Here is a 458,344-nt window from a genome sequence, read left to right on the forward strand (position 1 = left end):
CAAGGGAACCGGCGTGTGGACCGTGCAGACTGCCCTCAACCTCGGGGTGCCCGTTTCGGGCATCGCCGAGGCTGTGTTCGCTCGCGCCGTCTCGTCGAAGCCTGCTCAGCGTGCAGCATCCGCAGCGCTGCCCGGCCCAAGCTCGGTGCCCGCTGTCGAAGACAAGGCTGCCTTCATCGAGGATGTTCGCCAGGCTCTCTACGCTTCGAAGATCATCGCGTACAGCCAGGGCTTCGACGCCATCGTCGCCGGTGCCGAAGAATACAACTGGGACATCAAGAAGGGCGAGATCGCCAAGATCTGGCGCGGTGGTTGCATCATCCGTGCACGCTTCTTGAACCGCATCACCGAGGCCTACGCCGAGAACCCCGGTCTCGTGGCTCTCGTCACCGCACCGTACTTCACCAACGCAATGGCGGGCACGCAAGATTCTTGGCGCCGCGTTGTCGCGGGCGCCGCCGCCGCCGGCATCCCGACTCCCGCGTTCTCGTCGTCGCTCGCGTACTACGACAGCCTGCGCGCACCGCGACTGCCTGCCGCCCTCGTTCAGGGACAGCGCGACTTCTTCGGTGCTCACACCTACAAGCGCGTTGACATGGATGGCACCTTCCACACTCTGTGGTCGGGTGACCGTAGCGAGATCGAAGCGACTGATTCGCACTAAGCACGTGCACTATTGGAGATGGCGGCGGACCTCGGTTCGCCGCCATTTCTGTCTTTCGGCGTCTGCGTGGGGATATCCCCAGCGGTGAGTGACAGAATGGCACCACCATGAGCTTGTCTGACGAAAACCCCGAACTCGACGGCTACGTACCGCACGGGGATCGCCCGCTGCGCTCACGCGCTTTCAAGTCTGTGATGCGCGTCGTTGTCGTTCTCGGTCTTATCGGCCTCGTGGTGCCCGGCATCGTTTCGGCGGCAGGCACGGCCAACAACACGGCTCATCGCACGTGCGCCACCTACACCGAATATCTTGCCCCCTTGGCGGCGTCTTACGATGTTCGCTTCGAGCTCACTGGCGACGGCGATCCCGGCTGGAAGTGCTACGCAGTTTCCTTCAATGGCAGCGAAACTTTGCTGCGTTCACTAGGGCTGATCCCCGGACCCGCCGTACTGCCCACGAGCCCGGCCAATAACACTTAGTCCTTTTCGAGCAGTTGTTCTCGCACCTGACGGCGCAAAATCTTGCCGATGAGCGACCGCGGAAGCTCGTCGACCACGATGACCCGTTTGGGTACTTTGTACGCCGCGAGTTGGTCTCGCAGCGATTCGCGAATCGCACTCTCGTCAAGGGCTGAATCCGGGGCGAGTACGACGGCAGCGACAACGTCCTCGCCGCTATGGTCACTAGGCAGCCCAACGACGGCGGCGTCAACGACGGTGGGCTGTTGGCGAAGCGCCTCTTCGACCTCGCTCGGGGCAACATTGAAACCGCCCGTGATGATGAGTTCTTTGATGCGGTCGACGATTGTTACAAATCCGCTCGCATCCACTGTGACAATGTCACCCGTACGGAACCAGTCCCTACCCCCGTCTGTGGCTTTCACAAAGACCTCTGCGGTTTCTTCAGCTTTTTGCCAATAACCGGAGAAGATTTGCGGTCCACGAACAATCAGTTCGCCTCCCTCGCCGGCCGCACGATCCTCGGTAGGGTTCTCAGGATCGACAACGCGGATTTCGGTGTTGGGCAGCGGCAATCCGACGGTTCCCGGGCGTCGAGTCGGCCCGACAGGATTCGCCATCAGCACGGGGCTGGTCTCAGAAAGCCCGTAGCCTTCCACCAGAGTTCCCCCGGTACGGGCTTCCCACGGCTCGACGACCGACGCTGACAGCGGCATCGCCCCTGAGATCGCGATCTCTATGCCGGCCAGAGAAACCCCTGCCGCATCCGCAGCGGCAGTAAGCCGTTCGTAGATGGGCGGCACGGCAGGCAAGAAGGTAGCCGGATGCTTCCTGATGACGGGAAGTACAAGGTCGGGATCGAATTTAGGGAAGAGCACGAGTCGAGCACCCATACTCATGGCAAACGTTAGGCAGAGGGTGAGCCCGTACGCGTGGAACATCGGGAGCACTGCGTACACGACCGCAGTACCGTGAGCAACAGCCGGAACCCACGCTCGCGCTTGAGCAGCATTTACCGAGAGATTGAGGTGGCTGAGCATCGCCCCTTTAGGGTTGCCCGTCGTGCCACTGGTGTACTGGATGAGCGCCAAATCGTTCGCGTCGGGGCGAACAATGCGCTCGTCGATGCGTTCGGACTTGAGCAGGTCTTCCCACACGATCGTTCCGCTTACAGCGGTCGTGAGCGCAGCACGCGATTCCCGCGCCTTCGCGATGGGCAACCGCAACAGTGCTCGCGTTTTCAGCGGCATAGCGCGCGTCACGTCAACTGAAATGATGGTCTCGGCAGCGGCATCCGCCGGCATTTCTTGAAGAGTGTCTACGACGTTGTTCCACGCGATCACGACGCGGGCACCGTGGTCTTCGAACTGATGTCGCAGTTCGCGCGGCGTGTAGAGAGGATTGTGCTCGACGACGACAGCGCCAAGGCGCAAGATCGCGTAGAAGGCGACGATGTGCTGCGGGCAGTTCGGCAGCACGAGAGCAACGGGGTCGCCCTTCTGAACGCCCAGCAGTCTCAAACCTTCAGCGGCTCGATCAATCTGCTCGCCAAGTTCGGCGTACGACGTTTCGCGGCCAAAGAACTCGAGCGCCACCGCCCGTGGGTACTGGGCGATTGTCGTGGTGACGAGGTCGTAAAGCGAACCGTCAGGCAGCGGAATTTCGTGGGCAACACCCTCGGCGTAGCTAGCGAGCCAAGGTCGGTCGGACAGCGCAGTCATGGATTAACTGTATGCCGCCCACCGAGCCTCTCATGACACCGGGGCACTAAACACTGCGAGAAATTTAGGCCGCACCGTCGAACATTGAGGTGACGGAGCCGTCATCGAACACTTCATGGATGGCCCGCGCCAGTAGCGGAGCGATCGGCAGGATAGTGAGCGTGGGGAAGCGCTTGTGTGCCGGCACGGGCAGAGTGTCGGTGACCACTACCGAGTCAATGAAGTCGCTTTGCAGAATGGTGGATGCGGGGTCGGAGAAGATCGCGTGGGTTGCGGCGACAACAACCTTGAGTGCCCCAGATCGCTTGAGTGCTTCGGCAGCCTTGACGATCGTTCCGCCGGTGTCGATCATGTCGTCGACGAGCAGGCAGACACGACCATCGACATCACCGACGATGTCGTGAACGGTGACCTGGTTGGGAACTAGCGGGTCGCGGCGCTTGTGAATGATGGCCAGCGGCGCGCCGAGCTTGTCGCTCCAAATGTCGGCGACGCGTACGCGGCCCATGTCGGGGCTCACGACGGTAAGAGTTTCGGGGTCAAGCTGCTGCTTGAAGTGCTCGAGGAGCACAGGCATGGCGAAGAGGTGGTCAACGGGGCCGTCGAAGAAGCCTTGGATTTGGGCGGCGTGCAAATCGACGCTCATGATGCGGTCGGCGCCAGCTGCTTTGTACAGGTCCGCAATGAGACGGGCGCTGATCGGCTCGCGACCTCGGCCCTTCTTGTCTTGGCGGGCGTAGGGGTAGAAGGGCGAGACAACGGTGATGCGCTTAGCCGAAGCACGTTTGAGGGCATCCACCATGATCAGTTGTTCCATGAGCCACTCGTTGATGGGCTCAGTGTGCGACTGGATGACGAAGGCATCGCACCCGCGAACGCTCTCGTCGTAACGGGCGTAGATTTCGCCGTTCGCGAAGGTGCGAGCGTCGGTAGGAACGAGCTCGCTGCCCAGTTCAGTCGCGATATCGATGGCGAGCTGCGGGTGTGCGCGCCCGGAAACAAGCACGAGTCGCTTTTGACCGGAAATCTTAATGCTGGCCACGGGGGACTCGCTCTCTGCCGCGGTTACGGCGTACTTCGGTCAGGCGTCGTTTTCGTCGTTCGCTGCGGCAGCTGCCTGAGCCGCTGCAGTGCCCGCACGGTTGGTTTCAACCCAGCCACTGATGTTGCGCTGCGGAGCCACGTTAATACCTAAGGACCCCGCTGGCACATCTTTTCGGATGACCGAACCGGCTCCGGTATACGCTCCGTCTCCAATCCTAACCGGAGCCACGAAGACGTTGTGCGATCCGGTACGAACGTGAGCGCCGACGACAGTTTTATTCTTATTCACCCCGTCGTAGTTTGCTGTGATGGTGCCGGCGCCTACGTTGGATTGTTCGCCTACTTCGGTGTCACCGATGTAGCTGAGATGAGGCACCTTGCTGCCCTCACCAATGCTGGAGTTCTTGGTCTCGACGAAGGTACCGATCTTGCCGTTGACGCCCAGCTTCGTGTTGGGGCGAAGGTAGGCGAAGGGGCCGACGGAGGCGTTGGCGCCGATCACGCTGAGCGTGGCATCCGTGCGCTTGACAACCGCATTCTCGCCAACTTCACAGTCAACGAGGGTCGTATCCGGGCCGATGATGGCGCCGGACTGCACGAGCGTTGCACCCTTGAGCTGCGTACCGGGAAGAATCTCTACGTCAGGGTTGAGAGTGACGTCGGCGTCGATCCAGGTGGTGGCGGGGTCTTCGATCGTGACTCCCGCTCGCTGCCACTTCTGCACGATGAGCTCGTTCATGCGGCGAGCGGCTTCGGCCAGTTGAACGCGGTCGTTGACTCCAGCGACCATCCAACCGGCGGCCACGGGCATCGCAGCGACCGTGGCACCGACTCCGCGAAGGAGGCCGACAACATCGGTGATGTACTTCTCCGACTGCGCGTTGTCGGTCGTGATGCGTACGAGTTGCTCACGCAGCGGGCCAACCTGGAACACGTAGGTGCCCGAGTTGATTTCGGTGATGGCGATTTCGTCGGCGCTGGCATCCTTTTGCTCAACGATGCGGTCGAGGCCGCCGCTGGCGTCGCGAACGACACGACCGTAGCCGGTGGCGTCGTCGAGGATGGCTGAGAGCACGGTAGCCGCAGCAGACTGCATGCGGTGCTGCGCGAGCAGCGACTCGAGAGTGGCCGAGTCGAGAAGCGGAACATCACCGCTAACGACAACAACGTCGCCCTCGAAGTCGGCCGGTAGGGAATCGACAGCGACCTCTACCGCGCGGCCGGTGCCGGGGGTGTCATCTTGGTCGACGATACGAATGTCGGGCATGAGCTCGGTGAGCGTTGCCACCACTTCGTCACGCTGGTGACGCACCACGGCAATCACATGGTCGGGGTTGAGCTCACGCGCGGAGGCGACGACGTGCCCAATGAGCTCGCGGCCCGCAAGGCGGTGCAGCACTTTAGGCTTGGCAGACTTCATGCGAGTGCCTTGGCCCGCGGCGAGAACAATGACGGCGAGTTTGTGTTCGGTCATGGCTCTATTCTGCCCTGAATGAGCGGCACTCAGAACGCGCGCCAAGAACTCAAGAAAGAAAAGGAAAAAGCTCCGCCTCTAGGATTCGAACCTAGACTGGACAGCTCCAAAGGCTGCCGTGCTGCCGTTACACCAAAGCGGACCGCACCCGAAGGCGCGCATCAATTCTGCCAGATCATTGGCCGTCTGTCGTGCACGTAGCCCGATTCGGAGCCTTCACACACGTTTCTTCAGGGTTCTGGGGCGCGTTTGTGGCACACATCCGGGGATTGAAGCTGAGATAATAACCGGATGCCCCAACGCGACGAAGTCGACCGAATTGTCGAAGCGTGGTCGCGCGAGCGCCCCGATCTCGACTTTGCGCCGTTGCATGTTCTCAGCCGTGTCGGCCGCCTTGCCAAGCACCTCGAACGCGCCCGTAAGGCCGCTTTTGCTGTCGCGGGCGTCGAGCCGTGGGAGTTCGACGTGCTTTCTGCCCTGCGTAAGGCCGGCGCTCCGTACCAGTTGAGTCCGACGGCTCTCGTGCAGCAGACAATGGTTTCGAGCGGCACGATGACGAACCGCATCGACCGCATGGTGGCCCGCAAACTTGTCGAGCGTCGCACCGACCCCAATGATGGTCGCGGAGTGATTGTGATCATGACGGCCAGTGGGCGCGAACGCGTCGATGAGGCCATCACTTCACTCGTGCACGACGAGACGGCGCTGCTGGCGCGCATGTCTCCCCTGGAACAAGAACGATTGAGCTCCCTGCTCAGAAAGTTGAGCCTCGACGGTGAATAACCTGCAAGTCCCGACCGCTTTTCGCCGCAATTCCCCCGGGCTCGGTCTGGCGCTTGCCGCTTTCGCTCTCGCTGTACTCATCAGTTTTCTGGTGCCGGCAATACCGACGCTCACCGCGTGTGTGGTGCTGGGCATCCTGTTCGCCGCTCTACCGTGGCGCGGTTCGGTTCGTGCCGAGGTGAAACCGGGGCTCGCGATTGCCGCTCGTCGTTTGCTGCGCATCGGTGTTGTCTTGCTCGGTTTCAAGCTGAGCCTCGTAAACATCGCCGAACTGGGCTGGCTCGTGCTCGGCATGATCGTCGCGATCGTCGTCATTACGTTCTTCTTCACGTGGGGCATCGGGCGGACGCTGCGCCTGCCCGGTCAGCAGTCCGTGTTGATTGCAGCCGGATTTTCGATCTGTGGCGCCTCGGCCATCGGCGCGATGGCGGGGGTCACGCGCGCGAAGGACTCCGACACGGCCACCCCGATCGCGCTGGTCACGCTGTGTGGCACTCTCGCCATCGCCTTACTCCCAGCACTACGCCCGCTCCTCGGTCTTGACACCGCTGAGTTCGGGATGTGGGTGGGGGCGAGCGTGCACGATGTCGGCCAGGTCGTTGCTACCGCGCAAATCGCAGGAGCTACCGCTCTCGCGGTTGCCGTTGTGGTGAAGCTCACCCGGGTCGCGATGCTCGCGCCGATGGTGGCGCTGGCGGGCGTCGTTGCTGCGCGGGCTGACCGAGTGCAGGCCGCTGCTGCGAGCGCCGCTGGCGAACCTGCTACTGATCGCGGCGAGGTGAAGCGCCCCGCCATCCTGCCCCTGTTTGTTGTTGGTTTTTTGGCGGCGGTTCTCGTGCGTACCTTCGTTCCGCTGTCCGACGGTTTTCTTGAGGCAGCAGCCTACGGCCAAGAACTCGTACTCGGCATGGCCCTCTTTGGGCTCGGAGCGTCGATCAGCATGGGCAACCTCGTTCGCACCGGTGGGCGCGCTCTCGTGGTCGCACTCATCTCGTGGGCTGTTATCGCCCTGCTCTCCTACGGCGCGGTGGAAATCGCCCGCGCCGCAGGAGTCGCTGCCCTGGGCTAGAGCCACAGCAGTTTGCTGATGCCAGCCCCGCGGCTGACATCAGCGAAGGCGCTAGAGCCAGCGCCGAACCGCGGCCGAGAACCAGCGGGTTTCCGGCTTCTTGCGGTGCACGAGCTTCTCGACGATTGTCGTGACCGACAGTCGTGACGCGCTAACCACGAAGACTGCGGTAACGATCGAGAGCGCCAGCATGATCGGGTACTCGTCAATCAGTTGGTCGGCGGCCCAGTAGGTGAGCAACGTGAAGGCGCTCATCAAGGCTGCCGGAAGGGTGAGCACTCCGACGATAAGGGCGATACCAAGGCCGACCTCAAGAGCGGGAATGGCCCAGCCGAAGAAGCCGGGGGCTCCCCCGAGGAACGTAGTGGTGAATGCCTCGAAGAAGTCGGGCACGCGATTGTTGGAGACGGTGCTGTCTACAACGAGTCCGATATCGGCCCCGTCGAATCCTGCCTTCAGCTTGAACAGACCTTCGTTAAGCCACAGGATGCCGAGGCCCACCCTCGCCGCTCCCGTGATGACGGAAGCGACGAGGGAAAGCGCACGGGTCATCATGAGAGAAGTGCGGATCCGAAGATTGCCTTGACCTTGTCGCAGTAGATGACGACGGTGTCGTAACCGGAGACATCCATGGCGTCGAACGTAAAGGTTTGGCTGGCTTCGTCGTAGGCAACGGCGTCGATCTGCAGACCGGCCGCTACGGCATCCTCGTCGGCACCGTTGGTGAGATAGATGTTGAGGTCAGGTCCCTCGTCAGATGAGTAACCCGAGAGCACGATCTCAGAAGCGCTGACAGTGACGGTTCCTTCAACAGAGTGTTCGCCAGCACCCTCAAAGGTACCGGTGTGCTCTTCATGCATCATCTCCGTGTCAGTGTCGGTCTCGGTCTCGGTTGTGGAGGACTCGGGCGCGGTGGATTCGCTACTTGAGGTATCGGTTGCTGCACCGCTGCACGCGCTGAGCAAAAGGGACAAAGCGAGGATTGTTGCCGCTGGAATAACTTTTTTTCTCATGAGGGAGCTCCTAAATGTGGGTGTTGGCGGAGGACGTCACCGTGACAATGACGCGGTGACGGTTACGAACCTAAGTGGGGTGGTCAACGAAAGTGACGGATGTTTCAAGAGCGTAAGAATTGAAACCGGTAATCCTTCGGGCAGCCAATCTAGGCTGGGGTTATGGAAAATCAGCCGAGCGTCACGATCGTCGAAGACGACGCCACCGTGCTCTCGGTGGTAACCGAGTATCTGCGCGGCCGGGGATATTCCGTTACGGGCATCAGTGACGGGCTCCAGGCGCGCGATGCTCTGCGCGGGCCACTCCCCGACGTGCTCATTCTCGATCGGATGCTGCCCGGCGTCGGCGGCGACGAACTCTGCCGGCAGGCGCGAGCGGAATCCCCTCAGCTGCCGATCATCATGCTGACCGCTCTGGATGCCGTGGAAGAACGCATCGATGGCCTCGAACACGGCGCCGATGACTACATCGCCAAGCCGTTCTCGTTGCGCGAATTGCAACTGCGGGTCGACGCGATGGTGCGCCGTACGCGCAGCTCGCACGTATCGTCCGAACCGTTCACGCTTGGTCAGTTTCGCGTTGACCCGGCGCACCGCAAAATCTTGCTCGACGGCAACGAGATGACGCTTACGACGCGCGAATACGAGCTGTTTCTCTTTTTGCTGCAGAACCCCGAACGCGTGCTGAGCCGCGACGACATCCTGCGGGAGGTGTGGGGGTGGAGCTTTGGCGAGGCCTCTACCGTCACCGTGCACGTGCGCCGCCTGCGCGAAAAGATTGAACCCGAACCGCGCTACCCTCGCTTTCTCCTCACCGAGTGGGGCAAGGGGTACCGTTTCACTGTGAAGGATGCCGCATGATCCTCAACCCGCACGAGCTGCTGTTCATTCTCGCCACCGCCGCCATCTGCACCACCGCCGTGATGCTCGTCGCGTTGCTCGCTTTGCGGTGGGGCCGTCGGCGCTCGATTGCGTTCCAGTTCACCATCGTCGTGATCGCTGCGATTCTCTCAATCGCCGTCACTACCGTTGTCGCTACGGCGCAAATGTATCTCTCGGCCCACGATCTGCAGGTCGTGCTGTGGGTCGTCGGCATCTCCACAGTGATGAGTCTCCTCGCCGCGCTCGTGAGCGGGCGTGCTGTTCGCCGGGCCTTCGCCAAGCTGCGCGAGAGCGTGGCGCAGGTCGGAGCCGGCGAAATTGTCGCTGCAAACTCCGACACGTGGAAAGAGGTCGCCGAAGTTTCGGTGCAGCTCTCCGAAGCCTCCGAACGACTTGCTGCCGCCCGCGACGAGATTGCGCGCCTTGATGCCTCGCGCCGCCAGTTCTTCGCCTGGATCTCGCACGACCTCCGCACGCCCCTGACCGGCATCAGCGCCCTCGCCGAAGCCCTCGACGCGGGCGTCGTGGACGACCCGAGTGACTATTTGCGCCAGATTCGCGCCCAGGTCGGCACGATGAATCGACTCGTCGACGACCTCTTCGAGCTGTCGCTCATCCAGAGTGGCACCCTCAAGTTGCGGCCCGAAAACGTGGAACTGCTCGATATTGTGTCGGATGCCGTTGCCGACGTCAGCCAGCTGGCTGCGGCTCGCGGCATCCAGATCAGCCATGCCGGGGTGGAGGGGCGGATGCTCTGGGCCGACCCGCACGAGCTCACGCGCGTGGTCGTGAACCTGCTCACCAACAGCATCCGCTACGCGCCAGCGAACTCGCAGATTCTTGTCAGCGCCGACCAGCGCGACGAGTCGAGTCTGGTGCTCTCGGTGCTCGATCAGGGCAGCGGAGTCGCCAGCGAAGACCTCAGTCACATGTTCGAGATCGGTTGGCGCGCTACCGAAGCGCGCACTCCCGAGCAGGAGGCGAGCGGTTCGGCCGGCGCCGGGCTCGGCCTCGCGATTGTGCGCGGCATCGTCGAAGCCCATGGTGGCGGCGTGAACGCCGAGCAACTCCCCGAGGGGTTCCGGCTCAACGTCGCCCTACCGACCGTCGCGGCCTAGAACGCGAGCTAGCGTTCTACGAGAGCAGTTCGTCGAGTTCGAGCCAGCGGGTCTCGACAGTGTCGAGCGCCTCTTGCAGAGCCTGCTGTTCACCAACGAGAGCACCCAAACCGGCAAAATCTGACTGGTCGTGCGTGGCCATGCGCTCGTGAAGTTCAGCGATCTGACCCTGCAGCTTGGCGATCTTGCGACCGGCAGCTGCGTGCTCCTTTTGCGAGTTACGCAGTTCGGCACCGCCCAGCTTGGGCTTGGCTTTCGCGGCTGTGGCATCCGGAGCGCCCGCGGCAGCACCAGAAGTGTTGCCCGAGGAGCCCTTGAGTTGCTGGCTGCGCAGTTCGAGATACTGGTCGACGCCACGCGGCAGGTGGCGGAAGTTGCCCTCCATCACGGCGTACTGCTGGTCGGTCACGCGCTCGAGCAGGTACCGGTCGTGGCTCACCACGAGCAACGTGCCGGGGAAGGTGTCGAGAAGGTCTTCGATGGCCGCGAGCATGTCGGTGTCGAGGTCGTTAGTCGGCTCATCCAGAATCAGAACGTTGGGCTCCGAAAGCAAAATGAGCAGCAACTGCAGGCGGCGTTTCTGGCCACCAGAAAGGTCCTTGACCTGAGTGGAGAGCTGCGCGCTCGTGAAACCCACTCGCTCCAGCATTTGGGTGGGCGTCATTTCTTTACCGCCCGTGACGTAGGTGCTCTTATGGCGCCCAATGACAGCGCTCACGCGCTCGTTCCACACATCATCGAGCTCAGCAAGCTGCTGCGTCAACGTGGCGACCTTGATCGTCTTGCCCCGCTTGACGCGCCCCTTCGTGGGCAACAGGGTTCCCGAGACGAGCGACAGCAGCGTCGACTTTCCGGCACCATTAACACCGAGGATTCCGGTGCGCTCGCCGGGAGCGATGCGCCACGTGACATCCTTCAACACGGTCTTGTCGCCCGTGACCCCGGATGCCGGGTCAGTGACCTGGTACGTCACGGTCACGTCTTCAAGGTCAACAACATCCTTACCGAGCCGCTGCATCGCCATGGACGACAGCGACACGCTGTCCCGAGCGGGCGGCTCGTTTTCGATAAGTTCGTTGGCGGCATCGATACGGAACTTCGGCTTTGTGGTGCGAGCGGGAGCTCCCCGACGCAACCACGCCAGTTCTTTACGCATGAGGTTTTGGCGCTTTGCCTCAGAAGCAGCTGCCATCCGATCACGTTCTACGCGCTGCAGAATGTAGGCCGCATAGCCACCCTCGAAGGGCTCGATCAGCCGATCGTGCACCTCCCATGTGGCGGTGCAAATCTCGTCGAGAAACCACCGGTCGTGAGTGACGACCAGCAAGCCGCCGGCGTTGGTTCCCCAGCGACGCTTGAGGTGGCCCGCCAGCCATGAAATACCTTCAACGTCGAGGTGGTTAGTGGGCTCATCCAAGAAAATGACGTCCCAGTCACCGATCAACAAAGCGGCAAGAGCCACACGACGACGCTGACCACCGGAGAGATCACCAACCTTGGCTTCCCACGGGATGTCGGAGGCGAGGCCCGCGATGACGTCGCGAACCTTGGGGTCGCCTGCCCACACGTGCTCGTCAATATCGCCGATGACGGTCTCGTGCACAGTCTTGGTGCCGTCGAGTTCGTCGGCCTGGTCGAGCATGCCGAGTCGAACCCCGTTGCGGCGCGTTACGCGACCCGCGTCGGGCTCTAGTCGCCCGGACAGCATGCGCATCAGGGTGGTTTTGCCGTCACCGTTGCGACCGACGATGCCGATACGGTCGCCCTCGTCGAGGCCGATCGTGACATTGTCAAAGATTACGCGGGTCGGAAATTCAAGATGAAGGGACTCAGCGCCAAGAAGGTGTGCCATTCGGGCAAGCCTAGCCGGGTTAGTCGTTAATAATTCGCGCGCCGTGAACCGGACCGGTCGCCCGCACGACGTTCATTTGCGCTGCGCTCAACGCGATCTGCAATTCGAGGGCCGAATCGAGATCGGCCGCGAGGAACGCGACCGTGGGTCCTGACCCAGAAACAACTCCGGCGAGTGCTCCATTTTTCTCACCGAGTTCAATCACTCCAGCAAGCGAGGGCGCCATTTTGAGGGCAGGAGCCTGCAGATCGTTGTGAAGACATTCGGCGAGCATATGCGGGTCTCCAGCGCGAAGCGCTTGCAGAACGTCGGAGTCAACTGAGGGTGCAACCTCGGCCGGGAAGATATCTTGAGAGTACTGTTGGCGGTGCTTATCAAGCGCCGTGTACACCTCAGGGGTAGAAAGGCCCGCGTCTGAAAGCGCGAGAACCCACTGGAACTGCCCTTTTGCTAGCGCGGGGCTGAGCTGGTCGCCGCGGCCTGTTCCAATTGCGGTTCCACCAGTAAGAGCGAAGGGCACATCAGCGCCCAGTTCAGAAGCCAGGCTCAGCATCTCTTCACGCGCAATGTTGGTGCCCCAGAGCGCATCGCAGGCGAGAAGTGTTGCCGCTGCATCTGCTGAGCCGCCGCCCATGCCTCCCGTCACGGGAACGTGCTTCTCAATCTCGAGGCGCACGCCTCCGCGATATCCGGTGCGGCGCGCCAAGAGTCGAGCCGCCTTGATAGCGATGTTGGAACCGTCAGTGGGTATGCGAGAAAGATCGACAGTGCCGGAAACCGAGACCGAGAAGTCATCGGCGTGAAATGCACGCACGTCTTCACACAGCGAAACTGCCTGATACGCAATGGCAACGTCGTGATAACCGTCATCGAGAAGCGCGCCGACCTTGAGGAAGACATTGATCTTGCCAGGGGCACGAGCGTGAACCATTGTGGAGGCTGCCGGGACGGTAGTCATGATCCAAACTTACCTTGTGCAACGTACCGGTCTGTGCGCAGGCTGGGGATAACGAGGGTGCTCGGAGAATCGTGAAGGTCTCGTTACTCTCGTGAAATTACCCGGGAATACTAAGCCCGCGAACTGCCGCGTAGCGGGCCGTTACTGACTCCGCCCACTCGGCGCTCACGTGAGCAGCGTTGGCCTCAAACCAGCTCATAAATTCGGCATGCTGCCATTGAGCCGCTCCTGCCATATCGAGAAAAGCGAACCATTCGTCGGGATGCCGCCCCGTTCCTTCCAGAACGTCGCGGTCGCTGGGGGTGTGGTTCGTTGCTTCCGACATGATGCCAACATACCGTCGTTCGGCACCAAACGGAATGGCCGATCGTGCGTAGTCGGGCGATCACACACCCCCAAGCCTGATTGCTAGCGCCCGAAGGCTTCCGCTATCAATTCCCCCGCAAGCTCGGCGGAATCGCACTCAACTCCGTGACGCTGAAACCACGAGCACACGTTGTGGCAATCACGCTCGAGCAGCTCGACACCGCGCGGATTACTCACGATATCGACGATCTGCGGCACATCGATCACCATGACTCGACCCCGATGAACAAGCAGGTTGTACGGCGATAGGTCTCCGTGCGCGTAGCCTGCCCGCGCAAAAATACGCATGAGTTCGACCACGTGATCCCAAAGCTCTGCGAGCACCGCTTTCTCTGCACGCACGGAAGCCAACCGGGGAGCAGCAACGTGCCCCTCCCCAATGAACTCCATCAGCACTTCGGTGTTGTCGACTTGAACCGGATACGGCACGGGGGCGCCCAATTGGTAGAGCTGACTCAGCGCCGAGAACTCCGCGCCCGCCCACAAGCCCGCCGAAAGAGCGCGACCGTAGGTCGATTTTTTCTGCAGAGCACGGGAGTCGCGTGAACGACGAGTGCGTCGCCCCTCGGTGTACTGAGACGACCGCCGAAAATCGCTCGTCTCCGCACTGCGATAGCGCTTGGCCGCGAGCAGCACCGATGGACCATCGGGCTCCGCGCGCTCGATCAAAAAGACGTCCGCCTCCTTGCCCGACTTGAGCACGCCCAACTCGGTGTCGATAGCGCCTGCGGACGTCACGACCCACTTCGGCCACGGTTGCGGACCGCGCAACGACGGGATGATCGATGGCCACGTAGACCAGCGTTGATCATCGCCGGGAACCACCGTCGAAAAAGCTAAATCGGGTACAACAAAAGAATCGTCACCACGTGACATAGATGAATCTCCAGAACGGAGGTCACCACACGAAGTTAGGCGGTGACCTCAATGAGTGAGGGATGAGGTGGAGACACGACAAAGACAGCCATCAGTTCTCCCTCCCCTCGAGCTTCACGCCCACGCCGGACCGCTGGCCCGTTCTGGAAACACCGCGGTGTGCGGTGAAAGGATTTTAGCTACGCAGCGCGCGCAATAGCAAGGAAATCGAGCACCGTGAGCTCCTCGCCGCGCGCGGTGGGGGCGATACCCGCCGCCACGAGTCGCTCGGAGGCGGCCGTTGAGCTGCCCAGCACACTGGAGAGCGACTGACGCAGCATCTTGCGACGCTGCTGGAACGCGGCATCCACAAGGGCGAATGTTGCTTTGCGCTCCTCGATCGTGCCGGGCTGTTCGCGACGCTCGAAGCGCACGAGCACAGAGTCGACGTTGGGAACCGGCCAGAACACCTGGCGGCTAACCAGACCGGCGGTGGAGAACTCGCCGTACCAGGCAGCCTTGATGCTCGGCGAACCGTAGACCTTGCTGCCGGGGCCGGCCGCGACACGATTGCCGACTTCGGCCTGCACCATCACGAGACCGCGGTCGAGCGAATCGAAGTGTTCCAAGAAATGCAGCAGCACGGGAACCGACACGTTGTACGGCAGGTTGGCGACAAAAACCCGGGGTTCGTTCGGCAACTCGGTAACGCGCAAAGCGTCTTCGGTGATGACCGTGAGTCGAGCATCCGGCTGCATCTGGCTCACCGTGATGGGCAACTGGGCGGCCAAGCGCTTGTCAATTTCGACGGCGACGACGGATGCCCCGGTCTCCAGAATTCCGAGCGTCAAGGAGCCCAGCCCTGGTCCGACCTCGACCACCGTTTCGCCCGAGACGACGTGCGCCGCCTTGACGATACGGCGCACCGTGTTGGGATCGATGACAAAGTTTTGGCCCAGCTTCTTGGTGGGCTGGATGCCGAGCAGATCAGCGAGATCGCGGATCTCGGCGGGGCCGAGCAGGGTATTCATCGCGTGCCTACATTCTGTGCGCTCGAGACGGATGCAGCGGTCGTCTCGCCGCGTGCCGGTGCCGGTTCGATGCCCGCGGGAAGTTCGGTATCCCACGAGCCATAGACGGCCTCAGTGGTGGCCGCGAGTTGTGCCGAGAGTTCGAGTTCGCTGATTTCGAGGTGGGCTGCCATCGCGCGCACCGTGTGCGGCATCAGGTACGGCGCATTCGGACGGCCGCGCAGCGGATGCGGCGTGAGATAGGGAGCATCGGTCTCGACCATGATGCGGTCGAGATCGATCACGGAAAGCGCTTCGCGAAGGTTCGCCGCATTCTTGAACGTGACCGTTCCGGCAAACGACAAGAACCAGCCATTGTCGGCCGCAATGCGCGCCATTGCAGCATCGCCCGAGAAGCAGTGGAAGACCGTGCGCTCGGGAGCGCCAACGCGCAACAGCGTCTCGATGACGTCGTCGTGGGCATCGCGATCGTGAATCTGCAGCGCCAGGCCGTGCCGCTTGGCAATCGCGATGTGCTCTTCAAAGGAGCGGAATTGCGCGGGGCGACCCTCGTCATCCGTGCGGAAAAAGTCGAGACCCGTTTCGCCGATGGCGCGCACTCGCGGAAGCGCGGCAAGTTCGTCGATGGCGGCGAGCGCAGCATCCAACTCCCCCACCGCAGCGAGCTCGGGAGCATCGTTCGGATGAATTGCTACCGCAGCGAGAACGCGCGGGTTGGAAGCGGCGAGTTCAGCCGACCAGCGACTCGTGGCGACATCCGTGCCGACCTGCACAACACCGCGAACGCCAACCGAAGCGGCGCGCGCGAGGTGTTCAGTGAAGTCGAGCGCGCCGTCAGGGCCACCGTCAGCGATCTCGAGGTGCGTGTGATTGTCGTAGACAACGCCCTCGAGAGGTTCGGGCAGCGGCGGGTACTGCAGTTTCTCGGAGGCTTTCTCGTCGGCGCTGCGGTGACGCTGCCTGATGAACGGTTCGGTCACGCCGTGCCGCTCTCGGCATCCACTTCGATGCGCGGGAACAGCGACGATTCGAGAGCCGTGACGCGACCGGAGTGCGACCAGTTCTGAGCGTCGTCGATGCGTTGCTCACGCAGTTCGCCGACGCCACCGATGGCGGTCCAGAGCTTCTCGGTTGCCTTGGGCAGTACCGGCGAGAGCAGAATGGCGAGCGTGCCCAGACCGTTGACGGTCGTGGCCAGCACGGTGCCGAGGCGTTCGCGGTTGGCGGGGTCTTTCGACAGCGCCCACGGCTCTTGCTCGGTGATGTATCCGTTGAGTTCATCTACGAGTTGCCACACCGACGAGAGTGCTTCGTTGATCGCAAAGGTGTCGATGTGCGCGTTCGAATTCTCGGTGGCACGTTTCTGTGTCGCGATGATCGCTTCGTCGGATGCCGTGAGCTCACCGAGCGTCGGAATCTCACCATCAAAGTACTTATTCACCATCGCGATGACGCGCGAGGCAAGGTTACCGAAGCCGTTAGCCAGTTCTGCTTGGTAGCGCGCGCTCAGGTCTTCCCAGCTGAAGGAGCCGTCTTGACCGAAAGTGATGGCGCTCATGAAGTAGTAGCGAAAGGCGTCGGAACCAAAGGTGTCGGTGATCTGGCTCGGAGCAATACCGGTGAGCTTCGACTTGGACATCTTCTCGCCACCGACGAGCAACCAACCGTGTCCGAAGACAGCACGGGGCACGGGCAGTCCGGCGGCCATGAGCATGGCGGGCCAGATGACCGCGTGGAAGCGGGCGATGTCTTTACCGACGAGTTGAACGGCAGGCCAGCGCTTGGCGAACTGTTCGTCGTCGACGCCGTAACCGATGGCGCTAACGTAGTTGAGCAGGGCGTCGAACCAGACGTACACGACGTGGGTTTCGTCCCAGGGAACCTTGACACCCCAGTCGAAGCTGGAACGCGAGATGGAGAGGTCGTCGAGACCCTGCTTGACGAACTGCACGATTTCGTTGCGCACGCTCGCGGGCTGCACGAAGTCGGGCTGGCTTTCGTAGAGGTCGAGCAGCTTCTGACCGAAATCGCTCATGCGGAAGAAGTAGTTCTTCTCCTTGAGAATCTCAACGGGACGCGAGTGAATCGCACAGACGAGTTGGCCCTTGTACTCGCCGTCGGGAGCTGTAACGAGGTCATCGAGCTGCTTGTACTCTTCGCAACCGACGCAGTAATAGCCCTCGTATTCACCGGCGTAAATGTGGCCGTCGTCGTAGAGGCGCTGCAAGAACGTGGCAACGGCCTTCTCGTGACGCTCATCGGTCGTGCGAATGAAGTCGTCGTTGGCGATGTCGATGGTCTCGAGCAGCGGCTGCCAGGAGTCGGCAACGAGGCGGTCGGCCCACTCTTGCGGCGTGGTGTTGTTGGCGACGGCGGTGCGCAGAATCTTCTGGCCGTGCTCGTCGGTGCCCGTGAGCAGCCAGGCGTCTTCACCCCGCTGACGGTGCCAGCGCGCAAGAACGTCGGCGGCCACCTCCGTATACGCGTGCCCGATGTGGGGAACGTCGTTCACATAGAAGATGGGCGTCGCAATGTAGAAGGAGTCGCCGGCAGACATGCCTTCATTCTATTCGCCTGTGTCGATTGATTACGCCGGGGGCGCTCGCGTTCGCTGGGAGCACTGGATGCCGCACTCCCGAATGTGGGAGTCTGTGGTTTTTTCTGTATTTGTGTTGCATTGCCACACGAAGCCGCGTAGTCTCACAGAAACGCAGTCGGGTGCGTTGACAATCAAAGGAGATTACGGATGTACGCAGAAGAGCGGCAACAGCACATAGAGGGACAACTTGCTGAAGCTGGTCGCGTCGCCGTAATCGACCTCGCTCGCACGTTCGACGTGTCGAGCGAAACGGTCCGTCGAGACCTCGATCAGCTTGAAGCACGAGGCGTATTGCGCCGCGTGCATGGGGGTGCGGTCTCGGCGGCTCGGATTAGTCGTGTTGAAGAAAGCGTCGCCGCCCGCACCGACCGCAACTCCGATGCCAAAGAGCGCATAGCGCTGGCAGCGATGTCCCTCATTCCGTCCACCTTCACGGGCGCGATCAGCATCGACTCGGGCACCACGACCAGCCGCCTCGCTCAGCACTTGCGCGACTGGCAGCCCGCGGCATCCACCGGTTCACTGACGGTCATCACCAACTCGATTTCCATCGCCGCGATCGTGAGCGAGAACCCGCACATTGAGGTTCAGCTCATCGGCGGTCGCCTGCGCGGCATCACGGGGGCTGCGGTTGGTTCCGCCACCCTTGCTCAGCTCTCGGGCATCCGCCCCGACATCGCCTTCCTGGGTGCCAACGGCGTTCATGCCGACTTCGGCTTCAGCACGCCCGACCCCGACGAAGCCGCGGTGAAGAGCGCGCTCACTCGAGGTTCGCGTCGCGCCATCGCTCTCGTCGACGCCTCGAAGCTCGGCATCGAAACCCTCATGAGTTTCGCCTCGCTCTCGGAGGTCGACACGATCATCACCGATCACTCCCCCGACGATGACCTCACCCTTGCCCTCGAGCGCGCGGATGTTGAAACGGTGATCGCATGATCGTCACCGTCACCGCCAACCCGAGCCTCGATCGCACGATCGAGCTCGACTCCGCTCTCGACCGCGGCGAAGTGCAGCGTTCGGTGGCCAGCAGCGAGCAACCCGGCGGCAAGGGCGTCAACGTGTCGCGAGCGCTCATTGCGTCGGGACTCGACACGATTGCGGTGCTTCCCGGAGATTCTTCTGACCCGATGCTCGTTGCCCTGCGCGCCGAGCACACTCCGACCGCTGGGCTGCCGATCGCGGGTCGTGTGCGCTCCAATGTGACGATCACCGAGCCCGATGGCACGACTACCAAGATCAACGAGCCTGGTCCGCAGCTCACCGCTGACGACGATGCTGCGCTGATTGATCTCGTGGTCTCGCACGCCCGCCGGGCCGAGTGGGTTGTTCTTGCCGGCTCGCTTCCTCCCGGGCTGAGCAGCGACTTCTACGTTCGCGTGGTTCACGCTATTCGCGCCGCCACCGACGGGCACGGCCCGCGCATCGCCGTCGATTCTTCGGGTTCCCCGATGCAGGCCCTCATCGAATCAGGCGTTGGGGTTGACCTCATCAAGCCCAACGCTGAAGAGCTTGCCGAAATGACCGGCCTTCCCGACACCTTTGAAGACGACCCGGATGCCGCCGCTGCCGCCGCTCTCAACCTCGTCGCTCGCGGCTGCCGTGCCGTACTCGCCACACTCGGATCACGCGGAGCACTCCTCGTGACCGCCGACGAAACTTGGCGAGCCACTATGCCTCCCGTCGCTGCCAAAAGCACCGTCGGAGCAGGAGACGCCTCCCTGGCCGGCTACCTCTTGGCCGACCAACGCGGTGCTGCCCCCGAACGACGACTGGCCCAGGCTGTCGCCCACGGAGCCGCTGCCGCCGCCCTCCCCGGCAGCACGATGCCGAGCCCCGAAAACACCACCCCCCACACCGCTGACGTGCACTTACTCAGCCGCCCCACCGCACCATAAACCTCAGCACGCCAACTGCTGCCTACAAGGAGAAAGCAATGTCGCAACTCATCACCCCCGACCTCGTGTTGTTGGATGCCGATCTCGGCACCGACCGCGCGGGCGTCATCCGTGCGCTGACGAATCTCGTCGCCGAACAGGGCCGGGCCACCGCTGCAGAATCACTTTTTGACGACGCGTGGGCTCGTGAGCAGCTGACCGATACCGGAGTTCCTGGCGGTATCGCGATTCCTCACTGCCGTTCCGAAGCCGTCACCGAAGCAACCCTCGTCATGGCACGCCTGAAGCCGGCCGTTGACTTTGGTGCCACGGATGCTCCCGCCGACCTCATCTTCTTGATCGCTGCTCCCGCGGGCGCCGACCAGGAACACCTCACGGTGCTCTCCGCTCTCGCGCGGTCACTCGTGAACCCCGAGTTCGTGGACAGCCTGCGCGCTGCGGCGACTCGCGAAGAGATCGTTGCTCTCGTGGAGCAGGCGACCGCTCCCGAAGAAAAGGCCGCGCCCGCCGCCGCCGGTGCCGCCGCCGGTGCCGCCGCTGGTGCCGGCGCTGCCGCCGCCGCGACCGCTTCCGCAGCTCCTTCCCAGGATGCGAATGCGGACGCCGCCGCTCGCCCCGTGCTGATTGCCGTCACCGCGTGCCCCACCGGCATCGCCCACACCTACATGGCAGCCGATTCACTCGCCGCCGCCGCTGAGCGTGCTGGCGTAGAACTCCACGTCGAGACTCAGGGCTCGTCGGGGTCGACGCCTCTTGATCCTGCGGTGATTGCTGCTGCATCCGCTGTCATCTTTGCTGTTGATGTGGATGTTCGCGACAAGGCTCGCTTCGCCGGCAAGGCTGTCGTGCAGTCGCCCGTCAAGCGCGGCATTGACGCCCCCGATGCGATGATCGCGGAAGCCATTGCCGCCGCCAGTGACCCCAACGCCACGCGCGTTGCCGGGGGCGGAGCGGCCAGCGAAGCCACCAGCAGCACGAGCGACGAGCACTTCGGCCAGACCGTCAAGCGCGCTCTGCTCACCGGTGTGAGCTACATGATTCCGTTCGTCGCCGGTGGCGGTCTGTTGATCGCGCTCGGCTTCCTGCTCGGTGGGTACCTCATCACCGAGACCGCGGGCAGCATCATTCTTGAGAACAGTCTGTGGAACCTGCCTGAGGGCGGCATTGCTGCCTATCTAGGCGCCGCGGCCTTCCAGGTCGGTGCCGCCTCGATGGGCTTCCTCGTTCCCGCCCTTGCCGGTTACATCGCCTACGCGATCGCTGACCGCCCCGGTATCGCTCCCGGTTTCACCGCCGGCGCGGTAGCTGGCCTCATGGGTGCCGGCTTCCTCGGCGGTATCGTCGGTGGACTCCTCGCGGGTGTTGCCGCTCACTGGCTCGCTCAGCGCAAGACCGCCGCGTGGTTCCGTGGCCTCATGCCCGTTGTCGTGATCCCGCTGCTCGCGTCGATCTTCGCCTCCGGCCTCATGGTGCTCATTCTTGGCGGGCCGATCGCTTCGCTCACCGTGGCCCTCAACGACTTCCTCAACGGCCTGAACGGGGCATCCGCCATCGTTCTCGGTCTCATTCTGGGAGCCATGATGGGCTTCGACCTCGGTGGCCCCGTCAACAAGGTTGCGTACTCGTTCGCGGTTGCCGGCCTCGGTGCGGGTGCGATCGACAATCAGGGACCGTGGATGATCATGGCCGCTGTCATGGCATCCGGAATGGTTGCTCCTCTCGCGATGGCTCTCGCCTCCACCGTTCTTGCTCGCCGCCTCTTCTCGCCCGTCGAGAAGGAAAACGGCAAGGCTGCGTGGTTGCTCGGTGCTTCATTCATCTCCGAAGGTGCCATCCCGTTCGCTGCTGCTGACCCGCTGCGCGTGATCCCCGCCAGCGCGATCGGCAGTGCGGTAACAGGTGCCATCATCATGGCGTTCGGCGTCACGTCACAGGCACCGCACGGTGGTGTGTTCGTGTTCTTCGCGATCAACCCCTTCCCGATGTTCCTTGTCGCGATCATTGCGGGAATGGTCGTGACGGCACTGATCGTGGTCGCCCTCAAGCGCTTCGTGCGGAAGAGCGACGCCGTCGCTCCCGCTGCGGCGCAGGTGCCGGTCGCCGCGTAACGTCGTAGGCTGGATCCCCGGGCACGCTGCATCTCGTTCACCGAAAGCATCGTGACTCGATAACGGACAAGGGAGCCCTCATGAAGATCACCGAGAGCGTGCACATTGACGCCCCGGTGGAGCGCGTATTCGAAGTTTTCTGTGACCTCGACAACGCTCCCGCTCATCTCAGCGGCATCAACTCCCTAGAAGTGCTCGAGGGTCCAGCCCAACTCAAGCTCGGTACGAAGTGGCGCGAAACGCGCACGTTCGCTGGCCGGGAGGCCACCGAAGTCATGTGGGTCACCGACTACGAGCAGGATGTGTCGTACACGGTTGACGCGCAATCACACGGTACGCACTACCAAAGCGTGTACCTGTTCATGCCCAGTCACGGCGGAACGCGCCTCGAGTATCGCTTCACGATGACGCCACTCACGTTCGGGGCGCGGCTCATGAGCGTGGTCGGTTTGCTCTTTCTCGGCGTCACCAAGAAAGCCTTGATTCAAGACCACCATGAGTTGAAGATGGCGTGCGAAGCTCAGGTCTAGTCGGGCTAGGTGAGCGGGCTACTTCTTCTTAGCCTGCAAAGCCGCTTCGTACAGTTCACGCTTGCTCAAACCGGTCTGCTCGGCCACTTCGGTTGCCGCTTCTTTTAGCCGGGAACCATCGGCTACGAGTGAGAGTACGTAGGTGACCGCTGTCGGCAGATCGGATGTCGCGGGGGCCGCGCCTTCGATCACGAGACAGATCTCGCCCCGGGCTCCATCTTTGAACTTCTCGGCGAGCTCAGCAGCAGTGCCGCGAGCGACCTCTTCGTACATCTTGGTGAGTTCGCGGCACACGACAACGCGACGGTCATCGCCCAGCGCGGTGGCGAGGTCGGCGAGCGCCGCCGGCAGACGGTTGGGGCTCTCGAAGAACACCATCGTGCGTTCTTCGCGAGCAAGGCCACGGAAGTACGACACCCGTCCCTTGCGGGGCAGAAAGCCTTCGAAGCTGAAACGGTCGGTGGGCAATCCCGATACCGCGAGGGCGGTGAGCACGGCACTCGGCCCGGGCAGAGCGGTAACGGTGACTCCGGCGGCGGCGGCTGCCGCAACGAGGGGGAATCCCGGATCGCTGATGACGGGCATCCCGGCGTCGCTGAGTACAAGAACATCGGCATCGCGGGCGAGCTCGACGATCTCGGTTGCCTTCTCCGACTCATTGTGTTCGTGCAGCGGAAGCAGTCGCGGGCGGTTCTCAATGCCCAAAGCGCGCATGAGATGGATGGTCGTTCTCGTGTCTTCGCTCGCGATCACCTCGGCGTTCGTGAGTGCCTCGATGAGACGCTGAGAAGCGTCGCCCAGATTGCCGATTGGAGTCGCCGCAAGAATGATCACTCCCCCATTCTCCCACCCGCTCTCGCTGCGCGCGGCGCGGGCCCCTTCGGGCGCGATCTGACGTGCGCAAAGCACCCTTACTGAGGTCGTAGTGTTGCACTATGTCGACTCCCCCGCCCTTGAGAGGAACCCCTCTCGGCGCCGCAATGCTCGTGGTCTTTGGGCTCATCTTCCAAGACGTTGGTGCCTCGGTTGCCGTCTTGTTGTTCCCCGAGGTCGGGCCCGGCGGAATGGTGTCACTGCGACTCGTCTTCTCGGCCGCAATTTTGCTCGCGATCGCGCGCCCCAACCTGCGGGCCATCTCGAAGCGCGCGTGGCTCATGGCCCTCATTTTTGGCATTTCGCTCGGCGGCATGAACCTGTTGTTTTACGAAGCTCTCTCGCGCGTCGACCTGGGCGCTACCGTGACGATCGAGGTGCTGGGCCCGCTCGTTCTTTCCGTCATTGTTGCCCGCCGCGCTAGCGCGTGGCTGTGGGCAGTGCTCGCCTTCGCCGGCGTTGCCCTGCTGAGCCTCGGCAGTGTTGGCGCTCTCGACCCGGTCGGTGTTGCCTTCGCGCTTGCCGCCGCGGTGTCGTGGGCCGGCTACATTTTGGCGTCGCGCAAGACCGGGCAGGTGTTTGCCGGGTTGGATGGCCTTGCCATCGCCATGGCAATCGGCGCGATCATCAGCCTCCCCTTCGGCATCGCTCAAGCGGGTAGCACGCTGCTCGAGCCGTCAATTCTGGTGCGCGGCCTCGCGGTCGCTATTTGCTCCTCGGCGATTCCCTATGCCCTCGAACTCATCGCGCTGCGTCGCATTTCAGCCTCGGCCTTCTCGGTGCTCATGGCACTGGCTCCGGCCATCGCGACGGGCGCGGGATTCTTCGTGCTCGGCCAGAGCATCACGCTCATCCAGGGTGTCGGCATCGTGCTCGTGATCGCAGCCTCCATTGGGGCGGTGCGGGCGGCATCCCGCATCCCCGGTGCACCCGGGGCGGGGCCAAACGCACTACTACCCGAAGAGACTCCGCTGTAGAGCGAAGCTTCTCCGGGCAGTAAACGCCGCGAGCGCGGGTGTGAGGTGTAACCGGGCGCTAACGGGCAGTCGGTGCTGCGTCGCTGCTCTCGTCATCCGGAGCCACGGGGTGAATCGGGTGGCTGCGCTCGAGCGCGGCGCCCTCTACGTCCACGCTCGGCAGGATGCGGTCGAGCCAGCGAGGCAACCACCACACCGACTTGCCGAACAGGTGCATCAGCGAAGGGACCAACATCATCCGCACGACAAAAGCGTCGAAGAGCACGCCGATGGCGAGGCCGAAGCCGAGCGGGCGAACGATCGCCAAGTGCGAGAAGACGAAGCCGCCGAAGACGGCAATCATGATGATGGCGGCAGCCGTGACGACGGCGCGACCGCTGCGCAGCCCACTCATCACGGCGGCCCTAGCGGGCACCCCGTGAATGTACGCTTCGCGCATTCCCGAGACGAGGAAGAGCTGGTAGTCCATCGCGAGGCCGAACAGCACGCCCATGATGATGATTGGGGCAAAGTTCAGCAGCGGACCCGGATCGGTGACGCCGAAGAGCGCGCCCAACCAACCCCACTGGTACACGGCAACCATCGCGCCGAAGGCCGCCAACAGCGACAGCACGTAGCCCGCGGTGGCGATGACCGGCACGAGAAGAGAGCGGAACACCAGAATCAGGATGATCAGCGACAGGCCGACGACGACCGCAAGGTACAGCGGCAGCACGTTAGCGAGGTTCTCGGAGATGTCGATGTTGCCACTGGCCGAGCCCGCAACGCCGAGCTCGATGTCTCCCGCTAGCGGAGAGCTATCGCGCAGCTCGTGAACGAGCTCGCCCGTCGACACGCTCGTGGGCCCCTCCACTGGAACGAGCTGGAACGCGAAGTAGTCCCGATCGGCAGAGACGCCGATGGGAGCGACAGCTTCGACGTCATCGAAGGCGAGTAGCTGGTCAACGAGGTCGGCTTGAGTTTCGAGCTCGTTTTCTTCTGAGACGCCGGTGGGGAGAGTCGCGGTGACAAGGAGGGTGCCGTTCTGGCCCGCCCCAAACTCTTCGGCGATGGTCGTATAGGTGCGGTATTGCGTGGAATCTGCGGGTTCTGACGATCCATCGGGAAGCCCCAACCGCATCGACAGCGCGGGAATCGCCACGATCAACAGCCCGAGCGTTGCCACAATGAGCATGACTACCGCACGACTGGTGCGCATAGCGCGGGCCGGAGGAAGCACGTGCGACTCGTGGCCACTGTTGGCGCGCGCCTTGCGAGAAAGCACGCGCTTGCCGAGCAGGGCCAACAGGGCCGGAGTGAGGCTCACAGCGATCAGCACCGAGATGAGAACGCAGACAGCGCCGACAGTACCCATCACGCCAAGGAACGGGATGCCGCTCACATTGAGTGCGAGCAGCGCGACGAGAACCGTCGACCCGGCGAACAGCACGGCGTTACCCGAGGTTCCGTTGGCGAGACCGATCGACTCGTGGAGTTCCATGCCCGCCGCGAGTTGGCGACGGTGACGCTGCACGATGAAGAGCGTGTAGTCGATACCGACCGCGAGGCCGAGCATCACACCCAGAATCGGCGTCACGGAGGTCATGTCGACTACCCCGGAGAAGGCGAGCGAGCCTGCGACGCCGACACCGACACCGATGATTGACGACACGATCGGCAGCGTTGCCGGCAAGAACGAGCGGAACAGCACCAGCAGAACGACGCCAGCCAGCAGCACACCGATAATCTCACCCACACCTAGCAAGCCATCAGTGGAGAGCGTCAGCGTCGACGAATAATCGACCGTCACGCCCTCGATGTCGACACTGTCCAGCTTTTCGGTGATCTCGCTCTTGGTCTCCGCCGAGAGGTCGAGGAGTTCGCTGTCGAAGGTGATGAGACCGAGAGCCGTCGCACCATCGTCGGAGACGAAGCTGATGTTGGCGGCTGCATCCATGAGGCGCTCGCCAAAGCCGAGCTCACGCTCTTGCTCTTGGATCAGCGCGGTGTTCTCGTCGATAGTGGCTTGTTGCGCGTCAAGCTGAGCCTTACCGGCATCGAGCTGCGCTTGCTGGGCGTCGAATTCAGCAGCGGAGGCATCATAGAAGCCGGCAGCCTTCGCTTGCTCAATCGCGGCGTCCAACTGGGCTTGGCCAGCTTCTTGTTGCTCTACGCCGGCGTCAAGCTGCGCCTGGCCGTCAGAGAGTTGCTGCATGCCAGCGTCAATCTGCTCGCGGCCGTCCACGAGCTGTTGCGCTTGCTCGTCACGCTGAGCGTCGGTCTCGAAGGGGTCGATGACCGCGCTGACATCGCTCTGCGAGGTGAGGTCGGCGAGAGCATCCGTGATCTCACTCCGTTGGGAGTCGCTCAGCGCGCTGCCGTCCTCTGAACTGAACACGACCGTGGCAGAGATTCCGCCCACGTTGCCGAGTTGTTCGGTGAGTTCATCGGCGACGCGCTCGGTTTCGGTGCCAGGAATGGTCATGGTCGACGAGAGGGTGCCGCCGAAGAGCGCGAAGGCTCCGCCAGCAAGGCCGAGAACGGCGATCCAGCTCACGATGAAGAGCCACGCGCGGCGAGCCGAGAGTCGGCCCAGTCGGTACAGGAGTTCAGCCATGCTGAAGAGAACCTCTCGTTGAGAACACAAAAACGAGCACTTCATCGGGCCTGCGCCAATCGTATTGCTAGTTGGCGAGTTTTCCAACAGTTGTCGGAAAACTTTCAACGTGGCCCTCGACATCTGCGACAATCAGAGAATGGATGCCCGAGTCGAACGCACGCGTCACAGCCTGCAGCAGGCACTCTTCGCCCTCACTCAAGAGCGCCCCTTCGATGAAGTCACCGTCGGTGATATTGCCGAACGGGCGGGAGTTAACCGCAGCAGCTTCTACCAGCACTACACCGATAAAGAGACGCTGCTGGCCTTCGCTATCGAATCCGCGGCAGCGGAAGCCAGCGCCCAGTTAGCCGACCTCGACCCCGAGAGCGACGTCGCCCCACCCGCCCTCAGCGACTACCTCAGCCATATTGACGCCAACGCCGCCGTGTACTCTAGCGCTCTCGGCCCCCGAGGTTCGGCGCTCGTGGCTTTTCGCATGCGTGCTCGTCTTAAGCAGATCGTGCGCGACGGCATCGTTAACCACGGCACCGAGCAACTCGAAGGTGTGGCTCTCGAGATCGAAAGTGCGAGCGTTACCGGGGCGACCTTCGGAATTATCGAAGCGTGGCTTGCGATGGAGCCGCGTCCGCCCGCCGAAACCGCTGTCAACTGGATCTGGCGAGCCTTCGGAACCCCCAACGGTCGCTGGGATGACGCAGACACTGCTCCCTAGCCGCGCTCTACCGTGGTCCCCGCCGGGCGGCGCGCCGAAGCCTGCGATCCGGTCAGCAGCTCACGACTTCCCTCAGTAGCATTACGGGGTGAGCCAGACGAACCCGCGCGACTTCGACGCCATCCTGGCGAACGACTCTCCCGCGAGTTCGGCTACGGATGCTGGAGCGGCTTCGGATGCGAATTCCGCACCTGCCGCCAGCCACCACTTCGCCACCGCCGGGGGTTCCCGCCTCGATGATTGGTGGGCGGCGAGAAGTCCGCTGACCCGCCGCTGGCTCGGGTGGGCGGGGCCGGCGATTGTGCTGGTGATCGCTGTGTTCACGCGACTGGTGGGCCTCGGGCATCCGTCGTCGCTGGTTTTTGATGAGACCTTCTATGTGAAGGATTCGTGGACGCTCGTGAACCTCGGCTACGAAGCGCAGTGGCCTGCCGAAGCGGATGCGCTGTTCAACAGTGGCAAAGTCAACATCTTTCTGAACGATCCCTCGTTCGTCGTGCATCCACCGCTCGGCAAGTGGTTGATTGGTCTGGGCATGCTGCCGGGAGGCGGCGAAGACCCGTTCGGCTGGCGCATCGCGACTGCCCTCGTCGGCATTCTCGCGGTCGTTGTGCTCATGCTGATCGCCAAGAAACTCTTCGGCTCCACGCTTCTCGCCACGCTGGCCGGGTTGCTGATGGCGATCGATGGCAACGCGATTGTCATGAGCCGCGTCGCCTTGCTCGACAACTTCGTCATGATCTTCGCTCTGCTCGGGGTCGGTGCCATGTTGCTCGATCGTGAGCACTCGGCCACCCGACTGGCGCTGTGGATCAGTCGCCGTGGGCTTCGCGGCGCGAGCACCGAATGGGGCCCGGCGCTGTGGTGGCGACCGTGGCTCATGCTCGCCGCCGTGGCGTTCGGCCTCGCTGCCGCCGTCAAGTGGAACGGTCTCTACTTCTTAGCGGCCTTCGCCGTTTACAGTCTGGTGGTGGATGCCCTCGCTCGCCGCCTGGCCGGCATCAGCTTCTGGGGTTCCGGCACTCTCTTCAAGCAAGCCCCCGTGAGCTTCCTGCTGACCGTGCCGATTGCGCTGCTCGTGTACCTCAGTACGTGGATCGGGTGGTTCGTTAGCGATAACAGCTATGACCGCCACTGGGCGGAAGCCGACGGCAACGCGTGGACAGGAATGCTCAGTTGGGTACCTCTCGACCTGCAAAGCCTGTGGCACTTCGAATCGAACGTCTACAGCTACCACGTGGGCGAAACCCGACCACACCCCTACCAAGCGAACCCGTTGACGTGGCTGCTGCTCATCCGCCCCACGAGCATGTTTTATGAGAATCTCTCCCGCGGCGACGACGGCTGTCTCGCGGATGCCTGCGGCGCCTCCATCTCTGGAATCGCCAACCCGATCATCTGGTGGGCCGCCACCGCCGCCATGTTGTACCTCGTGTATCGCTTGGTTCGCTACCGCCAGTGGCAGACCGGCTTCATTCTGATGGGCGTCGCGGCCGGCTACTTGCCGTGGCTGTTGTACCTGAACCGCACCGTGTTCCAGTTCTACACAATCGTGTTCGAGCCGTACCTCATTTTGGCGCTCGTGGCGGCACTCGGGGTGATCCTCGGCAGCCGCGACGACGACCGCTATCGACGAACGAGCGGCCTCGGGGTCGTCGCGGTATTCCTAGTCGTCGCGATCGCGGTCAGCGTGTTCTTCTGGCCGCTCTGGACCGGCCAGGTCATCGACTACGACCTGCTGCGCCTGCGCTGGTGGTTGCCGACCTGGATCTAGGCCAGCCGTTTCGTGGCGTTCTGTTACGTCACAAATCCTGAGGCGGCATCCGCTTGGGTAGCCTGTGGCTATGGCTGATCAGAGTGGTTCCGACCGCAACTATGGTTTTCGCACGCGCGCAATTCACGCGGGCAACATCCCCGATGCGACTGCGGGCTCTCGCGCCCTGCCGATTTACCAGACGAGCGCGTACGTCTTTGATGACACCGCGGATGCCGCCGCCCGCTTCGCGCTGCAGAAGTACGGCAACATCTATTCCCGGCTTGCTAACCCGACGGTCGCAAGTTTCGAGGAACGAGTTGCGTCGCTCGAGGGCGGACTCGGTGCCGTTGCCACCGGTAGTGGGCTGAGCGCGCAGTTCATCACCTTCGCGTCGCTCGCTGGTGCCGGCGATCACATTGTGTCGAGCGCCAATCTCTATGGCGGTTCCATCACGCAGTTGGATGTCACGCTGCGTCGTTTTGGGGTGGAGACAACGTTCGTGCGCTCCGCCGACCCCGAAGACTATGCAGCGGCCATCACTGACAAGACCAAGCTGATTTTTGCGGAGACCATTGCGAACCCGTCGGGCGAGATTGCCGACATTGAGGGTTTGGCGGAGGTCGCTCATGCTCACAATCTGCCGCTCATCATCGACTCAACGGTCGCGACGCCGTACCTGAACCGCCCGATTGAGTGGGGCGCCGATGTCGTCACGCACTCGGCCACAAAGTTCTTGGGCGGCGCGGGCACAACCCTCGGCGGCGTGGTGGTGGAGAGCGGTCGCTTCGACTGGGCCACCGACCGTTTCCCCCTCTTCGATGAGCCGGTGCCCAGCTATGGCGGTCTCAACTGGAGCGGCAACTTTGGTGAATACGCCTTCCTCACTCGCTTGCGCGCAGAGCAGCTACGCGACATCGGGCCCGCCCTGTCGCCGCACTCGGCCTGGCTACTCGCGACCGGCGTCGAAACTCTTCCCTTTCGGATGCAAGCCCACGTCGACAACGCGCGCACCGTTGCCGAGTGGCTCGAAGCCGATTCACGGGTCGAGACCGTGTACTGGGCGGGACTGCCGGGGCATCCACATTTCGACCGCGCGCAGAAGTACCTGCCGAAGGGCGCTGGCTCGGTGTTCTCGTTTGAGGTGCGCGGATCGGCAACCCAGAGCAGCCGCGCTGTCGGCCAAAAGTTCATCGAAAGCGTTGAGCTAGCCAGCCACCTCGCCAACATTGGTGATGCGAAAACGCTCGTGATTCATCCCGCGTCGACGACGCACGCGCAGCTCACCGAGCAGCAGCTCACCGATGCCGGCGTACTGCCCGGTGTCGTGCGCATCAGCGTGGGAATTGAAGATCCCGAAGACATCATCGCCGACCTCGATCAGGCGCTAACCGCAGCGATGAAGGGCTAAAGATGTCGACCGAAGAACTGCAGACCACCCAGCTCAGCAATGGGCTCACGTGCGACCTGCCCGCGAGCTCGCCGCTCGCCAAACTGCTCAAGTCGCAGCGAACCTGGGTGGGGCCGGATGCCAAAAAGCGTGCCGCCATCCTGCGCGGTGCGAAGTCGATCGCGATCGTAGGGGCCTCCCCCAATCCCTCGCGTTCGAGCTATTTCGTGGGCACCTATCTGTTGCAGTCGACGAACTACCGCGTGTACTTCGTGAACCCCAACGCCGACACGATCCTCGGCGAAAAGGCGTATCCCGATCTGGCATCGTTGCCCGAAGTGCCCGACATTGTGGATGTCTTTCGCAAAGCCAGCGACATCCCCAGCGTGATCGACGATGTGCTCGCCATCGGGGCGAAGGCTGTGTGGGTGCAGCTCGGCATCTGGAACGAAGAAGCCGCCGTCTACGGCGAATCGCAAGGGCTCACGGTGGTCATGGACCGCTGCCTCAAGGTGGAGCACGCCCGCTTCAACGGCGGGCTCAACCTCATGGGCTTCGACACCGGGGTTATCTCGTCGCGTCGCGCGGGGCGCTAGGCGCGGTAGGTGCGGGGCCTGCGCGCCGTCGTTGCGTTCGTTGCGTGGCGCGCGCCAATCTCTGCGGCAGTATGCCAGCGGTGCAGTAACTTAGCGGTATGGCTGTGGCTCAGACTCGACGCGCTCGCGCGGCACGACGCCGCAAACGTCGGGTTGACGCCGCCGACAACAACCTCACCGCTGAGCAGTGGGAAGAGCTCAAGCGCGAGTGGGGCGGCTGCGCATATTGCACCGCCACCGACGCTGCGCTTCAGAAAGATTGCGTGCAGCCCATCTCGCGCGGCGGCAGCTATACCGTCGGCAATGTTGTGCCCGCCTGCGGCTCCTGCAACGCGAGCAAAAGCAACAGCGAAGTGACCTCCTGGATGCGCCGCAAACGCCTCGACGAGCGCGCCTTCCTCACCCAATACGTGCACGTGCGGCAGGCGCTCGGAATTCTGTAGCTCGCCCGCGTGACGTTGTCGACCGTTAGTTCGCGCCCAGCAATGCTCGCAGCGCAGGCGCATCGGTGAGCGGCAAGCGGCACACAAACTCTTCACACAGATACGCCGTCGGTTCGCCGCCGGTCGCGGTGCGGGCAGCAAACAGCTCGAAACCGGATGCCGCGAAAGCGTCCGCCTGAGCCTGCGAGACCGCAACACCAATGCCTCCAGCGCGGTGCAACGTGCGGGCCAGACTCGTGAGCTCGCCGCCCGTTGCGACGCTTCCGTCGGAGGTGCCGCCAGCCGCACCGGCTGCAGCGTCGGGGACAACAGCGTTCGCCCCATCCGCCGTCACGACGACGAGCTGGCGAAGCGGCGCACCGAGCTCCGACATGAGGGTGAGGGCGGTTCCGAACGAGATCGGTTGCTGGGCTGCGAGTTGGCCGACCAGCTTCATGGACGCCTCGGCGGCATCCCGGTACTGGGCATCGCCGGTGAGAGCGAAAAGGGTGTGAGCGGCGGCGGCCATGGCGCTGAGGCCGCTCGGGTGGGCTCCGTCACTGATGTCAGCCTCGGTAGAGAGGCCCTGCGCGGCGAGCACAGAATCGCTGCCGCCGGGGAGGCCGAAGGGTGAGCTTCCCGAGCCCGCGGCTCCGGCTGCGAGCGCCCCGTCGACGAGGTCACGGGCGGCGAGCGCGTAGCGGACCTCGCCGGTAGCGATCGAGAGTTCGAGCAGGCCTTGAGCGAGCATCCCGCTGTCTTCGAGGGTTGCTGCCGCCTCGGAGAGGATGCCGTCGATCGAGGTGCGCACGAGCCGCCCAACCGCTGCGTCCGAACCCGCACCGCCAACACCCACGTGCTCAGCCAGCAGAAAGTCAGCGGCACCGCGAGCCAGCGCGATCCACTCGGCGTTGCCATAACGAGCGCCGGCGAGAGCAAGGGCTTCGATGGCGAGACCGTTCCAGCCGGTGAGGATCTTGTCGTCGCGGGGCGGGGCTTCAACGCGGGCGCGGCTCTCGGCATCCAGCGAATAGTAGAAGCCTTCGACTCGTTTGCCGTCGACGGTGCTTTCCGAGTCGAGACCTGATGCGAATGCTCCCGAGGGCAGCAGCAGTTTGTCGCGCAAGAACTCGGCGACGCCCGTGGCGATCTCTGCCGAGTCGGCGAGCGCGTAGGCGGCGAGCAGTTGGGCGTTGTCGTAGAGCATGCGTTCGTAGTGCGGGTCGGTCCAGTCGGCTTGGGTGGAGTAGCGAAAGAAGCCGCCATCTACCGGGTCGCGCAGGGCGGATGCCGCCATCGCCGTGAGCGTGCGGTCAGCGAGCCCGGATGCCTCGGGCGAGTGTTCGGCGGAGCGGGCGCCGCGATCGAGAAGGAACCGCAGCACCGGCGTAACCGGAAATTTGGGGGCGTCGCCGAATCCGCCATGGTCAAGATCTTCGGCGGCAGCGAGCGCATCGATTACGGGCGCGAAGTCGGCGACGAGCTCACTCTCGACGGCACGACTCTGGGCAAGCGCCTGGGCAATCGCAGCCCCGCTGGTCTCCACTTGCTCACGCCGCGCGGTCCACGCCTCCGTCACTGATTCAAGCACTTGCCGGAATGCCGGATGCTGCCCCACCGCGGTCGGCGGCCAGTACGTGCCGGCAAAGAAGGCTCGCCCCGCGGGCGTGACGAACACGTTGAGCGGCCAGCCCAGATTGGGAGTGAAGGCGGATGCCGCCGCCATATAGGTGGAGTCCACTTCGGCGTGCTCTTCGCGGTCGACTTTAATCGCCACGAAGTTCTCGTTGAGGTAGGCGGCCAACACGGGGTCGCTGAAGGATTCCCGCGCCATCACGTGACACCAGTGGCAGGTGGAGTAGCCGATGGAGACGAGCACAGGTACATCGCGGCGCTCCGCTTCGGCAAAAGCTTCGGCAGACCACTCCCACCAGTCCACCGGATTGGTGGCGTGTGATCTCAGGTACGGGCTCGCAGCAGATTCCAGACGATTGGGCATAGTCTCAGAGTATGTCGAAGTTGACCGTGACCTACATTGGCGGCCCCACCGCGTTGCTCGAATATGCGGGATTGCGCATCGTAACTGATCCCACATTCGATGCCCCGCAGCTTTACCCCGACGAGGGCGGTGTGCCGCTCACGAAGACGGCGGGTCCGGCGCTGAGCCGAGCGGATGTTGGCACTGTCGATCTGGTGTTGCTGTCGCATCACGAACACCAAGACAACCTCGACTACGAGGGACTCGAACTTCTCGCCACCGGCGTGCTGACAATCAGCACCATGAAGGCGGGCTCTGACCTCTTCGGCGGCGGTGTTGTCGGTCTCGACTCGTGGGAATCCCGCGAAGTCGGTGCTGTGACCGTCACCGCAGTGCCGGCCCTGCATGGTCCTCCCGGTTCTGAGGCCCGCGTCGGCCCGGTCACCGGTTTCGTGCTGCAGGCCGGGGGCGAACCCACCATCTACGTCAGCGGCGACAACGCCTCCCTGCCGCTCGTGCAGCAAATCGCCGACCGCTACCCCGACATCAGCATCGCCGTGCTGTTCGCGGGTGCTGCCCGCATCTCCGCCGTCAACGGCCCTCTCACTTTGACGTCAGCGGATGCCGCAGAAGCCGCCCGCATCTTGGGCGTTCACCATGTGGTCGGCCTCCACACCGAAGGCTGGGAACACTTCACCGAAACCCGTGCCGACCTCAAAGCTGCGTTCGCGGGGACAGGGTTGCTCGTGGAGACGCCGCCGGGGGTTGCTGTGGAGGTTGGGCGCTCGGCTGCGGGCGCGTAACACTTTCAGATACCGATACCCCGCGCCCACAATCGGGGCGCGGGAAACCTGCAGAACAGGGAGCGACGTCGTGCTCAGTCTTGTGAGGCTTCCCTAAAGGCATTCAAGTCAGCGTCTCGAAAAAAGCAAACCGCCCAAGATCCTCCACCCACGAGTCCGCTGTCCGCCCTCGACTAGATCCAGGGGCGCCAAGACCGAACTACTGTTGCGGATCGCGACAGTAGTGCCTCGTCGATGTAATCGTCAATACCGGGTCTACCGATCCAAGTAGGCGAAATAGGGCCCAGCCACTTGAGGCGCCTGACCTCAACCATCCCTGCTGTTCCGAACGCTTCCAGTTGAGCGAAGATCTGGCCCGCCACATCTGCTAAGTTTCCGCTAAAGTCGTCACTTTCAATGCAAAAGCTGGGACCGGCATTCAGCAAATACGTACCATCGTAGGCTACGAAAACTTCCGCATCGACGGCGCGCGGGTCCACAGGGCTGATCACAACGAATACTCCATGTGCCAGCTCAGTAGGTCCGTGAACATCCACGCGAACCTCTGGGAAGCGCGCATTCACTCTACTCACTACCTCGGTAGCGATCTTGCGGGCTAGTTCGTAGGAGACACTCACCATAGTCTGGGTCCCCTTCTCAAAATGTCGATGTGGCCCATGCGCACTCCAGGCGAGGATTTGATATATTTCGATGAAATCCTAAAGACTGCTCGCCCTCGATGCGCGCTCCAGCCTATCTTTATCGCGTTGCCCTGCCTGTTCAAGAGCCCACCCGGCTTCGCGGGGGTTCCCACGGTACCGAACGAATAATTTCCCACTAACCGGCTGTCTGCGCCGATAACTTTCGAGCGCATTGCTGCCGCGCCTACGCTCGGCGAGACTCTAGCCGCTCTGATAGCTCCGCTAACCGTTGCTCTCGTTGCCCCCACAAGAGCAACACCGGGAATTGCAATAGCCAGCACCGTCGCTGCGTTCAGTGCATAACCCCATTCTTCTTCGGTCGTGGGATCGTGAGGTTCGCAGGCCCGATACCCCGTCCAACTCCCACAAGTCTGCGCAAAGTCCTCCTCAGAGCCACCGCAATCTGCATCCCAAGAACAACGCCCGCTCAGGTCGAGTTTGTTGATCGGGTCAGCCGGATAGTCATAAGCATTCGTCACCCCACCCTCAACAGGGTCTACCTCTAAGAACCTGCCCAGCCCGGCAACATACTGCCTGGCACCCATCTCGATCGTCGCGATCGACCCTTGGTGTTCATACAGTTTTCGGTGCTGACCTACGAACGCATAGTCTGCATCTCCCGGCGAGGTGTCCGTGACCGCGTCGTCCGCAACCTCTGTGCCGATGTCGCCGGTGACCGGGTCGATCGGTTGCCCGAACGGATCAAAAGCGGCCCGCGCACCAACCCGAGCACCAACATGGTCGGTGAGGATGATCGAGTCACCGTGCAGGTTCGGGTACGACCACTTTGCATCCGCCCCTACGGGTAGTGACACACTCACTCCGCCCGGCAACGACAGAGTCTCCTCGATCAACGCACCAGCGCCATCCAACACACCGAACATGCCACCAGCGCTGAACGTGTAACGGATAACCTCCGCATCCGCGCCCGGCGCTTGGGAACTGCGCTGAACAATCCGCCCCGTCGCATCCCGCACATACTTGATCTCGGTGCCGTCATCCAACACCGTCTTCACATGCCGATCCGCGGCGTCATAGAACAGTTGCTGATCAGCCAACCTGGTCGTGTTGCCATGCGCGTCATACGTCAGCGTTGCCGCACTCAGGTTTGTTGAGAACCTAGTCGGCCTCGAGGCCGCACATTTTACACAGCTCGCCGCGGAAAGCAGAGACTGCGTTATTCGATGCTTGCCGTAGCGACCGACTCATCCAGAGCGAAGAGACGACACGGTGCCCAGGTCGCGAAAGGTAGATCGCTGATGTCGCAGGGCAGCTCCTGACGAGGAGTCCACCCTAGCTCGGTGCGCGCATTCTCGACACTCCAAAACTGTGACGCATAGCGAGAAACCACATTGTAGATACCGAAAGACTGGCGCGACGCGAGAACCTCACCAACGAGGGCGACAGCATCGCGGTCACCAAGCCAGCTTGCCGCGTGCTCTTTCGCTGACAGCTCCCAACCGGTGAGCCCGAATCGGAGACACGCAGTTGGTATTCCTGTCGCATCAGCGAACACTCGAGCGAGCGCCTCAGTAGCGACCTTGCTGGCACCATACGCACAACACGGCCACGCAGCTCCATCAGTGGCGATGGCTCGTTCACCAGCACGGTGCGCTCCCCCGCTGGCATGAACTGAACTCGCCACAACTACCCTCGAAACTCCTGCGCGCGCCGCGACCTCAAGGACGGTGTCGGTCAGCGTCACGTTTGTTGAGGCAACCTCCCAGGGGGATGTCGGGCTGGCGTTGGCTGCGAGGTGCAGCACCGCGTTTACCCCCGCGAGTGCTGTTTCCACAAAAGAAAGGTCAGAGAGCTCACCAATCGCGAGTTCATCCCACCCGGGCTCGACACCCGATGCCGGAGCTACTCGATCGATCGCGCGAACCCGCCAGCTTTCGCTCAGCGGCGCAAGCACTCGAGCGACACGCCCCAGCCCCCCTGTAATCGCCAACAATGGCAGGTCGCTACGACTCATTGGAGCCCCCGTAACTGAAGTCCACGCTGATTGACCAGTGCCGCCACTCAGTACTCGTCAGCTCCATCGCCCGCCCCGAAGCAGCAGCCGTAATGAGATCGGCGCCAAATCCGGTTGCCGGTTCAATAGCAACCACGGGTTCACGAGACTTGCAGGCGTTATCGAGCCACACACTTGAGTAGGGCACTTCCGCGTTGTTCCAACGAAGGGTCAGGCCATCGCCGTGAGCGTTGCGAAGACCGATGATGCTCGGCTGAGATTCGGAACGAAACCACAGCTTTCTCGCTTCACCACGCGCGAGAGTGGCGAACGGATCGACGAGAGAGTCTAGTTGTGTTCCATTTGTGCCATCTACGGACGGGCTGACGAAAGCCGGCCCCTCAGGCAACACCAATTGTGTTCCTGCTGGTGCGATGAACTGCGGATGCGCTACCCACATCACGGCAGTGGTACTGGCCGTCGCCGTGGCAGAGTAACGCAGAACGATCCCAGCGTCGGTGAGCTCAAGGCGACGCCGGAGCAGATAGGGCCGACTAACTCCACGAAACTCTGTTTCAATCGACTGAGAATCTACGCGGAGCACCGCCCACGGCTCCGCCCACACTTCCCCATGATCCGGTAGTCCCTCTGACTTGAGCGTCGGAAACATTTCGTCCCAACCACACATTTCGGCATCCGGAAAAACATCACCTCGACGTGCAGCCACGAGAGCGCCGGATGCTGGCTGCGCCAACCACTCGTAGCCGTGGGCATTCATCAAGGATGCGATCTTCGCGCCGCGCTCAGGAAGAACGACCACCGACACACGATCAGATTCCAGCCGCACTGCAGACTGCCCATGCCACTTCTCACGCTGAACCATCGTGGAGTTAGCTCACCTCGTAGTGGCTCAGAAAGCCCCGATCGACGTCGACTCCAATGCCGAATCCTGTGGGCGCAGAAACAAAACCAGTTGCCCTCACCGTCTCCTGAACGTCAAGGCGATTGAGCGCAAGATCGTCGCGAAAGCGATTCGGTGTGGTATCGAACTCAAGCAACGGCTGTTTGGGGAACATCGCCCCAGGGAGGTCGGGCATCGTCAACAGCAAATGTATATTTGTCGCAATCGCTACCGCCGAACCCCAAACATGGTTGACGACCGGCACAAAGCGCGAATGGGCCAGCGCCCGCACTTTCAGATACTCAGTGATCCCCCCGAGTGCACACACTTCCGGCTGGGCAATGTCAACGCACTGCGCATCCAATAGATCGCGCCAGCCCCAGCGGGTGAATTCCGCTTCGCCTCCCGCAATGTTGACGTCGAGCGTGTCGCGAAGTCGTCGGTAGCCCTCGCGATCCTCTGGAGCCACCGGCTCTTCGAACCATTCCACCCCCATCGCCGAAAGCTCCCGACCGACCGTCATTGCATCATTGACGTCATAACAGTGGTTCGCATCGACCATCAACGGAAAGTCCGCACCCACAGCATCTCGAACGGCAGCGACCAGAGCGATGTCTTTGCGCACACCCATGCCGATCTTCATTTTGGTGGCTGCGTAGCCCGAAGCCCTAATCTCGGCCGCTTCGTCTGCCATCCTTTCAGCAAGGCCATCACCTCGAGTCAGCATCATGCCGTAGCCATAAACGGGGATCTGCTCTCGAAAAGCTCCGCCGAGTAATTTGTAGAGTGGCTGCTCAGTGGCCTTCCCGAACAAATCCCACAGAGCAATGTCAACGCCGGAAAGCGCCTGAATCGGCATACCCTTCTGGCCGTGATCGCGCAACAGGTTATAGACCCGATGCCACAGCACCTCGCGGTCGAGCGGATCCTCACCCACGATCATCGGCTGAATCACCCGCTCCACGATGACCTTGTTGGCTAAAGCCACATTTCCGGGCCCGAAACATTCGCCCCAGCCCGTGATGCCCTCATCGGTCTGAATCTCCACTATGTGAGCGCTGCGCTTCGCGTAATACTGTTGCGAGTACCCAAGCTCATTGTCGAGGTCGTACTGAAGTACATGACTGATGACTTGTGTAATGCGCACTAGACGGCCCTCAACTCTTCACTCGCTACCGGACGAGTAACTCGTTTGTAAACGAGATAGTCATCAAGCGCCAACACCGAACAATCATGACCAACGCCTGATTGCTTGATTCCGCCATGAGGCAGCTCAATTGCATACTTAACCCCATTGATATGCACTTCGCCGAAGCGAAGCTGCTGCGCAACGTTCGCCGCGCGAGCAGGATCGGCGGTAAATACGAATGAGCTCAGTCCAGCATCGGTCTCGTTGGCCCAAGCCACTGGATCGTCATTGTCGCTGAAAACCCGGATGGCAATGACTGGCCCAAATATTTCTTCAGTAGAAATACGCATATTCGCGTCCACGCCGACGACCACCGTCGGTTCAAGAAACGCTTCGGTAGCGGCACCCGCCGGCACGCTCCCGCCACTGACAACCACCGCCCCGGCCGCTTCTGCTTCGCGAACAAGCGTTGCCACACGGCTAGCCGCGGCCGTATCGATCAGCGGCCCCATATCAACTTCGCCGGGCTTCCCTGTTCCTACTCTGACCGCTGCGGCGCGCGCGACCAGACGATCGATCAGCTGGTGTGCGACTGTTTCGTGTACGAAAACGCGGTTGGGTGCCACACAGATCTGACCGGCGTTCGCAAATTTAAGGGAGCTAATGACCTGAGCTGCGGTATCGAGATCCGCATCGGCGAACACAATCGCTGGAGCATTGCCGCCAAGTTCGAGCGAGTAGCGCTTGATCGATGTCGATCCAACCCGCATAACATGCTGGGCGGTCTCGTTCGATCCGATCAGCGTGATGAGCGCCGGAATCGTGCTGGCCGATAACGCATCTCCTACGACGGCGTCGTCACCGCTAATAATATTGACGACCCCGGATGGGAGCCCCACTTCTGCACACAACCTTCCGAGAATGTATGCAGACAGGGGCGTTTTAGCGGATGGTTTGATCACGATGGGGCACCCGGCCGCCATTGCCGGCCCCAGTTTGTAGGCAATATTGAGCAGTGGAAAATTCCACGCGACAAAAGCGACGACCACGCCAATCGGTTCTCGAACCATCTCGTGCTGGTGGGTACCGGCCACGTCGGGCAACTGCAGAGGCTGCATCGACTGCACAGCATCCGCATAGAACGCAAGAGCATCTATCAGCAGCTGATAGTCATCGGCGGTGTTCTCCCACGTTTTGCCTGACTCCGCACACACCGCCTCGCGCAGCTCCTGTTCCGCACTGATGACCGCATCGCGCAAGCGGTTCATCCATTCGACCCGTTCCGTGGTGGGCATCTGCCCCCACGCTGACGCCGAAGCCTGCGCGCTGGCGAGCGCCGCGCGAGCATCGTCCGCGGTAGCCCATGCCAAGGTCGCCACTGTCAGGCCGGTTGCTGGAGAGATAACGTCGTGTGTTTGTGTTCCTGCGACGAGTTCGCCGCCGACATAAAACTTATGCATTGTGCCCTCATTCATTGTGATGGATACTCGCTTGAGCTACGGTCGAGCCGCAGTTCTTTCGGCGCTAGCCCCGAAACACCGACGTCGAGCGACAAGACGTGGCCTGCCTGCGCCGATTGATCGTGGGGGGCCCCTGCGGTTGTGACAAATAGTGTTTGCAAAGTCGCACCGCCGAACACGCAACTGGTCGGGGACTGAGTCGGTACAGCGATGATTCTGTCGAGCGCTCCGTTGGGGAGGTAGCGCCTTAGCGCTCCCCCGCGAGCGAGCGCCACCCACACAGCACCCTCGACATCGGTCGTGATCCCGTCAGGCGCACCATCCCGTGCATCAATCTGAACAAAACTGCGCCGTTCACCGAGCCCACTTTCCGTCACCGGGTAGCAATCGATTGTGCCGGCCAAGGTGTCTGCAACGTACAGGAGGTCACCTGCTGGGCTCCACGCGATTCCATTCGCCAGCGCAACACCATCGATCATGAGGTCGGCGGTTCCGCCGGCGGTGATGCGCCAGAAACTGCCGGGGGCGCTCTCGCTGGGGGGAACGGTCATCGTTCCGACCCATAAATCTCCCGTCGGCGACACCCCGCCGTCGTTAAGACGCATTGACTCGGGCGCGCTGACCTGAGCGAGGATGTCGGATTGCTTCGTGTGCGGGTCCACCAGAAGAATCCGGAGGCCCGTGGCCACGACGATTCTTCCATCCGCTGCGGGCCAGACCGCTGAAACGGGCGCCTCGAGCTGAAGGGTCTGTGTAGTGTCGCGCACCGGGTCCGTCGCATGCACTGCGCCAGCCGGAATATCCACCCACCAGAGCACTCCGCGGCTGGGGTCCCACACGGGACCTTCACCGAACTCGGCGCAGGGACCAATCGACTCCCATTCGCGGGTTGCCGGTAACGTTGCCGCGGGCCTGTCTCTTTCCATTACGCAGCGAAATCTGCCTCGGTGAGAACGAAAGAGTCTGTGGCGAAAGTGCTGACAACGTCGATATCGACGTCGACGCCGAGGCCGGGGCCCTCCGGTATCGAATAGAACCCACCCGCGCATTCCACAGGCTCAACCAACAGTCTGTTGCCCATGATGAACTGTCCCGGTTGATATTCCATTGTCAAGAGATTTCGAGTGGCCGCCGCCACTTGGATGCCAGCAGCAATGTAGATTCCTAATCCGACGCCCAAATGGAGTGCTACGGGTACATGGAATGCTTCAGCGAGAGCGGTGACCCCCGCGGCTTCAGTGATCCCCATCCGACCGACGTCGGGCTGCAGAACGTCGGCAGAACGTTTGACGAGGCGGTCTCGGAAGTCGTAGCGAGTGCGCAGTTCTTCTCCAATTGCCACCGCTGCTGATAGAGCCTGGGTGACCTCGGCTTGCCCGAGGCTGTCTTCTGGCGCCACCGGAGCTTCGAAGAAACCAAGATCGTAGGCCTCCAGAGCGTGGCCAAGAGTGATCGCTTCGGGCACGGTGTACCGCCAGTGTGCATCAATATTGATTGTCGCTTCAGCACCAAGTGCGTCGCGAACGGCGGCAAAGGAGCGGATGTCGGCGTCGACACCACCGCCGAGCGGAAGTTTGAAATTGGTGAAGCCTTCATCCGCCCATTTCTTTGCACGCTCCGCCCGGCTTACATCGTCGTGAGCTGACAGCCCTGATACGTAGCACGGAACCTGCTCTCGGTACTTCCCGCCCAGCATGTTGGTGATCGATTGATCCGAGAGCTTTCCTTTGAGATCCCACAGCGCAATGTCGCATGCCGCAACCGCATCAAGGTGGTAGCCGTTGAAGTGACCGCGCTCTCGCATCGCGTCATAGTTGTCGAGCCAAATTGCGTTGGAATCAAAGGGATCCCTATCGAGCAGAAAGGGCCCCAAGAGGCGCTTAACAATCTCCGACGCTACCTCTGGCACTAAAGGGGCTTGCGCTTCGCCCCAACCGTAGGTGCCATCGTCTGCTGTAATGCGCACGAGGAAAGTTTCCGACTTCGTCGAGTACGAGGACCGATACTCCTTGTGACGCACATAGTCTCCTCGTTGCCCGGGAATGTCGATGCCGTCATTGCCATTGAAATAGCTTTGGTCGACCTTCACCACATAGCCACGAACTTCTGTGATTCGAACCATTACTCTTGCCCTTCAAAAAACTCGGAAAACTCCTGCATGAACCTGTCAACACTGTCGAACTCCACAGCTGTCAGCTCGCGATGGGGTGTTCGGCAGAGCGAGTTGGCGATGAGCCCGCGCCGTTGTGCAATCGTCTTCTCGATCGCAACCATGCGCTCTTGCTCGTTTGCCCAGCCGACCAAATAGTGCAGAAGTCGCAGGTAGATGTCCCGCGCTTCCGACTCGCGCCCCTCGGTCCACGCGTCATAGATCCCTTGATAGATCTCTACGAAGCCTGAACCTGGTTGCACGCCGACTGCACCCAGCCGCAACGAGTCGAGCATGAACAGTCCGCCACTACCGGCGAAACATGGCACCGCTTTCTCTGCGTTCGACAAGGCGTCGATCAGTGCGTACGGCGGCCGAGACTCGACTTTTACTGCGACAAGATTTGGATGTTGGGAAGCGAGCGCCACGATAGCCTCTGTCGATATCGGCGCGGTCGCCGTCGGCGCATACTGAAGAATCACCGGAGTTTCGGGAATCGCAGCGAGTATGGCCGAACAGTGCTCAATGATCGCCGTAGCACTCGGCGCCATGAACTGTGGAGGCAATAGGTTGATCGCCGCAGCCCCCTGTCGAACACAATCCCGCGCCTCCTCGATCGCGATTCGTGTGGAGTGGGCTTGCACAGCGATGATCGAGGACACTCCGGCCTTTCTTGCACCATCGATCACTTCGTGGATCAACTGCTGACGCTCTGGATAACTCAACTTGTAGAACTCTGAGGCAAAGCCGGGAAACATTACGCCTCGAACTCCAGCGGCGCAGACGTGCTGAAGCACGGCGCGAAACGAGTCGTGATCGACGTCCCCGTTTGGCAAGAACGGCGTGGGTAGCACCGGCACGACCCCAGAGAAAGTGATCACTGTTCATCCATTTCCGCGGCGTCACGCAGTTCAGGCGCACGCCATTCAAGTTCCGTTTTTGACAAGCTGAGAGAGTGCACAAGTGAAGCTCCACCATCAATGACGAGCTCGGCACCGTTAATGAACCCGGCGTTCGCTCCCACCAGGTATCCGATTGCGCTCGCCACGTCAGTCGGTACCCCTCCACGCGGTGACGGTGTTGCCCGCACAAGCTCCCGCAAAAGCAGGTCATTGTTTGCCGTGTCGGTCTCGGCGGTCGTGGCGATGAATCCAGGAGATACAACGTTGGCGCGTACCCCGAGACGGCCGTAGTCAACGGCCAGCTGTTGCGTCAGAGCGACGAGCCCCGCTTTCGCAGCAGAGTACGCCGGCAGCCTCGGAGCAAGCACTTTCTGATGGATTGACGCAATATTGACGATCGCACTTGGTGCATTCGCAACCAGATCGGGAAGCACTCGCCTCGTGAGTCTCATGGCCGCACGCAGACACAAATCGAAAGTGTCGTCCCAGTCGTCGTCAGAAATCTCCGTCAACGCGCCGCGATCGGTGCGACCTGCCGCGTTGACCAGAGTTGTAATCGCGCCGCTCTCGCGCGCTCGCCCCACGACCGTATCGAGATCCTTCGCGTGCGTGACGTTCGCTTCCAGCATGGTCACCGACGCTGAATCGAGATCACTGAGCACCTCGATCATGTGCTGAAGGCGAAGGTCGGCTGCGACCACGTGGAGTCCGAGAGCGACGAGTTCGCGGACGGTCGCGCTACCGATAGCCCCGCCGGCCCCGGTAACGATCGCAACCCGTGGAATCACTTACCGGCACCCAACGTCAGTCCCTGAACAACCCGTCGCTGCATGAAGGCGAATACGAGAATGAGTGGCAGTACGCCCAGTATCGCGGCGGGAAACAGCTCGGTTGGCGCCACCGTGTAGGGGTCAATAAAGGCATAGGCATTCACCATCACTGTCCGTTTTTCTGCCGAGCTCAAGAAAACGAGAGGCACCACGAGGTCGTTCCACACATGCAGGGCGAGGTAGATCATGAGGGTTGCCGTGATCGGCCGCATCAGGGGAAACACGATGGTCCAAAAAATACGGAAAGTCCCTGCGCCGTCGAGCTCAGCGGCTTCTTCCATCTCCAAGGGAATCTGACGCAGGAAGCTCGTGTAGAAGAAGATCGCGACGGGGAGGAACAACCCCATGTAGGTCAGAACCACACCGGTGCGGGTATCCAACAGGTGAAGATCTCGCTGCAGGAGATAGAGAGGTCCGATGATGACGAATACCGGCAAAGTCATTCCGAGAATGAAGAGGCGATAAACCCCGGCGGTCCACTTGCGCGATACTCGCGCTATCGGGTACGCCGCCAGCGCCCCGAGCCCCACAATGAGAATGACCGAGAAGAACAGAATCACAATAGTGTTTCCCAAACTCACCAAGTAATTCATGTTGCCGAATGCAGCGACGAAGTTGTCGAGCGTGGGCTGCAGCGGAAGCCCGAGCGGGTTCTGCGCGAGAGCAGCTGGAGTGCGGAGCGAAGCGAAGACCGTCAACAAGAGTGGCGCGAAAATTGCGAGCACGGCCAACAGGAGCACGACATCGGCAATTACCTTGCCTACAGAACGTTTGGGCTTGGCTTTCCGCGTGGTTGGTTGGCGATGGTTCGGATTCCCGAGCGTTGAGCTAGCCGGAGTGTCGACCTTAGTAGCCATCGTTAGATCCTTTCCTCGCGGCGCCGCATAACGGCGTTGACGATGCTTGTGAGCACAATGATGACGATGAGTAGCAGTACTGCGATGGAGACTCCGTACGAGAAGTCGCCCTGGCCGCCGAAGATCTTTTGATAAATGAGTAGCGTCAGTGTGGTTGTAGATTCTGCAGGTCCACCGTTGGTCATGACGAGTGGATACTCAAAGACCTTAAGCGAGCCGATCATCGACAAGGTCACGTTGACGGTAAGGGACGGTGCCAGCAGTGGCCACTCGATCCAGCCGAACCGGCGCCACCCTCCCGCACCATCGACGCGAGCTGCGTCAAGCAGCTCCGAGGGAAGGTTCATATATCCTGCGTAAAAGATGGCGCACGAAAAGCCTGCGAACATCCACACGTTGACGACCGCGATAGCCCACAGCGCGGTGCTGGGATCTCCCAACCACACACGCGTGAGTGCATCGAGGCCCACCGCGCGCAGCGCCGAGTTGATAGCGCCATCGGGCGAAAAGAATGATGACCAAATGAAAGCGGCCATCAGTGGAGAAATCAACATAGGCAACAGCAACAGCACGCTATACACGCGTTGTTGACGTGGCCGAGTGTAGAGAGCCCGTGCCAGAGCTAAGCCGATACCGTTCTGGAACACGACAACGACAGCGGCGTATGCCAGAGTGCGGATCAACGCGTCCATCACCTGAGGGTCTTGGAACATCTTGACGTAGTTCGCAAACCCCACAAAGTCTCCGGCTTTCCCCGCAGGGCTATCCATAAAGCTGAGTTGAACGCTACTGATCAGCGGGTAAATAATGACGACGAAGTACACAAGCAGAACCGGCGCGAGGTACAGCACGGCCTTGCGGGGGTGTCGAGAAATCAAGGGGCATCCCAATCAGTTGGGCGGGGAAGGACTCTGTCCTTCCCCGCGCGGCTACGGTTCCTACTCGGAAGGGCGGAGTGCCTTATCGAGATCCTCAAGGAACTCTTTTTGATTTGAGTACTGTCCAAGCATGTATGCCTGAATTTTCGACTTCATCGCCTTGTTACCTTCGGCGCTCAGCCACGATTCACGCGGCAAGAAGTGGTAACGGCCATCGTTGTACGCCTCAGTAACAAGCGCGGAGACTTCGTCGTCTGGGTTAGCGGCACCAACCCAAGGGCTGATGGCATGCTCGATCTCAAGATAGGGCGCAGCATTCTCGGGGTCGGCCCAGAAGTCCAAGTAAGTCTTTGCCGCATCAGGCTGCTTAGCCTCAGCATTGATCGACCACGAGGTACCTGAGATGATGCCTACGCTGGATTCATCAGGGTTCTCCGATGCCGGCCACGGCATGAAGGCAATATTCGTCGCCCCAGCCTCTTGAACAGCATCGAGATTCCAGGCTCCTTGGAACCAGAATGCGTACTTACCGGAAGCGAAGTCCGTCAGTCCTTGTGACCATTCGTCGACGCCGAGCGACTCCTTGTAATCGACATACCCCTCGTCTTGCAGATACATGAGCTGGTCGACGGCGTCGCCCCACTCGGTAAAGCTTGCATCGCCGTCGAGGAAGTCAGCATCCCATTGCTTATTCTGCTGATAGATCAGCGTAGATGCGACGCCGTTGAGCGACATTTGCCCCGTGTCTCCTGCTTTGTTCGGCAGCGCAATGGGATCAATCCCGGCAGCTTCGAGCGTCTTGAGGTCCTTCTGGAACCGTGGCCAAGACGTAGGAGGCTCCGAAATTCCTGCCTGCTCGAGAAGGTCGAGATTGACATAAACGCCCTCAGCAATTGACTCCATCGGCTGGGCGTACACGGTGCCGCCAACTTCGATCGAGGGAAGCGCTGCGGGGTCAACATCGGCCACCCAGGACTGATCTGAAAGATCCATCAGGTAGCCAGCTCGACTCCAATCCGGAATCTTGGTGACGTCAGTCATCACGATGTCTGGTGCGTTGCCGGCGAGAAACTCGGGCTGCACCTTCTGAAGGTACGCATCGTTTGCCGGAACAAACTCAAACTGAACGTCAATGTCGGGGTGCGCGGCCTCAAAGGCAGCGTTGATTTGTTCCATGTTGGCGGGCTGTGACCCCCCGCCCTTCCACCCCTGGATCGTGAGGACAGTTCGTCCGTCACTAGACTCGTCCGCCGCCGCACACCCGCTGAGCGCCGCCGCCAGCGTTAACCCACCGGCGAGAGTGAGAGCCAACCCTTTGTTACGAGGACTGTGTCGCATGAATATACCTTTCGTTAATCTTCGTCGATCACATGTGTTGTGGTGCTGGTATTACCAATCGCCGTGCGAGCCATCTGAATGAACAAACCGCGGCGTCGTCCAATCTCCGGGATACTGCCGAGCTCGGACGAGGTCTTCATCCACCTCGATGCCAAGTCCAGGGCCGTCCGGAGTTGCGATAAACCCGTCGCGAATCACAAACGGGTCTTTGAGAATCCCCACCCCAAGATCGGCACCATCATCGGTGGCCGGATACTCTTGAATGAGGAAATTTGGGATGCATGCATCAATCTGTAGGCATGCGGCGAGAGAAATCGGGCCAAGCGGATTGTGAGGCGCGACGCTGACATACTGCGCCTCAGCCATTGCCGCGATCTTGCGGGTTTCCCAGATTCCTCCGGCGTGGCAGAGGTCCGGCTGCACGATTGCTACCGCCCGCGCCGCGAGAAGTTGTTCAAACTCCCACTTCGTAAACTTTCGTTCACCCGTTGCTAGAGGTATGTCCGTTGAATGGGCGATTTCGGCGAGCTGCGCGACATTCTCCGGCAGGCACGGTTCCTCGACAAACATGGGATCAAGATGGGTGATTGCCGCGATAAGACGTTTTGCCATCGCGGGCGATGTGCGCCCGTGAAAATCGAGCGCTATGTCGAATGATCGGCCCACCGCGTCGCGCACTGCGGCGATCCGGCTAACTTGGCGATCGACATAGTCCGGAGTGTCGATGCTAGCCACAGGCCCATCGATGCCGAACTTGATCGCAGTCATGCCGTTAGCCTGAGCCAGGCGCGCGGCGCTCACGAAGTCGCTATCGCTGGTTCCACGAGCGTGTCCGTACATGCGGATTTTGTCGCGCACGTAACCGCCCATCAACTCGTGCACGGGAACATTCAGCTGTTTTCCCTTGATATCCCACAGAGCCTGTTCGATCCCGCTTATTGCGCTACTGATCACGGGACCGCCGCGATAGAAGGCGCCCCTGTACATCACTTGCCAGTGGTGCTCGATTCGGCGCGGATCCTGACCGATCAAGTAGTGAGCAAGGTGCTCCACCATCTGTTCAACGACCCGTGACTGGCCTTCAACTACGGGTTCACCCCAACCCGTAATACCGCTATCGGTGTCGATCGCTACGAACGTCCACCTCGGCAGGACGTGGAAAACTCGAATCGCCGTAATTTTCATGATGCCCACCCCTGTTCGCGTGCAGTGCCCACATATCCGAGTTCGGCGCATATTGCGTCGCGAGTCGCGGCTATCCGTTCGAGATGCCCCTCGAGCACAGGCAAAGGAGCCAAGGCCTTCACTGCGGTGACCGACATTCCGCCAACGACTTTGCCGTCGCTTCCAAAGATCGGCAGCGCGACACAGTTGATGAAGCTCTCTGCCTCAGCGTTATCTCTGGCCCACCCCCGTTCGCGGATGCGATCCAGTTCTGCCAACAGCGCACCAGCACTAGAGATGGTTGTTGGGGTGAAGCGCTCGAAGGTGCAGGTCTCGATGGCCGCGGCACGCACCACATCGGAGGCGTAGGCGAGGGCAGCTTTCGCGACGCCTGCCGTATGCACCAGCGCCCTTCCTCCAACACGAGATTGCAGTTTGACCGGAGAGCCGCCGTCGACCTTGTCGATATAGACGACGTTGTGCCCGATTAGTGAAGCAAGATGAACAGTGTGACCGAGCTCGTGGCTCAGCTCGATGAGATGTTGGTGCGCAACTTCTCGCAGGTCTAAACGGTCCAGTTCCCCTTGGCCGATTGCAACGAGGCCGAAGCCGATCCCCCATTTTCCGTCGGGACTCCGACGCGCGAAACCACGTGCCTCAAGCGTCTGCACAAGACGAAGAACGGTCGAACGATGGACCCCTAATTTCGCGCTGAGGTCGTTAATTCCTTGACGTTCAGCAGCAATGAGCTCGAGAACGTCGAGCGCCCGTTCGATCGAAGTAGCCACCTTTAGCGGCCCTCGTCGGTTGACGAACTACGACGGCGGCGGGGAACAGGAAACACAATCGACACGCGTCCTTGCGTGTTGCCGAACCGACTCATCACCAAGATCTCCCTCGATTAGTGCATCCAGCGCACACACTGTTGCGCTTTTGGAAGAGTATTCCATTAATTGATGAGGTGATCTAGAGAAATTCCCAAAAAACTGCAAAATAGGCACTCGGGTGTGCACATAGCGCACTTCTGGGGTGAAGTGACGCGGCACTCCGCTAGTGGCCGCGCTTTCGCGTCGGCACGGGAAACGCCAGCAGCCCCCAAACCTCGGGCTACCACGAGTGGGGGATTCGACCGGGCGAGACGCCGCTATTGGGCCGGAAGCACTTGAGCGTCGCGAAGCTCGACGTCGCCGTTGGCAGACACCACTTCGAGCAGTACACGCCAGTCGCCGCCGTTGCGTTCTATCACGGCGGGCCGTCCCTGAGTCATGTCGAGCACATCGTCTTCAGTAAGGGTGACACCGTATTCGTCAGCAGCCCAGCCCTGTACTGCGGTGGTGTATTCCGCGAACGCCGCTGAATGACGTTCCTCGAAGCTTTCCGCCGCAGCCACGAGGCCAAGCGCGCTTGCCGCTCCCGCAGCGACCGCCAGCACGGTGAGCGCGAAAGCACGAAGCCGAAACTTGCGGCCGGGGCCGGCGAACCAGTACAGCACCGCGATCACAGCGATACCAAAAGTCGCTAGCGCACCCAGAAACGGAACAAACGCCCACCCCTCAGTGGGGCTCTGATAGAGACCGGGGTTTGTCATGACTCTGGTCCTCGCCGCTCGATGTGTTGTGTAGCACCCGGAAGGAGTATGCCGAGCAACACTCTGTGAGCGTCTAGCGTACCAGCGCCTCAACGACAGAGGCCGGCATCCACACACCGAAGTGAGTAGGGATGCCGGCCCCTGTGCGAAGCGCGAAGCGAGCGCTAGAAAGTAGCCTCGTCGGGGTTCGTGCCCACGCGCTGGTCGCGGTCGATCGCGTCGATAGAAGCCATCTCATCCGCCGACAGTTCAAACCCGAAGACGTCGAAGTTTTGAGCCATACGCTCGCGCGAGTTCGACTTCGGGAACACGATGATGCCGCTCTGCAGGTGCCAACGGATCGCAACCTGCGCTGGTGAAACGCCGTGTGCTTCGGCGGCAGTCTGCAGTGCCGTCTCGCTGAACAGGTCGTACTTACCCTGACCCAGTGGGCCCCACGCCTCAGTGTGGATGCCAAGTTCGGCACCATAGGCGCGCAGCTCGCGCTGAGCGAAAGCGGGGTGAAGTTCGATCTGGTTCACTGCGGGAACCGTTTCACTGCCCGCGAGAATTTTCTCGAGGTGCGGGCGGTGGAAGTTGCTGACACCAATCGAGCGCGTCTTACCTTCAGCCTTGATGTCTTCCATCGTGAGCCACGTCTCGAGGTAGCGGTCGAGGTCGGGGCGAGGCCAGTGGATGAGGTACAGATCCACATAGTCAAGGCCCAGCTTTTCGAGGCTGAGATCCATGGCATCGCGAGCAGAGTCTGTGCCCTGGTCGCTGTTCCACAGCTTCGTCGTGATGAAGAGTTCTTCACGTGGGATACCCGAGGCCTTGATGGCGTTGCCCACGCCCTGCTCGTTGCCGTAGATCATGGCGGTGTCGAGGTGGCGGTAGCCAACCTCGAGCGCGTCGGTGACGATGCGCTCGGTTTCTGCGGGGTCAACCTTGAAGACTCCGAACCCGAGCTGCGGGATGGAATTGCCGTCGTTGAGTTCAATCTGGGGAACAGTCATTTGCCCATCTTGCCACTGACGACTGACGATTCCACCCGCGCGGCTCAAGCTCCTAGCGAACGTGCAAACTTCTAGCCGATGTGGCGCTCGTCCACTCCCGAATACGCCGCGAGGGGTCGGATGAGGGCGTTCGACGCAGCCTGCTCCATGATGTGAGCGGTCCAGCCGGTGATTCGCGCCGCGACGAACAGCGGCGTGAACATGTCGGTGTCGAAGCCCATGAGGTTGTAGGCCGGGCCACTCGGGTAGTCGAGGTTCGGCTTGATGTTCTTGCGGCTCGTCATGGCCGTTTCGAGGGTTTCGTAGAGTTCCATCATGTCGGGGCGGTCGTACTCAGCAATAAGGGTTTCGAGCGCTGCCTTCATGGTGGGCACTCGTGAGTCACCGTTCTTGTACACGCGGTGGCCGAAGCCCATGATCTTGCGCTTCTCGGCGAGTGCTGTCTCGAGCCAGGCTTCGGCGTTTGCGGCGGTGCCGATCTCGTCGAAGACGTGCATGACGGCCTCGTTCGCGCCACCGTGCAACTGGCCCTTGAGCGCACCAATTGCTGCCGTAACCGCGCTGTAGAGGTCACTCAACGTGCTCGTGACGACACGGGCAGTGAAGGTCGAAGCGTTGAAGGAGTGCTCGGCGTACAGAATCATCGACACATCGAATGCATTGACGACAACGAGGTCAGGTACCTCACCGAAGGTCATGTGCAAGAAGTTGGCCGAATAGCTGAGGTCGTCGCGCGGCTCCACGAGCTCCTGGTCGCGACGGCGGCGCTGGTCGTAGGCGATGATCGCCGGCAGCTTCGCCAAGAGGGTCAGCGAGCGCTGCTGGTTGAGTTCTTCGTCGATCATGCTGGCGGGGTCGGTGAGGGTGTCGTCAATGGCGCCGATCACGCTGACGGCGCTGCGCACGACATCCATCGGATGCGCGGTGAGCGGCAACTCGTCGATCACACGCTTGGTGTGCGCGTCGAGGTGGCGCTGCGCACGCTCGGAGGCTTGGAACGCCTCCAGCTGCTCGCCGTTCGGCAACTCACCGTGCCACAGCAGGTAGGCGACCTCTTCGAAGGTGCACTTCTCGGCCAGCTCTTGCACGGGGTAGCCGCGGTACAGCAGGGAGTTCGTTTCGGGGTTGACCTTAGAAATCGCAGTGGTGTCGGCGATGACCCCGGCTAGGCCCTTGCGGATCTCGTTTTCGGGGGTTCCGTTTGAGTCAGTCATGGTGCTCCTCGGTTGTGTCTATCGAGTCAAGAGTGGTGAAAACAGATGGCTAAAAGTGGTTATCGAGAGTGAAGTTGAACACCGACGAATCGAAAGAGTTATAGCTTTCGTAGTCGAGGAGTTCATAGAGGCGGGCCCTCGACTGCATCTCACCGACAACAGACTGCTGAGTGCCGTCGGCGGTGATCGCATCGAGGGTGCGCTCTGCAGCACCCATGGCACTACGCAACAGGGTTACGGGATAAATAACAATGTTTACGCCGATATTGCTCAATTGTGTTGTCGTGAAAAGTTCACTCTTTCCGAACTCTGTCATATTCGCGAGGATCGGGACATCCACGGCATTGCGCATCGCCTCAAACTCGCCAAGGTCTTTCATTGCCTCGGGGAAGATCGCGTCGGCGCCCGCATCAACGAGCTGCTTGGCGCGGTCCATCGCAGCATCCAAACCATCAACGGCACGGATGTCGGTGCGAGCCATGATCAACAGGTTCGGATCGCGGCGAGCATCAACCGCCGCGCGAATCCGCTTGAGGGCGGTGTCGGTGTCGACAACCGCTTTGCCATCGAGGTGCCCACAGCGCTTCGGGTTGATCTGGTCCTCGATGTGGAGCCCGGAGACTCCAGCATCTTCGAGGGTCTGCACGGTGCGAGCCACGTTCATGGGCTCTCCGAAACCGGTGTCGGCGTCAACGAGCGACGGGAGGTCGGTCATCCGCGAAATCTGCTGCGAACGACCAGCCACCTCGGTGAGCGTCGTCAGACCGATGTCGGGCAACCCCAAATCGGCGCTGATGACAGCCCCCGAAATGTAGACGCCGTCAAAGCCCTTGTCTTGGATCAGGCGAGCACTCAGCGGGTTGAACGCACCGGGCACGCGCAGCAGTTCGCCGCTCGCGAGGCGCTCGCGAAACTGGGCGCGCTTGGTGGCTGGATCTGTTTGGGCGTACAGCATTAGAAGATTCCTTTGGCGGTGGTGGCGGGGAAGTTGCCGCGAACGGTCAGCTCACCCAGTTCGGATGCCTTCAGCTCGGGCAGGCGTTCGGCCGCAGCCAGGAAGCGTTCGATTTCGTCACTCGCGAGCACGCCATCCGCGAGGGTGCGGAACTTGGAGACGTACTGAGCGCGAGCGAAGGGACGAGCACCGAGCGGGTGAGCATCCGCAACGGCGATTTCTTCAACAATGCGGCTACCGTCGGTCAATTCGATCTCGACGCGACCACCAAATGCCTTCTCGGCGGGGTCGATCGAGTGGTAGCGACGTGTCCACTCGGCGTCTTCTTCTGTGGTCACGCGCTTCCACAGGGCAACCGTGTCTGCACGGTTGGCGCGCTCGGGAGCGTAGCTGCGCACGTGGTGCCATTCCTTGTCTTGCAGGGCAACCGTGAAGATGTACGGAATGGAGTGGTCGAGCGTTTCGCGGCTCGCGTTGGGGTCGTACTTTTGCGGGTCGTTGGCTCCGGAACCGATCACGTAGTGCGTGTGGTGGCTCGTGTGCAGCACGATGCGGTTGATGTTCTCTTCAACCAGTTCAGGATGCTCGCGCCCGAGCTTGCGGGCGAGGTCGATCCACGCCTGCGCCTGATACTCGGCCGAGTGCTCCTTCGTGTACGAGTCGAGGATCGCGGTGCGCGGCTCCCCCAGCTCAGGCAGCGGAACTTCGTAGTGCGCATCGGGACCGTCGAGCATCCACGCAATCACGCCGTCTTCGCCTTCATAAATCGGGGTGGGGCTGGTCTGCCCGCGCATGGCACGGTCGACGGCTTCAACGGCCATCTTGCCGGCGAAAGCGGGAGCGTGGGCCTTCCACGTGGAGATCTCACCCTTGCGTGACTGGCGCGTGGCGGTGGTCGTGTGGAGTGCCTGGCCGACAGCCTGGAAGATTGTTTCGGTGTCGAGACCGAGGAGGGTTCCGATGCCAGCGGCGGCGCTCGGGCCGAGGTGGGCAACGTGGTCGATCTTGTGTTTGTGCAGGCAGATCGCCTTCACGAGGTCGATCTGAATTTCGTAACCGGTGACGATGCCGCGCAGCAGATCGGCACCCGTGCGGCCGGTGTGCTGAGCCACGGCCAAGATCGGCGGAATGTTGTCACCGGGGTGCGAGTAGTCGGCGGCCAAGAAAGTGTCGTGGTAGTCGAGCTCGCGCACGGCAACGCCGTTGGCCCAGGCTGCCCACTCCGGGCTGACGCGCTCGTCGGAGCCAAACACGGTGGCTCCTGGCGTGTACGGGTGGCGCTCGGCCTGCGCCCGAGCAGCAACAACCGGCGCCCGGGTGAGGGATGCGGTGGCAACAGCAGCGTTGTCAATCACACGGTTGATGACCATGTCGGTCACGGCATCCGTTGGCTCGAGCTGTTCTGCAGCGATGGCTGCGATCTTGTGGGCGAGCTGGTCTTCGCGAGCAAGGTTCTCGTCGCTGCGGTAAACGCGGAGGGCGTGGTCTTTCACAGTGGAGCCTTTCAATTGGCGGCGCGCAGCGGAGAATCTGCGGCCATGGCTAATGCGCTCGTGAGCGCGTGATGGAGGTGAACATGAGTGGCGTGCGCGGCAAGCTCAGCGTCGCGAGCGACGATGGCGTGCACGATAAGGAGGTGTTCGCGAGCGGCAGCGGCCAGTCGATCAGGGTTGTCTTTGGCGAGGCGACGCACGCGCACGAGATGGGTGCGTAGCGAATTCAGGGCGCCTGTGAGGTAGTCGTTAGCCACCGCATCGTCCACCGCGCTATCGAAACGGCGCACGAGATCGAAGTACGCGCTGCGGTCGCTATCGTCGCGCGCCAACATCAGTGGCACGGCCTCGAACTCGCGCTCGAGATCGGCAAAGGTGCTGCCGGTGTGGTGCTCGGCAGCCAAACGTACGGCCATCACTTCGAGCGCCTTGCGCACATCGAAGAGTTCGCGGATGTTGTCGACCGACACGTCGCTGACGACAAGTCCCCGACCGGATTGGCTTGCCACGAGCCCATCCGTCATGAGCCGCGACAGTGCTTCGCGCAGCGGGGTGCGGGATACTCCGAGCCGCGCCGCTTGCTCGACTTCGCCCAGGATCGTTCCGGGAGCGAGTCGCCATTCCACGATGTCGTCGCGCAGCTCTTGATAAGCACGTTCGCTCGCTCTGAGTGGTGTTGCCATGCGCACCTCCAAGGCCAGCAAACTCGGTGCGGGCGCGCGAAGCCACGACACGGGATTCTGTATACAAGAATCTCAGTCTAGGCCTGATTCTAAAGAAATCAAGCCGAATTTTAGGTAAACTGTATACAGATTACCGTCGAGCGCGAGCCTCAAGATAGGCGGCAAATGCCTCCCGACTCGTTTTGCTCGGGGTGAAGCCAAAGGTGTTCTTGAGCGCAGTGTTGTCGAGCACAGGCCGATACAACAGAAAGTTGACCTGAGCAGGCTTGTGGGGCGTGAGCTTGAGGGCGTGGCCAACGCCCAACGCCACCGTGAACAGCCACGCCGGAATCACAAGCATCTTCTTCCCCAACGCGGCCGCGATCTGCGCGACCGTCATTTTGCCGTCACCTGCGACGTTGAAGATTCCGGCTGGCCCACCACTGGCGGCACGCACCATGACCTCAACAACGTCATCCACCCAGACGAACACAAAGGGGCTGTCTGAGCCGGCGAGCTTCAGCACGCGCCGGCTTTCCCATAACGCCGTGATCTGATTGTCGACTGCCGGGCCCAGAATAGTGCCGATACGAAACACGGTCTGTGTCAGTTGCGGTGCCGTTTCGCGCAACTCGGCCAGCATCTCTTCGACCATGCGCTTGTGACGGCTATACGGAAAGTCATCATTGCCACGAATGGGGTCGCTCTCAACAATCCACTCAGCATTATTCGGGTGGTAGCCGTACGCCGCACCACTCGACGACACGACCACGCGCGTGACCCCGGCCGCAACGCAAGCGTCGAACACGGCTCGCGAACCCTCAACGTCGACCGCAAATTCTTGAGTGACCGTGGTGCTCTTGCCCGGGTTCACGATGGAAGCGAGGTGAACGACGGTGTCGATCTCGTGGCGACGCAGCAGCTCGGGCAGGTCAGGGGCATCCGTCACGTCAACGCGTTCGTACAGCACCCCCGGCAGTCGCACGCCGGGGCTGGGAGCTCGAATATCGGCGCTGACCACGCATTCAATGGCGTCGGATGCAGCCAACCCTGCTACTACCGAGGTGCCCAAGAATCCGGTGCCACCCGTCACAAGAACTCGACTCACGCGTGTGCCTCCGCTTCGTTTGCTGAGCTACCGGAATTCGGCCCCGAGCTGTCTGTGGCGCCCCGTGCCTTGCGGCGGCCCCACCAGGTCGCCAGTGCGAGCCCGGCGATGATGTCCCAGATACCCCACCATCCCGCAACAACGGCCATTCCGCCTAGTCCCCCAAAGAAGGTGAATACAAGCCCGAGCCCGAGGCCGGCGTTGCGGATTCCCACCTCGAAGGTCACCGCTTTGGCTTCGTAGAGCGCCAGACCTCCGAGACGCGCACTGGCATAACCGAGGCCGAGCGCAACCGCGTCGTGCACGAAAACAGCAAGCAAGACAACGCCAACGTAGGCAATAAAGAATGCGAAGTTGCCTGCGAGCGCCGCAATGATGAACCCCAGCAATGCCAGCAGGCTGACCCATTTCACGGTGGGCTGCACCTTCTTGGCAAATGCCGGCCAGCGGTTCTTGATCGCGAAACCGAGCACGAACGGCAGCCCGATAATCAGAACGATCTCCAGCAGCATCTGCCAACCGTTGAGACTGACATTTTCGAGAATCGCGGATGCTGTGGGGTGCCATCCTCCCCACAGCGACAGGTTCACCGGCAACATGACGATGTAAATCACGTTGGTGACCGCCGTCATCGAGACTGAGAGAGCAACGTTGCCCCGCGCTCGATAGGTGAGAACCTGGGAAACATTTCCCGGCGGACAACACGCAACCAGAATCATCCCGAGCGCAATAGAGGGCCCGACCTGCAGCAGTAGCGTGAGCCCGAACGTGACGGCGGGCAAGAGTACGAGTTGGGCAACAAGGGAGATCACGAAGGCGCGGGGAGCTTTCAGTACCGCTCGAAAGTCGTCGATGCTCGTATCGAGGGCGATGCCGAACATGATGAGGCCGAGCACAATGCTCAGCGCGATGAGCGAGCCCGGACTGAAGTTGAGCAGCGCATCATCGATAGTCATGACTGTTCCTTAACGTCGCGTGCCTTACGGGTAAGGGCCTCACGGGCGCGCCGCACTGCGCGCCGGTAGGCATCCTTATTGACGTAGTACGACATGCGTTCCAGCGCCAAATACTTGTAGCCGCCGGTGAGATCGGGCCACGGTTGTTCAACCTGCGCGCGAAAGTGCGCCGCAGCCCGGGGAGCTTCGTCTTGAGCGGCGAGGTAGGCCGCGAGCAGCTCTGCTTGTTCGTACCGGCCCTGCCACCCAATGCCGCTGGCCTCAATCATTCCCATGACATAAAGACCATTGAAGCTGGGCGGGAAAATGTTGAGGTAGAGCTCGGGAGCGAGGGAAGACCAATTAAGGTGTTCACGATCGACGAAGGGGTAGTCCAAGGTGTAGCCGGTGGCTAAGACAATAAGGTCGTAGTCGGCTTTCGTGCCGTCCGTGAAATGCACGGTATTACCCTCGAAGCGCTCCGGCGCGGGCACCACTCGCAGGTCGCCCTGACCGAGGTGCCCCAACACCAGCGTGTTCACAATGGGGTGCGACTCATAGATCTTGTAGTCCGCGGGCGGAAAACCGAACTTCACCGGGTCACCCGTAAAGGCCTTCAGCACGCGCGTGTCAACGAACTGCTTAATCTTCGCCGGCAGCGGTCGGCCCTGGTTCAAGGTGTCCGCTGGTTTGCCGAACAGGTAGCGCGGCACGAAGTAGTAGCCCCGCCGCACACTCAGGTCAATGCTGTTGGCGTGGTGCACGGCATCCACGGCAATATCGCAACCGCTGTTGCCTGCGCCGACAACCAGCACGCGTTTGCCCGCAAAGATGCGCGCTTTCTTGTATTCACTCGAATGAATGATCTGACCCGCGAACTCACCGTCGAACTGCGGGATGCTGGGGCGCGCCAAAGTGCCGTTAGCCAGAATCACGCCGTCGAATCGCTTCGTTCGCGGCACATAGCCACGCGTCACGCTCGTGACATTCCACCCGCCGTCGTCGGTGGGTTCGAGCCGTTCTACCGTGGTGTTGAAAAGAAACTTCTTGCCGAGATCGAAGCGATCGCTGTACGCCCGAAAGTACGTGCGCAGTTCACGGTGACTTGGATAATCGGCGGTCGACTGCATCGGCCACTCACGAAACTCGGTCGTCGTGCGCGACGAAATGAGGTGCGCAGATTCGTACATTGTGCTGCGCGGGTTGTCGATGTTCCAGAGACCTCCGACGTCGGCAGCAGACTCGAATCCGAGGTACGCAATGCCTGCCTTATCGAGGGCCCGGGCAGCAGCAAGTCCTGATGGACCAGCACCAATGATGGCGATGGTGCGAGGCATCCATTCCTCCCCGGGTGAACGACATTATTCGTGGCGTTTCGCAGCCTAGCGCTTTCTAGCTAAACAGCGCTTCCCGCTCGCTGCGGCGGCGACGCTGCTCTTCGGGGTCTGGCAGCGGAACGGCGGCGATAAGGCGTTGCGTATATTCCTCTTGGGGATTACGCAGCACTTGATCGCGCGTGCCCTGCTCGACGATCTTTCCGCGGTGCATCACAGCAATGCGGTCGGCGAGAATGTCGATGACGGCCAGGTCGTGGGTCACAAATAGGCAGGCAAAGCCCAGTTCCTTCTGGAGCTCTTGAAAGAGTTCGAGCACCTTGGCCTGCACCGAGACGTCGAGCGCCGACGTAGGTTCGTCGGCCACGAGTAGCTTGGGGCTGAGCGCGAGCGCGCGGGCGATTCCGACGCGCTGACGCTGACCGCCCGAAAGCTCGTGCGGGTAGCGGTTACGCATGTGGGCCGAGAGCTGCACGCGGTCGAGCAACAAGCTCACGCGGGCTTCCTCGTCTTTGCGACTGAAGCCGCCACCGAGGCGCATCGGCTCTCCGATGCTCTCGCCGATCGGCATCCGGGGGTTCAAAGAAGAACCCGGGTCTTGAAAGACGATGCCGATGTCACGACGTACGGCACGCAAGTTGGCCTTGTTGATACCGACCATATTGGTGCCGACGATGTCGAGCGTGCCTTCCACGGCAGGAAGCAGCCCAACAACCGCCCGACCGATTGTGGTCTTGCCCGAGCCGGACTCCCCCACCAGGCCCAGAACTTCGCCCTGACGAATCGAGAGGTTGATGTCATCCGCAGCGCGAAACGCGGGAACCCGGCCACGCTTCGGGTACTCGATGGCGACGTTAGTCATCGTCACGACGACCTCTCGGTCATCCTTCGAGACGGATGCTTCGCCAGCTTCACCGAGGTGAGGAACCGCTTCGAGCAGAGCCTGAGTGTACGGATGCGTGGCTCCGGCGAACAGCGAGTCTGCTGTTCCCGTCTCCACCACTTCGCCGTCCTTCATGACCATGACACGGTCCGCGAGGTCGGCAACGACCCCCATGTCGTGGGTGATGAGGATGATCGCGCTATCGAGCTTGGAGCGCAAGTGATGCAGCAGTTCCAAGATCTCAGCCTGCACGGTCACGTCGAGCGCCGTCGTCGGCTCATCTGCGATGAGCACGCGAGGGTCGCACGAGATTGACTGAGCGATCATGGCACGCTGGCGCTGCCCGCCCGATAACTGGTGCGGGTACGAGTCGAACGCTTTTTGCGGGTCGGGAAGCTCCACCATCGCGAGCAGTTCCAGGGCACGCTTTTTGGCATCCACCCGCAGCATGCCGGCGTTGTGCACTTGAAGCGCCTCCACGATCTGGAACCCGATTGTGTACACGGGGTTCAACGCCGTCATGGGCTCTTGGAAGATCACGGCGATACCGGCACCGCGCAATTGGCGCAGACGGTGCAGGGATGCTCCGACCAGTTCTTCACCGGCCAGCTTCACGCTGCCCGAGATACGTCCGTTCTCTGGCAGAAGTCCGAGCAGCCCCATTGCGCTCGTGCTCTTACCCGAACCCGATTCGCCCACGATGGCGAGCACTTCGCCACCCTGCAGCGTGTAGCTCACGTTTTTGGCGGCGGTAACCCACTCGCCCTCGACCCAAAAGTCGACACCGAGGTCAGTGACCTCGATCGCGGGAACCTTCGCGGTTGCCTCGGTAGTAGCTGATTCAGTCATCAGGAGTCTCGCCTTTCACCCTGGATGCGTGGCTCTCGTGGGAACATGGTTCCGTGTCGCCAAACTTCACCCTGCACTCGCGATTCGGGCGCGTACTTTCGATTGTTGTCATTGCTGCCTTCGCAGCGGGACTTCTTGTCACAGCTTTTCAAGGCCGGTGGCTGGATGCTCTGCAGGTCGCGCCCGTCTTCGGACTGCTCGGCCTGCTCACGTGGGGCATGTTCTGGCGCCCCCATGTTCGCGTCACGGCGTCGGGTGTCACCCTGCGCAACGTGCTGCGCACCATCGAGGTCGCGTGGCCCGAAATTCGCCGCATCGACACCAAGTACGCGCTCACTCTGGAGACGGCGCATGGCACGGTCACCGCGTGGGCTGCCCCCGCTCCGGGCCGTCATGCCGTGTTCAGCGCTGTGCGCCAAGACGGTAAGAACCTGCCCGAATCGAGCTACCTTGCGGGCACGGTGCGACCCGGCGACCTCATCACGTCGGATTCCGGTCAGGCTGCGTACGTCATCCGTAAGCACTGGGAGCAGTTGCGCGATGCTGGACATTTGGATGGCGCCACGAGCGAGTTCACGAAGCTGCGAGTCGCGTGGCACTGGCGCACGATCGCGGCTCTCGTGGCGCTGACTCTGCTCAGCATGCTCACGACGTTTGGCTAGTTTCGCCGCCCTCATTTGTTTGAGGTTCCGTCGCCGGGACGTGCGCCGGGGATGTAGGCCTTGAAGAAGTTGCCGATTTCGGCGCCGAGGCTACGTTGACGAGGAACACGCTTTTGGCGAGGGTCGAACGCATCGCGCAGTCCATCACCGATGAAGTTGATGCACAGGGCGATCACGACGATGAACAGACCTGGCCACCAGAATAGCCACGGGCGCGTCTTGAACGCCTCGTTGTACTCGCTGATGATCTGGCCGAGCGAAATATCCGGAGCCGTAATTCCGAAACCGAGGAAGCTCAGTGAGGTCTCGAGCAGAATCACCGCACTCATCAGCAGGGTTGCGCTCACGACGATCACGCCGACAGTGTTGGGCAGGATGTGGCGGAAGATGATGCGGAAGTCGCTTGCCCCAGCAACCCGGGCTGCATCCACGAACTCACGTTCGCGCAGGCTCAGGAACTCGGCACGCACAAGACGCGCCATACCGGTCCACGCGATGAGTCCGATCATCACGGCGAGCAGGAAAGCGTCGCCACCGATGGTCTGGCCGAGCACGGCACCGAGGATTAGCAGCGGAACGATGATGATGACGTCGGTCAGACGCATGATCACCTGGTCAACCCAGCCGCGGTAGTAGCCCGCAAGAGCGCCGAGAACCACGCCGATCACGGTCGAGATGATTCCCACGACGAAGACAACATTGAGCGACTGCTGCATGCCGCGCATCACGCGAGCAAAGACGTCTTTACCGGTGTTGTCCTGACCGAAGGGGTGCTCGCCGAAACTGAACGGCCACCATGTGAAAGTGGGGGCGCCGCCGGGAAGCAGAATGTCGTAGCGCTCCCACCAGGTGTAACCCCACCACCCGGGAATACGGAATCCATCGATGATGAGTCGAGTGCCGGTGGGGTCTGGTGTGAGCTTGCCGGTACCTCCGATCACCGTGCCCACGGAGGTGAACGCGAGAAGCACAAGAAAGAGCAGCACGAACACTGAGATAACGGCGCCGCGGTGCTGCAGGAAGCGGCGGCGCACGATCGCGCCCTGGCTGAGACCTACCGTCGCACGCTGTTCGATGCTGAGCTCTTGGCCTACCGACTGCTCGTCGGCTGCGGGCTTCTTGTCGGTCATGATCAGCTCACCCGAATTCTGGGGTCAAGGGCCGAGTACAAAAGGTCGGCAATAACGTTGAAGATAACGGCGAGGATGCCCGTAACGAGGAAGAAACCCATCACAAGGTTCACGTCGATGCGGTGAAGTCCCTCGTTAAAGAGGGAGCCCATCGCCTGCCAGGCAAAGACTCGTTCGGTGATCACGGCACCCCCGATCACCGCCCCGAAGTCGAGCGCGATGATGGTCGCGATCGGGATCATGGCGTTGCGGAAGGCGTGACGCATCACGACGGTTCGTTCGCCTAGGCCCTTGGCACGAGCAGTGCGCACGTAGTCCTGGTTCATGACGTCGAGCAGGCTCGCGCGAGCGTAGCGCGTGTAGGCCGCGAGCGAGATGATCATGAGTGCGATCGTGGGTAGCAGCATGTGGGTCAGCGAGTCGAGCATATTGAGCCATGTGTCATCGACGCGGCGAATGGCGGGAGTCGAAGCACCGATCGTCGCGATCACACCGTTACTGAGCGGAATGCGCGCAACGTACTCGTCCCAGCGAATGAACATCTGGTCGAGCACGAGAGGCAGCACGCCGAGGCCACCGACGATGGCGGCAGTTCGCGCCACGACAGCCTTGCCATCGCCGCCGACGAAGAACCCAACGAGTAGGCCGAGCGCCACCAAGATGGCGAGCACGAGCAGCACAGTCCACGGGCTGTTGACGTAGTAGAAGAGGAACTGGAACGGCCAGCTCAACACAACCGTGAGCACCACGACGATTCCCACCGCAAGCAGGGCACGACGGTTGTGGAAGCCGGTAGAGGTGAAGAGAACGACCGCCCCCGTTGCCACCGACATCAGCGCTATGCCGACGAAACCGATCGAGGGACTCTCGAACCAGCGAGTGACATCCAAAAGAATGAGTAACGCGGCTACTCCGCCGCCAACACTAGCGAAGGAAATAGCTCGAGTTCGCAGCTCACCACCGACGATCGCCGAGGCGATGAATCCCATAATCACGGCGATGAGCAGTATCGCCCACCAGGGTATGACGGGGTTGCCGAGGAACGAGTTGAACTGAATAGCGCCGAACTCTTTGAGAAGCACCGCGACCCAGAAAATGGGCAGAGAGTAAAAGACGAAGGTGAGGAAAGTGACGACGTAGTCGTAACCGCTGTACTGACGAAGAGCGGTGGTCATTCCGATGGCGACACCGATCACGATTGCGAGGATCGTTGCGGCGAGTACGAGTTGAAGCGTGGAACCAAGTGCTCCACCGATGGCTTCGATTACCGGCTGCTGGCCACGGGCGACCGAGATGCCGAGGTCACACTGGCCGATGAAGCAGGCCCCGACTCCTCCCAGCCAAGAGAAGTAGCGAAGCACGGGAGGCTGATCGAGATTGAGAAGGCCACTCAAGTACGCAATCTGGTCTTGAGCACTGGGATCTCGGCTACCCCGAAGATCTCGAAGCGGATCGCCGGAATTGGCGGTTAGTACATAGACGATGAATGAGGCCACAAGCAGAACTAAAAGAGTGGCCACAAGGCGCCTGGCGACGAAGGTCAGCACCGGAGATCCTCATTTCGGGGGCATGCACAACAGAACAAAAACAGTGCCGCTAGGCGGCAGAACGACATGCTCATAAGTGGGCCGGACAGGGAGCCCGGCCCACTCGTGAGCGCTACCGAGTAATTACTCGGAGTCGGTCGGTGCCCACTCCCAGAAGTTCCAGAAGTAGGTCGGCGACAGCGGACTCGGGTCCACGTTCGTTACTGAGTTGTTCCAGACGGTGATTCCGGGGAACTGGAAGATGGTGACGCCGTAAGCGTCGTCCCACACCAGCTTCTCGACCTCAACCTGGATCTCGGTCTGGACAGCGGGGTCCAGCTCGGTCTCGAGGTCTTTGAGGAGTCCGTCTACCTCGGTGTTGGAGTATCCACCGAAGTTGCTGGGCTGACCGGTACCGAGGTACTGGTCAGAACCGGTGAGCGCGAGGCTCGTCGACTGCCAAGCGAAGATAACCGCGTCGTGCGGGTTGATCGGCAGTGCTTCCTTGTCGGTGAAGGCCCAGGTGGGCTCCGAGTCGTCGACAACGGTGAAGCCGGCGAGTGCAGCCGACTGCTGGATGAACTCGAACTCTGATGCACGACGGACGTTGCCCTCGGGGTACCAGAACTTGACCTCAACTGGAGTGGCCACTCCGGCATCAGCGAGCAGCTTCTTAGCGCCCTCAATGTCAACCTCGGCGTAGTCTGCCGAACCGTTGGTCGAGGCGATCTCGTCGTAGCCGGGAGCACCAGGAATCTGAAGGATCGAGTCACGCAGTCCAGCGTTGGGGTTCAACGGGCTGATCAGCTTGTCGAGGATTTCCTGACGAGGAATGACCTTGAGGAATGCTTGACGAACAGCCTTAGCCGTCTCTTCGTCTCCACCGTAGGTGGCAGCGTCGAAGGGACCACCGTTGTTGAACGTGAGGTCGATGTGCTCGTAGGTTGCCTCATCGGCAGTCACGTAGTCGGCGTTGCCCAGTCCCTTGACGAGCTCAAGCACGTCAGGAGTCGGCTGGCCAGCAGCGATCTGAACGTCACCGTTCTCGATGGCCTGAACCTGAGCGGTGGAGTCCTCGATCTGACGAACGATGATGCGTTCGTACTTGGGCGAGGGGCCCCACGTGTAAAGCTCGTTCGCCTTGAGCGCGACGTACTCGTTTTCGACGAGCTCGTCGAGAACGTAGGCACCACTCGAGAGAGCAACCAGGTCGTTGTCCGGAGTGTTCGGGGCCTGGTACGCGTCGTTCCATGCCTTGGCAACCGGGGTCAGCCAGTCGACGTCGTCGTTCTGAACGGCCTCAACGAAAGCTTCCTTAGCTTCCTCAGGGTCTTCGATCTCGGGGTACGCGAGCGAAACAACACCGTGAGCGGCAACACCGAGGTCGAACTGGATCTCCCAGTCAACGTAGGCCTTGTCGTACACGATCGTGATGCTCTTGTCGTCAATCTCTGGCAGAGCCGAAGCGAGGTCACCACGCGGGTTGGCGTGAGTGAAGAGCGGAGCGCCCTCGGCATCCTCAACACCGGCGAAGATGGTGGTCCACGCGAGCAGCAAGTCAGCGGAGTCGATGGGGGTTCCATCAGACCAGGTGACGTTGTCGTTGATCGTGTACTTGACCGTCAGCGGGTCGTCGCTGGTCTTCTCGAACGTACCGAAATCGGTGTTACGCACGAGAGCAGGTTCGCTGTTGTAGTAGAAGAACCCAGAGTTCATCATGTACAACACGACGGCGTTAGCGGTGTTGTTACCCGCTGCGCTGCTTTGGTTGAAGTTATCGATCAGGTCATTCCACGCCACCGTGATTTCGGTGTCGGCAATAACTTCTGATTCATACGGCGGAGTACACCCTGTTAGGGCGAGAGCTCCAGCCGCGAGCACAGCTATGGCAGCTGAGACGCGCTTCTTCTTCATCTTTCCTCCAGTAGAAAGGTGGTCGAAGGGACGGCATAGACCAATCCCATGGCCGCCATTACACCGTATTGCTGAACGTCAGGGCAATAGAAACTGTCGATTCGCACAATTCGCAACAAGAACGACACATTCCTGCGCGGATAACTGTGTCTACCCCACAGGGAGGGCGATGCGCGGATGAGCGGAGGGTGAGAACCCACAGCATTTGTGGGCTGCAGAGGTGTTGCACAGACTTAACACGACGATCAGCCTCCCGGGCGAGCATCCAACTTAGACTTGACGCCAGCGAAGCCCACACCGGCCGTCACTGTTGCCGCTGGACAACAGATAAGGAGTGCGCTCATGTCGCCCGAAAACGCCCCGATCACGATCTCAATCGAACGCACTGTCGACCCAGCGCGCATCGCCGAAGCCACCGCCTGGATGCAAACCGGCATCAACCTTGCCACCAGTTATCCCGGCTTTCTTGGCTCGGGTTGGGTGCGCGCCGGCACCAACAGCACCACGTGGCACATGCTCTACCGATTTGCGGATGACGCAGCGCTCTTGCACTGGGAACAATCCCCCGAACGTGCGTGGTGGCTGCAGAGCGGTAGCGGGTTTGTGCACGATCAGCGCACCGAGCGCCGCACCGGAATCGAGGGCTGGTTCGATGAGCCCACCGAAATCACGGTGGAACACGCGGGGCTCGTCTCCCCTGTTCCCGCCGCTCCCCCACGCTGGAAGCAAGCCGTGACCATCTGGTTGGGGTTCTTCCCCCTCAACCTTCTGTTCACGCTGCTCGTGACGCTGCTCATTCCCGGCTGGGATGCGCTACCGATCGTCGTGCGCGTGCTGCTCACCACGCTCTGTCTCACGCCGATTATGACCTACGTACTGCTCCCCGGGGTGACACGGATGCTGCGGCGCTGGTTGACGCCGACGCCCTAGCGGGAGCCCCGAGATCGCACACCGCAGGGCGCACAGCGCGTAAGCTGAAGGGCTATGTCTGCCTCCGACGTTCACTCCGCCAGCACCGCAGCCGCGCTGCCCGCTGACGTTGTTGTGACGTACCCGCCCGAGCTGCCCGTCAGCCAGCGCAAAGACGACATTCTGGCGGCCATCCGCGACAACCAAGTTGTGATCATCGCGGGCGCGACGGGTAGCGGAAAAACCACCCAGCTACCCAAGATTCTGCTGGAACTGGGCAAGACATCCATTGGGCACACGCAGCCACGACGCATCGCCGCGCGCACGGTAGCCGAGCGCATCGCCGACGAGCTCGGCACCGAGATGGGCGACCTCGTCGGTTACCAAGTACGCTTCACCGACCGCGTCGGAAAGAACACTCGCGTGAAGCTCATGACCGACGGCATTCTGCTGAACGAGATCCACCGCGACCGCGACCTCACAAAGTACGACGCGATCATCATCGATGAGGCGCACGAACGCAGCCTCACCGTGGACTTTCTCCTCGGCTACCTGAAGCAACTTCGCGCCCGGCGCCCCGATCTCAGCATCATCATCACGAGTGCCACGATCGACCCCGAAAGCTTCTCCAAGCACTTCGACAACGCACCGATCATTGAGGTGTCTGGCCGCACCTTTCCCGTCGAGATTCGCTATCGACCGCTCGTCGCCGAGGAGAACACCGGCGATGATCTCGAAGCGGAAGACGCCGAAGAGAAGGCAGCCAACCGTGCCGACCGCGACTACCTCGAAGGCATCAATGACGCCCTCGACGAGCTCTCCCGCGAGAGCGATGGCGACGTGCTCGTGTTCCTCTCCGGAGAAACCGAGATTCGGGATGCCGAAGAGTCCATCCGCGGCCGGATTAACGCCGGCAAGCTCGCCGACGGCACCGAAGTGCTGCCGCTCTATGGTCGCCTGAGCGCTGCCGAACAACACCGCGTGTTCGAGTCACGCCGCCCTCCCGGCACGCGACGCCGGATCGTTCTGGCCACCAACGTGGCCGAGACCAGTCTGACCGTGCCCGGCATCCGCTATGTGATTGACGCGGGAACCGCACGCATCAGCCGTTACAGCACCCGTGCCAAAATTCAGCGCCTGCCCATCGAAGCGATCAGCCAGGCCAGCGCCAACCAGCGCTCAGGGCGTTCTGGCCGAACGAGCAACGGTATTGCGATTCGCCTCTACTCCGAAGAGGACTTCAATTCGCGGCCCGAGTTCATGGAACCCGAGATTCTGCGTACTAACCTAGCCGCGGTCATCCTGCAGATGGTGTCACTCGGGCTCGGCAACATCGCCGAGTTCCCCTTCTTGCAGCCACCCGATTCTCGGGGCATCAAAGACGGTCTCGACCTTCTGACCGAGCTGGGCGCCGTGGAGAACACCGCCGGCATCCGCAGCACGAAAACATCGTCGAGCGTGAACGGTCCCCGCGCGGGCGGCAAGGCCGGTAGCGCCGCCTCGAAGGCTGCCGCCCCGCGCATCACCCGCATCGGCAAGCAACTCACGCAGTTACCCATCGACCCGCGCCTCGCCCGCATGGTGATCGAATCGAAACAGCACGGTACAACGCGCGAGGTCATGGCGATTGTCGCCGCGCTCAGCATTCAAGACCCCCGCGAGCGCCCCCTCGATAAGCGCCCGCAAGCCGACCAGCAACACGCTCGCTTCATCGACCCCACGAGCGACTTTCTCACCCTGCTGAACCTCTGGAACTACCTCGAAGAGAAGCAGAAAGAACTCTCGGGCAACCAGTTCCGACGCCTGTGTAAGAACGAGTACCTCAATTATTTGCGCGTGCGCGAATGGCACGACGTCTACCGGCAGTTGAGCCGGATGGCCAAGCCGCTTGGGCTGGTTATCGGCGACGCGCACTCGAACCCCGACGGCATCCATCGCTCGCTTCTGGCTGGTCTTCTCAGCCACATTGGCCTCAAGGATGTCGCGAAGCGCGACTACATTGGCGCGCGTCAAACCCGATTTGTGATCTTCCCCGGCTCTGCTCTCGCGAAGAAGCAACCCAACGCGATCATGAGCGCCGAGCTTGTGGAAACGAGCAGGCTCTTCGCGCGCACCAACGCCGCGATTGACCCCGTCTGGGCCGAGAAGCTCGCGGGCGACCTCGTGAAGCGTAGCTATTCCGAACCGCACTGGGAAAAGAAGCAGGGCGCTGCGGTCGCGTTTGAACGCGTGACGCTCTACGGCGTGACGCTCGCCGCTCGCCGGCGCATCCAGTTCTCGCGCGTTGATTTGCCCGCCGCTCGCGAGCTCTTCATTCGTCATGCTCTCGTGGAGGGCGAAGACGACCTCACCAAGCGCGACAAGCGTGTGTGGGACTTCGACGCTTCCAACCGCGCGCTGCGCCGCGACCTCGAACAACTCGAAGAGCGCAGCCGCCGTCGCGACATTTTGCACGACGACGAAACGATCTTCGAGTTCTACGACAAGCGCATCCCCGCCACCGTCGCCTCGGTTCGTGACTTTGAGGGCTGGTGGAAAAAGGCGCGCCACGACTCCCCCGACCTGCTCACGCTCACCACCAATGACCTGCTCGAGAATGCGGATGACGCTGAAGTCGACGAGACCGCCTTTCCCACCACCTGGGTGCGCGGCGATCAGACACTGAGCCTGACCTACCGCTTCGAGCCCGGAACCGACGATGACGGTGTCACCGTTGCTGTGCCGCTCCCGCTGCTCGCCGGGCTGCGCCCCGAAGGCTTCGACTGGCAAGTACCGGGGCTGCGCGAAGAACTTGTCACCGCGCTCATCAAGTCACTGCCGAAACCGATCCGCCGCAACGTCGTGCCCGCCGCCGACTGGGCTCGCCGCCTGCTCGAGGAGGCTCCGGCCGATCCAGCCGCTGCCGCCCTCGACGATGGCCCCGGCATCACTGAGTATCTGGCCAAAGAAATCGCTCGCCTGACCTACGTGAAGGTTGCGGCATCCGACTTCGATCTCGACCGAGTACCCGCGCATCTCAAGGTCACCTTCGCGGTGATCAACGAGCGCGGCAAGAAGGTCGGCGCCAACAAGTCGCTGCGCAGCCTGCAGGCAAGCCTGAAGCCCGCCGCCCGCGAGAGTGTGGCGCGTGCCGTTGAAGGCGCCGCTGGGCGATCACCCGAGCGTTCGGTAAACACTCTCGAACGTTCCGGCATCACCGCGTGGGACTTCGGGCAGCTCGACCGCTCTCGCGACACGAAGCACGGCGGCAACACCATTCGGGCCTACCCCGCGCTCGTGGATGACGGCGACTCAGTCTCCCTTCGCCTCATGTCGACCCCGCACGATCAGGCCATCGCCCACAAGAGTGGCGTGCGTCGCCTGCTGCTGTTGGCGATTCCCTCGCCGCTCGGGTACATCAACGAACATCTCACGGGCAACGAAAAACTCGTGCTCGCGCAGAGCCCGTACCGCTCGACCAATGCCCTCTTCGATGACTGCCTGCGCGCCTGCGTCGACTCCGTCATGGGCGACCGCGAGGTGTTCGAGCAGACCGAGTTCGAGGCGCTGCGCAACGAGATTTCCGCAGGGCTCGTCGACTCGCTTTTTGCGACTGTCTCGCTCGTGGCATCCATTGTGTCGGGGGTGCGATTGGCCGATAAGGCGATTCGTGCCGCGACAAGCATGCATCTCATCGCGCCTCTCGGGGATGCGCGCGAACAGCTCGATGCCCTCGTCTATCCCGGCTTCGTTTCGGCGACCGGGCTCACCCAACTGCACCGCCTCCCTGTCTATCTGAAGGGCATCGAACACCGCGTCACAAAGCTCACCGAGAACCCCGGCCGTGACCGCGGGTGGATGTCCGAAGTCGAGTTGGCAACCCGCCGCTACAAGGACGCGGGCGGCACGCTACCGCTGGAGCAACATCCCGAACCGCAGATCGTCCGCGCCCGCTGGATGCTCGAAGAACTGCGCTTGAGTCTCTTCGCCCAGCACTTGGGAACAGCCGAATCGGTGAGCCTGCAACGCATCGCCAAGGTGCTCGCCTCCTAAAGCCGTATTTTCAGCCGCAGACCGCCCTCACCGGCTACTCTTGAGGCTGCGAGTGGCACGAAAACGTGGCCTCTCTTCTGAAAGAAAGCAGTTCACGCGTGTCCGAAAGCACCACCGACCACCCGACCACCCACGAGGTTTCCGCCGAGATTGCGCGTTCGTGGCTTCTGGTTGCGGCGACGCGCCCCGAAGACTTCGACGCTGCTGAGCGTTCGCGCGCCGACCAGATCATCCTCGACGTTGAAGATGCCGTCGACCCGCGTCTGAAGCCTGCCGCCCGCGACGCTGTTGTCGAGTGGCTGAGCAATGGCGGCAGCGGTTGGGTTCGCATCAACGACCGCGCCTCTGACTTCTGGTCAGACGACGTGGATGCCCTCGCCGGCCTTCCCGGCCTGCGCGGCGTCATGCTGGCCAAGGCTGAAGCCGCGGCTCACGTTTCGGAAACCTTCGACCGCCTCAAGGGTGTCACCCCGGTGATTGCTCTCGTGGAGTCGGCTCTCGGAATTGAAGAGGCCGTCTCGATCGCCCGCGCCCGCGGTGCGTACCGCCTCGCTTTCGGCAGTGGCGACTACCGCCGCGACACGGGCGCCAGCGCTGACGACCTCGCTATGGCTTACCCTCGCTCACGCTTGGTCATCGCCAGCCGCGTCGGCAACCTGCCCGGCCCGATCGATGGCCCGACCGTCGGCACGAGCCACCCCGTTCTGCGCGAGCAGGGCGACATGGCCGTCTCGCTCGGAATGACCGGCAAGCTCTGCCTCGACATCGAGCAACTCCCGATCATCAACGAGGTCATCAGCCCCACGCGTTCCGACGTGGCGTGGGCTCGCGACTTCCTAGAAGACTTCGAAGCTCGTGGCCGCGTGATCCGCGACGGCAGCGACCTGCCCCGCCTCGGCCGTGCTCAAAAGATTGACAAGCTGGCTCGCGCGTTTGGTGTCGAACCCGCCTAAAGCTGTCACTGTCGTGGCTCTTCCCCGCACCCGCACCCGCGGTTAGGGTTGAGCCATGACAACGGCAGTCATTGTTGACGCGATTCGAACGCCTTCGGGCCGGGGAAAACCTGGTGGGGCGCTCTCGAGCGAGCATCCGGTCGATCTTCTGGCCGTAGTTCTGCGCAGTCTGGTCGATCGTCACGATCTCGACCCGGCCACGATCGACGATGTGATGGGTGGCTGCGTCACGCAATCCGGCCGCCAAGCCGCCAATGTCACCCGCACCGCGGTTCTGGCTGCAGGGTTCCCCGAGTCGGTGCCCGCCACCACGATCGACCGCCAGTGTGGCTCAAGCCAGCAAGCAGCGCACTTTGCCGCCCAGTCGATCATGGCGGGCGTCAACGACATCGTGATCGCCTGCGGTGTCGAACTCATGAGCACGCATCCCCTCGGGCAAGCGACGCTCGGTCAGGGCGGCATGAGTCGCTTGATCCGCAATCGGTACCCCGACGGGTTTGTTACTCAGGGCATCTCCGCTGAGTTGATTGCCGCACGCTGGGGTCTTGAACGCGACGACCTCGACGTTTATGCGGCCCTCTCGCACGCTCGCGCTGCCGCCGCCGATTTCAGCTCGGAGATTCTGCCGCTCGCCGGTCTCGACCGCGACGAAACCGTGCGCCCCGGCACCACCGCCGAGAAGCTCTCCGGGCTCTCCCCCGTCTTTTACGACGCCAAGATCGCCGGTCGTTTTCCCGAAATTCAGTGGCGCGTGACCGCCGGCAACTCCTCGCCGCTCACCGATGGTGCCTCGGCGGCGCTCATCATGAGCGAAGAGCGGGCGGCCGCCCTCGATCTGAAGCCTCGCGCGCGCTTCCACTCCTTTGCGGTGGTCGGCTCCGACCCCATCGAGATGCTGACCGGCATCATTCCCGCCACGCATCGCATTCTCGAACGCAGCGGCATCCGTCTCGACCAACTCGACAGCATCGAGGTCAACGAAGCCTTCGCCTCGGTCGCCCTCGCTTGGCTGCAAGAGTTTCCCGTCGATCCCACCATCGTGAACCCCCGCGGCGGCGCTATTGCCCTCGGCCACGCCCTCGGTTCATCGGGTACTCGCCTACTCACCACGCTCGTCAACAATCTCGACGCCAGCGGCGGCCGCTTCGGACTCCACGTCATGTGCGAAGGCGGCGGCATGGCCAACGCAACCCTCATCGAAAGGCTTTAATGAAGATTCAGGATGCCGCAGCTCTTATCACCGGCGGCGCCAGTGGCCTCGGCTTGGCCACCGCTCGCGCTCTCGCCGCGCAGGGTGCTCAGGTCACCATCGCCGACCTGCCCAGCTCTCGTGGAGTCGACATCGCCGCCGAACACGGCTTCCGATTCGCGCCCACTGATGTGCGCTCCGAAGCGGACGTTCAGGCTGCCGTCGATCTCGCCGGCTCGGTGGCTCCGCTGCGCATCGTCGTGAACTGCGCTGGCGTTGCGACGCCGGGCAAGACCATCGGCCGCAAGGGCGTGCTGCCCTTGGAGACCTTCGAGACCGTGATCGGCATCAACCTCGTGGGCACGTTCAACGTTATCCGGCTCGCTGCGGCCGCGATGGTCGAAACCGAGCCCGTCGATGGCGAACGCGGCGTGATCGTGAACACGGCATCCGTCGCCGCCTTCGACGGCCAGATCGGCCAGCCCGCGTACGCCGCCTCCAAAGCGGGCGTTGCCGGGATGACCCTGCCGCTCGCCCGCGAGTTCGCAGCGAGCTTGCTGCGCGTGATGACGATCGCTCCGGGCATCTTCGAGACGCCGATGATGGCGGGCCTGCCGCAAGAGGCGCAAGATTCCCTCGGCGCGCAAGTGCCGCATCCGTCCCGCCTGGGACGACCGGCGGAGTATGCCGCGCTCGTGCAGCACATCGTGGAGAACCCTATGCTCAACGGCGAAGTGATTCGGCTCGACGGTGCGATCCGGATGCAGCCGCGCTAGAGAATCTCCTCTCGACCGCGACACCACCCCGTAACCATCAGTACTCGGCTTCGTTGGCTGCCTGTAGTTCGGCGAGGTTGATGTTGCGCAGCTCGCGCAGCCGGGTTTCGCGGTTCTTTTCGTACTGCGGATCGGCCTCGGGTAGGTAGGCATCGCGCAGCTTTGCGATGATCGCGGTGCCGATTTCACTCCAAGCGAGTTCGCGTGCTTCGTCGATGATGTTCGAGATCAACTCGCCATCCATGGATGCTTGCCGAAGTCCCTCGGTGAGGCCCTCTTGAACAGCGCGGTTGCGCTCGGTGCGCGTGACCTTGAGCAGGCGCTCGGCTTGATCGGCCAGGTGGTCGAACTCCACGTGCACGAGGCCCGCAAGCGCACCGTCGTCGTAGTCGAGGTGGTCGCGCGCGGCGTCGACAATGATGCGGTTCTTGACCGCCATGCGCACCGCATTGCGCGCGATAAGAACACCCTCTTCGACGACGCGTTCGATGGGTGCTTCCTCTACCGGCTCGGGCGCCGTAAATTTGCCCAAGTTAAGGCGCGGGCGCCGCCGGAAAAGTCTCACAGTGCAATTGTTTCGAGTTAAGTGGACGAAGGGTATCCCCCATCCGGTGCAGCTTAGAGGGCGTAGCTGAATGAACTACAGGGTTTTCTCGTAGCAAATGCCGAACGGGATGTTGGCGTACTCGCCAAAAGCCTCGACGTGCGTGTAGCCGAGGCTCTCATAGAGCGCCATGGCGGGCAATTGAGCGTGACCCGTCTGAAGAACGAGCGAGCGAGCGGATGCTTCACGCGCGACCGCCTCGAGTTCGTTCATGAGGCGGCGGGCAGCACCCTTACCTCGATGACGCGCATCAACGAAGACTTTCTTCACTTCGAGCGATTGCCCGAAAGGACGAAGCGCGGCGTGACCGATGACGGTCTCGCCATCGAGCACCAACAGCGTGTGACTGATGTCCTCGGGCGCGACCGTCAACGCAGCATTCACTGCGTCGCGGCCTGCTTCATCGAGGGCGGCCTGACGATCGGCATACATCGCCGTCGTCTCGACCGTCATCAGTTCACGCTGGTTTACCGCTCGTGGGTCGAGCCAGTCGACCCACTCAACGGTCAGGCTCACTCCGCTTTTGCTTTGGTGGTTGCCGACGCATTGGCCTCGTACGAGGTGTTGGTCGACTCAAAGAAGTTCACGAGCTCAAGAGTGTCGTTGGCTGTTGCCATCCACTTGGCCGGGTTCGAGACCTTGTAGTGCGGCTCGAAGCCGAGCTCTTCGAGGCGACGGTCAGCCAGGTACTTCACGTACTGGTTGATGTAGTTGGCGTTGAGGCCGAGGATGCCACCGGGGAGCAAGTCGTGGTTGTAGGCCTCTTCCATCTCCACAGCATCCAAGATCATCTGGCGAATTTCGTCAGCGAACTCTTCAGTCTGAAGCTCAGGATTCTCTTCGAGCACCGTAAGGATCAGGTTGATGCCGAACTTGAGGTGCAGACTCTCGTCGCGAACAACCCAGTCCATGAGCGAACCAAAGTTGCGCAGCAGGTTGCGCTGACGGAACGACAGGGCAACCATGAAGCCCGAGTAGAACCAGATGCCTTCAAGAACCACGTTGTAGGCCACGAGGTTGCGGATGAAGTCTTGCTTGCCCTCGATGGTGTTGATGTCGAGAGTTTGCTCCGTCATGCGACGGATGTACTTCATCTCGAACTCTTCTTTGCGCGCCATGGACGGCACATCAACATGAGAGTTATAGGCCGCTTCGCGGTCAATGGGGAAGGTTTCGAGAACGTACTCGAAGCTCATGCAGTGATTAGCTTCTTCCCACATTTGCTTCGCGAGGTACAGCGAGCATTCTGCGGCAGAAACGTAGGGGTATACGCCGAAGGCGAGTGCCTTGTTGACGAGCAGCTCATTCGGGTTGAAGTAGCTCATGAGGAAGGTCACCGCGTGACGCTCTTCATCAGTCATCTTCTTGAAGTCGGCGATGTCTTCGCCCAGCTGGATCTCGTTAGGGAACCAGGTGTTAGCCACGGCCTGGTCGTACAGGTCCATAGCCCATTGGTACTTAATTGGCTTCAGCAGGAGGCCGTCTTGTAGGCCTGTACCTAGAATTCCCATTCCGGTGACTTCTTCTTTCTCGATTGGTGCTCGATGGGTGTGATGGGGAACACGACGGTGTGGTGTCGTGTTCTCCGGGAGAGGTTAGTGAGTGGCTGCCCTTACTGGCAGCTGTCGCACTGCAGGTCGTCCATCGGGTCGACCGGTACGAAGTAGTCCTCAACGGTGTTTTCGCGGTTCATAATTACTCTGCCTTCTTTGCGAATCCGCCGAAACCTCGGCGTGCGGGAGCTGCGCCCGCGGTTGATGTGGATGTCGAGGCCGTTGCAGCCTTGGACGACGAAATTTCTTCTGCCTTGTTGACCTTCACCGTGGACTGCTCGGCCTGGTGGCGAGGCTTCATGTGCAGGTAGTACGTGGTCTTGACTCCGCGCGACCAGGCGTCGAAGTAGATGTCCATCATGTCGCCGAGGTCACGCGTCTCGAGGTACATGTTGCGGCTGATGGCCTGGTCGATCCACTTCTGGGCACGAGCGGCAACTTCAAGGAACGCGTACGGCGAGAGCTGGAAGCTCGTCTTGAACACGGCCTTCACCTCGTCGGGGATGCCTGCAACGTTTTGCACGTCACCCTGGCTACGCAGAATCGCTTCGCGGTTCTGCTCCCAGAGGCCCTTTTCTTGCAGAGTCGCAACGAGGTTGCGGTTCACTTCGAGGAACTTACCGTTCGAGGTCGAGCGGCTGAAGATCTGCGAGAACTGCGGGTCGAGACCGGGCGTGGTGCCGGCGACAAGACCAATGGATGCGGTGGGAGCGATCGCCATGAGCGTCGCGTTACGCATTCCGCCCTTGACCTTCTCGCGCATGGCATCCCAGTCGAGACGCGTCGTGCGATTGACCTTAACTTCCACGCCACGGTCGGCTTCGGTGAGCGCGATGGAGTCGAGGGGCACGAGGCCCTCTGACCAGCGGCTGCCTTCGAAGTTCGTGTACGAGCCACGTTCCTTGGCCAGTTCAGTGCTGGCGTCGATGGCGGCATACGAGACGTGCTCCATGATCTCGTCGATGAGGTCGTAGGCCTCTTCGCTCTCGTAGCTGTAGCCGAGCTTCTCGATGATGTCGGTGAATCCCATGACCCCAAGACCGACGGCGCGGTTCTGCTCGTTGGAGAAGTCAGCTTCTTTCACGCTGGAGCGCGTGATGTCGATGAGGTTGTCGAGCTGGCGAACGGCCAATCGGGCGCTTTCGGCGATCTTCACGAAGTCAACGCCGCCTTCGGGCAGAAGATGACGCGAGAGGTTGATCGACGCGAGGTTGCACACAGAGACGTTGTCTTCGTCCTGCGGCAGCGTGATTTCGGTGCAGAGGTTGGAGAGGTGGATCGTGCCCGTGTTGTTGTTGAGCGCACGGTTGTTGATCGTGTCTTTCCAGGTCAGCCACGGGTGGCTGGTGGTCTGCAGCGAAATGAGGATCGACTTGAACTGCTCGCGAGCACCGATTTTCTTGAACATGTTCATTTCGCCGGCTTCGGCCTTGGCAACATATTCGTTGTAGCGCTCGGAGAATGCCTTGCCATAGAGCTCGTTGAGGTCAGCGACTTCGAGCGGGTCGAAGAGGTACCACGGCTCGTCGTTCTGAACGCGCTTCATGAATTCATCACTGATCCACACGGCCGTGTTGGCGGTGCGGGTGCGACGGTAGGGGTCGCCGGAGTTGCTGCGAAGTTCAAGGAACTCCGGGAAGTCCATGTGCCAGTTCTCCATGTAGAAGCACAGCGCACCGAACTTCTTGCCACCACGGCTCACGGCACGAAGGATCGAGTCGATCGTGTGCATGAACGGGATGGGACCGGTGGACGTGGTGTTGTTGGAGCGAATAGGCGAGCCCTGAGCGCGCAGTTTGGTGACCGAAAGACCAATTCCGCCGGTGCCCTTGGTGAGCCACATGACATCGCGCGTGGTCTTGGCGATGTGCTCCATGTCGTCTTGCATTTCCATGACGAAGCAGTTGGCGAGCTGCGGGTAGATCGTTCCCGCGTTCACGAGAGTGGAGCCGGCAGCCAAGTATTCAAGGCTAGACATCTTCTCGTAGAACTTGAGTGCTGCCTCGTTGGGGTTCGCTTCGTTGAGCGAGAGACCCATCGCGATGCGCATCCAGAAGTACTGCGGCACCTCGAGGGCATCACCGTTGCGACCCTTGATGCCGTAGCGGTTGTTGAGCGTGACAACACCGATGTACTTGAGCAGCTCGTCGTGAGCGGGCTCAAGGTGCTCGGCGAGAGCATCCAAGTCGAACATGCTCGTGAGGCGAGGGTCGAGGAGTCCCTCGTCGACGCCACGGGTGACGTTGGTGGCGAAGTGCTCTTTGTGCAGGCGCTTGAGGTCAGCAGCGTCGGTGTAGTCGCCAAGCACGCGCTTGTAAATGGTCTTGAGGAGGAGCCGAGCGGCAACGGTATCGAACGCCGGGTCGTCTTTAACGTTCTGGAGGGCAACTTGGATGACGGCTTCGTCGAGCTGCTGCGTGGTGATTCCATCGAACAGCGTCAGTTCGAGTTCAGAAGCGATCTGAGTAACCCAGGTGATGTTCTCGTCGAGGCCAGCTGCGGCTTCTTCGATCGCGATGTTGATCTTGTTCGCGTCGTACGGCTCTCGCTGACCGTTGCGCTTGACGACTGTGATTGCCACAAATACTCCCTAAAATCCCCGTAAAACACTCAAAACCGCGACCCCCGGCCAAGCGGTTCCACCACTATATATCGTGGGTGCCACCGGCCGCCAACCCTAGATGTAGTGGGCGTGTCATCCACAGGTGTGCATAACTTCGCGGGGTTTTCCACAGCCTAGGGATAACCACTGACACCCCTAAAACCCGCAGAAATCCGGCCCCTATTCGCCGAGAATTGGCCCATTTCGACAGCTAAGCTGGAGTTCTTGTGAACGCATACATCGACCTGTTGAAAACACCGGGCATCGCCCGAATTATTGCCGCGCAACTCACCGCCCGGCTTCCGAGCGGAATGCTCTCCCTGGCGATTCTTCTTCACGTCGAACAGATTCATGATTCGTATGGCGCGGCCGGCCTCGTTCTCGCTGCCACGAGTGTTGGCCAAGCCGTAGCCGGCCCTCTAACGAGCCGCTGGATGGGCGTGTGGGGAATGCGCAAAGTTCTCATCCTCACGCTTACCGTGTGTTCTGTTTCGATCTTTGCGATCGCTCTCGTACCGATGAGCGTTGGCATGTTCATGATTGTCGGCCTCATCGCTGGCTTGAGTAACCCCCCAGTTCAGCCCGCCGTGCGCACGATCTACCCAAAGATGGTGAACTCTAAGCAGTTGACGCCGCTCTTCTCCCTAGATGCCTCTGCCCAGGAGATCATTTGGGTTGCGGGCCCCGTTGCTGCGACGTTCCTGGCCGTGCAGATTTCGACAACACTCGCGATCCTGGTGGCGGGAAGCTTCCTCATCGCCGGTGGCGCCTGGTTCATCGCTAGCCCCGAAGTCGGCCAGGTTCGCATCCCACGCAGCAAGCGTTCCTTCGGAACCGTGCTGCGCCGTCCGCCCGTATTGCTCGCGACCATCACGGGCTTCCTGCTCGTGGGTGCCGCTTCGGCAGTCGAAGCATCCGTCGTTGCGGTTTTCGGGCACGGCGGCCCGCAGGCCGGTATCGTGCTCGGCATCTGGGCCATCGGTTCCCTCTTCGGTGGATTACTCCTGGGGCACCTCCCCATTGGGCCGTGGGCTCTCGCACGCCGCATGTTCATCGTGTTCGTGGGCATGGCGTTGGCGATGATCTACCTCGACTTCTGGTGGCTGGCCATCATGCTGCTCATCGCCGGTATTGGTATTGCTCCTGCGTTCGCCGTGATCTTCGCCATCGTCTCCGCCAGCGTGAAGTTCAGCGACACCGCTGAGGCCTACGGATGGGTCGGCACCGGCCAGCTCATCGGTGCCGCGCTTGGCTCGGCCGTCGCCGGATTCCTCATCGACGCCTATGGCCCCATCGGTGGCTTCTGGGCAGCGACCGTCATTGCTGCCCTCGGAGTTCTCGTACCGACGCTGCTGCGCGGCTGGCACCCCGACCTGCGCGGCAAAGATGCGAGCCCCATCCCCGACACTGAACCGATCAGCACCCTGCGCCAGTAGCGTCCACAAACAGCGACCCTGCACGCAAGTCCTGCACCAGCAAGTCGTACGCCAGCAGCCATCGCGAAAGACGCCCGCGTCCCAGCCCTCAGAGGCATGACGCGGTCGCTCGAACCGTGTGGGATTACCAGCGTGGATGCACGGCAGCACGGAAGTGGCGATCGTAAATGTCGCGCACCCCGGCCATGAAGCCCTCGCTCAAGGCAGGCACTTCGCCGGCACCGGCGTTGGACTGAGCCTGAGCCACGTTGCGTGCTCCCGGAATCACCGAGCTCACGCCGGGCTGCTGAGCGACCCACGCGAGTGCAACCTGCGGGGTCGAGAAGTCGGCGACGGCAGGCTCAGCGGCGAGGAGCGCCGCGAACTCCTGAGCCGCGGCAACACCGGTCTCAAAGTCGACGCCGGAGAAGGTCTCGCCCACGTCGAACGCTTCGCCGTTGCGGTTGTACGTGCGGTGGTCGTTTTCCGCGAACGTGGTGTCAACGCGGTACTTGCCACTGAGCAAACCAGAGGCCAGCGGAACGCGGGCGATAATTCCTACACCGGCGTCGAGCGCGGCTGGCAGTACGGCATCCAGCGGCTTGAGGCGGAAGGCGTTGAGGATGATTTGCACGCTCGCGACGTTCGGTCGCGCGATCGCGGCGAGCGCCTCATCCGCGGTCTCCACGCTCACGCCGTAGGCAGCGATCGCGCCCTCGGCGACGAGCGTGTCGAGGTCATCGAAGACACGGTCCATGCCGAAGACTGCGGTGGGCGGGCAGTGCAACTGCACGAGGTCGAGAGTGTCAACGCCGAGGTTCTGGCGGGAGCGGTCTGTCCACTCGCGAAACTTGGCGAGGGTGAAGTTGCTGGGATCTTGTGCTTCGCGGCGGCCCATCTTGGTCGCGACGGTGATCTCGAGTTCGGGGCGATCGGCGAGGTAGCTGCCAATGAACTTTTCGCTGCGACCGTCACCGTAGACGTCGGCGGTATCGAAGAAGGTGACGCCGCCGTCCACCGCGGTATCGAGCACGCTGCGGGCATCCGCCTCACTGACGTCACCCCAGTCGGCGCCCAACTGCCACGTGCCAAGACCGATTGCGGAAACAGAACGGCCGGTGCGGCCCAGAGTGCGAATGTCCATGACTCAACGCTACGCCTCCGCGGCGACAAAGTTCGACCACGCAACAAACGTCGCCCGTCCGTGAGGGCAGTCACGAACGGGCGACGAACTTGTGGCGCCTAGGCAGCGACGCTCTCGAGCGCCGGAGCGAAGTGTTGACGGAGCACCCGCGACCACCGGTTGTGCGGCAGTTCTGGGCGAAGGGCGGCAAGGCCGGTCGCAAACTTGGAGATGCGATCCGGGCGGTGCCCCATCTTCCAGAGAAGGCGGTCGACCTCGCTTGCCTGGCCCGACGACTTGGTTTCGACAATGACAGTGTCGTCAAAGCGGAGCGCGTCGTCGTCGCACTCCCAGGCGAGAGCACTGTCAATCGTGCACCGGCTGCCGCTTCCCGGCAAAAACAGAGTCGTGCGGGTGTAGCGCGTCGTGAGCACCGGCTCCATGGCGTCGGAGTCGATACCGACCACCGAGGCATCCTGCAGTAGTTCGTCGATGTACTCGCGACCCTCGACCGTGAGACGGTCGCGCTCGTCAAAGCTGTACGGCAGGCGCTGCTTGGCGGTCGTGCCGCGCGAGCCCTTCGTCTTCACTTCGAGGTAGCAATCCCCCGTGTCCAGATAGCTGCGAGTGCGAGCCTTGAAGCGACGGCGTCGCGGATGCGCGGCCAACAGGTAGCTCGCCGCCTCCGGAGTATCGAAGTACACCGACTCGTAGTCGAAGTGCTGCTGCCCGTTGATCTCGAGCACCCGAGCCTGAGACTCGAGCTCGGCGAGCAGTGCTTCCAGGTCGGATGCCGGCACGAGGTACTTACGGTCGACCCGCGTCAGTAGCGAGGCGCGTTCGGCCAGCTCCTCGAGCGAGATGGATGCGAAGCGAGTGGTGTTTGGCGTGTTCATCGCTGTGCTGCCTCAAGGCTGTCGTGCGCACCGTTAGCGGCGGCGGGCGCAGCGGTTGCGGTGTTCCGGGCCGAGCGCGCACCCTCAACGAGGCGGTAGCGAACATCCACCACCGTCGTGTCGTTGACGAGGTCGAGCTTGACGACCGTGAGCGAGTGAACGCGAGCGCCCAGCAAGTTTTCGAGACGCACACGCAGGGTGGGCTCGTCGGCGATCGCGGCATCCAGCGTCACCGTCTGTTGGCGGTAGGCGCGGAATAGTCGCGGGTGGTCGCCGAAGGTCATCACGAGCACGATCATGGCCATGAGCGCCGGGGCGACGTAAACCGAGACCAGTGAGGTGGATTCGCTGGCGTTGCCGGCAGCACCGAGACCCGCGATGAGACCGAGGGCAAGGGAGGCGAAGTAGTACGCCACTTCGTGCTGCGCGATCTCCGAGGAACGGAGGCGGATGATCGAGAGGACTCCGAACAGGCCGAGACCGAGGCCAACACCGACGGCGCTATCGGCCAGCATGACCGTAACGGCCATCACACCGACGTTCACGATGAGGTAGGCGACGAGCAGGTCGCGGCGGCGGTGGCGCGCAAAGTACAGAGCGAAAGTGAGAAGACCGACGGCGACAAGGTCGAGGGCGATCATGGTGAGTTGGCTCATTGCGAGGCTCCAAAGTTGTTACGAAGTGTGGTCGTGCTTTCACGCTGGTCCCCATTGAGCCCGAGAACTCTATGGACTTTCTATGAACGATCTCGACGCGGCGTGGGAGTCCTAAAAAGGCCTCACTCGTGGCTTCGAGGTGAGACAATTCCCGAATGGATGCCCTTCTCGACTCCCTCGCCCGCACGACCCCGGTCGACGTCTCGCCGACTCTGCTGATCGTGATCGTGGCCGCAGCGGCCGTTCTGAGCATCCCGCAGCCGATCTGGAAATGGTTCGGCCTCTTCACGACCCTCGTGCACGAGCTCGGCCATGCTGTCGGCGCGATTCTCACCGGTCGCTTCGTGCACGGCATGAAGATTCGGATGAACCACTCCGGTGAGGCTGTCAGTAGTGGCCGCGGCACACTGGGCTCCGTGATCAGCGGATCGCTCGGCTATCCCGCGCCGGCCATCGTCGGAGCCGTGCAACTCTGGTGTGTCACCCAGGGCTACACCGCCATGGCGCTGTTCATCGGCGGCATCATCCTCGTGCTCACGCTGCTCGTGATTCGCAACCTCTTCGGCTTCCTTGTCGTGGCCGTTTCCGCCGCCGCGAGCGCCGCGCTCTGGGTGTGGGCAACGCCCGAACAGCAGAGCTACGTGCTCCTCGTGATCGCGATCGCCCTACTCGTGGGAAGCGTGCGCGGCCTCGCCACCGTGATCGGTGTTCACACTCGCCGCCGCGACCAGCTGAGCACCTCCGACGCCTACCTCCTCTTCAAGCGCACCGGCATTCCCTCGGTATTCTGGCTCCTCGTCTTCGCCGCCCTCATCGGCGCCAGCGTTGTCTGGGCCGTCACGATGGTGCTCGAGACGTACTAAGCCCGCGGGCGCTAGGGCGCTCGGACAGCAGAGGTTGACCTCTGGCTGACGTGGGCCCGGTTCGACCTAGGCGCGCGGCTTTAGGATGCCCGGAGCGATGCGTTCCGGCCGGAAGCCGTAGCCCACGATTCGCGCCACAATCGGGCGCACGCGCGGCAACACCACCGCGATCACGAAGCGTTCGCGCAGGCGCGGTGGGTTGTGCAGAACGACTCCACTCGTGGCGCGATTGATGAGCCGGTGCGCTACGCGTTGCATGCGCTGCATGAGCACCGTGGGCAGGGTGCGGCGACGCTGCACGGCGGCGCATGCAGCATCGATTGCTGCGGCATCCACCCCCTTCTTTCGCAGCACGGGAACGAGAGTATTCGCGAGGGCCACGGCGTCTTGAATCGCGTAGTTGATGCCCACGCCGAATGCGGGCGACATCGCGTGGGCGGCATCGCCAATACAGAGCGCGCCCGGCACCGACCATTCAGGCAGACGATTTATTTGCACCGACAGCAGTTTCACGTCGTCGAAGCTCGCGATCTCGTGGGTCACGTCGCGTAGGCGTGGTGCGGTCGCCGCAATCTTGTTGCGGAACGCTTCGATGCCCGCCTTCTGAAATTCAGGAAAACTGCCTTTTCGAATGAGAAGCCCGCACTGAAAATAGCCAGGTCGCGGGATCGTGACGAGAGCCGAACCACCCCGGATGTTAGCGAGAGTGTCGCGCATCGGTTTCGTGGGGCGCGGCACCCTAAACCACAGCACATCAATGGGAACGCCATAGTCTGCCGGCACTAAGCCGAGGGCATCGCGCACGGCTGAAGCGCGCCCATCAGCCGCCACTGAGAGCGCTGCGTTGACGCGAAGCGGCCCGTCGGGCGTCGTCGCTTCGATTCCGACCACGCGCCCGTTCTCCTGAATTTTCGAATGGGCTGTGGCCTCGAGCACCAGGCGAAATGATAGTTGCCGCTGGGCTTCTTCCGCCAGCATGTTCAGTAAATCCCACTGCGGCATGAGCGTCACGTAGCGGTGTGGCCCCGGCAGTACCGTGAAGTCAACGGCACGAAGCCGGATGCCGTCAATCACCGCATCGAGGACGGAAAGCTCGCTGTGGTCGATCTTCGCTGCCGCCTCGCCCAAGCCGACCTGGTCGAGCAGATTCAGCGTGGACGGGTGAACGGTGTCGCCGCGAAAGTCGCGCAAGAAGTCGGCATGCTTTTCGAGGACGACAACATCGATGCCAGCGCGAGCCAAAATGAGCCCGGCGACGATTCCGGCCGGGCCTCCCCCGGCGATGCAGACGGTGGTGTCGAGTTGCTGGGCCATGAGAGTTCCCTCCGTTGGCTCCACGCTACTCCTGCCGCTCGCGCGGGGAACCGCTCGCGGCTAGCGGGCGATCTGCGCCAATTCGGCGCCGCTGTCGATCACAGAGACCAGTCGCTTGGCCAGTCGTTTGCGCACGAGGTGGTCGTTCGCTTCGACGCGATGCATCGTCACATGCCGCATCTGCCCGACGATGCGCATCGTTCCGGGTGCGATGAACTGGTCGAGGGAACCGTACACGACGTCGATCGGCACCCGCACGGAGGCGATGTCGCTCACGGTTGTCTGGGTTTCGATGCAGTTCTTGAGGCTCATCACGAAGGCCTGCCAGTTGCGCTCGGAGACGTCGAGAATCTCTTCGAGCTGAAAGAGGCGGCGCAGAGTGTCGACGGTCGCCATCGTGAAATCTTTGTTGTCGCGCAAGAACTCGTAGGCCCGCATGTAAGCACCGACGCGGGCACGCACGAGCGGATCGCCGATCTGGTTCGGCGGCACGTAGATGGGTGGGCTCACCAGAACCAGACGGCTTACCTTGCTGGGGTGCATCGCCGTGTAACGCGCAGCGAGAAGGCTGCCAAGCGAGTGCCCCACGAGAATAAAAGGGGCGTCGAGCTTGAGCGAATTGATCGTCGCACGGATGGAATCAACGTGCTCTTCGATCGTGAAGGTGGCATCCACAGGGCTCGGCGATTCTCCAAAGCCGAGCAGATCGAACGAGATGCAGCGGTAATGATCCGAGAGCTGCGGGATGACGTGGGCGAACGTCGCCGCAGATGAGGCGATTCCATGAAGAAAAATAATCACGGGACCTTCGCCGTCATCTGCAGCGATATTCAGCAGCGGTGCCTTCGAAGGGGTAACCCACCGTCGAAACTCCGCCCATAAACCCATGTGCTCAGTATCCCAGCCCCAGACCGGTGGATGCTGAGTGAGCGAACCAATTTAGCGAAGGTTCTCTTTGTACTCGTTCTTCGCTTCGGTGGCTTCGCTCTCGGCTTTTGCACGCTCGAGGTCGGCTTCTGCCTTCTTTACCTCGGCATCGGCCTCCGCCTGGTCGGCCGCATCACTGACGCGCTCCTTGGTGTCGTCGACGAATTCTCCGACCTTCTTTGCGGTGGCTTCGCCTGCATCCTTTGCGTTATCGATGAGACCCATGATTCCTCCTTGTGTAAGTAATCCGTGTCTTTCAGTGCCTCGCTGTGAGGTACCATTTCACGATATCCGCGGGCTGCCAGCCGCATCGAGTTTTGCATAGAACCTCAAGTGTGCTTTCAGAAAACGTCAAGCTCACGCCCACGGTGCACGGAACTCACAAACGATAACGATCCGGTGGTGACGCTCAAATCGTGACAAACGTTGGGTAGTTTTTCCGCATCCGGCAGTCCTACATTGAAAATATGAGGCGCACACTAACAATCACCACAGCACTGGCACTTTCCGCACTCGTTCTCTCGGGCTGTTCCGCCGGGATGAACGACCACTCAACAAGCGAGTCGACGGAGTATCTCGTTGATGAGGCCATCGAGGGGCGGTCCGGCACGTCGGGCGACGCTCAAGAACTTGGCGCGCCCGCCGCCGACGGTACTCTCGCGAATGAGTCTGACCTCAGCCGCGACGTCATCACTACGGGCTACATGGCCGTAACGGTAGTGAGCCCCGATGAGGCCACCGCCGAAGCAATCCGCATCACCGAATCTGTGGGGGGCCGTGTCGATAGCCGCAGCGAGTACGCACCGTCAGAAAGCAATCGCGGCAGCTCCACCCTCACACTGCGTATTCCGGCATCCGACCTCACCGCCACGCTCGACAAGTTCAAGGAGCTGGGAGAACTGCAAGAGGTCTCCACCAACGCCCAGGACGTCACGATGCAGTCGCGCGATCTGGAAGCGCGCATCACGGCTCTCGAAGCGTCGGTCGACCGTTTGCTCGCTCTGCTCACGAAGGCAAGCGACACCGAAACGTTGATCCAACTGGAGACCGCAATCTCTAGCCGCCAGGGGGAACTCGAGAGCCTGAAATCACAGAAGCGGTACTTCGATGACCAGGTTGCAATGTCAACACTCACCCTCAACCTCGTTTCCGAAGCGGATGCCCCCAGCACCGAACCGAACACGTTCCTTGACGGTCTCGCTGCCGGCTGGGCCGGGCTCGTTGCCTTCTTCTCCGGCCTTCTCGTACTGCTCGGAGTGCTGCTGCCGTGGCTCGTTCTTCTCGCGATCATCGGCGGTGTCATCGTAGTGATCGTGCGAACGGCACTGCGTTCAGGCCGACGTTCGACCTCCGCAGCACCGGCTGCGACATCCGCCCCGGTTGAGAAGACCCCGGTTGAGACAACGACGGCACACGCCGACGCAACCACCACCACTACTGCCGAGGAGCCGAAGACCGACTAGACCTTCTCTGCCAGCAACTCCCGCACTCGGGGAATGACCTCGGTGGCGTACAACTCAATACTGCGCATCATGCGCTCGTGAGGCAGGGTTCCTGCGCTGTACTTCATGTCGAATCGCTGGATGCCGAGGGCAGAGATAGTGTTCGCTATCTTCTGCGCCACGGTCTCCGGCGATCCGGCGTACATGGAGCCGTGCTTCACTTCGCCGATGAACTCATCGACGCTCGACTCGGGCCAGCCGCGGTCGCGACCGATCCGGTCACGCATGGTCTTGTAGTGCGGCCACATCTCCTCGACGACCTTGTCATCGGAGTCGGTGATGTAGCCGGGCGAGTGAACAGCGATGGGCAGGTCGGGTTGTCCCAACTCGGCCAAGGCGTTGCGGAACAGCTGCGCGTAGGGAGCGAACCGTTCGGGCTGGCCGCCGATGATGGCCAGCACCAACGGCATACCGTAGCGGGCGGCGCGCACAACAGATTCGGGGCTTCCGCCGACGCCGATCCAGGTTGTGAGCGAGCCAGATTCGGTGCGCGGGAAAACTTCTTGGTTCTCCAGGCCGGCGCGCAAAGTGCCCGACCACGTAACGGGCTCTTCCTTAATGAGTTCGGAGAACAGGTCGAGCTTCTCGGAGAACAGCGTTTCGTAGTCGGCGAGGTTGTAGCCGAAGAGCGGAAACGACTCGGTGAACGAGCCGCGACCGAGAATGATCTCCGCACGGCCGTTCGACAGAGCATCCACGGTGGCAAAGCGTTCGTAGACGCGCACGGGGTCATCCGAGCTCAAGACCGTGACGGCCGAGCCCAGCTGGATGTTCGTGGTTGCGGTAGCAAGCGCGCCCAAGACTGTCTCGGGAGCCGTGATCGCAAAGTCGTCGCGGTGGTGCTCGCCCACACCGAAGTAATCGATGCCGAGCTTGTCGGCCAGCACTCCCTCGGCCACCACATTGCGGATGACCTGCGCCTGACTGAGCGGCGCACCGTTGTCGTCTACCGTGACGTCGCCAAATGTGCCGAGTCCAAACTGAACCTGCTGATTCACGAGCTCCCTTTCGCTGAGACGCCGATCGCGTCTGTAGGCAAAACCGTAGCCGGGGATCCGCTATTCCACGATTCCGAGGTAGGTACCCGCCAGATGGCGGTGGGCGGATGCGCGGCTCCCGGTCGAGGCGAGCCAGACCGAGTCGCGCCGCACACAACAGCGCCCCGGTCGAGATGAAGACCGGGGCGCTGCTGGAGCCGATCAGGTGATCGGAGAGGGTGTACTTACGCTGCGGTGAGCGTGTTCGATACCGAAATGAGGGTAACGATTGCCGCGTTGATGAAGCCGGCGATGTACGGGTTGTTCGTCTCACGGTAGATCTTGCGCGAGATGACTGCGGTCACGGCCAGGATGAGGATGACCGGGTAGAGCCAGATGCTGAAGATTCCGCCGAAGCCGTCGATCGTGTACCCCGTGGTGAAGAAGTTGGTGTACTGAGCAACGACGAGAACGATGGGTGCCAGGGCGTTGAAGAACGCGAGCAGCGCCGTGTTGATCCACTCCTTGCCGCGGATGGAGAAGCGGTTGAAGGCGTTGATCGCAACCGAGTTCGCAACGAAGTAGATGCCGAAAAGGGGCAGGTACATCAGCGCGATGCCAACCTTGTCAGGAGTGAAGGCCTTGACCGCGACGACCCACCAGCGGAAGTCCGTCTTGAAGAAGTAGTCAAGAACGAAGACGATCGCGTAGGCGGCCACAACGACAACCAGGCCGAGACCGATTCCGTGGAAGAACTTCTTCCAGCCAGGCAACACTCCGGAGGCGCGAAGGTCGAGACCGTTCTTGCGTCCGAAGACGAGGTACGAGATCACCATGATGATGATCGCAGCGATCGCGTTGACTGCGGCCCAGAAGGAGACAAAGAACACTGCTCCCTGCGGCATAAAGAACTGAACAGCGTTGAAGGCGATGGCGCCCACCCACGGGGTGTTTGCCAGAATCAACCAGCTCCACCCGGAGATGATTGCCGAAACAACCAGTCCGCCCCAGAACCACGCGAGGCCCTTGCGGGTCGCGGGAACCACTGCGGCGGCAGGAGTGCGCAGTGCCGCGAAGGCACGGGTGGTAAGCAGTGCACGCGTGAAGGCGAGCAGGAAGATTCCGAAACCGATCAGCCCGATGAGTGTGAAGGTTTCCTTAACCTGCCAGATTTGCGAGCCCGGTGCGATTTCGTTGGGAGCGCCGAATGCTTCTTGGAAGAACTCGATCTGGCTGCCGACTGTCGTCTTGGAGATGGTTCCCCACGGGTGGTTCTCTGCTGGCGTGTAAACAACGCGCAGAGCCTGCTCGCCGTCGACAGTCTCGGAGTAGAACTCGCTCGCTTCGCGAACGTCAGAGGAGACCTCTTCCGGGTTTGCACCGAAGTGGAGGAACGACTGTGCGTTCGGGGTTCCGATGTACTCGCGCGGTGGGGTCAGAACTTCACCCTCGGGGCTGTAGCTGCGGAAGAAGAACTCGTCGTACTGGTCAGCAACGATTCCGACATCGCGGGCACCGTAGAGGTTGAAGTACGCGTTTTCAGCTTCGGCATCCGTGTAGACAGCGTCGTTGTCGACGAGCAGGATGGCGGAGATCAGCTGTTCGTCAGCGGCGTTGTCGAGAACGGTCGAGAAGTTTGCTGCGCGCGCACCGTTGGAGTGACCACTGACACCAATCTTGTCGGTGTCAACGTAGGGGAAGTCGGCGACGAGCTTTACCGCGTCGTACATACCGGTTCCGCCGAGCGTCACGTCAGGAGTCAACGGCGAGGAGTTTCCGTGACCGTACATGTCGATTGAGACGACAACGTAGCCGCGACGTGCAAGCTCAACATAGTTGGCGTCTTGCATTTCGCGGTTGTTCCACCAACCGTGGCTCACCACGATGGCCGGAACCTTGTTGTCGACGGTTGCCGTGTCCGGCTTAAAGAGCAGCGCGCTCATCATCTGACCCGACGAGGTCTCCCAGCGCATGTCCTTCACGCTGATGGAGCCTGCACCGGTTTGAACGATGGACGCACCGATGGATGTGACCAACATCATGACTAGCGAGAGAACGAGCCAAAAGCTGTTCCTCTTTACTAATGAGGTTTTCATTGATTCCCTACCCCTTCGTGGGTATCGATTGCTGTGTGGTTATGGACGCGACTGACAGCACGCCCGTCATGGGTTTTGGCAGGCAGATCAGGTCTCCACGTCCTCATCAACCCAGCCCATGGTCTTGGTTACCGCTTTCTTCCAGTTGCGGTAAAGCTGATCTCTCTCAAGGCGAGCCATTTGCGGCTTCCACCTCTTGTCTTCGTTCCAGGTCGAGAGCACGTCGTGCTCGCTGCCCCAAAACTCGACCGCGATGCCGGCGGCAAATGCCGCACCGAGAGCGGTGGTTTCGGTGATGCGGGGGCGGATGACATCCACACCCAGTTGATCAGCCTGAAACTGCATGAGAAGTTCGTTGGCCACCATGCCGCCGTCAACACGGAGCTCGGCAAGATCGACTCCGGCATCCGCATTCATGGCGTCCATGACCTCGCGCGTTTGGTACGCGGTGGCTTCGAGCGCTGCGCGAGCGATGTGGTTCTTGGTGACGTAACGGGTGAGCCCAAGAAGAGCTCCCCGAGCGTCCGGTCGCCAGTAGGGAGCGAAAAGTCCGGAGAAGGCGGGTACAAAGTAGGCGCCACCGTTGTCGTCGACTTCGAGAGCGAGGCGCTCGACGTCAGGGGCGTCGGAGAACATACCGAGGTTGTCGCGTAGCCACTGGATGAGCGATCCGGTGACGGCGATCGAACCCTCAAGCGCGTACACGGGGGCGGCGTCACCAATCTTGTAGCAGACCGTGGTGAGCAGGCCGTTGTTACTGTGAACGCGCTTGTTGCCGGTGTTCAGGAGCAAGAAGTTGCCGGTACCGTACGTGTTTTTGGCCATTCCTTCGCTGAAGCAGGCCTGGCCGAAGGTGGCCGCCTGCTGGTCGCCGAGGATGCCTGCGATGGGCACTCCGGGCAGCGAACCGTGATCGCGGCAGCGGCCGAACACCTCACTGGAGGAGCGGATCTCGGGCAGCATCGACATCGGAATACCCATGTCTGCGGCGATGTCTTCGCGCCACTGGAGAGTGTCGAGATCCATGAGCATCGTGCGGGAGGCGTTGGTCACATCGGTCGCGTGCACTCCCCCATCGACACCGCCGGTGAGGTTCCAGAGCAGCCAGGTGTCGATCGTGCCGAAGAGCAGCTCGCCGCGATCTGCGGCTTCTTGAGCACCGTCGACGTAGCGCAAAATCCACGTGACTTTGGGGCCAGCAAAATACGGCGCGAGCGGCAGGCCTGTGATGGCCTTGTACTTGTCGAGACCCTCGGAGCCAGCAAGCTCGGTGATGAGATGCTGGGTGCGCGTGTCTTGCCACACAATCGCGTTCGTGACAGGAATACCTGTCTTCTTGTTCCACACCACGGTGGTTTCACGCTGATTGGTGATGCCAACCGCAGCGATGTCTTGGTAGGTCAGGTTGGCGCGTGAGAGCGACAACCCCACGGTCTCTCGAACGTTGTCCCAGATCTCCATCGGGTCGTGTTCGACCCAGCCAGCACGAGGGAAAATCTGTTCGTGTTCAAGCTGACCGCTCGAAACGATACGCGCATCGTGATCGAAGATGATCGAGCGTGAGCTCGTCGTCCCTTGGTCAATCGACAGTATGTACTGTGTCATCGTCGGCGTATCTCCATTGATCGTCTGTACTTCTTAGCGTGCTTGCGCGGCCAATTTCAGTAATTCGGTTATTTCGATTCGAGTGCTGCGGGCGTAACAAGCGGCACGATTTGCGGTGCTGCTTCGCGCACGTCGGATGCGCTTTCGTCATCGCGGGTGAGTGCGGCAGCCGCTACGGCCTCCGCCATCTGGGTGTAGACAGCAACTTCGTGAGCCGTAGTTTGCTCATCCCAGCCGAGGAGCTTCGCGGCAATTTCTGCCACTTCGGGCACGGCAGCCAGTGCTTCGTTGAGGTACTCGTAGTTCATGCGGGTGCGACGAACCATGAGATCTTCGAGGTGCAGGGCCCCTTCGTGGCTAATCGCGTAGGCGATCTCGGCACGGAGGTAAGCGGAGGCGTGGGCGAGCGGCTTTGCCATCTCGGGTTCGGCTTCGGCGATGGCGGCAATCTCGGAGATCTTCGCACCGTAGCGGTGCAGCAGATGATCGATCATCTGCTCGCTCCAACCGAACTTCGTTCCGAGTGCCGCGGCATCGGCGGTTGCTTCCTTGAGTCCTTCGGCGCCGACCAGCGCGACAGTTTCGGTGGTCGACGGGTTGGCCTTGGCCGCGTCCTTACCGATCGCAAAGTCAACAGCATCTTTCGCCATCACACGGTACGTGGTGAACTTTCCACCAGCGATAACCGTGAGGCCAGGGATGGGCGATGCGACAGTGTGCTCACGCGACACTTTGGCCGAGTTCGTGCCCTCCATCGTGCCGGGCTGCAATAGGGGGCGCAGTCCCGCCCAGGTTCCGATGACGTCGCTGCGGTCGATGGGGTTTGCCAGCACTGCGTTGGCTTCAGCGATGACGTAGTCGATGTCATCAGCGGTTGCCGCAGGGTTGAGGAGATTTTCTTTCCAGGGGGTGTCGGTGGTGCCGATCACCCAGTAGCGAGACCACGGGATCACGAAGAGCACGCTCTTAGCCGTTTGCAGGATCAGCCCGGCTTCTCCCTTGATGCGTTCGCGAGGAACGACAATGTGAATGCCCTTCGACGCCAGAACCTTGAGCCCGCCCTCTTCATGCGCAAGAGCCTGGGTCTCGCCAGTCCACACGCCGGTGGAGTTGATGACCGCTTTGGCACGCACGGGGAACGTCTTTCCCGTTTCGAGGTCGACGACGACGGCCCCGTTGACGATGCCTTTATCGTTCTTTGTGATCTCGACGACCTGCACGCGGCTAGCGGCAGCAGCTCCATGAGCGGAGGCGGTGCGGATAACGCTCACGACATAGCGAGCATCATCGACGTTGGCGTCCCAGTATTCAATCGCGCCAACAGCGGCGTCGTGAGCGAGGCCCGGGAAGCGCGCGGCGAGCTGCTTGCGCGACATGTGGCGGTGCCACGGAACGCTGCGCTTGCCCGAGGTGCTTTTGACGGTGACCGAGGCCAAGAAGTCGTAGAGGGCGATTCCTGCACCGACAAAGGCGCGCTCCCACACGTGGTGGCGCAGCGGGTACAGGAACGGCAGTGGACGCACGAGGTGCGGTGCCACGTTGTTCAGCAGCAGGTCACGCTCGGTGAGTGCTTCGTGCACGAGCTTGAAGTCGAGCATCTGCAGGTAGCGGAGTCCACCGTGGATGAGTTTGCTGGCGCGGCTTGAAGAGCCGGCGGCCCAGTCTTGGGATTCGACAACGACGGTGTCGAGACCGCGCGTGGCGGCATCCAGGGCGATTCCGGCGCCGGTTATTCCGCCGCCGATAACGAGAACGTCGAGTTCACGCCCCGGCTCTGCACTCTCCATAAGACGCTGAATGGCGCTGTCGCGGGTTTCGCGGGTGAGGGACTGGTCAGCCATGAACACTGCTCTTCTATCGTGTGGTGGTGGTTACCGCCGAAGCGGCTGTGAATCTTCTGGGATGATCCACTGCTCAGCAGCGTATTACGCTAGGTAGGCCAAATGACAAACTGAGCAGCATATCTGCACGAACGTGCAAGGATGGACGCCATGGAACGCGAAGAGGCAATGCTGGCCGCATCGTCGATGTACTACCTGCAAGACATCAAGATGGACACCATTGCGAGCCACCTCCACATGTCCCGCTCAAGCGTGTCTCGATTGTTGCGGGATGCCCGCGATAGCGGCCTCGTCGAAATCACCCTGCGCCCCACTCCCACCCGGGGCCCGGGCTTGGCCAAAAAGATCGAAACCTGCTTCGGAATCGCCACCCATGTCGTGCCGGTCGCCGACCTTGCCGACGAAACAGAACGGCTCGAACAGGTAGCGAAAGCCACCGCCCGAATGGTCACCGGCTGGTTCGATTCCGACATGATCATGGGTGTCGCCTGGGGCACCACCTTGGCCGCGATCTCGCGCCATTTGGGCAAGAAGCCCACGCGCGGAAGCGCTGTCGTGCAGCTCAATGGAGCGGCTAACGTTCGCACCTCGGGCGTGGAATATGCCGGCAACCTCATCGCCAACTTCGGCGACGCTTTCGATGCCCAAGTGCACTTATTCCCAGTGCCGGCGTTCTTCGATTACGCCGAAACACGCAATGCCATGTGGTCAGAGCGGTCAATTGTGCGCGTGCTTGAATACCAACGTCGCGCCGATATTGCGCTCTTCTCGATCGGCGCCATCGCCGGTGAAGTGCCCAGCCACGTCTACTCCGCCGGCTACCTCGAAGCAGGTGACATCGAAACGCTCGACAGCGAAGGCATTGTGGGCGACGTGTGCACCATCTTCCTTCGCGAAGATGGCAGCTATGAAGACCTCTCAATGAACGCACGTGCAACCGGCCCCACCCCGGCAGAGCTGCGCGCGATCCCCCGCCGCATCTGTGGTGTGGCCGGCGACAACAAGGTGGTACCGCTGCTCGCAGCGCTGCGAGCGGGCGTCATCACCGACCTCGTGATCGATGAACAGACCGCCACGAAGCTGGTTGAACACGTCATGGAGCTCAAGGAAGGAGCAGCGTCGGCCGAAGAACAGGCCTTCCGAGAACGCCAGGTCAATGCTGAGCAGGGCGATGCCGAGCACAGCGATGCTGAGCACAGTAGCGCCAGGCACAGCGATGGCACGCGAGGCGCGGCAGGCGCAGCGCCAGCGGGCTAGCGACTGTTGGCCGGCGACTGCGGGCTAGTGAACGACGTGCATGGCGCGTGCGGCATCCGTAATGCTGCCCGTCAGTGAGGGGTACACGGAAAAAGCGCGCGCAATCTGATCGACCGTGAGGCGGTGCTCTACCGCGAGCGCCATCGAGATGATGAGCTCAGAAGCGTTCGGCGCCACGACCACGCCACCAATAACGGTGCCGGAACCGGTGCGAGCGAAGAGCTTCACAAAGCCGTCCTTGATGCCCATCATCTTGGCGCGGGGGTTAGAAGCCAGCGGCAGCTTGTAGATGGTGCCCTGAGCGAGGCCGTCTTCGATCTGCTTTTGCGACCAGCCGACGGTGGCAATCTCGGGCTGAGTAAAGATGTTGGACGCCACGTTGCGCAGTTCGATCGGCGTAACGCCGTCGCCCATGGCGTGGAACACCGCAGTTCGGCCCTGCATTGCGGCGACCGACGCGAGCGGGAAGAAGTCTGAGCAGTCGCCGGCGGCATAGATCGACGGCATCGAGGTGCGGGCAACACGGTTGACGCGGATGTGGCCCGATTCGGTCAGCTGCACGCCAGCCTCCTCGAGCCCTAGGCCTTCGGTGTTCGGCAGCGAGCCGACGGCCATGAGGCAGTGCGAGCCTTCGACAGTGCGTCCGTCGCTGAGCGTGGCGATGACGCCATCCTTGGTGGTCTTCACGGATTCGGCGCGGGACTTGGAGAGAACGGTCATGCCGTTGCGCTTGAAGACGTCTTCAATCACGCGGGCGGCATCTTCGTCTTCTCCCGGAAGCACACGATCGCGCGAGGAAATCAGAGTGACTTTGGCGCCGAGCGCGGTGTAGGCCGAAGCAAACTCGGCACCGGTGACACCCGAGCCCACCACGATGAGGTGCTTAGGGGTTTCGTCGAGTGTGTACAGCTGCGTCCAGGTGAGGATGCGCTTGCCATCGGGCAGGGCGGAGTCGAGCACGCGCGGGCGCGCACCCACGGAGACGATCACGGTGTCAGCATCCACTTCGTCAAAGTCGGTGCCGGACTTACCTTTGCCAGTTGAGACCACGACGCGCTGCGGGCCATCGAGGCGCCCCTCACCCTCAATGACGCGCACGCCAGCTTTGAGCAGTTGTGACTTCATGTCATCAGACTGCTGTTGCGCGAGACGCATGAGGCGAGCATTAACGGCGGCGAGGTTGACCGTGATCTCCGGGCGAACGGCCCGTCCGGAGTCGGAGCGTGAGTAAAATTGCACACCTAAATCGGCGGCATCCCTAATCGAGTTTGTCGCTTCTGCGGTTGCGATCAGCGTCTTCGAGGGCACCACATCGGTGAGCACTGCGGAACCGCCGACACCCGCGCGCTCAACGAGAGTTACTTCGGCCCCCAACTGGGCACCCGCAAGGGCTGCTTCGTAGCCACCGGGGCCACCACCGAGAACTGCAATTCGTTGGGTGCGCTCAAACTCATAGGCCATGCCCTTATTCTCGCGCGGTTCTGCCCCAGCGACAAACCGTCGACGCACCGATGTGCATGCGACTCTCATCAGCGACACGACAGCAGCGACCCGCGCACTCCAATGCTCACATTCGCGCTCAACCGCTCGGTGAGTTCGCTGCCCCAGCGTTTAGAGTGGATGCCATGTCACAGTCGCCCCTCTCCAACCCCCTCGACGATCCCGCTGCAGACCCGTTTGAGGTCGCCAAGGAAGCCGCTGCCGCAATCGCAGTCGCGACCGGAGTCGAGAAGCACGACATTGCCCTCACGCTCGGTAGCGGCTGGGGCAAAGCCGCCGACCTGATCGGCGAAACCACTGCCACGATCCCTGCCTCCGACATCCCCGGTTTCTCCAAGCCCGCGCTTGAAGGCCACGTCGGCACCCTACGGTCGATCCTGTTGCCGAGCGGCAAGCGCGCCCTCGTCATCGGCGCCCGCACCCACTACTACGAGAACCACGGCGTTCGCCGGGTTGTTCACTCCGTGCGCACCGCTGCTGCTACCGGCGCCACGACCATGATTCTCACCAATGGTGCCGGTGGCATCAAGGAGACGTGGAAGCCCGGAACCCCTGTGCTCATCAGTGATCACCTCAATCTCACGGCCGACTCGCCCCTCGAAGGTGCGACGTTCATCGACCTCACCGACCTGTACAGCACGCGCCTGCGTGAGATCGCGAAGTCGATCGACTCAAGCCTCGACGAGGGTGTGTACACGCAATTCCGCGGCCCGCACTACGAGACTCCCGCCGAAGTGCAGATGGCCAAGACCATGGGTGGCCACATCGTGGGAATGTCCACGGCGCTCGAAGCGATCGCAGCGCGCCAGGCGGGCATGGAAATCTTGGGAATGTCGCTCATCACCAACTTGGCGGCCGGCATCCAGACCACTCCCCTCAGCCACGAAGAAGTAATCCAGGCGGGCAAAGACGCCGAAGTGCAGATCAGCAACCTTCTCGCCCAGATTGTGAGCGCCCTATGAGTGCAGCGCCCTCGAGCCGCGACGAACTTCTCGCCGCCGCCAATGCCTGGCTTGAGCAAGACCCTGACGCGGTGACGCACACCGAACTCGAAGCCTTGATTACGGATGCCACCCAGGGTGACGAGGCCGCCATCGCTGGCCTCCATGACCGCTTTGATGCGCGGCTCGCCTTCGGCACGGCCGGGTTGCGCGGCGAATTGGGTGCCGGACCGAACCGCATGAACCGGGTGCTGGTCACTCAGGCGGCCGCGGGGCTCGCAGCGTACTTGCTCACCCACGAACTGAGCCCCAGCATTGTGATCGGCTACGACGGTCGCGTGAACTCCGAGGTCTTTGCCCGCGACACTGCCACGATCATGGCGGGCGCCGGAGTGCGCGCCATTCTGTTGCCGCGCTTGCTGCCGACACCGGTGCTCGCGTTTGCGGTTCGTCACCTCAACGTGAGCGCGGGCGTGATGGTTACCGCTAGCCACAACCCGGCCAATGACAACGGCTACAAGGTCTATCTGGGTGGCGACAACCACGGCTCGCAGATTGTTTCCCCCGCCGACGCTGACATCGCCCACGCGATTGATGTTGTAGCCAAGGGATCGATTGCCGATCTGCCCCGTTCTACCGACTTCGTCACAACCGACGACGGTGTTGTCGATGAGTACATCGCGCGCACGGCAGCTCTCGCGGGCCCGGTCAAAGACATCACGTACACCTATACGGCGATGCACGGTGTCGGTTGGGAAACCACTCAGGCGGTGTACGCAAAGGCTGGCCTCCCGGCCCCCGCACTCGTGGAAGAACAAGCTCAGCCCGACGCCGCGTTCCCCACCGTCGCCTTCCCCAACCCCGAAGAGCCGGGAGCCATGGATCTCAGCTTCGCGAAAGCTCGCGAAGCTGGTGCCGATCTGGCGATCGCTCACGACCCGGATGCCGACCGCCTCGCCGTCGCCGTTCCCGGTCGCGATGGCGAATGGCGTCGTCTGAGCGGAAACGAAGTCGGCATGCTGCTCGGCTGGCGTGCCGCAGAGCGTTCGAATGGAACGGGAAAGCTCGCGGCATCCATCGTCTCGTCTCCTGCCCTGCGCGCCATTGCCGCCGATTACGGCCTCGACTACTCCGACACCCTCACCGGCTTCAAGTGGATCTCTCGCATCGATGGGCTGATCTTCGGCTACGAAGAAGCCCTCGGCTACCTCGTCGACCCCGACAAGGTTCGCGACAAAGACGGCATCTCCGCCTCGGTCGACTTCTTGTCGATGGCGGCCGAGCTCAAGGCCGAAGGCTCGACGATCCTCGATCGCCTCGATGCGTTCACCGCACGCTTCGGAGCCTTCGCATCGCGCCAGGTCTCGCTGCGCTTCGCTCAGATCTCGGAAATCGGCGACACCATGACGCGCTTGCGTGCCGCGGCACCCACGAGCGTCGGCGGCCTCGCGGTCGAATCGTTCGATGACTTCGAGAACGGCGTCGACGGGTTCGCCCCCAGCAACATCATCCGCTTGCAGATTGAGGGCGGCGCCCGCGTGATCGTGCGCCCCAGCGGCACCGAGCCCAAACTCAAGTTCTATGTGGATGCCTCCAGCACGGCAGGCGACAGAACCGAACGGCAGGCTGCCGCCGAGGCCGTCGCGAGCCAGCTTGAAGCAGGAATGCGCGAGCTTCTCAGCTAACGCGAGCGCGAGCGCGAGAGCAAGCGCGAGCGCGAGAGCTCACGCACCGTCAGGCACTCTCAGAGGGCGTCCTTGGTCTAGCCGAGGGCGTCCTCGAGTTTTTGTGCCAGTTCAGACGTGTCGAAGAGATTCACGATCACGATGACGTCGGCGTTCGTCTTACCGATCGCTTCAACGAATTCTTGGCTGGTGAGGATGATCTGGGCATCAGCGGCAACAGTGCGCACGGTGCTGACGTCGGCGGCGACCACGGTCGCTTCGAGGTCAAGAGCCTTGAGGGCACGCTCCGCGTTGATCTTGAGAACACCAGAACTGCCGATACCAGCACCACAGATAGTCACAATCTTCATTCGGGGGTCACTCCCATAATGCGCTGAACTTCGGCGGGGGTTGTTGCGGCAGCCAACTGATCGATTGCCGAAGAGTCGTTGAAAATGTTGGCCACCGCGGCAACGGCAGCCAAATGGGCTCCGGCTTCGGTGATAGCGAGGCCGAGAATGACACGAACCGGGTCGTTGTGGGCGTGCCCGAAGCGTACGGGCTCCTTGAGCGTCACAATCGATAGCCCGTTCGCGATCACTTGCGGCCCTGGGCGCGCGTGCGCCAGAGCAAGCCCCGGCGCGATCACAACGTACGGGCCGTGGTCTTCAATCATGCGAATCATCTCGTGGGCATAGCCGGGACGAGCCGCACCCGAGCGCGCCAAAGCTTCGCCAGAGAGCGCGACAGCAGCGCGCCAATCCTTTGCGCTGACGCCAATTTCAATCGCCGATTCGGGCAGCGGGGGAAGTGACATAGTTACGCTCTCTCGAAACCGACGCTGATTGCCTCGGAAAGCTCTTCGCGTTCTTCGATGGGCAAGAACGCTGCCGCAGCAGCGTTGATCTGGAATACTTCGAGGTCGGTGAGGTCGTATCCGAATGCTTCGGTGAGCAACGCTAGCTCGCGGCTGAGGGTCGTGGCACTCATGAGGCGGTTGTCGGTGTTGACGGTCACCCGGAATCCCAGCTGGTACAGCAGGTCGAAGGGGTGGTCGATCAGCTCGTCGCCCCACTGTTCAATAGCGCCGGTTTGCAGGTTCGACGAGGGGCTCAGTTCGAGCGCGATCTCGCGATCCTTCACCCACTGCGCCAAGCCGCCGAGCGTGACGTACGTGTTCTCGTCGTCTTCGTTGGCGATCGTGATGTCTTCAGCCAGGCGCACACCATGACCGAGGCGAAGAGCGCGACCGTCAAAGAGGGCGCTACGGATGCTGTCGAGGCCATCCGCTTCACCCGCGTGCACGGTGGCGGGTAGGTAGTTGTGCGCGAGCAGGTCGAAGGCTCCACGCAGGCGGCTCGGCGGGAATCCCGCTTCGGGGCCGGCGATGTCGAAACCGATGACGCCGCGGTCGCGGTGGCGAATCGCGAGCTCGGCGATTTCGGTGCCACGCTCGGTCTGGCGCATGGAACTGAGAAGCTGGCCAACGCGGATGCTGCGGCCGCTCGAGCGTGCGGCATCCACACCCTCTTCGAGGCCCTGCTGCACGGCGCTGACGACCTGATCGAGGTCGAGCCCCTTCTGCAGGTGCTGCTCGGGTGCCCAACGGATTTCGCCGTAAATGACGCCGTCGGCGGCGAGGTCATGAACGAATTCGCTCGCAACGCGCTTGAGGCCCTCAGTAGTTTGCATCACGGCGATGGTGACGTCGAACGTTGTGAGGTAGTCGACAAGAGAACCGGAGTCGGCCTGACTCGAGAACCACGTGGTGAGCTTCGCGGCGTCATTCTCGGGCAGTTGGTAACCGATCTCGTCGGCCAGCTCCACGATTGTCTGGGGACGAAGCCCGCCATCAAGGTGATCGTGCAGGGAGATCTTGGGTAGCGCAGTGATGCTGGCGCCGCCTCCGGGCATTACGAAATTCTCAACAGCGGCGTTCATAGCTACAAATCTACCGTGCCGATCACTGAAAGCGCCCTGTGGCTTCGCTGGATGACGTTACGATCCCGTGAAAGCTTCTTCCTTGAGAAGATTCGAGATTTCTTCCACGGCGGCGGCAACGAGCTCGCTCACTTTCTCCGGCGGCGTCGCGCTGAAAGCACTCGACACATAGGGCACCGTGATCGCCGCCAGAATCGCTCCAGAGCTGCTGCGCACTGGAGCGACGATGTCGGTGATTCCAGGGTGGAGTGTATTGACTCCCGCTGCCGGGGCGTGGTCGGCGGGGGCACTTTCCGTCAACAGCGCTCCGGTCGCCGTCGTTGTGGCGTCGAAGGTTGCGCCAACTCGAACACGAAATCCGAAGTCGGCAGGCGACTCGACCTGCGCTAGCACTCGGACTACGGCGCCGTCGAGAACAGCGAGGTTGCAGGACTGTCTGGCCTCGTCCGCGAGTTGCTGCATGATCGGCAGCGCAACGCTCACGAGACTTCGCAGCGGTGGGTGTCGGTGTGCAAGATCAAACAGCTTCATCGCCAACTCGTAAAGCCCTGATTGTTTGTTGCGAAAAATGTAACCCCGCCGTTCGAGCGTGGAAAGTACGCGGAAGATCTGTCCGGTGCTACGACCGGTAGCTTCAGCGATCTGCGACTGGCTCAACGAGCCGGGGGTCTCGGCAAGGAGCTCAAGGATGTCGAGCCCTTTATCGAGGGCGGGAGCGGCGTACTCCGGGCCGGCTGACATCAGCGATCCGCCTGCATCACGGCGAGCATCCGCTTGGCAGCGTCCCGATTGATGCTGTCTGGAACGGGCTGCGCACCCGGCTGAAGGGTGCTCGCGGCGAGGGCGATGCGCTCGAGCGACAATGCTTGAAGAAGAAAACCAAGATCCATTGACTCGATCGAGTTGCCTCGCGGTTCACGCCCGGCGAGATTGATCATCCGGCCGTCGGCGAGCAAAGTCACGTGTCTGTTTCCCGGGAGATCGACTCTCTCAATGGCGCCGTCAATCACGCTTGTGGCGACTGCTAGGTCACGCAACGCCATCACATCAATTTCCCAGTCGAAGTGGCCGCAATTGACAAGCATTGCACCGTCAGCGACAACGTCGAAGAAGTCTGTCGCGAGCACTTGCGGATGCCCCGTGGCCGTGATGAAGACTTCGCCCCAGCCGGCGAGGTCATACATGCTCGAGACGCGAAAACCATCGAGCGCAGCTTCGAGGGCTTTGATCTCATCGACCTCTACGACCGCAACTTTTGCGCCCAGTGCGCGCAAGTATTGGGCAACACCTCGCCCACACCAGCCGTAGCCCGCCACGACGAAGCGGCGCCCCGACACCATGACGTTTGTGATTCGCATAAAGCTTTCGACGATCGATTGCCCTGCAGCGTGCTTGTTCTCGTTGATGACGGTGAGCGGGTTGTCGTCAATGACAAAAATCGGAAACTGGATGTGTGCGGCGAGCTCATCACGCAGTCGGTAACTTCCTGAGCTGGTTTCCTCGGTGCCGCCAAGGATATGGTCCGTCTTACCGAGCTCTACCAGCCGGGCCACAAGACCGGCGCCATTGTCCACGATGATGTCCGGCTGCGATTCGACCACGTTCAACACGTTGGTCTCGTGTTCGCACCCCGAATCGTCTCGGGCTCCGAATATGGTCATTCCTTGGGACCGCAGGTAGGCGACGACATCGTTCTGAGTCGATCCATGATTTCCGGTCGCCACGATGTCGGCTCCCCCCGCCATGAGGGTCTCCAGCAGTACGCCCGTCTTGGGCTCGAGGTGCATCGCCATGCCGACACGGTGTCCTGCGAACGGAGCAGTCCGCTCGAAATGCTCGCGAACTTCAGCGAGCAGCGGCATCCGTGATCTCACCCAACGGAACCGTGCGGCGGCAGCCGTGACGAGGTCATCTTCCATGGCACCATCCTACATATATGAAGTTGAATTTCATATATGCTACTCGTTATGGCTGAAAAGATAATTCTTGACTGTGACCCCGGGCACGATGACGCAATCGCGCTGCTTCTTGCGCACGGCAACCCCACCATTGAATTGCTCGGCGTCACGACGGTCATGGGAAATCAGACCATTGAGAAAGTCACCCGCAATGCTCTTGCCATCGCGCGAGTTGCCGGCATCACCGATGTCCCTTTCGCCCGCGGAGCGCACCGGCCACTGGTACGCCAGATCGAGGTTGCGGAGTCGATCCACGGAGAGTCCGGTCTTGACGGGCCTGTCCTTCCCGAGCCCGTGATCGAGCTGGATACACGTCACGCTGTCGATTTCATTATCGACACTGTCATGACTCACGAGGCCGGCACCGTCACGCTCGTGCCCACCGGTGCGCTCACCAACATCGCCCTTGCCGTCCGCAAAGAACCTCGTATCGCCGCACGCGTCAAACAGGTCGTGCTTATGGGAGGTGGCGTCAACGTCGGCAACTGGAGCGCGACAAGCGAATTCAACATCGTCATCGACCCCGAAGCGGCCCACATCGTGTTCAACGAATGCTGGCCCCTCACGATGGTCGGCCTCGACCTCACTCACGAGGCTCTGGCGACCGACGACGTTGCGGCATCTATCGCAGCCGTTGGCACCGCCCCCGCCCGCTTTGTTGGTGAACTCCTCGAATTCTTTGGTGAGACCTACCGCGACGCTCAAGGGTTCGACCATCCGCCGGTTCACGACCCCTGCGCCGTCGCCTTTGTGATCGACCCCACCGTGATGGAAGTCGTCAAAGTGCCGCTGGATGTCGAACTCGCCGGCACCCTCACACTCGGTATGACTGTGGCCGATTTTCGCGCTCCAGCTCCCGCCGACTGCACCACACACGTTACCCGCAATCTCGACCACGCAAAGTTTTGGGGGCTGGTTGTTGACGCTCTTGAGAGGATCGGAGACCCGCAGCTCTAGCGAGCTTCTTGCCGGCGTGCGCGCCGCTTGCGGGCGCCCAAATCAACAACCCCGACGAGAATGGCGATTGCGAAGAAGACCGTTGTCGCGACCATTCCCATGCCGTAGGCGTGGTGGTAGATCTCAATGGTGCTCTCGCCACTATTGCGTTCGTTGTACAACGTTGCATAAAACAGCGAGAGAGCGACGGCTGTGCCGATCGCGGTACCCACGCGTTGGCCCAGTTGGCCAACAGAGCCCGCCAAGCCCCCTTCACGGGGCGGGATGTCGTGCAACGTGAGGGTCTGATTCGGCGAGATGACAAGACCGCCACCCGAGCCGCCAATGAACATCGCCGCTGCCATCACAAACGGCGTGAGCGCCGGCGGAGTCAGAATCGCCGCTGCCATGAGTACGCCAATGCCCACCATCAGAATCGCGAGTCCCGCAACCACAAGCGAGCGACCGTAGCGTTCGACAAGGATGCCGCCGCGCCACGACGTGAATGCGCTCGTAAGCGCGAAGCCGATCGTCACCATACCGGCAAACACAGGCTCAAGCCCTAAGCCCAGTTGCAAGTAGAGCGTGGTCAAGAGGAACATCGCCGGCATCGCCGCGAAGTACACGGTCGCGAGGAGAGTGCCGTTGCGGAACGAACTCACTCGAAAGAGTGTGAGCGGCACGAGGGGCGCGCGTCCGCCCGCCGCATATCGGCGCTCCCACCAGACGAAGGCCGCGGCAGCAAGCACGAACAGCACCAGCAGCCACCACCTGTTGGGGTCATCTGTTGGCGCACCAGTCGTGAAGAGAAAAGGCCACATGAGCGCCAACACCGTGACACCGAAGATGGCAATCCCCACCGGATCGAGATCGAGACGCGCATAGGTGGTCTTGGCGGTCGAGGGCAGGATGCGCCACGCCAGCACGAGAGCAATGAAGCCCAGCGGAACGTTCATCCAGAAGATGTAGCGCCAACCATCTTCGGCACCACCGATTGCAATCATGAGGCCACCGAGTGTGGGGCCGAAGGCGGTTGAGATACCGATCATGGCACCGAACAGACCAAAGGCTCGCCCGCGCTCCGCTCCCTGGAACAACTGCTGAATCAGGCCAATTACCTGAGGCATCTGGATGCCGGCCGCGACTCCCTGCAGCAAACGGAACACGAGCAACATGGCCGCATTCGGGGCGAGTGCGCAGGCAATGCTGGCAACAGTGAAGACCGTCAACCCGATCAGGAACAGGGTTTTGCGCGAGCGCTGGTCGCCGAAGCGCCCGGCAGGCACGAGAATCAATCCGAAAGTCAGCACATAGCCCGAGACGATCAGTTGCAGTTGGGTCGAGCTGGCGCCGAGCGCCTCCTCGATGGAGGGCAGCGCGACGTTGACTTTTGACAGGTCGAGAATCGTGATGGCTGCGACCACCACGCACACCCAGAAGGCGCGCCACTTCGTGGAGTGGTCGTTGTCGGTGTCGTGGGGCGAAGGGGTGGTGCGCCCGGTCTCGTTCCGCGCGGGTTCAGCGCTAGGAACGGTCTCATCCGCTGTCGTCATTTCAACTACTGTACGTCAGCGGATGAGCCTCATCGTTCGGTCCGATCACTCAGCCCTAGAGCTGGGTCGCTACTAGCAGAACTAGTCGATGCGTCCCGCGATCAGCGGACCGCCATCATGCACGGTGTCTCCCGCATCGCCGATGCGGTAAGCACCCTCGAGAGACTCGAGTGCGCGCTCAAAGCGCGCAGCTTCGTCAGCGTGCATCGTGAAGAGCGGCTCGCCCTTGCGCACCGTGTCACCGGGCTTCGCGTGTAGGTCGATTCCCGCAGCGTGCTGCACGGGATCTTGCTTGCGGGCACGACCGGCCCCCAGGCGCCACGCGGCGATACCGAACGGCAGCGCTTCTTGTTCGACGAGAACGCCGTCGCGGTCAGCGGTAACGACGTGGCTTTCCTTCGGCTGCGGCAGGGCAGCATCCGGGTCTCCGCCTTGCGCGCTGATCATGCCGCGCCAGGCATCCATTGCCTGTCCGTTGTCGAGAGCAGCCTCGACATCGGCATCTTCGTGACCGACCTGAGCGAGCATTTCGCGGGCGAGAGCAATCGTGAGCTCACGCACGTCAGCGGGCCCGCCACCAGCGAGAACCTCAACAGATTCGCGCACCTCGTTGGCGTTACCGATGGCAAGACCGAGCGGCACGTTCATGTTCGTGAGCAGGGCAACCGTCTTGACGCCGGCATCCTTGCCCAAGCGCACCATGGTCTCGGCCAGCTCGCGGCTACGGTCGGCGTCCTTCATGAACGCGCCAGAACCGAACTTGACATCGAGCACGAGAGCCGAAGTACCCTCTGCGATTTTCTTGCTCATGATCGAGGATGCGATCAGCGGGATCGCTTCGACGGTTCCGGTGATGTCGCGAAGGGCATACAACTTCTTGTCGGCCGGAGCGAGACCCGAGCCGGCGGCACAGATTACGCCGCCTACGCCACGCAACTGGGCGTAGAACTCCTCATTGGTGAGGTCGGCGCGCCAGCCGGGGATGCTCTCAAGTTTGTCGAGCGTTCCGCCGGTGTGGCCGAGGCCACGCCCCGAAAGCTGCGGAACGGCAACACCGAAGGAGGCCACAAGAGGAGCGAGTGGCAGCGTGATCTTGTCACCAACACCACCCGTGGAGTGCTTGTCGGTCGTCGGCTTGCCGAGGCCTTCAAAGCTCAGGGTCTCTCCGCTGGCGATCATCGCGAGCGTGAGGTCGCGAATCTCTTCGCGCTCCATGCCGTTGATAAAGATGGCCATCGTCATGGCAGCCATCTGCTCGTCGCCCACGTAACCGCGAGTGTAAGCATCCACGAGCCAGTTAATCTGGTCGGTGCTCAGCACCGACTTGTCACGCTTGGCGTGGATGAGATCGACGACGTCGAAAGGTTCGACCTGCGTGGCTTCTGCGCTGTTATTCACCGCGGTACTCCTCAAGGGTGCGTGGCCCGAACGCGTCGGGAATTACTTCGTCAATGGTTTTGATGCCCGATACCGTCTCCAGCAGCATGCCCTCGGCAGAGTGCTCGAAGAGCAGTTGACGACAGCGGCCACACGGCATGAGGGCGTTTCCCTTACCGTCGACGCAGGTGAAAGCAACGAGCTTTCCACCGCCAGACATGTGCAGCGCCGACACCATGGAGCATTCGGCACACAGCGTGAGGCCGTAGGAGGCGTTCTCCACGTTCGCGCCCGAAATCACCCGGCCGTCGTCGACGATTGCGGCAACGCCGACCGGGAACTTCGAGTAGGGAACGTAGGCGTGAGTGAGGGCTTCTGTGGCGACGAGCCTCAGCGCATCCCAGTCAATTGATTGCGGCTCGATCCTCATAGCGCTACCCCTTGATATACGGTGTTCCGGATGCTGCTGGCGGCCGCGACTTTCCGACCAAGCCTGCAACGGCAATGATCGTCACAACATACGGCAGCATGAGCATGAACTCACTCGGCACTGGCGAACCGACAACGCTGAGCGCATTCTGCAGATTGCTGGCAAAGCCGAAGAGCAGCGCAGCGAGCGTGGCCCTGATCGGGTCCCAGCGCCCGAAGATCACTGCGGCGAGGGCGATGAAGCCGGCGCCCGCCGTAACGTCCTTGCCAAATTGGCCTGTCTGGCTCAGCGTAATGAATGCTCCACCCAGACCGGCGATCGCACCGGCAAGGGCGACGTTCCAGAAACGGGTAAGCGTCACGTTGATGCCGACAGTGTCTGCAGCCTTGGGGTGCTCGCCGACGGCGCGCAGGCGCAGTCCCCAGCGAGTGCGGTATAACGCGAAGGCCACAGCGGCAACGATGATGTACAGCAGATACACGATAAGGGTCTGCTTGAAGAACACCGGTCCGATGATCGGAATGCCGCTCAAGAAAGGAATCGCCAGCGTCGAGAACCCTTCAGGGTTATTCAACTCGCCCGGGCTCTCAGTGAGCCATTGCGAATACAAGAACCCCGTGAGACCTGACACCAGAACGTTGATGACGACACCCACGATGATTTGGTTGACGAGGTACTTGATCGCAAACACCGAAAGCAAGAACGAGACAAGCATTCCGGCAATAGCCGCCGCGAACAGTCCGGCGAAAGGTGATCCCGTGATCGTGCCAACAACGGCAGAAACGAAAGCTCCTGCAAGCAACTGCGCTTCGATCGCAATGTTAACTACGCCGACACGTTCGGAGATAACACCACCGAGCGCACCGAATACGAGCGGCACAGCGAGAACGAGTGAGCCCGCAAACAGTTCGGGCACTCGCAGAGTTTCGTCCGCCGCAGCCCAGGTGAGGAATCCTGCGAGCGCAAAGATGGCGCCCACGATGGGAATCCACCGAGGAACCGCCCGGTCTTGAGAGATCATGAAGGCCGAGCCGACGGCAATGAGCGCCGTCAGGATGGTCACAATCACGCCGGTGGCCAGCGCTGGCAGGTGAACTACCGGAAGCTGGATGAGGTCGGTACCGGTGGAAAGGTTGAATCCCGTAGGCGCGTCTTCGGCGAAACCGATGAAGAGCACGCCGGAGAAGACTGACACGATCGCAAATGCAATCGGCAGCTTCCAACTGCGGCGGTCGATCGTCGATGTCGCCGCGGTCTTGCCTTCAGTGTTCTTTGTGAAAGTCATTAGCTCAGCACCTTCTTTGCGCGAGCGCCGGGTTGCGGCAATCGGAATACAGCCCGCACGAGCGGCGGCGCTGCAATGAAGAGAACAATCAGCGATTGCACGACGAGCACAATATCGATCGGAATGCTCTGCGAGGCTTGCATCGTGAAGCCACCGGCTTTGAACGCGCCGAAGAGAATTCCGGCGGCAAAAGTTCCCCAGGGGGTGGACCGGCCGAGCAACGCCACCGTGATGGCGTCGAAGCCAATTCCGGCATCAACGCCCGAAGTGAACCCGCTCGTTGTTGTTCCGAGCACCTCGGTACTGGCGGCGAGACCCGCGTACCCTCCCGCAATCAACATGACGTAGACGTAAATGCGTTCGACTTTGACGCCGGCAACGCGAGCAGCATGCGGGTTGAGGCCTACCGCGCGGAACTTGAAACCGAGGCTGGAGCGGTCAATTAGCCACCACGCTACAACGGTTGCGGCTACAACGAGCACGAAGCCCCAGTGCAGCTTGAAGCCGTCGCCAAAAATGGGCTGAAGAACGGCGTTCTCCGCAGCCGGAGGCGTCTTAGGGTTGTTGGATCCCGGGTTCTTGAGCAAATCGGTACGAAGGAAAAAGCTAATCAAGTAGTACGCGACGTAGTTGAGCATGATCGTCACAATCACCTCGTGGGCGCCGGTTCGCGCTTTCAGAACTCCCGCGATAGCACCCCAGAGCGCACCACCGATGATGCCCATAAGCACCGCGACCACCACGTGAATGACAATCGGCAGATCCCAAGCGAAACTGGCGTAGCCCGCAAAAGCGGCACCCACGATGATCTGACCACGGCCACCGATGTTGAAGAGACCGACGCGGAAGGCGATAGCGACGCCCAGACCAGCGGCGATCAGCGGCGTCGCGAACACGAGCGTCTGAGTAAGCGGCTTGATTGCCGAAAGGAAGTCATCCCGACGGAAATCGTAGACGGACCCTTGGAACAGTGCGAGGTACGCACCACCAACGGCGCTACCGACAGCGGCAAAGAGATCTCCAGGGCGAGCAAAGAAGTATCCGGCCGTCGCTTGCACTCCCGGGTCGGTCAAGGCAATGAGAACTCCACCGATGACGATGGCCAGCACTACGGCGAGCACCGATAGCAACGCGTTACCCGACGCGATTTCACGGAAGGCGTTCGACCAGCGAGCGGCATCCGGATTGATCTGTGAGCTCTCGGCGCGGTTCAACGCAGAGGCGTCTTCTGGCTTGTGCTCTTCTGGTTTTTGGGGTGTTGGCTCGCTCATGCTGCCTCCTCCGTAATGCGTTCGCCGGCCATCATGAGGCCGAGTTTTTCGCGCGGGGTGTCCGCAGGAACGATTCCGACAATGTGCCCTTTGTACATGACCGCAATTCGGTCCGCGAGAGAGACGACCTCGTCGAGTTCAGTCGAGACAACGATGACGGGGACGCCGCGATCACGCACACCGACGATTTGTTCATGGACGAACTCGATCGACCCGACGTCCAGCCCACGGGTCGGCTGCGAAACGACGAGCAGCGAAAGCTCCCGGCTCATTTCACGGGCCAGTACAACTTTCTGCTGGTTTCCGCCGGAGAGCTTTGAAACGTGCTCGTGGATGCTCTGCGAGCGGATGTCGTAGGACTCGAGTTTTTCCGTCGCGAACTCATTGAGAACATCCGTCTGCAGCGTGCCCAGCTTCACGAACGGTTCCCCGTCGCTACGGTCGAGCATAAGGTTCTCGGCAACGCTAAAGCCCCCCACGAGGCCATCAACCGTGCGGTCTTCTGGCACATATCCCACCCCTGTATCCAGAATCTGGCGAGGATTGAGGCCAAGAAGCTCGGTGCCATTGAGCGTGATCGATCCAGAGGCACGCGACTGCATCCCGAGCAACGCCTCGGCGAGCTCAGTCTGACCGTTTCCCTGAACGCCCGCGATGGCAAGGATCTCGCCGCCACGAATGGTGACGCTCAGGTCCTCAACTGCCCGATGGCCGACCTCGTCAGCAATCGTGAGCTTGTCGATGACGAGGGAGTTGTCGGTCAGCTGGGCCGGAGCCTTGTCGATCGTCAGATCGACAGCTCGGCCGACCATGAGCGACGCAAGCTCTTCTTTATCAGCGTTCGGGTCGGCTTCGGCGACGACCTTTCCTAGGCGGATAACGGTAATGCGATCCGCTACTTCGCGAACCTCTCGCAGCTTGTGCGTGATGAAGACGATTGACGTGCCCTCGCCTTTGAGCTGGCGCATAATCGCCATAAACTCATCGGTTTCTTGAGGCGTGAGCACGGCGGTCGGCTCGTCGAAGACGAGCACCTTGGCTTCGCGAGAGAGCGCCTTGACGATCTCTACGCGCTGTTGCACGCCGACGGGGAGATCTTCAACGAGGGCATCGGGGTCGATGTCGAATCCGAATCGTGCGGAAATATCTCGCACGAGTGTGCGGGCAGCTTCGATGTTCAGCAGCCCCGGACCGTAAACCTGTTCGTGGCCGAGAGCCACGTTTTCAGCGACCGTGAAAACCGGAATCAGCATGAAGTGCTGGTGAACCATACCGATGCCGGAGCGCATTGCGTCACCGGGGCCGGCGAAGTGGCGAACTTCGTCGTCGATGAGAATCTCACCCTCTTCGGCCTGATACAGGCCATAGAGCACATTCATCAACGTTGACTTACCCGCGCCGTTCTCGCCGAGCAGGCAATGGATTTCGCCCTCTTCGACCGTGAGATCAATATGATCATTCGCGATTAGGTCACCGAAGCGCTTGGTTATACCTCGCAGCTCAAGCTTCACAATCTCTCCTCAGTGCTGTGATGGCGTCTTCGCCATCGTGGGATTCACAAGAATAGTCACAGACGACTACTCGAAAACGAAGGGGGCTGACCCTCACGAGCCAGCCCCCTCCAGTCTTGTCTAACTAGTTGAGGTACGACTTCACGGCGATGTCGCCGGAAATGATGCCGTCCTTGACCGCGACGAGCTCTGCCTCGAGGCCGCCGTCAACCTTCGACTCGAAGTCGTGGAACGGCGCGATGCCAACTCCACCGTTCTCAAGCGTGCCGATGTACGGCGTGGTGTCGAGCTTTCCGCTGGATGCCTCGTTCACAACGTCTTCAACAGCAACACTGATCTGCTTGAGGATCGAGGTGAGGAACAGGTCTGCTGCCTCGGTCTCGGTTTCCGTGAGGTCAGCGTCAACACCGATCATGGCGACATCCTTGCCGGAGTCGCGGATTGCCTCAACCGCGCTCTGGAAGATAGGTCCGCCAACGGGGAGCAGAACGTCTGCACCCTGGTCGATCAGGTTCTGCGCTGCCGCGCGCGAGTCAGTTCCGGGAGCGAAGCTTCCGATGAACGTTCCATCTTGCGCTGCGGTGTCCCAACCGCGAACGGTGACGTCGGCTCCCTTTTCTGCGTTGTAGTACTCAACGCCCTGAGCGGCGCCATCCATGAAGATGGAGACGGTGGGGAAGTTCATTCCGCCATACGTACCGATTACGCCAGCCTCGGAGTAGCTTGCTGCGGCATATCCAGCGAGGAATGCGGCACCAGCGGTGTCGAAGAGGATGGGCTTGATGTTGTCGGCGTCAGTCGTGCCGTCGAAGTCGTTGTCAGCTGCGTCGTCGACGATGGCGAAGTTGACATCGGGGTTAGCCTGAGCGAACTCAACAGTTGCTGCGGAGAGGTTAAATCCAACAGTGACGATCAGGTCGCAACCCTCAGCGATGAGGCTTTCGATGTTCGGTGCGTAGTCTGCATCGCTGGTCGACTCGACAGTGCGGAATGTGACTCCGAGGTCGTTTGCCGCTGCTTCGATACCTTCGTAACCGAGCTGGTTGAACGACTTGTCGTCGAATCCACCCGAGTCAGAAACCATGCAGGGAAGGAAGTCAAGCGTTTCGCCCGACCCGGCGTCGGTCTCTTCGGGTGCTGCTGCGCAACCGGCAAGTACGAGTGCGCTGGTGGCAACGAGCGCCATGCCGCTGAGTGCGCGGCCGTGAGTGCTGATTCTCAAGGTGTCCTCCAAGATGCTGTTCGACAGAAATTGTCGAAACATGATGAACCTACGGTACCTAAGAATCAAGTAAACGATTGTGCGAATATGAGCGCCGAAGCCGAATGGTTACAAATGGGAAATGGCCGCGTCACAAAACGTCGTTGCGCCCCGAGATCTTTAGAGCATCCACTACAGATTTCACGCGTTGAGCGTTTGCAGTTGTCGTAACCAGCAAAGCGTCAGGCGTATCGACCACGACAATGTCGTTTACCCCAATAAGGGAAATAAGCCGGTCAGTTTGGCTAATGACCACACCGGTAGATTTGTCTGCCAAAACGCGGGCGTTTCTACCCAAAATGGCGAGGTCGGATTTGCGACCGCCCGAGTGCAGTTTGGCGATGGACGCGAAGTCTCCTACGTCGTCCCAATCGAAGTCGCCAGGCACGACGACGAGTTTGCCCGCTGCTGCTGCAGGCTCTGCCACGGTGTAGTCAATGGCGATTTTGGTGAGGTGGGGCCACACCGCATCCACGACCGCGCCTCGCCTCGGAGTGTCCCATGCTTCGGCCAGCGCAGTCAGTCCCGCTAGCAGCTCTGGTTCTGCTTGGCCCAGCTGCTCAAGCAGTACATCCGCTCGAGAAATGAACATGCCACCGTTCCACAGGTAATCGCCGCTGGCAACGTAGGTCTGCGCGGTTGCGAAGTTGGGCTTCTCTACGAAGGACTTGGCGCCGATCGCGCTCGGAGCCCCCTCAATGTCGAGTGCGGCGCCGCAGTGAATGTACCCGAAGCCGATCGCAGGCTCGGTGGGCGTAATGCCGATGGCCGCGATGAAGCCGGCGTTGGCGACGGCGATTGATTCCCGCACGCTGCGCCTAAACCCGCGGATGTCACGAATCACATGGTCAGCAGCAAACGATCCAATAATGACGTTGGGGTCACGCTTAAGCAGAATCGCGGCCGCAAGCCCAATGGCCGCCGAGGAGTCTTTCGGCTCACTCTCGAGCACAACGTTGGGGTCGCTGAGTTCAGGAATCTGCTTTTCAACGGCAGCGCGGTGTGCGCGCCCGGTGACGACCATGATCCGGTCAGGGCCAGAGAGCGGTGCGAGCCGCTCCCACGTATCGCGCAGCAGGGTCTGACCCGACCCGGTGAGGTCGTGCAGAAACTTGGGCGCATCCGCCCGCGAAAGCGGCCACAACCGTGATCCGATGCCACCGGCGGGGATCACGCTATAGAAATTGTCGAACGACGCCTCAGGTTGGCTCATGTCTCCACCTTAGACTTCAGCACACGTTAACTCGCCGGTTATCCACGCCTCGTACCGTCAGTCACACGAGACCGATTGAGGTGCTTATTGTGCGAGTCGTTATTGTGAGCGAGAGTTTTCTTCCCACTGTCAACGGTGTCACCAACAGCGTGCTCAAAGTGCTCGATCACTTGAGCGCTGAAGGCCACGATGCAATGGTGATTTGTCCTTCGGCGGGCGCACCGAAAACGTATGCGGGGTTTCCGGTCCACGCGGTACCGGCTCTGGCCTACCGCCAGTTCCCCGTAGGGCTCCCCAATCCACAGGTGCACAAGCTAATCGCCGACTTCCGGCCCGATGTTGTTCACGCGGCCGCCCCGTTCCTTCTCGGCGCACAGGCAATCTCCTCAGCCAACCGACTCGGCATTCCCACGGTTGCCATTTTTCAGACGGATGTCGCTGGCTACGCGCGCCGCCACCACCTCGGTCAGGCCACGAAGCTGGCGTGGCGCATTGTGCGCTGGATCCACGATGGTGCGCAATTGACTCTCGCTCCTTCGACCACGGCGATGGCCGACCTGCAGTCCATCGGCTTGACGAAGCTGGAACGCTGGGGCCGCGGTGTTGACCTCACGATGTACCACCCCGCCAAGAAGCTCTCTCCGGCTACAGCTCGACTACGCAAACGCCTCGCGCCCCGCGGCGAAGTGGTGGTCGGCTATGTCGGACGCATTGCTCCGGAGAAACAAGTGGAACGCTTGCGGGCTCTTCGCGGGCTCACGGGCGTGCGCGTGGCCATTGTGGGGGACGGTTCATCGGTGCCTCTTGTTAAGAAGGAGCTCGCCGGCATCCCGGTGACCTGGTTGGGCAAGCTGGGCGGAGAAGAGTTGGCCACGGCGTATGCGGCTTTCGATGTGTTCGCTCACACGGGCACGGAGGAGACTTTCGGCCAGACTCTTCAGGAGGCTCATGCTGCTGGCTTGCCGGTCGTGGCGCCCCGTGCGGGTGGGCCAATCGACTTGGTCGCGCCCGGCACGAATGGCTTCCTTTTTGAACCGGATAACGAGGATGAGTTGCGCGCCTATATAGAGGCACTCTCCCTCGACCCGGCACTTCGCGCTCGCATGGGCGAGGCCGGCCGTCGAACGGTGCTGAACAAATCGTGGAGCGGCATTTGCGCTGAACTCGTCGCGCACTACAACGACGCAATCGCGACGGTGCCGGCTCAGCTCACGCGGTAAGACGGGCGCTCCTCGTTCTCCCAAGCGCTTGACCTAGAGTGCGCTCTAGGGAGAACAATGAACACCGTTATGACGAACCAGACTGAACAGGTACTCACGATCGGCGAAGTCGCCGCGCTGACGGGCGTCACGGTGCACACGCTTCGCTATTACGAGAAAGCGGGGCTGCTTGAAGTGCCCCGCCTTTCGAACGGCCAACGGCGCTATCGCGAGATGGATGTCAAAGCCGTCGAGTTCATCGGTCACCTTCGCCGCACCGGGATGCCGATTCGCACGATCCTCGAGTACGCCGATCTGGTGCGCAGCGGCAAAGACACTTCGGCAGAGCGGATGCGCCTGCTCGAGCAACACCGCGACAACGTTGCGCGCGAGCTCGCCGAGCAGCACAAGCACCTCGTCGGCATCACGGCAAAGATTGAGTGGTACCGCGCAGCACTCGACCAGGCTGACTCGTCGGATGCTCGCCTCGCCGAAACTCTTACCGCAACTGCTTCTACGCCGTAGTTTTTCGGGCGAGCGCCCATTAGTGCTGCTTAAGTTTCGCAATATTCACGAAAAGCGACGCGAATTCTTGCTATTTAGGGTCGACTGGGAAGCGGCGGTCTGCGAGCAGGAATAGAATGGGTAGGTCCGCTGTGCGGACACTCATCGGTCGCGGTGGACGCGACCCAAGACCGCAAGGAGGGTCCTCGTGCCAGAGAAGTCGGCGAGCAACCTAGTGGCGGAGCCGCAGTCGCCGCCCAAGATTCGCTCACCCAAGAGACCTGCTGGCACCCTGTACCGGGGTAACGAGGGCATGTGGTCGTGGGTGTTGCACCGTATTACCGGTGTTTCCATTTACTTCTTCCTCCTCGTGCACATCTTGGACACTGCACTGATTCGCGTGAGCCCTGAGGCTTACAACGTTGTGATCGACTCATACAAGACGCCTCTGATGGGGCTCGCTGAGATCGGCCTCGTTGCGGCGATCGGGTTCCATGCGATCAACGGACTGCGCATCATCCTCATCGACTTCTGGGCCTTCGGCGCCAAGCACCAGCGCACCCTGTTCTGGGTTGTCATTGGTATCTGGCTGGTGCTGCTCGCCGGATTCATCCCCCGCCAGCTAATGCACGTCTTCGGAGGTTGAGCATGAGTCTCATCGAAGCCCCCCGTACCCCCACCCGCGGTCGCCGCACTGGCGGCATCAACTGGGAGAAATGGGGATGGATCTACATGCGCGCCTCTGGTGTCGTTCTTGTCGTTCTCATCTTCGGCCACCTTCTCGTCAACATGTTCCTGGGCGAAGGCGTAAAAGCAATCGACTTTGCGTTCGTTGGCGGAAAGCTCTCCGATCCGTTCTGGCAGGTTTGGGACGGTCTGATGCTGTGGCTCGCGCTCATCCACGGTGCCAACGGTATGCGCACCCTTGTCAACGACTATGCGACCAACCCGAAGGTACGCACGGTGCTGCTTGGCGGCATCGCCGTATCGACCATCATCCTGATCGCGCTGGGAACCCTCGTGATCACCACCTTCGACCCCTGCCCAGCCGGTGCTGACCCAGCCCTGCTCGCAAGCTTCTGTGAGGCGCTCTAATTGTCTACGATCAACACCGGCGACATTGCCGACGGAACCGTCATTGACGGAGTCCACTACCACCAGTTCGACATCGTCATCGTGGGTGCCGGCGGCGCTGGCATGCGTGCCGCTATTGAAGCCGGCCCGCACGCCAAGACCGCGGTGATCTCGAAGCTCTACCCCACGCGCTCGCACACCGGTGCAGCGCAGGGCGGTATGGCTGCGGCCCTCGCCAACGTCGAGGACGACAACTGGGAATGGCACACCTACGACACCGTCAAGGGTGGCGACTACCTCGTCGACCAAGACGCTGCCGAGATCCTCGCTAAAGAGGCCATTGACGCGGTCATCGACCTCGAAAACATGGGCCTGCCCTTCAACCGCACCGACGACGGCAAGATCGACCAGCGTCGCTTCGGTGGTCACACTCGCGAGCACGGCAAGGCTCCGGTTCGCCGCGCCTGCTACGCCGCCGACCGCACGGGTCACATGATTCTTCAGACGCTGTACCAAAACTGCGTCAAGCTCGGCATCAACTTCTTCAACGAGTTCTACGTTCTCGACCTGGTCATGACCGAGGTTGATGGCGTCGAAGAACCCTCCGGCGTTGTTGCCTACGAGCTCGCTACCGGCGAGCTGCACGTGTTCCAGTCGAAGGCGATCATCTTCGCTACCGGTGGATTCGGCAAGATCTTCAAGACGACATCCAACGCTCACACCCTCACCGGTGACGGCGTCGGAATCATCTGGCGCAAGGGCCTTCCGCTCGAAGACATGGAGTTCTTCCAGTTCCACCCCACCGGGTTGGCTGGACTGGGCATCCTGCTCTCTGAGGCTGCTCGAGGTGAAGGCGCGATCCTGCGTAACGCCGAGGGTGAGCGCTTCATGGAGCGTTACACGCCGACGCTCAAGGACCTCGCCCCGCGAGACATCGTTGCGCGCTCGATGGCCACCGAGATTCGTGAAGGTCGAGGAGCTGGTCCCGACAAGGACTACCTGTTCCTCGACATCACTCACCTCGAGCCTGCCGTTATCGACGAGAAGCTGCCAGACATCACGGAGTTCGCGCGCACCTACCTGGGTGTTGAGCCGTACACCGAGCCGGTCCCCGTACTGCCCACCGCGCACTACGCCATGGGTGGCATCCCGACCAACGTTGAAGCTGAAGTTCTGCGCAACAACACGGATGTCGTCAAGGGCCTGTACGCCGCCGGCGAGTGCGCGTGTGTTTCCGTTCACGGTTCTAACCGCTTGGGCACCAACTCGCTGCTCGACATCAACGTCTTCGGAAAGCGCGCCGGAAAGTCGGCTGTTGAGTACGTGAAGACCGCTGAGTTCGTTCCGCTGCCTAAGGATCCTGCTGGAGGCGTCAAGCGCATCCTCGACATGGTCCGCTCCGGCGATGGAACCGAGCGCATTGCGGTGATCCGTAAAGAGTTGCAAGACTCGATGGACCGCAACGCTCAGATCTTCCGTACGGATGAAAGCCTCGAAGAGGTTACCCAGCTCATCCAGAAGCTGCGCGCACGCTACAAGAACATTCAGCTCCACGACAAGGGCAAGCGGTTCAACACCGACCTGCTCGAAGCCGTCGAGCTCGGCTTCCTGCTCGACCTCGCTGAAGTACTCGTGTACTCCGCTCGGTCGCGCAAGGAAAGCCGCGGCGGTCACATGCGTGAGGACTACCCCAACCGTGACGACGAGAACTTCCTCGTGCACACGATGGCGTACCTCACCGGCGACCCAGAATCAGAGGAGGCGGGTGACCACATCCGCCTCGACTGGAAGCCGGTAGTGATCACTAACTACCCGCCGATGGAGAGAAAGTACTAATGAGCACTGCCGTCGCTGACAAGAAGCCTGCCGCAGCCGAAGAGATTCCTACCTTCACTGCGACGCTCATCATCCGTCGTTTCGACCCGGATGTTGACGAAGAGCCGCGTTGGGAAGACTTTGACGTCGAACTGTACGCCACTGACCGCGTTCTCGACGCCCTGCACAAGATCAAGTGGGAGCAGGATGGGTCGCTGACCTTCCGCCGCTCGTGCGCGCACGGTATTTGTGGTTCGGATGCCATGCGCATCAACGGCCGCAACCGCCTGGCTTGCAAGACCCTGATCAAGGATCTCGACATCACCAAGCCCATCTACGTGGAAGCCATCAAGGGCCTGCCGCTTGAGAAGGACTTGATCGTCGACATGGAGCCGTTCTTCGACTCCTACAAAGAGATCAACCCGTTCCTGATGGCTGGCGCCATCAAGGGCGGCAAGGAACGCAAGCAGAGCCCCGTTGAACGCGCTCGCTTCGACGACACCACCAAGTGCATCCTGTGTGCTGCGTGCACGTCGAGCTGCCCCGTGTTCTGGACGGACGGCCAGTACTTCGGTCCCGCCGCCATCGTGAACGCTCACCGCTTCATCTTCGACTCGCGCGATGAGGGTTCGCAGGTTCGCCTCGATATCCTCAACGACAAAGAGGGCGTGTGGCGTTGCCGCACCACCTTCAACTGCACCGACGCCTGCCCCCGTGGCATCCAGGTCACGCAGGCAATCGCTGAAGTAAAGCAAGCCATCATTAAGGGCAAGCCGTAACGGCGCACCCGCACTCAACAAGCTCGCCCCTGTTGCTACCTCGGTAGCAACAGGGGCGATGTGTTTGTGAGCGGCCGTCACCCACGGCGACCGCCCACACTGAGTATTCGGGTTACTCACTCAAAGAGACTGGTCTCGCGACGCACTATGACGGCGCAGCGTGCTGAACACCCCCGAACTGGGGTTTAGCTCAGGAGGCGAACGTTGATGCCTTGGTTAGTGCCCGACGACAGGTTCAGGGGCTTAATGAGGTCGTTGATGAGACCATCGACAACGCCAAGGATCCCCCCAAGCAAGCCACCCGTACCAACAATTCCGGCAAGGTAATCGCGGTCTACTGTCTGCACCAGATCTAGCGAGGAGAGTCCCCCGGGAATTCCGGTGACATTCAGCGCAAACGTCCCATCGCTCGAAACAGTGGTTGTGGCGTACACGAGTCCGCCGGCTTGCAGCGAGAGGTGCGCGCCCGGCGTCGCCGTTCCGACTAGGTTGAGATCAATGTCCGCCGCGGCCACTCCGCCAGCAGCGGTGTGTCCCTCGGGAGGGGCTCCTCCAGTGACAGTACCCACTACTGAGTCCACGAGTCCCCCGACTGCGCCGCCGACTCCGCCGACAAGCCCTCCGAGATCAGAACCGAGCCCTCCGGGGGCCGCCCCACCAGCGGCCGAGCCCGAGGTCGAACCGGGTGCCGAGGTTGCAACTTCGTCCGTGTCGAGCGAAGGAACAGTGGGAATCACAAGATTGTTGGGGTTGGATCGGTCGCCGCCAAGTGTGTCGTTGACACTCGCCGCGGCAACCGAGCTCTCGTCCGAAGAATCACGAGGTTGACTGGCGGACGTGTCGTCCGACGAATTACTTTCCGTGTCGATTGGGGCCAGAGCCACGAACGATCCCGCGATGGCGATCGCTGCGGCAGCGGTCCCCGCGATCGCAACCGGAACAGCGCCGACACCCGCTCCACCTAGTGCTGTCACAGCTCCTGCGCCAGCCACGTGGGTGGAGGTGATGATTGCTGCTGGCATGGCCGGCGCCGCTGCGGCAGTGAGCGACGCTGCGCCGCCCTGCCCGAAGGCGCTGAGAAAGCCGCCTCCTGCGACGCCGCCCAGCAGCATCGGGATCATCACGAGTGCTAGGCGTGAACCAACTTCATCGACTTCTTCACACACAATTGCGCACCGAGTACATGACTCCAGGTGAGCTGAAACCTTCTTGGCATCACGGTCGCTCAAGCTCTTGCGGGCGTGCTCCCCAAACTTAGACATCGCCCACTGGCACTCACCGGATGCCGTCGCATCGTTAATGTGCGCCTGCAACCACGCTTTACGAAGGCCTTCACGCGCCCGATATGACAGGGCAGCGACGCCGTTGGCGCTCATCCCCAGCAGCGGGGCAACCTCGTGAGGATCCATGCCTTCCACTTCGGTGTACCAGAGGACCGACTGCCAGCGTTCCGGCAACTCTCGGAAGGCTTTCGCGGTGAGCGTGTGGTCGAGGGCGATCGCAATGGGATCGTCAAGAGTACTGGGGTCTTCAAAGTCGGCGATCTCATCGACTTGCACCTCGCGGGAAGCGGCACCCCACGTTGAGGCGAGGTTGCGGATGGTCGTGTAGAGGTACGGGCGGAAGGCTCCTTGCGGGCCGCCGCCCGCCAGCACACGCTGGTAGATGCGCGCGAACGCCTCAGACACGAGATCGTCCGCGTCTATCGACGTGTACTGACGGGCAACACATATACCCGAGCGGTAGTGGCGACTCCAGAGCTCGGCAAAGGCGTTTTGTACCCCCGTACGCGCCTGTGCCAGCAGCTGCTCGTCCGAAGTGGTTAGCTTCGGAGCCACGATTCCGCTCATCCCCCTGATCCATTTCCCGGGCCTCTCTGTTGTCCCTTTGGGGCGAAGGTTATGGAGAAACAACCTTCTTACCCAAAGAGACCGGATAACCCGTTCTCTATGACGCAGACTACCGAGTTTTCTGACAAATTTGTGCCCCCACTAGGGGGGAACAGATCATTCTGGCCCGAATAGTCCTGTGTTCTTAGCGGTTTTCAGACTAGAGGCGCGCTCCAGCGCAGTTGTTCGCGAGCGAGACCACCTGCGCTCGCTGAGAGCATTTTTTCACAACAATTGAGATCAGCACGCTGTTCGCCGCGGCACGACTAGAGTGCGGCGGTGGCCGACCAGTTATGCCGATCACGGTGCGATTTCAGCGCTCCGGGGAAGTCCACTGAGCGCGACACTTTGTACCCCGATTTGCCCGCTTCGCGAGCGCCGAGAATTGTACGTTCGGCGCTGGCGACACGTAAAGAGCTACAGAAATACGACTTTCGGGTGGACCACTTTGCTGCCGAACAGGCACCCCCGCTCGGCAACGGCCTCCACATGACCCTCGAAACGCCACAGTGCCGCCACCCGTTTTGGGGGTGGCGGCACTGTCGAGGTTGAACCGGCGTTAGGCGGCCTGCGCCGCAGCTTCGCGAGCGGTCGGCCCGGTCGTCGCAGTGATCGCGGCGGCAGCCCGCGCCTTGGCCTGCTCAAGCGTGACGGTCTTAAGCTCGGCACGAACGTCGGCGAGTGCAGCGGGCGTCATCGAGAGGCTAGTGACACCGAGACCCACGAGAACTACCGCAAGCTGAGGATCCGCGGCAGCCTCCCCGCAGACTCCGACAGGCTTGCCTGCGGCAGCACCTGCGTCACCGAGGCTCTTGACCATACGGAGGACGGCAGGGTGCCACGGGTCTTGGAACTTAGCGAGGGTGCCGAGCATCCGGTCCGCCGCAAGCGTGTACTGGGTGAGGTCGTTGGAGCCGATCGAAACAAAGTCGCTGCGCTCGGCGACCTGATCGGCGAGAACGGCAAGCGAAGGAACCTCGGCCATGACGCCGACCGTGTTGAGGCCGAGTTCGCGGCCCAGGGCGACGAAGTATTCAGTCTCTTCGGCATCCGACACCATCGGGGCCATGACCCAGAGGTCGGCGTCGGTCGCGTTCTGAGCATTCACGAGAGCCGTGAGCTGGTCGCGCAGGATGTTCTCGTTGACGCGAAGGGAGCGGAGGCCTCGCTGACCGAGGGCCGGGTTGACCTCTTCTCCCATGTCCATGAAACTCAGCGGCTTGTCGGCGCCGGCATCGAGAGCGCGAACAACAACCTTCTTACCCGGGAAGTGCTGCAGCATCTCGGTGTATTCCTTGGTCTGCTCCTCAACTGTCGGTGCAGTCGTGGCGTCAAGGAACATGAGCTCGGTGCGGAACAGGCCAACGCCTTCGGCGCCGAGTTCAACAGCCTGAGCGGCCTCCGAGGGTGAGCCGAGATTGGCGAGGAGCGGAACGAGAGTTCCATCGGCGAGAGCTCCATCAGTGATGGGGGCGTTTGCGGCGGCAGCGAGCTCAGCAATGCGCGCCTCAGCGGCGGAGACTTGCTCAGCGGTAGGTTCCGTCGTGATGGTGCCCGTACCGGCGTCCACAATCACCTCGGTGTCGTCAGGAAGGTTCAGCGCGTCGGCAACTCCCATGATCGCCGGGATTGCCTTTGACCGAGCAAGGATGGCCGTGTGACTCGTGGGTCCACCTTGGCGCGTGACGAGAGCGAGCACCTTGTCGAGCTCGAGCAGAGCGGTGTCTGCCGGGGCAAGGTCATCGGCAACAAGAACGAAGGGCGCATCGCGCTGAGGAACGCCCGGGGCTTCTACGCCTCGCAGTCGAGCGACAACGCGCTGGCTCACGTCACTGAGGTCGGTGGCGCGTTCGGCCATCATGCCACCCAACGAAATCAACATCTCGCGGAACGATGCGAAAGCTTCGAACACTGCCCGTTCGGCTGCTTTACCGCCGTCGATCAGTTCCTTTACGCTGTCGAGAATTGAGGGGTCCTCTGCCATCAGGGCTGTGGCGGTGAGAACTTCGTTGGCTTCAGCATCCGCCTTCTCGGCGCGTGCACGCAGATCGGCAGCCACAAATGTCAGCGCTGAAGCTGCGGCTTCTTTCTCTGCTGCGGCATCGCCGGAATGGCGAGCATCCTTCGGCTCCGGAAGGGGGTCGGGCATTCGCACGACTTTCCCGATGGCGACCGATCGTCCGACTCCAACACCCTGAAGTTCCATGTGAAAAGACCTCTCCTCTGAGTTACGCACAGACAGCCTAGCTACTCTGGAAGGATGCAACTTGCGCAACGACTGAAACCAGCCATTGAGTGGGTACTCCAGCTACGCCCCGTTCGCGTCTTCATGCACTATGCAGAGAAGTTGGGGCCGCTGCTTTCTTCGGGACTTTCCTACCAGGCGATCTTCGCCGTCTTTGCCGCAATCTGGGTTGGTTTCGCTGTCGCCGGGTTCATCGTGCAGGGCGACCCCGTGCTGCTCGATGCCGTCTATAAGTTCATTTCTACGAACATCCCCGGCCTCATCGGTGACGGCAGCGGCAATGGTGCCATCAGTCGTGACACTCTCGCCGACACCAACATTCTCGGCATCACGGGTGTCATCGCTGCCTTCGGTTTGGCCTTCACTGCGCTGGGCTGGATTGCGTCGGGCCGCGACGCTGTGCGCTCGATGTTTGGGCTGGAAAGCTCCGAAACAAATTTTCTCATTCTGAAGCTCAAGGATGCCGGGCTCGCAATCGGTTTCGGTCTTGCTGTGCTCGTTTCGGCTGGCGTCTCGGTGCTCAGCTCCGCCGCGCTCAACTGGATTCTCGGCCTCGTGTCGATCAATGAAAACTCAACGGCCGCAGTGATCGCCACGCGCGGTGTTGCCCTCGTTATCGTGCTGATTCTCGACACCGCGACGCTAGGAATCTTCTACCGCGTCGTTTCTGGCATCAAGATTCCGTTCCGGATGCTCGCTCAGGGCACCATCATCGCCGCCGTCGCCCTGGGTGCGCTCAAGTTCGGTGGGGGCTTCTTACTTGAAGGCGCAACCCGCAACCCTCTCCTCGCGTCCTTCGCGGTCATCATCGGTCTGCTGATTTGGTTCAACTTCATTTGCCAGATCATCCTGATTGGTGCTGCTTGGATTGCCGTGGCTGCCGATGACGCGGATCTCGACATCAGCGGTGCTCAGCGCGATGAAGATGCTCCGCGTGCGGTCACGTCAACTAAAGCCACCGAAGACGCGAAGGCGCACAAGGCGCACAAAGCCACAGGGCGACCGCAGCGCGATTCCGCTCGGTCCTCTCAGTCGACGACAGCGACAGTGACCGATGACGACGCCCGCGAGCGCGACCGAGCCAATGAAAAGAAGTTCAAGCGCACGTTCTCTCGAATGATGAAGCGCAACAGAAAGAAGTAGTATCCGTTGCAGTGCGCCCGGCAATCACTTCCGGGTGCCGCACGGTCGGTGCGCGTCGGTAGTCTTGAGGCATGGCAACACGTCTTCGTATCGCATCCGTCAACGTCAATGGTGTTCGCGCCGCCTACCGCAAGGGCATGGGCGACTGGCTGGATGCCCGGGACATCGACATTCTGGCGCTTCAAGAGGTTCGCGCCGCCGACGCTGACATCGAAGGCTTGCTCGGCGATGGCTGGAACATTCTGCACGACGCCGCGACGGCAAAGGGTCGCGCGGGAGTCGCGCTGGCCTCCCGCAAGGGGTCTGCGGCATCCGCCCCTCTTGCTCACCGCGTAGCGCTCGGTGCCGACGATTTCGACAGCGCCGGTCGTTGGCTCGAAGCCGACTTCGACGTCAACGGTACAATCGTCACCGTCGTGAGCACCTACGTTCACTCGGGCGTTGTCGATACCCCGAAGCAGGTTGAGAAGTACAAGTTCCTCGAGGCCATGCTTGTGCGCCTGCCCGAACTTGCCGCGCACAGCGACCACGCCCTCATCGTCGGCGACCTCAACGTTGGTCACCGCGAACTCGACATCAAGAACTGGCGCGGCAACCGCAAAAAGGCCGGCTTCTTGCTCGAGGAGCGCGCCTACTTCGACCGCTTCTTCGGCGCCGCTGGCGAGACCATTGAGTGCGTTGATGGCACGGCCGCGCCCGGCCTCGGTTGGGTAGATGTCGGCCGCCAGTTCGCTGGTGAAGTCGAAGGCCCCTACACCTGGTGGTCACAGCGCGGCCAAGCTTTTGATAACGACACCGGTTGGCGTATCGACTACCACGTCGCCACCCCCGCGCTTGCAGCCACCGTTGCGGATTACCGCATCGACAAGGCCGGCGCGTGGGATGAGCGCTGGAGCGATCACGCTCCCGTCGTTGTTGACTATTCGATCTGAAAGACTTAGCTAATGAGCACCACACCTCGCCTGTTTTCCGGCATGCAGCCGTCTGCCGATTCGCTCCACGTGGGCAACTACATTGGCGCACTCATGCAGTGGCGCGAGATGCAAGAGAACTACAACGCCGTCTTCTGCGTAGTTGATCTCCACGCCATTACTGTTCCTCAAGACCCCGCCCTGCTGCGCCAGCAGACTCGTCGCACCGCCGCTCAGTACATTGCCGGCGGTATCGACCCCGAGCACTCGGTGCTCTTCGTGCAGTCGCAAGTTCCGGCGCACGCCGAGCTTGCCTGGGTGCTGAACACCATCACCGGTTTCGGTGAGGCTTCGCGCATGACCCAGTTCAAAGACAAGTCAGCCAAGCAGGGGTCGGATGCCGCCTCCGTTGGCCTCTTCACCTACCCCGTGCTGATGGCCGCCGACATCCTGCTCTACGACACCGCTATCGTGCCGGTGGGCGAAGATCAGCGTCAGCACATCGAGCTCACGCGTGACCTTGCTACCCGCTTCAATTCGCGGTTCGGCGACACCTTCGTGATGCCCGAGCCGCAGATTCAGAAGGCCACCGCCAAGATTTACGACCTGCAGAACCCCGAGTCGAAGATGAGCAAGTCAGCGACGACGGATGCTGGCGTGCTCTGGTTGCTCGACGAGCCAAACAAGACGGCCAAGAAGATCAAATCGGCGGTGACGGATGCTGACCGTGAGATCCGTTTCGACCGTGGGGCAAAGCCGGGCGTCTCGAACCTGCTCACGCTGCACTCCACGTTTAGTGGGACATCCGTTGCCGACCTCGAAGCGCAGTTCGAGGGCAAAGGCTACGGCGATCTCAAGAAGGAAGTTGCCGAGGTTGTCGTGTCCGAGTTCGCGCCCGTGCGTGAGCGCACGCTTGAGCTGCTTGCCGACCCGGCCGAGCTCGACCGCATGCTCAGCAAGAACGCCGAGCGCGCCAACGAGATGGCTCAGAAGACGCTCGACCGCGTTTATGACCGCATCGGCTTCTTGCCGCGGGTGCGCTAATGCAGGTCTTTAATCTTGCGAGCGAGCGCCTCACTCTCGACGCCCTCACCGGCGACGATGTCGAGCTCATGACCGCCTACTGCCAAGACCCGATCTTCGAGCACACGCTCACGATCCCGTGGCCGTACGCAAAGTCGGATGCCGAATTCTTCATCAACAACCTGGTGGCGCAGTGGTGGGAAGACGACGACGAGTACACCTGGGCGATCCGCGAAACCGGCAAGCCCGAACTGCTCGGCGTCATCAGCTTTCGCCTCTACAACGACACCATCGGCTACTGGATGGGCGAACCGCACCGCGGCCAAGGCTTCATGAAAGAAGCTGTCGCCGAGGTCTGCCGCTGGGTGTTCTCCACTGGCCGCCCCGAAGTGCGCTGGGAAGCCCTCGTCGGTAACAAAGCCTCGGCCGCTATCGCGAAGAGCCTCGGCTTCATCTACACCGGCATCGAGCCCGCCTCGAGCGAATACCGTGGCGGAACGCATCCGCCATCGTGGTGGGCAACGCTCACTGCTCCGGATGAGAACCCGACCTATGCGGTCGAGTCCGGCCAGCCCTGGCCGGTCTAGCGAGCACCACATGCAGCCCGTTGTCCTGACGACCGAACGACTCACTCTCGACGCGCTCACTGAGGCGGATGTCGATGTGATGACCTCGTACTGTCAGGACACCGTGCTCAAAGATGCGGTTCCCATCCCGTGGCCCTACGAGCGGGAGCATGCGGATGGATTCATCACTGAACTCGCACCCCAGTGGTGGGCAGAGGGCACCGAATTCACGTGGGCTATTCGTCGCACGGGCGACCCGCTGCTGCTCGGCGTTGTTGGATTTAACGTGAAGAGCGCCGCGATCGGGTATTGGTTGGGCGCTCCCCACCGCGGTAACGGTTTCATGCCCGAAGCTGTCGCTGTTGTTGTTGACTGGCTTCAATCGGCAGGTCACACCGAGCTGCATTGGGAGGCTGTCGTGGGCAACGTTGCTTCGGCGCGCGTCGCTGAGAAGGTCGGGTTCGAATACACCGGCACGGCACCCGCCCTTGGGCGATTCCGCGACGATACTCGGCCCTTGTGTTGGCACGCGCACCGCGCCACTGACAACGGTGAACTAGCTGAACCCACACCCATCGGGCTGCCTTGGCCTCACTCCTTCGAAACGGACGCGCATTGACCATCTCCGTCGCGCGGTATGGCCCGACGACGCCAGTGAAAGCCTGCGCTGGACTGCGCTCGAAGAACACCACTATTCGTTCGAACTCAGGTCTTCCCGTCGTTCGCGTTCAAAGAAATGCTGGTCACCATAGATAACTTCTCTGACTGCATGCTTTGGGGAACCTGCATTGGTTGAGCTTGCCTAGCGACCCTTGAATACGTCAATCGGTGAGGCGTAGGCAGACAGCGCAGTGGCAAGTAGCGGCAGAACCGACAGCGACACGAGCAGTCCGACAATATCTCGGATCATTGCGTTCCCGACGGATGCAGGAAGGACCGCCCCGGACGTGACGAGAACGACGGCCAGAACGGCAGCTGCACAGGGCATCAGGACTAGCATCGCGACTTCTGATGTGTGAAGGATCAGAAGTCCTGGCCATCTAAGACCAAGTAACCTGTACAGCGCAGCTTCTTGCCGACGGGACCAGATCGATCCGAGCAAGAGAACGCTCAAGAGCGCCGCGCCAATTAGCGGGGAAAATGCGCTAGGGCGATGCTGCAGTTGGCTCTCCGGGTCTAGTCGAAGTTCGTCGGCAGGAAGATAGTCAATCACGTTGACGTTTGGAGTATCGAACCAACCATGCAGCACTAGCTCCACAGCGGCGCGAGCTCCGGGTAGGGCCGTCACAAAACATTCGGATACCGGCTGAGGTTCGCCGCTCGCAATCAACAAGGCGTTTTCCAAACCAGGAATGCGCGCCGCGTGCCTGCTAACGGCATGCACTTGGATTACCTCTGTCATCTCTTGCCCCCGGACGATCGTCACGTTGCTAGACGGGACTATCGCCAGACCGTCAGCTAGATCCCTGCCCGCAACGACGCTTGCATTGCTGACCTTGTCGGCTGGGAATGCCAACGACCCCAGACCGGGCGTTCCTACAACGACCGTTGTCTTGCTTGTCGGAGCTTGCACGGTTCCGATTGCTTCCGTACGGATAATTGCCCCTGCTGATTCCACGCCGGTGACTTGACGTAATGCGTCACACTGTGAGGAGTCAAGTGGGTAGGCCGAGGTCGCTCGCACAGAAAAGGTGTCGACTCCAGCAAGGTGTGCCGCTACCCAACTCGAATGAGCAGCGGATGCTTCCGCCCACCCCCATCCGGTAGTCGCTGCGCCTACAAGGATCGCAGCAAGAACGATGAGAGAGCTTCCGCCTCGTCGAGCAACAACGCCACGAAGAGACTCGCGAACGACCTCATCGCGCCGAAAGCCGCTCAAGGTTGCGCCCATGGAGTGATTGCTCGGTCGCAGGCATCGACTACGTATTCATCGTGAGTTGCGATGAGCACGATTGCTCCTCGGTCCGCCGCCGCGCGCAGCGAGTCAACGACGACCGACCGACTTACCGGATCCAGGGAGGCAGTTGGTTCGTCCGCGAGTATGGCGCAATCTCCTTTTGCGATCACTCGAAGGATTGCTAGTCGCTGTCGTTCGCCGCCCGAGGTCTGTAAAGCACGGGAGTCGGCGAGGTGCGACAGATTGAGCTCCCACAACAGCCGATCGGCGGTCTCTGAAGCCGCTGCGTATGAAGCGCCCGCGGCGAGCGCGCCCAATGCAACATTGTCCCTCACCGTACGTTGCGCGAGTATTGCGGGCGTTTGACTCATAAGCGCGATATTGTGCGGCGAAAGACCCTCCAAATGGACGGAACCTGATGTCGCCGGAGCCAGGCCCGCAATAGTAGCCAGCAGTGTCGACTTCCCCGAGCCGGAAGGCCCTGCGATCGATGTCAGCGTTCTGGGCAGGAATACAGCGTTGAGATCAGACACCAGGGTTCGCCCGGCGACTCCGACGCTCAGTCGCTCGAGTCGGATCTGCATGGAAATGTTTCTGACGGCCCAGGCACCCGGACCTCAGTTCCTTCAGCGATATTTGCAACTATCCGCGTGACGCCCCACTTGTCGGACTGAATATTCACCTCGACTTCTCGGATCACGTCACCATGACGGGCACATATGGCCGGGGTTGGAGACGCGGTGATCGCTGCTGACGGAACCTCCAATTCTCCCTCGGTGGCAGATCGAAAAAGCTGCGCTGGCACCGATCCTGTTTTGGGGGCCAGCTTCTCAGCCAAGGATGCGAGCGACGCGGAATCGAGCCGAGGCGGCACTTCATCCCAGGTAAGCGGAGCCCCGGCATAGATGAGCTCGTCACCGGGCTCGACATCGACCGGGTCGGCCGCTGTTCGATTTGCATACTGGATCGCCGCCTGCTCGGCCGAACCCTGCTCACTCCCTGCGGAGTCACTCGAGGAACCGCGGGCGACAACCGTCGCCTCGACGAGTACCGGGGATCCTGTCGCAACCACCGATCCAGCAGAGAGTGCTGGGGCCCCGCCAGCGAGAGAGACTGACTGCAAGCTCGGGATGGCTGCGGGGAGGTACACGACCCACGTGTGGTCGAAGGTCCGAATATATGACGATGCCGAGACGCCGAGATCGGCTGCAAACGATCGCACAGCCACCAGAGTCGCCCAGTCGAAACGATCGGTTTCGGAAAGCGCGGAGCCTTGTGCGCGGAGAATCGACTTGAGCCAGGAGACGTCATCCCCAGTATCGCCGAGTGCGAGGGGTCGATAAAATGCGCCAGGCGTGTGCCAAGCGATGCGCCGCACTCCGTCCACGGTTGCAATAGTGGTGCCATCCGCGACCGCATCTCCCGTTTGAACCTGCACTGATTGGACGACCCCGTGCCATGCGGGCGCGAGGATTTGCACTCCTGGATCCCACTTCATTGCGATATCGGCATCGTCGGTGGCCCTTACGGTAGGTGCCGATACAGGGGCCCAGGCGGGCTTTGCGGTCGCAAACTCAGCGGTTCGGTTCTGAAGTACAACCACCGCAACTATGAGCACCGGAGCGACAATCCACATCACCACCCCAATCCAAAGGAACCAGCTTGAGACTCGCTTTGAAGGCTTCTCGCGAATCGCGATTTCCGAATTAGTAGGCAACAATGATCCCGTCCGGGTAGGCGGCCCCTACCCGCTGGACACACGCCACTACCAAACCGACCGCCGGATCCTCTTCTCCCAGTGGAATGAGATCACGTAGCGACCTCGGCTGTGGTGGGGGCGAGTAGTCTTTGGTGTCCAAGCAAGCTAGGACGTCCGCCATGAATCCGGGGTCCATCTCGTCTTTATTGGAAATTTCGTAGCCTGCGTTCACGAGGTCAAAGGTGGCGCTTGTGCATTCCGACGCACGCTCGCTACCAGCAGCATCCGATAGCCCTGGCCACGTCACTGAGAAGAGAGGTCTCCAGCCGTCAACGGGATTTGTACCGTGGAGCTCGAAGCTGAGACCGGCATCGCGAAGACACGTGTCGAGATTGGCAACCGCCGAGCTTAACTCTTGGGCCGATACGTATCCATCGGCCAGGGCGGACTCTGCAAGGTGCCAACCGTTGTCTCGTGCCTGTTGATGGAGTAGCTCGATGGTAACCGGCTGAGCCGGATCTGCCACTGTGGGCTGCGTGCAACCCACAAGCGCGCTCGCTACCGCCAATGCAAGCAAGACGGAGAGTGTGGCCGACGCTCGCCGACCGTGCCCCTTGCCTTGCGTCAATCCACGTGTCATCAGGTACTGTGCTGAGTCACGTTGCCATTTTGGTCACTGTGCCATCCGCCATAGCCGTAGATCGCCTTGGAGGCTTCTACGATGTCCTTCGTCGTGCTGGAGGCGTAGTTCGCCCAGCCCGAGGATATGCGGATAGCGAGGACGATATTCGTGCACCAACCTCCGGACTTCACCGTATGTGCATACGACGTTGCGGTAGCACCCGAGTAACTTGACGAACCTTGGTACGAACTACTGCAGCCGACCGCCCACCATGCGTTCGTACCGTGCGCACTTGCTGGAGCCGCAACTCCGCCAAAAGTAAGCAGCGCAGCTGCAGCGAGCGCGATGCCTGTGCTCATCTTTTTCTTCATGAAACCACTCTTCTAGTTCCGGAATCCCTCGCGAACCCCGCTCCGTTGCAGCAAGCGTGTCATCGATAGTCGTGTTCGTCTGCTCCCCTTTCGGGGCACAAGGGCAGCGTGGGCGGGATGCGGCCCTCGCTTCTGATATGAGCGACAAGATCCGCGAGCCGGCGCAAAGGCGGCGGACGCCCAAGACCTATCGTCAACGACTAGGGCTGCCCTGAACCTCGGTGCCGACCACCACGAAAAGGCCAGCGAAAGCCAAGTTCAATCAGCTCTCGAGAAGTGCAACGACGATGGCGAGTGCGGTGGGAGCGAGGTCCGAGAAGCCTCGCACTTTGAGCGCGTGGGAGTCGGCACGTGCGGCGAGGAACCGTATGAAGGCAGCAAGGAAAACGACGCCGCCGAGAGTCGTGGTGTTCCAGCCTTCAAAGGGGGTACCAAGAATCGTCAGCCCATCGGCCTACATGAGTGCATTCGGCCCTGTTTGCGACGCTGATCGCAATCGGATGCATCGTTATGATTTTTGACACACTCTTTTAGACGCATTCCCCCGTCTGGATCCCACCCCACCAACGCCGAAACGGACGTGCATTGACCATCACCGTCGCCCTCTTTGACCTTGACGACACCCTGTTTGCCCACCGGGCATCCGTGGATCTCGGCATTCGCAACCACCGACGCTCGTTAGGTGCGGCATTCGCTGCCGGGCCCAGCGCCGACGGCAGCGCGGTATGGCCCGACGACACCAGTGAAAGCCTGCGGTGGACAGAACTCGAAGAACACCACTACCACCGCTACCTCAGTGGCGAACTAACCTTCGAGGGCCAACGCCAAGCGCGCGCCCGCGGTTTCGTCGAGCCCTATGGTGTGATGCTCAACGATGCCGAATCCAGCCTCTGGTTCGACACCTACTTCGAGGCCTACCGCGCAGCGTGGCACCTGCACGACGACGCTCTCGCCTGCCTCGACGCACTTGAGGCCCGCTCCCCCGCCACCCGCCTCGGCATCATCACCAACGGCGAACTCGACTTTCAAACGCGCAAGGTTGAAACGGTAGGTCTCACCCACCGCATCGAGCACCTTGTCGCGAGCGGCGAATTCGGGCACACCAAACCCGATCCGCGCATCTTCCACCACACCTGTGAACTCTTTGACGTCGAACCGGCCAACGCCGTCTACATCGGCGACCGCCTTGCGACGGATGCGCTGGGAGCCGCGAACGCCGGCCTCACCGGAATATGGCTCGACCGCGAGCGCAGCGCAACCACCGCCCAACTCAACGAAGCGCACGCGGCAGGCGTGAGCGTCATCCACTCGCTTGATGAATTGGCGGCGCTGCTCGGTTAGGCCCGCTTCGCCGCACCTGCGTCGCCCAGACCACTCCCGTAACAAACTGAGAGGTTGGGGCGGGAATAGTCTGCGGCGAAACGCGTTGAGTAGACTAAGCAAAGCAAAACGTGCTCCGGGGCTCGGTGAGATTCCGAACCGGCGGTTATAGTCCGCGACCCGCGCCGAAGTGAAAACTTCGAAACGGTTGACCTGGTGAAACTCCGGGACCGACGGTAATGAGATCGCACGATCTCTCAGTCCGGATAAGAGGAAGCACGAGCCGAACCATCTGTAGCGCCCCACAATATGGGCACCCAGAATGGACCGGCGGGTTTTTCGAACCCACTATCCCGGAGCACGTCCCACGAGACGAGAGCCCGGATGACCACACCAGAACAGCACGCACAGCTAGAGAAGCTGATGCGCCATGCGCTGTCGTTGGCGAGCCACGGCCCGATCACGGGCGGCAACCCTCAAGTGGGTTGCGTGCTCGTGGATGCCGATGGCCAGATAGAGGCCGAAGGCTGGCACCATGGCGCGGGCACCCCACACGCTGAAGTGGATGCGCTCGCCAATCTTGGTGGCAACGCTGACGGCCTCACCGCCGTCGTCACCCTCGAACCCTGCAATCACCACGGCCGCACCGGCCCGTGCGCTCAAGCCCTGCTCGATGCTGGCGTGAGCCGCGTTGTGTATGCGGTGCCTGATCCCGGGCCACATTCCGCTGGCGGCGCCGAACGCCTCCGCACTGGTGGCGTCGAAGTGGTTGCCGGCATCGCTCAGGCCGACGCCGAAGAGTTTTTGCACTCGTGGCTGACCGCCGCTCGACTGCAGCGTCCGCACGTGACCGTGAAGTGGGCATCCACCCTCGACGGTCGCGCTGCCGCCGCCGATGGCACGAGCCAGTGGATCACCGGCACCGCCGCCCGCCAGCATGTGCACGAGCAACGAGCGCGCGCCGATGCGATCGTCGTGGGCACAGGCACAGTGCTCGCCGATGACCCGAGCCTGACCGCGCGGGGCGACGCCGGCGAACTGCTCGAGTCGCAACCGCAGCCGGTGGTGCTCGGTCGGCGCGAGATTCCGGCGGATGCACTGCTGCGCCAGCACCCCGAGCAACTGCGTCAGATTGATGGCAGCGACCTCGACGCTTCACTGCGTGAACTATTTGAGGCGGGCATCCGTCGCGTCTTCGTTGAAGGTGGCCCGACCATCGCGAGCGCCTTCATCGCTGCTGGGCTTGCGGATGAACTGCTCATCTACCTTGCTCCGAAACTGTTGGGCGGCCCGAAGGTCGCGCTCGGCGAGCTCGGGGTATCGACCATGGCTGAGGCGAAAGACCTCAGCATCACTGAACTTCGCCCGCTGGGCAACGACGTACTGATTGTCGCCCGCCCGGCGACACCCAGCCCGCCCGCCCCGCCGGCAACAGAGCCTACGGTCGCCCCGGCGACAGAGACGGACGCGTAACCATGTTTACCGGAATTATTGAAGAGCTCGGCGACGTCGTCGAACTGGCCGCGACCGATGATGGCGCTCGCCTCACGGTTCGCGCCCCGCAAGCGGTGTCGGATGCCGGCCACGGCGACTCGATCAGCGTCAGCGGCGTGTGTCTCACCGTTGTCGAGCAGGGCCCCGATTGGTTCACGGCCGACGTCATGGGCGTCACGCTCGACATGAGCACGCTCGGTTCGCTCGCTGCCGGTGCCCGGGTGAACATCGAGCGCGCCATGCAGGTCGGCGATCGCCTCGGCGGCCACATCGTGCAGGGCCACATTGACGGCACGAGCACTGTGCTGAGCGTCACCGATGAGGGCAGCTGGAGCATCCTGCGTTTCACCCTCTCCGAAGAGCTGGCCCCGCTCGTCGCCCGCAAGGGTTCGATCGCTGTGCACGGCGTCTCGCTCACGGTGAGTGCTGTGGGCCGCGACTGGTTTGAGGTCTCGTTGATTCCCGAAACTCTCACCGCAACAACGTTGGGAGCGCTCGCTGTGGGCGACTCCGTCAATATCGAAACCGACATTCTGGCGCGTCATGTGGCCCGGATGGCCGAGTTCACCGACGCACCTTCGCGTCACGAAAGGAGCGGGTCATGAGCCTCGCCAGTATCCCCGATGCCGTTGAAGCGTTGCGCGCGGGACGCCCTGTCATCGTTGCCGATGATGAAGGCCGCGAAAACGAGGGTGATGTCATCATCTCCGCCGAACTCGCCAGCCAAGAATGGATCGCCTGGATGGTGCGCCACTCCTCGGGCTTCATTTGCGCCCCAATGACCAACGAGATCGCCGACGCCCTGGCGCTTCCGCCCATGGTTGCCGTGAACGAAGACCCCCGCGGCACGGCCTATACGGTGTCGGTGGATGCCGCGAACCGTCTCAGCACTGGCATTAGTGCCGCCGACCGGGCCCACACGCTGCGCGTGCTCGCTGATCCGCTCTCGATGCCCTCGAGTCTGCACCGCCCCGGCCACATCATGCCGTTGCGTGCTGTCGATGGTGGCGTGCGTGAACGTGACGGTCACACCGAGGCATCCGTCGATCTGATGAAGCTTGCCGGTCTCCGCCCGGTCGCCGCGATTTCGGAGATCGTGCACGACTCGGGCGAGATGATGCGCCTGCCCGAGCTGATCGAATTTGGTGCTCGCGAAGACGTTCTCGTGATTACGATTCTGGATCTCATGCACTGGCTCGAAGAGAACCGCTGCGACACCATCCCGGCACCGATTGAGCCAATCCCCGAAATGAGTCGGGTGCAGTTCGAGGTCGAAACTACGATCCCCACCGTTCATGGTTCCTTCACCGTTCGCGCCTACCGCGACAACTCGACGGGTGCCGATCACGTCGCTTTCATCGCGCCCGGAACGCTCGAGCACCTCGGCGACGGACCGACTCTGGTACGTGTGCATTCGGAGTGCCTCACGGGCGAAGCGTTCGGCTCGCTCAAGTGCGAGTGCGGCCCGCAGCTCGACGCTGCACTGGAGACCATCCAGCGTGATGGTGGCGCTGTGATTTATCTGCGCGGTCACGAAGGTCGCGGAATCGGTCTCATCAACAAGTTGCGCGCCTACCGTCTGCAAGAAGACGGTCTAGACACTTTGGACGCGAACCTGGCCCTGGGCCTGCCTGCTGACTCCCGCGACTACGGGGCGGCTGTCGGCATCCTCAAGGATCTCGGCATTTCGACGGTCAGCCTGCTCAGCAACAACCCCGAGAAGAAGCGTCAGCTCGAAGAGCGTGGCGTTGTTGTCGGCGACCTCGTGCCGCTCGTTGTGGGCGTCGGCGCCAGCAACGAGGGTTACCTCGAAACCAAGCGTGACCGCATGGGTCACCAACTCCCCTCCACCGCCGTGCTCGATGAAGCACGACTTACCGCGAAAGGCCTCTGATGAGTGGCGCAGGATCCCCCGAAATTGTTACCGATGCAACCGGCCTCAAGGTCACGATCATCGCCGGTCAGTGGCATGAAGTCATCACCAACGGGCTACTCGCTGGTGCTCACCGTGCCCTCAAGGCGGCCAACGCCGAGGTGACCGAGGTGCGGGTTCCCGGAAGCTTCGAGCTGCCCGTCGCGAGCAAGGCAGCCCTCGATGCTGGGGCGGATGCCGTTGTTGCTCTCGGCGTCATCATCCGTGGCGGAACACCTCACTTTGAATACGTGTCGGATGCCGCCACCAGCGGCCTCACGCAGGTGTCGATCCTGACCGGCAAACCGGTGGGCTTTGGCGTGCTCACGCTCGACGACGAACAGCAGGGCCTCGATCGTGCCGGGCTCGAGGGCTCGAAAGAGGACAAGGGTGAAGAAGCCGCCAACGCAGCCATCGCGACCGCGGTGCTGTTGCGTCAGCTTCGCGGCGAGTAGCTTCTGAAGGGATGGCTAGGGTGAAGCTTTTTCAGCAACCCTAGCCATCCAGCGGAGCACCGCCCTAGGCTGACGGCATGCGAAACTCACAACGAATGACGCACACTGCTCGATCCCTCGGGATTCTGGTGATTCTCAGCCTCGCGATTGCGGTCTCCGGGTGCACGCCCGGAAGCCCCACGGACGCGGATTCCACCGCGACGCCGACGTTCATCCCGGATGAGGCGAGCGCATCAGCTTCGGCGGATCCCACGAGCGATCCGATCGAAAGCACGGCTCCCGGCAGCGAAGTTGCTTTCCAGATGCACGACAAATACACGCTGTATGCGGACGGTCCGGGCACCGTGGTTCTCGCCGGACAAGCGCTAACCGGAAATTTCCGAGTCGGAGACGGGCTCGAGCTCCTCGGCGGCGGCCCCGATACCGGCATCGTGATCCTCGAGATCAGGCAGGGCGTGCCGAGCGTCGCCGTTGATTCACTCCCTGCGGGCGAATTCGGCGACATCCTCGTCAACGGCAACTGGGACGATTACGACTTCGACGAGAAGTTCGTCAGGCCGACAGAATAGTCCTCCGTTTCGCTCTTCGGCGATCGCCTCTCGCTCTCCCCGCTACAATCGGGGCATGAAGGATCGCTCGTGAACGAACCAGTACAGCCGCCTCCTCGCCGCTTTCCGCGCCGCGTCTACGGCGTCGGCACTGAGCCGGATGCCCGCTTTAGCCTGGCGAACGAGCGCACGTTCTTGGCGTGGATCCGCACCGCTCTCGCCCTGATCGCTGCGGGCGTGGCGCTGGAGGCATTCGTGTTGCCAATTGCTCCCGGATTCCGAATCGGTGCATCCGTGTTGCTGATTCTCTTGGGTGTGCTCGCTCCACTACAAGCGTGGTTGGGCTGGATGAAGGCCGAGCAGTCGCTGCGTCTCGGACGCCCGCTGCCTTCCCCCAACCTTGCTGGCCCCATCGGCGGCGGCGTCGTCGTCGCCGGGCTGCTGCTCGCGATCGGTATCCTCCTCCAGTGATGCGCGCCTTCGACCGCCCCTTCGATGCCGGCCTACAGGCGGAACGCACCGCCCTCGCCTGGCAACGCACCGTGCTGTCGTTCGCCATTGCTGCGCTCGCCTCCGCGCGACTGCTCCTCAACACCGTGAGCATCGGCAGCTACGCCGTTGCCGCTCTCGGACTCATCCTGACCGCCGTTCTGTTCTGGGTCGGGCATCGTAGATACCGCGCTGCGCATACGACGTTGGTTCAGGCATCCACCGACCGCGTTCGCCTGACAAGTGCGGCGCCGCTGTTCCTGTGGGCGCTGGCCGTATTTGTACTCGCTGTTGTCGGCGCGGTGTTCGCCGCACTCGGCATCGTCGCGACAGTGCAGCCGTAACTGGCTCGGCGAGTACCGCGCATCGCGCCCGCACCGCACCCGCACCCGCACAGCGAAATCACCCGGCGAGGCATGTCCTCACCGCCCAACGGCGTAGCAACATCCGCACAGATACACCGGATGTTGTACGCAGCGCCCAGACAGAAGGCTTAGTGTTTTAGAGGCTGATTGCTGATGCCGATGTCGCTGAACACTCGCGGCACCTCCGCCCTACATTTTGGGACAACGAGAAACTTCATGAGCTCGACTTCACACACCTCTGCACCTCGTCGCGGACGTTCTGGATCACGCGACACCCCCGACGACGGCCCCCGCGCCAAATTCAGCGAGCTGCTCCCTTACCTCTTCGAGCACCGCAAGGTCATGATCTTCGTGATCATCCTCAGCATCCTCGGCGCTGGCGCTTCTCTCGCCCAGCCGCTGCTCGTCAGCCAGGTCATCACGATCGTTGAGGCAAACGAATCGCTCGGCACTCTCGTGTGGCTACTCATCGGCCTCGTCGTCATCTCGGGCCTCATCAGCGGCTACCAGCATTACCTTCTGCAGCGCACCGGTGAGGGTGTCGTGCTCTCGAGCCGTCGCCGCTTGGTGAGCCGGATGCTCAACCTCCCCATCTCAGAATTTGACCGTCGCCGCACCGGTGACCTCGTCTCCCGTGTCGGCAGCGACACGACTCTGCTGCGCGCAGTGCTCACGCAGGGACTCGTCGAAGCCATCGGTGGTTCGATCACCTTCATCGGTGCGCTCATCGCGATGCTCATCATCGACCCCGTGCTGCTCGGCCTCACCGTGCTCGTGATCGCCATCGCCGTGGTCACCGTCACGACGCTCTCGAAGCGCATCCGGGTGGCCAGCCAGCGCGCCCAGCGCAAGGTCGGCGACCTCGCCGCCGCCGTGGAGCGTGCGATCTCCGCCGTGCGCACGCTGCGAGCATCCAACGCCACCGAACGTGAAATCGAGGCCGTGAACGAAGACGCTCTCGGTGCCTGGAAGATGGGCATCAGCGTCGCCAAGATCTCGGCCCTCGTGGTTCCGATTGCCGGAATCGCCCTGCAGGTATCGTTCCTCGTCGTGCTCGGCGTTGGCGGCTACCGCGTTGCCAGTGGCGCTATCGAGATCGCCGACCTCGTCGCGTTCATCCTCTTCCTGTTCCTCATGATAATGCCGCTCGGGCAAGCCTTCGGCGCGGTCACCGCGGTCAACCAGGCACTCGGTGCGCTCGGCCGCATCCAAGAAATCATCAAACTGCCCAGCGAGCTCGAATCCGACGTCAACGTCGTCGCCGTTCCGAGCATCGAATCGGATGCCGCGATTACGTTCGAGAATGTCGAATTCTCCTACCCTGACGACTCCGTTCTCGTGAAGGTCGAAACCGAACTGGCCGAGCTCAAGCACGGCGGCACCGAAGCTGCCGCAGACGAAATCGACCTCACCGTGCTGCGCGGCGTCAGCTTCACTGTGAAGCGCGGCGAGCGCACGGCCATCGTCGGCCCCTCCGGCGCCGGTAAGAGCACCATCCTCGCCCTCATCGAGCGCTTCTATGACCCGACGGCGGGCGTGCTGCGCTTGGGCGGCGATGACCTTCGCGCCCTCAACCGTGAAGAACTTCGCGCCCAAATCGGCTACGTCGAGCAAGACGCTCCCGTGCTCGCCGGCACCCTGCGCCAAAACCTTCTCATCGGCGCCCCCACCGCGACCGACGAGGAATGCATCGCGGTACTCGCATCGGTGAACCTCACGGGTGTGCTCGACCGCAACCCTGCTGGTCTGGATGCCGCTGTCGGCGAAGACGGCGTGATGCTGTCCGGTGGAGAGCGTCAGCGTCTCGCGATCGCCCGCACGCTGCTCGCTGCTCCCCCGATTCTGCTGCTCGACGAATCGACCTCCAGCTTGGACGGCCTCAACGAGCAGATGCTTCGCGAAGCCATCGACGCTGTCGCCGAAAACCGCACGCTCATCGTGATCGCGCACCGTCTCTCGACCGTCGTCGACTCCGACCAGATCGTCGTGCTCGACAAGGGCACGGTTGTGGGCGTCGGAACCCACTCCGAGCTCGTGAAGTCGACCCCGCTCTACAAGGACCTCGCCAAGCACCAGCTGCTCGTCTAGCGGCTCGCGGGTGCGCTGCAGCGACAGTGTGCCCGCCCGCTAGCGTGCTGCTGCCGTGCTGCTGACGTGCTGCTGCGCAGCTCTGATACAGCCCTGCAGCTACTGCGGGCTCTGTGCTGCTGCTGCCGTGCTGCGCGGCAGCGACTACTCGACCGCGAGCGCGAACATCGCGACCGCAGCGGTCGCCGCAACGTTGAGCGAGTCGATGCCGTGACGCATCGGAATCTGCACAATCGAATCGGCGGCATCGATGGCTTCGCGGGTGAGACCGTGGCCCTCAGTGCCGAGCACGAGCGCGACCTTCTCGGGAGCATCCGCCGCATAGTCGCGCAGCGACACCGCCCCATCTTCGAGAGCTAGCGCCGCGATCTGAAAGCCGGATGCCGTGAGCAGCGCGCGAGTGTCTGTCCAGTTGCCGATGCGAGTCCACGGCACCTGCAGCACCGTTCCCATCGAGACGCGGATGGCGCGCCGATAGAACGGGTCCGAGCACTGCTCAGTGACGAGTACGGCATCCGCCCCGATGCCGGCAACCGAGCGGAAGATGGCGCCCACATTGGTGGGGTCAACGACGTTTTCGAGAATGACAATGCGGCGAGCATCCGCCAATAGGGCTTCGGGCGTCGGCAGTGGCGGGCGATGCAGCGATGCGATGACGCCACGGTGCAGCACGTAGCCGGTCAGCTCGGCGAGCAGCGAGCCGTCGCCCGTGAAGATAGGAACATCGTCGCCTACGAGCTCGACGATCTCGTCAACCGAGGTTCCGAGCGCGAGCACCGAGCGCACGCGATGACCGGAGCGCAGGGCGCGCTGCAGTACGAGTGTCGATTCGGCCAAGTAAAGGCCATGCTCGGTGCCCTGCGCTTTGCGCAGCGCGACATCGGTTTGGTGCGAGTAGTCAGCGAGCCGCGGATCACTGAGCTCGGTGACGGGGAGAACCGGCACGCTACAGCTCTCGGTTCACGCGAATGAGGATCACAGTGCGGCCGTCGCTGCGTTGCCCGCTCGCGGCCTCGAAGCCGGGGCCGGTGACTGACTCGACACCCTGATAGAGCCGCAGGTTATCGAGGCCCAGCGCGTCCGCTTCGGACGCCCACGACAGGATTGGTGCCACCCGGTAGTCACCGGACCGCAGCGGATCAACTGCGCCCTCCGACAATACGACCGTGGCGTACAGCAGCCCAACAGAGTCTTCGACGGTGGCGTAGTGCACGCTCTCAACCTCGGTCTGTGCGGGAAGATCTATATTGGAGAACTCGGCGATCTGTTCGAGAGACACGTCGGTGCAGGTTCCGTTGGTCGCCACGGAGGCGTCGGAGGAATCTGAGAAGTCGGTGGTGGTATCGGAGGAGACAACGCACAGGGTTGCGGTCGTGGGCCAGAGAGCCGTGAACAGCGCGGCACCACCGGCCACGGCGATCCCGATAAGGAGCCCGAGACCGACGAGCAGCGCCAGCAACCGCCAGCCCAAACCTTTGCTGGGCGGGAGAACTTCAGACTCGGCTATGAAGCCGGGAAGGTGAAGCTCTTCGGGAGAATCTGTCATCCCAGGATCACGCTTCGGAAGTGACGAGCGTGATGCCCGACTCCGCCATCGTCGCGAGAGCGGCCGTGCTCGACTCCGGGGCGACACCAGCCACCAGTTCTGTCAGTACCGACACTTCGCGGCCGCTACCGGCGGCATCCAGTGCAGAGGCAAGCACGCAGTAGTCGGTGGCGATGCCAGCAACATCAATCGTGTCCACGCCGAGTCGCGCCAGCAGAGCCGGGAGCGTCTCATCGTCGTCGGTCGTGCCCTCAAAGATGGAATAGGCCGGAACGCCCTGGCCCTTACGCACGTGCACGTTCACGAGTGAGGTGTCGAGGGCGGGGTGGTACTCCGCACCGGGCGTGCCGGCAACGCAGTGAACCGGCCAGGTGTCGACGAAGTTGGGGGCGGCATCCGTCGCAAAGTGGCCACCGTTGCTGTTGTCAGCATCGTGCCAGTCGCGGGAGGCGATCACGACATCGTAGCGGTCAGGATTCTTTCGCAGATAGTCGGTGATTCCGGCCGCCACAGCGGCACCGCCGTCGACGCCTAAAGCGCCGCCTTCGGTGAAATCATTCTGGACATCGATGATGAAGAGTGCAGCAACCACGCTGCCAGTCTAAGTCGCGGCAGCATCCGGCCACAGCGTCGGCGTCACAACGTCAATAGTTAGAGAGGTTACTCCCGCAGGAATACACGCCCGCGACAAGGTTGTCGATCGCTGTGCGGGCATCGGTCGAGATGCCTTCCCCGATGGAGTAGAACGCGAACGCGAGCTGGGTGCCGTCCTCGGCATTGACTACCCCAGCGAGCGAATGCTCTTGGTTGGTCCAGCCCGACTTCGCTGCCACATTTCCGGATGCCGCAGCGGCATCCCCCTCAAAGCGGCTGTACAGGTCGCCGCTTTTGCCGCCGACTGGAAGCATCCCGTAGACGGCACCTACCGCACCGCTACCCGAGGCACCCTGCGCCATGAACTGGGCAGCGAAGAGCGGGGAGACTTGGTTTTTGGGGCTGAGACCCGAGCCATCGGTGATCGTGATCGATCCGGCGTCCGCGAGACCCGCATCCGTCAATGCCCCCTGCATTGCTTGAGTGAGGGTGCTGGCCGCGCCGTCGAAGCCCAACTTCTTGGAGACGAGGCGTGCCAGAGATTCAGCAATGGAGTCATCACCGCTGTTGAGCATTTGTTCCACGAGCACGCCGACGGGCTGCGACTTCACCTCACCGAGAACGGTGTTGCCTACTGCGGCACCGTTCGAGAACGTCACCCCAGGCAACCCGGCTGCCTGGGCGAACGCTTGTCCGGCCGATTTCACGGGGTCGGTGCCACGAGGGCTGATGGCGATCGTCGGATCAGCGCGGTCGCCATTCACCATCAGAGCGGTGGCATAGGAGTGGTAGCCGCCGGTGCGTTCGCGCTCGGGCCAGTTGGGATCCCACGCGTCAGCGGTGGTCCAGAGGGTGGAGTCAAGCACGATCTCGGTGATCGGAACACCGGGGTGGAGTTCTTCATACCGCGTCATGGCCTGCGATGCGAGCTCAGAGATTTGCGGTGCATCGCGGTAGTACGAGGCATTGGTGGTTGCCAGCGTCGGGTCTCCCCCACCAACCAAGACGATCACTCCCGGCTGCGAGCCATCGAGGACCTTCGTGCTGATGCGAGTATCGGCGCCCAAGGTTTGCAGGGCCGCGGCCGCCGTGAACGCGGTCACAATGTGGGCGGGGCTCGAGGCATCCTTTGCCGAACGATTCCAAAGCACGTCACCGGTCGCAACATCCGTCACGACACCAACGAGCGATGGGAAGGCTGCGACAGTTGCAAAGGGATCGACCGAACACGTACGCACAGACACCGAACCGGGGATAGCATCCGGTTGACTCCGCTGTTCGACAGTGACTTCGTCTGGGGTGACATCAACTGCCGTACGAGCGGAGCCAACCGAAATTCCGGCGAATACTGCTACTGCTGCGAGTAGTGCGAAGAGAACCGCCGCAACCGTCACCGTGAATCCAGTGGGGTGCTTGGCTACAAACGCGCGTATTCCTCCCGACGCTTTCGGCTCGCTGCTGGCTGAATCAGTCACCCGGTTATAGTACCCGGATGCCCGGACCCAGCGCCCGCCTGCGGCCTAGCAGTACGTCCAGCGTGCTGCTGCGCGGGTAAAGCTATAGGGCTCATCGATTCCGCCATGAGTCATCGCAAAGGCGATGCACACGCCGCCGGTACCAGCCCCTGGGCGGTAGAGGGATGCGCGGTGGGCGGACGAGTTCCACCACTTGGACGCAACGGTGGCCCCGCTGTTTCCCGAACCGCCTGCAAGGTTTCCATCGCAACCTCGAGCGGGAACGCCATCTGAGCGAGTGGTGCCGTTGTGGCCCCAGCCATCAAGCGGATTTGAGCTTGGGGATTCAGCCATCCAGAACAGTCGGTCTTCCATGCACGAGTCCCAACGGAAATTCGAGAGAGGGATTGGCTGCAAGCAATTAGCGACGCGAATCGAGTTGTAGGCATATGCAAACGATGAAAGGTCACCCGAGGTGGTTCCCGGAACGCCCTGTGACGAGCTGCGGCTCGGCGCGCCGGGCACTCCACCCCCGACGTTGCCCGGGCACGACTGGCCTGCGGCCACGTAGGCCGCACGAATTTGAGCTACGGATGCCGACCCCCCGGTGGCAGAAGTAACAACGATGGGCTTCGGCTTGGGCACCGCCTTCTGTGCCAGGTGTTCTGAGTCAGAGGTCAACGACTTGGCCTCAGCCTTGAGTTGGGCTGCAAGAGACTCTTCGGTGATGCGTTCCACGTTGGCTACTGCAACGACCTCTGGCTCTTCTTCGATCGCCTCAGTGGCGGTCGATGCGAACAGCGGCGATCGCGCTGCCGAGTTGGCGGTTGCGCTCTCCGTGAGCCCTGCTCCGCCTCCCCCGACGAACGGTACTACTCCCACGATTACTACGGTCATTAATGCCGTTAATAACGGAATTCTCCCCATGAAAAAGTCGCCCCCCAGACGAATGAATAGGTTGCAGACCCCTCTGCTTCCTGCTGCCAAAACTAGAGGCGAAATCACAGTTAAACAAGGGAAAAACCCCGGAAACATGCGGAAATACCCGTTAATGGGGGGTCTGGGGGGCGGGTCTATCCTCTGTTTGGGGGACACCACTGTGGCCCGAAAACGCGGGGCTGGACGCCGCTGCGCAGACGTGGAAGTGCGGTTCGGCGCGTCGCATCCGCGGGCGTTTGCAAATCCCCACTCAAGGGTCAATACTTGAGAAAATCACACTCTTTAGGGGAATCCGTGCCGGAAATTACCACCGACCAGTACAGCACCATTTTTGTGCTGTCGATCGCCGCCGGCACCGTCGCCCACGTCATCGGCGTGGCCCTACTGCTCGTCATCGGCATCGCCCTAGGCGCGTTCGCTGTCGGCCTGATCGCGGTGATGGTTGCTAACAAACGCACCGTTGACCCTGGGGAGTAGCTGAACACGGCACGTAGCACCCACTTGCCTTAGTGCGGCGAGCGCAACTGCTCCGGATCCGTGATCGCGGTCTCTGGCCGACACCCCAGTTCTCCCCGTTGGAGTTGGATCGGCGCAGGTCGCACTCGAGAAACCTCGCCATCGACGCGCGCTACGAGCACGCAGTCGTGAGGCGTCGACCCCATTGCAACACCAATACCGCGGTCGTCGACGGCCACGGTGGGCAGCGCTAGCTGCTCGAATGGTCCCGTCGGTTGATCAAGGAGCGCCTCGATGCGTTCTGCGAGCTCGTCCGCGTCTGCTCGGGTTTCGTCGGTGAGCTCCGACAGAACCCGCACCGCCATCTCTTCGGCATTGGAAGCGACGACGAAAACCGTCGAACTGTCTACGAGCGGCGTCACGGCAACAGGATTATCCGGGCACCGCACGCCGCCGGGATCGGCATCGCCATTGAACACCCAGTAGTCGGTAGCTCCGAACCCATTGAACTCGGCTTCGTAACACCCGTCGAAAGCATCGATGTAGTGTTTTCCGCTCTGTACAGCGTCGTACTGAACGTGAAAAATAAGCGCTCCGAAAGGAGCATCAGCATTCTCTTGTTTCATCGCAAAGATGCCCACCAACGTGACGTTGTCGCCCGGCAGAGAAGCGATGAGCTCGACGGCGGAACGCGCGAAGCCATCGATGTCGTCATGGCGCTCGACGCCGATCGTGCGCACGATTTCCGACACAACCGACTGGGCTTGGGCAACGCGGCCACCCGAGGACGCCGGAACACACGCTGCCATTATCGAAACGAGCGCAAGAAGCACCGCGAATCGACTGCCGCGACGGATGACCATTCGCCGAGCATACCTCACGTCAAACGGAGACCAGAGAAGGAAGCGCTGGTGAAACGCATGCGGAGAACGGAGCCGCCTATCAGAATCGAACTGATGACCTTCTCATTACGAGTGAGATGCTCTACCGACTGAGCTAAGGCGGCCGGCCACATTTTCATGAGGCACAGCATGAAAGCTTAGCCGAAGTTTTGGGGTTCCATGACCCACTCGACGAACTCAGGCTTATGCGCCGCAATTCGGGTCGTCATTGGGCACCACTCCGTTGATGAAATACGCGTCAACCGCGCCATCCACGCAGCCCACACCACCGTTGTAGGCAGTGTGGCCCTCACCGTTGTAGGTGATCAACTGAGCGCTCTGCAGCTGTTCGCTGAGCGCGACGCCCCACTCGTAGGGCGTTGCCGGGTCACCGGTCGTGGAGATGATGAGAACGGGCGGAGCACCCTCTCCCGTGAGTTCAGTGATCTCCGGCCCGGTGTATTGGTACGGCCAGTTGATGCACGTGAGGTCACCGGTGGGCGGGAAATCACGATAGGTCGCCGGCGAGGCCGCCTGCATCAGCTTCTGCTGCTCTACAAGCACGGCGGGGTCGGTCTCGACGGGGTAGTCAACGCAATAGATCGCGATGAACGCCTCAAGCGAGTTGTCTGCATAAGTCCCGTCGACATCCCGACTGTAATAAAAGTCTGCCAAGAAGAAGGCAGTGTCGGTCTCTCCTCGTGCCGCTTCGGAGTAAAGGTCGTTGAGGAACGGCCACGAATCCTGAGAGTAGAGAGCCGTGCTCATGGCGATGTCGAGCACGCCGGCATCCATCATGCGCCCGTCGGCACCCGGGATGGGGTTGGCGTCGTAGCGATCGTAAAGTTCCCGAATCGTCGTCAACGCGGCATCCACCCCACTCGTGAACGGGCAATCATCGAACATTTCGGGGCACGCCGCAAGATAGTTCTCCAGAGCGCGCTGGAACCCCGCCGACTGGACCAGCCCTACCTCGAACACGGAAATAGAAGAATCGGTCGCGCCGTCGAGCACAATGCGGCCCACATTCTGGGGAAAGTTCTCAATGTAATACGAACCGATGTCGCTGCCGTAGGAGTAGCCCAAGTACTGCAGCTTCTCGTCCCCGACGATCGCACGCAGCATGTCAAGGTCGCGCACAGTGCTTTGCGTGTCGATGAACTGCAACACCGGTCCAGTGTTCTCGAGGCAGGCCTGGCCGAAGTCGATGGCCGCCTGCTCACTTTCGGCCAACCACTCATCGCTACCGACGGCAGCCTCCGGAATGCCAAAAATGAACTCGTCAAGACCGTCGTCGTCGAGGCACGTCACGGGAGTCGAACGGCCAACACCACGAGGGTCCCAACCAATCACGTCGTAGTTCTCGCGAAGATTCGAGCTCACCGCAAAATCGACATCATCGTGGATGAGGTCAAAGCCAGAGGCACCCGGCCCACCCGGGTTCACGAACAGCGACCCCAGGCTCTCTCCGGTGGCTTCGTGACGAGCCATAACGATTTCGATGTCGGTTTCCGACGACGGATTCGCCCAATCCATGGGTGCGATTGCTGTAGCGCACTGGGCACCATCACCACAATCCACCCACGTCAATACCTGCTCGTAGTAGGGCGCCAGTTCGGCGGACACACTTTCCCCCGTGGGCTGCGAACGCTCACCCAGAAAGTTGTTGAGCAGGTTCACGCACCCGCTCAGCAGCAGGGTGAGAGCCAGAGCCGGCACCAGGAGGGCAAACCTGCGAGCGCGAGAAGCGGGGGCAGCAACGATGGAGTTCACGGCCCGAGCCTAGCGGTTAGCAGCTCGGGTCGCTGGCCGGAACCTCGCCCTTGAGGAGAAAGTCTTCGACCGCGCTGTTCACGCACTCGTTAGATTTGTTGTACGCCGTGTGACCCTCGCCGTTGTAGGTAATGAGGTGGCCGGTATCGAGATTGTTGGCAACCGTTACCGCCCACTCGTAGGGCGTGGCGGGGTCGTTCGTGGTACCGATCACGAGCATGTCTGCGGCCTCTGGAGCCGCGATCGCGGTACGGTCACGCTTCGCCTCCACCGGCCAGTTCGCGCAGCCCGGATCGCCATACGACATCTGTGGGCCAAAAATGGGAGCCGCGAGCGCCAGTTCGGCAGCCTGCTCACGCATGCGTTCGTTGTCGGCGGGCTCGCGGGCATCCAGACAATTGATGGCAATGAACGCTTCGGTTTGGTTCTCGGCATAGGTGCCATCGGCGGTACGACCGTTGTAGTTGTCGGCAAGGTCGAACGCGATCGACGCATCACCCTGCATCACGGTCGTGAAGAGCTGGCGCAGGTACGCCCAGTTGGATTGGCTATACAGCGGCAGGATGATCGCCGTGAACATGGTGCCGCTGCCGAGCTTGCGGCCGTCAGCGTTGGTGAGCGGGCTCTTGTCGAGGCGGTCGAGCAGAGTGCGGATCGTGGTGCGCGATTGGTCAACGGACCCGGTGAAGGGGCAATCGCTTGCGCTGGCACAATCCTCAAAGAACGCATCCAGTGCACCCTCAAAGCCTTGAGCCTGCGCCTTCGTTGCTTCAAATTCGGATGCCGCGGGGTCGACCGCTCCGTCGAGAACGAGTCGCCCCGTCTTCTCGGGGAACAAATCGGCGTACACCTGGCCGAGCAGGGTGCCGTAGGAATAGCCCAAATAGTTGAGCGTCGTATCGCCGAGAGCGGCACGCAGCATGTCGAGGTCACGAGCAGCACTCGGGGTGTCAACGAAGCCCAAGAGCGGCCCTGTCTCTTCGCTACAGCGCTGAGCGAACTGCGCCGAGGCTTCAGTTGCGGCGGCGATCCACTCGTCACTGCCCTTCTCCCCCGGCGTGATGCCGTAAATGTACTCATCAAGTTCAGCCGGGTCGGAGTAACACGAAACCGGCGTTGAACGGTTGACGCCGCGAGGGTCGAAACCGACCACGTCGAATTGCGACTGCAGCGCCTCACTCGTGGCGTAATCCACGCTGTCCGCGATGAAGTCGAAACCGGAACCGCCGGGACCGCCAGGGTTCACGAGCAATGAACCGATGCGATCGTTACCTCGCGCGGGCTGACGAACGAGAGCGAGGTCGATGGTGTCGCCCTCGGGCGCGTCCCAATCCACGGGCGCGATCGCTGTAGCGCACTGCAGGTTGTCACCGCAGCTGTTCCACTCCAACACCTGCTGATAAAACTTCTCGAGGTTTGGCGCAACGGCCTCTTCCGTTGGTGTCGATGTGGTCGACGCCTCGGGTGGGAAGAACCACGACACACAGCCGCTCAGCAGCAGCGAGGTTGCGAGCGCGGTTGCTATTACCGCGGTCGCGCGGGTGCGGGTATGAGCCCTGGAGCGGGTGCGGGTCTGAGCCCTAGAGCGGGTGCGGGTCATGCTCCACGCCCCGACACAGCCACCTTCACGAGCATCGCTTCGAGCGCGAGCGCCGGGGCGACATTGCTCTCGATGCGGCGACGAGCCTCGGCGATACCGTCCATGATGGCCAGCGTTGCCGGAGCCGTCGTGCGGTTCGCGACCGCCGTGAGATTGTCGACAATGCTGAGGTTAATGAGTTCTCCCGGCGCCCCGATCTGGGTCAACAAGATGTCCCGGTACAGCGACAACAGGTCGACCATGATGCGGTCGATGCCATCACGCAGGCTTCGCGTCGCGCGACGCTTCTGGTCTTCTTCGAGGTTCTTGAGTTGCACCCGCAGGGCGGGAGGAACTGTTCCGCCGGGAGCGACACCGAGCGAGCGAAGGGCGCTTTCGCGTTCCTGCGCATCTTTCTCTTCGGTGATGGCTGCGGCATCCGCCTTCGACAGTTCAAGCAGCGACGTCGCCGCGATCACGGCGTCAGAAACGGTGCGGATGTTGAGCACGGTAGTGAGCGCCCGTTCGCGTCGTTCGCGGGCCTCCGCATTGGTGGCAAGGCGGTGAGCCATGCCGATGTGGCTTTGCGCTTCTCGCGCGGCACGCAAGGCAATATCGGGTGCAACGCCATCGCGGTCCTGCAGCAACTGAGCCACGTCTTCGATGGCGGGGGTGCGCAGTCGAACGCTGCGCACGCGCGAGCGGATCGTCGGAATGAGATCTGCTTCGCTGGGCGCACAGAGAATCCAGACGGTACGCGGCGGTGGCTCTTCGAGCGCCTTCAGAAGAACGTTGGAGGTTCGTTCGACCATGCGGTCGGCATCCTCGATAATCATGACGCGGTAGTGGCCAACTGAGGGCGAGAACTGCGAGGCTGCAACGAGCTTGCGCACTTCGTCGATCGAAATAATGACGCGTTCGGTGCTGAGCACACTCAGGTCAGGGTGTGTGCGAGCGAGGACTTGCTTGTAGACCGATTCTTCAGTCTCCTCGCCGCGAGTGCCGAGCAGCGCTGCGGCAAAGGCGTAGGCGATGTTGGAGCGGCCCGAACCGGGAGGTCCCGTGATCAACCACGAGTGCGTCATGGACGATTCTTCGGTGCTGCCCAACGCCGAGGATGAGGCCGCAGCCTCAAGAACGGCGATCGCTTCAGCTTGGCCCGTTAGGCCCTCCCACAACGACATGCGCCCAGTCTAGGCGGGTTGCGGGAGGCGACTCTGGATGCGCTCACGGATTACGGATGCGATCTCGCTGATTTCGCGGGCGGCATCCACGACCAGGATACGATCGGGCTCTTTAGCGGCTCGTTCGAGGAACGCATCGCGCACTCGAGTGTGGAATTCTTGTTTCTCCGCTTCGAGGCGATCGTAGCGAGTGCGGGCGTTGTCGAGCCGCTTGCGGGAATCCGCAGGGTCAAGATCGAGCAACACCGTGACATCGGGGAGAAGTCCCTCGGTTGCCCAGAGAGACAGCTCACGAACTTCGGCGGAACCGAGCACTCTCCCCGCGCCCTGATAGGCCTCGGAGGAGTCAATGTAGCGATCCTGCACCACGATTTCACCGCGTTCGAGCGCGGGGCGCACGACGGTAGCGATGTGGTGGGCACGGTCGGCCGCGTAAATGAGGGCTTCCGCTCGCGGGTCCATCTCGCCGCGGCGATGCAGCACGATCTCACGCAGTTCGAGTCCGAGATCGGAGCCACCCGGTTCGCGGGTCACCACGACGGTGTGCCCTGCTTCGGTGAGCCACTGAACGAGAAGCTGCGACTGCGTGGTCTTGCCCGCACCGTCGCCGCCCTCGAGAGTGATGAAGAACCCGGGCACGCTACTGAGCTTCGGGAGCGGCGGACGCTGAGGCCTTAGCGGCGGGCTTGGCTGCTGCCGGCTTCTTGGCCGCGGTGGTCTTCGCTGCCGCAGACTTCGCTGCTGTCGTCTTAGCTGCCGCGGTCTTCGCTGCCGTGGTCTTCGCTGCCGTGGTCTTGGCCGCTGGCTTCTTTGCAGCAGGCTTCTTCGCCGCCGGCTTCTTGGCCGCGGGCTTCTTCGCCGCCGGTTTCTTCGCTGCCGTCTTGCGCTTGACCGGTCCCTTGGCGCGCTTGTCCGCGAGCAACTGCACGGCGCGGTCGAAGTCGATGTCCTCCACCGTCTCGCCTCGGGGGATTGTGGCGTTGGTGGTGCCGTCGGTGACGTAGGCACCGAAGCGGCCATCCTTGATCTTGATCGGCTTCTCGCTCACGGGGTCAGCGTCGAACTCTTTCAGAGCACTGGATGCTGCGCGGTTGCCGTACTTGGGTTGGGCGTAAAGCTCGACGGCTCCGGCTACGTCGATGTCAAAGATCAGGTCTTCGCTCGGCAACGAACGGGTGTCGGTGCCCTTCTTGAGGTAGGGCCCATAACGACCGTTTTGTGCCGTAATTTCTGTGCCAGATTCGGGGTCGACACCCACCACGCGCGGCAAGTTGAGCAGCTTGAGCGCGGTGTCGAGGTCAACAGTGTCGAGGTCCATCGTTTTAAAAATGGATGCCGTACGCGGCTTTACCGCTGCCACCTTCTTCGGCTTCTTGGCCTTCTTCACTTCGCCGGTCTTGGGGTCGATCTCTTCGACGGGCTCCGGAACGGGCTCAGGTTCCGGCTCGATTTCGGTCACGTAGGGGCCGAAGCGGCCGTCCTTCGCGACGATTTGCTTGCCGTTCTCCGGGTTGATGCCGATAACGCGGTCGCCCACGACGGGAGCTTCGATGAGTTCAATGGCCTTGGCGAGGGTGAGTTCGTCGGGGGCAAGCGCTTCGGGGATGTTGACGCGGCGCGGTTTTTCCGGGTCGTCACTGGGGGTCTCGAGGTAGGGGCCGTATTTTCCGATGCGCAGGGTCACGTCATCCGACAGCTTCATCGAGTTGATTTCCTTGGCATCGATCTCGCCGAGGTTGTCGATGACGGTGCGCAGACCCCGGTATTTGTCGTCGCCGAAGTAGAACGACTGCAGCCACTCAACGCGGTTCTGGCTTCCTCCCGCGATGCGGTCGAGGTCGTCTTCCATGCCTGCGGTGAAGTCGTACTGCACGAGGTCGCCAAAGTACTCTTCGAGCAAACGAATTACGGAGAACGCGATCCAGTTGGGCACGAGTGCCTGGCCGCGCGGTGTGATGTAACCGCGGTCGATGATCGTGGAGATGATCGACGCATAGGTCGATGGGCGACCGACGCCTAATTCTTCAAGCTTCTTGACGAGGCTTGCTTCGGTGTAGCGCGGGGGCGGGCTCGTTTCGTGGCCTTTGGCTTCGATATCGAGAAGCGTGAGGGTTTGGCCTTCCTTGAGCGGAGGCAGTTTCGCTTCCTTGGGCTCAGCGGTGGCGTTGCGCTCTTCGTCTTGACCCTCTTCGTAGGCCTGCATAAAGCCGCGGAAGGTGATGATGGTTCCGCTGGCCGAGAATTCGGCAACGGGCGCTTCACCGGCAGCGATCGTGATGGATGCCGTTGAGCCCTTAGCGTCCGCCATCTGCGAGGCGACGGTGCGCTTCCAAATGAGTTCGTAGAGTTTGAAGTCGTTTCCGCGCAGCGTCGACTGGAGTTCACTCGGCGTACGGAAGGTGTCACCCGAGGGGCGGATAGCTTCGTGGGCCTCTTGAGCGTTCTTGCTCTTGCTGGCGTAGACACGGGGCTTGTCGGGCACAGCATCTGCGCCGTAGAGCGCAACGGCTTGGGTGCGGGCGGCGGAGATGGCCTGCTGCGAGAGCGACGAGGAGTCGGTTCGCATATAGGTGATGTAACCATTTTCGTACAGCGACTGGGCGACACTCATGGTTTGGCGAGCGGAGTAGCGCAGCTTACGGCCGGCCTCCTGCTGCAGCGTAGAGGTCGTGAAGGGTGCTGCGGGGCGACGAGTGTAGGGCTTGGTCTCGACCGTTTTTACGGTGATGGTGGTGCTCGGCATCCGCAGGGCGTCTGCGAGCGTTTGAGCGGCCTTCTCATCGAGGGCTACTGCTTCACCCTTGAGGTTTCCGCGGTCGTCAAAGTCGCGACCGGCAGCAACGCGCTTGCCGTCGAGGCGTACGAGCTTGGATTCGAAGCCGTTGGTTTCGCTGTCGGGCGAAAGCTGGGCAATGAGGTCCCAGTAGTTGGCGGTGATGAAGGCCAGGCGTTCGCGTTCGCGTTCGACGACAAGACGAGTCGCGGCGGACTGCACGCGGCCGGCGGAGAGTCCGGGGCCGACCTTGCGCCAGAGCACTGGGGAAATTTCGTAGCCGTAGAGACGGTCGAGAATGCGGCGGGTTTCCTGGGCGTCAACGAGCGCGGTGTCGACGTCGCGGGTGTTGTTGATGGCCGCTTCGATGGCGTCTTCGGTGATCTCGTGGAACACCATGCGCTTGACGGGAACTTTGGGCTTCAGTACTTGAAGGAGGTGCCACGCGATGGCCTCCCCCTCGCGGTCCTCATCAGTTGCGAGGAAGAGTTCATCTGCTCCGCTGAGCGCCTTCTTCAGTTCGCTGACGGTTTTCTTTTTGGCGTCGGAGACAACGTAGTAGGGCTCGAAGCCGTTATCGACGTCGACGGAGAACTTGCCGAGTGAACCCTTTTTGAGCTCGGGTGGCAGGTTGCGGGGTTCGACAAGGTCACGGATGTGGCCGACCGAGGAGAGCACGTCGTAGTCGTCACCGAGGTACTTTGAAATCGTCTTGGCCTTGGTGGGCGACTCGACAATGACAAGTTTTTTGGTGCCAGACACGGGACTCCTTGGATGATGACGCACTTGACCGGTGGCAGCGCCACTGTCAGCGACACAATACACACACCGACCGCTCACTTGCCTAATCCGCCCCGGTTGGGGGTGGGCCTGCTGTAGCGCTCGTTGTGACCAGTATGCCGAGGATGCGGCGACTTGCGGTAACTGTCACGATACGCCCCTCTACCGTGCACTCCTTTATATGGGCGTCATTTACGCGTGCGAGCAGTTCAGCGTTGTCGCAGGGGTAGCCGGCCACGAGCCCGCTCGCGGTGTCCGCGGCGGCGAGCGCCGCCGCATCCGTTGCGGCGGCGAGGGCGTGACGAACACTGAGCGCCCAATAGAGGGGAACGACAAGCGCGGTGATGGCAATGACGGTCGCGACGAGACCGACCATCAGCAGGGTTCCCGCACCATCATCATTGCGCAGGCGGAGCCCGAGCGCCCGTCGCGAGCCGGTCGCCCGCTCGGGCACGGTAACCACTATCTACCTCCTGCGAGCGCACAGCTACTGGCGCTGAGCGTGAGGGGCAGGAGCCCCAGCAGTGCGTTGCGCGCGGGAGCCGTGACGGTGGCGCAGACGAGGTTGTCGCGCTGGTGGGAGCTGAGCCGTGCTGACGCGACCAGGGCGGATGCGGTGGCGGCGACCGTGCCGGAGCTTTCGTCTCGTGCCAGGCTGCGTGCCGCCGCGGCTGCCGCATCCTGAAGTCGAACTTGTAGCCCGGCGAGCTGCACGCCGCTGAGGCAACACACGAGCACGAGAGCGACGGCGGGCATCGCCAGCGCAAACTCCGCGGTGACGCTGCCTCGCTCGGTGCTGAGTGCGAGTGACGGTGCTGGCGTTCGCACCGTCGCTCGCTGGCGCGTGTGGCGGTGCCCGCGCTCAGGCCGGGATGGAAAGAGCACTGCGCACAATGTCGGTGAGCATGCCGCGTACTTCTCCCGAGCGCAGTACGACGACGAGAAGGCCAGCGAATCCGACGGCAGCGAGAGTCGTGATGGCGTACTCGGCGGTGGCTGCACCGCGCTCAGAGCGGAGACGAAGGCGCAGGCGACGCGAGAGCGAAGTGACGCCGTTGAGCCGCGAGCACTGTGCGCGACCTGGTTCGAGGGCGGGAAACGTGGTGAGGTGCGGGTCGTTCATGAGGTACTCCTTCGTGCGCTGTGCGCAGTCTGCGGCCGAGTGATTCCAGCCTTCCGAAGGCGAGCAGGTGGTGGGCCGAAAGAGTCGATTGTGTGGAACACCGCTAGAACCCTTCGACGGTGGAGGAGATAACGGCCACCATGAGCGGGAGGACCCCGAGCACCATGAACGCGGGAAGCACGCACAGCCCGAGCGGGAGCATGAGCTGCACCGAGAGCGCAGCGGCCGCGGCACGGGCATCCGCATCAGCCGTCAGGCGCAGCTCATCAGCCTCGGCGCGCAAGAGTTCAGCGGCAGGAACGCCCGCCTCGTGGGAAAGCTGCAGCACCTCGTCGAGGTGATCGCCGTCGCCAGGCAACGCGAACCGTTCGAGTGCTGCCGCGACGATCGAGCGGGCCTGAACGAGTGAGCCACCGCCGGAAACGGCGACGGCCATCAGCTCGCACTCGAGTCCCGGGGCCGCGCGCTCGGGTGTCGCCGATCGAACGAGCCTGCGGTTCCACCGCACGGCCACGAGAATCAGCCCGCCGCCCACGACGAAACAGCCCCAGCCGATGGGGGTTGTGAACAGCACGCCCAGAGTGTCGAACCCGAGCAGCGCTCCAAACACGAGCCCCACCGCAGGCAGCGCGAGCACCATGCGTGCGGTGGAAACCGGAGCAGCCAGAGCGGTGGCCACTTCGCGCTGGCTGTGCACGAGCATCCGCAATGCCCTCGCCTGAGTACGCAGCGCACCAGCCAACGGCGCTCCCACTTGCGCGGCCACAAACCACGCTGCAGCGAGAGAATTCCACGCTTGCCGATCAAGAATCGTCAGCCCCGCGGATGCCCGAAAGATGCGCTCTGGCGCCCCTCCCGGTTCGCCGCTCTCCACCGCTACCGCCGCGGCCACGTTGCTCTCGGCGCGGCCGCGCGCAACGTGCTGCCATGCCGAAGTGGGAGTCAAGCCTGCGTGCAGCAGTACGGCCAGGCGCTGGGTGGTGCTGGCAACCTCGGGCAGTTGCGAGGGTGGGGCTTTCATTCGATTTCGGCGATCGTGAGGCGGTCGTTGGCGTCGAGTTCGAGGTGGCCGAGATGGGTGAGTCTGCGGCGACCGTCAACGCGGTCGATGTGCAGCACGGCGCCGATGGCGCTCACAGCTTGGCGGGCGATGGCGCTTGCATCGAGTCCGGCGAGCGCCCCGAGCGCTTCGAGGCGGCTGGGCACATCACGCAGCGAGTTGGCGTGCAGCGTTCCCGCGCCGCCGTCGTGGCCGGTGTTGAGGGCGCTGAGCAGCTCGCGAATTTCGGCGCCCCGACATTCGCCGACAACGAGGCGGTCGGGCCGCATTCGGAGGGCTTCGCGCACGAGAGTGGGGAGCCCATAGCCGCCGGCCCCTTCGAGGTTGGCTTGGCGTGCTTCGAGAGAGACAAAGTGGGGATGGTCGACCCTAAGCTCGGCGACGTCTTCGATGGCGACGATGCGTTCGGTGGGGGAAGCGGCAGCGAGCAGGGCTCCGAGGAAGGTTGTCTTTCCAGCCCCCGAAGCACCAGAAATGAGCACGTTCTCGCGCCGATCGATGAGCGACTGAATGCGTTCGCGAGGCACGTCGTTGAAGAATCCCGCGAAGTCCAACTCGGCAAGCCCGAACGGCTGTCGGCTCGGCACTCGAATGGAAAGTAGGGTGCCACTGGCGGAGATGGGAGGCAGTACGGCGTGCACGCGCACACCCCCGGTCAGCCGCACATCGACGCACGGGGTTGCTTCGTCGATGTGCCTGCCGCCGAGGCCAATGAGGCGCACGGCGAGCGCACGGAGGTCGCTCTCGGTCATGCCGATGTCGCCGATGGGTTCGAGACCAGCGCCGCGATCGATCCACACGTGGTGCGCACCGTTAACGAACACATCGGTGGTGTTTGGGCGCCCCACATAAGGCGCAAGCGGACCGAAGTCGTGAAGTGCGTTTGTTGAAGAAGGCGCGGACCGCGAAGTCGCTAGCGTGCGCGCCACCCCGGCGCCTACACCGAGGCCGCCGCCCCGATGCGAATCGTCAACGGTCTGAGGCTCAGCGGTAAGCCGTCGGCGGGCAACGAAGGGAACCGCATCGGAAAGGACAGGGTTTGTAGGGTGCACAGTGTCAGTCACCCCGCCACGCTAGAGATCCCTGCGCCCGGGTATCGAGGATTTGCGTTCCCCGGCAACAGCGCACACCCCCTCACCGTTGGGGAGGAGAGGTGCGCTGCTGCCGGGAGCTGCTCGCCGTTGGTCAGCGACGAGGTCGAAGTTAGCGCGTATTAGTCCTGCGCGACGGTGATGGTGACTTCGATGTTGCCGCGAGTGGCGTTGGAGTACGGGCATACCTGGTGTGCGGCGTCTGCGAGCGCCTGCGCTTGGTCGACCGCCAGTTCGGGGATCACTACTTCGAGAGTTACGGCGAGCTTGAAGCCGCCGTCATCGGTGGGAAGCAAGTGAACTGCGCTGCCCACGGATGAGTGTTCAATGGCCACCTTCTGGTTGCGGGCAACAAGCTGAAGCGCCGAGTGGAAGCATGCGGCATAACCGGCGGCGAAAAGCTCTTCAGGGTTCGATCCGTTACCTGATCCCCCCATCGCCGCGGGCATTGCCAGATCGAGGTCGACAATGCCGGATGTTGTCTTCACGTGTCCATTACGGCCTGCGCCGGTCGAGAGTGCTTCTGCGGTGTAGAGAGCTTCCATTAGTTCTGCCTTTCAATGACATCGGCTCCAGCTGCGGCTGCGGTGGAGAGGTGTGAGGTGACGTTGTGCAGCGTCGACAACGTCGACGTAAATTCGGCAAAAGTGATGTTCGTGGCGTCAGCGATGCACGCGGGAATGTGCGCCAGTTGCTCGTGCATGGCGAGGCCTTGTTCCGTGGCGCGGACGACTACCCGGCGCTCGTCTGAACTGGACCGCTCTCGGGAAAGAAAGCCGCGCTCTTCGAGCCGCTTGACGAGAGGCGAAGTGGTGCCGACGTCGAGCATCAGCTTCTCCGCGAGTTCGCTGACGGTGACGGCCCGCTGCTCCCACAGCACGATAAGCACAAGATACTGCGGGTAGGTGAGGTTCCACGGCGCCAAGAGAACGGTGTAACGGCGGTTCATGGCTCGGGCTGCGGTGTAGAGCCCGAAGCACAGCATGGAGTCGAGGGCGGAAGCCTCGTGTGCTGCCTCGCCCTGTTCGCTGTCCACAGATCAAGCTTTGCACACAATCACTTTGTGCACAAAACATATCGACGAGAGTTCGGCACCGACGACGACGAGCATTGTAACGACGCCACAACCTGCCGCACGATGGTCTGTTAAAGAGAGAGGGGCGGCGCCCAGTGGGGGGAAAGGGCGCCGCCACAGCGGCCGACGATTGGGGGGAATCGTATTGGCCGCTTGCTGAACTTGCGCCCAGCGACTTTCAGTGTAACGCAACGGTATGGGCGCGCAACGGAGGTTCTAGAATCGGTGGAATACTTTCAGAAAGCTTGTGATCGAGAACCGCAATCACACGATCGAAGAGGATCAAATGACCAGTAATTCTATTGACAGTCTTTTGCATGAATCACGACGTTTTGCCCCGTCAGAGGCCTTTTCTTCCAGCTCCGAAGCGAGCGCCGATCTCTACAGCGCCGCGAAAGAAGACCGTCTAGAGTTTTGGGCTGACAAAGCTCGCGAGTATGTGCACTGGCACAAGCCGTTCACAGAAACACTCGATTGGTCTACCCCGCCCTTCGCCAAGTGGTTTGCCGATGGTGAACTCAATGTCGCCTACAACTGCCTCGACCGCCACGTGCTCGCCGGCAACGGTGAGCGCGTCGCCATCCATTGGGAGGGTGAGCCCGGCGATAGCCGCAGCATTACGTACGCCGAACTGACCGCCGAGGTCAAGCGCGCAGCCAATGCCATGGCTGCCCTAGGAGTGGGCCAGGGTGACGTTGTCGCCATCTACATGCCCCTCGTTCCCGAAGCCGTCATCGCGATGCTGGCGACGGTTCGCCTCGGTGCCGCTCACTCCGTCGTTTTCGGTGGCTTCAGCGCCGAGAGCCTGCGCAGTCGCATCGACGACGCGAGCGCCAAACTTGTTGTCACCGCCGATGGTGGCTGGCGCAAGGGCAAGGTCTTCCCGCTCAAAGCGGCAGTGGATGCCGCACTCGCCAACGGGGAATCCACCGTCACGAATGTGTTGGTCGTGGGGCGCGGCGAGAACGATGTGGAGTGGACCGAGGGTCGCGACCTGTGGTGGCACGATCAGATCGAGGCAGCGGAGCCCGAGCATGAGGCGCAAGCGTTCCCCGCCGAAAACCCTCTCTTTGTGCTCTACACCTCGGGCACGACGGGCAAGCCGAAGGGCATCCTGCACACGAGTGGTGGCTACCTCACGCAGGCTGCGTTCACCCACAAGAACGTCTTCGACCTCAAGCCAGAAACCGATGTGTACTGGTGCACGGCAGACGTCGGGTGGATCACCGGCCACACCTACGTGACCTATGGTCCCCTCGCGAACGGTGCCACTCAAGTGCTGTACGAGGGAACCCCTGACGCCCCGAACCCGGGCCGCTGGTGGGAGATCATCCAGAAGTTTGGGGTGAGCATTTTCTACACGGCGCCCACCGCCATCCGTTCGTTCATGAAGGCCGGGCGTCAGATTCCGGAGCAGTACGACCTCCTTTCGATTCGCGTGCTGGGTTCGGTGGGCGAGCCCATCAACCCCGAGGCATGGATTTGGTATCGCGATGTGATCGGTGGCGGCTCAGCTCCCATCGTTGACACGTGGTGGCAGACCGAAACCGGCGCCATCATGGTTGCGGCGCTGCCCGGCCTCACAACGTTGAAGCCGGGTTCGGCACAGGTTCCCATCCCGGGAATCAAGATCGACATCCTGGGTGAAGATGGCACGCGCGTTGACCCGCCCAACGGTGGACTGCTGGTTGTTTCCGAGCCGTGGCCTGCCATGCTGCGCGGCATTTGGGGCGACCCCGAACGCTTCAAGGAGACGTACTGGTCGAAGTTCCCGCAGCTCGATGGCGAACAGTACTTCGCCGGCGACGGCGCCCATGTTGACGAGGATGGCGACATCTGGCTGCTCGGCCGGGTGGATGACGTCATGAACGTCTCCGGTCACCGCCTTTCGACCACTGAAATCGAGTCCGCTCTCGTCTCCAACCCCATCGTGGCTGAAGCTGCCGTGGTGGGAGCGGCGGATGAGGCGACCGGTCAAGCTGTCGTAGCGTTCGTCATCATCAAGTCGAATCAGGAACACGCGCAGACTGCCGCCGAAGCGAGCGCGCTGCTGCGTCAGCACGTCGCGAAGGAGATTGGCGCGATCGCACGCCCCCGGGAAATCTTCATCGTCTCGGAGCTGCCCAAGACGCGGTCGGGCAAGATCATGCGCCGCCTGCTTCAGGATGTCGCGGAGGGCCGCGAGATCGGCGACACCACCACGCTCGCCGACACCACGGTGATGCAGATCATCTCCGACAAGCTCAACTAGCTCTCGCAGAAACGCTGAAGGCCGGGTCCCCGCGGGGACCCGGCCTTCGACGTTAGTACGCGGTAGTACTGCGTTCCGCTACTTCGCGCGCTCCTTGAGCAGGCGAATGGCGGTGTCGATGTCGCTGAACGGCACGCGCTCATTGCCGACAATTTGATACGGTTCGTGGCCCTTGCCCTGCAAGAGCACTACGTCATCCGGATTCGCGGCGTCAATCGCGTAGGCGATAGCCGTTGCCCGATCGCGGATCTCCACAACTCGCTCCGGATGCTCGAACCCAGCCCGAATGTGCGCCACGATCTGGTCGCCATCTTCGTTGTGCACGTCGTCGTCCGTGACCACGATCACGTCGGAGGCTTCTTCCACGATGCGTGCCATTTCGGGCCGCTTGCCCGGATCGCGGTCGCCCGTGGCTCCGAAAACGGTCACGATGCGAGCGTGACCCGATTCGCGTAGAGCGGTCACGGCCTGTTGCACGGCGTCAGGGGTGTGGCCAGCATCCACGACTACCAACGGCAGTTCGTCGTTTTCGCGGATGCGAGTCATGCGACCCAGCACCGGCTGCAGCGGAGCCAACACCTCGGCGATCTTTCGCGGCTCGACACCTTGCGCCCACAGCACCGTGGCGCACGTCAGCAGGTTGTCGACGTTGAAGCGCCCGATGAGGCCGCTCGCGACGTGGTGGCTCTCGTCCTCGATCACGAGATCGAACTCGAGACCCTCGGTCGTGAGCTGCACGTTGTCAGCGCGAACGCTTGCTTCGGACTGACCCCGCGAGCTCATTCCGATCGCACGCACTCCGGCCGGAACCGTGTGGTGAAAGTGGTTGAGCGCAGCATCGTCGTCAAGATTCAACAGCGCCGTCTGGATGCCCGGCAGCGTGAAAATCTTGGCCTTTTGTGCCGCGTACTCTTCCATCGACCCGTGATAGTCGAGGTGGTCGCGCGTGAAGTTCGTGAATGCCACGATGTCGAAGGCAACCCCATCGACCCGGCGCTGTTCGAGCGCGTGAGAGCTGACCTCCATGGCAACGTTCTTTACGCCAGCACGGTTGAAGTCATCCAAGAACTGGTGAACAGCCGTCACTTGCGGCGTCGTCATGCCCATGTTGATGCGACGCTCACCCGTGATGCCAGCACCGAGCGTGCCAATCGTGGCTGAGCTCGTACCGAGCTGAGCCCAGGCCTGCGTCAACAAGTGCGCAGTCGAGGTCTTGCCGTTGGTGCCGGTGATGCCCACCATCGCCATGGCTGCAGAGGGATGCCCCAGAAAAGCATCCGCCTGAGCCCCGACGACGTCGCGCAAGTTCGCAATCGCATACACCCGCTCATCAAGCTCAACGCCCTCAGCCGCCTTCGCATCCACCAGTACCGCTACGGCACCCTGGGCGAGAGCGGCGTCAATGTACGGCAGAGCCGACGACGCACTCGTACCGATGGCGACGAACACGTCATCCGCACCCGCCTCTCGGCTGTCTTGCACGAGGCGACGAGCCTGAAGCGTTACTCCACTGTGCGCCGCATCCCACAGACCGAGGTCTAGCGGGCGCAGCGGCGCGTTCTCTCCGGCTTGACCGGAGGACCACACTTCGATCACGCGAACTCGAATACGAACTCGACTTCAACCGGAGCGTCGAGGGGCAGAACAGCAACGCCGACAGCGCTGCGGGCGTGCTTTCCCATCTCACCGAAGATTTCAACAAGAAGCTCAGATGCTCCGTTGATGACTCCGGGCTGGCCAGTGAAGCTCGGGTCGGAGGCAACGAAACCGACAACCTTCACGACGCGCGTGATGCGGTCGAGCGATCCGATAGCGCCCTTGGCCGCAGCGAGGCCGTTCAAGACACAGGTCTTGGCGTATTCGTGGGCATCAGCAGCATCCACTTCAGGGCCGACTTTGCCGGTCGCAGGAAGAGCGCCGTCGACCATGGGCAGCTGGCCGGCCGTGTAGACCAAGTTTCCCGAAACCATAGCTGGCAAGTAGGCAGCAAGAGGCTTTGAGGTTTCTGGAACGCTCAGGCCGAGTTCTGCGAGCCGTTCATCGAGCTGCGACATTTAGTTGTTCTCTTCCTTGATCCGTTTGAAATAAGCGACCGGGCCCCCTTCGGGACCGGTACCGACCTGCACAAGTTCCCACCCCTCTGAACCCCAGTTATTGAGGATCGCGGTGGAATTGTGCACCATCAGTGGTGTTGTCAGGTACTCCCATTTAGGCATATTTGCGGCTCCCGTTCAGCATGGCGTTATCAATAATCCCCTACTGTTGATCATATGTCTGCCCTAAAAACTCCGCGTCGCGGCATCATCTCGGCTATCGCCGGATTGATCGGCTTCAGCGCACTCTCCGGCGTGCTCGTTACCGCCATGGTTGCGCCCGCGCTCGCCGTCACCGGCATCACCGCTTCTAGCACCATCGGAATTTTCGATGGGCTCCCCGATTACCTCGAAATCGACCAACAGCCCGAACGCAACACGATCTACGCGCAATACACGGGCAAGGGCAACGTCGACGGCTACCTCCCCATTGCCACCATCTACGACCAGAACCGTCAAGAAGTTAGCTACGACGAGATTTCGCAGTACGCCATCGACGCCGTAGTTGCCGGTGAAGACCGTCGATTCTTCGATCACGGCGGCGTTGACCTCACGTCGCTTGTCCGCGCCGCTGTCGGCAATGTGCTGTCATCGAACATCGAGAGTGGAGCATCCACTCTCACGATGCAGCTTGTCAAGAATACGTTCATCTCCGAGGCGGAATCGCTTCCCACAGAGGATGAACGATCGGCCGCATATCTCGCCGCCACAAGTCAGTCCTTCGACCGCAAGCTCAAGGAAATGAAGCTCGCGATCGGCCTTGAGAAGCGCTACACGAAGAAGGAAATCCTTACCGCGTACCTCAACATCGCCAACTTCGGCAACGCGACGTACGGAATTCAGGCTGCGGCTCAGCGTTACTACAGCGTTGATGCGAAGGATCTCAGCCTCGAGCAGGCGGCCAGCCTCATTGCGATTGTTCAAGAGCCCAGTATTCGTAATCTTTCTGATCCCGAGTACTACGCCTCGAATCAGGACCGTCGAGACGTGATCCTTTCCGCCATGCTCGACGTCGGCGCGATTGACCGCGAACAGTACGACGAAGCCGTCGCCATTCCGGTCGACGAAGAGTCCGTCGACCTTTCTGCCCCGAACAACGGTTGCACCTCGGCTTATAAGTACGCCAAGTGGTTCTGCGACTACGTCGTTAAGAGCGTTCCCGACTTCGAATTCCTCGGTGCCACGAAGGAAGAGCGCAACGCGAACTGGACGCAGGGTGGCTACAAGCTGTACACAACCCTCGACCTCGACGCCCAGATTCCCTCACAGAAAGCAACGTGGACCTACGCGCCCAACAACGAGACCTCGTTCCAGCTCGGAAGCGCCACCTCGACGGTGGAATCGGGAACCGGTCGCGTTCTCGTGATGGCAGAGAACAAGCTCTTCAATGACACCGCTGACGGTGGCGGCATCGAGAGCACTGCCGTGAACTACAACACCAGCTTCGAATATGGCGGATCGAGCGGCTTTCAGCCCGGATCTACCTACAAGGTCTTCACACTCATTGAGTGGTTGAAACAGGGCAAGGGTATCTATGACCGCCTCGAGGGTACCGCGCGCGATATTCCAGGTTCTCAGTTTCTCGACAGCTGTAATGGCCCGCACGGCGGCACCGTCGAGTTTGGAAACAACGCGAATGAGCGCGGCATCTATACCGTTGCCGAAGGCACCGCTGAGTCAATCAACGGTATTTTCTTCTCGATGGCAACCCAGCTCGACCTCTGCAATATCCGCAACGTTGCAGCCGACATGGGGGTCAAGCGCGCAGATGGCAATGAGCTTCAAACCAACCCTGCTTCGATCATTGGTACGAACGAAGTAACGCCGCTCAGCATGGCGTCTGCATACGCTGCAATCGGTGCTGGCGGACTCTGGTGCGAACCGATCATTATCGACAAAGCCGTTGACGCTCGTAACAACGATCTCGGGGGTCAAGAGCCGAATTGTCGTCAAGCAATCTCGCCTGAAGTAGCGGCAACCACGGCCTTCGTGCTTACCGAAGTGCTCAACCGCGGCAACGCAGCCTACTCTGACCCCAACGACGGCATCCCGATCTTTGGTAAGACCGGAACAACTGATGGGGCTAAGCACACGTGGATGGCCAGCGGAACAACTCGCTATGGCACGGCTACCTGGGTAGGCAACATTGTTGGAGCCCAAGACATCAGTCAGGTTTACTACGCGGACGTTCAGGGCTACCGCCTGCGGCACTACATCACTCGAGCCACGGACGGTGCTCTCAACGTCAAGTACCCGGGTGGGGCCCTGCCCGAGCCAGATTCGAGGCTCTTGACCGGCACGGGAACAGAAGTCCCAGATCTTTCGTCGCAAACTCTGGAACAGGCGAAGTCGGTTCTCATCAGTCTCGGCTTCACGTTCAAAGACGGTGGTGAGGTCGACTCCGAACTTCCTGCCGGCCAGGTCGTCAAAACGGACCCTGCTGCCGGCACCCAGTCGGGTCAGGGCGCAACCGTGACCGTCTATACAAGCAAGGGCAATAAGGTCAAGATTCCGGATGCCGTGGCAGACGGCCAATCGAACGACTTCGCGACAGCACAGGGAATCCTCGGCAGTGCCGGATTCTCGAACGTAAGTCAGGCGTGTGAGGAAGTTCCTCCGGGTGACCCGAGTGAAGGCAAGGTGACAGCCTCGAGCCCGTCGGCCGGGAGCTTCGCCAAGACAAGCGCGACAATCACCCTTACCGTGGCGCAGTCGACACCGTGCCCGTAAGTGATCGCGTCTCCGCTGCAGCTACCGCACTCGGTGCGGTAGCTGCAGCGGGGGCCGCCGCGTTCGCATGGGGTGCGCTCGTCGAACGCAACGCGTTCACTGTGAGACACGAAACCCTGCCCATTCTCGATCCCAGTGCACGCGACATCACCGTGCTGCACCTCTCAGATTTGCACATGGCGCCGTGGCAAACGCGCAAGCAGGACTGGGTTCGTGCGCTCGCGATGTACGAGCCCGACCTTGTGATCAATACGGGAGACAATCTCGGGCACACCGATGGCATCCTTGGCATTAAACGGGCTTTCGAACCCTTCGAGGGCACTCCGGGCGTTTTCGTCCACGGCTCGAACGATTACTACGGTCCTCAGTTCAAGAATCCCTTCACGTATTTCACCGGCCCGTCATCGGGGCACCGCACCGTGGACCACCTCGACACGGATGCTCTCAATGCGTTCTTCGAAGACCAACTCGGTTGGCTGTCGCTCAACAATCACGCACGCGCCCTCGAACTTCGTGGTTCGCGACTAGAACTGTTTGGCACCGCTGACGCGCACCGCGGCTGGGAACGGCTTGATCGTCTCCCCGCCAACGTCGAGGAAATGCGCGAGAACGTGGGCTGGGCAGATGACCCGCACGGCCCCCAAACGGTAGCCCTCGGCGTGACGCACGCCCCCTACCGTCGTGTGCTCGACGCTCTGGTGAACAACGGTGCCGACGCCATCTTCGCGGGCCACACCCACGGAGGCCAAGTTCGGGTTCCCGGTATGCCAGCGCTCGTCACGAACTGCGACATTCCTCGCGAGCAAGCAAGCGGTCTCAGCATCTGGCATCACTTGCGTCGGGCAGCGTTCTTGAACGTGAGCGCGGGCCTCGGTACATCGATTTATGCGCCTGTTCGCTTCGCCTGCAAACCCGAAGCTGTTGTAGTGACACTCACGGCCGGAGATATCGGCTATTCTTGATCTATTCGTTGCGTCAGTGACGGATGATCGGGGTGTGGCGCAGCTTGGTAGCGCGCTTCGTTCGGGACGAAGAGGTCGTGGGTTCAAATCCCGCTACCCCGACATTGTGATGTCGCACGACATCGGAATAGTCCGAACTCACATTGTGTGGGTTCGGACTATTTTTTGTGCCGGCGGGTTGGTAGTCGCGGTTGAGGTCAATAATGAGATCCCGCAGAATCTCTCCGGTGGCGGCGCAGGGCTCTAGCCGCGTTCGAGTAATCCGCGAGCGGTGCCCTACTCGTGACACTTGGCCGACGTAACGCGTCTGGCCCAAGGGATCATTGGCCGCTTAGCCCGCGACACCACCCGTGTGGTCGCCGGCGGCAGCGTACGCTACCTTTTCGACTTCCGACCAGATGACGTTGGCCCCGGCTCAAAGAACACCGCCATCGACCAACAGCACCTAGGAGAAGTCGGCGTCGGGCGCGCTTCCGTAGCTGAACTCGATCTTGGGGCGCCAGCCACTGTTGAGAACGCCGCCGCTCTCCTCGAGATAGCAGGCTCCGCAGAGCGACTGGTAGCCGACATCCACACCGTCGATAGCGACTTGGTCGCCATCGAAGATGAAGTCATCGCCAACGGTGCGCGCATTGAAGACCGCCTTGCGACCACAGCGGCAAATGGTTTTGAGTTCTTCGAGCGAATGCGCAACTTCGAGCAAACGACGGCTACCGGGGAACGCAACGGTCTGGAAGTCGGTACGGATGCCGTACGCCAGCACCGGAACCTTCTCGACGATAGCGATACGCAATAGGTCATCGACCTGAGCCTCACTAAAGAATTGGGCCTCATCTACGAGCAGGCAACTCACGGGCAAGCCGGTCCGCTCAAAGACCTTCGCACGCTCCCGCGCGAAAACGTCGTATACCTCATCGACGGGTGAGATCGTGAAATCTACCTGGCGAGTGACGCCCAGTCGCGACACGATTGCGTTGTCACCCTTGGTGTCGATGTGAGGCTTAGCGAGCAAAACCTGCTGGCCCCGCTCCTCGTAGTTGTACGCCGCCTGCAGTAACGCCGTGCTCTTGCCGCTGTTCATCGCTCCGTAGCGGAAATACAGTTTGCTCATCAGCGTAGAAATCCATCCTCAGCAGCCCGACGAATCAGGTCTGCCTTTTTGCTAGCCGGCCGGTTGGCCTTTGCGTACTTTTCTCGCACTCGCCGCAAGTACGTCTTCGCGGTCTCGTATTGAACGTTCATCCGCTCAGCAACCTGCGGTGTGCTTAACCCAGAAGCGTACAGGGTGAGAGCATCCGCCTCGCCGGCACTGAGCTTCGGCTTGGATTGATCGGCCGAGCCCGAGGGCAACGGGCGCCAGTCGTGCTGCTGCGCCCCCTCCGCTTCGACGCCCATTATCTCGCGCGCGGCATCCATCACCTCGTGCATCGGCAAAGACTTCGACAGGAAGGTTGCGGCACCGGCCGCGAGGGCGCGGTCGCGAGCCTCTCGACTATCGAGGCTTGAAAGCACGATCACCTTTGCCCCTGCTGCGCGACACGTGCGCACGCGTGCCTCAATAGAGACCGGTTCCTTCAGCTGGAAATCCAGAAACACCAACTCCGTCGGAAACTTGTCACTGTGCACAAGCTCGAGCCACGTACTGGCTGTGAGCACGACGTCGAAATCGGGCGCGTTATTGGTGATCCAGCTGTTGAGGCTGTCGAGCAGCACCTCGTGATCGTCCAAGATCGCGAGTCGAATCGGCGGACGGTCACCAAGGTGAGCGCTGAGGTGGGTCTCAGGGGGTGTCATACGTGAACCTAACGGTGAGGAAGGGCGAGCGATAAGAAATATTCAATCCAGTGAAAACTACGCGCAACACAGCGATGTAGGGTGCAAGTGTCGACCGCCACGAGGACTCGTTAGAGCCGACGCTTCCCGTCACCGTAATCTCTGCGCCAGTGGAGGTTTTTTCGATACGGAGCCGCACGGTTTCTGCAATGAGATCGGTGCCCGAAGCAACCGCGAGCACCGCTGCTCTCAGCGCCGTGCGTTGATTCGGAGTCATTGCGGCCGCCAGCCGATGGGGGTCCTGAACGCGTCGCCCATCGTCAAGTGCACCAAAAGAGGTCGCGACGACAGACTCGAGCCAGCTGCGGTTCACCTCGGTAACCATGAGGCTACGAACGGATTCGGAGTACGCTGCCGCACGCGTGCGGTCTTCGGGAGTCACAATCCCTCGTTGCGCGAGCTCCGTGAACAGCGGAACAATGTCGCGATTGAGAATCGTGACCCGATCTTGCTGAACAGAACGGGCCACGCTGTCGTGCTCACGGTCCAACTGCCGGCGCGCTGCCCTCCGTGCGCGCGCTTCCCACCGTTTGTGGGTGCTTGCGAGCGAACGAGCGAACGCGGCTCCCCCGAGCGACATCGTCAGCACCGGCGTCATTGTGTATAGCACCACGATCATCGCTGGCGCTTCGACGTTTGTTACTGACGATTGCACGAGTCCGATGAAGCCGGTGAAGATAGCGGCGACGATCCCGACAGTAGCGAGTTCAGCAACGGGCCGATACGGGGCGAGAGCCATGCACGTAACGCCAATGACAAGTGGTCCCCAAAAATCCGTGAGCAGTGCGCCACGCTCTCCAAGGGAGGCCGAGCTCAGAGCGAACGCGATGATGAGCAAACTAACGGTCAGTGCGTGCAGACCACCGCTGAAGGGTGGACGAATCGGGCTTGTCGTTACGATATACAGCGCTGCCGATGCGGCAATAAAGAACAGTGCCGCGGCAGCCAAGAACGGTTCCTCGATGTGATCGGCACGGTTCACGGTCACGATGACGCTGAAGACCAAGGTACCGACCACAGCGACGATTCCTGCGGGGCGGCCGTCGAGTGTGCCTAAGGGGTCGAGCTGCTGAACGGTGGTGGTATCGACAATTGATCTCACTCGGCCACCGCCCGGGAGAGCGCAGGCTGGTTCGCTGAGGTAGGAACTCTAATCATCACCGAAGTACCGAATCCGGGAGTCGACCAGACCTGAACCGTTCCCGACACAAGCTCGATGCGCCGCCGCACGGACTGGCGGAGCCCCAAACGGTCTTGGCCCGTCTCTGCCTCATGGAAGCCTTTTCCGCTGTCAACAACCAGCACGCTCACCTCATCGGCAGAGCCAAAGACGGCGACCTCGGCCTGCATGGTGCCTGCGTGATTAATCACGTTCACTAGGCACTGCTTGACGGCAGGGCCCAGGGCCGCGGCGGCTCGCGCATCCAGCGAAGAAAGAGCTGCCAGGTCGCCCGTGACTTCAACCGCCAGCTCCAGCGCTCGAGCCTCTCTGATCGCCGCGTACAGTGAACTACGTTGCCAGTCGAACCGAGAGTCGTCTGCATCATCAGAAACCGCAGTGGAGAGCCATTCCTCCCCGATAAGAACTTCAAGATCACGCTCGATCTCGCGTTGAAGCTGCTCACTCATTGCCCCAAACGGCGCATGTGCAATTGCAGCCAGATGGCTAAGCACAGTGTCGTGCATCACCGCAGCGGAGGTAGCCTCGATGCCGTAGCGAAGGCTCGCAAACTCATCATCGCGCGCAGCCCGATGCAAATGAGACTGCACCCTTCGCACACCGCGTTGGCTCAACCGAAGGATGAACAACACGACGATCACCGCGACATACGTGATGTAAGCGGTCGGGTGCAACTGCGGGTCACCACTGAGTTGCCATGCTGCCAAGGCGTAGGCACTCTGGGATGCAATCAGGCCGAGTGAGACCCACGCCACGCTCCACACCACGCTATGGGCAGCACCCCCCACCAGCATGAGCCCAATAGTCGGCATGTGCAGGAGATAGTCACCGATCGGGCCCAAGGGACTGAGCTGGGAAACCACCGTCAGGGTGTACCAATACATTGCCGGAGCACCGATCACAAGATGCGCCACGGTGAAGAACATGGTGCGATAGCGGTTGACGAGAGAGACAGTGATCAGCATCGGCACTAGTGCGAGAGTCGCCGGCCAGATCGCCATACTGATATCGCTTGCTTGCAGGCTGATGGTGGCAAGCAGAGCGATGCTGAAGCACACGAACGCCACCCTGTTGATGGTGCGTGCGAAGGCACGGCTCACGCTCTCCTTGCGCAGGTGAGCAGGCAGGCCGATAGACATGCGTGCTCCCCTTCGCCGGCGTGCAGATACAACTGCTCCAGTATGGCAGCATTCGGGGTACGCGGTGTACCCCGCAGTCGGGGTACGTTTAGTCCGATCGCCGGCTAATCAGGGTACAAAATGGCGGGTGTTGCCGAGCTATGGGTGAATGTGAAGCGTCTTCGCCGTGCGCTCAAGAGTGGCCTGAGCGAGCTCGGGCGAATCAGAGAGCTGCTGACCGAAGCTCGGGACCATCTTTTTGATCTTCGGACGCCAGTCGTTCATGCGTTCGGGGAAGCACTTTTCGACGAGCCCGAGCATGATCGGCACAGCCGTTGATGCTCCCGGTGATGCGCCAAGAAGACCCGCGATGGTGCCGTCAGCCGACGAGACAACCTCGGTACCGAACTGCAAGACACCGATCTTCTTCGGGTCTTTTTTCATGACCTGCACACGCTGTCCGGCGGTAATGCGGTACCAATCCTCTGGCTTCGCGTTGGGCACAAACTGCTTGAGCTCCTCGAACTTAGTCTCGGGGCTCGCCAGGAGCTGGCTCACCAAGTACTTGACGAGAGAAAGGTTGCTGATCCCGGCCGCGACCATTGGCAGTAGGTTGTGCCAACGGATCGAAGCGAACAGATCGAGAACAGAACCGGTCTTCAAAAACTTGGGGCTGAATCCCGCATACGGACCGAACATGAGGCTGCCCGTGCCGTCAACGACGCGAAGGTCGAGGTGAGGAACAGACATGGGCGGCGACCCCACGGCCGCCTTACCGTAGACCTTGGCGCTATGCGCGGCAACGATTTCAGGGTTGTCGGTGCGCAGGAACTCGCCACTGACGGGGAAACCGCCGAAACCGCGGATCTCTTTGATGCCTGACTTTTGCAACAGGTTGAGGGCGTAACCGCCGGCGCCCACGAACACGAAGCGCGCGTTGATGGTCTCCGCCGGTGTTCCCCCAACATCGTGGCGGAGCTTGAGATCCCACGAGCCGTCACGCTGGCGCTTGAGGTTCTTGACCACGATTCCGGTGCTGAGCTGAGAACCCGACTCGACAAGGTTGTCGATGAGGTAGTTCGAGAGCGCGCCGAAGTCGACGTCGGTACCCGAAGGAATAAACGTCGCAGCAACCGGCTCCGATTTTCGGCGACCTGGCATCATCAGCGGCGCCCATGTGTGAATCACAGCGGGATCTTCGCTGTACTGCATGCCAGCGAAGAGCGGGTGGTCCTTGAGAGCGTCGAATCGCTTGCGCAGGTATTCGACGTTGGTTTCTCCCCACACGAAGCTCATGTGCGGAGTGGGATTGATGAACGAGCTTGGCTCAGGCAGGGCGCCTTCATCGATGAGGTACGACCAGAATTGGCGTGATACCTGGAACTGCTCGTTGACCTTCACCGCGCTCGAAATTTCGATCGAGCCATCGCTCTTGTGCGGGGTGTAGTTCAGCTCGCATAGCGCGGAATGTCCCGTGCCAGCGTTGTTCCACGGGTTCGAACTCTCTTGGGCCAAGTCACCCAAGCGTTCGAAGATCTGAATTTCCCAGTCCGGCTGCAGTTGCTTCAACAGCGTTCCGAGGGTGGCACTCATAATTCCGCCGCCGATAAGCGCGACGTCGACGGTTTTCTTCACACCACCACTTTAGCCGCCTGTTAGAGCCCTAACGTACGAAGAGCCTGATCCATCTGGGTTGCCATCGCGGCGTAACCGTCGTCGTTGGGGTGCAGCCCATCGTTGGCCATCCACTCGGGGTGTCCTTCGATCCAGTGTGAGGCTCCTGAAATGTAGTCAGCACCGCTGGCAGCGGCCGCGGCTTCGACCCACGAGATGATGGTCTCTACCGAGTCGGGTCGCTCATCCGTGTACCAGAAGGGCTCAACAACAACGAAGCGAGCGTTGGGCAGCGCCGTCGTCAGGCGATCGAAGTCCTCAGTAATTTGGCTGTGGATGTCGTTTGCTCGCGTACCGAAACTGAAGTTGTCATTCAGGCCCATCGTCACAAATACGATGTCAGGGTCATCCGCGATTATCTGGCTAGGGAGGTCGCCGTCACCGAAGGTCGTGCGATTGTTGATGAACCCCAAGCCGTTGACGCTCGGATTGAACTCACTCCAGTCGCGTTGCTCACTCACGACAGTGGACCAGCGATTGTTGCGATCTGACGCACCCGTTCCGAGCGTGTAGGAGTCACCGTAGAAAGCGACGCGCACGTCGTTCGGATCGCGCTCAACCGGAGGTTCAGGCGTGCTGCACGCCGCGAGGCCGAAAGATGCGGCGACGACAATGGTCGCGGCAATCGTGCGAGTAACCGAATCGAACTTCATACGAGAAGTTCGGTGCGGCCAGTCAGAACGATAGGCCGCACCCGCGACCTTCACCGCAGGGCGCAGGGCGCAGGGCGCAGGGCGCAGGGCGCAGGGCGCACACTACAGCCCGAGAATGCGCAGTTCGCGTGTCATCTGAGCGGCGATCGCGGCGTGACCGGCGTCGTTAGGGTGAAGGTTGTCGATCGCCATCCACTCGGGATGCGCATCTAGCCAGTGTGACGCTCCCGCTATGTAGTCAGCGTCAACAGCAACGGCGGCGTCGTGAACCCACGAGATGATGATCTCAACCGAGTCTGGTCGCTCGCTCGTGAACCAGAACGGTTCAACGACGATCAGTCGAGCGTTAGGCAACCCGATGGTGAGCCGCCGAAAGTCGCTCACAATCTGATCGGGAAGTTCGTCGGCGAAAGTGTCGTAGGTGAAATTGTCATTCAACCCCAGAGTGACAATCACAATGTCGGGCTCGGCCGCGATGATGATACTGGGCACATCACCGGTAGAGAACAACTCACGCTTTCTCATGAACCCTAAGCCGCTCACGCTCGGGTTGATTTCCTCCCACTGAAACTTTTCGCTTACCAGAGTCGACCAACGCAGGCTCTCGTCGGAAGCACCAACTCCGCGAGTGTAGGAGTCTCCGTAAAACGCGACCCGGGGAGTCTCAGTTTCGGCCGCAAGAACGGTGACGGCCGTAGTCTCTTCAGGAACCTGCGCGCACGAGGAAAGCCCGAGGGCGATTGCCGTCACGACGGCCACCCCAAGGGCGCGTAGTACTGATTCGGGTCTCATGAAGCTGGTTCGTAGTCATACCAGGCTGCACATTACTCCGCTTAGAGAGCAGCCTGCGCAACCAGCTTAGCCGCGACGAGTTCTGCAATCTGCACCGCGTTGAGAGCGGCGCCCTTGCGCAGGTTGTCGTTGCTGATGAACAGCGCGAGACCGCGACCGTTCGGCACGCCCTCATCCGTACGGATGCGACCCACAAAGCTGGGGTCGGCACCGGCGGCTTCGAGAGGTGTCGGGATGTCGCTGAGACTCACCCCCGGAGCATCCGCCAGCAGTTCCGTGGCACGCTCGGGGCTCAAGGGCTTACTGAACTCCACGTTGATCGACAGCGAGTGGCCGGTGAAGACGGGAACGCGAACGCACGTGCCGCTCACCAGAAGGTCGGGCAGTTCGAGAATCTTGCGGCTTTCGTTGCGCAGCTTCTTCTCTTCGTCGGTCTCATTGAGGCCGTCGTCGACGATGCTGCCGGCGAGTGGAACCACGTTGAAGGCAATGTTCTTGGGGAACTTATTGGGGGCGGGCATCGAGACGGCAGCGCCGTCCTCAACGAGCCCCATCGCGTTCTGCGACACCGCAGCCGCAGCCTGCTCGAGCAGTTCTTCGCCACCGGCAAGGCCTGCGCCCGATACGGCTTGGTAGGTGCTGACGATCAGGCGCTCAAGGCCAGCTTCGGCATCCAGCACTTTCAACACGGGCATCGCTGCCATCGTGGTGCAGTTCGGGTTCGCGATGATGCCCTTGACGGCTTGGTCGATCGCGTGCGGGTTGACCTCGCTGACGACCAAGGGAACCTCGGGATCCATACGCCACCCCGACGAGTTATCGATGACGGTGACACCGGCAGCCGCGAAGCGCGGTGCCTGAGCCTTCGAGGTCGTCGCTCCCGCCGAGAAAATCGCAACGTCAAGACCCGTGGGGTCGGCAACAGCGGCATCTTCAACGGTGATCTGCTCACCCTTGAACGGCAAAGTCGTGCCAGCGCTGCGCGATGACGCGAAATAGCGAATCTCCGCTACCGGAAAATCACGCTCTTCGAGCAGACGGCGCACAACCGCGCCGACCTGACCGGTCGCTCCCACAACACCGATACGGATGCCTGCATTACCCATGAAAACCTCTACCTACAGTTTGTGTTCGGCAACACTAGCGCCGAACGGCCCAATCTACGACAAGCGGTGGCCAAGAGACCAACGAGAAACTAGCGGCCCGTGCCTGCGTGAACGACAGCCTCTTCGTCACCATCGAGCCCGAAAGCGGTGTGAACAACGCGAACCGCCTCAGCGACAGTGTCGGCACGCGTCACGACAGAAATACGAATCTCACTCGTGGAGATCATCTCCATGTTGATGCCAGCCTCGAAGAGCGCCGTGAACAGTCGAGCCGACACTCCGGCGTTGGTGCGCATACCGCCACCGACAACCGAAAGCTTTCCGATCTGGTCGTCGTGCTGGAGCGACTCGAAGCCGACTTCTTCTTGACGGAAGGTCAGCGCACGCAGCACGTCTTCGGCATCCGATTTCTTCAGAGTGAAGGAGATGTCGGTGCGACCCGTGGATGCCAGAGAAACGTTCTGGACGATCATGTCGATGTTGGCATTGGCCGAGGCCACGATCGTGAAGATCTCGGCGGCCTTGCCGGGAACGTCAGGAACCCCTACCACCGTGATCTTCGCTTCGCTCAGATCGGAGGCAACACCTGTAATGATTGCTTCTTCCACGCTCTCTCCATCCTTCGGATTGACCACTAACGTGCCCGTGTTGTTGTTGAACGACGACCGCACGTGAATTGTGACACCATGGCGGCGTGCGTATTCCACGGCACGCACATCAAGAACCTTGGCGCCCGCCGCAGCAAGCTCCAACATCTCTTCACTCGTGACAATGTTGACTTTGCCGGCCGACCTCACGATGCGGGGGTCCGCCGTAAAGATTCCGTCAACATCGGTGTAAATCTCGCAGGTTTCAGCACCGAGGGCGGCAGCCAGAGCTACCGCGGTGGTGTCCGAACCTCCGCGACCGAGGGTTGTGATGTCACCGGTGCCTCGGTTAAAGCCTTGGAAGCCAGCAACGATGGCAATAGCGCCGTCGTCGAGAGCTTCTTTAACGCGGCGCGGAGAAACCTCCACAATGCGCGCCGCGCCGTGTTGAGCATCCGTAACCATGCCGGCCTGGCTGCCGGTGTAGCTGCGAGCGTCTACGCCCAAACTCTTGATCGACATTGCCAAAAGCGCCATCGAAATTCGCTCGCCGGCGGTCAACAGCATGTCGAGCTCGCGGCCCGTGGGCACCGGCACTACCTGCTCGGCGAGATCGAAAAGTTCGTCGGTGGTGTCGCCCATGGCCGAGACCACTACTACAACGTCGTTTCCCGCTTTGCGAGTCTCGACGATGCGCTTTGCGACGCGCTTGATACTCTCAGCGTCGGCAACGGACGAGCCACCGAACTTCTGAACGATGAGGCTCATTGTTCTCCTGAAGCTTGCGTTTGCGGGCAGCCACTGCCCGAAGTGCGAGTCTAACGGTGCACACACACCCGGCGAACTTCGTTACGGGAGTGCTAGTTGTCGATCGATCGACGACCTTCGAATGCGCGACCCAGCGTTACCTCATCGGCGTATTCCAGATCTCCACCGACCGGAAGACCGGAGGCGAGGCGAGAGATTCGAAGGTTCGGTTGAACGAGAAGCCGCGTGAGGTAGGTCGCGGTTGCTTCACCTTCGAGATTGGGGTCGGTCGCGATGATGACTTCTGTGACGACACCGTCAGCCAACCGGCCCAGCAGCTGTTTGATACGCAACTGGTCAGGGCCGATTCCGTCGATAGGGCTGATGGCCCCACCCAGTACATGATACAGGCCGTGGAATTCCCGAGTGCGCTCGATGGCGACGACGTCTTTTGCCTCTTCTACGACACAGATCGTGGCCGGCGAGCGGCGCGCATCGCGGCAAATCGCACACGTTTCTTGCTCGGTGACATTGCCGCAGATTGCACAGAAGTGAACCTTGTCGCGGATGTCATTGAGCAGTTCCGCCAGCCGTCGAACATCGAAACTTTCGGTCTGCACAATGTGGAAAGCGATTCGTTGCGCCGACTTGGGCCCGATGCCGGGGAGCCGACCGAGTTCGTCGATCAGTTCTTGAACAATTCCGTCGTACACGGCTTACTCGTCTCTCGGCTGGGGCACCACTTGTGGTGCCACGTTCTGCTCTTCGATAAAGGTGGCGTTCAACAGTTCGCGAACCACTGCTTCGCCATAGCGAGAACGATCCATTTGAGCGGCAGTCGCCGACATGTGAGCTCGAGCCTGCGACTCCGGGGGCGCCGGTGGCGCTGCAGCTGCGGCCGCTGCTAAACGATCGACCGCAGGTCCCGTGTTGCTCTGCTGAGCGCGCTGCGCTTGCTGCTTCACGGTTTCGTGAGCGGCTGCGGCACCGCGCGGTGCTGACGGGTCGATCTCAGGTTCTGGCTCGGATTCCGGGATAGCGGCTACAGCCCATCCCCCGGGCTCACGATCTTCGGCCGGCGCAGGTTCCTCAGGCTCGGGGCCTTCGTCGACGGCGGGAGCCGTCTGCTGCGGAGCACGGGAGGGAGCCGAGGGCTCGGTCGGTGCCGCCGTGGGGCGCGAGTCGTGACTCGGCGCTGCCGGAGCAGCGGCCGCGGGCGGGCCGGCGGGAGGCGCAGACGGCGCTCCCTCGACCTTGGCGATGAATGCGGGCTCGAAACCGAGCACGTGCACGAATGCCTTCTTGAGGTAGTCACCGACACCTTCACCGGGTGCGCTTCGCTGCTTGAGGGCTTCGACATCCCGTTCGCTCGGGAACGAGAGCACCAAAATCTTGTCATCGCGCAACTCGAGCGGCTTGGCGGTGAAGACAACCATCCACGCCGAACGCTTGAGCGTCTCGACAACTTCGAGAATCTCTGGCCAGGCATCTTTCACCTGCTGGATCGACACGGGAGTCGTACGAGGCGCAGCCGGCGCCGAAAGGCCCGAGTTGGCGGTCGGAACCGGAGCGGATGCCGGGGCTGGCTCTGCTGCCGGAGCTGCAGGAGCCGTAACTGGCGTCGCACCAGCGCCGCGCTCGCTCGCCGGCACCGAGGCCGGTGCAGCGCTCGGTGCCGAGGCAAGAGGTGCAGGAGCAACCGAAGGCGCGGGAGCCGCCGCACGCGCGGCCGGCGCGGCAGCACGAGGCGCTGCAGGCGGCGTCGACGCCGCAGCACCCGATCCGTCGCCTTCAATACCGATACGGCGCTCAAGGCGCTCCACACGAGCAAGAGCACCGCGCTGGGTGTCATCACTGGCGGGCACCATAATGCGGGCAACCATGAGTTCAAGATGCAATCGCGGCGACGTCGCACCGGTCATGTCAGAGAGAGCCGCATTGATCACGTCGGCTGCTCGTGAGAGTTCTGCAGCGCCCAGAGTCTGCGCTTGCTGGCCCATACGCTCGAGCTGGTCGTGCGGGATGCCGCGAAGAACTTCGGCAGCGCTGCCCGCGGTGGCGGCCACGACGATGAGGTCGCGCATCCGCTCAAGCAAGTCTTCGACGAAACGACGGGGGTCTTGACCGGTCTGGATCACGCGGTCGACCGACGAAAATGCGGCACCGGCATCGCCAGACCCGAGCGCATCAATAACTTCGTCGAGGAGTTCAGCGTGGGTGTACCCGAGCAGCGCAACGGCGCGCTCGTAGCCAACGGTTGCGGTGTCGGAGCCTGCGATGAGCTGGTCGAGCAGCGACAACGTATCGCGCACAGAACCACCACCGGCACGCACGACGAGCGGCAGCACTCCCGGCTCGACCGTCACGCTTTCGCTCTCACACAGTTGCTGAACGTAGTCGAGCATCTGGGCGGGCGGAACCAAACGGAACGGGTAGTGATGGGTGCGCGAACGAATCGTGCCAATCACCTTGTCGGGCTCGGTAGTCGCGAAGATGAACTTCACGTGCTCCGGCGGCTCTTCAACGATCTTGAGCATCGCGTTGAAGCCCTGAGGCGTCACCATGTGCGCCTCGTCGAGAATGAAGATCTTGAAACGGTCGCGGGCCGGGGCGAACACGGCGCGCTCACGCAAGTCACGGGCATCCTCAACACCGTTGTGGCTTGCCGCGTCAATCTCGACAACATCAAGCGATCCGCCACCATCACGCGACAGCTCAACACACGACGCACACACACCGCACGGAGTGTCGGTCGGGCCCTCGGCACAGTTAAGACAGCGCGCCAAAATGCGGGCGGATGTCGTCTTGCCACACCCACGCGGACCACTAAACAGGTACGCATGATTGACCCGATCGGTGCGCAACGCTGTGCGCAGCGGATCGGTCACTTGAGATTGGCCGATGAGTTCAGCAAAAGTCTCGGGCCGGTATCGGCGATATAAGGCAGCAACCACGCCCCTAGCGTAGTCGTGCCCGCTGACGATCCCAACGCGCGGTGAGCGAACAGACGCAACCCGCACTCATCTCAAAGTTGTGCGAATTCGACCAAACCATAGCGGCGACCGCCCCGAATCATCTCTGGTCGGTTGGTTTCCGACCACAGCCACACCTGATCCGTGGCAAGCGTTACCCGAATAGACGTGCAGGGCCAACCCGGGGGGTGGGAAAACCCTGCACGCACTTAGCTCTCGAAGCGAGTGATTGGGTGGCAGCGCTCCAGTACGCTGCCACCCTATTCACGCCCGGTGGCGACCGGTAGGGCGTCGAGAAATCATGAGCAGTCCGCCGGCGCCGATGAGCGCGATAGCGAGCCACGCAACGTGGTAGCCGGACGAACCGGTGAAGGCGAGTCCGTCATCCGCAGCCGCTAGCGTGGTGAGTTCGAAGGTGAAGCCGGGCGTGCTGACCTCAAGTGCGCCCGATGCGACCATCGCTGGAACCCACATTGCTTCGTGTTCCGGTGTGACCACGGTGGCGACGGTGTCGCTCAGTACTGTGAAGTTGGAGCCCCACACAGCACCAAAACGGGCTCCGGTAGCGGTCGAGAATCCGGTTCCCCGAAGCGTCACGAGAGTGCCACCATCATCGGGGCCGACCAGAGGCGTCATCGACATGACGACGGGCGTTACGACGTAGGTGAAGTCGCCGCCTTCAGCATCGCCGTTCGGATGCTCGACCACCACTGCCGCGTCACCCGCTGCATGAGCTGGCGTCGTGACGGTGATCTCGGTGTCACTCACGACTGTGAACGACGTTCCGGCATCCCCATCGAAGGTCACTCCCGTGGCCCCGGTGAAGCCGGTTCCCGTGATGGTGACTTCCGTGCCGCCAGCCAAAGGACCAGCTGTCGGAGTCAGGTCGCTGACGCTGGGGTTTGCGAGGAACGTGAAGTCGCCCGCCGCGGCGTTTCCGCCCGCGTGCTCCACGACGACCGCAACCGCGCCGGCCGCGTGAGCCGGGCTGGCAACGGTGATCTCGGTGTCGCTCACGACCGTGAACGACGTTCCGGCATCCCCGTCAAAGGTCACTCCGGTTGCCCCGGTGAAACCGGTGCCCGTGATCGTCACCGCCGTTCCGCCAGCAACAGGTCCGACGACCGGGGTCACATCTGAGACAGTCGGTGCCGCCACGTACGTGAAGTCGCCTGCGTTAGCGTCGCCAGCGGGGTGCTCCACAACGACAGCAGCAGCGCCCTCCGAACCAGCCGGAGTAGTGACGGTAATTTCGGTGTCACTCACGACCGTGAACGAGGTGCCGTCATCCCCATCAAAAGTGACGCCCGTTGCCCCGGTGAAACCGGTGCCCGTGATCGTGACAGTAGTACCTCCAGCCAGCGGACCTTCATCTGGGGCGATTGAGGATACGGTCGGCGCAGCCTGGTAGCTGAACTCACCCGGCGCCGAATCAGAGGGTGTGTTCTGCACGATGACGTCAACCACACCGACACTATGCGCCGGAGTGGACACCGTGATCTCGGTGTCACTCACGACGGTGAACGATGTTCCGGCATCCCCATCGAAGGTGACCCCCGTTGCCCCGGTGAAGCCCGAGCCGGTGATGGTCACGGCAGTTCCTCCAGCGACTGGGCCAATGTTCGGTGACAGCGAGGAGATGATGGGCGCTGCGGTGTAGGTGAAGTTACCTGCCGCAGCGTTTCCAATCGGATGCTGCACAACGACCGCAATGGTTTCTGCAGCATGCGCGGGGCTCGAGACGGTGATCTCGGTGTCACTCACGACGGTGAACGATGTTCCGGCATCCCCATCGAAGGTGACCCCCGTGGAGCCCGTGAAACCGGTACCTGTAATCGTCACTTCGGTGCCGCCCGCGAGCGGTCCCTCGGTCGGCGTCAGGTCTGAGACGGTTGGAGCTCCGCGGTACGTGAACGTGGCGGGAGCTGAATCACCGGTTGCGCGTTCAACAATCAGGTCGACAGCGCCCAGGGCATGTGCCGGGCTCGTCACCGTAATTTGAGTGTCGCTGTCGACGGTGAAGGACGTGCCATCGGTTCCGTCAAAGGTGACGCCCGTGGCACCCGTAAATTCAGAGCCGGTGATCGTCACTACAGTGCCACCCGCGATCGGGCCGAAGTCCGGAGCGATGGACGAAATGAGCGGCACCGGTGTGTAAGTGAACTCGGCAGCATCCGAAGCACCCGCGGGATGTTGGATGATCACATCGACGTCGCCCGCAGCATGCGCGGGGCTCGTCACGGTGATTTCGGTGTCGCTCACGACAACGAAATCTGTGGCTGCGACGCCGTCGAAAGTGACGCCGGTTGAGCCTCCGAAATCGGTTCCCGTGATCGTGACCGCGGTGCCACCCGTTGCCGGTCCGCTCGTGGGGTCGACATCGGTAATTGCGGGGCGCACACCAACGCGATTCGGGCCAACAGCCGAGCGCGCGATATCCAACTCAAGAAGACTGGCTACCGGCCCCTGCGCAAGCAGCCCCACCCGAAGCGCAGTCTCTACAAACTGTTGATTGGGCGCGGTTCCGACGAGTTCTTGATTGTTGATTGTGATCGCCAGCACTGTTTCTAGCGCAGAGAACACTGGCGAGAGCGCAGTGATGACAGGGGTGACGACGCCCGATTGCAATCCGGCAATGAAGATCTGTAATGCCGCCGTGTTCGGGTTGAGGAGGTTACTCACGAGAGGGGCGACCACTCCACCGACAACAGCCGTCGTCAGCGCGGAGACATTCAGGGCGCCGAGCGCCGTTACACCGATAGCCCCCGATGAGCTCGCTAGCTCGGCGAGAGTGCCCTCCACGCTCACGCTGACGAGAGGAATAACGCCGAGGCCGAGGTTGACACCGAGGTTGACCTCGATGTCGACTTCAGCGGCGTCGAGCGCTGCGGTTACGGCATCCTCGACGTTGTCAGCGAATTGGCCAACCAGAGTGGTGACGGATGCCGTGATCACGGTCAGTTCAGCAGCAGTGAGCACAGAAGTGTTTGCCGGTTGCCCCGACAGTGAACCGCCCTTCAGCTCGGCAAGATCGATCGTGATCTCCCCGGTCGCGAAGTCGATCGTGACGGCGTCCGATGTCATGGGGGTATATAGCGGCGCGAGCGCACTGGGAAGGTCGAGGGCCACGCTTGCCGACGTGCCCGTGACAGAAACGAGCCCGAGCGAGTCCAACGTGCTCACCGCCACGGTGGAGACTGCACCAACGAGAGAACCGCCAGGACCCGCCACCGCATCAACAGCGCCGGATAGGGTCCCCGCCAGCCCATCGACCGTGGAGCTCACTCCGGCAACGGTGTCGCTCGTGAGCTTGAGGTCAGCGCCGACGATTTCATAGCTACCGGTCGCCGCCGCTGGCGCAGCTGCCGCAGCACGCGAGCTCGTGGCCCCAATATCAAGGGAGAGCGCCGCCACCTCTGCTGCGAGCCCTGATTCCAATGCTTCACCAAGCCCAAGAGCGATCGTCGAGGGTCGATCACTGGGATCGAAGAGGGCGACTCCGACGTCGCCGGTCGCATTGACCAGTCCGGTCGCTGCGACCGAACTTCCGTCGTTTGCCGCCTGAGAGAAAGCGCTCAACACTCCGACATCTTCCAAAGCAATAGGCACACTGATGCTGCCGGGAATGTCAGACACGGCCGTAAGCGCCGCCAAGGCATCGGTATCGATTTGAAGCGCTTGAGTACCGTCGTTCGCCGCAGAAGCAGCGCCGAGAAGGGAAAGCTGGCCTGCCGTGAGGCCACCGAGCAAACTACCCGAAAGATACACCGACTCGGCGAGGGAATCGTCACCCGCAATTGCGTGTGCTGGCGCTCCGGCTGCGAATACGGAGAGTGCCACCAACCCGGTGAGAGTCACAGAAGAAACACCGCCGCGAAGGGCGCGTGAATTACTGCGCGCTCGATTGCCCAGCCTAAAAAGTGGTTCCCGAAAAACCATGATGCCCCCCCTGATCGCACGGCCGCGGTGCAGTACGCCAACAGTCTCAACTCGAGTAGTGGTGAGCTACTCGCAGGGTGGTGAGCCCAACGTTGAAACCGCCCGAATACGGCCTCGACTCCACAATAAAGGCTCTCCGGAGAACAGAACAAGAGTCCACAACGGGGGACAGAAAAACGGTCTATCGGGTTACAGCTTCAACTGACTCTCGTGCTATCTGCAGTTCCTCGTTGGTGGGGATCACGAGAACCTTCACGGGTGAAGCGGATGCCGACACCACGCGTTCGTCTCGTCGCGCTTCAGAGTTGGCTGCGGCATCCATCACGATGCCGAAGGACTCGAGCCCTTCGACGGTGGCCAAGCGGGTGTTCGCATTGTTCTCGCCAACGCCGGCGGTGAAGACGATTGCGTCAGCGCCACCCAGCGCCACGAGGTACGCCCCGAGGTAGTGACGAAGACGGTGGTAGTAGACCGCGAGCGCCGCCTGCGCACGCTCGTCGCCAGCATCCGCCTTCGATTGCACGTCGCGCATATCGCCCGTGCCGGTCATGCCGAGCAGGCCACTCTCGCGATTGAGAAGGTGGTCGAGCCCGGGGAGATCCATGCCCGAGCGGCCCAAGTGAAAGAGTGCGCCGGGGTCGATGTCGCCCGAGCGCGTACCCATCACAAGGCCTTCCAACGGTGTCATTCCCATTGAGGTTTCGACACTGCGCCCGCCGTCGATGGCGCAGACCGAAGCGCCATTACCGAGGTGGAACACGATCAGCTTGAGATCAGCGAGATCCTTGCCCAGAACGGCAGCGGCCCGTTCCGCGACGTAGCGGTACGAGGTGCCGTGAAAGCCGTAACGTCGGATGCCGTGCGTGCGAGCCAACTCGGTGTCGATCGCGTAGGTGTACGCCTTGGCCGGCAACGTGCCGTGGAACGCGGTATCGAAAATCGCGACGTGAGGCACCGTGGCGAACGTGGCGCGCGCAGCTCGAATGCCTTTGAGGTTGGCCGGGTTGTGCAGCGGGGCCAGCACCGAAATCTCCTCGAGGCGATCCTCTATTTCGTCGGTAATGACGGTTGCGGCGGTGAACTCCGCTCCCCCATGAACTACACGGTGGCCGACAACGGCCGGATGCTCGTCGCCGAGCTCCGCCAGAATCTGACGCATGCCGTCGTCGTGGTCCGCGGCTCCGCCGCCGGGTTCCCCGATGCGTTCCACGATGCCGCCGCTATAGACGGAACCGGACTCGGCATCCAACAGCTCCCACTTGATGGATGACGAACCAGAGTTCACGACGAAGACGGTGGTCATGCTTGCTCCTGCTTCTCAGCCGCGACGGCCTGTGCCTGGATAGCGGTGATCGCCACGGTGTTCACGATGTCTTGCACGAGCGCTCCTCGCGAGAGGTCGTTGATGGGCTTGCGCAGGCCCTGAAGCACGGGCCCGATTGCGACGGCGCCCGCACTTCGCTGCACAGCCTTGTAGGTGTTGTTTCCCGTGTTGAGATCGGGGAACACGAAGACCGTGGCACGGCCAGCCACCTCAGAATCGGGCATCTTTGACTTGCCGACCGCGGCGTCCACGGCGGCGTCGTATTGGATGGGGCCGTCGACTGCGAGGTCGGGGCGACGTTCGCTCACCAGAGCGGTCGCAGCGCGTACCTTGTCGACATCCGCGCCGCTGCCCGAGGTTCCGGTGGAGTACGAGAGCATCGCGATGCGCTGGTCAATTCCGAATTGGGCTGCCGTGGCGGCTGACGAGATCGCGATGTCGGCGAGCTGGGCGGCATCCGGGTCGGGGTTCACAGCACAGTCGCCGTAAACCAGCACACGATCTTCGAGACACATGAGGAACACGCTCGACACAATCGACACATCGGGCTTCGTCTTGATGATCTCGAAGCTGGGGCGAATCGTATGCGCCGTGGTGTGCGCAGCGCCCGACACCATGCCGTCGGCGAGACCCAAATGCACCATCATCGTGCCGAAGTACGACACATCGGTCACGGTCTCGCGGGCGACATCCATCGTCATTCCCTTGTGGGCTCGCAGCTTCACGTATTCGGTAGCGAAACGGTCGCGTAGTTCTTCATCGAAGGGGCTCAGGATGCTCGCGCCCGAGATATCGAGTCCGAGCTCAGCCGCACGCCCCCGCACTTCGCCCTCGTCCCCGAGAATCGTGAGCTTGGCCACGCCTCGACGCAGCAGCGTGCTCGAGGCGCGAAGGATGCGGTCGTCGCTGCCCTCGGGCAACACAATGTGCTGCGGGCGTTGGCGGGCACGATCAAGCAGGCCGTACTCAAACATGAGCGGCGTCACGACCGTGGGCGGATGCAAGTCGAGGCGGCGCATGAGCTCGGCGGCATCCACGTGCTGTTCAAAGAGCGCGAGCGCAGTGTCGAACTTTCGCGGCGACTCCGCAGCCAAACGACCGCGGGTCTTCGTGATGATGCGGGCCGTGTCGTACGTGCCGAAGGAGGTGCGGATGACCGGCAGCGCCACATCCAAACCGTCCATGAGGCGCTCGATCTGCGGCAACAGGTCGAAACCACCGTTCAGGATGATGCCCGCCAGTGACGGGAACGTCTCCGAGGCGTGCGCCATCAGCGTCGCGAGCAACACATCCGAGCGGTCGCCGGCAACCACCACGACCGAGCCCTCGATGAGACGCAGCAGCACGTTCTCCATCGTCATGCCGGCCACAACGACGCCGAGTGCTTCACGCTGCAGCAGGTCAGCGTCACCGCGCAGCAATTCGCCATCGACAGCGGCCAATAGCGAGCCAAGGCTCGGAGCAATAAGGAAGGGGTCTTCGGGGATAGCCCAGACCGGAGTATCGTCGCCGACCGCAGCGCTCACTCCCCCGATGATGTCGTCGAGATGATCGGGGTCTGACCTATTAACTACAACGCCGACCAATTGGGCGTGAGCGGCATCCAACTCTTGATGAGCGATCGAATAAACCTGAGCCATGTCGGCGGGGCTGCGGCTCTCGCCATCCTCCGACTGACCGCCCAAGACCAGGAGCACCGGCGCACCGAGGTTCGCGGCGACGCGCGCGTTGTACGACAGCTCAGTGGGGCTGCCGACATCCGTGTAGTCAGAGCCAACGATGACAACAACATCGCACTGCGCCTCGACGGCCTTGAAGCGTTCGATGATGCGACTGAGCGCGAGATCGGGATCAGCGTGAACATCGTCGTAGCCAACACCGACGGCATCGTCGTAGCTGAGGTTGACGGCTTCGTGACCGAGCAGCATCTCTAAGACGTAGTCGCGCTCATCACTCGTGCGCGCAACCGGACGAAACACCCCCAACCGTTGTGCTTCACGGCTGAGCGTGTCGAGCAGACCGAGGGCGATCGTGGACTTGCCGGCGTGACCCTCGATGGAAGTGATGTAAATGTTCCGCGTCACAGCTTCAGCCTACGCGTCGAACATGCTGATCAGCACAAAAGAAAAGACCCCTCGCGCACCCGCCAGAGCCCGGTTACCCTTGCTACGTTTCCGTCCTGGGGGAGTTGGCCTGGATGGCGCCACGCGAGGAGCCGCCTCCAGTCTACCCACAATCAGAACGCTGTTGCGCGCCCTCGTTGCTCCCCTAATTCACAGTAATTGCCGCGCCGATTACCGCTGAACCCCCGACCCCGTTATGATCACTTGAGGTTGTTTGCGCTCAGGCGTGTTCAACTTGCCAGGAGAATTCGCCTAGTGGCCTATGGCGCACGCTTGGAAAGCGTGTTGGGTGCAAGCCCTCGGGGGTTCGAATCCCCCATTCTCCGCACTTGAAGGCTGATGTCGCACGGCGCAAACGGACGAAAGGGATTGCCGTTGTCACGGAACAGCAATCCCTATGACTTGTCGTCGCGCGACCCTCGCCAGCGAGTGACACCGCCTCGCAGCCTTTTCCGCCGTGGCGTCATCGCAGGCCTCGCCTTCCTCGGGCCCGTTTTCGGCGTGCTCTACATCATTGTTCTCCCCGATGGGCCTTGGCTTGCGGTCGTGATCACCCAGATCGTGGCCATCCTTGTGGCAGTCGGCGCGATCATCGCCTACTTTCGCATTGGCATCTGGTTCTCCCCTGACGCCCCCATCATCAGCGAGCGAGGCTTTTTCGGTCGCACCGTGCACTTCGCACAAGCGGATGCCAGATACATGCTTCTTGCCGAGGTGTATACGAGTGACGGCCTAGAGTCGCGGCCCACACTTGCCGTCATGGGAGCCGACAATCGTCGCCTCCTCCGCATGCGCGGCCAGTACTGGTCTCCCGAACACTTCGATCAGGTCGCCGCCGTGTTCTCCGTACCCACTACCCGGATTCCGGGTACCGTCTCGACGGGCGAAATCCGCGAAGACTACCCCGAATCTTTGTACTTCTTCGAACGGCATCCGACCGCCTTTATCGCAGTCGCTATTGGCGCTACCGCAGCCACCGCGGCGATCTTGATGGTCGCGCTGACGTACCTACGCTCGCTCGGCGCCTAGCCTTTTCGCCAACGACTAAAGCCGCGCCACCCCTCCGCCGAAGCGAAATAGGATGACGCGGCTTCGTGCCGTAGGGGGAACTTAGCTCTTGACCGAGCCGCTCATCAGTCCACCAATGAAGTACTTGCCGAGCACGATGTACACGACGAGGGTCGGAAGCGAGGCAAGCAACGCTCCCGCCATCGCGGCACCGTAGTTGGCCAATTGCGCGCCCTGAGCGAGGTTGTTGAGCGCGAGCGACACGGGCCCCTCGTTCTGGTTCGACAGGAACAGCGCGAACAGGAAGTCGTTCCAGGCCGAGGTGAACTGCCAAATGATCGTGACCACAAAGCCGGGAAGCGAGAGCGGCAAGACGATGCTGCGGAACGTACGCAGCATCCCTGAACCGTCCATGCGAGCAGCTTCCATAAGCTCGTGAGGGATGCCGGCGTAGTAGTTGCGGAAAATCAACGTACAGATTGGCAAACCGTAGATCACGTGCACCACCAACAGGGTGGAGACGTCGCTCGGCAATCCGAGGCTCGTCTTCATCTGTACGAGCGGCGTCATGATCGCCTGGTACGGAATGAACATTCCGAAAAGGATGAACGTGAACACGACGTCGGCGTAGGGGAAGCGCCAGCGGGCGAGAACGAAACCGTTCATTGCTCCGAGGAACGACGCGATCAGTGCGGCGGGAATGGCGAGCAAGAACGTGCGACCGATGGATGCCGAGAGGGCGTTCCACGCGAGTGCCCAGTTGTCGAAGCCGGTAGGTCCGCCCTCGAAGGCGGGTTCCCATGGCCAGCGAACCGGCAGCCCCCACGAGGTGGCGGGGTTGACATCCTGCGGTGGCTTGAGGCTCGTAACGATCAGTACGTACACGGGCATCAATACGATGATCAAGAACAGCAGCAGGAGAACGTACTTGGCGGTGCGAGTCATCCCGGCGCGAACGCGCACTGACGACTGTTGCGGCATTCCCGACAGGCGCGAAGTTTCGGTTGAGCCGGGCTTCTTTTCGAGTCCAGTGCTGACACTCATCCTTGCCTCTTCTCTGCGCGAGCGGTGTAGATCAGGTAGGGAACGATCACGACGGCAACGAAGAGCAACAGAATTGTCGCGATCGTGGCTGATTTGGCGTAGTCGTTCGAGGTCAAGGCAACCCACAGGTAGGTTGCGGGAACCTCGGTCTGGTAGATCGACTTCGTGATCGCCATGATGAGGTCGAAGACCTTGAGCGACATGTGGCCCACGATGATGAGGGCGGAGAGAGCGACGGGGCTCAACTGCGGGAAGATCACGTAGCGGTAAAGCTTCCACTCGGTCGCGCCATCCATGCGGGCTGCTTCACGCAACTCTTCAGGGATGCCACGGAAGCCCGAGAGGAACAGTGCCATAACGTAACCGGCGAGCTGCCAAATGGCGGGCAGTGCGATGGCGGCCATGCCCCAACCTGGTTCGTTCCACCAGGAGTTCTGGAGAAAGTCCAGCCCCAGGTTTTCGAAGACTCGATTGAGTCCGGATGCCCGATCACCCTCAGCACTGTTGAGCAACCAGCGCCACACGACGCCGGAGGCCACGAACGAGATCGCCATGGGGAACAGGAACACCGAGCGGAAGACGCCCTCTGCGGTGACGCCCTTGTCGAGCATCCATGCCCACAAGAATCCGAAGATCATGGTTCCACCGATGAAGAAGACGGTGAAGACACCGAGGTTCTGCAGCGAGTGGATGAAGCGCTCTTCAGCGAAGAGGGCGAAGTAGTTGTCGAGTCCAACGAACTCGGTTGCCGGAACCAGACTGTTCCGGTTGCTGAGTGACACCGAGATGTTGGCGCCAATCAGGCCGTACACAAAGATGCCGAGAACGACGATCGTCGGGGCAATCAGTAGGAGCGGCGGCCCCCAGTTTTTGTATCCTTTTTTCACGCGCGAGCTCCTCGGTTTGCACGGTAGTGGGTGGGGGCGCGTGCCCCCACCCACCGCTATCTCGTGGTGCTAGTTAGCCCTGAGCCTTGTCAGCTGCGGCAACGAGGCCGGAGAGCAACGAGGCTGCGTCGCGGTCAGCGCCGAACTTACCGATAGCCGAAGAGATGTCTCCCGACCAGGCAATGCTGGCTGCTGCGCCGTGAGCAAGCGAGCTCACGACGGTGTCTTCACCGAAGGAGGTGATGGCGGTCTGCTGGTACGCGGGGTAGTCAGCGGCAACCGTGTCCGTGCGGGCCGGGATCGAGCCCTTAGCGAGGTTGAATGCCTTCTGGCCTTCAGCGGAGCTAATCGTCGTCAGCCAGTCAACGGCAGCTGCTTCGTGCGGAGCACCAACAGCGAGAGTGAACGAGTCGGCGAGGAAGTCGAAGACTCCGTCGGTACCGGGGGTTGCCCAGGTGGTGTACTCGTTGTCATAGGTCCAGCCAGCCTGTTGGAAAGCAGACTCGGCCCAGTCACCCATGACGTTGTACGCAGCGTTGCCATCGAGAACGATCTGCGTTGCAGCATCCCAGTCGAGGCCAGCGAAGTCGCTGTTGGCGTACTCGAGCAGCTCGCCGTAGTGGCCGATTGCAGTTTCTACGCCAGCGTCGTCCCATGAGGTGTCGCCGGTCCACAGGCCCGAGTAGCCCTCAGCGCCAAGATCAGCGATGAGTACGTTTTCGAAGAGCTGCATCTGAGTCCACTCGGTACCGAGCGCGAGAGGAGTCTCGACTCCGGCGTCCTTGAGCTTCTTCAGGTCAACGAGCCAGGCGTCGATGTCTGCGGGAGCGACCATCGGGTCGATTCCGGCATCCTCGAGCACCTGAGTGTTGGCCCAGACGACGTTGGCACGGTGGATGTTGCTGGGCACGGAGTAGATGGCGCCATCAACTGTGATGCGCTCGATCAGACTCTCGGGGAAGACGTCGGTGAGACCGTTCTCTTGGTAGAACGAGCTGAGGTCCTGCAGTTGACCGGCGTTGATGTAGTCAGTGAGCTCTGCTCCGGCGTGAGCCTGGAACGTGTCCGGCGGGTCATTCGACTCGAGGCGTGACGCAAGAGCTGCTTTGGCGTTCGAGCCGGCGCCGCCAGCGACCGAGGCATTGATGAACTCGATGTCGGGGTACTGCTCGTTGAAGACTCCAACGAGAGCGTCGAGGCCGACCTTCTCAGATCCTGAGGCCCACCAGGTGAATACCTCAACCTGGTCAGCGTTGTCGGGGTCTGAGCTAGGGGTGCTCGAGCAGCCTGCAAGAACGAGGCCTAAGGCCACCGCCCCTGCGATAATGGAAAGTGGCTTACGCATTCTGTGTTCCTCCATTGGAAAGTGAGTGCTGTTCCGTTCAAGAAGTGAATCGGACGTACATCAGTAAAGTGCCTCACCCTTGGGTTTGACAAGTGAACGCAGCAGATTTCTTTGCAATTGGTTGGTTACGATTTGGCAACAGCGACGCTGCGGCGACACGACTCCCGACACCCGTTCCCGCGGTGAGACGCGCAAAAACCCCGTAATTACTGGGAAGTAGCGGCCGGTGGCGGAGCTTCTCTCGCGCCGAAGCCACCGGAAATGGCCGCCGCTCTAGCGCCGTTTGAGCGTGGAGAAGATTCCGCGCAGCACTTCACGAACGACAGTTTGTCCAGTTCGTGAACCCAACACGTCGCCCAGAACGTTCGTGTCCTTGCGCGTCGAGGTGCGCGTAGTAGTGCGGCGAGAGCTCGACGACGACTTTTTGTTCATGTCTTTCAGCGCGCGTTCGTACTCAGCCTGCACCTTCGCTTGCTCTTTGGCCTTGGCCTTCGCGAGCTTCTCGGCTTCCTTCGCAGCGTCTTCCGCTGCCTCCGCCGCTTCGGCAGCGGCATCCGCTTCTGCCGCCGCGTTCATCTTCACGGCCAGAATCTCCCGGGCCGATTCGCGGTCAACAGCGGTGCCGTAGGTCGCCATGAGCGGGGATGCCGCAACTGCCGCTTCCATGACCGCGGCATCCGTGGGAGACATTGACCCTTGCGGTGCACGAAGCCGAGTCCAGGCCACCGGTGTAGGAGCACCCTTCTCGTTCATCACCGTGATGATCGCCTCGCCCGTGGCGAGCGTCGTCAAGACCTCGCCGAGGTCGTAGCCCGAAGTCGGATAGGTCGAGACCGTCGCCTTGAGCGCCTTCGCCGAATCCGGGGTGTGAGCGCGAAGTTGATGCTGGAACCGTGAACCAATCTGCGCCAGAACGTCATTCGGAACGTCCTTGGGCGTTTGCGTGACAAAGACCACACCAACACCCTTCGAACGAATCAAGCGCACCGTCTGCGTAATCGAGGCGATGAAGTCCTTCGACGCATCCTTGAACAGCAAGTGAGCTTCGTCGAAGAAGAACACAAGCTTGGGCTTATCGATGTCGCCGACTTCGGGCAGGTCGTTGAACAGGTCGGCCAGCAACCACATGAGAAACGTCGAGAACAGCGCCGGCTTATCGCTGACCCCCGGGATTTCGAGCAAACTCACGATTCCGGCGCCATTGGCGTTGGTACGCAAGAACAGTGAGGTATCAATCTCAGGTTCACCGAAGAAGTCATCAGCCCCCTGATCAGCAAAACTAATCAACTCGCGAAGGATGACGCCTGCGGTTGCTGATGACAATCCGCCCAAACTCTTCAACTCGGCCTTGCCCTCGTCGCTCAGCAGCCACTGCACCACGGCACGCAGGTCGCTCAGGTCAACCAGCGGCAGTCCGGCCTTATCGGCATAGTGGAAGATCAGCCCCAGGCTTGATTCTTGAGTGTCGTTGAGCCCCAACACCTTCGACAACAGCAGTGGCCCAAAGCTCGACACGGTGGCCCTAATCGGGACCCCCGTGCCCATCCCGCCCAGCGTGAAGTACTCGGTGGGGGATGCTGCGGGCTGCCAGTCTTGACCAATCGAGTCGGTGCGCTCCAGCAGCTTCTCACTCGAGGTTCCTGCCGTTGCGATGCCCGAAAGGTCACCCTTGATGTCGGCCGCAAACACCGGAACTCCCGCAGCGGAGAGCTGCTCGGCGAGCACCTGCAAAGTCTTTGTCTTGCCCGTACCGGTCGCACCGGCGACGAGACCGTGACGGTTAAGCATCGCAACCGGGATGCGGACGGGCACACCGGCGAGGGCATCGCCGTTCACGAGCGCCCCCATTTCGAGCACCTCGCCCTCGAAGGCGTAGCCGTCGCGAACCGCAATAACTTCAGCGGCAGACAGCGGGCCGTCACCCGTCTCGGTGAGTGCGCTCGTGGGGGCGGATGCCGGATCGGCCTTCGGTTTGCTCGCGGTGGTCTCGGAGTCTGAGTTCGTCTTTACCCCCGTCTCGGACTTGGCCGCCGGTTCGGACTCGGCAGCGCCCTCAGAGTCTGCGGCGCCGCCTGCCTGTTCGGCGGCAAGTGCGGCTTCTGCTGAAGCGAGTTCGGCAGCCGCGAGCGCGGCCTGTGCCTCGGCTAGGGCTTTCTTGGCTGCTTCTACTTGGGCTGCGGCATCCGTCATGCTTCTAGCCTACGGAGTGACGCCAGTCACGACCATCGATTCACCGAACTGCGCGAGAACTACGTTGGTTTTCTGCCGTGAGTTTGCGCGCAAACGGCGCCCAGAGAATGACGGCAACCCCGATGCCCACCAACATCCCACCGATGGTGTCGCTCAGCCAGTGCGCTCCGAGATAGGTGCGGCTGAGGATCATGAGAATTGTGTAAATGACGCCGACGACGATGACCCACCGACGCTGCAGCAGAAGGATGAGCACCACCGTGAGAGTGGCGGCATTCGCTACATGCCCCGAGGGGAATGAACCGAAGTCTGCGGTGACAAGAATCTCGTCGGGGCGGGCTCGGCTGAAGAGTGATTTCAAGAGCTGAACGACTCCCGCGCTCACGGCAGAGGCCAGCAGGAAATAGAGTGCGGCCCAGCGGCGCCCCAGCAAGAGGAACGCGAGTGCTCCGCCGAGCGGAACAAGAAACACCCCGAACCAGCCACCGCCCACGAAATCCATGACGAGCGCGGGAAGAGTGAACGCGTCTGCGCGGATGCTGAGGAGATCCTCAAGCACAAGCTGATCGAGGCTGAACGGCGTGCTGCGGGTAGCGATCGGCAGCCCCATTGCCACCGCTAAGACGACCGCACCGATCCCACTAATGAGCGGCCAGCGGGTGGTGATTCGGCGCGCCTCTGCCTGCGAGATCTCAGCTTTCACAGAATCACGCTAGCCGCTCGACCTCAGCGACTGCCGAGAACGCGAAGAGCCGGCCACTCTCGGACACTGCTCGTCCACTCCCCGGACATTGCGCGCCCGCTCGCCGCCTCTAGCGCGAGAGCGCCGGCACGGTGCGCGGACGCACCACGGTCCACATGACGATGATCGACACGATCGCCGTGGAGCCCATCACGATGCCCATGGGGATCGCGTTGGTGATTCCGAACGCCCCGACGATCGGCGAAGTCAGGCCGGCAAGACCGAAGTTCACGGCGCCCAAGACAGAGGCAGCTGTGGCAGCCTCTCCCCCGTGGTTGGCCAGCGCGAGCACCTGCGTGCAGGGGAACGAGAAACCACACGACATCACGAAGACAAAGAGCGGAATGAGCACGGTAATCAGATCGCCGTTCACAATATCTAAGAAGACGATGGTGGATGCCGAGAGCAGCAACATGACGCCGGAGCCAGCAAGGATCCACTGCGGCCCGATGAAGCGCATGAGGAACGCACTCGTTTGCACGCCGAACACAACACCGATCGAGTTCACCGCGAAGACGAGCCCGAAGGCTTGCGGGTCGAGCCCGTAAACGTTCTGCAGCAGGAACGGGGATGACGCAAGGTACGCGAAGAGTCCCGAGAACGTCATACCGGCGATCACCGCGGTACCCACGAAGACGCGGTCGGTGAAGAGCGCCTTGTAGCGCTGCCCTGCGGTGGCATGGCCAAGGTCACGGCGGCGAGCGGGCGGCAGCGTCTCCACGATGAAGAACCAGGCGGCGAGCAGCACGAGGCCGCCATAGATGGCGAGGAAGACGAACATTCCGCGCCACGGCGTAATGAGCAATAGCTGCGAACCGATCAGAGGCGCGAGGATCGGGGCAAGCCCCTGCACGAGGGCGAGCCTCGAGAGCATCCGCACCAAAGGAAGACCACCGAAGAGGTCGCGCACGACAGCCATTGCCACGACGGCACCGGCCGCGGCGCCCATGCCCTGAATCAAGCGGAAGACAAAGAGCAATTCGACGTTGGCGGCGACAGCTACGCCGAGGCTTGCGACGAGGTGCACCGAGGTGGCGACAATAAGCGGCAGTCGACGACCGAGGCGGTCGCTGAGCGGGCCGACGATGAGCTGGCCCAGCGCGAAGCCCAGCGTGGTCGCGGTAAGCGTGAGCTGAACAATCGCCGCCGTCGTATCGAGATCAGCTTCGATCAGCGGGAACGCCGGCAAATAGAGATCAACGGTGAACGGCCCGAGCGCGGTCAGCGCTCCGAGCACGAGAACGTAGACGAGACGCTGGCGCGCAGAAAGAGAGTCACCCGGATGAACAACGGTAGTCAAGCGATTCCTAGCTATAAGAGAGGCCCTGTGCGGGCGCGATAAAGAGAGAGTGCCCGCAACGCCGAGGACTCCTCCAGCCTAAGCCCCTCGAGGGTCTGCGCTGTCTCGCGGGCGGCGAGTGGTCTCGACGCGCTGACGGGGCGCCGTCGCGACCGCAGAACGCTCATTCTCACCGCGTTAGTCGGTGCGATTTTGCTCCGCATACAGCCGCGAATACACACCACCGCTCGCGATGAGCTCGCTGTGGGTTCCCCGCTCCACGATGGAGCCGCCCTCCACCACGAAAATCACATCGGCCGAACGCACGGTCGACAAGCGGTGCGCGACCGCGATCGTCGTACGGCCGCGGGATGCCGTGTCGAGCGCTCCTTGAACGGTGCGTTCCGAAATGGAATCCAACGCGCTCGTTGCCTCGTCAAGGATCAGAACGCTGGGGTCTTTGAGCAGCACGCGCGCGATCGCAATGCGCTGCTTTTCGCCGCCCGAAAGCCGGTAACCGCGCTCCCCCACGACGGTGTCGTAGCCTGCGGGGAACGACATGATGGTGTCGTGGATGTTGGCGGCACGAGCCGCGGCTTCCACTTGCTCTGTCGTGGCATCCGGTCGTGCATACGCCAGGTTTTCGGCGATAGTGGCGTGAAAGAGGTAGGTTTCCTGGCTCACGATGCCGATGTTGCGAATCAGCGAATCCTGCGTGAGGTCCCGCACGTCATCGCCGGCGAACAACACTCGACCACCGCTCGCCTCATGCAACCTCGGGATCAGATAGGAGACCGTAGTCTTGCCGGCCCCCGACGGCCCCACGAATGCGGCGTACTGCCCTGGCTCGATGCTGAAGCTCACAGAGTCCAACGTCGCCTTGGTGGATGCATCGGCATCCGGATAGCGGAACGTGACGTTGTCGAACTCGACCGCCCCCAGCGCATCCTCCCGCACCGTGTGCGCGTCGGGCTTATCGGTGATCACGGGAGTGAGGTCGAGGTACTCGAAGATGCGCGCAAAGAGCGCCGACGAAGTTTGGAGGTCGAGTGCCACGCGCATCAAACCGAGCAGAGGGAACATCAGCCGCGCTTGAACGGTGGTGAACGCCACAATCGTTCCGGCGGTCACATCGACGCCCCCAGTAATAAGGTACGCCGCGACCATGTACACGATCGCGGGGATGACCGAAAGGAAGATGTTGACGGTGGCGAAGAACCACTGGCCACTCATCTGCTGGCGAACCTGCAGATCAATCTGCTGTTCGTTCTCGTCGGAGTATCGCTGAGTCTCGACCTCTTGCTGGTTGAAGCTCTTCGACAGCAGGATGCCCGACACACTCAGTGATTCTTGGGTGATCGCGGTCATGTTGCTCAGCGACTCTTGCGTCTTCGTCGCAATGCGAGCGCGAATCTGGCCGACGCGACGCTGAGCGATCACGATGCCCGGCAGCACGATGATCGCCACGATCGTGAGTTGCCAGCTCAACACGAGCATGCTGACGAACGCAGCGATAACGGTCACTGTGTTACCAATGACGCTCGACACCGTGTTGTTGAGAACACCGGCTACGCCACCGACGTCGTTTTGCAAGCGGGATTGGATGACGCCCGTTTTAGTTCGCGTGAAGAAGGCAAGTTCCATGCGCTGCAGTTGGTCAAAGAGTCGAACGCGCAGTGCGCCCATCACCTTATTGCCGACCGTCGCGGTGAGGTAGGTCTGCCAGACGCCGAGAGCCGCCGAAGCGATCCAAAGCCCCACCATGATGAGCACGAGTTGGGTGAGTACCGGGATATTGGGGGTTCCGGAGGCGGGGAACAAACCTTCGTCGAACGCTTGCTTTGTCAGCAGGGGCGGAAGAACGCTGATTGCGGCACCGATTAGTACAAGAGTAATTGTGAGGGCCAGCGCGGCGCGGTGCGGCTGGAACAGCGTCGCGATGCGTTGAAGGAGGTGGGGAATCTTGGGCGCCGCCGCATTCTCTGCTTTTTGTGCGGAGTAGTCTCCGCCACTAACTCGGCCCCCGCGGCGAGGACCACCACCTACTGTGCTCATTCTTCGAGACTAGTTTGCGTCTTACTCCTTAACGGCCAATCGCACAGCGCCCGAGTGCGCTGTGCGAGAAACCGTTGGGGGGTTCGGTGGGTAGCTAGGGCTACCCACCGAACATTCAGGATCAGCTGCCGCGAACTACCGAACGTCGTCGCGCAACGCTGAACCCTACGAGCACCAATCCGAGCTGCAGGAACCCGAGTCCAGCGAGTGTCGGAGCGATTGTGCTCGAGCCTGTGTATGCCAGAGTGGGCAGGTCAACCGTAGAAGGAGTTGTGGGTGGCTCCTCGGGAGGCAACGGCAGAGTAGGCAGGTCGCACACTTCAAGAGTGATCTCGCTGATGCTGACGAGCTCCATGTTGGCGCTTTCCACCGTGACGGTGTACGTCTCACCGTTCGGCACGTTCTCGATCGTGACAGTGCGCGTTGGCATGTCAGCTACAAAAACGACCGGTTCAACTCCTGGAACGGACTCACCGGTGGACTTGGTTACCACAGTGACGGTGTAGGTCTCTCCGGGAAACAGGTTACCGGCAGCGACTTCGATGCCGGACTGCCCGTCCACGCTGCATTCGACCTGTGAACCGAGAACTGCGGGAGTCTCGGGGCACGCGGCCAGATACATGTCCGCGGCTGCCGTTACGGCCGGGTTCGAGGCCGAGTCGGTGACCAGAACACGATAGGTGTTCTCCGTTTCTAGGCCCTCGAACGTGAACTCCTGTGCCTCACCACTGCTGGAATCCAAGCTGCGAGGTTCTCCGACGATCTCATTGTTGAGCATGAGCGCGACGGTGTACTCGCGACCTACAGCGTAGTTTGAAACTGTGGCGGTAATCGAGGCGTCGCCGCCGGGAACCGTGCACTGTTCTGCGGTGAGTTCGACAGTGGTTTCGTTCGTCGCACAGGGCACGAGCGTTACCGAAGCACTGTTGGTGTAACTGGGCTGCTCGGAGTCGGTGACCGTAGCCGTGTAATCGCCCGGAGCGAGCTCACTCAGTTCAGCTTCGAAGCGATCCGCAGTGGCAAGGTAGCTGTTCTGCGTGAGTACAGCATTGTGGGCTGCGTCGGTGACAACGATGTTGTACGTACGGCCCGGGACCAGACCTTCTACCGTGACACTGATTTCACCTTCTGCATCCGTCGACACCGCGTCACACTGGGTGGCGCTCAGCACCGGAGCAGGAATTTCGCCGGGGCAAGGAAGGAACGTGTGGACGCTGCTCTTGAGCGGTGTCGAATCTTCGGCACTTGTGTCAATGATCGAGGCGTAGTAGCTCGCCGACGGCGTTGCCGGAGAGTTGTAAGCACCAGAGGTCTGCTCAGCAGTGAAAGTGTGGCTGTCGACGACTGCATCAGACGAGGCATTGACGATCTCGATGCGGTACTCGCGCCCGATCACCAAGTCGCTGACGTTTACCTTGAGCGACGCGCCTTCACCGGGAACGGTGCACTCTGTCGGAACGATCGCGATTCCCGAAACCTCCGGGCACGCAACCGAGTGGACAGTGGTACTTGCGGTGAGAGATCGGTTTGTCGTGTCCGTGATGGTTACCGTGTAGGTGGGTCCTGCGGCCGTACCCTTCCACGTGTAGCTTCCCGTGGTCTGCGTGGGAGTGAACTTCGCGGTCTTCGTCTCGCTGGACGCACTCGACAGGGTTACTTCATACTTGCGGTCAGCCACGAGGTCCTTGAACTCGGCAGTGATATCAGTCGATCCGCCAGGCACTTCACAGCGAGGAGCGGTGACGTTCACGATGCTCTGAACGGCACAGGGCTCAGACGTCTTCGTCCACGTACGGTTCCAGTTGGGGTGCGAGGGGTCGTTCCAGGCCGTCACTGATGCCGTGAAGGTGTGAGCTTCAGTGGAGTTGGGGAAGGGGAAGAAATGTGAACCGTGCTTGCCGAACGGAATCACCTGCTCTTCTCCGCCTTCGAGCTGAAACTTGATGAGGTTCTGCTGACCTGGACGCGACCCGCTCTCTTGGTAGTAGCGTCCAGAAACGGTGACGCCCTCGCACGTGACGTCGATGTTCGGCGTGTGGGCTTCAGCCGCCGATGACACTGACACGACGGCCAGTCCAGAACCTACGACCAGCGCGAGTGCAACTGCAGCAGAGATTCCGCGCAAGTTCTTCAACGACCAACGCTTGTGCTGCTGACCGGTGGTCTTATCGAATCGGGGGCTTCGACTTGCGGCGCGTAGACGCGCCAGAAATGTATTCACTTCGGGTTTCGCTCTCGGGTAACGAGCGACCTAGAACAGTTCGAACTAATGCGCGGGGGCGCGTTAGCCCGGCGGGGAATTCCGGGTAGCTCTATCGGGTGGTGTCACACGTTCGGGGGTCAAGAATGCGACGTGCCTATTATGGGGGGTGCGCGCAAATGAATGCAAGCCCGACGCGCAGAGGGAGTAGTCTATGACTCTCGCATCACCCACCCGACTAGGCGAGAATCACGAACTCATCGAGACATTCGTTTCGAAGGGGGGAATCAACAATGGCGATAGCCGACGTGAGAACGCTTGAGCGCGCCTTCGACGCGGCCCGCGTCTCTGAGAATTTCGAGCTCGCCGTTGAGGAACTTCGCGAAGCGTGGCCACGCCTGGTGAGCACGCATGGAGCGCCCCTCCGTTCGATGCTGGACGCAACCCCCGCCGAACTGTGGCATGGCGACCCGTGGCTAGTCACATGCTACGCGTCAAGTTTTCGCTCGGCTGACACCGAGAGTCGTACCGCGGCTCTCCCTTATTTCGACGCGGCGCTCGCCCTACTAACCCCCCATACTCCCGCCTTCGTACGCGCAACACTCCACGTACGCTATGCCGCGGCTTTGCGCTCACTCGGACGACTCAACGATGCTCTTGCCTCAGTGTCGCTAGCGAGTTCGATCGCCGATAGTCGCGACGTGATTCCACTCGCTCGCCGCATCCCGCTTACAGCGGAGATCGCTCTCCAGCGCGGAGCGATCGCGTTGCACGGCGGAGACTTCGATCGAGCTAAAGCCGACTTTCGCCTTGCCGGTTCATTAGCCGAGACTAACCTCAGTGTCGCAAACCAGCTTGAAGTCTTCGGATGCCTCGCGCTCATCCAGTTCCTCCTCGGGGACTTCGAACAGGCACTGAACTATGTCGCGCGCGCTGAATCAACGGGGGCTAGCCCCGAACTACGCACGAGCCGCTTCAATGCGCCATCTCTGATCACCGAAGCCTTAGTGACGATCATGCAGCAGGGCGGAGAGTCTCTCGAACCATTAGTTGCCCGACTCCGTGCAGCGACCAGCAACAGTGATTGGGAGCCGCTAGGTTTGTACGCTCAGGCGTTCATTGAGCTCTTTGATGGGCGCGCTCACGAGGGTCTCGACCACTTACGTCGTTCACTGTTCGCTCTCGACGGCTGGGATCCCGTTGGCTTCGTGGATGCAGAAATCCGAAGTTTGCGGGCGGCTGCTTTCTTACAGCTCGGAGATAGCGGTGCCGCGTGGGATCTGCTCGCGGACTTCACGCCGACGCAGCACCACACCGTGTGCCCGGGGCGACTCGTTGCGCATCTGCGCTTTGTTACCGGCGATTCGCGGGGCGCGCTTGAGGCTATTCGTGAGTGCGAAGTGCTGGGCGACGCCCACTCCAACCGCAATCTCGCGGACACCTTTCTCGTTAAAGGCGCGGCACACCTTTCGCTTGGCAGCGAGGAACAGTCCGATGTCGCGTTCGATCGAGCCTTGCGATTAGCCGCCCGCAATCGAATGCATAGCCCCTTTCGACTGGTGCCGAGCGAGGTCGTTCAGGATATGCTCACTCGCGCGGCGGGCCGAAGCCAGCCGTTCGAAGTGAGGGCCCTCATCAAGCGACTCGATGGTCTTACTGTGGTTCTGCCTACTCGTGATTCTCAAGCTCTCAGCGATCGAGAACGAGCCATCGCTCGAGAGCTGGTGCGCGGCAGCAACTCCGCCGAGATCGCTGAAACTTTATTCATCTCTGTCAACACCGTGAAGTCTCATCTGAAGAGCATCTACCGCAAGCTTGGGGTGACCTCGCGCGTTGAAGCCATCCACAAATCTCGCGAGCTCGGGCTCCAAGTCGATATCACCCACGACTAACCCTCCATTCACCCTTGAGGTTGTTGCTGGGCCTCAGACGCGTCGATACATTAGTTAGACCACTTCCGCTAGCCCCGCATTCTTGCGCGCCTAGCGGTCTCGTGCCGATACATCCGCCTCCGGAACCTGATCCCTGGTGTCAACGGATTCGGCACGCTGGTGGGGCGCTCGGCTGGTTACCAAGCGCCCCACCCCCTCTTCTTCGTCCCCCGCGCGCGCCGAACTTTCGCCGTGGTGGAGCACAGCGCGAACACGGCGCTCGTCTTTGCCTGCCCCGAGAAAGCCCCCTGAGGCCGCTGCGCAGGCGAGAGGTGCATTCGGGTCCACCCTCAGTTGTGAACGCTCCCAGAATGCGACACAGGGCCGCTCCCGCACGCGGTCGAGCGGCTTGTGTCATGTCAACCAGATGGCGACGTATGAGTAAACGCAGTTGTCTGCCCGTTAACGCAGCAAGACGCCACCCCGAAGGGTGACGTCTTGCTGGCTAAGCATGCCTCTACAGAGGCGAGATCCTCGTGAGAGGAATCGACTACTTAAGGGTTACGGTTGCGCCGGCTTCTTCAAGAGCAGCCTTTGCCTTCTCCGCGGTCTCCTTGTTTGCGCCCTCGAGCACAACGCCGGGAGCGCCGTCAACGACTGCCTTCGCCTCTCCGAGACCGAGGCTCGTGAGGGCGCGCACCTCCTTGATGACCTGGATCTTCTTGTCGCCAGCAGCCTCGAGAACGACGTCGAACGAGTCCTTCTCTTCAACTTCTTCAGCGGCTCCACCAGCAGGTGCACCAGCAGCTGCAACAGCAACCGGGGCAGCAGCGGTAACTTCGAAGACCTCTTCGAACTTCTTAACGAAGTCGCTGAGCTCGATGAGGGTCAGTTCCTTGAACGCCTCGATGAGGTCGTCGCTTGACATTTTCGCCATGATTTTCTCCTAATATTTCGTGAACTAGCTAGCCCGCGCGTTACTGCGCGGAATCCTGCTTCTCGCGCAGCGCGTCGACCGTGCGAACGGCCTGAGCGAGCGGTGCGTTGAACAGATACGCGGCGCCGAACAGCGAAGCCTTGGCGGCTCCTGCAAACTTCGCAAGGAGCACCTCCCGGCTTTCCAGATCGGCCAGCTTCTTGACCTCGTCTGCAGTGAGCGCGTTACCGTCAAAGTAACCGCCCTTCACTACGAGCAGAGGGTTTGCCTTGGCAAAGTCACGCATAGCCTTCGCAACGGCGACGGGGTCTCCGTGCACGAACGCAATTGCAGACGGACCAACGAGCTCTTCGTCAAACGACGAAATGCCTGCGGCGTTGGCTGCAATCTTTGTCAGCGTGTTCTTCACCACGGCGTATGTTGCGTGCTCACTGATTGACTTGCGCAGCTCCTTGAGCTGGGCAACAGTGAGTCCGCGATACTCGGTTAGCAGGACGGCGGTCGAGTTGCGGAAAAGATCCGTAAGCTCGGCGACCGATGCTTCCTTGTTCGCCATGGTGCTCCCTAATGATTGATGTGTGTCTGCCTCGGAACCGCGAAAAAGTATCGGAGGAGCGCGGGGCTCTTAAACGAAAAAGCTCCGGCCCTTCTGCACTAGCGCAGAGGCACGGAGCGGATTTGAGACCAGATGTGGTCGAAAAGCTACTTCATACACCTGCGCTGGCCTTCGTTTTCACGAACTTCGATCGCACACACTCTCATGCACGCGAACGACCTGCGGTCTTTGGCTCCCGTAAGAGTACGTGATCGAAGGTCAGGCTGCAAGTCGGCAGCATGGCCGCTATTTCGACCGATCTCCCTGCATCCGGTTAAGGTGTCGCAGCGATCGGAAGCTCTACACGGAACACGGTATCGCCAGGCTCACTCGAGACGGAACTCGTTCCCCCCAGCGACTCGACTACCGCCGCGACAATGGCCAAGCCGAGCCCCGTGCTGCCCGCGGCGCGCGAGCGCGAACTGTCGCCACGCACGAAGCGCTCAAAGACGTTCCCCTGCAGCTCGGCCGCGATTCCGGGGCCCGTGTCTCGTACCTCGATGATTGCGCGGTCCATCTCCGTGGTGAGACTCGCGGTCACACTAGTGCCCGCAGGAGTATGGATGCGGGCATTGGCGAGCAGGTTAGTGACGACTTGGTGAAGCCGGGCGCTATCGCCCGCCACCACAACCGCAACATCCGGAAGCTGCAATTCCCACTCGTGATCGGGGCCAGCAACGGCAGCATCCCCCACCGCTTCGATGAGCAGCTCAGAGAGGTCGACAGCACGAACCTCCACCGGAGCTGACTCATCGAGCCGCGCTAAGAGCAGCAAGCTTTCGACTAACCCCGTCATTCGCACCGACTCCGCCTCGATTCGCCCGATGGCGTGGGCCACATCAGCAGGAATCTCGTGTCCGCCCCGTCTCGTTAGCTCGGCATAACCTCGAATCGACGCGAGGGGGGTGCGAAGTTCATGGCTGGCATCGGCCACGAAGGAGCGCACTTTATCTTCGCTCGCCTGACGAGCGGTGAGAGCGGATGCCACGTGCTCAAGCAGACGGTTGAGGGCTGATCCCACTTGCCCCACCTCGGTTCGCGGGTCGGCATCGTCGAGCGAAACTCGTTCCGCGAGCGCCACAGCCCCGCGATCGAGCTGGAGCTCAGACACTCTGGTCGCCGTGCTCGCCACCCGCTCAAGCGGTCGCAGAGCGAAGCGCACAGCGATGGCCCCTGCCACCGCCGCGACCGCGATCGCCAGCAGTCCGATACCGACCACAAGCATCGTTAGTTGCAGCACAGTCGCCCGTACGTCGGCCATTGGCAGTCCCACGATGAGGGTGTCGCCCGTCGTTGGATCGCTGGAGGCGATCATCCGGTAGTCCCCGAGGTCTCCGCCCAGTGCGACTGTAACGGGCTCGCTGACCTCATCGATTGTGGCAATCATTTCGAGCTGGTCATCGCTCAGCGACGAGGAGCTGCCTTTAGCGCCGAGAACACCTGCGGAAACTTCGCCGGAGTCAGCGACGAGGCCGGCGATAGTCCCTTCGCGCTGTCCGGGAAGCGCCAAGAAGTCGCGGGTTCGAGGACGCTGGTTGTCGCCGAGTTGGCGTCCTTCGAGAGCACCCTGTGAACGCGTCGACGCCGACAAAAGTTGGGTATCAAGCCTGCCGACCAGAAAACCGTGCAGCGACAATACGCTCACGACGCCAATGAGAATCGCGGCGAGCGCAATAAGCGCAGCGCTGCCCACAACCAGGCGTTTGCGCAGACTAAGCGGAGCGCGCCCAGCACCGGGCGCCTTGACTTCGCGTGGCTGCGTCACTCGGGTGCTCGCAACATGTAGCCCACACCGCGCACGGTTTGGATCATGGGCGGGCCGAGCACATCCACCTTCTTGCGCAGGTAGGAGATGTAGATTTCCACAACACTGGCCTTGCCGCCGAAGTCGTAGCTCCACACCCGGTCCAGAATTTGGGCGCGGCTCAGTACACGGCGCGGATTGCGCATGAGGTAGCGCAACAGTTCGAACTCTGTGGCGGTGAGCTCAATTGCGGTACCGGCACGGCTGACTTCATAGGTGCTCTCGTCGAGCATGAGGTCGCCGACCTCAATGATGGGATTCGACTCTCCCGCAACAGTCAGTGCTGAACGACGCAACAGCGCCCGCAACCGAGCGACCAGCTCTTCCAGGCTGAAGGGCTTCGTGACGTAGTCGTCGCCGCCCACGGTGAGGCCCGCGATCCGGTCGTCTACCGAATCCTTCGCAGTCAAAAAAAGAATGGGGGTTTGAATGCCGTCAGCCCGCAAACGAGACAGCACGGAAAGCCCATCGAACCCCGGCAGCATGATGTCGAGCACGACGATATCCGGCTTAAATTCGCGGATGGTCGAGAGAGCCGTGGGGCCGTCGGAGGCGAGCCGCACATCCCACCCCTCATAGCGCAGCGCCATCGAGAGAAGGTCGGTGAGCGAATCCTCATCGTCGACCACCACCGCGCGGATCGCGGTTCCGTCGGCGCGGCTGAGTCGCGGTTGCGCCTGAACCGCGGGGAGGTGGTGTGACTGGATCATGGCTCTAGTTATTCGGAGTTTCCTATGAAATTTCTGAGCGCGGATTCTGACGGCACCGACAAGGCAAAGAGCGAGCGCTCCTAGCGCACTCACAGGATCGCCATAGAGCACTGATAGCCGTCGTTCTTATGTTTACCTCGGCTACCACCGCCCCGCGCATCACCCGAGGAGACCTATGTTCGCAACATACCTGTATCGAGAGCTCAGCAATCGACGCAAACACACAGCAATCATCGCCGCTGGGATGGCGTTGGCCATAGCGCTCGTCATGATCGTCAACGGCGTCGCAGCAGGAGTGCGCGACGCCCAAGCGACCGTGCTCGCTTCGGTATATGGTGTCGGCACCGACATCACCATTTCGCAGGAACCCGTTCAGCCCGCCGAGGGCGAAGAGGGTGCGCAGCAAGATCGTCCACGCTTTGAGTTCGGAGCCGAGGACGGCGAAACCGCCGATGGCACAACAGCGCTCAACCAATCACGTCTCACAAGCGGCAACGCCAGCACCACTTTCGACGCGGATGCTCTCACCACTGCCCTCAGCCTCGACTCCGTTGCCGCAGCCACCGCCACCCTCGCGCTCACCAACGTGAGCTTCAGCGGTGAAGTAGCTGCGCCCACCGCAACGGACACCGGCGAAACCGCACCCGGCGGAGGAACCCAACCGGGCGGCCGCGGCGGTCCCGATGGAGCTGGCGGGAGCGCCTTCAACGTCGACACCTTCACCGTGACCGGCATCGCTGTAGCGGGCGAAAGCGTCGGCCCACTCACTTCCGTCGAGCTCGTCGACGGCCGTGCCTTCGAGTCGAGCGACAGCGACACCAACGTCGTGATCCTCGACACGAGCTACGCCACCACGAGCTCACTCACCGTCGGCGACAGCCTGGAGATCGGTGGCGAAGAGTTCGAGGTGATCGGAACCGTCACTTCGACCTCCGCTGACGCGACTACGGCATCCAACACCTACATTCCGCTCGACACCGCCCAGCGCGTTGCCGACTTGGAGAACCAAATTTCGACCGTGTACGTTCAGGCGGCAAGCTCCACTGACGTCGCCGCCGTTCAAACAGCACTGCACACGGAACTTCCGGATGCTTCGGTGAAGACCCAGGAAGATCTCGCCTCGAGCGTCTCGGGTTCGCTTTCTACCGCGTCTGACCTCGTGGGAAAGCTCGGTACGTGGCTCTCGATCATTGTGTTGGCTGCCGCCTTCCTCATCTCGGTACTGCTCACCACCTCTGGTGTTGCCCGCCGCACCCGCGAGTTCGGAACGCTGAAGGCCATCGGCTGGAGTAACGGCGCTGTCGTCCGTCAGGTCGCTGGAGAATCGCTCGTACAAGGCGCCATCGGCGGTGTGGTCGGTGTCGCGATCGGACTGCTCGGCATCCTCGCCATCAATAGTGCAGCTCCCGTGCTCAGCGCGAGCGCTGCCGCCTCAGCGACCGCTGGCCCTGGAGTGGGAGCAGGCTTCGGTGGTGGAGGTAACCGCTTTGGCGATGCTGCTACTACCGCTGCAGCGACGACCGACATCGCGCTCCAGATTCCCGTGACTTTCGGCATCATCGGCATCGCCGTCGCGCTCGCCATTCTCGGCGGACTCATCGCCGGCACGTTCGGCGGCTGGCGTGCAGCACGACTTCGCCCCGCTGAAGCTCTCCGCAGCGTCGCCTAACCCCTGAATCCCGCAGACCTCAAGGAGATTTTTCATGTATGAACTCAGCGAACTCACCAAAAAGTACGAAACAAAACGCGGCCCGATTAGCGCCCTGAACACGGTGAGCTTGAGCATCCCTACCGGGCAAATGGTCGCCATTCAGGGCCCAACCGGAGGCGGCAAATCGACCCTGCTGCAAATGCTCGGAGCTCTCGAGCGCCCCACGAGCGGTACCGTCACCCTTGGCGGCGAAGAGCTCTCCGCAATGCCAGACTCACGACTGGCAGAAATTCGCGCCCGCACTATTGGGTTTGTCTTCCAGGGCTTCAACCTCATCCCGACGCTCACGGCGCAGGAGAATGTGGAGACTGCGCTCGCGCCTCTCGGACTGTCGAATTCCGACCGTCGCCTTCGTGCTCGCGCGGCTCTAGAAAAGGTGGGATTGGGCGAACGCCTAACTCACCATCCCGCCGAGCTTTCGGGCGGGCAACAGCAACGTGTCGCGATCGCTCGCGCCCTCGTGAAAGAGCCCAAGGTTCTGTTGGCGGACGAGCCGACCGGAAACCTTGACGAGCACACTCGCGACGAGATCATGGAGCTTCTCGAAGGACTGTGGCGCGATAAGGTACTGACGCTCATCATCGTGACCCACGACTCCGCGGTCGCGAAGCGTGCCGAGCGACGGTTGCACTTGAAGCACGGTTCCGTTACCGAAAAGAAGTAGCGCAAGGGCATACCGCTGCGGGCGGCGCGAAAGGTTTAGCGCGTCGCCCCCGGGATGAGCCACTGGTCACCGCGGGCACGAATGCCCAAAGTGACCGCACGGGCCCCGATGTAACCGAGGCCGAAAGCGAACCAGAGGGCAACAATCGCGGCGGTGCCGGTGAGGTTCGAGGAGTAAACCCACCACAGCAGCGGCGCATACACCGCAAGGTTAATCAGCCCCGTCAGAGCGAGGTAGCGTGCGTCCCCCGCGCCGATTAGCACCCCGTCAAGAACGAAAACGAAACCTGCGATCGGGATGCCGAGGGCCAGTACCGACAGCAGTGCGGCCAAGCCGCTGCGAACGACAGGGTCGGAGCTGAACACGATCCCGGCCCACGGGGACACCACGAGCATGAGTAAACCGAGCACCACACCGCTGCCGATGCCGAGTTCAATGAGCCGGCGAGTGATCGCGCGGGCCTTGACGAGGTCGCTCGCGCCCAGCTCTTTACCGATCATGGCCTGACCGGCGATTGCCAACGCATCCAAGACAAAAGCGAGCGTCGCAAAGATCGTTAGGGCGACCTGCACAGTTGCGAGCTCGGGAACGCCGATGCTGGTAGCGACCGCAATCGTCGCGAGCATCGCCGCCCGCAACGAAGCCGTACGCAGCAACAGCCACGCGCCGGCATGCCCGGCGAGCAGCATCCCGCTGCCGTGTGGTCGCAAGCGTGCACCTTCACGGCGCGCGAGGGTAACGAGCATCACGAGGTAGGCGGCGGCCATCCCCCAGCTCGCGACGACCGTGCCGATGGCGGAACCCGCGACACCCCAACCGAAGCCGTAGATGAACAGGGTGTTGAGCAGAGCGTTGGAGATGAACCCAGCGACCGCGACGATCAGCGGAGTTCTGGTGTCTTGCAGCCCGCGCAGTAGGCCCGAGGCGGCAAAGGTAATGAGCATCGCCGGCAAGCCCAGCATCGAAATCGCTAGGTACTCGGTGGCGTAACCGACAATGCTGGCGTCGGGGTTGAACAGACTGACCAACCAGGGCGTGGCCGGAATCCCCACGGCGACAAGGATGATGCCGAGCGCCACGGCGAGCCAGACTCCGTCGACGCCGGCAGCGACAGCACGCGCGCGATTGCCCACGCCCAACCAGCGCGCTACGGCAGGCGTGGTGGAGTAGGCCAAAAAGATGAGCAGGCCGACCGCCGTTTGCAGCACGGCGCTCGCGACGCTCAGTCCACCCAGTTGTGCACTACCGAGGTGTCCGACGAGGGCGGTGTCGGTGAGAAGAAAGATCGGCTCGGCGACGAGCGCCCCGAGCGCCGGGACCGCGAGCCGACGGATGTCTCTGTCGAGCGGTGAACGAAGAAGCGACACGGTCTACTGAGCTGCCGACGCATCGCTCGCGTCGGACGCCGCGGGCGATGTCTTTGTGGTCGTTTGCTTACGAGCAACAGGCTTCTTCGGGGCCGGTTTCTTCGGTGCGGCCGGCTTCTTCGGGGCCGGTTTCTTCGGTGCGGCCGGCTTCTTCGGGGCCGGCGTCTTCGGTGCCGGCTTATTCGTCGCAGGTTTCTTCGGGGCCGGCTTCTTCGGGGCTGGTTTTTTCGGCGCTGGCTTTGCAGCCGCAGGTTCCTTAGGCGCTGGCTTCTTCGGCGCCGGCTTTTTCGGCGCCGGCTGTCTCTCGGGGGACGCCGTTGCCGCAGCTCCCCCAGATTCCTTATGGGGTGAGGGCGCTTTCGGTGCCGGCGCAGTTTTGCCGGGTGAAGACGTGTCTGTGGCGAGCGGTGTCGCAGGCACCTTCGGGACTTCAGTATCGACATCAACGTCGGCATCGGCATCGGAATCGGAATCGGCATCGGCATCAGCGACCACGCTCGGGGCCAAACGCTCGCGGCGTTCGCGCAGCTTGCCCCTAACCGTGGGCACGAGTAGCACCATCAACACAACACCGATGGTCGTGATGATGAGTACGACCGACTGCACCGAACCTCTATCGGGCTGAGGAGTCTCTTCAACGGGTTCAATCAGTCGCGCAGACACGATGGCTTGGTATTCAACGAGGGAGATCGCCCCCTCTACCTCGCTCTCACCACGAACCAGTGGGGTGGCCTCGTCATCAACGACAGCGAACCATGCCCCCGTGTCGGGTTCGTGCACCAGCGTCGCGTCGCTTTCCACGTCGTCAAGTGCGAGCGCAGTGCCCGGGCTACGGATGAAATCAATCATTTCCGGTTCGACTGTTGCTGGATCAAAGCCAATCAGTGCGACACCGACAGGCTCCTCCCCAATCAGCACCGGCACCTTCCACCGATTGACATACTGCACCGGGGTTTCGGTCGGAACACCGGACTGGAAGTCATCTGACCAGAGAAACACGCGGTCAATTTCACCCGTTTCGATACCATCCGAAAAATCGAGTCCGGTGCCTCGCTGATTGACCCCAAAGAACTCTTCAAGCTCGCGAAGCAATCCCTCGTCCTCAGCAGCGAAAGCGCTGACATCGGGCGGGATTGACCCCATCGATGCGACTGCCCCCGCGGCAGGAACGAGGGTCATTAGCGTAACCGCGATCGCCGCACCCAAGCCGGCGACTCCACGACGAAGACGGGGAGAGGGTGCTGAGAGAAGGTGCAGGGCTCGCATTCGCCTAGTCTGCCAGTTCGCAGCGTCATTTCCGTTCAGCGCAGTCACCCGCGCACTCAGATCCCGTTCATTTTGCCCGCGCCGCGCCCGGTGCGATCGTCACGGCGATCTGAGGGAGCACAATAGGTATGTGATTATGCAACCCGAGCTCGATCTGTGGGAGCCTGTCGCGCCCAATCATCGGGATCGGATCGTCGCTCACGCTGAAGATCGTGTCGCTTGGCTAAGGGCGCGCAGTCGTGGAGTCACCGCCACGGATGCCGCCCGACTTGCTACCGAGCAATCGTTGCGCGCGGTGGTAGAGAGTAAGCTCCTCGGCTCAGGCTTCTCCGGCAACGTATTCACCGACCACGGTCGCGCGCGGGAACCCGAAATTGCACGTTGGGTGCTCGGCGAACACGGCATCCAATCAAGCTCGGCGCTGTATCACGCGCACGATCAACCGCTGCATTTGGCGACCCCCGACGGTGTCTCACTGATTGATGGCTCGCTCGTTCTCTCAGAGATCAAGACCACCGTAAAACCCTGGCGGAGCATCCCCCGTTCCTACCTCCGTCAGGTCTGGTGGCAGCAGTATGTACTGGGTGCTGACCGCACTCTCGTGGTGTGGGAGCAGCACACCGATTTTGTGCCCACTCATTCGACACCGAAATGCCAATGGGTCGAGCGCGACGAAGATCAGATTCATACACTGGTGGGATTAGCGGATCGGTTACTCGATCTGATGCGTGCACCCCAGACACCGCGCTAGGTCGCCAGCTTACGCACACACCAGTGCTCTCCACGCCCGGCTACGCGGGCAGCGGCCGCCGCAGTGCACGCACGGCAATCACGGTGCCGAGCATCATGAGCCACGCAATAGCGATCGTCGTTGCCACAAACTCGAGTCTGCTGCCCAGCACCACCTGAAAACGAAAAAGCGAGAAGAGCCCACCGGTTCCCGCGATCACCGCTACAGCGATCGCGGTCATTATCGACATACGAGCGAGCAGGCGATGCTCGCGAGCGAAAGATGTCTGAATCATCGCCCAGCACGCAGCGGCGAACGCGAGTACTGCCGCCAGTGTGTGCGCGAAGTCTTGCCACGTGAAGCTCGGGCCGTACGGCAACGGGCATCCAGAAGTGCACGTCACTTGCGACGCGATCAAAAAGAATCCGCAGCCCATCCAAAGCGAAATTGAGGGTGATCCCCACGACAACACTCGAGGCCAAGCACGCACGCGTCGGGCCGCCCAAGCGACAGCGGAGCCACCAGCAACGATGAGCAGAAGAGCGATCTCGAAAGCCGCGGCTGTCGGTTCGCCCTCGGCGCCCAACTCGCTCACATAGAGCTCGCGCGGAACCATCAGGCGTGATCCCCAGATCAGGATCAGCGCGATCCCCACCGCCACGCTGCCCCCTACTGCGGCGAGGCCTTCGGCCGCGCGTGTTAATACGTGCGGCGGCGCAATAGCCGTCATTGCGCGATCGTCGGGAAAGGCGAGGGCAGCAGTGCGGGCATCCCCATAGTTTAGAGCACCGGTTTCGCCCCGAAGCTAGGCCGTTGCGGCCTCTCGGCTGAGCGAAAGTTCGCGGACAAAGTCGTCTTCCCACTTCGGCCCCACGAGGAACTTCTTGGTCCCCCGAAACTCGAACCCCATCTTCTCGTAGAAGCGATTGGCGCGCGCGTTTTCTTCGTTCACGCCGAGCCATACAGAGGCAAAATTCTGAGTGCGAGCCCACTGGATTCCCGTGCTCACGAGCGTGGACGCAACGCCGGCTCCGTGGAATCTGCCGAGAACATAACACTTACTGAGCTCGACCGTAGGGCGCTCGATGACCGCGGCAGCGACATCTGGATCAGCGGGGTCTTCCGCGCAGAACATCACGTAGCCAGCTGCCTCGTCCTCGATTTCGGCAATGAGGATCTCGCGAGTCGAATCGGCAAGGTAACGCTCGAAGGACTCGACCGACAAGTGTTCCTCGATGAAGGCGGCGATTGCCTCCTGAGTTGTTGCTGGCGGACACGCGAGCGGAAAAGTCTGGCGAGCAAGATCGTGGAGAAGCGCAGCATCCGACTCAACAGCGCGGCGAACTGTGGTGGACACGGAATCTCCTTCAGCGACATGCAACAGCGATGCAACTCTCACGCTACCCCGACTATTTAGCCGCCGGGGAATGCAAAACGGGGGCCGGCACAACCCGACCCCCGTTTTCAGAAGCAGTATTAGATCGAGTTGATGTCGACCGGAATGCCGGGACCGAAGGTGGTCGAAACCGTAGCCTTCGTGATGTACCGTCCCTTCGACGAGCTGGGCTTGGCGCGAAGAACCTCTTCGAGCGCTGCCTTAATGTTGTCGTCGAGCTGCTCTACGGTGAAGCCTGCCTTGCCCACGATGAAGTGAACGTTGGCGTGCTTGTCAACGCGGAATTCGATCTTTCCGCCCTTGATCTCCGAAACAGCCTTCGCGGTGTCGGGAGTAACCGTTCCGGTCTTCGGGTTCGGCATGAGGCCGCGAGGACCAAGAACCTTACCCAAGCGACCAACCTGACCCATAAGCTCGGGGGTCGAAACTGCAGCATCGAAGTCGGTGTAACCCGCGGCTACCTTCTCGATAAGTTCCGAGCCACCAACCTCGTCAGCGCCAGCAGCGATCGCTGCTTCTGCTGCCGGACCGGTTGCAAAAACGATAACGCGAGCCGTCTTACCCGTACCGTGAGGCAGGATCACGGTGCCGCGAACCATCTGGTCAGCCTTGCGAGGGTCTACACCCAAGCGAAGAGCAACCTCAACGGTGGAGTCGAACTTCTTCGAAGCCGTCTCACGAGCAACCGATACAGCCTCGGTGGGCGTGTAGAACTTGCCCTCTTCGATCTTTTCAGCGGCGGCCTTGTATGCCTTGGAATTCTTGGACATTATGCCTCCACCGTGATTCCCATCGAGCGAGCGGTGCCCGCGATGATCTTCATTGCGCCGTCAATGTCGTTGGCGTTGAGGTCAGCCATCTTCTGCTCGGCGATCGTACGAACCTGATCTTTAGTGAGCTGCGCAACCTTGACGGTGTGCGGCGTGCCCGAACCCTTTGCAACTCCAGCAGCCTTCTTGATGAGCTCTGCTGCAGGCGGGGTCTTGAGGATGAACGTGAACGAACGGTCCTCGTACACGGTGATCTCAACCGGGATAACGTTTCCACGCTGTGCCTCGGTTGCGGCGTTGTACGCCTTGCAGAACTCCATGATGTTAACGCCGTGCTGTCCCAGCGCGGGCCCGATGGGCGGTGCGGGGTTAGCGGCGCCGGCTTGGATCTGAAGTTTGATCAGACCTGTAACCTTCTTTTTCGGTGCCATTGTGTTTCCTTTTCGGTACGAACTGACCCGTGTGGCCAGCTCTCCCGCACCTCAATTGAGGCGCGGTGGTTTGTGAGGGGCGTACGCCCTTAAAGCTTGGTGACTTGATCGAAGCTGAGCTCGACCGGAGTCTCACGCTCGAAGAGCGACACGAGCACGATGAGCTTTCCGCTCTCGGGCTTGATCTCGCTGATCGAACCGGGCAGACCCGCGAACGAGCCTTCCTTGATGGTGATCGTCTCGCCGATCTCGAAGTCGATCTCTGCGGGGATTGCGCGAGCGGCAGTCTTGCTCTTCTGCGATGCCCCCTTTGCAACAGGAGCTTCGACAACCTCTACGAGGCTCTTGAGCATGTTGAACGCTTCTTCGAAACGAAGAGGTACCGGGTTGTGAGCGTTGCCAACAAAGCCAGTAACACCGGGAGTGTGGCGAACGACCGACCAGCTGTCTTCGTTGAGGTCCATGCGAACCAGAACGTAGCCGGGGATCCGAACGCGATTGACGAGCTTGCGCTGCCCGTTCTTGATCTCAACGACGTCTTCCATGGGTACTTCGACCTGGAAAACGTAGTCCTCCATCGCCATGGAAACCTTGCGGTTCTCAATGTTGTGCTTGACGCGCTTCTCGAAGCCGGCGTAGGAGTGGATGACGTACCACTTGCCGGGCTGCATACGCAGTTCCATGCGGAACTCGGCGTAGGGGTCAACTTCTGCGGCGTCGTCAGTTGCAGCAGCACTTGCCGCCGTGTCAGCAGCTTCGTCATCGGTAGCAGCCACAGAAGCGTCAGCCTCTGCCGCGCTGTCGATGTCGAGTGCGTCGTTCACTTCAGCATCAGCTTCGGGGTCGACTGCAGCATCGAGAGCTTCGAGAAGCCCGGCGAGATCAGCGTCGACATCAGTCGAACCATCTTCGACGTGCATTGCCTGGTGCTCGGCGGAGTCTTCTGAACGCTCTGCCTCAGCCAGGGTGTTCCCCGTCTGCGCCTCATCCTCCTCGGAGGACTGCTCTGCTGCCGTAGCGAGCTCGGAGTCTTCGCGGTGGTTCTCGGACACTAAATCTCTTTTCGTTACTCTGCAATGCGGCCAGAGCCGCTGCGGTTTGTGAAGGGCCTAGACCACGAGGTTGGGATCGCCGAACAAGAAGTTCACCAAGGCGCTAAACCCAAAGTCGAGACCAGAAACGATGCCCATCATGATGATCACGAAGACAAGAACGACGAGAGTGAAGTTGACCAGCTCGCGGCGGGTCGGCGTCACAACCTTCTTGAGCTCGTTGATTACTTGGCGAATGAAGAGTGCCATGCGACCGAAGGGTCCACGACGTTGCGCGCTCTCCTTCTTCGCCTTGGCGACGACGTCCTCGCTGGGCTCGTCTACGACTTTCTTGGCCACTCTTAGATACCTTCCGATACTTCGGCTTGCTCGACCCAGTCCGCGTTAGACGGACCGGGACTTGCAGGGCGGACAGGACTCGAACCTGCAACCTGCGGTTTTGGAGACCGCTGCTCTACCAATTGAGCCACCACCCTCTGCAAGAGATGCGAATCTCTTACTCACACCTTCGCATAAACACACCACGCCCGCACATCGAAATGTGAGGAATAGGCGCGCGAAAGTATGGCAGTTATCAACTACCTGAACAAGTGTACGTCATCCTGACGACTCCTGCAGTTCATGCTCCCCTATAGTGCGATCAATCCAGAGAAACCCCAGAAAACTGGTGCTCCCAGGCCCCTTCAAAAAAGTTTTGAAAAAAGTGTGAAAACCCGCGTCATAACCGAAGGGGGTCTCAGTCTCTCTAAGCAAGAAGGGCAAACCACCCCTTCACATTTCGGGCACAACCAGTAACACCATTCGGGCAACACCACGCGAGACCAACCATCTCGCCGCATAACTCAAAAAGCACAACCACCACATGGGCAAGCGAAGCTGAGATCAGGCAGTAATTCGTGGCACAACCCTCACGTTGGCCTCATTGTCGTATCAGCTTCCTTATCCGTACAGGATCAGGAAGGTACCAGTCGTGTTCACTCAACACATCCCGCGCACTGGGAAGCCAGTCGGGAAAAGCAACCACACCGCAGGAGTCCGTTTCGGAGCGGCTCTCGGAACCATGGCCCTTGTATCGGGCTTCACCCTCATTGCCCCCGCTGCTGCTAGCGCAGAAGAGACCAACGGAGCCTCGTACGCCTACGCAGAATTCCTTTCAGGAAGTGCGCTCGGCACCGACCTCGGCAACATCGCCGGCCTCGGCCAAGTAGCCGCTAGCAATAACGGCACTCAGTCACTCCAGGTTCACCGCGACCCGCTCACCGTCGAGGCTCTCGGGGCGACGGTACTCAACCAGCCAGGCGGTGTGCAGCTTCCCCTCCTCGACGTTGTGGATGCTGGCGTCATCAACCAGTACGCTCAGGCCGACAAAGATGGCGAGTCCTTTGCTTCTACTGGCGCCATCCAAGATGACGGTGGAATCGGCATCGGCAGCGTAGCCGCGGGCCCCGCAGGTGACCTTACGCTCGACCTCGATAGCCTCCTCAACAACGAGTTCGCTTCAGTACTCACGGATCTGAAGCTCGACCTCGACGCTGTTGCTGCCCGTGCAGACGGAAACATGACAGCGGCATCCGGCGACTACACCCTCGCGGATGCAACTCTGAGCTTCTCCAGCCCCGCCATCAGCAAACTTACGAGCAAGGTCACGACGGCGCTCAACAGCGTGGACGGCAAGCTTCTGAGCCTCGGTAAAGACGACGGAGTTCTCGGCAACTCGATCGACGGCGTCCTCGACCCCGTACTCGGAGTCGTCGGCTCGTCTGCCGACGTCAGAGTAGTGATCGATGCTGACCTTCAGGGGGCAGTGAACTCACTGCTCAAAGGAAAGTACGGCGATGGGGCTGTGAGCTTCAACTTAGAAACCGGATCGGTTGAGGTCGACCTCGAGGCGCTCCTCGGCGGCGAACTCAACAACTTGGCTCCAAACACCGAGCTGCTCACGGATGCGGTGGTCAACCAGATCCTCAATGGCATCACCGAGACAGTAGCTGGCCTCGCTGACGACATCGTCGAGCGCGTGGAGGCGTCACTGCGCAATGCGCATGTTGAGGTCTCGGCAAAGCTCAACCTGTTGACCGCTCAGAAGTCCACCCAGAAGACCGTGTGCCGCGACATCCAAGTTCCGATCATCGGCGACATTCTCGACGGTGAACTTCTCGGCGGTGGATCCTCCAGCGGTGGATCCTCCAGCGGTGGATCCTCCAGCGGTGGCCTCGTTGGTGGTCTGCTCGGCGGCCTGACCGGCGGTCTCACGGGCGGTCTCACCGAAGGGGTGACCCAGGGCGTAACGCAAGGCATCGTTGGCTACACGACAGACACCGTGTGTGAGCTTGTCGGTACCGTTCTCCCCGACCTGCGCAGCACCGTTGACGTCAGCATCGTGGGAAACGTGGATGACCTCATCGACGGAACTGCGATCTCGGCGAAGGCGAACATCTCGCTTCTTGGCGGAACGGTCAAGACCGGCCTCAACGTCGACACCCTGATCGGCAGCCTCGGCAATAGCCTCAACAGCTCGCTCTTCTCCAACGACGGCGTGGTCACCTCGCTCGTCAAGAGCCTGAACACCGGCCTTGTGAACCCGGCAGTAACCGGCCTCCTCGGAGACTCCAGCGTGGCAACAGTGCTCCACGACCTGGTCTCGATCAAGGTCAACGTGCAAGAACAGTGGACCTCGACGGGCGCCGTCAAGGGCGACATGTTTAGCGAGACCGCGGTGCGGGTGGCCGTCGGCAGCGGAGACATCGCGACCCTCAACGTGGCTCGCGCCGTAGTCGGCCCCAACGTTCAGACCGTGGTTGACCCCGGATGCACGCAAAACTGCGGCCCCACGGATCCGGAAGGTCCCGAGGACCCCAACTGCACCGAGAACTGCGGCCCAACCACAGACCCCTGTGTTGGGATCTGCCCCACGGATCTTCCGACCTACGCCCTCGGTGGGCAGCTCGCGTACACCGGTGCCGGTGTTGCGACTCTCATCGCCCTCATCGTCGCGTTGTTGGCAGCGGGTGCCTACTTCGCGCGTCAGGGTTACCTACGTACACACCCCAAGTCCGAGCTCTAGGACTGCGTAAGTAACCTTTAGCGGCCGGAGCTTATCGTCCCCCCAGGATTCAAGCTCCGGCCGCTTCTCTCTGCCCCTATCGCGTTCACGCGGTAGGGGCAGTCTTTTACCCGAATAAACCCTCGGTCGGCGCAGCAATCTCTGGGCATCCACGCCTCCGAAGCCATAGACTTATGGGGTGACCTCACCTCGCCTCTCCGCCAGAATTTCCGCCATCGCCGAGTCAGCCACCCTCAAGGTGGATGCCAAAGCCAAGTCGCTTCTTGCGGCCGGGCGGCCCATCATCAGCTATGCGGCGGGCGAGCCCGACTTCGCGACTCCCGCGAACATCGTGGAGGCGGCATCCAAGGCTGTGCTCGACCCCAAGAACCACCGTTACACGCCTGCAGCCGGTCTCCCTGAGCTGCGCGAAGCGATCGCCGCCAAGACGCTGCGTGACAGCGGCCTCGAAGTGGGCATCAACCAGGTCGTCGTCACCAACGGTGGAAAGCAAGCCGTTTACCAAGCCTTTGCGACTCTCGTTGACGAGGGCGATGACGTTATCGTTCCCACCCCGTACTGGACCACCTACCCCGAAGCCATCAAGCTTGCGGGCGGCAACACCGTTGAGGTCTTTGCCGGCGCCGACCAGGGTTACCTCGTCACGGTCGAGCAGCTTGAAGCCGCTCGCACCGAGAACACCAAGGTTCTGCTCTTCGTGTCGCCCTCCAACCCCACCGGTGCCGTCTACTCGCCCGAGCAGACCAAGGCCATCGGCGAGTGGGCTCTCGAGCACGGCATCTGGGTGATCAGTGATGACATCTACCAAAACTTGGTCTACGACGGAGTGCGTGCCGTCTCGATCGTGGAGGCTGTTCCGGCGCTCGCCGACACCACCATCCTCGTGAACGGTGTCGCCAAGAGCTACTCGATGACCGGCTGGCGCCTCGGCTGGATGGTTGGCCCGGTCGACGCCATGAAGGGCGCTGCGAACCTGCAGTCGCACCTCACGAGCAACGTCTCCAACATCTCCCAGCGTGCCGCGATCGAAGCCTTGACCGGCCCGCAGGATGCCGTGGAAGAAATGCGTCTGGCCTTCGACCGCCGCCGCAAGCTCATCGTCTCGGAACTCAACAAGATCGAGGGACTGAACTGTCCGACTCCCCAGGGTGCGTTCTACGTGTACCCGGATGTCACGGGCCTGCTGAACCGCGAATGGGGCGGAGTCACTCCGACCACGAGCCTCGAGCTCGCCGACCTCATTCTCGACCAGGCCGAAGTTGCCGTCGTACCCGGTGAAGCATTCGGCCCCAGCGGCTACCTGCGCCTCTCGTACGCCCTCGGCGACGACGCCCTTCTCGAAGGCGTGCAGCGCCTACAGAAGCTCTTTAGCTAAGACAACAACCGCCACCCGTGCGGTGAAGGAATTATGGATGCCGCTGACCGACTGAGCACGGCACTTACCGCTGCCCTGCCGTCACAGCGGCTCCAAGCCGCGATGTCGGCCGGCACCCACCCGCGTGACGAATTCGTGCGCGTACTACTCGAGCGGTGCGCAATCGAGCCTGACCTCAACGTTCGTGAGACTCTCACGTGGGCGTTGATGCGGCATCCGGCGGCGGTAACGGTACCGCTGCTGGTGGCCGAGACGCGCTCGGGAACCGCGCAAGCCCGAAGCCAAGCCCTGCACACGCTGTCGAAGATCGGCGACCCCGCCGGGTGGGAAGCGATCACGCCCGAGGTCGTCAACGATTCTGATGAGACCGTGGCGCGCACCGCCTGGCGAGTGGCAACCGTTCTCGTTCCCGAGGGAGGCGAAACCGAATTGGCCGCACTGCTCGTGCGCCATCTCGGCCACGGCGAGCGCGACGCCAAGATGAGCCTCAGCCGGTCACTCGTGACGCTCGGCGATCACGCCGCGACGCTGCTCGACGAGATTGTTGAGAACGGCAGCGCGGATGCACGACTACACGCCATGACAACGGTGCTGCTGCGGGAATCCCCCGACGACGGCTACGAAGCCGCGCTCTTCGACGCAGAGCTACGCCTCCTGCTCGCGGATGCCGCAGCGGACGAAAGCCTCGACTTCAACGGCGGCGCGAGCGACGACTCGGGCGCGGATGCCGCAGCAGGCGAAAGCGGAGAGCCCGACGACAGCGAGCAGGCCTAGCGTCCTGGCAACTCGACAGAGACCGCCGTTCCACCGTAGCCATTGGCCTGATCGCGGCCCTCGATGGTGACCTCCGTGATGCCCTCCGGGATTTCGACCCCCGCCTGCGTGCGCGTGAACGGCTGCTCATTCGCATGATCGTGCGAAAGCGTGTGCTCCCCCAAAACCGTGCCATCGGGAGCGACTACCCGCCAGCCATCGGCATACTGCTCGGGGGTGTCATAGGGAGAGCTAATGGTGACCGCGAAGTCGAAGAGGTTGGTGCCAGAAGGGGTGACTGCCACCTCCTCCACATCGGGGAAGAACGTGGCCGCGTCGGGACTTGAGCTGGCTGGCGGTGTTGTGCTGAGTTCAGAAGTATTGTTCGAGGTGCTCGGCGACGAGCATCCGGTGACCGCACAGGCAACGGCGAGCGCGAGCGCGGCATGAGCGGTGGTTCGAGTACGAGCCGGCGAGATCATGATTCGACCGTAGCGGCGCTGGCTGAATACTCGCGCAACGCCGCCGTATCAACCGATCGGTTGATAGACCTCTAACCGACTGCACCTGTCGCGCCCGGCTCAGACAAGCGACGATAGAAGCATGAACACCACCGCTCCCGTCGTGCAGGTCGAGAATCTGCGCAAAACCTACGGCTCTTTTGCCGCTGTCGACTCGGTCAGTTTCGAGATTCAGCGCGGCGAAACCTTCGCGTTGCTCGGCCCGAATGGAGCCGGCAAGTCCACCACAATCGAGATCCTAGAGGGATACCGTGATCGGACCGGCGGCAGCGCGCGAGTACTAGGCATCGACCCCGGCAAGGGCGGCCTCGACTGGAAGGCCCGTCTCGGGATTGTGCTGCAGTCCACCGGCGAGAGCGGCAACGTGACCGTGCGCGAACAGCTCACCCACTTTGCCGGTTACTACCCCAACCCGCGCAAGGTCGACGACGTCATCGCCGCTGTGGGGCTTGAAGCCAAAGCCACAACCCTCATTCGCAAGCTGTCGGGCGGCCAACGCCGGCGAGTGGATGTTGCACTCGGCATCATCGGCAACCCCGAGTTGGTCTTCCTCGACGAACCAACCACGGGCTTCGATCCCGAGGCGCGTCAGCAGTTCTGGCAGCTCATTCGCTCGCTCAAGGCGGACGGAACGACCATCCTCCTCACCACTCACTACCTCGATGAGGCGGCCCAGCTCGGCGACCGCGCCGGCGTTATTGCGGGCGGGAAGATGATCGACATCGGCGCCATTGATGAACTCGGCGGGGCCGAGGCCCGCGTACCGATCGTGCGCTGGCGCGAGAACGGGGAACGGCGCGAGGAACGCACCCACACCCCCGGCGCTGTGGTTGCGGCGCTCACCGCCGACGGCACTGAACCAGCCGGGCTGGAAATCATCCGCCCAAGCCTTGAAGACATCTACCTGCAGTTGGTCTCCGACCATGCGCACGCGAGCGAAGTGGAGAACGCACGATGAGCACCGCAACCCCCGCCACCACCGCTGCCCCCGGGCCACAGGCCGTGCAGAAGAGCAGCTTCGGAGCTAGCCTGAGCCGCACCGTGACGCTCGGCTTTAGCCGCATCAAGTACGAAGTTCGAGCGTACTTCCGCCAGGGCGACTCGGTGTTCTTCACCTTCCTCTTCCCCGTGGTTATGCTCACCATCTTTTCCCTCGCTTTCAGCGAGCAGAATTTCGGCACCGAGGACGAGCCTCTCACTGCCGCCGCCTTCTACCTGCCCGGGATGCTCGCCGCCGGCTTGCTCTTGAGCGGACTGCAGAACATGGCCATCGACATTGCCATGGAACGTAGCGACGGCACCCTCAAGCGCTTTGCCGGAACGCCTCTGCCGATCATGAGCTACTTCATCGGGAAGATCGGCCAGGTGTTTGTGACGGGTGTGCTGCAGGCCACCCTCGTGATCGTGGTCGCGAGCGTTGCGTTCGGCGTCGAACTACCCGACGAGCCAAGCAAGTGGCTGACCTTCGCCTGGGTTTTTGTGCTCGGCGTCACGACATCCGCCGTGCTAGGAATCGCGCTCAGCGCTGTTCCCCGCTCCGGCAAGAGCGCCACCGCCGTCGTGATCCCCATCGCGCTAGTGCTGCAATTCATCTCGGGCGTTTACCTCGGGTTCTCGTTGCTGCCCGTCTGGCTTCAGAATTTTGCCAGCGTCTTCCCGCTCAAGTGGATGGCACAGGGCATGCGTGAAGTGTTCCTGCCCGCGAGCTTCGAAGTGATGGAACAGTCCGAGAGCTGGAACCTTCCCGGTGTCGCCATCGCGACCGGTATCTGGCTCGTGTTCGGACTTATCGTGACGCGCATCACCTTCCGCTGGATCCGCAAGGATAGCTAAATGACGTTCGTGCGGTGGATGAGTATCGCCGTGGCTGTCACTACGACCGTCATGGTGGTACTCATCGTCACGTCCGGCGGCTACGGCCCCGGCAGCAAAACGGGCGCCGGCGTAGCTCTTGGAGTTTTTGCGCTTGCCTGGTTCACTCTTGGCGTGCGTGCGCGAGAAAGCGCTGCTCTTACGGCGCTGTTCGTCAGCGTGCTTGTCTTGGCAGTGGGCACGGCTGTGTCGTTCATGCCCGTGATGGCCACGTTGCAGGCACTCGGCTATCCACTCATCTGGGTGCTTGCGGAACGCACAAGAAACGCGATCCTCGGCAACATTGCCCTCGCCGTCGCCGTGGGGGTCGGTTTTGTCGCAAGCTTGGGATTCACTCTCGACGCGGTTCTTTACAGCACAACCGTCACAGCGTTATCGCTGATCTTCAGCCTCGCCCTCGGCCTCTGGATCACCCAGATTTCTCGACTTAGCGAGCAACGCCACGACCTCGTACTTGAGCTGCAATCCACGCGCGACGAACTCGCCGCCATCAGCCGGGATGCCGGAGTATCCAGCGAACGAGAGCGGCTCGCCCGCGAAATCCACGACACCATCGCGCAAGACCTCACCGGGCTAGTACTCGTTGCCCAACGGGCGAAGCGTGAACTGGATAACAACAACGCTGCTGCCGCAGCCGAACAGCTTGAGCTGATTGAAGACAGCGCCCGCGCGGCACTCGCGGAGGCGCGGGCACTGGTTACGGCATCCGCTCCCGTGGGGCTCACGGGCGACGGCATCACGAGCGCTCTGACCCGACTAGCCGAGCGGTACAGCCGCGAAACCCAGCTGACGGTGACGGTGGATGCCGAGCACTTGCCCGCGATCGCCCGCGAAACTGAGGTGGTGGTGTTGCGCTGCGCTCAAGAGGCCCTCGCCAATGTGCGCAAACACGCGAACGCCACTCGCGCCACAATTACGGTAACCGTCGGCAATGCCGGCCTGACGATTGCAGTGGCTGACGATGGCACCGGCTTCGACCCCGCGACCACCCACACCGGCTTCGGGCTCGAAGGAATGCGCGAACGGCTGGCCCTCGTGAACGGCCGTCTTGATGTTGACAGTTCGGCCGCCGGCACCACCGTGCGCGCCACGATCCCGAAGGAAGTTTTCGCATGATTCGTGTTGTCGTTGCCGACGATCATCCGATCGTTCGCAGTGGAATCGTTGGACTGCTGAGTTCGGCGGATGACATCGAAGTCGTCGGCGAAGCCAGCGACGGCAGCGAGGCGGTCGCCCTGGCCACGCAGCTCTCCCCCGACGTTGTGCTCATGGATCTGCGCATGCCCGGCCTCGGAGGCGCCGAGGCCACCGCGCAGCTCGTGGCTGCGCGCCCCGACGTGCGCGTGCTCATTCTGACGACCTATGAGTCTGACGAAAACATTCTGACCGCGATTGAGGCAGGCGCGAGCGGCTATCTGCTGAAGGCTGCGCCCCAAGAAGAAATCTTGGCGGGGCTGCGTTCGGTGGCTCGAGGCGAGGTCGCCCTGGCGCCGTCGATCGCGGCGCTGCTCGTGAACCGCATGCGGGAACCCGCGAAGGTGACGTTGAGCGAACGCGAAACCCAAGTGCTGGCACTTGTGGCAGCGGGCAATAGCAACCGAAAGATTGCCGCCGCCCTGTTCGTGAGTGAAGCAACCGTGAAGACGCACCTCATCCACGTGTTCGAAAAGCTCGACGTGAAAGACCGCACTCGTGCGGTGACGAAGGCGATGGAGTTGGGGCTACTGCCGCGCAGCTAGGCCAGCTGGGCCTCTAGGCCAGCTCGACCCCGACCGCTACAGGCTCGGGCTGCAGTTGGATGCCGTACCGGCTGAGCACGCATGCCCCGATGTAGCGGGCAAGTTCGGCGATCTCTGCGGCGTCGGCTCCCGTGCGGTTGACGATTGCGAGGCTGTGCTTGGTGGAGACGGCAGCGCGCGATCCGGGAAGGCGGAAGCCTTTGTGCACTCCCGAGTTCTCGATGAGCCAGGCAGCGCTGAGCTTCACCAGCCGGGGCTTGGGCGGTGGTGGCGGTGCGGGGGTTTCACCGAGGGGAACCACAACGTCGGCAACCGGCTCCTCGTCGACGACCCAGCGCGGGGCATCCGCGGGCAGGGCTCGGGCGATGTGTTCGGGCACGATCGGGTTGGTGAAGAACGAACCGCAACTGGCCGAGTCGGGTTCGTTGGGGTCGAGAACCATTGCTTTGGAGGCCCGCAGCGCGAGTACGGTGTCGCGCACTTGCTGCACGGGTACGCCCTCTCCGATGTTCACACCGAGCGCGGTCGCGAGTTGTTGGTACTGCACGGTGCTCTCGGGCGAGGCGGTGAGCGTGAGGTACACGGCGAGAACGACGCCGGCGCGACCCTCTTTGATGACTGAGTTGCGGTAGCTCAATTCGAGTTCGGCGGCCGTCAGGTGCACGAATTCGCTCGTGTCGTAGTCGAGAAAGTCGATGCCGTCGAGCACGCTGGCGACTTCTTGCCCGTACGCTCCGATGTTCTGGATGGGGGCTGCGCCCACTGAACCGGGGATGCCGCTGAGCGCTTCGAGCCCAGCCCAGCCGCGTGAGACAAGCTTTGCGACGAGTCCATCCCACGATTCGCCGGCTTGCACCCGCAGGCTGAGGGTGGTGTCGGTTTGGGAGACGAGTTGGATGCCGCGGGTCGCAATGTGGATGACGGTGCCGTCGAATCCTTCATCGCTGATGACCATGTTGGAGCCGCCCCCAATGAGCAGCCATTCGTCGCCTCGTTGCCACACGTCTCGCATGGTTGCGATCAGTTCTTGTTCGGTGGCGGGGCGCAGCAGCGTGTGTGCTGGCCCGCCTACCCGAATGGTGGTGAGGTCGGCGAGCAGCGCGTTGTGTTGCGGCGCTGTGCTTTCGCTGGGGGCGGTGTCGGTCATTTGTTGAGTTTGACCCTCACTTGTGACTTGCCGAGCACGGTCTGGTTCGCGGCGCTGACCGTGAGGTCGATGCGCGTCACGTCGTCTTCGATCGCGCCAACTTTGGCGCTGACGCTGACGGTGATTCCGCCGTTGCCATCGACGACGACGGGGCGCGTGAAGCGCACACCGTATTCGACGACCTCGCCGCGGCCATCCATCCAGTCGATGACGGGCTGAACGGCGAGGCCCATCGTGAGCATGCCGTGGGCGAGTACGCCGGGCAGGCCCACTGACTTGGCGACGTCGTCACGGTAGTGAATGGGGTTGAAGTCTCCGGATGCTCCGGCGTAGCGCACGAGGGAGAAGCGGGTGAGGGTGACTTTGCCGGTGATGAGTTCTTGCCCGACGGTGAGGTCGCTCATTCTGTGCCTCTCATGACGAGTACGGAGGTTGCGGTGACGACGTGGTTGCAGTCGGCATCGCTGATGGCGGTTTCGGCGGTGATCATGTCGTTGCCGCCGAGGGATTTGATGCTCGTGACGGTGAGGATGGCGGTGAGTTCGTCGCCGGCGACGATGGGTCGCGTGTAGCTGAATTTTTGTTCTCCGTGCACGATGCGGGAGAAGTCGATGCCGGTATCGGGGGCGGCCAGGAGTAGGGCGAGGCCTGCTTCTTGGATGACGACGGCGAAGGTGGGCGGTGCTACGACATCCGCGTAGCCTGCTGCTTTCGCTGCTTCAGCGTCGTGGTTGAGGGGGCTTTGGGCGAAGACGGCGCGAGCGAACTCGCGTACTTTTTCGCGCCCGACGAGATACGGGGTGGTGGGCGGGAAGACCCGGCCTTCTAGTTCTGGATTCACTGGCACGGGTACCAGTTTAGGCAGTGTTGAGGGTTCTGCACGTTAAAGAGTGAAGCCCCGGGAGACCGTGGGTCTGCCGGGGCTTCAGGAATCTTGTGAGGCGTTAGCTCAGTAAGTTCTTACTGGCAGCTGTCGCACTGCAGAAGATCCATTGGGTCGACGGGAATTGCGTATCCGCCAACGGTGTCGTTTTCGTTATCCATTCGATCCTCCTTAAAGTCTTCTCGAAGTTTGCCGACGGTTTGTCGGAGATTTCACTATATATGGGTAATGACACCCATGTCATTACCCCAGATGTAGTGTCTCGGCGTGTCGGCCAACTTTCTTCAAAACTACCCGCAACCACTGACATTTCGCCGGAATCACCATGTGCGCACGAGCCCCGTAAGTTACCGAGCGCACCTAAACTTGCCCCCATGTTGTCGAGCAACGATCCGCTGTCTCAGCGGCCACGCCGCGTAATTGTGGCAGGAGTGTCAGGCTCAGGCAAGACGACTCTTGCTCTGCGGATTGCCGACGCCATCGCGATTCCTCACACCGAGATCGATGCCCTGTTTCACGGCCCGCAGTGGACGCCGCGCACCGAGTTCCTCGAAGACCTGCGCGCTCTCATCGCGACAGACGCATGGGTCACCGAGTGGCAGTACGATTCGGCTCGGCCCCTTCTGGCCGAACACGTCGATCTTGTCGTGTGGCTCGACCTCCCGTTCCTGCGCGTCACGCTTCCGCGATTGATCGGCCGCACCTTCCGTCGCGCTCTGCGTCGCGAGCAACTCTGGAACGGCAATATCGAAGCGCCGTTACGGACGTTCTTTACCGACCGCGAGCATGTCGTGAAGTGGGCTATCTCGACTCGCAAGAAGTACCACGCTGAAATTCCCGCTCTCGAGCGCAAGCATCCCGAGCTCGTCATTGTGCGATTGCGCTCTCAGCGACAGGTCGAACGGTGGTTGGCGGGCGCTCTGAGCATAAGCATCCACGTAGTGCAGAATAGGTCAACCGATAGCGAGAGGAACCCCATGGATTCAGACACGAACCTTTCCCCCATCGAGCGCTGGTGGCCCGAACTCAGCATCTCAGCGAAGCATTCGCTGCAGGAGGATCTCCATGGGGAGATCAGCGCGACAGTGCTCGACGAAATCCGGACGCTAACGGGGAGCGATGTGCCTTCTGCACCCCAGTACCTCAACGACGACGAGCGCGCTTATATCGCTACTCAAACTGAGATCGTCGACTGATCCAACGAAAAAGCACCACCCTTAGTGATGACTAACGTGGAATCCTCCGTCACGGCGCAGCAGACGGATCCCCATTTACGCTTCTGGGTCGCCAGCGATGCTCCAGCGCTGATCAATGCCTACCGTTCGTCACCGGAACTGACAGTGCAGTTGGGGTCCCCCGACCTTGCAACGGAGCACCTGGCGCAGAAGTTCATTGCCGATGACCTCGGTCGAAGCGACACCCACATGAACTGGGCCATCATCACGAAGGGTGCCGCAGTGGGCAACGTTGGAATCACGCACATCGACAGGCGACATGGAACAGCTTGGGTCTACTACTGGCTCGCTGAGCCGGCCCGCGGCACAGGGCTCGCGACTCGGGCGTTGGCCGCGATAACAGAATGGGCATTCGCCGACGGTCTCTTTCGGCTCGAGCTTGGTCACCGCGTCAATAATCCCGCATCGTGCGGTGTCGCTACGCGTGCAGGCTTCAACTCCGAAGGCATCCAACGACAGAAGCTTCGGTACGAGAACGAACGATTCGATGTCGAGTTACACGCTCGGCTCGCGAGCGACAAGACCCCAGCCATTCGAGCATTGCCGCTGCGAGATTAACGTCGGCGACCGGTGCCGCCGGTGCTGGTTCCGGCGCAGCACAATGTCAGGCGCGACTGCTTCACTACCCTCATGGATGACGCAGCGTTCGACACTGACGGGTACGACTCAGACTTTCTCGGCGTAGCTGTTGCGTTCCCTTCGCTTGCGGCTGCTGCGGCGGCGGCGGCCGCCGCCGCGCCCGCTGTAGCGAATCGCGAACTCGCGTACACCCACTTCTCGGTGAGCTTGAATCCGTCCCGCGGGCTCGCCACCGCAACCGGCGTGAACATCGATGGTGCCCAGCTGGTGAACGTTGGTCGCGGCAATGACTGGCACCTTGATCCGCGCATCCCGGAACACGAACAAACCGGCGAGGCGGTCTACGCGCGCAACGACCTCGATCGCGGGCACCTCGTGCGCCGCCGCGACCCGGTGTGGGGCGATGGGGCAACGGCGGCTCGCGCCAACTACGACACCTTCGCCTTTACAAACGCTGCACCGCAGGCCGCTGGATTCAACCAATCGAAGGAACTGTGGCTGGGGCTCGAAGATCACGTGCTGGAGTACGCGCGAGCGAACCGGAACCGCATCAGCGTCTTCACCGCACCCGTGCTGGGTCACGACGATCCGCTCTATCGGGGCGTCGGCATCCCACAACTGTTCTGGAAGATCGCGGCGTGGACAACGGCGAGCGACACTGGCCAAGCTGATGACGCTGACGAAGCTACTGACGCCCGTATTGAGCTTCGAGCCGCCGGGTTCCTCCTCGACCAACGACCGCAACTCTCCGACATCGACCTCGATGAGGCCCGTGCCCTGGCTCTCGCCAACGACGCTCCCCCGCCGCTCGGCCCCTTCCGCACCTTCCAAGTTCCCATTGCGGATATCGCCGAGGTCACCGGGCTCGATCTCGGCGCCCTCATCGGCGCGGATGCGCTCACTCCCGTTGAGGCTGCCACCGACGCAGCGCGACCCGAGGCTCGTTGGGTCGAGCTGCTCGAACCCGCTGCGATTCGCCTGTAGCACCGGTTCGGAGCGCCATTTGCTAGTCTGCGACTCTGCCACTGGGGCAGTGCTGCAGTCTCGCTACGGCATCCGAGAGGGTTCGAATGTATTCACCGATTGTGTTCGACTACTGGTTGCCGACGTACGAACGCGAGCCCGCTTTCGACGCCCTGTACGTGGTGCGGGTCGCTGATTCGCTGCCCACAAACACCGCCGTCACCCTGCTCGATGTAGCAGTGGGGCCGAGCATCGTGAACCTCGTGACGTCATTTGCCGAGCGTCTTGATTTCACCGACGGGCAACGGATCACGAGCGACCAGCTGCGCTCCGAACTCGACGCTGCCGGCGTCGCGCTCAATGGCACCGATCGACTTTTCTACCTCCCGCGGCACGCCCAAGAGACGCTGCGCGCCGAGGTCACCCCGGAATCAACGCGTCCACTGACCGAAGCGGATGCCGCAGCGTTCGAACAGTTCACGGCGGCGATCCCCGAGAACGAGCTCGACGAAGCGTTTGTGGAACTTGATCACTGGCTTGTGTACGGAACCTTTGCGGATGACCGGCTCATCGCTGCCTCGAGCATGTACCCGTGGCGCGGCTCGCAACTGGCCGATCTCGGCATCATCACCTTGCCCGAGTATCGAGGTCAGGGATTCGCCACCCAGACTGTTCGCGCCATCAGCGCACGTGCTCTCGCGGACGGCTACGAACCGCAATACCGCTGCCAGCTCGGCAACGATGGGTCGTCGGCGGTGGCGCTCGCTGCCGGCTTCACCCTGTTCGGGCGGTGGGATGTTGTGCCACTCAACGACTGAGCTGCTCGACGACTGAGCTGCTCAGCGACTACGAGACTCGACGGCTGCGACGGGCAACAACTAAGCGTCCGTGCTCGTGCGAAGCAGCAAGGCTGCGCGCTAACGGCCGGAAATGTCGGCGATGGCGTCCGCGAGATCGGGATGCTCGAACGTGAAACCCGCCTCGGTGAGAGTTCCGGGCACAACCCAGCGGCTCTTCAGGATGAGTTCGGGTTCGGTTCTGAGCACCCCCATGGCGGGCTCGAGCATCCATCGCCAGGCAGGCAAACCAAACGGTGCACCGACCGCTTCACGCAGGATGCCCATGAGCGTGCGGTTGTCGGAGGGATTGGGGCTCGCGAGATTGACGGGCCCGGCAATCGTGTCGTTGTCGCGCACGAATCGGATCGCACGCACGACATCGTCAAGGTGAATCCAGCTGAACTTTTGGCGCCCGCCCGTCTTGTGACCTTCGGCGCGACCGCTGCCGGTAGGTGTCGGGCCGATGCCGCGGTAACGGTTGTGGCCGAACCACCAACCGTCGATTTGGGGGCCGCCGAGTCCGATCCGCGCGAGTCGCAGCAGCAGGTTTGTGGCGGGGCCATCGCCGAGCACGATCGCCATGCGGAGGGCAACGCGGCGCGTGTGCGGCAGGTCGCCTTCGAAGAATTCGTTCTCCCAGTTGCGGGCAACATCCACCGAAAACCCTTTGCCGAGTTCGCCGTTGTCGTCGCTGTTCGGGCGGTCGGTTGAGTGGCGATAGATCGTGGCGGTTGAGGCGTTCATCCAGATGGCGGGCGGGGCGGATGCCGCGGCAATCGCCTCGCGCAGTGCCCGAGTTGTTTCCACCCGCGAGCGCAAAATCTCGTTGCGGTTCTTGTCGTTGTAGCGGCAGTTCACGGATTTACCGGCGAGGTTCACGACGATCGCCGAGCCATCGATGAGCCGGGCGATAGCTGCGGGGTCATCCCACGTGACGGCGGCGCTGCGGCCAATAAACCGCACGTCGTAACCGTCTTCGCGAAAGGCGTCGGCGATTGCTGGCCCGACAAAGCCGCTGGCCCCGGCGATCACCGCGATGGGCTGCGCTGCGCTTGGTTCCGCCGCCGGTTCTGCTGCCGTATGTTCCACTGCCATGACGCCCCCATCAGACTGAAGTTTTCTCAGTCCAGTCTATCGAGGTGCTGAGCCTAGGAGTGCGCTGGTGCCGCAGCCCGAACGAGTTCTCGCGCCAGCTCGATGCTGGCCGAGAGGGTGTCGAGCGAGAGCTGTTGCGTGACGAGGGCGCCCCCGTGCAGCACCAAGAGTTGAGTGGCAAGCGTGTCGGGCGCCGTGCATCCGGCCGCCGCTGCGAGCTCGCGGAACAGGTCGATCAGCCACTGCTTTTCTTGCGTGGCGACGACGTGAGCGGGATGAGTCGGGTCGGGCAGTTCGGCGAGGGCGTTGATGAAGGCGCAGCCGCGCGGATTGTTTTGGCTCCAAGCGCCGAGGGCTTCGAGAGGGGCGAGCACTGCCTCGATCGGTGACGCGGCCGCGGCGATGGTTTCGCGAACCAGCAATTGCCAGCGCTGTTCGCGCTCCTCGAGATACGCGACCACGAGCTGATCTTTGGAACCGAACTGGTTGTAGAGGGTGCGCTTGGTCACGCCCGAGTGCTCGGCGATGAGATCGACGCCGACCGCCGTAATTCCGCGACCATAGAAGAGGTCGCCGGCGGCATCCAAGATGCGGTGCCCTGCGGCCGTCATCGGTTTCGTCTCCGACATTCGACACTCCTTTACCGATCGGTGTACTGTGGGGTTAGTTCACCGATCAGTATACCCACGAGGAGACCCCCATGGACGTTCCGACCACCATGCGCGCCGTACAGCTCAGCCAGCACGGAGGGCCCGAAGTTCTGCGCGTGACCGAGGTGGCAACTCCCGCTCCCGGCGCTGGCGAAGTGCTCGTGAAGGTGAGCGCTGCGGCCCTCAACAACACCGATCTCTGGACGCGCGAAGGCGAATACGGGCTGCCGGGCCCGCGCGCCGGCTGGCGTGGGCCGCTGGATTTTCCGCGCATTCAGGGAGCGGATGTTGCTGGCCACGTCGTCGCCGTCGGCGAAGGCGTTGACGCGGACGTGCTCGGCTCTCGCGTGGTCATCGACCCCGCTATCTACGACGCGGACGAACCCGACGCGAACATCACAGGGCTCATGGGCAGCGAACGCGATGGCGGCTACGCCGAATACGTGATCACACCGGCCGACCGCATCCATGACGTGACCGAGTCACCCCTGAGCGACGACCAGCTCGCCGCCCTGCCCATCTCGTACGGCACCGCGCTCGGCATGATTGAACGCGGCCGGTTGCAGTCGGGCGAGACGGTATTGGTGTCAGGAGCCTCCGGGGGCGTTGGCGTTGCGCTCGTGCAGTTGGCGCGCTCCCGTGGTGCCCGCGTGATCGCGATCAGCAGCGGGTCCAAAATTCAAGCGGTTCTGGATGCCGGTGCCGACGTCGTTGTCGACCGCGCTACCGACGTGCCCCAGCAAGTGCGCGCCGCCGCCCCCAATGGCATTGACGTCGTTCTCGATGTTGTCGCCGGAGACTTCGTTCATGACGGACACTTCCTGTTGCGCAAGGCCGGCCGCTGGGTCGTTGCTGGAGCCCTCGGCGGTCACACGATCAGCTTCGATGTGCGCGACCTCTACCTGCACAATCTGCAACTCATCGGCTCCACGATGCACACGCCCGAGCACTTCGAGTTGCTCATGGACATGGCACGACGGGCAGAAATCACACCTCTCGTCGCCGCAACGTTCCCGCTCGCGCAGGCTGCCGAAGCCCAGGAAGAGCTCGCTCGTCGGGCGCACGTCGGCAAGATTGTGTTGCACCCTTGAGCTGACGCGCAGATCGACTTCGTGTTCCTGCCCCGGCAGACGATCCCGCGTCATTTAGGCTGAAGCCAGCGGTCTGAGCGACCGGATGCAAGCAAGAGGATTCCGCCCATGACCACGACCCCGGAGTACGTTCCCACCATCGTTTTGTCGAAAGCTTCGGCAGGTGGCGCTCACGAGAAGCCCGAGCTGACGGCCCTCATTCATGGGCTCGAAGCATCCATGAAATCGGCCATCGAAGCGACCGGTGCGCGCGTCATCAGCGTTGAAGGCTTTACCGCCGCTGACGTGGATGCTGCGCTCAGCCAGGCAGACGGCGTCGTGCTTCTCGGCGGTGGCGATGTTGACCCCGACGAGTATGGGGCACCGGAGCGGCATCCGAAGCTTTACAACATCGACCGCACCACCGACCGCGTCGACATCGAACTCGTGAACCAGGCCACCGAACGTCGCCTGCCGCTGCTCGCGATCTGCCGCGGGATGCACATCGTGAATGTTGCGCGCGGTGGAACCCTCATCCAGCACCTCGAGCCGAGCGCTGTCGTGCACAGCGGCGGCGGAGTCGACGCGATGGTCGATCACGACGTGACCCTCGAGCCCGCTTCGCAACTCTCTGAACTGTATGGCGACGGCACGATGACAATCCGCTCCGGTCATCACCAAGCGGTGGATGTCGTGGGCGCCGGACTCACTGCCACCGGTCGCGCGGCGGACGGCGTGGTCGAAGCGGTGGAAAGCACCGACCCGACCTCTCCCCTGATTGCCGTGCAGTGGCATCCCGAAGACGACAAGGCAAGCGAACGCGACCGCGAACTGCTCTTCGGCTGGCTCACCACGCAGGCGCGAGAGTTTCACGCGCGCCAGAATGCGCTGTCACTCTAGAAGCGGAAACCAGTGTCGGTCTGAGAGCTCTGAGCGGGTGCCGATATCAACCCACGTTCCGGATATCACCGGACTACCATCCGCTGCCCACAGCGTGAAGTGAGCATGAGGAGTCGGCCACTCGTAGCCTTACGCCACTGTCGTGACAACATTGCGAACGAACCCGATCGGCTGTGGTTCGGTCGGGGTGCCGAGAACAAACTGCGCGAGATGCTGCGCCGCGTCTCGGCCCTCAGAATCGGATGGCAACACCCGTTGGGTGGGCAGATCCAGTTTCTCTGACCCGTCTCGCGGCACACAAAAGACTGAGGTGCCCCGACGGAGAAGCAACCTCACCAAACTCGCCGGACTAGGGGCCACATTCGAACGGATGACGTCGGCTCGCCCTCCATCGGGCAGCCAGCTGGCATCAGGAGTCGAGTGAATCAACAGTTCTGCGTCCTGACTCATGAAGACTAATTTATTCTCGCTGGCCCGGACGGGTGCGAGCTAACCCTCAGCTCGCCGTCAAAAAGTAACCGTCAATCGCGCACTAGAGACCATCCCGCTACGAGAGTAATCTCACCTCAAGGAGGCCCATCAATGGCAAAAGAGAGTTTCAGCGCAGAAGAACGTGCGGCGATGAAGGAGCGCGCTCGAGAAGCGAAGCGTGAAGCATCCGCTGCCGAAGATCTGAAAGATGTGCTCAGCAAGATTGCCGAAATGCCTGACGACGATCGCACACTGGCCGAACACGTGCACGCCACCGTGCTCGCCGCCGCCCCCAACCTCACACCGAAGACGTGGTACGGGATGCCCGCCTACGCCAAAGACGGCACGATCGTGTGCTTCTTTCAGGCCGCCCGCAAATTCAAGTCACGCTATGCGACCCTCGGGTTCAGCGACGAAGCTGCCCTCGATGATGGCCCGATGTGGCCTGCGGCCTACGCCCTAGTGGAGTGGACGGATGACGTCGAAGCCCAAGTGAGCAAGCTAGTCACTCAAGCGGTCGGCTAACACTCTCGCTAGCCGACCACCGTTAGTGGACGACTAACGAGCGACTGCAAAGAAAGATTGCTAGCGCGCCATTGCTGCGCGAACACCCTCGTTGACGATTTCGCCGTTGGCGACGTTGAGTCCGCGAGCAAGTGCCGGCGAGGCGGCAGCGGCTGCGTCCCAGCCGTGGTTCGCGATGGCGACCACGAACGGCAACGTGGCGTTGCTGAGCGCGCGGGTCGAGGTGCGAGGAACAGCGCCGGGCATGTTGGCAACGCAGTAGTAGAGCGAGTTGTGAACGGTGAAAGTGGGGTCGTCGTAGGTCGTGGCGTGGGAGCCTTCGAAGCATCCGCCCTGGTCGATCGCGATGTCGACGAGCACGGAACCGGGCTTCATCGATGCCACCATTTCGTCCGTGACGAGCTTGGGAGCTGCGGCGCCCGGGATCAGCACCGAGCCGATAACGAGGTCAGCCTCGAGAAGCTGCTCGGCGATTTCGTAGCGCGTTGAAACGCGGGTCTGAACCTCACCGTTGAAGCGCACTTCGAGCGCACGAAGACGTGGGAGCGAGATGTCGATGATCGTGACGTCAGCACCCAAGCCGAGAGCGTTCGCTGCGGCGTGCTCACCGGCAACACCGCCACCGATAACAACGACCTTGGCCTTGGGAGTTCCGGCAACTCCACCGAGGAGCTGGCCGCTGCCACCCTCGGCCTTGAGCAGAGCGTGAGCGCCAGCGACGATGGAGAGTCGACCAGCGACCTCACTCATCGGGGCAAGAAGAGGAAGCGAACGGTCGTCGCCCTGAACAGTCTCGTAAGCAATCGCGGTGGTTCCCGAAGCAACGAGGGCTTCAGTCAGCGCGCGGTCGGCAGCGAGATGCAAGTAGGTGAAAAGAACGAGGTCTTTGCGAAAGTAGCCGTACTCCGAAGCGATCGGCTCTTTGACCTTCACAACGAGGTCGGCGGATGCCCATACCTCGTCAGCGTCGGCGACAATCTGTGCGCCTGCCGCCGCATACAGCTCATCCGTGAAGCCGCTGCCAAGACCAGCACCAGACTGAATGGTGACAGCGTGCCCGCCAGCCACCAAGGTGTCGACGCCCGCCGGGGTTATCGCAACACGATTTTCGTTGTTCTTGATTTCAGCAGGCACAGAAATACGCATCGACTTACCTTTCGCAGCGGAGTGGAGTTGCTCAACCCTGTCAGAAATTCTGTCTTTTGTGGAAAAGTCAGAATTTTGATCGGAAATTAGTGTGCTGGAGCCCAAATCCATGCCAAAATTGCGCTGAATCCGCTTTCCGACCGAAGGATCTTCGCATGGCTGACGAGCTAGACCCGATCGATACCAAGATCCTCACCCTTCTCTCGCGGGATGCCCGGATGAGCAACGCGGCAATCGCGAGCACCGTCGGCATTGCGGCATCCACCGCTCACACTCGAATCAAGTCACTCTTCGATCGCGGTCTCATCACGGGGTATCACGCCGCGCTCAACCAGGCGAAGCTCGGGCGCGGGCTGCAAGCGATCATCGGAGTCTCGCTGCGCCCGGGTGCCCGCCAAGAAAGCATCCAAGCCTTTACAGAAGAAATCCGTCGGCTGCCCGAAGTGATTCAGCTGTTCTTCGTGGGTGGCGGTGACGACTTTCTCGTGCACATTGCGGTCGAGAACTCGTCAAAGGTTCGGCTATTCGTGGTCGACCACTTGTCGGCCCGCCACAGCGTTGCCTCCACCAATACGAGCATGATCTTTGAGTACCACCGCAACGCGGTTGCTACCGACTTTGCCTAGAACATCCTTGCCATTCTGAACATGCCCCTCATAGGCTCGCTAAATGGCAGATAACCTCAACTTCACTGGAACCATCATCAATCCGGAGTGGATGCCGAGCTGGTCGGTGATCGAAGTCCCAGGTTCGAAGGATTTCTTCGGAACCGGAAAATCGGTCAAGGCAAACGTCACGGTCGACGGTATTGCAGTAACTTCGGCACTCATGCCATCCGGTCAAGGCGATCACTTCATCTCCGTGAGCGCGGCACTACGCAAGAAGCTCAAGAAAGACGTCGGCGACGAAGTGCAGGTTCACGTCGAGCGGTAGCTAGCCTTCCCTCTCCTTGATCGGCCTCGGTTTCGGAATCGCTGGCGCAGTGCAGCCACAAACCACAACTCGCGGCGGGGATCGGCTTGGGAATTTCCGCTTTAGCTCTCGTTCAAGTGGTCGGCTCAACTGTCGTGTTTGCTGCAGCCGCGATGTTCCTCTAATCCCCCTGCACTCCGTCGACGTGCTTATAAAGGGCGAGAATCTTCACCCCGAAGCTGATTGCCACTGCGGCCACATTGAGGCTGTCGGAACCGTGCTCGTCGAGAAGCTGAGCAGCCCGCTCGATGGCGGCGGCGGAGTTGAGCCCGGCCCTCGGCACAGTGTCTTTCGGAGTTGCTGCTTGAATCAACGATCCCTAAAGCATCGGCCCCGGTTGTCCGCGCCCAAGAGCCTCGAGCCTCAAGCCTCAAAGCGCGCAGGAACTCGAGAATGGCAGCGTTTGTCTGCTCAGGCTGCTGCGACTGCGGGGTAGTGGGCGGCATCCTCGATCATCACGCTCGTGCCGCCGAGGGCGGAACTGATCCAGTCAGCCCCTACCTGAGGGGCGGGAGAATCGGGACCAATAGTGGCCAGACTTCGACGGCTGTTGCCAGCGAATTGAGCGCGACGAACGCCATTAGCGTCGCAGGTGGTACGTGAGTGCCTGCCGCACGCACTCACGCAGCTCATCAACGGGCACCCGGTCGCCGACGGTGAACAGCACCGCGCGCTCCCCCTCATAAGCAAACGTGTCGCCGAACTGGGCCCGAAATTCGTTCACCAGGTTCGTACTACAGATAAAGAACATCGCATAGTCGTGCGTCGACTTTGAATTGGTCGGGGCGATGCGAATCGTGCTGCCGCTGCGCGTCTGGCACGTGAGATACGCGGGCTCGCCCCACTTGAGCGTTTCGGTGATCGCGCCAACGCCTTCGGTCTCGGATGCCGTGGCCAGGATCAGCTCGCGAAGCGTGAGCAGCTCGGTGCGTATCGCCTCGGGGTAGTCGGCAAAGGTCGCTGCGACCTCGGGCGGCATCATGACTTTTCCTGACGGCGCACCATCTCTGCGATCCACAGCGGCGCGTAAGGCGAGGTGCACCCCGGCGAGGTCGGGTAGTCCTTCAGCACCTCGAGCCGTTCGCCGATCTCGAGTGCCCGCTCGCGAAGCTCGGCATGCTCGATGCCGATATAGGCGAGCGTGTTGTTCATCTCCCACTGCAGTCGATCCGGAGCATCCTTCATCTCGGTCTCGACGACATCGAGCAAGCTCGGCAGGTCGAGCCCGTCAGCGTTCTTGCGCACCCGCTCAGCGGTAAGCGCCCACCCCGCGCTGCGCACGCCGGCATCCGGGGCCGCTGTCCACGCCACGCGCAATTCTTCGGCGTGCGGGCTCTTCTTGACGACATAGTTGATCAACCACTCGCGCACCTTCGATGCTCGCGCCTGGCGCACCATGACATCCAGCTCTTCGCGAGTGAATTCTTTGGGCTTGCAGATCAGCAGAGCCACGAGTTGCGCGGGAGTCTCATCCGTCGCCCACAATTCCACGGCGAGTGGATGCTGCGTCTTGAGCCGCTTGGCGATAGCCCGCAGCTTGCTCAGGTTCACCCCGTGGTCATCGCCATGCCGTTCGTTCACGGCCCGCACCTTGGGGTCGTCAAGCGAAGCCAACTCGGCCAATACTTCTTCAGCTGCAGCGCTCATCACCCCTCCGACGCTACTCCCCCACAACGCCGCGGGCGAGCGATTGCATCTCCGGAAAACGCATCCGAAAAACGTATCCGCTCAGTTAGTTGCTTAAGGTAAGCAATATAGTTACCCTCGCTAAGTACTTAAAGGAGATGAGGCTTGCTAGACAAAACGGATGCCACGGCCATCCTCACCGGAATGGTGACGATTAGCCGCACCTTCCGCAAGGCCGCCCAGCGCAGCCGCGAGCGCAGTCTCGCCGGCACCAAGTACGGCTTTCTGCGCCACCTCCTCGAGGGCGATGCGCGCCTCGGCGAACTCGCCCACCAGCTCGTTGTCTCTGCTCCCGTTGCCTCGCGCGCTGTCGAAGCGCTCGAAGCCGAAGCACTCGTCGAACGCCGCGCCGACCCGCTCGATGCCCGCGCGATCCTCATCTCCATTACGGAGCAGGGACGCGCAGCACTCGCTGAGAGCGACAGCCGCATCATCCACAAATTCGCTGCAGCTCTTGACGACTGGACCCCCGAGGAAGCCGAACGCGCCGTCGCCCTGCTCACGGTGCTGAATGAGCGACTAGCTGAAGTTCTTCAGCCCTCCGAGACTCCGGCCGACGCCGAATCCGGCACCGCGCCCACCAACGCGCCTGCCACCACTGCCCTCACTGACACCCGCACTGACACCCGCACTGACACCCGTACCACCGACGAAGACGAGATCTCTGAATGACCGCTCCCGCCCGCGCCACGACACCATCCTCCGATGACTCCGGCGTCTCCGTGACCTACACTCACCGCGAAATTCTGCAGGTGATGACCGGCCTTCTTGCCGCGCTCTTCACCGCCATGATCTCCACCACGATCGTCTCCACCGCTCTGCCGACGATCATCGCCGAGCTCGATGGCACCCAGCGCCAGTACACCTGGGTCATCACCGCGAGCCTGCTGGCGATGACCATCACCACGCCCATCTGGGGCAAACTTTCTGACCTGTACGACAAGAAGCTGCTGACCCAGCTCTCGATCATCTTCTTCCTCGTCGGCTCGATTGCTGCGGGCTTCGCGGGTTCGATCGGCGTGCTCATGATCGCCCGCGCCCTGCAAGGAATCGCGATGGGTGGCCTTACGGCCCTCGTACAGTCGATCATGGGCTCGATCATCGCTCCCCGTGAGCGCGGCCGCTACGCCGGCTACATGGGTGCCGTTATGGCCGTGGCCACCGTCTCCGGCCCGCTGCTGGGTGGCGTCATCACCGACTCGCTGGGATGGCGTTGGTGCTTCTTCGTGAGCCTTCCGCTGGCCGTGATCGCCCTCATCGTTCTGCAGCTGAAGCTGCACCTGCCCGCGACCGTGCGCCGCCAGACGCGCCTCGACTACCTAGGCGCACTGCTCGTCTCGATCACCGCCGCCCTGCCCATGCTCTGGGTGACCTTCGCGGGCAACGACTACGACTGGATCTCGTGGCAGTCGGGCGCCTTCCTCGCCGCCTTCCTCGTGGTCGGCTTCTTTGCCGTGATCGTCGAACTGCGCGCGCCCACCCCGATGATTCCGCTGCGCCTGCTCGGCAACTCGACCACCATCTGGATGATCGTCGCCAGCGTCGGCATCGGTGTCGGCATGTTCGGCTCGGGCATCTTCCTCACCCAGTACTTCCAACTCGGCACGGGAGCAAGCCCCACGCAGGCTGGCCTGATGACCATCCCGATGATCATCTCGCAGCTGCTCTCGGCCACCATCGGTGGTCTCATCGTCAGCCGCATCGGTCGCTGGAAGCCCGTCATGCTCACCGGTGGTGTTCTGCTGCTCGCCGGCCTCACCGGTCTCGGCACCATCACCCACGACACCGCCTACTGGACCGTCGCGATCTACATGGTGCTCATGGGTGTCGGCATCGGTGCCCTCGTGCAGAACGTCGTGCTCGCCGTCCAGAACACCGTTGATGTGAAGGATGTCGGCTCAGCTTCGGCTGCCATCGCCTTCTTCCGCTCCCTCGGCGGCGCCGTCGGCGTCACGGTTCTCGGCGCGGTTCTCACCAATCACGTCAGCACGAACATCGTGGACGACCTTGCCGAGATCGGCGTCGACCCCAGCGCCCTCTCGAACGGTTCCGGCGAAACCAGCCTCGATATCACCGGACTACCCGAAGCCATCCAAACCGCGTTCCACCACGCCTACGCGGATGCCTTTGGTTCCGTCTTCATGATCGCCGCGTTTGTGACTGCCACGGCCGTCATCGCGATTGCGGTAGCGCGCGGCTCCGTGCTGCGCACCACGATCGGGATGTCACCCACCGCCGCAGCCGAAGCGACCGGCGCGCCTGCGACCGCGTCTGCAAGGCAGCCTGCGACCTCGACGGAGATTGCGGCCGACGAAACCGAACCCGACGACGGGACCGACTCGACCGATGGTCCGGCTAAGAGCTAGGAGCTAGGCGCTAAGCGAGCTCGCGGATGGCAGCGACAAACTCGTCGATGTCGGCGGCGTGGTGCGCGAACGACACCACGATGCGCACGACGCCGGGCTCCCAGCGGTTGGCGTAGAAACCGAAACCGCGCTCATGGAGAGCATCGGTCAATTCGTCGGAGAAGATGGCGAAGATGATGTTGCTGCCGGGTTCGCTCGTGACGGTCACGCCCGCGACATCCGCGATTCCGGCACGCAACCGTGCAGCCATGGCGTTGGCCTGACGCGCGTTGTCGAACCAAAGATCATCGGTCAGATAGGCATCGAGTTGGGCGGCCTGAAAACGCATCTTCGAAGTGAGCTGCCCGCCGCGCTTGTGGCGGAACGACAACTCGGTGGCCAGCGTCGGGTCAAAGCAGACGATCGCATCCGCTGTGAGCGCACCGTTCTTGGTGGCACCGAATGAGAGCATGTCGACGCCCAATTTCCAGGTCATCTCGGCCGGGCTCACATCGAGGGCAACGAGAGCGTTGGCAAAACGGGCACCGTCCATGTGGATGCGCAGGCCGGCCTCGCGCGCAATGCTCGTCAGAACGCGCAACTCGTCTATCGTGTAAACGCTGCCCGTCTCGGTGACCTGAGTGATGCTGAGTACGGAGGCCTGAACACTGTGCACGTCACCCACGCCCACCTTCACAGCTGCGCGTAGTTCATCGGGGTCAATCTTGGAGTGCTCCCCGCCGAGCAACACGATCTTTGAGCCGTCGCTAAAGAACTCGGGAGCGCCGGCCTCATCGTTCTGGATGTGGCTGTCGCGGTGAGCAAGAATGCTGCCCCACGGGCGCGTCAGAGCCGCAAGCCCGATACCGTTCGCTGCGGAGCCCGTGCCCACCGCAAAGACGTCGAGCTCGCACTCGAACGCAGCCGCCATCTTGGCGCGCATCTGAGCCGTGAGCGCATCGTTTCCGTAGGGGGCCGCAGGGCCGGCGGATGCCGCGACTACAGCATCCAGAATCTGCGGTGAAGCACCAGCAGCGTTGTCACTCAAGTAGCCACGCAGAATGGAGTCGGTCGGGGTCATGGCAGCTTTCTGAAACGAGAAATAGGAAATGCCAATCGGATGCGCCTCGGGCCCTGGGCCCCGGCCGCTACTAGACCGAATCGCCACCGCAGAAAGCGACTCAGTCGAGTGTTCGGCAACGATCAGCACTGCTCCGAGCCACTCTTAGTCGATGATAACTCCCGGTGAGCGGCGCCGGATAGCCACTTTCGCGCCCGACCGCAGCCGGGCAGGTTTATTGCGCACGACGCAACGACGCGGCGTCCCGGTGCGGGGTATCACGCAATTCTTTGGCCCGGTACCCTTGCAGCATGAGCATTCTCGCAGCAGTCAGCAACGGCGGACCCGAAGCATCAGCAGCATTCGCGGTGATTTTCATGATGGTGTTCTGGATCGCCTACATCGGCTTTTTCTTAGTGCTGGCTTTGAGCTCGCTGGCCATTTCTGTTCTCGCGCTCGTCTCCCTGTACCGCAACCGTGACAAGCTCCGCGCGATCGAACTTGCGGCCTGGGTGGGAATTTCCTTAGTCATCACCATCGTCGGTCCCCTCAGTTGGTTCTTGATCGGTCGCAAGAAAATGCTGGAGGATGCGACAGTGGCGACCCCTCTTTCTGCTGAAGAAGAGCCGCTCATGCACGACTGAGCAGGAATTCTTCGAAAAACCTACTAATGCTCGGATGAGGTCTCGACAGATTGCCCTAAGAGGAGTTGAATCGGGAAAGAGCACAACCGCACTGCGGTGGAACGAAACTCGCAGTGTCTGAGGTCTTCAATAGTGTGAACTCGAAGGAGTAGAAAACTATGACGATTGCCGCACCCCGGCCGACCGAAGGTTCAGCAGACCGAGCACGTCCCACCGTGGCTTGGACGACCATCCAATCAGGACTGTGGGTCGGTAACGCGGCCGGAGAGTTCGCTGGCATGATCGAGCGCAGCGCCGCCGGGGAATTCTTCATCACTGATCATCGCGCTCGCCCGCTAGGCACGTGCGCCACCCTCGACGAAGCCAAGGCCCGCCACCAGCGCCAGTTCCAACTGAGCCAGTCAACCACTAAGCCCAAGATTTAGGGAACGCCTCGTCATAGTCGTCACAGCCCGTGGCATCCCCAGATCGGCCAACTAGAATCGCGGCATGAGCAGATTCACCGACGCGTCCTTTGTGGGCTCTCCGGCACTGGAACTGCCGACAGGCACCGCCGACGGAGCTCCATAATGGGCGCCGGGCACGACCACGGGGCGAGTACCAACAACCGCACCCGGCTACTGATCGCCTTCATCATTACCGTCGGCGTCGTCATCGCCCAAGCCATCGGTGCCATCGTCACCGGCAGCCTCGCGCTACTGGTCGATACCGCGCACATGCTGACCGACTCCGCCGGGCTGTTCATGGCTCTCATCGCAGCCGGCCTCATGCAGCGCCCCGCCACCAACAAACACTCGTGGGGGCTCAAACGTACAGAAGTTCTCAGCGCAATGGCGCAGTCGAGCCTTCTGTTCGCCGTCGGCATCTATGCCCTCATTGAAGGTGTGCGCCGCCTCTTCGATCCCCCCGAGATTCACGCCAGCAGCCTCGTAATCTTCGGAATCATCGGCCTTCTCGCCAACCTCGCCGCCATGGTCGTGCTCACGAGCGGGCGCAAATCAAACCTCAACATGAGGGCCGCCTTTCTTGAGGTCGTCAACGATGCGCTGGGTTCGGTCGGTGTCATCCTCAGCGCCATCGTGATCGCACTCTTCGGCTGGTATCAGGCGGATGCCGTGGTCGGCATCCTGATCGCCCTTCTGATCGTGCCCCGCACCATCATTCTGCTCAAAGCGAGCCTTGGCGTGCTCTTGGAGTCCACGCCGCAGGGCATCGACCCCGAAGCAGTGCGCGCCCACATCATGGAAATGGACCACGTCACCGACGTGCACGATCTCCACATCACGCGCATCTCATCCGATTTGCCTGTGCTCACAGCGCACGTCATCGTGGACGACTCGTGCTTTAGTGACGGTCACGCCGCTGAAATGTTGCCCGCATTACAACAGTGCGTTGCCGAGCATTTTGAGCTCAGCATTGAGCACTCCACGTTCCAGATCGAACCCGAAAGCCACATCAGCGAAGAGCACGTTCACCACCATTAGCGGGGCCCGATGGCGACGAAGGTCTATGCCGTTTGGTCAGCGACTATCTTCGCAATGAGATCCGCCTGAGCGAGCGAGCGGCGACGAACCGCGGGCAAATGTGTCCGGAGCGATGCCGCCACCTCGGCGCGAGCGCCGGCAAGTTCTTCGAAGCGCTTCACGAGAGACCCGAGTTCAGCGTCACTATGCGGCATCGCCCACTCTTCGGCGTCGAACATTTCGAGCACTTCTTGGTACTTGTGACTCCACCCGATCACGAGAGTGGGTACGGCCATTGCCAGCGCGGAAACCATCGCGTGGAAGCGGCTCGCCACAAAGAGATCGCATTCGCCGATGATGTAACGAAGCTGCTGCGAAGGTAGCTCGTTATTGATGAAGAGAAGGTTCTCGTTGGCACCCACTCGTTCGACAATGGCACGACACAACGGCAGATCATTGTTGTGGGTCTTTGAGGAGCCCTCTCGGGCGCTATGGGGAAGGAGAACAACCTTGCGGCCCGACGCCAACAAGTGCTTGACGAAGTCGGCGGTTTGACCAATGTAGTCAGCATCACGAGCATCGACCTTCTTCTGCAGGACCACACTCGGAGACAAGCCAACGACGGTTCCCGACTCGAAGAATGACATGTCGAACTGCCTCGAAACCTCATCGCTCTCGGTACCGTCGAGTTCCAGCGAGAAGGCGTAGTCGGCGCCCGCGCTGAGGTTCGTGAGGCCGAGCCCCTCAGCGAACTCGTGCGTCTTAGCTCCGCGCGTGACGATCGTGTGCACCCGGGGCAGAAAGAATCGTGCTGCCCGACGGTTGATGGGATTCGTGAACGGGCCGATTGCCTGGGCGCACTTGAATACAGGAGTCTTGACGAACATCGCCGGGAGAATGGATGCGACGTTGTAGAGCAGAAATTTCTCACGACCATCGGTGAAGGTGATGCCACCCTGGTCGAGAAGAATCTGCGACTTTGCCAAGGCACCAATCGCTTGTGAGCGTTGGCGGAGCACGGGGCGCAGGGGCGGAAGGATGCGGTACAGCAGTGCCAGCGAGTTGATGGTCACACCAAGTTGACGCGGCTGGGCGGCCACAATCTCAAGGTTCTCGTACACATTCTGGGCGCGATCCTCTTCGGGATACATGCTGAGAAGCGTGAAACCAACACCGGGCACGCGCGGGCTCAGCGTCTGAATCGCGCTCTCGAGCATCGCCGAGGCGCCCTTGTTTCCCGCGAGAGCGGAGCCAATAATGGTGATGTGGGGTGCGGTCATTTGTTCAACTGGCCCTTCTGCTTCATGGCCATGTAGCCGGGACCAAACTCAATTCGTTTCGTGCGTTCCATAGAGTCCTCGAGCAGAATGCGGTTGATCCGCATCAGGTCAGCGAGCAAGCCAAGCGCAAAACTCAATAGTCCGCCCACGAGTAGCGCAGCGCCCAAAATTAGCGACTGAATGTGGTCACCCGACGTGCCCGAGAGCCACAAAATCAAGTAGCGAACGAAGGGAATGAGCGACGCGATCGTCAGCGCGGTACCCAAGGGAAGGAAGAATGCCAGCGGACGAAACATGAGGTAGCTGCGGATGATCGCGCGAGCGGATTCGCCCACATGCTGCCACATCGACGAAAAGAGTCGCGATTCACGAGTCTTTGCATTCGTCTCAATCGGCACGCTCGCCAAACGCATACGCTTGTGCCCGGCCTGAATGATGGTTTCCATGCAGTAGCTGAACTCGGTGACGACGTTGAGTCGCAGCAGAGACTCGCGGGAGTACGCTCGGAACCCGCTCGCGGCATCCGGAACGTCAGTGCCCGCAGCCATATTGACAACGCGGCTTCCAAAACGCTGAAGCAAACGCTTGAATGGCGAAAAGTGCGCAATGGTGGCCGTTTGGCGGTCGCCGATAGCGATGTCGGCAGAACCGTTCATGAGCGGCGCGATGAGGTCGGGGATGCGGTCTTGAGGGTACTGATTATCGCCGTCCGTGTTGACGACGATGTCGGCACCCTGAGCGAGCGCGTAACTCACCCCGTCGGAGAACGAGCGTGCGAGCCCGCGGTTACCGGAATGACGCACAAAATGAGTGACGCCATGCTCTCGCGCCACCTCGACAGTGCGATCGGTTGAGCCATCATCGATGACCAAAATCTGCAGTTCGTCTACCCCCGGAATCTCGCGTGGAATCGACTCCAACACCAGCGGAAGAGTCATCTCTTCATTCAGGCACGGGATCTGAACAAAAACTTTCACGCGAAAACCATCTCCAGAAGTAAAAGGGGTGTGGTGCGAACTTTAGAGCGTCGAGGTAAACAAACGCAGCGGGCTGATCTCAATCATCCACTCAAATTCAGTCGAGGAGGTCGACGCTTCAGCCACAGAGTCAGCATTCCGTAAAACAGCGCGACCACAGCATCCGCAACGGTGCTAAGCAACCGAGCCAAGAGCGACAGGATGACGGCTTGCGCGGGCGTCATGAATTGCAGAGCAAAGACGAAGATGACTGCTTCCCGCACGCCTAACCCACTCGGCACGAACACGGCAAGGATGCCAATGGCACCAGCGAGCACGTACGTCGCCGCGAGCGGAAGCCACGCGGATGGCGCGAGGTTAAGAAACGACGATGCGACGAGGACGAAGCCGACACCGTTGATGACACGCGGCGCCACAAATCCAACGAGGTAGCTACCGACCGCCGCCGGAGGGAGGAAGTATTCGCGCGGAAGCTCTTGATTGAGGATGCGCTTGGCTCCCAAGTTGAGCACCGGGTGGAAGAGCCGACGATCCAGAACCATGAGCAGTGGAATAAGAGCCAAGATGGGGAGCAGCACTGTGACGGGATTGTCTTGGAAGATGACCAGACCAACGCTCACCAGCAGAATCGCTGCGCTTGGCACAATTGATGACACCTGCAGGAACACGTTCTCATAGACGAAAGAGATCACCATAATGCTTCGGCCAATTCCGCGTTTCTTTCCCCAGATCACTTTGTTAAGCAACGAGCCAACCTGACCGGGAATGTACTTGAGAAGCCACGATGCTGAATGCACCGCCATGGCCTCACGGGGTGTCACTGTTGGTACGGGACTCAGTCGGTTGACGATTGCACCCCACAACAACCCTGAAACCGGAACCGCCGCAGCAAAAAGAACGACGGCCGCGACCATGAGCCAACTGAACTGCAGGTTCTGAGCCCGAACCTCACCCCAGTTGTCGGCGAGAGCTCGCCAGAACAATGCGGCGACTAACGACAGAACAACAATGGTGAGTCCCCAGCGCAACAGTCGCTTGCGCCCTCCCGAGGGTGATGGCGTCGTCATCGCAACCGGTTGTAGGAGCGGAAGGTGTCGAGTTCCTTCTTCTGCGAGTACGGTACGAGACCGTCGGGGTTGGCGTATCCGACCGCGATCAACATGATCACGCGGTCTGTCACGTCAAGACCCAGCGTCTTCTGCATCTTCGCTTCAAGGGGTTCGAAGTCTGGCCAGTTAATCACGCTCGAGCTCAGACCTAAGGTCTCGAGACCATACATGAACGACATTGCCGCCAGCGACGAGTCGATGTAGATCGCATGACGATCGCGCGGACTGAAATAGCTCTCGAGCTTGCCGACAACCACAATGATGGTCGGGATGTTCTGCGCATACCCAGCGGCGCCAAACGGCAAGCCGGCAACAGTCCTGACCATCTCGGGATCGTCAAAGATGCGGAATTCATAGGGAAGCCTGTTGCACGCCGTGGGGGCCTGGCGGCCGATGATCAAAGCCTTGTCGACCAATTCGCGCGGCACCGGCTTCTGTTCGAACCAGCGCACCGAGCGCCGTTGCATCGACAGCTCATGGAGCTGCTCATAGCTGATCTCCGACAGGTTCTTCTTGGCGTAGGGCACCTTGTCCATCGTGGCGGGCGCGTAGCCGAGTTTGGTGAATCGTGCGCGTGCAGCGTCCACCACGGGGTCTGAGCCGGTGCTCACGCGAAAATACTCCGCGAGCACATTGTGCGCCCACTCGACCTCACTTGTTTCGAGTGAGTCGGGGTCGGTAGAGCATTGGCGTGCGGCCAGCTCATAGAACTCCACCGTTTCGGTGATGTAGTCGCGCGCAAATATGTCACGGCGTGGCATCATGATGATGCCTTTCTCGAGACGGTGGATGTTTCGGCGAAGCTCTACCCTGGTAGTGCGGTCCTGGTTCTTGTTGCGATAGTAATTGCGGCGGCCGCGCAGCACCGCTGCCTGCTCTCGATTGAAAGCCAAGAACGCGAATGTATAGAAGAAGTGCGACAGGATTCGGCTCGAACCGAAGGTTTCGAGGAAGACACGATTGACGAGTTCGTACGTTCGTCGAATCCACGTAATCGCCAACAGATTCGTCGCGATAGCTTTCAGTTTCTTCAGCAAGTTCTCTCCGCACTCCAGAACGCAAAAGGCGTCGCATCCGCTCCACTTGATCCGGGCACTGCAACGCCACAGTAACTATAGCGACTGCGTGTGTGGCGTCACCCCTGCCGGAACAGGAGCTGCTGCGGCAGACCTACGGCGCCACTGGCCCACGCCGAGAGCAATCAGTATGTAGAAGAGCGCAACGGGAAGAAGCTGAATCCACATGCGATTGAGGGAGTCACCGTCCCCCACGCGATACGCCGCATCACGCAGATACGCCAACAGGAACCCTAAGGGTATGAAGCTTGTCAGCGGAAAACGCAAGTGAACGCTGTGGGGAACGGCGACGAACGACGCCAGCACAAGCAGCGCCGCGATAAACAGGAGAGATAGCCCCCACGAGCCAGCGCCTTCAACTACGTTCGCGAACGTGGCCTTGAGGCTGTCTGCCAGAATTTGGGGGTTGCGAACCGCGAGAACAATCAGGGCCAGCCACAGCATGCCCTCGGCAAGTAACAACACCCAGCGACCGTGGTTCATGAGCGCGGTCCATCCGAGCAAGGGAATGACGGCAAGAATGGCGACGCCAAGCCCGAGGAGACCCCAAATCTCGAACCCCACTGGTTGCTGTTGTGCGAGGTAAACCGCGGCCATGAATGATTGCCATCCCACCGTCGCCACGCCCAAGACAGCCAGCAGAATCGATTTGTGCAGTCTGCTCACCGAACCATCGACAACGATTGGTAACAGCATCAGAGCGACGAGAATGGATGACTCCGCGCGGATAAAAATGAGGGCTCCGACGGCGAGACTCATCGCGGTAATGAGCGCAGTTTTGCTCACGGAATCGCGGGAGACGAGCATCCAACCGCCACCGACCACCACGAGCATGAACAACGCGAACAGCAAGTGCCCATTGAGATAGAAGGCGTGGAACACGAAACGGTTCATCGACACCAGGAACAGCAGCCCGGCACCGATGAGCAGAACTAGCGCCCTCCTGCTCAGGTGAGTCGAGAGCGATTGCCATACCATCCACCCCAGCAGAGCAAGCACGAGCGCCGAAATCAGCGGCGTAATCGACTGAACATAAAGCTCCCCGCCGAGGTTCGCCACCGCGTGAAGCCCCGGCACTCCGATGAGTCGCTTGGGCAACAGAGCAGTCGAAGCGATCGTGATGTTATTGCTCGCGATCAGAGAGCCGTTGAGCAAGTAGTTGAGGCTGTCGTTTGACCACGCCACCTGAGGCATCGCACGGAAGAACACCACGGCACCGATCACACCAGCCACGATGATGCTTGCCCAGAGCGGGCGAAGCGGAAGGTCGGCACCGTGGAACCGGCGCCAGCCCCACACGGCGCCCGGGATCGAGACGGTGAGAATCAGCGTGAGCAGCGGCGAGCTCGTGACGGGAGTCAGAACCTGAAACGCGGTGAAGCAGAGATAGAGCGCGAGGCCAGTGACCGCCCCCAAGATCGGAACCCCGAGCCCCCGAGCGCCGGCAACCTGAACAAGAGCCGCACCGCCCAGAATGAGCGCCAGCACAAAGACAACTTCAAGAATCATTCGCTGAGCCCGCCATTCGGCAGAAGACAATTGTCGACAACCACGAGCGCCAAGCCCGTGTTGCTTTGCGTATCCGCCGCGGTTTCAGCGTCGAGAGGAAGGTGGCCCACGGCGAGTTCCGGGGCTGCATCGTCGGAACAATCTCCGCGGAGGTAAAACGAGTCTTCGAGGCGGTGGCCATGGCCATCACTCACGATTCGTTCCACCGAGCGGATTCTCGGATCGGCACGTAGTTCCTCGAGCGAGGTGAGATCGTGCAAAGAACTAGAGGCAAGCGATACGGTTCTGGCTTTGCCAAACCCCAAGATGAAAGCCCTCAGGCTCACCAGAGCACTTTCGTCATCTGCCGACACCAGCACTTCTGCCCCGGGTTGCTGCGCGGCGATGGCCCAAGGCAGACCGTAGGCACGGTTCACCGGGGCGCTTCGGGACGAAATATCCACAATGTCTGAGCTTGGTTTGCGGTGGATTGCTTCGTAATTATCGGGGGCAACCTCGTCTATCCCCGCGAACTGAACGATGTTGACCACGATGGCGATCGCAAGCACGCCCATCATCGCTAGCCGTGCAGTACCCATCACGCGTTCAGTATATAGAGCGCATATTTCGGGACTACACCGCGCGCTGCCCCGGGAATCACGCTGTATTCGGATGCCGTGGTTGCGGCATCCGAATCGGTGGCCGTGGCCTCGTTCACGGTTTCTACCGCGTCGATCCGGTCACCTGTCCAGCTGAGAGAACCAATGCCCTGCGCGGCCGTACCATCCCATAGCGATATTCCCTCGATGCGCTGGGATATTTCGGTCACGAATGGCTCCTTCAACTTATGATTTGTATGACGCTAGCAGAAGAGTCGCACTTGTAAACAAGTGGCGGTACCCTGAAACACAGCAGCGGACACGTCGAATGAGGTGCGCCACAAGCGCACACCACGCGCCCTGTCGCGCCGCCTGAGAGGAATCAACGATGAAAGCCCTCTACAAGGACAAGGCCGGACCAGGCCTCGTATTGGCCGAACGCCCCGAACCATCGCCCGGTCGCGGCGAGGTGAAAATCAGGGTTGCCCGCACCGGAATTTGTGGCACTGACCTGCATATTGAATCGTGGGATGCGTGGGCCGCTGGCGCCATCAACGCGCCGCTCATCCCCGGCCACGAGTTCTCGGGCCACGTTGTTGAGCTGGGCGAAGGAGTGACCTCCGTCGAGGTCGGCGCCCTCGTCTCCGGCGAAGGCCACGTCGTGTGCGGCCACTGCCGCAACTGTCGTGCCGGCCGCCGCCACCTCTGCAAATTCACGTCAAGCATTGGTGTAAACCGCGACGGCGCCTTTGCCGAGTTCGTCGTGATTCCTGAACAGAACGTCTGGGCGCATCCACTCGACATCGACCCCGAGCTTGCCGCCATCTTCGACCCCCTCGGCAACGCTGTGCACACCGCACTCTCGTTTCCGATGGTCGGCGAAGACGTGCTCATCACGGGTGCCGGGCCGATCGGGCTCATGGCCGCGAAGGTTGCTCGCCACATTGGCGCTCGCCACATCGTGATGACCGACGTGAATGAAGAACGCCTGCAGCTCGCCCGCGACATGGGCGTCGACCTCGCGATTAACGTCTCGACGACCCGCATCGCTGAAGCTCAAGAACAGCTCGGCATGAAAGAGGGCTTCGACATCGGGCTCGAAATGAGCGGTCACCCCACCGCGCTGCCCGAGATGATCAGCAACATGAATCAGGGCGGCCGCATTGCGATGCTCGGCCTGCCCGCCGAACCCATCGGCATCGACTGGGCCACCGTCGTGACCCACATGATCACCATCAAGGGCATCTACGGCCGCGAAATGTTCGAGACCTGGTACGCCATGAACGCCATGGTGCACACCGGTTTGGATGTCTCTGCCGTGGTGACCGACCGCTTCCCCGCCGAACAGTGGGAAGAAGCGTTCGCGACCGCTCGCCGCGGAAACGGCGGCAAGGTCATCATCGACTGGTCGTAGCGCCCGTCGCTTTCGCCACCGGCCCCGGCCCCAGCAATCTCGACCCCAGCGATCGTGGCCCCACCGGCCCACAACCCCACAACTTTCAGGAGCACATCATGTACGGAACAGTTCGCGACCAACTCAACGACACCCTGAGCGAGATCCGCTCGGCTGGCCTCTACAAGACCGAGCGCCAGCTCGACACTGCGCAGGCGGCGCATGTGGAAGCGGGCGGCAAGCCCGTTCTCAACTTCTGCGCCAACAACTACCTCGGCCTTGCCAACCACCCGCGCCTCGTGGCCGCCGCCAAGAATGCCCTCGACGAGTGGGGCTTCGGCATGGCGAGTGTGCGCTTTATCTGCGGCACTCAGACCCAGCACGTTGAGCTCGAGAACCGGCTTTCGGCGCTGCTGAGCATGGAGGCGACCATCCTCTTCCCCTCGTGCTTCGACGCCAACGGCGGCATCTTTGAGGTGCTGCTCGGTGCTGAGGATGCCGTGATTTCGGACGAGCTCAACCACGCCTCGATCATCGACGGCGTTCGCCTCTCGAAGGCGGCTCGCTACCGCTACAAGAACCGGGACATGGCCGACCTCGAAGCGCAGCTGATTGCCGCGAAGGATGCCCGCCGTCGCCTCATCGTCACCGACGGCGTCTTCTCGATGGACGGCTACCTCGCTCCCCTCGAAGCGATCTGCGACCTCGCCGAGCAGTACGACGCGATGGTCATGGTTGACGACTCGCACGCTGTCGGCTTCGTCGGTGAGACCGGAGCCGGAACGCCCGAGCACTGTGGCGTCTCCGACCGCGTCGACATCATCTCGGGCACGCTCGGCAAGGCGCTGGGCGGAGCATCCGGTGGTTACATCAGCGCTCACGCCGAGATCGTCGAGCTGCTGCGCCAGCGCGCACGGCCGTACCTGTTCTCGAATGCCGTCGCACCCTCGGTGGTCGCCGGCTCCATCGAAGCGCTCAACCTCGTGGCCGAAGGCGCCGAGAGCCGCGCCAAGCTGAAGGCCAATGCCGAACAGTTCCGCAGCGGAATGGCCGAGGCCGGGTTCACGCTACTGCCGGGCGAGCATCCCATCATTCCGGTCATGTTTGCCGACGAGCACGAAGCTGTTGCCATGGCGGATGCCCTGCTCGCGCTCGGCGTCTACGTGATCGCTTTCTCGTATCCCGTTGTGCCGTTGGGCAAAGCTCGTATTCGCGTACAGTTGTCGGCTGGACACTCAAGCGAGGACATCAGCCGTTGCGTTGAGGCTTTTGTGGCCGCTCGAGAGTCGATCGCCGCATAGGAGCGCACATGGAAATTACGGTCCCCGAAGGCCGCATCGTCACCGGTTCGCTCACAGAAGACGAGCGAATTCTCAGTGGCGTGCTTCGCCATGTGCGGGAAGCGGCCCGTGACTCCAACTTTCTACTGCCCGGCGAGCTCAAGCTTGCCGAGTGGTTGAATTGCAGCCGCCCCCAGGTTCGGGTGGCGCTCGCGCAGTTGGAGCGTCAGGGAATTGTGATTCGCAGCCAAGGTGCCGCGACCGTCGTTGACCCGGTTGCTCTGCGATTGAGCGCTCGCTTCGAGGCGAGTGTCTCGTACGGTGAAGTGCTCGCGCATATGGGTTACACGCCCTCGGTCGAGATCTTGACGGCCGAAACGATCGAACTTCCCGCCGATCTTGCCCCGCTGCTCTCGCCGCTCAGCACCACCCGCGCCGTGAAGATCGTGTTGCGCTGGTTCGCCGACGACCAGGCCGCGATGGTCGCCGAATACACGATCCCGCTGCCGGCTGGCGAACACGACCCGATTGACCCCACCGACCCGGTCTACGAGTCGGCTAAGAAGCTCTGGGGCGAAGGAATCGCGTGGGAAATCGTGACCGCCGGTGTCGCGCTGCTCGACGACAACTACGCCGACCTCCTTCAGCTCGACAAGGGCACTGAAGCCAAAATGTGGGAGACCATCGGCGTCACCCTCAGCGGCGAGCGCATCTTCTACGCCCTCGAACACCACCACCCCACCCTCGTGATGTACTCCTTCGTGCGCACCATGCGGGCACCGTGGAGCGCGATCCCCGGACACTAGATTTTCTCGCGTGCCGCGGCCAACCGCAGTCGGAGCTCGGATGCTGATCTACTGAGTTTCGGAATTCTGCGGGGGCGCTGGCCTGTTGACCTAGGCATGAGAGCAATTGTTTACCGCGAGACCGGCGACCCCTCTGTACTTCAGTTGGTTGAGCGGCCCACGCTCGAACCCGGAACCGGCGAAGTGCGTGTGCGCATCGTCGTGAGCGGGGTGAACCCGACTGACTGGAAGTCACGGCGCGGTGCGGCATCCGGTCAGGCATTGCCTTTTGATGAGGTTGTTCCCGGCCAGGATGGTGCCGGCATCGTTGAAGCAGTGGGCGATGACGTGCAGCATGTCAGCGTTGGCGACCGCGTGTGGCTCGCCCTTGCGGCGTACCAACGCTCGAACAGCGGCTCGAGCCAAGAGCAGGCTGTGCTGCCTGCCGAACGTGTTTTCGCGCTACCGGCGAGCGCAAGCTTTGACCAGGGCGCGAGCATGGGCGTTCCCGCGATTACCGCGTACCGCGCGCTGACCGTTGCTGAAGACGGACCCGACGAACTGCATCCGACCGCTCTCAGCGGCAAGGTCGTACTCGTTGCCGGTGGAGCCGGCGCTGTCGGTCATGCCGCGATTCAGCTTGCTCGCTGGGCCGGCGCGACCGTCATCACGACCGTGAGCGGACCGACCAAAGCGGCGCTCGCTACCGCCGCTGGCGCTCACCATGTGCTCACCTATACCGACGCCGACGTCGTTGAGCAGATCCGGGCGATTGCGCCCGAAGGCGTCGATCAGGTCGTTGAAGTCGCCCCCGCCCAGAACGCGGAGCTCGACCTCGCGGTCATCCGCAACCGCGGCTCTATCTCTGTCTATGCCAACAACGGCGGCGACGAAGTGACCCTCGATGTGCGCCGTCACTTCGCCCTCAACGTGCGCTACCAATTCGTGCTGCTCTACACCGTCGGCATCGACGCGATTCGTGCCGCCGGCGACACCATCAACATCGCGCTCGCGGATGGTGCGCTCCGCATCGGCGAAGAGACCGGCTTGCCGCTGCACCGCTTCTCACTGGAGCAGACTGCGGATGCCCACGCTCTCGTTGAGAGCGGAGCCGTCGGCAAGGTGCTCATCGACGTTACGGTCGCGTAAGGCTAGCCGGGCTGTAGTCGATGATCTGAAAGCGGCCGCAGTCGATCGTGGTCGAGGCCAGCCGCTCGGCAACCGACGGAAGAGTGAATGGTGCGCTCTGATCGTCAACGATCAGAAACGACACCTCGCGGTCGTCAAAATCTGAACGATCGACCAACCACGCGTAGTCGTGGAGGGCGAAATCGGTCTGGACGAGCTGAGCAGGGTTATCCACATGAGTTTTGACGGCGCGGACACTCCAGAATTGGCCGGCGCCGACCGCGCCTGATGCATTCACCCAATCGACTGCACAACGCAGCGAGGTGCCTTGTTTAGTTGCCCGTAGGGCGGCTGTGGAAGACGTCGCGATGAACAGGACGCCGCCTAGCGTGACCTCAGAGCAGAAAGAATGGCGCGGTCGGCGGGCGGTTGATGCGTCACCCGTAAAACCGTTCACCAAATCGCTGTGCGGAGCGCATAGCAAACACCGAGAAAACCAACAGGACAACGCAAGCTAGCAGTACGTCACTCCCACTCGCTGGCAGCACTGGCCAAGCCCATGGCTGTACCTCGCCTCGAACGCGACCGAAAATGGTACTGATCACTAAGTAGAATGCGGGGACAGTTGGTGCTCTTTTGAGCCCGAACAACGCCTGCCCGAAAAAGAGAAGCGCGGTGTACGCGAGCATATTTCTAGGTGCTGCGAAATCAGAACCGCCCCCACGCAACCACAGTGCGGTGAAGTATGAGACCGCATAGAGCACAGTCGCGCCTACAGCGAACGCGATAAGCAAGTTCGCGTGATTTCTGGAAGAGGTTGCCGCCAAGAGAGGGGAAGCGAGAGATTGTAGGACTCCAAGGCCTATGACTGCAAGGAGAGGGATGACGGCAGTCAGGGGGAGCATCCCAAACGCAGAACCGATATCAATCACAGGAACTGAAATCGCTCCGTCGAGAACGAGAGCCGAGGCGACCCCGAGCAGGACCATCGAGGGTAAGACCACCCCTATCCGCATTGTTTTAGAGAACCACAGCATCATCAGTCCACAATCGGAAGTTCAGGTAACGCCCGCCCGCAGTCACCTAGGGCATCGATGGCATCATCAAGCCAGCGCACTCGGCTCCCTTCGTCAAGCGCGAGAAGTGCGGAAACCGAGTCCGAAGTTGAAGGATCTATGCCGCCAGCCAAAGCATCATCGCGGCCACTAGCCAGTACGTATAGGGCTGCGTCTGCCACGTCGGACACGAGCAGCGCAGGCATTGCATCCCTGTCATCCCTGTCGCAGACGTCGCCTTCCTCGCGCTGAGGGGTGATCGATGAGACGAGCGAACGAACGACAGCCTCTGAGCTGAAGTCGCGGCGATAAATCACGCTCAACGTGCCAGGTGCGACGTCAGTTAAGGAGCCAGAGACACGCTCAGGAGTATCGATTCCAGCGTCCTTGAGCCTAGTCAGAGCATCTGATATTACATCTACTGGGTCTGTAACCGTGTCCCAAAGTTGTTCAGGAAAAAGACACACTTCCGCAGGACTTGACTGAACGCAGAGCAGGTCAGCTTGGCTCCTTGGAGGCGACGGGTAGGGTCCAAGATCCTTGGCGATAGTGAGCGCCACAAGAGTTGACGCCATTAAAACGCTCAGTGCTCCGACTACGCTGCCCACTCTATGCTTGCTATGGCGTGTAATCGAAATCAGCCAAAGCAAACAAAGCACGCCTCCACTCGAGAATAGAAGCACAGCAAACGGGGCCTGCCAAGGCAGTTCAGCGTAGACCGTACAACAGCCGGAGATGGCCAGTCCGGAAAGATACCGAAGTGGGATGAACGACACTGCCCAGGTGAATCCCAACCACACATAGGACAAGACCAATGCCGACGGTCCGGACGCGGCTGCTGGCAAAAGCAGCCCGATACCGTACCCCATAGCTGCATGGAAACTAATCATCCCCAGCCAAGCCACAATAACCTCGATCGGGAACCGCCCCGGGGATCCCCACGAGCCGCTCGCAGCCGCAACGAGTCCGGCGGCTTGCAGCACAACTGCCAACACAAGGCTCGGCCACAATGACGACCATGCGATCTCTATACCCGAGCGGACCGGAGACAACCTCAGAATGAGTCCCCGGCGTGCGCGGCTCGCCACCAAAGCTGAAGAGAGTGCGGCGAACGTGCACGAAAACATCGTAAACACAGTTGCCGAGCTAACTACTCCGACCCAATAGCCGCTTGCGTCTGCACGTGGTCCCTGCAGTGCGGCATAGAGTACAACTAAGACCAACCAAGGTAAGAACAACAACGTCGCCGGGTGCGTGATAATCGGAAAGATAGGCCTAAACACTAAACCGTACCTGCCCAGTAGATATAGGCTTTTTGTACACGCTCAGCATCGTTCCCGCCAGATTCAACTGCATCGACATATTCCGTCATCGTTCCTGCGAAGCGGATCTGTCCATCGTTTAACACCACGACAAATCGAAATGCCGTGAGCGCATCTTCTGTGTCGTGGGAAGAAACGACAATCGTTCGTTCGTCGCCCAACTGGCCCAGTAGAGAACGAAAGTTATGCCGCTGGGCTGGGTCGAGGTTAGCTGTCGGCTCGTCCATCAAAATAACACGTGCGTCGTGAACCAATGCGCCCGCAATACCAAGCCGCCGGAGTTGGCCGCCAGAGAGCGTCTTGACCGGATCAGCTTCCTCGTCTGCAAGTGACACCATCCGAAGCGCTCGCGTTGCAGCCGTCCATGCATCCGACCGTGTCATTCCCTTTAGCCATCCGCCCAATGCGACGTGCTCTCGCAGGGTGAGATTCGGGTACGGAACTACAGTCTGTGGGAGCCACGCCACGGCGCTCCGATAGTCCCGCAACGCACGTCGCCCAGGACCTGGGCTGCCGACTCCGTCGACAGAAACCAGGCCTTGGGCGGGGCGCCGCACCGAGGCGAGCAGCTCAAGGAGAGTTGATTTTCCAGCTCCGTTTGGGCCCAAGAGCAACGTCGAACCGGCTCGTATGTCAAGATCTAACGCGTGGAGAACGCGACGTTTACCATATGAGAAAGAGACTTGCTCTGCTCGAATCGGCATAGAAGTAAGATACTCCGTACGTCGTCTAGTAGGACGCGTAGAAGGATCCGTTCAGATAAGCATTAGCAAAACTGTCGTTAATTTTGCCAAACTTCCAGTAGAACGAACTGTCTCGGAGCGTGTACGAGGTACTGCTTTCGTACCAGGTTGAGCTGGTACAACCCGAGAGGTTTCGATAGGAGCCCACAAGCGCGTCAGGGAGTGCGCCCCATTGGTCCCACAACCCGACCTGCATGCTGCTCAACGCTGTACCGTTGGTGAGGTTGCACCCGCTGAATTGAACAACAGTGTTCTTGCTATCGTACTGATGATCCGTCCAGCTCTGGGACGCGAACCCAGGATTCGCATCAGTGAAGCTCCCACTACGCGAACCTTCGGCGAATGCCGGTGCGGCGACTAAAGCGCCAGCTAACGCCAGACTGGTACTCCAAAGGGCCACTCGTGAGCCACGATTGACTTTCATTGGACCCCTTTCCTTCGCAAGTAAGCGAAAACATCTCAAATAAAACAATAGAGAGTTTTTCTCTGCAATGAAAGTGTCTGGAATGAATCCCGCGAAGAATCCACTTCAGGCACGTGCGAAGTAGGCGATGTGTGGCTACGACGCTCACAACCGACTTCCTCAGATTTCTGGTAGCTCGTTAAAGTAGCGTCCAGACGTGGGGAACGCTCTGCTAGTCCAGTTCCGTCGGATACTCGACGCCAGGCAAAGTCCAGATAGCGCAGGTGCGGGTGGCCGCCGAGAGCGTGAGCCCGGCGGCGGAGGATGCCAGAGTCGCGTCGCCGGAGAGGAACGCGGGGCTCGCAACATCCGCCCCCAGCTCAACGCCGAGAGCATTGGCTGGCAGAGTCACCGTCAGCGGCGAGCGCGCGACAACCACCAGAACGGTGGCGGCGGCATCCTCGCGTACGAAGACGAGGGCATCATCCGCAACGTGCAACCAGCGCAGGCCGCCGTGCGAGAGCGTGGGCAGCTCGCGCCGCAGCGCGATTAGCTGGCGATAAACGTCGAGCGTGAGCGCAACGGCGGGGTCGGTTTCGGTTCCCCACGGGAGGGGCGTGCGCGACATTTCACCGTCGTCACCGCTGAGACCGAACTCGTCGCCGGCAAAGACGACGGGCACTCCCGGCAGCGTCACGGAGAGAGCTAAAGCGAGCGGCACGTTTTCGGCCGGCGCATGCGTGCGGAACCGCGCGGTGTCGTGAGTGTCGAGCGCGTTCATGTTGCCGAGCCGGATGCGCCACGGAATGCTGGCCGTGAACCGCACCGTCATCTCCGCGAAGTCGCGCGCGCTGTAGTTCGGAATGCCGCCGATGGGCTGCCCGAAGAACCACGCCTCGGGGTCGATCGAACCATCCGCCGTGACGTGAGAGGTGTCACCGGGTTCGGTGAGCCAGCCCCACACCGGCCGCGTGAACGAGGGATACGTCATCGCCCCGTGCCACGCATCACCCTGCAGATCGCTCGCGGCATCGTTCGTCGACTCCGCCAGCAGCACCGTGTCCGGGTTCACGTCTTCCATGGTGCGACGGATGATCTGCCGCACCTCCTCGTTGAGATCCTCAGCACCCATCCGGCCGGTCATATTCGCGACATCCACGCGCCAACCGTCGAAGTTGTAGGGCTCTTTGAGCCAGTGCGCGACGACCGAATCGTCACCCTCGATGAAGCGCCGACGCAGTTCGGTCGAGTTCCAGTTGAACTTCGGCAGGCTCTGCGTGCCCAACCAGCCGACATACTCGGTGTGCTCATCGTTCGTGAAGTAGTAGAAGTCCCCCTCGGGCGCATCGGGTTTTCCGAGCGCGGCCTGGAACCACTCGTGCGCGTCGCCCGAGTGATTCGTCGTGAGGTCACCGATGACTTTGAGGCCGCGAGCGTGGGCCTCGCCCACCAGACGGATCAGCGCTTCGCGCCCGCCCAACAGCTCATCGACATCCACAAAGCTCGACGCGTCGTAGCGATGATTCGAGCGCGCAGGGAAGATCGGCGTGAGATACAGCATCGTCACACCGAGGTCGGTCAGGTGATCGAGGTGCTCGGTGATGCCGTCGAGGTCTCCCCCATAGAACTGCTTCGAGCGGCCGGGCAGCACCGGGTCAACCGGCTCGTCCCAGCGCGCAGCAATCGCCCACTCGGGCTTGGCGTGAGCATCGGCGGCGGATGACCGGGCAAAGCGATCGGGGAACACCTGGTACATCACGGTCTCCGCCAACCACTCGGGAGCAGCCGGAGTGGCGAGCAGCGCAAAGTCTTCGGAGTCAAGCGTTTCGATCGAGTGCAGACCGCTCTGGTTGAGCCACTCGGTGCGGCCAGCGTTGCCGCGGCCAGCGGGCGCTGCCTCTGCCTCAGAGGCCCCCGCCCCAGCCTCGTGCACGAGCAACCACCGATAACCATGTCGCGGATTCTCGACCACGATGTCGGCCTGCCACCAGTCCCAGCCGGCGGCGGTTCCGGTGAGGCGAGCATCCGTCCAGCGCGGTTCGTGGTCGGGATTCTCGCGCACGCGCACAGCCTTCAGCGGGCCGTAGCCGACCGGCACGCGAAGGCGCAGCGTGACGGTGTCGCCGATCGCGGGCGTCTGGGTAGAGACGTGCAGCGCTGAGCCATCGTGATGCGGGAGAAGGGCATCCATTACTTCACGCTTCCTGCGGTGAGACCACCGACGATGTACTTCTGCAGGAACAAAAACAGGGTCATCACGGGGATGGCCGCGAGCACGGCGCCGGCCGCAAAGATGCTCCAGTTTCGCGAGAACTCTTGCGACACGAACTGGTAAAGGCCAACCGCGAGGGTTTGCTTGTCGGGGTCGATCAGCACGATGCTCGCGATCACGAACTCACTCGTGGTTCCCACAAACGAGAGCAGACCGACGACCGCCAAGATCGGCGCAACGAGGCGCAGGATGATCGTGAAGAAGATGCGCGCATGACCGGCACCATCGATCTTCGCCGCCTCGTCAATGGATGACGGAACCGTGTTGAAGAACCCGTACATCAGGTAGGTATTCACTCCGAGCGCGCCACCGAGGTAGACCATGATGAGCCCGATCTGGCTGTTGAGGCCGATTGCGGGGAAGATTTCGGAGATGCCGGAGAGCAGCAAGAAGATCGCGACGACCGCGAGAAGCTGCGGAAACATCTGCACGAGCAGCAGGGTGAGCAGACCGACGCGTCGGCCGATGAAGCGCATGCGCGAAAACGCATATGCCGCGAGGGCGCCGAGAAAGACAGTGCCGAGCGACGAGATTCCGCCGATCAACAGGGTGTTGCCGAACCAGGCTGCGTAGGGCTGCTGGGGGCGGTTGAAGAGGTCGACGTAGCTTTGAAAACTGAAGTTTGAAAACAGCGAATTGGCCGTCACGAGCGTGCCGCCCGGGTTGAGCGAGGCGCTAAACACGTACAGCAGCGGGAAGGCGGCGAAGATCGACATGGCGATACCCACGAGGTGACGCCAGCCGGTCTCGCGGAAGTAGCGCTTGAAGGGCCGCTTCGGGTGACCGACGACGACGGCATCCGGGTCGATCACGGCATCCGGATTGTGGTGCTGAGTTGCTGTAGTCATCTCAGTTCAACTCCTCAAGCGACTTGGTTCGACGGAAACTGATGATCGAAATACCCGCCACCAGAATGAAGATGATGATCGCGAAGGCACTCGCCAAGCCGTAATCTCGGTTGGCTCCCACGAAGGCAACCTTGTAGACCATCGAAATCAGGATGTCCGTGGCACCAACATTCACGCCCGCGGAGACATCGCGCGGCCCGCCATTGGTGAGCATGTAGATGAGGTTGAAGTTGTTGAAGTTGAACGCGAACGAGGAGATCAACAGCGGTGCGACTGAGACTAGAAGCAGCGGTAACTTCACGAATCTGAAGATCGCCCAGGGCTTCGCGCCATCCACCGTCGCGGCTTCGGTGAGCTCTTCGGGAATCGCCTGCAGCGCGCCCGTCGTCACCAAGAACATGTATGGGAAGCCCAGCCACAGGTTCACGAACAGCACCGAGCCCTTGGCTAGCCACTCGTTTGTGAGCCACGGCACTTCGGCCCCGCCCAAGAGCACCGTGTTGATGAAGCCGAACTCTTGGTTCATCATTCCGGCCCAGACGAGCGCCGAGAGGAAGCCCGGGAAGGCGTACGGCAAGATCATGATGATCCGGTAGTACTTGCGGCTCTTCATCCGTTTGTCGTTGAACACGATCGCCAAGAACAGCCCGAGCGCGAAGGTCGTGAACACCGAAAGGAAGGCAAACGCGAACGTCCACACCGTCACGCTAATCAGCGGACCACGGATGGATTCCTCACTGAATGCGCGAATGAAGTTGTCGAAGCCGACATCAATTTTCCATCCCGGCAGCAGCTCTTGGCCGGCATCCGAGGTGAAGGCACCCGTGCCGATATCGGAGTAGACGGTGCCGGAGTTCGTGTCACGCATCGTGCCCGCGGCCTCGTCGTACTCGAGCGAGGAGGTGTAGAGGAAGGCGCTCGACCCGTCTGGGGTGCGCAGCATTCCGTCGTTGGGGTCGTCGGTGAGGGGCACGCTGATGGCGGCGATCTCGGTTTGCTTCGCGATGATGTCTTGGAAGCCGAGCGAGGTGTAGCCGTTGAGCCCGACGGCGACTCCGCCCTCGAGCTGCGCGTTACGCACGTCTTCAAGGGGGCGCTCATTGCCACCGATGCTCACGCTGCCATCGGGTTCGGTAACGAGGAAGGAGATTTCGCCCAGCTGCTCAAGCACCGTCAGCTTGTAGCTGGGTGAGTCCTCGACTCGGTTTTGAGACGAGAGCAACAGCGCGTTGACCGCATCTTCTTTGGTGGAGTTGTGGCCCGTGCCGTAGTTCGTGAAGGCGATATAGCCCGAGTAGAGCAACACAAAAATCTGGAAGATCGCGAGAAAGATTAAGCCGGGTGCCAGGTACTTGGCGGGCAGCTTGCCGCGGGAGAAGTAGATCCAGTTGACGAGCAACGTCACAGCGGCGACAAGGCCGGCAACAAGCCACGATTCGCTGCGCACGAGCACAAAGAGCGAGTAGATCGCGATGGCGTCGACGACACCGAGGCCGAGAATTTTGGCGGCGACGACTTTCCAGCCACCGGAGGCGGCATCCGCAATTCTGGTTGCTCGTTTGGAGCGGGCTGACTGCCGGAGGGGTCCGGGGTCAGTCTGAGGGGAAGTCGTCACGAGGGTTCTCCGTTGAAGACGTGGGGTTCGCTTGTACGGCGAGAAAGTAAAGGGGGAAGGAAGTGGCCGCCCGCTTGCAGACGGACGGCCACCGTGCGCTATCCAGCGATAGCGGTTTGAATGTCGCCCGACATCTTCTGCCAGAGCGAAGTGGGGTCACCACCGTTGATGATGGCGGCTTCGGTTACGCCCCAGAACTCCCACACGGCTCCCATGGCGGGAATCGAGGGCATGGGTACGGCGTTCTCACCGACGGTGCCGAAGCCGGCAACGATCGGGTCAGCGCTAGCCGCTTCGAAGGATGCCGTGAGTGCCGGTGCGCGACCGCCGACTTCAAAGAGTGCGGTCTGCACTTCTTCGCTGCCCATGTAGTTCACGATGAACTCGTTGGCGGCCAGAGCGTTCTCGCTCTTGGCGCTGACGAAGAAGCCCTGCACGCCTACGAAGGGCTGAGCGTCTTCTCCCCCGGCGGAGGGGATCGGGTCGATCGCCACGTCGATGCCTGCTTCGACGGCGGCGGGAACGTTCCACGGTCCGGTCAGGTAGAAGGGTGCCTCGCCTGCGACGAACTTCTCTTTGGCAAGATCGCCAGTGATGTTCGTGTTGAGCACTCCTGCTGCACCCTGTTCCGCGAGCCAGGCGGCGAACTCGTCACCGCCAGCGTTGCCGATTTCGAGCGCTTCAGCGTCGTACCCTCCGTCTGCGTCGGTGCCGAATACGGGAGCACCGAACGAGGTCTGGAAGGGGTAAAGGTGGTACGGATCAGCCGCTTCAGGGTCGAGGCCGACCAAGAACGGGTACTCGGTTCCGGCAGCTTCGCCCATCGTGACCATCTCGTCGAAGGTCGCAGGGGTGCTGGGAGCGAGGGCAGTGTTGCGCACGAGCGCAATGTTCTCGATTGAGTATGGGACACCGTAGACCTGGCCTTCGTAGCTCATGGCCGTGACGCCGACTGCTTGAAAGTCGTCAGCCTTGTCGCCAAGCTCAACGGGAGCGACGACACCGTTGGTCACGAACGTGCCGAGCCAGTCGTGGGCGCCGATCACAATGTCCGGTCCCTTGCCGGTGGGCACTTGCGCGACGAACTGGTCGCGAATGTCACCGAACTCTTTTTGAACGAGCTTGACCTCGACTCCGGTCTCAGCGGTGAAGTCGGCCGCGGCGTCTTTCAGCACGGCGGCGCGGTCGGCGTCAACCCAGACGGTTAGCGCTTCGCCGGTTCCGGCGGCGTTGTTTGCGTCGTCAGATGCTGCTGTGCATCCGGTCAAAACGAGGGATGCAGTAACGGTGAGCGCGCCTACGGCCCACAGTCCTCTCTTGGTCACCTTCATTGGTGGCTGCCTTTCGTCAGTGAAAGCATTGCAAACTGCAAGCGCTTCCATGTATACCTCTTATAGACAGCATTGAGCAAGCATCTCTTCCGGAAGTTCGGGATGTTTCGGAGGAAGAATTGGGGAGAACGATGTGGAAGCGCTTAGATTCTGACGCGAATCGCGATAGTGTGGCGGCTATGACTTCCGTGCTCCCGCACACCGAATGGTGGCGTTCCGCAGTGATTTATCAGATCTACCCGCGGTCATTCGCCGACGCGAACGGTGACGGGATGGGCGATTTGCTCGGCATCCGCGACCGCCTCTCGGAGCTCGCTGAGCTAGGCATCGATGCCGTCTGGCTCTCGCCGTTCTACACCTCGCCACAGAAGGATGCCGGCTACGACGTCGCGGATTACTGCGACGTCGATCCTCTCTTTGGCACGCTCGACGACTTCGACTCGATGACGAGTCGCGCCCACGAGCTGGGACTGCGCGTGATCGTTGACCTCGTGCCCAATCACTCGTCGAGCGAGCATCCGTGGTTCCACGAAGCACTTGCCGCGGGCCCCGGCAGCCCCGAGCGCGATCGCTACATGTTCCGCGATGGTCTCGGCGAAAATGGCGAGCTGCCGCCCAACAACTGGCAGTCGGTGTTCGGCGGCGACGCGTGGACCCGCACCACGAACCCCGATGGCACGCCCGGGCAGTGGTACCTGCACCTCTTCGACAGCACCCAGCCCGACTTCAACTGGGAGAACCGCTGGGTTCGCGATCAGTTCGGCGACGTGTTGCGCTTCTGGCTCGATCGTGGCGTTGACGGTTTCCGGGTGGATGTCGCCCACGGCATGATCAAGGCTGACGGCCTTCCCGACTGGACTGCCCCGCTCGCCGGCGGCAGCATGGGCGGCGCCGGCACGACGGATGCCGACAACGCCGCAACCCGCGCGCCGTTCTGGGCGCAAGACGGCGTTCACGAGATCTACCGGGAGTGGCGCGAGATTCTCGATAGCTACGAGGGTGAGCGCATCCTTGCCGCTGAAGCGTGGGTCGACCCGCTCACCGACATGGCCAAGTGGGTGCGCCCCGATGAAATGCATCAGGCCTTCAACTTTCCGTACCTCGAGACGCCGTGGGCTGCCGGCCCGCTGCGTTCCGTGATCGACGCGTCAATCAGCGCGTTCTCCGCGGTCGAAGCCCCCAGCACGTGGGTTCTCTCGAACCACGATGTTGTGCGCCACGCGTCGCGTCTCGCACTGACCGCCGAAAACCCGCAGGGTCACGGCATCGGGCCGCGCTCGGCCGGGCTACCGATTCCTGAACTCGGCCTTCGCCGTGCTCGTGCCGCGAGCGCGCTCATGCTTGCCCTTCCGGGCAGCGCGTATATCTATCAGGGAGAAGAACTCGGGCTGCCCGAGGTCATCGATCTCCCCGACGAGGCCCGCCAAGACCCCACTTGGTTCCGCACCAACGGTGAACGGTACGGTCGCGACGGGTGCCGTGTGCCGATTCCGTGGGAGGCTGCTTCGCCCTCGTACGGTTTCGGACCCTCGGATGCCGCGTGGTTGCCGCAACCCGCCGAATGGGCAACTCTCGCCCGCGATATTCAACGCCACGACGACACCTCAACACTCTCGCTGTACCGTCACGCTCTCGCCCTTCGCCGCGCTCACGAGCTGGCCAGCGGTGAGCTCGAATGGCTCGAATCTGGCTCCGAAGCAGTGCTCGCCTTCCGCAGCGGCGATGTCGCCGTCTACGCCAATACCGGCGACACCGCAGTGCCGCTGCCCGCCGGTGACGTGCTGCTGGCCAGCACTCCCCTCGCCGATTCCGAGTTGCCCGCCGACACGACCGTGTGGCTGCGGGCCTGAACCGGTCGAGTACCGAATAGCCGGGACTGGATGCCGGTCGCTAGAATCAGCAGCGGCGAGGCCGCTCTGAACGGCATCCGATCTCGTTCGCATCCAATGGAGGGCAACTGATGGCAAGCATCGAAGACGTTGCCGAGCGCGCGGGAGTCTCCACGGCGACGGTGTCGCGAGCGCTCAGCGGAAATGGTCCGGTCTCCGCGGCATCCCGGCTCAAGGTCGCCGAAGCCGCGGCGGCACTCGATTACGTTGTCTCGTCAAGCGCGTCGAGTCTGGCATCCGGGCGCACGAAAAATGTCGGGCTCATGGTGCCGTATCTCACGCGCTGGTTCTTCACCTCGGTTGTTGAAGGCGCCCAGCAGGCCCTGATGCGCCACGGGTACGACGTGACTCTCTACAACCTCTCGGGCAGCGTTGCCGAGCGCGAGAAAGTGTTCGACGAGTTCTTGCAGCGCAAGCGCATCGACGGCATCATCACGGTGTCACTGAAGCTCTCCGCCGCCGAGGTCGAGCGGCTGCACGCCCTCGACCGGCCCGCCGTTGGTGTCGGTGGACCGATTGATGGCGTGCGAACCCTCACGCTGGATGACGACGCGGTATCGAGCCTTGCCACCGCCCACTTGCTGGCCCTCGGTCACACCAAGATCGCCCACATTGGTGGCTCAGAAGACTTCGATCTTGAGTTTCACATCCCGACGAATCGTCGCCGCGGCTACGAAGCGGCTCTGCACGAAGCCGGTATCGAGCCTCGACCCGAGTACTTCGCTACGGCCGACTTCACCATTCAGGGTGGCTACCACGCTGCCAAGCAGCTTCTTGGCAATCCGTTGCACCGCCCGACCGCGATCTTTGCATCGTCCGACGAGATGGCTATCGGGTGCATTCTGGCCGCGCGAGATCTCGGTCTCGTCGTGCCTCGCGACATCTCGATCATGGGTATCGACGGCCACGAGCTCTCTGAGTTCTTCGGGCTCACGACAGTTTCACAGTCCCCGCAAGCGCAGGGCGAGCACGCGGTCGACATACTGATGAGCCTTCTCGTGCCGGGCAAGCACCCGGAGATTCCCGAGAACTCCCCGATCGACTACGAGCTCATCGTGCGGTCGAGCACGAGTCGGCCTCCAGAGTAGCGGCCGCTTCCCGCCGCAGACAGGGCGCCGCAGGATGCTCGCGCTCTAGCCGCGCGGCTCCACGAGTCGTTGCGCTGCCTGACGCACCGAAGCACTCCGAGCCTCGTCGCTTTCTGCGTACTCAGAGCATCCGATGGAGCGCAGTTCTGCCGGCGCGCGCTCCCAGTTGCTCGCGACCGCGAGCAGGAGAGCAAGTAACTCTTCAGGCTTCCACGAGGAGTCAACGACGCCGCGTTCTTGAGCGTCAGCGATCACTTCGAGTTTGTGGCGGTAGCCCTCGACGCGCCCTTCAGAAAAGGAGCCGAGGGTGGCCGCATCGTGCAGCCAGGCCCACATGGCGACGCGTTCGGCTGAGGGGTCGTTGACGAAGTAGTTGTGCAGTCGCACGGTGTACTCCACGAGATCGGCGTCGATCGGCACCGCGTGGGCGAGGCGGTCGAGACCGGTTTGCATGACGTGGTCGAAGAGCGCGTCTTTGTCGCCGAACCAGGCGTAGATGCGTTCCTTGCTGGCTTTTGCCGTTTCTGCGATGCGGTTGATGCGCGCACCGGCAACACCGTACTCGGCGAATTCTGCCGCCGCTGCCTCAAGGACGCGCTGTTTTGTTTCACGGCCGCGGAGTTGATCACGCGGCATTTCTGTTGAAACCACCAAACTCCTCCAAATCGAACCCTTTGGTTTGACTTAGCCTACACGCCGACATAATGTCGAACCAATTGGTTTGGTAAGCGAATCAACATCTTCGGTAAGGAGCTTTTATGACAAACGTACTTATGGTCCTCTCGGCCGCATCGCACTGGACGCTCGCCGATGGAACCCAACACCCCACTGGTGTCTGGGCAGAAGAATTCCTTGAGCCGTACCGCATTTTCACCGAGGCTGGCTGGAAGGTTCAACTCGCGAGCCCCGCCGGTGTCGCCCCCACTTTTGACGCCGTCAGCCTCAGCGAGGGTGGCGTCGGTTCCGCCGAGCGCGTCGCAGAATTCGAATCACGCATCGCCGACCTGCAACCCGTGTTGCAGCATCCGCTTCGCTTGGATGCTGTCAACGCCGGTGACTACGACGTGATCTTCTACCCGGGTGGCCACGGCCCCATGGAAGACCTTGCGGTCGACGATGACTCCGGCCAGCTGATCGTGGAGGCTGTGAAGTCCAACACAACTCTCGGCGTGCTCTGCCACGCCCCCGCCGCGTTGCTCGCCGCCAACGACACAAAGACCGGGGACTGGGTACTCAAGGGTCGCAAGATGACCGGCTTTGCCAACAGCGAAGAAGAAATCGGCGGCCTCGCCGACAAGGCCAAGTGGCTCGTCGAAACCCGCCTGGTTGAGCTCGGAGCGGAGTATTCGAAGGCCCCCGAGCCGTTCGCCTCCTACGTGGTTGTCGATGGTCAGCTCTACACCGGCCAGAACCCTGCCTCGTCTGTCGAGGTCGCTGAGCGCATCGTCGCCGACAAGTCGTAACGCCCTCACTCTTTTCACTTTCACCACTTTTACTATTTCAAGGAGCATCACATGACCACCAGCATCCAATGGCAGCTCGCCTCTCGCCCCACCGGCGAGCCCACCACCGAGAACGTCGTCAAGGTCGAGATCGAACTTCCCGAGCTCGCTGAGGGTGACGTTCGCGTTCGCAACTCGTTCCTCTCCGTCGACCCCTACATGCGTGGTCGCATGAACGAGGGCCGCTCGTACGTCGCTCCTTACAACCTCGGCGAGACCATGACCGGTGCCGCTGTTGGTGAAGTTATCGAATCCACCGTCGAGGCCCTGCCCGTCGGTACGCTCGTTCAGCACCAACTCGGATGGCGCGACATTTCGCAGGGCCCCGCCGAGCAGTTCACGGCTCTGCCCAACATCCCCGGCGTCTCGCCCTCGCTCTTCCTGAGCGTTCTCGGCCTCACCGGCATCACGGCCTGGACGGGCCTCACACAGATCGCCCAGATCAAGGAAGGCGACACCGTCTTCGTTTCCGGTGCAGCCGGCGGAGTTGGAACGATGGTGGGCCAGATTGCTCGCCAGCTCGGCGCCGCGCGCGTCGTGGGCAGCGCAGGAACGGCCGAGAAGGTTGAACTTCTCACGAGCAAGTACGGCTACGACGCCGCGTTCAACTACAAGGATGGCGACATCGACGGCCAGCTCGCCGCCGCCGCACCCGACGGAATCGATGTCTATTTCGACAACGTCGGAGGCGACCACCTCTCCGCAGCGCTCGGCGCCTTCAACGATGGTGGCCGCGCCGCCATCTGCGGTGTCATGTCGTTGATCAGTTCTGGCGACCACGGCATCAAGAACACCGCCAACATTGTCACCCGCGGCCTCACCATTAAGGGCTTCACGATGGGCGCCTACTTCCACCTCGCCCCTCAATTCGCTGAAGCAATGCAGGGATGGCTCGGCGCCGGCAAGATCGCATACGACGAGACCATCACCGACGGCATCGACAACGCTCTGGATGCCTTCAACGGCCTCATGAAGGGCGCCAACATCGGCAAGGCACTCGTTCGCATCTAGTCCCGTGTGACTGCCGACCCGAACGGCGCACACTCTTCGCGCTTCGGTGCGAACAAGAAATGCCCCGCAGCATCAGCTGCGGGGCATTTCTTTTCTGCGACGCACCTCTCCCTCAGGAACCCCGCCTCGCACGCCACGCTGGTTTCCGGGGCAACGAGGATACGACGGCTACGGGGCTACGGCGCTACGGGGCTACGGCGGCCAGCGGCGCATTGCTGCCGACGAAGACGGTGCGATCGGCTGTGCCCAGCAGCGGATGAAGGTTGAGCTTGTGAGCGAGCGCCACCGAGGCGGCGTTGGCCGGGTGAACCACCGCCACGAGCAGCAGAGCGCGGATGTGGGTTCGCGCGTAAGCGAGGAGGGGGCGCATCGCCTCGTACCCGATGCCTTGGCCTTGATGCGCGGGGTGAACAATCCAGCTCACCTCAAGACATCGTGTCATCGTCGTGAGCGAGCGCAATTGCAGACTGACTTCTCCCACCAATTCACCGTCACGTTCGATGGCCACGGCGAGTACGTCATCCACCCGGTGCAGTTGGGTTTGTCGCGTTCGTCGTTTCAGCTGCCGCAGCGCTGAACGGCGAGTGCGTTGCGGCCATGCCGTGTATTGGCTCACTTGGGGGTTCGATTGCAGCTCATGCCACCGCTCGGCGTCCGCCATGCGGTGTGGGCGAAGCAGAAGGCGCGTGGTGCGCATGGACGGCAGGCGCAGCGGCGGGGTGAGGGTGAGTCGAGCGTCGCCTCTGAGCATGAATTCACCGAACCGCTGTCTTCGTTGTGTACGTGCTTCTTCGTATTCACTGAATACTGACACAGCGACTGACACGAACTTGTCGCGGGGATTCCGGTTCTGTAAACAGCACGTAAATTGCTGCGGATGTTGGGGGCACAATTCATTTGAGAATCGTGCTGGAGAGCTTAAGCTCGCAGGCTGCCCGCCACGAACGACAAGTCGGTACCGTCGCGAGCCATGGCCCGAAAGCCGAGTCGTTTGGCAAGGCCAATGGAGGCTTCGTTAGTTTCGTCGATGACGGCAACGAGCCACTGGATGTTTGCTTCGGTGAAGGCGAACTCCATCATGGCTTCTGCTGCTTCGCGAGCGTAGCCCTGGCCGTAGGCATCCGGATGCAGAATCCAGCTGATCTCGGCAGTGCGGCTCGAGAGGGCTACCGAGCGAAGGTGAAGCGAAACGTCGCCAATGAGTTGGCCGTCGCGTTCGATGGCGAGTGCGAGAAAGTCGTTAGCTTGAAGCAGTTTGGTGTGCTTGGTGCGGTGAAGCAGGTGAGCATATGATTCGGGCCGCGAACGTTCGGGCCACGATGTGAACTTGTGGACGTCGGGAGACGACTGAATTTCGTACCAGCGCGAAGCGTCGTCGATGCGATGCGGGCGCAGAGTGAGACGATCGGTGACCAGCGTCGGCGCGGTGATAACTCGATCCATGGACGGACCGCGCGCGAAGCGTGGGCGAAGGCTCAGCTTCATCAAGCGTTTTCCTCATTCAGTTGGTGTTCAGGAACAGGGGCAAATCCAGCGGTAGACCAATTACAGCGCCGTTTTGACAGAAAACCACAGTTTTCTATGAAACGACCAAGAGAATGCAAGATGTGGGCCGGTGGTTCAGGTTCGTTGTTCACAATTGGTCGCTGTGCGAGAAACGACGCGCGACTCGACCGCGCGCTTCGCGTGGAGGCTGACGAGGGAGTTCACCCCACACGCACTGCTGCCGACGGCGGCGGCAAAGAAGGGACACCAGATTCCCTGAAACAACACACGGTAGCTGAGGCGGGATTCGAACCCGCGACCTCACGATTATGAGTCGTGCGCTCTCACCAACTGAGCTACTCAGCCACGTCATCCCAGTGGATGAACGAGCCCCCTATGGGAATCGGACCCATTACCTCTTCCTTACCAAGGAAGTGCTCTACCAATGAGCTAAGGGGGCACACAAAAGCGCAGAACGCGCAATTGGCACCGTAAGAGACTAGCACCCGTTTAAGGCCTCTACGTACGCTTTTGGCCTAAAAGTGCTCGCGAAGTGAGATTAGTTGACCGCATTGGCCGTAAGCCACGCGTAGGGGTCGACAGGAACATCATCCAGGTGAATCTCGAAGTGCAAATGAGCACCATAAGCGATGCCAGTTTCACCGACGAGTCCAACGAAATCGCCGGCCTTGATCTCTTGACCGACCACGATGGGGCTTGAGTCCGTAATCATGTGCGCATAGAGGCTTGTGACCTGCTGGCCATTGATGGTGTGCGAAATCACGGCGTGATATCCGTACCCGGACCAGTCAGCTTGAATGAGCTCAACCGTGCCATCGGCGATCGCATAAATGGGGGTGCCGGATGCCGCGGCGAAGTCTGTTCCCTTATGGAAACCGCCGACACGATCACCGAAACCGTCGGTGATGGGTACCGAATACGGGAACGGCCAACGGACGGCACCGGTCGTCGCGTTGTACTCGTAACTCACTCCGGCATACTTGAGCGCGAGCACTTCGGCGTAGGAAATCACCTTGATGTTGTCGTGAGCCGCAACGTCGCTCTCCACATCATCAGAGACCTCAAGAGACTGCGCGGCGCCGGGAGCGGCACTCACTGCGGCCACATCGGTGGCAGGCGCCCCAGCGGCGATAGGCGCAGTGTCGGCGTTCACGAACACGTTCGAGGGAATCGACACTCCGACCATAATCGGAAACGCAAACAGTGCCGCTACGAACGACAGGGCCTTGGATGTCGAACGCTTGCTTCGAGAACCACTTGAGCTGCTCGGGGCGAGAGCTTTGCGCGACACCCACACGCGCTTCGACTTTACGGTGGAGCCGCTCTTCTTGCGAGACCGTGGGGCGGTCGGCGCGGTGATGTGCCGCGAATCTCGGGCGGGCTTGGCGGCCTTGGCAGCCTTGCCTTGCTTGGTGACCTTGACGGGCTTAGAACGCTTACGCGTCGCGGATGACGCTACGGGTGAACTGAGTGTCTCTGCCGTAGCGCCGTCGTGAGAAGAAACCACCACAGTGCTGGGGGTGATCCCGAGGAGGTCGAGAGGTTCATCCGCACGAATGCTGGCGGAATCGGCGTCGGGCAGGCTGCCTGCAGTGGGCGCGCCCACTGTTGCAATCGGAGCAGTGAAGAGCCGCTCAGACACCGTGGGAGCGCCCGGAGCCGGTGCAACAACGCTTGCCGGCGCGGGAGTCGGCGCCACCGGAATGGCCGGCGTCTCAGCGACGACGTGCTTGTTACGCATCGAACGGCGGCTCGGCAGCGCTGCAGTGGGCTCGATAGCGACGGTGGGCGCAACCTCACCCTCGGCGTTCGAACGTGAACTGAAGAGGTCTCCCACGACGGGAGCCGCTGGCGCAGCCTTGGGGTGTCTCGCACTCGACTTCTTACGACTGGACTGCTGCGCTTGGCGCTCGCGCTCGCGCATCTCTTTGCGAGTGAGGGGAGGGTTCTCCCCCACTCCCGGCTGGGGCGAAAACGGAAAGTCGCGGCTCATCAAGCGAGCCCTAGGTGGCGGGAGGGGAACGACACTGCGGCGTAAGCGCTCGTCAGCAGCATTCTTCTCCTCCACGCGATTCACCTGCTAGGTGTGAATGCAAAATTCGGGTACTAGCCCCACGCAGGTCGGGTTGCGCGGGTAACAGATTTATAAAGGTTAGCGTGCAAGTGGTCTAGTTACCAGACCTTTTTTAAGTGGTCTACCCGCACCGATAACCGTTTCAATCATGCCCCACATTTCTGAATAACCGCTGGTGCCACGACGTGCCAAACACTGCCCGTGCCCAGAGCCAAAGCTTGCCGGCCGAGCGTCGCGAAGCCTACGGTTCGCTCACCGCAAGTTCATGCGCTTCGAGCCGTGAACGAAGAGCCCGCGAGAGCGCTAGAGCAGCCTCGTCAGCAGCGAGCCGCTCGCGAGGCACCGAGCTGTGCGGCATGCCCGCGACGAGAGCCAGATCGGCAGCAAACAAGGCTTTCGCCCAGTCCGCATGAGAGAGCTCGTGGCTTCCGGCGAGCGCGCTTTGCACACGCTGCACGTCTTCCCGCAGGGCCTCTGCGTTGTCGACGCCCCACATCCGCAATACCTCTGGTCGTACGCGAGGGGCTGAAGTGAGTCGTCCCAGACTGCGGATCACGTGAGCGAGCTCATCATTGTTCAGTTCGAGCGCGACCGGCGGATCAACGCGCTCCTGCTCCGCGTGAAGTGCTTCCTCACGCTCGATGCGCAGTGACTGCATCGTGTCGACGATGACCGCTATGAAGAGGTTGAGCGTGATGAACGCGGCGATCAGGATGAACGGAACAAAGAACATCCACGCCATCGGCATCACTTCCATGATCGGTCGCACGATTCCCATCGACCAGCTTTCGAGCGTCATGATCTGGAATAGCGAGTACGTCGACTTACCGATGGAGCCGAACCATTCGGGGAATTGGTCGCCGAATAGCTCCGTCGACATGACGGCCGCGACAAAGAAAACGAGCGACATCAATAGAGCGATCGCACCAATACCAGGGAACGACCGCAGTAGCGCCTCAACGACCATCCGCACTTGCGGAAGAAACTTAATCACGCGCAGGATGCGCAGCACACGAAGTGCGCGAAGAACGGAAAGTGGTCCAGAGCTGGGCACAAGCGCGATAGCGACCACGATGAAGTCGAAGACTGTCCAGCCATCTGTGAAGAACCGCTTGGGCCCGTAAGAAATGAACTTGAGGACGAGCTCGATCACGAACACGACAAGCGCAATCGAGTCAAGAAAGTGAAGCACGTCGTAGGTGGTGGTGCCTTCGTCTGCGGTCGTGGCCAGAGCGATAATGACCGCATTGACCACGATGACCCCCAGAACAACGTTCTGTACGGGGGCTGAGTCCACAAACTCCGCTAGCCGACGACGAAAGGGTGCGATCTCGGGAGAAGGAGTTGGGTTCACGCGCCCATTATTCACGAAAGGCCCCACACTGTGCGCGGGGCCTACCAAACAAGTGGTGGCGAGTGAGGGATTCGAACCCCCGAATGCGAAGCAGTCTGATTTACAGTCAGATCCCTTTGGCCACTTGGGTAACTCGCCAGGACGCCTCCGGCCACATGTATTCATCTGACCGAACGCGCTGGACAAGGATACAAGGAATCTGGGCGCCGTGTGACCACTTCGGCAAAACTTGCCTGCGAGAGATCGTGGCGTCGCCCGGGTAGCATAGGGATATGGCTGATTCTTCGTTTGACATTGTGAGCAAAGTTGACCAGATGGAGGCGGAAAACGCCGTCAACCAGGCGCAGAAAGAGCTCGCTCAGCGCTACGACTTCAAGGGCGTCGGCGCCTCGGTCGAATGGACGGGCGACAAGCTTCTCCTCAAGGCAAGCGCCGAAGAGCGCGTCAAAGCCGTTCTTGAAGTGCTGGAAGCCAAGTTCATCAAGCGAGGCATCTCGCTGCGCAGTCTAGATGCCGGTGAGCCCTTCCCCAGCGGCAAGGAATACCGCATCGAGATCAGCCTGAAGAACGGCATCTCCTCTGAAGACGCCAAAAAGATCTCCAAGATCATCCGCGACGAAGGCCCCAAGAGCGTGAAGTCTCAGATCCAGGGTGATGAGCTTCGCGTGCAGTCGAAGAGCCGCGACGATTTGCAAGCCACAATGGCGCTCCTCAAGGGAAAAGACCTCGAAGTAGCTCTGCAGTTCGTCAACTTCCGCTAGTGCTCTCGGCAACTCCGGTTCGTTAGACTTCGCCCATGGACTTGGGCAGCATCGACTTTAGCTTTACGGCGGTTCTCGCTACTGCTCTCGTCGTCATCGACTTTGCGATTCGAGTGCTGTCGATCATTTATGTGCCCCGCAACCGGCGGCCACAGACAGCGATGGCCTGGCTGCTCGCCATCTTCTTCATTCCCTACGTGGGCGTGCTGCTGTTTCTCATTTTTGGTAGCCGCCGACTTCCCAAAGGTCGCCGCGACAAACAGTCCGAGATCAACCAGTTCATCGTCGAGTCGACGGAGGGCATGGATCAGGTCAAACAAGATCAGCCTTGGCCATCCTGGCTTGAGCCCGTCGTCGAGCTCAACCGCACCCTCGGCGCGATGCCTCTTGTCGGTGGCAATGCGGCCACGCTGCACTCTCGCTACGCGGAGTCGCTCGAAGCGATGACCGCTGAAGTCGACACGGCCGCACATTTTGTGCACGTCGAGTTCTACATTCTGAGCCTCGACGACACGACGCGACCGTTCTTCGACGCCCTCGAACGGGCGGTCACGCGCGGCGTACGCGTGCGAGTGCTTCTCGACCACATCGCTTCGCTACGGGCTCCCGGCTATCTTTCCACCATCCGTCACCTCAAAAAAATTGGCGTCGACTGGCACGTCATGCTGCCAGTTCAACCACTCAAGTGGAAGTTCCAGCGCCCCGATCTGCGCAACCACCGCAAGATTCTCATCATCGATGGAAACGTCGCATTCACCGGTTCTCAAAACATGGTCGACTCTTCGTACAACAAGCGCTCCAACCTCAAGCGCGGCCTGCAGTGGAAAGACCTCATGGTGCGCTTCGAGGGGCCCATCGTGTCGGGAATCAACGCGCTCTTCATCACGGACTGGTACAGCGAGACGGATGAACTGCTCGTGCGGGAAGGCAATCTTGCGCTCGAAGCCAGCTCCCCTGCGAGTCTCGATGCCCAAGTGGTGCCGAGCGGTCCGGGATTCGAGGGCGAGAACAACCTCAGGCTATTCAATTCGCTGCTCTACGCCGCCCAACGTCGCGTCATCATCACGAGCCCTTACTTTGTGCCGGATGATTCGATGCTCTACGCGATCACGACCGCCGCGCAGAGCGGGCTCGATGTTCAGCTGTTCGTCTCTGAAGTGGGCGATCAGGCGCTCGTCTACCATGCTCAGCGCAGCTACTACGAGACACTACTGAAGGCGGGCGTGAAGATTTGGCTGTTTCCCAAACCGACGGTGTTGCACGCCAAGCACTTCACGATCGATGATCAGGTCGCGGTGATCGGCTCGAGCAACATGGACATGCGCTCCTTCAGCCTCAATCTTGAAATCTCTGTGATGGTGCGCGGCGCCGAATTCATCGCCGACATGCGCACCCTCGAAGACGAATATCGCAGCGTCAGCCGCGAGCTCACTCTTGAGGAGTGGATGAAGCGCCCGAGAGCTTCCAAGGTTCTCGACAACCTGGCGCGCCTCACCGCCGCGGTTCAGTAGCCGTTCGCTAGCGGTGCGGCAGAAACTGCTGCACCGCTACTGCTGCGATAGCCCCGTTCAGAGCCTCCGCTCTACTCCGCGTCAGTCGCCTTGGATGCTGCAAGCATGTCGTCGCGGTCAACCAGCTTGATGCGCGCACGGCCCTCAGCCTCGCCCAGAGCGATTTCGTGGGCATCCAGCGACTGCCACCCCTGCAGGTTCGTGTACTCAACGTCACGGCTGTTCAGGAGGTCAACGACAGCCTGCTCGTCGGGGTTCTCGGGGCTCCACCAGTTGGCTTGGTCGTTCATGACGTGCTTGATGGTTTCCATCGCATCAGACTTGGTGTGACCGATGAGGCCAACGGGACCACGCTTGATCCAGCCCGTTGCGTAGACGCCGTGAACCTGCTCGTCGTTGTCGTCAATGACTTGGCCTTCGCGGTTTGGAATGACTCCGCGGTTCTCATCGAACGGGATGCCGTCGAGCGGCGACCCGAAGTAACCAACAGCGCGGTACAGGCTCTGCACCGCGATCTCGCGGAACTCGCCGGTGCCGACGACTCCGCCCTGGCCGTCGGGCTTGGTGCGCTCGTAGCGGAAACCTTCAACACGGTCGCTGCCGAGCACCTCGACGGGGCCGGCATAGAAGTGCAAGTGCAAGCGACGCGAGGCGTTGCCCTTTTCTTCGCCGCGCCACTTCGTGAAGATGCGGTCAAGCACCATGATCTGCTTGTTCGACTCGATTGCGGCTCTCGATGCGTCGTCGTAGTCGAAGTCCTCTTCGTAAACGACCATGTCGACGTCGTTGAGTTCGCCGAGTTCGCGCAGCTCGAGCGGCGTGAATTTCACTTGCATGGGTCCGCGGCGGCCGAAGACGTGCACGTCGGTCACAGGGCTTGCTTTGAGGCCTTCGTAAACGTTGGCCGGAATCTCGGTCGACAGGAGGTCATCCGCGTGCTTAGCGAGCATTCTGGCGACGTCGAGCGCAACGTTTCCGTTGCCGATCACGGCGGTCTCTTTCGCGTCGAGGGTCCACTCGCGCGGGTAGTCGGGGTGGCCGTCGTACCAGCTGACGAAGTCGGCGGCGCCATGGCTGCCCGGCAAATCGATTCCGGGAATCGGTAGCGGAGCATCCCGCACCGAACCGGTCGAGAAGATGACCGCGTTGTAGTGCTTTTTGAGGTCGTCAAGCGTGATGTCGCGCCCGTAGGTGACGTTGCCAAAGAGGCGGATGTTGCCGGTGTCGAGTACATCGCGCAGGGCGTTGACGATGCCCTTGATGCGCGGATGATCGGGGGCAACGCCATAGCGCACGAGACCATACGGCGCAGGAAGTTGCTCGAAGAGGTCAATCGATACGTCGAACTGGCGCTCTGCCTTCAGCAGGATGTCAGCGGCGTAGATTCCGGCGGGGCCAGCGCCAACAATGGCGAGTCGTAGCTTGCTCATCAGTTGTCGTTTCCGTTCATCTCGGTGCGCCCGGGGCGCGGGCGAGTTGGCGTACTAGTTGGAGCGTTCGACGATGCTTTCGGCAAAGCGCGTCAGGGCTTTCTTGACCGAACCACTCGGTAGCGGCGCGAGGGCTTCCACTGCTTCGCGACCCCAGCGGCGGGCTTCGTCCAAAGTTTTCTTCGTCACCGCATGCTCACGCAGATCGGTGACCGCAGCCTCGATAGCGGCTTCGTCGCCTTCACCATAGAAATTGGCGTTCACGTCGCGCTCGATGCGGGTAAGCAATTCGGCAGCATCGCTATCGGTGAGGGCGAGCTCGCGTAGGTACAACAGTGGCAAGGTCGCAACACCGCTGCGCAGATCTGTTCCGGCCTTCTTGCCGGTCTTGCCTGTCTCGGCCGAGAGATCAATGACGTCATCGATGAGCTGGAATGCAACACCGATCTTCTCGCCAAAATCGCGCACGGGAACCGTGTACTCCTTGGGCGCGTTCGAGAACATGACCCCCACCTCGGCGGCTGTCGCGATGAGCGAACCGGTCTTGTCGGCTAACACTTGCAGGTAATGCTCGACGGGGTTTTCGTCGGGCTTCGGCCCCAGAGTCTCGTGAAGCTGCCCCAGGCAGAGTCGCTCGAAAGTGTTCGACTGCAGGATGAGCGCCTCGGACCCCAAGCCGGCAATGAGCTTGCTCGCTCGCGCGAACAGCAGGTCGCCGGTGAGGATCGCGACCGAGTTGCCCCACACGTTTTGAGCACTCGGAACGCCGCGGCGCAACTGAGCCTCGTCCATGACGTCGTCGTGGTAAAGCGAAGCGAGGTGAGTGATCTCTACGGCTTGAGCGGCCGTGACCACGTCAGCGTTATTGCCGTCACCGAGTTGAGCGGTGAGCAGCGCGAGCACGGGGCGCACGCGCTTGCCGCCCGCTTCGAGCAGGTAACGGCTCGTGGCATCCGCAATCTCGTCGGCGAAGCCCATGTGCGAGAGCAAGCCCGCTTCGACCTCGTCAAGCCCCTTTTCAATTGCCGTCGCAAAACGACGCTCATCGCTTGAGGCGAAGAGTTTCTCCCCGAGCCCCAGGGAGGAGCTCAGAGTGTTGCTGCGACGAGCAGGTGGAACGCTCGGGTTCACTAATTAACCGGTTTCTTTTGCGAAGCGCTACGGCTTCGGTTTGACGTCTGAGTTGGTTTTTGCCGGCTTGATCGTCGTGATCGGACGAGTGGCATTTCCCTTGCGCTTGGCAACCGAAGCAAGCACAGTGGCATCAACGGGCTTGCGCCCACGGTGCATCGCCACGATGCCGGCGGTGAGGTTGCGGTACGCAACACGAGTGAAACCGGCAGCCCGGATCCACTGACTGAGTTCGCCCTGATCAGGCCACTCACGAATCGATTCCGCAAGGTAGGTGTACGCCTCGGGGTTGGAGCTTGAGCGATCGGCGATGATCGGCATCACGCGATTGAGATAGGTGAAGTACCCAGCGCGAACGATCGCGACAGGGGGCTTCGAGAATTCGGTGATTACCAGACGGCCACCGGGCTTGAGCACGCGGTACATTTCGGAGAGCGCTGCGCGAGGGTCGTTGATGTTGCGCAGACCGAAGCTGATCGTGACCGCGTCGAACTCGTTGTCGCCGAACGGCAACTGCTGAGCGTCGCCCTGGATGAACTCGATCTTCTTGTGGCGCTTGCGAGCCTGCTCGACCATGCCTGTGGAAAAGTCGAGGCCGACGACGCGAGCACCGTTACGGTGAAGAGCAGCAGAACTGGTGCCCGTTCCCGCCGCAATATCGAGGATGCGCTCCCCCGCCGCCGGAGCAACAGCACGTACCGTGGCAGCCCGCCACAGCAGTGCGTTACCGGCCGAGAGCACGTTGTTCGTACGGTCGTAATGTTTTGCGACACCGTCGAACATTCCGGCTACGTCTTCCGGTCGCTTGTTCATGTCAGCCTTACCCACCCCTTTAGTCTAGGGCGCTCAGAGCCGATGCTCACTTTCTGGGCCGCAACTGACAGGTACTCTGATACTTGTGGGGCACACAGGGGCTACAGAGCGGTCCGTACACGGGCAGAATCGGAGACAGAACGATGGCTAGCACCCACGATGTACTCAGCATCGTCACTCGCCCCACCGCCGCCGTTGATCGCCTTCTCGACTGGGTCACGCCCCAGCATCCGCTCGCTTTTGTGCGCGACGGCGAGGGCCTTGTGGGCGTCGGTGAACTGCTGCGCCTCGAGTTCCGTGGTGCCGACCGGTTCACCGCCGCAGCAGCCGCGTGGAGCGAGCTCGCGCGCACCGCGATCGTGCACGACAGCGTCAAGCGTCCAGGAACGGGACTCGTCGCGCTCGGAAGCTTCGCCTTCGCCGACTCCTCCGATTCCGTTAGCGTTCTCATCGTGCCGCGCATCGTCATCGGTAGCCGCGACGGCATTCAATGGGTCACCACGATCGCCACTGGCGAGACGAACGGTCTACCCGGCACCTCCGACGGTCTACCCGACGGGCCGCACGAGCCCGCTGGTGAGCAAGTGCATCTCGACTTTGCGCCCGGCGAGATGAGCACCAAGAACTTCACCAAGACGGTGAAAGCAGCGCTGCGCGAAATCTCTCGGGGCGCCGCCGCCAAGATCGTGATCGCTCGCGACCAAAGCGCCGAACTGCCCGCCGACGCCGACCTGCGCTTGCCCATCACGTCGCTCGCCAATCGCTATCCCGACACCTTCACTTTCGCGGTCGATGGCCTCATTGGCTCAAGCCCCGAAACTCTCGTGCGCGTGCAGAACGGGGCCGTCAGCGCCCGCGTGCTCGCCGGCAGTGCCGCGCGCGGCGACGACCGCATCTCCGACGGGCGCGCCGCCGGAACCTTGATGAGCTCGCCCAAAGATCAGAAAGAGCATGCGCTTGCGCTGGCCAGCGTGATGGATGCGCTCGCGCCGCTCTGCAGCGAACTGCACGCGGCATCCGAGCCCTTTGCCTTGCAATTGCCCAACCTGTGGCACCTCGCGACTGACATTGAGGGGCAACTCAGTCAGCGCTCCAGCGGGCTCGACCTCATTGGAATCTTGCACCCCACCGCCGCTGTCGCTGGCACGCCGACGCCTGACGCCATCCGGCTGATCGACGAGCTCGAAGGCTTCGACCGCGGCCGCTACGCCGGCCCGGTTGGCTGGGTGGATGCCCACGGCAACGGCGAGTGGGCCGTTGCGTTGCGCTGTGCCCACGTCAGCGACGCGCGCATTACCGCGTATGCCGGCGCCGGAATAGTTGCCGGCTCCGACGCCAAGAAGGAGCTCGCCGAGACGGAACTCAAGTTTCGTCCCATTGTGGAAGCGTTCGGCTAGAGCAGCCGAAACCAGCGTGTGGGGTTACGGGGCGATCTCCCGCAGCAATTCCTCCACGCGGGCGCGGATCTCATCACGCACGCGGCGCACGCCGGCACCATCGAGCTCGGCTGGATCGGTGAGCTGCCAGTCGAGGTATCGCTTGCCGGGGTAGATCGGGCACGCGTCGCCACACCCCATGGTGATGACTACGTCGGCAGCACGCACGACGTCGTCGGTGAGGGGCTTCGGAAAGTCCTCCCCGAGGTCGAGGTCGACCTCGGCCATAGCTTCGACGACGCTCGCGAGAATCGCCCCTCCGGGCTCAGACCCTGCGGATCGTACGTGCACTCGGTCCTTGCCGAGTTCCCGCAACCAGGCTGCGGCCATCTGCGAGCGCCCAGAGTTCTGTACGCACACGAAGAGCACTTCGGGAACCGGCTTCGGGATGACTCCCTTGGCCTGCGCGAGAGCGGCGAGCCGGTCATGAGCAAAGCGGTAAGCCAAGCTCGGGAGATGAGTGGAGACCTTCGCGGTGCGCGCGAGCGAGGCGTACGACTCGAAGAGGGTTCGTTCGATGGTCTCTTCGCTCACCAACCCGGCGTACTGCGTGGCTAGCCGCTCCGCGCTGCGGTGAAGCACGTTATCGGGATCGTTGAGGGGCAATTGGCCCTCGGATGCTGGTCGCATGGTTCCTCGTTTCGCTCGAACACTAAAAGCATAGATGATTGTCTATGCTTTTAGGTGCTTGATCACGAGATTCACCCGCTGTTCATCGAGCGCCGCCGCGACGCCGCGCATCACATCGCGCCGCATCGCATCTAGCTGTCGGCGAGACGCACTTTCTCGGCCTCAACGTCATAGTCGGCACTCGGCCACTGCGGGTCGATACGCTCGAGCGCGTCAAGGAGAAGCTGCTGAACCGCCCAGCGGGCGTACCACTTGTGGTTGGCCGGAATCACGTACCACGGCGCGCTTTCGGTTGTCGTGCGGCGCAAAGCGATCTCGTACGCCTCTTGATATTCCGCCCAGAGCAGGCGCTCATCCACGTCACCGGGGTTGTACTTCCAGTGCTTTTCGGGGCGATCGAGCCGCTCACGGAGCCGCTCTTTCTGCTCGTCGACACTGATGTGCAGCATCACCTTGATGATGACCGTTCCGTTAGCCACGAGCTCTTCTTCGAACTCCTGGATGATGCCGTAGCGTTCTTCGACGGTCTCGGGCGCCGAGAAGCCTCGCACCCGGTGAATCAAAACATCTTCATAGTGCGAACGGTCGAAGACACCGATGAACCCCGCCTCGGGCAGTTCCTTGCGAATGCGCCACAGAAAGTCGTGCGACTTCTCCTCATCCGTGGGCGCCTTGAACGCGTGAATCTGCACGCCCTGCGGGTCAACCCCGCCGATCACGTGACGCAGGATGCCGCCCTTGCCCGCGGTATCCATGGCTTGCAGCACGAGCAGAACCCGGCGTTCGCCACCGAACTTGCTCTCCGCGAAGAGCCTCTCCTGAAGGTCGGCGAGTTTTTCGCCGTTCTTGGCGAGGGCCTTCTCAGCATCCTTCTTATCGCCATCAAACCCGGGAGTCGATGAGGGATCGATGTGCGCAAGCTCGAAGTCGGCGGTGACAGGCGTGAGTGTTCTCATGCCCCCAAGGCTACTCGCAGGCCATCTTCACCAGCGGCACCCGCCGCTATCGTCGCGCGAGTGGAACCTCAATGATCGTCGGCTCCGGGTGAGCCGAGAGCGCCTGATCGAGTTCACCTCGGGTTGCCGCGCAAATGTAGCGCCACCCGTAGGCCGCCGCGAGAGCCTCGATCGATGCATTCTGCTGCGTGAGCAACACACGGTCGTATTCCTTGCCCGCTTGGCTAGCCACCTCAAGGGCGTCGAAAATAGTGCCACCGCCATCATTGCCGACGATGACTTGGATGCGCGGGCGCGGTTCTCCCGCGCCGAACATGAGAGCACCCACATCGTGGAAGATGGCGAGGTCGCCGAGGAGCACGCGAGTTACTCCCTCATTGCCCTTTTCGGCCTGGCTGGCAAGCGCAATACCCAGGCCGGTGGAAATCGTGCCATCGATGCCGGCGAGCCCGCGGTTAGCGTGCACGGAAATCTTCTTGCCGGGAACAACGCGATCCACTTCGCGAATCAACCGTGAAGCCCCGAGCACGAGGCGGTCATGCGGCCAGGTCGCACGCCACACAGCTTCGGCGAGCATCCGTCGGTCGACGGGAGTGCGCACAATCGCGAGTTCAGACTTGGCGTGGGTACCCGCATCCGCGGCGATATCGGGCGCGATGCTCTCGGTTTCGAGCAACTGGCGGCTCGTTGTCACCCAGCGCCCCAACCAGGCGCGGTCGGTAGCTTCGCCCGAGACGGCAACCTCATCGACAAAGAGTCGTACGCAGCGGCCCGGGTTGTAGTCGTCGGCCGAGGGATGCCGCACCACGACAGTCTCGACACCGCGACGTTGAATGAGCGCCGGAATTTCGCGGCTCAGAGTCGGATGCCCGAACACGATCACGCGAGCGACGCGGTCGCCGAAGTTGGCCGTGTTCAGCAGCTCCCGGTACGCCACGACGAGGTTCGGGCCAAAATGCGCGCCACTGGAAACCTCGGCAATGAGCGGTGCACCCAGCTCGCGAGCAACCTGCTCGGCTCGCGGGCCAGCGCCAGTTCCTGCCACCACCACGGTTGCCGGCGACGGGCTCAGCGCGAGCGTCGTGGGAGCGCCAGGCGACTGGTGCGTGGTGGTCTCGACCACGGGGTCAAGGTCGCTGAAAAGGTCAGGGAACACGGGCTCGCGGTGAGCCGCCGGCTCGGGGGCTACCTCATCGTCGGTGCGATGCCACACGAACGGCGCAGACAGTGGCTCGTCGAACGACAGGTTGAGATGTACGGGGCCATTGACCGCGGCGACAGCGTCGCGCGCGAGTTGGGCCGCGGCATCCATCTCGCCGGCTGCACCGGTCGGTGCCTCGACATCCCAGGTCTGGTGCACAGCGGTACCAAAAATGCCCGGCTGCTGGGTGGTCTGATTCGAGCCAATGCCGCGCAGGGAATCCGGACGGTCGGCACTAATGATGATGAGTGGAACTGCTGAATGGTGCGCTTCGAGCACTGCCGGGTGCAGGTTGGCGACCGCGGTACCGGAAGTCGTGACGACGACAACCGGCGATTGTGTTTCGACCGCGAGACCGAGAGCAAGGAAGGCCCCCACGCGCTCGTCGATGCGAACTCGAAGTCGCAGCAGGCCCTGCTTTTCGAACTCGGCGGCGGCAAGCGCAAGCGCCTGCGAGCGCGAGCCGGGGCTCAGCACAATGTCTCGAACGCCGAGACGAACGAACTCTTCGAGAAGGGCTACCGAAAAATTGGTGGCCGGAGAGTTAGTTGGTCTTATCGTCATCGTCGAGATCTGCTAGTTCCTGTTCGAGGCGGCGAATGCGCTCATCTTGTTCTTCTTTGGCACGCATGTTGCGCAAAAAATCGGGGTCATCGTCGGGCGCTACAGTGCGCGGACGACCAGAACTGGCACTACGTGCCTTACCGAGCATGAACCAGAGCACTACGCCGATGACGGGCAGCAGCACGATCACGAGAATCCAGAGCGCCTTGGGTAACGCGCGCACTCGGCTGCGATCGGTAAGGACCACATCCACAATGGAGAACACGTCGACCGCAACAAGCGCGAAAGCGAGAACGACCAGTAGGCGAGGCATGCACCCAGTCTACGCGCGCAGGCTGCACGCGGGATGCGAGCCTAGACTGTTGCCGTGAAACCTTGGATTGCCTACTCGCTGCTTCGCCTCGGAGTGTTCGCTGCCGCGTTCACTCTTCTCATGATCGCGGACACCGAGCCGTGGCTCGCTGCCATAATCGCAACGATCCTCGGATTCGCTGTGTCGTATGTCTTTTTCGGGAAGCTGCGGGATGCTGTCGCTCTCGACTTTGCTGCCCGTCGCGAAGGCCCGAGCCACGATCCCGATCGCGATGCTGAGGATGCCGCAGCTGACTTCGACTCTGCCGCCGAGCCTGCCGCTCAGCGCGTCACTGAGCGTGCCACCAAGGAAAACGCTCGCGAGTCCGCTCTAGAAAGCGATAGCCAGAGCGAGACCAACGCCGAACAGCAGAGCGGTGAGCCCCGTCAGCTTTAGCGCCAAGATTAGTTCGGCCGGCGTCTTGCCGGTGAGCACGATCATGCACGCTGGAAGCGCCGCCAGCAGCACGAAGTACACGAGATAGGCGTTGAAGAAGAGCATCGAAAAGACGCCCAAGATGCCAAACGGTACAAGCATCGCTACAACATAAAAAATGCGCGACGGCAGACTACCCAGACGTACGGCCAGAGTGCGCTTGCCGGCAACCCTGTCTTGATCAATGTCGCGGATGTTATTGACCATGAGCGTAGCGACCGCGAACAGCCCCACTGCAACGGCGGCCAGCCACGACTCCAGGTTCACGGTATCCGCGAGCACATACGTTGTACCCGCGGTGGCGACGAGGCCGAAGAACACGAAGACGAAGATTTCGCCAAGGCCGAGGTAGCCGTACGGACGTTTGCCGCCGGTGTAGAAGTAGGCGGCGATGATCGCGGCCGCTCCCACCGCAAGCAGCCACCAGTGTTCGCTGCGCACGACAATGATGAGCCCTGCAACAGCGGCAATGCCGAACCAGACGAACGCGACCGTGATGACGGTACGCGGGCGAGCGGCACCCGAGGCGGTGAGCCGACGAGGACCAACGCGGTGATCATCCGTTCCCCGCACTCCATCGGAGTAGTCGTTGGCGAAGTTCACACCGATCTGCAGCGAGACGGCAACCACGAGGCAGAGCAGGGCGCGCAGCCAGTGCCAACCAGCACCGTCTTCTTCATGCGGCAGCACATAGGCGGCAGCGGTGCCGAGCGCCACGGGAGCAAAGGCGAGGGGAAGCGTCTGGATGCGAGCGCCACTGATCCAGTCGCGTGCCGTTGCTTTGGCAATCTTGGGTGCTTTCGGCGGGCGCCCACCGGGACGACCGCTCCTGACCGACTTCTTCGCGGCGTTCTTGTTGCCGTTCTTGCCCGCCCCCGAACTCGACTTCGAGCCCGGCTGCGCGCCCGCTTTCGGCGAGACGGTCTTCGGGTCGATGCGTTGTTGTTTGGGAGAGGCCACGGAGGGATTCTACTTAAGCACGACTGACGCTAAAGCGAGTTTGTCGGGTTTTCCCGTCGAAAGCAGAGGAATCTCATCGATCAGGACGACGCGAGCAGGAGCCGCGGCCGTCGAAGATAGTTGCGCAGCGACCGCCTGGCGAACCACATCCAGCTCAATGGCCGTCGTTGTGATGACGACGGGAGCTTCGCCCCACTCGGGATGCGGAGCCGCCACCACCACCGCGGCGCTCTGCCCGGGAAGCGCGCGAACAGCGGTCTCGACCTCGGCGAGGGAAACCTTCACCCCGCCCGAAATGATCATGTCGTCGGCGCGGCCGCGAACCCGCAGCACGCCGTCCACGATCTCTCCGACATCGTCGGTGCGGTACCAGCGCACGCCCTCGTGCAGGCGGAACGAGAAAGCGCTGCGGCGCGGATCGTCGAGGTAGCCCTCAGCGAGCATCGGCCCCGAAAGTTCGATGCGGTCATCCACGAGTCGTAGACCAACTCCGGGCAGCGGTTTTCCGTCCCAGACGGCACCGCCGCTGGTCTCACTTGACCCATATGTCGTCGAGACGGCGAGGCCGCGAGCGCGAGCCGCCGCCAGCAGAGCGACCGGTGTCGACTGGCCGCCGACCAGAATCCGAGTGAAACGAGAGAGAGCCGCGACAGCTTCATCCGACTCGAGCAGTCGCGAGAGTTGCACGGGTACGAGCGAGACAAAGCGACGCTCGGCAGTGAGTTCGGCCGCAGCAGCCACGAAGGTCTCTGCCGTGAACCCCTTCGGAGGCATGAGTACGGGTTCGGTGTCGGCACAGTACGACCGCGCCAGCACGTTGATGCCGGCGATGTAGTGCGCCGGAACGGCCAGCAGCCACTGACCAGGCCCACCCAGAAGCTCGTCGGATGCCGCAGCACTCGCCTTCAACGCCGCGGCACTGAGCATCACGCGCTTGGGGCGGCCCGTCGATCCGCTCGTTTCCACAATGACCGCGACGTTCGCGGGCACGGTCTCGGGCAGGCCAGAGGGGGAGGCTGGGTGCGGCAGAATCGCGGCGCCCGAGCCATCGAGTGCTGGCTTCAGCGCAGCCCATACCTTGCGGGGATCGCGGGCGTCAACAGACCAGAGTTCTCGGGTCGGAGCATTTTCAGCGGTCACGGGTAAGCCTCTCTGCGTTGAGTTGTCGGGGCGTTAGTACTGCCAGGGGAAGGGCGACCAGTCGGGTTCGCGTTTCTGCAGGAACGAGTCGCGGCCTTCCACGGCTTCGTCGGTGCCGTACGCCAGGCGCGTGGCTTCGCCAGCGAACACCTGCTGGCCCACGAGACCGTCGTCGACGGCGTTGAGAGCGAACTTCACCATGCGGATGGCGGTCGGCGACTTGGTCATGATCGTGGTCGCCCAGTCGTACGCCGTAGCTTCGAGCTCGGCGTGGGGCACGGAAGCGTTGATCGCTCCCGCGTCGAGGGCGCGCTGAGCGTCGTACTCACGGGCAAGGAAAAACACTTCGCGGGCAAACTTTTGGCCGACCTGGCGGGCGAAGTAGGCGCTGCCGTAACCGGCGTCGAACGACCCGACGTCGACATCCGTCTGCTTGAAGCGGGCGTGCTCGGCGCTGGCAATGGTGAGATCACAGACCACATGAAGCGAGTGCCCTCCGCCGGCAGCCCAGCCCGGAACGACGGCGATAACGACCTTGGGCATAAAGCGGATGAGGCGCTGCACTTCAAGAATATGCAGGCGGCCGGCTGCGGCACGGCGCTTGCCCGCGGCGGCAACAGCTTCGGCCTCGGCTTCCGCTTCGGAGAGCCCTGCAGCGGCGGTGGGGTTTGTGGCGCCCTCTTGGCCTTCGTACTCATAGCCAGCGCGACCACGGATGCGTTGGTCGCCGCCGGAGCAGAACGCCCAGCCGCCATCCTTCTCGCTCGGACCATTGCCGGTGAGGAGAACGACACCGATGCGCGGATTCTGGCGCACGTCATCCAGAGTTTGATAGAGCTCGTCGACGGTGTGCGGCCGAAAGGCGTTGCGCACTTCAGGGCGGTCGAATGCGATGCGGGCAATCGTACCCGTCACATCGTGGTGATAGGTGATGTCGGTGAGGTCATCAAACCCGGCGACTGATCGCCACAACTTCTCGTCAAAGATTTCAGAAACAGGCGCCATGGCTCCACCATAACCATCGCGGTGCCGAGCGGACCGGTGCCGAGCGGACCGATGCCGAACCGACGAGGCCCACCTTCTCCTCGCCGCAGAAAGCCATTAGCGGTCGAAGAATCGAAAAACGTTCAACACGACGAGCGGGTTTGCCAGTACAGCAAGCGCGAGGCCGAACGCTGCCCAGCGTCGTTGCAGGCCAAAAATCAGTGAGATTACCGCAGTGATCGCTGCCGAGATCGACGTCACGATCGTGGCATAGGCCAGCGCCGTTCCTGTCGGAAAGTCTCCTCTGGTCGACACCACCATGGCGATGATAAACAGAACGAGCGTTGCGAGACCCAGCGCCGCTGCGATGAATCCAACCCAGCGCGGGCGGGGACGACGCGCTACCGGAGTCTCTTCGGGGCCATCCGCCTCGGTCGATTCACCGTCAACGGGCACATCAGTTTCTTCGTCCTCGACAACGCCGACGACGTAATACGGTACGACTTTGGTCGCCACACGCTCGATATCACCCGGATTAGTCACGCAATTACCCTAACTGACAGGGGAACTTGTCAGACTGGGAACATGTTCCCTTCAGTGAACGAGATTCTCGACACCGCCCACGTGGTGTCCCTGCCCATGACGTCACGCTTTCGTGGCATCGATCAACGCGAAGCTCTGCTGTTCCGGGGCCCTCAGGGCTGGAGCGAGTTCTCCCCGTTCGTCGAGTACGACGACGCCGAAGCAACCCCGTGGTTGCTCGCGGCGATCGACTACGCCTACAACGAGCAGCCACCGCTCGTGCGCGATCACGTGTGGGTCAATGCCACCGTGCCCGCGGTACCCGCCGACCTCGTCGAGGCGGTGCTTGAGCGCTTTCACGGTTGTCGTACCGCTAAGGTGAAAGTCGCAGAACCCGGCCAGGCTCTGGCGGATGACATTGCTCGCGTCGCCGAAGTACGTCGCGTGATGGGCCCGGTAGGGCGCATTCGCGTTGATGCCAATGGCGCGTGGACTGTCGACGACGCCGAGCGTGCCGTGCACGCCTTCGCTGAGTACGACCTTGAGTACGTCGAACAGCCCTGTGCCACCGTAGAAGAACTGCGCGAGCTGCGCACCCGTATCGGGTACATGGGTATCCCCGTCGCCGCAGACGAGAGCGTGCGTAAAGCCACCGACCCTCTCGCTGTGGCACGAGCAGGTGCTGCCGACCTGCTAGTGATCAAGGCGCAGCCGCTAGGTGGCGTGTCGAACGCCCTCACAATTGTTCAGGATGCCGGACTGCCGGTGGTGGTCTCGAGCGCCTTAGAGACGTCAGTGGGCCTCGCGATGGGCGCGCACCTCGCCGCCGCCATCGAGAACCTCGACTACGACTGCGGACTTGCCACAGCATCCCTGCTCGCCGCCGATGTCACGGCTTCACCGTTGCGCGCGCGCAACGGTGAGCTCGACGTGCGCCGGGTCGATGCCGACGAGGCACTCCTTACTCGCTGGGCGGCTAGCCCCGAGCGAACCCAGTGGTGGCTCGATCGTTTAGCGCGCTGCCTCGAACTAGGTAAAAACTACTCATCACGACAGCGCGACGGCTCACTAGGCTAAACCCGTTGGTCGCCACCGCGGGCGATCCAGAGTCAAGGAGTGACGATGTCAACTGAGTTGCGCCGCCTGCGTGCACTAGCCGCCGTCAGCGTTCTCAGCATGGGTGCGTTGACCGCGTGCAGTGCGCCAGCGGACCCCGAGAGCCCTGCAACGCCGCAGACGGATGCCTCGGCTGCCGCTGAGCCCGAAGAAGAGCTGGCGGGCGGGCCCGAGTGCCTTATCGGCGATTGGTACATCGCCGAAGATCAAATGCAGAGCTTTTACAGCGCCCTGAGTGCCAACAACGAAGGCCTGAGTATTAGCGTGGAGGGCGGCACTGGGCTCTCGTTCGCCGGATCAACGTACACCTACACTCCCGATTTCACGATCCTTCTCGACGTGGCTGATAACGAGGGTGTCGGCACCATTACGGGCGCGATCGCTGGCGACTACGAAGCGACCGAGACCGTGATCACTACCTCCCACGAGGAGAGCGACATCGCTGTTACCGTGACGGTCGGCGGAGTCAGCATTGACGGCACAGAACTCACTCAGGGGCTCCTTGACACCGCGCCGATCAATTCCGCGCCCTATGAATGCGGCACCGACGGCCCCATCATCCAGTTCTCTACGGGTGACGACAACCCCACGGTGCCCATTCAGTTGACGTCGGCCAACTAGGCTCGACAACCCTGAGCCGCACAGCGGCTCCCCTAAGCAAACGCTGGGGTGCTGCTCGGTGCGGCCCCAGCGTTTTTCTTGCCCTGGCCGCGTCGTCGGTCGCTGCGCTGCTACTGCCGCAACCGAAATCGCAGCCGCCGCCGCAATCGCCGCCGCCGCAAACCTTTAGAGGCCGGAGTAGGCGTGGAGCCCCTTGAAGAAGAGATTCACGACCGTGAAATTGAAAACGATCGCGAGGAAACCGACGATGGCAAGCCACGCCGACCGCGAGCCACGCCAGCCGCGAGTTGCCCTGGCATGGATGTAACCGGCGTAGAGGGTCCAGATGATGAAGGTCCAGACCTCCTTAGTGTCCCAACCCCAGTAGCGACCCCACGCACGCTCAGCCCAGACAGCGCCGGCGATGAGAGTGAAGGTCCACATGACAAAGCCGACAACCGTGAGGCGATACGCCAAGGTTTCGAGCCGGTCAGCAGCGGGCAGGGTGTCGAGGAAGCGCAGCTTGAGCGCCTTGCCAGCTTCGCGCCGTGCCTGCATGAGCTGCACGATCGAGAGGCCGGCGGCGAGGGCAAAGAACCCCGTGCTGAGACTGGCGACGAACACGTGGATGACCAGCCAGGCCGACTGGAGCGCTGGCGGCAGGGGTACGACGTCCACGTAGAAGCTGGAGGTGCCAACACCCAAGGCGATCAGCACGAAGCCCGTGATGAACGAACCGAGGAAGCGCAGGTCTTGCCAGAACTGAACGATGAGAAAGACACCGACGATAAGCGCGGTGGCGGTAAGCGTGAATTCGAACATGTTGGCCCACGGCACGCGGTTTGCGGCAACGCCGCGGAAGATGACCGCACCGACGTGCAGCACCCAGGCGAGCACCGTCATCGCCATGGCGAGCTTGAGCGACTTGGGCGAAGGGGCAACGACGTTCGAATCGGATGCCGCTGGGGCCGTCAGAGTGTCGGTGCCGCCCATGCTTGAGCCGTTCACCATCACGCTGGCCTGCTGGGCGGATGCCGGAGCAACGCCGGTCGCACGCGCTGCGGAAGCGTCGCCCGACTCCGCCGAACGGCGCGCCAAGTCGACAGCAAACATCACGAACGCAAGGGTGTAGATCGCCATCGCTGAATAGACCGCAATCAGCGAGTACGACACGAAGGTCTCAGTCACGATTCCACCCTAACCCCGAGTTGCTGGGAATGCTTCTCGGCAAAGTCTGCGACCGCAGCTTCGAGGTTGGGGTCATCGCCGCGAGCCAGTGCGGCGTACTCGATTGTTGTGGTTCCCGAAGCGTCAGTTCGCGCTGAGACCCACATGCGGCGACGTGGCACGAACAAGCTAGTGATGAGCCCGGCAAAGAGTAGTGCCGAGAACAGCAGCACGGGAAGCTGCGAGGGGTCGTGATGCACATCGAGTGAGACGAAGCGCGGGATGCTCGTCAGCTCAACGCTGCCGAGGTCGTTGGGTAGCTCCAACCGGTCGCCCGGCGTCAGTCGAAGCGTTTCTGCCTCAGACGTTCGACCCGCGATCTGTTCGAGCGAATCGGTATTGAGCGCATAGGCGTTGGCTCCTTGACCGTTGTCGAGGCCGAGGTCACCTTCGTACACCTCCAAGGTGAGCACGGGCGAGATGAGGTCGGGATAGACGGAAGCGAGCGCTCCCGAACTGAGAGTGCCGGTGGTCGGGTAGAGAAAACCGAGCATTCCGATTTGCTGGTCGAGGCCATCCGGAATTTTGATGACGCACGTGCTGCCAAGGTTGGCATCGAACGGAAGGCACGGCGTCGGCTGCGACCAGATGACCTTTTCATCGGCGTCACGCACGGTGAGCACGGGCGCATAGCCGTTACCGAGAAGGTACAGGTTTGTTCCGCTGAGGCTGAGCGGCTCGTTGACCTTGATCTGCGACTGCTGCGGTTCTCCGCCACGCACGGTGGTCGTGACGTTCGCCGTGAAGTCAATTGCTTGACCGATCGCCTGGCGGTTGTTCTGTTCGTACACGGGCTCGAACGAATCCAGTGCAACGGTGTACGGATCGAGCGCCTCATCGGTGAAGAAACGCCCCGGGTTGAACGAGTCGTAACTCGCGAGCGAATTACTAAAGGCGTAGCCCTCCACCACAACGCGCTGGCCCGTGTAGCCGAAGCCACCACCGATTCCAACCGTGATCAGCACGCCCACAAGAGCGGCATGGAACACGAGGTTTCCGGTTTCGCGTAGGTACCCGCGTTCGGCGCTGACCGAGTCACCGTAGAGCTCGGTGCGGTAGCGCTGCGAGCGCAAAAGACGGCGGGCGGAGGCGATGGTCGTGTCGACATCCGCTTCGGTCGTGCGCGTCGTGAAGCCCTGCAAACGCGAGAGCCGAGCGGGGGTCTTGGGCGGGCTGGCACGCAGAGCATCAAAGTGGTGCTTGGTGCGCGGCAGCACACAGCCGATCAACGAGATGAAAAGCAACAGGTAGATCGCCGAAAACCACACCGACGTGTAGGTGTTGAAGACTTGGAAGAAATCGAGCACCGCGGCGGTATCGGGGTAGTTGGTGCGGTACGCGATAACGCCGTTAGGGTCTGAGGTGATCTGCGGCACAAGCGAGCCCGGGATCGCCGCGACAGCGAGCAGCAACAGCAGGAACAGCGCGGTGCGCATGCTCGTGAGTTGACGCCAGAAGAACCGTGCGTACCCCGCGAGAGTCAGTCGCGGTTGCTGAACTTTGCTCTGCTGCGCGGGTGCCGGAGCATCCATGTGGTCGCTGGGACGCGTTGCATCGCCCTCAGTCATCGAGTTATCCGCGGCCGAGTCGCCGTTCGTTGGATCAGAGGAGTGTGTCGAAGCCACCGATTACCGCTCCCAAACTTGTCACGATTGCACGCCACACGCCGGTGACCATGAGGAGACCGATCAGTACGAGCAGTGCTCCACCAATCAGGTTAATGAGTCGAATGTGGCGGCGCATCCACGCCACCGACCCGGTCGCCCAGTTGAGGCCGAGGGCCACCAAGAGGAACGGGATGCCGAGACCGAGGCTGTAAGCGACGCCGACGATAGCGGCCCGGCCGGGGTCGCCGCCATCCAACACCATGCTGCCGACGGCGATGAGCGTGGGTCCAACGCAGGGAGTCCAGCCGAGGGCGAAGACGACGCCAAGCAGCGGTGCACCGGCGAGGCCGGTGGCGACCTTGAACTTCGGCTTGATCGTGCGCTGTGCAAACGTGACTTGCCCGATGAACACGACACCCATCACGATCACGAGAGCACCGGCGATGCGGGTGATGAGGTCGAGCCAGGGCCGCAGCAGCAATCCAGCCGTTCCGAACAGCACGGTGAACGCCACAAACACCACGGTGAAGCCCAGAATAAACAGGCTGACACCGAGAACAAGACGCTTGGTGCTGCCCTTCTCCTCCGCGCTCGTGAACCCACCGATGTAGCCGAGGTAGCCCGGAACGAGCGGGAGAACGCACGGCGACGCGAACGAAACCAGGCCCGCGAGCAAAGCGATCGGAATCGCGATAAGGAGGTTGCCGCCGAGAATGAGCTCGCCGACGGGATTAGACACTTACTGTTCCTCGGCGATGACCGAGTCGATCATCGCTGCGAGGATGCTCGGGTCACGCACGAGGCCGCTGATGCGGGCGGCGACTCGACCCTCGCGGTCCACCACGAGAGTGGTCGGCACCGCGTTGGGAGGCACGGAGCCGGCAAACGCCAACTGCACGCCCGCGGTTGCGGCATCCACGACAGAGGGGTACGGAATGCCGAATTCATCGGCAAAGGTTAGGGAGGTCTCCGCGGTGTCTGACACGTTGACGCCGAGGAAGGGCACCTCGGGATACTCCTCGCTCAGGTCAGCAAGGTCGGGAGCTTCGAGCCGACACGGTGGGCAGCTCGAATACCAGAAGTTGACGACGTAAACCGAGCCAGCAAAGTCGCTGCTCGAGACCGCATCACCGGTGTCGAGCGTGGCGTCGTACGCGATGGGTTCATCGCGATTGCTGGCCGGGATCTCGACGGTCGAACCGTCGCCCGAAATGTAGCCCTCTTCCGAACCGTTTTGGTACTGCTCGGCAAGAGACTCGTTCGGGCTGGAACACGAGACCGTCGTGAGCGCGGCGAACGCCACAACAACGGCAATGAGACGGCGGTTCACACTGCTCCTAGGTCGATGGATGCTGCGAGCAATTCTCCCGCAGGTTCCTGATAGTCAACCTCGACGAAATGGTCACCCTCGCGAGCGAGCGTCGTGATACTCGACAGCGTGCAGCGACGATTGCGGGGGTCGTGTGCCAAGCGCATCTTTTTGACGGAGCGCGCGACCATCACGATGGGCAACTGGTGACTGACCATGACCACTTCGCCGCCCTCGGCAGCCGACCACGCGTCATCAAGAGCGGCGAGCATGCGCGCTTCGATGCTGACGTAGGCTTCGCCCCAACTGGGCTTGAGCGGGTTCACGAGGTGCGGCCAGGCCCGCGGCTGCGTGAGAACCTTCGGAAATTGCAGGCGACCGCCCTCGAACCAGTTAGCCGGCTCGATAATGCGTTCTTCGGTCGTGATGGGCAATCCGTAGCGTTCCGACCAGGGCTGCGCCGACTCTTGGGCGCGCTGCAGCGGGCTCGCGTAGAGCGCCCCGAGAGGCCGTTCCGCGAGGCTTGCTGCGGCGACATCCGCCATTTTATGACCCAGTTCACTGAGGTGATACCCGGGAAGACGGCCATAGAGAATGCGGTCGGGATTGTGCACTTCACCATGGCGAACGAGATGGATGAGGTCTGCTGGCACGGTACTCAGTCTACGTTGGCAGCTCTCCCGCACTTTCTCGCGCGTTATCCCTTGTAAACTCGGGGCCGTGACTACACGCACCCTCATTAAGAACCTGGCCGCCGCAAGCGATGGAGAAACCTCCGTTTCGGGGTGGGTCGACACTGTTCGAGATCAAAAGAAGGTGCAGTTCGTCGTACTGCGCGACGAGTCGGGTGCGGTGCAGCTTGTTCACCCCCGCTCGTTCAACGACGACGGCACCCCGGCAGAGGATCCCCTCGCCGAGACAATTTCTGGGCTTGCGCAGGGCACCTTCCTCACGGCGACGGGCGAACTGAAGCACGACGAACGCGTGAAGCTCGGCGGCGTCGAAATCAAACTCACCGACATCGAGATCGCCGCAGAGGCCATCCCCGAGACGCCAATTGCAGAGGATTCCAGCGTTGACAAGCGCATGGATTGGCGCTTCCTCGACCTTCGTGTACCGCGCAACAACCTCATCTTCCGCATCCAGACCACGCTCGAGCACGCGTGGCGCACCTACTGGGTCGAGAACGACTTCATCGAAGTTCACACCCCCAAGCTCATGGCCAGCGCGAGCGAATCGAAAGCCGAGCTGTTCGAGGTCGACTACTTCGACACCAAGGCCTATCTGGCGCAGAGCCCCCAGTTCTTCAAGCAGATGGCTCAGTCCGCTGGCTTCGGCAAGATCTTCGAGATCGCCCCCAGCTTCCGTGCCGACCCCAGTTTCACCTCGCGTCACGCCACCGAGTTCACCATGGTCGACAGCGAGATCAGCTGGATCTCGAGCCACGAAGATGTCATGAACTTGCACGAAGAGCTCATGGTCGCTGGCTTCCAGGCCGTCAAAGACAAGCACGGCGACGAGATCGAGAAACTGTTCGGCATCGAAGTGACTGTGCCGACCACGCCGTTCCCCCGCATCCCGCTGGCTGAAGCCAAACAAATCGTCAGCGACCGCGGCTACACAGTGCCCCGTGCCGACGCCGACATGGATCCGGAGGGCGAGCGCCAGATCGCCGCCTACGTGAAAGAAACGTATGGTCACGACTTCGTATTCTTGACCGACTACGCCGCCAGCATCCGCCCGTTCTATCACATGCGTCACGCGGATGATGCGGGCCTCACGAACAGCTACGACCTCGTGTTCAACGGTGTTGAGATTTCCACAGGCGCCCAGCGCGAGCACCGCGTTGACGTGCTGGAGGCGCAGATTCGCGACAAGGGAATGGACCCGGAGGAGCTCGACTTCTATCTCGACTTCTTCCGCTACGGCGTACCGCCGCACGGCGGATTTGGCATGGGCCTCGGTCGCGTACTGATGCTGCTGCTCGGACTGCCGAACCTGCGCGAAGCGACCTACCTGTTCCGCGGACCAACGCGCCTCACCCCGTAGCCGCCCTGTGGGGCTCGCGAGGGCCTTACAGTTCGACACACCGAACCCATAGCCAGCACATACCTCACTAAGGCAGGATGACCCCATGTCAAAGAAAATTGATGCGGCACTCAAGGATCTCAAGAAGGCACTCAATAAGCACGCCGAGGTAGTGGGCAGTTCCGCTGTCTCCCTCAAGAAGGCGCAGCGAGCGAGCGCGAAAGTGGCCGCAGCCGCAACCGCCTACGCCGAAGCTGTCCACTCCAAGAGCGGCATGGGAAACCCCTTCGACGACATGCTCCAGCCGGGGCTGGACAGCGGAACGCTCGCGTCGTTAGCTGCCGAACGGGACTCGATCAAGAATCACATGACCGGCCCAATCAGCGTCAGCAAGTAGTTTCTAGATCTCGAAGTCAACGCACACGCGGTCGCGCGTGTGCGCCTTGACTACGCTTCCCGCCTCCACATGCAGCGGGTGGGTGCCATAGGCTGCGAGCGCTTCGGGCGAAGTGTGATCTGAGACGAGGATGACGTCCCAGTTTGAGTCCACTGCCGCACTATCTGCTCGCACGGTCAGCGATTCGAGGCCCTCGATCTGGCCAACCAAAGGCTCAAGTGCGGCGGCCATCGCATCCACCGCAAGCTTCTGGCCGACGGCATCCTCAGCGATGAGCTTCCACATCACAACGTGACGGATCATTCGGCTTCCTCCATAAGTGCGGCGCTTAAGCGCTCAGGGTCGACACGCCAGATGGTGTGGACGCGGTCATCGATAAGCACCACAGGAATCTCGTCCCAATACTGGGCATGAAGAGCTTCATCATCAAGAATCGACTGCTCAACAAGCTCCACTGACCGCTCTGCGGGCAGTGCGGCAATGACAGCACTAATCGTTTCGCGGGCGTCATCGCAGAGATGACAACCCGGTTTTCCGATTAATGTGAGACGTTTCGTGGGCACGGTCTTAGAATAATCCGAATGCACGAGGTAACGGCGCCCCCATCGAGCCATAGCGCGGTTGTGGCTTTCTTTGACGTGGACAACACGCTGATGCGGGGCGCGAGCGCGTACTACTTGAGCAAGGAAGCCTGGCGACAAGGAATCGTGGGCTGGCGAGACATTGCGCGCTTTGCTTGGCACCAGTTTCGTTTCGTAGCGGTCGGCGAAAACCACAAACACATGACGAGCGCCCGGGAACGGGCCCTCGAAATTGTCGGTGGACACCCACTACACACGCTTGTGCAGCTTGCCGAAACGATTTACGAGCGCGACATTCTGCCGAACCTGTGGCCTGAGACCGTAGCCCTCGCTCGCGAGCACCTCGCGAAGGGTCATGAAGTGTGGCTCATCACCGCGACGCCCCAGTTTGTCGCGCAAGTAATTGCCGAGCGCCTGGGCCTCACAGGCGCACTGGGCACTCGTGTGCGCGCCGAAGACGGTCTCCTCACGGGCGAGCTCGAGGGCCACGTGCTGCACGGCCCAGAGAAAGCCACTGTTGCCACAGAGCTCGCTGAGCGCGTGGGAGCCGATCTGGCAGAGTGCTGGGCGTATTCAGACTCCAGCAACGACATCCCTCTGCTGAGCGCCGTCGGCAATCGTGTTGCCGTGAACGCGGATGTCAAACTCACCCACCACGCCCAAACAATGGGGTGGCAAATCATGCCCCTCAACCGCGCCGGCCTCAAAGAGGCGCGCAAACGCGTCAAGCGGCAAGCCAGGAGCGTTCGAAAAAGCTCCCGTTAAGCTCAAACACCCGAACGTTCAGGTGAACGTTCGGGTGTTCGAGTTACGACCGTCTTGGAGGACGGCCGCCTAGTCATGGGGACTAGTTACTTCTTGTTGCGACGCTGGTGGCGAGTCTTACGAAGCAGCTTGCGGTGCTTCTTCTTTGCCATACGCTTGCGACGCTTTTTGATGACTGAACCCATAGGAACCTCACTGATTTCTGAACGAACCGACCCGGTCCGATTCAGAACCGCGGAAAGACATACCGGAAGAGTTTACCGCACCGGACGGGTTTTAAAGTCTCGCTGAACTGGGAACCAACCCAGAGCGAACGTTTGTCGCTAACCGACCTCGGAAACTGGGGGCGCAACCGCGGTTGCTACGGCCGATTCCGGAATGCGGAAGGAGCGACCAAAGCGAACCGCAGGCAGCTCCCCGGAGTGAACGAGTCGATAGACGGTCATGTTCGAAACACGCATCATGTCGGCTACCTCAGCGACGGTGAGAAAGCGCATCTCTGAAAGATCCCGCGACATCGGACCAGCCCCTTTGGTTTGGCTACCGCGCTGTTGTGACTAACTGTGCAGCGCCCTCAATAACTTAGCGACGCACCCAGCGTGTGACTGGAGTGCTAATCGGTAAGAATAGAGGCTGGTGTGACTCGCTGTCCACCCCCACTACGCCTGCACGGCGCGCCTGCGGACTAATCCCGGCCGAAGATGCGAGAGCGAACCGCGCTCGGGAGCTGCTTAGCGGCTTCCGTGACGTCGTGAAGTGCGGAGCGGGCTTGATGAGTGCGCTCGGCGACTCGGCGACCAAGGTTGTCTCCAACATCCGCCCCTGACCATGCGGCGAACGCTCCCGACGATTCGCGAAGCTCGTCGAAGTCATCGTGAAAGTCCGCGCTCAAGAACGGAATAAGCCAGTCCTCAACTTCTTCGAGAGGAGACGCGTCGAGACGGTAATAGCGATGCTGGCCGTCTTCACGCACCGACACCAACCCGTGGTCGCGCAGCACTTTGAGATGCTTAGACACGGTCGGTTGACTCAGATCGAGCTTCTCGACAATCTCGCTTACGCTCAGCTCGCCGCTCGGAGAATCCGAGGCGATGTACTGCTCCAGCAGCACCGTTAGAAGGCTACGCCGCGTTGAATCGGCTACTACGTCAAAGATGTCGGCCATGAGATAAGGGTACCGGGGCTAGCTGGGGAGTACCATGGCCTCCTGTGCGTGGGGAGATAAATAGATGAGTTCTTGGGCACCCATGCGTGCACACCCTCGTGAACGCAGCCTCCTTGCTCGCATTCGCGACCTGATCGACCGCTTCGCCGCCGCAACTCCAGCGCGCTTTGCGATTGCCATTTTCTCTGCTCTTGTTGTCGTGCTCACGACATTGCTTGCGCTGCCCATTTCTGCGCGTGATGGACAGGCCACCCCGATCGTCGATGCGCTGTTCACGGCGGTCTCCGCGATTTGCGTCACGGGTCTCACGACCGTGGATATGTCAACCCACTGGTCAGCATTTGGAAACACCGCCATTCTGATCGGCTTTCAAGTCGGCGGAATCGGTGTCCTCACTCTCGCCAGCATGCTCGGCCTGGTGGTGTCGCGACGACTTGGCTTGCGCCAGCGGTTGATCGCGGCCAGCGACACGAATCCCTCGCGCATCCATGTGGGCCCGGTTTCGGAGTCTCAAGCTATTCGACTCGGCGAGATTGGCGGTCTTCTTGCGACCGTCGCCATTAGTGCCCTAGCGATCGAAGTTGTGCTGTCCCTCGTGATCATTCCCCGACTGCTCGTCGAAGGATTCGATGTGTGGCCCGCCATTTGGCAGGGCTTCTACTTTGCAGCATCCGCTTTCACTAACACGGGGTTCGTGCCGGCCGTGAGCGGCATGGAAGCGTTCGCCCAAGACCCGTGGATGCTCGGAGCGATCGGTACGGGCGTATTTCTGGGCAGCCTCGGCTTCCCGGTAATCTTCGCGGTAGTTCGCCGCTTCAAGAACGGCTCCCGCGTCTCCGTTCACGCGCGCCTCACCCTCTTCACCACGGTGTTCCTCATTTTTGCGGGAGCAATTGCGGTGTTGGTCCTCGAGTGGAACAACACCAACACCATCGGAGGGCAAAGCCTCATTTCGAGACCTCTGACCTCGACCTTCTTATCGACCATGACGCGCTCAGGCGGTTTCTCGCCCATCGACATTGATGAACTCAATGGTTCAACGCTGCTCGTGTTTGACATGCTGATGTTTGTGGGTGGTGGGTCGGCGTCGACCGCGGGCGGCATCAAGGTGACAACATTGGCTGTGTTGTTCTTGGCCGCAATGGCTGAAGCGCGCGGTGACAACGACATGCACGCGTTCGAGCGTCGCATTCCGACTGATGTACTTCGGCTCGCCGTGAGCGTGACGCTCTGGGGAGCCACCATCGTTGCCGTTTCCACTGTGGCGATTCTGCAGATCACTAAGGAACCACTCGACAGGGTGCTCTTCGATGTGATTTCAGCGTTCGCCACGTGTGGGCTCTCTACCGGCCTTACAGAATCACTGCCCGATAGCGGCAAGTACATTCTCGCCGCCACGATGTGGGCCGGACGAGTGGGAACGGTTACTCTGGCGGCAGCCCTTGCGGCAAGTCAGCGCCGTCAATTGTTCACGAGAGCAGAAGAGAGGCCCATCGTTGGTTGACAAAATTCCGCACAATGCGCCGGTTCTAGTGATCGGGCTCGGTCGCTTCGGAGCGGCAACTGCCGGCCAACTGCAGCGCCTCGACCGCGAAGTACTGGCCGTAGACGAAGACCTCAATCTTGTGCAGAAATGGTCGGAGCGCGTCACACACGCGGTACAGACCGATGCCCGCAGCTTAGATGCCCTCCGTCAGATTGGCGCCGAGGACTTCTCTATCGCCGTTGTCGCAGTCGGGTCGTCCATCGAAGCGAGTGTTCTCATCACCGCCAACTTGGTCGACCTCAAGATTCCCCAGATTTGGGCTAAGGCCATCAGCCGTTCGCACGGCAAGATCTTAAACCGCATCGGCGCCAACCATGTGATTTACCCCGAAGCCGAAGCTGGCGAACGTGTAGCCCACTTGGTATCGGGCCGGATGATCGACTTCATCGAGTTCGATGATGACTTCGCCATCGTGAAGATGTATCCCCCGAAGCCCATCCGCGGCCTGCCGTTGAGCGAGTCGCAAGTGCGCCGCAAGTACGGCATTACCGTGGTCGGTGTGAAGTCTCCCGGCAAGGAATTCACCTACGCCACGCCCGAGACCGTGATCTCCAATCACGACCTCGTGATCGTCAGCGGCAATTCCGAAGACATCGAGAAGTTTGCGACTCTCGCCACCTAACCCCGTTTGTGGACTGATTTGCGGCCACTCGCTACCTGTATCTTGATTCCGTGAGCAAAAAACGGGCGACCCCGGGGTCGCAAACTTCGCTCCGCGAAGCTAACCGCGCTCGCATCGTCGACGCGGTAAAGCATCATGGTGGCCTCACGCAGATCGAATTGGCCGGCGCTACCGGGCTCTCCCCCGCCACCGTCTCCAACATCGTGAAAGAGCTCGTCACCGCTGGTGTGCTCGCCACAACGATGAGCACGCGCAGCGGTCGACGTGCCCACCAAGTCACCCTCGCTCGCGCACTCGGCCTGGTGGTTGGCGTACATTTCTCCGAGCGCCACATGCGAGTAGCGCTGTCGGATGTCGCCCACACGGTTGTCGCCGAGCATCACATGCCGCTCGCGAAAGACCATCGCGCCGACAACGAACTCAACCGCGCTGCCCAGCTCATCACCGACATGCTCGAGTCTGTCGAGGCCACGCACGACGAGATTTTGGCCGTGGGACTCGCAATGCCCGCTCCGATGGATGCCGCGACGGGCATTATTTCGCGCACCGGAATCATGCGTGGCTGGGACGGTGTTCCGGTTGCGGAATCTCTCGGCATCCGGCTGAATAGCCCGGTATACGTCGACAACAACGCCAATCTGGGGGCACTGGCCGAGTTCCGCTCGGGTGCCCTGCGCGGCAAACCCAACTCGCTCTATGTCAGCATCGACGACGGAATCGGTGCCGGCCTCATCCTCAACGGTGCAGTCTTCCGTGGCCATCACGGCGCCGCCGGCGAGTTCGGGCACATGGTGCTCGATGAAGACGGTGCCCTGTGTCGGTGTGGCAATCGTGGATGCCTCGAAACCCTCGCCGGCGGTCAAGCCATCGTCGAGGCGGTGCGCACGGGCCGTCGCGGCCTCAAGCTGCACGATGTTGTGGTGCGGGCAATTGCCGGGGATAGCGCGTGCATCCGGGCCATTGCCGACGCGGGACGCCACCTCGGCATCGCCGCGGGCAACCTCAGCAATGTCTTCGACCCCGAGCGCATTGCGGTCGGCGGCGAACTCTCGCAGGCCGGCGAGCTCCTGCTCGGCCCTATGCGCCACGCGATGGAACGTTCGGTGATCGTGGGCTCCGGGCACGCCGCAGATCTCGTGCAGAGCCAGCTCGGGCCACGCAGTGAACTGCTGGGCTCGATTGCGTTCGCGATTGATCGGCTCTCGATCGGTTCCGGAACGACCCTCTCGGCAGACACCTCCGATGCGGGCGACTCATGATCCGTACCCCCTCCCGCCTGCTGCGGGCGATTGCTGCAGCCGCGCTGGCACTGCTCGCCCTCAGCGGATGCGGCCTCGTCATTCCCGATCCCGGTGCACACGGTTCGCGCACGATTGCTCTGCTGCTTCCGGAGTCGAAGACGGCCCGCTACGAGGCCTACGATCGCCCGTTCTTTGAGGCGAAGGTGGCCGAACTGTGCCCCGAATGCGAGGTAATTTACGCCAACGCCGACCAAGACCCGGCCAAGCAACAACAGCAGGCCGAATCGGCTTTTGCTCAGGGCATTAGCGTGCTCGTTCTCGACCCCGTCGACTCCTCGGCTGCGGTGACGATCGTGGCAACCGCTCAGTCGTACAAGGTGCCCGTGATCTCGTACGATCGCTTAATCGGCAGCCCTGAGCTCGCGTTCTGGGTGTCCTTCGATAACGAAAAAGTCGGCGCACTGCAGGGCAAAGCCCTTGTCGAACGTCTCGCCGACCAGGGCCTGTCGTCGGGCAACATCGTGATGATCAACGGTTCCCCCACCGACAACAATTCGCGGCTCTTCAAGCGCGGTGCGCACAATGTGATCGATGGCAGCGCCTTCACCGTGGTCGCCGAGTTCGACACCCCAGGGTGGAGCCCCGACAAAGCCCAAGAGTGGATGGCGAGCCAAGTTACGCAGTACGGCGACAGTCTGGTGGGGGTCTACGCCGCCAACGACGCCACAGCCGGCGGAGCAATCGCCGCCCTCAAAGCGGGCGGAGTGACTCCGCTGCCTCCCGTCACGGGTCAGGATGCCGAACTCACCGCTATTCAGCGCATCGTGAGCGGCGACCAGTACATGACCATCTACAAGGACCTCAAGCGTGAGGCCGAGATTGCGGCCACCCACGCGGTTGCTCTGCTCAACGGCGAACAGTTGATCGGGCAGAGCCCCGAGACCAACGGCATCCCGACCACGTTGCTGACGCCCGTGATCGTGACAATCGACAACATTATGGAGACCGTAGTGGCCGACGGTTTTTACACGGTGGAGCAAATTTGCACGGCGGAGTATGCCGCTGCGTGTGCGGCGGCGGGGATTCAATGATGATCCATGGCATCGCCACTGACCACTCGAGCACACGCACGCTCGCACCGACACCCACTACCGCGCCCACACCCACGTATGAACTCAAGGAAGAGAGCATCTTATGACCGAGGTCACCCCGGCCAGTTCAGACGATGAACCGATCCTGTCGCTGCGCGGAATCAGTAAGCAGTTCGGCGCCATCAACGCCCTAAACGACGTGTCGCTCGACATCTACCCCGGCGAGGTTGTTGCGATCGTGGGCGACAACGGTGCGGGAAAGTCGACGCTCGTGAAGGTACTGGCGGGCGTGCATCCGGCCAGCTCGGGCACTATTACGTACCGCGGCGACGAAGTGTCGCTGGCGAACCCCACCGACGCCCGCGACCTCGGTATCGCCACGGTATTTCAAGACTTAGCCCTCTGCGACAACCTCGACGTTGTCTCCAACCTGTTCTTGGGGCGCGAGCTGGGCCGCAGCGCTCTCGATGAAGTCGAGATGGAACAGCAGACGTGGGCGCTGCTCCGTCAGTTGTCCGCCAAGATTCCATCGGTGCGCACTCCCGTCGCGGGCCTCTCGGGCGGGCAGCGGCAGACCGTTGCCATTGCGCGCTCACTCATCGGTAACCCGTCGATTGTGGTGTTGGATGAGCCCACCGCCGCCCTCGGCGTTGCGCAGACTGCTGAGGTGCTGAACCTTATTGAGCACCTCCGCGAGCGCGGTCACGGCATTGTGCTCGTGAGCCACAACATGGCGGACGTGCAGGCTGTCGCCGACCGCGTGGTCGTGCTGCGACTCGGTCGCAACAATGGCGACTTCGCCGTCGCCGACGTGACTTACGAAGACATCATCGCGGCGATCACCGGCGCCACCGATAATGCTGTGAGCCGGCGGGCCGGGATGACCGGGGCGACGTTTACTCGCGTGAAGGAGGGACTCAGCTCATGAGCACTTCTGAGAACCGCCCGCCAACGAACAACACGCCTGCCGTTGACCTTCCGCCCGCTACGGGAATCGCCGAGTCCTGGGCGGCGTTCCGCTCGCGGGTGCGCGGTGGCGACCTCGGAGCTATTCCCGTCGTGGTCGGCCTTGCGCTCATCTGGACGATCTTCCAGATTCTGAACCCAACCTTTTTGTCGAGCGCCAACCTCGTGAACCTCGCCATGCAGTCAGCCGCCTTGGGCACGATTGCCCTAGGTGTCGTGCTCGTTCTGTTGCTCGCCCAGATCGACCTCTCGGTTGGCTCGCTCTCCGGCCTCGCCGCCGCGATTCTCGCTGTCACCTTCACCCAACTGGGCTGGCCCCTCATCGCTGCCATCGCTGCGGCGCTCGCCGCTGGCGCGATCTTCGGATGGTTTTATGGCTTCTTACTGACGCGCTTCGGAGTTCCGAGTTTCGTCATCACTCTCGCCGGTCTTCTCGGTGTTCTCGGCCTGCAGCTCTGGGTACTGGGCAAGCTCGGCTCGATCAACATCCCGTTCGATTCCTGGATCGTGCAATTCGCCCAGCTCATGTTCTTGCCCGCGTGGCTCTCGTACGTGCTCGCCGGAGTCGCGACGCTCGCCTACGTGGGCGCCCATCTCTCGCTCGCGAATCGTCGCAGCCGTGCGGGGCTGTTGCCCGAGTCACGAACCGCGATCCTGCTCCGCGGCACCCTGATGATCGTCGCCCTACTCTTCGGTGCGTGGTACCTCAACACCGACCGCGGTATCGGGCTCATGTTCCTGCTCTTCATTGTGCTCGTGATCGCGATGGACTTCGCACTCAAGCGCACGCGCTGGGGGCGCTCCATCTATGCGGTCGGCGGCAGCGTCGAAGCAGCCCGGCGTGCCGGCATCCGCGTTGATCGGGTCTACATTTCTGTCTTCATGGTCAGCGCGACGCTCGCCGCACTCGGTGGCATCTTGGCGGCATCACGCCTGGCCGCCGCCAACCAGAGCAGTGGTGGCGGAGACACGAACCTCACCGCCATCGCGGCAGCCGTCATCGGCGGCGCCAGCCTCTTCGGCGGTCGCGGAAGTGCGTGGTCGGCCCTGCTCGGAATCGTCGTCATTCAATCGATTTCGAGCGGCCTCACTCTACTCAGCCTCGACTCCTCCGTGCGCTACATGGTCACGGGCGCAGTGCTGCTGCTCGCCGTGATCATCGACTCAATGTCACGACGCTCGCGCGCCCTGCACGGTCGCTTCTAAACGCACCCGTGCCCGCTCGCGGTCGTTTCTAGCCGGAGCTGCGCTAGCCCGCAGCGAGCTCCTTAGCGCGAGCCAGAGCCGCAGCGGTAGCGCGGTCGAAGATCGCCTTGAGGTCGGCGGCCTGCAGTTGCTCCACGGCACGCTCGGTCGTTCCCTTGGGGCTCGTAACCTGCTTACGCAGTTGCGCCGGAGAGCTGTCGGATGACGCCAGCAGAGCAAGAGAGCCCTCGAACGTTCCCGCCACCAACGTCAGTGCCTGCTCGGGCGTGAACCCCATGTCTTCGGCGGTGCGAGCGAACTCTTCGAGAATCAAGAACACGTAGGCGGGGCCGGATCCCGAGATGGTGCTGAGCGCATCAATCTGAGATTCGGGAGTTTCGATGACAGTGCCGACCGTCTCGAACACGGCGCGACCAATAGCGAGGTCATCTTCGGTGGCGCGCGACCCGGCGCTCACCCCCGTCACGGCCTTACCGACGATGGCGGGAGTGTTGGGCATAGCCCGCAACACGACGTTGTCGACGATGGCTTCCATCCGCGCCGTCGTGACACCAGCGGCAACGCTGATGACGATCGCATCGGGTTCCAAGAACGGCTTGAGGTCGGCGAGAGTGTCGGGGATCATCGCGGGCTTCACGCCCAGCATGACGACCTTGGCGCCCTTCACGGCGCGAGCATTGCCATCCGGAGTATTCTCCAAGGCAAACGATTCGACACCGTCGGAGCGCACCGCGGCAGCCTTCGCTTCCGTGCGGTTCGTGACGCGGATGCCCCCGCTGACGGTCACTGAAGGGTCAAGTAAACCCGACAGGATGGCACCTCCCATTGATCCGGCGCCGACAATTGCAATGCTAGGAAGGGAAGTAGTCACGTGAACATCCTAGGATTGATCGCATGAGCGCGTCAGGCGGAACCAAAGCAATCCTCGCGGCGATGGCGGCGAACGGCGGAATCGCCGTGACCAAATTCATTGCCTTCTTGATTTCGGGGTCCAGTTCGATGCTCGCGGAGAGCGTTCACTCCGTTGCAGACACCAGCAATCAGGCCCTGCTGCTGCTCGGTGGCAAGCAAGCGAAGAAGCATGCGGATGCCGAGCATCCGTTCGGCTACGGCCGCGAGCGCTATGTCTACGCCTTCGTCGTATCGATCATCCTGTTCTCGGTCGGTGGCGTGTTTTCGCTCTACGAGGGCATTCACAAGCTGCAAGACCCCCACCCGCTTGAGCAAGCCTGGCTGCCCATCACCGTGCTGCTCATCGCGATTGTGCTCGAAGGCTTCTCGCTGCGCACTGCTGTCAAGGAATCGAACCTTGTCCGCGGTAAGCAGAGTTGGATCGCGTTTGTGCGTCACGCTAAAGCACCTGAGCTTCCCGTAGTGCTACTCGAAGACGTCGCAGCTGAAATCGGTCTCGTGCTCGCCCTCTTCGGCGTCGGTCTCACGGTCATTACGGGCGACTCAACCTGGGATGCTATCGGCACGATCGCCATCGGTATTCTGCTGATCATCGTCGCGATCATCCTCGGCATCGAGACCAAGAGCTTGCTCGTGGGCGAAGGTGCGACGGTGAAGCAGCGCAACACCATCCGCGATGCCATCAACGCGCACCCGGACGTTCGCTCGCTCATCCACATGAAAACGCTCTACCTCGGCCCCGAAGAGCTCATGGTTGCCGCCAAGGTCGACTTCGGCGCTCAGACCCGACTAGTGGATGTTGCTGCCAGCATCGATAGCGTGGAGAAAGAGATCCGCGAAGCCGAGCCCATGGCCCGCGTTATTTACATCGAACCCGACGTCTACCGTCGCCCGCCCGAAGCCGCTCCGCCCACGGACACCATCGTCATCGTGGGCAACGACTAAGAAAGATCACTTTCCATGGAAACCCTTGACCTCGTTCGGTCCCTGCTGCTCATTACCCACATCCTCGGACTCGCGCTGATTCTGGGATCGTTCTTCTTGCAGATGCGTCGCAAGAAGAGCTTTGAGTTCGGCACCATGCTGATCGGTGCAATTACTCAGCTCGTCACGGGGCTCGCCCTGGTTGGCGTTCTGCAGGCCGGCGACTCCGACGTGAACAACACCAAGATTGCCGTCAAGACTGTCTTTGCCGTTGTTGTCCTTGTCTCCGTCTTGGTGGCTCGTGCTCGCCAGGCCAAGGCTCTGGCCAACGGCGGCAACGAGAAAGCGGCCCTGCCGTTTTTGCACCTCGCGGGCATGGGCGCTCTCATCAACGTATTCGTTGCGGTGCTCTGGCACTAGGCCACTAGCAACAAGCGCCTCGCACGCCCCGCGAGCGAGCGCTAGCGGCGGGCTTCGAAAAAGTCCGTCAGCAGCGCGGCACATTCAGCCTCTTGGATGCCCGCCACAACCTCGACCTTGTGCGGAAGCCGGCGGTCACGCAGCAAATCGTTAACGCTGCCTGACGCGCCGGCTTTTTCGTCCCACGCCCCAAACACCACGCGCGGGATGCGGGCCTGCAGAATCGCGCCAGCACACATCGTGCACGGCTCCAGTGTGACCACGAGAGTCATGGAGTCGAGCCGCCACGAACCGGTGGCCGCGGCAGCTGCCCGGATTGCCACTACCTCGGCGTGCGCCGTGGGGTCGCCCGTGAGCTCCCGCTCATTGCGCCCGATGGAGACGAGATTGTCGTTCTGATCAAAGACCAGAGCAGCGACCGGAACATCGGCAGAATCGGCCGTGAGCGTGGCCTCAGCGATGGCCCGCGTCATCCAATGATCGAACTTTGTCACGATCGGTTCTCCAACTGGTCCGTACCTCAAGTAGATTTAGCCTATGCGAGTTCACGTTGCCGACCACCCGCTCATCACGCACAAGCTCACCGTGCTGCGCGACAAGAACACCGCCGCCCCCACTTTTCGGGCGCTAACGGAAGAGCTCGTCACGCTTTTGGCGTACGAAGCCACCCGCTCAGTGCGCGTTGAAGAGGTCGACATTGAGACCCCCGTCACGGCGACGAAGGGTGTGGCCATCAGCTCGCCCAAGCCGCTCGTCGTGCCGATTCTTCGTGCCGGTCTCGGAATGCTCGAAGGAATGGTCAAGCTCGTTCCCACCGCCGAAGTCGGCTTCTTGGGCATGGTGCGCAACGAAGAAACCCTGCAGCCCGACACTTACGCCGAGCGCCTGCCCGACGACCTGTCGAACCGCCAGTGCTTCGTACTCGACCCCATGCTCGCTACCGGTGGCTCGCTCATCGCGGCTATTCAGTACCTGCTTGACCGCGGTGCTACCGACGTCACGGCTGTCTGCATCCTCGGCGCCCCCGAAGGCCTTGCTGCGCTTGAGAAGGCCATGGGTGACCAAGATGTCACGATCGTGCTCGGAGCACTTGACGAGCGCCTCAACGAGAACGGCTACATCGTTCCCGGTCTCGGCGACGCCGGCGACCGCCTGTACGGCCTCGTGTAGCCGCACATTTTTCGCGCGCGTAACTTGACAGACGCGCGCTGCATGAAACATAGTTGCAGTCATGACCGTACACACTCGCGACCTGACCGCCCCCGTGGCTTCCAGGACCGCTGGCGCACTGCTTTCGAGCACCGTGCCGGCAAGCGCGATGCTGTGTTGTCGAATGTGTGCCTAGTAGGCCAACCTTGAGCCGGGCGTTCTCACCAGAATGAACGCCCCCAGATCTTCGTCCTCATAACGGCGACTTTCTGACTTGACACACCTGTTTTATTTCGAAGGATCACACCCTCATCATCAGAGGCCCTTCACCCTTATCCAAGGATTTCTGGACCCATGTCAATTGCAACAATCGAACGTACCCCTCGCACCTCTTTCGCTCCCGCGGCTCCCGCTCACAGCGCACCGCACGCAGCACCGCGCACCACGCGGGAACTGTCGCTCGCTGTGCAGCCTGCGCGGGACACCCGCCCAGCCGCAGCACCGGCACCGGCTCCGGCCGCACCGACCGAAGCGCCGCACCTGCGTGCTGTTCCTCAGGGAACTGAAGCCCGCGGCTTTGTGCTTTACGTCGGCATCGACGAGCTGAAGGCCGCCGCTGCTGGCACCGACCTGAGCGCGATTGTGGAGCAGCTCAAGCAGCTCACGCAGCAGCTCGTGCCGAACTCCGAAACTCACGCCGCCGTGGCCCTCGCCCCCGTCGGCGCTGGTGGACGCGATGTTGACGTCGTGCGCCTCGCCCTGCAGGATCCTTCTGCTCTCGCCAAGCACCGCCAAGTTGAAGAGCCCGAGGAGAAGCCCGCGAGCGGCGTAGTCGTTGACCTCTCCCGCAAGCGCGTGCTCATCGATGACTCCCCCGCAGCCCTCACCTACAAAGAGTTCGAGTTGCTGCAGTTCCTCATCTTGCGCGAATCGCAGACCATCGACCGCGCCCAGCTCATTGCGACGCTCTGGTCGGCCGAAGATGACGAGGCTCCCAACGAGCGCACCATCGACGTTCACATCCGTCGCCTGCGTTCCAAGCTCGGAGCGTACGAAGATGTTGTTCGTACGGTTCGTGGCATTGGCTACCGCTACGACCGTCATCCGGATGTCTCGGTACGATTTGCCTCGACGCCCAGCCCGGACTTCATCTAGGGCGCACGCGCGCACCCTGCTGGAGGCGCTTCACAAGTCTGGATGCGGCGAGCCCCGTGGCAGGTTAGCCGCGCTTTGCCGCGACTGAGTTAGCGATACCCCACACGGCGCAGAGCACGAGCACTTGGGCCGAAGCGAGCAACACCAGGTGTTGGAACACCGCCGCGACCACGAACTCTACGATGGCAAGAACGAGCGCGACGACACCCACGACGGCGAAACCGCTCTTCGCGAGAAGGCGGTCGCGTTCGTCTCGGTATTCGATGGCGTTGAGCCGAGTGACGTCGCTCGCTTTCTGGCCCCGCGCATAAACGGCGCTGACGAAGATGAACACGGCCGCGGCGAGCAACAGCGCCATCTCGAACCAGTTGGCGAAGAGCCCCGTGACAATCGCGCCGGCGAGCAGAAGGCCCAATAGCACCACGTTGATCGTCGAAACTGTGAAACTAGTCGTTGTCTTCAATGTGAAACACTTCCTCAATCGTCGACCCAAAGAACCGGGCAAGCCGCACCGCGAGAATCAGGGATGGGTCGTAACGCCCCGTCTCGATTGCATTAATGGTCTGGCGAGAAACGCCTAGCGCTGCGCCTAGAGCCGCTTGGGAAAGTCCTGCGGCCTGACGTCTGTCTCTTACTTCAGATTCCATGTGACAAGCATGCTTTACATGTCTGCAATGTGTCAAGTGTGCTTGTCATATCGTCGCTCGGCCAGTAGACCGCGATCCCGCGTGCCACACTGGCGGGATGACAACGACTGATGCCACCCGGATGCCCGAGAAGATGTCGCGCGATCGCGCCGCCCTCGACGCTCTTCTCGACTCGGAGATCGTCGGGAACGTCGCCTACGTTCATGACGACGGCACCCCCGGAGTTCTGCCGACCGCAGTTGCGCGCCTCGGGGATGAGCTGATCGTGCACGGCTCCAGTGGCTCACGCTGGATGCGGCTCGTTTCTGGTGCGCCCGTCGCGATCTCGGTCACCGCCGTCGGCGGCATCGTGGTCGCCCGCTCCGCCTTCGAATCATCGTTGGTTTACAGCAGCGCCGTACTGTTTGGATCATTCCGGGTGCTCGAGGGCGAGGAGAAGTCCGCCGCCGTCAATGCCATCACCGAGAAGCTGATCCCCGGCCGCCTGGCCGAAGTGCGCCCGAACAGCAAGAATGAACTCGCAGCGACGCTCGTGCTGGCGCTGCCGATCGCGGAATGGTCGTTGCGCACCTCCGACGACTGGCCCGATGACACCGACGCGGATATCGCGGGCGAGGCGTGGGGCGGGCAGGTGCGGTTCGGAGCTCGAGCCGTTGAGGTTGTTGCCACGCCTGACCTGCGCTCCGGCATCCGTGTGCCTGATTCAGTGCGGGCGTTCGAGTAGCGGATGTCCGCTAGCGGCAACCACCGCCGCTCTGCCAATTCACGCCCGCTTTGATACTCTAAACGGGTAGCCGCAACGACGGCTCCCGACGACGGATCAGTACCGGGTATGCGACAAGACTGGCCAAGGAGACTGTTGTGTACTGGCTTATTCTGATTCTTTCTGGCGTTCTCGAAGCCGTGTGGGCCACTGCCCTCGGCAAGTCGGAGGGCTTCACCAAACTCTGGCCGACCGTCGTCTTCGGCGTCGCGATTCTCGCCAGCATGGGTGGCCTCGGCTACGCGATGCGCGAGATTCCCATCGGCACCGCCTACGCGATCTGGGTAGGCATCGGCGCTGCCCTGACCGTGGCCTACGCCATGATCTTCGGCGGCGAACCCGTCTCCTGGGTCAAGATTCTGCTGCTCATGGGCCTCGTCGGCTGCATCGTCGGGCTCAAGCTCGTCGACTCAGCACACTAGGGGCTGCGAGCGGCGCTGGGCTGGAGCTGGAGCTGGAGCTCAAACTTTTCCGCTGCTCATCTGCGCAGAAAGCATGCGATTTCGGCCCATTCCGCCCAGAAACGCAGGGGGTAGACAGACTTTTCTGGAAATTTCCCAAAAATAACGGAACGGTAACTAGACAGCGTTATCTTTCCGTTATACATTCATAGAGCAGAAGTTGTTTGCTGTGGCAGCTACTGCGGAATGTGATTGCAGGACACTCTTGGTGCAAAGGGAGAGGGTCGGTTTCATGCCTCTGAAACCGGCCCTCGAACTATTTAACCGGTGCCCCTGCGTCGCCGACCCTCCCGCCGAATAGTCAGCCTCCAACCGTAAAGTTGAGGGGTGAGCGGAAACCAGAATCAGCCCTCCATCGTGTGGCTGCGCAACGACCTGCGACTAGCCGACAACCCTGCGCTAACGGCCGCCGCGAGCGAAGGCCGACCGCTTGTTGTCGTCTACATTCATGATGAAACCGGCGACGGCATCCGTCCGCTGGGTGCGGCAAGCAAGTGGTGGCTGCATCACAGCCTCACTGCTCTGGATGCCGCCCTACAGAATCTAGGCGGCCAACTGACGCTGCGTCACGGCCCGGCCGCGCAGGTGCTGCCGGCGCTCGTGGACGAGCTCGGCGCCGTCTCGGTTCACTGGAACCGCCGCTACACGGCCGCCCGCGATATTGATGCCGGCCTCAAGACGAGCCTGCGCGAGCAGGGGCTCACGGTCGAAAGTCATCAGGGCAATCTGCTGAACGAGCCGTGGCACATCCGCAATGGGCAGGGCGAGCCGTACAAGGTTTTCACTCCGTATTGGCGTGCGGCGCAAGATCGTCCGGTGCGGGATGCGCTGCCGGCGCCGACCGCAGCCGAGCTGAGTTGGCCTGCCGACTCCCCCGCGGGCGACGACCTCCCCGACTGGGATCTGCTGCCTACGCGCCCCGACTGGGCCGAGGGACTGCGCGAGACCTGGACTCCCGGCGAAGACGGCGCCCACGACCGCCTCGAGAGTTTCGTCGCCGAACGCCTCGCCGACTATCACCGCCGCGACGAACCTGCCGTGGATGCCACGAGTGGGCTCAGCCCACACCTGCGGTTCGGTGAGATCAGCCCCACCCAAGTGTGGAACCGGCTGCGCGGCAACGGTAGCGGCGCCGACAACGACAGCGACTCCGGTAACGGCAACGGCTCCGCAGATGTACCCACCGCGGCCCGCAAGAACGTCGCCAAGTTCCTCAGCGAAATCGGCTGGCGCGAATTCTCCACCGCCCTGCTCTTCGACAACCCGCGCCTCGCAACCGACAGTTACCGCCCCGCCTACAACGCCTTCCCCTGGGGCTACACCGTCGACCAGCTCGGCGACGTGGACGAGCCTGCCGGAGTCAGCGAAGTCGACGCGTGGCGCCGCGGCCGCACCGGCATCCCCCTTGTCGATGCTGGGATGCGCGAGCTCTGGCACACCGGCACGATGCACAACCGCGTGCGCATGGTCGTCGCGAGCTTCCTCATCAAGAATCTACTCATCGATTGGCGCGCCGGTGAACAGTGGTTCTGGGACACCCTCGTCGACGCCGACGAAGCCAGCAACCCCGCCAACTGGCAGTGGGTTGCCGGATCCGGCGCGGATGCCGCCCCCTACTTCCGGGTGTTCAACCCGGTCTTGCAGCAGAAAAAGTTTGACCCCACGGGCGACTACGTCTCGTACTGGATTCCCGAACTCGGCACCGACGCGTATCCCGAACCCATCGTGGATCTCGCCGAAACCCGCCGCGAAGCCCTCGAGGCGTACACGGCCGTGAAAGCTGCAGCGGCCGACTAGCCCGCTGGATGCAGCACTGGGCAGTTCGCCAGGCTCCACTCAGTTGACTGCCAGCTTCTGTCTTCAGCCCCGGAAACATGCGGATCTGCGCGCACCCAACAGCCGACATCCGCACCCCAGATTGCCCGATTTCACACTTTTTCGAAATGACCCCCAAACCGGTCACAGCCTCGCTCCGGAGTACTCATTGCGGCTCGGGAAAGCCTCGAGACGCAGGGCCTCTACGGAGGCTGACAACGTAAGAAGGAGTTCAGTTATGAACGCATTCACGAAGAAGACCACGCTCGGCGCAACCGCTACCGCAGTAGCCCTGATCGCCGTGGGAGCCGCTGCTCCCGCCATGGCCGCCACCGGTGACAGCTACACCTCCACGAAGTCATACTCCTACTCCTCGCCCAAGCAGACCGACATCCCCGTCGTCGTCGCACCCGAGGTCGGCGACGTTGACCTTCTGGGTGGAGACATCCTCGGCGGCGGCATCCTCAATGGTGACCTGCTCAACGGCAACGCTGTTGCTTCCGGTAACGAGGTCAACGCTCCCGTGGCATCCGGCAACGACACCGCAGTCGGCAACGTGAGCGACTCCGCGAACGTGTCTGACGTAGCGAACGACGCCAACGTCTCTGACGTCGTCGACAACGCCACTCAGGTAACCGACGTTGTTGACAACGTTGCTGAGGTAACCGACGTTGTAGACAACGCGACTGACGTGGTCACCGACGTGACTGACGTCGTGGACGTTGACGACATCCTCGACGGTGTTATCGACACCGACGACCTCATCGGTGGCATCACCGGTGACCTTGGTCTCGACGGAATGTTCAACTAACTTTCTTCACTCGTTTGCCCTCGCCTGATGTTCTCCGGGCGGGGGCAAACGTCGTTAACTACGTCTGCCCGTACTTCAATGTTCGGCTTTAGACTGGGCGCATGTCGGTCACAGAGCTCTCGGTCAGCACCCAGAACTATCTGAAGACCGTGTGGAGTCTTTCCGAATGGTCAGATGCCCCCGTTACCGCCACCGTGATCGCTGAGCGCACCGGCTACACGCTTTCCAGCGTCTCGGATGCCGTGCGTCGACTCACCGATCAAGGCTTCCTGGACCATGCCCGCTACGGTTCCATCGCCCTCACCGACGTGGGCCGCGCGCACGCCGTGGCGATGGTTCGCCGCCACCGCCTCATCGAATCGTTTCTCGTCAGCGTGCTCGGCTACTCCTGGGACCAAGTGCACGATGAAGCCGAAAACCTTGAGCACGCCGTCTCTGACTTCATGGTCGAACGCATCGATGAGTTTCTCAAACACCCCACCCGCGACCCGCACGGCGACCCCATCCCCAGCGCCGACGGCGTGATCACAATCCCGGATGCCGTGCAGCTCACCCGCATCACCCCCGGCAGCACCGTCGTCGTCGAACGCATCTCCGACGACGACCCCGAGCTGCTCAAGTTCTTCGAAGAGCGCGGCATCGTTTTTGGAGCCACCCTCAGCGTGAACGCTGGGGCGCCGTATTCGGATGCACTTGAGGTCGTTGTGGTCGGTGACGCTGGTGGCGCGATCGGTGAGGCGACTGACGGTGCTGTGCGCCAATCCGCGGGGCCGATTAGCCTGGGCCGGAGCGCGACCGACGCACTCTACGTCTCGGGCGGCACCCTCACCGAATGACGTGAGGCGCACCGCGCGGGTTCGGTGCGCTGGCGGTGTCTTTGCGCTTACTGGGCGGCGAGCATCCGCTGCCGCTTCATCGCACCGAGTCGCTTGCCGATCACGCCCTGCGTGGGGCTGAACAGGTAAACGAGCGCGAAGATGCAGCCTTCGACGAGCACAATCATGCCGCCGGATGCCGTGTCTAAGTAGTAGCTGAGGTAGAGCCCGGTGACGGCCGCGAGCGCCGACATCACTGGGGCGATCACGAGCATGCGCGAGAAGCGATCGGTGAGCAGGTACGCGGTGGCGCCGGGGATGATGAGCAGTGCCACGACGAGAACGACGCCGACGGCCTGGAGCGCGACGACGGCGGTGAGGGCAAGGAGTCCGAGCAGCGCAGCGCCGAGCACCTTGGGGTTGAGGCCGATCGCGTGGGCGTGGGTGGCGTCGAAGGCGTAGAGGGTGAAGTCGCGGCGCTTCACGAGCAGGATCGTGAGCGTGATTGCACCGAGGATGAGAACTTGGGCGAGGTCGACCCAGGAGACTCCGAGGAGGTTGCCGAAGATGATGTGGTTGAGGTCGGTCTGCGAGGGCGTGACGGAGATGAGCACGATTCCGAGCGCGAACAGGGTGGTGAAGACGATGCCGATGGCGGCATCCTCTTTGATGCGGCTCGTGTTTCTCACGATGCCGATGAGGGCGACGGCAAGGAAACCAAAGATGACAGCACCGAGTGCGAAGGGCGCCCCCACGACGTAGGCGAGCACGACACCCGGGAGCACCGCATGCGAGACGGCGTCGCCCATGAGCGACCAGCCGATGAGGACGAGCCAGCACGACAGCACGGCGCACACGATTGCCGCGGTCACACTCGTGGCGAGGGCCCGCACCATGAAGTCGTAGCTCAGCGGTTCAAGGAGGAAGTCGAGAGGGTTCATTCTGAGTCTCCCGCCGTGACATCGAGGCCAAAGGCCCGTGCGAGGTTTTCGGGCTTCAGCACTTCAGCGGGAGTGGATTGCAACAGCACCGTGCGCATCAGCAAGATTGCCTCGTCGGCGAGTTTCGGCAGCGCATTGAGGTCGTGGGTCGAGACGAGAACCGTGGCGCCCTCGGCGGCGAGCTCGCGCAAGAGTTTCGTGATCGTTCCCTCGGAGCGTTTGTCGACCCCGGCGAAGGGCTCGTCGAGAAGCAGGATCGTCGCGCCCTGGGCGATGCCGCGCGCCACAAATGCGCGCTTCTTTTGGCCGCCCGAGAGTTGGCCAATTTGGCGGTCAGCGAGGTCGGTCAGCTCTACGCGGGCGAGGGCCTCGGCGACGGCAGCCTTATCGGCAGCCTTGGGGCGACGCGAGAAACCCATATGGCCGTAGCGGCCCATCATCACCACATCGCGAACCGAGAGCGGGAACGCCCAGTCGACGTCTTCGCTCTGCGGAACGTAGCCGACCGCTCCGGCCTTGCGAGCGAGTGCAGGCTGCTGTCCTGCCAACGTGACGGTTCCGTGGTCGGGGCGCAGCATCCCGGTAATGGTCTTGAAGAGCGTGGACTTGCCCGAGCCATTCATGCCGATGAGGCCGTAGATGCGGCCGGGCGCGAGGGTGAGGCTCACGTTGTCGAGCGCGAGCACGTCGCCGTAGTGAACGGTGACGTTGCGCACGTCGATGGCGGGCGCACTCACTGGGAGGCCCCGGTCAGCCCGGCGATGATGATGTCGGCATCGTGGCGCAGCAGCTTGAGGTACGTGGGCACTGGGCCGTCGGCCTCTGACAACGAGTCGACGTAGAGGGTTCCGCCGAAGCTGGTTTCAGTGGCCTCGACCACTTGCTGCATTGCGCGGTCGGAAACGGTGGATTCGCAGAACACGGCGGGAACGTCGTTGGCCCGCACAAATTCGATGACGGATGCGATCTGGCGCGGCGTCGACTGCTGCTCGGCGTTGACCGCCCACAGGTACTGCTCGGTCAGGCCGGAGTCGCGCGCGAGGTAGGAGAACGCACCTTCGCAGGTGACGAGCGCGCGCTGCGTTGCGGGAAGCTCGGCCAGTTCTGCGGTGAGCTCATCGTGCACGAGTTGCAGTTCAGCTTTGTACGCCTCAGCATTTGCGGCGTAGTCGGCGGCATTATCGGGGTCGAGCTCAGCGAACGCGGCCTCCATGTTGTCGACGTAAATCTGTGCGTTGAGTGGGCTCATCCACGCGTGCGGGTTGGGCAGCCCTTCATAGGCATCTTCGGCAATGTTGATGGTGTCTACGCCGTCAGAGACAACAACGTGTGGCACGTCGAGACCGTCGACGAACTGCGCGAACCACGCTTCGAGGTTGAGCCCGTTGTCGAGAATCAGGTCAGCGTCGGCCGCCTTCGCAATGTCGCCGGGCGTGGGCTCATAGCCGTGGATCTCAGCACCCACCTTGGTGATCGATTCCACCCGCAGGTTGTCGCCGGCCACGTTCTCGGCGATATCGGCGAGCACCGTAAAGGTCGTGAGCACGACGGGACGGTCGTCGTTCGGGTCCGTCGTGGCGCCCGCATCCGAAGCCGCGGTGCAGCCAGCGAGACCAAGCAGAAGAGTGGAAGCCAGAGCAGCAATCAGCGTCGTGCGCACGGCGCGCGTGCGAGCTGTTGCGGCTCTTGTTCCCATGTTCTGATCCTATGTTGGGCGAGCCTCGTTAGGAAACTACGTCAAGACGTAGTTTCTCGAAAATGCGGCGAACCAGCAAGAGTTGCGATTCTTTCGTGGCCTCAAATGCACGCACGATCTCCCACTGCATGAGCTCGTCATCAGGGTTGCCCCGCAGCTTCTGGGTGAGTGGCCGCAGCGTGTGTGACGACATCAGCGCGTTCGGCGCTCCGCTTGTGACACCGTTGGAACTCCGGGATGCGGAGGGGAGTATTGCAGTCGAACTGCGTTGCCGAATACAGTTGAGGTCACCAGAAGGGACCAACGATGTTCACACGGTTTCTCAATGTGATGGGTCGGGTCGCTAAGCGCCTGGCATTCGTGTTTACCCAGTTAGGCGGAGCGGCCAACGGTGGCCCAAGCGTGGATCCCAGCGCTCGCTCACTCTACGAAGACCGCGACGACCGCGATGACTACCGCCCGTAATAGGTTCCCCTTACGGACGGTCCATGACTCAGGTGCAGCCGTCTTTCGACAGTCGTCAGTGGACAGACAAAACACTACTTCGACCTCGACTACCCTCACGCTTTCGTCCTGCAAGCTAAACGCAGCGGGGAAAGCCCCTGGCGTGACCGCGCTCCGATCCGTATCGATCGGATTGTTCAGAGTGGGTGACAATGCCCTGATTCGAACGATGTCAAGGGCCTGCGGAACCTAGGATTGTGGACGACTCCCGAGTGGCACATACATTTTCAGCATCATGAGCATCAACGGCTACACCACCCCGAACAGGAGCATCTTCCTGAACGCAAATCCGGTGTACGTTTCGTACCGACCATGACCGATGAGCGTGTGGTGGGCGATATTTTTTCAGCCCGCCACTCGCTCTACTTCTACAAATATGGGTCTGTGGTCTGAACCGGAGGAGTCCGCGGTGTGAACTACTTCAAATGAAACACCGCGCCAACCGCGCGACACCATCGCCCGGTCGATCTGAGCACCAAGAGCGGCAGGGACGACCGTGGGCCATGTTCCGCTCGATGTCGATCCTAATTGCACAGCGACGTCAGAACAATCTCCTAGCGCCCCTGACTCTAGGCTTTCAGCTGTTGCGTTGAAGTCACCGACCGCCACCACGTTTTTGTCGTTACACTCACGTTCGACCCATTGCAGGTGGTCGTTCCAAGTTCCGCTGCGAAATGGTTGGATGTGCTCAATGTGTGTCACCACCAGCGTGGGTAGGTCATTGCCAAAGTTCGTCGGATGGGCGACGAATCCGGCCCAGGCAGGGACACCCTCACTAGACATCTCATATTCGCCCAGTGATTTCCTCACGAGCAGACTCGCGGACGAACCTTCCCAACTCAGCAGCGTGTAACCACCTTCCCCGAGTAGCGCCGATAATTGACCTTTGGCAAGGGTGCCGAACATCTCGGGAAGAACGACGAAATCAGGGTTGTGGCTGGCGACCAGTCGCTCGATATCCTCGACAGCAACGCTGTCTTGATTCGTGTTCCACGAGAGGATGCTAATTCGAGCGTCCGGCTTCGTCGCCGTGCGAGGCAGCGCAGCATGCTGCGGAACGAATACTGCCCCTAAAGTCAGAGCTGCGATCACGATCCACGCCACTGCCGGCCAGCTTCGCCTGCTCCAACGAATACCTTTCCGAATCGTGAAAAGTGCTCCCGCGCACCCGAAGGTCGCCACCGACCCAATACACAGAAGTAGCCGCTGCATGGAGACAAGCTCCACCCATGGCGACACCCGAATCGGTGCGAAAAACTGGACCGAAGCGGTAAAGATCATGAGTACGAAGATGCAGGACATCGCCCCGGAAAGAATTCGTGCTGCGATCTTTCTACCGCGCGATTCGGAAGCTTTTGCGTGCATAATTGGCCATCATTACACAACGCCAGCAGACGGGCGCATCAACCCGGAAAATGGAATCGCCAGGACCAGCGTGATCCACCGCACCCAGCACCGCATTGCTACTGTGACCTCATGACCGACTTCGCTAGCGCGCCCACCGCCGCCCCGGCTGCGACAGCCTTCGACACGATCGTCGTCGGCGCCGGAGTCTCCGGGCTCACCGCGGCCCGCTTTCTCGCCCAGTCCGGTCAACGAGTGCTCGTGCTCGAAGCCCGCGACCGCACGGGGGGTCGCACCTTCACCGAACGCTCCGGCGACGTTGCCACTGACCGCGGAGCATCCTGGATCCACGGCGTCGACGACAACCCCCTCACCGATATCGTCAACGCTTTCGGCATGCGCACGGTCGAGTTCACGGTCGGCAGCTACCAGCCCACCGGCCGCCCCATCGCCTATTACAGTCCCACCGGCGAGCGCCTCAGCGACCACGCTGTCGCCCAGTTCGCGGATGACGTACGCACCTTCGACGCGCACCTTGCGACGGCGGTGCAGGCTTCCGCTCTCGGCACAAGCTATGAGCAGGCAATGGACGCCGCGCTTTCCACGCTCGGCTGGAACCCCGATCGAGCGGAGCGCGTGCGCGAGTTCGTGCTGCACCGCTCCGAGGAGCAGTACGGTGTGCACGCCGGGTTGCTCGATGCGCACGGTCTCGACGATGACACGGTTGAGGGCGACGAGGTGGTGTTCCCCGACGGCTATGACGAGCTGGCGAGCAATCTCGCGCAGGGACTCGACGTGCGCCTCAAGCATGTGGTCACTGGCATCCGCTGGTCGAAGCAGGGAGCAACGGTGTCGACCGCGCGGGGCGAGTTCACTGCGGACCGCGTGGTCGTGACGGTGCCGATTGGGGTGCTCAAGAGCGGCGATCTCACGTTCGAGCCAGCGCTGCCCGAGTGGCTCGCCCACGCCATCGACGGTTTCGAGATGAACAACTTTGAAAAGGTCTTTCTGCGCTTCCCCACTCGCTTTTGGGACGAGAACGTCTACGCGATTCGCCAGCAGGGCGAGGCTGGCAAGTGGTGGCATTCCTGGTACGACCTCACCGATCTGCACGGTGTTCCCACCCTGCTCACGTTCGCGGCCGGCCCCAGCGCCATCGCGGCGCGCGACTGGAGCGACGAACAGATCAGCTCGTCCGTTCTCAATGCTCTGCGCGGACTCTACGGCGAGCGCGTTGAGCACCCCAACGAAGTGCTCGTGACGCGCTGGCAAGACGACCCCTACTCGTACGGGTCGTACGCGTACATGACCCCGGGATCCACGCCCGACGACCACGACCTGATGGCCACCCCGGTCGAGAACGTGCTGCACTTTGCGGGCGAAGCAACGTGGACGGATGATCCAGCCACCGTCACCGCGGCGCTGCGCTCCGGCCACCGCGCGGCCGAGAACATTCTCGGAGTCGCACTCCCCTTCGACGGCTTGGTCGCCGCGGTCTAACCCACAGCCTCGATGCTCCGCCGTTCTCAGGGCACGGCAGCTCACTGTCACATGTCGCAACGTAACACAGGCAAGTGTTAACGTGAGAACACTCCTTCGGGGGTAGCGGGTCGCTATTTCGGGGCGATTCCAGCGACGGTCATTCGGGTGACCATCACGCAGAGGAGCAACTGTGTCAGCGCAACAGCATTCAGGAGCACACGGAACGGTCGCCTCACGGCCGCGCGAACAGTGGTCGGGCCAGCTGGGGTTCATCCTGTCGGCCATCGGCTCCGCCGTGGGTCTCGGCAACATTTGGCGCTTCCCCGGTGTGGCCTACGAGAACGGTGGCGGGGCATTCCTGATTCCGTACCTGATCGCGCTGGTCACGGCCGGCATCCCGATTCTTTTTCTCGACTATGCGATCGGGCACCGCTTTCGCGGTTCAGCACCGACCGCGTTCCGTCGTCTCGGCGGTAAAGCGGGCAAGTGGTTAGAGTCGCTCGGCTGGTTCCAAGTCTGGATCTGCATCGTCATCGCCGTCTATTACGCCGCCGTCGTCGCGTGGGCTGCCAGCTACTTCACGTTCAGCTTTGACCTGCGCTGGGGCGACGACACCAAGGGGTTCTTCTTTGGGGAGTTCTTGCAGACCTCAGACCCTGGCTTCAGCTCGCAATTCGTTCCGGCCGTGCTGATTCCCCTCGTACTCGTATGGCTCGCTGTTCTTGTTGTTTTGGGCTCGGGCATCGCCAAGGGAGTGCAGCGCGCCAATGTGATCTTCTTGCCGCTACTCGTCGTGGCGTTCCTGATTCTTGTGGTGCGCGCCCTGTTCCTCGATGGCGCGATGACCGGATTGGATGCTCTCTTCACTCCCGATTTCTCCGCTCTCGGCAACCCCGGGGTGTGGATTGCGGCGTACAGCCAGATCTTCTTCTCACTGTCGATCGCGTTCGGCATCATGATCACCTATTCTTCGTATCGCAGCCGCAAAGCAAACGTCACCGCGCCAGCGCTCGTTGTTGCGTTCGCCAACTCATCGTTCGAGATCATTGCCGGCATCGGCGTGTTCGCCACTCTCGGCTTCTTCGCGTTCCAGCAGGGTGTGGGAATCGACGAGCTGGAAGGCATCACGGGAGTCAGCCTCTCCTTCGTGACCTTCCCCGCGATCGTCTCGCAAATGCCCGGCGGTCCACTCTTCGGGGCGCTGTTCTTCGGATCGCTCGTCATGGCCGGGTTCACTTCGCTGTTGTCAGTACTGCAGGTCGTGTCATCCGCGTTCCAAGACAAGTTCGGGATTACCGCCCGCCAAGCATCGCTTCGCGTCGGCTTAGCGCTCGCTGTTGTATCGGTGTTGCTGTTCTCGACGACCACCGGCGTCATCACGCTCGACACCGTCGATCAGTGGGCCAACAACATCGGAATCGTTGGCGCAGCAATCGCGGCAACAATTCTGGTGATCTGGGTCTTCCGCAAGGGCCCGGAGTTGGCAGGGCACCTCAACGCGGTCTCCACTTTCAAGGTGGGGCGAATCTGGCAGCTTCTCGTCGGAGTGCTGGCCCCGGCCGTTCTGCTCTACATGCTCATCCAACGCATCATCGTGCTCATCACCGATGGTTACGAGGAGTACCCGCTCTGGTACCTCGCGATCGCAGGTTGGGGCACCATCGCGGTGATCCTGATTGGAGCGATCACCATGACCGCACTGCGCTGGAAGCACGATCCAGATGACTTCACCCCGTGGCCAAGCACTCAAGCACTGAAGGAGCTCAAGAAATGAGCGGCATCGCCATCACGTTCTTCATCATCGCCGCCGTGCTCGTCTGGGGCGGCCTCATCGCGAGCATCATCTTCCTCGCGCGCAAGCCCCAGCTCGATGTATATCCCGAAGGCTCAGAACTCGTGAGCGACGACGACTAGCGCTCGAGGCGCAGTGGGCACGCGCCCCCGTCGCCCCTAACGACAAAAACAACAATGGCCGGGAATCCGTGAGGATGCCCGGCCATTGCCGTTCTAGTTGAGGTGCGAAACGCTACTCCGCGGTGTCACCTTCGGTCGCGGCCGGAGCCGACTGAGGTGCTGCATTCGCGACGGTGTTTGCTGCCTGCGCGAGCGTGGCGCCGAGAGTGCTGTCGTTCGACTCTCCACGAGCGGCTTCACCAACGGCCTGACCAACGGTGCGACCCTGGATGATCGACGCGAGGTCAAGGCCGGTTGCAGCCTTGATCGACTCGAACGTTCCACGCAGAGCAACAGCACTTTCGGTTCCGACGGTGTCTCCACCGCTGGCTCCGCTGCCGCCGATAACGGTGACAGAACCGATCTGGCCGTAACCCTTGGCCCACTGCTCCATAACCTGCGGCAGGGTTTCGAGGGCGCGCTGAGCGAGAAGCGCATCTTGATGCTTGGCGAGAGCCGCGGCCTCAGCTTCAATGCTGGCAGCCTTTGCTTCACCCGCAAGGCGAGTGGCATCCGCTTCGGCAGCGGCGCGAACGCGTACAGCTTCCGCTTCGACGGCCGCGATCTGAGCCTGCGCTTCGGCACCCTTGACGAGACGGTAAGCGTCGGAGTCGGCATCCTTCTGCGCCTTGTACAGGTTGGCGTCAGCGACACGCTTCACGTCAGCGTCGAGCTCCGCCTGACGGTTCTCAGCACGCTGCTGCAGAACGCCCTGTTCGGCACGGGCGCGCGCGAGAGCTTCGGCCTGCTCGGCTTCAGCGTTAGCCTTACCGACCTCGGCCTTGGAGTCTGCGGTGTTCTTGTCGAGCGCAGTCTGCTCGATCAGGTTCGCCTCGGCAACGGTGATGTTGCGCTTAGAGATTTCACGGTTCGCGTCAGCAGTAGCCAACTCGGCCTCGCGACGCTTCGACTCAATCTGCGGGGTACCGAGCGACTGGATGTAACCCACCTTGTCGCCGATGCCCTTGATCTGGAACGAGTCAAGAATGAGGCCCTGCTCGGCAAGCTCAGTTGAGACATCCGTTGCGATCTGGTCAGAGAACTTCTTGCGCTCACGCATGAGCTCCACCACGGAGAGCGTCGCAACAACACCACGAAGGGCACCCTCGAGCTGCTCTGTTGTGAACTGCTCGATGGCCTCATCTTGCGAGGCGAAACGTTCAGCGGCACGGCGCACGAGATTCGCATCCGACCCGATTTTCACAATCGCAACCGCCTCAACCTGCAACGTCACGTTGTCAGCCGACTGGGCTTCAGCCGTCATCGACACCTGACGCGAACGAAGAGAGATCGTCTCGTAGCGTTGGGTAATCGGGTTGACGAGTGCTTTGCCGTTGACAATGACCGTAACGGCGGAGTCCTTACCCGAGGAGTCCTTTTGCGAACGCCCCGAAACGACGAGAGCCTCGTCGGCGCGAGCGACCTTGAACCAGGCGCGAGCGATCAACAACATGACCAAGAAAAGTACAACAAGAACGACCACCCCGATTCCGATGAGGAGGACGAGTCCGCCAGTGGCGAAGATTTCCATGTATGCACCTTTCAAAAAATGAGCGATCTCTCCCCATTGTCCTTGGTTAGAGGCCGCGCATCCACCCTTCAAAGCCATCCGCCGTGATTGGCAGTGCTTCGGAGAGAACTTCGTGGCCGGTCGGGGTGACCATCACGTTGTCTTCGATGCGCACGCCGAGGCCGAAGGCGATGTAACGACGGCAATGCTGACACTGGGGGCTCAACGCTTCATCAACCGAAACGGGGGAGCATGCCCCAGTCGCGCCGTCCCGTCGCGATCACTCTGAAAGCGGCGGGAGGAAAGTCCCCGAAGACTTTGCCGGGGCCAGCGGCTGCGAGTCAAGCGCCATGCGCGCGTAGCAGCCGGAGGCACCCTGCAACACGCGTCGGGCGCACGCGACGGCGTCATTAAAGCGTACTCACGAAGGCACAGCTACCACTGGTAAGAGAGGAACTTGCCTTCGATGACTACTTGCACGCGATCGCCGTCGGTATTCGCTATCCGCCTCAGTCTCACATTGCAGTTGATGGCGCTCATGATCCCGTCACCGAACTCCTCGTGAATGAGTTCCTTGATCGCGGGGCCGTACACCTGCAACAACTCGTAGAAACGGTAAATGGTCGGGTCGCTCGCTATCGAGTCGTCCGCGATCCGATACGGCTGACGTTGAAACGCCGCCATCACCTCGTCCGAGAGTTCAAGCTGGTCAGCGATCGCCTGCGCGTCCGCCGCCGGAATGGGGTGAAATCCGAGGATGGCTGCCGTCGCCCACACCGGGTCACGCCCGAGGGAGTCCGCTAGCTGTTGCCAGCTCATCCCTTTGGCGATCCGTTGAAGATTGGCGAGCTCCCCTGCCTCTTGCTTATTCACCGGCAGCGGTGCTCTCGTAGTAGTCGTTTCCGCGCGAGAACTCGACGAAGGTGCAGTCAACGTCTCCTACTGCCCAGGCGTCGTGTTGCGGCGGCAGCAGCATGGCATCGCCCGCGTTGAATTCGACGTATGTTCCGTCTTCCATCTCGACGCCCAAGGTCCCCGCGATGACGAGCGCAACGTGCGGTAATTCGCAGAGCAGTGTGCCCGCATAGTCCTTGAGGTCTTCTGACCATTTTGCACCGACATGGAAAGTGATCTGAGTCACGTCGACACCATTGAGCGTCGCGGTTCGCTTCGCGATACGTCCATGGACGTCGGGTTCAAGCTCGGAGAGAGTGGCTTTTTGCATTGCGGGGAAATAGGTCATGTTGTTCTCGCTTTCATGTTGATTCCCCAGTCCACTCCCTAGCGACCTCGAAATACAAGGAAAAATGCGCAGCCCTTCCCGCAAAATGCGCAGTTGCGGCGTAGGGTAACTCCCCCGTCACACGAGCGCAAAGGAGGCGAAATCTCGACACCGTACGTTAACAACAATGCTTGGCGGCACCCCCGTCGTTCAGCCAAGAGGAGGGAAGCCGTTGACGTGAACGTGCTTTCACTCGCCGAGCCCCACCGCGCCGATGACTATGCGCTCGTGAAGTCAGTGGTCGAAACCGCGCCTCAACCCTTGTGGGTCATCGGCGCTGAAGGGCAAGTAGTTTTGGCGAACGGTGCAGCATCCAGGCTGCTGGGCTATCGTGACTCCGATGAACTCACCGGTCTGCCGAGTCATTCAACGCTGCATCGCTACCACCCGGATGGTTCCCCCTACGCTGCGGACGATTGCCCCATCATCCACCACCGTGCCAGTAACGTCAGTCGCGCTCCCGAACTATTCATGGGCAAGAGCGGTCAAATTGTGCCTGTTTTCTGGTCGACACAAACCCTGAGCGTGCCCGGCACATCACTGCTGTCCTTTACCGCCAGCGAACAGTGGGGTGAATCAATTCACCACCATGCCGCGAGAGAACGCAATGCCCTCGAAGCGACTGGCATGCGCTGGGGAATTACACCGACACGATCGGCAATCCGCGACCGACTGCGGCAGAGCATCCGTGAACTATTCGCTGACCCAGATTTTAATCCCGCCCAGCTTGCTTCAACCAACCACATCTCGATCCGCACTCTCCAGACCATTTTCGCTACGGTAGGCAGTTCTCCGAGCGCCGAGATTCGGGCCGTTCGGCTCGCTTTTGCCCGCCAGCTACTCGAAGACGGATACACCGTGACTCGCGCCGCGTTCGACAGCGGTTTCCGCGATCCAGGCTCATTCGCTCGCGCTTTTCGGCGGCACTTTGGCTGCACCCCCTCGCAGTTCGTTCATTTGAACTGACTGGCTTCACCACCGCAGCCGATCAGCGACGAAGCCGCGACGCCGCACCGCACACCATCGCACCCCATCCGTCAGACGGATAGCAGCCTTCTGAACTACGTGTTGGACAGATACTCCCGGTGCGCCCTAGCGTGGGCTGTGCGGCGCTTCGATGGCCGCCCCGACACGATGGAGTATCGAGAATGGCCGCAACCATTGACGCCACGAGAACGAAGGTTCCGCGCACGCTGAGGCGCAAAGGTTCTCGCCCTCAATCGCTCTTCGCGATCGGAGCGCTTGCCCCGTTCGTTATCTTCGGCGCCATCTTTGCCGCCTATCCGCTTGCGCAAGTCGTTCGCATGTCGCTCTCCGAGGTTTCAATCCGCGGCGGCGTCTTCGAGTGGGCGTGGCTTGGATTAGCGAACTATGGTGCCGTTCTCACAGACCCGCACGGTCTGCGCTCGCTGGGAAACACCGTCGTCTTTGTCGCCGCAACGGTCGTTCTCTCCCTGATCGTCGGTTTAGTTCTGGCCCTGTTGGTCGACCGGGCTGTGACACTCTTGCCACTCGCCCGCAACATGTTGATTTGGCCTGCGGTCATCGCTCCCGTCGTCGTCAGCCTCATGTGGTTGCTACTCCTCAGCCCCACGGCAGGCGGACTCAATAAGCTTCTCTACACCCTCGGGCTCCCCACCCAAGGCTGGATTGGGCAAGAGTCAACCGCAATGGCAGCCGTCATTGTCGTGGATGTTTGGCACTGGACTCCTGTCGTCTTCCTTTTTCTCTACACCGCCCTCAAGAGCATCGATGGGGCAACCCTTGAGGCAGCCCGCGTGGACGGCGCCAACGAGTGGCGCATCGTTCAGCATGTTGTTCTCCCCGCATTGCGACCTGCAATTGCGGCCGTAGTCGTGGTGCGGGTGATCATGGGCGTCAAAGCCTTCGATGAGATGTACCTCCTCACCTCGGGTGGCCCCAATTTCGCTACGACGCTGGTAACCCAACACATCAAGACACTGTTCTTCGACAGCCTGCAGTTTGGCGAAGCGTCGGCGTTCTCGCTTGTTGTCGTTATCCTCACAGCCCTCGTGCTCGGCGCAGTGCTGTTCACCCGATCGAAGGTCGAAAAATGAGCGACGCCCAGACCACCGGAGCCAAGCGCAACCTCGGGGTAGAGATCAGCCTCGGCGTGATTCTCGTGCTCAGCATTATCCCGATCGCTTTCACTACGCTGCTGGCTTTCTTACCCAATCGCGCCATCGTGTCATCCAGCTGGGACTTCCCCTTCTGGCTCGGCAACTTCGAGAAGGTCTTTGCCGACGGAGTCTTTATCGCTCAGATCGGCAACAGCCTGCTGATTGTTCTCGGAACCGTCGCGATTTGCCTCGTCATCGGCACGCTCTCCGGTTACTCGCTTAGCCGCCTCAAGCCACCTCGCTGGATCACGATTCCTGCATTGGTAATCGCCGGCTTCATTCCTCTCATTCCGCCGATGACACTAGTGCCCGGTCTCTACATTCTGCTTTCCGAGCTTGGTGTTCTCGGCGGCGTCGGCGGGCTGATCCTCGTCAACGCTTTCCTCAATCTTCCGTTCGCGGTATTGCTGATGTCGTCTTACTTCTCCACCATTCCTGAAGAACTGCGCGAAGCAGCCCTCATGGACGGCGCAAGCGAACTGACGGTACTCGTCAAAGTCATGCTGCCGGTTGTACGACCCGGCATCGCAGCGGTCGGCGTTTTCACCGCGATCATGGCGTGGAATGAGTTTCAGATGGGTCTCACCCTCACGTCAGGTGGAGCGACTGCACCGGTTACCGTCGGCATCGCCGGCCTGTTGCAGCCGTTCGCCGTGACCTGGGGCGAGCTCTCCGCCGCTGGAACGCTCGCCGCCATCCCGATCATCATCATGTCCATTTTCGCGAACCGACAAATCGTCGCTGGGCTCACCGCCGGCGCCATCAAAGGCTAAACGGGCCCGACCTGTTTAGTTTCCGCTCACAGCAAGGAGTACATGTTCATGAAGAAAGCATTCATCGCCATCGGCAGCGTTGCCGCGATGAGCATCGCCCTCACCGGATGCTCCGGCAGCGGCACGGGAGGGGCGCTCGGTTCGGGCGACAGCCTCGTTGTCATCACCAGCCAAGCACCGTGGAACCCGGCCTATGACGCCGTCGTCAAAGCCTATGAGGAAGAGACGGGAAACAACGTCGACCTGCGACCGTTCCCCAACCCCGATGTCAAAACTCAGGTTCTCAATGACGCCCAGAGTGGCAATCACACCTTCGATGTTTACCAAGTCAACGAGGTCGACCTGGCTCAGCTGAACGACTCCGGCATTCTTATGCCGTTTGATGAAGCTAAGCCCGGCTACACCCTCGACCCCGAAATCTTCACCTACAACAACATCACTAACTGGGATTCAGAGAGCCGCAGCTTCTCTGCGGACGGCGAGATCACGAGCCTCCCGCTCATGGGAAACCTTCAAATCTTGCTGTACCGCACCGACATCTACGACGACTTGGGCCTCAGCGCCCCTGCTACGTGGGATGACACCATCTCCAACGCCCAGTCAATCGTGGATGCTGGCGCTGCACGCTACGGCTACATCCAGCGCTATCAGGGAGTCCCCGGTGCTCCCGCAGTCTCCTACGACTTCGCCGGAATCCTGCACGGAGTTGGCGGCAGTTTCTTCGTTGACGAGGGCAGCGACTGGACGCCTGCGTTCAACACTCCTGAGGCGCTCGAGGCCGCGCGCGACTTCCGCGAACTTGCCAAGCTTGGCCCGGCAGATCCCAAGGCAGTGGGACAAGCAGAAGCGATCGCAGCCATGCAGGGTGGCGATGCTGCTCAGCTAGACGTGGTTGCGGCGGCCGCCAGCAGCATGAACGATGAGTCCAGCTCTAACGTTGTGGGCAAGGTCGGCTACGCACCACTCCCCGGCGGACACTCGGCAACTGGCCTGTGGAACCTCGCTATCCCGGCGGATCTCCCCGAAGACCGTCGCGAACTCGCCGTTGACTTCATCGACTGGGTCACTTCCGAACACGGCATGGAAATCTTCGCCGAAAACGGTGGAATTCCTACTCGCGACGACGCGTACGATGCCGCCGGGCTGAGCGCGGAAACAAGTGCCTACCTCGACGTGGTCCGTGAGTCAGCCCCGGATGCTGTAGGCCCGTTCCGCTTCACCTTCATCACCGAGTTCCTCACGGTCTCCGAACCGATCATCGCCGCCATTGCCGCTGGGGATGTCACCCCAGAAGAAGGGATGGCACAGATGCAGGAACAGGTCACTCAGGTCGTCAAGGACGCCGGTTACCCGATGGGTTAGTCGTTCTCTCTCAGTGCGGGGCACCGGGATCACCTCCGCGGCCCCGCACTGAGCGCCACACCCTGTTTGCTCCCACATGAAAGTTGTCACGATGGACTCCCAGCCAGATATCGTCCTTATCCACTGCCACGACCTTGGAGACTGGCTCTCCTGCTACGGAATGCCGTCAGTACCGAGTCCCAACCTCGAAACATTTGCAGGCTCCGGCGTCATCTTCGACACAGCATTCGCAACAGCTCCGCTGTGCACGCCGGCCCGATCATCCATCTTCACGGGGCGCCTTCCGCACCAAAATGGTCTAATGGGGCTTACGCACGCCGGCTGGCAATACAAGCCTGGGGTCTCAACTCTGCCCGAGTTGCTCCGCCGCGAGGGCTACCACAGTGCACTCATCGGCCTCCAACATGAAGATTTTGATGCCCGCGTGCTCGGCTATGACGAGGTCCACGGGCTCGGGTTCTTGCCTCGCGCTATGGAAGTCGCTCGCCGCGTCGACTGGTGGTACGACCAACCTCGTGACGACACTCCCACATTGTTGACCATCGGAATTTGGGAAGTCCACCGCCCGTGGCCCGCCGAGGACTACGACTATGCAGACCCTGCTACCGTCGACGTGCCGCCCTATCTCCCCGATAACGCCGAGACTCGCGCTGATATCGCCGCTTTCCACGGGGCGATCCGTCAAATGGATGAAGCGGTCGGCCAGATCATTGATCGCATCAACGCGTCGCCGAAGGGCCGCGAAACTCTGATCATCTTCACGACAGATCATGGCGTCGCCTTCCCGCGCGCCAAGAGCACTCTTTATGACTCTGGCGTCAAGGTCGCGTTCATTGTGCGCCCACCGGAATCGTTTGGCATAGCACCTGGACGTCGCGAGCAGGTTGTCAGTCACCTCGACATCGTGCCCACCCTCGTGACAGTCGCGGGCGGTACGCCGTCGGAAGAACTCGAGGGCGAGAGTATTCTGGCTCGACTCGATGGTACGGATGATGCATCAACCGACGACCGCGAGCTGCTGCTGGAAAAGAGCTTCCACGATCGCTACGATCCCATCCGCGCTATTCGTACTCCGAGCGCAAAGTACATTCGCAACTTTGAGCAGGGCGTTCGCGTACCGCTTCCGCTCGATCTGGAAGAGAGCTCGACCCGAGCGGGGATGGGCGATTGGCCAAATGAGCCACGCCCCTCAGAGGAACTCTATGATCTCGCTCAGGATCCCTCAGAGCTCACCAACGTCATCGATGACCCGCTGTACACAGAGCTGCGGGCAGACCTCGCTGCACGCCTCGAGCACCGCATGCGAGCGACCTTCGATCCCCTTCTTGCCGGCCCCATCCCCGCACCACCGCTACCGAAACGCGCTACAGATGAGCGGATGACGCTAGGTCGCTAAGGTTGCAGCATGGAACTCGTCTGGTGCAGATCGTTTCTCGCCGTGCACGAGCAGGGCGGGTTCACTGCGGCCTCACGCACCCTTCACCGTTCGCAATCACGAATTAGCGCGCACGTCGCTTCGCTGGAAGCCGAGCTCGGTGCTCAGCTATTCCACCGGGATGTTCACCCGCCAACGCTCACGGCCGCTGGCCAAGCATTCTTGCCGCACGCCCGCGCCACGGTCGCTGAGTGGCAGTCCGCGGTGGCGGCTGTCGCGGCAGGACAGGGACTTGTTCGCGGCGACGTCGCTGTCGGCAGTGTCCCCAGCGTCAGTGCCATGCTTATTGCGCCCCTCATCGCAACGTTCTCGCGAACACATCCTGAAGTTCGATTTGAGGTGCACGAAGGAGCTAATAGCTGGCTTGATGAGGCGCTCGCCCACCGCACTATCGAACTCGGAATCAGCCCGATGGAGAAGACACCCCGGTTAGGGATCACCCAGCGACCGCTGCTCACCGACCGCTTTCACGCCGTTGTGCCTTTCGATCATCCGGCTGCCTCGACCGGATACCTGGAGCTGGCAGAGCTGTCGGGTTGCGCAGTAATCACAACCGGTGAGGCGGGACTCAACGCCCATGTCGGTGTCGAGTTTCGCGAAGTGCTTGAGAGCGTCGCTATCGATTACGAGCGAAGTCTTGCGGTTACGCAGCCGACCACGGTTTTCTCTTTTGTCCGCGCTGGACTAGGGATCGGGCTACTGGGCGCTCTCGCAACGAGGATCGTGCGCGACAACAGCTCAGTCGTCGTGCCGGTCCACGCCGAGAATGCGTCTCGGCAGATAGGCCTCAGGTGGGCGAATACGCGTCACTTGTCGCCGGCAGCGGAGGCATTTGCCTCCGCACTCGAAGAGCTTGTGCGCAACGAAATCGCCGCAGGTCGCCTCGAAGCGCCGTAGCGTTCTCCAACCTAGCGGTGGCGAAACTTAACACACCCGTGGGTCGTTAACGCAAGAAAGCCACACCCGAGGGTGTGGCTTTCTCACAATTTAAGTCCGGCGGTGTCCTACTCTCCCACAAGGTCCCCCTTGCAGTACCATCGGCGCAGAGAGTCTTAGCTTCCGGGTTCGGAATGTAACCGGGCGTTTCCCTCTCGCTATGGCCGCCGAAACACTATTGATTTATGTATCAGTCTGGGCCAGTTCACATCACAGAGCATTCCACCGAAGTGGGTGCTCAGCAGTGTGTGCTGGGCGCAGTTCCCGACCGTAAATCGGGAACCACAAAGTGGACGCGAGAATTCTTCTCAGTCACCATTCACATCCGAAGATGTCAGTGAGGTGGGGTGTTATCAATTTGTCGACATATTAGTACTGGTCAGCTCCACAGGTCGTTAGTCCCTGCTTCCACATCCAGCCTATCAACGCAGTAGTCTAGCTGCGAGTCTCTCAGCCTAAAAGGCCATGGAAATCTCATCTTGAAGCTGGCTTCCCGCTTAGATGCTTTCAGCGGTTATCCATTCCGAACGTAGCTAATCAGCGGTGCTCCTGGCGGAACAACTGACACACCAGAGGTTCGTCCATCCCGGTCCTCTCGTACTAGGGATAGATCTTCTCAAATTTCCTGCGCGCGCAGAGGATAGGGACCGAACTGTCTCACGACGTTCTAAACCCAGCTCGCGTACCGCTTTAATGGGCGAACAGCCCAACCCTTGGGACCTACTCCAGCCCCAGGATGCGACGAGCCGACATCGAGGTGCCAAACCATGCCGTCGATATGGACTCTTGGGCAAGATCAGCCTGTTATCCCCGAGGTACCTTTTATCCGTTGAGCGACAGCGCTTCCACAAGCCACTGCCGGATCACTAGTCCCGACTTTCGTCCCTGCTCGACTTGTCAGTCTCACAGTCAAGCTCCCTTGTGCACTTACACTCGACACCTGATTACCAACCAGGTTGAGGGAACCTTTGGGCGCCTCCGTTACTTTTTGGGAGGCAACCGCCCCAGTTAAACTACCCACCATGCACTGTCCCTGAACCGGATCACGGTCCGAAGTTAGATATCCAATATGACCAGAGTGGTATTTCAACAATGACTCCACCTGAACTAGCGTCCAAGCTTCACAGTCTCCCACCTATCCTACACAGGCCACACCGAACACCAATACAAAGCTATAGTAAAGGTCACGGGGTCTTTCCGTCCTTCTGCGCGTAACGAGCATCTTTACTCGTAGTGCAATTTCGCCGAGTTCGCGGTTGAGACAGCTGGGAAGTCGTTACGCCATTCGTGCAGGTCGGAACTTACCCGACAAGGAATTTCGCTACCTTAGGATGGTTATAGTTACCACCGCCGTTTACTGGGGCTTAAATTCACAGCTTCGCCTTACGGCTAACCGTTCCTCTTAACCTTCCAGCACCGGGCAGGCGTCAGTCCGTATACATCGTCTTGCGACTTAGCACGGACCTGTGTTTTTAGTAAACAGTCGCTTCCCACTGGTCTCTGCGGCCCTGCAGCGCTCCCGGAGCAAGTCCGTTCACGCCTTAGGCCCCCCTTATCCCGAAGTTACGGGGGCATTTTGCCGAGTTCCTTAACCACGATTCTCTCGATCTCCTTAGTATTCTCTACCTGATCACCTGAGTCGGTTTGGGGTACGGGTAACTTGAACCTCGCGTCGATGCTTTTCTTGGCAGCATAGGATCACTGATTTCGTCCGTGAGGACTACCCATCGAGTCTCAGCCGTCATGAGAGACGGATTTGCCTATCTCTCGGCCTACATTCTTAGACCGGGACAACCATCGCCCGGCTCAGCTACCTTCCTGCGTCACACCTGTTAATACGCTAACCGCACCAGCATAGGGTCGTACGCTAGGCCTTGACTCTCACCCCGAAGGGATCGATATCAAGGATTCAGATACTTAGCATTACTGGATTAGTTGGGGCGGTTCTTCGTCAGTACGGGAATATCAACCCGTTGTCCATCGACTACGCCTGTCGGCCTCGCCTTAGGTCCCGACTTACCCAGGGCGGATTAGCCTGGCCCTGGAACCCTTGATCATTCGGAGGACGGGTTTCTCGCCCGTCTTTCGCTACTCATGCCTGCATTCTCACTCGTGTAGGCTCCACGGCTGGTTTACACCGCCGCTTCACTGCCCACACGACGCTCTCCTACCACTCCGTACGGCTGAACCACGAAGGCTTACCTAAAATACGAAATCTACAACTTCGGTGGTGTGCTTGAGCCCCGTTACATTGTCGGCGCGGAATCACTTGACCAGTGAGCTATTACGCACTCTTTCAAGGGTGGCTGCTTCTAAGCCAACCTCCTGGTTGTCTATGCAACTCCACATCCTTTCCCACTTAGCACACGCTTGGGGACCTTAGTTGGTAGTCTGGGTTGTTTCCCTCTCGACGATGAAGCTTATCCCCCACCGTCTCACTGCTGCGCTCTGACTTACCGGCATTCGGAGTTTGGCTAACGTCAGTAACCTTTTGGGGCCCATCAGCTATCCAGTAGCTCTACCTCCGGCAAGAAACACGTAACGCTGCACCTAAATGCATTTCGGAGAGAACCAGCTATCACGAAGTTTGATTGGCCTTTCACCCCTATCCACAGCTCATCCCCTCAGTTTTCAACCTAAGTGGGTTCGGTCCTCCACGCGCTCTTACACGCGCTTCAACCTGGCCATGGATAGATCACTTCGCTTCGGGTCTAGAACCAGCGACTATTTCGCCCTATTAAGACTCGCTTTCGCTACGGCTGCCCCACACGGGTTAACCTCGCCACTGATCACTAACTCGCAGGCTCATTCTTCAAAAGGCACGCTGTCACAGCTACTAAGGCTGCTCCAACGGTTTGTAAGCAAACGGTTTCAGGTACTATTTCACTCCCCTCCCGGGGTACTTTTCACCTTTCCCTCACGGTACTTGTCCGCTATCGGTCATCTGGAAGTATTTAGGCTTATCAGGTGGTCCTGACAGATTCACACGGGATTTCTCGGGCCCCGTGCTACTTGGGATACTCTTCGGACCATTGACACATTTCGACTACCGGGCTGGCACCGTCTATGGCTGGGCTTTCAATCCCATTCGTCTATATATCGTTGTAATCCTTGCTGTACGGCAGTAACAGCTGAAAAGTCCCACTACCCCGACCATGCAACGCCTGCCGGCTATCACACATGATCGGTTTGGCCTGATCCGGTTTCGCTCGCCACTACTAACGGAATCACGGTTGTTTTCTCTTCCTGTGGGTACTGAGATGTTTCACTTCCCCACGTTCCCTCTACCCGCCCTATATATTCAGGCGGGAGTCACTGAGTCGTCTTGCAACGCCCAGCGGGGTTTCCCCATTCGGAAATCCTCGGATCACAGCTCTATTATCAGCTCCCCGAGGCTTATCGCAGATTTATACGTCCTTCTTCGGCTCCAGATGCCAAGGCATCCACCGTTTGCTCTTAGAAAATTGATATCACATGAGTATAAGAATCGATCGCAACACCTTTCGATGTTGAGATTGACCAATGAGTGACCCAACAACTAAAAGTTGTTGGATGTCATCGTTTTGTTCTTGTGACTCGACCTTTCGGTCGAATCTAAGATGCTCGCGTCCACTGTGTAGTTCTCAAAATACGGGCGGTATCCTCCACCATCCCCAACCAAAGTCAGAAACAGCACCAGGATCCATCAGACCCAAACACTCTTACGAGTGCCCCGGCCCTAAGGTACGAACACGAATCCAAAAGATCCGTAGCCCGGTCCCTCAGGACCCAACAACGTGCACAGACCAGCACCCCTGAAACCTCCCGTTCCAACCAGCAAGCTGGCGTACTAAAGAAACAACAGTTCCTCTGATCACAATGTCAATGTTCCACCCATGAGCGCCGTCCAACCCGAACAGGCTGGTACGACTCATGCAACATAAATTCGGTCATCCTTGACTCTGTGTATACCGCAGAGACGACAACCGAGTTGCACATGCTCCTTAGAAAGGAGGTGATCCAGCCGCACCTTCCGGTACGGCTACCTTGTTACGACTTAGTCCTAATCACCAATCCCACCTTCGACAGCTCCCTCCTTGCGGTTGGGCCACTGGCTTCGGGTGTTACCGACTTTCATGACTTGACGGGCGGTGTGTACAAGGCCCGGGAACGTATTCACCGCAGCGTTGCTGATCTGCGATTACTAGCGACTCCGACTTCATGAGGTCGAGTTGCAGACCTCAATCCGAACTGAGACCGACTTTTTGGGATTCGCTCCACCTCGCGGTATTGCAGCCCTTTGTATCGGCCATTGTAGCATGCGTGAAGCCCAAGACATAAGGGGCATGATGATTTGACGTCATCCCCACCTTCCTCCGAGTTGACCCCGGCAGTCTCCTTTGAGTTCCCACCATGACGTGCTGGCAACAAAGAACGAGGGTTGCGCTCGTTGCGGGACTTAACCCAACATCTCACGACACGAGCTGACGACAACCATGCACCACCTGTTTACGAGTGTCCAAAGAGTGAACTATTTCTAGCCCGTTCTCGTATATGTCAAGTCTTGGTAAGGTTCTTCGCGTTGCATCGAATTAATCCGCATGCTCCGCCGCTTGTGCGGGCCCCCGTCAATTCCTTTGAGTTTTAGCCTTGCGGCCGTACTCCCCAGGCGGGGAACTTAATGCGTTAGCTGCGACACAGAAACCGTGGAATGGCCCCTACATCTAGTTCCCAACGTTTACGGCATGGACTACCAGGGTATCTAATCCTGTTCGCTCCCCATGCTTTCGCTCCTCAGCGTCAGTTACGGCCCAGAGATCTGCCTTCGCCATCGGTGTTCCTCCTGATATCTGCGCATTCCACCGCTACACCAGGAATTCCAATCTCCCCTACCGCACTCTAGTCTGCCCGTACCCACTGCAGGCTGGGGGTTGAGCCCCCAGTTTTCACAGCAGACGCGACAAACCGCCTACGAGCTCTTTACGCCCAATAATTCCGGATAACGCTTGCACCCTACGTATTACCGCGGCTGCTGGCACGTAGTTAGCCGGTGCTTTTTCTGCAGGTACCGTCATGATGTGACAAGCACATCGCTTCTTCCCTACTAAAAGAGGTTTACAACCCGAAGGCCGTCATCCCTCACGCGGCGTTGCTGCATCAGGCTTGCGCCCATTGTGCAATATTCCCCACTGCTGCCTCCCGTAGGAGTCTGGACCGTGTCTCAGTTCCAGTGTGGCCGGTCACCCTCTCAGGCCGGCTACCCGTCGTAGGCTTGGTGAGCCATTACCTCACCAACTACCTGATAGGCCGCGAGTCCATCCTTGACCGAAATTCTTTCCAGCTCCTCACCATGCGGCGGAAGCTCGTATCCGGTATTAGACGTCGTTTCCAACGCTTATTCCAGAGTCAAGGGCAGGTTACTCACGTGTTACTCACCCGTTCGCCACTAATCCACCAGAGCAAGCTCCGGCTTCATCGTTCGACTTGCATGTGTTAAGCACGCCGCCAGCGTTCATCCTGAGCCAGGATCAAACTCTCCATAAATGTTTGATTGAACGGCTACAAGTAACCGAACACATCTTGCGTCACCCGCATCCGGAATAGGATGTCGAGGCGACAAGTTTGAAACTGACAGAACAAATCAATACTGACTTGCTTTGTTGTTTATATCTTTTCCAAAGGAATCCGCTGCACTCACAATCACGACCCGAATGGGACGATCCTGATAAGCACAGTCGGGTTTTTGGCATTTGACATTGTGCACGCTGTTGAGTTCTCAAGGATCGGACGCTCCTGACCTCCACCGAAAACGGCTTCACCCCAGGGCTTACAAACCTGTGTTGGCAACCTTCACATAACTGCGAAAGGCAACCTGTCTAACTTACCAGCTTCAGCCTGCATGTCAAACCAGCAATCCCGGACCGAAACAGCCCGAAACAACCAACCGACACACGCATAAAGCGGGTACTCATCCTAAGATCTGAAGTCGGATCCTAATGAAAGGAATTCCGCTGTTTGACTCGACCACAACTGGGAAGTTGTGGAGGATGCTGGCCCCCACTTGAGGCCGGAAACCTAGCAGTAGAACTGCCCGGGACTTCCGCACCTTTGGGGTGACAAGAGGAAACATTACGTGCATTTTCGCCCCCTCGCCAACACCGCTCGCATCCCGGGCGTGTCGCGAAAATGAGGCCGCGGAAATGCCCCGGTTTTGATGCCCAAAAGTGCACCCGGTAACCCGGCGGGAGGGATGCAGGAGCGACGGTCGCCCCTAGCTCGCGGGCGTGGACGGGAAGAAGTGCGTCTTGGCTTGCGCGAGCTCAACACCGTCGATGAAGATGTCGACCTTCTCGTTGTAGAACGCGACCAGGCCAGTGATGGGAAGCAACTGGCGAGTGGGGAACGAATACGACCACGCCAGATCGTCGTGAACCGTGTCGCCCACCTTCACTGACCAGTAATCGGTAGTGGTTCCCTTATAGGGACATTCCGTCACGGTGTCGTTGGGCACGAGGTGCTCGAAGTTCACATCGGTGCGGTTGAGGTAGTACCGCGTTGGCAGCCCAGTCTCGTAAACCATGACAGGGGACGACGACTCGGCAAGAACGGCCCCGTCGAGCTCAACACGCACCGTGCGCGTGGAGCGAATAGCGTCCACGCGAGCGTACGGGCTACGCGGGTGCACGAAGATTTGCTCGTCTTCTTCGAACCAGGAGTCAAGCGCATCCCAATCAAAACGCACCATGCCAGCGAGACCAGGAAGGGAATCATCCGAAAACAGCTTGGCAGCGGACGACTGCTCTCGTTCGCCCGACTTGAGACCGAGCCGCATATAGGTACCGCGCGACTCGTGCTTCTCCTGCTCTTCATCGACAAGCACGTCATCATTCACGTCGTCGATAGGAATGTAGTACTGCGGATACGGCGCCCACTCCCACACATAGATCGCCTGTGTGGTGTCAAAGAGAAGTTCGCCAGCAAAGTACCCACGAATGCGACGCGGAACAGGCTGAATGAAGTTCTTCTCGGTGATCATTGCTGGGTAGTCGTTCATCAGCGCTCTCTTTCGTCAGTGGAATTAGCCTGTCACCGTCGCCTGTGAGGAACAACAAAAACAGCGATCGCCGCCAGGGCACATCCCCACGGATGAACACCGACGGCGATCGCTCTCGCGCCGGACTACGGGCGAGGCGCTCCCCCGCCGGGAGCTCCGCCGCCGGGAGCGCCGCCACCGGCGCTTTCGCTGCCCGCTGCAGCGACTCCGGCAGTCACGGTTCCGGCGGTGTCGCCGTCGACCGTGATTGTGTACGTGTCGCCGTTCGTGATGGCGGCATCCGACAACACGACCGACTGGAAGGACTTGACCGAGGTGAACTCGGCAACCACTGTGCCGCTGCTATCGAGCACCTGCACCGTCTGGTCGGCGCCGTAGGACTGCTCGAGCGAAGCGCTCACCCAACCCTGCGCGGATGACGTTTCAGGTGACGTCGCCATGAAGGTCATACCGACCGCCAGCACTGTTCCGCTATCGACCACGATGGTGCCGTTCGCATCGAGCGCACCCTCACGGTCTTCTGACGATCCGAACACCGTGGTCATACCGCCCGTGACGAGCATCGACCCGTTGGAGTCGATTCCGTCGCCGGCAGAGTTGACCGTAGTCTCGCCACCGGTGATCGACACCATTGCTCCGTCATCCGCTTCGACGATGCCGCCGATGTCGGTGGTGGTGCTGGTGCCGCTCGTCGCGTTGATGCCATCATCGCTTGCGTTGACCGCAAGAACGCCGCCCTCGATCGTGATGTAGTACGACTCGATGCCTTCGTAAGAATTCGTGACAGCCGTTCCGCCGCCCGAGACGACGATGTTGACCTCAGACTTGAGCCCGTCGTCTTCCGCCGCGAGCGTGGTCGAACCGCCCGCGATCACGATGTCGGTCTGGGCCTGGACGCCGTCATCCGCTGCCGTGAGGGCAACGGTGCCACCCGCGATGTAGACGTAGCCGCGCGTTTCGTCTTCGTCGTTGTCTGACTTGAGGGCATCGCCGCCGGCATCCACCGTGACGGTGCCGCCTTCGATGGTCAGGGAGTCCTTGCCGCGCAGACCGTCATCGCCGGCGGTAACCGTGATGTCACCGGAGAGGATGACGAGGTCGTCGTGGCTCGTGATGCCGTCGTTGACCGAGCTGCTTACCGTGAGCGATCCGTCGCCCGAGATGGTGAGGTCGGCGTCGCTGAAGAGGGCGGCGTTGTAGTCGGCGTCAGCTCCGGTGGAAGAGAGCGTGTTGGTTCCACTGAGCGAAACGACGACGTCTTCGGCGTTAGCGACCGCGATCGCGGCGCTTATGGAGCTAGAGATTTCGGCCCCATCGAGCACGAGGGCAACAACAGCTTCATCGTCGGTGTCGACGACAACTTGGCCATCGAACTGCCCCGAGAGAATGTAGGTTCCGGCCGCGCTAATGGTGATCGTGGAACCGGAGACGCTCACGCCATCGCCGTCGGCAGTTGCCGTGGAGCCGTCGAGGGCGATCGAAACGGCGCCATCGAGGGTCCACTCGTCATCGTTCGTGGTCGTTGAGTTTGCGTTCGCCGCGAGGACTTCAGTCGCAACAGGCCCCAGGTTGAGGTCGACATTCGCCTCGCTGATCTCGGCGGTCACGCTGGAGGTGACGGCGGGAGTTTCAACGGCGGTCGAGCATCCAGCCAACAGCACTCCGCCAATCAAGAACGTGCTAACTGCGGCGGTAAGGGTGAAGTGATTTCGCTTCATGATCAAGCTCCTCTGTTGGGTGACGTGTTACATCACACCGAGGTTCTCTATGAGATTTCTATGAGCGAGATATGCGTGAGCCGTGGATGTTGAAATGCTCTAGCCGAGGCTCGAACCCAGGGCGCCAACGATGTACGGTACGAGCCAGATACCCCACACGATGACAGAGAATCGGTGAAAGCTGGTCTTCTCGGCTTCACGGTTGCGCACCAGCACGACGATCGCCCAAGCGAGGTGCACGGCCATAAGAACGATCGCGATAACTCCCGTGACGCCCATCAGCTGGTTCAACGCGCTCTGCTCGATGCCGGCTGCACGATTCTCGGTCGCGATCAGGTTCATCAGGAACGTGCCCGTGGCATCCGCCGCCAATCCCAGCCCAAAGAGCACGACATGCCACGGCTTGAGCACCTTCTGCACTCGCTCGCTCCACACCCCGACGGTGTAAAACACGAGGGCCAGAGTGATGAGGATGATCGCAGGCAGCAGCATCTCTCTAGTGTGGCCTGTTCACAGCTCGCGGGCGAAAGTGGTTCTTAACGACGAAAGCCCCACACGAATGTGAGGCTTTCAGCTGGTGCGCCCGGAGGGATTTGAACCCCCGGCCTATTGATCCGTAGTCGAAAACCGTTTCCGCAGAACTATGCGGAAGTGCCCAAAATTGCCGCAAAACACTAGTGACTGGGCGCGACTCGGATGCCGGGAGTTGACTGGGGTGCTCCCCAAGTGTGGGTGAAATGTGGGCAAGTTGTGCGGTGACATTTTGGCGTTCAGCACCGCACAGCACTTACGGTGCCGAACGAGATGCCCCTCCTGGCATCGACAGATCCTCGCTGTAATAGGATCCCGGGAGCAGCGTTAATACGATGGGTGTGCCTTGCGAACTAGTAAAGGTGATAGTTCCACCGCTATCGGCGAGGTTGCGCCACCCCGGTCCTTGCGCCGCTGAAGGCGAACCGATTTCCGTGCGTAGGTCGAAATTGGTCCGGTAGGACTCGCAAGCCGGGGTTTCTTCGACAACCCACCGGCAATCCCAGCTCCAGATGTCGGTGAATAGTTGATTACTAATCTCGATCTCCGTGGTGGGGAGATTGGTGTCATAGCCGGAGAGCTCGATTGGTTCCGAAAGATAGGTTGACTCAGCGTTCTGCACCCCCGAGTAAAAGGAAATCAACGCACTTGTCGCCGGGTCCATATACGCGACCGTTATTGTGCTGCCGTTGGACGGCCTCCATATGGAGTGCTCTTCTCGAGGAATCCAGCCTGAACTGCCTTGTGCCTGGAAGAGATAGCCGGGGGTTGCATCGGAGTAACTGGCCTCACCGAATCCCGTCGTGTCGCTCAAGACGCCTTCAACTCCGAACTCGCAGCTATCGCCATAGCCGGCCCTCACACTATTGCGCTGAGTCTGATCGCTGCCTTCTTGATTGCTGCCCACGGCACAGTTGAAAGGGTCGAAGGCATCCGGATCCCATAGTTCATGAAGCTGGTCTAGTTTTATCCAGTTGACCTCCGCGTTAAGTCCTTTGCGGAAGCTCAACGCCCCATTCCTAAAAAACTTGGCCATGGTGATGGCGCTTCCGTCGCCCACCTTCAAATTTTCGTTCGTCAAAGTGAAACGGTTGTTGACAGGCAGCGCTTTCTCGAACTCCCAACCCTCAAAAACAACATCAACGGGTTCACCATCAATCCAAGCACGAACATCGACAATTCGTTCCGGGTCCAACAAATCAGATGGCTGATGGGGTGAGATCGCGGGCAAGGTATCTGAGTATGGGAAAACTGCCCAATCCAGATCGTCGGATTGGTGCGTCATGGTCACATCCCAACCAGTGCTGGCGTTGCCCGATTTTGGCGATATCGTCGTAATAGGAACTGCATCCCAATCGATCCCCGGGCCACAAGATGTCGTCGGTTTGTAGCCGCCCTCATCACCAGAGTTCCCTGATCTCCAGCAGAAATCGGGCCCATAAATATTCCGCCCGTTATTTAGCACCGCGCGAGGGTTCTCAGCAGATGCGGGAGGTTCGACCTGCCAGTACCCCATGCACCAGGGTAAAACGGTGTCTCCAGGGAGCGGAGTCAGATCTCGGAGATCACACTCTACGTCATCCACGAGTTGGAGAGATGCGTCAAGGCGATCGAGGTCTTCCTCAGTTTCGTCGGCGCTCCAGGTGACATAAGCAAAATGGCCGAATTCGTCTGGTTCGATCAGCTGCGGGTAGCGTACGCCCACAGAAAACGACATCCTCGAACACTCATCCTCGAGCACAGTGTCCCAGTAAGGCTGAAGATCGGAGGCCACGGTATCGCCACTAGCAACAATTTGCCAGTCGGTCACGGAGGGCCGGTGTGCCGCAAACTGATTCTCATAGCCTAGCTCGCATAGGGGTTGCTTGATTCCAATGGACTTGTCATTGTAGAGATTAATCTCGAATTCAAGTCCGAAGTTGTCGATGATGTTAGCTGGGGAAGACCCCGCATCCCACGTCACCATCTGGGAAAGGTCGACCAACCCAAAATTACGCTTGATCTCCACATCGACCACCTCCGGCTTCCAGCTATTTTCTGCCGTTCTTTCAGCGAGAAAGTCTTTCGGCACTTCAGAGATTTTTTGCGATGAGCGAAGAGAAGACGAATCTATTCTCGGGGCGATGAAGTCGACTTTCGCCCCTGTCCGTATTGTCTGAGGCTTGAGCTCCTCAATCAAACTCTTCTTCTCTTCTACCTCGCCTCGAGCACCAGCCTTCGGCCCCAGAGTCGCGGACGAGATGATCGAAGTTACTTGCGGTTCCGAATCAAATTTCGCTCGAAATTCGGCAAGAAACAGCGTGGCGTTTTTCGATTCACTCGGAAAGAACTCTCCTGCCACCGGCCCGTTGGCGTAACCAAAACCGACCGCTTCAAGATCTTGCTGGTCAGCTATGGCCATTGCGTCGATCAGCGGGAGAACGCGATCCAGAGGGTTGGAACTAGACCGGGTGCAGCCGCCTGCTCAGCCGGCAAGACAGGCATATCGCCTAAAGGCCCAGCTATCCCTGTCCCGAGCAGAACAGAGAGCGAGGCAGTCGTGAAAAAGGTGCCGGTAATGCGCTTGAAAATGATCATTATTCCTTCTTCGTTCGAGTTGCGCTGCTAGTCGCTCCATCGATCAACACGATGCCGCCGATTATGACGAGGCTGATACCAAAACCCGCCGGCACCGCCCCCAAATCCAGAGAGACGGTCGCGGACCTGCCCGGCGGCGAAACGTTGTAGATGCAATTGAGACGCAAAGGAAGGAGCGAGTACGTCGTTGTGATCGGAACTTCCGTCTTGCCTTGCATCGAAACCTCTGGAGGCATGGAAGTGCGCTGGTTGCAGACATTCCACGGCCCTTCAAAATTCGTCAACGCGACGTTGAGAACAACTCCCGCTAAGAGCGCTGCCCCCAGCGCGACCAGTACTAACCCCGTGACGAGTGTGGACTTTTTCATGCTCCTCCGATCACCACTGGCGCATCGTCATCGGCGGTACATTGCAGCTCAGTAAAGGTCCCGAGGTTTATTGACGCCGTGGAGAAGGCGTTCCAACGAGAGTACATTTTGGCCCGTCACTGCTATTCACGGATGAGGATCTGATTCTCACTCAATTTAGCGACCTGACGGTATACCCCAACACGGGGGTCATAGCGATGAGACAATTGAGACCCTTACGTCTCCGACTTCCGCTCGATAGGCGTTTTCATCAGAGCCCGTCTCCGTGCCCGCATCCGTACTTTCTTCAAATTGTGAAACTCTGGCAGTAAATTTTCTACCCTCAGTTCGGAGAATATGTGTCACCCCGAGCGCGGTGCCCGGCTGGAGCTCGAACCCCGACTCTAAGAGCAACTCATCGACGCGATCGGCAACGCCAGGCCCGCGCAGCACAATTTGATGAGTATAAATTGCGTAAGAAGTGCCACTGCCGGAGGAATACTCTGCGATTACCTGACCCGCTTGCGGAAGGTTGAACGTGGCAACCAATTCATCCACCTCGTCGATCTTGCGCTGATCTGGGCCGAACAAACTGCACGACGCAAGACCCACGACCATCAGTGCCACGAGCGCTGTGCGAAAAATTCTTGTCATGGTGGTCCGTCCCGTGTAGTCCACCCATTGAGCTTGAGCATCACTCACAAGCGATGATACTGCCATGCACCAGTGAGAGGGACACGAAAGTGCCAGACGCACTCATGTTGGAGCTTTACAATCGCCAATAATGGAACGTTGTAGTTGCGGAGTGTGCCCACATCCATCCGAGTGCTCATGTTGCTTCCATTTGCACCGGCCTGCGCAGTGAGCCGCCGTTCGGAGCCCGTCGGCATGGGCCCCCGGGCCAAGCATTAAAGGTCAATAGGTCAATCCCCCGCAGTGAACCAAATCCCAGGCAAACACTGGGTCGGGAACAGCCGCGAAGTCCGCATTTCAGCTGAAACCTTGCCCAAATACGACCCGAGACGTTCTAAAGTGTGGGCAAAATGTGGGCAAATGAAAAACAGGCCCGACCCCACTCCACGAGAAAGTGCTGATCAGACCTGTTTTATTTGGTGCGCCCGGAGGGATTTGAACCCCCGGCCTATTGATCCGTAGTCAATTGCTCTATCCGCTGAGCTACGGGCGCATCTCATTGACTTTCGCCAACCAGAAAACTATACCAGCGGTTTCGGCCTCTCAATGACACTTTTGGCAGATGGATGCCGCGAGCGCCTATTTTCTGACGCGAAGGTGCGCCACACCGCCATCAACTTCGAGCGCGGTACCCGTGGTTGAGCCCGAGAGCGGGCTCGCCAGATACGCGACGGCGCCGGAAACTTCTTCGGGCGTGACCATGCGTCCAGTGGCCTGACGGGCATCTAGAGCAGCACGTTCCTTGACCGGATCGTCGAAACCCTGCAGCATCCGCTCCACGAACGGGGTGGAGACTGTGCCGGGGCTGACCGCGTTGACGCGCACACCATCCGCCACATGATCCGTTGCCATGGCGTAGGTCAGGGCGAGAACGGCGCCCTTCGAGGCGCCGTAGAGCGCGCGCTGCGGGAGGCCGTTGAGCGCGGCGATGGAGCAGAGGTTCACGATCGCGGCGTGCTCGGATTTGCGCAGCCAGGGCATGGCCGCCGCCGATACCCGCGCCATACCGATGACGTTGATGTTGAGAACACGCGCCCATTCGGCGTCATCGTTCTCTTCGACGGTTCCGACCGCGCTGATGCCGGCGTTGTTCACGACGATGTCGATGCCGCCCAACTTCTCGGCGGCCGCAGAAACGGCGGCGTCGACGGAGGCACGATCTGACACGTCGGCGGTGAACCCGTGAAGTCGAGCATCCAACCCCTCAGTGTTGAGGTCGAGCACGGCAACCGTGGCACCGCGCTCTTCTAGCGCGAGGGCGGAGGCGAGACCGATGCCGGAAGCGCCACCCGTAACGACGGCGACGAGACCGTCGAACTCGGCACTCATGCCTGCACCAGAGTCTGGCGAGCGCGACCGAGGCCGTCGATCTCAAGTTCAACGACGTCGCCGGCGCGCAAGTACGGCTGGCCCTCGATGCCCATGGCGACGCCTGCCGGGGTTCCCGTGTTGATGACGTCGCCGGGCTGCAGCACCATGAACTGGCTCAGGTACCAAATGATGTGGTTCACGCCGAAGGCCATGTTCGCGGTCGTGCCATTCTGGCGTTCGACACCGTTCACCCACAGGCGCAAGCCCAAGGCTTGAGGGTCGGCGACCTCGTCAGCGGTCAGCAGTTCAGGCCCGAACGGATTGAAGGTCTCGCAGCTCTTGCCCTTGTCCCAGGTTCCGCCACGTTCGAGTTGGAAGGCGCGCTCGGAAACGTCGTGCGACACGGCGTAACCGGCAATGACGGCAGCCGCGTCATCCGGCGACTCAAGGTAGCGAGCGGTCGCGCCGATCACGACGCCGAGCTCGACCTCCCAGTCGGTCTTTTCGCTGGTACGCGGGATGAACACGTCGTCGAAGGGGCCGACCATCGTGCTCGGGTCCTTCATAAAGATGACGGGCTCATCGGGCAGCGTCGCGCCCGTTTCTTCGGCGTGGTCGCTGTAGTTGAGGCCCACACACACGATCTTGCCGGGGCGCGCGATGGGCGCACCCACACGAACACCCTCGGTAGCCACAGCGGGAAGAGTGCCTGCGGCGAGCGCAGCCTTCGCGGCAGCAACACCATCCGCGGCGAAGAATGCCCCATTGATGTCGGCAGCGATCGAACGCAGATCGAAAGCTTCCTCGTTGTGCAAAGCGACGGGGATTTCTGAGCCAACCGGCCCGAGTCGCGCGAATCTCACTGAGTGTTCTCCTTCGTTGCCAGCGCGATACCTTCGCGCTCTTGTGACTCATAGCCGGCCTCGACGACCGCCATGGTGTGCATAACGTCGTCGACCGAGGTCGGAAGTTCAGAAACTGAGCCCTCGAGGAAACGCTGCAGCGCGCTCATCGAACCGATGAAGGCATCCGGGAACCAGCTGCCCTCGAACGGCACCGGCTGCCAGCCCAGCTCGGGCTTGTCGGTATAGGCGATAGCGAGAGCGTCGGGGCCTCCGCGCGGATAGTCGAGCATGAGGCCCAACTGCGCGCGAATGGCGCCCTTGGTGCCCTCCCACTTCACGAAAGCTTCCTCGAACTCGCCACCGAATCCGTGGTCGTGGTTCGTGCTGATCGTGACCCGCAGCGGCCGATCGCGGTACCGCATGATGATCGTCGAGCGAGTGTTCGAGACCTGAGGCTTGGCCGGATGCCGCACCGTCGCCACGCTCACACCGTCGGGGTCGCCCAAGAACGAACGCACCAGATCCATGTAGTGCACGCTGTGCATGTTGAGTTCGAGACGCTCGATGCCGAGCACGTGCGGGAAGATCTCCCACGGCGTCTCGGTCGCGACGCGGATCTCCATGTCATAGAGCTCGCCAATCGCGCCCTCGGCGATGAGCGTGCGAGCGGCCGCGATGTAGGGCGCGAACCGCAGTTGCGTATTGACGGCAGCAACAAGATTCTTGCGGTGACAGATCTCGAGAAGCACGCGCGCCTCGGCCAAGTTCTGCCCAAACGGCTTCTGGATGAGCACGGCAGCACCATCGGGCAGTTGGTCAAGCGCTGCCGGGTACTGCTCGGGCATGAGCGCGAGATCGTAGACGGCATCCGCTGGGGCCGCAGCTACAGCATCCGACAGCGACGTGTACACATTCGGGATGCCGAACTCATCAGCCAAAGCCTGCGCCTTGGCCGCCGTGCGGTTCACGATCCCCCACACCTCGAACCCCGCTTTGCGGTAGGCCGGCAGGTGAGCGTCTTTGACGATTCCGCCGGCGCCAATCATGACGATAGGCCGCGGATGTTGCGGCAACGCCACCGTGTAGGCCTCGGCTGGCTCACGTTCTGGAAAGTGCGACACGGGGTGCTCCGGCTCTCATAGACGGTAAAACTGGTGATCAAACGATATATCAAACGCGTGGAGGCGGCAATGCGGCGGGCGGGAACTCCGCGGGGTGGCGGCACTGACTAATGTCGCCCGCCCTTCGGGAATTCAGGAAATTCGAGCGCGCGATGGCTTTATTGGCGCGTTGGGAGCTGCGGGAAGGCAAATCTCCTGAATTTCCAACGTTGGCAAGCACGCGGAAGGTGAGGGTGGCTGTGCGCCAGCGCGCCGCCCCAATACGTCGCGCCGTGCACGGCAGCACGGCGGCACGTCGCGCAGCCCACGCCAGCACGTACCGCGCACAACGCTCGCGCCACAACGAAAGGTGCGGCCCACCCACAAGGGTGAGCCGCACCTGAGTTGTGTCAGCAAATAGCGCTAGCGCTGGCGAGCAGTCTTAGATCGCACCCCGCGGGCCCTGAATCAGATCATCGTGATGAATTTGGGCAACGTTGGGGTGCGCCCGCATTCGGTAGCGGAGGGCATTGTCTCCGTAGGTTTCGAGGATCGGGCTGTTCGTGGGGTCGAGCGAGAGTCCGCGCGCTTGAGCGGCGAGCTCAGGCGGCAACTGCAGCTGCGGCATCACGGTGTCGAGAGCCGGGTTGAAGAAGAACGGAATCGAGATCCGGTCATCGCCGATCAGCGGGGAGATGACGCGGTGCAGGGTCGCTTTGAGGTAACCCTCCGTCGCGAGTTCGAGCATCTCGCCGATGTTGACGACAAACGCGCCCGGCTTGGGCGGGACATCCACCCACTCGCCCTGGAAGTCGACCTGCAGACCACCCTTGCCTGGCTCCACCATGAGCAGCGTGAGAACGCCGCCATCGCGGTGGGCACCGACGCCCTGCTTGGGCTCCGGGTTGGACTCACCGGGGTACCGCACGATCTTGAGCTGCGGGAACGGCTTCTCCGCAAAGGCGTGATCGAACACGTCCTCCGGGGCGCCGAGCGCTTGGGCCCACGCGCGCAGCAGACGCAGTGAGACAGCGCTGAGCTTGTCGTTCCACTCGTTGACCAACTCGCGAAGCTGGGGCACGGCATCCGGCCACAGGTTCGGGCCCTCGAGGCGCCAGTAGTCAGCGAGCCCGGCAGCGTTGTCGACAACGTCGCGCTCGGGGCCCACATCGATCTGTTCACGCCAGTCGGTCTTGCCCTCGGTTAGCTCACCGCCCACGCGCGTGTAGCCACGGAACTGCGGGCTGTTGACGTTTTCGACGGCCAACTTCTGCTCAGCGGGCAAGGCAAAGAACTCGCGGGATGCCGCAAGCAGGTCATCCATCAACGATTCTTCAACACCGTGACCGACAAGGTAGAAGAACCCCACATCATGGGTCGCACACAGCAAATCATCCCGGAATTTGGCGGCCGATTCGGGGCCGCCATCAAGTAGCGAGAGATCAATGACTGGGAGTGCGGAATCGTTCATGCCACGATATTTACACGCGAAGTTTGAGAAGTTCCCATTGTTACGCTCACAGCGTGAGGCAGGGGCGTCACACGATCACAGTTCGGAAAATTATGCTCCGACCGCGGCGCGTTCGGGAATAACTTGCGGGTGCGTTTGCGCCATATGTTCGATCACGCGCACCACCTGGCTCGTGTACCCGAACTCGTTGTCGTACCAGACGTACAACACGAGATGCTTGCCTGTGCTGATCGTGGCGAGCCCGTCAACGATGCCCGCGCGGTGCGAACCGATGAAGTCGCTCGACACGACCTCGGGCGAATCGATGAAGTCGATCTGCTGCTGCAGGGTCGAATCCAGCGAGAGCCCGCGCAAGTAGCGGTTCACTTCTTCGCGGGTCGTCTCCGTCGCAAGGTTGAGGTTCAAAATTGCCATCGACACGTTGGGAGTCGGAACTCGGATGGCGCTGCCGGTGAGTAATCCCGCCAGTTCCGGAACAGCCTTCGCGACTGCCTTCGCGGCACCCGTTTCGGTGATGACCATGTTCATCGGGGCCGAGCGGCCGCGGCGGTCACCGGAGTGGAAGTTATCCGTGAGGTTCTGGTCGTTCGTGTACGAGTGCACGGTTTCAACGTGCCCATGCTCGATGCCGTAACTGTCATTGATGGCTTTCAGCACCGGCGAGATGGCGTTCGTCGTGCACGAGGCAGCAGACAGAATTGTGTCGCCGTCTTCGATCGTGTCGTGGTTGAGGCCGTAGACGATGTTCTTGATCTCGCCCTTGCCGGGGGCGGTGAGCAGAACACGCTTCACGCCCTGAGCGGCGAGGTGCTGGCTGAGGCCCTGTTGGTCACGCCAGCGGCCGGTGTTGTCGACGACGATGGCATCCGAAATTCCGTACTCGGTGTAGTCGACCGTGGCGGGGTCGTTCGAGTAGATGACCTGAATGAGCGTGCCGTTCGCGAGGATCGTGTTGGCGTCGGTGTCGACCGAGATCGTGCCCTCGAATGGACCGTGGATGCTGTCGCGACGCAGCAGGCTGGCGCGCTTAACGAGGTCGTTGTCTGAGCCGCGGCGCACGACGATGGCGCGCAAGCGCAGTCCGTCGCCGTTGCCGGCGTGTGCGATGAGGATGCGGGCCAGCAGCCGCCCGATGCGCCCGAAGCCGTAGAGCACGACATCCGCGCCCGCCGGTTTTTTCTCGGCACCGTTTTTGAGCACGGGCGCGAGTTCCGCCGCAAGGAACTCGCCGAGGTCGCCGCCCACTTCGCGGTAACGGTTGACAAGCTTGGCGAGATCGACGGACGCCGCATTGAGGGCCATCCCCGACAACGCCACCATGATCGGCATCGTCTCTTCGATGGGAAGTTCAGCCTCGTTGAGCTGGCGTGCAAAACGGTGGGCCTTGAGTACCTCAACCGGAGACTGGTTGATGAGTCGACGCCCGTGAATCGAGGTCACGACGCCGTGGTTGCGATACAGCCCACCGATGAGGGGAATCATTGCCTCGGCCAGTTCTTGGCGGGCATTCCATCGATCAAATTCGTCGCTGTGTTCGCGCTGCATCAGGTTCCTTCCGACTGCACTGTTTCGGTGGGCGAGTGGGCGCGTTTGTGGCGGCAGCTCCCCTCTTCCATTGTTTCAGAGCGGGCGCACAACGAAGCGTGCGGCCCCGTGCAATTCGGCCAACTGTTGAGCGAGAGCGAAAGGGTGCAGTTTTTAACGAGCTACGACGCTAGTGCTGGGGCGGGTGGCCGCGTTGTTCGTGGTGCTCGCTCTAGTTCTTGTGCGCGGCGAATGGGTGACTGGCGAGAGTGTGACTTCTTTTCGACGACAGCTAATAATATGATTATAAGACTTACTTACCGAAGGGTCCACTGTGAAGATCGCACGCATCGAAACATTCCTGGTTCCGCCACGGTGGCTGTTTGTACGAATCGAAACGGACAACGGCGTCGTCGGCTGGGGCGAACCCGTCGTTGAAGGGCAGGCTGACATTGTGCGCGCCGCCGTCCACCAGCACGCTGAGTATCTCATCGGGCAAGACGCTTCCCGCATTGAAGACCACTGGCAAGTACTCACCCGCGGCGGCTTCTACCGCGGCGGCCCCGTCGCTTCCAGCGCTATCGCCGGAATCGATCAGGCACTCTGGGATATCGCGGGCAAAGCCTACGGCGTTCCCGTTCACGACCTTCTCGGCGGCGCCGTTCGCGACCGCATTCGCATGTATGGCTGGGTCGGCGGCGATGAACCGTCAGAGCTGCGGGACAACATCGCCCAGCAAGTGGAATCGGGCCTCACCGCCGTCAAGATGAACGGCAGCGGACGGATGAAACCCCTCGGCACTGTCAGCGCCGTCGACGAAGTCGTCGAACGCGCCGCACTCGCGCGAGAGGTCCTGGGACCCGACCGAGATATGGCCATCGACTTCCACGGGAGAATGACAGTGGCGAACAGCCGCCGCATTCTGCCGCTACTCGAGCCCTACGCTCCCCTGTTTGTCGAAGAACCTGTTGTGCCCGAGAAATCCCACCTCCTCAACGGAATCGTGGCGTCGACCTCGATCCCTATTTCTACAGGCGAGCGGCTCTTCTCACGCAACGAGTTTCTCGGTCCGCTTCACGCCGGCATCGCCGTCGCGCAACCTGATCTCTCCCATGCGGGAGGGATCTCCGAAGTGCGCCGCATCGCAGCCCTAGCCGACATGTTCGACGCTCAGCTCGCGCCGCACTGCCCGCTCGGTCCCATTGCTCTGGCGTCGAGTTTGCAGGTTGGATTCAATACTCCGAATTTCCTAATTCAAGAACAGAGCATCGGCATCCATTACAACGTCGGATCGGACGTGCTCGAATACCTGATGGACACGAGCGTCTTCGACTTCACCAGTGGATACATCGAACGCTTGACTGCCCCAGGACTGGGTATAGACATCGACGAAGCTGCCGTGAGAGCCGCCGACAAGGTCGGGCACCAGTGGCGCTCCCCCGTGTGGCGCCACGACGACGGATCACTCGCTGAGTGGTGACCCACCATCGACGTCTGGCCTCGGCGCCCAAGTGCGCAGCTCAAGCGCGCAGCTTAAGCGCACAGCTCAAGCGCACCGAAACCACGACCGCGACCGCGACCGCGACCGCTCGACGTTAGGGCGTGAGGGTGGTGGTCATGCCGCCGTCGACGAGAAGTGAAGCACCCGTGATGTACGAGGCCCCTTCCCCTGCCAAAAACTGGATCACTGAGGCTACCTCTTCTGGCTGCCCTAATCGCTGAAGTGTGGCTTGGCGACTTGCCAGCTCGTAAGCCTCGGGAGGCTGAGTGCGCCACTGGCGCGTCTCGATGGATCCCGGCAGCACGACATTCACGCGTACATGCGGGGCGTAGTCCAACGACAACTGTCGCGTGAGCGAAATCAGCCCACCTTTCGCGGCCCCGTAAGCAGGCTGGAGCGCCCACGAGAGCACCCCGTGAACGCTTGAGACGTTGACCATGCTTCCTCGCGCAGCCGTTAGCGTGTCGTGAAAAGTTTTCATCGCTCGGTAGGGAGACGACAGCGTGACGGAGAGTTGTTTGTTCCAGTCTGATTCTGACTGATCGTGAGCGGCGCCTTCGACCTGAAAGAACGCGTTGTTGACGATAACCGCTGGTGGGCGATTGGCTGCTCGCAATGTGCGCGAAAGCGAATCCCATGCTTCCGGGTCGGCAACGTCGAGGAAGTTCCCCGTTGCCGCTCCGCCCTCGGCTTGAATGTGCTCCGCCACAGCTTGTGCGGCCGCTTCATCGATATCGGTCACCACGACGTCATCGCCCGCTGCGGCGAAGCTCTTTGCCGCGGCCGCCCCGATGCCGTGGGCGGCTCCAGTTATCAGTACGGTGCGCGTCATGTTACTTTCCTACCTCGCCTACCGATGTGGCCATAATCATATAAACATACTAATGAGAACTTCGACCAACTTCATCACCTTCAAGCGGCCAAGGACCCTGAGCGCGACGTTTCACGATCGCCGCCCCAGCGCTATCCATGCTCACGATGCGCTCTGAATCCACACTCGACTGAGCCATCAGTAACCCCATAGCCGCAAAAGCCGCCTCGGCATCCTGAGCAACAATTGCCGTTACGACGGCCCGGTGATCATCCAGAAACTGGGTAGTCGTCTCGTTCACGAATGCAAGCTCATTGCGCGCATGCAATGCGGGCTCCAGCACCACTTCGAAACGCGCCAATAGCTCGTTACCGGATGCCGCCAGAATCGCTCGATGAAAAGCTAAGTCCGCTTCGACGTGGGAGGCCGCTTCAGTGCTTTCGAACGTGGCCGCGAGTTCCGTCATCGCCGTCTCGATCACCGCACGCTGCTGTTCGCTGCGTCTCACAGCAGCCAATCGCGCCGCCGCCGGTTCGAGAATCTGCCGCACTTCGCTCAGCTCCAGCACGAGAAGCGGATCAGGAACGCCCTCCGAGCGCCACGTCATGACATCACTATCGAGTAGTTGCCACCGCTCACGCGGAGTTACATAGGTACCCAATCGCGGCCGCGCATCCACAAGGCCCTTAGTCGTGAGCACCTTGAGAGCTTCACGGATGACGGTGCGGCTGACCTGAAACTCAGCCAGCAGTGCATCCGGATCAATAATGTCCCCCGAAGAAAGTTCGCCCCGCATGATGCGGCGCCCGAGCACATCAACAACGTGCCCGTGCAAACCTCGGCGAGAGAAAGTAGTCATCCCCGCGATAATACTGCGGAGAGCCTGATCGCGCTGAGCACAGCTATCGCTTCAGAGGCGCTTCGCCTCAATGACGATGGCGCTTTCCGGGAAGAGGATTGGCGCACGCAGTCCCTTCTCTGCCAACGCCCGTCCGCTCACCTCAATACCCGCGCACCACTGCGGGATTGAGCGAGCGGACTGCGGCGCCGCACCAGCGGGCTCCACGAGCGACACGCTGTAGCGCGCGTCCGGGTCAAGACCTGACAACCGGATGCGGGCAGGGATGCTCGGTCCAATGTCACGCAATTGCACGTAACTGTAGATCCCGGCATCCTGAGACGGTGACACGACCCCCATCACATGTACGGGAGAGTCGTCATCACCCTGTCTAACCACACGACCGCTGTGCAGCAGCGCGCGGTTGTCTTTGTAGTACTGAGCCCACGTCGCCAGCTGGGCTCGCTCCTCGGCCGTGCATTCGGTGATATCCCACTCGATACCGGCATGACCGAAGAGCGCGATTGCCGCCCGAAACTGAAGAGTGTGCACTCGCCCCGTGGTGTGTGACCTGGTTGGCCCAATGTGGGTGCCGAGCATCTCGGGTGGAATCGCGAACAATGTGTTGCGCTGAATTCGCTCGCGCTCGAGAGCGTCGTTGCAGTCCGATGCCCAGAACCGATCCGCATGCTGCGCCATTCCCAAGTCGATGCGAGCGCCACCCGAGGCGCAGGATTCGATCTCGACGCCGGGATGCCGTTGCTTGATCTCGTCGAACAAGCGATAGATGGCGAGGGTCTGCTCGTGCACCGCAGCGCGCCCCAGATGGGATGGCTCCACGAGAGGACGATTGTGATCCCACTTAATGTAGGAAATCGGGTATGCACTCAGTACGGCATCCACCTGCCCGAGCACGTGAGCATAAGCACCGGGATGCGTAAGGTCGAGCACCTGCTGGTTTCTCACTTCGGCAGGGATGCGGCCGTCAGCCCCAAAAATCCACTCCGGATGCGCACGATAGAGATCAGAATCGACGTTGATCATTTCGCCCTCGAACCAGAGACCGAATTGCATCCCGGCTGCCCGCACGCGGTCGATCAGGGGGGTCAGACCGTCAGGCCACACGGCGTCATCAACCACCCAATCGCCGAGTCCCGCTCGATCGTCGCGGCGACCAGAGAACCAACCGTCATCAAGAACAAATCGTTCAACGCCGACCTCAGCCGCGGCATCCACCAGGGCGCTGAGCTTATCGAAGCTATGGTCGAAGTACACCGCCTCCCACACATTGAGGGTGAGTGGTCGTGGCGAATCGGCACCGAGGTGAGCGGGGCGCGCCCGCAGCCACTCGTGAACACGGTGCGAGATTCCATCGAAACCGTCGTTCGCAAAGGCTGCCGCCACAGTGGGGGCGCGATAGCTGTCACCTGCATCGAGTGTCATTTCACCCGCAAGCAGTAGTTCCGCAGCCCCGATCTCGGTCTGCCCGGTTGCCGCACGTTCGATCATGTGACGGGTGTTTCCGCTCCACAACAGCCCGACACCCCAGACGGAACCTTTGTCGAATGAAGCGCCGTCGGTCATCGCAAAGTGCATGATGGTGGAGTCATGACTCGTGCGACCCTCGAGAACGTCGCGGCTCCACAGACCGGGTTGGATGTCGCGGCGGAAGAGTTGGCGTTCGTTGACCCACCGACCGCTAAAGTCAACAGATTCTGCGGCGGTGTCTGGCAACGGCAGCCAGGTGGCGAACTCCTCAACTTGAAGCCCATCGGCCCCAATATTGGTGATCGTCGAGTCCACCAGGATCACCCCCGAGGCGGTCGTGGTGAAAGTTCGAGTTACTCGAATTTGCGCGGCGGAATCTTCCGATTCGAAACGCAAAGTGGTCTCCGTTGCGCTCACAGAAGTGAGGTCGAAACGCTGCGTCCAATCGGCGCCTGCCCGATGCGCCCGTACCGCAGGGCGACCGTAGAAACCTCGGGCATTCTCTCGCCAAAGCCCCGAGGCAGCGCTGACGTCCCCGTTCGGAGCCACGGTGGTTTCGGCAGTCAGCACTTCAAGGTCACGCACCATGGTGCGCCCCCAATCGGCACCCCAATGGATGATGTGGGGAGTTCCGCTTGAGGTATCGACGACAAGACTGACGCCAGCTGCGCTGAGGTGGTGGAGATTCTGCGCGGTCATAGTTTTCACTTTCGGTGGGCCGTCAGCCCAAGAAGAGGCGGCCGCCCGCGTACGGGGTTACGGGCGGCCGCCTTGGTTGCCAGTGCTCTTAGTTGAAGAGCGCGTTCACTTGATCGTTGATGGCGGTGAGCGAGGAGACAGGCTCCTTGCCCGACATCACCGATTCCATCGCCGGGGTCATCAGGGCGTTCACGTCGGACTTGTGATCGGTGATCGGGAAGAGGAACGTCGTTCCTTCGTCAACCTGCACGGTGAACGCATCCACGTCGACGCCCTGAGCTGCGAAGGCTTCAACAGCAGCATCCGTTGCTTCAGGGATTGCGGGGAAGACGACTGCAGCTTCGGCAACTACCGATTGGCACTCAATCGAGCCGAGGTACTTGACCCACTCCCACGCCTCTTCTGGATGCTTGGTTCCGGCCCAAATATTGTCGGCCAGTCCGTTGAACATCGACGCACGCTCGCCCGTCGGGCCAGTCGGTGTTGGAGCAACTGCCGGAGTGAAGGAGTCAGTTGTTGCCCCGAACACGTATCCGGTCATCCATGAGCCGTTACTGGCCAACGCTACTGATCCGGCGGTCAGTTGGTCAGACCAGGAGATTCCAGTCTGAGCCTCGAGCGAAGGCATGTAGCCCTTTTCGATGAGCGAACGCCACCATGAAATGGTGTCCTGGAACTCAGGAGCGTCGAAGTGGTAGGTGGAGCCCCACGGTCCGTCGGTGGCTTCCCAACCGTTGGCTGCCGCAAGGTAGCTCCACTGGGTCTGGCCATCGCCGCCACCGGTTCCTTCGAACCAGATGCCGTAGGTCTTCACGTTGTTCTTGTCGAAGCCGGCCTCGTCGCCGCGAACGCCGTTCTTGTCCACAGTGAGGTGCGCGATGACTTCCTCATAGGTACCGCCGTCTTCAGGGTTCCAGTCAAGGTTGGCGAGCTGGTCTGCAGTGATGCCGGCGGCATCCGTCAATTGCTGGTTGTAGAACAGTGCGATCGTGTCGAAGTCCTTTGGCAGACCGAACTGCACACCTTCAGGGCTCTTCCACAGGTCAACGAGGCCCTCTTGGTAAATCGATGTGTCGACGCCATCGGCAGCGATGAAGTCGTCGAGCGGCAGAATCTGATCGTTCAGAACGAACTCGGGATAATAGGCGAGGTGGCTTGTAAAGACGTCAGCGCTATTGCCGGAAACGAGGCCCGTGTTGATCTTCTGCCAGTAGTCCTCCCAGCCTGCCTGGTCGATAGTTACCGTGATGTCGGGATTGGCAGCATGGAAGTCATCCGCGCACTGCTGGTAGGCGGGCAGTTGGTTTGCATCCCACAAGCTGTAGGTGATTTCTACCGGCCCATCGGCGTCTGTGGAGCCAGCGGAACAACCGGTCAAGACAAGGGGCATCACTGCAAGTGCAGCGATTCCCGCCAGTGCTTTTGTCATTGCTTTCTCTTTCTCTTGGGTTCAACCGCTCAGCGTCAATGCTGTCCGGCTGGATGATCGCTCAGTGCGGAGCGAAATTGTGGTGGTGACGGGCAGCTATTTGACGCCCGACGATTGGATTGATCCCACGATCTGTTTTCCAAAAATGAGGATCAGCACGAAGATGGGGATCGCAGCGATGAGAGCGCCAGCCATGAGGCCCGCCCAGTCTGGATTACCCGCAGGGGTTTGGGATCGAAAGATTCCCAGCCCTACCGTGATCAGTTTCGACTCCTCGGTAGTGCCGACCAGGAGCGGCCAGAGATAGTCGTTCCAATAGAAAATGAACTGCAAGAGCGCCAGCGTGACGATCTGCGGCCAGACCAAAGGAACCGCAATCCGGCTGAAGATGCGCCACTGGCTCGCGCCGTCAATCACGGCAGCTTCGATAATGCTCAGATTTACTCCGAAGAAGAATTGACGCAGGAAAAAAATTGCGAAGGGCGTCATGAACATCGCTGGCAGAGCGATACCCAAGATCGTGTTGAGCAACCCCAGCTCCTTGATGAGGATGAAGTTGGGCAGAATCGTAAAGATGATCGGCACCATGAGCGCGATGAGGAACAGGTTGAAGACCGCGTCGCGGCCCTTCCACTTCAAGAGGGCGAACGCATAGGCGGCCATCGCGCTGAACGTGATCTGAAACACCGTGATGAGTGACGCCGTGATGATTGAGTTGAGCATGTAGAGCCCAAAGTTGATTGATGCGCCTGAACCGCCTTCGGCGATCGACTCCTCCGCCGTTGCCAAACCGAGCACTCGTTCAATCGGACCGAGCGTGAAGTTCACCGGCAGCAACGAAAGTGGCTCTCCGAACATTGCGCGGTTGTCGCTGAAAGCCGTGCGGACCATCCAATAGATGGGGAACAGCGTGATGATCACGACGAGCGCAAGGGCAAGCCGTCCGAAGAATTTGGAGACCGGGGATTTGGCCATCGCGGGATCGTCGGCACTGCTCGGTCGAACCTTCTTGGCACGTTTCGTGGGGGTGATGGTGGACATGATCTACCTCTCCATGTCTGACTCGTTGGCGCGCAGCAGGCGATTCTGAATGAGCGCGATACTGGCAAGAAGGACCATGAGGATCACGGCGAGTGCCGACGCGTAACCAAAATCGAACCGCTCAAACGCGCGTTCGAAAATGTAGAAATTGATCGCCCGAGTCGCATCAACAGGTCCGCCGTCGGTGGTTACCGCGATCGTGTCAAAGATTTGGAACGAGCCGACGATCGTTACGACGAGCACGAAGGCCAGAACGGGCCTCAGTAGAGGAAGAGTCACACTCCTGAAGACTCGGAATTCACCAGCACCATCCACTTCAGCAGCCTCGTAGACGTCGCGGGGAATTGCTTGCAGACCGGCGAACAGAAGCAAAGCGGTGTAGCCAACGTGTCGCCATACATTGACGAGTGCGATCGTCGGCATCGCCCACGCTTCGCTGCCGAAGAACCCGATCTTGTTGAGGCCGATGCCGTCGATGACCGCGTTGATGAGCCCCAAACTGTAGTCGGCGAGCCAGAACCACACGAGCGCGACGATGACGTTGGCAATCAAGTAGGGAAGCACCACGACGCCACGGATAACCATCGAGCGCGTGAAGCGGTGCATCAGGACCGCAAGCGCCAAGGCGACGACAGTTTGAACTCCAACGTTGATAAACACGTACTGAAAGGTGACGGCCATTGAACGCCAGAACACTGCGTCGTTGAAGATATCGATGTAGTTCTGAAAGCCGACGAAGGTGGGCTCACGAAGGAGGTTGTAGTCCGTGAAACTGAGGTAGAGACCTCGAATGGTGGGCCACACAAAGAAGGCCAGGAAACCAATGCTGGCCGGAATGAGAAATACCATCGCCGGAACGATCTGGTTATCCCTACTGACCTTTGCCGCCATGAGCAGAACCTCGCCTAACTTCGTTGTTATTTGAATTGTTCCATCATGGAAGTAATCAAGTCAAGAGGGAAGTGAAAGTTTTTCGGCGCGACAAATCATGCCCCGTTCACCACGCCGGGCACGCTACCCACCTCGCAAACGAGACGCTAGACGCTCGCGATAGACCGGTCGAATGACGTCTGAATCGAAATTGCCGCAGCGCCCTTGGCCCAGATTCCGAACCCTGTTTCGTCAACGACGAGCGACAGCGGGCGGGCCTCAGGGTCACGCTCTGCCTCGATTACCTGCCACACTTCATCGCGCGCAACGTCCAGAATGCCGGTACCTTCCCCGGCCAAGAGAATCTCGTTCACCATCGCTAGATTTGCCGCCAAAGCAATGAATCTGCCGAGTGCTCTGGCTGCCTTCTTGACGATCGCCAGCAGTTGAGGCTCACCCGCGCTCGCCCCGGCGAGCACGTCTTCGTAGCTCAGTTCGCGGCCCGTGGCCAGTCGCGCTTGCTCTTCGATGCTTTCCACGGTGAGCATCGCGGTCGCACACCCAGCGTGGCCGCGGAAACATCGTGGGCCATCGGCTTCGAGCGGCAAATGCCCGCCGAGCTCAATTCCTGTTTCCGGCGTACGCACGACGGCGTCGTCCCACACCAAGCCATAGCCAATGCCCGCGCCAATCGTAATGACGGCGAAGTCTCGCATGGAACGCCCAAGACCAAACCAGTGCTCGCCCTCGATGAGAGCGATGAGGTCGTTCTCAACGGTGACGGGAACCCCAAGTCGCGTCTCAAGCAGCCCCCCGAGGTCGACCGAGTTCCAGTCCAAGAAGCGTACATTGTCGACGATTCGGTTGTCGATAACTCGACCACCCACCGTAACGCCCACCCCTGCAATGTCGTGATCACCGTCGACGTTGAGATCGTCGACCAGCGCCGCGATCGTATCCACCACTGCAGTCACGTCATGGCTAGGGAGCGCGCGATCAGCACGCCCGAACGCCCGCGCTCGTTGATCTGAAATGACCCCAAAGGCCGTCTCTCCCGTGAGCTTAACCCCCATAAATCGTCGCGGATTCGGGGGAATATCGAGCGGCTTCGCCGGTCGGCCCACTGCTCCGCTCAGTGTCTCTCCTGCTTCAACAATCACCCCGCTGTCGAGCAAGGGTTTCGAGAGGCGAGTAAGCGTGGGAGGCGTGAGCTCTAAACGGCGCAACAGCTCCCCACGCTGGATGGGGCCGTGAATGAGCACTGCCCGCGCGAGGGAAGTAAGCGGGGAAAGGGCCTCGACCCGGCGCAACTCAGAGGAGGTTGACGCAGGAGAATTGGAATCGGCCACAGACATATCACCGAGGCTACCGCAGCGCAGCCGGCGACTACGGAAACTGGGGAGCTCGTAGCCCGACGCCCTCATGGCACCCACGGTGCGCCCGGTGCGTGCGCTCAGGATTCCCTCACGATGAGCTCAAAGTCGGAGACCAGATCACGGCTCTCTCGCGCCGTGTTCGCATGATTAATCTGGTCATGAAGGAGTTCGACTGCGAGTTCTGCGATTTGGCGTGTACCGGGTGAAATGCTCGTCAAGCTGGGTGAGGCAAACATTGCATCCTCGGTATTATCGAAACCCACGACCGAAACGTCCGCAGGAACCCGCACCTGAGCCTCACCCAGCGCCCGAAGAGCGCCAAGCGCGAGCGCGTCGTTGAAACAAAAGAGTGCGTCGAACTCTACGCCGGACTCAAGCAGCCGCTGTGTCGCCTGGAGCCCTTCGATGCGAACCCACTCAGCTGCGATCACCACCAGGTCGTCGTCCAGCTCGATTCCCGCTGCAGCTGTCGACCTCGCCGTTCTCTCTGACCTGTTTTCTACTGTGGTTGCGCTCGCAGAACGCTTATCGCTGGCGGACGATCCGGTGGCGAAGGCTGCTGCATCAGCGTTACTTCGGATACCCGAACCTCCCGTGGGAAAAAACGGAGGAATTCAAGAATGGTCGCATGATTTTGAGCTTCCAGACCCCCATCACCGGCACCTCTCCCATCTCTACTTCTTGCACCCTGGAGCGGCCCCGCTAAACGAGCAACTTCGCGTCGCAGCGTCGCGTTCGCTCGATCTTCGCGGAGACGAGTCAACCGGCTGGTCACTGTCGTGGAAGTTGCTGATGCGGGCGCGGTTACGACAGCCCGAGAAGATCTCTGACCTCCTCGCTCTCACCTTCCGCGATATGGAGGAGGACCGAGGGCCGTGGGTGGGTGGGTTGTACCTCAATCTCTTCTCGGCGCATCCGCCTTTTGATATTGATGGAAACCTTGGGTTCGTCGCGGGGATTGCCGAGTGTTTGTTGCAGAGTCATCGTGAGGAGCTTGAGTTACTGCCAGCCCTTCCGCGTGAGATTGCGTCGGGAAGCGTGCGCGGCCTGATGGCTCGCGGCGCGATAGAGGTGAGCAGGGTTTGGGAGGAGGGCGAACTCCTCACAGCCACTCTTCTGTCTCAGGAGGATCGCAGGTGCACAGTGCGATATGGCGATCACCGCATCGTGCTTATGCTCAGTGCCGGCATCACGCACGAGCTGACCCCGGCGCATTTCAATCACTGAGAGAGTCTGCGCCTACTAGGCCATCACGCCGATCGGAGCGACCTTCCACTCGGGGAAGATAACGCTGGCATCGCCAGCGCTGAGATCGAGACGGTTCATAACGACCTCACCCAAGAGGTCGCGGAAATCGTTCGTACCGGGAACATCTCCGTGATCGAGGACGTCGGCACTGAGTCCCTCCCACTTTCCGTGAACTCCGCCCTTGACGCCGCCACCAAGCACCATCGCGAGACCACCGTGACCGTGGTCAGCACCCGAGCTATCGTTCTGGCCAACACGGCGTCCGAACTCGCTCATAAGCACCACGGTAGTCGTCTCCGCCTTGGGACCAAGGTCGGCGAAAAACGCGGCAAGGCCGTCACCCACAGCTTTGAGCATGTCGTGCATGTCGCCCTTGTCGGGGGTTCCGATGTCGGTGTGCATGTCCCACCCGCCAAGATCAAGCGTGCCCACACGCAATCCAACGTTGGCCTTAATGAGACTCGACAGCGTGGCAAGATCACTCGAGAAATTGTCGTCACCGAAGCCTCGCGCCGTGGCATCCCCCGCAGACGAAGCAATGGCCTGCGCCTCGCTTGAGGCGCTGAGAGCCAAGGTCGCCTGTTGAGCGATCGGATGATCCAGTCCGGTATAGAGGTTCGCCAGCGCCGTGCGCGTAGGACCAAGCAACGAATCATCCACGTCAATCGCTAGTCGCTCCAAATCGGGCACCACAAGGGCATTGGAGTCTCCGACGAGCGAACGTGCGAGGCGGTCGCTCGCTCCCACCCCGCGCCACGTCGTACCCGGACCGCTTTGTTCGAGTGCACGATTCAGCCACCCTGTTTGCGAAGCGTTCCCTGCTGACCCACCGCGTTCGAGGCAGTCTTGCGCCTGAAAGTGGCTTCGCGAAAGGTCAGGAGTGCCAATCGCGGGTACGGCTGCGATCTTTCCCTTCGCCAGCATGGGCTTGAGAGCTGCTAGTGCTGGATGCAGGCCGAAACCGCGCTCGAACGGGATAAGGCCTGAGTTTTCCCGAACAGCGATGCCCGGCCGCGCCTTCAGCAGATCCGCGTCGGTCGCCGGAACTAACACCGAAAGTCCATCCATGCCGCCGCGAAGAAACACCACAACGAGAGCTCCCGTGTCGGGAGATCCTGGCGCGGCGTACGACGCCTTCGTGGTGACGATCTGAGAACCAATGGCGGCGACGCCCGCCATCAGCCCTCCCTGCAGCATCCTGCGACGGGTGAAACCCTTTGACCACAATTGACGACGTGCTTGCTCTTCGGCAACCACAATCTCACTGTGGGCTCGAACGGCGGAGTCGAGGTCGGTGGGGCCGAGTTGGCGCCAGTCGGGGCAGTCGGGGTGAAGGAAACGGGTCTCGGTCATTGGGGATTCTTTCTCGAGTCGGGTTCGAGCAGCAAAGGAGGAGGGGGGAACAGAGAAATGGCGCCTAGCGCAACTGAAAGTAGGGCGAGTCGAGAACCAGAGCGGCGAGCGCTGGCGTTTGCCACGCATTGCCCGGTTCCGCTGGAGCGGAACCTTCCACATCGAGATACGCGAGCAGTACTCCGCGGTGTTGATCGCTCAGCGGGCGCCCAATGAGATGCTGAGCAATCGAGTCGATCCATTGAGAATTGGACTGGCCTGAGGCGGGTGCGAGCGCCTCGTTCAATTTGGTCGGAGGGGTAAGCCCCTTGAACCACCCACCTGTCAAGCCGCGATGGAGATTCCAACGCGCGACAGTTTGACTGGCCGAGAGCCACGCTCCCGTCACATCGGGGAAACCGTTTGGTGGCGTCCAGGTCAGTGGCGCATGACCAAGGTTCTGCAGCACCCAGTAGAGGCTCTTGATGCCGTCGGCAAGTTTGTCACCGGGACGAGCGTCGATGGCTCGGGCCGAGCCCACCGCGTCTTCAAGCGGGCGCCGCGACTTCTCCCCCACAGAGGCCCAGAACTCTGTGCTCGCAAAGAGTGCTTTGAGTACCGGAACGATCGCGGTGTCATTGTCGAGATAGACCTGAGCGAGACGATCAAGCAGCGCTTGCGGTGGACTATCCGACACGAAACGAACGGCAAGCTTGCGCACGACTGTCGCTGCGGTGGCCGGGTGATGCGCGAGCACGCTCACGAAGCGATCACCCATTTCAAGGCCGCCATCTGCGCTCGCGTTCTCGTCGGAAAAGAACGAGGTTGTGACCGGCCCGACGTAGTGACGCTCAGGGCGGTAGCGGAATTCTCTCGTGTCGTAGTCGATCGCCCGACCCGAAAGAATCATCGCACTGTTTCGTACGTCAGCCTCCGTGTACCCGGAAGTAACGCCGAGCGTGTGCAGTTCGAGCAGTTCGCGGCCAAGATTCTCGTTAACGTTGGTCTTGTTGGACTGTTCGTTGTTCAGGTACGTCAGCATGGCCGGGTGACGCATTGCCGCGTGCAGCATGTCGGAGTAGCGGCCGAACGCATGAGCTCGAATGACGGTGTTGGCGTAATCAGGCCCCGTCGCCCAGACGGTGTCTGAAGGCGTAGTGACATTGAGCAGATTCGAGAACACATCGACGACAACTTCGAAGAGCTGGCGCTTGCTGTACACCTGAGCCGCAAGGGTACCTTGCCCCGTTTGCCGAGCCGCTTCCCATCCGAACTCTTTGACAGATGATCGCACTCCGGCGATCGACTTTCGCGCAAGAGGGAAGGCGGCCCACGCAGCGTTACCGTCAGGGTCTGGGATGGATGCCGGAGCGAGCTGGGCACCGAGCCAGGCATCGATTCCCCTAGCCTCCAGGTCCGCAAAATCACTCGCCCTGGGACCAAAGGTTGCACGCGCGAGCAGGTGAGTGCGCGTCTGATCGTTGTTAGCAACCCCCGTTGAGATCACCTCAGGCTTAGTCGACCCCTTGGGCGGCGCTGACTGTGCGCCCGGCTTTGCCGCTGCGGGGGCGTCAGCCCGCGGAGCTGATCCCGACCCCGCACCGGGGTTGGCGTAACTCTGGTCGCGGTCGGCGGGAGGATTCGCGGTTGCCGGAGAACGGGGATCTGCCGTAGCCGGCGGGTTTGAGGTTCCCGGAGCTCGGTTCGCCGACGGGGGTGCCGTCGCAGTGCCGGTCGGTGTGGGTCGGGGAGTTGTGGGTTGCGGGGTCGTGGGCACCGGCGTGTTCGGTACCGACGAACCACCTGGCTTGATCGGAGCGCCCAGGCCATCTGAGGATGCCGTCTCGATGGCGGGACCGAAGGCGGCACTGCTCGCGGCAGCTGCGCCGACCGCGGCGAGAGCAGCAATTCCGCTGGTGATTACCATGCGGCGGGCGAGTAGGGTCTCGCCCTCACCGCCACTGTGTGCGTCGGGGTTTGCGGGAGGATTCACGCCAAAGTCCTTCGTCGGGCTCACGTACGTCCGCCGTCGACTAGGGCTCGACAGCCTTCTACGCACTACTGAATAACGATTCGAGCTCGATCCTATGGCGGGGTCAATACGTCTGTCTACCCCCATCGGGGGGACACGGGGGTGATTCAGATTTTCGCGACAGTGGTACTGGCGAATTCGCGCGGCAGCTAGGGCGCGACTGTCCCGCGCGCGGGATAGCCTGCCTCGGTCACGTATTCGAGACCGTGGATGATCGCCTTCACCGGCATCCGCCCAAAGGGCATGCTCGACACAGTACTCCAGAACACGGTGCCGTCAGAGTCCAGAATGACCATGCCCGGTTCACTGAAGAACTCGGGTTCGCCCTTCTTGAAACCACGTGAAATGAAGAGGCCCCACTCGCGGGCTTGTTCCTGGCTGAGGCCGTAGGCGACCGAAAGTCGCGACAACTCCCAGTCGTCAATCGAGATCGTGGCGCGCTTCAGGGTGTCCATGCTGATGGCAACGACGCGCCCCACCCCGGCCTCGCGAAGAGCATCCATCTCTTCATCAAGCTCACGCAGCTGTTTTTGGCATACCGGGCAGTGCAGTCCGCGATAGAAAACCATGAGTGTGAAGCGACCGTCCGCCCCCGTGCCGAGCTCGAGATCCTCGAGCGTTCCGCCGCGAGCAAGCGGCAACGAAAGAGCGGGGGGCTGGGTTCTCGGCAGGATAGTCATCGTGTAGTTCAACGCGACCAGGGGCCGCATTCATTCCGCGACGGCTAATCGACCGTGTGAGTGTGCAGTTCTGAAGTGAGCGTCGTGCCGTTGAGTTCGAGGTACAACTGACCCTCGGTCACCGATAGCGTCATGGTGTTGCGGCGCTCGACGGCAGCGATAGCAGCGCCGATGAAGTCCGCGTCGAAACTCCGAAAAACGATATCGCCGGAGTTGTGGATGCGTTTTCCCACCCAGGCAGCCGAAACCTTCGCCGGTTCGCGGTGTGTGTAGACCGCCACCCGGCCCGCGAGCTTGCTGCCGAAGTGCAGGCGAGCCGCATCCGGAGCGCCCACTTCGATCCACGCCGTGATGGTTCCCGTCATGTCGCGCACGAAAACGGTCGGCTCGTCGGTTGACGAAATGCCTTCGCTGAACGCAATGCCTTCCTCGAACTCAAGGCAATAGGCAAGCACACGAGTCATCATGTACGGCAGGGTTTCAGAGGGGTGAAGCGCAACGCGCAGGGTGAAGTCGTTGTAGACCCCACGATCCACGTCAGCCAGTTGAACTGCAAAAGTGTGAATCGTTGCGCCTGCTGCCATAGCGACTGAGCCTAGCCGCTGGAGGCAGCCGGCAGCGACCGACCGCTAGAACCCTTAACCGCCCACCGCTCCCCACCGCGCGGCAACGCGCACAAGCGCACAGCCGCACGACGCGCCCACGGCAACACGACGCGCCCACGGCAACACGACGGCCCTCGGGAGGGAAACACACACTCGACTTAAACAGAAAACCCCTGACAAATCAGGGGTTTTCTTCTGCGGAGACGAGGGGATTTGAACCCCTGGTACCCGTTAGGGTACTCCACCTTAGCAGGGTGGTGCACTAGGCCGGACTATGCGACGTCTCCAGACGTACTCAGCAATCATAACCGCTCACGAGCGGAACCACGAACCAGGCTAAGAATCGACCGGTTTAGTAACTGTTGGTGATTGAACAGCTGTAGGTTGCGGCGCTCTGACCACGAACATCGATGACGTCGATGTCTTCATCAGGTGTCGCCGTCGCTGTGCCTGTTTCGGTGGGCGTTGGCTCTGCCTCCGGAGCGTCGGGATTCACCGTCGCTCCCGTGCCATCCGTGTCGTCCGCAGTCTTAAAGGGCTGATCAGACCTGACAAGCTCCATCATCTGTTCGCCAAGATACTCATTGGGCTGAACCTTGTTGGCGTAAATGCCGGTTCCGCCGGTGTTGCCCGGGTACTGAACAAACTGAACCCGATCCAAGGGAATGTCTTTGAGGGCAAGAGCGATGGACACCATGGTCGGGACGTCTGCCAAGCTGTTGGACAGTTGCATATTCGCAATGGCCGCATCCGCAAGGTTGTACAACTTCTTGTAGTCACTGAGAGTTTCGGAACTCTTGAGCGTGCGAACTAGCGACGAAAGGTACACCTGTTGCGAGCTGATTCGCGTGAGGTCGCTACCGTCGCCCACACCGTGGCGGGAGCGCAAGAAACCGAGAGCCTCTTCGCCCTTGAGCGTGTAGGTGCCTGCCTCGGGAAGATTAATGTCAGCGTCTGGGTCGATGAGCGGGCCGTCGATACATACCGGAACGCCCCCAATCGCGTTCGTCATCTCGATGACGCCGTTGAAGGTGATGAGGCCCGCAAACTGAATATCGAGACCAGTGAACTCGGAGAGCGTCAGAGCCACACACGCAAGACCGCCATATGAAAGGGCCGTATTGAGAGGTTCAGTGGAGTAGTACTTCGTGTAGCTGCCATCGACACTCGGGCATTCAGGGATGCCCATCACCATGTCTCGGGGAAAGCTGATGGCGACCGCCGACTGGCGGTCGGCCGCAACATGCAGAATCATGTTGACGTCGTTGAGTTCCCCCGACTCCGATTGCGCAGAGCCACCGATACCGCCCTGGCCGGCGCGAGTGTCGCTACCCGCGATGAGAATGTTGAAACCGCCCTCGAAGCTACCGATCTGCGGTGGCGGGCCTTCGGTCTCCCCGATAAGCGCCACCGTGTCGCGCTGACCATAGATACTGTCAAAAGCGACGGCGCCGACAGCGGCGCCACTAACCAAGAGCACTGCGAGCGAAGCCGCAACGAGTTTGGCGATTGATCCCCACGGCCCCGGCTTCTTCAGCCGGCCGTGTCGTGCCACACCGTGAATCTCAGGCTTCTTCTTGGAGTCAGTGCGTTCGACAGAGCGCGAACGCAGCTCTGAGCGCGGACGAAGTTCACTCATCGCACTCCCCCTTCTTTCCCTGGAATCAAGACGCAGCACGCAGAGCGGAGGGCGTGGGATTCGAACCCACGAGACATTTCTGCCCACCAGTTTTCAAGACTGGCTCCATCGGCCGCTCGGACAGCCCTCCTTGCGTGATGCAAGTTCAGAGTGTATCTGATGCCCGCAGGGCGTACCTGAAAGGCAGGCGAAAAGGCTCGAAATGGGGGTAGACCAGCTAAACGCTGAGCCTCAGAGCCGCCCACAGCTCGAGACGGCCCTCGAAAGTGTCGAGATCGAGATTCAGGATGCTGCCCGCTTGCCCCACGCGCGACCGCACCGTGTGACGGTGGATGCCAAGACTCGCGGCGGTCGCGCCCCACGAGCAATCGTGCGCGAACCAAGAGCGCAGCGTCTCCACGAGGGATGCCGAATGCTCGGCATCGAAATCGGCGAGCGGCGTGAGGACTCGATGTGCCACTCGCTCAGCACCCGCCGCGTGCAGCACCCCGAGCATCCCGGAATCAGCGATCTCGGCGAACTCGGTAACGCCGGGCCGCTCGCCTCGCGCCTGCAGAGCGCTGGTTGCTTGGCCCACCGCGGTGGCCAATTCGGTGTAGTCCGAAGCGAGAGCACTGCCCGCCACGAGTTGATGGTCGTCGACAAGTTGTTCGAGCTCGTGGAGTGCCGAAGGAGAGGTGCCCGAGTCGCTTGCGGTCTCGACCAGTACGACGATCACGTCACCACGCACGGCGAAGAATGCGCGCCCCTCGGCGTCGAGGGCCAGCACATCGAGGGCGTCAAGAACGAAGTGGCTTTGCGTGTGACGGGCGAGCGCGAAGACGCTCACGGGCTCGGTGGGCAGATCGCCCCACACTTCCGTCGCGATCGAGCGGGCAGCAACAACTTTGCCCTCGAGCAGCAGTTCTAACAGCGACGATCTCAAGTGACTCCGGGTGGCGTCGAGCGCCCGGTTTTGTTCGAGCGCTAGTGTCGCCATGGCGATAACGCTCGTGACGAGTTCGTTTTCGGCGCGGTCAAGCGGGACACCGCGCCCCAGAGCGAGAGCGCCGCGCAGAGCACCGCTCTGGCCGAGCGTCTGAATCGTCACTTGGCCCGCTTCGAGAGTGAGAGCCGTGGATGACCGGCTCCCCTTTCGCAGTGCCCGCGACACCTCATCCCGCACCGGTGCGGCAAAACGATCGCCCGAGCGTCGAAGCCCCGGAACCGGAACGGGATGCCCGGTCACGTCGAACAGGCCGACCCAACACGAGAGTTGACGCTCGAGCTCGATGAGAGTTGACCGCAGCCCGGTGGGCTTGAGGGCCGCATAGGAGATTGCTTTGTGCGCCGCGATCGACCACTCCATACGGCGACTGCGTTCCGCCGCAATCTGGTCGGCAACCTCACGAATAACGGCGATGAACGGAACCCGGTCGGGCACATCGATCAGCGGCAGGCCAGCCCGTGCGCACTCCACCGCCAGGCCCGTGGGCATTCCCTGATGGAGGAAGTGCGTGGCGAAGCCCAGGCCCACGATGCCGGCGTCGACAAGGCGGCGCACATAAGAGTTGTAGTCGTAGGTCTCTGTGGCGGCGGCAAAACCGAACTGCGCGCCATCCGTGAGTAATACGTTGCCGGCGCTCAAGAAAGGAGTGGGGTCATCGAGGTCTGAGCTGTGAACCCACGAGATCGGGGCCGCCAGACGGTCAGCGAGCGCGGTGCCCGCGGTGACGTCGACGGCGTCGGCGAGATCCGCCGAGGCGGCAACGAGACTCAACCGCAGGGTGCGCTTGGTGAGGAGCCATTCAATCGTTGGAAGCATCCGGATATCCCCTCATTGCCCTGCCCTCACATTATGTCGAACAATCGGCAGAACGCTATACAAATTGGCACCCACGCGCGATTCGCCGCGGACGATAGTGGAGACATTCGTTCCGTCTTGAAAGGTGCCTCATGAACTCCGCGCCCGCATCACCCCAGCCCAGCAACGCCGACACCGTCGCGCTCGACCGCGCCCACGTGTTCCATTCCTGGTCTGCGCAGGGCGCGCTGAAGCCCCTCGTACTCGAAGGCGGCCTCGGCAGCACCGTGTGGGACAACGAAGGTAACGAATACCTCGACTTCTCCAGTCAGCTCGTCAACATCAACATCGGCCATCAGCACCCCGCCGTCATTGCGGGCATCAAGGCCCAGGCCGACATCATGGCCACCGTTGCTCCCGCGCACGCCATCAACATCCGCGGTGAAGCAGCCCGCAAAATTACCGACCACGCGCCCGAAGGCATGAACAAGGTCTTCTTCACCAACGGTGGAGCGGATGCCAACGAAAACGCCATGCGAATGGCTCGCCTGCACACCGGCCGCGACAAGATCATCTCGCGCTACCGCTCGTACCACGGCAACACCGGATCGGCCGTCGTCGCGACCGGCGACTGGCGCCGTGTCCCCAACGAATACGCTCGCGCTCACGTGCACGTATTCGGGCCCTACGAGTACCGCTCCGAATTCTGGTCGGACTCCCCCGAACAAGAAGCCGAGCGCGCCCTGCACCACCTTGAGCGCACCATCCAGGCAGAAGGCGCCGAGTCCATCGCCGCCATCCTGCTTGAGAGCATCCCCGGCACCGCCGGCGTGCTGACCCCGCCGCCCGGCTACCTGGCTGGTGTGCGCGCCATCGCCGACAAGTACGGCATCCTGCTGATCCTCGACGAGGTCATGGTGGGCTTCGGCCGCACCGGCCACTGGTTCGCGTTCGAAGCCTTCGACGTGAAGCCCGACCTCATCACCTTCGCCAAGGGCGTCAACTCGGGCTACATTCCCGTGGGCGGCGTCATCATCTCTGACGAGATCGCGGCCTCCTTCGACGAACGCGTCTTCCCTGGCGGCCTCACCTACTCTGGCCACCCGCTCGCTGCGGCCTCCATCGTTGCCTCCATCACGGCAATGGAAGAGGAAGGCATCGTAGAGAACGCCGCCATGATCGGGCGTGACCACATCGCGCCCGGCCTCGCGGCCCTCGCCCACAAGCACGAGTGCATCGGTGAGGTCCGCGGAAGCGGCGTCTTCTGGGCACTCGAACTCGTCGCCAATCGTGAAACCCGCGAACCCCTCAACGCTGCCGACATGGGCAAGGTCAAGGGTGCCCTCGTGAAGCGCGGACTACTGCCGTTCATCGCCGACAACCGCATTCACGTTGTACCGCCGGCCGTCGTTACCGCCGAAGAAGTCGCTCGCGCGATGGCGATCTACGACGAAGCCCTCAGCGAGTTTCGTGAGGAAGCGGGGCGCTGAGCTCCGCATCCCTAAGACGCGGAGCGCGATTCCAAGAAAGCGGTGAGCGCGAGCGCTGCACCGTCGTTGACGTCGCTTTCGGTGACCTGATTGGCCACCGCGAGCACGTCATCCGGAGCCTGCCCCATGGCGACGCCACGGCCGTGCGACGCTGCCCACTCGAGCATGTCGATGTCGTTGCGGCCATCACCCATGGCGAACACGCGCGAGCGCGGGATGCCGAGGCGCGAACGCACGTTCTCAAGCGCCGTGGACTTATTGACGCCATCGGGCGCGATGTCGAGCCACGCCGTCCAACCGACGTTGTAGCTGACCTTGTGGAGCCCCATCTTCTCGACGACCGAGAGGAAGTCGTCAACTTGGTGCTGAGGTGAGATGACGACAACACGAGTGGCCTGCACCTTGATGAGTTCGTCAAACGACACGTCTTCGCTGACTGCGCCAAGGGCGCCCTCCGGAAACTTGCCATCGACGAAGAACTTGCCGGTGGCATCTTCGACTGCATAGTTGGCCGACCCCAAGTGCTGCTTGATGCTCGTAAGGACCTCTTGAGGGTTGAACATCTCGACGAACTCACGGCTGTAACCGCCCTCACCGAGCGGATCACGCTTGAGCGTGATCGCGCCGTTCGAGCACACCACGTACTCAGGCTTGAGCCCCAACTTGCGCAGAATCGGCAGGGTCATCGCGACCGAGCGCCCGGTCGCCAACATGACCTCGTGACCGGCATCGCGCACCTTGGCGACAGCCTCAATCACGACGTCGTTCATCTCGCCCGACTCGAGCAGCACAGTGCCGTCGATGTCGAGCGCGATCATCCAGCGGTCATCCTGTGCTGCGATTGTCACGCGAGTGGCTCCAAAACTTCGAGGCCGCCGAGGTAGGGGCGAAGTGCTTCGGGCACAACGACCGACCCGTCGGGCTGTTGGTGGGTTTCGAGGATGGCAACCAACCAGCGGGTGGTAGCCAAAGTTCCGTTGAGGGTAGCGACGGGGGCCGTCTTGCCGGACTCGGTGCGGTACCGGATGTCGAGGCGACGCGCCTGATACGTCGTGCAGTTAGAGGTAGAGGTGAGCTCGCGGTACGTGCCCTGGGTCGGAACCCATGCCTCAATGTCGTACTTGCGGGCCGCGCTAGAACCGAGGTCGCCACCGGCAACATCGATCACGCGGTAGCTGAGCTCGCAGGCCTGCAGCATCGACTCTTGGAACGACAGCAGTCGCTCGTGCTCTACTTGAGCGTTCTCGGGCAGCACGTAGCTAAACATCTCAAGCTTGTTGAACTGGTGCACGCGCAAGATGCCGCGGTTGTCCTTACCCGCAGAACCGGCTTCGCGGCGGTAGCAGGTTGACCAACCGGCGTAACGCAACGGCCCCTTCGAGAGATCGAGGATCTCATCGGAGTGGTACCCGGCGAGCGCAACTTCACTCGTACCGGTGAGGTAGAGGTCGTCGGCAGGCAAGTGGTAGATCTCGTCAGCGTGCTCGCCCAAGAACCCGGTGCCGGCCATCATCTCGGGGCGCACGAGGGTGGGGGTGATGAGCGGGATGAAGTCGCCAGCGATCGCGCGATCCAGCGCCATGTTCATGAGCCCCAGTTCGAGTCGAGCGCCGACGCCCTTGAGGAAGTAGAAGCGGCTGCCCGCCACTTTCACTCCGCGTGGGATGTCGATAGCACCAAGAATCTCGCCAAGGTCGGCGTGGTCACGGGGCTCAAAGTCGAACGATGCGGGCGTGCCCACTTCGCGAACGAGCTCCCAGTCATCCTCACCACCGACAGGCACGCCGTCAACGGCGATGTTGCCAAGCGACCCGACGATGCGCGTGAACTCCGCTTCAGCTTCGGTCGATGCCTGTTGAGCCAGCTTCACTTGAGCCGACAACTCTTGGGCTTGAGCAACCAAGGCCTTCTTCTCGGCGGCGGGCGCCTGAGCAACCTTCTTGCCGAAACTGTTTTGCTCGGCACGCAGCGCCTCGAACTCGCCAATGCGGGCACGGCGGTTCTGGTCAGCGGCGATAGCGTCGTCAACTAGCTGCACGGATGCCCCGCGAGCGCGTTGCGATTGCCGCACGACGTCAGGGTTTTCTCGGAGAATTTGGGGGTCAATCACCAGTACAGCCTATCGATTCATGGCGTAGCGTTTATGTGTGCCCTCCCCTCGAAATACGAAACCTAAAATGGCGGTCGTTTACAACCCCATCAAGGTCGACCTTGCGAAGCTGAAGAAGCTCGTGAACGCGGCTGCGAAAGCCGCCGACTGGGCGACGCCGCTCTGGTTTGCCACTACCGAAGTGGATGCGGGCCAAGGCGTGGCGGGCAGCGCGATCCGTCGGGGGGCTTCTGTCGTTATTGCGGCCGGCGGCGATGGCACGGTGCGCGCCGTGGCAGAGGCCCTTCGTGGCAGCGGAGTGCCGATGGCGGTTGTTCCCGCCGGCACAGGCAACCTCCTCGCTCGCAACTTGGACCTGCCCGCAGGCAATATGCACGACAGCGTGGACATTGCCTTTAATGGCTATGACCGCCCCATCGACCTCGGCATGGTCAGTATTGTTCGCGACAATGACGACCATGAAGAGCACGCTTTTCTCGTGATGGCTGGCCTCGGGCTCGACGCCAAGATGATCAAGAACACGAGCACTAAGCTCAAGAAGGCGGTCGGGTGGCTCGCTTACGTCGACGGCATCGCCCGCTCGATCCCTGAACTGCGCCCGGTGAAGCTGCGTTACAGCGTGGATGGCGCCCCCAATCGTTCGCTCAGCGCCCACACCGTGATCATCGGCAACTGCGGTTCGCTGCCGGGTGGCCTACTGCTCATGCCGGACGCTCTACCGGATGACGGCATCCTCGACATGGCGGCGCTCGTGCCCCGGGGGCGATTCGGCTGGCTCAACATCTGGAACAAGATCGCGTGGGAGAACGGCGTGCTTCGCAAGAGCGCAATGGGTCGCCGCATCATCGACCTCTCGAAAGATGTGCGCGATGTGCGCTACGCGAAAGGCAGCGACCTCAACATGATCGTCGACAACCCTGAAGAGTTTCAGCTCGACGGCGATGAGTTCGGGCTCGCCAAGTCAGTGCACACGTGGGTTGACCCGCTCGCGCTCATTGTGCGCGTTCCACGATCGAGTTCTCGATAGAACGCAGTATTAGCTTTCGGCGGGCTCGCCGGTGGTGATTCCCCGGAGCCAATCGCGGGCCTCCACGAAGACGTCGTTGCCGTAGCGCGGTGTCACCCTGGTGGCGAGCTTGTCTGCCCGCGGATAGCTGCCCAGGAAGATGACCTGAGGGCTGAATCGTTTGATTCCCAGCAGCGCATCCGCAACGCGCTCATCGAGGATGTGGCCCTCTAAGTCGATGACGAAACGGTAGCGACCCAGCTCATCCCCGATCGGGCGCGATTCGATCAAACTCATGTTGACTCCGCGAGTGGCGAACTGTTCGAGCATCTCAAGCAAGCGACCGGGAGCGTTGTCGGGCAGCTCAACGATCACGCTCGTCTTGTCGGCGCCCGTCGGTTCGGGCAACTCGGTGCTCGCCGAGACGAGCACGAATCGAGTCACGGACGTCTGGTTGTTCGCGATGCTCTCAGCGAGCACTTCGAGTGGGTAATGTTCGGTGATGCCGGGCGGAGCCACAGCGGCATCCGCAATGCTGTTCTCAAGCAATGATGCTGCGGCCGCGACATTGGAGCTTGCGGGCAGGTAGGCGTGTTGCGGCAGTTGAGCGTCGAGCCAGCGCCGGGTTTGCCCGTAGGCAACCGGATGAGCGTTGACCGTTGTGATGTCGTCGAGCGCCGTGCCGGGCCGGGCCACGAGCACGAAGTTCACGGGGACCAAATATTCGCCCATGATGCGCAGGTTGGGGGTGGTGGTCAGGGCGTCTTGAGTGACGCTCACGCCCCCGTCGATCGAGTTTTCGATGGCGATCATCGCGGCGACACTGCGGCCGCTTGTGACGTCGTCAAGTGCTTCGCCGACGTTGTTGACGCTGCGCCACTGTGCTCCGGCAGCTTCGGGAACCTGCTTGAGCGCAGCCTCCGTAAAGGTTCCGGCGGGCCCTAGGTAGCTGTAGCTCACAGTGTCAGGGTTGGGCGTCGAAGTCATGTGATGAGTTTAGGGCGTGGGAACCTAGCCGTAGGTCGGTGCAGCGGGCAGACCAAAGAACTCTTCGAGCGTTTGGATGCCCGTCTTGTGCAGTTCTGCGGCAAGTTCCTTGCCCACATAACGCAAGTGCCACGGTTCGTACTCGTAACCGGTGATGTCGGTTTTTCCCTCGGGGTACCGCACGGTGAAACCGTACTTCCAGCCGTTCTCATCGAGCCATCGGCCCTGCGGGGTATCTCCGAAGCACTGGGTGAGCGTGCAGTTAGCGGGCAACGCACTGATATCAATTGAGAGCCCCGTTTGGTGCTCGCTGTGGCCGGGTCGCGCGCTCGTGAGGTCGGCCGCCTCTTGACCGAGTTGCGACACCCAGCCGGCGTACACGCTCTCTTGAGACCAGTAGCTTCGATACGAACTCTGCGATTGCATTTGCAGCCCGGTCTCGGTTTGATACGCAGCGAACATGTCGACGACGGCGGCGGCAGCCTCCGGCCTTAAGTATGGTTCGTACACATACGGCACATCAACGAACACGAGTTCCGGTTCGTAGGTTTGCGGGTTGAGCGGGCGAAGCTTATTGGCGACGACCCACAGGCTGCTCGCGTCATCCGTCGAGTACTGCGTCTTGTCGAATGTGGGTGTCGGCGTAGGCGTCGGAGTGGGCGTCGGTGTCGGCGTGGGGCTCGGGGGACGCGTTGCGGTGGCCACAGGTTCGGGAGTGGGCGCGAGCGCCACGAACGAGGTCACCGCGGCAGCAACAATCAGCACGAGTCCCGTGATGGCGATGATGAGAAGGCGGCGATTTGATCCACCGGATGCGGGGGCAACTGGTTCAGACACCCGTCGATACTATTCCCCTGCCGTGGCGCGCCGCAGTCCATGTCCCCAACGCAGTACCCGAGAGTAGGCTTGCACTATGGCCAGCGAAGTTATTCACGATCCCTCAATGCACCGTTATGAGCTGCTTGTCGACGGGGTTCAAGCAGGGCTCGCCGACTACCAACTTCGCGACGATCAGATCGTGTTCGTCCACACAGAGATCGATCCCAAATACCGCGGTCAGGGGCGCGGTACCGAACTCGCTCGCGGCGCCCTCAATCTGGTGCGGGCTGAAAGCGAAACCCGCGTCGTGGCTAAGTGCGAATTCATCGACAAGTTCATCACCGACCACCCCGAATACCGCGACCTCCTCAGCCGCTAGCGCGGAAGTTAGCGCCGAGGGACGACGACCGGATGCCCGCCCACGACGTGCAGGTCGACCGCGAGGCCATAGACCCGCTCGACTCGCTCGGCGGTGAGCACCTCGCTGGGAGTGCCGATGGCGTCGAGCGTGCCGTGCGCGATAAGCGCGAGGCGGTCGGAGTAGGCGCCGGCCAAGCTCAAGTCGTGGAGCACCACGACGACGGCCCGGCCCTCCTGCGCCATCGTGCGGGCGACGCGCATGACGTCTTCTTGGTGGCGCAGGTCGAGGGCAGCGGTTGGCTCATCCAAGAACACGACGGGCGTGTGTTGAGCAAGCACGCGCGCGAGGGAGACGCGCGCTTTTTCGCCACCCGACAGCGTCGTGTAGCGACGGTCACCCAGGTGAGCGACATCCGTTACTTCTAAGGCTTCGTTGACGACAGCAACATCGTCGCGACTCTCGACTTCGCGCGCCCAGGGGCTGCGACCCATTGCTACAACCTCGGAGACACGGAAGGGAAAACTCACGCTGTTCTCTTGAGTGAGCACGGCACGCAGTCGGGCAAGCTCGCCGTGGCGGATGCCGCCCACGTCTCGACCGTCGATGGTCACAGTGCCGCTGTCGGGCTTTCGATCGCCGCTCAACACTGCGAGCAGAGTGGATTTTCCGGCACCGTTCGGGCCAACGAGGGCGAGCACTTCGCCGGGCGCCACGTCGAGGCTGACGTCGTCGAGAATGGCGCGGCCGCCGAGCCGCACACCGATATTGCGTGCGCTGATCATGCCCAGCCTCCGCTCTGGCGACGCTGACGGAAAAGCAGGTAGAAGAAGAACGGGCCACCGACGAGTGAGGTGAGCAAGCCAATCGGCAGGTCGCCACCCGCAACGACGGAGCGGGCGAGCAGGTCGGAGAGCACGAGCAGCACGCCACCGCCGATGGCACTCGCGACGATGAGCGCGCGGTGCGCTGGGCCGATCACCATGCGCATTGCGTGCGGCACCACGAGACCGACGAAGGCGATGATGCCGACGAACGCCACGGCCACACCGGTGAGCAGCGCAACGATGACGATCGAGACAATGCGGAGGCGTTCAACGTTGACGCCGAGGTGGCGGGCGTTGCGCTCCCCCAGCGCCAAAAGGTCAAAGGGGCGAGCGAGCACGATGGCGGCAGTGAGGCCCACGGCGGTGACGAGCGCGACGATGAGCACTTCGCTCCACCGCGATCCGTTCAACGATCCGAGCTGCCAGAACACGATCTGCTCGCGGCTGCCGGAGTCGGCAATGAACAGCAGGAAGGCCAAGCCCGCGCCAGCGAAGGCATTGACCGCGATACCGGTGAGTAAGAGCGTGACGACTTCGGTGCGGCCATTGGCACGCGAGACGAAGTACACGAGCAGCGTGGCGAGCAGTCCGCCGACGAAAGCGAAGAGCGCAATCGCCCCATCCCCGAGCGCGGAAATTCCTACGACGATCGCGATGGCCGCACCGAGAGCGGCACCGGATGACACTCCGACGACGCCCGGTTCAGCCAGCGGGTTGCCGAAAATGGCCTGCATGACGGCGCCGGCCACGGCGAGGGCAGCACCCACGACCAGGGCCATCGCTATGCGCGGAAAGCGTACGACCCAGAGCGTGGATTCCACGATGGAGTCACTCGGGGCCCACTCGTTCTGGATGCCGAGCGCCCGCAAGACAGAACCGCCCACTTCGGCGGGGCTTACGGGCAGTTGCCCGAGCACGGCAGACGCCACGACACCGCCGAGCAGTAGAGCGGCCAGGGTGAGCGTGAGGGTCACGCCGCGGAGGGTGTGGTTCACGGAACGCGCTGCAACCACTCTTCGGTGCCGAACTTCTCGGCAACGAGTTCTTCAGCGCGCGCAATCTCGTCGCTCGTCAGTTCACTCTCGGCAAGGCCATGGAGCCCACGGAAGGTCGCAACCATGGTGTCGATGATGTCGGCACGTTCCATTCCGGTCTGGCTGCGCAGTGGGTCAACCCGCTTGGCCGCCGACTTGGTGCCCTTGTCGCTCATCTTCTCGCGACCGATGCGCAAGACCTGAACCATCTTGTCGCCATCCATGTCGTAGCTCATGGTGACGTGGTGCAGCACGGCGCCGGCGCCGAGACGCTTCTGGGCGGCTCCGCCGATCTTGCCGGTGGGGCTCGCAATGTCATTGAGCGGCTGGTAGCTCGCTTCGATGCCGAGCGACTTGAGGGCGATGATGACCCACTCGTCGAGGAAAGCGTAGGAGTCCGCGAACGTCATCCCCTGCACGAGTTCGACCGGTACGTAGATCGAGTAGGTGATCACGGTGCCGGCTTCCATGAACATGGCGCCTCCACCGGAGATGCGACGCACGACCTCGAAACCGTACTTCTTGGCGTTCTCGAGGTCGACTTCGTTGCGCAGCGATTGGAAGCTGCCGATTACGACGGCGGGCTTGTTCCACTCCCAGATGCGCAAAGTGGGCTTACGGCGACCGGAGGCGACCTCTTCGGAGAGCACCTGATCCATCGCCATTTGCATGCGGGGTTCCAGCGGCGGGCCCGTGACAATCTGCCAGTCGTAGTCTTTCCACGTCGTGGCACGCTGCAGGGCGCGACGGATGGCCGTGGCCACCGATTCGGCAGAAAAGCCGAGCATCACCGTGCCCTCGGGCAGTGACTGCTGAATTGCGCTCGTGATGGCCTTCGCGTCGGAGTTAGCGGGCAGACCTTCGATGGCGGCGTTGATGTCTTCGAGGGCCTCATCCGGCTCTAAAAAGAAGTCACCAGCGAGACGAAAATTGGTGATCGCGTCATCGACAACATCGAGATCGACCACTACGAGTTTTCCGCCGGGCACCTTGAATTCGCCGTGCATCGCTCACCCCTGTCTAGTTGTGCTGAATCCAGCCTACTGGGCAGCGTCAGACTGCGGAATTGACCAGTCGAGCGGGGGAACAAACTCCCCATGCCCGTGGTCGATCATCCGTGCTCGCAAACGCTGAAAAGCCTCATCGAGCGCCTCGGTGCCGGGATCGCGATTGATGCCGGTGTGGCTGTACTCGTAGACGGTCCACGACGGCCACACGTGCAAGTGCGCGTGCGGCACCCGGTAGCCCTCAAACATGACGCCGACGCGATCGGAGTCCCACTCGTCACGCTGGGCGAGACCGATGAGGCGCCCCACACGAAAGATGTGCATCGCGAGTTCTTCGTCGAGATCGCTCCACCGATCGACCTCGATGCGCGGAATCACGAGCGCGTGACCGGGTTTACGGGGCTCGATCGTGAGAATGGCAAAGACACGGTCATCCGCCCAGATAAAGCGTCCGGGTGAGCGACCGTTAAGGATCTCGGTGAAAATCGACGCCATCTATTTGGAGGGTGCAGGGTCAGAGGGCGCTGCCTTACCGGGCGCTGAATCGGGGTGCGTCGCCTCGTTCTTGGCTGCGGGTGGCAGCGGGGCATCCGGATGCACGGGCTTGAGCCGCGCATCGAGCCACGCCACCAGGTCGGCGATCACTTCGTCTTTATTGGTCTCGTTGAAGATCTCGTGACGCGCGCCCGGGTAGACGATCGCTTCAACGTCAGTGAGCTTCGAACGCACAACATAGTCGGCGGCGAGCGCTTCGATGCTCGCTTCTCCGCCGAGCGAATCTTCATCGCCGATCATGATGAGCAGCGGGATGTCGCGGGCGAAGTTCTTGGCCGGGCGCCCCAGAAGCCGCATTCCATCGATAGGGCCAAAGAGCTTGAGGGCATCCGCATAGAACGTCAGGGGGTCGTTCACGAAGTCTTCGGCAACCTGCGGATCGCGGCTGAGCCACTCGTACCCGGTGATGCCCAGGCTCTTGTGCTTGGCGTTGAGGTTGCCGCTATTCATGTGAGCGAAGGTGCGGTGCGCGGTGCCCGTGAGGATCGCGACCTCGTATTCCTTGGAGTGCTTGTTGAGCACGTCTTGCACCATGAGCGAGCCCCACGAGTGGCCGAGCAGAGCGAGCGGAAGAGTGGGGTGATCGCGACGGATGATGGCCGAGAGTTCGCGGATGTTTTCAGTGGCGGCACGCAGCCCGCCCTTGCCAAGCTTGCCCAGCTTGCTGGCGTCTCCCGCGTTTTGGTCGAGACCGGTGGCACCGTGGCCGCGGTGGTCGTCGGCGTACACCGTGTACCCGGCGGCGACGAGGGCTTGAGCAACGTGCTCGTAGCGACGGGCGTGATCGCCGAGGCCGTGGGTGAGTTGCAGAACCGCATGGGCTTTCGGTGATTCCCAGCGGTAGTAGTGAATCGTGACGCCGTGCGCGTCGACGTAGGAGTGATCAGTTCGTGGCACCGTAAACGTGGGCATGAGGGCCTCCTTGCTATGCCATTCTACGGCCGCGAACGTGAGAGCAGAATGAGCGAGTGTGGCTCGCTCCATCGGCGGTACAGAAACTAGTTAGCAAGACTAATTTGCTAGACTAAGCAATATGCCTGACGACCTAGACGACGAACTCCGCATCGCCTTCATGCGCATTGCGCGTCGCATCCGCCAGCAACGCCACGACGACACCCTCAGCGACAGCCAACTCTCCGTTCTTTACGCGCTCAGCCACCACGGCGCCAGTACGCTCGCGGCCCTCGCCGAGCACGAGCGCGTCACCCCGCCGTCGATGAATCGCACCGTCAACTGCCTCAGCGACGAGGGCCTCGTCACGCGCTCCAGCTCCCCCGACGACGGCCGCAAAGTGCTCATTGAAGCGACGGATGCGGGAGTCGAGCTAATCGCCAAAACTCGCCAGCGCCGCGCCGAATGGTTCGCCGCCGAACTCTCGACACTCTCCGCTGACGAGCACGCCGCCCTCCACGCAGCCATCCCGGTGCTGTTGAAGTTGGCCAATTCGTGAGCGCAATGTTCCGCTCGCTTCGCTTCTTCAACTACCGGCTCTGGACCATTGGCGCGATTGTCTCCAATACGGGCGCGTGGATGCAACGCACCGCCCAGGACTGGATCGTTCTTACCGAACTGACCGACCATGACGCCGCGGCTCTCGGGTTCACGATGGCGCTGCAGTTCGGTCCCCTGCTGTTGCTCATGCCCATCGCGGGAATCATCGCTGACCGCTTCGACCGCCGCGTCGTGTTGCTCTGGACTCAGTTCAGCCAGTTCGTTCTCGCCCTTGGCCTCGGCATCCTCGTCGTCTCGGGCTACGTCGAGCTCTGGCACGTGTACGTCTTTGCGCTACTTCTTGGTGTGGCTACCGCGATCGATGCACCCGTTCGTCAAGCCTTCGTCTCGGAGCTCGTGAGCGACAAAGACCTGCCCAACGCGGTCGCGCTCAACTCCATGTCATTCCAGAGCGCCCGCCTCATCGGCCCCGCGATTGCTGGAGTACTCGTTGCCGCGATCGGCTCCGGACCGGTGTTCCTCGTGAACGCGGCCTCGTTCGCGGGCGTGCTCGCGTCGCTGTGGTTCATCCGTCGCAACCAGCTCTACCCCGTGGCCAAACTCGGGCGAGCGAAGGGCCAGATTCGGGATGGACTGCGCTACGTGCGCAACCGGCCAGACATCCTGATCGTGCTCGTCATGGTCTTCTTGGTCGGCACCTTCGGCTTCAACTTCCCCGTCTTCATCTCCACCATGGCGACCACCGAATTTGGCAAGGGCGCAGCAGAGTTCGGCCTACTCTCGTCGATGATGGCCGTGGGCGCGATCGTCGGCTCGTTGTTAGCCGCTCGCCGCGAGCGCGCACGCTTCGGCGTCGTCGTGGTCGGCTCTGCATTCTTCGGAATGGCGTGCCTGATCGCCGCCCTCTCCCCCAGCTACTGGACCTTCGGCGCCGCCCTCACGATCGTCGGCGTCTCCTCGCTGACGATGATGACAACCGCCAACGCCTACGTTCAGACCTCCACGACACCGATCATGCGTGGCCGCGTCATGGCTCTCTACCTCGCGATCTTCGCCGGCGGCACCCCTATCGGCGCCCCCATCGTCGGCTGGGCCGCCAACGAACTCGGCGCCCGCTGGGCCCTCGGCATCGGCTCGCTCTCGGGCCTGCTCGCTGCAGCATTCGCCATCACCTGGCTTGTCTACAGTCGCGGGATGCGCGTGGGCCGCGTGCCCGAAAGTCGCTTCCGTCTGCGGTTGCGCTTCCCACCCGAGCCCACGCCCGATGAAGAACGTGAACTCGCGACACAAGAGATCGCGATTGTGGAAAGCACCACTCGCCGCACAAGCTAAACGCAGTGTGGGGCGGATGCTCGCAGCATCCGCCCCACCTGTCGTTGACGTCTCTGGTGACCTACGCCTCGCGGGTGATCTCCACCTTCACGAATAGCTTCGAACCGAACGGTCCCGCGTACACACCGCGCAGGGGTGGCACATCGTTGTAGTCGCGACCGCGACCCACGAGCACGTGCCGGTCTCCGATATCGATGAGGTTGGTCGGGTCGTAGCCGCGCCACTGCCCGGCACAGAACCACTCGATCCACGCATGGGATTCGCCCGTGACCTTCTCACCGATAGCAGCATCCGGTTTCGGGTGAAGGTAACCAGACACATAGCGAGCCGGGATGCCGACCGAACGCAAAGCGCCGAGCGCGAGGTGAGCGATGTCCTGACAGACACCCTTGCCACCGGTCCACGCTTCTGCCGCGGTCGTTGCCACTCCCGTGACGCCGCTCATGTACTCGATGGCGTTACCGATGGCCTTCGAGATTTCGAGCGCACTCTCGCACGCGTCATCCGACTTCGCTGCAATATCTTTCGCGAGCGCGACGACCTCAGCCGGCGGCTCGGTGCGACGCGTCTGGCTGAGGTTCTCGACGGCATCCATCGACAACTCGGCGGCCGCTTCAAGCTCGGCCCACGACATGCACTGGGAGTCGTGCTCGCGCTCATGAACCTCAACAAGGCTCGTGGCGGTCAACGACAACTCTTTATGACCCGTCAGCACCTCAAACGAAGCAACGCGCGAACCCCAATAGTCGACATAGTTGCTCTGGCTAGAGAGCGGCAAGATGTCGAGGTTCGAGAACAACACGAGTTGGCTCTCGACACTGGCGGGCAGCATCCGAGCCTCGTTGTATGAGGCGGTAACTTCGCCGCCGTAGCTGAAACCCGTGGAATGGACGATCCGCAGTCGCTTCATGAGATCTCTCCAACCCACTCGGGAGCGGCATTTGTGGGGAAGTAGCGGAGACGCACTGCCTCCGAAGCCGCACTCGTTGCCGCCTGCACTCGATCCATATGGTGAGGCAGATCATCCAAAATTTCGGCGATCGGCCGATACTCCAACTCGCTGCGAATCTTGCCAAGCAAACGCTGCGCATCGTCGTTTACGCCGACACGGTTCATGCGGTGGGGCTCAAGCTCACGCATGCAGTCCTCAGCCCGCGAAACAGAGAAGAGGATGCTGCGCGGGAACAGGCGATCCAGCAACAAGAATTCGGCGGCGTTGCTCGCACTCGGCACACCGCGATAGGTGCGCAAGTAGGGCTCGTAGGCGCCACACGATCGCAGAATTGTGGTCCACGACGGACCGCTGGCTTCCGTGAGGCTTCGCGTAGCCAAGAGTCGCGCGGTCATATCCGCGCGCTCAAGACTGCGCCCCAGGGTGAAGAACTGCCACGCTTCGTCCCGACTCGTTGCGGACTCGACAATGCCTACGGCCAGAGCGGAGCGCTCACGAACCCAAGAGAAGAAGTCAGCGACCTTGTCTCCCGAAATTCGGCGCGGCATCCGAGTCTGAGTGGTGTTGAGGCACTCCCACAACTCGGTGGAGACGATCTCGCGAGCACGACGCGCGTTCTCGCGAGCGGCACCCAAGGAATACGCGATCGAGGCGGGTTCGGTACGGTCAACCGCGAGGATCGACAACACGTCACCGCGAGTGAGACTGACATCGGCGGGCGCCTCGCTCCCCATCACACTCAACAGCGCGCGGCAGGCGTCATCCTCTTCAATCCACGGATCTTCGAGGAGCAACTGAAGGTGAACGTCGAGGATGCGGGCGGTGCCGTCAGCACGCTCAATGTAGCGACCGATCCAGAACAGCGATTCTGCGATGCGACTCAGCATGAGTGACCTCCCTCGGTGTCGATGCTCTGCTGTTGCTGCTCTTCTTGACGCTGTCTCTGCGTGAGCGTTCGAGTGGTGTCATGATCCTCGGCGTGATCAGCGTGACCGGATGCCTCGAGCAGCATCTCGGGGGTGATGACGGAAATTGCTTCCGTGTCAGCCTGACCTTCAACGAGGCCCTGCACACTGCTGGACGACTCTTCGAGCTTTTCGCGACCAACAACCCACGTGTCTTTCGAGCCACCACCCTGTGAACTGTTGACGACGAGCTGACCCTCGGGCAGTGCAACGCGAGTGAGACCACCCGGCAGCACCCAGACATCGTTTCCGTCGTTAACCGCAAAGGGGCGAAGGTCGGCGTGACGCGGCCGCATACCGTCGTCGATCACGGTGGGGATCGTCGACAGTTGGACCACGGGCTGCGCGATCCACCCGCGCGGATCCTTCAATAGCTGCTTGCGCAGCGTCTCCAATTCCGGCTTCGTTGCGGCCGGACCAATCACGAGGCCTTTACCCCCGGAACCATCCACGGGCTTCACCACGAGCTCGTCGAGCCGGTCGAGCACTTCCTCCAACGCCCCCGGATCTTCGAGTCGCCAGGTATCGACGTTGGGGATGATCGCCTTCTCACCGAGGTAGTACTCGATGAGGTCAGGCAAGTAGGTGTACACGAGCTTGTCGTCGGCGACACCGTTTCCCACCGCGTTGGCGATCGTCACGTTTCCGAGGCGAGCCGCGAGCATCATGCCCGGGCTGCCCAACATGGAGTCGGCACGGAACTGCAGCGGGTCGAGGAACTCGTCGTCAACCCGGCGGTAGATCACGTCGACCCGAGTGGGGCCCGCCGTGGTGCGCATCCAGACCCGACCGCCAGAGCAGAACAGGTCTCGACCCTCCACGAGTTCAACGCCCATGAGGCGTGCGAGCAGCGTGTGCTCGAAGTACGCGGAGTTGTAAACACCCGGAGTGAGCACCACGACATTGGGGTCATCCACCCCGCCCGGCGCACTGGCCCGCAAAGCCTGCAGCAGCTTGTGGGGGTAGTCGCCCACGGGTCGAACCCGCATCGAGACGAACAATTCGGGAAGCGTTTGGGCCATCACGCGACGGTTCGAGATCACATAGCTCACACCACTGGGCACGCGCACGTTGTCTTCGAGAACGCGCCACGCACCAACTTCATCGCGGATGAGGTCGATACCGCTGACCTGAATACGCACACCGTTGGCCGGCTCGATTCCCGCCGCCTGACGATGAAAGTGGCTGGAGGACGTGACCATGCGAGCAGGGATCACTCCGTCTTTGATGGCATTCTGCGGCCCATAGATGTCGGCCAAGAAAGCTTCGAGCGCGAGAACTCGCTGCTTGATACCTGACTCGACCTGTTTCCACTCGGAGAGGTCAATAACTCTGGGAACTGCATCCAGAGGAAAGGGTCTCTCTTCGCCAGCGAAGTCGAAGGTAACGCCCTGGGCGAGGTAACTGTCGGCGAGTGCTTCAGTACGTCCGCGCAGTTCTTCCTGCGTCATTTGCGCCAGCGCGTCATGAATCTCGCGGTAGGGGCGACGTATCTCGCTCTCGGCAGAGAACATCTCATCCCACGCGGCTGGTCCGCTGCGTGTGGAGGCGCTTGATGTGTATCCGTCAAACAAATCTGCCATGTACCGACACTAGGCGGGTTAAGGGATTTGCGCGCGAAAGTGCGTTGATTCAGCCATATCGACGCGCACAATTTACAGTTAAGTAATGGCTGCCAACCTCCCCACAATTCTCGTTCTCCCCGGTGGAGGGTATTCGCGCCTCGCACCCCACGAAGGCGAGCCCGTTGCTGCCTGGCTGCGCTCAATTGGATGGAATGCTCGCGTCGTTGAGTACCCCGTTGCCACGAAACACCCCGCCCCATTGCTGGCAATTCAGTCTGAAATTGCGAAGGAACGTGCGCTAGGGGCACCGCTCGTGGGTGTTGTGGGCTTTTCCGCTGGAGGTCATTTGGCCGGCCACGCGGCGGTGGCCCCCGTTGCTCACGACAACGAACGCCCCGACTTTGCCGTGCTCGGCTACCCCGTTGTCACCATGACAGGCGAGACGCACGCCGGCTCTCGCGAGAACCTCATCGGGATGGATGCCAACTCCTTCCTACGCGAAGACACCTCACTTGATCTGCTGGTCACGCCCGCCACGCCTCCCATGTTTATCTGGCACACGGCTGCCGACGAGCCCGTTCCGGTCGAAGCCCACTCGTACCCACTGGCCATGGCACTGGCGGCGGCCGGCGTGCGCCACGAATTGCACGTCTTCGCCGACGGCAAGCACGGCCTCGGTCTTGCCGAGGGCACGCCCGCTGAAGCGTGGCAGGCACTGTGCGAGATCTGGTTGAGTTCGCTGCTCTAACGAGAGCTCGCCGCTAGCTAACGGCGCAAACGCGGCGTCGCTGGCTAGCGGCGCAAGCTGAACGCCTCGGCTCGGTTGGTCGGGCCCGACACGAGAATGGTGTCGTCGGCGGCGATGACAGTTTTCTCATCGGTGTAGGTCCAAGTGCCACCGAGCGGGCGAACAGCGGTGATGGTGACGCCCGCGGTCGATCGCACTCGAGACTCCCCCAGCGTCTTGCCGATAATCGCGGCCGGCGGGGCCATCTTGACGAGCGAGAAGTTGTCACCGATCTCGAGGTAGTCCTGCATCGATCCCCGCACGAGGTGAGCGACGCGACGCCCCATTTCTTTCTCCGGGTAGATCACGTGACTGACACCGAGCTGTTCCAAGATCGTGCCGTGCGCATCGCTCACGGCCTTGGCCCACACGTGCGCCACGCTGAACCGCAACAGCAGCGACGTGGTCAGGATGCTCGCCTGAATGTCACTGCCGATCGCCACGACCACACGGTCAAACTCGGGCACCGCCAACTGCTGCAGCACCTCCTCGCGCGTGGAATCAGCCGAGACCACATGGGTCAACTGGCCATTCATCTCCTGCACGATCGACTCATCCACATCGACCCCGAGCACTTCGGTGCCGTTGGCCATGAGTTCCAGCGCCAAAGCGCGCCCGAAACGGCCCAATCCGATGACCGCCACCGAATCTGCGGCGGCCACGGACGAGGCATCCGAACCAGAGAACATGCGCAATTTAGCCAATGATGGGCCTTTCTTTGGGAAGTTCATACAGGACAGCGCGCTCACGCAGAGCCAGCGCGGTAGCAAAGCCAATAGGGCCGAGGCGGCCCACAAACATGAGGACAGCCAAGATGAGTTGTGCGGCCACCGGCAGCTCGGGCGTAATGCCCTCCGAGAGGCCGACGGTGCCGAACGCCGACACCGTTTCGAACAGCACGGGACTCAACGGCAACCCCGAGAGCAGCATGATCGTGACGGTGGATGTCGCGACAACGCCCACCGAAAGCAAGACCACCGCAATCGCTTGGCGGTGCACCGCGCGCGACAGTCGCTTGCCAAAAACGTTCACGACGCCGTCTCCGCGCACCTCCGCGAGGAGGATGAAGAACAGCACCGCGAAAGTTGTGATCTTGATGCCACCGGCAGTGCCGGCGGGGCCACCACCGATGAACATGAGCGCGGTCATCCCGAACTGGCTTGCTTCGCTCATAGCGCCGATGTCGATGCTGTTGAAGCCCGCCGTGCGGGTTTGCACCGATTGGAAGAACCCAGCCAGAAGCTTGGTTTGCCAATCGAGGGGGCCGAGGGTGGCGGGGTTGTTCCATTCGATGAGCGTGATGTAGATGGTGCCGGCGACGAGCAACAGCGGGGTAGCCGCCACGACGATGCGGGTGTTCATGCTCCACTTGAGGCGGTTGCCGCCGTGCCGCAAGAGTTGCACGATCACGGGGAAACCGAGACCGCCGAGGATAATCTCGGCGCACAGCGTGAGCGAGACCACCGGGTCGTCGACAAACGAGATCATGTTGTTGCTGAAGAGAGCGAAGCCCGCATTGTTGAACGACGACACCGCATGGAAAATCGCAAACCACGCCGCCTCCCCCACGCTGTAGCCGTAGCGCAGCAGAAACCAGAAGAAGAGGATGAGCGCGCCGATGCCCTCGATAATGAGCGAGATCTTGAGCACGCCAAGAATCAGCGAGCGCACATCACCAAAACCGACGCTCTTGGTCTCGGCGGCGGCGGTAATGCGTGAGCGCAGGGAGAGGCGGCGGACCACGGCGATGCCGATGATGGAGGCGAAGGTCATGACACCAAAGCCACCCACCTGGATGAGCACCATGATCACGGTCTGACCGAAACCGGTCCAGTAGGTCGGCGTATCGACAATCACATGGCCAGTCACACACATCGCCGAGACCGCGGTGAAGAACGCCTCAACGAGCGTTGCGCCACCCGGACCGGTACGCGAAATGGGTAACGCCAGCAGGGCTGTGCCCGCTGCGATACCAATCAGAAACCCCAGGAGAGTCAGCTGCGCTGGGTGAACCAGTTTTCGCTTATTACCCGCCGCACGGACGATAGTGTGCACCGGCACACACTACGCCTGTTTGGGCCCAAACAGCACGACTCTTGATTCGCTACGCTTAAGGCCAACCACCGCAACGACCGGAGACGTCACCGTGCCCCACGCCCCGGAGAACCGGATGCAGGCCGAGCGAACGCAGGCCGGCCCCGACCAGCTCCGCCCTCCAGTTCGGCGGCCGTGGTATTTTCCGCGTTGGCGACGACGCTTCCGGGCTCGCTTGCCAATGAACAGCGATATCGAGATCACTCGCACCGTCGTGGGGATGCCCGAGATGATCCGTATCCGCCCCCGTCATCTTGCGCTCGCCGCCCTCGGTGGTGGGCTTGGCGCGGCAGTGCGGTTCATCATCGCGCAGAGCACCCCGATCTGGGAGACGCTCTCACTCGGCACCGTAATTGTTAATGTGGCTGGCCCGTTCTTGCTCGGGTTACTTCTTCAGATTTTGGCCGAACGTCACGAATCAAGACGGATGCGCGTCATCCGCCTCCTCACCGCCGTTGGGTTCCTGGGAGCCCTTACCAGCTACGCGCAGCTCGCCGTCGACATTGTGATCGTCTCCGAACGCCACCACGTGCTGCTTGCCGCCGCCTACGGCACTGCAACCTTGATCGCCGGAGCGGGAGCCGTATGGCTGGGAGTCTTCACGTCGAAGAGTTGGTTCCGCATTCTGCGCCAACACGAACGGTTGGTTCGATGATCATTGGAGCACTCTTCATCACTGTCGCGGGCGGGCTCGGCGCCGCCCTGCGCCTCGCCGTCAACGCGTTCGTGCACCGCCGCATCCGCACCAACTATCCCGTCGCGATGTCCATTATCAATATCAGCGGATCGTTTCTGTTTGGCCTCATCACGGGAATGACGGCCGGCCACATCGTGCCCGAAGAGCTCGGCCTCTACGCCGGGGTCGGCATGGTCGGCGGCTTCACTGCGTTCAGCACAACGAGCTTTCAGACCCTGCGGCTGCTGCAAGAAAACCGCGTGTGGCTCGCGATCGCGAACTCCTTCGGCATGCTTGCCGTCGCCGTTGCGATGGCGGCACTCGGGCTCACGCTCGGTCGGGTGTTGTAGCCCGACCGTTCGCTCAAGCGCTGATCGGCTCCAACACGAAGACCGGAATCTCGCGCTCAGTTTTGGCTTGGTAGTCCGCGTAGTCGGGGTAGGCCGCAACCGAACGCTCCCACCAGAGAGCCTTCTCGTCACCGGTCACTTCGCGCGCCATGAAATCGCCCTTGAACCCCACATCGTGCAACTCTACGTGCGGGTTAGCCACGATGTTGTAGTACCAGACCGGATGCTTCGGGGCACCACCCAGCGAAGCAACAACGGCGTAGTGGCCGTCGTGTTCGACGCGCATGAGAGCGGTCTTACGCAGCTTGCCGGATTTGGCTCCGACCGTCGTCAAGACGATGATCGGCATCCCACGCATGAGATTGCCTTCATGGCCGTTGCTCGCCTCGAAGACCTCGGCCTGCTTGCGGGCACCCTCTGACGTGCTGGGTTCGTATTCTCCTGTTAGCGGCATGGTTCCACGTTACCTTTCTGGCGCCACAAGACCGTACTCAGAGATAGGTAATTTCTACTCACGCGCGGAGGCAAGCCCGAGCGGTTTACTGTTCGCATGATCACTTCACAGCGCGCGCTGAACAGCGCCACCGCCATCGCAATCGCGGCCGGCCTCACCGTTTCCCTTTCCGGTTGCTTTGGCAACCCTCTCGAGAGCTTCACCGACAACCTCATCGAGGACACGGTGGAGAACGCGATTGAGGGCGCGACCGGTGTAGACGTCGATGTTGATGGCGACGGTTCGGGAGGCTCGCTGCCCAAGTCGTGGCCCGCCGAGGTTCCTGCCCCCGACGGCGAAATTGTCTTCTCGCTCGGCATCGATGGTGGCTACAGCGCAACGATTCAGGTGGGCTCTGAGGCCGCCGCCGAAGCAGGCTACGAGAACCTCGTCGCCAATGGCTTCGAGATAGTCTCCGAGATTTCGCTCGGCGATAACGGCTACCTGTATGGACTCGAGAGCGACGGCTGGAACGTTCAGTATTCCTGGGGCACCACAGAGGAAGACGGCACTCTTGTGAACATGATTCTCTCCGCAGTCGAACAGTAAGCATCAGCGCTAGTGGCGGTGCGTCGCGCAGCGAACGCCGCCACTACAGCTCAGAAAGAAACTCTTCGAGTTCCACCCGGCCCTTGACGCCCAGCTTGCGATAGATACGCGCGAGGTGATTGTCGACGGTACGAACCGATAGCCCCAAGTGTTCACCGATTTCGCGACTGCGTTTACGGCCAGCGGCGGCACGGGCGATCGTCCATTCCCGCTCGGTGAGCTCATCCGTGATGGCCTCGCCTGGCATGCGATCCATGTCGGCAGCGAGGCGGCGGGCGAGCAACGTGGCCTTACGCTCCAACTCGCTGCGGTCGGCCTTTGCTGCGCTACGTGCGCCTTCCAGAAGGCCATCGACCGCGAGCGCGACAACTCCTGAGGTGGCAAGTGTGGGGGCGAGTTCGCAGAGGCGTGCGACATCCGCTTCGGCCGCGGCGAGAGCCCATTCGTGGATGCGGGCAATCAGCGGAGACGGCGAAAGTTGCGTCAGCAATTCCACCTGTTCGAGCGCGGCCGCCGGATGCCCGACCCGAATCGCCACGGTCAGGGTGAGGGCGCTCAACAGGAAGTGGCCCAGGATGATGCCCTCAGCAACGGCGGCAACGATGACCGCCGCCGCTTCCTCGGCACGCCCCTCGGCGGCAAGCAACCAGGCCTCACACTCGGCGCGCTGCAGAATGACCTTGGCGTCGCCGGCATGTTCCGGGGAAACCTCGGAAAGTAGCTCGCGCGCCGTTTCGAGCTCGCCCAGTTGCGCGTCGACGGTGGCATGGAGGGTAACGGCGGTGCCGAGGAGGCCGGTGAAGTCGCGCCATTTAAGCTGCTCGACCGCGAGCGTCGCGAGAGCTTGAGCATCACAGAGTCGCCCCTCGTGCAGGCGAACGATGGCCAGCGCATACGACCACATTCCCGCCGAATCGGCGAAACGGTCGAGACGCCGTTGGGCGGCAAAGTCGCGAGCGCGCACGATCTCGGCATCAGCAACGAGGGCTAAGAACTCGGAAAGGTCGAGAAGCGAACCCGCAAAGGGCGCTTCGAAACGATGAGCCTCCACGAGGGGACGAGTCTGAAGAATGGCAGCGAATGCATCGGCGGGGTTGCCCGCCATCGTTGCGATCATCGCCGCGGTAAGCCCCGCGTTCACAGCGCCGAGTCCGCCGTCGGGCGATACCGGATCCGCTACGTCGGAGAGGGCCCCCGCATCTCCCGTCATGAGTTGCCACTTGGAGAGTTCCGGACGCAGCACCGCTTGAGCACCGGCATCCATTCTCGACAGTTCACACGTCACACGATCGACAGCATCCGAAGGGCGAGCGAGCCGATAAACCATGTGCTGGCCCCAGCGCGCGAGGGCGATGGCACGCTGTTCTTGATTCTGAGACAGTGCGATGGCGGACTCAAAAACAGCGGACGACCGCTCCGACTCGGCGAGCGCCGAGAGGGCACTAGCCAACACGAGCTCGGGCGCGAAACGGCGTTCGGCGAGCTGGGCGCGTTCAGCGAGCGATGCTGCGACCGCATGGTCCCCGGCGGCATGCGCGTAGCTTGCCGCCCAATCCAAGTCGTCTTCACTAATGACGGCATCGGTGGTGGTGAGCAACACCGTTGCTGTAAAGCGCAGCTGCTGATCGCTCATCGGCATCAATCGCCCGGCGATCTCCTTCACCAGATCGGCACGCTCGGTCTGCCCAAGGTCAATCGTGAGGGCCTCGGCAAACAACGGATGCGCTAGCCGCACGAGCGGGGTAGTTTCGTCGCCGGCGTCCTCAGCGATGCCCTCACTCGTGAGATAGGCCAAGGCATCACCCTCGTCGGCAGCGATAGCCGAACGCGGGATGGGTTGAGCGATGGCGATCAGTTGCGCCAAGCGGCGCTGAGCCGCCGAAAGCTGCTCTACGCGGTCGGCAATCGTGGCGCGCACGTGTTTTGGTAGTGTCGAGATCGACACCTCAACACCAAAATCACCACTGCGGATGCCGCCCGCTCGCCCGGCCGCAAAGACCAGTTCCCGCAGCATCAGTGGGTTGCCTCGGCTCGCCTCAAACAGGGCGCGAAGACTCTCGGGGCGCAGAGTACCGCCCAAATACTGTTGAAGGACCGACTGGCTGTGTTCGAGACTCAGCCCCTCAAGCTCGACGATGTCGATCAAGTTTTCGTGCAGCAGACGCGCGAGGGGGCCGTCAACCTCGTGCGAGTCGCGAGCAGTGAGCAGCGTCGTGACGCCGAAGACGCGCACGAGTTGGTACAGCACGCTGGCAGAAACGGCATCCAATAGAGGCGCGTCATCAATAACGAGAACGAATTTCTGCGGGTTCTCCCCCACTACCCCCACGAGGGCCTGCACTCGGTCACCCACGCTCTCGATATCGTGTTTGCCCGCGCTGGCGAGCACCGGGGCGAGGGCTCCGAGTGGAACGTCGACTAACTCGGCAAGACCGATAACGGGGATCACAGTTCGCCCGTCGGCACGGAGCGCATTCGAAATGTGGGCGCCCAATGTTGTCTTGCCGACGCCACTCGGACCGCGCAACATCACCGACCGCGGACGCGGGCTGCGAAGCGCCGCGAGCACAGCATCCCGCTCGCTTTCGCGGGGTACGACCGGCCAGCGCGCCATGACGCCCCTCCCTCCGAGCGATAGTCAACGTCGCGGACAGCCTAGTGGCCGGGTGTTGCGAGGTGAATAGCGTTTCGGTGAGGCATGCTGGAAAGGTCGTTGCCCGTCGCCGAGTTCAGGAGCCCTGCGCCATGATCACCATTGCCCTTCCCGACCAGCAGATCTTCGACCGACTCGCGCCGCAATTGCCCGACGCCAACGTGATTGTGTGGAGCCCCGCCGACGGCACGCCCCCCGCGCACATCGACCTCGTGCTCGTTGGCTACTTGGGCGCAGCCGGTGGCCTCGGCTCGTTCGCCGGAATGGATGTCGCGGCCATCCAGTCCCAATCGCTCGGCTACGACGGCGTCGAGAATCAGCTACCCGCCGGCATCACCTACTGCAACGCTGTAGGAGTCCACGAAGCTTCCACCGCCGAACTCGCTGTCGGCATGATCATCTCTGAACAGCGCGGCTTTCCGGCGCACTTCACGAACCAGCAGACCGGCACGTGGGACCAGCGCGAGCAGCCCGGAGTCGCCGGCAAGACCGTCGTGATCGTGGGTGCCGGCGGAGTCGGAAATCAGATCGCCGACAAGCTCGCCCCCTTCGATGCCAACGTCGTGCGGGTCGCCCGCAGCAACCGCAGCGACGAACGCGGAGCCGTTCAATCAATGGATGCGCTTGCCTCGCTGTTGGCGAAAGCCGACATCGTCGCGATCGCCGTTCCCCTCAGCGACACCACGACCAACCTCGTCGATGCCGCCTTCCTTGAGGCGATGAAACCCGGCGCGCTGCTCGTGAATGTCTCTCGCGGCAAGATCGTGAACACCGACGCTCTTGTGGCGGCGGCATCCGCTGGCCACGTTCGAGCGGCGCTCGACGTCACCGAGCCCGAACCGCTGCCGAGCGATCACCCGCTCTGGTCGACTCCCGGCGTGACGATCACCCCGCACATCGGCGGCGCAACCTCAGCGATGCACGCTCGAGTGGATGCCCTCATGCGCGAGCAGACACGGCGCCTTGTTGCTGGTGAGCCCCTCGCCCACGTGGTGGTTGACGGGCGCTAGCGGCCTCCACCGCTAACGCCCGACCGCTCAGTACTACTAGCTAGCGGGCTGGGCGATCACCGGCTGAGTGACAACGATGGCATGAGTTCCGGCGCTCAGCGAGACACCGTTCTCTACCGTGACGCCGTCAACGGTAATCACCGAAGTGTCGTCAACTGGGACATCCAGCAGGCCGGTGCTTCCCACGGGAAGCGTGACCGTAGCTAGCAGAGCACCGTTCTCGACACGCCAGTCGATAGAGACTTCGCCAGGGCGCGCCTGGATCGAGGCTCGCGCCCAGTCGATTCCCACAGCGGGACGCGGAGCAACATGCACGAGCTCATAACCGGGGCGCTCCGCGTCGGGAGCGATTCCGGCGACAGTGCGGTAGACCCAGTCGATCACTGCGCCATACGCGTAGTGGTTGAACGAGATCATCGAGTCGCCCGTGTCCATGTCGCCCTGGTGGATTGAACCATCGGGCTGGATGGCGTCCCAGCGTTCCCAGATCGTCGTTGCTCCGCGGTCAACCTGGTACAACCACGACGGAGCATCGCGGCGCAGCAGCATCAGGAAGGCTTCATCGTTGTGGCCCGTGCGGGTCAAGGCAGGTAGGACCAACGGAGTGCCGAGGAAGCCGGTCGTGATCCGGCCAGCGGTTTCCCGCACGAGCTGAGCCAACTCGTTGCCGAGTGTCTCGTGCTCAGCGACGGGCGCGATTGTGAATTCGATAGCCATCGCGAGTCCGGCGGCGCTAGTACGCGCATCGGTTCCCCAGCGCTTCCAGGTCTCGGCAGCAACGGCATCGGCGAGCGCGTCCATGCGAGCAGCTTCGTCAGCGTCGCCGACCAAGCGCTCCGAGCGGGCCAGCAGCCGAGCAGAGTGCGCGTAGAACGCATTCGCCACGAAGTCTGCAGACACCTTCGCCTCCCACGGGCGGTCACCCGGAGCGTCGGGGTCGAGCCAGTCGCCGAACTGGAACTCAGGAGACAGCACGATGCCGTCGCCCGCCCAGTTGGCCAGGTAGGTTACCCAGCGGCGCATACTCGAAAGCTGCTGCTCGAGCACTTCGGTCGAACCGTAGGATTCGTAAATCGACCAGGGCACGATCGTTGCTGCATCGCCCCAGCCGGCGCGCCCCATGATCGAGGTGGGAACACCATCGAGAAGGAAGTCGGAGTCGATGAGCATGTTGGGCACTACTGCAGCGACCGCGCCGTCGTCATCCTGATCGATTTCAAGATCGAGTAGCCACGAACGCCAGAAGCTCTCAGTGTCGAAGAGGGTGTTGGCGGTCATGGCGAACGCCTGAGCATCACCAGTCCAGCCCATACGCTCGTCGCGCTGCGGGCAGTCCGTCGGAACAGAGACAAAGTTGTCTCGCTGCGACCACAGCACGTTCTCGTGCAAGCGGTTCAGCGCCGCGTGCGAGCTCTCGAAGTGACCGCGGCGCGGGGTATCGGAACTGATCGCAATGCCAACGGCACTGACAACCTCGGCGTCACCCGACACATCCGCATACCGGAAACCGTGGAAGGTGAAGCGTGGTTCGAGCACGTGCTCCCCATCGCGGTCGAGCACATAGGTGTCTGTTGCCTTCGCCGAGCGAAGTGCCGCAACATGCAGAGCGCCGTCAGGCTCAAGCACCTCTGCGTGGCGAACCGTAACGGTGTCACCTTTCGCGCCACGAACGACCAGTCGGACCCAGCCTGCGATGTTTTGGCTGCCGTCGAGCACGGTGCGTTCTCCGGTGGAGACCGTGGTCATCGGGAATTCGGCGATGGTGCGGATCGGGGGCGCGATGCGGGGAACAAACAGTGCCGGGTCGACATCCAGAACCTGCACTGCGGTCCACGCGCTGTCGTCGAAACCGGGGCTGCTCCAGCCCGTGGGCTCGAGCGAGAAGTCGATGGCGGTGCCGTCGTAAATGCTCGACGCCGTGACCTCTCCCGTGGATGCTCGCCACGAGTCATCGGTGAGGAACTCCTCGTGGCTGCCATCGGCGAATTCCACCTCAAGCTGAGCGATGAGGCCGAGCTCGGTGCCGTAGATCGCGTCGCGGTCACGCCAGCCAAGGCGGCCACGGTACCACCCGTCCCCCAGCATCGCGCCGAGCACGTTCTCGCCTTCGGTGAGAAGCGCAGTGACATCATGCGTCGCGACCACGATGCGTTCTTGGTAGGACGTCCAGCCCGGAGAAAGGTGCTCCTGACCAACGCGTGCGCCGTTGATCGCGAGCTCGTGCACCCCGAGCGAGCTCACGCGCAGTCGTGCACGCACGGGCTTGCTCGCCAGAGTGAGCGAACGACGAAAGTAGGGCGAGACACCGGCGAGCGGGGCGGGCGCACTAATGACGGCTGCGGTGAGCGCGTCGACGCCTGCTTCGACGGCAAGTTCGTCGCTCCAGGCGGTCCAGCCGGCAACTGTCGCCACGCGAACACGGAAGTAACGCACGCCCGCAGCGGGCAGATCTCCCCCGGGAGCGATGATCCCGGATGCTCCTCTGCCCTCGACCGGCTCGGCTAAACAGTCTCGGTCGATTCCCTCGTCACGCCAGGAAAGCTGGTAGCCGAGCGCCGGCTGTGACTGGGCGCCCTCTAGCTTCCAGTTCAATCGCAGCCCAGACCGCGGTACGCCAATGAGGTCAGCGCTGTACTGGGTCCGCAGATGAGCTACCTGAAGTTGATCGTCTGACTTTTCGAGAGTCGGTAAGAATGCCACGGATGCGGGCCCTTTCGTTTACATCGTTGTAAGTTCCACAGTACATAAAACGTTTCAATTAAAACATCCCCGTGGAGGCTTGTTTGCGGCGACAGCATGGCCGACGGTCGCCAAATAACCTCATTGATCCTCATATTATCGGCGCCTGATTGACAGCTTCTTGATTCGCCCGTATTCTTTCACCACGTTGAACCGATTCAATAATGCACCACACACACATTCCGACTTTACAAGGAGGTAAAGCAGATGAACGCACTTACCAAGCGACGCAAGCTCATGGCAGCACTCGTGACTGGAGCAGCACTTTCACTCACCATTGCCGGCTGTTCAACCGGCGGCGCATCGGCGGACGGCAAAGTTGAGCTGTCACTGCTCGTCGACAACACCGACGCCAACATTGCGACGGTAGAGGCCCTTGCCGAGGCATTCACGGCCAAGAACCCTGATATCGAGATCGAAGTTCAGACGCGCCCCGGCGGCGAAGAGGGCGACAACCTCATCAAGACCCGCCTTGCCACAGGCGAGATGACCGACCTGTTCTGGTACAACTCTGGTTCACTTATGCAGGCGTTGAACCCCGACCAGACACTACTTAACATCGCAGACGAACCATTCATGGAAACCGTCACTTCAACCTTCATCGACGGCGTCAGCACGCCGAACGGCGTTTACGCTGTTCCGGCCGGAACCGGTATGGGTGGCGGAATTCTCTACAACGAGGCCATCTACGCAGAACTTGGCCTCGAAGTCCCCGTCACCTGGGACGAGTTCATGGATAACAACGAAGCCATTTCTAACGCTGGTTACGACGCCGTCATCCAGACTTACACCGACGCATGGACCTCACAGCTCTTCGTACTCGGTGACTTTTACAACGTTCTCGCAGAAGAGCCCAACTGGGCGAACGACTACACCGCCAACAAGGTGAACTATGCCGACGACGACGTTGCCATCCGCGGCTTCGAACGTCTTCAAGAGGTATATGAAGCCGGTTACCTCAATGAGGACTTCGCCTCGTCGACCCTCGACGACGGGCTGCGCATGCTCGCTCAGGGTGAGGGTGCCCACTACCCGATGCTGAGCTTCGCCGTCTCCACAATCGTTGAGCTCTACCCCGACCAGGCTGATGACATCGGGTTCTTCGCCCAGCCCGGAGACGGCCCAGACAACGGCCTCACCACGTGGCTCGCAAACGGCATTTACGCTCCCGCCGACACCGAGCACCCCGACGAGGTCAAGAGCTTCATGGCCTTCATCGCCACTGAAGAGGGCTGTGACGTACAGTCCGACGCCGTGGGAGCGACCGGACCCTACTTCATCGATGGCTGCGTGCTCCCCGATGACGTTCCGAACGCCACCGCCGACATGCTCCCCTACTTCGAAACCGAAGGCGGAACCGCAGCAGCTCTCGAATTCCTCTCGCCCGTCAAGGGACCGTCGCTGCCGCAGATCACCGTCGAGGTAGGTTCGGGCATCCGTTCCGCAGCCGAGGGTGCGTCGTTGTACGACCAGGACGTCACTAAGCAGGCCCAGCAGCTCGGACTCGAAGGCTGGTAAGCAGCACTTCGGCAATACGCTGAAACAATCGCGGGGGTCGACTCGACTTCGAGTCGGCCCCCGCATTCATCCATCACAGTCAACGGAGACACCATGGCCATAACCACCGAGCGGCGGCTCGCGCGCCAGTCGAAGCAACCGACGCGGCATCCCGAAAAGTCTCGCAAGCGTCGCCACAAGAGCCAATACCCAATGTGGTTCTACATCCCGGCAGCCGTGCTGTTCTTCACCCTGTTCATTGTTCCCACCCTCGCGAGTTTCTATTTCAGCCTTACCCGCTGGTCACTCTTTGACATCGAGTTCATCGGCTTTGAGAACTTCGCCCAGTTCTTCCGCGAGCCTATGCTTATTCAAGGCTTCGTCAACACCTTCATCTTCGGATTCGTCACCTCAGGTCTGAAAGTTGTTCTTGGCCTTCTGCTTGCTGTGTTGCTTTCTAGCCAGATCATGGGCCGCACCTTTCTTCGCTCAGTCGTTTTCTTCCCCGTACTCGTCTCGGTCGTCGGCGTCGGCATCACCTTCCGGGTACTCATGGACCCCTTCGACGGCCTCATCAACACCGCCCTCGCGGGCATTGGCGTTGACGGCCCCGGTTGGCTCACAGACCCCAGCTACGCTCTGCTCTCCGTCGCTTTCGTCGAAGTCTGGCGCGGAGTCGGACTCGCAACCCTCATCTTCATCGCCGGAATCGTCGCCATCCCCAACGAATACTTCGAAGCCGCCACCACCGATGGAGCGAGTCCCTTCCAGAATTTCTGGCACATCACGCTGCCCCTGGTTCGCCCCGCCATGGTCACCGTCGTCATCCTCTCCCTCATCGGTGGGCTGCGCTCATTCGACCTGATCTGGGCTATGACCCGGGGCGGCCCCGGCTTCACCAGTGACGTCATCGCCTCCGTAATTTTCAAGCAGTATCAGGCAGGTTTCTACGGCCTCTCCAGCGCGGGCAACGTTGTTCTCTTCATCGTTGTCACCGCGATCATTGTGCCGATCTTCTGGTTCCTCAACCGTAAGGAGGCAGAACAATGAGCCGCCGTACCCGCTCCATCGTGACCGGATCCCTCGCGATCGTCGCATCGATCGTTGTGTTCCTCGTGCCCTTCACGTTCATCCTGATGACGGCGTCAAAAACTCGCCAAGAGTCTGCAGCGCTGGAGTTCTCGTGGCCGGAGCAATTCGCCCTCTTCGAGAACATTGTGGAGGTCATCCAAACTCGCGACTTCATGCTCATCACAGCATTCGTCAACTCGACCGTGCTGACCGTGGCAAGTGTCACCCTCATGGTGCTCTTCTCAGCGATGGTGGGATGGGTGCTTCAACGCCGCCAGTCACGCTGGAACCCGGCGATCAACCTCATGGTCCTTGCCGGGCTGATCATCCCGCCCGCAGTGGTACCCACCATCTGGGTACTTCAGGGTCTTGAACTCTTTGGTACGTTGCCCGGTCTTGTTCTTATTGAAGTGACTTTCGGATTGTCGTTCTCCGTTCTCATGTTTCGCGCGTTCATCGCCGCCATTCCTCGTGAGCTCGACGAAGCGGCGACGATTGACGGAGCGGGTCCCATCCGTCTGTTCTTCCAGGTAGCATTCCCGCTATTGCGGAGCGTCATCGTCACGGTCATCGTGGTGCAGGCGGTATTCGTCTTCAATGATTTCCAGAATCCGCTGTACTTCTTACCGGGCGACGAGAACGCAACAGTTCAGCTGACGCTCTATAACTTCCAGAGCCAATTCGACACCGCTTGGAACCTTCTATTCACCAATATTCTGCTCATCACGATCCCGCCGCTGGTGATGTACATCTTCTTCCAGCGACAAATCGTGGCCGGTATGACGAGTGGAGCGGTGAAGGGTTAGTCCAGAAGTTGGATGCCCGCGCGGTACTCCTTGGGGCTGATGCCGTAAGCGTTGCGAAAGATGCGGGCGAAGTAGTTCGCGTCGTCGATGCCCGCTTGCTCCCCGACCCGGGCAACGGCGAGGTCGGTAGAGACGAGCAACAGGGCGGCGCGCTCGAGTCGCACTTGCGCAATGAAGCGAGCGGGTGACGTGCCGAGCTCACGCCGAAAGATTCGTGTGAAGTGGGAGGGCGACAGATTCGCTGCCGCAGCCACTGCCGGCACCGACCAATCGTGGGCAGGATCAGCCACGATCTGCGCCACGACGCTCCACACCAGGTCACTCGACGAGGTTGCCACCTGCTCCACCCGATCAGGATCTCCGAAGTCGGTGAGCACCGCCATGATGCACGTCAGCAGCCCGACGCTGATCATGAAGGGCGCGTGCGGCCGTTGCTCAAGCGACGTCGCCCACGCCACGGCATCGTCGAAGACGTCGGCCGGTGCGGTCCAACTCGAGGTTCCGGCTGAAAGAAGGCGACGCGACGAGGTGACATCGGTGAAGAGCCACGGCAAATGCTCGAAGAGCACGCGCTCATCGAAGTACACGTTGACGACCGTCATGGTGCTGATGGGTTCGAACGAATGCCAGCTTCCCGGGCGAACCAGGAACACCGATCCCGCAACCGCGTCATCCGTTCCCGTGCGCGATATGTGCGTGCCATGACCACTGACAACGAGCGCGATCTCGACGAAGTCGTGAGCGTGAGGCTCAATCGTCTCGGGCACATCGACCGTTTCTGCGCCGATTCGACCGGAATCAGCTCCGAGAACTCCCGTGAGTGCGTAGCGGTCCATAGCGGCAAGCCTAGGACACCATCCCGGCAACCACGAGCGAAAAATGCTACTCAGTGACCAGCGGTTGCTAACAACTTCACCGAATGTGCGATCAAATCGAAGGATAGAAACTGGCTGGATTCAGCCTTGAAGGGTAGACAACGATGTCGTCATCTCACACGACCAGCACCGCAGCCGCCTCCAGCAACGGCTGGCGCGAAATTGCTCCTGAACTCACGGAAATCGCTGAGTGGTCGCATTCCGGCGCCGCTGTGCTGGCTGACGACCGCATTGTCGTTTCCACTCCCGGCAGTGCTCACGTCAGTGTGATCGCCCCCCATGGCTCCGTGACCACCATCCCCTGCGGCGCAGGCATTTACCACGGCATGGCCACCGACCCCGGCGCGTCCAGTTCCGCAGTCTGGCTCGCCGACATCGGCGTTGAAGCCAACGGTGGCGGGCTCTTCGTCTTCGACGTCGATTCCAAGGAGCTGACGGATGTCGGGCCCGACGACCGCACGACAGCCTCCGTTGTCGGATGGCGCCCCACCGCGCTCGCTGTCGAACGCGGCATCACCGACCCCGCGGGCTCCGTGCTGTGGGTTGCCGACGGCTACGGTCACTCACTAGTGCACCGCATTGAAGGCGGCCGCATCACGCTGACGATCGACGGCTCAGCATCCGGTCAAGCCTTCGATTGCCCCCATGGCATCGCCCTCGACGACCGCGGCGATGAGACCCTCGTGGTGGTTGCCGACCGCTCCAATGAACGCCTCGTCTGGTTCGACCTCACGGGTGCCTACGTGAAGGAACTACGCAGTCCCCTCATCACAAGCCCCAGCTCGATCACGGTTTACGACAACCGCCTCATCGTCACCGAGCTCTTTGGCGGACTCATCGCTGTGGCATCCGACGACACCGTCACCGACCTGCTGCACCGTTCCCCCCGCGAGCGCGTCGGCGCTTGGCCGAACAAAGGCGACAGCGACAACCCGCTGCGCCCGGCGGTCACCCCCGGCCAGATCAACAGCCCGCACGGCATCGCCACCACCAAGAATGGCGTTGTGCTGACCGAATGGATCATCGGCGGGCGCACCATTGTGCTCGGGCACGACATCGTCGGCGCGAACTAACCCCACCATGCTCATTGCACCCCAGCCCTCAACGGAACACAGGAGTTCTCATGAAAATCGAAATTGATGCCGCCGCTTGCGTCGGTGCCGGCCAGTGTGTTCTCACAGCAGAAGACCTTTTCGACCAGGACGACGACGGAATCGTGCTGCTGCTCAACGCTAAGCCCGACGAATCTCGCCATGCCGCCGCCCGGCGCTCCGCTGCGCTGTGTCCCGCGCGCGCGATCACCATTCACGAGTAACCCATGGAGCTGAAACCGCACTCAGATGTGCTGATCATCGGCGCTTCGACAGCCGGATGCGCCACAGCAGAGTCGTTGCGCCACGAAGGATTTACCGGGTCAATCACCGTACTCGGCAACGAGACCTCAGCGCCCTACAACCGCCCTCCGCTCTCGAAGCACGTGCTTCTGGGGGAATGGGAATCGGAGAGGGCAGACATCTTCACCGACGGCGCAGCCGAGCGTGCCGGAATCGACCTCCACACTGATGTGACCGCTCAATCTTTGAACGTGGCCGAGCGGATCGTTTCCACCACGCGCGGTGACATCTCGTACGGCAGGCTCGTGATCGCCACCGGCGCCCGGGCCCGCCAGCTGCCCGTCAGCGGCGACCCCGCGCGGGTCGCCCTCACCTTGCGCACTCGCGAAGACTCGATGGCCCTTCGCGAACGCCTTGAGAACTCCCGCTCGGTCGTCGTTATTGGCTCCGGAGTTCTCGGGTCAGAAATCGCTGCAGCGGCTCGCAAGAAGGGTTGCGCCGTGACGATCGTCGGACGTTCAGGGGCCCTGACCCTGGGCTCTGTTCGCGCCCTGTTGACTCAGCGACTCGAACAACTTCACTCGCAGAATGGTGTTGCGTTACGTCTGGCTGAGGGTGTCGCGGCGATCGCGCACGACGGCACCACAGCCCACGTGACGCTGACCTCGGGCGACCAGCTCGAGGCGGACACCGTAGTCGTCGCAATCGGCGCCATCCCGAACGTAGAGTGGCTCGAGTCGAGCGGGGTCACCGCGTCTGCTGCACTGGAATGCGCCTCCCAGGGGCAGTACTCGGAACACATCTACGCCGTGGGAGATGTCGCCGCTTGGCACGATTCACGTTCGGGCAGGTGTCTAGCCGATGAGCACCAGCTCACCGCCCTCCAACACGGGCAGGCCGTTGCCCGTCACATTGTTACGGGCGAGAAAACTCAACCGCCCGTTCCCTTCTTTTGGAGCGAACTCTACGGAGTGCGCTTTCAGGCCTACGGACGTTTCCCGGCAGATGCCGAGCTCGTCACGACGCACGGCGACCGTGACAGCGGTGACTTCGTGGCCCTCAGCATGCTCGATGGACTCCCGCACGGAGTCGTTGCCAGCAACATGTCCCGCGATTTTCGACGAGCTCGGCCAGCCGTCGACGCCACCTTTTCCGGCACTCCCGTGCCCGAACCAGCCATGATCCCAGCGACCGCCCCTCTAGGAGGACAGTCATGACAACTACACCCGCTTCTACCGCCGGAGTTTGCCCCTTCACCGGGCGCTCCTCAGCACTTCCGCTCGACGGAAACCCGCACGTTCCCACCCCGGCTCTCGCCGAATTCCGCGAGAACGGCCCGGCCACGCCGATTCGTTTTGCCGATGACCACGAAGGCCTGCTCGTCACCCAGTTCGGGATGGCGCAGGCAGTGCTCGAAGATCCGCGCTTTACGCAAAACCCACGACGGTTCCTCCTGGGGCCGCCCGAGGGCGAAGTCCACGACGTTGACCAGCAAGCGAAGGATGCCCTGGCCGTCGCCGACATCCTCTCTCTCGATGGAGACCAACACCGTCGCATCCGCCGTTCGGTCACCGCCCGCTTCTCCGTGAAGGCCGCCCGTGGACGTCGTGAAGCGGTGCGCGGTTTCGTCACCGAAACGCTCGACACCTTCTTGGCCGGCCCCAACCCCGGCAACATCACTACCGACCTCGCAACGCCGATCTCGGTGCGAAGCCACTGCCTCGTTCTTGGCGTTCCCGACAGCCACGTGCAGCTCTTCGGCGACACCTTCGCCAAGCCGACCACCACGCAGCGCAAGTTCGATGTCGTACGTGAAATTCTCGAACTCGTGCGTCTCGCCCCCGGCGACAACGTGTTCAGCGACCTCATTGCCTCTGACCTCACTGCTGCCGAGGTCGAGGGGCTCGCCTGGGTTCTGTCCGTTTCCGGTCGCGACTCGGTGGCGTACATGATCTCCATGTCGGTCTTGACGCTCCTGAAGCACCCGGAGCAGTGGGATCTACTCAAGCGCGAACCCGAGCTTTTGCCGGGTGCTATTGAAGAGCTTGTTCGCTACAACACCATGTTTCTCACCGTCTTCAGCCGCACGGCGCTTGAGGACCTAGAAATTCAGGGCGTGACAATCCCGAAGGGGCAATCGGTGACGGTCTCCCCCGTCGGAGCCAACCGTGACCCTGAACGTTTCGATGATCCCTCGACCTTCGACATCACGCGCGACTCTGCCGGCCACCTCGGCTTCAGCCACGGACCCCACGGATGCGTCGGACAGCAGTTCGCGCGTGTTCAAATCACCGAAGCGCTCACGCAACTGCTGACGCGCGTGCCCGACCTGAAGCTGGTCGATGCCGACTTCGAGTCGCCGTATCCGCTCGCGTCGTACCTGCCCACCTACGAAGCGCCACCGGTCAACGTCACCTGGTAGCGAGCGGCCGCGGCCCACACGGGTCACGGCTTTCTGGGGTGCTGCTACATCGAGTCGATAGCGCTTGCTGAGCTGGAACGACGTACGACCAGCTCCGGCTGAAAGACGACGTGACGCGCGGCCATCTCCGGCGCCGCGATTTCTTCCAGCAGAATCTCTAACGCGGTGTGCCCGATCATGCCGGCGGGCTGACGGATCGACGACAGCGGAACCACGGCAGCCGAGGCGAAGTCAATGTCGTCGTAGCCGATGAGGGCGATATCCTCCGGCACCCGCACATCTGCCCCCTGCAGCATAAGTGCTTGCAGAACGCCCATCGCCACCAAGTCGTTGGCCGCGAAGACCGCATCGGGCCGTTCGCTGCGCGCGGCGATGCTCGCACCGGCTTTGCGGCCAGCGATGACGCTGAGTGAATCGAGGTCGATTACTTCGAGGGCCACATTGTCGTGCTCTCGCACTGCGAGACGAGCACCCTCCAGTCGATCGGCTACCTGGCGAATCGAGAGCGGCCCTCCAACAAAGACGATGCGCCGGCGACCCTCCGCAATGAGGTGTTCGACGGCCATACGGCCACCAGCCACGTCATCCACAGTGACCGAACTGAAGCTACGATCCGGACTTGCGCGGTCGACAAGTACGGCGGGAATTCCGCGCTCGCGCAACGTGGTTAGCCGCGGAGTGATCTCGCCAATCGGAGAAATCAAGACGCCGTGCGAACGTTGCTGCTCGAAGAGCTCGAGATACGCCAGTTCGCGGGCTGAGTCTTCATCGCTGTTGCCCAGAATGATTGACAATCCTTCTTTGCTGGCTCGAGTTTCGGCGCCGCGCGCGACATCCGTAAAGAACGGATTACGCACGTCGAGAACAACAAGGCCAACCGTCTTGCTGTGGCCATCACGCAGTTGGCGTGCGGCATCGTTCCGCACGAAACCGAGGGCATCGATGGATCGCTGAACTTTCTTGACAGTGGCCGGTGCGACCTTGGCCGGATGGTTCATGACGTTCGACACTGTGCCGACAGATACGCCTGCGTGCTGTGCGACATCTTTGACGCTAACGGTGCTCATCAAATCTCATTTCCGCGGGCACAATTGTCCCGTTTAATTGAATCGTTCAATTGTGCCACGATTCGACGCTCCTTGACGAGATACGGGCGAAGAACGTATTCTCGAGGAAACGACTTAAAACGATTCAATGATGAGTTGATGAGTGGAACGCCCGAGCTCAGCGTGTGAGCAACACCGGTAGCGCCCCCACAGAACAAAGGACTAGCAGTGACCAGCTTCGCCTCAATCGCACCGCGTCTCGCCGAACAGGCCATCGAACTGCCCTCGTGGGCGTTTGGCAACTCCGGCACGCGCTTTCGAGTGTTCGGCACCCCCGGAACGCCGCGCACCCCCGAAGAGAAGATCGCGGATGCCGCTCAGGTCAACAAATACACGGCGCTCTCGCCGACAGTTGCCCTCCACATTCCGTGGGACAAAGTTGAGGACTATAGCGCCTTACGCACCTTCGCCAACGACCACGGCGTTCATCTCGGCACGGTGAACTCGAACACCTTCCAAGACGACGACTACAAGTTCGGTTCGCTCACTCACGTCGATCCCACGATTCGCCAGAAGGCGATCGACCACCACTTCGAGTGCATCGATGTGATGGATCAGACGGGCTCGCGCGACCTCAAGATCTGGCTCGCTGACGGCTCAAACTACCCCGGCCAGGCTGACATCCGTGGTCGCCAAGATCGCCTTGCTGACTCGCTGCAGAAGATCTACGCCCGCCTCGGCGAAGAGCAGCGCATGGTGCTCGAGTACAAGTTCTTCGAACCCGCCTTTTATCACACCGATGTTCCCGACTGGGGAACCAGCTATGCGCAGGTCTCAGCCCTCGGCGAGCGCGCCCTCGTGTGCCTCGACACCGGCCACCACGCCCCTGGCACCAACATCGAGTTCATCGTGATGCAGCTGCTGCGCCTCGGCAAGCTCGGCTCCTTCGACTTCAACTCGCGCTTCTACGCCGACGACGACCTCATCGTGGGGGCGGCTGACCCGTTCCAGTTGTTCCGCATCCTGTACGAAGTTATTCGCGGCGGCGGCTACGGCACCGACAGCGGAGTGGCTTTCATGCTCGATCAGTGCCACAACGTTGAAGACAAGGTTCCCGGTCAGATGCGTTCGGTGCTCAACGTGCAAGAGATGACCGCTCGTGCACTGCTCGTCGATTCGGATGCTCTCACCGCTGCGCAAGACGCCGGTGATGTTCTCGGTGCCAACGGCATTCTGATGGATGCCTTCTACACCGACGTGCGCGCTGACCTTGCTGCTTGGCGCGAGTCGCGTGGCTTGCCCGCCGACCCGATGGCGGCGTACGCAGCATCCGGTTACCAGCAGAAGATCACCGAAGAGCGCGTTGGCGGCGTTCAGGCTGGTTGGGGAGCCTGAGCACTCTCACTGCCCCGTGTCCGCAATTCTTGCCACCGACTCTGAGGAAAACTCCATGACGAACCCCACTGCCGCTGAACTCATCGCTCGGTCGAACCGCCTCGGTTCTGACCCACGCGTTACCAACTACGCCGGCGGCAACACGTCGGCCAAGGGCACCGAAACGGATCCCGTTACCGGCGAGCCCATCGAGCTCATGTGGGTGAAGGGCTCCGGCGGAGACCTCGGCACGCTTCAGGAAGCCGGCCTCGCCGTACTGCGCCTCGACCGCCTGCGCGCCATGACCAACGTCTACCCCGGTGTTGAGCGCGAAGACGAGATGGTGGCGGCGTTCGACTACACGCTGCACGGTAAGGGTGGCGCCGCGCCATCCATCGACACAGCCATGCACGGACTCGTGGATGCTGCCCACGTCGACCACTTGCACCCCGACTCGGGAATTGCTTTTGCCACCGCCAAGGACGGCAAGAAGCTCACCAAGAAGGCGTTCGGCGACAAGGTTGTATGGGTCGACTGGCGTCGCCCCGGCTTCCAGCTCGGGCTCGACATCGCCGAGATCAAGGCGAAGAACCCGAAGGCGATCGGCTGCATCCTCGGCGGCCACGGCATCACCGCGTGGGGCGACACGAGCGACGAAGCAGAAGCCAACAGCCTCTGGATCATTACGACCGCCGAAGAGTACATCGCCGCGAAGGGCAAGAAGGCACCGTTCGGTCGCACCGTTGCCAAGAACGCCGCGCTGCCTGAGGCCGAGCGCCGCGAGAAGGCCGCCGCGCTTGCAGCAACCATTCGCGGCATCGCAAGCCACGACCGCCCCATGGTCGGTCACTTCACCGACTCTGACGTCGTTCTCGACTTCCTCGCTTCAGCGAACGCCCCCAAGCTCGCCGCTCTCGGCACGAGCTGCCCCGACCACTTCTTGCGCACCAAGGTCAAGCCGCTGCTGCTCGACCTGCCCGCTAACGCGTCAATCGAGAAGAGCATCGAGCGCCTGAAGGAACTCCACGAGGAGTACCGCAAGGACTACACCGCGTACTACGACAAGTTCGCCACCGACGACTCCCCCGAGATCCGTGGCGCTGACCCGCTCATCGTTCTCGTTCCCGGCGTCGGAATGTTCAGCTACGGTGCCAACAAGCAGACCGCCCGCGTTGCCGGCGAGTTCTACGTCAACGCCATCAACGTCATGCGTGGCGCCGAAGCAATCTCGAGCTACGCCCCCATCAGCGACGCCGAGAAGTTCAACATCGAATACTGGGCACTCGAAGAAGCCAAGCTGCAGCGGATGCCCAAGCCCAAGTCGCACGCCACGCGCGTTGCTCTCGTCACTGGCGCAGCATCCGGAATCGGTAAGGCCATCGCTACTCGCCTCGCCGCGGACGGCGCCTGCGTCGTCATTGCGGACCTCGACCTCGAGAAGGCTCAGGCCGCCGCCGCCGAAATCGGCGCTGCGTATTCAAACCCGGCCGATGTCGCCATCGGCCTCAAGGTCAACGTGACCGACGCCGAAGCGATCGACCGCATGGTTCAGGATGCCGTCCTCGCCTTCGGTGGCATCGACATCGTGGTGAACAATGCGGGCGTTTCACTCTCGAAGCCGCTACTGGAGACCACCGAGCAGGACTGGGACTTCCAGCACGACATCATGGCCAAGGGTTCGTTCCTTGTCTCGAAGGCGACCGCGCCGGTACTGATCGATCAGGGAATGGGTGGCGACGTCATCTACATCTCGTCGAAGAACTCGGTGTTTGCTGGCCCGAACAACATTGCCTACTCGGCCACCAAGGCCGACCAGGCTCATCAGGTGCGACTCCTCGCAGTCGAGCTGGGCGAGCACGGCGTGAAGGTCAACGGCATCAACCCCGACGGCGTCGTGCGCGGTTCGGGAATCTTCGCCGCCGGTTGGGGCGCCAACCGCGCCAAGACCTACGGCATCGAAGAGGACGACCTCGGCAAGTTCTACGCTCAGCGCACGATCCTCAAGCGTGAGGTTCTGCCGGAGAACGTGGCGAACGCGGTATCGGTGCTCACGGGCCCCGACCTCAGCCACACCACTGGTCTCCACATCCCCGTTGATGCTGGTGTTGCGGCGGCCTTCCTCCGATGAGCGCTGGAGCTATGGCAATCGCGTCAGCGATTGCGCAGGTGCGGCGAAGCCCACCGTGCCAGCTCCGAGGGAGCCTGCGACCGAGGCGGTACTCGCATGTTGCCTAAAGCCGTCGCCGCGGTCGATCTGGGTGCGACCAGTGGCCGAGTCATGCTCGGCCACGTGGGTCACAACGAGCTCTCGGTTCGCCCCGTTGCACGTTTTCCCAACGGGCCAGTTCGCCGCGCCGATGGCTTGCACTGGGACATTGATGCGCTCTACTCGAGCGTTCTCGCTGGCTTGGCGGCTGCTGTTCGTGAAGAGCCGCAGTTGTCGAGCATCGGCGTGGATTCGTGGGCGGTTGACTACGCACTGATGGCGGGCGGGCAGATGGTTGCTCCTCCGTTCCACTACCGCGATGATCGTACGGCGGCGGGCGTCGAGCGCGTGCACGCGATCGCCGATCATGATGAGTTGTATGCGTCGAACGGTCTGCAGTTTCTTCCTTTTAATACGCTGTACCAGTTCGCTGCCGAGCAGAACCTTGCCGAGGTGGACGGCTTCCTTCTCGTCCCCGACCTCATCAACTACTGGCTGACGGGGCGTCAGGTTGCCGAGCAGACCAACGCCTCGACAACCGGGCTGCTGAATCTGGCCACCGGCCAGTGGGATGATGCGCTCATCGAGAAGCTCGGGTTCTCCCGCAGCCTCTTCCCTGAGTTGGTTACTCCCGGCACAACGCTGGGGCCGGTGCGCGACGAGCTCGGCATCCGTGCCGACGTGGTCGCCGTTGGATCGCACGACACGGCGTCCGCTGTGGTGGCGGTTCCGGCCACGAACGACGACTTCGCGTACATTTCGTGCGGGACGTGGGGCCTCGTGGGCGTTGAGCTCAACTCCCCCGTGCTCACCGAAGCCAGCCGTGCCGCGAACTTCACCAACGAGGGCGGCGTCGACGGGCGAGTGCGCTACCTGCACAACGTCATGGGCCTGTGGCTGCTGAGCGAATGCGTGCGCGACTGGCAGAAGGAAGACGCCAGCGTCGACTTGCTCGACCTGCTGACGGCAGCATCCGCGCTCACGACGACGGTGCCGATCTTCGACGCCAACGACGCCCGCTTTCTCGCCCCCGACGGCATGCCCGAACGCATCGCCGCCTGGTGCACTGAACACGATGTGCCAGCGCCGCAATCGCGCGTGGAGTTTGTGCGCAGCATCATCGAAAGCCTCAGCGTTGCTTTCGTGGATGCCGTACGCACGGCCTCAGACCTCTCCGGAAAGTCGGTGTCGGTCATCCATATCGTCGGCGGTGGCTCGCAGAACGAGTTGCTCTGCCAGCTGATCGCGGACCGCAGTGGACTGCCGGTGCTCGCCGGCCCCGTGGAGGCCACGGCTATTGGCAACGTGCTCGTTCAAGCGCGCGCCCAAGGCTTTGTGGAGGGTTCGCTCGAGGGTTTGCGCAGCCTCGTCGCTACCGCGTTCTCGCCGAAGCGCTACTTGCCGCGTTCGCAGTAGCATCCGATTTCAGGTAACGACGAAGCGCCGACCACCGATCAATTCGGTAGCCGGCGCTTCGTCGTTTGGCTGACGTCAGTTCGCGCTAGCCCTCGTCGAGCATCGGGTAGGTAAGCCCAATCTGACGGCGGATCTCGTCGAGCGTGTGCATGATCTCGATGCTCTCGGCCGGGGACAGGATGTCGTTGGCGATCTCGCCTGCGGTAACCAGGCGCTCGAGCTCGGCGGCCTGAAACTGCATGCCGCGGCCGGTAACGGTGCCGTCGAATTCTTCAACAACGTTGCCCTTGCCATCGAAGCGCGTGTAGGTCGTAGGCGCGTACCAGGTCTCGGCGATTTCGATGCGGCCTTCGGTGCCGACAATCACGGCGCGCGTGGGGCCGGCGAGGTCGAGTGTCGTCTGCAGCACTGCTTGAGCTTCGGTGCCGTAACTGAAGATCATCGAAGTCTGGCGGTCGACATTGGTCACGGTTTTGGTGGCGACGGCCACGATGCTCGACGGCGCCCCCAGAATGTCGTGCGCGAACGACACCGGGTAAATGCCGAGGTCGAGCAGTGCACCGCCGCCCAGCAGGGGGTTGTTGATGCGGTGCAGCGGGTCGCTGGGCAGGTTCTGGTTGTGATCGGCGATCACGCTGCGGATCGTTCCGAGAGCCCCCTCGGCGATGAGCTGACGAATACGCACCATGTGCGGCAGGTAGCGCGTCCACATGGCTTCGAGCACGACAAGGTTCAGTTCGGATGCCCGGGAGACGACGGTCTCGGCCTGCGCCGCGTTCATCGTGAACACCTTTTCTACGAGCACATGCTTGCCCGCGTTGAGCGCGAGCAGCGCGTGCTCTTCGTGGAAGGGGTGAGGCGAAGCAACATAGATCGCGTCAACATTCGGGTCAGCAACGAGGTCTTCGTAGCTGCCGTGCGCGGTCGGGATGCCGTACTCGGCAGCAAACGTGGTGGCCGATTCCGCGGTGCGGGATCCGACCGCAACGACGTTGTGGCCGTGCTCGATGAGGTCGCTGGTTTGTAGACCCGCGATCCACCCGGTGCCCAGAATTCCCCAGGCCACTTGCTTCGTCATGCCATCTCCTTTGTTGCGCACGAAAACATACGTCGCCAATGTAACAGGTGTCTCTTTTGCTTTGTCTTACATTCTGTTAGATTGTTTGACAATCCGAGTCAACGAAGAGGGAGCGCACGATGATTGAGAACGCTGCAGTGCTCCCCGAGACCGTTGCTCAGAAGCTTCGTGCCGACATCATCGCCCAGCGCGATGCCCCCGGATCCGCCATCACCGAGTCAGCCGTCGCCCTGCGGTTCGGCGTTGCCCGCCCCACCGCACGCATCGCCATTGACCGCCTCGTCGCTGACGGCATCCTGCGCCGTGAAGCCCACCGGGCCGCACGCGTGCCCGAGCTCAGCTACGACGACGTGCTCGACCTCTTCGACACTCGCTCCATCGTGGAGACCGCGGCGATGGCGGCGCTAGCCGAGGCCGGCGCGATTCCGGCGGAGGCGCTGGCAGCCCACCGGGCGCTCACCGCCACCGATGATTTTGCGCACCACGACATCCAATTCCACCGCGCGCTCGTCGCCGGTCAGCCCAGCTCTCGCCTTACCCGCCTGCACGAACTGCTCATGGGTGAAGTCGAGCTGTGCATTGGGCAGGTTCAGTCCGCCCAACTCATTACCGCCCACGAGGTGGCCGAACAACACCAGGGCATCCTCGATGCCATCACCGCCGGGGATGCCGCGACCGCAGAGCGCCTCACCCGCGACCACATTGTGGGGACGCGCGATCGCCTCCTCACCCACCTCGACACCGATCTCGACACCGACAGCTAAGGCACCTCATGGTTAAGCGTCAATTTCCGAACCCCGTAGAGCTCGCGAAGCTCATGAAGTTCAAGGCCCCCGAGCTCGACGGCAAGAAGCGCCGTCTCGACAGCGCCCTCACGATCTACGACCTCAAAGACATCGCCAAGCGTCGCACGCCCAAGGCTGCCTACGACTACACGGATGGCTCGGCCGAAGGCGAAATCTCGTTGAGCCGTGCGCGCCAGGCCTTCGAAGACATCGAGTTTCACCCCTCGATCCTTCGTGACGCTTCAAACGTCTCCACCACCACCCAGATTCTCGGCGGCACCTCCGCGATGCCCTTCGGTATCGCCCCCACGGGATTCACTCGTCTCATGCAAACCGAGGGCGAGATCGCGGGCGCGGGCGCCGCAGCGGCAGCGGGCATCCCGTTCACGCTGTCGACGCTCGGCACGACATCCATTGAAGATGTGAAGGCCGCAAACCCGAACGGTCGCAACTGGTTCCAGCTGTACGTGATGCGCGAGCGCGAGATCTCGTACGGTCTTGTCGAACGCGCGGCCGCCGCTGGCTACGACACCCTCATGTTCACCGTCGACACCCCGGTTGCCGGGGCGCGACTGCGGGATAAGCGCAATGGCTTCTCGATTCCGCCGCAGCTGACGGCCGGCACGATACTCAACGCGATCCCCCGCCCGTGGTGGTGGTTCGACTTCCTCACGACTCCCCCGCTCGAGTTTGCGTCGCTCGCAACCACCGGCGGCACCGTAGGCGAACTGCTCGACTCCGCCATGGACCCGTCAATCAACTACGACGACCTCAAGATCATCCGCGCCATGTGGCCAGGCAAGATCGTGATCAAGGGAGTGCAGAACCTTGAAGACTCGAAGCGCCTTGCCGACCTTGGTGTTGACGGCATCCTGCTCTCGAACCACGGTGGCCGCCAGCTCGACCGCGCGCCCATCCCCTTCCACTTGCTGCCCGAGGTCGCCCGCGAAGTCGGTAACGACGTTGAGGTGATGGTCGACACCGGCATCATGAACGGTGCGGATGTCGTGGCTTCGATGGCGCTCGGTGCCAAGTTCACACTCATCGGCCGTGCCTACCTGTACGGCCTTATGGCCGGAGGTCGCGAGGGCGTCGACCGCACTATCGAGATCCTTTCGGAGCAGATCGTGCGCACCATGAAGCTGCTCGAAGTCACGAGCATCGAAGAGCTCGAACCCACGCACGTCACTCAGTTGCAGCGACTGGCACCCCGTGCCGTCGCGCCGAGCGCCGCCGCTGCGGTTCCCGCTAAGCGTGCGGCGCCGCGCAAGGCTGCCGCGTCGACTCCGGCCGCAGCCAAGGCCGCCCCCGCGAAGGCTCCCGCCAAGAAGACCGCTGCAAAGAAATAAGGCCACTCGTGCCGCGGGTTGTGGTGGGCTGCCGCGCGAGTTCTCTACCCCGTCGGGTTTCGGCTTCTGACCTCGGTCGGGTGAGACCCGGTGGGGCATAGGGTTAAGCATCGTGACTCACAACTCTGTCAATGCTCGTCCTCCTGTCTGGCGGGCACCAGGAATACCAGCCCTGTTGGTGCTCACGGCCGCAGGCTTTGGAGGCTTTGTTGCGCTGATTCCGGTCGTTCCGCTGTGGGCTGTTCAGGGCGGGGCAACCGAAGCGGGTTCCGGTCTCGTCAACGGGCTCCTGCTGATCGTGACAGTCATGACGCAACCGTTTGTTCCGCGCCTGCTCGACCATTTCGGCACCGGCCGCGTACTGGCGGTGGGGCTTGCCCTTCTCGGCGCCCCCGCGCTCTTGCTCTTCATCTCGGATCAACTCGCGTGGATTCTCGCGATCTCGGCCGTTCGCGGAATCGGCTTCGGCATCCTGACCGTCACCGGTTCCACGGTGGTGGCGAACCTCGTCGATCGCACCCAGCATGGTGCCGCCGTCGGAATCTACGGCGCTGCGATTGCGGTTCCGCAGATCATCCTCGTGCCGACCGCATCGTTCCTCGCCGACACCGTCGGGTTCTGGGCAGTCTTCGTGATTGGCACCCTTCCCCTGCTCGGCATTAGTTCTGCCCCACGTCTTGCACGAGTGCTTCGCGAGCAGGCCGCCGCCCGCGACCTTCTCCCCTCCACCGACGCGACACCGATCCTCTCCGTGGATGGCGGAAGGTCAGAACGCCGCTCGCTTGCGATCAGCCTCCTGCGCCCGATGATGCTGCTCAGCGGCGTCACCCTCGCCGGTGGTGCGCTACTTACCTTCGCCCCGCAAATGAGCTCCTCGCCCGGCGCTACTGCCGCGGCTCTCGCGCTTCTTACCGTCAGCGCAGCCATCACTCGCTGGTCCATCGGCGGCCTCTCCGACCGCTTCGGTGCCGAGCGATTCCTCTGGCCCCTCGTCGTGATCTCGGTGGTCGGACTGGTGGCGATTGCCGCCGCCGTTCAGAATCCCGATGCCACCGGCATCCTGCTGTTCCTGGTCGGCATGACGCTCCTCGGTATCGCCTACGGGGGTCTGCAAAACCTGACGCTCGTCATCTCGTTGGCGGCCGTGCGGCGCAAGCAGTACGGCACGGCCAGCGCCGCCTGGAACATCGGATTCGACCTCGGCACCGCTCTCGGCTCAGTTCTCATCGGAACCCTCGCGACCGCCTTCTCATTCCCGCCCGCCGTCTTGGTCGCCGCCGCGATCTCACTGCTCACGCTGCCGCTCGCGTTCCTGCGCGGGCCGAAGGTCACCGACTAGGAGGCCGCCCACGGGGCTCGTCGTGGGCGTGCTGTCATGCAGTCGAGCCTAGGCTGCTCCGGCCCGGCGCGAGATATAGGTCGCGCGCATGCGAGAGCGGGGTGGTGGCAGCTCGGCCCGAATGAGCGCGAAGCTCGCAACGATCGCCATCAAAGCCGAAATGCCCAACACCATGGCGGGAAGCGGCGGGATACCTGTGGCTAAGTCAAGGCCGGTGCCGGCCACGATCAGCCAGACGGTAGCTGCCGCGGCGGCGGTAAGGCTCGCGAGAAGAACGACTACCCACCCGAATATTTTCCTGTTCATGATTGCCCCCGTGCTTTCAGTTCTGCTGGTTAGTGCGACTGTGTAGCGTGAGAAAAAGCCTGAGACTTTCTCTCTACTTGAACGCTAGACCCCAAATGGGGGCCAATCTAGTCGTCATTAAGGCGGACTAGTTCGCCTTAAATAAGCACAGCGGCGGTGCCTGAAAACCAATCACAGGCCGCTCAGGGCCGTATCGCAGTCGCAGCCCGCGTCCGGGTCTAGGCAAGACGAAGCAGCCGAGCACGCAGTTCTTTTGGGGTCGATTCGGGCATGGCGGCGGAGAGTTCGCTGCGCTGCGGGAGGGCTCCGCCTTCAGCCACTACGGTGATGGCGCGCGCGAGGCTGCCGCGGCTGACGTCTTTCAGGGCGTTGTCATCCGCGTGCATTTCGAGCAGGAGGGCGACTTCGCGGGAAGCGTTGCGGGCTGTGGGCAGCCACGGCAACGAGGCTTTCCACGCGGTGAAGAAGATCAGCACGATGTCGTGACGCAGGCGCACGTGGGCGCGTTCGTGTTCGACAACCGCACGCAGCTCTTCTTCGTCGAGCAATGCAATCAGGCCAGCGCTCAGTACCGTGACGGAGGTCAGGGCGCCCGGCAGGCAGTAGGCAACGGGCGCGGGGGTATCGATGAGGCGCGTGCCGGGCCGGTCGGTCATTGGCTCGCTCAGCAGGGTAATGAGTTGGGAGTGCCGGGCACGCTCGCGCTCGGCATAGACGAACGTGACAAGCAGGTTCAGCAGCAAGTGCATGGTGAGGAACAATGCTCCCGAGAGTGCGAGCAGCGACCACACCGAGGAGCCTTCGGGGAGTTCGTTGTGGGTGACGAAACGCCACATGCCCGTGGCGGCATCCGGAAGATCGCTAGCGAAGGTCGCGGCCCCGAGCAGCACGAGCGAACCGATCATGCTGAAGCCACCTACGAGTGCGACAAGTTGCCAGACGAGCAGCCCGAGAGTCGGGCGCTTGTACGCCCAACGCGCCCCCGGAAGGATCGCCGGCACAGGCCAGGCCAAGAGAATGGCGATGGCACCGAGGATGATCGCGGCGGCGACCACGGTTAGCGTCCGGCGAGAATACGGCGGAGGGTCTCAGCTTCTTCGTTCGAGACTTGGCCAACGAACCGCTCGAGCACGGCAGTACGGTCGCTCGCTCCACCCAAAACCTCGTGCATGAGGTCGGCCATGTGCTCAGCACGAACCGAAGCGGCACGGTAACGGTGCGGGCGCACATCCCGTTCGCGCACTACATAGTTCTTTTTCTCGAGGCGAGAGAGAACGGTGAGAACGGTCGTGGCGGCCAGTTCACGGCCCGACGCCTCTGACGACGCGAGGGCAGCCTGAAGGTCGTATGCCGAGAGGCTGTCAGTGCTCGCCCACAGCAGGTCCATGACACTGCGTTCGAGTTCACCCAGGGAGTTCATGAGGCAATTCTACCCTAAGTAGAAATAATTTCTACGAGGGTGTAGAAATGTATACACAGCGGTTCTACAGGATGTAGAACTAGCGCGAAACCCGCCACCGAAAGGCCAGGAGTGGACCCCCTAGAAATCGCCAGATGGCAATTTGGAATCACCACCGTCTACCACTTCATCATGGTTCCACTCACGTTGGGCCTCGGCCCCATCGTGGCGCTCATGCAAACCCAATGGGTGCGCACGGGTGACGAAAAGTGGCTGCGCATGACCAAGTTTTGGGGCAAGTTGTACCTCATCAACTTCATCATGGGTGTCGCCACTGGCCTCGTTCAGGAGTTCCAGTTCGGAATGGCGTGGAGCGAATACTCCCGCTTCGTCGGCGACGTCTTCGGAGCACCGCTGGCCATGGAAGGCTTGCTCGCCTTCTTCTTTGAGTCAGTCTTTCTCGGCCTCTGGATCTTCGGTTGGGATCGCCTCGGCAAGAAGCTTCACCTCGCAACCCTATGGATTGCTGTCGCCGGCTCCGTCGTCTCGGCTTTCTTCATCATCGTCGCCAACTCGTGGATGCAGCACCCGGTCGGTGTTGAACTCATCGACGGTCGCCCCGTCATGACCGACATCTGGGCCGTGCTCACCAACAACACCGCCCTCTCGGCTTACTCCCACACCATCACCGGTGCCATCGCCGTCGGCGCGGGCTTCGTGGTCGGCATCTCGTGGTACCAGCTGTGGCAGCGCCGTCGCGATGGAATCGACACCGTGGATGCCACGGGTCGCGTCGTCGTCGGCGAGAACCCCAGCATCCCGGGTCGCGATCGCAAGGACCACGCCGTCTGGATCAACAGCATCCGCATCGGCGCTGTAATCGCCGTTCTCGGATTCGGCGCTCTCTCCATCACGGGTGACCTGCAGGCCAAGCTTATGTTCGAGCAGCAGCCGCTCAAGATGGCCGCCGCCGAGGCCGCGTGCCACGACGGCACGAGCTTCTCCGTGCTCTCGATTGGCCCACTCGGCGGCCAGAACTGTGACGACGTCGTGGGCATCATCGAGATTCCCGGGCTGCTCTCCTTCTTGGCCCACGGGGACTTCGATACCGAGATCAAGGGTGTGAACACGCTCATTCCTGAATACCAGGCGCTCTACGGAACCAACCTTCCGGATGACCCGCTGTACGGTGAGCGCGCCGGTCAAGAAATCGAGTACCTGCCTCTCATGGAAGTTACTTACTGGGGTTTCCGCCTCATGATCGGTTTCGGTGCTCTCGCTGCCGGCTTCGCGCTCCTCACTCTGTGGATTGTTCGCAAGGGGACGGTGCCGCGCTCGAAGTTCCTCATGGGAACGGCATTGCTCAGCATCGCAGCCCCGTTCGGCGCCAACATCGCCGGTTGGGTCTTCACCGAGATGGGTCGCCAACCCTTCGTGGTCGCCCCGAACCCTAACCCCAGTGGCGTTGACGGTGTCTTCATGTTCACTGCCGCCGCGGTCTCCCCCGGCGTGAGTGGAGAAGAGATGATCTTCTCGCTCGCCTCTCTGGCTCTCGTCTATGGCTTCCTGCTTGTCTTCGAGATCAAGCTGCTCGTCAAGTACGTGCGCGGTGGCGTTGCCTCGGCAATGCCCGAGCTCGCGCATCCGGATGGCGAAGGCCACGACGGCACGGGCAGCAACCCTGACGACCCCAACAAACCAGACAAGCGCGACGACGTTCTCGCGTTCGCCTACTAAGCAGAAGGGCAGCTACTCATGGAACTTCTTCCCACTATCTGGTTTATCTCGATCGCGGCATTGTGGATCGGCTACCTCCTTCTCGAAGGCTTCGACCTGGGCGTCGGGATGCTGCTGCTCTTCAGCACCCGCAAAGACCGTGAACGTCGCCTCATGCTCAATGCCATCGGCCCGGTCTGGGACGGCAACGAGGTCTGGCTGATCACGGCCGGAGCCGCCACCTTCGCTGCATTCCCGTTTTGGTATGCATCGCTCTTCTCGGCGCTGTACATCCCGCTGACGATCGTGCTCGTGAGCCTCATTTTCCGCGCGGTTGCCATTGAGTACCGCGGCAAGGGCTCCACCGACAAGTGGCGTATGTGGTGGGATCGCGCTCTCGGACTCGGCTCGCTCGGTTCCGCTTTCGGTATCGGTGCAGCCCTCGCGCTCACCACCACCGGTCTCCCGATTGACGCAAACGGTGACCGCGTTGGCGGCGCCTTCGCCTGGTTCACGCCGTACGCCGTCCTCGGCGGCCTCGCGGTCGTCGGTTTCTCTCTCGTTCACGCCTCCGTCTTCCTCGGTCTCAAGACCGATGGCGACGTGCGCGTTCGGGCCCGCAACTTCGTCGTGCGTTGGAGCCCCGTAGCCCTGCTGCCCATCGTGGCGTGGGTGCTCGTCATCCAGTTCCAGAACGGAACGCTCATCACCTGGGCGCTCGTTGTGGTCGCGGTGATCGCGGTGGTCTTCGGTTGGATCAGTGCTCGTGCCGGACGCGAAGGCTGGGCCTTTGTGGGGATCGCAGCATTCTTGGTCGCGGGGGCGTCATCCATCTTCGCCGCCGTCTACCCCGTGGTACTGCCCTCGACGCTCGACCCCGCGTTCAATCTGACGATCTCCAACGCGGCGAGCGGGGAATATACCCTCAGCGTTATGAGCATCGTGACCGCCTTCGGTCTGCCACTGGTGTTCGTGTACCAGGGCTGGACCTACTGGGTCTTCCGCAACCGTCTGAGCGAACACCACATCCCGGAGGCTCACCTCGTGAAGCCTGCGGTCGCCCCCGCTTCTTCAACGAGCGCCTCCGCTTCCTCAGCGAGCTAGGGCACGATGGAGGGCATGAGAGCCAAACTCCAGGAACGACTCGCAGCAGGCTTTGGCCCGGGCGGTGTGCACACACTGTTCGGGCTGGGGTTGCTGTCGTCCCTCAAGGGACTGGCGCTCGTACTCATGGCCGAAGCGGTCGCTCGTGGCGTCGTCGGCGTCATTGAAGCGGATGCCGCAGCCTGGCAGTTCGCGATCGTTCTAGGCATCGCGGCTGGCCTCCTCCGCGCGGCCACCGCGTGGGCAACGGAGAGTTTCGCGACCCGCGCCGCCTTAGGGGCCAAGGAGTCTCTGCGCCACGAACTCGCGGAGCGAGTGCTCACCGGCTCCGACGCCCGCTCGGGCGCAAGTACTGCGATTGCGACCGTGGGGCTCGACGAGCTCGACAACTACTTTCGCGTCGTGCTGCCGGCGATTGTGACGACCGCGACGGTTCCGCTGCTGATTGGCTCCCGCATCCTGTCGGTCGACTGGGTGAGCGCGCTCATCATTGTGCTGACCGTTCCGCTTGTGCCGGTGTTCATGATTCTTGTGGGCGGTCACACGCGTGAGCGTGCCGAGGCCGCCAGTGCGAGCCTCGAACGACTCTCCGATCACCTCGTTGAATTGGCCCGTGGCCTTCCCGTTCTCGTCGGCCTTGGCCGCGTTGCTGAGCAGTCGAAGGCGCTGCGGTCGATCTCCGCCGAGAACCGCACCAAAACAATGGAGACCCTGCGCACCGCGTTTCTCTCCGCTCTAGTTCTTGAACTTATCGCCACCATTTCGGTTGCAGTCGTCGCTGTCTTCGTTGGCGTTCGGCTTGTGGATGGTCAACTCTCCCTCACCGTCGGCCTCATCGCTCTCGTGCTCGCGCCCGAATGTTTCGCGCCCTTTCGTGAACTGGGTGCCGCGTTCCACTCTTCCGAGAACGGCCTCACCGCTCTGCGCCGTGCCCGCACGATCATCGACGCACCGCGCGCTCGGGAACACCGCCAGAGCGCCGGTGGATTCCGCGTCGTCGACCTCACCATTTCTTATGACGGTCGCGCGCGGCCCGCAGTCGACAAACTCAACTTCCGCGCGACACCCGGCACCATCACTGCCCTGGATGGCCCAAGCGGCAGCGGAAAATCCAGTGTTCTTGAGGTGCTCGCGGGCAATCGCGAGCCCAGCGGCGGCAGCGTGTGGGGCATCGACGTCTCCCGCGTGGCCTGGGTTCCGCAGCATCCACACACCGTTGCCGACACCGTGATCGACGAACTTCGCCTCTACAGCAGCGACGAAAAAGCCATCAAGTCAGTGCTGCTTGACCTCGGCCTCACCGCCGTCGCCGAGGCTGATCCGCGCCAGGTGAGCCCCGGCGAGCTACGCCGCATCGCCGTCGCGCGCGGACTGCTGCGCGTCGAAGCGGGCGCCACCCTGTTGTTGCTCGATGAGCCGACTGCCCATCTCGACCCGGCATCCGCCGCTCGCGTTGAAGCCGCGATCGCTGAACTGCGTGGTCGCCCTGTCACGGTTCTTGTTGCCTCGCACGAAACGGGGATCGCGGCGCTGGCCGACCAAGTTGTGGCCGTGGGTGCATCGGGCGGCACCCGTGCCGTCGAGGCGCGCGTTGACCCGTTGACGGTTGACGGCGACGTGGATGTTGACACTCTCGACGCGCCTCGCACAACCCGCGCGACTCTCGCCAGCCTGCTCGAGTTTGTGCGCCCCGCCCTCGGAACCCTTGTCGGAGCGATCGCTCTCGGCACCGGCGCAAGCCTCTTCGCGATCTCGCTGACCGCGATCTCGGGCTGGCTGATTGTGCGGGCGAGCGAGCATCCGCCCATCATGTTCTTGCTCGTCGCCATCGTGGGTGTGCGCTTCTTCGGCATCGGTCGCGCGGCACTGCGCTACGCCGAACGCCTCGCCACCCACCGCGCTGTGCTCGGTTCGGTGATCGAGTTGCGGGTCGCCCTGTGGAACGGTCTCGGCGCTCGGGCGCTCGGTTCGCGCGCTCTCGCCAATGGCGGCGTCGCTCTCGACTACCTCGTGGCTGCCTCCGACCGCGTGCGCGATCTTGTTCCACGCGTCGTGCTGCCGCCCGCCGTTGCTCTGGGCACGTCGCTCGCTGCGCTCATCGCGGTCGGGATGCTGCACGCTCCCGCCGTTCCCGTGTTGCTCGCAGGTCTCGCGGTCGGGCTCATTGTGGCGCCCATCATCGCCGTGATCATCGACCGCTCGGCCGCCAACGGCATTGCCGAAGTGCAGTCCCGCGTCGTGCGCGCCTTCGCCGCCATGACCGGTGCGGCCAGCGACCTGCGCGCCAACGGTGTTGGGGAGCGGATGCTCGCCCGCCTCGATCACATCGACGCCGAAGCCGGCGCACTCTCCCGCCGCAGCGCCCGCGCCCTCGGAATCGGCAACGCCGTCGTCGTGCTTGCCTGCTCGGTTACCGCCGTCGCCATGTTGCCCGTCGCCGCGCCCGCCGTCATCGCCGGTATCCTGCCCATCGGCATCGTCGCGGTACTCGTACTCATCCCCATCGGTCTCGTTGACTCGCTGATTGCGTTCGTCGACTCCGTGCAGCAGTGGCCGGCGCTGAGCGCCGCGCTGGCGAAGGTGCGTGGGGTTACGGCCGGGCCTGAGCGGGCGGATGTTGCTGGCGTTTCGGCTGCGAGCGTGCGCGGCAACACTGGCTCACCGGCTGGCCGCCGCGGCGCGCGCCATGACGCTTCCCGCGTTGACACCGGAGCCGCGAGCGCAGACCAGCCACTTGGTGACGTGACCGTTCTGGAATTGCGGGAGCTCGGGATCCGCTGGCCTTCGAGCCCGACGCTCGCGTTCTCGGGCGCGACCGCTCGGGTTGAGCGTGGCGAGTGGCTTGTCGTGGAGGGCCCGTCGGGCGCGGGTAAGTCGACGTTGTTGGCGGCGCTGCTCGGGTATCTTCCGGCGGCCGCTGGCTCGTGGAGCCTCAATGGTGTGGATGCTCGCGAGCTGTCGCCCGAGCAATTGCGCGCCGCGGTTACGTGGTGCCCGCAGGAGTCGCACCTCTTCGATTCGACGATCCGCGCGAACCTGCTGTTGGGCCGTGCGCACGATGATCAGCCGACCGAGCAGGAGCTCGTCGCGGTGCTGCGCCAGGTGGGTCTTGGCCCACTCTTCGATTCGCTCGACCGCGGCCTCGACACTCGCGTCGGCTCGGCGGGCGAAAGCCTGTCGGGCGGTGAGCGTCAGCGCGTCGCGGTTGCCCGAACTCTCCTCACACGAGCGGATGTCGTGCTGCTCGATGAGCCGACCGCCCACTTGGATGCCGCGAGCGCCGAGCAACTCATCACCGACCTGCGCACGGCTCTCGCCGACAAGATCGTGGTGCTCGTCAGCCATCACGACGACGAGCGTCGCGACCACGACGTCAGCCTGCGGCTCGGGGCGCGCGAGCAGGTCGCGGCGGTCTAGTTTGGAGTGAGAACGAGTCACATTTCGTGGCGACTCGAGGGGAAGTGGACCAGTGACGACATCAGCACCCGAACTGCGCATCGATAGCGTTTCGAGCTTGGCAAACACCCACCCGCGCCGAAACCTCAAGGACATCGCCGCCGTTCTCGGCTGCATCGCGGTGGCATTGGCTCTGGGCACTGTGCTCGTAGTGCTGGGAACTCCCTATTACGGCTCGACAGGCTCGGAGCTGCTGCACGCTTTCGCCCGCGCAACCGCAGTGGGTCTCCCGGTAGCCGCCCTGTTCGGTGTGCCGACATGGTTGTGGCTGAGCGCACGGGTTCCCGCTCGAGCACTCCCCATCGCACTTTTCATCGCGCTGAGTCCACTCTTCGGAATCGTGCCCGGTCTCGCCGTCTTCGTGACGGGGCTCATCACCCACCTAGACACTCCCGTGTTCCTGGGCATGTTCATGATCGCGGCGGGAGCGTGGACCGCACCTATCGCGACCGCGCTCTACTACTTGGTTCTGGGCAAGCGACCGCGTATCGCTATCTCGCTCGGCGGCATCGCTGTTGTTCTTGCGCTGCTGGGCTGGGTGAGCATCGCAATCAATGGCGGCTAGCTTTCTTCGACGGGCGGCTACTCTCCACTCTCCTCCGCGAAGCGTTCGCTTCCGAGCACCCATTGCACGTCTTCCGGCGAAGAGATCAGCCCCACAGCCCAGTCGACATCCAGCCGAATGCCTGTGCCGGGTGGACCAGCCAGATCGTTGCTCACGATGGCATCAGCAATGCTCGCCACGTCGTCTGGCTCGAACTGGGCGGTCAACTCATCGATGTCGTAGACGGCTCCGAAAAGGGTCGCGTTCTCCAGCCACCGAAACAGCACGACGAGTTGCGTTTCGCTGAGGGTGCGCCCTGCCACGAACTGCGTCTCGCGCGAAACCGCAGCCTCACTGGTCGATCGCTCAGCGAACAGTTTCTCAACCGCGGTGAGCAATTCGTTTGCGTTGATCATGGTCGGCACCGTCGCCTCGTTACAATCATCACGATACGTGCGAGAGGGAAATCACAGTGAAACGCAACACGCGATCTCTGATCGTGTTCGTGAGCCTTCTCGTGATCGTCATCGTTGCCGTCTGGCTCGTCATCACTTCGGGGATCTTTGCAGTCGTACTCGACCCCGATGACGAGACGTTGACATCGATGCGCGAGAGCATTCTGCCTGCCTAGCTCCCGAACAGGTCGCTCGCGACCGTCTTGTACACGGACTCCGGGTTCGAGGGGTGGTAGATGCCGGCGAGCACATCGCGTTGCAGGCGCGAGAGTTCGCTGCTGCTGCGGAAGGCTCCTCCCCCGGCTGAACGCATGACCTGATCGACGACGTGGCGTGCGGTTTCGATGCTGCGGTGCTTCACACCGGTCAGTTTGCGGAACCAGCCAGCCCCGTGATCCACGAGCCCATCAACGTCATCGACGATGCTGTGCAGTTGGGGTTCGATCGCGTCGAGCGCGAGGGCGGCATCCGCCATGCGCCAGCGCAGATCCGGATGCTCGGAGTACGCCTCACCACTGATGGCCGAGCTGCGCTGCTGCAGCGCTTCGACCCCGAGCTCGAGGGCGCGGTCGGCGAGCCCCGCATAGACGGAGGCGATGAGCGGCAAGAAATTGGCGAACACCGCGAAGATGAATGGATCGGCGTTGGGGCCGACGGGCAGCACGCGGGCGACCCGGTTCGCGGGAACGAAGGCGCCATCCAGCACCGTCGTATGGCTTTGGGTGGCGCGCATGCCGAGGGTGTCCCAGTCGCCGAGCGAACGCCAGCCGGGTTCATCGCGAGAGATGAAACCATGCACGAGGGTTTCGGTGCCATCGTCGGCGGTGTGCTTGCCGAAGAGACCCAGCTGGGTCCACGCGGGAGACAGCGAGGTGAAGATCTTGGTGCCGGTGAAGGCGTAACCTCCCTCGACGGCTTCGGCGGTGGTGAGCGAGTCCCACATGACGAGATCATTGCCGGGTTCGCTCAAGCCGAAGGCAAAGACTTCGCCGGCTTCGGCATCCGCCAACAACCAGTCGAGGCTCGAGTCGCCGCGCTCGCGCAGAGCCCAGGCGACGCCGATCCACACGAGGTGCATGTTGATAGCGAGCGCCGTGGCCGGCGCGTACGCGGCAAGCAGGCGCTGATCATCCGACAGCTCACGCAAACTGCGCGGCTTCAAGTAGCCAACGGCACGCAGCTCTTGCAGGTCTTCGGTGAAGAAGATGTTCTCGCGGTCGTAGCGCGCGGCCCGCGACCGGATGCGATCAAGCAGTGCTGGGGTGAGTACCGTCATGGGTCAACGCTACTGTGCGCGCGTGGCCTCAGGCTGAGATAACCGAAAGCACATTCCCGGCCGGGTCTTTGAACCACGCGATCTCGGGGCCGTGCCCGCGCATGATGCCCTTCGCGTCAGTACCGAGGTCGCCCATGAGGTCGCCGTCGTTATAGATCTTGGTGACCACGCCCCGCTCGTTGAGCGCATCGACGGCGGCTTCAACATCCTCCACCGCAAAGTTCAGGATGGTGAAGCTCGCCGGTTCGTGGTTCTCTTTCGGGTAGATGGTCACTTCGGCGCCGCCGGGAAGCGTGAGGCGCAGGGTGCCCATGCCGCCATCGGTGACCGTGAGCCCCAGAGTTTCGGAGTAAAAGGTTCGAGCCGCGTCGAGGTCGTTGACACTGAAGCCAGAAAAAGCCGTGGTGGGTGAAAACATGATGCTCCTCCTTGGTCCCTCGCGAGTGGCCGAGGCGCGGTCTGCGTGAGTCGAGCAATGCGAGGTGACTCGACGCTACGCCGCATCCGCTGATGAGCGCTAGGTGCTCAACTCTGTGTGCTGGTCTTGCTTTAGAAACCGGCGAAGCGAGCGATTGCTACGAAGAGGGCAAGCAGCAGCAGTACTGCGTTCACGGGGAGCGCCTTGAACTCGCCGCGACGGGCGTGAATGATCATGGCGACTGCCTGCACGAGCACGAGGCCTACGGCGGCGATCGGGGTGAGGATCGGGAGGATGCCAGTCAGCACCGGCACGATTAGGCCGATGGCTCCGAGCACTTCGAGAACGCCGACTACCCGCAGGATGGGGATACCAGCGCCTTCAGCCCAGGGGAAGGTCGTGAAGGCCTTGTCCTTGGCAACGGTGATTTTCTGTCCGCCGGCGGCGAGGTAAGCGAGGGCGAGGAGTCCGGAGACGATCCATACGGCAATAGTCATTGGTTTTCTTTCTTTTCAGTACGAGTTGTGGTCAAGATCTGGGCCCGGTTACCTAACGGAACTGTGACAGTTACCATTGGTTACTCAGGCAGTATTAGTAACCTAGACTGGTTCGAGAGGCCTTACAAAAGGCACACAGAGGTAACCAAGGAGCCACCATGGCCATGCGTGAGATGCAAGAGATGTGTGAAGCCCAGCGCGGAACCATCGTTCGCGAAGCTCTGGAACGCATCGGCGACAAGTGGACGCTGCTGGTCGTCGGCATGCTCGAGACCGGGCCGCAGCGGTTCACCGTGCTCCGCCAGCGCGTGCCGGGCATCTCGCAGCGCATGCTCACGCGCACCGTGCGCCACCTCGAGCGCGACGGCCTCGTCTCCCGCACTGTCTACTCCGAAATCCCTCCGCGCGTTGAATATGAGCTCACGGATGTCGGCCGCGAACTACTGCCGCCGATTCTGGCGATGGCCGACTGGGCCCTCGCCAACTCCGACAAGGTGGAAGAGAGCCGCCGCGCGTACGACGAGTCCGCCGCTCAATTGGCGGCAGCGAAGCAGTAACCCCCTCACCCACCGGGCTAGTACGATTTTGTCTATAAGTTGCGGCAGGAGTCGCAACACCAAACGCTGGCCCGACGGTGGGTACGAAGGGTTGAGTGGTTGTGGTTTCCTCTGACGTGAACGTGGCGCAGACGGACCGACGCTCTCCAGCGAAGCGATCAGCGGTGAAGTGGCCGCCGTGGGTGAGCTTGGTCGCCGCCGCGGGCGTCATCTCCGTGATGACGGCGCCGGGCCAGACCGCCGGAATCTCCGTCTTCACCGACCCCCTCATCGCTGAACTTGACGTCTCTCGCACCGGCATCTCCGTCAGCTACTTCTTCGGCACGATCGTCGGCGCCGCCGCCCAACCCTTCATCGGTCGCGCGCTCGACCGCTTCGGCGCCCGCTACGTCACCATCGTTATTGGCGCCCTGTTCGCAAGCGTGCTGCTCACCCTCAGTTTCGTCGACGGCATCGCTGGCCTCACCGCCGGCTTTGTGGGGGTGCGGATGCTCGGCCAAGGTGCCCTCAGCCTCGCCGCCACCACGGCGGTCGCCCGCGCCATCACCCATCGCCGCGGTCTGGCGCTGGGCATCACGGCCGCCATCGGATCCGCCGGAATCTCCCTCGCCCCCGTCGGCCTCGAACGCCTCATCTCGGCCGTCGGCATCCACGCCGCCTGGCGCTGGGAAGCCGCGATTGTGCTCGCCGTCGTCGTGCCCCTCGCGTTCATCCTGCCGAAGCGCAGCCGGGTTGCCGCCCAGACCGAAGATCTCTCGACGGCGCAGATCGTCATCCAAAAAGAATCGTGGATGCTCGGCGAAGCAGCCCGCACCGGCATGTTCTGGGTCATCGCGGCCTCTCTCGCCGCCTCCGGCATGCTGAGCACCGGCCTCGCCTTCCATCAAATCGCGATCCTCGGCGAGCGCGGGCTCACCCCGTTCGAAGCGGCCGCCAACTTTCTCCCGCAAACCGTCACGGGCATTGCGACGACCCTCATTGTCGGCGCTTTCGTCGACCGCGTAAGCCCCAAGCTGTTCGTTATCTTCTCGATGCTCACGCTCGCCGGCTCACTGCTGTTGCTCTCCGTCGTCGGCCCCAATGGCACCGCCGTTCTCTACGGTCTCGTGCTCGGCGCGGCCGGCGGAAGCCTGCGCGGGATGGAGGCGGCAGCCTACGTGCGCTACTACGGCACCGCCCACATCGGTTCCATTCGCGGCGTCACGACCGCGATCGCCCTCGGCTCAACGGCTCTCGGCCCGATCGCCCTCTCGCTGGCCGTCGATGTGAGCGGCAACTTCACCGAGCCGGCCGTGTGGTTCTCGAGCATGCCGATTGCAGTCGCGGTGCTTGCGATCTTCGTGCGCCCACCGCAGCGCCGCGCGAGAATAGACCCATGAGCACCAACAACCGTCTCAGCGACCTCGGCATGAAACTCATGAACGGCGTGCACCGCGCGATCCTTGCCGTATCGGGCGGTCGCCTCGGCTGGACTCTGGGCGGCATGCCCTCACTCGAGCTTCACACCACGGGACGGGTGTCGGGCATCCGCCGCTCAACCATGCTGACGGCACCCGTGCACAGCAAGGGCCGTTGGGTGATTGTCGCGTCGAAGGGCGGCGACGACCGCGACCCGCTTTGGTACCGCAACCTGCAGGCGAATCCGGATGCCGAACTCACTGTTCGCGGACGCACCGTGCCCGTGCACACTCACACCGCCAGCCCCGCCGAGAAGGCCGAGCTGTGGCCGCAGATTGTGGCCGCCAACTCGCGGTACGCGGAGTACCAGACCAAGACCACGCGCGACATCCCGGTCGTCATTTGCGAAGAGCGCTAACGCTACACTTCAGCAAAAACCGCGCGACACTACGTCGGTGCGGCGGTGCGCTACTCCATCTCCACGGGGTACTGAAAAACCTCGTCGAGTCCTGAGCCAAAGACACGCGAAATCTGAAAGGCAAGCTCGAGCGTTGGCGAATATTTACCTTGCTCGATCGCGATGAGCGTCTGGCGGGTGACCCCAATTCGACGCGCGAGCTCTGCCTGCGTCAGCCCCTCGGCTTCTCGAAGCGCACGGATGCTGTTGGTTACTTTGGTGGGTTTGACCATCAGACAAGACCGCGGCGATACGCAATCACGGACGCAACGCCACCGACGATTGCGGACAGCGCGAAGCCGAGGAACATGGTGTTCGCTATCCAGAACGTGTCTGCCTCAAAGGCGCTCAATACGATGACTCCTAGCCCGCCGATCACCATGAACGATTGACCGACTCGATCACCCATGCGCGAGATGTCGCGATCTCGCTGGTCTGATGTTCCCACACCGTCGGGGTCGAATATTCCGGCGATGACACCCCACAGCACGCTCACGATGACCGAGGCGACGACGCTGATGCCAATGGTCCACGCCATAATCGGCCACCACTCCACAGCGGTAAGAGCTTTTCCATCGGCGGCCTGCACGACGACGATCACGTAGGCGACCGTCGTGATGAGCGTGACTATGAGCGACGACCACTTGTTTCGCTCTTCGTAAACCATGGCAACCCTCCGGTGTAAATAATTCTTGACATTACGAGTATTCCGGCTTTACCTTCAGGTGTCAATAATCTTTGACATCATTCTCGGAGGAAAAATGCTCTCACCCACTCGCACTGCCCGACTCACCGGCGCCGCCTACCTTGGCCTCGCCATCACAGGACTGCTCGGCTTTGTCATCGTGCGCCCACTACTACGGAGTCCGGATGACCCCGCCGCCACCGTGGCGAACATCCTAGAACACGGCACCCTTGCCCATCTCAGCCTCGGGCTCGAACTGCTCGTAGTGATCACGCAAGCCCTCGCCGCGCTGGGCTTCTACGCCCTCTTTCGCACGGAGCGCCCCGTCGCAGCATTCGGCGTTGCGACTTTCGGAATGGCGAATGCCGTGGCGATCCTCGCGAGTGCCGCAATGCTCGCGACCGCAGTCACCGTCGCCGGTGCTCCCACGCTCGCCCCCGCTGGGGATGCCGCAGGAACCGTCGCGCTTCTTCACACCATTTCCGATGCGCTCTGGGCAGCCGGCGGGGTCTTCTTCGGGCTGTGGCTCATCCCGATGGGCTGGTTCATGATCTCGACGAAACGGATGCCGCACGTGCTCGGAACCTTTCTCATCGTCGGCGGAGTCGGCTATCTCGTGAGCGCCGTGCTGACTGCCGCCATCGAAGGGGTGCCGTCCGCGGTCACCGACTCTCTCGTGATCCCAGCCACGGTAGGTGAACTCTGGACCGTCGGCTACCTCCTCACCCGCGGCATCCGCCCCGCTCAGCAACCTGAGATTGCTCAGCCCACACCAACCGAAGCGGCAGGTCGACGCTAGCGAAACACGGATGGCCCGCGCTCGTGGCGCAGGCCATCCGTTCTGTTCATTGCGCCATGCGCATCTTCTCCGGTGAGCAGCGAAATCTAGGTATCGCGCCGCTCATCGGTGAAATCGAGGCACCCCCACACGCGAAGCGACGTGGCTAGCGGTACCGTGCCGGCTAGCGGCGAAGTTCCAAAGTGCAGCACTTCACGCCGCCACCGCCGAGCAGTAGCTCGGAGAGGTCGACGCCGATGGGGTTGTAGCCGCGTTCTTTGAGCTGACGCTCGAAGTCCTTGGCACGGGCAGCGATAACGACGTTGTAGCCGTCGCTGTACGAGTTGAGTCCGAGCACTGCCGCATCCTCTTCAGTAGCGAGAATGGCGTCGGGATACAGCGCACGGAGTTTCTCAAGCGAGGGCTCGTCAAACGCGCTCTCGAGGTAGGCGATGTTGGTTTCGTCGAGCTTCGCGATGGCGGTGTCGACGTGGTAGAAACTCGGGTTAATGAGGTTGAGGGAGACAACGTTGCGGCCCGAGAGTTCAGCTAACTCGCGGTGACTTTCGACTGAAGTACGGAAGCCCATACCCGCAAGGATGTTGTCGCCGACAAGGAGGAAGTCGCCCTCACCCTCATTAACGTTCTGGGGGGAGGCCACGTCGAAGCCGTTGGCGCCGAACCAGTCCATGTAGGCCGGGCCTTCCGCTTTGCGCTCGTCGTAGGTAAACAGGGCGCCGTAGGCCTTGCCGTCGATCACGAAACCACCGTTGGCGGCGTAGACCATGTCGGGCAGTCCGTCGATGGGGTCGATGAGCTCGACGGTGAAACCGAGGTCGATGTAGGTGTCGTAGAGTGTCTGCCACTGCTTCACAGCGAGGCTAGTGTCGGTGGGGTCGTTGGGGTTCATCCACGGATTGATGCTGTAGTTGACCGTAAAGAAGTCGGGACGGCACATCAGCACGGTCTTCGCGGTGGCCTGGCGCGCAGGCATGGTCGATTCGGTGTCAGTGATCGTCATAGCTCCAGTGTTTCACGCACCTATCCGCAATGTCTCCGCAATCTGCGCATTATTTACGCGCAAACCCTAGCCAGCGCACAACAATCCGCCGTACGCTGAATAAATGGACAAGCTGGACGCAGGAATCATCGACATGCTCCGCCTCAATGCCCGCGCAGGCTATGGGGATATCGGAGAAGCGGTGGGGCTTTCGGCCTCCGCGGTTAAACGTCGCGTCGATCGTCTCGTTGCGAACGGCACCATCCGGGGCTTCACGGTGCAGGTCGATCCGGCCATCGACGGCATGGGCACCGAGGCGTATGTCGAGCTTTTTTGCCGCGGCAACGTGGCTCCGCACGAACTCAAGCGCATCTTGAGCGCCATTCCCGAAGTGGTGGATGCCGGAACAGTTAGCGGGTCTGCTGACGCCGTCGTTCACATGCGCTCGCGCGACATCCACTCGCTTGAAATCGCTCTCGAGCGACTGCGCACCGCCACCAACATCGACAACACGCGCAGTTCTATTGTGTTGTCTCGCCTCATTCACCGTCGTTACGAGTAACGAGCGGCGTCCAGGCCACCTTCCCTTGCTCCGCTCGCTCACTTTTCGTGAGGATTTGCGCAGTTAATTGGCTCTTAGACGACTAATTCCGTCTTGTAACACGATCTTAACCATGTAAACCGTTGCACTTCGCTCTGTTTTCCGATTGACTACGTGTCACTCGCGAATCAGTTTTCGCGAACTCGGAGGTGCGCAAGAACGTGACGGTTTCAGCCCAAAACACCATGCCCGCAGGCTCAGCCGCGGACCATGCGAACGCCGATGCGGCGAGCACGAGCGAACCTGAAGGTTCCGTTGTCATTGAGGGCGTGACCAAGAAGTTCGGTGGCGCCGTTGCTGTCGACAACATCAGCTTGCACGTGCGCCCCGGTGAGTTCCTCTCTCTGCTCGGCCCCTCGGGCTGCGGCAAGACGACAACACTGCGCATGCTCGCCGGCTTCGAAGAGCCCACCTCGGGCAGCATCCACATTTCTGGTCAGGATGTCGTGGGCGTTCCTCCCCACAAGCGCAACGTCAACACGGTTTTCCAGGCCTACGCTCTCTTCCCGCACATGAGCGTGGCCGAGAACGTGGCCTACGGCCTTCGCCAAAAGGGCACGCCTAAGTCGGAGATTCGCGAGCGGGTTAGTGAATCGCTCGATCTCGTGCAGATGCGCTCATTCGCCGACCGCAAGCCCACGCAGTTGTCGGGTGGCCAGCAGCAGCGCATCGCGCTCGCCCGGGCCCTCATCAACCGCCCTGCCGTTCTCCTTCTTGACGAGCCGCTGGGTGCGCTTGACCGCCAGCTTCGCGAGGAAATGCAGATCGAGCTCAAGCTTCTGCAGTCACGCCTCGGCATCACCTTCATCTTCGTGACGCACGATCAGGGTGAGGCGCTCTCGATGAGCGACCGCATCGCCATCATGCGCAAAGGCCGCATTGAGCAGCTGGATGACGCTGACTCGATCTACGACTCCCCCGCGAGCGCCTACGTCGCCGGCTTCATTGGCCAGCAGAACTTCTTGCCGGGCATGATGACGAGCGACCTGAACGTGATGGAATCACCGTTCGGTGTTCTGCGATCGGTGATCCCGCATCCAGAACTCGAAGCGGGCGTGGATGCTCAAGCCGCTGTTCGCCCTGAGGCTGTCACGGTCACGGCGACCGCTGGCACCAGCGCAGCCACCGCCCCCACCGCAGAAAACCGGATCGCGGGCGAAGTGCTCGGAGTTTCTCACCAGGGTGAGACGCTGCAGTTCTTGGTCTCGATCGGCGACGGCCAGACGCTGCTGTCGCGTGTTCCGCGCCCGACCGCCCCGCGCCTTGCCGTGGGTGACGCGGTCGTCTGCACCTGGGACGCCACCTCGGTTCATCTCTTCCCCAGCGAGCAAGCAACTCAGGCTCAAGCCGACATTGCCCGCGCCGTTTCTAACCCCGCACCTCCGACCAGCTCGATCTCGCTTTAAGGGAGCAACCTGATGTCACACGAAAACCCCGTTCGCATTCTCGCTTCGACCGCCGCGACAAAGGTCATGAAGTCTGAGCTCAACCGCCGCCGCTTCTTGGCGTTGTCGGGCACGACCGCCGGCGCTGCTTTGCTCGCTGCGTGCTCGCCGCAGTCGGGCACCGGCTCCGCCCCTCAAGCCACCGGTGGTGCGCTAGAAGGAAACCTTTCGGTTTACAGCTGGGGCGACTACGACGACCCGGATCTGGTCAACGAGTTCACGGTCGACCTCGGCCCGAACGTGACGTTCGACTCGTTCAACTCGAACGAAGAGCTAATTTCCAAGCTCGTTGCTGCTCGCGGCACGAGTGGCTACGACATCGTCGTTCCGACCGGCCCGTTCATCCCCCAGATGATCGAAAACGGTTTGCTTAGCCCGTTGAACCTCGACCTCATCCCCAACATCAAGCACGTCGACCCCGCATTCCTGGGCCGCGATTGGGACCCGAACAACGAGTACTCCATCTCGAAAGCGTGGGGCACCACCGGTTTCGTCTACGACAAGACCAAGATCACCCGCGAGCTCACCTCGTGGAAAGACTTCATCGACGCCGCCCAGAACGAAGCGAGCGGCAAGACGTCTGTTCTCGATGACCCGGCCCCCCTGCTTGGCATTTACTACTGGGCCAACGGCATCGACTGGAACACCACCGACGAGGCTGACCTCGCTGCCGCTGAGGAGTTCCTCACCACGCAGCTCGCTCCGCACCTCTCGGCCTTCGACTCCTACCCCGGTGGCGCCGCCATCCCGCAGGCTCAGCAGATTTTGATGCAGTGCTGGAACGGCGATGCTCGCCTCGGCATCATGGAAAGCGACGAGCCCGAGCGCTGGCAGTGGGTTCTCGGCTCGCCCGACACCGAGCTCTGGATGGATAACTGGGCTATCGCCGAGGGTGCCACTAACCCCGAAGCGGCTCACGCTTTCATCAACTACGTGCTCACGCCCGAAGCTGCTGTTCGCCAGCTCGACTACACCGGCTACCAGACCGGAACCAGTGGAATTGAAGATCTCGCTCGCGATGCCGAACTCGAAATGCTCGACCTCGTGTTCTTCGACGACGAGACCATCAAGACCATGCACACCCAGACCATCACCGAAGCGCAGCAGCGCATCGTTGAAATCTGGGACAAGACCAAGGTTGCTGCAGGCTCCTAGCCTGCGCTGTTAATCGAGAAGCCAGGATGACCACTCTCACCGAACGCCAGTCGGCGTCGTCGCCGAAAGCACCACGACGGCGCCCCCGCTGGATGAAGCTGCCGAGCTTCGCCCTCGCGATCCCCGCGTGGGCGTGGCTGTTCGCCTTCTTCGTCGCGCCCGTCGCGCTCGTGGTGTGGTTCAGCTTCGGCTACAAACCCGGCATCTTCGGAACCCACGCCAACGACGTACTGTCCTTCGACCGCTACGCCGAGGCGCTCTCTCCGACGTTCTTTGCCACATTCCAGAACACGTTGTGGGTGGGAGTGGTCGGCACGCTTATCTGCCTGGCCATCTCCATCCCCTTCGCGTACTGGCTCGCGTTCAAGGCTCCGGTTTCTCGTCGCGGCATCCTGCTCGCGATGGTCATGATTCCGTTTTGGACGAACTTTTTGGTTCGCACGATCGGTTGGCAGATCATCTTGGCTCCGAGCGGCGTTCTCTCTGAGGCGCTGCAATCAATCGGTGCGCTCGATGAGCCGCTGGAGATTCTGTTCACCCGCACGGCCGTACTCATCGGTGTGGTGTACAACTACTTGCCGCTCATGATTCTGCCGATGTTCGTTGCTTTCGACCGCGTCGCGCTGCCGATGCGGGAAGCAAGCAAAGACCTCGGTGCTGGGCGCTGGTCGACTCTCTTCAACGTGACGCTCCCGCTGGCTAAGCCCGGCATCGTCGTGGGCATCCTGCTCGTATACATCCCCCTCATGGGCGACTACATCACGGCAACCGTGCTCGGTGGCGCCAAGGGGAACATGGCTGGCCAGATGGTCGCTAACCAGTTCCAGACCGCTCAAAACTGGGCACTGGGATCGGCGATGGCTGTTGTTCTCGTGCTGACAATTCTCACCACTGTGGCAATCGCCGCCCTCATCTCCTGGCTCGCGGCATGGCCGTTGCGCGCCAATCAGAAACTCGTGTTGGGAGACAAGTCATGAAGCGACTAGCCCTGACAGACCTTTCGCTCAAGGTGTGGGCAGTGATCGTGTTCGCGTTCCTCTTTGCGCCGATTGCCGTCATCATCATCTACTCGTTCAACGAGGGCCGCTTGCTGGTCGCATGGAACGAATTCGGCTTCGGCTCGTTCGCTGCCATCGTCACCAAGCCAGCGATTACGGATGCCGTGATGGTGTCGATCCAGACCGGTTTCGTTGCCGCTCTCATCGCTACCGCTCTCGGCACGATGGCGGGCGTTGCGCTCGCCCGTCGCGCTGGCAAGTGGGCAGCACCGTTCTTGCTGCTGCTCGTGCTCGTCACGGTGACCCCCGAGATCGTGGATGCCGTTTCGCTCTTGCCGTGGATGGTGTTCCTAGGTCAAGACCTAGGCCTCAGCATCTTCGACAACGGCCTCGTTCGCCTCGTCGTCGGCCACTCGCTCTTCGCGACCGCCGTCGTGGCGTACATCGTGCGTTCGCGCCTCGTGGGCATTGACGAGAGCCTGGAGGAGGCCGCGGCCGACCTCTACGCGCCCCCGTTCAAGCGCTTCACGCAGATCACTCTCCCGCTCGTGATGCCCGCCGTTCTCGCGGGTGGACTGCTCTCGTTCACTCTCAGCCTCGACAACACGATCGTGTCGGCCTTCGTGCAGGTCTCCGGTTCAACGCCGTGGCCCGTCTACGTGCTGAGTGCCGTTCGCACGGGCTTGCGTCCCGAGATTGCGGCGGTCTCCACGATCATGCTGCTGCTGACGCTGCTGGCTCTCGGGCTCGTGGCTTACGTCTTGCGTCGTGCTGGCGATTCCGCCACCGACATCGCCAAGACCGTGGGCGGCGGCTAGGCCGCTTTCGCGCTGACCACGGTCACGCTTCCCGCCAGCATCCGCCCCGCTGTGCCCCTCGCACCAACCAGAAAGTGCACGAAACTATGACGTTCGCTGACCTCGTTTTCACCGGCGGCCCCATCTTCACGGCGACCGGCGAAGAACCCCAGCCCGGAAGTGTCGCTGTGCGTGAGGGCCGCATCATCGCGCTCAGCAGTGTCGACGCCGACATCCACCCCTTCATCGGCCCCGACACCGACGTCGTCGACCTCGATGGCAAGCTGTTGATCCCCGGATTTCAGGATGCCCACGTGCACGCCGTGTGGGGCGGGCTCGACCTCATCCGCTGCGATCTCTCCGAGGACTCGACGCGCGATGAGTATGTAGCGCGGCTGTCGAGCTATGCCGCAGCGAACCCCGAGCTCGAGTGGATTCTGGGCGGTGGCTGGAACATGTCGGCCTTCCCCGGTGGCACGCCAACGGCATCCGATCTCGATCTGGCTGTTGCGGACCGCCCCGCGTTCATCCCGAACCGCGACGGCCATGGCGCCTGGGTGAACTCGCGCGCGCTTGAGCTTGCCGGCATCACCGCCGAGACTCCCGACCCTGCCGACGGCCGCATCGAACGCGACGCCGACGGTAACCCCACCGGCACGCTGCACGAGGGCGCGATGTCACTCGTGAATGCGCTGCTGCCCGAAACCTCGCCCGAAGATTATGCTCGCGCGCTTCTGATTGGCCAAGAGTATTTGCACTCGCTCGGCATTACCGCGTGGCAAGACGCCATCTTGGGCGGTTACGGGGATGCCGGCGATGCTACTCCCGCCTACATGGCTGCGGCCGAGTCGGGAGACCTCACCGCTCGCGTGGTCGGAGCCCTCTGGTGGGACCGCACGCGTGGCCCCGAACAGATCCCCGAACTCGTGATGCGCCGCGAGAAGAACGCTGCTGGCCGCTTCGCCGCGACGAGTGTGAAGATCATGCAAGACGGCGTTGCCGAAAACTTCACGGCGGCCATGCTCGAGCCCTACCTCGATGGCTGTGGCCACCACACCGACAACTCGGGCATCTCCTTCGTGGATGCCGCGCAGCTGATCTCCAACGTCACCGAACTCGATGCGCTCGGCTTCCAAGTGCACTTTCACGCCATCGGCGACCGCGCGGTGCGCGAGTGTCTCGACGCGGTCGAAGCCGCGCGAGCGATCAACGGGCCCAACGACAACCGTCACCACATTGCGCACCTGCAGGTCGTGCATCCGGATGACGTTCACCGCTTTGCCGAGTTGGGCGTCACCGCCAACCTGCAGTCGTACTGGGCTGCGCTCGAGCCGCAGATGGTCGATCTGACCCTGCCGTTCTTGGGCGACCCGCGCAGCTCGTGGCAGTACCCGTGGGCCGACCTGCACCGGGCCGGAACGCACTTGGCCTCGGGCAGCGACTGGTCGGTATCGAGCCCTGACCCGATGGCGGCCATCCACGTTGCCGTGAATCGCATCGCAGCTCCCGGCCACGAAGAGGGCGAGTATGACGCCTTCTTGCCCGAGCAAAGCATCGACCTGCTGACCGCCATGACCGCGTACACCGCAGGCAGCGCGTTCACTAATCACTTGGATGAGACGGGAACGATCGAGGTCGGCAAGCTTGCCGATCTGGTTGTTCTCGATCGCAATCCCTTCGCGGGGGCAAAGGCCGACATCGGCCGCACCCGCACCGAGCAGACGTTCGTCGAAGGCGAGCGCGTGTACCGCGCGCCCGCGCAACCATAAAGCTCGCCGCCCCGGCGAGAGAGGAAAGTGCCCCATGGGCAAAGTAGTGTTCGAAAGAAATGTGCCAGCGGCATCCGTGATCAGCCACTCCCTTGAGGGTTCGATTCACAAGCCGTTCTGGATTGATGATGTCGCCGGCGCGCGCACGTTCAGTGCGCTGCAGGGTGATGTCAAAGCCGACCTCGCCATTGTGGGAGGAGGATATCTCGGCCTCTGGACTGCGGTGCTCGCCAAGCAGCGCAACCCTGATGCTCGCGTCGTGCTGCTCGAAGCCCGCGAACTCGGCTGGGCCGCCTCGGGCCGCAACGGTGGTTTCTGCGAAGCCAGCCTCACCCACGGCGAAGAGAACGGTCTGAGCCGTTGGCCGACTGAGTACAACCAACTCGAGCGCCTCGGCCTGCAGAACCTCGATGAGATCGAGGAGACCGTCAATGCCCTCAACCTCGATGTCGATTTCGAGCGCACCGGCTCTCTCGACCTTGCTATTGAAGAGCACGAGATCGAGTGGCTGAAAGATACCGAGACCAACGACGACACCGTCTTTCTCGACGAGGCCGCCGTGCGCGCCGAGGTGAACTCGCCCACCTACCTCGCTGCCATCTGGAACAAGCGCATCAACGCGATCATTCACCCCGCCAAGCTCGTTCATGAGCTGGCGCGAGTCGCGAGCGAACTCGGCGTGGAGATCTTTGAGAACTCGCCCGTTCGTGAGGTCGAAACATCCGGTGCCCCCACGGATGCCGCAGTCGTACACAGCAAGCATGGTCGCGTTCACGCCACCAAGGTTGCGCTCGCGACTAACGCTTTCCCGTCGTTACTGAAGCGCACGCGCCTGCACACGGTGCCCGTCTATGACTATGTGCTCATGACGGAACCCTTGAGCCCCGAGCAACTCGCCTCGATCGGGTGGTCGAACCGCCAGGGCCTCGCGGATATGGCGAACCAGTTCCACTACTACCGCTTAAGTGCTGACAACCGCATTCTGTTCGGTGGGTATGACGCGATCTACCACTACGGCCGCAAGGTTCGCGCTGAGTATGAGAACCGTCCCGAGAGCTTTGAGAAACTCGCGAGTCACTTCTTTACGACGTTCCCGCAATTGGAAGGTCTCAAGTTCAGCCACCGCTGGGCAGGCGCGATTGACGCGTCGACTCAGTTCAGTGCGTTCTTCGGTCTGGCTCGCAAGGGCCGCGTCGCGTACTCGGCCGGTTTCACCGGACTGGGAGTTGGCGCGACACGCTTCGCCGCGCAGGTCATACTCGACAAGCTCGACGGTCTCACGACCGAGCGCACCGAACTGGAGATGGTGAAGAAGCTGCCGCTGCCGTTCCCGCCCGAGCCGATCGCTTCGATCGGGATCAACGCCACGCGCTGGTCCCTCGATCGCGCCGACCACAACAAGGGTCGCCGTAACGTGATTCTGAAGACGCTGGATGCTCTGGGCCTCGGTTTCGACTCGTAGGCGTTTCGTTTCGCAGGCGTTTTGGTTCGGAGGCGTTTCGGCTCGCAGCTTCTGACGCTGTAGCGGGGGTGTGGCTCGACACCTGAAAGTCACCTGTAATAACTTGCACAGCAGTGTGCAAGTTATTACAGTGAGGGCATGACCACCCCCGCTCCTCGTCGCCCGCGCCAGGACGCCGTCGACAACCGCGCCGGTATTTTGAGTGCCGCGACCGCCGCGATTGCGCACGACCCTCAAGCCTCGATCGACACGATTGCCCGCAGCGCCGGCCTCTCGCGCCGCGCTCTCTACGGGCACTTCGCCGACCGCAACGCACTCGTCACCGAGATCATCGAGGCGGGCGCCGAACGCTTCAACCGCATCGCCCTCAGCGTCACCGACGCGGATGCTCAGCTCGCCCTTGCGCGACTCACCTCGTTGCTCTGGCAGGAGGCCGCCCACGTTCAGGTCGCGGCATCCATCGCCCTCGACGACGCGCACCTCGCCTCCACCGGCAAGGCTCTCGCGCCGCTGCGGGCCGCTGTCGCCGCGATTCTGCAGCGCGGGCAAGACGACAACACTCTGCGCACCGATGTGGATGTTGCCACGCTCGCCCGCCTCGTCGAAGAGGCCGCCCGTGCCGCCATCACTCGCGTTGATGCCGCCCTGCCCGAAGCACGTTCGCTCGCCGTGCGCACCACGCTCAGCATGGCTGGCCTCTCGTGGCGTGAAACCGTCGCGCTGCTCGAGCAGCATCCCGAGATCCTGGGCGACCCTGCCGCGGAAGCCGCACCAGCAACCGAGGTCGAGCGCTGATGCGGGTCGAACTCAGCGGCGTCACTCAGGGTCGCAACGCCGAAGACTTGCCCGCGACATCCACCACCTTCGTCAGCGGCAGCGTGACGCTGGCCGTCGCTGAAACCGAGCAGCGCCCTACCGTTCTTGGCCTTATCGCGTCTGGTCGCATGCGCCCCTCGACTGGCACCGTCACGATCGACGGGCGGCAGGATGCCCGAGCGCTCCGTCGCCGCGTCGCTCTCGTTGACGCTCCCGGCGTCTCTGACCCGGACGCCGGAGTACCACTCGTGGGCGTCGTCGCCGAAGAGCTGATGTTCGCTGGCCAGCGCGCCGACCCGCTCGCCGCGCGCCGCTGGCTGGATGAGCAGGGCCTCCGCCCTCTCGCCTCCACCGCCATTGCGGACATCGAACCCACGACGCGCTTGCGGGTGCTGTGTGAGCTTGCTGTGCTGCGCCCGCACGTCGAGGGTCTGGTCGTGACGGCACCCGATCGTCACGGCGGCCAGCCACTCGACTGGTGGACACTGTTTGGCGAGTTCGCCGACCGTGGCTTTGCCGTGCTGGCTGTTGCCGGTCGTGCTTCGGAGTGGGCGATCACGCACGCCGATGTGATCCTGCGAGCTGAAGCCGCCGAGCAAACCCTGCGCAACAGCCTCGGAGCATTCGATGAACGCACCGCCGCCTGGGCCCAAAGTGGCGGCGGCGTAGGAGTAGAAAACGCATGAAGGTTCCCTCCATGATCGCCGCTGAACTGCGGCGACTCACCTCGTCACGCATGGCCATGCTGGCCTTGCTCGCGCTCATGCTCGTGCCGGTGCTCTACGGCGGCGTGTATCTCTGGGCGAACCAAGACCCGTACGGCAGCTTCGCGGAAGTTCCCGTCGGGCTTGTCGTCACCGACGACGGGGTGCCCGCCGATGGCGAGACCGAAGCCGTGAACTACGGCCACGAAGTCGCCAATGATCTCCTCAAGGGCAACGACTTTGAGTGGCACGTGCTCACTCCCGGCGAAGCTGAAACGGCCCTCGCCGAGGGTAGCGTCGACTTCACTGTCACGATCCCCCACGACTTCTCGGATGCCCTCACTTCCATCGCGGGCACCGACCCGCATCAAGCTGAGATCGACCTCGAAACCAACGACGCCAATAACTACCTCGCGTCCACGATTGGCAAGCAGGCGGTGGAACAGATTCGGCGCTCGGTAGCGGAACTCGTGGGAGAAGAAGCGGCCGGCACTTTGCTGACGGCTATCTCTGACATCCGCTCTGAACTGTCGGATGCCGCCGATGGCGCTTCGCAGTTACTCGACGGCTCGCGCGACGCCGTTTCGGGCGCCGATGAACTATCGGATGGCGCGAGCACGCTCGCCTCGGGATTGACCAAACTCAGCACCGCGACCAGCAGCCTCGCCAGCGGAGCCGACCAGCTTTCTGCCGGAGCCGCCCAGGTCGCTGCCGGCAACACCGAGCTTGCCGGTTACGCCGATCGCGCGGGCACGGCTGCCCAAACCATTGCGGATGCTCTGCCCACCGCCCGCGCCGACCTCGTCGCCGCGCTCACCGAGCAGGGCCTCGACACCACTCAGATCGACGAGGTGCTCTCTGCCCTCGACCCCCTCAGTGATCGCATCGCGGAGGGAAACGGCACCGTGCAGTCCGCGGTGGCTCAGGTCGATGAACTTGCCGCGGGCGCGAACACGCTCGCGAGTAGCGCGGCTGAGCTCGCCTCGGGGGCGCAGCAGATTGCCACAGCGACCGGCAGCGCAACATCCGGAGCATCCCAGCTCAGCGCTGGCGTCAGCACTCTCGAAAGCGGACTCTCCACGCTCTCCGACGGCACCGCCGAGCTGCGCGACGGCCTCGCGAGTGGCGTGGAGGCATTGCCCGATTCCAGCGCCGACCTTCGCGCCCTGCAAGCCGAAGCCATCGCTGATCCGGTCGCCGTCGAGACAAGTTCCGTGACCGCCGCCGGCAACTACGGCGCCGGTCTCGCCCCGTTCTTCACCGCTCTGGCCGGCTGGATCGGAATCTACGCGCTGTTTCTCATCGTGAAACCCGTCTCCAAGCGTGCCGTGACGGCCCTGCGTTCGCCAATCCGGGTCACCTTGGCGGGGTGGCTCACGCCCGCCATTCTGGGCGCGCTTCAGATGGTCGCCCTGTTCGGCATTCTCGCGATCGCTCTCGGCTTCAACTTCACGCATCCCGTCGGCACCCTCGGCGTAATGGTGGCAGCGAGCTTCACCTACGCGGCGATCATTCTCGCCCTCAACATTTGGTTCGGCTCCGTCGGCCAATTCCTAGGGCTCGTGCTCATGGTGCTGCAACTCGTGACCGCCGGCGGCACCTTCCCGTGGCAAACTCTGCCCGCACCGCTGGCCGCCCTGCACCACGTTCTGCCGATGGGCTACGTCGTGGATGCTATGCGCCAGCTCATGTACGGCGGCGACCTTGCGCGGGTCGGCACCGACGCTCTCGTGCTCGGCGCCTGGCTCGGTGGTGCACTGATTTTCGCCGCGATCGGAGTGACACGCATGACCCACCGTCGCACCCTGCGCGATCTGCAGCCCAGTCTCATAGGCTGAGCCCATGACTGAACCCGCAGCGCTTCTCACCCCCGGCACGCCCCTCGCGGCGAGCGCCGTCCCCGTCACCCACGAAGCACTGGATGCGGCTGAGGTGGTGGAGGGCACTCCCACCGCGGGCTACGCCGTGCTCGACACCCTCGGCGACAGCAAGATCGGCGTCTGGGAGATGAGCGTGGGCACCGCAACAGACACCGAGGTCGATGAGGTCTTTGTCGTGATTAGCGGGCGCGCCAGCATCCATTACGCTGCGGATGATCGCACCGTCGTTGTCGGCCCCGGCGATGTTGTGCGGCTCACCGACGGCATGCAGACCACCTGGACCATCACCGAAACGCTGCGCAAGGTCTACATCAGCTAGCGCGCAGGCCCGTTGGAGGCTGCTGCGGCGGCCCGGGTCGCGTACCGTAGAAGCATGATTACGAAACGGGAAGCTGCGCTTCGCCTCGACATCCCTCTGGAGATGGCCACGAGGCACGGCATTCCGTCGCGGATGTCGGATGCCGAGTTCGAAGAACTTGAAACCAACCCGCCAGCGTGGCTGGTTCAGTCGCGCGCCAACCGCACCGGCAAGCGCCCTGTGTGGATGCAGCTGACCTGCACGGTCTGCGGCTTCACGGAGGCGGCTCGCCCCAAGAAGTGGTGGCCCGCGTTCACGTACCTCTCGTGCGATTGGCACTCCCCCACGGAGCTCCCCGAGCCGGCTGAGGGCGTGTACCGCTCCGAAGTCGACGGCATTGGCAGCCGTTTCGTGGGCATCGTCGACGAAACCGTTAAGTCCTGAGATGACTCCCCGGCGTCTAAGTCCTGAGCTGACTCCCCGGCGGCCTTCGCACGGGCGCTGAGCTACTTCTTCGGCAGCGGTTTCGCCGCGCCGGCAAGCACGAGTGCCACCACGATCGGCACTCCGATCGCGAGCAGAGCGCCCCTGATTCCGACGACGTCGCCGAGGAATCCCAGCAGTGGCGGTCCGGCAAGGAAGGCCACGTAGCCGATAGTGGCGACGACAGAGACTCTGGCCGCAGCGTGCTTCGGGTCATCGGCCGCTGCCGACATCCCCATTGGGAAGGCGAGCGCGGCCCCAACTCCCCAGAGCGCCACACCGATCAGGGCGAGCCAGAGGGTGGGGGCGACCACGAAAACGGTGAGGCCAATGGCGGCAGCGGCCATGCTTCCCCGCAGCACCACGACACGACCGAAAGCATCAATCGCTCGGCCGCCGAAGAGGCGCATAGCGGTCATCGCCAGCACGAAGGTGGCGAACATGAAGGCACCGTTGGCTTCGGTGACCTCGAGTCCGTCGACCGCGGCCTTGGCGATCCAGTCATTCCCGGCGCCTTCGGTGAGCGTCGCCCCGAGCACCACAACACCAATGAGCAGGGTGCGGCGGTCACTCCACGCGCTGCGCGCCTTGGGCGAAGCAACGTCGCCTGTGGGCTGAGTCGGCTCCGGGATGCGCGGCACAAAGTAACGCGGAAGCCATTGCGTCGCCACCGCAACAACAGCAGCGATGACGAAGAGGTGAGCCGGTAGCCCGATACCGATGTTGGCAAGGCCCGCACCGATGATGGCTCCGAGGAACGCTCCCCCGCTGAAAGCGGCGTGCAACTGCGGCATGATGGTGCGCCCCAGCCTGTGTTCAACGTGGGCACCTTCGATATTGATCGCGACATCCCAGAGCCCGATGCCGATACCGAAGATGAAGAGCGATATGGCAGTGCCCATGGTGGTTGCAGCAGAAAGCGAGAGCGCGACGCCTGCCGCGGCGAGCGCCGCGATGAGGCCGGCGACTCGCACTGTGTTGGCGGCACCGATTCGCTCAGTGATGAAGCCCGCCGTCGGGAGCGCGATAAGAGAGCCCACGGCGAGGCACAGCAGCAGTCCGCCCATCTGCCCCGGCGTGAGGCTCAGGGTTTCTGTGACGGCGGGGATGCGGGCCGCCCAGCTGGCGAACACCAGGCCGTTGATTCCGAAAACGAGAAACGTCGCAATCGCAGCAGCGCGAAGGCGGGCCGGCGTGGCAGTGGCGGTCATGGGATCAATTCTCCCAGCTAACCGCGCACCCGGCTTACGGCGACTGCATCGGCGAAATGTCGACGTCTACCGCACCGAAGGGGAAAGGAAAGAAGAAAGTTCCACTGCCATTCCAGTCCGTGATCGGAATAAGCGAGAACCAAACATAGCTGATGACCAAGGATGCGACGGCCAAGATCACGATGCTGGCAGCGGCACGGTCGAGATAGCGCATCGCCTCCGCCACCGTACTCGCGCGGCGCTGCACAGCACGGATCGCAAGAATCGCGATGACGGCGATCGCAATGTAGATGACACCACTCGGCCCGAGCGTGAGGGAGATGCACTGCGGCACACTCTCGGTGACGTTGCCATCCGCATCGATGAAGTCACCGTCACCATTAAATCCGCCCGCACAAATGCCTTTGCTCGCCACCAGAAAGGCGCCGTAGCCGAAAGCCGCGAGCGCTGCCGTGATGATCAGTCGCTGGATGCGCGCCACGATCTCTTTGGCCTGAGTCAGGTCCGGGGAATCCGCCGTCTCCGTCATTGACTCCTGTGACATCTGCGTCCTCTCGTGATTGTTCATGACTCCCCTAGGCTACGGCGAAAATCGAGAAAATGTCGAGCATTACACGTTGTGGGCTAGCTCAATTCGCGCAGGGGCGAGGTTCGATCACCGCCAGCGTCGCCGGTGTTCACCGTTCCACCCAGCTCGATGATGATGGCGGACACCTCCTGCTCAGCCTTCGGGCAATGCTCGACGCCGCGCGGAATCACAAAGAGTTCGTTAGGGCCGAGCACGACGTCGCGATCCCGCAGTTGGATCGTGAGCTCCCCCTCCACCACCAGAAACAGTTCATCCGTTTCGGGGTGCGAATGCCACACGAACTCGCCCTGCAGCTTCACGATCTTCACATCGTGATCGTTGACTCTTGCAACTCGGTGCGGCTGCCAGCGCTCAGAGATGCTGGCCAGGGCGGAGGTAAGGCTGACTGCGGTAGCTGACATGAGGCAGCGATAGCGGGGTGCGCATCGCCGCCCGCAGCGACAGCCGAGCTATTCGGTGTATTCGATCGCCGCCAGAAGCTGGATGTTTTGCGAAAAGATGCCAGCCCACAGGCTGGTCGAACGCTGCGTCAGGGCCGTGACGCGAGCGTCGGGATACTCGGCCAGCTTCTTGCGCAGGGCCGCCGCCGCGGCCTCCATGTCAGTGCCGGGGACGGCGACGGTGATCAACTGGCGACCCGTGAAATCAGACATGTGCTCATGTTATACGCGCGCTCGGCGCACAACTAGCACGCCGCGGGCACAAAGATCATCCTTCGGCCACCAAAGTCATCCTTGTGGGGGACGCGTTTACGCCGGAACGCCCCTAAACTTAAAACATGATCGAAATTCAAGGATTAACCAAGAGGTACGGCGCCAAAACTGCCGTCGATAACATCACCGCGACCATCCGTCCCGGTCTCGTCACCGGCTTTCTGGGCCCCAACGGTGCCGGCAAGTCCACCACCATGCGCACAATCATCGGGCTCGATCGTCCCGACTCCGGTTCTGTGACCGTCAACGGCAAGCAGTACGCCCAGCACCACAACCCCATGCACGAAGTGGGTGCCCTCCTCGATGCGAAAGCAATCCATACCGGTCGCACCGCCTACAACCATTTGCTCGCGATGGGCGCGACCCACGGCATCGGCAAAGCTCGCGTCAATGAAGTCATCGCCATGACTGGCCTCGAGTCCGTCGCGAAGAAACGCGTTGGCGGATTCTCGCTCGGAATGGGGCAGCGTCTCGGAACTGCTGCCGCCCTGCTCGGTGACCCACAAACACTGATTCTCGACGAGCCCGTCAACGGCCTCGACCCCGAAGGTGTCATGTGGGTACGCAAGCTCACCCGGCAGCTCGCCTCCGAAGGCCGCACAATCTTCCTCTCCTCACACCTGATGAGCGAGATGGCGCAAACCGCTGATCACCTGATCGTGCTGGGCCGTGGCCGCATCATTGCGGATGCCCCAGTGAGCGAGATTCTCGCTATCGCCACCGGCACCGCCGTGCGCGTGCGCACGCCGCAGGCTGCCGAGCTCGCCAACCGACTCTCGGGCAGCGACGCCACCATCACCAGCATCGAAGGCGACGTTCTGAACATCGCCGGGCTGGCATCCGCTCAGATCGGTGAAGCAGCAGCACAGTCCGGGATTGTCTTGCACGAACTCACTCCCCTGTCGGCTTCGCTCGAAGACGCCTACCTAGAACTCACGCAAGACGACGTCGAATACCACTCGGAGGTTTCCCGATGACCACGACTACCCTCGAAGCCCCCCAGCCCTCGGGCGCTCAGAACGCACGAGTTCAGGGTGCAACTCGTCTGAACTTCGCCCGCGTCGTACGTTCCGAATGGATCAAGCTGCGCACTCTGCGTTCAACTCTGTGGTTGTTCGCTATTTTCGTATTGCTTACGGTGGCCTTCGGCTTGCTCATGGCAGTCACGTTCGACACCTCCGGTGGCCCGGCAATTGACACAGAGACCCAGAAGTCGTTCACCGTCATGGTGGCAACCCTTGGTGTGAGCTTCACGCAACTTGTCGCCGCTGTGCTCGGTGTGCTCATCATCAGCGGTGAATACACGACCGGCATGATCCGTTCTACGTTCGCCGCAGTGCCAAAGCGATTGCCTGCCTTCTTTGCCAAAGCGTTCGTGCTGGCACTGGCGACTTTCGTGGTGAGCCTTGGATCGATCGTGGCCACTGCGCTGATCACGGCCCCCATTCTCGCCGGCCAAGGCGTTGAAGGTCAGCTCCTGGATGGCGAAGTTATGCGCGCCCTCGTTGGCGGAGCCGGCTACCTCACCCTTGTCGCCCTGCTTGCCTTTGGCTTCGGTGCGATCCTTCGCAACAGCGCGGGCGGCATCGCAACAGTCTTAGGACTGATCCTCGTCGTGCCAACCGTGCTCGGGATCCTCGCCGCCATCACCCAGGCCGTGTGGGTTCAGAACCTGTCAGCGTTCTTGCCGTCGAATGCGGGAGCACTCATGTACGCCATCGGTGATGGATCGTTTATGGGCGGCCCGCCGGTCCCCACGGGCTCTGACATCATCAGCCTCGATGCCACGCAGGGGTTCTTGGTGCTCGTCGCCTGGGTGGTTGTGTTGTTCATCGCCGCCGCCGCCCTCATCAAGCGTCGCGACGCCTAAGGTTCGTTCACGAACTCACCACAAACGCCCTCTCCTCCGCGTATTTCACGCGGCGGGAGAGGGCGTTTGTCGTGCGATCGCCCGACTACTGATGCGCGGTGGCAGCCCATCGCCGCGTGCGTTCATCCAGTGTCCAACTCGTCTCCGAAAACTCTCCCAGCACCACATCCGTCAGCCAATATGTCGCGTCCGGGTCCCAGCCAGCGATCACGCTCGCGGTGTCGCTGTCAATTGGAATGGCTGTGCCTGCTGCAGAGAGATAAGCCGCGACCGACAGGTGCACCGCGTCAAAGTCACGAGCGACCAACGACCAGTCCGGCATCGTCCACGCCCCCGTACGACCCGTCGTCAGAAACCAGTCATAACGACGCCCAGCGCTGACATCCAAAGGATACGTGCGACACAACTCGGCCCATGACTCGGCGCCACTGATCTCAAACACCCGGACGGAGCGCGCAAAGTGCACTGGCCGCACATCGGCTGGATCGCTATCTATGCGATCCTCGACCAGCCACACACCGACCGGCGCCTCCTCGGGCAGTGCGCGGGTTGACATCGCCAGTTCAAGGGGAGGTCGGGACCACCATGTTCCCGACAGATTTCCTGCCGAATCAGCCGAGTAGTACTCGATAAAGCGCTCCTCTTCTTCGTCAGCCGCTGTGCGCCACTGGTCGAAGATCCGCGCCAGCCCCCTGGGGGCTGCTCGCTGGAGAACGGAATCGCGAAACTGCACAGCCCACTGCTCGGCGGCAACACCGTCGCTCCACCACGCCACCGCCGGCAAGACCACAAGATGCTCAGCGATGCGTTCGAGCGCGGGCTTGAGCCGAGCATCCGACAACAACTCGTCGGTGCCATCGGGCTCCTGCCAGTAACGCGCGTTGTCGACGGAGGTGCCCAAAGCTTCGAGAAGATCGGCAGAAGTGAGTGCGGGCAGAGAAGTCAGCGGGATCGCTTCAAGCGCCTCGACGACCTCTTCGACAGTGGGTTCAGGAAGCGGATCGGGGATGCCCCAACCGAAGATGGTGCCCTCCTGGCCACGGGCTTTTTCGAGCTGATGGGTGGCCCATCCGAGCAGGTAATTGAACGCCGCAACCTCAGGGCGCTCATTGTGCGGGTCGTGGCACGCCGCTGCCCAGCAAAGACGGCGGCCGCGCGGTCCTGCGAGCAGAGCGTGAGCATCCATCACCATTAGTTGACTTTAGGCGCCACTGACCAGCGAGTGCAAGCGCCTGAGGCCCACCGAGAAACTACGGGCGAAAGCGCGGGTCGGGGCCACACATTACGAGTTATAAACAGCCCGGATGCCGCCAAACACCGTGTGAGACAATCAACCATGGCTGATTCTTGGCGTCGCACCCCGACCGAAAGTCCCGTTACTTTCGAGATCGACACCTCCGCATCGATCCCTCCTTTTGAGCAGATTAAAGCTCAAGCGATTGCTCAGATCGCCAGCGGCGAATTGCTCGCCGGCACCAAGCTCGCCACGGTGCGCCAACTCGCGAGCGACCTTGGCATTGCGCCCAACACTGTGGCCCGCGCCTACCGCGAGCTTGAGGCTGACGGCTTCCTGCTCTCGCGTGGCCGCAACGGTACCGTCGTCAAAGCCCAGCCCGGCGATGCCGCCGCCCTGCTTCAGCTCGATGCCAAGGCGTACGCCAGTCGTGCTGCCGAACTCGGTATCAGCGACGACGAAGCCCTGCGCTTCATCACCATCGCGCTCAAAAATTAGCAGCGCAGCTGCGAGCTACCGCAGCACTCCCAGTTCGCGCGCCTTCGACACCGCAGCGGTGCGCGATGACACGTTCAGCTTCGAAAAGATGTGCACGAGGTGCGACTTGACCGTGGTCTGCGACACGAACATCTCTCCGGCGATCGCCGCGTTCGACATCCCGGCAGCAACCCGCTCCAGCACTTCGATCTCGCGTTTACTGAGGCTCACTTGCGGCGCCCGCATCCGATCGAGCAGCCGCCCCGCAATGACGGGCGCGAGGGCACTCTCCCCCGCGGCCGCAGCACGCACTGCTGCGATCAACTCGTGCGGCGGAGCATCCTTAAGCAAGTAGCCACTCGCGCCGGCCTCGACCGCACCCAGAATGTCGCCATCGGTGTCGTAGTTGGTCAGCACCAAAACGTAGGGGGCAGCCTCCAAGGCACGGATGCGGCGGGTAACATCGGCGCCGGTCTCCTGCGCCCCAAACTGCAGATCCATCAGCACCACACTCGGGTGCACCGACTGCACGAGCGCGAACGCCTCATCCGGAGTCGCGGCCTCGCCGACCACCGTCAGGTCGTCTTCGTGCTCCAGCAGTGCCCGCAAGCCAGCACGGACCACCGGATGATCGTCGGCAATCGCTACCCGAATCATGCGCGCTCCCCCGGCTCGGTCGCGTCCGCAACAGAACCAGCAACCGCACGCGGAGCCACCGTCAGAGTGACTGTCACCGTGGTGCCCTCGCCCGCCTTCGACTCGACCGTCAGCGCGCCATCAAGCTGCTCGACTCGCTCGCGCGTAGCCGTGAGTCCGAATGAATCCGAGAAACCTCGCGCCGAGGCATCCTCGACCACGGCGGGGTCAAAACCGCGACCGTTATCGGCGATAGTCAGCCGCACATGCGAACGATCGCGTTCAATCGAGAGAGTTGCCTGCGTCGCTTCGGAGTGCTGCACGACGTTCGCCATTGCTCCCTGCGCGATTCGCAACAGCGCGGTCTGCACGGGCATCGGAAGGTCGAGCGCATCCGCCACGCGAACGCGCACTTCGCGCTCGGAGCTCTGCCACTGAGTGTCTGCAAGGCGGCGCAACGCTGCCCCGATCCCCTGGTCCACGAGGGCTGCCGGGGCGAGCTCGCGGATGAAGTTACGAGTGTCGGCCAAGTTGGCGGCGGCAGTCTCCCGAGCCAGACGCACATGCTCGAGGCCAGCGGCATCCGGGTCAGCGCGCTCCGCAGCGTGCAGCAACATCTGGATGCTCGACAACCCTTGAGCGACGGTGTCATGAATCTCGCGCGCGAGTCTTGATCGCTCCGCCAGCACCCCGGATTCACGTTCGGTCTGCGCCAGCTGGTCACGCGTCTCGAGGAGTTGCTTCACCAACAGTTCGCGTTCCGCCGCCTCGGCCGCGAGCGATTTGTAGCCGAGACCGATCACGATCGCGACGCCCGCGCCGACGAGGGGGCCGACCACTCCGCCGACCGTCCACTCGCTGTGGAGCCCGAGGGCTGCGATGGCCAGCAACGTTGATCCCAGTACGGCGAGGGTGCGCCAGCCGCGTGGCAACAGGTGCAGATAAAGAAAGAACAGGGGAAACACGAGGTAGGCGGCATCCGGGCTCAACCACACCAACGCGAGCCACTCGGCTGACAGCACGAGCGCCCACACGTAGGCGGTGGCTGACTGAGCACTCGCTCCCGAACTCATGGCGTGCCGGGCCAAGTATCCGCCGAAACCATAGGTGACGAGCAGAACTGCAGAGAGGGCGATCACCGCGGCCGTGTAGGGATTGCCATCCACGAGAGCCCGCACGACAACCAACACCGTGAGAGCGACAAAGAGAATGTGCAAACTGGTGCGCAAGCCCACAAAGACAGGGGTCAACGCGGTGTGGCTCACTCTTCGACCCTACTGCCGCCCACGACCGCTCCTATCCACCGAAAGGATGATTGTGGGCTCCGCACTTAGCGTTCGCAAGTGCACTCTCTCGGCCGATGCCCTGCCGTCCACTGCCGAGGATGCTGGTTACTGTCGCTCACCGTCGACGCCGAAAGGACTTCCCCATGTTTGTTGCGTGGCGCGATCTGCGCTTTGCCCGCGGACGATTTTTGCTCATTGGCACCGTCGTTGCCCTCATCACTGTGCTCGTCGGATTTCTCAGCGGCCTCACTGGGGGGCTCGCAGCTCAAAACGTTTCTGGTGTTCTCTCACTCCCCGCCGACCAACTCGTGTTCGCGACCCCGAGCAGCAAGGGGGCGGATGAGGCGAGCTTCTCCGACTCGAACGTCACCGAAAAGCAAGCGACGACGTGGGCTGACGCCGACGGTGTGGTCTCGGCCAACCCCATCGGAGTCTCGCAAACCAAGGCGGAATCCCCCAACTCCAGCACCGCCATCGCGATCTTCGGCGTTGTCGCAGGCTTCGACGACACTGCTCCGACTGGCAACGGCAAGGTCGGACTCTCCGAGGATGCCGCCGCCAGCCTCGACGTCACCACCGGCGACACCATCACGATCGCCGGCACCGAGTACACGGTTGAGAAGGTCAGCGGCAATTGGTGGTACAACCACACGCCCGTCGTGCAGCTGACGCTCGACGACTGGCAGGGTTACTCCGCCACGACCGGCAACCCGGATGCCTACGCCACCGCCATCGCGGTCACCGGCGATGCCGACTGGGATGCCATCAACGCCGACGCCGACACTCTCAGCAACTCCGTTCTGCTGTCGCTGACCGCTGTCAGTTCGTTCCGCTCGGAGATCGGTTCGTTGCTCATGATGGTCGCGATGCTATTCGGAATCTCCGCCCTCGTCATCGGCGCGTTCTTCACCGTGTGGACGATGCAGCGCAAAGCAGACATTGCGATGCTGAAAGCGCTCGGAGCATCCACCCCGTCGCTCATCCGCGATGCCCTCGGGCAGGCCCTCATCGTGCTGCTGATCGGTGTCGGGATAGGCATCGGGGTAACGGCGTTGCTCGGCGCCCTCCTGGGTGACGCGCTCCCGTTCATCCTGAGCCCGTTCACCACCCTGCTGCCGGCAGGCGTGATGATTGTGCTCGGCCTCGCCGGCGCCGCCTTCGCCCTGCGTTCCGTCACCACCGCCGATCCACTCACTGCCCTAGGGAGCACCCGATGATCACTCTCGACAACGTCACTCTCACCTTTCCCGACGGCGAAGGCCGCGTCACCGCGGTCGACCACGTCACGCTCAGTGCCCACCCCGGTACGGTCACCGGCATTACAGGGCCGAGCGGTTCGGGCAAGTCGAGCCTGCTTGCAGTAGCCGCCACCCTCATCCGCCCCGACTCTGGTCGCGTCATGATCGACGATGTGGATGCCGCCCAACTGTCGGCAACCGAAGCGACGGTGCTGCGCCGCGACAGCATCGGCATCGTGTTTCAGCAGTCGAACCTGCTGCCCTCGCTGACCGCGCTGGAACAGCTCGCCGTCATGAACGAACTCGGAGCCCCGCACAGCCGCCGCAAGCGGGCCGAGGTTGCCGCTCACTCTCGTGAACTGCTGGATGCCGTGGGTCTCGCCGATCAGGCTCACAAGCGACCGCATCAGCTCTCGGGCGGTCAGCGCCAACGCATCAACATCGCGCGCGCCCTCATGAACGACCCAAAGGTGCTGCTCGTGGACGAACCGACGAGTGCTCTCGATCAAGAGCGCGGTGCGAGCATCATTGAGCTCATCCTGCGCCTCACCGACGAGCGCAACACCTCAACGCTGCTCGTGACCCACGATCTCGTTCACCTTCCGCGCATGCACGCGGTTGTGACCATGGTGGATGGCTCGCTAGTGACCGATCTGGTCGGAGTCGACGCCTGACCCCGGTACGTCGATCGCCGCGATGGCGTCGAGGTCGCGCGAGTCGAGTTCGAAGTCGAAGACCGCAATGTTGTCGGCCAGCCTCTCGGGGTTAGCCGACTTCGGAATAGCGACGATGCCGTTTTGCAGGTGCCAGCGCAGTGCGACCTGAGCGGCCGATCGTTCGTGCTTTTCCGCGATCTCAAGCAACACGGGCTGGTCAAGCACGCTCTTGATGGGGCTCCACGCTTCCGTGACGATTCCGCGGGAGTCGTGGTACGCCCGGTCGTCGAGGCGAGCGTTGGTCGGCGAGAGGTCGACCTGGTTGACGGCCGGGACGGTGGCCCCAGCATCCAGCAGCACATCAAGGTGGGCCGGCTTGAAGTTGGAGACACCGATGGAGCGGGTGAAGCCCTCCGCCTGAAGCTTCTCGAAGGTGCGCCACGTCGAGAGGAAATCGCCGCGGTCAGGCAGCGGCCAGTGAATCAGCAGCAGGTCAACGAACTCGAGGTCAAGGCGTTCGAGGCTGCCCCGCAGGCCCTCGATTGCGCGATCCTCACCCTGATATTGCCCATCCAACTTAGTCGTGACGAAGAGTTCGTCGCG

At 61.7% G+C, this 458,344-nt stretch carries 433 protein-coding genes, 11 tRNA genes, 3 rRNA genes, 1 other RNA gene, 1 pseudogene and 2 riboswitches (2 of these 451 running past the window's edge); of the genes and pseudogenes, 177 read left to right on the forward strand and 272 right to left on the reverse strand.

Annotated features, from left to right (window positions below; all coding sequences use genetic code 11):
• Both gndA and ACR3YK_RS02460 read left to right on the forward strand, forming a co-directional pair.
• On the forward strand, positions 1-664 hold the 3' end of the coding sequence (gene gndA / locus ACR3YK_RS02455; protein ID WP_486175661.1) for an NADP-dependent phosphogluconate dehydrogenase. Its footprint begins 794 nt before the window's first position; the window shows 664 of its 1,458 coding nt (coding positions 795-1,458); its start codon lies beyond the left edge, outside the window; its stop codon occupies positions 662-664.
• A 107-nt stretch (positions 665-771) separates the two neighbouring features.
• Positions 772-1,143 carry a hypothetical protein gene (locus ACR3YK_RS02460; protein ID WP_486175662.1) on the forward strand — a complete coding sequence of 124 codons (372 nt, stop codon included), beginning with the start codon at positions 772-774 and terminating at the stop codon, positions 1,141-1,143.
• Here ACR3YK_RS02460 and ACR3YK_RS02465 read toward each other — a convergent pair.
• The 4 genes from ACR3YK_RS02465 to ACR3YK_RS02480 all read right to left on the reverse strand — a co-directional run bounded on the left by ACR3YK_RS02465 (position 1,140) and on the right by ACR3YK_RS02480 (position 5,503).
• Positions 1,140-2,843 carry a long-chain-fatty-acid--CoA ligase gene (locus ACR3YK_RS02465; RefSeq protein ID WP_486175663.1) on the reverse strand — a complete coding sequence of 568 codons (1,704 nt, stop codon included), beginning with the start codon at positions 2,841-2,843 and terminating at the stop codon, positions 1,140-1,142. The two genes, ACR3YK_RS02460 and ACR3YK_RS02465, sit on opposite strands and share 4 nt — an antisense overlap.
• A 64-nt stretch (positions 2,844-2,907) precedes the next feature.
• Positions 2,908-3,885: a ribose-phosphate diphosphokinase gene (locus tag ACR3YK_RS02470; RefSeq protein WP_486175664.1), complete on the reverse strand. Its 978-nt coding sequence runs from the start codon at positions 3,883-3,885 to the stop codon at positions 2,908-2,910.
• 39 nt (positions 3,886-3,924) lie between these two features.
• A complete protein-coding gene (gene glmU, locus ACR3YK_RS02475) occupies positions 3,925-5,361 on the reverse strand; it encodes a bifunctional UDP-N-acetylglucosamine diphosphorylase/glucosamine-1-phosphate N-acetyltransferase GlmU (protein ID WP_486175665.1) in 1,437 nt (478 codons plus the stop codon).
• 70 nt (positions 5,362-5,431) lie between these two features.
• Positions 5,432-5,503, reverse strand: a tRNA-Gln gene (locus ACR3YK_RS02480).
• Between the two features lie 149 nt (positions 5,504-5,652).
• Between ACR3YK_RS02480 and ACR3YK_RS02485 the strand changes: the two genes are divergently transcribed.
• Both ACR3YK_RS02485 and ACR3YK_RS02490 read left to right on the forward strand, forming a co-directional pair.
• Positions 5,653-6,144, forward strand: a complete 492-nt coding sequence (locus ACR3YK_RS02485) for a MarR family winged helix-turn-helix transcriptional regulator (RefSeq protein ID WP_100389650.1) — start codon at positions 5,653-5,655, stop codon at positions 6,142-6,144.
• Entirely contained in the window at positions 6,137-7,213 is a 1,077-nt protein-coding gene (locus ACR3YK_RS02490) for a YeiH family protein (RefSeq protein WP_486175666.1), read from the forward strand. Before ACR3YK_RS02485 ends, ACR3YK_RS02490 begins: the two co-directional genes overlap by 8 nt.
• Before the next feature lie 51 nt (positions 7,214-7,264).
• On the opposite strand, the gene ACR3YK_RS02495 is transcribed toward ACR3YK_RS02490, so the two are convergent.
• Positions 7,265-7,768: a DoxX family membrane protein gene (locus ACR3YK_RS02495; RefSeq protein ID WP_486175667.1), complete on the reverse strand. Its 504-nt coding sequence runs from the start codon at positions 7,766-7,768 to the stop codon at positions 7,265-7,267.
• Positions 7,765-8,226, reverse strand: coding sequence for a DM13 domain-containing protein (locus ACR3YK_RS02500; protein WP_486175668.1), 462 nt, complete (start codon positions 8,224-8,226; stop codon positions 7,765-7,767). Before ACR3YK_RS02500 ends, ACR3YK_RS02495 begins: the two co-directional genes overlap by 4 nt.
• Before the next feature lie 162 nt (positions 8,227-8,388).
• Here ACR3YK_RS02500 and ACR3YK_RS02505 point away from each other — a divergent pair, with 162 nt between their 5' ends.
• Complete coding sequence (locus ACR3YK_RS02505) at positions 8,389-9,087, forward strand: response regulator transcription factor (RefSeq protein WP_486175669.1); 699 nt, start codon at positions 8,389-8,391, stop codon at positions 9,085-9,087.
• On the forward strand, positions 9,084-10,226 hold the full coding sequence (locus ACR3YK_RS02510) for a sensor histidine kinase (RefSeq protein WP_486175670.1): 1,143 nt from the start codon (positions 9,084-9,086) through the stop codon (positions 10,224-10,226). The genes ACR3YK_RS02505 and ACR3YK_RS02510 overlap by 4 nt, the downstream gene beginning before the upstream one ends.
• Before the next feature lie 16 nt (positions 10,227-10,242).
• Here ACR3YK_RS02510 and ACR3YK_RS02515 read toward each other — a convergent pair whose 3' ends face one another.
• The 7 genes from ACR3YK_RS02515 to metG all read right to left on the reverse strand — a co-directional run bounded on the left by ACR3YK_RS02515 (position 10,243) and on the right by metG (position 17,845).
• Positions 10,243-12,078, reverse strand: a complete 1,836-nt coding sequence (locus tag ACR3YK_RS02515) for an ABC-F family ATP-binding cassette domain-containing protein (RefSeq protein WP_486175671.1) — start codon at positions 12,076-12,078, stop codon at positions 10,243-10,245.
• 19 nt (positions 12,079-12,097) lie between these two features.
• Entirely contained in the window at positions 12,098-13,036 is a 939-nt protein-coding gene (locus ACR3YK_RS02520; RefSeq protein ID WP_486175672.1) for a 4-(cytidine 5'-diphospho)-2-C-methyl-D-erythritol kinase, read from the reverse strand.
• 97 nt (positions 13,037-13,133) lie between these two features.
• Complete coding sequence (locus ACR3YK_RS02525) at positions 13,134-13,361, reverse strand: 4-diphosphocytidyl-2C-methyl-D-erythritol kinase (RefSeq protein WP_486175673.1); 228 nt, start codon at positions 13,359-13,361, stop codon at positions 13,134-13,136.
• An 83-nt stretch (positions 13,362-13,444) separates the two neighbouring features.
• Positions 13,445-14,278: a serine protein kinase RIO gene (locus ACR3YK_RS02530; protein ID WP_486175674.1), complete on the reverse strand. Its 834-nt coding sequence runs from the start codon at positions 14,276-14,278 to the stop codon at positions 13,445-13,447.
• A gap of 179 nt (positions 14,279-14,457) precedes the next feature.
• Complete coding sequence (rsmA, locus tag ACR3YK_RS02535; RefSeq protein ID WP_100389642.1) at positions 14,458-15,288, reverse strand: 16S rRNA (adenine(1518)-N(6)/adenine(1519)-N(6))-dimethyltransferase RsmA; 831 nt, start codon at positions 15,286-15,288, stop codon at positions 14,458-14,460.
• Complete coding sequence (locus ACR3YK_RS02540; protein ID WP_486175675.1) at positions 15,285-16,268, reverse strand: TatD family hydrolase; 984 nt, start codon at positions 16,266-16,268, stop codon at positions 15,285-15,287. The genes rsmA and ACR3YK_RS02540 overlap by 4 nt, the downstream gene beginning before the upstream one ends.
• Complete coding sequence (gene metG, locus ACR3YK_RS02545) at positions 16,265-17,845, reverse strand: methionine--tRNA ligase (RefSeq protein ID WP_486175676.1); 1,581 nt, start codon at positions 17,843-17,845, stop codon at positions 16,265-16,267. Before metG ends, ACR3YK_RS02540 begins: the two co-directional genes overlap by 4 nt.
• 189 nt (positions 17,846-18,034) lie before the next feature.
• Between metG and ACR3YK_RS02550 the strand changes: the two genes are divergently transcribed.
• The 4 genes from ACR3YK_RS02550 (at position 18,035) to ACR3YK_RS02565 (ending at position 22,420) form a co-directional block, all read left to right on the forward strand.
• Complete coding sequence (locus tag ACR3YK_RS02550; protein ID WP_486175677.1) at positions 18,035-18,823, forward strand: DeoR/GlpR family DNA-binding transcription regulator; 789 nt, start codon at positions 18,035-18,037, stop codon at positions 18,821-18,823.
• The gene (locus ACR3YK_RS02555; protein WP_486175678.1) at positions 18,820-19,782 is read left to right on the forward strand and encodes a 1-phosphofructokinase family hexose kinase; all 963 of its coding nucleotides are present in this window, start codon (positions 18,820-18,822) and stop codon (positions 19,780-19,782) included. The genes ACR3YK_RS02550 and ACR3YK_RS02555 overlap by 4 nt, the downstream gene beginning before the upstream one ends.
• 38 nt (positions 19,783-19,820) lie before the next feature.
• Complete coding sequence (locus tag ACR3YK_RS02560; RefSeq protein WP_486175679.1) at positions 19,821-21,890, forward strand: PTS fructose transporter subunit IIABC; 2,070 nt, start codon at positions 19,821-19,823, stop codon at positions 21,888-21,890.
• 80 nt (positions 21,891-21,970) lie between these two features.
• Complete coding sequence (locus ACR3YK_RS02565) at positions 21,971-22,420, forward strand: SRPBCC family protein (RefSeq protein WP_486175680.1); 450 nt, start codon at positions 21,971-21,973, stop codon at positions 22,418-22,420.
• 18 nt (positions 22,421-22,438) lie between these two features.
• Here ACR3YK_RS02565 and rsmI read toward each other — a convergent pair whose 3' ends face one another.
• Positions 22,439-23,254 (reverse strand): 16S rRNA (cytidine(1402)-2'-O)-methyltransferase, encoded by an 816-nt coding sequence (rsmI, locus tag ACR3YK_RS02570; RefSeq protein ID WP_486175681.1) that lies wholly within the window; start codon positions 23,252-23,254, stop codon positions 22,439-22,441.
• A gap of 146 nt (positions 23,255-23,400) precedes the next feature.
• Here rsmI and ACR3YK_RS02575 point away from each other — a divergent pair, with 146 nt between their 5' ends.
• Positions 23,401-24,270: an EamA family transporter gene (locus ACR3YK_RS02575; RefSeq protein WP_100389634.1), complete on the forward strand. Its 870-nt coding sequence runs from the start codon at positions 23,401-23,403 to the stop codon at positions 24,268-24,270.
• Between the two features lie 58 nt (positions 24,271-24,328).
• Here the strand turns inward: ACR3YK_RS02575 and ACR3YK_RS02580 are convergent, their stop codons facing one another.
• Positions 24,329-26,866 (reverse strand): MMPL family transporter, encoded by a 2,538-nt coding sequence (locus tag ACR3YK_RS02580; RefSeq protein ID WP_486175682.1) that lies wholly within the window; start codon positions 26,864-26,866, stop codon positions 24,329-24,331.
• Positions 26,867-27,005: 139 nt separating this feature from the next.
• On the opposite strand from ACR3YK_RS02580, the gene ACR3YK_RS02585 reads away from it, so the two are divergent.
• From ACR3YK_RS02585 to ACR3YK_RS02605, 5 genes are all read left to right on the forward strand, one after another.
• Positions 27,006-27,581, forward strand: coding sequence for a TetR/AcrR family transcriptional regulator (locus tag ACR3YK_RS02585; protein ID WP_486175683.1), 576 nt, complete (start codon positions 27,006-27,008; stop codon positions 27,579-27,581).
• Positions 27,582-27,669: 88 nt separating this feature from the next.
• Entirely contained in the window at positions 27,670-29,355 is a 1,686-nt protein-coding gene (locus ACR3YK_RS02590; RefSeq protein ID WP_486175684.1) for a dolichyl-phosphate-mannose--protein mannosyltransferase, read from the forward strand.
• A 70-nt stretch (positions 29,356-29,425) separates the two neighbouring features.
• Positions 29,426-30,745, forward strand: a complete 1,320-nt coding sequence (locus ACR3YK_RS02595) for an O-acetylhomoserine aminocarboxypropyltransferase/cysteine synthase family protein (RefSeq protein WP_486175685.1) — start codon at positions 29,426-29,428, stop codon at positions 30,743-30,745.
• A 2-nt stretch (positions 30,746-30,747) separates the two neighbouring features.
• The gene (locus ACR3YK_RS02600) at positions 30,748-31,320 is read left to right on the forward strand and encodes a CoA-binding protein (protein WP_486175686.1); all 573 of its coding nucleotides are present in this window, start codon (positions 30,748-30,750) and stop codon (positions 31,318-31,320) included.
• 98 nt (positions 31,321-31,418) lie between these two features.
• On the forward strand, positions 31,419-31,763 hold the full coding sequence (locus ACR3YK_RS02605) for an HNH endonuclease (RefSeq protein ID WP_486175687.1): 345 nt from the start codon (positions 31,419-31,421) through the stop codon (positions 31,761-31,763).
• A 25-nt stretch (positions 31,764-31,788) separates the two neighbouring features.
• Here ACR3YK_RS02605 and ACR3YK_RS02610 read toward each other — a convergent pair whose 3' ends face one another.
• Positions 31,789-33,741 carry a thioredoxin domain-containing protein gene (locus tag ACR3YK_RS02610; protein WP_486175688.1) on the reverse strand — a complete coding sequence of 651 codons (1,953 nt, stop codon included), beginning with the start codon at positions 33,739-33,741 and terminating at the stop codon, positions 31,789-31,791.
• An 11-nt stretch (positions 33,742-33,752) separates the two neighbouring features.
• Between ACR3YK_RS02610 and ACR3YK_RS02615 the strand changes: the two genes are divergently transcribed.
• Complete coding sequence (locus tag ACR3YK_RS02615; protein ID WP_486175689.1) at positions 33,753-34,523, forward strand: MBL fold metallo-hydrolase; 771 nt, start codon at positions 33,753-33,755, stop codon at positions 34,521-34,523.
• A 613-nt stretch (positions 34,524-35,136) separates the two neighbouring features.
• Here the strand turns inward: ACR3YK_RS02615 and ACR3YK_RS02620 are convergent.
• The 24 genes from ACR3YK_RS02620 to ACR3YK_RS02735 all read right to left on the reverse strand — a co-directional run bounded on the left by ACR3YK_RS02620 (position 35,137) and on the right by ACR3YK_RS02735 (position 60,781).
• Positions 35,137-36,261, reverse strand: coding sequence for an RHS repeat-associated core domain-containing protein (locus ACR3YK_RS02620; protein WP_486175690.1), 1,125 nt, complete (start codon positions 36,259-36,261; stop codon positions 35,137-35,139).
• Between the two features lie 119 nt (positions 36,262-36,380).
• Positions 36,381-37,178 carry an NAD-dependent epimerase/dehydratase family protein gene (locus ACR3YK_RS02625; protein ID WP_486175691.1) on the reverse strand — a complete coding sequence of 266 codons (798 nt, stop codon included), beginning with the start codon at positions 37,176-37,178 and terminating at the stop codon, positions 36,381-36,383.
• Positions 37,168-37,983, reverse strand: coding sequence for an aldose epimerase family protein (locus tag ACR3YK_RS02630; RefSeq protein ID WP_486175692.1), 816 nt, complete (start codon positions 37,981-37,983; stop codon positions 37,168-37,170). The genes ACR3YK_RS02625 and ACR3YK_RS02630 overlap by 11 nt, the downstream gene beginning before the upstream one ends.
• A 64-nt stretch (positions 37,984-38,047) precedes the next feature.
• Complete coding sequence (locus ACR3YK_RS02635) at positions 38,048-39,205, reverse strand: mandelate racemase/muconate lactonizing enzyme family protein (RefSeq protein WP_486175693.1); 1,158 nt, start codon at positions 39,203-39,205, stop codon at positions 38,048-38,050.
• Positions 39,205-40,662, reverse strand: coding sequence for an aldehyde dehydrogenase family protein (locus tag ACR3YK_RS02640; RefSeq protein ID WP_486175694.1), 1,458 nt, complete (start codon positions 40,660-40,662; stop codon positions 39,205-39,207). Before ACR3YK_RS02640 ends, ACR3YK_RS02635 begins: the two co-directional genes overlap by 1 nt.
• Positions 40,659-41,573, reverse strand: a complete 915-nt coding sequence (locus ACR3YK_RS02645; protein WP_486175695.1) for an SMP-30/gluconolactonase/LRE family protein — start codon at positions 41,571-41,573, stop codon at positions 40,659-40,661. The genes ACR3YK_RS02640 and ACR3YK_RS02645 overlap by 4 nt, the downstream gene beginning before the upstream one ends.
• A complete protein-coding gene (locus ACR3YK_RS02650; RefSeq protein ID WP_486175696.1) occupies positions 41,573-42,769 on the reverse strand; it encodes a mandelate racemase/muconate lactonizing enzyme family protein in 1,197 nt (398 codons plus the stop codon). The genes ACR3YK_RS02645 and ACR3YK_RS02650 overlap by 1 nt, the downstream gene beginning before the upstream one ends.
• Entirely contained in the window at positions 42,769-43,677 is a 909-nt protein-coding gene (locus tag ACR3YK_RS02655; RefSeq protein WP_486175697.1) for a dihydrodipicolinate synthase family protein, read from the reverse strand. Before ACR3YK_RS02655 ends, ACR3YK_RS02650 begins: the two co-directional genes overlap by 1 nt.
• Positions 43,674-44,486 carry an SDR family NAD(P)-dependent oxidoreductase gene (locus tag ACR3YK_RS02660; RefSeq protein ID WP_486175698.1) on the reverse strand — a complete coding sequence of 271 codons (813 nt, stop codon included), beginning with the start codon at positions 44,484-44,486 and terminating at the stop codon, positions 43,674-43,676. The genes ACR3YK_RS02655 and ACR3YK_RS02660 overlap by 4 nt, the downstream gene beginning before the upstream one ends.
• Complete coding sequence (locus ACR3YK_RS02665; RefSeq protein ID WP_486175699.1) at positions 44,483-45,385, reverse strand: carbohydrate ABC transporter permease; 903 nt, start codon at positions 45,383-45,385, stop codon at positions 44,483-44,485. The genes ACR3YK_RS02660 and ACR3YK_RS02665 overlap by 4 nt, the downstream gene beginning before the upstream one ends.
• 2 nt (positions 45,386-45,387) lie before the next feature.
• A complete protein-coding gene (locus ACR3YK_RS02670) occupies positions 45,388-46,263 on the reverse strand; it encodes a carbohydrate ABC transporter permease (RefSeq protein WP_486175700.1) in 876 nt (291 codons plus the stop codon).
• A 60-nt stretch (positions 46,264-46,323) separates the two neighbouring features.
• Entirely contained in the window at positions 46,324-47,601 is a 1,278-nt protein-coding gene (locus ACR3YK_RS02675) for an ABC transporter substrate-binding protein (protein WP_486175701.1), read from the reverse strand.
• Positions 47,602-47,652: 51 nt separating this feature from the next.
• A complete protein-coding gene (dgoD, locus tag ACR3YK_RS02680) occupies positions 47,653-48,786 on the reverse strand; it encodes a galactonate dehydratase (RefSeq protein ID WP_486175702.1) in 1,134 nt (377 codons plus the stop codon).
• Positions 48,783-49,553, reverse strand: a complete 771-nt coding sequence (locus tag ACR3YK_RS02685) for an IclR family transcriptional regulator (RefSeq protein WP_486175703.1) — start codon at positions 49,551-49,553, stop codon at positions 48,783-48,785. Before ACR3YK_RS02685 ends, dgoD (ACR3YK_RS02680) begins: the two co-directional genes overlap by 4 nt.
• Positions 49,554-49,909: 356 nt before the next feature.
• Positions 49,910-50,353 (reverse strand): hypothetical protein, encoded by a 444-nt coding sequence (locus ACR3YK_RS02690; RefSeq protein ID WP_486175704.1) that lies wholly within the window; start codon positions 50,351-50,353, stop codon positions 49,910-49,912.
• A 164-nt stretch (positions 50,354-50,517) separates the two neighbouring features.
• The gene (locus ACR3YK_RS02695; protein ID WP_486175705.1) at positions 50,518-51,348 is read right to left on the reverse strand and encodes an aldo/keto reductase; all 831 of its coding nucleotides are present in this window, start codon (positions 51,346-51,348) and stop codon (positions 50,518-50,520) included.
• A gap of 71 nt (positions 51,349-51,419) precedes the next feature.
• Positions 51,420-52,562, reverse strand: coding sequence for a bifunctional 2-methylcitrate synthase/citrate synthase (locus ACR3YK_RS02700; RefSeq protein ID WP_341620459.1), 1,143 nt, complete (start codon positions 52,560-52,562; stop codon positions 51,420-51,422).
• A gap of 49 nt (positions 52,563-52,611) precedes the next feature.
• Entirely contained in the window at positions 52,612-53,517 is a 906-nt protein-coding gene (gene prpB / locus ACR3YK_RS02705) for a methylisocitrate lyase (RefSeq protein WP_486175706.1), read from the reverse strand.
• On the reverse strand, positions 53,517-55,010 hold the full coding sequence (locus tag ACR3YK_RS02710; protein WP_486175707.1) for an MmgE/PrpD family protein: 1,494 nt from the start codon (positions 55,008-55,010) through the stop codon (positions 53,517-53,519). The genes prpB and ACR3YK_RS02710 overlap by 1 nt, the downstream gene beginning before the upstream one ends.
• A gap of 11 nt (positions 55,011-55,021) precedes the next feature.
• A complete protein-coding gene (locus ACR3YK_RS02715) occupies positions 55,022-55,693 on the reverse strand; it encodes a GntR family transcriptional regulator (RefSeq protein ID WP_486175708.1) in 672 nt (223 codons plus the stop codon).
• Positions 55,694-55,823: 130 nt separating this feature from the next.
• The gene (locus tag ACR3YK_RS02720) at positions 55,824-56,780 is read right to left on the reverse strand and encodes an NAD-dependent epimerase/dehydratase family protein (protein WP_486175709.1); all 957 of its coding nucleotides are present in this window, start codon (positions 56,778-56,780) and stop codon (positions 55,824-55,826) included.
• On the reverse strand, positions 56,777-57,736 hold the full coding sequence (locus ACR3YK_RS02725) for a bile acid:sodium symporter family protein (protein WP_486175710.1): 960 nt from the start codon (positions 57,734-57,736) through the stop codon (positions 56,777-56,779). Before ACR3YK_RS02725 ends, ACR3YK_RS02720 begins: the two co-directional genes overlap by 4 nt.
• Positions 57,733-59,052 carry a flavin-containing monooxygenase gene (locus ACR3YK_RS02730; RefSeq protein ID WP_486175711.1) on the reverse strand — a complete coding sequence of 440 codons (1,320 nt, stop codon included), beginning with the start codon at positions 59,050-59,052 and terminating at the stop codon, positions 57,733-57,735. The genes ACR3YK_RS02725 and ACR3YK_RS02730 overlap by 4 nt, the downstream gene beginning before the upstream one ends.
• A 55-nt stretch (positions 59,053-59,107) precedes the next feature.
• Positions 59,108-60,781 carry an ABC transporter ATP-binding protein gene (locus ACR3YK_RS02735; protein ID WP_486175712.1) on the reverse strand — a complete coding sequence of 558 codons (1,674 nt, stop codon included), beginning with the start codon at positions 60,779-60,781 and terminating at the stop codon, positions 59,108-59,110.
• Between the two features lie 53 nt (positions 60,782-60,834).
• Between ACR3YK_RS02735 and ACR3YK_RS02740 the strand changes: the two genes are divergently transcribed.
• The gene (locus ACR3YK_RS02740; protein ID WP_486175713.1) at positions 60,835-61,443 is read left to right on the forward strand and encodes a PH domain-containing protein; all 609 of its coding nucleotides are present in this window, start codon (positions 60,835-60,837) and stop codon (positions 61,441-61,443) included.
• 11 nt (positions 61,444-61,454) lie between these two features.
• Here the strand turns inward: ACR3YK_RS02740 and ACR3YK_RS02745 are convergent, their stop codons facing one another.
• The 3 genes from ACR3YK_RS02745 to ACR3YK_RS02755 form a co-directional block, all read right to left on the reverse strand.
• The gene (locus tag ACR3YK_RS02745; protein ID WP_486175714.1) at positions 61,455-62,573 is read right to left on the reverse strand and encodes an ABC transporter permease; all 1,119 of its coding nucleotides are present in this window, start codon (positions 62,571-62,573) and stop codon (positions 61,455-61,457) included.
• A 2-nt stretch (positions 62,574-62,575) separates the two neighbouring features.
• On the reverse strand, positions 62,576-64,093 hold the full coding sequence (locus ACR3YK_RS02750) for an ABC transporter permease (protein ID WP_486175715.1): 1,518 nt from the start codon (positions 64,091-64,093) through the stop codon (positions 62,576-62,578).
• 150 nt (positions 64,094-64,243) lie between these two features.
• Positions 64,244-66,013: an ABC transporter family substrate-binding protein gene (locus tag ACR3YK_RS02755; RefSeq protein ID WP_486175716.1), complete on the reverse strand. Its 1,770-nt coding sequence runs from the start codon at positions 66,011-66,013 to the stop codon at positions 64,244-64,246.
• 342 nt (positions 66,014-66,355) lie between these two features.
• Between ACR3YK_RS02755 and ACR3YK_RS02760 the strand changes: the two genes are divergently transcribed.
• The 5 genes from ACR3YK_RS02760 to ACR3YK_RS02780 all read left to right on the forward strand — a co-directional run bounded on the left by ACR3YK_RS02760 (position 66,356) and on the right by ACR3YK_RS02780 (position 73,872).
• Positions 66,356-66,943: an antibiotic biosynthesis monooxygenase gene (locus ACR3YK_RS02760; protein ID WP_486175717.1), complete on the forward strand. Its 588-nt coding sequence runs from the start codon at positions 66,356-66,358 to the stop codon at positions 66,941-66,943.
• 54 nt (positions 66,944-66,997) lie between these two features.
• Positions 66,998-70,954, forward strand: a complete 3,957-nt coding sequence (hrpA, locus tag ACR3YK_RS02765) for an ATP-dependent RNA helicase HrpA (protein WP_486175718.1) — start codon at positions 66,998-67,000, stop codon at positions 70,952-70,954.
• 98 nt (positions 70,955-71,052) lie between these two features.
• Positions 71,053-71,907, forward strand: a complete 855-nt coding sequence (locus ACR3YK_RS02770; RefSeq protein WP_486175719.1) for an HpcH/HpaI aldolase/citrate lyase family protein — start codon at positions 71,053-71,055, stop codon at positions 71,905-71,907.
• A 55-nt stretch (positions 71,908-71,962) separates the two neighbouring features.
• The gene (locus tag ACR3YK_RS02775) at positions 71,963-73,117 is read left to right on the forward strand and encodes a thiolase family protein (protein WP_486175720.1); all 1,155 of its coding nucleotides are present in this window, start codon (positions 71,963-71,965) and stop codon (positions 73,115-73,117) included.
• Complete coding sequence (locus ACR3YK_RS02780; protein ID WP_486175721.1) at positions 73,117-73,872, forward strand: 3-hydroxyacyl-CoA dehydrogenase; 756 nt, start codon at positions 73,117-73,119, stop codon at positions 73,870-73,872. The genes ACR3YK_RS02775 and ACR3YK_RS02780 overlap by 1 nt, the downstream gene beginning before the upstream one ends.
• Positions 73,873-73,909: 37 nt before the next feature.
• On the opposite strand, the gene ACR3YK_RS02785 is transcribed toward ACR3YK_RS02780, so the two are convergent.
• The 4 genes from ACR3YK_RS02785 to ACR3YK_RS02800 all read right to left on the reverse strand — a co-directional run bounded on the left by ACR3YK_RS02785 (position 73,910) and on the right by ACR3YK_RS02800 (position 78,610).
• Positions 73,910-74,437, reverse strand: coding sequence for a hypothetical protein (locus ACR3YK_RS02785; protein ID WP_486175722.1), 528 nt, complete (start codon positions 74,435-74,437; stop codon positions 73,910-73,912).
• Between the two features lie 75 nt (positions 74,438-74,512).
• Positions 74,513-74,992: a GNAT family N-acetyltransferase gene (locus tag ACR3YK_RS02790; RefSeq protein WP_486175723.1), complete on the reverse strand. Its 480-nt coding sequence runs from the start codon at positions 74,990-74,992 to the stop codon at positions 74,513-74,515.
• A complete protein-coding gene (locus tag ACR3YK_RS02795; protein WP_486175724.1) occupies positions 74,989-75,987 on the reverse strand; it encodes a ribonucleotide-diphosphate reductase subunit beta in 999 nt (332 codons plus the stop codon). Before ACR3YK_RS02795 ends, ACR3YK_RS02790 begins: the two co-directional genes overlap by 4 nt.
• Positions 75,988-76,171: 184 nt before the next feature.
• Positions 76,172-78,610, reverse strand: a complete 2,439-nt coding sequence (locus tag ACR3YK_RS02800; protein WP_486175725.1) for a ribonucleoside-diphosphate reductase subunit alpha — start codon at positions 78,608-78,610, stop codon at positions 76,172-76,174.
• A 248-nt stretch (positions 78,611-78,858) separates the two neighbouring features.
• Here ACR3YK_RS02800 and ACR3YK_RS02805 point away from each other — a divergent pair, with 248 nt between their 5' ends.
• Positions 78,859-80,067, forward strand: a complete 1,209-nt coding sequence (locus ACR3YK_RS02805; RefSeq protein WP_486175726.1) for an MFS transporter — start codon at positions 78,859-78,861, stop codon at positions 80,065-80,067.
• Positions 80,068-80,191: 124 nt separating this feature from the next.
• Here the strand turns inward: ACR3YK_RS02805 and ACR3YK_RS02810 are convergent, their stop codons facing one another.
• From ACR3YK_RS02810 to ACR3YK_RS02820, 3 genes are all read right to left on the reverse strand, one after another.
• The gene (locus ACR3YK_RS02810; protein WP_486175727.1) at positions 80,192-81,190 is read right to left on the reverse strand and encodes an aldo/keto reductase; all 999 of its coding nucleotides are present in this window, start codon (positions 81,188-81,190) and stop codon (positions 80,192-80,194) included.
• Positions 81,191-81,288: 98 nt separating this feature from the next.
• The gene (locus tag ACR3YK_RS02815) at positions 81,289-82,065 is read right to left on the reverse strand and encodes a VTC domain-containing protein (protein ID WP_486175728.1); all 777 of its coding nucleotides are present in this window, start codon (positions 82,063-82,065) and stop codon (positions 81,289-81,291) included.
• Positions 82,062-82,721, reverse strand: coding sequence for a DUF4956 domain-containing protein (locus ACR3YK_RS02820; RefSeq protein ID WP_486175729.1), 660 nt, complete (start codon positions 82,719-82,721; stop codon positions 82,062-82,064). The genes ACR3YK_RS02815 and ACR3YK_RS02820 overlap by 4 nt, the downstream gene beginning before the upstream one ends.
• A 155-nt stretch (positions 82,722-82,876) precedes the next feature.
• Here ACR3YK_RS02820 and ACR3YK_RS02825 point away from each other — a divergent pair, with 155 nt between their 5' ends.
• Positions 82,877-83,584, forward strand: coding sequence for a M50 family metallopeptidase (locus ACR3YK_RS02825; RefSeq protein WP_486175730.1), 708 nt, complete (start codon positions 82,877-82,879; stop codon positions 83,582-83,584).
• 66 nt (positions 83,585-83,650) lie between these two features.
• Here the strand turns inward: ACR3YK_RS02825 and ACR3YK_RS02830 are convergent, their stop codons facing one another.
• From ACR3YK_RS02830 to ACR3YK_RS02840, 3 genes are read right to left on the reverse strand one after another with little or no spacing between them, the layout of a single operon-like run.
• The gene (locus ACR3YK_RS02830; protein ID WP_486175731.1) at positions 83,651-84,898 is read right to left on the reverse strand and encodes an FAD-dependent oxidoreductase; all 1,248 of its coding nucleotides are present in this window, start codon (positions 84,896-84,898) and stop codon (positions 83,651-83,653) included.
• 60 nt (positions 84,899-84,958) lie between these two features.
• Positions 84,959-85,786, reverse strand: coding sequence for an alpha/beta fold hydrolase (locus ACR3YK_RS02835; protein WP_486175732.1), 828 nt, complete (start codon positions 85,784-85,786; stop codon positions 84,959-84,961).
• Positions 85,787-85,837: 51 nt separating this feature from the next.
• The gene (locus tag ACR3YK_RS02840) at positions 85,838-86,050 is read right to left on the reverse strand and encodes a hypothetical protein (RefSeq protein ID WP_100389586.1); all 213 of its coding nucleotides are present in this window, start codon (positions 86,048-86,050) and stop codon (positions 85,838-85,840) included.
• 242 nt (positions 86,051-86,292) lie between these two features.
• On the opposite strand from ACR3YK_RS02840, the gene ACR3YK_RS02845 reads away from it, so the two are divergent.
• Complete coding sequence (locus ACR3YK_RS02845; protein ID WP_486175733.1) at positions 86,293-87,288, forward strand: DUF4349 domain-containing protein; 996 nt, start codon at positions 86,293-86,295, stop codon at positions 87,286-87,288.
• Here the strand turns inward: ACR3YK_RS02845 and ACR3YK_RS02850 are convergent.
• The 4 genes from ACR3YK_RS02850 to ACR3YK_RS02865 form a co-directional block, all read right to left on the reverse strand.
• Positions 87,285-88,325 carry an LLM class flavin-dependent oxidoreductase gene (locus tag ACR3YK_RS02850; RefSeq protein WP_486175734.1) on the reverse strand — a complete coding sequence of 347 codons (1,041 nt, stop codon included), beginning with the start codon at positions 88,323-88,325 and terminating at the stop codon, positions 87,285-87,287. The two genes, ACR3YK_RS02845 and ACR3YK_RS02850, sit on opposite strands and share 4 nt — an antisense overlap.
• Positions 88,326-88,549: 224 nt before the next feature.
• The gene (locus ACR3YK_RS02855; protein ID WP_486175735.1) at positions 88,550-90,346 is read right to left on the reverse strand and encodes an alpha/beta hydrolase family protein; all 1,797 of its coding nucleotides are present in this window, start codon (positions 90,344-90,346) and stop codon (positions 88,550-88,552) included.
• A gap of 141 nt (positions 90,347-90,487) precedes the next feature.
• Entirely contained in the window at positions 90,488-92,005 is a 1,518-nt protein-coding gene (gene glpK, locus ACR3YK_RS02860; RefSeq protein ID WP_486175736.1) for a glycerol kinase GlpK, read from the reverse strand.
• Positions 92,006-92,073: 68 nt separating this feature from the next.
• The gene (locus ACR3YK_RS02865; protein WP_486175737.1) at positions 92,074-93,846 is read right to left on the reverse strand and encodes a glycerol-3-phosphate dehydrogenase/oxidase; all 1,773 of its coding nucleotides are present in this window, start codon (positions 93,844-93,846) and stop codon (positions 92,074-92,076) included.
• 150 nt (positions 93,847-93,996) lie between these two features.
• On the opposite strand from ACR3YK_RS02865, the gene ACR3YK_RS02870 reads away from it, so the two are divergent.
• Positions 93,997-95,103: a sugar-binding transcriptional regulator gene (locus ACR3YK_RS02870; RefSeq protein ID WP_486175738.1), complete on the forward strand. Its 1,107-nt coding sequence runs from the start codon at positions 93,997-93,999 to the stop codon at positions 95,101-95,103.
• A 24-nt stretch (positions 95,104-95,127) separates the two neighbouring features.
• Here the strand turns inward: ACR3YK_RS02870 and ACR3YK_RS02875 are convergent, their stop codons facing one another.
• Positions 95,128-96,564, reverse strand: coding sequence for an NAD(P)H-quinone dehydrogenase (locus ACR3YK_RS02875; protein WP_486175739.1), 1,437 nt, complete (start codon positions 96,562-96,564; stop codon positions 95,128-95,130).
• 164 nt (positions 96,565-96,728) lie between these two features.
• On the opposite strand from ACR3YK_RS02875, the gene ACR3YK_RS02880 reads away from it, so the two are divergent.
• Both ACR3YK_RS02880 and ACR3YK_RS02885 read left to right on the forward strand, forming a co-directional pair.
• A complete protein-coding gene (locus ACR3YK_RS02880) occupies positions 96,729-97,565 on the forward strand; it encodes a purine-nucleoside phosphorylase (protein ID WP_486175740.1) in 837 nt (278 codons plus the stop codon).
• Positions 97,562-99,229: a phospho-sugar mutase gene (locus tag ACR3YK_RS02885; RefSeq protein WP_486175741.1), complete on the forward strand. Its 1,668-nt coding sequence runs from the start codon at positions 97,562-97,564 to the stop codon at positions 99,227-99,229. The genes ACR3YK_RS02880 and ACR3YK_RS02885 overlap by 4 nt, the downstream gene beginning before the upstream one ends.
• 77 nt (positions 99,230-99,306) lie before the next feature.
• On the opposite strand, the gene ACR3YK_RS02890 is transcribed toward ACR3YK_RS02885, so the two are convergent.
• The 5 genes from ACR3YK_RS02890 to ACR3YK_RS02910 are packed head-to-tail and all read right to left on the reverse strand — an operon-like array spanning position 99,307 to position 103,068.
• Positions 99,307-99,579, reverse strand: coding sequence for a PTS sugar transporter subunit IIB (locus ACR3YK_RS02890; RefSeq protein ID WP_100389574.1), 273 nt, complete (start codon positions 99,577-99,579; stop codon positions 99,307-99,309).
• Complete coding sequence (locus tag ACR3YK_RS02895; RefSeq protein ID WP_486175742.1) at positions 99,576-100,025, reverse strand: PTS sugar transporter subunit IIA; 450 nt, start codon at positions 100,023-100,025, stop codon at positions 99,576-99,578. The genes ACR3YK_RS02890 and ACR3YK_RS02895 overlap by 4 nt, the downstream gene beginning before the upstream one ends.
• Before the next feature lie 2 nt (positions 100,026-100,027).
• Complete coding sequence (locus ACR3YK_RS02900; protein ID WP_486175743.1) at positions 100,028-101,149, reverse strand: adenosine deaminase; 1,122 nt, start codon at positions 101,147-101,149, stop codon at positions 100,028-100,030.
• 57 nt (positions 101,150-101,206) lie between these two features.
• Positions 101,207-101,890: an IclR family transcriptional regulator gene (locus ACR3YK_RS02905; protein WP_486175744.1), complete on the reverse strand. Its 684-nt coding sequence runs from the start codon at positions 101,888-101,890 to the stop codon at positions 101,207-101,209.
• Positions 101,890-103,068 carry an adenosylhomocysteinase gene (locus ACR3YK_RS02910; RefSeq protein ID WP_486175745.1) on the reverse strand — a complete coding sequence of 393 codons (1,179 nt, stop codon included), beginning with the start codon at positions 103,066-103,068 and terminating at the stop codon, positions 101,890-101,892. The genes ACR3YK_RS02905 and ACR3YK_RS02910 overlap by 1 nt, the downstream gene beginning before the upstream one ends.
• A 48-nt stretch (positions 103,069-103,116) precedes the next feature.
• On the opposite strand from ACR3YK_RS02910, the gene uriH reads away from it, so the two are divergent.
• Entirely contained in the window at positions 103,117-104,064 is a 948-nt protein-coding gene (uriH, locus tag ACR3YK_RS02915; protein WP_486175746.1) for a uridine-preferring nucleoside hydrolase UriH, read from the forward strand.
• Here the strand turns inward: uriH and ACR3YK_RS02920 are convergent.
• From ACR3YK_RS02920 to ACR3YK_RS02955, 8 genes are all read right to left on the reverse strand, one after another.
• Entirely contained in the window at positions 104,061-105,596 is a 1,536-nt protein-coding gene (locus tag ACR3YK_RS02920) for an MFS transporter (protein WP_486175747.1), read from the reverse strand. The genes uriH and ACR3YK_RS02920 overlap by 4 nt on opposite strands.
• An 81-nt stretch (positions 105,597-105,677) precedes the next feature.
• Positions 105,678-106,994 carry a thymidine phosphorylase gene (locus ACR3YK_RS02925; protein WP_486175748.1) on the reverse strand — a complete coding sequence of 439 codons (1,317 nt, stop codon included), beginning with the start codon at positions 106,992-106,994 and terminating at the stop codon, positions 105,678-105,680.
• Positions 106,987-107,403 (reverse strand): cytidine deaminase, encoded by a 417-nt coding sequence (locus tag ACR3YK_RS02930; RefSeq protein ID WP_486175749.1) that lies wholly within the window; start codon positions 107,401-107,403, stop codon positions 106,987-106,989. The genes ACR3YK_RS02925 and ACR3YK_RS02930 overlap by 8 nt, the downstream gene beginning before the upstream one ends.
• A gap of 4 nt (positions 107,404-107,407) precedes the next feature.
• Positions 107,408-108,688: an ABC transporter permease gene (locus ACR3YK_RS02935; protein ID WP_486175750.1), complete on the reverse strand. Its 1,281-nt coding sequence runs from the start codon at positions 108,686-108,688 to the stop codon at positions 107,408-107,410.
• On the reverse strand, positions 108,688-109,959 hold the full coding sequence (locus ACR3YK_RS02940; RefSeq protein ID WP_486175751.1) for an ABC transporter permease: 1,272 nt from the start codon (positions 109,957-109,959) through the stop codon (positions 108,688-108,690). Before ACR3YK_RS02940 ends, ACR3YK_RS02935 begins: the two co-directional genes overlap by 1 nt.
• On the reverse strand, positions 109,956-111,470 hold the full coding sequence (locus ACR3YK_RS02945) for an ABC transporter ATP-binding protein (RefSeq protein WP_486175752.1): 1,515 nt from the start codon (positions 111,468-111,470) through the stop codon (positions 109,956-109,958). The genes ACR3YK_RS02940 and ACR3YK_RS02945 overlap by 4 nt, the downstream gene beginning before the upstream one ends.
• A gap of 124 nt (positions 111,471-111,594) precedes the next feature.
• Positions 111,595-112,734 carry a BMP family lipoprotein gene (locus ACR3YK_RS02950; RefSeq protein WP_486175753.1) on the reverse strand — a complete coding sequence of 380 codons (1,140 nt, stop codon included), beginning with the start codon at positions 112,732-112,734 and terminating at the stop codon, positions 111,595-111,597.
• A gap of 88 nt (positions 112,735-112,822) precedes the next feature.
• Complete coding sequence (locus ACR3YK_RS02955) at positions 112,823-113,944, reverse strand: mannose-1-phosphate guanylyltransferase (protein ID WP_486175754.1); 1,122 nt, start codon at positions 113,942-113,944, stop codon at positions 112,823-112,825.
• Positions 113,945-114,033: 89 nt separating this feature from the next.
• Here ACR3YK_RS02955 and ACR3YK_RS02960 point away from each other — a divergent pair, with 89 nt between their 5' ends.
• From ACR3YK_RS02960 to ACR3YK_RS02985, 6 genes are all read left to right on the forward strand, one after another.
• Positions 114,034-115,164 (forward strand): glycosyltransferase family 4 protein, encoded by a 1,131-nt coding sequence (locus ACR3YK_RS02960; protein WP_486175755.1) that lies wholly within the window; start codon positions 114,034-114,036, stop codon positions 115,162-115,164.
• Between the two features lie 57 nt (positions 115,165-115,221).
• On the forward strand, positions 115,222-115,668 hold the full coding sequence (locus tag ACR3YK_RS02965; protein WP_486175756.1) for a MerR family transcriptional regulator: 447 nt from the start codon (positions 115,222-115,224) through the stop codon (positions 115,666-115,668).
• Positions 115,669-115,882: 214 nt separating this feature from the next.
• Positions 115,883-116,293, forward strand: coding sequence for a succinate dehydrogenase, cytochrome b556 subunit (gene sdhC, locus ACR3YK_RS02970; RefSeq protein ID WP_486176363.1), 411 nt, complete (start codon positions 115,883-115,885; stop codon positions 116,291-116,293).
• A 2-nt stretch (positions 116,294-116,295) separates the two neighbouring features.
• Positions 116,296-116,742: a succinate dehydrogenase hydrophobic membrane anchor subunit gene (locus ACR3YK_RS02975; protein WP_486175757.1), complete on the forward strand. Its 447-nt coding sequence runs from the start codon at positions 116,296-116,298 to the stop codon at positions 116,740-116,742.
• Complete coding sequence (gene sdhA, locus ACR3YK_RS02980; RefSeq protein WP_486175758.1) at positions 116,743-118,557, forward strand: succinate dehydrogenase flavoprotein subunit; 1,815 nt, start codon at positions 116,743-116,745, stop codon at positions 118,555-118,557.
• The gene (locus tag ACR3YK_RS02985; protein WP_486175759.1) at positions 118,557-119,315 is read left to right on the forward strand and encodes a succinate dehydrogenase iron-sulfur subunit; all 759 of its coding nucleotides are present in this window, start codon (positions 118,557-118,559) and stop codon (positions 119,313-119,315) included. Before sdhA ends, ACR3YK_RS02985 begins: the two co-directional genes overlap by 1 nt.
• A gap of 185 nt (positions 119,316-119,500) precedes the next feature.
• Here the strand turns inward: ACR3YK_RS02985 and ACR3YK_RS02990 are convergent, their stop codons facing one another.
• Complete coding sequence (locus ACR3YK_RS02990) at positions 119,501-121,165, reverse strand: sigma-70 family RNA polymerase sigma factor (RefSeq protein WP_486175760.1); 1,665 nt, start codon at positions 121,163-121,165, stop codon at positions 119,501-119,503.
• Positions 121,166-121,763: 598 nt separating this feature from the next.
• Complete coding sequence (ptsP, locus tag ACR3YK_RS02995) at positions 121,764-123,353, reverse strand: phosphoenolpyruvate--protein phosphotransferase (protein ID WP_486175761.1); 1,590 nt, start codon at positions 123,351-123,353, stop codon at positions 121,764-121,766.
• Positions 123,354-123,464: 111 nt separating this feature from the next.
• On the opposite strand from ptsP, the gene ACR3YK_RS03000 reads away from it, so the two are divergent.
• The 5 genes from ACR3YK_RS03000 to ACR3YK_RS03020 all read left to right on the forward strand — a co-directional run bounded on the left by ACR3YK_RS03000 (position 123,465) and on the right by ACR3YK_RS03020 (position 127,711).
• Positions 123,465-124,592, forward strand: a complete 1,128-nt coding sequence (locus ACR3YK_RS03000; protein ID WP_486175762.1) for a YihY/virulence factor BrkB family protein — start codon at positions 123,465-123,467, stop codon at positions 124,590-124,592.
• Positions 124,593-124,663: 71 nt separating this feature from the next.
• Positions 124,664-125,524 carry an exodeoxyribonuclease III gene (locus tag ACR3YK_RS03005; RefSeq protein WP_486175763.1) on the forward strand — a complete coding sequence of 287 codons (861 nt, stop codon included), beginning with the start codon at positions 124,664-124,666 and terminating at the stop codon, positions 125,522-125,524.
• Positions 125,525-125,536: 12 nt separating this feature from the next.
• Positions 125,537-126,547 (forward strand): tryptophan--tRNA ligase, encoded by a 1,011-nt coding sequence (gene trpS, locus ACR3YK_RS03010; protein ID WP_486175764.1) that lies wholly within the window; start codon positions 125,537-125,539, stop codon positions 126,545-126,547.
• On the forward strand, positions 126,547-127,113 hold the full coding sequence (locus tag ACR3YK_RS03015) for a GNAT family N-acetyltransferase (protein ID WP_486175765.1): 567 nt from the start codon (positions 126,547-126,549) through the stop codon (positions 127,111-127,113). Before trpS ends, ACR3YK_RS03015 begins: the two co-directional genes overlap by 1 nt.
• Before the next feature lie 10 nt (positions 127,114-127,123).
• Positions 127,124-127,711: a GNAT family N-acetyltransferase gene (locus ACR3YK_RS03020; RefSeq protein ID WP_486175766.1), complete on the forward strand. Its 588-nt coding sequence runs from the start codon at positions 127,124-127,126 to the stop codon at positions 127,709-127,711.
• 183 nt (positions 127,712-127,894) lie between these two features.
• Here the strand turns inward: ACR3YK_RS03020 and ACR3YK_RS03025 are convergent, their stop codons facing one another.
• From ACR3YK_RS03025 to ACR3YK_RS03045, 5 genes are all read right to left on the reverse strand, one after another.
• Positions 127,895-128,983 (reverse strand): hypothetical protein, encoded by a 1,089-nt coding sequence (locus ACR3YK_RS03025; protein WP_486175767.1) that lies wholly within the window; start codon positions 128,981-128,983, stop codon positions 127,895-127,897.
• Positions 128,968-129,573, reverse strand: a complete 606-nt coding sequence (locus tag ACR3YK_RS03030) for an ATP-binding cassette domain-containing protein (protein WP_486175768.1) — start codon at positions 129,571-129,573, stop codon at positions 128,968-128,970. The genes ACR3YK_RS03025 and ACR3YK_RS03030 overlap by 16 nt, the downstream gene beginning before the upstream one ends.
• Complete coding sequence (locus ACR3YK_RS03035) at positions 129,549-130,631, reverse strand: hypothetical protein (RefSeq protein ID WP_486175769.1); 1,083 nt, start codon at positions 130,629-130,631, stop codon at positions 129,549-129,551. Before ACR3YK_RS03035 ends, ACR3YK_RS03030 begins: the two co-directional genes overlap by 25 nt.
• 64 nt (positions 130,632-130,695) lie before the next feature.
• The gene (locus ACR3YK_RS03040; protein WP_486175770.1) at positions 130,696-131,328 is read right to left on the reverse strand and encodes a hypothetical protein; all 633 of its coding nucleotides are present in this window, start codon (positions 131,326-131,328) and stop codon (positions 130,696-130,698) included.
• Entirely contained in the window at positions 131,328-131,681 is a 354-nt protein-coding gene (locus tag ACR3YK_RS03045; RefSeq protein ID WP_486175771.1) for a hypothetical protein, read from the reverse strand. The genes ACR3YK_RS03040 and ACR3YK_RS03045 overlap by 1 nt, the downstream gene beginning before the upstream one ends.
• A 585-nt stretch (positions 131,682-132,266) precedes the next feature.
• Between ACR3YK_RS03045 and ACR3YK_RS03050 the strand changes: the two genes are divergently transcribed.
• From ACR3YK_RS03050 to ACR3YK_RS03090, 9 genes are all read left to right on the forward strand, one after another.
• Entirely contained in the window at positions 132,267-133,022 is a 756-nt protein-coding gene (locus ACR3YK_RS03050) for an HAD family hydrolase (RefSeq protein ID WP_486175772.1), read from the forward strand.
• 107 nt (positions 133,023-133,129) lie between these two features.
• Positions 133,130-133,284, forward strand: a riboswitch (FMN riboswitch).
• 101 nt (positions 133,285-133,385) lie between these two features.
• Positions 133,386-134,474 (forward strand): bifunctional diaminohydroxyphosphoribosylaminopyrimidine deaminase/5-amino-6-(5-phosphoribosylamino)uracil reductase RibD, encoded by a 1,089-nt coding sequence (gene ribD / locus ACR3YK_RS03055; protein ID WP_486175773.1) that lies wholly within the window; start codon positions 133,386-133,388, stop codon positions 134,472-134,474.
• A 2-nt stretch (positions 134,475-134,476) separates the two neighbouring features.
• Positions 134,477-135,100 carry a riboflavin synthase gene (locus ACR3YK_RS03060; RefSeq protein ID WP_486175774.1) on the forward strand — a complete coding sequence of 208 codons (624 nt, stop codon included), beginning with the start codon at positions 134,477-134,479 and terminating at the stop codon, positions 135,098-135,100.
• Positions 135,097-136,389: a 3,4-dihydroxy-2-butanone-4-phosphate synthase gene (gene ribB, locus ACR3YK_RS03065; protein ID WP_486175775.1), complete on the forward strand. Its 1,293-nt coding sequence runs from the start codon at positions 135,097-135,099 to the stop codon at positions 136,387-136,389. The genes ACR3YK_RS03060 and ribB overlap by 4 nt, the downstream gene beginning before the upstream one ends.
• Positions 136,389-136,862, forward strand: coding sequence for a 6,7-dimethyl-8-ribityllumazine synthase (gene ribH, locus ACR3YK_RS03070; protein ID WP_100389547.1), 474 nt, complete (start codon positions 136,389-136,391; stop codon positions 136,860-136,862). The genes ribB and ribH overlap by 1 nt, the downstream gene beginning before the upstream one ends.
• 77 nt (positions 136,863-136,939) lie before the next feature.
• Positions 136,940-137,431 carry a hypothetical protein gene (locus ACR3YK_RS03075; RefSeq protein ID WP_486175776.1) on the forward strand — a complete coding sequence of 164 codons (492 nt, stop codon included), beginning with the start codon at positions 136,940-136,942 and terminating at the stop codon, positions 137,429-137,431.
• Between the two features lie 69 nt (positions 137,432-137,500).
• Positions 137,501-137,881 carry a YidH family protein gene (locus ACR3YK_RS03080; protein WP_486175777.1) on the forward strand — a complete coding sequence of 127 codons (381 nt, stop codon included), beginning with the start codon at positions 137,501-137,503 and terminating at the stop codon, positions 137,879-137,881.
• On the forward strand, positions 137,881-138,243 hold the full coding sequence (locus tag ACR3YK_RS03085) for a DUF202 domain-containing protein (RefSeq protein WP_486176364.1): 363 nt from the start codon (positions 137,881-137,883) through the stop codon (positions 138,241-138,243). The genes ACR3YK_RS03080 and ACR3YK_RS03085 overlap by 1 nt, the downstream gene beginning before the upstream one ends.
• 237 nt (positions 138,244-138,480) lie before the next feature.
• Positions 138,481-140,352 carry an ABC transporter ATP-binding protein gene (locus tag ACR3YK_RS03090; RefSeq protein WP_486175778.1) on the forward strand — a complete coding sequence of 624 codons (1,872 nt, stop codon included), beginning with the start codon at positions 138,481-138,483 and terminating at the stop codon, positions 140,350-140,352.
• Between the two features lie 144 nt (positions 140,353-140,496).
• On the opposite strand, the gene ACR3YK_RS03095 is transcribed toward ACR3YK_RS03090, so the two are convergent.
• From ACR3YK_RS03095 to ACR3YK_RS03115, 5 genes are read right to left on the reverse strand one after another with little or no spacing between them, the layout of a single operon-like run.
• Positions 140,497-141,297, reverse strand: coding sequence for a TrmH family RNA methyltransferase (locus ACR3YK_RS03095; protein WP_486175779.1), 801 nt, complete (start codon positions 141,295-141,297; stop codon positions 140,497-140,499).
• 1 nt (position 141,298) lies between these two features.
• The gene (locus tag ACR3YK_RS03100) at positions 141,299-141,898 is read right to left on the reverse strand and encodes a hypothetical protein (protein WP_486175780.1); all 600 of its coding nucleotides are present in this window, start codon (positions 141,896-141,898) and stop codon (positions 141,299-141,301) included.
• A 7-nt stretch (positions 141,899-141,905) separates the two neighbouring features.
• Positions 141,906-142,490: an isochorismatase family protein gene (locus ACR3YK_RS03105; protein ID WP_486175781.1), complete on the reverse strand. Its 585-nt coding sequence runs from the start codon at positions 142,488-142,490 to the stop codon at positions 141,906-141,908.
• 52 nt (positions 142,491-142,542) lie between these two features.
• Positions 142,543-143,967, reverse strand: coding sequence for a D-alanyl-D-alanine carboxypeptidase (locus ACR3YK_RS03110; protein ID WP_486175782.1), 1,425 nt, complete (start codon positions 143,965-143,967; stop codon positions 142,543-142,545).
• 45 nt (positions 143,968-144,012) lie between these two features.
• Positions 144,013-144,843 carry a hypothetical protein gene (locus ACR3YK_RS03115; RefSeq protein ID WP_486175783.1) on the reverse strand — a complete coding sequence of 277 codons (831 nt, stop codon included), beginning with the start codon at positions 144,841-144,843 and terminating at the stop codon, positions 144,013-144,015.
• A gap of 336 nt (positions 144,844-145,179) precedes the next feature.
• Between ACR3YK_RS03115 and ACR3YK_RS03120 the strand changes: the two genes are divergently transcribed.
• Positions 145,180-145,362 (forward strand): hypothetical protein, encoded by a 183-nt coding sequence (locus tag ACR3YK_RS03120; protein WP_486175784.1) that lies wholly within the window; start codon positions 145,180-145,182, stop codon positions 145,360-145,362.
• Between the two features lie 29 nt (positions 145,363-145,391).
• Here the strand turns inward: ACR3YK_RS03120 and ACR3YK_RS03125 are convergent, their stop codons facing one another.
• From ACR3YK_RS03125 to ACR3YK_RS03190, 14 genes are all read right to left on the reverse strand, one after another.
• Positions 145,392-146,204, reverse strand: a complete 813-nt coding sequence (locus ACR3YK_RS03125; RefSeq protein ID WP_486175785.1) for a hypothetical protein — start codon at positions 146,202-146,204, stop codon at positions 145,392-145,394.
• A gap of 70 nt (positions 146,205-146,274) precedes the next feature.
• Positions 146,275-146,347, reverse strand: a tRNA-Thr gene (locus tag ACR3YK_RS03130).
• Positions 146,348-146,426: 79 nt separating this feature from the next.
• The gene (locus tag ACR3YK_RS03135; RefSeq protein ID WP_486175786.1) at positions 146,427-147,995 is read right to left on the reverse strand and encodes an alpha/beta hydrolase; all 1,569 of its coding nucleotides are present in this window, start codon (positions 147,993-147,995) and stop codon (positions 146,427-146,429) included.
• Between the two features lie 16 nt (positions 147,996-148,011).
• On the reverse strand, positions 148,012-149,595 hold the full coding sequence (locus tag ACR3YK_RS03140) for an alpha/beta hydrolase (protein ID WP_486175787.1): 1,584 nt from the start codon (positions 149,593-149,595) through the stop codon (positions 148,012-148,014).
• A complete protein-coding gene (locus tag ACR3YK_RS03145) occupies positions 149,592-150,758 on the reverse strand; it encodes a DNA polymerase III subunit delta' (RefSeq protein ID WP_486175788.1) in 1,167 nt (388 codons plus the stop codon). Before ACR3YK_RS03145 ends, ACR3YK_RS03140 begins: the two co-directional genes overlap by 4 nt.
• 9 nt (positions 150,759-150,767) lie before the next feature.
• A complete protein-coding gene (gene tmk, locus ACR3YK_RS03150; protein WP_486175789.1) occupies positions 150,768-151,397 on the reverse strand; it encodes a dTMP kinase in 630 nt (209 codons plus the stop codon).
• Between the two features lies 1 nt (position 151,398).
• Positions 151,399-154,293 (reverse strand): type I DNA topoisomerase, encoded by a 2,895-nt coding sequence (topA, locus tag ACR3YK_RS03155; RefSeq protein ID WP_486175790.1) that lies wholly within the window; start codon positions 154,291-154,293, stop codon positions 151,399-151,401.
• 82 nt (positions 154,294-154,375) lie between these two features.
• On the reverse strand, positions 154,376-154,774 hold the full coding sequence (locus tag ACR3YK_RS03160; protein ID WP_486175791.1) for an Rv3654c family TadE-like protein: 399 nt from the start codon (positions 154,772-154,774) through the stop codon (positions 154,376-154,378).
• Positions 154,774-155,139, reverse strand: coding sequence for a TadE family type IV pilus minor pilin (locus tag ACR3YK_RS03165; RefSeq protein ID WP_486175792.1), 366 nt, complete (start codon positions 155,137-155,139; stop codon positions 154,774-154,776). Before ACR3YK_RS03165 ends, ACR3YK_RS03160 begins: the two co-directional genes overlap by 1 nt.
• A 34-nt stretch (positions 155,140-155,173) precedes the next feature.
• Positions 155,174-155,434 (reverse strand): DUF4244 domain-containing protein, encoded by a 261-nt coding sequence (locus ACR3YK_RS03170; RefSeq protein WP_486175793.1) that lies wholly within the window; start codon positions 155,432-155,434, stop codon positions 155,174-155,176.
• Between the two features lie 103 nt (positions 155,435-155,537).
• Positions 155,538-156,455 (reverse strand): type II secretion system F family protein, encoded by a 918-nt coding sequence (locus ACR3YK_RS03175; RefSeq protein ID WP_486175794.1) that lies wholly within the window; start codon positions 156,453-156,455, stop codon positions 155,538-155,540.
• Complete coding sequence (locus ACR3YK_RS03180; protein WP_486175795.1) at positions 156,452-157,558, reverse strand: TadA family conjugal transfer-associated ATPase; 1,107 nt, start codon at positions 157,556-157,558, stop codon at positions 156,452-156,454. The genes ACR3YK_RS03175 and ACR3YK_RS03180 overlap by 4 nt, the downstream gene beginning before the upstream one ends.
• 149 nt (positions 157,559-157,707) lie before the next feature.
• Positions 157,708-158,130 carry an organic hydroperoxide resistance protein gene (locus ACR3YK_RS03185; protein WP_486175796.1) on the reverse strand — a complete coding sequence of 141 codons (423 nt, stop codon included), beginning with the start codon at positions 158,128-158,130 and terminating at the stop codon, positions 157,708-157,710.
• Positions 158,130-158,621, reverse strand: a complete 492-nt coding sequence (locus tag ACR3YK_RS03190) for a MarR family winged helix-turn-helix transcriptional regulator (protein ID WP_486175797.1) — start codon at positions 158,619-158,621, stop codon at positions 158,130-158,132. Before ACR3YK_RS03190 ends, ACR3YK_RS03185 begins: the two co-directional genes overlap by 1 nt.
• Before the next feature lie 325 nt (positions 158,622-158,946).
• Between ACR3YK_RS03190 and acs the strand changes: the two genes are divergently transcribed.
• Positions 158,947-160,911: an acetate--CoA ligase gene (gene acs / locus ACR3YK_RS03195; protein WP_486175798.1), complete on the forward strand. Its 1,965-nt coding sequence runs from the start codon at positions 158,947-158,949 to the stop codon at positions 160,909-160,911.
• Positions 160,912-160,989: 78 nt separating this feature from the next.
• Here the strand turns inward: acs and ACR3YK_RS03200 are convergent, their stop codons facing one another.
• From ACR3YK_RS03200 to sp36, 3 genes are read right to left on the reverse strand one after another with little or no spacing between them, the layout of a single operon-like run.
• On the reverse strand, positions 160,990-162,507 hold the full coding sequence (locus tag ACR3YK_RS03200; RefSeq protein ID WP_486175799.1) for a UDP-N-acetylmuramoyl-L-alanyl-D-glutamate--2,6-diaminopimelate ligase: 1,518 nt from the start codon (positions 162,505-162,507) through the stop codon (positions 160,990-160,992).
• Positions 162,504-162,965, reverse strand: a complete 462-nt coding sequence (locus ACR3YK_RS03205; protein ID WP_486175800.1) for a RidA family protein — start codon at positions 162,963-162,965, stop codon at positions 162,504-162,506. The genes ACR3YK_RS03200 and ACR3YK_RS03205 overlap by 4 nt, the downstream gene beginning before the upstream one ends.
• Positions 162,966-163,127, reverse strand: a complete 162-nt coding sequence (sp36, locus tag ACR3YK_RS03210; protein ID WP_192893583.1) for a Sp36 family protein — start codon at positions 163,125-163,127, stop codon at positions 162,966-162,968.
• Between the two features lie 54 nt (positions 163,128-163,181).
• On the opposite strand from sp36, the gene ACR3YK_RS03215 reads away from it, so the two are divergent.
• The 3 genes from ACR3YK_RS03215 (at position 163,182) to ACR3YK_RS03225 (ending at position 166,798) form a co-directional block, all read left to right on the forward strand.
• The gene (locus tag ACR3YK_RS03215) at positions 163,182-165,734 is read left to right on the forward strand and encodes a transglycosylase domain-containing protein (protein ID WP_486175801.1); all 2,553 of its coding nucleotides are present in this window, start codon (positions 163,182-163,184) and stop codon (positions 165,732-165,734) included.
• Positions 165,725-166,696: a metallophosphoesterase gene (locus ACR3YK_RS03220; protein ID WP_486175802.1), complete on the forward strand. Its 972-nt coding sequence runs from the start codon at positions 165,725-165,727 to the stop codon at positions 166,694-166,696. Before ACR3YK_RS03215 ends, ACR3YK_RS03220 begins: the two co-directional genes overlap by 10 nt.
• Positions 166,697-166,724: 28 nt before the next feature.
• Positions 166,725-166,798, forward strand: a tRNA-Pro gene (locus ACR3YK_RS03225).
• 343 nt (positions 166,799-167,141) lie between these two features.
• Here the strand turns inward: ACR3YK_RS03225 and ACR3YK_RS03230 are convergent.
• From ACR3YK_RS03230 to ffs, 15 genes are all read right to left on the reverse strand, one after another.
• Positions 167,142-167,807, reverse strand: coding sequence for a thymidine kinase (locus ACR3YK_RS03230; RefSeq protein WP_486175803.1), 666 nt, complete (start codon positions 167,805-167,807; stop codon positions 167,142-167,144).
• Positions 167,807-168,490 carry a response regulator transcription factor gene (locus ACR3YK_RS03235; protein ID WP_486175804.1) on the reverse strand — a complete coding sequence of 228 codons (684 nt, stop codon included), beginning with the start codon at positions 168,488-168,490 and terminating at the stop codon, positions 167,807-167,809. Before ACR3YK_RS03235 ends, ACR3YK_RS03230 begins: the two co-directional genes overlap by 1 nt.
• Complete coding sequence (locus tag ACR3YK_RS03240; protein WP_486175805.1) at positions 168,477-169,631, reverse strand: hypothetical protein; 1,155 nt, start codon at positions 169,629-169,631, stop codon at positions 168,477-168,479. The genes ACR3YK_RS03235 and ACR3YK_RS03240 overlap by 14 nt, the downstream gene beginning before the upstream one ends.
• A complete protein-coding gene (locus tag ACR3YK_RS03245; RefSeq protein ID WP_486175806.1) occupies positions 169,628-170,848 on the reverse strand; it encodes a sensor histidine kinase in 1,221 nt (406 codons plus the stop codon). The genes ACR3YK_RS03240 and ACR3YK_RS03245 overlap by 4 nt, the downstream gene beginning before the upstream one ends.
• A gap of 138 nt (positions 170,849-170,986) precedes the next feature.
• Positions 170,987-172,462: a malate:quinone oxidoreductase gene (locus ACR3YK_RS03250; protein WP_486175807.1), complete on the reverse strand. Its 1,476-nt coding sequence runs from the start codon at positions 172,460-172,462 to the stop codon at positions 170,987-170,989.
• 20 nt (positions 172,463-172,482) lie between these two features.
• Positions 172,483-173,154, reverse strand: coding sequence for an SGNH/GDSL hydrolase family protein (locus ACR3YK_RS03255; protein WP_486175808.1), 672 nt, complete (start codon positions 173,152-173,154; stop codon positions 172,483-172,485).
• Positions 173,155-173,256: 102 nt separating this feature from the next.
• The gene (locus ACR3YK_RS03260) at positions 173,257-173,946 is read right to left on the reverse strand and encodes an SGNH/GDSL hydrolase family protein (RefSeq protein WP_486175809.1); all 690 of its coding nucleotides are present in this window, start codon (positions 173,944-173,946) and stop codon (positions 173,257-173,259) included.
• A gap of 41 nt (positions 173,947-173,987) precedes the next feature.
• On the reverse strand, positions 173,988-175,052 hold the full coding sequence (locus ACR3YK_RS03265; protein WP_486175810.1) for an aspartate-semialdehyde dehydrogenase: 1,065 nt from the start codon (positions 175,050-175,052) through the stop codon (positions 173,988-173,990).
• 89 nt (positions 175,053-175,141) lie between these two features.
• Positions 175,142-176,407, reverse strand: a complete 1,266-nt coding sequence (locus ACR3YK_RS03270) for an aspartate kinase (protein ID WP_486175811.1) — start codon at positions 176,405-176,407, stop codon at positions 175,142-175,144.
• Positions 176,408-176,499: 92 nt separating this feature from the next.
• Complete coding sequence (gene recR / locus ACR3YK_RS03275; RefSeq protein WP_486175812.1) at positions 176,500-177,099, reverse strand: recombination mediator RecR; 600 nt, start codon at positions 177,097-177,099, stop codon at positions 176,500-176,502.
• A gap of 3 nt (positions 177,100-177,102) precedes the next feature.
• On the reverse strand, positions 177,103-179,340 hold the full coding sequence (locus ACR3YK_RS03280) for a DNA polymerase III subunit gamma and tau (RefSeq protein ID WP_486175813.1): 2,238 nt from the start codon (positions 179,338-179,340) through the stop codon (positions 177,103-177,105).
• A gap of 282 nt (positions 179,341-179,622) precedes the next feature.
• Entirely contained in the window at positions 179,623-183,216 is a 3,594-nt protein-coding gene (locus tag ACR3YK_RS03285) for an IPT/TIG domain-containing protein (protein ID WP_486175814.1), read from the reverse strand.
• A 262-nt stretch (positions 183,217-183,478) separates the two neighbouring features.
• On the reverse strand, positions 183,479-184,600 hold the full coding sequence (locus ACR3YK_RS03290) for an acetate/propionate family kinase (protein WP_486175815.1): 1,122 nt from the start codon (positions 184,598-184,600) through the stop codon (positions 183,479-183,481).
• Complete coding sequence (gene pta, locus ACR3YK_RS03295) at positions 184,597-186,705, reverse strand: phosphate acetyltransferase (RefSeq protein WP_486175816.1); 2,109 nt, start codon at positions 186,703-186,705, stop codon at positions 184,597-184,599. Before pta ends, ACR3YK_RS03290 begins: the two co-directional genes overlap by 4 nt.
• Positions 186,706-186,744: 39 nt before the next feature.
• Positions 186,745-186,841, reverse strand: an RNA gene (ffs, locus tag ACR3YK_RS03300) — signal recognition particle sRNA small type.
• Between the two features lie 144 nt (positions 186,842-186,985).
• Here ffs and ACR3YK_RS03305 point away from each other — a divergent pair.
• Together ACR3YK_RS03305 and ACR3YK_RS03310 are read left to right on the forward strand one after the other, a co-directional pair.
• A tRNA-Ser gene (locus ACR3YK_RS03305) sits at positions 186,986-187,070 on the forward strand.
• A 103-nt stretch (positions 187,071-187,173) separates the two neighbouring features.
• Positions 187,174-187,773, forward strand: coding sequence for a hypothetical protein (locus tag ACR3YK_RS03310; RefSeq protein ID WP_486175817.1), 600 nt, complete (start codon positions 187,174-187,176; stop codon positions 187,771-187,773).
• An 81-nt stretch (positions 187,774-187,854) separates the two neighbouring features.
• Here the strand turns inward: ACR3YK_RS03310 and ACR3YK_RS03315 are convergent, their stop codons facing one another.
• From ACR3YK_RS03315 to ACR3YK_RS03350, 8 genes are all read right to left on the reverse strand, one after another.
• The gene (locus ACR3YK_RS03315; RefSeq protein ID WP_486175818.1) at positions 187,855-188,796 is read right to left on the reverse strand and encodes a carbohydrate ABC transporter permease; all 942 of its coding nucleotides are present in this window, start codon (positions 188,794-188,796) and stop codon (positions 187,855-187,857) included.
• On the reverse strand, positions 188,793-189,683 hold the full coding sequence (locus ACR3YK_RS03320) for a carbohydrate ABC transporter permease (RefSeq protein WP_100389494.1): 891 nt from the start codon (positions 189,681-189,683) through the stop codon (positions 188,793-188,795). Before ACR3YK_RS03320 ends, ACR3YK_RS03315 begins: the two co-directional genes overlap by 4 nt.
• Before the next feature lie 73 nt (positions 189,684-189,756).
• A complete protein-coding gene (locus ACR3YK_RS03325) occupies positions 189,757-191,028 on the reverse strand; it encodes an ABC transporter substrate-binding protein (RefSeq protein WP_486175819.1) in 1,272 nt (423 codons plus the stop codon).
• Positions 191,029-191,301: 273 nt separating this feature from the next.
• Positions 191,302-193,218 carry a helicase HerA-like domain-containing protein gene (locus ACR3YK_RS03330; protein WP_486175820.1) on the reverse strand — a complete coding sequence of 639 codons (1,917 nt, stop codon included), beginning with the start codon at positions 193,216-193,218 and terminating at the stop codon, positions 191,302-191,304.
• 40 nt (positions 193,219-193,258) lie between these two features.
• Entirely contained in the window at positions 193,259-193,921 is a 663-nt protein-coding gene (locus ACR3YK_RS03335) for a phosphatase PAP2 family protein (protein WP_486175821.1), read from the reverse strand.
• Between the two features lie 109 nt (positions 193,922-194,030).
• Complete coding sequence (locus tag ACR3YK_RS03340; RefSeq protein WP_486175822.1) at positions 194,031-195,260, reverse strand: multidrug effflux MFS transporter; 1,230 nt, start codon at positions 195,258-195,260, stop codon at positions 194,031-194,033.
• Between the two features lie 177 nt (positions 195,261-195,437).
• Positions 195,438-197,294, reverse strand: coding sequence for an ABC transporter ATP-binding protein (locus ACR3YK_RS03345; protein ID WP_486175823.1), 1,857 nt, complete (start codon positions 197,292-197,294; stop codon positions 195,438-195,440).
• 121 nt (positions 197,295-197,415) lie between these two features.
• Positions 197,416-199,515, reverse strand: coding sequence for an RTX toxin (locus ACR3YK_RS03350; protein WP_486175824.1), 2,100 nt, complete (start codon positions 199,513-199,515; stop codon positions 197,416-197,418).
• Positions 199,516-199,787: 272 nt separating this feature from the next.
• On the opposite strand from ACR3YK_RS03350, the gene ACR3YK_RS03355 reads away from it, so the two are divergent.
• Positions 199,788-201,386 carry a helix-turn-helix transcriptional regulator gene (locus ACR3YK_RS03355; RefSeq protein ID WP_486175825.1) on the forward strand — a complete coding sequence of 533 codons (1,599 nt, stop codon included), beginning with the start codon at positions 199,788-199,790 and terminating at the stop codon, positions 201,384-201,386.
• A 529-nt stretch (positions 201,387-201,915) separates the two neighbouring features.
• Here the strand turns inward: ACR3YK_RS03355 and rplL are convergent.
• The 4 genes from rplL to ACR3YK_RS03375 all read right to left on the reverse strand — a co-directional run bounded on the left by rplL (position 201,916) and on the right by ACR3YK_RS03375 (position 205,411).
• Positions 201,916-202,302 carry a 50S ribosomal protein L7/L12 gene (rplL, locus tag ACR3YK_RS03360; protein ID WP_486175826.1) on the reverse strand — a complete coding sequence of 129 codons (387 nt, stop codon included), beginning with the start codon at positions 202,300-202,302 and terminating at the stop codon, positions 201,916-201,918.
• Between the two features lie 40 nt (positions 202,303-202,342).
• A complete protein-coding gene (gene rplJ, locus ACR3YK_RS03365; protein WP_486175827.1) occupies positions 202,343-202,858 on the reverse strand; it encodes a 50S ribosomal protein L10 in 516 nt (171 codons plus the stop codon).
• A 313-nt stretch (positions 202,859-203,171) separates the two neighbouring features.
• The gene (locus tag ACR3YK_RS03370; protein ID WP_486175828.1) at positions 203,172-204,662 is read right to left on the reverse strand and encodes a sensor histidine kinase; all 1,491 of its coding nucleotides are present in this window, start codon (positions 204,660-204,662) and stop codon (positions 203,172-203,174) included.
• Positions 204,659-205,411: a response regulator transcription factor gene (locus ACR3YK_RS03375; protein WP_486175829.1), complete on the reverse strand. Its 753-nt coding sequence runs from the start codon at positions 205,409-205,411 to the stop codon at positions 204,659-204,661. The genes ACR3YK_RS03370 and ACR3YK_RS03375 overlap by 4 nt, the downstream gene beginning before the upstream one ends.
• 175 nt (positions 205,412-205,586) lie before the next feature.
• On the opposite strand from ACR3YK_RS03375, the gene ACR3YK_RS03380 reads away from it, so the two are divergent.
• Positions 205,587-207,080, forward strand: coding sequence for an ABC transporter permease (locus ACR3YK_RS03380; protein ID WP_486175830.1), 1,494 nt, complete (start codon positions 205,587-205,589; stop codon positions 207,078-207,080).
• A 34-nt stretch (positions 207,081-207,114) separates the two neighbouring features.
• Complete coding sequence (locus ACR3YK_RS03385; RefSeq protein ID WP_486175831.1) at positions 207,115-207,786, forward strand: ABC transporter ATP-binding protein; 672 nt, start codon at positions 207,115-207,117, stop codon at positions 207,784-207,786.
• Between the two features lie 35 nt (positions 207,787-207,821).
• Here the strand turns inward: ACR3YK_RS03385 and ACR3YK_RS03390 are convergent, their stop codons facing one another.
• Positions 207,822-209,153 (reverse strand): MATE family efflux transporter, encoded by a 1,332-nt coding sequence (locus ACR3YK_RS03390; protein WP_486175832.1) that lies wholly within the window; start codon positions 209,151-209,153, stop codon positions 207,822-207,824.
• 3 nt (positions 209,154-209,156) lie between these two features.
• Positions 209,157-210,419, reverse strand: coding sequence for a hypothetical protein (locus ACR3YK_RS03395; RefSeq protein ID WP_486175833.1), 1,263 nt, complete (start codon positions 210,417-210,419; stop codon positions 209,157-209,159).
• A 136-nt stretch (positions 210,420-210,555) separates the two neighbouring features.
• Here ACR3YK_RS03395 and ACR3YK_RS03400 point away from each other — a divergent pair, with 136 nt between their 5' ends.
• Positions 210,556-211,170 (forward strand): YqaJ viral recombinase family protein, encoded by a 615-nt coding sequence (locus tag ACR3YK_RS03400; protein WP_486175834.1) that lies wholly within the window; start codon positions 210,556-210,558, stop codon positions 211,168-211,170.
• A 40-nt stretch (positions 211,171-211,210) separates the two neighbouring features.
• Here ACR3YK_RS03400 and ACR3YK_RS03405 read toward each other — a convergent pair whose 3' ends face one another.
• The 7 genes from ACR3YK_RS03405 to ACR3YK_RS03435 form a co-directional block, all read right to left on the reverse strand.
• Positions 211,211-211,879: a DUF998 domain-containing protein gene (locus ACR3YK_RS03405; protein WP_486175835.1), complete on the reverse strand. Its 669-nt coding sequence runs from the start codon at positions 211,877-211,879 to the stop codon at positions 211,211-211,213.
• 75 nt (positions 211,880-211,954) lie between these two features.
• Complete coding sequence (locus ACR3YK_RS03410) at positions 211,955-212,506, reverse strand: GNAT family N-acetyltransferase (RefSeq protein ID WP_486175836.1); 552 nt, start codon at positions 212,504-212,506, stop codon at positions 211,955-211,957.
• A gap of 119 nt (positions 212,507-212,625) precedes the next feature.
• The gene (gene rplA, locus ACR3YK_RS03415; protein ID WP_486175837.1) at positions 212,626-213,315 is read right to left on the reverse strand and encodes a 50S ribosomal protein L1; all 690 of its coding nucleotides are present in this window, start codon (positions 213,313-213,315) and stop codon (positions 212,626-212,628) included.
• Positions 213,315-213,746 carry a 50S ribosomal protein L11 gene (rplK, locus tag ACR3YK_RS03420; protein WP_100389473.1) on the reverse strand — a complete coding sequence of 144 codons (432 nt, stop codon included), beginning with the start codon at positions 213,744-213,746 and terminating at the stop codon, positions 213,315-213,317. Before rplK ends, rplA begins: the two co-directional genes overlap by 1 nt.
• A gap of 89 nt (positions 213,747-213,835) precedes the next feature.
• Positions 213,836-214,798 (reverse strand): transcription termination/antitermination protein NusG, encoded by a 963-nt coding sequence (gene nusG / locus ACR3YK_RS03425; RefSeq protein WP_486175838.1) that lies wholly within the window; start codon positions 214,796-214,798, stop codon positions 213,836-213,838.
• A gap of 57 nt (positions 214,799-214,855) precedes the next feature.
• Positions 214,856-215,137, reverse strand: a complete 282-nt coding sequence (secE, locus tag ACR3YK_RS03430; protein ID WP_486175839.1) for a preprotein translocase subunit SecE — start codon at positions 215,135-215,137, stop codon at positions 214,856-214,858.
• 64 nt (positions 215,138-215,201) lie between these two features.
• Positions 215,202-215,274: transfer RNA gene (locus ACR3YK_RS03435), tRNA-Trp, on the reverse strand.
• Positions 215,275-215,768: 494 nt separating this feature from the next.
• On the opposite strand from ACR3YK_RS03435, the gene ACR3YK_RS03440 reads away from it, so the two are divergent.
• From ACR3YK_RS03440 to ACR3YK_RS03450, 3 genes are all read left to right on the forward strand, one after another.
• A complete protein-coding gene (locus tag ACR3YK_RS03440; RefSeq protein ID WP_486175840.1) occupies positions 215,769-217,862 on the forward strand; it encodes a choice-of-anchor G family protein in 2,094 nt (697 codons plus the stop codon).
• Positions 217,863-218,040: 178 nt separating this feature from the next.
• Complete coding sequence (locus tag ACR3YK_RS03445) at positions 218,041-219,237, forward strand: pyridoxal phosphate-dependent aminotransferase (protein ID WP_100389469.1); 1,197 nt, start codon at positions 218,041-218,043, stop codon at positions 219,235-219,237.
• 33 nt (positions 219,238-219,270) lie between these two features.
• Positions 219,271-220,011 (forward strand): HEAT repeat domain-containing protein, encoded by a 741-nt coding sequence (locus ACR3YK_RS03450; protein ID WP_486175841.1) that lies wholly within the window; start codon positions 219,271-219,273, stop codon positions 220,009-220,011.
• Here the strand turns inward: ACR3YK_RS03450 and ACR3YK_RS03455 are convergent.
• Positions 220,008-220,472 carry a hypothetical protein gene (locus ACR3YK_RS03455; RefSeq protein WP_486175842.1) on the reverse strand — a complete coding sequence of 155 codons (465 nt, stop codon included), beginning with the start codon at positions 220,470-220,472 and terminating at the stop codon, positions 220,008-220,010. The two genes, ACR3YK_RS03450 and ACR3YK_RS03455, sit on opposite strands and share 4 nt — an antisense overlap.
• 121 nt (positions 220,473-220,593) lie before the next feature.
• Here ACR3YK_RS03455 and ACR3YK_RS03460 point away from each other — a divergent pair, with 121 nt between their 5' ends.
• The 4 genes from ACR3YK_RS03460 to ACR3YK_RS03475 are packed head-to-tail and all read left to right on the forward strand — an operon-like array spanning position 220,594 to position 224,122.
• Positions 220,594-221,469, forward strand: coding sequence for an ABC transporter ATP-binding protein (locus tag ACR3YK_RS03460; RefSeq protein ID WP_486175843.1), 876 nt, complete (start codon positions 220,594-220,596; stop codon positions 221,467-221,469).
• Positions 221,466-222,344 (forward strand): ABC transporter permease, encoded by an 879-nt coding sequence (locus tag ACR3YK_RS03465; protein ID WP_486175844.1) that lies wholly within the window; start codon positions 221,466-221,468, stop codon positions 222,342-222,344. The genes ACR3YK_RS03460 and ACR3YK_RS03465 overlap by 4 nt, the downstream gene beginning before the upstream one ends.
• Complete coding sequence (locus ACR3YK_RS03470; RefSeq protein WP_486175845.1) at positions 222,345-223,499, forward strand: histidine kinase; 1,155 nt, start codon at positions 222,345-222,347, stop codon at positions 223,497-223,499. It abuts the gene before it with no gap.
• A complete protein-coding gene (locus ACR3YK_RS03475; RefSeq protein WP_486175846.1) occupies positions 223,496-224,122 on the forward strand; it encodes a response regulator in 627 nt (208 codons plus the stop codon). The genes ACR3YK_RS03470 and ACR3YK_RS03475 overlap by 4 nt, the downstream gene beginning before the upstream one ends.
• A 13-nt stretch (positions 224,123-224,135) precedes the next feature.
• Here the strand turns inward: ACR3YK_RS03475 and ACR3YK_RS03480 are convergent, their stop codons facing one another.
• Genes ACR3YK_RS03480 through ACR3YK_RS03490 form a run of 3 tightly spaced genes read right to left on the reverse strand, consistent with a single transcriptional unit; the run spans position 224,136 to position 226,116 of the window.
• On the reverse strand, positions 224,136-225,269 hold the full coding sequence (locus ACR3YK_RS03480) for a UDP-N-acetylmuramate dehydrogenase (protein WP_486175847.1): 1,134 nt from the start codon (positions 225,267-225,269) through the stop codon (positions 224,136-224,138).
• Entirely contained in the window at positions 225,266-225,673 is a 408-nt protein-coding gene (locus tag ACR3YK_RS03485; RefSeq protein ID WP_100389463.1) for a MaoC/PaaZ C-terminal domain-containing protein, read from the reverse strand. Before ACR3YK_RS03485 ends, ACR3YK_RS03480 begins: the two co-directional genes overlap by 4 nt.
• Entirely contained in the window at positions 225,670-226,116 is a 447-nt protein-coding gene (locus ACR3YK_RS03490) for an FAS1-like dehydratase domain-containing protein (protein ID WP_486175848.1), read from the reverse strand. The genes ACR3YK_RS03485 and ACR3YK_RS03490 overlap by 4 nt, the downstream gene beginning before the upstream one ends.
• Positions 226,117-226,526: 410 nt before the next feature.
• On the opposite strand from ACR3YK_RS03490, the gene ACR3YK_RS03495 reads away from it, so the two are divergent.
• The 4 genes from ACR3YK_RS03495 to ACR3YK_RS03510 all read left to right on the forward strand — a co-directional run bounded on the left by ACR3YK_RS03495 (position 226,527) and on the right by ACR3YK_RS03510 (position 229,747).
• Positions 226,527-227,348: a P-loop NTPase family protein gene (locus ACR3YK_RS03495; protein ID WP_486175849.1), complete on the forward strand. Its 822-nt coding sequence runs from the start codon at positions 226,527-226,529 to the stop codon at positions 227,346-227,348.
• Between the two features lie 36 nt (positions 227,349-227,384).
• Positions 227,385-227,945: a GNAT family N-acetyltransferase gene (locus tag ACR3YK_RS03500; protein ID WP_486175850.1), complete on the forward strand. Its 561-nt coding sequence runs from the start codon at positions 227,385-227,387 to the stop codon at positions 227,943-227,945.
• Positions 227,946-228,017: 72 nt separating this feature from the next.
• On the forward strand, positions 228,018-228,950 hold the full coding sequence (locus tag ACR3YK_RS03505; protein ID WP_486175851.1) for a DNA/RNA non-specific endonuclease: 933 nt from the start codon (positions 228,018-228,020) through the stop codon (positions 228,948-228,950).
• Positions 228,951-229,036: 86 nt separating this feature from the next.
• Entirely contained in the window at positions 229,037-229,747 is a 711-nt protein-coding gene (locus ACR3YK_RS03510) for a GNAT family N-acetyltransferase (RefSeq protein WP_486175852.1), read from the forward strand.
• 99 nt (positions 229,748-229,846) lie between these two features.
• On the opposite strand, the gene ACR3YK_RS03515 is transcribed toward ACR3YK_RS03510, so the two are convergent.
• Positions 229,847-230,863 (reverse strand): epimerase, encoded by a 1,017-nt coding sequence (locus ACR3YK_RS03515; RefSeq protein ID WP_486175853.1) that lies wholly within the window; start codon positions 230,861-230,863, stop codon positions 229,847-229,849.
• Between the two features lie 53 nt (positions 230,864-230,916).
• Positions 230,917-231,492, reverse strand: a complete 576-nt coding sequence (locus ACR3YK_RS03520; protein WP_486175854.1) for a TetR/AcrR family transcriptional regulator — start codon at positions 231,490-231,492, stop codon at positions 230,917-230,919.
• A gap of 71 nt (positions 231,493-231,563) precedes the next feature.
• On the opposite strand from ACR3YK_RS03520, the gene ACR3YK_RS03525 reads away from it, so the two are divergent.
• The 3 genes from ACR3YK_RS03525 to ACR3YK_RS03535 all read left to right on the forward strand — a co-directional run bounded on the left by ACR3YK_RS03525 (position 231,564) and on the right by ACR3YK_RS03535 (position 234,479).
• Entirely contained in the window at positions 231,564-232,604 is a 1,041-nt protein-coding gene (locus ACR3YK_RS03525; RefSeq protein WP_486175855.1) for a zinc-binding dehydrogenase, read from the forward strand.
• 108 nt (positions 232,605-232,712) lie between these two features.
• Entirely contained in the window at positions 232,713-233,483 is a 771-nt protein-coding gene (locus ACR3YK_RS03530; RefSeq protein WP_486175856.1) for a gamma-glutamyl-gamma-aminobutyrate hydrolase family protein, read from the forward strand.
• Between the two features lie 582 nt (positions 233,484-234,065).
• Positions 234,066-234,479, forward strand: a complete 414-nt coding sequence (locus ACR3YK_RS03535) for an iron chaperone (RefSeq protein ID WP_486175857.1) — start codon at positions 234,066-234,068, stop codon at positions 234,477-234,479.
• Positions 234,480-234,539: 60 nt separating this feature from the next.
• Here ACR3YK_RS03535 and ald read toward each other — a convergent pair whose 3' ends face one another.
• Positions 234,540-235,625, reverse strand: a complete 1,086-nt coding sequence (gene ald / locus ACR3YK_RS03540; RefSeq protein WP_486175858.1) for an alanine dehydrogenase — start codon at positions 235,623-235,625, stop codon at positions 234,540-234,542.
• Positions 235,626-235,780: 155 nt separating this feature from the next.
• Here ald and ACR3YK_RS03545 point away from each other — a divergent pair, with 155 nt between their 5' ends.
• Positions 235,781-236,251 carry an Lrp/AsnC family transcriptional regulator gene (locus ACR3YK_RS03545; RefSeq protein ID WP_100389443.1) on the forward strand — a complete coding sequence of 157 codons (471 nt, stop codon included), beginning with the start codon at positions 235,781-235,783 and terminating at the stop codon, positions 236,249-236,251.
• 43 nt (positions 236,252-236,294) lie between these two features.
• Positions 236,295-236,558, forward strand: coding sequence for a DUF1905 domain-containing protein (locus tag ACR3YK_RS03550; protein WP_486175859.1), 264 nt, complete (start codon positions 236,295-236,297; stop codon positions 236,556-236,558).
• A 160-nt stretch (positions 236,559-236,718) separates the two neighbouring features.
• Here the strand turns inward: ACR3YK_RS03550 and ACR3YK_RS03555 are convergent, their stop codons facing one another.
• The 3 genes from ACR3YK_RS03555 to ACR3YK_RS03565 all read right to left on the reverse strand — a co-directional run bounded on the left by ACR3YK_RS03555 (position 236,719) and on the right by ACR3YK_RS03565 (position 238,244).
• Positions 236,719-236,910 (reverse strand): hypothetical protein, encoded by a 192-nt coding sequence (locus ACR3YK_RS03555; RefSeq protein ID WP_486175860.1) that lies wholly within the window; start codon positions 236,908-236,910, stop codon positions 236,719-236,721.
• A 267-nt stretch (positions 236,911-237,177) separates the two neighbouring features.
• A complete protein-coding gene (locus ACR3YK_RS03560; RefSeq protein ID WP_486175861.1) occupies positions 237,178-237,579 on the reverse strand; it encodes a DUF1801 domain-containing protein in 402 nt (133 codons plus the stop codon).
• The gene (locus tag ACR3YK_RS03565) at positions 237,576-238,244 is read right to left on the reverse strand and encodes a DNA alkylation repair protein (protein ID WP_486176365.1); all 669 of its coding nucleotides are present in this window, start codon (positions 238,242-238,244) and stop codon (positions 237,576-237,578) included. Before ACR3YK_RS03565 ends, ACR3YK_RS03560 begins: the two co-directional genes overlap by 4 nt.
• A gap of 144 nt (positions 238,245-238,388) precedes the next feature.
• Here ACR3YK_RS03565 and ACR3YK_RS03570 point away from each other — a divergent pair, with 144 nt between their 5' ends.
• Positions 238,389-238,955, forward strand: coding sequence for a MarR family winged helix-turn-helix transcriptional regulator (locus ACR3YK_RS03570; protein ID WP_486175862.1), 567 nt, complete (start codon positions 238,389-238,391; stop codon positions 238,953-238,955).
• Positions 238,952-240,649, forward strand: coding sequence for an MDR family MFS transporter (locus ACR3YK_RS03575; protein WP_486175863.1), 1,698 nt, complete (start codon positions 238,952-238,954; stop codon positions 240,647-240,649). The genes ACR3YK_RS03570 and ACR3YK_RS03575 overlap by 4 nt, the downstream gene beginning before the upstream one ends.
• Positions 240,650-240,659: 10 nt before the next feature.
• On the opposite strand, the gene ACR3YK_RS03580 is transcribed toward ACR3YK_RS03575, so the two are convergent.
• Positions 240,660-241,709 (reverse strand): threonine aldolase family protein, encoded by a 1,050-nt coding sequence (locus tag ACR3YK_RS03580; protein WP_486175864.1) that lies wholly within the window; start codon positions 241,707-241,709, stop codon positions 240,660-240,662.
• Between the two features lie 290 nt (positions 241,710-241,999).
• On the opposite strand from ACR3YK_RS03580, the gene ACR3YK_RS03585 reads away from it, so the two are divergent.
• The 3 genes from ACR3YK_RS03585 to ACR3YK_RS03595 all read left to right on the forward strand — a co-directional run bounded on the left by ACR3YK_RS03585 (position 242,000) and on the right by ACR3YK_RS03595 (position 243,816).
• The gene (locus tag ACR3YK_RS03585; RefSeq protein WP_486175865.1) at positions 242,000-242,332 is read left to right on the forward strand and encodes a PLDc N-terminal domain-containing protein; all 333 of its coding nucleotides are present in this window, start codon (positions 242,000-242,002) and stop codon (positions 242,330-242,332) included.
• A 158-nt stretch (positions 242,333-242,490) separates the two neighbouring features.
• Positions 242,491-242,757 (forward strand): hypothetical protein, encoded by a 267-nt coding sequence (locus ACR3YK_RS03590; RefSeq protein ID WP_486175866.1) that lies wholly within the window; start codon positions 242,491-242,493, stop codon positions 242,755-242,757.
• A 144-nt stretch (positions 242,758-242,901) separates the two neighbouring features.
• Positions 242,902-243,816: a cation diffusion facilitator family transporter gene (locus ACR3YK_RS03595; RefSeq protein WP_486175867.1), complete on the forward strand. Its 915-nt coding sequence runs from the start codon at positions 242,902-242,904 to the stop codon at positions 243,814-243,816.
• Between the two features lie 23 nt (positions 243,817-243,839).
• Here ACR3YK_RS03595 and ACR3YK_RS03600 read toward each other — a convergent pair whose 3' ends face one another.
• From ACR3YK_RS03600 to ACR3YK_RS03630, 7 genes are all read right to left on the reverse strand, one after another.
• Positions 243,840-245,075 carry a polysaccharide pyruvyl transferase family protein gene (locus ACR3YK_RS03600; RefSeq protein WP_486175868.1) on the reverse strand — a complete coding sequence of 412 codons (1,236 nt, stop codon included), beginning with the start codon at positions 245,073-245,075 and terminating at the stop codon, positions 243,840-243,842.
• A complete protein-coding gene (locus ACR3YK_RS03605; protein WP_486175869.1) occupies positions 245,072-246,052 on the reverse strand; it encodes a glycosyltransferase family 2 protein in 981 nt (326 codons plus the stop codon). Before ACR3YK_RS03605 ends, ACR3YK_RS03600 begins: the two co-directional genes overlap by 4 nt.
• Positions 246,053-246,135: 83 nt before the next feature.
• Positions 246,136-247,119 (reverse strand): lysylphosphatidylglycerol synthase domain-containing protein, encoded by a 984-nt coding sequence (locus ACR3YK_RS03610; protein ID WP_486175870.1) that lies wholly within the window; start codon positions 247,117-247,119, stop codon positions 246,136-246,138.
• A complete protein-coding gene (locus ACR3YK_RS03615; protein ID WP_486175871.1) occupies positions 247,116-248,198 on the reverse strand; it encodes a nitroreductase family protein in 1,083 nt (360 codons plus the stop codon). Before ACR3YK_RS03615 ends, ACR3YK_RS03610 begins: the two co-directional genes overlap by 4 nt.
• A gap of 75 nt (positions 248,199-248,273) precedes the next feature.
• On the reverse strand, positions 248,274-249,746 hold the full coding sequence (locus ACR3YK_RS03620) for a hypothetical protein (protein WP_486175872.1): 1,473 nt from the start codon (positions 249,744-249,746) through the stop codon (positions 248,274-248,276).
• The gene (locus ACR3YK_RS03625; protein WP_486175873.1) at positions 249,743-250,327 is read right to left on the reverse strand and encodes a hypothetical protein; all 585 of its coding nucleotides are present in this window, start codon (positions 250,325-250,327) and stop codon (positions 249,743-249,745) included. Before ACR3YK_RS03625 ends, ACR3YK_RS03620 begins: the two co-directional genes overlap by 4 nt.
• A complete protein-coding gene (locus ACR3YK_RS03630; RefSeq protein ID WP_486175874.1) occupies positions 250,324-250,554 on the reverse strand; it encodes a hypothetical protein in 231 nt (76 codons plus the stop codon). The genes ACR3YK_RS03625 and ACR3YK_RS03630 overlap by 4 nt, the downstream gene beginning before the upstream one ends.
• Positions 250,555-250,712: 158 nt before the next feature.
• Between ACR3YK_RS03630 and tdh the strand changes: the two genes are divergently transcribed.
• From tdh to ACR3YK_RS03650, 4 genes are all read left to right on the forward strand, one after another.
• Positions 250,713-251,738 (forward strand): L-threonine 3-dehydrogenase, encoded by a 1,026-nt coding sequence (tdh, locus tag ACR3YK_RS03635; RefSeq protein WP_486175875.1) that lies wholly within the window; start codon positions 250,713-250,715, stop codon positions 251,736-251,738.
• 98 nt (positions 251,739-251,836) lie between these two features.
• Positions 251,837-253,018: a glycine C-acetyltransferase gene (locus tag ACR3YK_RS03640; RefSeq protein ID WP_486175876.1), complete on the forward strand. Its 1,182-nt coding sequence runs from the start codon at positions 251,837-251,839 to the stop codon at positions 253,016-253,018.
• 8 nt (positions 253,019-253,026) lie between these two features.
• Positions 253,027-253,803 carry a GntR family transcriptional regulator gene (locus tag ACR3YK_RS03645; RefSeq protein WP_486175877.1) on the forward strand — a complete coding sequence of 259 codons (777 nt, stop codon included), beginning with the start codon at positions 253,027-253,029 and terminating at the stop codon, positions 253,801-253,803.
• Between the two features lie 96 nt (positions 253,804-253,899).
• Positions 253,900-254,931, forward strand: coding sequence for an NADPH:quinone reductase (locus ACR3YK_RS03650; RefSeq protein WP_486175878.1), 1,032 nt, complete (start codon positions 253,900-253,902; stop codon positions 254,929-254,931).
• Here ACR3YK_RS03650 and ACR3YK_RS03655 read toward each other — a convergent pair.
• From ACR3YK_RS03655 to ACR3YK_RS03685, 7 genes are all read right to left on the reverse strand, one after another.
• Entirely contained in the window at positions 254,918-255,208 is a 291-nt protein-coding gene (locus ACR3YK_RS03655; RefSeq protein WP_486175879.1) for a hypothetical protein, read from the reverse strand. The two genes, ACR3YK_RS03650 and ACR3YK_RS03655, sit on opposite strands and share 14 nt — an antisense overlap.
• Before the next feature lie 741 nt (positions 255,209-255,949).
• Positions 255,950-256,540: a DUF7224 domain-containing protein gene (locus tag ACR3YK_RS03660; protein ID WP_486175880.1), complete on the reverse strand. Its 591-nt coding sequence runs from the start codon at positions 256,538-256,540 to the stop codon at positions 255,950-255,952.
• Positions 256,541-257,247: 707 nt separating this feature from the next.
• Entirely contained in the window at positions 257,248-257,991 is a 744-nt protein-coding gene (locus ACR3YK_RS03665; RefSeq protein WP_486175881.1) for an ABC transporter ATP-binding protein, read from the reverse strand.
• 674 nt (positions 257,992-258,665) lie between these two features.
• Positions 258,666-260,624, reverse strand: a complete 1,959-nt coding sequence (locus ACR3YK_RS03670) for a glycoside hydrolase family 13 protein (protein ID WP_486175882.1) — start codon at positions 260,622-260,624, stop codon at positions 258,666-258,668.
• Entirely contained in the window at positions 260,624-261,553 is a 930-nt protein-coding gene (locus ACR3YK_RS03675) for a sugar ABC transporter permease (protein ID WP_341620640.1), read from the reverse strand. Before ACR3YK_RS03675 ends, ACR3YK_RS03670 begins: the two co-directional genes overlap by 1 nt.
• 1 nt (position 261,554) lies before the next feature.
• Positions 261,555-263,168, reverse strand: a complete 1,614-nt coding sequence (locus ACR3YK_RS03680) for an ABC transporter permease subunit (protein ID WP_486175883.1) — start codon at positions 263,166-263,168, stop codon at positions 261,555-261,557.
• Positions 263,169-263,266: 98 nt separating this feature from the next.
• On the reverse strand, positions 263,267-264,499 hold the full coding sequence (locus ACR3YK_RS03685) for a sugar ABC transporter substrate-binding protein (RefSeq protein WP_486175884.1): 1,233 nt from the start codon (positions 264,497-264,499) through the stop codon (positions 263,267-263,269).
• 179 nt (positions 264,500-264,678) lie between these two features.
• On the opposite strand from ACR3YK_RS03685, the gene ACR3YK_RS03690 reads away from it, so the two are divergent.
• A complete protein-coding gene (locus tag ACR3YK_RS03690; protein ID WP_486175885.1) occupies positions 264,679-266,349 on the forward strand; it encodes a glycoside hydrolase family 13 protein in 1,671 nt (556 codons plus the stop codon).
• Positions 266,350-266,459: 110 nt separating this feature from the next.
• Entirely contained in the window at positions 266,460-267,476 is a 1,017-nt protein-coding gene (locus ACR3YK_RS03695) for a LacI family DNA-binding transcriptional regulator (RefSeq protein WP_486175886.1), read from the forward strand.
• A gap of 45 nt (positions 267,477-267,521) precedes the next feature.
• Here ACR3YK_RS03695 and ACR3YK_RS03700 read toward each other — a convergent pair whose 3' ends face one another.
• On the reverse strand, positions 267,522-268,127 hold the full coding sequence (locus ACR3YK_RS03700) for a TetR/AcrR family transcriptional regulator (protein WP_486175887.1): 606 nt from the start codon (positions 268,125-268,127) through the stop codon (positions 267,522-267,524).
• Between the two features lie 107 nt (positions 268,128-268,234).
• Here ACR3YK_RS03700 and ACR3YK_RS03705 point away from each other — a divergent pair, with 107 nt between their 5' ends.
• Both ACR3YK_RS03705 and ACR3YK_RS03710 read left to right on the forward strand, forming a co-directional pair.
• Positions 268,235-268,939 carry a type 1 glutamine amidotransferase domain-containing protein gene (locus tag ACR3YK_RS03705; protein WP_486175888.1) on the forward strand — a complete coding sequence of 235 codons (705 nt, stop codon included), beginning with the start codon at positions 268,235-268,237 and terminating at the stop codon, positions 268,937-268,939.
• 51 nt (positions 268,940-268,990) lie between these two features.
• Positions 268,991-269,989, forward strand: a complete 999-nt coding sequence (locus tag ACR3YK_RS03710; protein ID WP_486175889.1) for an NADP-dependent oxidoreductase — start codon at positions 268,991-268,993, stop codon at positions 269,987-269,989.
• A 184-nt stretch (positions 269,990-270,173) separates the two neighbouring features.
• On the opposite strand, the gene ACR3YK_RS03715 is transcribed toward ACR3YK_RS03710, so the two are convergent.
• The 7 genes from ACR3YK_RS03715 to ACR3YK_RS03745 form a co-directional block, all read right to left on the reverse strand.
• On the reverse strand, positions 270,174-270,740 hold the full coding sequence (locus tag ACR3YK_RS03715; RefSeq protein WP_486175890.1) for a GNAT family N-acetyltransferase: 567 nt from the start codon (positions 270,738-270,740) through the stop codon (positions 270,174-270,176).
• Positions 270,741-270,907: 167 nt separating this feature from the next.
• Positions 270,908-271,432 carry a GNAT family N-acetyltransferase gene (locus ACR3YK_RS03720; RefSeq protein ID WP_486175891.1) on the reverse strand — a complete coding sequence of 175 codons (525 nt, stop codon included), beginning with the start codon at positions 271,430-271,432 and terminating at the stop codon, positions 270,908-270,910.
• A 334-nt stretch (positions 271,433-271,766) separates the two neighbouring features.
• Positions 271,767-271,840 (reverse strand) — tRNA-Met (locus ACR3YK_RS03725).
• A 22-nt stretch (positions 271,841-271,862) separates the two neighbouring features.
• A tRNA-Thr gene (locus tag ACR3YK_RS03730) sits at positions 271,863-271,934 on the reverse strand.
• Positions 271,935-272,033: 99 nt separating this feature from the next.
• Positions 272,034-273,488 (reverse strand): M23 family metallopeptidase, encoded by a 1,455-nt coding sequence (locus tag ACR3YK_RS03735; protein WP_486175892.1) that lies wholly within the window; start codon positions 273,486-273,488, stop codon positions 272,034-272,036.
• A 322-nt stretch (positions 273,489-273,810) separates the two neighbouring features.
• On the reverse strand, positions 273,811-274,923 hold the full coding sequence (locus ACR3YK_RS03740; RefSeq protein WP_486175893.1) for an ion transporter: 1,113 nt from the start codon (positions 274,921-274,923) through the stop codon (positions 273,811-273,813).
• A 53-nt stretch (positions 274,924-274,976) separates the two neighbouring features.
• A tRNA-Tyr gene (locus ACR3YK_RS03745) sits at positions 274,977-275,061 on the reverse strand.
• A 134-nt stretch (positions 275,062-275,195) separates the two neighbouring features.
• On the opposite strand from ACR3YK_RS03745, the gene ACR3YK_RS03750 reads away from it, so the two are divergent.
• On the forward strand, positions 275,196-275,684 hold the full coding sequence (locus ACR3YK_RS03750) for a YajQ family cyclic di-GMP-binding protein (protein WP_486175894.1): 489 nt from the start codon (positions 275,196-275,198) through the stop codon (positions 275,682-275,684).
• Between the two features lie 35 nt (positions 275,685-275,719).
• Positions 275,720-277,195, forward strand: a complete 1,476-nt coding sequence (gene cls, locus ACR3YK_RS03755) for a cardiolipin synthase (protein WP_486175895.1) — start codon at positions 275,720-275,722, stop codon at positions 277,193-277,195.
• A 71-nt stretch (positions 277,196-277,266) separates the two neighbouring features.
• Here cls and ACR3YK_RS03760 read toward each other — a convergent pair whose 3' ends face one another.
• From ACR3YK_RS03760 to ubiE, 3 genes are read right to left on the reverse strand one after another with little or no spacing between them, the layout of a single operon-like run.
• On the reverse strand, positions 277,267-278,625 hold the full coding sequence (locus ACR3YK_RS03760) for an FAD-dependent oxidoreductase (protein WP_486175896.1): 1,359 nt from the start codon (positions 278,623-278,625) through the stop codon (positions 277,267-277,269).
• 54 nt (positions 278,626-278,679) lie between these two features.
• A complete protein-coding gene (locus ACR3YK_RS03765) occupies positions 278,680-279,756 on the reverse strand; it encodes a polyprenyl synthetase family protein (RefSeq protein ID WP_486175897.1) in 1,077 nt (358 codons plus the stop codon).
• Between the two features lie 27 nt (positions 279,757-279,783).
• Positions 279,784-280,584: a bifunctional demethylmenaquinone methyltransferase/2-methoxy-6-polyprenyl-1,4-benzoquinol methylase UbiE gene (gene ubiE / locus ACR3YK_RS03770; RefSeq protein ID WP_486175898.1), complete on the reverse strand. Its 801-nt coding sequence runs from the start codon at positions 280,582-280,584 to the stop codon at positions 279,784-279,786.
• A gap of 128 nt (positions 280,585-280,712) precedes the next feature.
• On the opposite strand from ubiE, the gene ACR3YK_RS03775 reads away from it, so the two are divergent.
• Positions 280,713-281,966 (forward strand): isochorismate synthase, encoded by a 1,254-nt coding sequence (locus ACR3YK_RS03775; protein ID WP_486175899.1) that lies wholly within the window; start codon positions 280,713-280,715, stop codon positions 281,964-281,966.
• 24 nt (positions 281,967-281,990) lie between these two features.
• Here the strand turns inward: ACR3YK_RS03775 and ACR3YK_RS03780 are convergent, their stop codons facing one another.
• The 4 genes from ACR3YK_RS03780 to ACR3YK_RS03795 form a co-directional block, all read right to left on the reverse strand.
• On the reverse strand, positions 281,991-282,635 hold the full coding sequence (locus tag ACR3YK_RS03780; RefSeq protein WP_486175900.1) for an arsenate reductase ArsC: 645 nt from the start codon (positions 282,633-282,635) through the stop codon (positions 281,991-281,993).
• Between the two features lie 131 nt (positions 282,636-282,766).
• Positions 282,767-283,591, reverse strand: coding sequence for a polyphosphate kinase 2 family protein (locus ACR3YK_RS03785; protein WP_486175901.1), 825 nt, complete (start codon positions 283,589-283,591; stop codon positions 282,767-282,769).
• A 46-nt stretch (positions 283,592-283,637) separates the two neighbouring features.
• Positions 283,638-285,356, reverse strand: coding sequence for a 2-succinyl-5-enolpyruvyl-6-hydroxy-3-cyclohexene-1-carboxylic-acid synthase (gene menD, locus ACR3YK_RS03790; RefSeq protein ID WP_486175902.1), 1,719 nt, complete (start codon positions 285,354-285,356; stop codon positions 283,638-283,640).
• Positions 285,337-285,669, reverse strand: a complete 333-nt coding sequence (locus tag ACR3YK_RS03795) for a PLD nuclease N-terminal domain-containing protein (protein ID WP_486175903.1) — start codon at positions 285,667-285,669, stop codon at positions 285,337-285,339. Before ACR3YK_RS03795 ends, menD begins: the two co-directional genes overlap by 20 nt.
• 54 nt (positions 285,670-285,723) lie before the next feature.
• Here ACR3YK_RS03795 and ACR3YK_RS03800 point away from each other — a divergent pair, with 54 nt between their 5' ends.
• On the forward strand, positions 285,724-286,104 hold the full coding sequence (locus ACR3YK_RS03800; protein ID WP_486175904.1) for a DUF4229 domain-containing protein: 381 nt from the start codon (positions 285,724-285,726) through the stop codon (positions 286,102-286,104).
• Here ACR3YK_RS03800 and ACR3YK_RS03805 read toward each other — a convergent pair.
• The 4 genes from ACR3YK_RS03805 to ACR3YK_RS03820 all read right to left on the reverse strand — a co-directional run bounded on the left by ACR3YK_RS03805 (position 286,039) and on the right by ACR3YK_RS03820 (position 289,770).
• Entirely contained in the window at positions 286,039-287,103 is a 1,065-nt protein-coding gene (locus tag ACR3YK_RS03805; RefSeq protein WP_486175905.1) for a 1,4-dihydroxy-2-naphthoate polyprenyltransferase, read from the reverse strand. The genes ACR3YK_RS03800 and ACR3YK_RS03805 overlap by 66 nt on opposite strands.
• Positions 287,104-287,112: 9 nt before the next feature.
• Positions 287,113-288,243, reverse strand: coding sequence for an AMP-binding protein (locus tag ACR3YK_RS03810; RefSeq protein ID WP_486175906.1), 1,131 nt, complete (start codon positions 288,241-288,243; stop codon positions 287,113-287,115).
• A gap of 33 nt (positions 288,244-288,276) precedes the next feature.
• Positions 288,277-289,248 carry a 1,4-dihydroxy-2-naphthoyl-CoA synthase gene (locus ACR3YK_RS03815; protein ID WP_486175907.1) on the reverse strand — a complete coding sequence of 324 codons (972 nt, stop codon included), beginning with the start codon at positions 289,246-289,248 and terminating at the stop codon, positions 288,277-288,279.
• Between the two features lie 96 nt (positions 289,249-289,344).
• Entirely contained in the window at positions 289,345-289,770 is a 426-nt protein-coding gene (locus tag ACR3YK_RS03820) for a 1,4-dihydroxy-6-naphthoate synthase (protein WP_486175908.1), read from the reverse strand.
• A gap of 42 nt (positions 289,771-289,812) precedes the next feature.
• Here ACR3YK_RS03820 and ACR3YK_RS03825 point away from each other — a divergent pair, with 42 nt between their 5' ends.
• Together ACR3YK_RS03825 and ACR3YK_RS03830 are read left to right on the forward strand one after the other, a co-directional pair.
• Positions 289,813-290,826 (forward strand): o-succinylbenzoate synthase, encoded by a 1,014-nt coding sequence (locus tag ACR3YK_RS03825; protein WP_486175909.1) that lies wholly within the window; start codon positions 289,813-289,815, stop codon positions 290,824-290,826.
• A 39-nt stretch (positions 290,827-290,865) separates the two neighbouring features.
• The gene (locus ACR3YK_RS03830) at positions 290,866-291,486 is read left to right on the forward strand and encodes a hypothetical protein (protein WP_486175910.1); all 621 of its coding nucleotides are present in this window, start codon (positions 290,866-290,868) and stop codon (positions 291,484-291,486) included.
• 165 nt (positions 291,487-291,651) lie between these two features.
• Here the strand turns inward: ACR3YK_RS03830 and ccsB are convergent, their stop codons facing one another.
• Genes ccsB through ACR3YK_RS03855 form a run of 5 tightly spaced genes read right to left on the reverse strand, consistent with a single transcriptional unit; the run spans position 291,652 to position 296,261 of the window.
• Positions 291,652-292,653 (reverse strand): c-type cytochrome biogenesis protein CcsB, encoded by a 1,002-nt coding sequence (gene ccsB / locus ACR3YK_RS03835; protein ID WP_486175911.1) that lies wholly within the window; start codon positions 292,651-292,653, stop codon positions 291,652-291,654.
• Positions 292,650-294,260 (reverse strand): cytochrome c biogenesis protein ResB, encoded by a 1,611-nt coding sequence (resB, locus tag ACR3YK_RS03840; RefSeq protein ID WP_486175912.1) that lies wholly within the window; start codon positions 294,258-294,260, stop codon positions 292,650-292,652. Before resB ends, ccsB begins: the two co-directional genes overlap by 4 nt.
• A gap of 34 nt (positions 294,261-294,294) precedes the next feature.
• The gene (locus tag ACR3YK_RS03845; RefSeq protein ID WP_486175913.1) at positions 294,295-295,038 is read right to left on the reverse strand and encodes a cytochrome c biogenesis CcdA family protein; all 744 of its coding nucleotides are present in this window, start codon (positions 295,036-295,038) and stop codon (positions 294,295-294,297) included.
• On the reverse strand, positions 295,039-295,629 hold the full coding sequence (locus ACR3YK_RS03850) for a TlpA family protein disulfide reductase (RefSeq protein ID WP_486175914.1): 591 nt from the start codon (positions 295,627-295,629) through the stop codon (positions 295,039-295,041).
• On the reverse strand, positions 295,626-296,261 hold the full coding sequence (locus tag ACR3YK_RS03855; protein ID WP_486175915.1) for a histidine phosphatase family protein: 636 nt from the start codon (positions 296,259-296,261) through the stop codon (positions 295,626-295,628). The genes ACR3YK_RS03850 and ACR3YK_RS03855 overlap by 4 nt, the downstream gene beginning before the upstream one ends.
• A 67-nt stretch (positions 296,262-296,328) precedes the next feature.
• On the opposite strand from ACR3YK_RS03855, the gene aspS reads away from it, so the two are divergent.
• Complete coding sequence (gene aspS, locus ACR3YK_RS03860; RefSeq protein ID WP_486175916.1) at positions 296,329-297,657, forward strand: aspartate--tRNA(Asn) ligase; 1,329 nt, start codon at positions 296,329-296,331, stop codon at positions 297,655-297,657.
• 85 nt (positions 297,658-297,742) lie between these two features.
• A complete protein-coding gene (locus ACR3YK_RS03865) occupies positions 297,743-298,033 on the forward strand; it encodes a hypothetical protein (protein WP_339620745.1) in 291 nt (96 codons plus the stop codon).
• Between the two features lie 3 nt (positions 298,034-298,036).
• Here the strand turns inward: ACR3YK_RS03865 and ACR3YK_RS03870 are convergent, their stop codons facing one another.
• A complete protein-coding gene (locus ACR3YK_RS03870) occupies positions 298,037-298,336 on the reverse strand; it encodes a Dabb family protein (protein WP_486175917.1) in 300 nt (99 codons plus the stop codon).
• Positions 298,333-298,596: a glutaredoxin family protein gene (locus ACR3YK_RS03875; protein ID WP_486175918.1), complete on the reverse strand. Its 264-nt coding sequence runs from the start codon at positions 298,594-298,596 to the stop codon at positions 298,333-298,335. Before ACR3YK_RS03875 ends, ACR3YK_RS03870 begins: the two co-directional genes overlap by 4 nt.
• An 18-nt stretch (positions 298,597-298,614) precedes the next feature.
• Here ACR3YK_RS03875 and ACR3YK_RS03880 point away from each other — a divergent pair, with 18 nt between their 5' ends.
• The gene (locus ACR3YK_RS03880) at positions 298,615-299,379 is read left to right on the forward strand and encodes an HAD family hydrolase (protein WP_486175919.1); all 765 of its coding nucleotides are present in this window, start codon (positions 298,615-298,617) and stop codon (positions 299,377-299,379) included.
• 86 nt (positions 299,380-299,465) lie between these two features.
• On the opposite strand, the gene ACR3YK_RS03885 is transcribed toward ACR3YK_RS03880, so the two are convergent.
• From ACR3YK_RS03885 to ACR3YK_RS03895, 3 genes are all read right to left on the reverse strand, one after another.
• Positions 299,466-299,564 carry a 30S ribosomal protein bS22 gene (locus ACR3YK_RS03885; RefSeq protein ID WP_003792170.1) on the reverse strand — a complete coding sequence of 33 codons (99 nt, stop codon included), beginning with the start codon at positions 299,562-299,564 and terminating at the stop codon, positions 299,466-299,468.
• 138 nt (positions 299,565-299,702) lie between these two features.
• Positions 299,703-299,897 carry a helix-turn-helix domain-containing protein gene (locus tag ACR3YK_RS03890; protein WP_486175920.1) on the reverse strand — a complete coding sequence of 65 codons (195 nt, stop codon included), beginning with the start codon at positions 299,895-299,897 and terminating at the stop codon, positions 299,703-299,705.
• A gap of 167 nt (positions 299,898-300,064) precedes the next feature.
• Positions 300,065-300,544 (reverse strand): ArsR/SmtB family transcription factor, encoded by a 480-nt coding sequence (locus tag ACR3YK_RS03895; RefSeq protein WP_486175921.1) that lies wholly within the window; start codon positions 300,542-300,544, stop codon positions 300,065-300,067.
• 64 nt (positions 300,545-300,608) lie between these two features.
• Between ACR3YK_RS03895 and ACR3YK_RS03900 the strand changes: the two genes are divergently transcribed.
• The 6 genes from ACR3YK_RS03900 to ACR3YK_RS03925 all read left to right on the forward strand — a co-directional run bounded on the left by ACR3YK_RS03900 (position 300,609) and on the right by ACR3YK_RS03925 (position 307,216).
• Entirely contained in the window at positions 300,609-302,048 is a 1,440-nt protein-coding gene (locus tag ACR3YK_RS03900; protein ID WP_486175922.1) for a TrkH family potassium uptake protein, read from the forward strand.
• Entirely contained in the window at positions 302,041-302,712 is a 672-nt protein-coding gene (locus ACR3YK_RS03905; protein ID WP_486175923.1) for a potassium channel family protein, read from the forward strand. Before ACR3YK_RS03900 ends, ACR3YK_RS03905 begins: the two co-directional genes overlap by 8 nt.
• A gap of 50 nt (positions 302,713-302,762) precedes the next feature.
• Positions 302,763-303,971 carry an ROK family transcriptional regulator gene (locus ACR3YK_RS03910; protein WP_486175924.1) on the forward strand — a complete coding sequence of 403 codons (1,209 nt, stop codon included), beginning with the start codon at positions 302,763-302,765 and terminating at the stop codon, positions 303,969-303,971.
• Positions 303,968-305,044: an ABC transporter substrate-binding protein gene (locus ACR3YK_RS03915; RefSeq protein ID WP_486175925.1), complete on the forward strand. Its 1,077-nt coding sequence runs from the start codon at positions 303,968-303,970 to the stop codon at positions 305,042-305,044. The genes ACR3YK_RS03910 and ACR3YK_RS03915 overlap by 4 nt, the downstream gene beginning before the upstream one ends.
• Before the next feature lie 103 nt (positions 305,045-305,147).
• Positions 305,148-305,972: an ATP-binding cassette domain-containing protein gene (locus ACR3YK_RS03920; protein WP_100389370.1), complete on the forward strand. Its 825-nt coding sequence runs from the start codon at positions 305,148-305,150 to the stop codon at positions 305,970-305,972.
• Positions 305,969-307,216: a sugar ABC transporter permease gene (locus ACR3YK_RS03925; RefSeq protein WP_486175926.1), complete on the forward strand. Its 1,248-nt coding sequence runs from the start codon at positions 305,969-305,971 to the stop codon at positions 307,214-307,216. The genes ACR3YK_RS03920 and ACR3YK_RS03925 overlap by 4 nt, the downstream gene beginning before the upstream one ends.
• A 43-nt stretch (positions 307,217-307,259) precedes the next feature.
• On the opposite strand, the gene proC is transcribed toward ACR3YK_RS03925, so the two are convergent.
• Positions 307,260-308,087, reverse strand: a complete 828-nt coding sequence (gene proC / locus ACR3YK_RS03930; protein WP_486175927.1) for a pyrroline-5-carboxylate reductase — start codon at positions 308,085-308,087, stop codon at positions 307,260-307,262.
• Positions 308,088-308,110: 23 nt separating this feature from the next.
• Here proC and ACR3YK_RS03935 point away from each other — a divergent pair, with 23 nt between their 5' ends.
• Both ACR3YK_RS03935 and ACR3YK_RS03940 read left to right on the forward strand, forming a co-directional pair.
• A complete protein-coding gene (locus ACR3YK_RS03935; RefSeq protein ID WP_341620690.1) occupies positions 308,111-309,073 on the forward strand; it encodes a cation diffusion facilitator family transporter in 963 nt (320 codons plus the stop codon).
• 15 nt (positions 309,074-309,088) lie between these two features.
• On the forward strand, positions 309,089-309,472 hold the full coding sequence (locus ACR3YK_RS03940) for a hypothetical protein (protein ID WP_486175928.1): 384 nt from the start codon (positions 309,089-309,091) through the stop codon (positions 309,470-309,472).
• A gap of 41 nt (positions 309,473-309,513) precedes the next feature.
• Here ACR3YK_RS03940 and ACR3YK_RS03945 read toward each other — a convergent pair whose 3' ends face one another.
• Positions 309,514-309,966: a nucleoside deaminase gene (locus tag ACR3YK_RS03945; protein ID WP_486175929.1), complete on the reverse strand. Its 453-nt coding sequence runs from the start codon at positions 309,964-309,966 to the stop codon at positions 309,514-309,516.
• A 43-nt stretch (positions 309,967-310,009) separates the two neighbouring features.
• On the opposite strand from ACR3YK_RS03945, the gene upp reads away from it, so the two are divergent.
• Both upp and ACR3YK_RS03955 read left to right on the forward strand, forming a co-directional pair.
• Positions 310,010-310,642: a uracil phosphoribosyltransferase gene (upp, locus tag ACR3YK_RS03950; protein WP_100389364.1), complete on the forward strand. Its 633-nt coding sequence runs from the start codon at positions 310,010-310,012 to the stop codon at positions 310,640-310,642.
• A 333-nt stretch (positions 310,643-310,975) separates the two neighbouring features.
• Positions 310,976-311,776 (forward strand): winged helix-turn-helix domain-containing protein, encoded by an 801-nt coding sequence (locus tag ACR3YK_RS03955; RefSeq protein WP_486175930.1) that lies wholly within the window; start codon positions 310,976-310,978, stop codon positions 311,774-311,776.
• A 64-nt stretch (positions 311,777-311,840) separates the two neighbouring features.
• Here the strand turns inward: ACR3YK_RS03955 and ACR3YK_RS03960 are convergent, their stop codons facing one another.
• Both ACR3YK_RS03960 and ACR3YK_RS03965 read right to left on the reverse strand, forming a co-directional pair.
• Entirely contained in the window at positions 311,841-312,239 is a 399-nt protein-coding gene (locus ACR3YK_RS03960) for a hypothetical protein (RefSeq protein ID WP_486175931.1), read from the reverse strand.
• Entirely contained in the window at positions 312,223-312,423 is a 201-nt protein-coding gene (locus ACR3YK_RS03965) for a helix-turn-helix transcriptional regulator (protein WP_100389361.1), read from the reverse strand. Before ACR3YK_RS03965 ends, ACR3YK_RS03960 begins: the two co-directional genes overlap by 17 nt.
• A gap of 97 nt (positions 312,424-312,520) precedes the next feature.
• On the opposite strand from ACR3YK_RS03965, the gene ACR3YK_RS03970 reads away from it, so the two are divergent.
• The 5 genes from ACR3YK_RS03970 to ACR3YK_RS03990 all read left to right on the forward strand — a co-directional run bounded on the left by ACR3YK_RS03970 (position 312,521) and on the right by ACR3YK_RS03990 (position 317,109).
• Positions 312,521-313,147: a pyridoxamine 5'-phosphate oxidase family protein gene (locus ACR3YK_RS03970; RefSeq protein ID WP_486175932.1), complete on the forward strand. Its 627-nt coding sequence runs from the start codon at positions 312,521-312,523 to the stop codon at positions 313,145-313,147.
• A 64-nt stretch (positions 313,148-313,211) separates the two neighbouring features.
• A riboswitch (guanidine-III (ykkC-III) riboswitch) is annotated at positions 313,212-313,275 on the forward strand.
• A gap of 9 nt (positions 313,276-313,284) precedes the next feature.
• Positions 313,285-313,608, forward strand: coding sequence for a DMT family transporter (locus ACR3YK_RS03975; protein ID WP_100389353.1), 324 nt, complete (start codon positions 313,285-313,287; stop codon positions 313,606-313,608).
• A 366-nt stretch (positions 313,609-313,974) separates the two neighbouring features.
• Positions 313,975-315,444: a cryptochrome/photolyase family protein gene (locus ACR3YK_RS03980; RefSeq protein WP_486175933.1), complete on the forward strand. Its 1,470-nt coding sequence runs from the start codon at positions 313,975-313,977 to the stop codon at positions 315,442-315,444.
• A gap of 256 nt (positions 315,445-315,700) precedes the next feature.
• Positions 315,701-316,273 carry a hypothetical protein gene (locus tag ACR3YK_RS03985; RefSeq protein ID WP_486175934.1) on the forward strand — a complete coding sequence of 191 codons (573 nt, stop codon included), beginning with the start codon at positions 315,701-315,703 and terminating at the stop codon, positions 316,271-316,273.
• Positions 316,274-316,374: 101 nt separating this feature from the next.
• Positions 316,375-317,109, forward strand: a complete 735-nt coding sequence (locus ACR3YK_RS03990) for a metal-dependent transcriptional regulator (protein WP_486175935.1) — start codon at positions 316,375-316,377, stop codon at positions 317,107-317,109.
• Positions 317,110-317,156: 47 nt separating this feature from the next.
• Here the strand turns inward: ACR3YK_RS03990 and ACR3YK_RS03995 are convergent, their stop codons facing one another.
• Genes ACR3YK_RS03995 through ACR3YK_RS04010 form a run of 4 tightly spaced genes read right to left on the reverse strand, consistent with a single transcriptional unit; the run spans position 317,157 to position 319,918 of the window.
• Positions 317,157-318,029: a metal ABC transporter permease gene (locus ACR3YK_RS03995; protein WP_486175936.1), complete on the reverse strand. Its 873-nt coding sequence runs from the start codon at positions 318,027-318,029 to the stop codon at positions 317,157-317,159.
• On the reverse strand, positions 318,026-318,766 hold the full coding sequence (locus ACR3YK_RS04000; protein WP_486175937.1) for a metal ABC transporter ATP-binding protein: 741 nt from the start codon (positions 318,764-318,766) through the stop codon (positions 318,026-318,028). Before ACR3YK_RS04000 ends, ACR3YK_RS03995 begins: the two co-directional genes overlap by 4 nt.
• Positions 318,763-319,725, reverse strand: a complete 963-nt coding sequence (locus tag ACR3YK_RS04005) for a metal ABC transporter substrate-binding protein (RefSeq protein ID WP_486175938.1) — start codon at positions 319,723-319,725, stop codon at positions 318,763-318,765. Before ACR3YK_RS04005 ends, ACR3YK_RS04000 begins: the two co-directional genes overlap by 4 nt.
• Before the next feature lie 28 nt (positions 319,726-319,753).
• Positions 319,754-319,918, reverse strand: a complete 165-nt coding sequence (locus ACR3YK_RS04010; RefSeq protein ID WP_486175939.1) for a hypothetical protein — start codon at positions 319,916-319,918, stop codon at positions 319,754-319,756.
• Positions 319,919-320,031: 113 nt separating this feature from the next.
• Between ACR3YK_RS04010 and ACR3YK_RS04015 the strand changes: the two genes are divergently transcribed.
• Positions 320,032-320,190 (forward strand): hypothetical protein, encoded by a 159-nt coding sequence (locus tag ACR3YK_RS04015; RefSeq protein ID WP_486175940.1) that lies wholly within the window; start codon positions 320,032-320,034, stop codon positions 320,188-320,190.
• A 384-nt stretch (positions 320,191-320,574) separates the two neighbouring features.
• Here the strand turns inward: ACR3YK_RS04015 and ACR3YK_RS04020 are convergent, their stop codons facing one another.
• A complete protein-coding gene (locus ACR3YK_RS04020) occupies positions 320,575-321,321 on the reverse strand; it encodes an endonuclease/exonuclease/phosphatase family protein (RefSeq protein WP_486175941.1) in 747 nt (248 codons plus the stop codon).
• Positions 321,322-321,439: 118 nt separating this feature from the next.
• On the opposite strand from ACR3YK_RS04020, the gene ACR3YK_RS04025 reads away from it, so the two are divergent.
• The 4 genes from ACR3YK_RS04025 to ACR3YK_RS04040 all read left to right on the forward strand — a co-directional run bounded on the left by ACR3YK_RS04025 (position 321,440) and on the right by ACR3YK_RS04040 (position 324,969).
• On the forward strand, positions 321,440-321,709 hold the full coding sequence (locus ACR3YK_RS04025; protein ID WP_486175942.1) for a hypothetical protein: 270 nt from the start codon (positions 321,440-321,442) through the stop codon (positions 321,707-321,709).
• Entirely contained in the window at positions 321,706-323,073 is a 1,368-nt protein-coding gene (locus tag ACR3YK_RS04030; protein WP_486175943.1) for a flavin monoamine oxidase family protein, read from the forward strand. Before ACR3YK_RS04025 ends, ACR3YK_RS04030 begins: the two co-directional genes overlap by 4 nt.
• A 172-nt stretch (positions 323,074-323,245) precedes the next feature.
• Positions 323,246-324,829 carry a sodium-dependent transporter gene (locus ACR3YK_RS04035; RefSeq protein WP_486175944.1) on the forward strand — a complete coding sequence of 528 codons (1,584 nt, stop codon included), beginning with the start codon at positions 323,246-323,248 and terminating at the stop codon, positions 324,827-324,829.
• Positions 324,826-324,969, forward strand: a complete 144-nt coding sequence (locus tag ACR3YK_RS04040; RefSeq protein ID WP_197180149.1) for a MetS family NSS transporter small subunit — start codon at positions 324,826-324,828, stop codon at positions 324,967-324,969. Before ACR3YK_RS04035 ends, ACR3YK_RS04040 begins: the two co-directional genes overlap by 4 nt.
• Positions 324,970-325,081: 112 nt before the next feature.
• Here ACR3YK_RS04040 and ACR3YK_RS04045 read toward each other — a convergent pair whose 3' ends face one another.
• The 4 genes from ACR3YK_RS04045 to ACR3YK_RS04060 all read right to left on the reverse strand — a co-directional run bounded on the left by ACR3YK_RS04045 (position 325,082) and on the right by ACR3YK_RS04060 (position 327,761).
• Positions 325,082-326,539, reverse strand: coding sequence for an SPFH domain-containing protein (locus ACR3YK_RS04045; RefSeq protein ID WP_486175945.1), 1,458 nt, complete (start codon positions 326,537-326,539; stop codon positions 325,082-325,084).
• A gap of 46 nt (positions 326,540-326,585) precedes the next feature.
• Positions 326,586-326,744, reverse strand: coding sequence for a hypothetical protein (locus ACR3YK_RS04050; protein ID WP_486175946.1), 159 nt, complete (start codon positions 326,742-326,744; stop codon positions 326,586-326,588).
• A 209-nt stretch (positions 326,745-326,953) separates the two neighbouring features.
• Positions 326,954-327,391 (reverse strand): cyanase, encoded by a 438-nt coding sequence (gene cynS, locus ACR3YK_RS04055; protein ID WP_486175947.1) that lies wholly within the window; start codon positions 327,389-327,391, stop codon positions 326,954-326,956.
• The gene (locus tag ACR3YK_RS04060) at positions 327,384-327,761 is read right to left on the reverse strand and encodes a cupin domain-containing protein (protein WP_486175948.1); all 378 of its coding nucleotides are present in this window, start codon (positions 327,759-327,761) and stop codon (positions 327,384-327,386) included. Before ACR3YK_RS04060 ends, cynS begins: the two co-directional genes overlap by 8 nt.
• A gap of 216 nt (positions 327,762-327,977) precedes the next feature.
• Here ACR3YK_RS04060 and ACR3YK_RS04065 point away from each other — a divergent pair, with 216 nt between their 5' ends.
• The 6 genes from ACR3YK_RS04065 (at position 327,978) to ACR3YK_RS04090 (ending at position 334,408) form a co-directional block, all read left to right on the forward strand.
• Positions 327,978-328,766 (forward strand): helix-turn-helix domain-containing protein, encoded by a 789-nt coding sequence (locus ACR3YK_RS04065; RefSeq protein ID WP_486175949.1) that lies wholly within the window; start codon positions 327,978-327,980, stop codon positions 328,764-328,766.
• Positions 328,767-328,948: 182 nt separating this feature from the next.
• Positions 328,949-329,878, forward strand: coding sequence for a carbohydrate ABC transporter permease (locus ACR3YK_RS04070; protein WP_486175950.1), 930 nt, complete (start codon positions 328,949-328,951; stop codon positions 329,876-329,878).
• Complete coding sequence (locus tag ACR3YK_RS04075) at positions 329,875-330,714, forward strand: carbohydrate ABC transporter permease (RefSeq protein WP_486175951.1); 840 nt, start codon at positions 329,875-329,877, stop codon at positions 330,712-330,714. Before ACR3YK_RS04070 ends, ACR3YK_RS04075 begins: the two co-directional genes overlap by 4 nt.
• A gap of 48 nt (positions 330,715-330,762) precedes the next feature.
• Positions 330,763-332,076 carry an extracellular solute-binding protein gene (locus ACR3YK_RS04080; RefSeq protein WP_486175952.1) on the forward strand — a complete coding sequence of 438 codons (1,314 nt, stop codon included), beginning with the start codon at positions 330,763-330,765 and terminating at the stop codon, positions 332,074-332,076.
• A 91-nt stretch (positions 332,077-332,167) separates the two neighbouring features.
• Positions 332,168-333,472, forward strand: coding sequence for a sulfatase family protein (locus ACR3YK_RS04085; protein WP_486175953.1), 1,305 nt, complete (start codon positions 332,168-332,170; stop codon positions 333,470-333,472).
• A gap of 9 nt (positions 333,473-333,481) precedes the next feature.
• Entirely contained in the window at positions 333,482-334,408 is a 927-nt protein-coding gene (locus ACR3YK_RS04090; protein WP_486175954.1) for a LysR family transcriptional regulator, read from the forward strand.
• 94 nt (positions 334,409-334,502) lie between these two features.
• On the opposite strand, the gene rrf is transcribed toward ACR3YK_RS04090, so the two are convergent.
• The 15 genes from rrf to ACR3YK_RS04165 all read right to left on the reverse strand — a co-directional run bounded on the left by rrf (position 334,503) and on the right by ACR3YK_RS04165 (position 353,618).
• Positions 334,503-334,619 (reverse strand): 5S ribosomal RNA (rrf, locus tag ACR3YK_RS04095).
• A 177-nt stretch (positions 334,620-334,796) separates the two neighbouring features.
• Positions 334,797-337,917, reverse strand: a 23S ribosomal RNA gene (locus tag ACR3YK_RS04100).
• 517 nt (positions 337,918-338,434) lie between these two features.
• A 16S ribosomal RNA gene (locus tag ACR3YK_RS04105) occupies positions 338,435-339,970 on the reverse strand.
• Together the 16S, 23S and 5S rRNA genes form the textbook arrangement of a ribosomal RNA operon.
• Positions 339,971-340,697: 727 nt before the next feature.
• Complete coding sequence (locus tag ACR3YK_RS04110; protein WP_486175955.1) at positions 340,698-341,480, reverse strand: DUF427 domain-containing protein; 783 nt, start codon at positions 341,478-341,480, stop codon at positions 340,698-340,700.
• 125 nt (positions 341,481-341,605) lie between these two features.
• Positions 341,606-343,198: a carbohydrate-binding domain-containing protein gene (locus ACR3YK_RS04115; RefSeq protein WP_486175956.1), complete on the reverse strand. Its 1,593-nt coding sequence runs from the start codon at positions 343,196-343,198 to the stop codon at positions 341,606-341,608.
• Between the two features lie 99 nt (positions 343,199-343,297).
• Complete coding sequence (locus tag ACR3YK_RS04120) at positions 343,298-343,690, reverse strand: HsmA family protein (protein ID WP_129072887.1); 393 nt, start codon at positions 343,688-343,690, stop codon at positions 343,298-343,300.
• A 295-nt stretch (positions 343,691-343,985) separates the two neighbouring features.
• On the reverse strand, positions 343,986-346,130 hold the full coding sequence (locus ACR3YK_RS04125) for a hypothetical protein (RefSeq protein WP_486175957.1): 2,145 nt from the start codon (positions 346,128-346,130) through the stop codon (positions 343,986-343,988).
• A 175-nt stretch (positions 346,131-346,305) separates the two neighbouring features.
• Positions 346,306-346,674 carry a hypothetical protein gene (locus ACR3YK_RS04130; RefSeq protein WP_486175958.1) on the reverse strand — a complete coding sequence of 123 codons (369 nt, stop codon included), beginning with the start codon at positions 346,672-346,674 and terminating at the stop codon, positions 346,306-346,308.
• A 189-nt stretch (positions 346,675-346,863) separates the two neighbouring features.
• On the reverse strand, positions 346,864-347,307 hold the full coding sequence (locus ACR3YK_RS04135) for a hypothetical protein (RefSeq protein WP_486175959.1): 444 nt from the start codon (positions 347,305-347,307) through the stop codon (positions 346,864-346,866).
• A gap of 456 nt (positions 347,308-347,763) precedes the next feature.
• Positions 347,764-347,839: transfer RNA gene (locus ACR3YK_RS04140), tRNA-Arg, on the reverse strand.
• An 86-nt stretch (positions 347,840-347,925) separates the two neighbouring features.
• Positions 347,926-348,675, reverse strand: coding sequence for an SDR family NAD(P)-dependent oxidoreductase (locus tag ACR3YK_RS04145; RefSeq protein ID WP_486175960.1), 750 nt, complete (start codon positions 348,673-348,675; stop codon positions 347,926-347,928).
• Positions 348,672-349,520, reverse strand: a complete 849-nt coding sequence (locus ACR3YK_RS04150) for a fumarylacetoacetate hydrolase family protein (RefSeq protein WP_486175961.1) — start codon at positions 349,518-349,520, stop codon at positions 348,672-348,674. The genes ACR3YK_RS04145 and ACR3YK_RS04150 overlap by 4 nt, the downstream gene beginning before the upstream one ends.
• Positions 349,517-350,623, reverse strand: coding sequence for a Gfo/Idh/MocA family protein (locus tag ACR3YK_RS04155; protein WP_486175962.1), 1,107 nt, complete (start codon positions 350,621-350,623; stop codon positions 349,517-349,519). The genes ACR3YK_RS04150 and ACR3YK_RS04155 overlap by 4 nt, the downstream gene beginning before the upstream one ends.
• Before the next feature lie 421 nt (positions 350,624-351,044).
• The gene (locus tag ACR3YK_RS04160; protein ID WP_100387588.1) at positions 351,045-352,073 is read right to left on the reverse strand and encodes an isopenicillin N synthase family dioxygenase; all 1,029 of its coding nucleotides are present in this window, start codon (positions 352,071-352,073) and stop codon (positions 351,045-351,047) included.
• Positions 352,074-352,163: 90 nt separating this feature from the next.
• Positions 352,164-353,618, reverse strand: a complete 1,455-nt coding sequence (locus tag ACR3YK_RS04165; RefSeq protein ID WP_486175963.1) for a glyceraldehyde-3-phosphate dehydrogenase — start codon at positions 353,616-353,618, stop codon at positions 352,164-352,166.
• A 313-nt stretch (positions 353,619-353,931) separates the two neighbouring features.
• Here ACR3YK_RS04165 and dgoD (ACR3YK_RS04170) point away from each other — a divergent pair, with 313 nt between their 5' ends.
• Complete coding sequence (gene dgoD, locus ACR3YK_RS04170; protein WP_486175964.1) at positions 353,932-355,077, forward strand: galactonate dehydratase; 1,146 nt, start codon at positions 353,932-353,934, stop codon at positions 355,075-355,077.
• Positions 355,078-355,192: 115 nt separating this feature from the next.
• Here dgoD (ACR3YK_RS04170) and ACR3YK_RS04175 read toward each other — a convergent pair whose 3' ends face one another.
• From ACR3YK_RS04175 to ACR3YK_RS04210, 8 genes are all read right to left on the reverse strand, one after another.
• Positions 355,193-355,930: an SDR family NAD(P)-dependent oxidoreductase gene (locus ACR3YK_RS04175; RefSeq protein WP_486175965.1), complete on the reverse strand. Its 738-nt coding sequence runs from the start codon at positions 355,928-355,930 to the stop codon at positions 355,193-355,195.
• A 49-nt stretch (positions 355,931-355,979) separates the two neighbouring features.
• A complete protein-coding gene (locus ACR3YK_RS04180) occupies positions 355,980-356,768 on the reverse strand; it encodes a FadR/GntR family transcriptional regulator (RefSeq protein WP_486175966.1) in 789 nt (262 codons plus the stop codon).
• Between the two features lie 51 nt (positions 356,769-356,819).
• Positions 356,820-358,934 (reverse strand): alpha-galactosidase, encoded by a 2,115-nt coding sequence (locus ACR3YK_RS04185; RefSeq protein WP_486175967.1) that lies wholly within the window; start codon positions 358,932-358,934, stop codon positions 356,820-356,822.
• An 88-nt stretch (positions 358,935-359,022) separates the two neighbouring features.
• Positions 359,023-360,363 (reverse strand): ABC transporter substrate-binding protein, encoded by a 1,341-nt coding sequence (locus tag ACR3YK_RS04190; protein ID WP_486175968.1) that lies wholly within the window; start codon positions 360,361-360,363, stop codon positions 359,023-359,025.
• Positions 360,364-360,459: 96 nt separating this feature from the next.
• A complete protein-coding gene (locus tag ACR3YK_RS04195) occupies positions 360,460-361,404 on the reverse strand; it encodes a carbohydrate ABC transporter permease (protein WP_486175969.1) in 945 nt (314 codons plus the stop codon).
• A 3-nt stretch (positions 361,405-361,407) separates the two neighbouring features.
• Positions 361,408-362,295 (reverse strand): carbohydrate ABC transporter permease, encoded by an 888-nt coding sequence (locus ACR3YK_RS04200; RefSeq protein WP_486175970.1) that lies wholly within the window; start codon positions 362,293-362,295, stop codon positions 361,408-361,410.
• A 146-nt stretch (positions 362,296-362,441) separates the two neighbouring features.
• Positions 362,442-363,623 (reverse strand): ROK family protein, encoded by a 1,182-nt coding sequence (locus ACR3YK_RS04205; RefSeq protein WP_486175971.1) that lies wholly within the window; start codon positions 363,621-363,623, stop codon positions 362,442-362,444.
• A gap of 104 nt (positions 363,624-363,727) precedes the next feature.
• Positions 363,728-364,231, reverse strand: a complete 504-nt coding sequence (locus tag ACR3YK_RS04210; protein WP_486176366.1) for a substrate-binding domain-containing protein — start codon at positions 364,229-364,231, stop codon at positions 363,728-363,730.
• Here ACR3YK_RS04210 and ACR3YK_RS04215 point away from each other — a divergent pair.
• Together ACR3YK_RS04215 and ACR3YK_RS04220 are read left to right on the forward strand one after the other, a co-directional pair.
• Positions 364,140-364,562 (forward strand): annotated as a pseudogene (locus ACR3YK_RS04215) (glycosyl hydrolase family 95 catalytic domain-containing protein); the annotation flags it as partial. The gene ACR3YK_RS04210 and the pseudogene ACR3YK_RS04215 overlap by 92 nt on opposite strands.
• Positions 364,563-364,622: 60 nt before the next feature.
• Complete coding sequence (locus ACR3YK_RS04220) at positions 364,623-364,877, forward strand: glycoside hydrolase family 95-like protein (RefSeq protein WP_486176367.1); 255 nt, start codon at positions 364,623-364,625, stop codon at positions 364,875-364,877.
• 15 nt (positions 364,878-364,892) lie between these two features.
• Here the strand turns inward: ACR3YK_RS04220 and ACR3YK_RS04225 are convergent, their stop codons facing one another.
• The 8 genes from ACR3YK_RS04225 to ACR3YK_RS04260 form a co-directional block, all read right to left on the reverse strand.
• Positions 364,893-366,251 (reverse strand): DUF1501 domain-containing protein, encoded by a 1,359-nt coding sequence (locus ACR3YK_RS04225; RefSeq protein WP_486175972.1) that lies wholly within the window; start codon positions 366,249-366,251, stop codon positions 364,893-364,895.
• Between the two features lie 64 nt (positions 366,252-366,315).
• Positions 366,316-368,223 carry a DUF1800 domain-containing protein gene (locus ACR3YK_RS04230; protein WP_486175973.1) on the reverse strand — a complete coding sequence of 636 codons (1,908 nt, stop codon included), beginning with the start codon at positions 368,221-368,223 and terminating at the stop codon, positions 366,316-366,318.
• Between the two features lie 188 nt (positions 368,224-368,411).
• Positions 368,412-368,942 (reverse strand): redoxin domain-containing protein, encoded by a 531-nt coding sequence (locus ACR3YK_RS04235; RefSeq protein WP_486175974.1) that lies wholly within the window; start codon positions 368,940-368,942, stop codon positions 368,412-368,414.
• A 44-nt stretch (positions 368,943-368,986) separates the two neighbouring features.
• A complete protein-coding gene (locus tag ACR3YK_RS04240) occupies positions 368,987-369,526 on the reverse strand; it encodes a YaeQ family protein (protein WP_486175975.1) in 540 nt (179 codons plus the stop codon).
• Positions 369,527-369,745: 219 nt separating this feature from the next.
• Positions 369,746-369,834: transfer RNA gene (locus ACR3YK_RS04245), tRNA-Ser, on the reverse strand.
• Between the two features lie 65 nt (positions 369,835-369,899).
• Positions 369,900-371,186, reverse strand: a complete 1,287-nt coding sequence (locus ACR3YK_RS04250; protein ID WP_486175976.1) for an LCP family protein — start codon at positions 371,184-371,186, stop codon at positions 369,900-369,902.
• A gap of 45 nt (positions 371,187-371,231) precedes the next feature.
• Positions 371,232-371,316 (reverse strand) — tRNA-Ser (locus tag ACR3YK_RS04255).
• Positions 371,317-371,403: 87 nt separating this feature from the next.
• Positions 371,404-372,990 (reverse strand): PucR family transcriptional regulator, encoded by a 1,587-nt coding sequence (locus tag ACR3YK_RS04260; RefSeq protein ID WP_486175977.1) that lies wholly within the window; start codon positions 372,988-372,990, stop codon positions 371,404-371,406.
• 131 nt (positions 372,991-373,121) lie between these two features.
• Here ACR3YK_RS04260 and ACR3YK_RS04265 point away from each other — a divergent pair, with 131 nt between their 5' ends.
• Positions 373,122-374,459, forward strand: coding sequence for an aminotransferase class III-fold pyridoxal phosphate-dependent enzyme (locus ACR3YK_RS04265; protein ID WP_486175978.1), 1,338 nt, complete (start codon positions 373,122-373,124; stop codon positions 374,457-374,459).
• An 11-nt stretch (positions 374,460-374,470) separates the two neighbouring features.
• Here ACR3YK_RS04265 and ACR3YK_RS04270 read toward each other — a convergent pair whose 3' ends face one another.
• On the reverse strand, positions 374,471-375,307 hold the full coding sequence (locus tag ACR3YK_RS04270) for an HAD family hydrolase (protein ID WP_486175979.1): 837 nt from the start codon (positions 375,305-375,307) through the stop codon (positions 374,471-374,473).
• Entirely contained in the window at positions 375,304-376,569 is a 1,266-nt protein-coding gene (gene serS / locus ACR3YK_RS04275) for a serine--tRNA ligase (RefSeq protein ID WP_486175980.1), read from the reverse strand. The genes ACR3YK_RS04270 and serS overlap by 4 nt, the downstream gene beginning before the upstream one ends.
• Before the next feature lie 67 nt (positions 376,570-376,636).
• Between serS and ACR3YK_RS04280 the strand changes: the two genes are divergently transcribed.
• Complete coding sequence (locus ACR3YK_RS04280) at positions 376,637-377,596, forward strand: diacylglycerol/lipid kinase family protein (RefSeq protein WP_486175981.1); 960 nt, start codon at positions 376,637-376,639, stop codon at positions 377,594-377,596.
• A gap of 9 nt (positions 377,597-377,605) precedes the next feature.
• Here the strand turns inward: ACR3YK_RS04280 and pheA are convergent, their stop codons facing one another.
• Together pheA and ACR3YK_RS04290 are read right to left on the reverse strand one after the other, a co-directional pair.
• Complete coding sequence (gene pheA, locus ACR3YK_RS04285) at positions 377,606-378,562, reverse strand: prephenate dehydratase (protein ID WP_486175982.1); 957 nt, start codon at positions 378,560-378,562, stop codon at positions 377,606-377,608.
• A gap of 24 nt (positions 378,563-378,586) precedes the next feature.
• Positions 378,587-379,399, reverse strand: coding sequence for a M15 family metallopeptidase (locus tag ACR3YK_RS04290; protein ID WP_486175983.1), 813 nt, complete (start codon positions 379,397-379,399; stop codon positions 378,587-378,589).
• Between the two features lie 76 nt (positions 379,400-379,475).
• Here ACR3YK_RS04290 and ACR3YK_RS04295 point away from each other — a divergent pair, with 76 nt between their 5' ends.
• On the forward strand, positions 379,476-379,760 hold the full coding sequence (locus ACR3YK_RS04295) for a GNAT family N-acetyltransferase (RefSeq protein WP_486175984.1): 285 nt from the start codon (positions 379,476-379,478) through the stop codon (positions 379,758-379,760).
• An 8-nt stretch (positions 379,761-379,768) separates the two neighbouring features.
• Here ACR3YK_RS04295 and ACR3YK_RS04300 read toward each other — a convergent pair whose 3' ends face one another.
• The 5 genes from ACR3YK_RS04300 to ACR3YK_RS04320 are packed head-to-tail and all read right to left on the reverse strand — an operon-like array spanning position 379,769 to position 384,074.
• Complete coding sequence (locus tag ACR3YK_RS04300) at positions 379,769-380,524, reverse strand: heme ABC transporter ATP-binding protein (protein WP_486175985.1); 756 nt, start codon at positions 380,522-380,524, stop codon at positions 379,769-379,771.
• Positions 380,521-381,579: a FecCD family ABC transporter permease gene (locus tag ACR3YK_RS04305; protein ID WP_486175986.1), complete on the reverse strand. Its 1,059-nt coding sequence runs from the start codon at positions 381,577-381,579 to the stop codon at positions 380,521-380,523. The genes ACR3YK_RS04300 and ACR3YK_RS04305 overlap by 4 nt, the downstream gene beginning before the upstream one ends.
• A complete protein-coding gene (gene lplAB, locus ACR3YK_RS04310; RefSeq protein WP_486175987.1) occupies positions 381,558-382,607 on the reverse strand; it encodes a lipoate-protein ligase LplAB in 1,050 nt (349 codons plus the stop codon). The genes ACR3YK_RS04305 and lplAB overlap by 22 nt, the downstream gene beginning before the upstream one ends.
• Positions 382,608-382,640: 33 nt before the next feature.
• A complete protein-coding gene (locus ACR3YK_RS04315) occupies positions 382,641-383,102 on the reverse strand; it encodes an HIT family protein (protein ID WP_486175988.1) in 462 nt (153 codons plus the stop codon).
• Entirely contained in the window at positions 383,103-384,074 is a 972-nt protein-coding gene (locus tag ACR3YK_RS04320) for an alpha/beta hydrolase (RefSeq protein WP_486175989.1), read from the reverse strand.
• 121 nt (positions 384,075-384,195) lie between these two features.
• On the opposite strand from ACR3YK_RS04320, the gene ACR3YK_RS04325 reads away from it, so the two are divergent.
• A complete protein-coding gene (locus ACR3YK_RS04325) occupies positions 384,196-384,612 on the forward strand; it encodes a MarR family winged helix-turn-helix transcriptional regulator (protein ID WP_486175990.1) in 417 nt (138 codons plus the stop codon).
• Complete coding sequence (locus ACR3YK_RS04330) at positions 384,609-385,946, forward strand: MFS transporter (RefSeq protein WP_486175991.1); 1,338 nt, start codon at positions 384,609-384,611, stop codon at positions 385,944-385,946. Before ACR3YK_RS04325 ends, ACR3YK_RS04330 begins: the two co-directional genes overlap by 4 nt.
• A gap of 61 nt (positions 385,947-386,007) precedes the next feature.
• On the opposite strand, the gene ACR3YK_RS04335 is transcribed toward ACR3YK_RS04330, so the two are convergent.
• From ACR3YK_RS04335 to ACR3YK_RS04345, 3 genes are read right to left on the reverse strand one after another with little or no spacing between them, the layout of a single operon-like run.
• The gene (locus ACR3YK_RS04335) at positions 386,008-386,856 is read right to left on the reverse strand and encodes a transglutaminase family protein (protein WP_486175992.1); all 849 of its coding nucleotides are present in this window, start codon (positions 386,854-386,856) and stop codon (positions 386,008-386,010) included.
• Entirely contained in the window at positions 386,853-387,785 is a 933-nt protein-coding gene (locus ACR3YK_RS04340; protein WP_486175993.1) for an alpha-E domain-containing protein, read from the reverse strand. Before ACR3YK_RS04340 ends, ACR3YK_RS04335 begins: the two co-directional genes overlap by 4 nt.
• Complete coding sequence (locus tag ACR3YK_RS04345; RefSeq protein ID WP_486175994.1) at positions 387,779-389,446, reverse strand: circularly permuted type 2 ATP-grasp protein; 1,668 nt, start codon at positions 389,444-389,446, stop codon at positions 387,779-387,781. The genes ACR3YK_RS04340 and ACR3YK_RS04345 overlap by 7 nt, the downstream gene beginning before the upstream one ends.
• A gap of 85 nt (positions 389,447-389,531) precedes the next feature.
• On the opposite strand from ACR3YK_RS04345, the gene ACR3YK_RS04350 reads away from it, so the two are divergent.
• Entirely contained in the window at positions 389,532-390,176 is a 645-nt protein-coding gene (locus ACR3YK_RS04350) for an alpha/beta hydrolase (protein ID WP_486175995.1), read from the forward strand.
• A gap of 44 nt (positions 390,177-390,220) precedes the next feature.
• Here the strand turns inward: ACR3YK_RS04350 and ACR3YK_RS04355 are convergent, their stop codons facing one another.
• Both ACR3YK_RS04355 and ACR3YK_RS04360 read right to left on the reverse strand, forming a co-directional pair.
• The gene (locus ACR3YK_RS04355) at positions 390,221-390,919 is read right to left on the reverse strand and encodes a potassium channel family protein (RefSeq protein ID WP_486175996.1); all 699 of its coding nucleotides are present in this window, start codon (positions 390,917-390,919) and stop codon (positions 390,221-390,223) included.
• Positions 390,912-392,270, reverse strand: coding sequence for a TrkH family potassium uptake protein (locus ACR3YK_RS04360; protein WP_486175997.1), 1,359 nt, complete (start codon positions 392,268-392,270; stop codon positions 390,912-390,914). The genes ACR3YK_RS04355 and ACR3YK_RS04360 overlap by 8 nt, the downstream gene beginning before the upstream one ends.
• Before the next feature lie 220 nt (positions 392,271-392,490).
• On the opposite strand from ACR3YK_RS04360, the gene ACR3YK_RS04365 reads away from it, so the two are divergent.
• Both ACR3YK_RS04365 and ACR3YK_RS04370 read left to right on the forward strand, forming a co-directional pair.
• A complete protein-coding gene (locus tag ACR3YK_RS04365) occupies positions 392,491-392,964 on the forward strand; it encodes a fluoride efflux transporter FluC (protein ID WP_486175998.1) in 474 nt (157 codons plus the stop codon).
• Positions 392,961-393,335 carry a fluoride efflux transporter FluC gene (locus ACR3YK_RS04370; protein WP_486175999.1) on the forward strand — a complete coding sequence of 125 codons (375 nt, stop codon included), beginning with the start codon at positions 392,961-392,963 and terminating at the stop codon, positions 393,333-393,335. The genes ACR3YK_RS04365 and ACR3YK_RS04370 overlap by 4 nt, the downstream gene beginning before the upstream one ends.
• A gap of 13 nt (positions 393,336-393,348) precedes the next feature.
• Here the strand turns inward: ACR3YK_RS04370 and ACR3YK_RS04375 are convergent, their stop codons facing one another.
• A complete protein-coding gene (locus ACR3YK_RS04375) occupies positions 393,349-393,789 on the reverse strand; it encodes a nitroreductase family deazaflavin-dependent oxidoreductase (protein ID WP_486176000.1) in 441 nt (146 codons plus the stop codon).
• A gap of 96 nt (positions 393,790-393,885) precedes the next feature.
• Between ACR3YK_RS04375 and ACR3YK_RS04380 the strand changes: the two genes are divergently transcribed.
• Positions 393,886-394,377, forward strand: a complete 492-nt coding sequence (locus ACR3YK_RS04380) for a hypothetical protein (protein ID WP_486176001.1) — start codon at positions 393,886-393,888, stop codon at positions 394,375-394,377.
• 43 nt (positions 394,378-394,420) lie between these two features.
• Here the strand turns inward: ACR3YK_RS04380 and ACR3YK_RS04385 are convergent, their stop codons facing one another.
• Positions 394,421-396,991: a helix-turn-helix transcriptional regulator gene (locus tag ACR3YK_RS04385; protein WP_486176002.1), complete on the reverse strand. Its 2,571-nt coding sequence runs from the start codon at positions 396,989-396,991 to the stop codon at positions 394,421-394,423.
• Positions 396,992-397,122: 131 nt separating this feature from the next.
• Between ACR3YK_RS04385 and ACR3YK_RS04390 the strand changes: the two genes are divergently transcribed.
• Positions 397,123-398,040: an NAD(P)-dependent oxidoreductase gene (locus ACR3YK_RS04390; protein WP_486176003.1), complete on the forward strand. Its 918-nt coding sequence runs from the start codon at positions 397,123-397,125 to the stop codon at positions 398,038-398,040.
• 36 nt (positions 398,041-398,076) lie between these two features.
• On the opposite strand, the gene ACR3YK_RS04395 is transcribed toward ACR3YK_RS04390, so the two are convergent.
• The gene (locus tag ACR3YK_RS04395) at positions 398,077-400,632 is read right to left on the reverse strand and encodes a family 78 glycoside hydrolase catalytic domain (RefSeq protein WP_486176004.1); all 2,556 of its coding nucleotides are present in this window, start codon (positions 400,630-400,632) and stop codon (positions 398,077-398,079) included.
• Between the two features lie 354 nt (positions 400,633-400,986).
• On the opposite strand from ACR3YK_RS04395, the gene ACR3YK_RS04400 reads away from it, so the two are divergent.
• The 3 genes from ACR3YK_RS04400 to ACR3YK_RS04410 all read left to right on the forward strand — a co-directional run bounded on the left by ACR3YK_RS04400 (position 400,987) and on the right by ACR3YK_RS04410 (position 404,153).
• Entirely contained in the window at positions 400,987-402,297 is a 1,311-nt protein-coding gene (locus tag ACR3YK_RS04400; RefSeq protein WP_486176005.1) for an ABC transporter substrate-binding protein, read from the forward strand.
• 93 nt (positions 402,298-402,390) lie between these two features.
• Complete coding sequence (locus tag ACR3YK_RS04405) at positions 402,391-403,326, forward strand: carbohydrate ABC transporter permease (RefSeq protein WP_486176006.1); 936 nt, start codon at positions 402,391-402,393, stop codon at positions 403,324-403,326.
• Positions 403,323-404,153, forward strand: coding sequence for a carbohydrate ABC transporter permease (locus tag ACR3YK_RS04410; protein WP_486176007.1), 831 nt, complete (start codon positions 403,323-403,325; stop codon positions 404,151-404,153). Before ACR3YK_RS04405 ends, ACR3YK_RS04410 begins: the two co-directional genes overlap by 4 nt.
• Here ACR3YK_RS04410 and ACR3YK_RS04415 read toward each other — a convergent pair.
• A complete protein-coding gene (locus ACR3YK_RS04415) occupies positions 404,150-404,989 on the reverse strand; it encodes an AraC family transcriptional regulator (RefSeq protein ID WP_486176008.1) in 840 nt (279 codons plus the stop codon). The genes ACR3YK_RS04410 and ACR3YK_RS04415 overlap by 4 nt on opposite strands.
• A gap of 143 nt (positions 404,990-405,132) precedes the next feature.
• Here ACR3YK_RS04415 and ACR3YK_RS04420 point away from each other — a divergent pair, with 143 nt between their 5' ends.
• Genes ACR3YK_RS04420 through ACR3YK_RS04435 form a run of 4 tightly spaced genes read left to right on the forward strand, consistent with a single transcriptional unit; the run spans position 405,133 to position 408,784 of the window.
• Entirely contained in the window at positions 405,133-406,101 is a 969-nt protein-coding gene (locus ACR3YK_RS04420; RefSeq protein ID WP_486176009.1) for an NHL repeat-containing protein, read from the forward strand.
• 50 nt (positions 406,102-406,151) lie between these two features.
• Positions 406,152-406,343 carry a ferredoxin gene (locus ACR3YK_RS04425; protein ID WP_486176010.1) on the forward strand — a complete coding sequence of 64 codons (192 nt, stop codon included), beginning with the start codon at positions 406,152-406,154 and terminating at the stop codon, positions 406,341-406,343.
• Between the two features lie 3 nt (positions 406,344-406,346).
• Positions 406,347-407,579: an NAD(P)/FAD-dependent oxidoreductase gene (locus ACR3YK_RS04430; protein ID WP_486176011.1), complete on the forward strand. Its 1,233-nt coding sequence runs from the start codon at positions 406,347-406,349 to the stop codon at positions 407,577-407,579.
• On the forward strand, positions 407,576-408,784 hold the full coding sequence (locus ACR3YK_RS04435; RefSeq protein ID WP_486176012.1) for a cytochrome P450: 1,209 nt from the start codon (positions 407,576-407,578) through the stop codon (positions 408,782-408,784). Before ACR3YK_RS04430 ends, ACR3YK_RS04435 begins: the two co-directional genes overlap by 4 nt.
• 44 nt (positions 408,785-408,828) lie before the next feature.
• Here the strand turns inward: ACR3YK_RS04435 and ACR3YK_RS04440 are convergent, their stop codons facing one another.
• Positions 408,829-409,851 carry a LacI family DNA-binding transcriptional regulator gene (locus ACR3YK_RS04440; RefSeq protein WP_486176013.1) on the reverse strand — a complete coding sequence of 341 codons (1,023 nt, stop codon included), beginning with the start codon at positions 409,849-409,851 and terminating at the stop codon, positions 408,829-408,831.
• Positions 409,852-410,058: 207 nt separating this feature from the next.
• Here ACR3YK_RS04440 and rhaI point away from each other — a divergent pair, with 207 nt between their 5' ends.
• The 3 genes from rhaI to ACR3YK_RS04455 all read left to right on the forward strand — a co-directional run bounded on the left by rhaI (position 410,059) and on the right by ACR3YK_RS04455 (position 414,826).
• Positions 410,059-411,225 (forward strand): L-rhamnose isomerase, encoded by a 1,167-nt coding sequence (gene rhaI, locus ACR3YK_RS04445; RefSeq protein ID WP_486176014.1) that lies wholly within the window; start codon positions 410,059-410,061, stop codon positions 411,223-411,225.
• A gap of 55 nt (positions 411,226-411,280) precedes the next feature.
• Positions 411,281-413,332: a bifunctional aldolase/short-chain dehydrogenase gene (locus tag ACR3YK_RS04450; RefSeq protein WP_486176015.1), complete on the forward strand. Its 2,052-nt coding sequence runs from the start codon at positions 411,281-411,283 to the stop codon at positions 413,330-413,332.
• 96 nt (positions 413,333-413,428) lie between these two features.
• Positions 413,429-414,826 (forward strand): rhamnulokinase, encoded by a 1,398-nt coding sequence (locus tag ACR3YK_RS04455; protein ID WP_486176016.1) that lies wholly within the window; start codon positions 413,429-413,431, stop codon positions 414,824-414,826.
• Between the two features lie 85 nt (positions 414,827-414,911).
• Here the strand turns inward: ACR3YK_RS04455 and ACR3YK_RS04460 are convergent, their stop codons facing one another.
• The gene (locus ACR3YK_RS04460) at positions 414,912-415,904 is read right to left on the reverse strand and encodes a Gfo/Idh/MocA family protein (RefSeq protein WP_486176017.1); all 993 of its coding nucleotides are present in this window, start codon (positions 415,902-415,904) and stop codon (positions 414,912-414,914) included.
• Between the two features lie 119 nt (positions 415,905-416,023).
• Here ACR3YK_RS04460 and ACR3YK_RS04465 point away from each other — a divergent pair, with 119 nt between their 5' ends.
• The 3 genes from ACR3YK_RS04465 to ACR3YK_RS04475 all read left to right on the forward strand — a co-directional run bounded on the left by ACR3YK_RS04465 (position 416,024) and on the right by ACR3YK_RS04475 (position 419,377).
• The gene (locus ACR3YK_RS04465) at positions 416,024-416,668 is read left to right on the forward strand and encodes a GntR family transcriptional regulator (protein WP_486176018.1); all 645 of its coding nucleotides are present in this window, start codon (positions 416,024-416,026) and stop codon (positions 416,666-416,668) included.
• Positions 416,669-416,676: 8 nt separating this feature from the next.
• Positions 416,677-418,038, forward strand: coding sequence for an alpha-hydroxy acid oxidase (locus ACR3YK_RS04470; RefSeq protein ID WP_486176019.1), 1,362 nt, complete (start codon positions 416,677-416,679; stop codon positions 418,036-418,038).
• Positions 418,039-418,150: 112 nt separating this feature from the next.
• Positions 418,151-419,377 (forward strand): MFS transporter, encoded by a 1,227-nt coding sequence (locus tag ACR3YK_RS04475; protein WP_486176020.1) that lies wholly within the window; start codon positions 418,151-418,153, stop codon positions 419,375-419,377.
• Between the two features lie 48 nt (positions 419,378-419,425).
• Here the strand turns inward: ACR3YK_RS04475 and ACR3YK_RS04480 are convergent, their stop codons facing one another.
• The 3 genes from ACR3YK_RS04480 to ACR3YK_RS04490 all read right to left on the reverse strand — a co-directional run bounded on the left by ACR3YK_RS04480 (position 419,426) and on the right by ACR3YK_RS04490 (position 421,103).
• Complete coding sequence (locus ACR3YK_RS04480) at positions 419,426-419,683, reverse strand: hypothetical protein (protein WP_486176021.1); 258 nt, start codon at positions 419,681-419,683, stop codon at positions 419,426-419,428.
• Between the two features lie 218 nt (positions 419,684-419,901).
• Entirely contained in the window at positions 419,902-420,738 is an 837-nt protein-coding gene (locus ACR3YK_RS04485; protein WP_486176022.1) for a M56 family metallopeptidase, read from the reverse strand.
• A 2-nt stretch (positions 420,739-420,740) separates the two neighbouring features.
• Positions 420,741-421,103: a BlaI/MecI/CopY family transcriptional regulator gene (locus ACR3YK_RS04490; RefSeq protein WP_486176023.1), complete on the reverse strand. Its 363-nt coding sequence runs from the start codon at positions 421,101-421,103 to the stop codon at positions 420,741-420,743.
• Positions 421,104-421,214: 111 nt separating this feature from the next.
• On the opposite strand from ACR3YK_RS04490, the gene ACR3YK_RS04495 reads away from it, so the two are divergent.
• The 4 genes from ACR3YK_RS04495 to ACR3YK_RS04510 are packed head-to-tail and all read left to right on the forward strand — an operon-like array spanning position 421,215 to position 427,923.
• Positions 421,215-422,819 (forward strand): cytochrome ubiquinol oxidase subunit I, encoded by a 1,605-nt coding sequence (locus tag ACR3YK_RS04495; protein WP_486176024.1) that lies wholly within the window; start codon positions 421,215-421,217, stop codon positions 422,817-422,819.
• 18 nt (positions 422,820-422,837) lie between these two features.
• Positions 422,838-423,902, forward strand: coding sequence for a cytochrome d ubiquinol oxidase subunit II (gene cydB, locus ACR3YK_RS04500; protein WP_486176025.1), 1,065 nt, complete (start codon positions 422,838-422,840; stop codon positions 423,900-423,902).
• 15 nt (positions 423,903-423,917) lie between these two features.
• A complete protein-coding gene (cydD, locus tag ACR3YK_RS04505; RefSeq protein WP_486176026.1) occupies positions 423,918-427,319 on the forward strand; it encodes a thiol reductant ABC exporter subunit CydD in 3,402 nt (1,133 codons plus the stop codon).
• Between the two features lie 52 nt (positions 427,320-427,371).
• A complete protein-coding gene (locus ACR3YK_RS04510; RefSeq protein WP_486176027.1) occupies positions 427,372-427,923 on the forward strand; it encodes a hypothetical protein in 552 nt (183 codons plus the stop codon).
• Between the two features lie 17 nt (positions 427,924-427,940).
• On the opposite strand, the gene ACR3YK_RS04515 is transcribed toward ACR3YK_RS04510, so the two are convergent.
• Positions 427,941-428,318, reverse strand: coding sequence for a hypothetical protein (locus ACR3YK_RS04515; RefSeq protein WP_486176028.1), 378 nt, complete (start codon positions 428,316-428,318; stop codon positions 427,941-427,943).
• A gap of 56 nt (positions 428,319-428,374) precedes the next feature.
• On the opposite strand from ACR3YK_RS04515, the gene ACR3YK_RS04520 reads away from it, so the two are divergent.
• Entirely contained in the window at positions 428,375-428,533 is a 159-nt protein-coding gene (locus ACR3YK_RS04520) for a hypothetical protein (protein ID WP_486176029.1), read from the forward strand.
• Here the strand turns inward: ACR3YK_RS04520 and ACR3YK_RS04525 are convergent.
• The 3 genes from ACR3YK_RS04525 to ACR3YK_RS04535 all read right to left on the reverse strand — a co-directional run bounded on the left by ACR3YK_RS04525 (position 428,530) and on the right by ACR3YK_RS04535 (position 430,548).
• Positions 428,530-429,633 carry an acyl-CoA dehydrogenase family protein gene (locus ACR3YK_RS04525; protein ID WP_486176030.1) on the reverse strand — a complete coding sequence of 368 codons (1,104 nt, stop codon included), beginning with the start codon at positions 429,631-429,633 and terminating at the stop codon, positions 428,530-428,532. The genes ACR3YK_RS04520 and ACR3YK_RS04525 overlap by 4 nt on opposite strands.
• A gap of 28 nt (positions 429,634-429,661) precedes the next feature.
• On the reverse strand, positions 429,662-430,051 hold the full coding sequence (locus ACR3YK_RS04530; RefSeq protein ID WP_486176031.1) for a VOC family protein: 390 nt from the start codon (positions 430,049-430,051) through the stop codon (positions 429,662-429,664).
• Positions 430,052-430,182: 131 nt separating this feature from the next.
• Entirely contained in the window at positions 430,183-430,548 is a 366-nt protein-coding gene (locus tag ACR3YK_RS04535; protein WP_100387662.1) for a DoxX family protein, read from the reverse strand.
• Between the two features lie 158 nt (positions 430,549-430,706).
• Between ACR3YK_RS04535 and ACR3YK_RS04540 the strand changes: the two genes are divergently transcribed.
• From ACR3YK_RS04540 to ACR3YK_RS04550, 3 genes are all read left to right on the forward strand, one after another.
• Positions 430,707-431,105, forward strand: a complete 399-nt coding sequence (locus tag ACR3YK_RS04540) for a winged helix-turn-helix transcriptional regulator (protein WP_486176032.1) — start codon at positions 430,707-430,709, stop codon at positions 431,103-431,105.
• Between the two features lie 101 nt (positions 431,106-431,206).
• Positions 431,207-432,484: an MFS transporter gene (locus ACR3YK_RS04545; RefSeq protein ID WP_486176033.1), complete on the forward strand. Its 1,278-nt coding sequence runs from the start codon at positions 431,207-431,209 to the stop codon at positions 432,482-432,484.
• A complete protein-coding gene (locus ACR3YK_RS04550) occupies positions 432,481-432,921 on the forward strand; it encodes a nitroreductase family deazaflavin-dependent oxidoreductase (RefSeq protein WP_486176034.1) in 441 nt (146 codons plus the stop codon). The genes ACR3YK_RS04545 and ACR3YK_RS04550 overlap by 4 nt, the downstream gene beginning before the upstream one ends.
• A 50-nt stretch (positions 432,922-432,971) precedes the next feature.
• Here the strand turns inward: ACR3YK_RS04550 and ACR3YK_RS04555 are convergent, their stop codons facing one another.
• The gene (locus ACR3YK_RS04555; RefSeq protein ID WP_486176035.1) at positions 432,972-433,193 is read right to left on the reverse strand and encodes a helix-turn-helix transcriptional regulator; all 222 of its coding nucleotides are present in this window, start codon (positions 433,191-433,193) and stop codon (positions 432,972-432,974) included.
• Positions 433,193-433,627, reverse strand: a complete 435-nt coding sequence (locus tag ACR3YK_RS04560) for a hypothetical protein (protein WP_486176036.1) — start codon at positions 433,625-433,627, stop codon at positions 433,193-433,195. The genes ACR3YK_RS04555 and ACR3YK_RS04560 overlap by 1 nt, the downstream gene beginning before the upstream one ends.
• Positions 433,628-433,721: 94 nt before the next feature.
• On the opposite strand from ACR3YK_RS04560, the gene ACR3YK_RS04565 reads away from it, so the two are divergent.
• Positions 433,722-434,444 (forward strand): DUF4386 domain-containing protein, encoded by a 723-nt coding sequence (locus ACR3YK_RS04565; RefSeq protein ID WP_486176037.1) that lies wholly within the window; start codon positions 433,722-433,724, stop codon positions 434,442-434,444.
• A gap of 163 nt (positions 434,445-434,607) precedes the next feature.
• Here ACR3YK_RS04565 and ddaH read toward each other — a convergent pair whose 3' ends face one another.
• Positions 434,608-435,444, reverse strand: coding sequence for a dimethylargininase (gene ddaH / locus ACR3YK_RS04570; RefSeq protein WP_486176038.1), 837 nt, complete (start codon positions 435,442-435,444; stop codon positions 434,608-434,610).
• Positions 435,445-435,547: 103 nt separating this feature from the next.
• Here ddaH and ACR3YK_RS04575 point away from each other — a divergent pair, with 103 nt between their 5' ends.
• The 12 genes from ACR3YK_RS04575 (at position 435,548) to ACR3YK_RS04630 (ending at position 447,792) form a co-directional block, all read left to right on the forward strand.
• Positions 435,548-435,985, forward strand: coding sequence for an Lrp/AsnC family transcriptional regulator (locus tag ACR3YK_RS04575; protein ID WP_486176039.1), 438 nt, complete (start codon positions 435,548-435,550; stop codon positions 435,983-435,985).
• A gap of 200 nt (positions 435,986-436,185) precedes the next feature.
• The gene (locus tag ACR3YK_RS04580) at positions 436,186-437,430 is read left to right on the forward strand and encodes an ABC transporter ATP-binding protein (RefSeq protein ID WP_486176040.1); all 1,245 of its coding nucleotides are present in this window, start codon (positions 436,186-436,188) and stop codon (positions 437,428-437,430) included.
• Positions 437,431-437,442: 12 nt separating this feature from the next.
• Positions 437,443-438,624, forward strand: a complete 1,182-nt coding sequence (locus ACR3YK_RS04585) for a polyamine ABC transporter substrate-binding protein (RefSeq protein ID WP_486176041.1) — start codon at positions 437,443-437,445, stop codon at positions 438,622-438,624.
• Positions 438,625-438,716: 92 nt separating this feature from the next.
• Complete coding sequence (locus tag ACR3YK_RS04590) at positions 438,717-439,601, forward strand: ABC transporter permease (RefSeq protein WP_373296760.1); 885 nt, start codon at positions 438,717-438,719, stop codon at positions 439,599-439,601.
• The gene (locus ACR3YK_RS04595; RefSeq protein ID WP_100387669.1) at positions 439,598-440,440 is read left to right on the forward strand and encodes an ABC transporter permease; all 843 of its coding nucleotides are present in this window, start codon (positions 439,598-439,600) and stop codon (positions 440,438-440,440) included. Before ACR3YK_RS04590 ends, ACR3YK_RS04595 begins: the two co-directional genes overlap by 4 nt.
• Positions 440,441-440,526: 86 nt before the next feature.
• Positions 440,527-442,188 carry an amidohydrolase gene (locus ACR3YK_RS04600; RefSeq protein ID WP_486176042.1) on the forward strand — a complete coding sequence of 554 codons (1,662 nt, stop codon included), beginning with the start codon at positions 440,527-440,529 and terminating at the stop codon, positions 442,186-442,188.
• 34 nt (positions 442,189-442,222) lie between these two features.
• On the forward strand, positions 442,223-443,650 hold the full coding sequence (locus ACR3YK_RS04605; RefSeq protein WP_486176043.1) for an NAD(P)/FAD-dependent oxidoreductase: 1,428 nt from the start codon (positions 442,223-442,225) through the stop codon (positions 443,648-443,650).
• 138 nt (positions 443,651-443,788) lie between these two features.
• Positions 443,789-444,445 carry a TetR/AcrR family transcriptional regulator gene (locus tag ACR3YK_RS04610; protein WP_486176044.1) on the forward strand — a complete coding sequence of 219 codons (657 nt, stop codon included), beginning with the start codon at positions 443,789-443,791 and terminating at the stop codon, positions 444,443-444,445.
• Complete coding sequence (locus tag ACR3YK_RS04615; protein WP_486176045.1) at positions 444,445-445,152, forward strand: hypothetical protein; 708 nt, start codon at positions 444,445-444,447, stop codon at positions 445,150-445,152. Before ACR3YK_RS04610 ends, ACR3YK_RS04615 begins: the two co-directional genes overlap by 1 nt.
• A complete protein-coding gene (locus ACR3YK_RS04620; protein WP_486176046.1) occupies positions 445,149-447,008 on the forward strand; it encodes a YhgE/Pip family protein in 1,860 nt (619 codons plus the stop codon). Before ACR3YK_RS04615 ends, ACR3YK_RS04620 begins: the two co-directional genes overlap by 4 nt.
• A gap of 4 nt (positions 447,009-447,012) precedes the next feature.
• Positions 447,013-447,369, forward strand: a complete 357-nt coding sequence (locus tag ACR3YK_RS04625) for a cupin domain-containing protein (RefSeq protein WP_486176047.1) — start codon at positions 447,013-447,015, stop codon at positions 447,367-447,369.
• A 54-nt stretch (positions 447,370-447,423) separates the two neighbouring features.
• A complete protein-coding gene (locus tag ACR3YK_RS04630; protein WP_486176048.1) occupies positions 447,424-447,792 on the forward strand; it encodes a hypothetical protein in 369 nt (122 codons plus the stop codon).
• A gap of 62 nt (positions 447,793-447,854) precedes the next feature.
• Here the strand turns inward: ACR3YK_RS04630 and ACR3YK_RS04635 are convergent, their stop codons facing one another.
• From ACR3YK_RS04635 to ACR3YK_RS04650, 4 genes are all read right to left on the reverse strand, one after another.
• The gene (locus ACR3YK_RS04635) at positions 447,855-449,042 is read right to left on the reverse strand and encodes an MFS transporter (RefSeq protein ID WP_486176049.1); all 1,188 of its coding nucleotides are present in this window, start codon (positions 449,040-449,042) and stop codon (positions 447,855-447,857) included.
• Between the two features lie 34 nt (positions 449,043-449,076).
• The gene (locus tag ACR3YK_RS04640; RefSeq protein ID WP_486176050.1) at positions 449,077-449,586 is read right to left on the reverse strand and encodes a hypothetical protein; all 510 of its coding nucleotides are present in this window, start codon (positions 449,584-449,586) and stop codon (positions 449,077-449,079) included.
• 80 nt (positions 449,587-449,666) lie between these two features.
• Entirely contained in the window at positions 449,667-450,032 is a 366-nt protein-coding gene (locus ACR3YK_RS04645) for a cupin domain-containing protein (RefSeq protein WP_486176051.1), read from the reverse strand.
• Positions 450,033-450,080: 48 nt separating this feature from the next.
• A complete protein-coding gene (locus ACR3YK_RS04650; RefSeq protein ID WP_486176052.1) occupies positions 450,081-450,284 on the reverse strand; it encodes a hypothetical protein in 204 nt (67 codons plus the stop codon).
• 125 nt (positions 450,285-450,409) lie between these two features.
• On the opposite strand from ACR3YK_RS04650, the gene ACR3YK_RS04655 reads away from it, so the two are divergent.
• Positions 450,410-451,321: an ABC transporter ATP-binding protein gene (locus ACR3YK_RS04655; protein WP_486176053.1), complete on the forward strand. Its 912-nt coding sequence runs from the start codon at positions 450,410-450,412 to the stop codon at positions 451,319-451,321.
• Complete coding sequence (locus ACR3YK_RS04660) at positions 451,318-452,214, forward strand: ABC transporter permease (RefSeq protein WP_486176054.1); 897 nt, start codon at positions 451,318-451,320, stop codon at positions 452,212-452,214. Before ACR3YK_RS04655 ends, ACR3YK_RS04660 begins: the two co-directional genes overlap by 4 nt.
• Positions 452,215-452,299: 85 nt before the next feature.
• Here ACR3YK_RS04660 and ACR3YK_RS04665 read toward each other — a convergent pair whose 3' ends face one another.
• On the reverse strand, positions 452,300-453,406 hold the full coding sequence (locus ACR3YK_RS04665) for a hypothetical protein (RefSeq protein WP_486176055.1): 1,107 nt from the start codon (positions 453,404-453,406) through the stop codon (positions 452,300-452,302).
• A gap of 144 nt (positions 453,407-453,550) precedes the next feature.
• Between ACR3YK_RS04665 and ACR3YK_RS04670 the strand changes: the two genes are divergently transcribed.
• Entirely contained in the window at positions 453,551-453,946 is a 396-nt protein-coding gene (locus ACR3YK_RS04670; protein ID WP_486176056.1) for a GntR family transcriptional regulator, read from the forward strand.
• 15 nt (positions 453,947-453,961) lie between these two features.
• Here the strand turns inward: ACR3YK_RS04670 and ACR3YK_RS04675 are convergent, their stop codons facing one another.
• Together ACR3YK_RS04675 and ACR3YK_RS04680 are read right to left on the reverse strand one after the other, a co-directional pair.
• Positions 453,962-454,582 carry a response regulator transcription factor gene (locus ACR3YK_RS04675; RefSeq protein WP_100387684.1) on the reverse strand — a complete coding sequence of 207 codons (621 nt, stop codon included), beginning with the start codon at positions 454,580-454,582 and terminating at the stop codon, positions 453,962-453,964.
• The gene (locus ACR3YK_RS04680) at positions 454,579-455,826 is read right to left on the reverse strand and encodes a sensor histidine kinase (RefSeq protein ID WP_486176057.1); all 1,248 of its coding nucleotides are present in this window, start codon (positions 455,824-455,826) and stop codon (positions 454,579-454,581) included. The genes ACR3YK_RS04675 and ACR3YK_RS04680 overlap by 4 nt, the downstream gene beginning before the upstream one ends.
• A 164-nt stretch (positions 455,827-455,990) precedes the next feature.
• On the opposite strand from ACR3YK_RS04680, the gene ACR3YK_RS04685 reads away from it, so the two are divergent.
• Entirely contained in the window at positions 455,991-457,064 is a 1,074-nt protein-coding gene (locus ACR3YK_RS04685; RefSeq protein WP_486176058.1) for an ABC transporter permease, read from the forward strand.
• Complete coding sequence (locus tag ACR3YK_RS04690; RefSeq protein ID WP_486176059.1) at positions 457,061-457,759, forward strand: ABC transporter ATP-binding protein; 699 nt, start codon at positions 457,061-457,063, stop codon at positions 457,757-457,759. The genes ACR3YK_RS04685 and ACR3YK_RS04690 overlap by 4 nt, the downstream gene beginning before the upstream one ends.
• Here the strand turns inward: ACR3YK_RS04690 and ACR3YK_RS04695 are convergent.
• A protein-coding gene (locus ACR3YK_RS04695; protein ID WP_486176060.1) for an aldo/keto reductase crosses the window boundary here: on the reverse strand, positions 457,727-458,344 show its 3' portion. The gene runs 195 nt beyond the window's last position; 618 of the gene's 813 nt are visible here — the last part of the coding sequence; the start codon falls outside the window, past its right edge; it ends in the stop codon at positions 457,727-457,729. The genes ACR3YK_RS04690 and ACR3YK_RS04695 overlap by 33 nt on opposite strands.

The sequence above is a fragment of the Salinibacterium sp. 10G20-15 genome, from assembly GCF_057365065.1.

Coding starts and splice junctions, on each gene's coding strand:
- ACR3YK_RS02460 (WP_486175662.1), top strand. CDS start 772: ATGAGCTTGTCTGACGAAAACCCCGAACTCGACGGCTACGTACCGCAC.
- ACR3YK_RS02465 (WP_486175663.1), bottom strand. CDS start 2,843: ATGACTGCGCTGTCCGACCGACCTTGGCTCGCTAGCTACGCCGAGGGT.
- glmU (WP_486175665.1), bottom strand. CDS start 5,361: ATGACCGAACACAAACTCGCCGTCATTGTTCTCGCCGCGGGCCAAGGC.
- ACR3YK_RS02485 (WP_100389650.1), top strand. CDS start 5,653: ATGCCCCAACGCGACGAAGTCGACCGAATTGTCGAAGCGTGGTCGCGC.
- ACR3YK_RS02495 (WP_486175667.1), bottom strand. CDS start 7,768: ATGATGACCCGTGCGCTTTCCCTCGTCGCTTCCGTCATCACGGGAGCG.
- ACR3YK_RS02500 (WP_486175668.1), bottom strand. CDS start 8,226: ATGAGAAAAAAAGTTATTCCAGCGGCAACAATCCTCGCTTTGTCCCTT.
- ACR3YK_RS02505 (WP_486175669.1), top strand. CDS start 8,389: ATGGAAAATCAGCCGAGCGTCACGATCGTCGAAGACGACGCCACCGTG.
- ACR3YK_RS02510 (WP_486175670.1), top strand. CDS start 9,084: ATGATCCTCAACCCGCACGAGCTGCTGTTCATTCTCGCCACCGCCGCC.
- ACR3YK_RS02515 (WP_486175671.1), bottom strand. CDS start 12,078: ATGGCACACCTTCTTGGCGCTGAGTCCCTTCATCTTGAATTTCCGACC.
- ACR3YK_RS02520 (WP_486175672.1), bottom strand. CDS start 13,036: ATGACTACCGTCCCGGCAGCCTCCACAATGGTTCACGCTCGTGCCCCT.
- ACR3YK_RS02525 (WP_486175673.1), bottom strand. CDS start 13,361: ATGTCGGAAGCAACGAACCACACCCCCAGCGACCGCGACGTTCTGGAA.
- ACR3YK_RS02530 (WP_486175674.1), bottom strand. CDS start 14,278: ATGTCACGTGGTGACGATTCTTTTGTTGTACCCGATTTAGCTTTTTCG.
- rsmA (WP_100389642.1), bottom strand. CDS start 15,288: ATGAATACCCTGCTCGGCCCCGCCGAGATCCGCGATCTCGCTGATCTG.
- metG (WP_486175676.1), bottom strand. CDS start 17,845: ATGTCTGCCGGCGACTCCTTCTACATTGCGACGCCCATCTTCTATGTG.
- ACR3YK_RS02550 (WP_486175677.1), top strand. CDS start 18,035: ATGTACGCAGAAGAGCGGCAACAGCACATAGAGGGACAACTTGCTGAA.
- ACR3YK_RS02555 (WP_486175678.1), top strand. CDS start 18,820: ATGATCGTCACCGTCACCGCCAACCCGAGCCTCGATCGCACGATCGAG.
- ACR3YK_RS02560 (WP_486175679.1), top strand. CDS start 19,821: ATGTCGCAACTCATCACCCCCGACCTCGTGTTGTTGGATGCCGATCTC.
- ACR3YK_RS02565 (WP_486175680.1), top strand. CDS start 21,971: ATGAAGATCACCGAGAGCGTGCACATTGACGCCCCGGTGGAGCGCGTA.
- ACR3YK_RS02575 (WP_100389634.1), top strand. CDS start 23,401: ATGCTCGTGGTCTTTGGGCTCATCTTCCAAGACGTTGGTGCCTCGGTT.
- ACR3YK_RS02580 (WP_486175682.1), bottom strand. CDS start 26,866: ATGGCTGAACTCCTGTACCGACTGGGCCGACTCTCGGCTCGCCGCGCG.
- ACR3YK_RS02585 (WP_486175683.1), top strand. CDS start 27,006: ATGGATGCCCGAGTCGAACGCACGCGTCACAGCCTGCAGCAGGCACTC.
- ACR3YK_RS02595 (WP_486175685.1), top strand. CDS start 29,426: ATGGCTGATCAGAGTGGTTCCGACCGCAACTATGGTTTTCGCACGCGC.
- ACR3YK_RS02600 (WP_486175686.1), top strand. CDS start 30,748: ATGTCGACCGAAGAACTGCAGACCACCCAGCTCAGCAATGGGCTCACG.
- ACR3YK_RS02605 (WP_486175687.1), top strand. CDS start 31,419: ATGGCTGTGGCTCAGACTCGACGCGCTCGCGCGGCACGACGCCGCAAA.
- ACR3YK_RS02610 (WP_486175688.1), bottom strand. CDS start 33,741: ATGCCCAATCGTCTGGAATCTGCTGCGAGCCCGTACCTGAGATCACAC.
- ACR3YK_RS02615 (WP_486175689.1), top strand. CDS start 33,753: ATGTCGAAGTTGACCGTGACCTACATTGGCGGCCCCACCGCGTTGCTC.
- ACR3YK_RS02625 (WP_486175691.1), bottom strand. CDS start 37,178: ATGAGTCGTAGCGACCTGCCATTGTTGGCGATTACAGGGGGGCTGGGG.
- ACR3YK_RS02640 (WP_486175694.1), bottom strand. CDS start 40,662: ATGAATGAGGGCACAATGCATAAGTTTTATGTCGGCGGCGAACTCGTC.
- ACR3YK_RS02645 (WP_486175695.1), bottom strand. CDS start 41,573: ATGGAAAGAGACAGGCCCGCGGCAACGTTACCGGCAACCCGCGAATGG.
- ACR3YK_RS02650 (WP_486175696.1), bottom strand. CDS start 42,769: ATGGTTCGAATCACAGAAGTTCGTGGCTATGTGGTGAAGGTCGACCAA.
- ACR3YK_RS02665 (WP_486175699.1), bottom strand. CDS start 45,385: ATGGCTACTAAGGTCGACACTCCGGCTAGCTCAACGCTCGGGAATCCG.
- ACR3YK_RS02675 (WP_486175701.1), bottom strand. CDS start 47,601: ATGCGACACAGTCCTCGTAACAAAGGGTTGGCTCTCACTCTCGCCGGT.
- dgoD (WP_486175702.1), bottom strand. CDS start 48,786: ATGAAAATTACGGCGATTCGAGTTTTCCACGTCCTGCCGAGGTGGACG.
- ACR3YK_RS02690 (WP_486175704.1), bottom strand. CDS start 50,353: ATGACAAACCCCGGTCTCTATCAGAGCCCCACTGAGGGGTGGGCGTTT.
- ACR3YK_RS02695 (WP_486175705.1), bottom strand. CDS start 51,348: ATGACTGTTCCCCAGATTGAACTCAACGACGGCAATTCCATCCCGCAG.
- ACR3YK_RS02700 (WP_341620459.1), bottom strand. CDS start 52,562: ATGACTGACTCAAACGGAACCCCCGAAAACGAGATCCGCAAGGGCCTA.
- prpB (WP_486175706.1), bottom strand. CDS start 53,517: ATGCTGTACGCCCAAACAGATCCAGCCACCAAGCGCGCCCAGTTTCGC.
- ACR3YK_RS02715 (WP_486175708.1), bottom strand. CDS start 55,693: ATGGCAACACCACTCAGAGCGAGCGAACGTGCTTATCAAGAGCTGCGC.
- ACR3YK_RS02725 (WP_486175710.1), bottom strand. CDS start 57,736: ATGACTATCGATGATGCGCTGCTCAACTTCAGTCCGGGCTCGCTCATC.
- ACR3YK_RS02730 (WP_486175711.1), bottom strand. CDS start 59,052: ATGCCTCGCACCATCGCCATCATTGGTGCTGGTCCATCAGGACTTGCT.
- ACR3YK_RS02735 (WP_486175712.1), bottom strand. CDS start 60,781: ATGACTGAATCAGCTACTACCGAGGCAACCGCGAAGGTTCCCGCGATC.
- ACR3YK_RS02745 (WP_486175714.1), bottom strand. CDS start 62,573: ATGACCGACAAGAAGCCCGCAGCCGACGAGCAGTCGGTAGGCCAAGAG.
- ACR3YK_RS02755 (WP_486175716.1), bottom strand. CDS start 66,013: ATGAAGAAGAAGCGCGTCTCAGCTGCCATAGCTGTGCTCGCGGCTGGA.
- ACR3YK_RS02760 (WP_486175717.1), top strand. CDS start 66,356: ATGTCGCCCGAAAACGCCCCGATCACGATCTCAATCGAACGCACTGTC.
- hrpA (WP_486175718.1), top strand. CDS start 66,998: ATGTCTGCCTCCGACGTTCACTCCGCCAGCACCGCAGCCGCGCTGCCC.
- ACR3YK_RS02775 (WP_486175720.1), top strand. CDS start 71,963: ATGACAACGGCAGTCATTGTTGACGCGATTCGAACGCCTTCGGGCCGG.
- ACR3YK_RS02780 (WP_486175721.1), top strand. CDS start 73,117: ATGAAGATTCAGGATGCCGCAGCTCTTATCACCGGCGGCGCCAGTGGC.
- ACR3YK_RS02795 (WP_486175724.1), bottom strand. CDS start 75,987: ATGGGAATTCTAGGTACAGGCCTACAAGACGGCCTCCTGCTGAAGCCA.
- ACR3YK_RS02810 (WP_486175727.1), bottom strand. CDS start 81,190: ATGGACATTCGCACTCTGGGCCGCACCGGCCGTTCTGTTTCCGCAATC.
- ACR3YK_RS02815 (WP_486175728.1), bottom strand. CDS start 82,065: ATGAACACGCCAAACACCACTCGCTTCGCATCCATCTCGCTCGAGGAG.
- ACR3YK_RS02820 (WP_486175729.1), bottom strand. CDS start 82,721: ATGAGCCAACTCACCATGATCGCCCTCGACCTTGTCGCCGTCGGTCTT.
- ACR3YK_RS02825 (WP_486175730.1), top strand. CDS start 82,877: ATGGATGCCCTTCTCGACTCCCTCGCCCGCACGACCCCGGTCGACGTC.
- ACR3YK_RS02830 (WP_486175731.1), bottom strand. CDS start 84,898: ATGGCCCAGCAACTCGACACCACCGTCTGCATCGCCGGGGGAGGCCCG.
- ACR3YK_RS02835 (WP_486175732.1), bottom strand. CDS start 85,786: ATGGGTTTATGGGCGGAGTTTCGACGGTGGGTTACCCCTTCGAAGGCA.
- ACR3YK_RS02840 (WP_100389586.1), bottom strand. CDS start 86,050: ATGGGTCTCATCGATAACGCAAAGGATGCAGGCGAAGCCACCGCAAAG.
- ACR3YK_RS02845 (WP_486175733.1), top strand. CDS start 86,293: ATGAGGCGCACACTAACAATCACCACAGCACTGGCACTTTCCGCACTC.
- ACR3YK_RS02855 (WP_486175735.1), bottom strand. CDS start 90,346: ATGATGTTGGTCACATCCATCGGTGCGTCCATCGTTCAAACCGGTGCA.
- glpK (WP_486175736.1), bottom strand. CDS start 92,005: ATGACACAGTACATACTGTCGATTGACCAAGGGACGACGAGCTCACGC.
- ACR3YK_RS02865 (WP_486175737.1), bottom strand. CDS start 93,846: ATGGCTGACCAGTCCCTCACCCGCGAAACCCGCGACAGCGCCATTCAG.
- ACR3YK_RS02870 (WP_486175738.1), top strand. CDS start 93,997: ATGGAACGCGAAGAGGCAATGCTGGCCGCATCGTCGATGTACTACCTG.
- ACR3YK_RS02875 (WP_486175739.1), bottom strand. CDS start 96,564: ATGGCCTATGAGTTTGAGCGCACCCAACGAATTGCAGTTCTCGGTGGT.
- ACR3YK_RS02880 (WP_486175740.1), top strand. CDS start 96,729: ATGTCACAGTCGCCCCTCTCCAACCCCCTCGACGATCCCGCTGCAGAC.
- ACR3YK_RS02885 (WP_486175741.1), top strand. CDS start 97,562: ATGAGTGCAGCGCCCTCGAGCCGCGACGAACTTCTCGCCGCCGCCAAT.
- ACR3YK_RS02890 (WP_100389574.1), bottom strand. CDS start 99,579: ATGAAGATTGTGACTATCTGTGGTGCTGGTATCGGCAGTTCTGGTGTT.
- ACR3YK_RS02895 (WP_486175742.1), bottom strand. CDS start 100,025: ATGTCACTTCCCCCGCTGCCCGAATCGGCGATTGAAATTGGCGTCAGC.
- ACR3YK_RS02900 (WP_486175743.1), bottom strand. CDS start 101,149: ATGAACGCCGCTGTTGAGAATTTCGTAATGCCCGGAGGCGGCGCCAGC.
- ACR3YK_RS02905 (WP_486175744.1), bottom strand. CDS start 101,890: ATGTCAGCCGGCCCGGAGTACGCCGCTCCCGCCCTCGATAAAGGGCTC.
- ACR3YK_RS02910 (WP_486175745.1), bottom strand. CDS start 103,068: ATGGAAGATGACCTCGTCACGGCTGCCGCCGCACGGTTCCGTTGGGTG.
- uriH (WP_486175746.1), top strand. CDS start 103,117: ATGGCTGAAAAGATAATTCTTGACTGTGACCCCGGGCACGATGACGCA.
- ACR3YK_RS02920 (WP_486175747.1), bottom strand. CDS start 105,596: ATGACGACAGCGGATGAGACCGTTCCTAGCGCTGAACCCGCGCGGAAC.
- ACR3YK_RS02930 (WP_486175749.1), bottom strand. CDS start 107,403: ATGAGGATCGAGCCGCAATCAATTGACTGGGATGCGCTGAGGCTCGTC.
- ACR3YK_RS02935 (WP_486175750.1), bottom strand. CDS start 108,688: ATGACTTTCACAAAGAACACTGAAGGCAAGACCGCGGCGACATCGACG.
- ACR3YK_RS02940 (WP_486175751.1), bottom strand. CDS start 109,959: ATGAGCGAGCCAACACCCCAAAAACCAGAAGAGCACAAGCCAGAAGAC.
- ACR3YK_RS02950 (WP_486175753.1), bottom strand. CDS start 112,734: ATGTTTCGACAATTTCTGTCGAACAGCATCTTGGAGGACACCTTGAGA.
- ACR3YK_RS02955 (WP_486175754.1), bottom strand. CDS start 113,944: ATGAGCCAACCTGAGGCGTCGTTCGACAATTTCTATAGCGTGATCCCC.
- ACR3YK_RS02965 (WP_486175756.1), top strand. CDS start 115,222: ATGAACACCGTTATGACGAACCAGACTGAACAGGTACTCACGATCGGC.
- ACR3YK_RS02975 (WP_486175757.1), top strand. CDS start 116,296: ATGAGTCTCATCGAAGCCCCCCGTACCCCCACCCGCGGTCGCCGCACT.
- ACR3YK_RS02985 (WP_486175759.1), top strand. CDS start 118,557: ATGAGCACTGCCGTCGCTGACAAGAAGCCTGCCGCAGCCGAAGAGATT.
- ACR3YK_RS02990 (WP_486175760.1), bottom strand. CDS start 121,165: ATGAGCGGAATCGTGGCTCCGAAGCTAACCACTTCGGACGAGCAGCTG.
- ptsP (WP_486175761.1), bottom strand. CDS start 123,353: ATGCCCGACCCCCTTCCGGAGCCGAAGGATGCTCGCCATTCCGGCGAT.
- ACR3YK_RS03000 (WP_486175762.1), top strand. CDS start 123,465: ATGCAACTTGCGCAACGACTGAAACCAGCCATTGAGTGGGTACTCCAG.
- ACR3YK_RS03005 (WP_486175763.1), top strand. CDS start 124,664: ATGGCAACACGTCTTCGTATCGCATCCGTCAACGTCAATGGTGTTCGC.
- trpS (WP_486175764.1), top strand. CDS start 125,537: ATGAGCACCACACCTCGCCTGTTTTCCGGCATGCAGCCGTCTGCCGAT.
- ACR3YK_RS03015 (WP_486175765.1), top strand. CDS start 126,547: ATGCAGGTCTTTAATCTTGCGAGCGAGCGCCTCACTCTCGACGCCCTC.
- ACR3YK_RS03020 (WP_486175766.1), top strand. CDS start 127,124: ATGCAGCCCGTTGTCCTGACGACCGAACGACTCACTCTCGACGCGCTC.
- ACR3YK_RS03025 (WP_486175767.1), bottom strand. CDS start 128,983: ATGGGCGCAACCTTGAGCGGCTTTCGGCGCGATGAGGTCGTTCGCGAG.
- ACR3YK_RS03030 (WP_486175768.1), bottom strand. CDS start 129,573: ATGCAGATCCGACTCGAGCGACTGAGCGTCGGAGTCGCCGGGCGAACC.
- ACR3YK_RS03040 (WP_486175770.1), bottom strand. CDS start 131,328: ATGACACGTGGATTGACGCAAGGCAAGGGGCACGGTCGGCGAGCGTCG.
- ACR3YK_RS03045 (WP_486175771.1), bottom strand. CDS start 131,681: ATGAAGAAAAAGATGAGCACAGGCATCGCGCTCGCTGCAGCTGCGCTG.
- ribD (WP_486175773.1), top strand. CDS start 133,386: ATGACCACACCAGAACAGCACGCACAGCTAGAGAAGCTGATGCGCCAT.
- ACR3YK_RS03060 (WP_486175774.1), top strand. CDS start 134,477: ATGTTTACCGGAATTATTGAAGAGCTCGGCGACGTCGTCGAACTGGCC.
- ribB (WP_486175775.1), top strand. CDS start 135,097: ATGAGCCTCGCCAGTATCCCCGATGCCGTTGAAGCGTTGCGCGCGGGA.
- ribH (WP_100389547.1), top strand. CDS start 136,389: ATGAGTGGCGCAGGATCCCCCGAAATTGTTACCGATGCAACCGGCCTC.
- ACR3YK_RS03075 (WP_486175776.1), top strand. CDS start 136,940: ATGCGAAACTCACAACGAATGACGCACACTGCTCGATCCCTCGGGATT.
- ACR3YK_RS03085 (WP_486176364.1), top strand. CDS start 137,881: ATGCGCGCCTTCGACCGCCCCTTCGATGCCGGCCTACAGGCGGAACGC.
- ACR3YK_RS03090 (WP_486175778.1), top strand. CDS start 138,481: ATGAGCTCGACTTCACACACCTCTGCACCTCGTCGCGGACGTTCTGGA.
- ACR3YK_RS03100 (WP_486175780.1), bottom strand. CDS start 141,898: ATGACAGATTCTCCCGAAGAGCTTCACCTTCCCGGCTTCATAGCCGAG.
- ACR3YK_RS03115 (WP_486175783.1), bottom strand. CDS start 144,843: ATGACCGTAGTAATCGTGGGAGTAGTACCGTTCGTCGGGGGAGGCGGA.
- ACR3YK_RS03125 (WP_486175785.1), bottom strand. CDS start 146,204: ATGGTCATCCGTCGCGGCAGTCGATTCGCGGTGCTTCTTGCGCTCGTT.
- ACR3YK_RS03140 (WP_486175787.1), bottom strand. CDS start 149,595: ATGACCCGCACCCGCTCTAGGGCTCAGACCCGCACCCGCTCCAGGGCT.
- ACR3YK_RS03145 (WP_486175788.1), bottom strand. CDS start 150,758: ATGTCGTTGTGGGAGGGCCTAACGGGCCAAGCTGAAGCGATCGCCGTT.
- ACR3YK_RS03170 (WP_486175793.1), bottom strand. CDS start 155,434: ATGAACGACCCGCACCTCACCACGTTTCCCGCCCTCGAACCAGGTCGC.
- ACR3YK_RS03175 (WP_486175794.1), bottom strand. CDS start 156,455: ATGAAAGCCCCACCCTCGCAACTGCCCGAGGTTGCCAGCACCACCCAG.
- ACR3YK_RS03185 (WP_486175796.1), bottom strand. CDS start 158,130: ATGGAAGCTCTCTACACCGCAGAAGCACTCTCGACCGGCGCAGGCCGT.
- acs (WP_486175798.1), top strand. CDS start 158,947: ATGACCAGTAATTCTATTGACAGTCTTTTGCATGAATCACGACGTTTT.
- ACR3YK_RS03205 (WP_486175800.1), bottom strand. CDS start 162,965: ATGTCGCAGCTCGATGAACGGCTCGCAGAACTCGGCCTGAGCGTTCCA.
- sp36 (WP_192893583.1), bottom strand. CDS start 163,127: ATGCCTAAATGGGAGTACCTGACAACACCACTGATGGTGCACAATTCC.
- ACR3YK_RS03215 (WP_486175801.1), top strand. CDS start 163,182: ATGTCTGCCCTAAAAACTCCGCGTCGCGGCATCATCTCGGCTATCGCC.
- ACR3YK_RS03230 (WP_486175803.1), bottom strand. CDS start 167,807: ATGAGCAAACTGTATTTCCGCTACGGAGCGATGAACAGCGGCAAGAGC.
- ACR3YK_RS03235 (WP_486175804.1), bottom strand. CDS start 168,490: ATGACACCCCCTGAGACCCACCTCAGCGCTCACCTTGGTGACCGTCCG.
- ACR3YK_RS03245 (WP_486175806.1), bottom strand. CDS start 170,848: ATGTCTATCGGCCTGCCTGCTCACCTGCGCAAGGAGAGCGTGAGCCGT.
- ACR3YK_RS03255 (WP_486175808.1), bottom strand. CDS start 173,154: ATGAAGTTCGATTCGGTTACTCGCACGATTGCCGCGACCATTGTCGTC.
- ACR3YK_RS03260 (WP_486175809.1), bottom strand. CDS start 173,946: ATGAGACCCGAATCAGTACTACGCGCCCTTGGGGTGGCCGTCGTGACG.
- ACR3YK_RS03265 (WP_486175810.1), bottom strand. CDS start 175,052: ATGGGTAATGCAGGCATCCGTATCGGTGTTGTGGGAGCGACCGGTCAG.
- ACR3YK_RS03270 (WP_486175811.1), bottom strand. CDS start 176,407: ATGAGCCTCATCGTTCAGAAGTTCGGTGGCTCGTCCGTTGCCGACGCT.
- ACR3YK_RS03290 (WP_486175815.1), bottom strand. CDS start 184,600: ATGACCACCGTCTTCGTCGTGAACTCTGGTTCGTCATCCATCAAGTGG.
- ACR3YK_RS03315 (WP_486175818.1), bottom strand. CDS start 188,796: ATGAGTGTCAGCACTGGACTCGAAAAGAAGCCCGGCTCAACCGAAACT.
- ACR3YK_RS03325 (WP_486175819.1), bottom strand. CDS start 191,028: ATGCGTAAGCCACTTTCCATTATCGCAGGGGCGGTGGCCTTAGGCCTC.
- ACR3YK_RS03330 (WP_486175820.1), bottom strand. CDS start 193,218: ATGACGGATGCCGCAGCCCAAGTAGAAGCAGCCAAGAAAGCCCTAGCC.
- ACR3YK_RS03345 (WP_486175823.1), bottom strand. CDS start 197,294: ATGAGCACAGTAGGTGGTGGTCCTCGCCGCGGGGGCCGAGTTAGTGGC.
- ACR3YK_RS03355 (WP_486175825.1), top strand. CDS start 199,788: ATGGCGATAGCCGACGTGAGAACGCTTGAGCGCGCCTTCGACGCGGCC.
- rplL (WP_486175826.1), bottom strand. CDS start 202,302: ATGGCGAAAATGTCAAGCGACGACCTCATCGAGGCGTTCAAGGAACTG.
- rplJ (WP_486175827.1), bottom strand. CDS start 202,858: ATGGCGAACAAGGAAGCATCGGTCGCCGAGCTTACGGATCTTTTCCGC.
- ACR3YK_RS03375 (WP_486175829.1), bottom strand. CDS start 205,411: ATGATCCAGTCACACCACCTCCCCGCGGTTCAGGCGCAACCGCGACTC.
- ACR3YK_RS03380 (WP_486175830.1), top strand. CDS start 205,587: ATGTTCGCAACATACCTGTATCGAGAGCTCAGCAATCGACGCAAACAC.
- ACR3YK_RS03385 (WP_486175831.1), top strand. CDS start 207,115: ATGTATGAACTCAGCGAACTCACCAAAAAGTACGAAACAAAACGCGGC.
- ACR3YK_RS03395 (WP_486175833.1), bottom strand. CDS start 210,419: ATGCGAGCCCTGCACCTTCTCTCAGCACCCTCTCCCCGTCTTCGTCGT.
- ACR3YK_RS03400 (WP_486175834.1), top strand. CDS start 210,556: ATGCAACCCGAGCTCGATCTGTGGGAGCCTGTCGCGCCCAATCATCGG.
- ACR3YK_RS03405 (WP_486175835.1), bottom strand. CDS start 211,879: ATGACGGCTATTGCGCCGCCGCACGTATTAACACGCGCGGCCGAAGGC.
- rplA (WP_486175837.1), bottom strand. CDS start 213,315: ATGTCCAAGAATTCCAAGGCATACAAGGCCGCCGCTGAAAAGATCGAA.
- rplK (WP_100389473.1), bottom strand. CDS start 213,746: ATGGCACCGAAAAAGAAGGTTACAGGTCTGATCAAACTTCAGATCCAA.
- ACR3YK_RS03450 (WP_486175841.1), top strand. CDS start 219,271: ATGGATGCCGCTGACCGACTGAGCACGGCACTTACCGCTGCCCTGCCG.
- ACR3YK_RS03455 (WP_486175842.1), bottom strand. CDS start 220,472: ATGATCTCGCCGGCTCGTACTCGAACCACCGCTCATGCCGCGCTCGCG.
- ACR3YK_RS03460 (WP_486175843.1), top strand. CDS start 220,594: ATGAACACCACCGCTCCCGTCGTGCAGGTCGAGAATCTGCGCAAAACC.
- ACR3YK_RS03465 (WP_486175844.1), top strand. CDS start 221,466: ATGAGCACCGCAACCCCCGCCACCACCGCTGCCCCCGGGCCACAGGCC.
- ACR3YK_RS03470 (WP_486175845.1), top strand. CDS start 222,345: ATGACGTTCGTGCGGTGGATGAGTATCGCCGTGGCTGTCACTACGACC.
- ACR3YK_RS03475 (WP_486175846.1), top strand. CDS start 223,496: ATGATTCGTGTTGTCGTTGCCGACGATCATCCGATCGTTCGCAGTGGA.
- ACR3YK_RS03480 (WP_486175847.1), bottom strand. CDS start 225,269: ATGACCGACACCGCCCCCAGCGAAAGCACAGCGCCGCAACACAACGCG.
- ACR3YK_RS03485 (WP_100389463.1), bottom strand. CDS start 225,673: ATGAGCGACCTCACCGTCGGGCAAGAACTCATCACCGGCAAAGTCACC.
- ACR3YK_RS03495 (WP_486175849.1), top strand. CDS start 226,527: ATGTTGTCGAGCAACGATCCGCTGTCTCAGCGGCCACGCCGCGTAATT.
- ACR3YK_RS03505 (WP_486175851.1), top strand. CDS start 228,018: ATGGATGACGCAGCGTTCGACACTGACGGGTACGACTCAGACTTTCTC.
- ACR3YK_RS03510 (WP_486175852.1), top strand. CDS start 229,037: ATGTATTCACCGATTGTGTTCGACTACTGGTTGCCGACGTACGAACGC.
- ACR3YK_RS03515 (WP_486175853.1), bottom strand. CDS start 230,863: ATGGCAGTGGAACATACGGCAGCAGAACCGGCGGCGGAACCAAGCGCA.
- ACR3YK_RS03520 (WP_486175854.1), bottom strand. CDS start 231,492: ATGTCGGAGACGAAACCGATGACGGCCGCAGGGCACCGCATCTTGGAT.
- ACR3YK_RS03525 (WP_486175855.1), top strand. CDS start 231,564: ATGGACGTTCCGACCACCATGCGCGCCGTACAGCTCAGCCAGCACGGA.
- ACR3YK_RS03530 (WP_486175856.1), top strand. CDS start 232,713: ATGACCACGACCCCGGAGTACGTTCCCACCATCGTTTTGTCGAAAGCT.
- ACR3YK_RS03535 (WP_486175857.1), top strand. CDS start 234,066: ATGGCAAAAGAGAGTTTCAGCGCAGAAGAACGTGCGGCGATGAAGGAG.
- ald (WP_486175858.1), bottom strand. CDS start 235,625: ATGCGTATTTCTGTGCCTGCTGAAATCAAGAACAACGAAAATCGTGTT.
- ACR3YK_RS03545 (WP_100389443.1), top strand. CDS start 235,781: ATGGCTGACGAGCTAGACCCGATCGATACCAAGATCCTCACCCTTCTC.
- ACR3YK_RS03550 (WP_486175859.1), top strand. CDS start 236,295: ATGGCAGATAACCTCAACTTCACTGGAACCATCATCAATCCGGAGTGG.
- ACR3YK_RS03560 (WP_486175861.1), bottom strand. CDS start 237,579: ATGATGCCGCCCGAGGTCGCAGCGACCTTTGCCGACTACCCCGAGGCG.
- ACR3YK_RS03565 (WP_486176365.1), bottom strand. CDS start 238,244: ATGAGCGCTGCAGCTGAAGAAGTATTGGCCGAGTTGGCTTCGCTTGAC.
- ACR3YK_RS03575 (WP_486175863.1), top strand. CDS start 238,952: ATGACCGCTCCCGCCCGCGCCACGACACCATCCTCCGATGACTCCGGC.
- ACR3YK_RS03580 (WP_486175864.1), bottom strand. CDS start 241,709: ATGACCCCGACCGACTCCATTCTGCGTGGCTACTTGAGTGACAACGCT.
- ACR3YK_RS03585 (WP_486175865.1), top strand. CDS start 242,000: ATGAGCATTCTCGCAGCAGTCAGCAACGGCGGACCCGAAGCATCAGCA.
- ACR3YK_RS03590 (WP_486175866.1), top strand. CDS start 242,491: ATGACGATTGCCGCACCCCGGCCGACCGAAGGTTCAGCAGACCGAGCA.
- ACR3YK_RS03595 (WP_486175867.1), top strand. CDS start 242,902: ATGGGCGCCGGGCACGACCACGGGGCGAGTACCAACAACCGCACCCGG.
- ACR3YK_RS03600 (WP_486175868.1), bottom strand. CDS start 245,075: ATGACCGCACCCCACATCACCATTATTGGCTCCGCTCTCGCGGGAAAC.
- ACR3YK_RS03610 (WP_486175870.1), bottom strand. CDS start 247,119: ATGACGACGCCATCACCCTCGGGAGGGCGCAAGCGACTGTTGCGCTGG.
- ACR3YK_RS03620 (WP_486175872.1), bottom strand. CDS start 249,746: ATGATTCTTGAAGTTGTCTTTGTGCTGGCGCTCATTCTGGGCGGTGCG.
- tdh (WP_486175875.1), top strand. CDS start 250,713: ATGAAAGCCCTCTACAAGGACAAGGCCGGACCAGGCCTCGTATTGGCC.
- ACR3YK_RS03640 (WP_486175876.1), top strand. CDS start 251,837: ATGTACGGAACAGTTCGCGACCAACTCAACGACACCCTGAGCGAGATC.
- ACR3YK_RS03645 (WP_486175877.1), top strand. CDS start 253,027: ATGGAAATTACGGTCCCCGAAGGCCGCATCGTCACCGGTTCGCTCACA.
- ACR3YK_RS03650 (WP_486175878.1), top strand. CDS start 253,900: ATGAGAGCAATTGTTTACCGCGAGACCGGCGACCCCTCTGTACTTCAG.
- ACR3YK_RS03660 (WP_486175880.1), bottom strand. CDS start 256,540: ATGGCGTCAACTCTTGTGGCGCTCACTATCGCCAAGGATCTTGGACCC.
- ACR3YK_RS03665 (WP_486175881.1), bottom strand. CDS start 257,991: ATGCCGATTCGAGCAGAGCAAGTCTCTTTCTCATATGGTAAACGTCGC.
- ACR3YK_RS03670 (WP_486175882.1), bottom strand. CDS start 260,624: ATGGATGCCCTTCTCCCGCATCACGATGGCTCAGCGCTGCACGTCTCT.
- ACR3YK_RS03675 (WP_341620640.1), bottom strand. CDS start 261,553: ATGACTACAGCAACTCAGCACCACAATCCGGATGCCGTGATCGACCCG.
- ACR3YK_RS03685 (WP_486175884.1), bottom strand. CDS start 264,499: ATGAAGGTGACCAAGAGAGGACTGTGGGCCGTAGGCGCGCTCACCGTT.
- ACR3YK_RS03690 (WP_486175885.1), top strand. CDS start 264,679: ATGACTTCCGTGCTCCCGCACACCGAATGGTGGCGTTCCGCAGTGATT.
- ACR3YK_RS03695 (WP_486175886.1), top strand. CDS start 266,460: ATGGCAAGCATCGAAGACGTTGCCGAGCGCGCGGGAGTCTCCACGGCG.
- ACR3YK_RS03705 (WP_486175888.1), top strand. CDS start 268,235: ATGACAAACGTACTTATGGTCCTCTCGGCCGCATCGCACTGGACGCTC.
- ACR3YK_RS03710 (WP_486175889.1), top strand. CDS start 268,991: ATGACCACCAGCATCCAATGGCAGCTCGCCTCTCGCCCCACCGGCGAG.
- ACR3YK_RS03715 (WP_486175890.1), bottom strand. CDS start 270,740: ATGCTCAGAGGCGACGCTCGACTCACCCTCACCCCGCCGCTGCGCCTG.
- ACR3YK_RS03720 (WP_486175891.1), bottom strand. CDS start 271,432: ATGGATCGAGTTATCACCGCGCCGACGCTGGTCACCGATCGTCTCACT.
- ACR3YK_RS03735 (WP_486175892.1), bottom strand. CDS start 273,488: ATGAGCCGCGACTTTCCGTTTTCGCCCCAGCCGGGAGTGGGGGAGAAC.
- ACR3YK_RS03750 (WP_486175894.1), top strand. CDS start 275,196: ATGGCTGATTCTTCGTTTGACATTGTGAGCAAAGTTGACCAGATGGAG.
- cls (WP_486175895.1), top strand. CDS start 275,720: ATGGACTTGGGCAGCATCGACTTTAGCTTTACGGCGGTTCTCGCTACT.
- ACR3YK_RS03760 (WP_486175896.1), bottom strand. CDS start 278,625: ATGAGCAAGCTACGACTCGCCATTGTTGGCGCTGGCCCCGCCGGAATC.
- ACR3YK_RS03775 (WP_486175899.1), top strand. CDS start 280,713: ATGGCTAGCACCCACGATGTACTCAGCATCGTCACTCGCCCCACCGCC.
- ACR3YK_RS03780 (WP_486175900.1), bottom strand. CDS start 282,635: ATGCGACCAGCATCCGAGGGCCAATTGCCCCTCAACGATCCCGATAAC.
- ACR3YK_RS03785 (WP_486175901.1), bottom strand. CDS start 283,591: ATGAGAACACTCACGCCTGTCACCGCCGACTTCGAGCTTGCGCACATC.
- menD (WP_486175902.1), bottom strand. CDS start 285,356: ATGACGATAAGACCAACTAACTCTCCGGCCACCAATTTTTCGGTAGCC.
- ACR3YK_RS03795 (WP_486175903.1), bottom strand. CDS start 285,669: ATGCCTCGCCTACTGGTCGTTCTCGCTTTCGCGCTTGTTGCGGTCGAC.
- ACR3YK_RS03815 (WP_486175907.1), bottom strand. CDS start 289,248: ATGGCGCCTGTTTCTGAAATCTTTGACGAGAAGTTGTGGCGATCAGTC.
- ACR3YK_RS03825 (WP_486175909.1), top strand. CDS start 289,813: ATGTTCCCTTCAGTGAACGAGATTCTCGACACCGCCCACGTGGTGTCC.
- resB (WP_486175912.1), bottom strand. CDS start 294,260: ATGACTGAGGGCGATGCAACGCGTCCCAGCGACCACATGGATGCTCCG.
- ACR3YK_RS03865 (WP_339620745.1), top strand. CDS start 297,743: ATGTCAAAGAAAATTGATGCGGCACTCAAGGATCTCAAGAAGGCACTC.
- ACR3YK_RS03870 (WP_486175917.1), bottom strand. CDS start 298,336: ATGATCCGTCACGTTGTGATGTGGAAGCTCATCGCTGAGGATGCCGTC.
- ACR3YK_RS03880 (WP_486175919.1), top strand. CDS start 298,615: ATGCACGAGGTAACGGCGCCCCCATCGAGCCATAGCGCGGTTGTGGCT.
- ACR3YK_RS03885 (WP_003792170.1), bottom strand. CDS start 299,564: ATGGGTTCAGTCATCAAAAAGCGTCGCAAGCGTATGGCAAAGAAGAAG.
- ACR3YK_RS03890 (WP_486175920.1), bottom strand. CDS start 299,897: ATGTCGCGGGATCTTTCAGAGATGCGCTTTCTCACCGTCGCTGAGGTA.
- ACR3YK_RS03895 (WP_486175921.1), bottom strand. CDS start 300,544: ATGGCCGACATCTTTGACGTAGTAGCCGATTCAACGCGGCGTAGCCTT.
- ACR3YK_RS03900 (WP_486175922.1), top strand. CDS start 300,609: ATGAGTTCTTGGGCACCCATGCGTGCACACCCTCGTGAACGCAGCCTC.
- ACR3YK_RS03915 (WP_486175925.1), top strand. CDS start 303,968: ATGATCCGTACCCCCTCCCGCCTGCTGCGGGCGATTGCTGCAGCCGCG.
- ACR3YK_RS03920 (WP_100389370.1), top strand. CDS start 305,148: ATGACCGAGGTCACCCCGGCCAGTTCAGACGATGAACCGATCCTGTCG.
- ACR3YK_RS03925 (WP_486175926.1), top strand. CDS start 305,969: ATGAGCACTTCTGAGAACCGCCCGCCAACGAACAACACGCCTGCCGTT.
- ACR3YK_RS03935 (WP_341620690.1), top strand. CDS start 308,111: ATGAGCGCGTCAGGCGGAACCAAAGCAATCCTCGCGGCGATGGCGGCG.
- ACR3YK_RS03940 (WP_486175928.1), top strand. CDS start 309,089: ATGGAAACCCTTGACCTCGTTCGGTCCCTGCTGCTCATTACCCACATC.
- upp (WP_100389364.1), top strand. CDS start 310,010: ATGCGAGTTCACGTTGCCGACCACCCGCTCATCACGCACAAGCTCACC.
- ACR3YK_RS03955 (WP_486175930.1), top strand. CDS start 310,976: ATGTCAATTGCAACAATCGAACGTACCCCTCGCACCTCTTTCGCTCCC.
- ACR3YK_RS03965 (WP_100389361.1), bottom strand. CDS start 312,423: ATGGAATCTGAAGTAAGAGACAGACGTCAGGCCGCAGGACTTTCCCAA.
- ACR3YK_RS03970 (WP_486175932.1), top strand. CDS start 312,521: ATGACAACGACTGATGCCACCCGGATGCCCGAGAAGATGTCGCGCGAT.
- ACR3YK_RS03985 (WP_486175934.1), top strand. CDS start 315,701: ATGAACGCATTCACGAAGAAGACCACGCTCGGCGCAACCGCTACCGCA.
- ACR3YK_RS03990 (WP_486175935.1), top strand. CDS start 316,375: ATGTCGGTCACAGAGCTCTCGGTCAGCACCCAGAACTATCTGAAGACC.
- ACR3YK_RS03995 (WP_486175936.1), bottom strand. CDS start 318,029: ATGAACCCTCTCGACTTCCTCCTTGAACCGCTGAGCTACGACTTCATG.
- ACR3YK_RS04005 (WP_486175938.1), bottom strand. CDS start 319,725: ATGGGAACAAGAGCCGCAACAGCTCGCACGCGCGCCGTGCGCACGACG.
- ACR3YK_RS04010 (WP_486175939.1), bottom strand. CDS start 319,918: ATGTCGTCACACACGCTGCGGCCACTCACCCAGAAGCTGCGGGGCAAC.
- ACR3YK_RS04015 (WP_486175940.1), top strand. CDS start 320,032: ATGTTCACACGGTTTCTCAATGTGATGGGTCGGGTCGCTAAGCGCCTG.
- ACR3YK_RS04025 (WP_486175942.1), top strand. CDS start 321,440: ATGGAGACAAGCTCCACCCATGGCGACACCCGAATCGGTGCGAAAAAC.
- ACR3YK_RS04030 (WP_486175943.1), top strand. CDS start 321,706: ATGACCGACTTCGCTAGCGCGCCCACCGCCGCCCCGGCTGCGACAGCC.
- ACR3YK_RS04040 (WP_197180149.1), top strand. CDS start 324,826: ATGAGCGGCATCGCCATCACGTTCTTCATCATCGCCGCCGTGCTCGTC.
- ACR3YK_RS04045 (WP_486175945.1), bottom strand. CDS start 326,539: ATGGAAATCTTCGCCACTGGCGGACTCGTCCTCCTCATCGGAATCGGG.
- ACR3YK_RS04060 (WP_486175948.1), bottom strand. CDS start 327,761: ATGACCTATTTCCCCGCAATGCAAAAAGCCACTCTCTCCGAGCTTGAA.
- ACR3YK_RS04070 (WP_486175950.1), top strand. CDS start 328,949: ATGGCCGCAACCATTGACGCCACGAGAACGAAGGTTCCGCGCACGCTG.
- ACR3YK_RS04075 (WP_486175951.1), top strand. CDS start 329,875: ATGAGCGACGCCCAGACCACCGGAGCCAAGCGCAACCTCGGGGTAGAG.
- ACR3YK_RS04080 (WP_486175952.1), top strand. CDS start 330,763: ATGAAGAAAGCATTCATCGCCATCGGCAGCGTTGCCGCGATGAGCATC.
- ACR3YK_RS04085 (WP_486175953.1), top strand. CDS start 332,168: ATGGACTCCCAGCCAGATATCGTCCTTATCCACTGCCACGACCTTGGA.
- ACR3YK_RS04090 (WP_486175954.1), top strand. CDS start 333,482: ATGGAACTCGTCTGGTGCAGATCGTTTCTCGCCGTGCACGAGCAGGGC.
- ACR3YK_RS04110 (WP_486175955.1), bottom strand. CDS start 341,480: ATGAACGACTACCCAGCAATGATCACCGAGAAGAACTTCATTCAGCCT.
- ACR3YK_RS04115 (WP_486175956.1), bottom strand. CDS start 343,198: ATGAAGCGAAATCACTTCACCCTTACCGCCGCAGTTAGCACGTTCTTG.
- ACR3YK_RS04120 (WP_129072887.1), bottom strand. CDS start 343,690: ATGCTGCTGCCTGCGATCATCCTCATCACTCTGGCCCTCGTGTTTTAC.
- ACR3YK_RS04125 (WP_486175957.1), bottom strand. CDS start 346,130: ATGGCCATAGCTGACCAGCAAGATCTTGAAGCGGTCGGTTTTGGTTAC.
- ACR3YK_RS04130 (WP_486175958.1), bottom strand. CDS start 346,674: ATGAAAAAGTCCACACTCGTCACGGGGTTAGTACTGGTCGCGCTGGGG.
- ACR3YK_RS04135 (WP_486175959.1), bottom strand. CDS start 347,307: ATGACAAGAATTTTTCGCACAGCGCTCGTGGCACTGATGGTCGTGGGT.
- ACR3YK_RS04145 (WP_486175960.1), bottom strand. CDS start 348,675: ATGAGTGCCGAGTTCGACGGTCTCGTCGCCGTCGTTACGGGTGGCGCT.
- ACR3YK_RS04160 (WP_100387588.1), bottom strand. CDS start 352,073: ATGAACGATTCCGCACTCCCAGTCATTGATCTCTCGCTACTTGATGGC.
- ACR3YK_RS04165 (WP_486175963.1), bottom strand. CDS start 353,618: ATGCAGCGCGAACACAGCGACGAATTTGATCGATGGAATGCCCGCCAA.
- ACR3YK_RS04175 (WP_486175965.1), bottom strand. CDS start 355,930: ATGACGCGCACCGTACTGATAACTGGAGCCGCCCACGGCATCGGGGCG.
- ACR3YK_RS04180 (WP_486175966.1), bottom strand. CDS start 356,768: ATGACTACTTTCTCTCGCCGAGGTTTGCACGGGCACGTTGTTGATGTG.
- ACR3YK_RS04185 (WP_486175967.1), bottom strand. CDS start 358,934: ATGACCGCGCAGAATCTCCACCACCTCAGCGCAGCTGGCGTCAGTCTT.
- ACR3YK_RS04190 (WP_486175968.1), bottom strand. CDS start 360,363: ATGACAAAAGCACTGGCGGGAATCGCTGCACTTGCAGTGATGCCCCTT.
- ACR3YK_RS04195 (WP_486175969.1), bottom strand. CDS start 361,404: ATGTCCACCATCACCCCCACGAAACGTGCCAAGAAGGTTCGACCGAGC.
- ACR3YK_RS04200 (WP_486175970.1), bottom strand. CDS start 362,295: ATGGCGGCAAAGGTCAGTAGGGATAACCAGATCGTTCCGGCGATGGTA.
- ACR3YK_RS04225 (WP_486175972.1), bottom strand. CDS start 366,251: ATGACCGAGACCCGTTTCCTTCACCCCGACTGCCCCGACTGGCGCCAA.
- ACR3YK_RS04235 (WP_486175974.1), bottom strand. CDS start 368,942: ATGACTATCCTGCCGAGAACCCAGCCCCCCGCTCTTTCGTTGCCGCTT.
- ACR3YK_RS04240 (WP_486175975.1), bottom strand. CDS start 369,526: ATGGCAGCAGGCGCAACGATTCACACTTTTGCAGTTCAACTGGCTGAC.
- ACR3YK_RS04250 (WP_486175976.1), bottom strand. CDS start 371,186: ATGAGTGAACTTCGTCCGCGCTCAGAGCTGCGTTCGCGCTCTGTCGAA.
- ACR3YK_RS04260 (WP_486175977.1), bottom strand. CDS start 372,990: ATGCTTCCAACGATTGAATGGCTCCTCACCAAGCGCACCCTGCGGTTG.
- ACR3YK_RS04265 (WP_486175978.1), top strand. CDS start 373,122: ATGAACTCCGCGCCCGCATCACCCCAGCCCAGCAACGCCGACACCGTC.
- ACR3YK_RS04280 (WP_486175981.1), top strand. CDS start 376,637: ATGGCGGTCGTTTACAACCCCATCAAGGTCGACCTTGCGAAGCTGAAG.
- pheA (WP_486175982.1), bottom strand. CDS start 378,562: ATGACTTCGACGCCCAACCCTGACACTGTGAGCTACAGCTACCTAGGG.
- ACR3YK_RS04295 (WP_486175984.1), top strand. CDS start 379,476: ATGGCCAGCGAAGTTATTCACGATCCCTCAATGCACCGTTATGAGCTG.
- ACR3YK_RS04300 (WP_486175985.1), bottom strand. CDS start 380,524: ATGATCAGCGCACGCAATATCGGTGTGCGGCTCGGCGGCCGCGCCATT.
- lplAB (WP_486175987.1), bottom strand. CDS start 382,607: ATGCACGGCGAATTCAAGGTGCCCGGCGGAAAACTCGTAGTGGTCGAT.
- ACR3YK_RS04315 (WP_486175988.1), bottom strand. CDS start 383,102: ATGGCGTCGATTTTCACCGAGATCCTTAACGGTCGCTCACCCGGACGC.
- ACR3YK_RS04320 (WP_486175989.1), bottom strand. CDS start 384,074: ATGCCCACGTTTACGGTGCCACGAACTGATCACTCCTACGTCGACGCG.
- ACR3YK_RS04325 (WP_486175990.1), top strand. CDS start 384,196: ATGCCTGACGACCTAGACGACGAACTCCGCATCGCCTTCATGCGCATT.
- ACR3YK_RS04335 (WP_486175992.1), bottom strand. CDS start 386,856: ATGAAGCGACTGCGGATCGTCCATTCCACGGGTTTCAGCTACGGCGGC.
- ACR3YK_RS04340 (WP_486175993.1), bottom strand. CDS start 387,785: ATGCTGAGTCGCATCGCAGAATCGCTGTTCTGGATCGGTCGCTACATT.
- ACR3YK_RS04345 (WP_486175994.1), bottom strand. CDS start 389,446: ATGGCAGATTTGTTTGACGGATACACATCAAGCGCCTCCACACGCAGC.
- ACR3YK_RS04350 (WP_486175995.1), top strand. CDS start 389,532: ATGGCTGCCAACCTCCCCACAATTCTCGTTCTCCCCGGTGGAGGGTAT.
- ACR3YK_RS04365 (WP_486175998.1), top strand. CDS start 392,491: ATGAACAGCGATATCGAGATCACTCGCACCGTCGTGGGGATGCCCGAG.
- ACR3YK_RS04370 (WP_486175999.1), top strand. CDS start 392,961: ATGATCATTGGAGCACTCTTCATCACTGTCGCGGGCGGGCTCGGCGCC.
- ACR3YK_RS04375 (WP_486176000.1), bottom strand. CDS start 393,789: ATGCCGCTAACAGGAGAATACGAACCCAGCACGTCAGAGGGTGCCCGC.
- ACR3YK_RS04380 (WP_486176001.1), top strand. CDS start 393,886: ATGATCACTTCACAGCGCGCGCTGAACAGCGCCACCGCCATCGCAATC.
- ACR3YK_RS04385 (WP_486176002.1), bottom strand. CDS start 396,991: ATGGCGCGCTGGCCGGTCGTACCCCGCGAAAGCGAGCGGGATGCTGTG.
- ACR3YK_RS04390 (WP_486176003.1), top strand. CDS start 397,123: ATGATCACCATTGCCCTTCCCGACCAGCAGATCTTCGACCGACTCGCG.
- ACR3YK_RS04400 (WP_486176005.1), top strand. CDS start 400,987: ATGAACGCACTTACCAAGCGACGCAAGCTCATGGCAGCACTCGTGACT.
- ACR3YK_RS04405 (WP_486176006.1), top strand. CDS start 402,391: ATGGCCATAACCACCGAGCGGCGGCTCGCGCGCCAGTCGAAGCAACCG.
- ACR3YK_RS04410 (WP_486176007.1), top strand. CDS start 403,323: ATGAGCCGCCGTACCCGCTCCATCGTGACCGGATCCCTCGCGATCGTC.
- ACR3YK_RS04415 (WP_486176008.1), bottom strand. CDS start 404,989: ATGGACCGCTACGCACTCACGGGAGTTCTCGGAGCTGATTCCGGTCGA.
- ACR3YK_RS04420 (WP_486176009.1), top strand. CDS start 405,133: ATGTCGTCATCTCACACGACCAGCACCGCAGCCGCCTCCAGCAACGGC.
- ACR3YK_RS04425 (WP_486176010.1), top strand. CDS start 406,152: ATGAAAATCGAAATTGATGCCGCCGCTTGCGTCGGTGCCGGCCAGTGT.
- ACR3YK_RS04430 (WP_486176011.1), top strand. CDS start 406,347: ATGGAGCTGAAACCGCACTCAGATGTGCTGATCATCGGCGCTTCGACA.
- ACR3YK_RS04435 (WP_486176012.1), top strand. CDS start 407,576: ATGACAACTACACCCGCTTCTACCGCCGGAGTTTGCCCCTTCACCGGG.
- ACR3YK_RS04440 (WP_486176013.1), bottom strand. CDS start 409,851: ATGAGCACCGTTAGCGTCAAAGATGTCGCACAGCACGCAGGCGTATCT.
- ACR3YK_RS04450 (WP_486176015.1), top strand. CDS start 411,281: ATGACGAACCCCACTGCCGCTGAACTCATCGCTCGGTCGAACCGCCTC.
- ACR3YK_RS04455 (WP_486176016.1), top strand. CDS start 413,429: ATGTTGCCTAAAGCCGTCGCCGCGGTCGATCTGGGTGCGACCAGTGGC.
- ACR3YK_RS04460 (WP_486176017.1), bottom strand. CDS start 415,904: ATGACGAAGCAAGTGGCCTGGGGAATTCTGGGCACCGGGTGGATCGCG.
- ACR3YK_RS04465 (WP_486176018.1), top strand. CDS start 416,024: ATGATTGAGAACGCTGCAGTGCTCCCCGAGACCGTTGCTCAGAAGCTT.
- ACR3YK_RS04470 (WP_486176019.1), top strand. CDS start 416,677: ATGGTTAAGCGTCAATTTCCGAACCCCGTAGAGCTCGCGAAGCTCATG.
- ACR3YK_RS04480 (WP_486176021.1), bottom strand. CDS start 419,683: ATGAACAGGAAAATATTCGGGTGGGTAGTCGTTCTTCTCGCGAGCCTT.
- ACR3YK_RS04490 (WP_486176023.1), bottom strand. CDS start 421,103: ATGAACTCCCTGGGTGAACTCGAACGCAGTGTCATGGACCTGCTGTGG.
- cydB (WP_486176025.1), top strand. CDS start 422,838: ATGGAACTTCTTCCCACTATCTGGTTTATCTCGATCGCGGCATTGTGG.
- cydD (WP_486176026.1), top strand. CDS start 423,918: ATGAGAGCCAAACTCCAGGAACGACTCGCAGCAGGCTTTGGCCCGGGC.
- ACR3YK_RS04515 (WP_486176028.1), bottom strand. CDS start 428,318: ATGATCAACGCAAACGAATTGCTCACCGCGGTTGAGAAACTGTTCGCT.
- ACR3YK_RS04525 (WP_486176030.1), bottom strand. CDS start 429,633: ATGACGGTACTCACCCCAGCACTGCTTGATCGCATCCGGTCGCGGGCC.
- ACR3YK_RS04530 (WP_486176031.1), bottom strand. CDS start 430,051: ATGTTTTCACCCACCACGGCTTTTTCTGGCTTCAGTGTCAACGACCTC.
- ACR3YK_RS04535 (WP_100387662.1), bottom strand. CDS start 430,548: ATGACTATTGCCGTATGGATCGTCTCCGGACTCCTCGCCCTCGCTTAC.
- ACR3YK_RS04540 (WP_486176032.1), top strand. CDS start 430,707: ATGGCCATGCGTGAGATGCAAGAGATGTGTGAAGCCCAGCGCGGAACC.
- ACR3YK_RS04550 (WP_486176034.1), top strand. CDS start 432,481: ATGAGCACCAACAACCGTCTCAGCGACCTCGGCATGAAACTCATGAAC.
- ACR3YK_RS04555 (WP_486176035.1), bottom strand. CDS start 433,193: ATGGTCAAACCCACCAAAGTAACCAACAGCATCCGTGCGCTTCGAGAA.
- ACR3YK_RS04560 (WP_486176036.1), bottom strand. CDS start 433,627: ATGGTTTACGAAGAGCGAAACAAGTGGTCGTCGCTCATAGTCACGCTC.
- ACR3YK_RS04565 (WP_486176037.1), top strand. CDS start 433,722: ATGCTCTCACCCACTCGCACTGCCCGACTCACCGGCGCCGCCTACCTT.
- ddaH (WP_486176038.1), bottom strand. CDS start 435,444: ATGACGATCACTGACACCGAATCGACCATGCCTGCGCGCCAGGCCACC.
- ACR3YK_RS04575 (WP_486176039.1), top strand. CDS start 435,548: ATGGACAAGCTGGACGCAGGAATCATCGACATGCTCCGCCTCAATGCC.
- ACR3YK_RS04585 (WP_486176041.1), top strand. CDS start 437,443: ATGTCACACGAAAACCCCGTTCGCATTCTCGCTTCGACCGCCGCGACA.
- ACR3YK_RS04590 (WP_373296760.1), top strand. CDS start 438,717: ATGAAGCTGCCGAGCTTCGCCCTCGCGATCCCCGCGTGGGCGTGGCTG.
- ACR3YK_RS04595 (WP_100387669.1), top strand. CDS start 439,598: ATGAAGCGACTAGCCCTGACAGACCTTTCGCTCAAGGTGTGGGCAGTG.
- ACR3YK_RS04600 (WP_486176042.1), top strand. CDS start 440,527: ATGACGTTCGCTGACCTCGTTTTCACCGGCGGCCCCATCTTCACGGCG.
- ACR3YK_RS04605 (WP_486176043.1), top strand. CDS start 442,223: ATGGGCAAAGTAGTGTTCGAAAGAAATGTGCCAGCGGCATCCGTGATC.
- ACR3YK_RS04610 (WP_486176044.1), top strand. CDS start 443,789: ATGACCACCCCCGCTCCTCGTCGCCCGCGCCAGGACGCCGTCGACAAC.
- ACR3YK_RS04615 (WP_486176045.1), top strand. CDS start 444,445: ATGCGGGTCGAACTCAGCGGCGTCACTCAGGGTCGCAACGCCGAAGAC.
- ACR3YK_RS04620 (WP_486176046.1), top strand. CDS start 445,149: ATGAAGGTTCCCTCCATGATCGCCGCTGAACTGCGGCGACTCACCTCG.
- ACR3YK_RS04625 (WP_486176047.1), top strand. CDS start 447,013: ATGACTGAACCCGCAGCGCTTCTCACCCCCGGCACGCCCCTCGCGGCG.
- ACR3YK_RS04630 (WP_486176048.1), top strand. CDS start 447,424: ATGATTACGAAACGGGAAGCTGCGCTTCGCCTCGACATCCCTCTGGAG.
- ACR3YK_RS04635 (WP_486176049.1), bottom strand. CDS start 449,042: ATGACCGCCACTGCCACGCCGGCCCGCCTTCGCGCTGCTGCGATTGCG.
- ACR3YK_RS04640 (WP_486176050.1), bottom strand. CDS start 449,586: ATGTCACAGGAGTCAATGACGGAGACGGCGGATTCCCCGGACCTGACT.
- ACR3YK_RS04645 (WP_486176051.1), bottom strand. CDS start 450,032: ATGTCAGCTACCGCAGTCAGCCTTACCTCCGCCCTGGCCAGCATCTCT.
- ACR3YK_RS04650 (WP_486176052.1), bottom strand. CDS start 450,284: ATGTCTGATTTCACGGGTCGCCAGTTGATCACCGTCGCCGTCCCCGGC.
- ACR3YK_RS04655 (WP_486176053.1), top strand. CDS start 450,410: ATGATCGAAATTCAAGGATTAACCAAGAGGTACGGCGCCAAAACTGCC.
- ACR3YK_RS04660 (WP_486176054.1), top strand. CDS start 451,318: ATGACCACGACTACCCTCGAAGCCCCCCAGCCCTCGGGCGCTCAGAAC.
- ACR3YK_RS04665 (WP_486176055.1), bottom strand. CDS start 453,406: ATGGTGATGGATGCTCACGCTCTGCTCGCAGGACCGCGCGGCCGCCGT.
- ACR3YK_RS04670 (WP_486176056.1), top strand. CDS start 453,551: ATGGCTGATTCTTGGCGTCGCACCCCGACCGAAAGTCCCGTTACTTTC.
- ACR3YK_RS04675 (WP_100387684.1), bottom strand. CDS start 454,582: ATGATTCGGGTAGCGATTGCCGACGATCATCCGGTGGTCCGTGCTGGC.
- ACR3YK_RS04685 (WP_486176058.1), top strand. CDS start 455,991: ATGTTTGTTGCGTGGCGCGATCTGCGCTTTGCCCGCGGACGATTTTTG.
- ACR3YK_RS04690 (WP_486176059.1), top strand. CDS start 457,061: ATGATCACTCTCGACAACGTCACTCTCACCTTTCCCGACGGCGAAGGC.